The 451,732-nt window shown below is 68.4% G+C and carries 450 protein-coding genes, 7 tRNA genes, 3 rRNA genes, 1 pseudogene and 1 riboswitch (2 of these 462 only partly in view); of the genes and pseudogenes, 173 read left to right on the top strand and 288 right to left on the bottom strand.

Going from position 1 to position 451,732, the window contains the following annotated elements; genetic code table 11:
- From holA to ABS642_RS02470, 12 genes are all read right to left on the bottom strand, one after another.
- Positions 1-56, bottom strand: partial view of a DNA polymerase III subunit delta gene (gene holA, locus ABS642_RS02525; RefSeq protein WP_350352140.1) — the 5' end (the start) only. The gene continues 982 nt to the left of window position 1, outside the view; only the first 56 of its 1,038 coding nucleotides appear in the window; it begins with the start codon at positions 54-56; the stop codon falls past the left edge of the window.
- 70 nt (positions 57-126) lie between these two features.
- Positions 127-954: a fumarylacetoacetate hydrolase family protein gene (locus tag ABS642_RS02520; protein ID WP_350352139.1), complete on the bottom strand. Its 828-nt coding sequence runs from the start codon at positions 952-954 to the stop codon at positions 127-129.
- Entirely contained in the window at positions 951-1,358 is a 408-nt protein-coding gene (locus tag ABS642_RS02515) for a RidA family protein (protein ID WP_282216903.1), read from the bottom strand. Before ABS642_RS02515 ends, ABS642_RS02520 begins: the two co-directional genes overlap by 4 nt.
- Positions 1,359-1,399: 41 nt before the next feature.
- Positions 1,400-3,784 (bottom strand): bifunctional salicylyl-CoA 5-hydroxylase/oxidoreductase, encoded by a 2,385-nt coding sequence (locus ABS642_RS02510; RefSeq protein ID WP_350352138.1) that lies wholly within the window; start codon positions 3,782-3,784, stop codon positions 1,400-1,402.
- A gap of 1 nt (position 3,785) precedes the next feature.
- Entirely contained in the window at positions 3,786-5,447 is a 1,662-nt protein-coding gene (locus ABS642_RS02505; RefSeq protein WP_350352137.1) for an AMP-binding protein, read from the bottom strand.
- Between the two features lie 40 nt (positions 5,448-5,487).
- Positions 5,488-6,354, bottom strand: coding sequence for an acyl-CoA thioesterase II (locus ABS642_RS02500; protein WP_350352136.1), 867 nt, complete (start codon positions 6,352-6,354; stop codon positions 5,488-5,490).
- Positions 6,351-6,791, bottom strand: coding sequence for a cupin domain-containing protein (locus ABS642_RS02495; RefSeq protein WP_350352135.1), 441 nt, complete (start codon positions 6,789-6,791; stop codon positions 6,351-6,353). Before ABS642_RS02495 ends, ABS642_RS02500 begins: the two co-directional genes overlap by 4 nt.
- Before the next feature lie 181 nt (positions 6,792-6,972).
- Positions 6,973-7,821 (bottom strand): PaaX family transcriptional regulator C-terminal domain-containing protein, encoded by an 849-nt coding sequence (locus tag ABS642_RS02490; protein ID WP_350352134.1) that lies wholly within the window; start codon positions 7,819-7,821, stop codon positions 6,973-6,975.
- 54 nt (positions 7,822-7,875) lie between these two features.
- A complete protein-coding gene (locus ABS642_RS02485) occupies positions 7,876-9,114 on the bottom strand; it encodes a M20 family metallo-hydrolase (RefSeq protein WP_350352133.1) in 1,239 nt (412 codons plus the stop codon).
- Positions 9,111-10,490, bottom strand: coding sequence for an allantoinase AllB (gene allB, locus ABS642_RS02480; RefSeq protein ID WP_344708098.1), 1,380 nt, complete (start codon positions 10,488-10,490; stop codon positions 9,111-9,113). Before allB ends, ABS642_RS02485 begins: the two co-directional genes overlap by 4 nt.
- Positions 10,491-10,507: 17 nt before the next feature.
- Positions 10,508-11,218, bottom strand: a complete 711-nt coding sequence (locus tag ABS642_RS02475; RefSeq protein WP_350352132.1) for an aspartate/glutamate racemase family protein — start codon at positions 11,216-11,218, stop codon at positions 10,508-10,510.
- A complete protein-coding gene (locus ABS642_RS02470) occupies positions 11,215-12,684 on the bottom strand; it encodes a cytosine permease (RefSeq protein WP_350352131.1) in 1,470 nt (489 codons plus the stop codon). Before ABS642_RS02470 ends, ABS642_RS02475 begins: the two co-directional genes overlap by 4 nt.
- 233 nt (positions 12,685-12,917) lie before the next feature.
- On the opposite strand from ABS642_RS02470, the gene ABS642_RS02465 reads away from it, so the two are divergent.
- The 4 genes from ABS642_RS02465 to ABS642_RS02450 are packed head-to-tail and all read left to right on the top strand — an operon-like array spanning position 12,918 to position 17,042.
- Positions 12,918-13,139: a ferredoxin gene (locus ABS642_RS02465; RefSeq protein WP_282216894.1), complete on the top strand. Its 222-nt coding sequence runs from the start codon at positions 12,918-12,920 to the stop codon at positions 13,137-13,139.
- Between the two features lie 8 nt (positions 13,140-13,147).
- A complete protein-coding gene (locus tag ABS642_RS02460) occupies positions 13,148-14,572 on the top strand; it encodes a cytosine permease (RefSeq protein WP_350352130.1) in 1,425 nt (474 codons plus the stop codon).
- Positions 14,569-15,792, top strand: a complete 1,224-nt coding sequence (locus ABS642_RS02455) for a cytochrome P450 (protein WP_350352129.1) — start codon at positions 14,569-14,571, stop codon at positions 15,790-15,792. Before ABS642_RS02460 ends, ABS642_RS02455 begins: the two co-directional genes overlap by 4 nt.
- Positions 15,792-17,042 carry an FAD-dependent oxidoreductase gene (locus tag ABS642_RS02450; RefSeq protein ID WP_350352128.1) on the top strand — a complete coding sequence of 417 codons (1,251 nt, stop codon included), beginning with the start codon at positions 15,792-15,794 and terminating at the stop codon, positions 17,040-17,042. Before ABS642_RS02455 ends, ABS642_RS02450 begins: the two co-directional genes overlap by 1 nt.
- Positions 17,043-17,097: 55 nt before the next feature.
- Here ABS642_RS02450 and ABS642_RS02445 read toward each other — a convergent pair whose 3' ends face one another.
- From ABS642_RS02445 to ABS642_RS02425, 5 genes are all read right to left on the bottom strand, one after another.
- Positions 17,098-18,621, bottom strand: coding sequence for a PucR family transcriptional regulator (locus ABS642_RS02445; protein WP_350352127.1), 1,524 nt, complete (start codon positions 18,619-18,621; stop codon positions 17,098-17,100).
- 68 nt (positions 18,622-18,689) lie between these two features.
- Entirely contained in the window at positions 18,690-21,011 is a 2,322-nt protein-coding gene (locus ABS642_RS02440; RefSeq protein WP_350352126.1) for a ComEC/Rec2 family competence protein, read from the bottom strand.
- On the bottom strand, positions 21,008-21,604 hold the full coding sequence (locus ABS642_RS02435; RefSeq protein ID WP_350352125.1) for a ComEA family DNA-binding protein: 597 nt from the start codon (positions 21,602-21,604) through the stop codon (positions 21,008-21,010). Before ABS642_RS02435 ends, ABS642_RS02440 begins: the two co-directional genes overlap by 4 nt.
- 94 nt (positions 21,605-21,698) lie before the next feature.
- Positions 21,699-24,275, bottom strand: coding sequence for a leucine--tRNA ligase (gene leuS / locus ABS642_RS02430; RefSeq protein ID WP_350352124.1), 2,577 nt, complete (start codon positions 24,273-24,275; stop codon positions 21,699-21,701).
- A 34-nt stretch (positions 24,276-24,309) separates the two neighbouring features.
- Positions 24,310-25,629 carry an anthranilate synthase component I family protein gene (locus ABS642_RS02425; RefSeq protein ID WP_350352123.1) on the bottom strand — a complete coding sequence of 440 codons (1,320 nt, stop codon included), beginning with the start codon at positions 25,627-25,629 and terminating at the stop codon, positions 24,310-24,312.
- Between the two features lie 41 nt (positions 25,630-25,670).
- Between ABS642_RS02425 and ABS642_RS02420 the strand changes: the two genes are divergently transcribed.
- Genes ABS642_RS02420 through ABS642_RS02410 form a run of 3 tightly spaced genes read left to right on the top strand, consistent with a single transcriptional unit; the run spans position 25,671 to position 28,237 of the window.
- On the top strand, positions 25,671-26,342 hold the full coding sequence (locus tag ABS642_RS02420) for a DedA family protein (RefSeq protein ID WP_282216885.1): 672 nt from the start codon (positions 25,671-25,673) through the stop codon (positions 26,340-26,342).
- 4 nt (positions 26,343-26,346) lie between these two features.
- The gene (locus ABS642_RS02415; RefSeq protein ID WP_282216884.1) at positions 26,347-27,372 is read left to right on the top strand and encodes a phosphatase domain-containing protein; all 1,026 of its coding nucleotides are present in this window, start codon (positions 26,347-26,349) and stop codon (positions 27,370-27,372) included.
- Position 27,373: 1 nt separating this feature from the next.
- Positions 27,374-28,237, top strand: coding sequence for a 3-methyladenine DNA glycosylase (locus tag ABS642_RS02410; protein WP_350352122.1), 864 nt, complete (start codon positions 27,374-27,376; stop codon positions 28,235-28,237).
- Positions 28,238-28,240: 3 nt separating this feature from the next.
- On the opposite strand, the gene ABS642_RS02405 is transcribed toward ABS642_RS02410, so the two are convergent.
- The 5 genes from ABS642_RS02405 to ABS642_RS02385 all read right to left on the bottom strand — a co-directional run bounded on the left by ABS642_RS02405 (position 28,241) and on the right by ABS642_RS02385 (position 32,637).
- Positions 28,241-29,428, bottom strand: coding sequence for a glycoside hydrolase family 3 N-terminal domain-containing protein (locus ABS642_RS02405; protein ID WP_350352121.1), 1,188 nt, complete (start codon positions 29,426-29,428; stop codon positions 28,241-28,243).
- 38 nt (positions 29,429-29,466) lie between these two features.
- Positions 29,467-30,123 carry an SDR family oxidoreductase gene (locus ABS642_RS02400; RefSeq protein ID WP_350352120.1) on the bottom strand — a complete coding sequence of 219 codons (657 nt, stop codon included), beginning with the start codon at positions 30,121-30,123 and terminating at the stop codon, positions 29,467-29,469.
- A 41-nt stretch (positions 30,124-30,164) separates the two neighbouring features.
- Positions 30,165-30,692: a hypothetical protein gene (locus ABS642_RS02395; protein WP_350352119.1), complete on the bottom strand. Its 528-nt coding sequence runs from the start codon at positions 30,690-30,692 to the stop codon at positions 30,165-30,167.
- Complete coding sequence (locus tag ABS642_RS02390) at positions 30,689-31,480, bottom strand: hypothetical protein (protein ID WP_350352118.1); 792 nt, start codon at positions 31,478-31,480, stop codon at positions 30,689-30,691. The genes ABS642_RS02395 and ABS642_RS02390 overlap by 4 nt, the downstream gene beginning before the upstream one ends.
- Before the next feature lie 62 nt (positions 31,481-31,542).
- Entirely contained in the window at positions 31,543-32,637 is a 1,095-nt protein-coding gene (locus ABS642_RS02385; RefSeq protein WP_350352117.1) for an NAD(P)-binding domain-containing protein, read from the bottom strand.
- A 114-nt stretch (positions 32,638-32,751) separates the two neighbouring features.
- Here ABS642_RS02385 and ABS642_RS02380 point away from each other — a divergent pair.
- A tRNA-Ala gene (locus ABS642_RS02380) sits at positions 32,752-32,824 on the top strand.
- Positions 32,825-32,965: 141 nt separating this feature from the next.
- A complete protein-coding gene (locus ABS642_RS02375; RefSeq protein WP_350352116.1) occupies positions 32,966-33,151 on the top strand; it encodes a hypothetical protein in 186 nt (61 codons plus the stop codon).
- Here ABS642_RS02375 and ABS642_RS02370 read toward each other — a convergent pair.
- The 7 genes from ABS642_RS02370 to ABS642_RS02340 are packed head-to-tail and all read right to left on the bottom strand — an operon-like array spanning position 33,148 to position 41,013.
- Positions 33,148-34,182: an Lrp/AsnC family transcriptional regulator gene (locus tag ABS642_RS02370; protein ID WP_350352115.1), complete on the bottom strand. Its 1,035-nt coding sequence runs from the start codon at positions 34,180-34,182 to the stop codon at positions 33,148-33,150. The genes ABS642_RS02375 and ABS642_RS02370 overlap by 4 nt on opposite strands.
- On the bottom strand, positions 34,179-35,081 hold the full coding sequence (locus ABS642_RS02365) for an alpha/beta hydrolase (RefSeq protein ID WP_282216875.1): 903 nt from the start codon (positions 35,079-35,081) through the stop codon (positions 34,179-34,181). Before ABS642_RS02365 ends, ABS642_RS02370 begins: the two co-directional genes overlap by 4 nt.
- Positions 35,082-35,109: 28 nt before the next feature.
- Entirely contained in the window at positions 35,110-36,288 is a 1,179-nt protein-coding gene (locus tag ABS642_RS02360) for a Xaa-Pro peptidase family protein (protein ID WP_350352114.1), read from the bottom strand.
- Between the two features lie 9 nt (positions 36,289-36,297).
- Entirely contained in the window at positions 36,298-37,197 is a 900-nt protein-coding gene (locus ABS642_RS02355) for an ABC transporter permease (protein WP_350352113.1), read from the bottom strand.
- Positions 37,194-38,156: an ABC transporter permease gene (locus tag ABS642_RS02350; protein WP_282216872.1), complete on the bottom strand. Its 963-nt coding sequence runs from the start codon at positions 38,154-38,156 to the stop codon at positions 37,194-37,196. The genes ABS642_RS02355 and ABS642_RS02350 overlap by 4 nt, the downstream gene beginning before the upstream one ends.
- A gap of 29 nt (positions 38,157-38,185) precedes the next feature.
- The gene (locus tag ABS642_RS02345; RefSeq protein WP_282216871.1) at positions 38,186-39,805 is read right to left on the bottom strand and encodes an ABC transporter substrate-binding protein; all 1,620 of its coding nucleotides are present in this window, start codon (positions 39,803-39,805) and stop codon (positions 38,186-38,188) included.
- Positions 39,805-41,013: a membrane dipeptidase gene (locus ABS642_RS02340; protein ID WP_350352112.1), complete on the bottom strand. Its 1,209-nt coding sequence runs from the start codon at positions 41,011-41,013 to the stop codon at positions 39,805-39,807. Before ABS642_RS02340 ends, ABS642_RS02345 begins: the two co-directional genes overlap by 1 nt.
- Before the next feature lie 157 nt (positions 41,014-41,170).
- Between ABS642_RS02340 and ABS642_RS02335 the strand changes: the two genes are divergently transcribed.
- On the top strand, positions 41,171-42,838 hold the full coding sequence (locus ABS642_RS02335) for an ABC transporter ATP-binding protein (RefSeq protein WP_350352111.1): 1,668 nt from the start codon (positions 41,171-41,173) through the stop codon (positions 42,836-42,838).
- Between the two features lie 6 nt (positions 42,839-42,844).
- On the opposite strand, the gene ABS642_RS02330 is transcribed toward ABS642_RS02335, so the two are convergent.
- The 10 genes from ABS642_RS02330 to rplU all read right to left on the bottom strand — a co-directional run bounded on the left by ABS642_RS02330 (position 42,845) and on the right by rplU (position 50,321).
- A complete protein-coding gene (locus tag ABS642_RS02330; RefSeq protein ID WP_350352110.1) occupies positions 42,845-43,534 on the bottom strand; it encodes an SDR family oxidoreductase in 690 nt (229 codons plus the stop codon).
- Between the two features lies 1 nt (position 43,535).
- The gene (rsfS, locus tag ABS642_RS02325) at positions 43,536-43,916 is read right to left on the bottom strand and encodes a ribosome silencing factor (protein WP_350352109.1); all 381 of its coding nucleotides are present in this window, start codon (positions 43,914-43,916) and stop codon (positions 43,536-43,538) included.
- Positions 43,916-45,178, bottom strand: coding sequence for a hypothetical protein (locus ABS642_RS02320; RefSeq protein ID WP_350352108.1), 1,263 nt, complete (start codon positions 45,176-45,178; stop codon positions 43,916-43,918). Before ABS642_RS02320 ends, rsfS begins: the two co-directional genes overlap by 1 nt.
- A complete protein-coding gene (gene nadD, locus ABS642_RS02315) occupies positions 45,175-45,780 on the bottom strand; it encodes a nicotinate-nucleotide adenylyltransferase (RefSeq protein ID WP_282216865.1) in 606 nt (201 codons plus the stop codon). The genes ABS642_RS02320 and nadD overlap by 4 nt, the downstream gene beginning before the upstream one ends.
- Before the next feature lie 7 nt (positions 45,781-45,787).
- A complete protein-coding gene (locus ABS642_RS02310; protein ID WP_136056449.1) occupies positions 45,788-46,012 on the bottom strand; it encodes a hypothetical protein in 225 nt (74 codons plus the stop codon).
- A 65-nt stretch (positions 46,013-46,077) separates the two neighbouring features.
- Positions 46,078-47,331 carry a glutamate-5-semialdehyde dehydrogenase gene (locus ABS642_RS02305; RefSeq protein WP_282216864.1) on the bottom strand — a complete coding sequence of 418 codons (1,254 nt, stop codon included), beginning with the start codon at positions 47,329-47,331 and terminating at the stop codon, positions 46,078-46,080.
- A gap of 9 nt (positions 47,332-47,340) precedes the next feature.
- Entirely contained in the window at positions 47,341-48,126 is a 786-nt protein-coding gene (gene proB, locus ABS642_RS02300; protein WP_282216863.1) for a glutamate 5-kinase, read from the bottom strand.
- Positions 48,123-49,622, bottom strand: coding sequence for a GTPase ObgE (gene obgE / locus ABS642_RS02295; RefSeq protein WP_350352107.1), 1,500 nt, complete (start codon positions 49,620-49,622; stop codon positions 48,123-48,125). Before obgE ends, proB begins: the two co-directional genes overlap by 4 nt.
- A gap of 114 nt (positions 49,623-49,736) precedes the next feature.
- Positions 49,737-49,994 (bottom strand): 50S ribosomal protein L27, encoded by a 258-nt coding sequence (gene rpmA / locus ABS642_RS02290; protein WP_028501603.1) that lies wholly within the window; start codon positions 49,992-49,994, stop codon positions 49,737-49,739.
- Between the two features lie 18 nt (positions 49,995-50,012).
- Complete coding sequence (gene rplU / locus ABS642_RS02285; protein ID WP_046012653.1) at positions 50,013-50,321, bottom strand: 50S ribosomal protein L21; 309 nt, start codon at positions 50,319-50,321, stop codon at positions 50,013-50,015.
- Between the two features lie 213 nt (positions 50,322-50,534).
- On the opposite strand from rplU, the gene ABS642_RS02280 reads away from it, so the two are divergent.
- The gene (locus ABS642_RS02280; RefSeq protein ID WP_282216861.1) at positions 50,535-50,804 is read left to right on the top strand and encodes a DUF4031 domain-containing protein; all 270 of its coding nucleotides are present in this window, start codon (positions 50,535-50,537) and stop codon (positions 50,802-50,804) included.
- On the opposite strand, the gene ABS642_RS02275 is transcribed toward ABS642_RS02280, so the two are convergent.
- Positions 50,766-53,318 (bottom strand): Rne/Rng family ribonuclease, encoded by a 2,553-nt coding sequence (locus ABS642_RS02275; RefSeq protein WP_350352106.1) that lies wholly within the window; start codon positions 53,316-53,318, stop codon positions 50,766-50,768. The two genes, ABS642_RS02280 and ABS642_RS02275, sit on opposite strands and share 39 nt — an antisense overlap.
- Before the next feature lie 283 nt (positions 53,319-53,601).
- On the opposite strand from ABS642_RS02275, the gene ABS642_RS02270 reads away from it, so the two are divergent.
- Positions 53,602-54,213, top strand: a complete 612-nt coding sequence (locus ABS642_RS02270) for a vitamin K epoxide reductase family protein (protein ID WP_282216859.1) — start codon at positions 53,602-53,604, stop codon at positions 54,211-54,213.
- A 64-nt stretch (positions 54,214-54,277) separates the two neighbouring features.
- On the opposite strand, the gene ndk is transcribed toward ABS642_RS02270, so the two are convergent.
- From ndk to ABS642_RS02245, 5 genes are all read right to left on the bottom strand, one after another.
- Positions 54,278-54,694 carry a nucleoside-diphosphate kinase gene (ndk, locus tag ABS642_RS02265; RefSeq protein WP_350352105.1) on the bottom strand — a complete coding sequence of 139 codons (417 nt, stop codon included), beginning with the start codon at positions 54,692-54,694 and terminating at the stop codon, positions 54,278-54,280.
- Between the two features lies 1 nt (position 54,695).
- Positions 54,696-55,109, bottom strand: a complete 414-nt coding sequence (locus ABS642_RS02260) for a DUF4233 domain-containing protein (RefSeq protein WP_350352104.1) — start codon at positions 55,107-55,109, stop codon at positions 54,696-54,698.
- Positions 55,106-56,458, bottom strand: coding sequence for a folylpolyglutamate synthase/dihydrofolate synthase family protein (locus tag ABS642_RS02255; protein WP_282216857.1), 1,353 nt, complete (start codon positions 56,456-56,458; stop codon positions 55,106-55,108). The genes ABS642_RS02260 and ABS642_RS02255 overlap by 4 nt, the downstream gene beginning before the upstream one ends.
- Positions 56,455-59,844, bottom strand: coding sequence for an isoleucine--tRNA ligase (gene ileS, locus ABS642_RS02250; RefSeq protein ID WP_350352103.1), 3,390 nt, complete (start codon positions 59,842-59,844; stop codon positions 56,455-56,457). The genes ABS642_RS02255 and ileS overlap by 4 nt, the downstream gene beginning before the upstream one ends.
- 357 nt (positions 59,845-60,201) lie before the next feature.
- On the bottom strand, positions 60,202-61,041 hold the full coding sequence (locus ABS642_RS02245; protein WP_350352102.1) for a DUF559 domain-containing protein: 840 nt from the start codon (positions 61,039-61,041) through the stop codon (positions 60,202-60,204).
- 283 nt (positions 61,042-61,324) lie between these two features.
- On the opposite strand from ABS642_RS02245, the gene ABS642_RS02240 reads away from it, so the two are divergent.
- Complete coding sequence (locus tag ABS642_RS02240) at positions 61,325-61,975, top strand: pentapeptide repeat-containing protein (protein WP_350352101.1); 651 nt, start codon at positions 61,325-61,327, stop codon at positions 61,973-61,975.
- On the opposite strand, the gene ABS642_RS02235 is transcribed toward ABS642_RS02240, so the two are convergent.
- The 4 genes from ABS642_RS02235 to ABS642_RS02220 all read right to left on the bottom strand — a co-directional run bounded on the left by ABS642_RS02235 (position 61,965) and on the right by ABS642_RS02220 (position 66,904).
- Entirely contained in the window at positions 61,965-63,473 is a 1,509-nt protein-coding gene (locus ABS642_RS02235; protein WP_350352100.1) for an ABC transporter ATP-binding protein, read from the bottom strand. The genes ABS642_RS02240 and ABS642_RS02235 overlap by 11 nt on opposite strands.
- A complete protein-coding gene (locus ABS642_RS02230) occupies positions 63,470-64,282 on the bottom strand; it encodes an ABC transporter permease (protein WP_350352099.1) in 813 nt (270 codons plus the stop codon). Before ABS642_RS02230 ends, ABS642_RS02235 begins: the two co-directional genes overlap by 4 nt.
- Positions 64,279-65,223 carry an ABC transporter permease gene (locus ABS642_RS02225; protein ID WP_350352098.1) on the bottom strand — a complete coding sequence of 315 codons (945 nt, stop codon included), beginning with the start codon at positions 65,221-65,223 and terminating at the stop codon, positions 64,279-64,281. The genes ABS642_RS02230 and ABS642_RS02225 overlap by 4 nt, the downstream gene beginning before the upstream one ends.
- A gap of 73 nt (positions 65,224-65,296) precedes the next feature.
- Positions 65,297-66,904: an ABC transporter substrate-binding protein gene (locus tag ABS642_RS02220; RefSeq protein WP_350352097.1), complete on the bottom strand. Its 1,608-nt coding sequence runs from the start codon at positions 66,902-66,904 to the stop codon at positions 65,297-65,299.
- Between the two features lie 193 nt (positions 66,905-67,097).
- Here ABS642_RS02220 and valS point away from each other — a divergent pair, with 193 nt between their 5' ends.
- Both valS and ABS642_RS02210 read left to right on the top strand, forming a co-directional pair.
- A complete protein-coding gene (gene valS, locus ABS642_RS02215; protein ID WP_350352096.1) occupies positions 67,098-69,698 on the top strand; it encodes a valine--tRNA ligase in 2,601 nt (866 codons plus the stop codon).
- Positions 69,698-69,931, top strand: a complete 234-nt coding sequence (locus ABS642_RS02210; protein WP_282216848.1) for a hypothetical protein — start codon at positions 69,698-69,700, stop codon at positions 69,929-69,931. Before valS ends, ABS642_RS02210 begins: the two co-directional genes overlap by 1 nt.
- A gap of 19 nt (positions 69,932-69,950) precedes the next feature.
- Here ABS642_RS02210 and ABS642_RS02205 read toward each other — a convergent pair whose 3' ends face one another.
- From ABS642_RS02205 to tdh, 4 genes are all read right to left on the bottom strand, one after another.
- Positions 69,951-70,169, bottom strand: coding sequence for a hypothetical protein (locus ABS642_RS02205; protein ID WP_350352095.1), 219 nt, complete (start codon positions 70,167-70,169; stop codon positions 69,951-69,953).
- Positions 70,166-70,777, bottom strand: coding sequence for a helix-turn-helix domain-containing protein (locus ABS642_RS02200; protein ID WP_282216846.1), 612 nt, complete (start codon positions 70,775-70,777; stop codon positions 70,166-70,168). The genes ABS642_RS02205 and ABS642_RS02200 overlap by 4 nt, the downstream gene beginning before the upstream one ends.
- A 73-nt stretch (positions 70,778-70,850) precedes the next feature.
- Positions 70,851-72,029 (bottom strand): glycine C-acetyltransferase, encoded by a 1,179-nt coding sequence (locus ABS642_RS02195; RefSeq protein ID WP_350352094.1) that lies wholly within the window; start codon positions 72,027-72,029, stop codon positions 70,851-70,853.
- Positions 72,029-73,072, bottom strand: coding sequence for an L-threonine 3-dehydrogenase (tdh, locus tag ABS642_RS02190; RefSeq protein ID WP_350353384.1), 1,044 nt, complete (start codon positions 73,070-73,072; stop codon positions 72,029-72,031). Before tdh ends, ABS642_RS02195 begins: the two co-directional genes overlap by 1 nt.
- Before the next feature lie 82 nt (positions 73,073-73,154).
- Here tdh and ABS642_RS02185 point away from each other — a divergent pair, with 82 nt between their 5' ends.
- From ABS642_RS02185 to ABS642_RS02175, 3 genes are read left to right on the top strand one after another with little or no spacing between them, the layout of a single operon-like run.
- On the top strand, positions 73,155-74,072 hold the full coding sequence (locus tag ABS642_RS02185) for a LysR family transcriptional regulator (protein WP_350352093.1): 918 nt from the start codon (positions 73,155-73,157) through the stop codon (positions 74,070-74,072).
- Between the two features lie 32 nt (positions 74,073-74,104).
- Positions 74,105-76,156 carry a M3 family metallopeptidase gene (locus ABS642_RS02180; RefSeq protein ID WP_350352092.1) on the top strand — a complete coding sequence of 684 codons (2,052 nt, stop codon included), beginning with the start codon at positions 74,105-74,107 and terminating at the stop codon, positions 76,154-76,156.
- Positions 76,157-76,163: 7 nt separating this feature from the next.
- Positions 76,164-76,796 carry a methyltransferase domain-containing protein gene (locus ABS642_RS02175; protein WP_350352091.1) on the top strand — a complete coding sequence of 211 codons (633 nt, stop codon included), beginning with the start codon at positions 76,164-76,166 and terminating at the stop codon, positions 76,794-76,796.
- A gap of 16 nt (positions 76,797-76,812) precedes the next feature.
- Here ABS642_RS02175 and ABS642_RS02170 read toward each other — a convergent pair whose 3' ends face one another.
- From ABS642_RS02170 to ABS642_RS02115, 12 genes are all read right to left on the bottom strand, one after another.
- The gene (locus tag ABS642_RS02170) at positions 76,813-77,922 is read right to left on the bottom strand and encodes an epoxide hydrolase (RefSeq protein ID WP_350352090.1); all 1,110 of its coding nucleotides are present in this window, start codon (positions 77,920-77,922) and stop codon (positions 76,813-76,815) included.
- Positions 77,923-77,996: 74 nt separating this feature from the next.
- The gene (gene clpX, locus ABS642_RS02165) at positions 77,997-79,265 is read right to left on the bottom strand and encodes an ATP-dependent Clp protease ATP-binding subunit ClpX (protein ID WP_223627985.1); all 1,269 of its coding nucleotides are present in this window, start codon (positions 79,263-79,265) and stop codon (positions 77,997-77,999) included.
- A gap of 186 nt (positions 79,266-79,451) precedes the next feature.
- Entirely contained in the window at positions 79,452-79,916 is a 465-nt protein-coding gene (locus ABS642_RS02160; RefSeq protein WP_350352089.1) for a DUF4304 domain-containing protein, read from the bottom strand.
- A gap of 20 nt (positions 79,917-79,936) precedes the next feature.
- Complete coding sequence (locus ABS642_RS02155; RefSeq protein ID WP_350352088.1) at positions 79,937-80,788, bottom strand: aldehyde dehydrogenase family protein; 852 nt, start codon at positions 80,786-80,788, stop codon at positions 79,937-79,939.
- Positions 80,785-82,227 carry an aldehyde dehydrogenase family protein gene (locus ABS642_RS02150; RefSeq protein WP_350352087.1) on the bottom strand — a complete coding sequence of 481 codons (1,443 nt, stop codon included), beginning with the start codon at positions 82,225-82,227 and terminating at the stop codon, positions 80,785-80,787. The genes ABS642_RS02155 and ABS642_RS02150 overlap by 4 nt, the downstream gene beginning before the upstream one ends.
- Positions 82,228-82,235: 8 nt before the next feature.
- Positions 82,236-83,237 carry a deoxyribose-phosphate aldolase gene (deoC, locus tag ABS642_RS02145; RefSeq protein WP_350352086.1) on the bottom strand — a complete coding sequence of 334 codons (1,002 nt, stop codon included), beginning with the start codon at positions 83,235-83,237 and terminating at the stop codon, positions 82,236-82,238.
- A complete protein-coding gene (locus ABS642_RS02140) occupies positions 83,234-84,169 on the bottom strand; it encodes a sugar-binding transcriptional regulator (protein ID WP_282216838.1) in 936 nt (311 codons plus the stop codon). The genes deoC and ABS642_RS02140 overlap by 4 nt, the downstream gene beginning before the upstream one ends.
- A 154-nt stretch (positions 84,170-84,323) precedes the next feature.
- Entirely contained in the window at positions 84,324-84,965 is a 642-nt protein-coding gene (locus ABS642_RS02135) for an ATP-dependent Clp protease proteolytic subunit (RefSeq protein ID WP_282216837.1), read from the bottom strand.
- Between the two features lie 20 nt (positions 84,966-84,985).
- A complete protein-coding gene (locus tag ABS642_RS02130) occupies positions 84,986-85,582 on the bottom strand; it encodes an ATP-dependent Clp protease proteolytic subunit (protein ID WP_116636734.1) in 597 nt (198 codons plus the stop codon).
- A 79-nt stretch (positions 85,583-85,661) separates the two neighbouring features.
- Positions 85,662-86,156, bottom strand: coding sequence for a tetratricopeptide repeat protein (locus tag ABS642_RS02125; protein ID WP_350352085.1), 495 nt, complete (start codon positions 86,154-86,156; stop codon positions 85,662-85,664).
- Positions 86,157-86,227: 71 nt separating this feature from the next.
- Positions 86,228-87,697, bottom strand: coding sequence for a trigger factor (gene tig / locus ABS642_RS02120; RefSeq protein WP_350352084.1), 1,470 nt, complete (start codon positions 87,695-87,697; stop codon positions 86,228-86,230).
- Between the two features lie 62 nt (positions 87,698-87,759).
- Positions 87,760-87,833: transfer RNA gene (locus ABS642_RS02115), tRNA-Pro, on the bottom strand.
- A 140-nt stretch (positions 87,834-87,973) separates the two neighbouring features.
- Here ABS642_RS02115 and ABS642_RS02110 point away from each other — a divergent pair.
- Both ABS642_RS02110 and ABS642_RS02105 read left to right on the top strand, forming a co-directional pair.
- A tRNA-Gly gene (locus ABS642_RS02110) sits at positions 87,974-88,044 on the top strand.
- A gap of 102 nt (positions 88,045-88,146) precedes the next feature.
- Positions 88,147-89,379 carry a hypothetical protein gene (locus tag ABS642_RS02105; RefSeq protein ID WP_350352083.1) on the top strand — a complete coding sequence of 411 codons (1,233 nt, stop codon included), beginning with the start codon at positions 88,147-88,149 and terminating at the stop codon, positions 89,377-89,379.
- 71 nt (positions 89,380-89,450) lie between these two features.
- Here the strand turns inward: ABS642_RS02105 and ABS642_RS02100 are convergent, their stop codons facing one another.
- The 11 genes from ABS642_RS02100 to ABS642_RS02050 all read right to left on the bottom strand — a co-directional run bounded on the left by ABS642_RS02100 (position 89,451) and on the right by ABS642_RS02050 (position 101,275).
- Positions 89,451-89,804: an RNA polymerase-binding protein RbpA gene (locus ABS642_RS02100; protein ID WP_116636738.1), complete on the bottom strand. Its 354-nt coding sequence runs from the start codon at positions 89,802-89,804 to the stop codon at positions 89,451-89,453.
- Entirely contained in the window at positions 89,804-90,052 is a 249-nt protein-coding gene (gene secG / locus ABS642_RS02095; RefSeq protein ID WP_029261623.1) for a preprotein translocase subunit SecG, read from the bottom strand. The genes ABS642_RS02100 and secG overlap by 1 nt, the downstream gene beginning before the upstream one ends.
- 81 nt (positions 90,053-90,133) lie before the next feature.
- Positions 90,134-90,925 carry a triose-phosphate isomerase gene (gene tpiA, locus ABS642_RS02090; RefSeq protein ID WP_282216833.1) on the bottom strand — a complete coding sequence of 264 codons (792 nt, stop codon included), beginning with the start codon at positions 90,923-90,925 and terminating at the stop codon, positions 90,134-90,136.
- Positions 90,916-92,130 carry a phosphoglycerate kinase gene (locus ABS642_RS02085; RefSeq protein ID WP_350352082.1) on the bottom strand — a complete coding sequence of 405 codons (1,215 nt, stop codon included), beginning with the start codon at positions 92,128-92,130 and terminating at the stop codon, positions 90,916-90,918. The genes tpiA and ABS642_RS02085 overlap by 10 nt, the downstream gene beginning before the upstream one ends.
- 10 nt (positions 92,131-92,140) lie before the next feature.
- Entirely contained in the window at positions 92,141-93,151 is a 1,011-nt protein-coding gene (gap, locus tag ABS642_RS02080; protein ID WP_282216831.1) for a type I glyceraldehyde-3-phosphate dehydrogenase, read from the bottom strand.
- A gap of 103 nt (positions 93,152-93,254) precedes the next feature.
- On the bottom strand, positions 93,255-93,881 hold the full coding sequence (locus tag ABS642_RS02075) for a superoxide dismutase (RefSeq protein ID WP_116636742.1): 627 nt from the start codon (positions 93,879-93,881) through the stop codon (positions 93,255-93,257).
- A gap of 183 nt (positions 93,882-94,064) precedes the next feature.
- Complete coding sequence (gene whiA, locus ABS642_RS02070; protein WP_350352081.1) at positions 94,065-95,042, bottom strand: DNA-binding protein WhiA; 978 nt, start codon at positions 95,040-95,042, stop codon at positions 94,065-94,067.
- A 67-nt stretch (positions 95,043-95,109) separates the two neighbouring features.
- Positions 95,110-95,979 carry an RNase adapter RapZ gene (rapZ, locus tag ABS642_RS02065; protein WP_282216829.1) on the bottom strand — a complete coding sequence of 290 codons (870 nt, stop codon included), beginning with the start codon at positions 95,977-95,979 and terminating at the stop codon, positions 95,110-95,112.
- A 34-nt stretch (positions 95,980-96,013) separates the two neighbouring features.
- Positions 96,014-97,888, bottom strand: coding sequence for an excinuclease ABC subunit UvrC (uvrC, locus tag ABS642_RS02060; protein ID WP_350352080.1), 1,875 nt, complete (start codon positions 97,886-97,888; stop codon positions 96,014-96,016).
- Positions 97,888-100,776, bottom strand: coding sequence for an excinuclease ABC subunit UvrA (uvrA, locus tag ABS642_RS02055; protein WP_350352079.1), 2,889 nt, complete (start codon positions 100,774-100,776; stop codon positions 97,888-97,890). Before uvrA ends, uvrC begins: the two co-directional genes overlap by 1 nt.
- A gap of 55 nt (positions 100,777-100,831) precedes the next feature.
- Positions 100,832-101,275 (bottom strand): MarR family transcriptional regulator, encoded by a 444-nt coding sequence (locus ABS642_RS02050; protein ID WP_282216826.1) that lies wholly within the window; start codon positions 101,273-101,275, stop codon positions 100,832-100,834.
- 44 nt (positions 101,276-101,319) lie between these two features.
- On the opposite strand from ABS642_RS02050, the gene ABS642_RS02045 reads away from it, so the two are divergent.
- Positions 101,320-101,562 (top strand): hypothetical protein, encoded by a 243-nt coding sequence (locus tag ABS642_RS02045; protein WP_282216825.1) that lies wholly within the window; start codon positions 101,320-101,322, stop codon positions 101,560-101,562.
- Positions 101,563-101,590: 28 nt separating this feature from the next.
- Here the strand turns inward: ABS642_RS02045 and ABS642_RS02040 are convergent, their stop codons facing one another.
- From ABS642_RS02040 to ABS642_RS02030, 3 genes are read right to left on the bottom strand one after another with little or no spacing between them, the layout of a single operon-like run.
- The gene (locus tag ABS642_RS02040; protein ID WP_350352078.1) at positions 101,591-101,929 is read right to left on the bottom strand and encodes a TfoX/Sxy family protein; all 339 of its coding nucleotides are present in this window, start codon (positions 101,927-101,929) and stop codon (positions 101,591-101,593) included.
- A gap of 14 nt (positions 101,930-101,943) precedes the next feature.
- Positions 101,944-104,016, bottom strand: coding sequence for an excinuclease ABC subunit UvrB (gene uvrB, locus ABS642_RS02035; RefSeq protein WP_350352077.1), 2,073 nt, complete (start codon positions 104,014-104,016; stop codon positions 101,944-101,946).
- 37 nt (positions 104,017-104,053) lie between these two features.
- Positions 104,054-104,593 (bottom strand): hypothetical protein, encoded by a 540-nt coding sequence (locus ABS642_RS02030; RefSeq protein WP_350352076.1) that lies wholly within the window; start codon positions 104,591-104,593, stop codon positions 104,054-104,056.
- A gap of 132 nt (positions 104,594-104,725) precedes the next feature.
- Between ABS642_RS02030 and ABS642_RS02025 the strand changes: the two genes are divergently transcribed.
- Positions 104,726-105,346: a DUF4126 domain-containing protein gene (locus ABS642_RS02025; protein ID WP_350352075.1), complete on the top strand. Its 621-nt coding sequence runs from the start codon at positions 104,726-104,728 to the stop codon at positions 105,344-105,346.
- Here the strand turns inward: ABS642_RS02025 and ABS642_RS02020 are convergent.
- The 10 genes from ABS642_RS02020 to rpsA form a co-directional block, all read right to left on the bottom strand.
- Positions 105,319-106,110, bottom strand: coding sequence for a GNAT family N-acetyltransferase (locus tag ABS642_RS02020; RefSeq protein ID WP_350352074.1), 792 nt, complete (start codon positions 106,108-106,110; stop codon positions 105,319-105,321). The two genes, ABS642_RS02025 and ABS642_RS02020, sit on opposite strands and share 28 nt — an antisense overlap.
- A 26-nt stretch (positions 106,111-106,136) precedes the next feature.
- Complete coding sequence (locus tag ABS642_RS02015) at positions 106,137-107,348, bottom strand: MFS transporter (protein WP_350352073.1); 1,212 nt, start codon at positions 107,346-107,348, stop codon at positions 106,137-106,139.
- On the bottom strand, positions 107,345-107,944 hold the full coding sequence (gene coaE, locus ABS642_RS02010; RefSeq protein ID WP_350352072.1) for a dephospho-CoA kinase: 600 nt from the start codon (positions 107,942-107,944) through the stop codon (positions 107,345-107,347). Before coaE ends, ABS642_RS02015 begins: the two co-directional genes overlap by 4 nt.
- 32 nt (positions 107,945-107,976) lie before the next feature.
- On the bottom strand, positions 107,977-108,558 hold the full coding sequence (locus ABS642_RS02005) for a CoA-binding protein (protein WP_350352071.1): 582 nt from the start codon (positions 108,556-108,558) through the stop codon (positions 107,977-107,979).
- Positions 108,555-109,859 carry an O-acetylhomoserine aminocarboxypropyltransferase/cysteine synthase family protein gene (locus ABS642_RS02000; RefSeq protein ID WP_350352070.1) on the bottom strand — a complete coding sequence of 435 codons (1,305 nt, stop codon included), beginning with the start codon at positions 109,857-109,859 and terminating at the stop codon, positions 108,555-108,557. The genes ABS642_RS02005 and ABS642_RS02000 overlap by 4 nt, the downstream gene beginning before the upstream one ends.
- 21 nt (positions 109,860-109,880) lie before the next feature.
- A complete protein-coding gene (gene acs, locus ABS642_RS01995; protein WP_350352069.1) occupies positions 109,881-111,899 on the bottom strand; it encodes an acetate--CoA ligase in 2,019 nt (672 codons plus the stop codon).
- Positions 111,890-112,750 (bottom strand): ABC transporter permease, encoded by an 861-nt coding sequence (locus ABS642_RS01990; RefSeq protein WP_350352068.1) that lies wholly within the window; start codon positions 112,748-112,750, stop codon positions 111,890-111,892. The genes acs and ABS642_RS01990 overlap by 10 nt, the downstream gene beginning before the upstream one ends.
- Complete coding sequence (locus ABS642_RS01985) at positions 112,747-113,793, bottom strand: aliphatic sulfonate ABC transporter substrate-binding protein (protein WP_350352067.1); 1,047 nt, start codon at positions 113,791-113,793, stop codon at positions 112,747-112,749. Before ABS642_RS01985 ends, ABS642_RS01990 begins: the two co-directional genes overlap by 4 nt.
- Entirely contained in the window at positions 113,790-114,641 is an 852-nt protein-coding gene (locus ABS642_RS01980; protein WP_350352066.1) for an ABC transporter ATP-binding protein, read from the bottom strand. Before ABS642_RS01980 ends, ABS642_RS01985 begins: the two co-directional genes overlap by 4 nt.
- A gap of 147 nt (positions 114,642-114,788) precedes the next feature.
- A complete protein-coding gene (rpsA, locus tag ABS642_RS01975) occupies positions 114,789-116,243 on the bottom strand; it encodes a 30S ribosomal protein S1 (RefSeq protein WP_116636854.1) in 1,455 nt (484 codons plus the stop codon).
- Between the two features lie 236 nt (positions 116,244-116,479).
- Between rpsA and ABS642_RS01970 the strand changes: the two genes are divergently transcribed.
- From ABS642_RS01970 to ABS642_RS01960, 3 genes are read left to right on the top strand one after another with little or no spacing between them, the layout of a single operon-like run.
- Positions 116,480-117,013 (top strand): hypothetical protein, encoded by a 534-nt coding sequence (locus tag ABS642_RS01970; protein ID WP_350352065.1) that lies wholly within the window; start codon positions 116,480-116,482, stop codon positions 117,011-117,013.
- A 56-nt stretch (positions 117,014-117,069) separates the two neighbouring features.
- Entirely contained in the window at positions 117,070-117,810 is a 741-nt protein-coding gene (locus ABS642_RS01965) for a hypothetical protein (RefSeq protein ID WP_350352064.1), read from the top strand.
- Between the two features lie 29 nt (positions 117,811-117,839).
- A complete protein-coding gene (locus ABS642_RS01960; RefSeq protein WP_350352063.1) occupies positions 117,840-118,784 on the top strand; it encodes a 5'-3' exonuclease in 945 nt (314 codons plus the stop codon).
- 16 nt (positions 118,785-118,800) lie between these two features.
- On the opposite strand, the gene ABS642_RS01955 is transcribed toward ABS642_RS01960, so the two are convergent.
- Together ABS642_RS01955 and trpD are read right to left on the bottom strand one after the other, a co-directional pair.
- Complete coding sequence (locus ABS642_RS01955; protein ID WP_350352062.1) at positions 118,801-119,787, bottom strand: PHP domain-containing protein; 987 nt, start codon at positions 119,785-119,787, stop codon at positions 118,801-118,803.
- 2 nt (positions 119,788-119,789) lie between these two features.
- Positions 119,790-120,860, bottom strand: a complete 1,071-nt coding sequence (gene trpD / locus ABS642_RS01950) for an anthranilate phosphoribosyltransferase (RefSeq protein WP_282216808.1) — start codon at positions 120,858-120,860, stop codon at positions 119,790-119,792.
- 288 nt (positions 120,861-121,148) lie between these two features.
- Between trpD and ABS642_RS01945 the strand changes: the two genes are divergently transcribed.
- From ABS642_RS01945 to ABS642_RS01915, 7 genes are all read left to right on the top strand, one after another.
- Positions 121,149-121,706 carry a heme-copper oxidase subunit III gene (locus ABS642_RS01945; protein WP_282217468.1) on the top strand — a complete coding sequence of 186 codons (558 nt, stop codon included), beginning with the start codon at positions 121,149-121,151 and terminating at the stop codon, positions 121,704-121,706.
- Between the two features lie 20 nt (positions 121,707-121,726).
- Positions 121,727-122,527, top strand: coding sequence for a c-type cytochrome (locus ABS642_RS01940; protein ID WP_282216807.1), 801 nt, complete (start codon positions 121,727-121,729; stop codon positions 122,525-122,527).
- A gap of 36 nt (positions 122,528-122,563) precedes the next feature.
- Positions 122,564-123,640: a Rieske (2Fe-2S) protein gene (locus ABS642_RS01935; RefSeq protein ID WP_282216806.1), complete on the top strand. Its 1,077-nt coding sequence runs from the start codon at positions 122,564-122,566 to the stop codon at positions 123,638-123,640.
- The gene (locus ABS642_RS01930; protein ID WP_282216805.1) at positions 123,637-125,451 is read left to right on the top strand and encodes a cytochrome bc complex cytochrome b subunit; all 1,815 of its coding nucleotides are present in this window, start codon (positions 123,637-123,639) and stop codon (positions 125,449-125,451) included. The genes ABS642_RS01935 and ABS642_RS01930 overlap by 4 nt, the downstream gene beginning before the upstream one ends.
- 79 nt (positions 125,452-125,530) lie before the next feature.
- Complete coding sequence (locus tag ABS642_RS01925; protein WP_350352061.1) at positions 125,531-125,944, top strand: Rid family hydrolase; 414 nt, start codon at positions 125,531-125,533, stop codon at positions 125,942-125,944.
- Positions 125,941-126,453, top strand: a complete 513-nt coding sequence (locus tag ABS642_RS01920; RefSeq protein WP_350352060.1) for a GNAT family N-acetyltransferase — start codon at positions 125,941-125,943, stop codon at positions 126,451-126,453. Before ABS642_RS01925 ends, ABS642_RS01920 begins: the two co-directional genes overlap by 4 nt.
- An 82-nt stretch (positions 126,454-126,535) precedes the next feature.
- On the top strand, positions 126,536-126,955 hold the full coding sequence (locus tag ABS642_RS01915) for a rhodanese-like domain-containing protein (protein WP_350352059.1): 420 nt from the start codon (positions 126,536-126,538) through the stop codon (positions 126,953-126,955).
- 70 nt (positions 126,956-127,025) lie between these two features.
- Here ABS642_RS01915 and ABS642_RS01910 read toward each other — a convergent pair whose 3' ends face one another.
- From ABS642_RS01910 to ABS642_RS01890, 5 genes are all read right to left on the bottom strand, one after another.
- Positions 127,026-127,460 (bottom strand): cytochrome c oxidase subunit 4, encoded by a 435-nt coding sequence (locus tag ABS642_RS01910; RefSeq protein WP_282216801.1) that lies wholly within the window; start codon positions 127,458-127,460, stop codon positions 127,026-127,028.
- A gap of 3 nt (positions 127,461-127,463) precedes the next feature.
- Positions 127,464-129,197: a cytochrome c oxidase subunit I gene (gene ctaD, locus ABS642_RS01905; RefSeq protein ID WP_207770003.1), complete on the bottom strand. Its 1,734-nt coding sequence runs from the start codon at positions 129,195-129,197 to the stop codon at positions 127,464-127,466.
- A gap of 3 nt (positions 129,198-129,200) precedes the next feature.
- Positions 129,201-130,097: a cytochrome c oxidase subunit II gene (coxB, locus tag ABS642_RS01900; RefSeq protein ID WP_350352058.1), complete on the bottom strand. Its 897-nt coding sequence runs from the start codon at positions 130,095-130,097 to the stop codon at positions 129,201-129,203.
- 98 nt (positions 130,098-130,195) lie between these two features.
- Positions 130,196-130,564, bottom strand: coding sequence for an iron-sulfur cluster insertion protein ErpA (gene erpA / locus ABS642_RS01895; protein WP_282216798.1), 369 nt, complete (start codon positions 130,562-130,564; stop codon positions 130,196-130,198).
- 71 nt (positions 130,565-130,635) lie between these two features.
- Complete coding sequence (locus tag ABS642_RS01890) at positions 130,636-132,057, bottom strand: dipeptidase (RefSeq protein WP_350352057.1); 1,422 nt, start codon at positions 132,055-132,057, stop codon at positions 130,636-130,638.
- Positions 132,058-132,103: 46 nt separating this feature from the next.
- Here ABS642_RS01890 and ABS642_RS01885 point away from each other — a divergent pair, with 46 nt between their 5' ends.
- Entirely contained in the window at positions 132,104-132,676 is a 573-nt protein-coding gene (locus ABS642_RS01885; RefSeq protein WP_282216796.1) for a DUF3043 domain-containing protein, read from the top strand.
- Here ABS642_RS01885 and ABS642_RS01880 read toward each other — a convergent pair.
- The 29 genes from ABS642_RS01880 to ABS642_RS01740 form a co-directional block, all read right to left on the bottom strand.
- On the bottom strand, positions 132,651-133,688 hold the full coding sequence (locus tag ABS642_RS01880) for a quinone-dependent dihydroorotate dehydrogenase (protein WP_350352056.1): 1,038 nt from the start codon (positions 133,686-133,688) through the stop codon (positions 132,651-132,653). The two genes, ABS642_RS01885 and ABS642_RS01880, sit on opposite strands and share 26 nt — an antisense overlap.
- A gap of 10 nt (positions 133,689-133,698) precedes the next feature.
- Positions 133,699-134,169, bottom strand: coding sequence for a transcriptional regulator NrdR (gene nrdR, locus ABS642_RS01875; RefSeq protein ID WP_282216794.1), 471 nt, complete (start codon positions 134,167-134,169; stop codon positions 133,699-133,701).
- A 10-nt stretch (positions 134,170-134,179) separates the two neighbouring features.
- Positions 134,180-135,484 (bottom strand): histidinol dehydrogenase, encoded by a 1,305-nt coding sequence (hisD, locus tag ABS642_RS01870; protein ID WP_350352055.1) that lies wholly within the window; start codon positions 135,482-135,484, stop codon positions 134,180-134,182.
- A 1-nt stretch (position 135,485) separates the two neighbouring features.
- Positions 135,486-136,727 carry a hypothetical protein gene (locus ABS642_RS01865; RefSeq protein WP_350352054.1) on the bottom strand — a complete coding sequence of 414 codons (1,242 nt, stop codon included), beginning with the start codon at positions 136,725-136,727 and terminating at the stop codon, positions 135,486-135,488.
- A gap of 70 nt (positions 136,728-136,797) precedes the next feature.
- Positions 136,798-140,316 (bottom strand): DNA polymerase III subunit alpha, encoded by a 3,519-nt coding sequence (gene dnaE, locus ABS642_RS01860; RefSeq protein WP_282216791.1) that lies wholly within the window; start codon positions 140,314-140,316, stop codon positions 136,798-136,800.
- 90 nt (positions 140,317-140,406) lie between these two features.
- The gene (locus ABS642_RS01855; protein ID WP_350352053.1) at positions 140,407-141,513 is read right to left on the bottom strand and encodes a hypothetical protein; all 1,107 of its coding nucleotides are present in this window, start codon (positions 141,511-141,513) and stop codon (positions 140,407-140,409) included.
- Positions 141,488-142,093 (bottom strand): sigma-70 family RNA polymerase sigma factor, encoded by a 606-nt coding sequence (locus tag ABS642_RS01850; RefSeq protein WP_350352052.1) that lies wholly within the window; start codon positions 142,091-142,093, stop codon positions 141,488-141,490. The genes ABS642_RS01855 and ABS642_RS01850 overlap by 26 nt, the downstream gene beginning before the upstream one ends.
- A gap of 41 nt (positions 142,094-142,134) precedes the next feature.
- Positions 142,135-143,247, bottom strand: coding sequence for a hypothetical protein (locus tag ABS642_RS01845; protein WP_350352051.1), 1,113 nt, complete (start codon positions 143,245-143,247; stop codon positions 142,135-142,137).
- Positions 143,244-143,846, bottom strand: a complete 603-nt coding sequence (locus ABS642_RS01840) for a sigma-70 family RNA polymerase sigma factor (protein WP_350352050.1) — start codon at positions 143,844-143,846, stop codon at positions 143,244-143,246. Before ABS642_RS01840 ends, ABS642_RS01845 begins: the two co-directional genes overlap by 4 nt.
- 31 nt (positions 143,847-143,877) lie before the next feature.
- Complete coding sequence (locus tag ABS642_RS01835) at positions 143,878-144,477, bottom strand: GNAT family N-acetyltransferase (RefSeq protein WP_350352049.1); 600 nt, start codon at positions 144,475-144,477, stop codon at positions 143,878-143,880.
- A gap of 48 nt (positions 144,478-144,525) precedes the next feature.
- The gene (locus ABS642_RS01830) at positions 144,526-145,446 is read right to left on the bottom strand and encodes an RluA family pseudouridine synthase (RefSeq protein WP_350352048.1); all 921 of its coding nucleotides are present in this window, start codon (positions 145,444-145,446) and stop codon (positions 144,526-144,528) included.
- Between the two features lie 2 nt (positions 145,447-145,448).
- Positions 145,449-145,958, bottom strand: a complete 510-nt coding sequence (locus ABS642_RS01825; protein WP_350352047.1) for a signal peptidase II — start codon at positions 145,956-145,958, stop codon at positions 145,449-145,451.
- A gap of 96 nt (positions 145,959-146,054) precedes the next feature.
- The gene (locus tag ABS642_RS01820) at positions 146,055-146,657 is read right to left on the bottom strand and encodes a DivIVA domain-containing protein (RefSeq protein ID WP_282216783.1); all 603 of its coding nucleotides are present in this window, start codon (positions 146,655-146,657) and stop codon (positions 146,055-146,057) included.
- Between the two features lie 156 nt (positions 146,658-146,813).
- Complete coding sequence (locus ABS642_RS01815) at positions 146,814-147,110, bottom strand: YggT family protein (RefSeq protein ID WP_282216782.1); 297 nt, start codon at positions 147,108-147,110, stop codon at positions 146,814-146,816.
- Positions 147,111-147,113: 3 nt separating this feature from the next.
- On the bottom strand, positions 147,114-147,605 hold the full coding sequence (gene sepF, locus ABS642_RS01810; RefSeq protein ID WP_350352046.1) for a cell division protein SepF: 492 nt from the start codon (positions 147,603-147,605) through the stop codon (positions 147,114-147,116).
- 42 nt (positions 147,606-147,647) lie between these two features.
- Positions 147,648-148,358: a YggS family pyridoxal phosphate-dependent enzyme gene (locus ABS642_RS01805; RefSeq protein WP_350352045.1), complete on the bottom strand. Its 711-nt coding sequence runs from the start codon at positions 148,356-148,358 to the stop codon at positions 147,648-147,650.
- Positions 148,355-149,500, bottom strand: coding sequence for a cell division protein FtsZ (gene ftsZ / locus ABS642_RS01800; protein WP_282216779.1), 1,146 nt, complete (start codon positions 149,498-149,500; stop codon positions 148,355-148,357). The genes ABS642_RS01805 and ftsZ overlap by 4 nt, the downstream gene beginning before the upstream one ends.
- A gap of 184 nt (positions 149,501-149,684) precedes the next feature.
- A complete protein-coding gene (locus ABS642_RS01795) occupies positions 149,685-150,611 on the bottom strand; it encodes an FtsQ-type POTRA domain-containing protein (protein WP_350352044.1) in 927 nt (308 codons plus the stop codon).
- A gap of 3 nt (positions 150,612-150,614) precedes the next feature.
- Positions 150,615-152,015 carry a UDP-N-acetylmuramate--L-alanine ligase gene (murC, locus tag ABS642_RS01790; RefSeq protein ID WP_350352043.1) on the bottom strand — a complete coding sequence of 467 codons (1,401 nt, stop codon included), beginning with the start codon at positions 152,013-152,015 and terminating at the stop codon, positions 150,615-150,617.
- A gap of 40 nt (positions 152,016-152,055) precedes the next feature.
- Positions 152,056-153,132 (bottom strand): UDP-N-acetylglucosamine--N-acetylmuramyl-(pentapeptide) pyrophosphoryl-undecaprenol N-acetylglucosamine transferase, encoded by a 1,077-nt coding sequence (locus tag ABS642_RS01785; protein WP_350352042.1) that lies wholly within the window; start codon positions 153,130-153,132, stop codon positions 152,056-152,058.
- On the bottom strand, positions 153,129-154,334 hold the full coding sequence (gene ftsW, locus ABS642_RS01780) for a putative lipid II flippase FtsW (RefSeq protein WP_350352041.1): 1,206 nt from the start codon (positions 154,332-154,334) through the stop codon (positions 153,129-153,131). Before ftsW ends, ABS642_RS01785 begins: the two co-directional genes overlap by 4 nt.
- A complete protein-coding gene (murD, locus tag ABS642_RS01775; protein WP_350352040.1) occupies positions 154,303-155,838 on the bottom strand; it encodes a UDP-N-acetylmuramoyl-L-alanine--D-glutamate ligase in 1,536 nt (511 codons plus the stop codon). Before murD ends, ftsW begins: the two co-directional genes overlap by 32 nt.
- Positions 155,828-156,934 (bottom strand): phospho-N-acetylmuramoyl-pentapeptide-transferase, encoded by a 1,107-nt coding sequence (mraY, locus tag ABS642_RS01770; protein ID WP_282216773.1) that lies wholly within the window; start codon positions 156,932-156,934, stop codon positions 155,828-155,830. The genes murD and mraY overlap by 11 nt, the downstream gene beginning before the upstream one ends.
- Entirely contained in the window at positions 156,931-158,343 is a 1,413-nt protein-coding gene (gene murF / locus ABS642_RS01765) for a UDP-N-acetylmuramoyl-tripeptide--D-alanyl-D-alanine ligase (RefSeq protein ID WP_350352039.1), read from the bottom strand. The genes mraY and murF overlap by 4 nt, the downstream gene beginning before the upstream one ends.
- Positions 158,344-158,370: 27 nt before the next feature.
- On the bottom strand, positions 158,371-160,137 hold the full coding sequence (locus ABS642_RS01760; protein ID WP_350352038.1) for a penicillin-binding protein 2: 1,767 nt from the start codon (positions 160,135-160,137) through the stop codon (positions 158,371-158,373).
- A gap of 37 nt (positions 160,138-160,174) precedes the next feature.
- Positions 160,175-160,735 (bottom strand): hypothetical protein, encoded by a 561-nt coding sequence (locus tag ABS642_RS01755; protein WP_350352037.1) that lies wholly within the window; start codon positions 160,733-160,735, stop codon positions 160,175-160,177.
- The gene (gene rsmH / locus ABS642_RS01750) at positions 160,732-161,670 is read right to left on the bottom strand and encodes a 16S rRNA (cytosine(1402)-N(4))-methyltransferase RsmH (protein ID WP_350352036.1); all 939 of its coding nucleotides are present in this window, start codon (positions 161,668-161,670) and stop codon (positions 160,732-160,734) included. The genes ABS642_RS01755 and rsmH overlap by 4 nt, the downstream gene beginning before the upstream one ends.
- Before the next feature lie 102 nt (positions 161,671-161,772).
- Positions 161,773-162,204, bottom strand: coding sequence for a division/cell wall cluster transcriptional repressor MraZ (mraZ, locus tag ABS642_RS01745; protein ID WP_028501511.1), 432 nt, complete (start codon positions 162,202-162,204; stop codon positions 161,773-161,775).
- A gap of 279 nt (positions 162,205-162,483) precedes the next feature.
- Positions 162,484-162,858 (bottom strand): DUF3040 domain-containing protein, encoded by a 375-nt coding sequence (locus tag ABS642_RS01740; protein WP_282216768.1) that lies wholly within the window; start codon positions 162,856-162,858, stop codon positions 162,484-162,486.
- A gap of 85 nt (positions 162,859-162,943) precedes the next feature.
- On the opposite strand from ABS642_RS01740, the gene ABS642_RS01735 reads away from it, so the two are divergent.
- A complete protein-coding gene (locus ABS642_RS01735; RefSeq protein ID WP_350352035.1) occupies positions 162,944-164,044 on the top strand; it encodes a polyprenyl synthetase family protein in 1,101 nt (366 codons plus the stop codon).
- Between the two features lie 13 nt (positions 164,045-164,057).
- Here the strand turns inward: ABS642_RS01735 and ABS642_RS01730 are convergent, their stop codons facing one another.
- Entirely contained in the window at positions 164,058-164,432 is a 375-nt protein-coding gene (locus ABS642_RS01730) for an Rv2175c family DNA-binding protein (protein ID WP_282216766.1), read from the bottom strand.
- A gap of 104 nt (positions 164,433-164,536) precedes the next feature.
- Between ABS642_RS01730 and ABS642_RS01725 the strand changes: the two genes are divergently transcribed.
- Positions 164,537-165,706, top strand: a complete 1,170-nt coding sequence (locus ABS642_RS01725; protein ID WP_350352034.1) for a LysM peptidoglycan-binding domain-containing protein — start codon at positions 164,537-164,539, stop codon at positions 165,704-165,706.
- A 78-nt stretch (positions 165,707-165,784) separates the two neighbouring features.
- Positions 165,785-167,716, top strand: a complete 1,932-nt coding sequence (pknB, locus tag ABS642_RS01720; protein WP_282216764.1) for a Stk1 family PASTA domain-containing Ser/Thr kinase — start codon at positions 165,785-165,787, stop codon at positions 167,714-167,716.
- Positions 167,717-167,816: 100 nt separating this feature from the next.
- Here the strand turns inward: pknB and ABS642_RS01715 are convergent, their stop codons facing one another.
- Both ABS642_RS01715 and ABS642_RS01710 read right to left on the bottom strand, forming a co-directional pair.
- Entirely contained in the window at positions 167,817-169,157 is a 1,341-nt protein-coding gene (locus tag ABS642_RS01715; protein ID WP_282216763.1) for a class II 3-deoxy-7-phosphoheptulonate synthase, read from the bottom strand.
- Between the two features lie 37 nt (positions 169,158-169,194).
- Entirely contained in the window at positions 169,195-169,893 is a 699-nt protein-coding gene (locus ABS642_RS01710) for a lysophospholipid acyltransferase family protein (protein WP_350352033.1), read from the bottom strand.
- Positions 169,894-170,045: 152 nt separating this feature from the next.
- Between ABS642_RS01710 and ABS642_RS01705 the strand changes: the two genes are divergently transcribed.
- Positions 170,046-171,878, top strand: a complete 1,833-nt coding sequence (locus ABS642_RS01705; RefSeq protein ID WP_350352032.1) for a long-chain fatty acid--CoA ligase — start codon at positions 170,046-170,048, stop codon at positions 171,876-171,878.
- Positions 171,879-171,986: 108 nt separating this feature from the next.
- On the opposite strand, the gene def is transcribed toward ABS642_RS01705, so the two are convergent.
- The 3 genes from def to ABS642_RS01690 all read right to left on the bottom strand — a co-directional run bounded on the left by def (position 171,987) and on the right by ABS642_RS01690 (position 177,829).
- Positions 171,987-172,478: a peptide deformylase gene (gene def, locus ABS642_RS01700; RefSeq protein ID WP_350352031.1), complete on the bottom strand. Its 492-nt coding sequence runs from the start codon at positions 172,476-172,478 to the stop codon at positions 171,987-171,989.
- A complete protein-coding gene (locus tag ABS642_RS01695; protein ID WP_350352030.1) occupies positions 172,478-174,355 on the bottom strand; it encodes a MinD/ParA family protein in 1,878 nt (625 codons plus the stop codon). Before ABS642_RS01695 ends, def begins: the two co-directional genes overlap by 1 nt.
- A gap of 66 nt (positions 174,356-174,421) precedes the next feature.
- The gene (locus ABS642_RS01690; RefSeq protein ID WP_350352029.1) at positions 174,422-177,829 is read right to left on the bottom strand and encodes a pyruvate carboxylase; all 3,408 of its coding nucleotides are present in this window, start codon (positions 177,827-177,829) and stop codon (positions 174,422-174,424) included.
- A gap of 92 nt (positions 177,830-177,921) precedes the next feature.
- On the opposite strand from ABS642_RS01690, the gene ABS642_RS01685 reads away from it, so the two are divergent.
- Complete coding sequence (locus ABS642_RS01685) at positions 177,922-178,725, top strand: ParA family protein (RefSeq protein ID WP_282216757.1); 804 nt, start codon at positions 177,922-177,924, stop codon at positions 178,723-178,725.
- Here ABS642_RS01685 and ABS642_RS01680 read toward each other — a convergent pair.
- Positions 178,668-180,476 carry a 2-isopropylmalate synthase gene (locus ABS642_RS01680; RefSeq protein WP_350352028.1) on the bottom strand — a complete coding sequence of 603 codons (1,809 nt, stop codon included), beginning with the start codon at positions 180,474-180,476 and terminating at the stop codon, positions 178,668-178,670. The genes ABS642_RS01685 and ABS642_RS01680 overlap by 58 nt on opposite strands.
- A gap of 188 nt (positions 180,477-180,664) precedes the next feature.
- Between ABS642_RS01680 and ABS642_RS01675 the strand changes: the two genes are divergently transcribed.
- The gene (locus tag ABS642_RS01675) at positions 180,665-181,333 is read left to right on the top strand and encodes a FadR/GntR family transcriptional regulator (protein WP_350352027.1); all 669 of its coding nucleotides are present in this window, start codon (positions 180,665-180,667) and stop codon (positions 181,331-181,333) included.
- A 57-nt stretch (positions 181,334-181,390) separates the two neighbouring features.
- Here ABS642_RS01675 and ABS642_RS01670 read toward each other — a convergent pair whose 3' ends face one another.
- The 3 genes from ABS642_RS01670 to ABS642_RS01660 form a co-directional block, all read right to left on the bottom strand.
- The gene (locus ABS642_RS01670; protein WP_116636800.1) at positions 181,391-181,936 is read right to left on the bottom strand and encodes a MerR family transcriptional regulator; all 546 of its coding nucleotides are present in this window, start codon (positions 181,934-181,936) and stop codon (positions 181,391-181,393) included.
- Positions 181,937-182,035: 99 nt separating this feature from the next.
- Positions 182,036-182,713 carry a MerR family transcriptional regulator gene (locus ABS642_RS01665; protein WP_350352026.1) on the bottom strand — a complete coding sequence of 226 codons (678 nt, stop codon included), beginning with the start codon at positions 182,711-182,713 and terminating at the stop codon, positions 182,036-182,038.
- Entirely contained in the window at positions 182,713-183,198 is a 486-nt protein-coding gene (locus ABS642_RS01660) for an FHA domain-containing protein (protein WP_282216753.1), read from the bottom strand. Before ABS642_RS01660 ends, ABS642_RS01665 begins: the two co-directional genes overlap by 1 nt.
- 101 nt (positions 183,199-183,299) lie before the next feature.
- Here ABS642_RS01660 and ABS642_RS01655 point away from each other — a divergent pair, with 101 nt between their 5' ends.
- Both ABS642_RS01655 and lpdA read left to right on the top strand, forming a co-directional pair.
- Complete coding sequence (locus ABS642_RS01655) at positions 183,300-183,962, top strand: copper resistance protein CopC (protein ID WP_350352025.1); 663 nt, start codon at positions 183,300-183,302, stop codon at positions 183,960-183,962.
- Between the two features lie 9 nt (positions 183,963-183,971).
- Positions 183,972-185,369, top strand: a complete 1,398-nt coding sequence (lpdA, locus tag ABS642_RS01650; RefSeq protein WP_350352024.1) for a dihydrolipoyl dehydrogenase — start codon at positions 183,972-183,974, stop codon at positions 185,367-185,369.
- Positions 185,370-185,480: 111 nt separating this feature from the next.
- On the opposite strand, the gene ABS642_RS01645 is transcribed toward lpdA, so the two are convergent.
- The 6 genes from ABS642_RS01645 to ABS642_RS01620 form a co-directional block, all read right to left on the bottom strand.
- The gene (locus tag ABS642_RS01645) at positions 185,481-186,602 is read right to left on the bottom strand and encodes an NAD(P)/FAD-dependent oxidoreductase (protein ID WP_350352023.1); all 1,122 of its coding nucleotides are present in this window, start codon (positions 186,600-186,602) and stop codon (positions 185,481-185,483) included.
- Positions 186,589-187,311 carry a methyltransferase domain-containing protein gene (locus ABS642_RS01640; RefSeq protein ID WP_350352022.1) on the bottom strand — a complete coding sequence of 241 codons (723 nt, stop codon included), beginning with the start codon at positions 187,309-187,311 and terminating at the stop codon, positions 186,589-186,591. The genes ABS642_RS01645 and ABS642_RS01640 overlap by 14 nt, the downstream gene beginning before the upstream one ends.
- Positions 187,308-188,468: a type III polyketide synthase gene (locus ABS642_RS01635; protein WP_350352021.1), complete on the bottom strand. Its 1,161-nt coding sequence runs from the start codon at positions 188,466-188,468 to the stop codon at positions 187,308-187,310. The genes ABS642_RS01640 and ABS642_RS01635 overlap by 4 nt, the downstream gene beginning before the upstream one ends.
- A gap of 63 nt (positions 188,469-188,531) precedes the next feature.
- Positions 188,532-189,149 (bottom strand): CYTH domain-containing protein, encoded by a 618-nt coding sequence (locus ABS642_RS01630; RefSeq protein WP_350352020.1) that lies wholly within the window; start codon positions 189,147-189,149, stop codon positions 188,532-188,534.
- Positions 189,139-189,354, bottom strand: a complete 216-nt coding sequence (locus ABS642_RS01625; protein ID WP_116636791.1) for a response regulator — start codon at positions 189,352-189,354, stop codon at positions 189,139-189,141. Before ABS642_RS01625 ends, ABS642_RS01630 begins: the two co-directional genes overlap by 11 nt.
- 18 nt (positions 189,355-189,372) lie before the next feature.
- Positions 189,373-189,843 (bottom strand): A24 family peptidase, encoded by a 471-nt coding sequence (locus tag ABS642_RS01620; protein ID WP_350352019.1) that lies wholly within the window; start codon positions 189,841-189,843, stop codon positions 189,373-189,375.
- 144 nt (positions 189,844-189,987) lie between these two features.
- Here ABS642_RS01620 and ABS642_RS01615 point away from each other — a divergent pair, with 144 nt between their 5' ends.
- Genes ABS642_RS01615 through ABS642_RS01605 form a run of 3 tightly spaced genes read left to right on the top strand, consistent with a single transcriptional unit; the run spans position 189,988 to position 195,778 of the window.
- A complete protein-coding gene (locus tag ABS642_RS01615) occupies positions 189,988-190,785 on the top strand; it encodes a hypothetical protein (protein WP_350352018.1) in 798 nt (265 codons plus the stop codon).
- Positions 190,782-192,320: a DNA polymerase Y family protein gene (locus ABS642_RS01610; RefSeq protein ID WP_350352017.1), complete on the top strand. Its 1,539-nt coding sequence runs from the start codon at positions 190,782-190,784 to the stop codon at positions 192,318-192,320. Before ABS642_RS01615 ends, ABS642_RS01610 begins: the two co-directional genes overlap by 4 nt.
- The gene (locus ABS642_RS01605; RefSeq protein ID WP_350352016.1) at positions 192,320-195,778 is read left to right on the top strand and encodes an error-prone DNA polymerase; all 3,459 of its coding nucleotides are present in this window, start codon (positions 192,320-192,322) and stop codon (positions 195,776-195,778) included. The genes ABS642_RS01610 and ABS642_RS01605 overlap by 1 nt, the downstream gene beginning before the upstream one ends.
- A 20-nt stretch (positions 195,779-195,798) precedes the next feature.
- Here the strand turns inward: ABS642_RS01605 and ABS642_RS01600 are convergent, their stop codons facing one another.
- Positions 195,799-196,179: a hypothetical protein gene (locus tag ABS642_RS01600; RefSeq protein WP_350352015.1), complete on the bottom strand. Its 381-nt coding sequence runs from the start codon at positions 196,177-196,179 to the stop codon at positions 195,799-195,801.
- A 278-nt stretch (positions 196,180-196,457) separates the two neighbouring features.
- A complete protein-coding gene (locus ABS642_RS01595; RefSeq protein ID WP_350352014.1) occupies positions 196,458-197,477 on the bottom strand; it encodes a Gfo/Idh/MocA family oxidoreductase in 1,020 nt (339 codons plus the stop codon).
- Positions 197,478-197,605: 128 nt separating this feature from the next.
- On the opposite strand from ABS642_RS01595, the gene ABS642_RS01590 reads away from it, so the two are divergent.
- Positions 197,606-198,790, top strand: a complete 1,185-nt coding sequence (locus ABS642_RS01590; RefSeq protein ID WP_350352013.1) for an adenosylhomocysteinase — start codon at positions 197,606-197,608, stop codon at positions 198,788-198,790.
- 16 nt (positions 198,791-198,806) lie between these two features.
- Entirely contained in the window at positions 198,807-199,520 is a 714-nt protein-coding gene (locus tag ABS642_RS01585) for a helix-turn-helix domain-containing protein (protein WP_350352012.1), read from the top strand.
- A 21-nt stretch (positions 199,521-199,541) separates the two neighbouring features.
- Here the strand turns inward: ABS642_RS01585 and ABS642_RS01580 are convergent, their stop codons facing one another.
- Complete coding sequence (locus ABS642_RS01580; RefSeq protein ID WP_350352011.1) at positions 199,542-201,161, bottom strand: amidohydrolase; 1,620 nt, start codon at positions 201,159-201,161, stop codon at positions 199,542-199,544.
- Positions 201,158-202,588, bottom strand: coding sequence for a cytosine permease (locus ABS642_RS01575; protein ID WP_350352010.1), 1,431 nt, complete (start codon positions 202,586-202,588; stop codon positions 201,158-201,160). The genes ABS642_RS01580 and ABS642_RS01575 overlap by 4 nt, the downstream gene beginning before the upstream one ends.
- 76 nt (positions 202,589-202,664) lie before the next feature.
- Here ABS642_RS01575 and ABS642_RS01570 point away from each other — a divergent pair, with 76 nt between their 5' ends.
- On the top strand, positions 202,665-203,306 hold the full coding sequence (locus tag ABS642_RS01570; RefSeq protein WP_350352009.1) for a TetR/AcrR family transcriptional regulator: 642 nt from the start codon (positions 202,665-202,667) through the stop codon (positions 203,304-203,306).
- A gap of 49 nt (positions 203,307-203,355) precedes the next feature.
- On the opposite strand, the gene ABS642_RS01565 is transcribed toward ABS642_RS01570, so the two are convergent.
- The 10 genes from ABS642_RS01565 to ABS642_RS01520 all read right to left on the bottom strand — a co-directional run bounded on the left by ABS642_RS01565 (position 203,356) and on the right by ABS642_RS01520 (position 217,523).
- Positions 203,356-204,738: a serine hydrolase domain-containing protein gene (locus tag ABS642_RS01565; protein ID WP_350352008.1), complete on the bottom strand. Its 1,383-nt coding sequence runs from the start codon at positions 204,736-204,738 to the stop codon at positions 203,356-203,358.
- 118 nt (positions 204,739-204,856) lie between these two features.
- Positions 204,857-206,434 (bottom strand): helix-turn-helix domain-containing protein, encoded by a 1,578-nt coding sequence (locus ABS642_RS01560; RefSeq protein ID WP_350352007.1) that lies wholly within the window; start codon positions 206,432-206,434, stop codon positions 204,857-204,859.
- 10 nt (positions 206,435-206,444) lie between these two features.
- Positions 206,445-208,583 carry a prolyl oligopeptidase family serine peptidase gene (locus ABS642_RS01555; RefSeq protein ID WP_350352006.1) on the bottom strand — a complete coding sequence of 713 codons (2,139 nt, stop codon included), beginning with the start codon at positions 208,581-208,583 and terminating at the stop codon, positions 206,445-206,447.
- 215 nt (positions 208,584-208,798) lie between these two features.
- Complete coding sequence (locus ABS642_RS01550) at positions 208,799-209,299, bottom strand: MarR family transcriptional regulator (protein WP_350352005.1); 501 nt, start codon at positions 209,297-209,299, stop codon at positions 208,799-208,801.
- Complete coding sequence (locus ABS642_RS01545; RefSeq protein ID WP_350352004.1) at positions 209,296-209,928, bottom strand: peptidylprolyl isomerase; 633 nt, start codon at positions 209,926-209,928, stop codon at positions 209,296-209,298. The genes ABS642_RS01550 and ABS642_RS01545 overlap by 4 nt, the downstream gene beginning before the upstream one ends.
- The gene (locus ABS642_RS01540; RefSeq protein WP_350352003.1) at positions 209,918-212,320 is read right to left on the bottom strand and encodes a DPP IV N-terminal domain-containing protein; all 2,403 of its coding nucleotides are present in this window, start codon (positions 212,318-212,320) and stop codon (positions 209,918-209,920) included. The genes ABS642_RS01545 and ABS642_RS01540 overlap by 11 nt, the downstream gene beginning before the upstream one ends.
- A complete protein-coding gene (locus ABS642_RS01535) occupies positions 212,317-214,110 on the bottom strand; it encodes an ABC transporter ATP-binding protein (protein ID WP_350352002.1) in 1,794 nt (597 codons plus the stop codon). Before ABS642_RS01535 ends, ABS642_RS01540 begins: the two co-directional genes overlap by 4 nt.
- 2 nt (positions 214,111-214,112) lie before the next feature.
- A complete protein-coding gene (locus tag ABS642_RS01530; RefSeq protein WP_350352001.1) occupies positions 214,113-215,015 on the bottom strand; it encodes an ABC transporter permease in 903 nt (300 codons plus the stop codon).
- Entirely contained in the window at positions 215,008-215,934 is a 927-nt protein-coding gene (locus tag ABS642_RS01525; RefSeq protein ID WP_350352000.1) for an ABC transporter permease, read from the bottom strand. The genes ABS642_RS01530 and ABS642_RS01525 overlap by 8 nt, the downstream gene beginning before the upstream one ends.
- The gene (locus ABS642_RS01520; protein WP_350351999.1) at positions 215,931-217,523 is read right to left on the bottom strand and encodes an ABC transporter substrate-binding protein; all 1,593 of its coding nucleotides are present in this window, start codon (positions 217,521-217,523) and stop codon (positions 215,931-215,933) included. The genes ABS642_RS01525 and ABS642_RS01520 overlap by 4 nt, the downstream gene beginning before the upstream one ends.
- 99 nt (positions 217,524-217,622) lie before the next feature.
- On the opposite strand from ABS642_RS01520, the pseudogene ABS642_RS01515 reads away from it, so the two are divergent.
- Together ABS642_RS01515 and ABS642_RS01510 are read left to right on the top strand one after the other, a co-directional pair.
- Positions 217,623-217,877 (top strand): annotated as a pseudogene (locus tag ABS642_RS01515) (hypothetical protein); the annotation flags it as partial.
- A 5-nt stretch (positions 217,878-217,882) separates the two neighbouring features.
- On the top strand, positions 217,883-218,347 hold the full coding sequence (locus tag ABS642_RS01510; protein ID WP_350351998.1) for a VOC family protein: 465 nt from the start codon (positions 217,883-217,885) through the stop codon (positions 218,345-218,347).
- A gap of 24 nt (positions 218,348-218,371) precedes the next feature.
- On the opposite strand, the gene ABS642_RS01505 is transcribed toward ABS642_RS01510, so the two are convergent.
- Both ABS642_RS01505 and ABS642_RS01500 read right to left on the bottom strand, forming a co-directional pair.
- A complete protein-coding gene (locus ABS642_RS01505) occupies positions 218,372-218,734 on the bottom strand; it encodes a hypothetical protein (RefSeq protein WP_350351997.1) in 363 nt (120 codons plus the stop codon).
- A 212-nt stretch (positions 218,735-218,946) separates the two neighbouring features.
- Positions 218,947-219,633 carry a hypothetical protein gene (locus ABS642_RS01500; protein WP_350351996.1) on the bottom strand — a complete coding sequence of 229 codons (687 nt, stop codon included), beginning with the start codon at positions 219,631-219,633 and terminating at the stop codon, positions 218,947-218,949.
- 172 nt (positions 219,634-219,805) lie between these two features.
- On the opposite strand from ABS642_RS01500, the gene ABS642_RS01495 reads away from it, so the two are divergent.
- Positions 219,806-220,627 carry a hypothetical protein gene (locus ABS642_RS01495; protein WP_350351995.1) on the top strand — a complete coding sequence of 274 codons (822 nt, stop codon included), beginning with the start codon at positions 219,806-219,808 and terminating at the stop codon, positions 220,625-220,627.
- A complete protein-coding gene (locus ABS642_RS01490) occupies positions 220,624-221,154 on the top strand; it encodes a hypothetical protein (RefSeq protein ID WP_350351994.1) in 531 nt (176 codons plus the stop codon). Before ABS642_RS01495 ends, ABS642_RS01490 begins: the two co-directional genes overlap by 4 nt.
- Here the strand turns inward: ABS642_RS01490 and ABS642_RS01485 are convergent.
- The 5 genes from ABS642_RS01485 to ABS642_RS01465 all read right to left on the bottom strand — a co-directional run bounded on the left by ABS642_RS01485 (position 221,151) and on the right by ABS642_RS01465 (position 223,604).
- Positions 221,151-221,909, bottom strand: a complete 759-nt coding sequence (locus tag ABS642_RS01485) for a pentapeptide repeat-containing protein (protein WP_350351993.1) — start codon at positions 221,907-221,909, stop codon at positions 221,151-221,153. The genes ABS642_RS01490 and ABS642_RS01485 overlap by 4 nt on opposite strands.
- Positions 221,906-222,427, bottom strand: a complete 522-nt coding sequence (locus ABS642_RS01480) for a hypothetical protein (RefSeq protein ID WP_350351992.1) — start codon at positions 222,425-222,427, stop codon at positions 221,906-221,908. Before ABS642_RS01480 ends, ABS642_RS01485 begins: the two co-directional genes overlap by 4 nt.
- Before the next feature lie 61 nt (positions 222,428-222,488).
- The gene (locus tag ABS642_RS01475) at positions 222,489-223,067 is read right to left on the bottom strand and encodes a hypothetical protein (protein ID WP_350351991.1); all 579 of its coding nucleotides are present in this window, start codon (positions 223,065-223,067) and stop codon (positions 222,489-222,491) included.
- A gap of 73 nt (positions 223,068-223,140) precedes the next feature.
- On the bottom strand, positions 223,141-223,389 hold the full coding sequence (locus ABS642_RS01470; protein ID WP_350351990.1) for a hypothetical protein: 249 nt from the start codon (positions 223,387-223,389) through the stop codon (positions 223,141-223,143).
- A gap of 138 nt (positions 223,390-223,527) precedes the next feature.
- Positions 223,528-223,604: transfer RNA gene (locus tag ABS642_RS01465), tRNA-Pro, on the bottom strand.
- Positions 223,605-223,711: 107 nt separating this feature from the next.
- On the opposite strand from ABS642_RS01465, the gene ABS642_RS01460 reads away from it, so the two are divergent.
- From ABS642_RS01460 to ABS642_RS01435, 6 genes are all read left to right on the top strand, one after another.
- The gene (locus ABS642_RS01460) at positions 223,712-224,296 is read left to right on the top strand and encodes a GNAT family N-acetyltransferase (RefSeq protein ID WP_350351989.1); all 585 of its coding nucleotides are present in this window, start codon (positions 223,712-223,714) and stop codon (positions 224,294-224,296) included.
- Positions 224,293-224,490, top strand: a complete 198-nt coding sequence (locus tag ABS642_RS01455) for a hypothetical protein (protein ID WP_350351988.1) — start codon at positions 224,293-224,295, stop codon at positions 224,488-224,490. Before ABS642_RS01460 ends, ABS642_RS01455 begins: the two co-directional genes overlap by 4 nt.
- A gap of 20 nt (positions 224,491-224,510) precedes the next feature.
- On the top strand, positions 224,511-224,966 hold the full coding sequence (locus ABS642_RS01450) for a hypothetical protein (protein ID WP_350351987.1): 456 nt from the start codon (positions 224,511-224,513) through the stop codon (positions 224,964-224,966).
- Positions 224,967-225,006: 40 nt separating this feature from the next.
- The gene (locus ABS642_RS01445; protein WP_350351986.1) at positions 225,007-225,675 is read left to right on the top strand and encodes a lysoplasmalogenase family protein; all 669 of its coding nucleotides are present in this window, start codon (positions 225,007-225,009) and stop codon (positions 225,673-225,675) included.
- Positions 225,675-226,049 (top strand): RNA-binding S4 domain-containing protein, encoded by a 375-nt coding sequence (locus tag ABS642_RS01440; protein ID WP_350353383.1) that lies wholly within the window; start codon positions 225,675-225,677, stop codon positions 226,047-226,049. Before ABS642_RS01445 ends, ABS642_RS01440 begins: the two co-directional genes overlap by 1 nt.
- Before the next feature lie 106 nt (positions 226,050-226,155).
- Positions 226,156-227,580, top strand: a complete 1,425-nt coding sequence (locus ABS642_RS01435) for a DUF222 domain-containing protein (RefSeq protein ID WP_350351985.1) — start codon at positions 226,156-226,158, stop codon at positions 227,578-227,580.
- On the opposite strand, the gene ABS642_RS01430 is transcribed toward ABS642_RS01435, so the two are convergent.
- The 20 genes from ABS642_RS01430 to ABS642_RS01335 all read right to left on the bottom strand — a co-directional run bounded on the left by ABS642_RS01430 (position 227,577) and on the right by ABS642_RS01335 (position 250,452).
- Positions 227,577-228,500 (bottom strand): NUDIX hydrolase, encoded by a 924-nt coding sequence (locus ABS642_RS01430; RefSeq protein ID WP_350351984.1) that lies wholly within the window; start codon positions 228,498-228,500, stop codon positions 227,577-227,579. The genes ABS642_RS01435 and ABS642_RS01430 overlap by 4 nt on opposite strands.
- A gap of 61 nt (positions 228,501-228,561) precedes the next feature.
- Positions 228,562-230,034 carry a ribosome biogenesis GTPase Der gene (gene der / locus ABS642_RS01425; protein WP_282217466.1) on the bottom strand — a complete coding sequence of 491 codons (1,473 nt, stop codon included), beginning with the start codon at positions 230,032-230,034 and terminating at the stop codon, positions 228,562-228,564.
- A gap of 40 nt (positions 230,035-230,074) precedes the next feature.
- Entirely contained in the window at positions 230,075-230,779 is a 705-nt protein-coding gene (gene cmk, locus ABS642_RS01420; RefSeq protein WP_350351983.1) for a (d)CMP kinase, read from the bottom strand.
- A complete protein-coding gene (locus ABS642_RS01415) occupies positions 230,772-231,908 on the bottom strand; it encodes a prephenate dehydrogenase (protein WP_350351982.1) in 1,137 nt (378 codons plus the stop codon). Before ABS642_RS01415 ends, cmk begins: the two co-directional genes overlap by 8 nt.
- Positions 231,905-232,714 (bottom strand): pseudouridine synthase, encoded by an 810-nt coding sequence (locus tag ABS642_RS01410; RefSeq protein ID WP_282216719.1) that lies wholly within the window; start codon positions 232,712-232,714, stop codon positions 231,905-231,907. The genes ABS642_RS01415 and ABS642_RS01410 overlap by 4 nt, the downstream gene beginning before the upstream one ends.
- Positions 232,711-233,316 carry an SMC-Scp complex subunit ScpB gene (gene scpB, locus ABS642_RS01405; RefSeq protein ID WP_350351981.1) on the bottom strand — a complete coding sequence of 202 codons (606 nt, stop codon included), beginning with the start codon at positions 233,314-233,316 and terminating at the stop codon, positions 232,711-232,713. The genes ABS642_RS01410 and scpB overlap by 4 nt, the downstream gene beginning before the upstream one ends.
- Positions 233,306-234,142, bottom strand: coding sequence for a ScpA family protein (locus ABS642_RS01400; RefSeq protein ID WP_282216717.1), 837 nt, complete (start codon positions 234,140-234,142; stop codon positions 233,306-233,308). The genes scpB and ABS642_RS01400 overlap by 11 nt, the downstream gene beginning before the upstream one ends.
- A complete protein-coding gene (locus ABS642_RS01395; RefSeq protein WP_282217465.1) occupies positions 234,126-234,959 on the bottom strand; it encodes a ParA family protein in 834 nt (277 codons plus the stop codon). The genes ABS642_RS01400 and ABS642_RS01395 overlap by 17 nt, the downstream gene beginning before the upstream one ends.
- Positions 234,960-235,095: 136 nt before the next feature.
- Complete coding sequence (gene xerD, locus ABS642_RS01390) at positions 235,096-235,998, bottom strand: site-specific tyrosine recombinase XerD (protein ID WP_350351980.1); 903 nt, start codon at positions 235,996-235,998, stop codon at positions 235,096-235,098.
- Between the two features lie 2 nt (positions 235,999-236,000).
- On the bottom strand, positions 236,001-236,582 hold the full coding sequence (locus ABS642_RS01385; RefSeq protein WP_350353382.1) for an NUDIX hydrolase: 582 nt from the start codon (positions 236,580-236,582) through the stop codon (positions 236,001-236,003).
- A 10-nt stretch (positions 236,583-236,592) separates the two neighbouring features.
- A complete protein-coding gene (locus tag ABS642_RS01380; RefSeq protein WP_282216715.1) occupies positions 236,593-238,290 on the bottom strand; it encodes a CTP synthase in 1,698 nt (565 codons plus the stop codon).
- Between the two features lie 17 nt (positions 238,291-238,307).
- Positions 238,308-239,999, bottom strand: a complete 1,692-nt coding sequence (recN, locus tag ABS642_RS01375; protein WP_350351979.1) for a DNA repair protein RecN — start codon at positions 239,997-239,999, stop codon at positions 238,308-238,310.
- Positions 239,996-240,916 carry an NAD kinase gene (locus ABS642_RS01370; protein WP_282216713.1) on the bottom strand — a complete coding sequence of 307 codons (921 nt, stop codon included), beginning with the start codon at positions 240,914-240,916 and terminating at the stop codon, positions 239,996-239,998. Before ABS642_RS01370 ends, recN begins: the two co-directional genes overlap by 4 nt.
- Entirely contained in the window at positions 240,913-241,710 is a 798-nt protein-coding gene (locus tag ABS642_RS01365) for a TlyA family RNA methyltransferase (protein ID WP_350351978.1), read from the bottom strand. The genes ABS642_RS01370 and ABS642_RS01365 overlap by 4 nt, the downstream gene beginning before the upstream one ends.
- Positions 241,707-241,883 carry a hypothetical protein gene (locus ABS642_RS01360; RefSeq protein ID WP_282216711.1) on the bottom strand — a complete coding sequence of 59 codons (177 nt, stop codon included), beginning with the start codon at positions 241,881-241,883 and terminating at the stop codon, positions 241,707-241,709. The genes ABS642_RS01365 and ABS642_RS01360 overlap by 4 nt, the downstream gene beginning before the upstream one ends.
- A gap of 54 nt (positions 241,884-241,937) precedes the next feature.
- Positions 241,938-242,978 (bottom strand): HAD-IIA family hydrolase, encoded by a 1,041-nt coding sequence (locus ABS642_RS01355; protein ID WP_350351977.1) that lies wholly within the window; start codon positions 242,976-242,978, stop codon positions 241,938-241,940.
- Positions 242,978-245,098 (bottom strand): primosomal protein, encoded by a 2,121-nt coding sequence (locus ABS642_RS01350; protein WP_350351976.1) that lies wholly within the window; start codon positions 245,096-245,098, stop codon positions 242,978-242,980. The genes ABS642_RS01355 and ABS642_RS01350 overlap by 1 nt, the downstream gene beginning before the upstream one ends.
- A 68-nt stretch (positions 245,099-245,166) precedes the next feature.
- Positions 245,167-245,283, bottom strand: a 5S ribosomal RNA gene (gene rrf, locus ABS642_RS01345).
- 108 nt (positions 245,284-245,391) lie between these two features.
- A 23S ribosomal RNA gene (locus tag ABS642_RS01340) occupies positions 245,392-248,495 on the bottom strand.
- Positions 248,496-248,927: 432 nt separating this feature from the next.
- Positions 248,928-250,452, bottom strand: a 16S ribosomal RNA gene (locus ABS642_RS01335).
- The 16S, 23S and 5S rRNA genes sit together here, the layout of an rRNA operon.
- A 652-nt stretch (positions 250,453-251,104) precedes the next feature.
- Between ABS642_RS01335 and ABS642_RS01330 the strand changes: the two genes are divergently transcribed.
- A complete protein-coding gene (locus tag ABS642_RS01330; protein ID WP_350351975.1) occupies positions 251,105-252,412 on the top strand; it encodes a CoA transferase in 1,308 nt (435 codons plus the stop codon).
- Here the strand turns inward: ABS642_RS01330 and ABS642_RS01325 are convergent.
- Genes ABS642_RS01325 through ABS642_RS01310 form a run of 4 tightly spaced genes read right to left on the bottom strand, consistent with a single transcriptional unit; the run spans position 252,397 to position 255,988 of the window.
- Complete coding sequence (locus tag ABS642_RS01325; protein WP_350351974.1) at positions 252,397-253,191, bottom strand: DUF4184 family protein; 795 nt, start codon at positions 253,189-253,191, stop codon at positions 252,397-252,399. The genes ABS642_RS01330 and ABS642_RS01325 overlap by 16 nt on opposite strands.
- A 7-nt stretch (positions 253,192-253,198) precedes the next feature.
- Positions 253,199-254,500, bottom strand: a complete 1,302-nt coding sequence (tyrS, locus tag ABS642_RS01320; RefSeq protein WP_350351973.1) for a tyrosine--tRNA ligase — start codon at positions 254,498-254,500, stop codon at positions 253,199-253,201.
- Between the two features lie 37 nt (positions 254,501-254,537).
- Entirely contained in the window at positions 254,538-255,347 is an 810-nt protein-coding gene (locus tag ABS642_RS01315) for a hypothetical protein (RefSeq protein WP_350351972.1), read from the bottom strand.
- Positions 255,344-255,988, bottom strand: coding sequence for a SatD family protein (locus ABS642_RS01310; protein WP_350351971.1), 645 nt, complete (start codon positions 255,986-255,988; stop codon positions 255,344-255,346). The genes ABS642_RS01315 and ABS642_RS01310 overlap by 4 nt, the downstream gene beginning before the upstream one ends.
- Positions 255,989-256,047: 59 nt before the next feature.
- Here ABS642_RS01310 and ABS642_RS01305 point away from each other — a divergent pair, with 59 nt between their 5' ends.
- Positions 256,048-256,632, top strand: a complete 585-nt coding sequence (locus ABS642_RS01305) for a DUF1349 domain-containing protein (protein ID WP_350351970.1) — start codon at positions 256,048-256,050, stop codon at positions 256,630-256,632.
- Positions 256,633-256,660: 28 nt separating this feature from the next.
- Here the strand turns inward: ABS642_RS01305 and argH are convergent, their stop codons facing one another.
- The 21 genes from argH to ABS642_RS01200 all read right to left on the bottom strand — a co-directional run bounded on the left by argH (position 256,661) and on the right by ABS642_RS01200 (position 280,234).
- Positions 256,661-258,091 (bottom strand): argininosuccinate lyase, encoded by a 1,431-nt coding sequence (argH, locus tag ABS642_RS01300; protein ID WP_350351969.1) that lies wholly within the window; start codon positions 258,089-258,091, stop codon positions 256,661-256,663.
- Positions 258,091-259,020: an ornithine carbamoyltransferase gene (gene argF, locus ABS642_RS01295; protein WP_350351968.1), complete on the bottom strand. Its 930-nt coding sequence runs from the start codon at positions 259,018-259,020 to the stop codon at positions 258,091-258,093. Before argF ends, argH begins: the two co-directional genes overlap by 1 nt.
- Positions 259,017-260,222, bottom strand: a complete 1,206-nt coding sequence (locus tag ABS642_RS01290) for an acetylornithine transaminase (RefSeq protein WP_350351967.1) — start codon at positions 260,220-260,222, stop codon at positions 259,017-259,019. The genes argF and ABS642_RS01290 overlap by 4 nt, the downstream gene beginning before the upstream one ends.
- A complete protein-coding gene (gene argB / locus ABS642_RS01285) occupies positions 260,219-261,136 on the bottom strand; it encodes an acetylglutamate kinase (RefSeq protein WP_282216699.1) in 918 nt (305 codons plus the stop codon). The genes ABS642_RS01290 and argB overlap by 4 nt, the downstream gene beginning before the upstream one ends.
- Positions 261,133-262,290, bottom strand: a complete 1,158-nt coding sequence (gene argJ, locus ABS642_RS01280; protein WP_350351966.1) for a bifunctional glutamate N-acetyltransferase/amino-acid acetyltransferase ArgJ — start codon at positions 262,288-262,290, stop codon at positions 261,133-261,135. Before argJ ends, argB begins: the two co-directional genes overlap by 4 nt.
- Positions 262,287-263,354, bottom strand: a complete 1,068-nt coding sequence (argC, locus tag ABS642_RS01275; RefSeq protein WP_350351965.1) for an N-acetyl-gamma-glutamyl-phosphate reductase — start codon at positions 263,352-263,354, stop codon at positions 262,287-262,289. The genes argJ and argC overlap by 4 nt, the downstream gene beginning before the upstream one ends.
- A gap of 240 nt (positions 263,355-263,594) precedes the next feature.
- Positions 263,595-265,745, bottom strand: a complete 2,151-nt coding sequence (gene thiD / locus ABS642_RS01270; protein ID WP_350351964.1) for a bifunctional hydroxymethylpyrimidine kinase/phosphomethylpyrimidine kinase — start codon at positions 265,743-265,745, stop codon at positions 263,595-263,597.
- Positions 265,742-266,590, bottom strand: a complete 849-nt coding sequence (gene thiM / locus ABS642_RS01265; protein WP_350351963.1) for a hydroxyethylthiazole kinase — start codon at positions 266,588-266,590, stop codon at positions 265,742-265,744. The genes thiD and thiM overlap by 4 nt, the downstream gene beginning before the upstream one ends.
- Positions 266,582-266,675: riboswitch (TPP riboswitch) on the bottom strand. (Overlaps the previous gene by 9 nt.)
- 6 nt (positions 266,676-266,681) lie before the next feature.
- A complete protein-coding gene (locus ABS642_RS01260; RefSeq protein ID WP_350351962.1) occupies positions 266,682-267,650 on the bottom strand; it encodes an NAD-dependent epimerase/dehydratase family protein in 969 nt (322 codons plus the stop codon).
- Positions 267,651-267,719: 69 nt separating this feature from the next.
- Positions 267,720-268,433 (bottom strand): DUF402 domain-containing protein, encoded by a 714-nt coding sequence (locus tag ABS642_RS01255; RefSeq protein ID WP_350351961.1) that lies wholly within the window; start codon positions 268,431-268,433, stop codon positions 267,720-267,722.
- A 46-nt stretch (positions 268,434-268,479) separates the two neighbouring features.
- Positions 268,480-270,999, bottom strand: a complete 2,520-nt coding sequence (pheT, locus tag ABS642_RS01250; protein ID WP_350351960.1) for a phenylalanine--tRNA ligase subunit beta — start codon at positions 270,997-270,999, stop codon at positions 268,480-268,482.
- Positions 270,999-272,039: a phenylalanine--tRNA ligase subunit alpha gene (pheS, locus tag ABS642_RS01245; protein ID WP_282216691.1), complete on the bottom strand. Its 1,041-nt coding sequence runs from the start codon at positions 272,037-272,039 to the stop codon at positions 270,999-271,001. Before pheS ends, pheT begins: the two co-directional genes overlap by 1 nt.
- A gap of 51 nt (positions 272,040-272,090) precedes the next feature.
- Positions 272,091-272,726: a hypothetical protein gene (locus ABS642_RS01240; RefSeq protein WP_350351959.1), complete on the bottom strand. Its 636-nt coding sequence runs from the start codon at positions 272,724-272,726 to the stop codon at positions 272,091-272,093.
- A gap of 41 nt (positions 272,727-272,767) precedes the next feature.
- A complete protein-coding gene (locus ABS642_RS01235; RefSeq protein WP_350351958.1) occupies positions 272,768-273,700 on the bottom strand; it encodes an amino acid ABC transporter permease in 933 nt (310 codons plus the stop codon).
- Positions 273,697-274,344, bottom strand: a complete 648-nt coding sequence (locus ABS642_RS01230; RefSeq protein ID WP_282216688.1) for an amino acid ABC transporter permease — start codon at positions 274,342-274,344, stop codon at positions 273,697-273,699. The genes ABS642_RS01235 and ABS642_RS01230 overlap by 4 nt, the downstream gene beginning before the upstream one ends.
- Positions 274,345-274,403: 59 nt before the next feature.
- Positions 274,404-275,312, bottom strand: coding sequence for a glutamate ABC transporter substrate-binding protein (locus tag ABS642_RS01225; RefSeq protein WP_282216687.1), 909 nt, complete (start codon positions 275,310-275,312; stop codon positions 274,404-274,406).
- Between the two features lie 41 nt (positions 275,313-275,353).
- Positions 275,354-276,100, bottom strand: a complete 747-nt coding sequence (locus ABS642_RS01220) for an amino acid ABC transporter ATP-binding protein (RefSeq protein ID WP_350353488.1) — start codon at positions 276,098-276,100, stop codon at positions 275,354-275,356.
- Between the two features lie 272 nt (positions 276,101-276,372).
- Positions 276,373-277,335 (bottom strand): TAXI family TRAP transporter solute-binding subunit, encoded by a 963-nt coding sequence (locus tag ABS642_RS01215; protein ID WP_350351957.1) that lies wholly within the window; start codon positions 277,333-277,335, stop codon positions 276,373-276,375.
- Positions 277,332-278,708, bottom strand: coding sequence for a HAMP domain-containing sensor histidine kinase (locus ABS642_RS01210; RefSeq protein ID WP_350351956.1), 1,377 nt, complete (start codon positions 278,706-278,708; stop codon positions 277,332-277,334). Before ABS642_RS01210 ends, ABS642_RS01215 begins: the two co-directional genes overlap by 4 nt.
- A gap of 3 nt (positions 278,709-278,711) precedes the next feature.
- On the bottom strand, positions 278,712-279,383 hold the full coding sequence (locus ABS642_RS01205) for a response regulator transcription factor (RefSeq protein WP_350351955.1): 672 nt from the start codon (positions 279,381-279,383) through the stop codon (positions 278,712-278,714).
- 38 nt (positions 279,384-279,421) lie between these two features.
- Entirely contained in the window at positions 279,422-280,234 is an 813-nt protein-coding gene (locus tag ABS642_RS01200) for an RNA methyltransferase (RefSeq protein WP_350351954.1), read from the bottom strand.
- Positions 280,235-280,291: 57 nt separating this feature from the next.
- Between ABS642_RS01200 and ABS642_RS01195 the strand changes: the two genes are divergently transcribed.
- Complete coding sequence (locus ABS642_RS01195; RefSeq protein ID WP_350351953.1) at positions 280,292-280,744, top strand: DUF2809 domain-containing protein; 453 nt, start codon at positions 280,292-280,294, stop codon at positions 280,742-280,744.
- 8 nt (positions 280,745-280,752) lie between these two features.
- Here the strand turns inward: ABS642_RS01195 and rplT are convergent, their stop codons facing one another.
- The 3 genes from rplT to infC all read right to left on the bottom strand — a co-directional run bounded on the left by rplT (position 280,753) and on the right by infC (position 282,066).
- A complete protein-coding gene (gene rplT / locus ABS642_RS01190; RefSeq protein ID WP_029262486.1) occupies positions 280,753-281,139 on the bottom strand; it encodes a 50S ribosomal protein L20 in 387 nt (128 codons plus the stop codon).
- A gap of 34 nt (positions 281,140-281,173) precedes the next feature.
- Positions 281,174-281,368, bottom strand: coding sequence for a 50S ribosomal protein L35 (gene rpmI / locus ABS642_RS01185; protein WP_017828564.1), 195 nt, complete (start codon positions 281,366-281,368; stop codon positions 281,174-281,176).
- Between the two features lie 71 nt (positions 281,369-281,439).
- Positions 281,440-282,066 carry a translation initiation factor IF-3 gene (gene infC / locus ABS642_RS01180; RefSeq protein WP_282217461.1) on the bottom strand — a complete coding sequence of 209 codons (627 nt, stop codon included), beginning with the start codon at positions 282,064-282,066 and terminating at the stop codon, positions 281,440-281,442.
- A 257-nt stretch (positions 282,067-282,323) separates the two neighbouring features.
- Between infC and ABS642_RS01175 the strand changes: the two genes are divergently transcribed.
- The gene (locus ABS642_RS01175; RefSeq protein ID WP_282216682.1) at positions 282,324-282,722 is read left to right on the top strand and encodes a DUF1844 domain-containing protein; all 399 of its coding nucleotides are present in this window, start codon (positions 282,324-282,326) and stop codon (positions 282,720-282,722) included.
- A gap of 168 nt (positions 282,723-282,890) precedes the next feature.
- Here ABS642_RS01175 and ABS642_RS01170 read toward each other — a convergent pair whose 3' ends face one another.
- From ABS642_RS01170 to priA, 3 genes are read right to left on the bottom strand one after another with little or no spacing between them, the layout of a single operon-like run.
- Complete coding sequence (locus ABS642_RS01170) at positions 282,891-283,289, bottom strand: hypothetical protein (RefSeq protein WP_350351952.1); 399 nt, start codon at positions 283,287-283,289, stop codon at positions 282,891-282,893.
- Positions 283,290-283,312: 23 nt separating this feature from the next.
- Positions 283,313-284,131 (bottom strand): SseB family protein, encoded by an 819-nt coding sequence (locus ABS642_RS01165; RefSeq protein ID WP_350351951.1) that lies wholly within the window; start codon positions 284,129-284,131, stop codon positions 283,313-283,315.
- Positions 284,115-284,861, bottom strand: coding sequence for a bifunctional 1-(5-phosphoribosyl)-5-((5-phosphoribosylamino)methylideneamino)imidazole-4-carboxamide isomerase/phosphoribosylanthranilate isomerase PriA (gene priA / locus ABS642_RS01160; RefSeq protein ID WP_282216679.1), 747 nt, complete (start codon positions 284,859-284,861; stop codon positions 284,115-284,117). The genes ABS642_RS01165 and priA overlap by 17 nt, the downstream gene beginning before the upstream one ends.
- Before the next feature lie 139 nt (positions 284,862-285,000).
- Here priA and ABS642_RS01155 point away from each other — a divergent pair, with 139 nt between their 5' ends.
- Positions 285,001-286,413 (top strand): AAA family ATPase, encoded by a 1,413-nt coding sequence (locus ABS642_RS01155; protein WP_350351950.1) that lies wholly within the window; start codon positions 285,001-285,003, stop codon positions 286,411-286,413.
- Positions 286,414-286,423: 10 nt separating this feature from the next.
- On the opposite strand, the gene hisH is transcribed toward ABS642_RS01155, so the two are convergent.
- From hisH to ABS642_RS01135, 4 genes are read right to left on the bottom strand one after another with little or no spacing between them, the layout of a single operon-like run.
- Positions 286,424-287,059: an imidazole glycerol phosphate synthase subunit HisH gene (gene hisH, locus ABS642_RS01150; RefSeq protein ID WP_282216677.1), complete on the bottom strand. Its 636-nt coding sequence runs from the start codon at positions 287,057-287,059 to the stop codon at positions 286,424-286,426.
- Entirely contained in the window at positions 287,056-287,673 is a 618-nt protein-coding gene (gene hisB, locus ABS642_RS01145; RefSeq protein WP_116636477.1) for an imidazoleglycerol-phosphate dehydratase HisB, read from the bottom strand. The genes hisH and hisB overlap by 4 nt, the downstream gene beginning before the upstream one ends.
- Entirely contained in the window at positions 287,670-288,755 is a 1,086-nt protein-coding gene (locus ABS642_RS01140) for a histidinol-phosphate transaminase (RefSeq protein WP_350351949.1), read from the bottom strand. The genes hisB and ABS642_RS01140 overlap by 4 nt, the downstream gene beginning before the upstream one ends.
- A gap of 35 nt (positions 288,756-288,790) precedes the next feature.
- Positions 288,791-289,171, bottom strand: coding sequence for a LysM peptidoglycan-binding domain-containing protein (locus tag ABS642_RS01135; protein WP_350351948.1), 381 nt, complete (start codon positions 289,169-289,171; stop codon positions 288,791-288,793).
- Positions 289,172-289,459: 288 nt separating this feature from the next.
- On the opposite strand from ABS642_RS01135, the gene lexA reads away from it, so the two are divergent.
- The gene (gene lexA, locus ABS642_RS01130; protein ID WP_116636347.1) at positions 289,460-290,146 is read left to right on the top strand and encodes a transcriptional repressor LexA; all 687 of its coding nucleotides are present in this window, start codon (positions 289,460-289,462) and stop codon (positions 290,144-290,146) included.
- Positions 290,147-290,287: 141 nt separating this feature from the next.
- Entirely contained in the window at positions 290,288-292,153 is a 1,866-nt protein-coding gene (locus ABS642_RS01125; protein ID WP_350351947.1) for a prolyl oligopeptidase family serine peptidase, read from the top strand.
- A 26-nt stretch (positions 292,154-292,179) separates the two neighbouring features.
- On the opposite strand, the gene smpB is transcribed toward ABS642_RS01125, so the two are convergent.
- Genes smpB through ftsE form a run of 3 tightly spaced genes read right to left on the bottom strand, consistent with a single transcriptional unit; the run spans position 292,180 to position 294,722 of the window.
- Positions 292,180-292,656, bottom strand: coding sequence for an SsrA-binding protein SmpB (smpB, locus tag ABS642_RS01120; protein WP_282216672.1), 477 nt, complete (start codon positions 292,654-292,656; stop codon positions 292,180-292,182).
- Between the two features lie 57 nt (positions 292,657-292,713).
- Positions 292,714-293,628: a permease-like cell division protein FtsX gene (ftsX, locus tag ABS642_RS01115; protein ID WP_282216671.1), complete on the bottom strand. Its 915-nt coding sequence runs from the start codon at positions 293,626-293,628 to the stop codon at positions 292,714-292,716.
- A complete protein-coding gene (ftsE, locus tag ABS642_RS01110; RefSeq protein WP_350351946.1) occupies positions 293,625-294,722 on the bottom strand; it encodes a cell division ATP-binding protein FtsE in 1,098 nt (365 codons plus the stop codon). Before ftsE ends, ftsX begins: the two co-directional genes overlap by 4 nt.
- Before the next feature lie 176 nt (positions 294,723-294,898).
- Here ftsE and ABS642_RS01105 point away from each other — a divergent pair, with 176 nt between their 5' ends.
- Positions 294,899-296,260 carry a DUF2510 domain-containing protein gene (locus ABS642_RS01105; RefSeq protein ID WP_350351945.1) on the top strand — a complete coding sequence of 454 codons (1,362 nt, stop codon included), beginning with the start codon at positions 294,899-294,901 and terminating at the stop codon, positions 296,258-296,260.
- Positions 296,261-296,306: 46 nt separating this feature from the next.
- A complete protein-coding gene (locus ABS642_RS01100; protein WP_350351944.1) occupies positions 296,307-297,359 on the top strand; it encodes a DUF2510 domain-containing protein in 1,053 nt (350 codons plus the stop codon).
- 74 nt (positions 297,360-297,433) lie between these two features.
- Here ABS642_RS01100 and prfB read toward each other — a convergent pair whose 3' ends face one another.
- On the bottom strand, positions 297,434-298,543 hold the full coding sequence (gene prfB, locus ABS642_RS01095; RefSeq protein ID WP_350351943.1) for a peptide chain release factor 2: 1,110 nt from the start codon (positions 298,541-298,543) through the stop codon (positions 297,434-297,436).
- Positions 298,544-298,663: 120 nt separating this feature from the next.
- On the opposite strand from prfB, the gene ABS642_RS01090 reads away from it, so the two are divergent.
- Both ABS642_RS01090 and ABS642_RS01085 read left to right on the top strand, forming a co-directional pair.
- Positions 298,664-299,893, top strand: coding sequence for an MFS transporter (locus ABS642_RS01090; protein WP_350353487.1), 1,230 nt, complete (start codon positions 298,664-298,666; stop codon positions 299,891-299,893).
- Positions 299,890-300,450, top strand: coding sequence for an NUDIX domain-containing protein (locus ABS642_RS01085; RefSeq protein ID WP_350351942.1), 561 nt, complete (start codon positions 299,890-299,892; stop codon positions 300,448-300,450). The genes ABS642_RS01090 and ABS642_RS01085 overlap by 4 nt, the downstream gene beginning before the upstream one ends.
- Positions 300,451-300,476: 26 nt before the next feature.
- Here the strand turns inward: ABS642_RS01085 and ABS642_RS01080 are convergent, their stop codons facing one another.
- Complete coding sequence (locus tag ABS642_RS01080; protein ID WP_350351941.1) at positions 300,477-300,866, bottom strand: helix-turn-helix domain-containing protein; 390 nt, start codon at positions 300,864-300,866, stop codon at positions 300,477-300,479.
- Positions 300,867-300,990: 124 nt separating this feature from the next.
- Here ABS642_RS01080 and ABS642_RS01075 point away from each other — a divergent pair, with 124 nt between their 5' ends.
- Positions 300,991-302,532 carry an MFS transporter gene (locus ABS642_RS01075; RefSeq protein ID WP_350351940.1) on the top strand — a complete coding sequence of 514 codons (1,542 nt, stop codon included), beginning with the start codon at positions 300,991-300,993 and terminating at the stop codon, positions 302,530-302,532.
- A gap of 14 nt (positions 302,533-302,546) precedes the next feature.
- Here ABS642_RS01075 and ABS642_RS01070 read toward each other — a convergent pair whose 3' ends face one another.
- The 3 genes from ABS642_RS01070 to ABS642_RS01060 are packed head-to-tail and all read right to left on the bottom strand — an operon-like array spanning position 302,547 to position 303,794.
- Complete coding sequence (locus tag ABS642_RS01070) at positions 302,547-302,972, bottom strand: pilus assembly protein TadG-related protein (protein WP_350351939.1); 426 nt, start codon at positions 302,970-302,972, stop codon at positions 302,547-302,549.
- A complete protein-coding gene (locus ABS642_RS01065; RefSeq protein ID WP_350351938.1) occupies positions 302,969-303,424 on the bottom strand; it encodes a TadE family protein in 456 nt (151 codons plus the stop codon). The genes ABS642_RS01070 and ABS642_RS01065 overlap by 4 nt, the downstream gene beginning before the upstream one ends.
- Positions 303,393-303,794 carry a TadE/TadG family type IV pilus assembly protein gene (locus ABS642_RS01060; protein WP_350351937.1) on the bottom strand — a complete coding sequence of 134 codons (402 nt, stop codon included), beginning with the start codon at positions 303,792-303,794 and terminating at the stop codon, positions 303,393-303,395. The genes ABS642_RS01065 and ABS642_RS01060 overlap by 32 nt, the downstream gene beginning before the upstream one ends.
- A 136-nt stretch (positions 303,795-303,930) precedes the next feature.
- Here ABS642_RS01060 and ABS642_RS01055 point away from each other — a divergent pair, with 136 nt between their 5' ends.
- The 5 genes from ABS642_RS01055 to ABS642_RS01035 all read left to right on the top strand — a co-directional run bounded on the left by ABS642_RS01055 (position 303,931) and on the right by ABS642_RS01035 (position 308,356).
- A complete protein-coding gene (locus tag ABS642_RS01055; protein WP_350351936.1) occupies positions 303,931-305,475 on the top strand; it encodes a recombinase family protein in 1,545 nt (514 codons plus the stop codon).
- A 342-nt stretch (positions 305,476-305,817) separates the two neighbouring features.
- The gene (locus ABS642_RS01050; RefSeq protein WP_350351935.1) at positions 305,818-306,273 is read left to right on the top strand and encodes a hypothetical protein; all 456 of its coding nucleotides are present in this window, start codon (positions 305,818-305,820) and stop codon (positions 306,271-306,273) included.
- Positions 306,274-306,572: 299 nt separating this feature from the next.
- Complete coding sequence (locus tag ABS642_RS01045; RefSeq protein ID WP_350351934.1) at positions 306,573-307,049, top strand: hypothetical protein; 477 nt, start codon at positions 306,573-306,575, stop codon at positions 307,047-307,049.
- A gap of 505 nt (positions 307,050-307,554) precedes the next feature.
- Positions 307,555-307,938 carry a hypothetical protein gene (locus ABS642_RS01040; protein ID WP_350351933.1) on the top strand — a complete coding sequence of 128 codons (384 nt, stop codon included), beginning with the start codon at positions 307,555-307,557 and terminating at the stop codon, positions 307,936-307,938.
- Positions 307,922-308,356 carry a hypothetical protein gene (locus ABS642_RS01035; protein ID WP_350351932.1) on the top strand — a complete coding sequence of 145 codons (435 nt, stop codon included), beginning with the start codon at positions 307,922-307,924 and terminating at the stop codon, positions 308,354-308,356. Before ABS642_RS01040 ends, ABS642_RS01035 begins: the two co-directional genes overlap by 17 nt.
- 195 nt (positions 308,357-308,551) lie before the next feature.
- Here ABS642_RS01035 and ABS642_RS01030 read toward each other — a convergent pair whose 3' ends face one another.
- The 3 genes from ABS642_RS01030 to ABS642_RS01020 all read right to left on the bottom strand — a co-directional run bounded on the left by ABS642_RS01030 (position 308,552) and on the right by ABS642_RS01020 (position 310,400).
- A complete protein-coding gene (locus ABS642_RS01030) occupies positions 308,552-309,193 on the bottom strand; it encodes a hypothetical protein (protein WP_350351931.1) in 642 nt (213 codons plus the stop codon).
- Positions 309,190-310,020, bottom strand: a complete 831-nt coding sequence (locus ABS642_RS01025; protein ID WP_350351930.1) for a PIN domain-containing protein — start codon at positions 310,018-310,020, stop codon at positions 309,190-309,192. The genes ABS642_RS01030 and ABS642_RS01025 overlap by 4 nt, the downstream gene beginning before the upstream one ends.
- Positions 310,021-310,208: 188 nt before the next feature.
- The gene (locus ABS642_RS01020) at positions 310,209-310,400 is read right to left on the bottom strand and encodes a hypothetical protein (protein ID WP_350351929.1); all 192 of its coding nucleotides are present in this window, start codon (positions 310,398-310,400) and stop codon (positions 310,209-310,211) included.
- Positions 310,401-310,550: 150 nt separating this feature from the next.
- On the opposite strand from ABS642_RS01020, the gene ABS642_RS01015 reads away from it, so the two are divergent.
- Together ABS642_RS01015 and ABS642_RS01010 are read left to right on the top strand one after the other, a co-directional pair.
- Positions 310,551-311,111, top strand: coding sequence for a recombinase family protein (locus tag ABS642_RS01015; protein ID WP_350351928.1), 561 nt, complete (start codon positions 310,551-310,553; stop codon positions 311,109-311,111).
- Between the two features lie 870 nt (positions 311,112-311,981).
- The gene (locus ABS642_RS01010) at positions 311,982-312,326 is read left to right on the top strand and encodes an Lsr2 family protein (RefSeq protein ID WP_350351927.1); all 345 of its coding nucleotides are present in this window, start codon (positions 311,982-311,984) and stop codon (positions 312,324-312,326) included.
- A gap of 399 nt (positions 312,327-312,725) precedes the next feature.
- Here ABS642_RS01010 and ABS642_RS01005 read toward each other — a convergent pair whose 3' ends face one another.
- From ABS642_RS01005 to ABS642_RS00980, 6 genes are read right to left on the bottom strand one after another with little or no spacing between them, the layout of a single operon-like run.
- The gene (locus ABS642_RS01005) at positions 312,726-313,664 is read right to left on the bottom strand and encodes a type II secretion system F family protein (protein ID WP_350351926.1); all 939 of its coding nucleotides are present in this window, start codon (positions 313,662-313,664) and stop codon (positions 312,726-312,728) included.
- Complete coding sequence (locus ABS642_RS01000; RefSeq protein WP_350351925.1) at positions 313,661-314,518, bottom strand: type II secretion system F family protein; 858 nt, start codon at positions 314,516-314,518, stop codon at positions 313,661-313,663. The genes ABS642_RS01005 and ABS642_RS01000 overlap by 4 nt, the downstream gene beginning before the upstream one ends.
- Positions 314,515-315,231 carry a CpaF/VirB11 family protein gene (locus tag ABS642_RS00995; protein ID WP_350353486.1) on the bottom strand — a complete coding sequence of 239 codons (717 nt, stop codon included), beginning with the start codon at positions 315,229-315,231 and terminating at the stop codon, positions 314,515-314,517. Before ABS642_RS00995 ends, ABS642_RS01000 begins: the two co-directional genes overlap by 4 nt.
- Before the next feature lie 15 nt (positions 315,232-315,246).
- Positions 315,247-316,665: a recombinase family protein gene (locus ABS642_RS00990; RefSeq protein ID WP_350351924.1), complete on the bottom strand. Its 1,419-nt coding sequence runs from the start codon at positions 316,663-316,665 to the stop codon at positions 315,247-315,249.
- Positions 316,666-316,718: 53 nt separating this feature from the next.
- Positions 316,719-317,171: an ImmA/IrrE family metallo-endopeptidase gene (locus ABS642_RS00985; protein WP_350351923.1), complete on the bottom strand. Its 453-nt coding sequence runs from the start codon at positions 317,169-317,171 to the stop codon at positions 316,719-316,721.
- Entirely contained in the window at positions 317,168-317,506 is a 339-nt protein-coding gene (locus ABS642_RS00980; protein WP_350351922.1) for a hypothetical protein, read from the bottom strand. The genes ABS642_RS00985 and ABS642_RS00980 overlap by 4 nt, the downstream gene beginning before the upstream one ends.
- Positions 317,507-317,648: 142 nt before the next feature.
- On the opposite strand from ABS642_RS00980, the gene ABS642_RS00975 reads away from it, so the two are divergent.
- The 26 genes from ABS642_RS00975 to ABS642_RS00850 all read left to right on the top strand — a co-directional run bounded on the left by ABS642_RS00975 (position 317,649) and on the right by ABS642_RS00850 (position 331,360).
- On the top strand, positions 317,649-317,858 hold the full coding sequence (locus tag ABS642_RS00975; RefSeq protein WP_350351921.1) for a helix-turn-helix transcriptional regulator: 210 nt from the start codon (positions 317,649-317,651) through the stop codon (positions 317,856-317,858).
- A 173-nt stretch (positions 317,859-318,031) separates the two neighbouring features.
- Entirely contained in the window at positions 318,032-318,190 is a 159-nt protein-coding gene (locus tag ABS642_RS00970; RefSeq protein ID WP_350351920.1) for a hypothetical protein, read from the top strand.
- The gene (locus ABS642_RS00965; RefSeq protein WP_350351919.1) at positions 318,187-318,465 is read left to right on the top strand and encodes a hypothetical protein; all 279 of its coding nucleotides are present in this window, start codon (positions 318,187-318,189) and stop codon (positions 318,463-318,465) included. The genes ABS642_RS00970 and ABS642_RS00965 overlap by 4 nt, the downstream gene beginning before the upstream one ends.
- Positions 318,465-318,656, top strand: a complete 192-nt coding sequence (locus ABS642_RS00960; RefSeq protein WP_350351917.1) for a hypothetical protein — start codon at positions 318,465-318,467, stop codon at positions 318,654-318,656. The genes ABS642_RS00965 and ABS642_RS00960 overlap by 1 nt, the downstream gene beginning before the upstream one ends.
- On the top strand, positions 318,649-319,899 hold the full coding sequence (locus ABS642_RS00955) for an ATP-binding protein (RefSeq protein WP_350351916.1): 1,251 nt from the start codon (positions 318,649-318,651) through the stop codon (positions 319,897-319,899). Before ABS642_RS00960 ends, ABS642_RS00955 begins: the two co-directional genes overlap by 8 nt.
- Positions 319,899-320,210, top strand: coding sequence for a hypothetical protein (locus tag ABS642_RS00950; protein WP_350351915.1), 312 nt, complete (start codon positions 319,899-319,901; stop codon positions 320,208-320,210). Before ABS642_RS00955 ends, ABS642_RS00950 begins: the two co-directional genes overlap by 1 nt.
- Positions 320,207-320,833, top strand: coding sequence for a hypothetical protein (locus ABS642_RS00945; protein ID WP_350351914.1), 627 nt, complete (start codon positions 320,207-320,209; stop codon positions 320,831-320,833). Before ABS642_RS00950 ends, ABS642_RS00945 begins: the two co-directional genes overlap by 4 nt.
- Positions 320,833-321,855 (top strand): hypothetical protein, encoded by a 1,023-nt coding sequence (locus ABS642_RS00940; RefSeq protein ID WP_350351913.1) that lies wholly within the window; start codon positions 320,833-320,835, stop codon positions 321,853-321,855. Before ABS642_RS00945 ends, ABS642_RS00940 begins: the two co-directional genes overlap by 1 nt.
- The gene (locus tag ABS642_RS00935) at positions 321,848-322,291 is read left to right on the top strand and encodes a hypothetical protein (RefSeq protein WP_350351912.1); all 444 of its coding nucleotides are present in this window, start codon (positions 321,848-321,850) and stop codon (positions 322,289-322,291) included. Before ABS642_RS00940 ends, ABS642_RS00935 begins: the two co-directional genes overlap by 8 nt.
- Positions 322,288-322,716 (top strand): HNH endonuclease signature motif containing protein, encoded by a 429-nt coding sequence (locus ABS642_RS00930; protein ID WP_350351911.1) that lies wholly within the window; start codon positions 322,288-322,290, stop codon positions 322,714-322,716. The genes ABS642_RS00935 and ABS642_RS00930 overlap by 4 nt, the downstream gene beginning before the upstream one ends.
- Positions 322,713-325,307, top strand: coding sequence for a DNA methyltransferase (locus tag ABS642_RS00925; RefSeq protein ID WP_350351910.1), 2,595 nt, complete (start codon positions 322,713-322,715; stop codon positions 325,305-325,307). Before ABS642_RS00930 ends, ABS642_RS00925 begins: the two co-directional genes overlap by 4 nt.
- A 133-nt stretch (positions 325,308-325,440) precedes the next feature.
- Positions 325,441-325,818 carry a hypothetical protein gene (locus ABS642_RS00920; protein WP_350351909.1) on the top strand — a complete coding sequence of 126 codons (378 nt, stop codon included), beginning with the start codon at positions 325,441-325,443 and terminating at the stop codon, positions 325,816-325,818.
- Positions 325,818-326,531 carry a hypothetical protein gene (locus ABS642_RS00915; RefSeq protein WP_350351908.1) on the top strand — a complete coding sequence of 238 codons (714 nt, stop codon included), beginning with the start codon at positions 325,818-325,820 and terminating at the stop codon, positions 326,529-326,531. The genes ABS642_RS00920 and ABS642_RS00915 overlap by 1 nt, the downstream gene beginning before the upstream one ends.
- Positions 326,531-326,872 carry a hypothetical protein gene (locus ABS642_RS00910; RefSeq protein WP_350351907.1) on the top strand — a complete coding sequence of 114 codons (342 nt, stop codon included), beginning with the start codon at positions 326,531-326,533 and terminating at the stop codon, positions 326,870-326,872. Before ABS642_RS00915 ends, ABS642_RS00910 begins: the two co-directional genes overlap by 1 nt.
- Positions 326,869-327,198, top strand: coding sequence for a hypothetical protein (locus tag ABS642_RS00905; RefSeq protein ID WP_350351906.1), 330 nt, complete (start codon positions 326,869-326,871; stop codon positions 327,196-327,198). Before ABS642_RS00910 ends, ABS642_RS00905 begins: the two co-directional genes overlap by 4 nt.
- Positions 327,198-327,692 carry a single-stranded DNA-binding protein gene (locus ABS642_RS00900; RefSeq protein ID WP_350351905.1) on the top strand — a complete coding sequence of 165 codons (495 nt, stop codon included), beginning with the start codon at positions 327,198-327,200 and terminating at the stop codon, positions 327,690-327,692. The genes ABS642_RS00905 and ABS642_RS00900 overlap by 1 nt, the downstream gene beginning before the upstream one ends.
- The gene (locus tag ABS642_RS00895; protein ID WP_350351904.1) at positions 327,676-328,038 is read left to right on the top strand and encodes a hypothetical protein; all 363 of its coding nucleotides are present in this window, start codon (positions 327,676-327,678) and stop codon (positions 328,036-328,038) included. The genes ABS642_RS00900 and ABS642_RS00895 overlap by 17 nt, the downstream gene beginning before the upstream one ends.
- Positions 328,035-328,253: a hypothetical protein gene (locus ABS642_RS00890; RefSeq protein ID WP_350351903.1), complete on the top strand. Its 219-nt coding sequence runs from the start codon at positions 328,035-328,037 to the stop codon at positions 328,251-328,253. Before ABS642_RS00895 ends, ABS642_RS00890 begins: the two co-directional genes overlap by 4 nt.
- The gene (locus tag ABS642_RS00885) at positions 328,247-328,789 is read left to right on the top strand and encodes a hypothetical protein (RefSeq protein ID WP_350351902.1); all 543 of its coding nucleotides are present in this window, start codon (positions 328,247-328,249) and stop codon (positions 328,787-328,789) included. The genes ABS642_RS00890 and ABS642_RS00885 overlap by 7 nt, the downstream gene beginning before the upstream one ends.
- Complete coding sequence (locus ABS642_RS00880; RefSeq protein WP_350351901.1) at positions 328,786-329,610, top strand: hypothetical protein; 825 nt, start codon at positions 328,786-328,788, stop codon at positions 329,608-329,610. Before ABS642_RS00885 ends, ABS642_RS00880 begins: the two co-directional genes overlap by 4 nt.
- Positions 329,607-329,948: a hypothetical protein gene (locus ABS642_RS00875; RefSeq protein WP_350351900.1), complete on the top strand. Its 342-nt coding sequence runs from the start codon at positions 329,607-329,609 to the stop codon at positions 329,946-329,948. The genes ABS642_RS00880 and ABS642_RS00875 overlap by 4 nt, the downstream gene beginning before the upstream one ends.
- Entirely contained in the window at positions 329,945-330,136 is a 192-nt protein-coding gene (locus ABS642_RS00870) for a hypothetical protein (protein ID WP_350351899.1), read from the top strand. The genes ABS642_RS00875 and ABS642_RS00870 overlap by 4 nt, the downstream gene beginning before the upstream one ends.
- Entirely contained in the window at positions 330,136-330,531 is a 396-nt protein-coding gene (locus tag ABS642_RS00865) for a hypothetical protein (RefSeq protein ID WP_350351898.1), read from the top strand. Before ABS642_RS00870 ends, ABS642_RS00865 begins: the two co-directional genes overlap by 1 nt.
- Positions 330,524-330,823 (top strand): hypothetical protein, encoded by a 300-nt coding sequence (locus ABS642_RS00860; RefSeq protein ID WP_350351897.1) that lies wholly within the window; start codon positions 330,524-330,526, stop codon positions 330,821-330,823. Before ABS642_RS00865 ends, ABS642_RS00860 begins: the two co-directional genes overlap by 8 nt.
- Positions 330,820-331,158 carry a hypothetical protein gene (locus tag ABS642_RS00855; RefSeq protein ID WP_350351896.1) on the top strand — a complete coding sequence of 113 codons (339 nt, stop codon included), beginning with the start codon at positions 330,820-330,822 and terminating at the stop codon, positions 331,156-331,158. The genes ABS642_RS00860 and ABS642_RS00855 overlap by 4 nt, the downstream gene beginning before the upstream one ends.
- The gene (locus ABS642_RS00850) at positions 331,151-331,360 is read left to right on the top strand and encodes a helix-turn-helix domain-containing protein (protein ID WP_350351895.1); all 210 of its coding nucleotides are present in this window, start codon (positions 331,151-331,153) and stop codon (positions 331,358-331,360) included. Before ABS642_RS00855 ends, ABS642_RS00850 begins: the two co-directional genes overlap by 8 nt.
- 123 nt (positions 331,361-331,483) lie before the next feature.
- On the opposite strand, the gene ABS642_RS00845 is transcribed toward ABS642_RS00850, so the two are convergent.
- On the bottom strand, positions 331,484-332,008 hold the full coding sequence (locus tag ABS642_RS00845; protein WP_350351894.1) for a hypothetical protein: 525 nt from the start codon (positions 332,006-332,008) through the stop codon (positions 331,484-331,486).
- Positions 332,009-332,013: 5 nt separating this feature from the next.
- A complete protein-coding gene (locus ABS642_RS00840; protein WP_350351893.1) occupies positions 332,014-332,280 on the bottom strand; it encodes a hypothetical protein in 267 nt (88 codons plus the stop codon).
- Positions 332,281-332,404: 124 nt separating this feature from the next.
- On the opposite strand from ABS642_RS00840, the gene ABS642_RS00835 reads away from it, so the two are divergent.
- The 3 genes from ABS642_RS00835 to ABS642_RS00825 are packed head-to-tail and all read left to right on the top strand — an operon-like array spanning position 332,405 to position 335,901.
- Positions 332,405-332,884 carry a helix-turn-helix domain-containing protein gene (locus ABS642_RS00835; protein ID WP_350351892.1) on the top strand — a complete coding sequence of 160 codons (480 nt, stop codon included), beginning with the start codon at positions 332,405-332,407 and terminating at the stop codon, positions 332,882-332,884.
- Positions 332,881-334,224 (top strand): terminase family protein, encoded by a 1,344-nt coding sequence (locus ABS642_RS00830; protein ID WP_350351891.1) that lies wholly within the window; start codon positions 332,881-332,883, stop codon positions 334,222-334,224. Before ABS642_RS00835 ends, ABS642_RS00830 begins: the two co-directional genes overlap by 4 nt.
- A 9-nt stretch (positions 334,225-334,233) precedes the next feature.
- The gene (locus ABS642_RS00825; protein ID WP_350351890.1) at positions 334,234-335,901 is read left to right on the top strand and encodes a hypothetical protein; all 1,668 of its coding nucleotides are present in this window, start codon (positions 334,234-334,236) and stop codon (positions 335,899-335,901) included.
- A gap of 57 nt (positions 335,902-335,958) precedes the next feature.
- Here ABS642_RS00825 and ABS642_RS00820 read toward each other — a convergent pair whose 3' ends face one another.
- Positions 335,959-336,126 carry a hypothetical protein gene (locus ABS642_RS00820; RefSeq protein WP_350351889.1) on the bottom strand — a complete coding sequence of 56 codons (168 nt, stop codon included), beginning with the start codon at positions 336,124-336,126 and terminating at the stop codon, positions 335,959-335,961.
- On the opposite strand from ABS642_RS00820, the gene ABS642_RS00815 reads away from it, so the two are divergent.
- On the top strand, positions 336,113-338,008 hold the full coding sequence (locus ABS642_RS00815; RefSeq protein WP_350351888.1) for a phage minor capsid protein: 1,896 nt from the start codon (positions 336,113-336,115) through the stop codon (positions 338,006-338,008). The two genes, ABS642_RS00820 and ABS642_RS00815, sit on opposite strands and share 14 nt — an antisense overlap.
- Positions 338,005-338,151, top strand: coding sequence for a hypothetical protein (locus ABS642_RS00810; RefSeq protein WP_350351887.1), 147 nt, complete (start codon positions 338,005-338,007; stop codon positions 338,149-338,151). The genes ABS642_RS00815 and ABS642_RS00810 overlap by 4 nt, the downstream gene beginning before the upstream one ends.
- Positions 338,152-338,285: 134 nt before the next feature.
- Here the strand turns inward: ABS642_RS00810 and ABS642_RS00805 are convergent, their stop codons facing one another.
- Positions 338,286-338,450, bottom strand: a complete 165-nt coding sequence (locus tag ABS642_RS00805; protein ID WP_350351886.1) for a hypothetical protein — start codon at positions 338,448-338,450, stop codon at positions 338,286-338,288.
- 140 nt (positions 338,451-338,590) lie between these two features.
- Between ABS642_RS00805 and ABS642_RS00800 the strand changes: the two genes are divergently transcribed.
- The 11 genes from ABS642_RS00800 (at position 338,591) to ABS642_RS00750 (ending at position 344,751) form a co-directional block, all read left to right on the top strand.
- Positions 338,591-339,391: a hypothetical protein gene (locus ABS642_RS00800; RefSeq protein ID WP_350351885.1), complete on the top strand. Its 801-nt coding sequence runs from the start codon at positions 338,591-338,593 to the stop codon at positions 339,389-339,391.
- Positions 339,388-340,617, top strand: a complete 1,230-nt coding sequence (locus ABS642_RS00795) for a DUF5309 family protein (protein ID WP_350353485.1) — start codon at positions 339,388-339,390, stop codon at positions 340,615-340,617. Before ABS642_RS00800 ends, ABS642_RS00795 begins: the two co-directional genes overlap by 4 nt.
- A gap of 71 nt (positions 340,618-340,688) precedes the next feature.
- On the top strand, positions 340,689-341,156 hold the full coding sequence (locus ABS642_RS00790) for a hypothetical protein (RefSeq protein WP_350351884.1): 468 nt from the start codon (positions 340,689-340,691) through the stop codon (positions 341,154-341,156).
- A gap of 50 nt (positions 341,157-341,206) precedes the next feature.
- A tRNA-OTHER gene (locus tag ABS642_RS00785) sits at positions 341,207-341,267 on the top strand.
- A gap of 33 nt (positions 341,268-341,300) precedes the next feature.
- Positions 341,301-341,798 (top strand): hypothetical protein, encoded by a 498-nt coding sequence (locus tag ABS642_RS00780; RefSeq protein WP_350351883.1) that lies wholly within the window; start codon positions 341,301-341,303, stop codon positions 341,796-341,798.
- Between the two features lies 1 nt (position 341,799).
- Positions 341,800-342,219, top strand: a complete 420-nt coding sequence (locus ABS642_RS00775) for a hypothetical protein (protein ID WP_350351882.1) — start codon at positions 341,800-341,802, stop codon at positions 342,217-342,219.
- Between the two features lie 9 nt (positions 342,220-342,228).
- A complete protein-coding gene (locus tag ABS642_RS00770) occupies positions 342,229-342,573 on the top strand; it encodes a hypothetical protein (RefSeq protein ID WP_350351881.1) in 345 nt (114 codons plus the stop codon).
- 9 nt (positions 342,574-342,582) lie between these two features.
- Positions 342,583-342,933, top strand: coding sequence for a hypothetical protein (locus tag ABS642_RS00765; protein WP_350351880.1), 351 nt, complete (start codon positions 342,583-342,585; stop codon positions 342,931-342,933).
- A gap of 143 nt (positions 342,934-343,076) precedes the next feature.
- On the top strand, positions 343,077-343,490 hold the full coding sequence (locus ABS642_RS00760; protein ID WP_350351879.1) for a hypothetical protein: 414 nt from the start codon (positions 343,077-343,079) through the stop codon (positions 343,488-343,490).
- A gap of 48 nt (positions 343,491-343,538) precedes the next feature.
- A complete protein-coding gene (locus ABS642_RS00755; RefSeq protein WP_350351878.1) occupies positions 343,539-344,291 on the top strand; it encodes a hypothetical protein in 753 nt (250 codons plus the stop codon).
- 22 nt (positions 344,292-344,313) lie between these two features.
- A complete protein-coding gene (locus ABS642_RS00750) occupies positions 344,314-344,751 on the top strand; it encodes a hypothetical protein (protein WP_350351877.1) in 438 nt (145 codons plus the stop codon).
- On the opposite strand, the gene ABS642_RS00745 is transcribed toward ABS642_RS00750, so the two are convergent.
- Entirely contained in the window at positions 344,748-345,053 is a 306-nt protein-coding gene (locus ABS642_RS00745) for a hypothetical protein (protein WP_350351876.1), read from the bottom strand. The two genes, ABS642_RS00750 and ABS642_RS00745, sit on opposite strands and share 4 nt — an antisense overlap.
- A gap of 1 nt (position 345,054) precedes the next feature.
- Between ABS642_RS00745 and ABS642_RS00740 the strand changes: the two genes are divergently transcribed.
- The 11 genes from ABS642_RS00740 to ABS642_RS00690 are packed head-to-tail and all read left to right on the top strand — an operon-like array spanning position 345,055 to position 356,508.
- Positions 345,055-347,994 carry a phage tail tape measure protein gene (locus ABS642_RS00740; RefSeq protein ID WP_350351875.1) on the top strand — a complete coding sequence of 980 codons (2,940 nt, stop codon included), beginning with the start codon at positions 345,055-345,057 and terminating at the stop codon, positions 347,992-347,994.
- Positions 347,991-349,415 carry a hypothetical protein gene (locus ABS642_RS00735; RefSeq protein ID WP_350351874.1) on the top strand — a complete coding sequence of 475 codons (1,425 nt, stop codon included), beginning with the start codon at positions 347,991-347,993 and terminating at the stop codon, positions 349,413-349,415. Before ABS642_RS00740 ends, ABS642_RS00735 begins: the two co-directional genes overlap by 4 nt.
- Entirely contained in the window at positions 349,406-350,557 is a 1,152-nt protein-coding gene (locus ABS642_RS00730) for a hypothetical protein (protein WP_350351873.1), read from the top strand. Before ABS642_RS00735 ends, ABS642_RS00730 begins: the two co-directional genes overlap by 10 nt.
- A complete protein-coding gene (locus tag ABS642_RS00725) occupies positions 350,550-351,167 on the top strand; it encodes a hypothetical protein (RefSeq protein WP_350351872.1) in 618 nt (205 codons plus the stop codon). Before ABS642_RS00730 ends, ABS642_RS00725 begins: the two co-directional genes overlap by 8 nt.
- Positions 351,168-351,224: 57 nt before the next feature.
- Positions 351,225-352,262, top strand: coding sequence for a hypothetical protein (locus tag ABS642_RS00720; protein ID WP_350351871.1), 1,038 nt, complete (start codon positions 351,225-351,227; stop codon positions 352,260-352,262).
- A complete protein-coding gene (locus tag ABS642_RS00715; protein ID WP_350351870.1) occupies positions 352,262-353,068 on the top strand; it encodes a hypothetical protein in 807 nt (268 codons plus the stop codon). The genes ABS642_RS00720 and ABS642_RS00715 overlap by 1 nt, the downstream gene beginning before the upstream one ends.
- Complete coding sequence (locus ABS642_RS00710; protein ID WP_350351869.1) at positions 353,068-353,439, top strand: hypothetical protein; 372 nt, start codon at positions 353,068-353,070, stop codon at positions 353,437-353,439. The genes ABS642_RS00715 and ABS642_RS00710 overlap by 1 nt, the downstream gene beginning before the upstream one ends.
- Complete coding sequence (locus tag ABS642_RS00705) at positions 353,436-354,023, top strand: hypothetical protein (protein ID WP_350351868.1); 588 nt, start codon at positions 353,436-353,438, stop codon at positions 354,021-354,023. The genes ABS642_RS00710 and ABS642_RS00705 overlap by 4 nt, the downstream gene beginning before the upstream one ends.
- Positions 354,020-354,472, top strand: a complete 453-nt coding sequence (locus ABS642_RS00700) for a hypothetical protein (RefSeq protein WP_350351867.1) — start codon at positions 354,020-354,022, stop codon at positions 354,470-354,472. Before ABS642_RS00705 ends, ABS642_RS00700 begins: the two co-directional genes overlap by 4 nt.
- Positions 354,466-354,879, top strand: a complete 414-nt coding sequence (locus ABS642_RS00695; RefSeq protein WP_350351866.1) for a hypothetical protein — start codon at positions 354,466-354,468, stop codon at positions 354,877-354,879. Before ABS642_RS00700 ends, ABS642_RS00695 begins: the two co-directional genes overlap by 7 nt.
- 9 nt (positions 354,880-354,888) lie before the next feature.
- Positions 354,889-356,508: a hypothetical protein gene (locus ABS642_RS00690; RefSeq protein ID WP_350351865.1), complete on the top strand. Its 1,620-nt coding sequence runs from the start codon at positions 354,889-354,891 to the stop codon at positions 356,506-356,508.
- 53 nt (positions 356,509-356,561) lie between these two features.
- Here the strand turns inward: ABS642_RS00690 and ABS642_RS00685 are convergent, their stop codons facing one another.
- Positions 356,562-356,876 (bottom strand): hypothetical protein, encoded by a 315-nt coding sequence (locus ABS642_RS00685; RefSeq protein ID WP_350351864.1) that lies wholly within the window; start codon positions 356,874-356,876, stop codon positions 356,562-356,564.
- Between the two features lie 56 nt (positions 356,877-356,932).
- Complete coding sequence (locus ABS642_RS00680) at positions 356,933-357,757, bottom strand: DUF2510 domain-containing protein (RefSeq protein ID WP_350351863.1); 825 nt, start codon at positions 357,755-357,757, stop codon at positions 356,933-356,935.
- 75 nt (positions 357,758-357,832) lie between these two features.
- On the opposite strand from ABS642_RS00680, the gene ABS642_RS00675 reads away from it, so the two are divergent.
- Positions 357,833-358,069, top strand: coding sequence for a DUF3263 domain-containing protein (locus ABS642_RS00675; protein WP_350351862.1), 237 nt, complete (start codon positions 357,833-357,835; stop codon positions 358,067-358,069).
- Between the two features lie 216 nt (positions 358,070-358,285).
- Here the strand turns inward: ABS642_RS00675 and ABS642_RS00670 are convergent, their stop codons facing one another.
- Together ABS642_RS00670 and ABS642_RS00665 are read right to left on the bottom strand one after the other, a co-directional pair.
- Complete coding sequence (locus ABS642_RS00670) at positions 358,286-358,633, bottom strand: hypothetical protein (RefSeq protein WP_350351861.1); 348 nt, start codon at positions 358,631-358,633, stop codon at positions 358,286-358,288.
- Positions 358,630-359,187: a hypothetical protein gene (locus ABS642_RS00665; protein WP_350351860.1), complete on the bottom strand. Its 558-nt coding sequence runs from the start codon at positions 359,185-359,187 to the stop codon at positions 358,630-358,632. The genes ABS642_RS00670 and ABS642_RS00665 overlap by 4 nt, the downstream gene beginning before the upstream one ends.
- Before the next feature lie 160 nt (positions 359,188-359,347).
- On the opposite strand from ABS642_RS00665, the gene ABS642_RS00660 reads away from it, so the two are divergent.
- From ABS642_RS00660 to ABS642_RS00645, 4 genes are all read left to right on the top strand, one after another.
- On the top strand, positions 359,348-359,635 hold the full coding sequence (locus ABS642_RS00660) for a hypothetical protein (protein WP_350351859.1): 288 nt from the start codon (positions 359,348-359,350) through the stop codon (positions 359,633-359,635).
- Between the two features lie 49 nt (positions 359,636-359,684).
- Entirely contained in the window at positions 359,685-360,170 is a 486-nt protein-coding gene (locus ABS642_RS00655) for a DUF6578 domain-containing protein (protein WP_350351858.1), read from the top strand.
- Positions 360,171-360,215: 45 nt separating this feature from the next.
- A tRNA-Leu gene (locus ABS642_RS00650) sits at positions 360,216-360,297 on the top strand.
- Between the two features lie 75 nt (positions 360,298-360,372).
- Positions 360,373-361,152 carry a VTT domain-containing protein gene (locus tag ABS642_RS00645; RefSeq protein ID WP_282216655.1) on the top strand — a complete coding sequence of 260 codons (780 nt, stop codon included), beginning with the start codon at positions 360,373-360,375 and terminating at the stop codon, positions 361,150-361,152.
- Positions 361,153-361,170: 18 nt separating this feature from the next.
- On the opposite strand, the gene ABS642_RS00640 is transcribed toward ABS642_RS00645, so the two are convergent.
- Positions 361,171-362,013 carry a Ku protein gene (locus tag ABS642_RS00640; RefSeq protein WP_350351857.1) on the bottom strand — a complete coding sequence of 281 codons (843 nt, stop codon included), beginning with the start codon at positions 362,011-362,013 and terminating at the stop codon, positions 361,171-361,173.
- Between the two features lie 70 nt (positions 362,014-362,083).
- On the opposite strand from ABS642_RS00640, the gene ligD reads away from it, so the two are divergent.
- Entirely contained in the window at positions 362,084-364,057 is a 1,974-nt protein-coding gene (gene ligD, locus ABS642_RS00635; RefSeq protein WP_350351856.1) for a non-homologous end-joining DNA ligase, read from the top strand.
- Positions 364,058-364,060: 3 nt separating this feature from the next.
- Here the strand turns inward: ligD and ABS642_RS00630 are convergent, their stop codons facing one another.
- The 4 genes from ABS642_RS00630 to murI all read right to left on the bottom strand — a co-directional run bounded on the left by ABS642_RS00630 (position 364,061) and on the right by murI (position 367,289).
- Positions 364,061-364,981 carry a cation diffusion facilitator family transporter gene (locus ABS642_RS00630; RefSeq protein ID WP_350351855.1) on the bottom strand — a complete coding sequence of 307 codons (921 nt, stop codon included), beginning with the start codon at positions 364,979-364,981 and terminating at the stop codon, positions 364,061-364,063.
- 96 nt (positions 364,982-365,077) lie between these two features.
- Positions 365,078-365,671: an RdgB/HAM1 family non-canonical purine NTP pyrophosphatase gene (gene rdgB, locus ABS642_RS00625; RefSeq protein WP_350351854.1), complete on the bottom strand. Its 594-nt coding sequence runs from the start codon at positions 365,669-365,671 to the stop codon at positions 365,078-365,080.
- Between the two features lies 1 nt (position 365,672).
- A complete protein-coding gene (rph, locus tag ABS642_RS00620) occupies positions 365,673-366,419 on the bottom strand; it encodes a ribonuclease PH (protein WP_350351853.1) in 747 nt (248 codons plus the stop codon).
- Between the two features lie 33 nt (positions 366,420-366,452).
- Positions 366,453-367,289 carry a glutamate racemase gene (gene murI / locus ABS642_RS00615; protein ID WP_282216649.1) on the bottom strand — a complete coding sequence of 279 codons (837 nt, stop codon included), beginning with the start codon at positions 367,287-367,289 and terminating at the stop codon, positions 366,453-366,455.
- A gap of 37 nt (positions 367,290-367,326) precedes the next feature.
- Between murI and ABS642_RS00610 the strand changes: the two genes are divergently transcribed.
- The gene (locus tag ABS642_RS00610) at positions 367,327-368,652 is read left to right on the top strand and encodes a nicotinate phosphoribosyltransferase (RefSeq protein WP_350351852.1); all 1,326 of its coding nucleotides are present in this window, start codon (positions 367,327-367,329) and stop codon (positions 368,650-368,652) included.
- A gap of 6 nt (positions 368,653-368,658) precedes the next feature.
- On the opposite strand, the gene ABS642_RS00605 is transcribed toward ABS642_RS00610, so the two are convergent.
- From ABS642_RS00605 to ABS642_RS00595, 3 genes are read right to left on the bottom strand one after another with little or no spacing between them, the layout of a single operon-like run.
- The gene (locus tag ABS642_RS00605; protein ID WP_028503536.1) at positions 368,659-368,925 is read right to left on the bottom strand and encodes a DUF3039 domain-containing protein; all 267 of its coding nucleotides are present in this window, start codon (positions 368,923-368,925) and stop codon (positions 368,659-368,661) included.
- Between the two features lie 40 nt (positions 368,926-368,965).
- The gene (locus ABS642_RS00600) at positions 368,966-370,531 is read right to left on the bottom strand and encodes a hypothetical protein (protein ID WP_282216647.1); all 1,566 of its coding nucleotides are present in this window, start codon (positions 370,529-370,531) and stop codon (positions 368,966-368,968) included.
- Positions 370,507-372,297 carry an ATP-binding cassette domain-containing protein gene (locus ABS642_RS00595; protein WP_350351851.1) on the bottom strand — a complete coding sequence of 597 codons (1,791 nt, stop codon included), beginning with the start codon at positions 372,295-372,297 and terminating at the stop codon, positions 370,507-370,509. Before ABS642_RS00595 ends, ABS642_RS00600 begins: the two co-directional genes overlap by 25 nt.
- 251 nt (positions 372,298-372,548) lie before the next feature.
- Here ABS642_RS00595 and ABS642_RS00590 point away from each other — a divergent pair, with 251 nt between their 5' ends.
- The 4 genes from ABS642_RS00590 to ABS642_RS00575 all read left to right on the top strand — a co-directional run bounded on the left by ABS642_RS00590 (position 372,549) and on the right by ABS642_RS00575 (position 376,243).
- Positions 372,549-373,241, top strand: coding sequence for an NTP transferase domain-containing protein (locus ABS642_RS00590; protein ID WP_282216646.1), 693 nt, complete (start codon positions 372,549-372,551; stop codon positions 373,239-373,241).
- Between the two features lie 80 nt (positions 373,242-373,321).
- On the top strand, positions 373,322-374,323 hold the full coding sequence (locus ABS642_RS00585) for a hypothetical protein (protein WP_350351850.1): 1,002 nt from the start codon (positions 373,322-373,324) through the stop codon (positions 374,321-374,323).
- 82 nt (positions 374,324-374,405) lie between these two features.
- On the top strand, positions 374,406-376,004 hold the full coding sequence (locus tag ABS642_RS00580; RefSeq protein ID WP_350351849.1) for an acyl-CoA carboxylase subunit beta: 1,599 nt from the start codon (positions 374,406-374,408) through the stop codon (positions 376,002-376,004).
- Entirely contained in the window at positions 376,001-376,243 is a 243-nt protein-coding gene (locus ABS642_RS00575) for an acyl-CoA carboxylase subunit epsilon (RefSeq protein ID WP_350351848.1), read from the top strand. Before ABS642_RS00580 ends, ABS642_RS00575 begins: the two co-directional genes overlap by 4 nt.
- Here ABS642_RS00575 and ABS642_RS00570 read toward each other — a convergent pair.
- The 6 genes from ABS642_RS00570 to ABS642_RS00545 all read right to left on the bottom strand — a co-directional run bounded on the left by ABS642_RS00570 (position 376,231) and on the right by ABS642_RS00545 (position 385,007).
- Entirely contained in the window at positions 376,231-379,266 is a 3,036-nt protein-coding gene (locus tag ABS642_RS00570; RefSeq protein WP_350351847.1) for a glycoside hydrolase family 38 C-terminal domain-containing protein, read from the bottom strand. The two genes, ABS642_RS00575 and ABS642_RS00570, sit on opposite strands and share 13 nt — an antisense overlap.
- An 89-nt stretch (positions 379,267-379,355) precedes the next feature.
- Positions 379,356-380,555: an ROK family transcriptional regulator gene (locus ABS642_RS00565; protein WP_350353484.1), complete on the bottom strand. Its 1,200-nt coding sequence runs from the start codon at positions 380,553-380,555 to the stop codon at positions 379,356-379,358.
- 271 nt (positions 380,556-380,826) lie between these two features.
- Positions 380,827-381,834 (bottom strand): hypothetical protein, encoded by a 1,008-nt coding sequence (locus ABS642_RS00560; protein ID WP_350351846.1) that lies wholly within the window; start codon positions 381,832-381,834, stop codon positions 380,827-380,829.
- Positions 381,831-383,066: an ATP-binding protein gene (locus ABS642_RS00555; protein ID WP_350351845.1), complete on the bottom strand. Its 1,236-nt coding sequence runs from the start codon at positions 383,064-383,066 to the stop codon at positions 381,831-381,833. The genes ABS642_RS00560 and ABS642_RS00555 overlap by 4 nt, the downstream gene beginning before the upstream one ends.
- Positions 383,056-383,715, bottom strand: a complete 660-nt coding sequence (locus ABS642_RS00550; RefSeq protein WP_282216639.1) for a response regulator transcription factor — start codon at positions 383,713-383,715, stop codon at positions 383,056-383,058. The genes ABS642_RS00555 and ABS642_RS00550 overlap by 11 nt, the downstream gene beginning before the upstream one ends.
- A 44-nt stretch (positions 383,716-383,759) precedes the next feature.
- A complete protein-coding gene (locus tag ABS642_RS00545) occupies positions 383,760-385,007 on the bottom strand; it encodes a TRAM domain-containing protein (RefSeq protein ID WP_350351844.1) in 1,248 nt (415 codons plus the stop codon).
- Positions 385,008-385,030: 23 nt separating this feature from the next.
- On the opposite strand from ABS642_RS00545, the gene ABS642_RS00540 reads away from it, so the two are divergent.
- A complete protein-coding gene (locus tag ABS642_RS00540; protein WP_350353483.1) occupies positions 385,031-385,669 on the top strand; it encodes a nucleoside triphosphate pyrophosphatase in 639 nt (212 codons plus the stop codon).
- A gap of 78 nt (positions 385,670-385,747) precedes the next feature.
- Positions 385,748-387,514 carry a biotin carboxylase N-terminal domain-containing protein gene (locus tag ABS642_RS00535; RefSeq protein WP_350351843.1) on the top strand — a complete coding sequence of 589 codons (1,767 nt, stop codon included), beginning with the start codon at positions 385,748-385,750 and terminating at the stop codon, positions 387,512-387,514.
- A 53-nt stretch (positions 387,515-387,567) separates the two neighbouring features.
- Here ABS642_RS00535 and ABS642_RS00530 read toward each other — a convergent pair whose 3' ends face one another.
- Positions 387,568-389,016 carry an NAD(P)H-quinone dehydrogenase gene (locus ABS642_RS00530; RefSeq protein WP_350351842.1) on the bottom strand — a complete coding sequence of 483 codons (1,449 nt, stop codon included), beginning with the start codon at positions 389,014-389,016 and terminating at the stop codon, positions 387,568-387,570.
- A gap of 48 nt (positions 389,017-389,064) precedes the next feature.
- On the opposite strand from ABS642_RS00530, the gene ABS642_RS00525 reads away from it, so the two are divergent.
- From ABS642_RS00525 to ABS642_RS00515, 3 genes are read left to right on the top strand one after another with little or no spacing between them, the layout of a single operon-like run.
- On the top strand, positions 389,065-389,898 hold the full coding sequence (locus ABS642_RS00525) for a purine-nucleoside phosphorylase (protein ID WP_350351841.1): 834 nt from the start codon (positions 389,065-389,067) through the stop codon (positions 389,896-389,898).
- Positions 389,895-391,565: a phospho-sugar mutase gene (locus tag ABS642_RS00520; protein WP_350351840.1), complete on the top strand. Its 1,671-nt coding sequence runs from the start codon at positions 389,895-389,897 to the stop codon at positions 391,563-391,565. The genes ABS642_RS00525 and ABS642_RS00520 overlap by 4 nt, the downstream gene beginning before the upstream one ends.
- Positions 391,566-391,567: 2 nt before the next feature.
- Positions 391,568-391,831 (top strand): HPr family phosphocarrier protein, encoded by a 264-nt coding sequence (locus ABS642_RS00515; RefSeq protein WP_282216633.1) that lies wholly within the window; start codon positions 391,568-391,570, stop codon positions 391,829-391,831.
- 9 nt (positions 391,832-391,840) lie between these two features.
- Here ABS642_RS00515 and ABS642_RS00510 read toward each other — a convergent pair whose 3' ends face one another.
- Positions 391,841-393,763 (bottom strand): PRD domain-containing protein, encoded by a 1,923-nt coding sequence (locus tag ABS642_RS00510; RefSeq protein WP_350351839.1) that lies wholly within the window; start codon positions 393,761-393,763, stop codon positions 391,841-391,843.
- Between the two features lie 169 nt (positions 393,764-393,932).
- Here ABS642_RS00510 and ABS642_RS00505 point away from each other — a divergent pair, with 169 nt between their 5' ends.
- The 10 genes from ABS642_RS00505 (at position 393,933) to ABS642_RS00460 (ending at position 403,529) form a co-directional block, all read left to right on the top strand.
- Complete coding sequence (locus tag ABS642_RS00505; protein WP_282216631.1) at positions 393,933-394,250, top strand: hypothetical protein; 318 nt, start codon at positions 393,933-393,935, stop codon at positions 394,248-394,250.
- Positions 394,247-394,528: an HPr family phosphocarrier protein gene (locus ABS642_RS00500; protein ID WP_282216630.1), complete on the top strand. Its 282-nt coding sequence runs from the start codon at positions 394,247-394,249 to the stop codon at positions 394,526-394,528. Before ABS642_RS00505 ends, ABS642_RS00500 begins: the two co-directional genes overlap by 4 nt.
- The gene (gene ptsP / locus ABS642_RS00495) at positions 394,525-396,210 is read left to right on the top strand and encodes a phosphoenolpyruvate--protein phosphotransferase (RefSeq protein WP_350351838.1); all 1,686 of its coding nucleotides are present in this window, start codon (positions 394,525-394,527) and stop codon (positions 396,208-396,210) included. Before ABS642_RS00500 ends, ptsP begins: the two co-directional genes overlap by 4 nt.
- Positions 396,207-397,823 carry a PTS mannitol transporter subunit IICB gene (locus tag ABS642_RS00490; RefSeq protein WP_350351837.1) on the top strand — a complete coding sequence of 539 codons (1,617 nt, stop codon included), beginning with the start codon at positions 396,207-396,209 and terminating at the stop codon, positions 397,821-397,823. Before ptsP ends, ABS642_RS00490 begins: the two co-directional genes overlap by 4 nt.
- Positions 397,820-398,251: a PTS sugar transporter subunit IIA gene (locus ABS642_RS00485; RefSeq protein WP_350351836.1), complete on the top strand. Its 432-nt coding sequence runs from the start codon at positions 397,820-397,822 to the stop codon at positions 398,249-398,251. Before ABS642_RS00490 ends, ABS642_RS00485 begins: the two co-directional genes overlap by 4 nt.
- A gap of 32 nt (positions 398,252-398,283) precedes the next feature.
- Entirely contained in the window at positions 398,284-399,441 is a 1,158-nt protein-coding gene (locus tag ABS642_RS00480) for a mannitol-1-phosphate 5-dehydrogenase (protein ID WP_350353482.1), read from the top strand.
- Positions 399,442-399,559: 118 nt separating this feature from the next.
- Positions 399,560-400,852 carry an NAD(P)/FAD-dependent oxidoreductase gene (locus ABS642_RS00475; protein ID WP_350351835.1) on the top strand — a complete coding sequence of 431 codons (1,293 nt, stop codon included), beginning with the start codon at positions 399,560-399,562 and terminating at the stop codon, positions 400,850-400,852.
- Entirely contained in the window at positions 400,849-401,802 is a 954-nt protein-coding gene (locus ABS642_RS00470; protein WP_350351834.1) for a bile acid:sodium symporter family protein, read from the top strand. Before ABS642_RS00475 ends, ABS642_RS00470 begins: the two co-directional genes overlap by 4 nt.
- Positions 401,799-402,773: an SDR family oxidoreductase gene (locus ABS642_RS00465; RefSeq protein ID WP_350351833.1), complete on the top strand. Its 975-nt coding sequence runs from the start codon at positions 401,799-401,801 to the stop codon at positions 402,771-402,773. The genes ABS642_RS00470 and ABS642_RS00465 overlap by 4 nt, the downstream gene beginning before the upstream one ends.
- Positions 402,774-402,782: 9 nt before the next feature.
- Positions 402,783-403,529, top strand: a complete 747-nt coding sequence (locus ABS642_RS00460) for an alpha/beta hydrolase (RefSeq protein WP_350351832.1) — start codon at positions 402,783-402,785, stop codon at positions 403,527-403,529.
- 7 nt (positions 403,530-403,536) lie between these two features.
- Here ABS642_RS00460 and ABS642_RS00455 read toward each other — a convergent pair whose 3' ends face one another.
- From ABS642_RS00455 to ABS642_RS00410, 10 genes are all read right to left on the bottom strand, one after another.
- Entirely contained in the window at positions 403,537-404,400 is an 864-nt protein-coding gene (locus ABS642_RS00455; RefSeq protein WP_350351831.1) for a PfkB family carbohydrate kinase, read from the bottom strand.
- Between the two features lie 27 nt (positions 404,401-404,427).
- On the bottom strand, positions 404,428-405,555 hold the full coding sequence (locus ABS642_RS00450) for a polysaccharide deacetylase family protein (protein WP_350351830.1): 1,128 nt from the start codon (positions 405,553-405,555) through the stop codon (positions 404,428-404,430).
- Position 405,556: 1 nt separating this feature from the next.
- On the bottom strand, positions 405,557-406,672 hold the full coding sequence (locus tag ABS642_RS00445) for an adenosine deaminase (protein ID WP_282216620.1): 1,116 nt from the start codon (positions 406,670-406,672) through the stop codon (positions 405,557-405,559).
- A gap of 49 nt (positions 406,673-406,721) precedes the next feature.
- Positions 406,722-408,014 carry a thymidine phosphorylase gene (locus tag ABS642_RS00440; protein ID WP_350351829.1) on the bottom strand — a complete coding sequence of 431 codons (1,293 nt, stop codon included), beginning with the start codon at positions 408,012-408,014 and terminating at the stop codon, positions 406,722-406,724.
- A complete protein-coding gene (locus ABS642_RS00435) occupies positions 408,011-408,409 on the bottom strand; it encodes a cytidine deaminase (RefSeq protein WP_046012982.1) in 399 nt (132 codons plus the stop codon). The genes ABS642_RS00440 and ABS642_RS00435 overlap by 4 nt, the downstream gene beginning before the upstream one ends.
- A 27-nt stretch (positions 408,410-408,436) precedes the next feature.
- Positions 408,437-409,723 (bottom strand): ABC transporter permease, encoded by a 1,287-nt coding sequence (locus ABS642_RS00430; protein ID WP_282216618.1) that lies wholly within the window; start codon positions 409,721-409,723, stop codon positions 408,437-408,439.
- A complete protein-coding gene (locus tag ABS642_RS00425) occupies positions 409,720-411,039 on the bottom strand; it encodes an ABC transporter permease (protein ID WP_282216617.1) in 1,320 nt (439 codons plus the stop codon). The genes ABS642_RS00430 and ABS642_RS00425 overlap by 4 nt, the downstream gene beginning before the upstream one ends.
- Positions 411,036-412,550, bottom strand: a complete 1,515-nt coding sequence (locus tag ABS642_RS00420; RefSeq protein ID WP_350351828.1) for an ABC transporter ATP-binding protein — start codon at positions 412,548-412,550, stop codon at positions 411,036-411,038. Before ABS642_RS00420 ends, ABS642_RS00425 begins: the two co-directional genes overlap by 4 nt.
- Positions 412,551-412,658: 108 nt before the next feature.
- On the bottom strand, positions 412,659-413,771 hold the full coding sequence (locus tag ABS642_RS00415) for a BMP family ABC transporter substrate-binding protein (RefSeq protein WP_282216615.1): 1,113 nt from the start codon (positions 413,769-413,771) through the stop codon (positions 412,659-412,661).
- A gap of 148 nt (positions 413,772-413,919) precedes the next feature.
- Positions 413,920-415,035, bottom strand: a complete 1,116-nt coding sequence (locus tag ABS642_RS00410) for a mannose-1-phosphate guanylyltransferase (protein WP_350351827.1) — start codon at positions 415,033-415,035, stop codon at positions 413,920-413,922.
- Positions 415,036-415,293: 258 nt separating this feature from the next.
- Between ABS642_RS00410 and sdhC the strand changes: the two genes are divergently transcribed.
- The 6 genes from sdhC to ABS642_RS00380 all read left to right on the top strand — a co-directional run bounded on the left by sdhC (position 415,294) and on the right by ABS642_RS00380 (position 420,838).
- Positions 415,294-415,641 (top strand): succinate dehydrogenase, cytochrome b556 subunit, encoded by a 348-nt coding sequence (sdhC, locus tag ABS642_RS00405; RefSeq protein ID WP_350351826.1) that lies wholly within the window; start codon positions 415,294-415,296, stop codon positions 415,639-415,641.
- The gene (locus ABS642_RS00400; protein WP_350351825.1) at positions 415,641-416,087 is read left to right on the top strand and encodes a succinate dehydrogenase hydrophobic membrane anchor subunit; all 447 of its coding nucleotides are present in this window, start codon (positions 415,641-415,643) and stop codon (positions 416,085-416,087) included. Before sdhC ends, ABS642_RS00400 begins: the two co-directional genes overlap by 1 nt.
- A 20-nt stretch (positions 416,088-416,107) precedes the next feature.
- A complete protein-coding gene (gene sdhA, locus ABS642_RS00395; protein ID WP_282216610.1) occupies positions 416,108-417,934 on the top strand; it encodes a succinate dehydrogenase flavoprotein subunit in 1,827 nt (608 codons plus the stop codon).
- Between the two features lie 2 nt (positions 417,935-417,936).
- Complete coding sequence (locus ABS642_RS00390) at positions 417,937-418,704, top strand: succinate dehydrogenase iron-sulfur subunit (protein ID WP_350351824.1); 768 nt, start codon at positions 417,937-417,939, stop codon at positions 418,702-418,704.
- A gap of 78 nt (positions 418,705-418,782) precedes the next feature.
- The gene (locus tag ABS642_RS00385) at positions 418,783-419,988 is read left to right on the top strand and encodes a YihY/virulence factor BrkB family protein (RefSeq protein ID WP_282216609.1); all 1,206 of its coding nucleotides are present in this window, start codon (positions 418,783-418,785) and stop codon (positions 419,986-419,988) included.
- A gap of 10 nt (positions 419,989-419,998) precedes the next feature.
- Positions 419,999-420,838, top strand: a complete 840-nt coding sequence (locus tag ABS642_RS00380; RefSeq protein WP_350351823.1) for an exodeoxyribonuclease III — start codon at positions 419,999-420,001, stop codon at positions 420,836-420,838.
- 34 nt (positions 420,839-420,872) lie between these two features.
- Here the strand turns inward: ABS642_RS00380 and ABS642_RS00375 are convergent, their stop codons facing one another.
- Genes ABS642_RS00375 through ABS642_RS00360 form a run of 4 tightly spaced genes read right to left on the bottom strand, consistent with a single transcriptional unit; the run spans position 420,873 to position 423,161 of the window.
- On the bottom strand, positions 420,873-421,184 hold the full coding sequence (locus ABS642_RS00375; protein ID WP_350351822.1) for a hypothetical protein: 312 nt from the start codon (positions 421,182-421,184) through the stop codon (positions 420,873-420,875).
- Positions 421,181-421,822 (bottom strand): DUF4166 domain-containing protein, encoded by a 642-nt coding sequence (locus ABS642_RS00370; protein WP_350351821.1) that lies wholly within the window; start codon positions 421,820-421,822, stop codon positions 421,181-421,183. The genes ABS642_RS00375 and ABS642_RS00370 overlap by 4 nt, the downstream gene beginning before the upstream one ends.
- A complete protein-coding gene (locus ABS642_RS00365; RefSeq protein ID WP_350351820.1) occupies positions 421,819-422,502 on the bottom strand; it encodes a DUF4166 domain-containing protein in 684 nt (227 codons plus the stop codon). Before ABS642_RS00365 ends, ABS642_RS00370 begins: the two co-directional genes overlap by 4 nt.
- Positions 422,499-423,161 (bottom strand): SRPBCC family protein, encoded by a 663-nt coding sequence (locus ABS642_RS00360; protein WP_350351819.1) that lies wholly within the window; start codon positions 423,159-423,161, stop codon positions 422,499-422,501. The genes ABS642_RS00365 and ABS642_RS00360 overlap by 4 nt, the downstream gene beginning before the upstream one ends.
- A 90-nt stretch (positions 423,162-423,251) precedes the next feature.
- Here ABS642_RS00360 and trpS point away from each other — a divergent pair, with 90 nt between their 5' ends.
- Both trpS and ABS642_RS00350 read left to right on the top strand, forming a co-directional pair.
- Positions 423,252-424,229: a tryptophan--tRNA ligase gene (gene trpS / locus ABS642_RS00355; protein ID WP_350353481.1), complete on the top strand. Its 978-nt coding sequence runs from the start codon at positions 423,252-423,254 to the stop codon at positions 424,227-424,229.
- Between the two features lie 23 nt (positions 424,230-424,252).
- Positions 424,253-424,969 carry a hypothetical protein gene (locus ABS642_RS00350; protein ID WP_350351818.1) on the top strand — a complete coding sequence of 239 codons (717 nt, stop codon included), beginning with the start codon at positions 424,253-424,255 and terminating at the stop codon, positions 424,967-424,969.
- A gap of 28 nt (positions 424,970-424,997) precedes the next feature.
- Here ABS642_RS00350 and pth read toward each other — a convergent pair whose 3' ends face one another.
- Complete coding sequence (gene pth / locus ABS642_RS00345; RefSeq protein WP_350351817.1) at positions 424,998-425,579, bottom strand: aminoacyl-tRNA hydrolase; 582 nt, start codon at positions 425,577-425,579, stop codon at positions 424,998-425,000.
- A gap of 101 nt (positions 425,580-425,680) precedes the next feature.
- On the bottom strand, positions 425,681-426,307 hold the full coding sequence (locus ABS642_RS00340) for a 50S ribosomal protein L25/general stress protein Ctc (RefSeq protein ID WP_282216600.1): 627 nt from the start codon (positions 426,305-426,307) through the stop codon (positions 425,681-425,683).
- A gap of 225 nt (positions 426,308-426,532) precedes the next feature.
- On the opposite strand from ABS642_RS00340, the gene ABS642_RS00335 reads away from it, so the two are divergent.
- A complete protein-coding gene (locus ABS642_RS00335) occupies positions 426,533-426,658 on the top strand; it encodes a hypothetical protein (RefSeq protein WP_279303217.1) in 126 nt (41 codons plus the stop codon).
- Positions 426,659-426,682: 24 nt separating this feature from the next.
- Here ABS642_RS00335 and ABS642_RS00330 read toward each other — a convergent pair whose 3' ends face one another.
- A complete protein-coding gene (locus ABS642_RS00330; protein WP_350351816.1) occupies positions 426,683-427,741 on the bottom strand; it encodes a D-2-hydroxyacid dehydrogenase in 1,059 nt (352 codons plus the stop codon).
- A 176-nt stretch (positions 427,742-427,917) separates the two neighbouring features.
- On the opposite strand from ABS642_RS00330, the gene gndA reads away from it, so the two are divergent.
- Complete coding sequence (gene gndA / locus ABS642_RS00325) at positions 427,918-429,321, top strand: NADP-dependent phosphogluconate dehydrogenase (RefSeq protein WP_350353480.1); 1,404 nt, start codon at positions 427,918-427,920, stop codon at positions 429,319-429,321.
- Between the two features lie 6 nt (positions 429,322-429,327).
- On the opposite strand, the gene ABS642_RS00320 is transcribed toward gndA, so the two are convergent.
- Together ABS642_RS00320 and ABS642_RS00315 are read right to left on the bottom strand one after the other, a co-directional pair.
- Positions 429,328-430,014, bottom strand: a complete 687-nt coding sequence (locus tag ABS642_RS00320) for a bifunctional 4-hydroxy-2-oxoglutarate aldolase/2-dehydro-3-deoxy-phosphogluconate aldolase (protein ID WP_350351815.1) — start codon at positions 430,012-430,014, stop codon at positions 429,328-429,330.
- Entirely contained in the window at positions 430,011-430,892 is an 882-nt protein-coding gene (locus tag ABS642_RS00315; RefSeq protein WP_350351814.1) for an SMP-30/gluconolactonase/LRE family protein, read from the bottom strand. Before ABS642_RS00315 ends, ABS642_RS00320 begins: the two co-directional genes overlap by 4 nt.
- Before the next feature lie 110 nt (positions 430,893-431,002).
- Here ABS642_RS00315 and ABS642_RS00310 point away from each other — a divergent pair, with 110 nt between their 5' ends.
- Both ABS642_RS00310 and ABS642_RS00305 read left to right on the top strand, forming a co-directional pair.
- Positions 431,003-431,920: a dihydrodipicolinate synthase family protein gene (locus ABS642_RS00310; protein WP_350351813.1), complete on the top strand. Its 918-nt coding sequence runs from the start codon at positions 431,003-431,005 to the stop codon at positions 431,918-431,920.
- Positions 431,917-432,636: an SDR family oxidoreductase gene (locus tag ABS642_RS00305; protein ID WP_350351812.1), complete on the top strand. Its 720-nt coding sequence runs from the start codon at positions 431,917-431,919 to the stop codon at positions 432,634-432,636. The genes ABS642_RS00310 and ABS642_RS00305 overlap by 4 nt, the downstream gene beginning before the upstream one ends.
- A 176-nt stretch (positions 432,637-432,812) precedes the next feature.
- Here ABS642_RS00305 and ABS642_RS00300 read toward each other — a convergent pair whose 3' ends face one another.
- From ABS642_RS00300 to ABS642_RS00290, 3 genes are read right to left on the bottom strand one after another with little or no spacing between them, the layout of a single operon-like run.
- Complete coding sequence (locus ABS642_RS00300) at positions 432,813-434,126, bottom strand: hypothetical protein (protein ID WP_350351811.1); 1,314 nt, start codon at positions 434,124-434,126, stop codon at positions 432,813-432,815.
- A 53-nt stretch (positions 434,127-434,179) separates the two neighbouring features.
- A complete protein-coding gene (locus ABS642_RS00295; RefSeq protein WP_282216592.1) occupies positions 434,180-435,037 on the bottom strand; it encodes a carbohydrate ABC transporter permease in 858 nt (285 codons plus the stop codon).
- Positions 435,037-435,969: a sugar ABC transporter permease gene (locus tag ABS642_RS00290; protein ID WP_282216591.1), complete on the bottom strand. Its 933-nt coding sequence runs from the start codon at positions 435,967-435,969 to the stop codon at positions 435,037-435,039. Before ABS642_RS00290 ends, ABS642_RS00295 begins: the two co-directional genes overlap by 1 nt.
- 228 nt (positions 435,970-436,197) lie before the next feature.
- Here ABS642_RS00290 and ABS642_RS00285 point away from each other — a divergent pair, with 228 nt between their 5' ends.
- Both ABS642_RS00285 and ABS642_RS00280 read left to right on the top strand, forming a co-directional pair.
- The gene (locus ABS642_RS00285) at positions 436,198-437,001 is read left to right on the top strand and encodes an IclR family transcriptional regulator (protein WP_282216590.1); all 804 of its coding nucleotides are present in this window, start codon (positions 436,198-436,200) and stop codon (positions 436,999-437,001) included.
- A 90-nt stretch (positions 437,002-437,091) separates the two neighbouring features.
- Positions 437,092-438,252 carry a mandelate racemase/muconate lactonizing enzyme family protein gene (locus tag ABS642_RS00280; RefSeq protein WP_350351810.1) on the top strand — a complete coding sequence of 387 codons (1,161 nt, stop codon included), beginning with the start codon at positions 437,092-437,094 and terminating at the stop codon, positions 438,250-438,252.
- 76 nt (positions 438,253-438,328) lie between these two features.
- Here the strand turns inward: ABS642_RS00280 and ABS642_RS00275 are convergent, their stop codons facing one another.
- Positions 438,329-442,339, bottom strand: a complete 4,011-nt coding sequence (locus ABS642_RS00275) for a hypothetical protein (RefSeq protein WP_350351809.1) — start codon at positions 442,337-442,339, stop codon at positions 438,329-438,331.
- A gap of 123 nt (positions 442,340-442,462) precedes the next feature.
- Between ABS642_RS00275 and ABS642_RS00270 the strand changes: the two genes are divergently transcribed.
- The 3 genes from ABS642_RS00270 to ABS642_RS00260 all read left to right on the top strand — a co-directional run bounded on the left by ABS642_RS00270 (position 442,463) and on the right by ABS642_RS00260 (position 445,753).
- On the top strand, positions 442,463-443,428 hold the full coding sequence (locus ABS642_RS00270) for an acetylxylan esterase (protein WP_350351808.1): 966 nt from the start codon (positions 442,463-442,465) through the stop codon (positions 443,426-443,428).
- A 79-nt stretch (positions 443,429-443,507) separates the two neighbouring features.
- A complete protein-coding gene (locus tag ABS642_RS00265) occupies positions 443,508-444,236 on the top strand; it encodes a response regulator transcription factor (RefSeq protein ID WP_136055585.1) in 729 nt (242 codons plus the stop codon).
- A 47-nt stretch (positions 444,237-444,283) separates the two neighbouring features.
- Positions 444,284-445,753 carry an ATP-binding protein gene (locus tag ABS642_RS00260; RefSeq protein WP_344709919.1) on the top strand — a complete coding sequence of 490 codons (1,470 nt, stop codon included), beginning with the start codon at positions 444,284-444,286 and terminating at the stop codon, positions 445,751-445,753.
- Positions 445,754-445,896: 143 nt separating this feature from the next.
- Here the strand turns inward: ABS642_RS00260 and ABS642_RS00255 are convergent, their stop codons facing one another.
- The 6 genes from ABS642_RS00255 to ABS642_RS00230 all read right to left on the bottom strand — a co-directional run bounded on the left by ABS642_RS00255 (position 445,897) and on the right by ABS642_RS00230 (position 451,502).
- Positions 445,897-447,471: an FAD-dependent oxidoreductase gene (locus ABS642_RS00255; protein WP_350351807.1), complete on the bottom strand. Its 1,575-nt coding sequence runs from the start codon at positions 447,469-447,471 to the stop codon at positions 445,897-445,899.
- Between the two features lie 15 nt (positions 447,472-447,486).
- Positions 447,487-448,374, bottom strand: a complete 888-nt coding sequence (locus ABS642_RS00250; protein WP_350351806.1) for an FAD:protein FMN transferase — start codon at positions 448,372-448,374, stop codon at positions 447,487-447,489.
- Between the two features lie 17 nt (positions 448,375-448,391).
- Positions 448,392-448,868, bottom strand: a complete 477-nt coding sequence (locus ABS642_RS00245) for an FMN-binding protein (protein WP_282216583.1) — start codon at positions 448,866-448,868, stop codon at positions 448,392-448,394.
- Between the two features lie 92 nt (positions 448,869-448,960).
- Entirely contained in the window at positions 448,961-449,995 is a 1,035-nt protein-coding gene (locus ABS642_RS00240; protein WP_282216582.1) for a ribose-phosphate diphosphokinase, read from the bottom strand.
- 6 nt (positions 449,996-450,001) lie between these two features.
- Positions 450,002-451,429: a bifunctional UDP-N-acetylglucosamine diphosphorylase/glucosamine-1-phosphate N-acetyltransferase GlmU gene (gene glmU, locus ABS642_RS00235; RefSeq protein ID WP_350351805.1), complete on the bottom strand. Its 1,428-nt coding sequence runs from the start codon at positions 451,427-451,429 to the stop codon at positions 450,002-450,004.
- 1 nt (position 451,430) lies between these two features.
- Positions 451,431-451,502, bottom strand: a tRNA-Gln gene (locus tag ABS642_RS00230).
- Between the two features lie 110 nt (positions 451,503-451,612).
- Here ABS642_RS00230 and ABS642_RS00225 point away from each other — a divergent pair.
- Positions 451,613-451,732 carry the 5' end (the start) of a GNAT family N-acetyltransferase gene (locus tag ABS642_RS00225; protein WP_282216580.1) on the top strand. Its footprint extends 378 nt past the window's final position, so the window shows 120 of its 498 coding nt (coding positions 1-120); the start codon lies at positions 451,613-451,615; its stop codon lies beyond the right edge, outside the window.

Below are 451,732 nucleotides of genomic sequence, written 5' to 3'. Positions count from 1 at the left end.
TGCGGGATCTTCCCCGCCTTGGCGCCGCCACGGGAAGGAGGACGCGAAGCTGCCATGGATCCAGACTACCGGTGGCCACGGACGCGGCGACGGCGTGGTCCGGGCACCTCGGTGCTCAGCCCCCGACTATTCGAAGCGGATGGTGTTGCGGAGCTCGCCGATGCCGTCGACCGCGGTCGTCACGACGTCGCCGTCACGAAGCCAGCGCGGATCATCCATGCCGAGGGCGACGCCGCCGGGCGTGCCGGTGAGCACGATGTCGCCGGGACGCAGGACGGTGATCTGAGAGACGTAGGCGACCAGATCCGCCGCATCGAAGACGAGCTCCGCGGTGTCGCCGTCCTGCATGATCACGCCGTTGACCGCGCAGGTGATGCGCAGGCCGTCCTTCGGCTCGATCTCGTCGGCCGTCACCAGCCACGGACCCAGCGGATTCGTCGCGTCGAACGCCTTGCCCTGCAGCCACTGCAGCGTGCGCTGCTGCCAGTCGCGCATCGACACGTCGTTCGCGACCGCGTAGCCGAGGATCGCCGCACTGGCCTGTTCCCGGTCGGCGCGGTGCACCTCGGCCCCGATGACGACCGCGAGCTCGGCCTCCCAGTCGACGCGGTCGGTGTCGTGCACGATGATCTCGTCGAACGGGCCGGTGAGAGTGTCGGCGAACTTGGCGAAGAGCGTCGGGAACTCCGGGACAGGGCGCCCGGTCTCGGCGATGTGGTCGCGGTAGTTGAGTCCGCAGCAGAAGATCTTCGCCGGACGCGGCACCGGGGTGGCGAAGGCACCCTCGTCGACGGTTGATCTGGCGGGATCCCGCAGCGCCTCTTCGGCGCGCTCTCGCCAGTCCGGCGCAGAGAACAGGCGCTGAGCGTCCGTCTCCTCGAGCAGGACCCAGCCCGCGTCATCGCCGACGGCGGCGCGGGTGCCGTCGCCGTGGCGCACGGTGGCAAGCCTCATCCGTTCGCCTCGTCGCCGATGTGCGCGACCCCCTGGATCTCGATCAGCGCCTCCGCCTGCCAGAGCCTGGTCACGCCGATGCCGGCCATGGCCGGATACTCGGTGCCGGCCAGCTGGCGCCAGACCCGTCCGATCTCACGGCCGTTGCGCTGGTAGTCCTCGACATCGGTGAGGTAGATCGTGACATCGACGAGGTCGCTGGGACGCCCGCCGGCGGCATCCAGCGTGGTCAGGACGTTCGAGAACGCCTGCGCGAACTGCTCGACGATCCCGCCGGGCACGATCGCGCCGGTGGCATCCATGGCCGTCTGGCCGCCGAGGTAGACGAACTCTCCGGCGCGCACGCCATGGGCGAAGCCGCTCGGCTTGATCAGCGCGGGCGGGTTGATGATCTGTCTGGTCATGTCGGTTCTCTCCTGGGTCCGTCGTCGTGTCGTGTCGCGCCTCAGCGCGCGAGGGTCTCGGTCCGCGCCGGCGTCCAGCGCCGGTGTGCGGTCGCCTCAACCCCGCCCTGCGCGTCCCGCACCAGCGAGAGCCGTGGTCGCACCGCATCGGTGCGGGCGCTCGGCGGCTTGCGCGATCCCGCGCGGAACGGATCGACCCAGTCTGCTCCCGCACCGCGGTAGCCCTGGTCGGCCGCAGCGTGGAGCGTCCATTGGGGATCCCACAGGTGCGTACGGCCCAGCGCCACCATGTCGGCGCGTCCGGCGAGCAGGATCGAGTTCACATCGTCATAGCTCGAGACCGCGCCCACCGCGATCACCGCGACCCCGGCCGCCGCGGCGACCCGGTTCCTGATCGCGTCCGCGAAGGGCGTCTGGTAGCTGCGGCCGAACTGCGGCCGCTCGTCCTTCGAGATCTGGCCGGAGGAGACATCGATGCCATCGGCTCCGTGCTCGATGAATGCTCGGGCGATCTCCACGGCCTCGTCGATCGTGTTGCCGCCCTCGATCCAATCGACCGCCGACAGACGCACGGTGAGCGGGCGCTCCGCCGGCCACGCGGCGCGCATGGCATCGAACACCTCGAGCGGATAGCGGAGCCTGTTCTCGAGGCTGCCACCGTACTCGTCCGGGCGCTGGTTCGAGACGGGCGAGAGGAACGACGAGATGAGGTAGCCGTGCGCGGCGTGCAGCTCCGCGAGGTCGAAACCCGCTTCCGCCGCACGCCGGGTCGCGGCGACGAACTCGTCGCGCACCCGGTCCATCGTGGCGCGGTCGATCTGCCGAGGTACCTGGTTGGCCGGTCCGTAGGCGAGAGCCGACGGTGCGACGACCTCCCAGTTGTCCGCATCGAGCGGCCTGTCCATGCCCTCCCACATCCGCTTGGTGGATCCCTTGCGGCCGGAGTGCCCGATCTGCACGCCGACCTTCGCCGTGGACTGCTCGTGCGCGTAGGAGACGATCCGCCGCCACGCGTCCGTCTGCTCGTCGGTGTAGAGCCCGGCGCAGCCGGGAGTGATCCGGCCCTCGGCCGAGACGCAGACCATCTCCGTCATCACCAGGCCCGCGCCACCCATGGCCTTCGAGCCGAGATGCACGAGGTGGAAGTCCCCCGGCACCCCGTCGACGGACGAGTACATGTCCATCGGCGACACGACGATGCGGTTCTTCAGCTCCAGGCGTCCGATCCGATGGGGACGGAACATCGCCGGCTCATCCGGCTCCCTGGCAGGAAGTGCCGCGCCCTGCACGATGTCCGCGGCGAACGCCGGATCGCGCACGGCGAGGTTCTCGAGCGTGATACGGCGGCTGCGGGTGAGCAGGTTGAACGAGAACTGCAGCGGATCCTGATCCGCGTACTGGCCGATCTGCTCGAACCACTCCAGCGATGCCTGCGCGGCGCGCTGGGTCGATGCGACGACGGGCCGCCGCTCCGTCTCGTATGCGGCGAGCGAGTCGCTCAACGAGGTGTGCTCGTGGAGGCAGGCGGCCAGCGCCAGAGCATCCTCCATCGCCAGCTTCGTGCCGGAACCGATCGAGAAGTGCGCGGTATGCGCAGCATCCCCGAGGATCACGAGGTTCTCGTGATGCCAGTGCTCGTTGCGGACGGTGGTGAAGTTCAGCCACTTCGAGTTGTTGGTGAGAACCTCGTGCTCGTCCAGCACGTCGGCGAAGAACTCCCGGATCTTCTCGACCGAGTACATGTCGCTGACGCCAGGGGGGAAGATCCCACCCTCGGTCGCGTCGAAGCCCGCCGCGCGCCAGACGTCCTCGTGCATCTCGATCAGGAACGTGCTGCCCTGATCGGAGTACGGGTACCCATGGAGCTGCATGACGCCGTGCGGGGTCCGCAGCACGGCGAAGGTGAAGGCCTCGAACACACGATCGGTGCCCAGCCACATGTACTTCGACACCCGCCGATCCAGATCCGGACCGAGCTCGCGGGCGAACTGCCCTCGCACCCGCGAGTTCACGCCGTCGGCTGCCAGCACGAGGTCGTGGGTGCGCATCAACTCCTCCGCATCCGGAGCTTCCGTGCGGAACCGGATGTCGACGCCGAGTTCGAGGCACCGCTGCTGCAGGAGCTGCAGCAGCTCCTTGCGGCCCATCGCGGCGAAGCCCTGGCCGCCGATGGTGTGGGTGCGACCTCCGAAAAGGATGTCGATGTCGGTCCATCGCGCGAACTGCTCGCCCATCCGCTGCGCGATCACGGGATCGGCGTTCTCGATGCCGCCGAGGGTCTCGTCGCTGAACACGACGCCGAAGCCGAACGTGTCATCCGGAGCGTTGCGCTCCCAGACGGTGATGTCATGATCGGGGTTCAGCTGCTTCATGAGTGCGGAGAAGTAGAGGCCTCCTGGCCCTCCTCCGATGACGGCGACACGCATGTCAGGCTCCTTGGCTGATCAGGGCGGCGGCAGCGGCTTCGGCCGCTGCGCGCTCGCGAAGGATGAAGTGCTGGATCTTCCCGCTGGGATTCCGCGGCAGCTCGTCGACGTAGTCGATGCGGCGCGGGCATTTGTAGATCGCCAGCCGCTCCTTGACCACACCGAGGATCGCCGTGGTGAGATCATCGCTCGGGTCGACGCCGGCACGAGGGACGACGAAGGCGTTGACGACGCTCCCCCGTTCGGGGTCCGGTCGTCCGACGACCGCGCACTCGAGCACGTCGGGGTGCGCCGCGACGGCCTCCTCGACCTCGGGTGCACCGACGTTGTAGCCGGCGGTGATGATCATCGAGTCGTTCCGCGCATGGAAGGTGAAGTAGCCCTCCTCGTCCATCACGAAGGTGTCGCCGGTGATGTTCCAGCCGTTCTGGACGTAGTTGGTCTGCCGCTCGTCCTGCAGGTACCGGCATCCGGTCGGTCCGATCACCGCGAGGCGGCCGGCCACACCGGGACCGAGCGGCTGTCCCTCCTCGTCGAGGACGGCGGCGCGGTAGCCGGGGACCGCGCGCCCCGTGGCGCCGGGGCGGATGTCGTCGCCCGCAGCCGAGATGAACACGTGCAGCATCTCGGTGGAGCCGATCCCGTCCACCAGACGCACCCCGCTCGCAGCCTCCACCGCCTCGAAGGTCTCGCGCGACAGGTGCTCCCCGGCGGAGACGCCGACGCGCAGCCTGCGCAACTGGTCGGCCAGCCCCTCGTTGAGCACCGCTCGATATCCGGTCGGCGCGGTGTACAGCACCGTGATGCCGAGCGGCTCGATCAGCTTCGCGAGCTCGATCGGCGTCGCCCGTTCGAGGATGACGGCCGCTCCCCCGCTGCGAAGCGGGAAGACGACGGCGCCGCCGAGCCCGAAGGTGAAGGCCAGCGGTGCCGTCGTGGCGCTCACGTCGTGCTCCGTGAGGCGCAGAACGTGCTCGGCGAACGTGTCGGCATTGGCGAGGATGTCGCGGTGGAAGTGCATCGTGATCTTCGGTGCGCCCGTCGTGCCGCTGGTGGCACCGAGGAGCGCGACATCGTCGGCCGCCGTGTCGACCGCCGTGAACACGCCGTCCTTGGTGTCGCAGGCGGCAGCCAGTGCGTCGACCGCTCCCCCTGCCACGATCAGACCGCCGGCCGGCACCAGCTCGTCGAGCGCATCGGCGACGTCGTCGAGGCAGCGGCCGTCCACCACCGCGACGCGCGGGCTCACCCGGCCGAAGATGTTCCGCACCTCGTTCGACTTCCAGGCGATCATCGTGGTGACGACGACGGCTCCGGCCTTGAGCGCGCCCAGCCAGCACGCGACCGCCCACGGCCCGTTGTGCAGTCGCAGCGCGACGCGATTGCCCGGCACGACGCCGTGGTCCTCGGTCAGCACCTGCGCGAACTGGTTCGCGCGGCGCTGCAGCTCGCCGTAGCTCCACCGGTCGCCGTCACCGACGATGATGGCGTCGCGATCGGGACCGAAGCGCTCGACGGCGCGGTCGACGAGCTCGACAGCGGCGTTCAGCCGCTCGGGGTACTGCACGCCGGACAGAGTGAACTCGAGGGTCGGCCACAGATCGGACGGTGGCAGCGAGTCGCGCGTGAACGTGTCGATGTGGGCAGAGGGGGAGAGCTTCATTGCCGGTCCCTTCGGATGGTGGTTCGAGTGTTCGAGAGTTTCAGTGCGGTCGGCCGGGACGGATCATGCCCTCCTGGGCCACCGTGGCGATGAGGCGGCCTCCGCGATCGAAGAACCGGCCGATCCCGAGGCCGCGGCCGTCGGAGATCCCCGCGCTCTCCTGCGCGTAGAGAAGCCAATCGTCCGCTCGGGCAGGCGCGTGGAACCACATCGCGTGGTCGAGGCTCGCGGTCACCAGTCCATCGGAGCGCCACGGCAGTCCGAGGACCCGCAGGACGGGCTCGAGGATCGTGTAGTCGCAGACGTAGGCGATCGCGACCTGATGGATGACAGGGTCGTCTTCCAGACGCTCGAACGCACGGACCCAGACGGCCTGATGGGCGATGCGCTCGCCTTCGATGTGCACGTAGACCGGACCGGGCACGTGTCTCATGTCGAAGCTGCGTCCGTGCGACCAGTACTCGACGTCGGGTCCTTCGAGGTCTGCCAGCGCGTCGGCCGCGCTCCGCAGGTTCTCCGGGTCGGCGACCTCCGGCATCACCGGGCCGTGCTCCGGGAAGGGCTCCGGCACGTGGAAGGATGCCGTCGCGAGATAGACCAGCGTGCCGTGTTGGTGAGCACGGACGTGCCGGGTGGAGAAGCTCCGGCCGTCGCGAAGCGTCTCGACCTCGTACGTCACCGGCTCCGAGGTGTCGACGCCGCGGAGGAACGTGCTGTGCACGGAGTGCAGCATCCGATCGCCGTCGACCGTGCGGATGGCCGCGAGGGCACCCTGCGCCACGGAGTCGCCGCCGTAGGCCTTCGGCCAAGGCACCGGCTGCGCCTGCGCGGTGAACGCCCGATCGGCGTGCTGGGGTGCGCACTCGGTCAGCGCGATCGCGCGGTGGAAGGCGGCGGAGGAGCTCATGCGCGCCGGAAGCCCTCGAGAACGGAGTCGTCGACTTCGTCGAGGTTCACCACGATGTTGTCCGGCGTGCGGGTCGTCAGCCAGACCAGCTCCTCGGTCGTCGACATGTTCGCCTCGACATGCGGCATGAACGGCGGCACGAACACCCAGTCCCCCGCGGTCATGTCCAGGTACTCCTGGTAGTCCGTGCCGAAGTAGATGCGGGCCGTTCCGCGGAGCACGAAGCCGCCCGTCTCGGCCTCTCCGTGGTGGTGAGGGAGCGAGCGGTATCCGGGCTCGTTGGAGACCTGACCGAACCAGATCTTCGTGGCTTCGGTGTGCTGCGGACCGACGCCGGAGACGCGGATGCATCCACCCGATGACATCGTCTGGGTGTCCTCCTGGCCGCTGCGGGTCACCTGCGGAACCTTGTCCCAGCGCAGTTCGTTCTCGGTCATGGAAGAGCTCCTTCGCTCGTGTCTGAGGGCGCGGCATCGTCGCGTGTCGAGCACATCCTGATCCCGACCCAAGAAGTGTCACATACGTGACTATCGTCACGCAAGTGCAATATGGGAACATCTGCGCGCACGCCGAGAACCCCGGAGCGGCGGCCGCATCCAGGGTCGGCGAGGGCCGGGATCAGTTCATGACGGAAGCTACGAAGCGCTCGGCAGCCGGCTCCAGCCTCCGATGCAGAGCGCCGAACAGCTGCTCCGCTTCGAGTCCGATCCAGCGCTCGGGAAGCAGCGCCAGGGGAATCCCTGGGTCGAGATAGGCGAGCCGGCGCCACTGGGTGATCGCGCCGACGTGCGCCGCGAAAGCATCGCGATCCGCTCTCTCTCCCGTCAGCGCAGGACGGAACGCCTGGAGGAAGCCGCCGTACATCGGCTCCAGGGCGGGCAGATCCCACCACCGCCGCACCGCCTGCGTGAGGTCTTCCTCCGAGACGCGCGAGCCGATGAAGAGCTCGACGTAGCCATGGAGGCCGGCGCGTGCCAGCGCGATGCGGGTCTCGTCCGCGATCGCCCCGGGAGCGATCCACAGGCCACCGCTGACCTGCCCGAAGCCGAGCCGCTGCAGGAGCTTGCGCAGTTGATGGCGGAGGGGGCGCTCCCGCTCCGGCACGCTGAACGATGCGAGCAGCCACGGGTCCGACGGCTGCGCGCGGCGCTCCTCGAAGATCCGGTGGTCGCCGGCCGCGAACACCGCCTCGAGCGATTCGGCGACCCGGTAGGCGGCTCCACCGCCGGAGCGGATGCTGACCAGCACCCCCCGTTGCTTGAGACGCGACACAGCGGAGCGCACGGCGGAGGCGTCCACTCCGAGCGCCGCCATCATCTCGATGAGATCGGCGATCTGGATCACCCCGCCGTGCGCGCGCACGTAGCGGCCGAAGACGGTCACGATCAGGTGCTGAGGTCGCACCGTCGTCCCGGAACCGATCCCGACCGTGTCGTCGAGATCGGCGGTGGGGACGTCTGCGCTCATGACGTAGGAGCCTAGCGCGACTCGCCGCGACGCTCTCGCCCGGCCCCCGCAGCGTCACCGGTCAAGCGCCGTCACGACGCGAAGGACCACATCCGTCCCTTTCCGCAGATCGTCGAAATCGGACCATTCCTCCGGCACGTGGCTTCGCCCGGCGCGGCTGGCGACGAACACCATTCCGACGTCGGTGATCTGGGCGATGAACATCGAGTCGTGCCCTGCCCCGCTCGTGATGTCGCGATGGGTGAAGCCGAGTTCGGACGCCGCCTCGCGCACGCGATCCACGACCACCGGAGACAGACCGACAGGGCTGAGCGCGAAGAACCCGTTCACCGCGGCCTCGACTCCGGCCGCGGCGGCTACTTCTGCCACCATCGCCTCGATCCTGTCGACCAGGAGCCGGATCGACTCCTCGTGGGGCGATCGCAGGTCGAGCGTGAACTCGACGCCTCCCGGAACCTGGTTGAGCCCACCAGGGGTCACCGTGAGGTGGCCGACGGTCGCCACCGTGCCGTCCGCGATCTCGTTGACGAACCGATTGATCTCTCGCACCATGAGCGCCGCCGGCACCAGCGCGTCCTGCCGCAGGTGCATGGGGGTGGTCCCGGCGTGATCGCTCCTGCCGTCGACGGTGATCCGGAAGGCGCGGACACCGACGATGCCCGTCACGACGCCGATCTCCACCTTCTCCTGCTCGAGGATCGGCCCCTGCTCGATGTGCAGCTCGATGAAGGCGCGAAGGTCATCCCTCGTACGGGCCGCCGCCCGCAGCTCACCCGGTTCCAGCCCGAAGGCCGTGGCCGCCTCTCGCACCGTCACGCCGTCTTCGTCCACCAGGGTGTCCAGATCGGCGTCGGACACGAGCCCCGCGATCGCGCGACCGCCCAGCATGCCGCTGCTGAAGCGGGTGCCCTCCTCTTCGACGATCGCGATGACCTCGAGAGGATGACGGTTCACATATCCGCTCTCCTGCAGCACCCTCGCCGCCTCGAGCGCGCACACCACGCCCGCGGTGCCGTCGAACATCCCGCCGTTGCGGACCGAGTCGAAATGCGAGCCGAAGGCGATCGCCGGCAGAGCGGGGTCGCTCCCCTCGCGCCGACCGATGATGTTGCCGAGAGCGTCCTCATGGACGCTCAGCCCCGTCCGCTGCATGGCGGCGACGATCACCTCTCGCGCGGCAGCGTGCTCCGGAGTGTACGTGAGACGTGTCACGCCGGGACCTTCGACCGAGAAGCGGGAGAGCGTCCAGAGCTCCTCCTCGATGCGATCGGCCCGCGCCTGCTGCAGCGTCACGACGACACCTCGCTGTCGCGCCGGGTCACGAACTGCCCGAAGCCCTGGTCGACGAGGATCTCTCCGTCCTGGGCGACGACCGTTCCACGGATCATCGTGAGGACGGGCGCGCCGGTGACCGGCCGTCCATCGAACGGACTGTAGTGCAGGAGCGAGCGGAACTGCGAAGCATCCACCTTCCTGTCCTCGATCTCCAGATCGAGGATGAGGAGATCGGCGTCCGAGCCGACCTGGAGCGTGCCCTTCTGCGGATAGATCCCGAAGAGCTTCGCCGGGTTCTCGCACATCACCTCGACCAGTCGCTCCAGCGAGACGCGGCCCTTGTTGACGCCGTTGGTCAGCATCATCGGCAGCGACGTCTCCAGTCCCAGCGCACCGTTGCTGGCCGTCCAGATGTCGTCCCAGCCGCCCTCCTTGTTCTCGACGGGGTGCCCACCGTGATCCGATCCGAGCGTGTCGATGTACCCCTTCTCGAGCTGCTCCCAGAGGACGGCGTTCAGCTCGGCCGAACGGACCGGCGGGGCGATCTTCATGTACGGGCCGACCTTCTCGGCGTCATCCATTGTGAGGTTGAGGTACTGAGGGCCTGACTCGCAGTGCACGTCCTGACCCTCCGACTGCGCCTTGTGGATCAGCTCCACGCCGCCGGGGTTGCTCACGTGAACGACGATGAGTCGGCAGCCCGCCTCCTTCTGCAGGAGCAGCGCGCGCTGGATCGCCTCGTTCTCCTGGAAGACCGGCTGGGACGCCTCATACGCCGCCAGGTCCTTGCGCCCGGCCGCCTTGAGCTGCTTCTGCAGCGTCTGGATGAGCATCTCGTTCTCGGCGTGCACGACGATCACCGAGCCGCAGGCCGCGATCTCCTGGAAGATCTCGAACAGCTGTCCGTCGTCGACGGCGTCGAACATCCCGGGAACGGAGGCCGCCATCATCGACTTGAAGCCCACGGCACCGGCATCATGCATCTTCCGGATCTCGCTCAGGTTTCCGGGCACTCCGCCGCCGTACAGCGCGAAGTCGACCTTGAGCCGCTGCTCCCCCTGCTTCTTCTTCTCGAGGAAGGCCTCCAGGGTGGTCGTGGGCGGGAACGTGATCGGCATCTCGATGATGGTGGTCACACCGCCGACGGCCGCCGACTCGGAATCGAGTTCGAATCGCCCGTAGACCTCCTTCAGATCCATGTCGATGATGTGCACGTGCTCGTCGACCACACCGGGCATCACGAACCTGCCTGCGGCATCGATGGTCCGGGCCGCTTCGGCCTCGAGGGGCTCCTCGCTGATGGCGGCGATCCGGCCGTCCTTCACGAGGATGTCGGCTTCGATGATGCCCTGACTGGAAACCACTCGACAGTTCTTCACAATGACGTCGAACATGACATCGCTCCTTCTCGTTAGAGGTACTGCTTCTCGGTGGGTGCTTGATAGGTGTTGGCCTTGCTGGTGCGGTACCCCAGGGCGACGAGGCTCTCCGCGACGCGGCAGGCTGCCTCGACCGCGTCGATCACGGGGACACCGAGCTCTTCGCTCAGCTGTCTGGCGAATCCGGCCATGCCCGCGCAGCCGAGCACGATCGACTCCGCGCCGTCCTCGCGCACCGCCTCACCTGCCACTCGCCGGAGGGTCTCGAACGCCGCTGCCTCGTCTTCGTGGAATGCGAGCACTCCGAGATCCGGAAGCTTGAGGGAGGCGAGTCGATCCGTTGCCCCCGCCCGGTGCACCAGCTCGTGCAGATGCTTGCGCACGCGCGGGAGGATGCTCACGATGGAGAAGCTCGCGGCGACGAAGGTCGTCATCTGGATCGCCGCCTCGGCGATTCCGACCACGGGCCTGTCGGTGAGCTCCCTGACGGCGTCGAGACCTGGATCGCCGAAACAGGCGATGACGTAGGCATCCGGTCGGTCTTCGCGCTCCGCGCGGCGGACCTCTTCGACGAGGTGATACGTGGCCAGCACCTCGTCGTAACTGCCCTCGATGACCGTGGGGCCCTTCGAAGGATTGACCGCGGTGATGGTGGTTCCCGGTGACACCACACTTCGCGCCGCCTCGGCCACCGCATCGGTGAGATCCACCGAGCTGTTGGGATTGATGACATGGATTCTCATCGTTGGTTCTGCTCCTTCGTGTTCGCAGTCGCTGATTCGTCCGCCGGCGCCACAGGGCCGATCGGTCGCAGGTAGTCCTCGTTCTGGTTCTCGGATTCGGAGAACAGCGGGAAGGTCTTCGCCACCCATCGCATTGCCGGTATGTGCAGCAGAAGGGCGGCGATCAGGCCGGTCACGAACATCAGGTCGGGCGTGAGGAACGACACCGCAAGCGCGACCGCGTAGACCGCGAGTGCGACCCAGTTGACGCCGCGCCAGTAGGTGTAGATGCCCTTGGTCCGATACAGGTCGTGCAGGCTGATCCGGCGGCGGCGCACGAGGAAGTAGTCGCTGATCATGATCCCCGCGAGCGGGCCGAGTGCACTCGAGAGCAGGTTCAGGAAGGTGTTGAGCACACCGGCGAACTGCCACGGCATCATCAGCAGGCCGATGACCGCCGAGACGATCACACCGGTCTTGAACGTGAACACCCGCGGGAACGTGCTGCACAGCGTGTACGCCGGCGAGAGGAGGTTCGCTGCGGGGTTGGTCGACCAGGTGGCGAGCAGCACGAAGACCTGGAAGAGGATCGCCATCGGGATCGACACGCCGCCGACCACCTCGGTGATGGCGATGACCGGGTTCCACTCCCCCACCAGCACCATCGAGGCGGCGCCGATGAATCCGAAGATGATGGATGCCGGCACCATGCCGAGCCACTGCGCCGTGGCGTATCGCGCGTCGGCCTTCGTCTGACCTTCTCGCGACGCGTTCGGGTCGACCTTGCACTCCTTGACGATGTCGTGGATGCTCACGACGACCGCGATCCAGCCGCCGACGAAGATCATGATCGCGGTCGAGAACGGCATGCCAGGGTTCTCGCCACCCATCGACATGACCTCGCCGAGGCTCACGTCGGCGCCGTCGAGCATCAGGTACACCATGTACACGCCCATCGCGAGGAGCACCGGCGAGGCGAAGACGTTCATCCAGCGGATGAACGTGATCCCGTAGAAGGTCGTCACGACCTGGATCGCGCCGAAGATGACGATCCACAGCGGCAGGTTCGTGAATCCGGTGAGGAGACGAGTGATCTCATCGAGTGCCAGCGCGCCCAGCCACGTCTGGAAACCGAACCAGAACAGCGAGAGCAGGGCCTTGAGCGTGATCGGGATCAGCGATCCGCGGATGCCGAAAGGCATCCGCGCGGCGACCGTGAAGTTGATGCCCCAGCGGATCGCCGCGCTCTGGGTGAAGAAGAGCAGGATCACTGCGATCGTGCAGCCTGCGGCGATGGCGACGATCACCTGCCAGACCTGGAAGCTGCTCGTCATCTGTCCCGCGGCGATGAAGATCGCCACCTGGATCGCCATGGCGAACCAGATGGCCGCGAGGGAGAACGGCCCGACGGAGCGCTCGGCGTATCGAGTGGGTGCATTGGATGGGTTCAGGAGGCTGCGAGCCTCTTCGATGGGTGTCGTCGACATTGACGTTTCTCCTCGCACAAGGGATGAGTGGGCCGTGAGACTCACCGGCGTTCCGCCACTCCACCACCCGTGCCCACCTCGCCGCGACGTACACGGCAGCCAACCTGCGCCGGATTCTTGTACACGGCGGATATGTGCGGACGAGCACCTACCGCCATATCGTTCCGGGAATGGGACGGCGCAGAGACGCGACCGCCCCGTCCCCCGAAGGACAATCCGATGAAGGACTTCTCATGCGTGTAATGGTTGATCAGGTCAAATGCACAGGCCACGGGATCTGCGAGGAGCTCGCCCCCGATGTCTTCGAGATCGATGACGACGGCATCGCCCAGGTCATGATCGCCGAGGTGCACGGCGCCTCTCTGGAAGATGTGAAGGCCGCGTGCGTCCGGTGCCCGACGCAGGCGATCACCCTCCTGGAGATCGGCTCGCCGTCGTCTGCTGAGAAGGCGTAGGCGCGGCGATGAACGCCAGCGCGAGTGCCGTCGAAGTCCAGGGCGCGAGCTTCATCCCCGACGAGCAGCGATCCGGTCGACCGCGGGACCTCTTCTTCATGTTCCTCTCGGCCAACGTCACCCAGCTCTACGTGGTCATCAGCGCGACGATCATGCTCTTCGGGCTCGAAGTGTGGCAGGCCGTCGTCGTCATCCTCCTGTCGAACACCCTGATGTTCCTGATGGGGTGGTTCGCCACACTCGGCGCTGCCGGTGGAGTGCCGACCTCGATCATCACCCGGGCCATCTTCGGTCTACGCGGGAATCGGATCTTCGGCGCCGGCGTCGTCGTCGTCCTGTCCGCCATGGTGACGACCGTGAATCTGGTCATCGGCACCCAGGGCGGCCTGGTGATCGCCGAGCGACTCGGCATCGCGCAGGGTCCCGCGACGACGGCCGTCGTGTGCGGGCTGATCGTGCTCACCTCCGTGGGACTGGCCATCTACGGCTACAACATGATGGTCCGCACCAGTGGTGTCCTGACCATCATCATCGCCGCAGCCTTCGTCCTGCTCGCCTTCTTCGTCGTGCAGAAGGTCGATCTCGCGGCCTTCGTACCGGTCCCGACGGATCAGCCGGTGATCGGCTTCATCATCGCCCTGACCCTGTGCATCGCGATGCCGCTCTCCTGGGGCAGCGCCGCCGACTTCGCGCGGCAGATCCCGAGCACGGCACGACGCACCCCGATCGTCCTCGCGGTCGGTCTCGGCGGCATGATCCCCCTGGTCGGCCTCGAGCTGATCGGCGTGCTCGCCGCGACCGCGACCGATATGACCGACCCGATCGCCGGTCTCGTGGGACTCGTTCCGGACTGGTTCGGAACCGTCCTCGTCGTGGTCATCGTGATCGGCTCGATCATGAACACGGTCATGACGATCTACGGCGGGAGCTTCGGCATCCAGGCCGCGGGTGTTCCGGTGAACAGGGTGACCGCGGTGATCGCACTCGGCCTCACGGCCGCCGCCGCCACGGTCTACGTGCTCTTCCTCGCCGACGACTTCCTGGGCATCCTCCAGCTCGGACTGACCTGCCTCGGCTCGATCGCCGCACCCCTGACGGCGATCCTCCTCATCGACAGCATCCGCCGTCGCGGTCGCTACGACGGCCGAGCCCTGTCTGTCACCTCCCCGGACAGCCCGTTCTGGTACCGCGGGGGCTTCCGGATCTCCGGCATCGTCGCTCTGCTCGTCGGATCGGTCATCGCCCTCCTCTCCCTGAACGGGGCGTCCTACCAGGGCCCCATCTCCCGGTGGCTCGGCGGCGTCGACATGTCCATCCTCTTCGGAGGGCTCGTGACCGCCGTCCTGTTCGTGATCCTGTCCCGTGTCCTCGATCGTCCTGCTCTCACGTCCGCCGACCTCCCGATCCTCTCCACTGAAAGGACCATGCCATGAGCACGACGCTCGACTTCGCAGATCCCGCCCTCTACGAGAACCCGGTCCCGGTGTTCAACGCGATGCGGGAAGAGAACCCGGTCCACTGGTCGGATGCCGCCGGCAGCTGGATCATCAGTCGCCACGCCGACGTCGTGAGCGTGCTCAACAACCTCGAAGAGGCCCACGCGAGCCTCTACAAGATCACCGACTACGCGCAGCAGTGCCCGTTCGGCAAAGGCACTGCGATCGCTCGAGGCATCGAGGGCGCGCTCGTGACGACGGACCTGCCTGACCATCCCCGCCTGCGACGCCACACGGCACCGCTCCTGACGCCCCGCGCGGTCGAGCGCGACTACGCCGACATCGTGGAGAAGACGGTCATCCGCCTCCTGGACGACCTCGAAGCCGACACCGAGTTCGACGTCCTCGACTCGATCTCCGTGCCGCTTCCGCTCGCGGTGGTCACGAAGCTGATCGGGTACGAGCCCGAGGACGCGCTGCAACTCAACCACTGGGCCATCGACCTGACCCGTTCGCTCGAGCCGCATCTCGAGAGCATCGACCTGGAGCTCAGCGACGCCGCCGCCCAGAACCTGGAGGACCACCTCCGCGACGCTCTGCGAACGTTCGGGCCGACCGCCGAGCCCGGCACGGTCCTCTACAAGCTGCATCGGGGCCTGGAGGAGGGAACGCTGCTGTCCGAGCAGGAGGCCGTCATCCGCCTCGAAGAGCTCGTCTCCGCCGGCACGGAGACGACCACCACCATCATTCCGGCGGCGTTCGAGGCGATGACGCAGTTCCCGCACGTCTGGGACGAGCTGAAGGCAGACCCCGAGCTCATTCCGGGCGCTGCCGAGGAGTTCCTCCGTTTCGCATCGCCCTCGCCGTTCACCGCACGAGTCGCGATCAGCGATATCGTGCTGGGCGATCAGGTCATCAAGGCGGGCGAGTCCATCCAGCTCGCCATCCTGGCTGCGAACCGCGATCCTCGCGTCTTCACCGATCCTGACGTGCTCGACATCCATCGGTCGCCGAATCCGCACATCACGTTCGGCGGCGGGATCCACGCGTGCCTCGGACAGCATCTCGCCCGTCTCGAGATGCGCACCCTGCTGAAGCACGCCGTCAGCCGCTGGGACTCCTTCGAGGTCGCGACCGATCGCGTCGTGCGCCGCGACCGCATCGGCGTCTGGGGATATTCCGCGTTCCCCATGACCGTGCGAGATCGAGTCGGCTGATGGACACGCCGATCGTTGCTCCCGAGTCTGTCGAAGAACCTGCTCCGCCGCTGATCATCATCGGCGCCGGCCTGGCCGGTCTCCGCGCGGCGGAAGGCGCGAGGCAGGCAGGCTACTCCGGAGCGCTGATGATGATCGGCGACGAGGAACATCCGCCCTACGACCGTCCTCCTCTGTCGAAGGACTTCATCACGGAGTCGGCACCGCCGGAGGTGCTGCTGCGCGATGTGGACGAGCTCACGCGCGAACTCGACATCGACCTGCGGCTCGGCCGATCCGCCGAGGAGCTCGACGTCGCCGGCAGGCGCGTCCGTGTGGGCGGGGAATGGCTGAGCTACTCCTCGATCATTCTGGCCGTCGGCCACCGATCCCGGAGTTTCCGCACGGAGCGGCAGGAGCAGAGCCTGTACCCGCTGCGCACGATGGCCGACGCGCTGCGGCTGCGGGAGCGCCTCGATGCGGGAGCGGGACGCCTGGCGATCCTCGGGGCCGGATTCATCGGATCCGAGCTCGCCAGTTCGGCACGGAGCCGCGGCGTGGATGTGACCCTCCTCAGCGCGACGCCGAGACCGCTGGCGGGCGCGCTCGGCACGCAGGCTGCCGACGCGCTCGTCCGCATGCATCGCGCGCACGGTGTCGATGTTCGGCTCGGATGCACCATCACCGAGGTCGGCGCATCATCCATCGTGCTCTCCGACGGGTCGGAGGTCGCCGCCGACGTCGTCGCCTACGGCATCGGCGGTGAGCCGGCGACCGAATGGCTGGCAGGCTCCGGGGTCGAGCTCGATCCGGGCGGAATCGTGTGCGACGAGTTCCTCCGCGCGGCGCCGCACGTGTACGCGGCCGGGGACATCGTCTCCTGGCCCAGCGAGCTCTTCGAACGTCGGCTGAGAAGTCCGCACTGGACCCCGGCTGCCGAGCAGGGCGCGTGTGCCGGCCGCAACGCCGTCACCGACGCGCAGGAACCGTTCGACACGGTTCCGTATTACTGGTCGGATGTCTACGGCAAGCGGCTGCAGTTCGTCGGTGTGGCATCCGGCGAGGAGATGGTCGTCGTGCACGACGACCTCCCGGACGGCGGGTTCCTGGCACTCGCCCGCTCGGGCGACCGGATCTCCGCCGCGTGCGGAATCGCCATGCGTCGGGCCATCGTCGCCGCTCGACGGCACATCCGGCAGGGGACTTCCTGGAGCGACGCCGTCGAGGAGCTGGTGTCGGATCCACGCTCCGCGCTCGTCGCGACCAGGTAGAACGGCTGATGCGCCTCGCCCCCCGGCGAGGCGCATCAGTCTGTGAGCAGTTCGCTCAGGAATCCATCGGCCTGGCGTTCGGGAGCCGGTGCACGCCCTTCGCGGTCAGGGCGAGCCAGAGCTCGACCCGTGTATCGAGCTGGTCGAGCGGCTGGCCGATGAGCTGTTCGACTTTGCGGAGTCGAGCGCGCACCGTGTGCCGGTGGACGCGCAGGCGCTCCGCCGCAGGATCGATCTGACAGTTGGCGGTCAGCCAGGCCTCGACCGTCGCCACCAGCGCGCCGCTCGGGTCGGCCTGGGTGAGCGGCGCGAGCACCGCATCGCTGAACGTCTGCGCCATCTCGAGGTCGGTCGCGTTCGTGAGCCAGTCCTGCGTGAATCCGCGTCGGTAGGCGACCGGACGCCCGAGCGTGCGACTGGTGACCAGCGCCGCCATCGCCTGCGCCCGCGAGGACGCGAGCGTCCCGGGGGTCATCAACGATCCGATCCCCGCGGCCGATGCGGGGGCGAAACGGCGGAGGTCCTCCTCGATGTCGGCGTCGCTCGCGACGATGGCCTCCACGGGCCCACCCTCCGTGTGCCGGATGAGCCCGCCCCGGATGGTCAGTGAGAGATCTGCGACCAGGTCCGTGGGAGATCCGTCGCCGGGGTCGACGGCGATGCATCGGAACTCCGCGCCGGTCAGTCCTGCGGCGCGGACCAGCGCCTCGGCCTCGCTCTCCGACTCGGCGATGAGGATTCGCTGGAAGTCCCGCGCTCGCTGCTGTCTGTCCGGCTCGCTCGTCAGCCATCGTCGCTCCAGCTCGAGCGCGAGGATCGAGATCAGCGCGGTGGTCGCCACCGGGATGAGCGGACCTGTGTTGCCGATGAGCATCGCGAACGCACGCAGCCTGGTCGTTCCGACCGGCTGCACCTCGACGGGTTGGCCGTCGATCGTCGTCTTCAGCGCCCCGCGCACGCCTTTCGGAGCCAGCACGGCCGCGAGTTCGCGCAGCGTCTCCTCCTCGGGATGGGTTCCCTCCGAGGGATCACTGGCCACGATCTGCACGCCGAGGGGGTCGGTGACCACGACGCCGACGCCGGTCGCCGCGGTCCAGGTCGCGACGATCCCCTCCAGTCCGCCTCCGGATGCCGCGCTGAACGTCAGCGACTTGTGCAGTTCGACGAGCCGCTCCAGAGCGTGCCGCTCGTCGAGGACGATCGCCGCGTACACCGCGTTCGTGATCGAGATGAAGGGCACTTCCTCGGGGATGCCGAGTAGGGGAAGGTCCTCTGCCAACGCCGCCTCGATGAGGAGCGGCGGCACCGACTGGTGCGGGAGCCGGTGCCCGAGACCGAGCGCGAGAACGACGGCACCGCCCTCTTTGACGTCGCGGACGTAGGCGGCGCAGTCGTCCGGCGTGATCGGAAGCTGCACACCGACGGTCATCAGGATCTCGCCGCCTGCCAGCCATTCGCCGGGACGAAGCAGTTCTGACACGTGCGCACCCGTGACCACCGGATCCGCGTCGCGGTTCCAGTACTCGACACGGATGTCCAGCTCCGGGTCCGCGATGAGCTCGCCGAGGGTGAGAGGCATGGCAGCAGGATACCTCCCTGGCGTACAGGGAAACGCCCCGATGTATATTCACGAGCGCGTGAGGACGGTCACGGGTCCCGTTCCGTCCAGACCTGCAGCCGGCCATCGCGGATGCCGAGCAGGATGCGCCCCTGCGTGTCGGTACGAAGAGGATGTGCGCCGGTTGCGGCGAGCAGGTCGAGAGTCTCCTCCCGCGGGTGGCCGTAGTCGTTGTCGGCTCCGGCGCTGAAGATCGCCGCCGTCGCCTGCACCGCGTCGTACAGTCCGGCATCCTGATCCGCGCTGCCGTGATGCGCGACCTTCACCACGGCGTATGCGCCGAGGTGCACCGAGCGCATCAGCATGCGTTGCGGCTCGGCCGAGAGGTCTCCGAGGAACAGGGAGCGGGGCACCTCTCCGCCGGCGAAGTCGATCACCACGCTCGCGTCGTTGCCGGGCGGGAAGGCCGCAGAGTCCCGCAGCGGCCACAGCACTCGCCAGGCCGCTGACCCCAGGACGCCCCGCAGGCCCGCCGACGCCGGTGCGAGGCGCGCCCCGGCGGCTGCCAGGTCGTCGATGAGCCGCTGATCGGCAGGTTCTGCCGTGGGGCCGTGCAGCACGGTGCCGACTTTCCCTTCGACGGCAGCAGTGCCACCGACGTGGTCGAGGTCGAAGTGCGACAGCACGAGCAGGTCGATGCGCTGGACGCCGAGCGACGCCAGGCACTCGGAAAGCGGTCCCGGCTCCGGACCCGTGTCGATCAGCGCCACCTGGCCGGCGGATCGCACGAGGAGCGCGTCGCCCTGCCCCACGTCGCACGCGGCGATCGACCAGCCGTCGGGTGCCGTGGATGTGGCGAGCGGGCCGGACAGGACGAGATGCGCTCCGGCGAGGGAGAGCACCACGATGAGGACGCCCGCTGCACCCTGTCGTGCCAGCACGATCGCCCGCGCGATCCGCGGAGAAGAGGTGCCGCGCCGACCGATCAGCGCGGCAGCCAGCGAGGCGCTGACGACGAGCACCAGCAGCGAGCTGGCGATCCCCGCCGGGAGCAGGAGCTGGGCGACCGGCAGCTGCGCCGTGGTCGACGCCGTCGTCGCGATCCACGCTGCCGGCAGCCAGGCCGACGCCGTCAAGAGGTCCGCGAGGGGTGGAATCGGTGCGGCGAGGCACGCGAGCAGTCCGATCACCGTCGCGACGGGGGCGGCCGGCGCCGCGAGAAGGTTGGCGGCGATCCCGATGAGCGACTGCTGCTCGGCGAACAGGGCGATGATGGGTCCGCAGGCGAGCTGAGCAGCGAGCGGCACCGCGATCGCCAGCGCCACGGGGCCGGGCATCCATCGCGTCATCCCCCGGCTCAGTGGCGGTGCCAGCAGGATCAGCGCGCCGGAGGCCACGACCGACAGCGCGAAACCGGGAGTCGCTGCCAGCCACGGGTCGGCGAGCAGGATCACGACGGCGCAGAGCGAGAGCATGCCCGCGCCCGCGCTCGGCCGGCCGAGCAGCACGGTCAGCATCGCGACACCGGCCATCACGGCAGCGCGGATGACGCTCGGCTCCGGAGTGACGAGCACCACGAACCCCGCCAAAGCCGTCGCGGCCAGCACGACGCGCAGCATCCGTCCTCCGCCGCACAGGGCGGTCAGCCAGAACACGGCACCGACGACGATCGCGCAGTTCGCGCCGCTCACGGCCGTGAGGTGGCTCAGTCCGCTCGTACGCATGTCGTCGGTCAACGCGTCGGTCACGGCACGGGTGTCGCCCACGGCGAGACCGGGAAGGAGCCCTGCGCCCGGGTCGGGCAGGCGGAGCGAGCGTTCGATGAAGGCCAGCCGCAGCGCCGCCGCCGCACCGAACACGCCCGATGCTGGCGCGATCACTTCGGCGTCGCCGCCGAAGAGGACCAGGGCCGAGCGCTCCCCCGCATCGGTCGCGGCCGCCTCTCCGGTGACGCGGATGCGCGCTCCGAGATCGAACCCGTCGGCCGGGTCGATGCCGATCCGCACAGGCGCCGACAGCGGCGCCGTCTTCCCCGGTGGCCCGACGCCGACCGACACGGCCTCGAACCAGAGTCGTCCGTCCTGACCGACCGACGCCGAGGACGTCACGTCGGCGAGCACCTCCACCACACGGCCGTCCCACTCTGCGATGCGGTCGCGCGCGGGTGACGCGAACCCCGCAGACATCGCGACCGCGGCACCGGCGGCCAGAGCCACCACGAGCAGTCCGCCACCGTCGATGCGCAGGCCATGACCACGTCGGCACCAGACGAGCACGCAGAGGAAGGACGCGGCTGCGCCGCCGCCGATCGCCGCACTCCCCCATGCGACCCCCGGGACGAGCACGCAGAAGAGAGCGGCGCACCACACCGCCGCCGCGAGCGGCAGCAGACGCAGATCGCGGGGCCTCATACGCGCACGGCCTCGCGGATGCCGGCCAGCAGCTTCTCGCCGATCCCGGGCACCGCGAGCAGGTCGTCCACCGACGCGAAGCGCCCGTTCTCGTCGCGCCACGTGATGATCCGCTCCGCGAGTGCCGGGCCGATTCGCGGAAGCGTCTCCAGCGCCGCCTGGTCAGCCGTGTTCAGATCGATGCGGTCGTCGCCCGGCGCAGCGGCGCCCGATGCGTCCGAGGTCGCGCCCACCGTTGGCACGATGATCTGCTCGCCGTCCGCGAGGACGCGAGCGAGATTCACCGCCGTCAGATCGGCATCATCGGTCGTTCCCCCCGCTGCCGCGACGGCATCCACGAGCCGCGCATCGAGGTCGAGCACATAGAGTCCCGGACGCGCGACCGCTCCCAGCACGTGCACGTAGAGCTCGCCGGTCGGGCCCGGGGTGGCGCCGACTTCTGACAGCGGCAGGGAATCCACCGGCGCCGCCTGGCCACGCAGGATGCCGAACCCGACCGCCGCCGAGAGCACGACGAGCGCGAGAACCACACCGGCGCCGATGCTCAGCCGCAGACGACGTCGCGGCGCAGGCGGGGGCGGCTCTGGAGGCATCCCGCCACGCTAGACCGACGCGGACGCCCGACAGCGCCCGGAAACCAGGCACCGGGGACAACCCCTCAGGATCGCCCCCGGTGGAGGAACGGCTCTAGCCCTTGACGACGAAGCTGACGATCTTCGGCGCGCGCACGACGACCTTCACGATCTCGCGGTCGCCGATCGACCGGATCACGCGCTCGTCGGCCCGCGCGAGCGCCTCGAGCTCGGCCTCGCCGATCCGCGCCGACACCTCGAGCTGCGCGCGCACCTTGCCGCCCACCTGCACGACGGCCGTGATCGTGTCCTCCACGAGCAGGGCAGGGTCGGCCGAACGCCACGTCACCAGGCCGACGGACGGCTCATGGCCGAGCATCTCCCACATCTCCTCCGCGGTGTGCGGGGCGATGAGGTCGAGCATCACGGCGATGGTCTCCGCGGCCTCGCGCACGGCGGGGTCGGTGGCACCGGCGGCGCCGTCGATCGTCTTGCGCGTGATGTTGACGAGCTCCATCAGGCGTGCCACGAGCACGTTGAACTTCGTCTGCTCGACGAGCGCCGGCGCTTCGGCCAGCAGCTTGTGGGTGGCACGTCGCAACGCGGCATCGCCGCCGGCGAACACCACGTCCACCGGGCTGTCGACCTCGCCCGCGATCCGCAGAGCACGCGCCAGGAACTTCTGCGCACCGGTCGTCGAGACGTCGGCCCAGTCCTTGTCATCCTCCACCGGCCCGGCGAACGCGAGTCCGACGCGGAGCGCGTCCGCTCCGTAGGCGTCGAGCTCCTCCTCGAAGAGCACGAGGTTGCCCTTGCTCTTCGACATCTTGGCACCGTCGAGCAGCACCATGCCTTGGTTGATGAGGTTCGAGAACGGCTCGGTGAAGTCGATCAGCCCCATGTCGAACAGCACCTTGGTGATGAAGCGCGCGTACAGCAGGTGCAGGATCGCGTGCTCGACACCGCCGATGTACGAGTCGACCGGTGCCCAGCGCGCTGCCTGAGCAGGATCGAACGCGACGGTGTCGCTGTTCGGCGACAGGAAGCGCAGGAAGTACCACGAGCTGTCGACGAAGGTGTCCATGGTGTCGGGGTCGCGAAGCACCGGGTCACCGGTCTCCGGGTCGACGGTCTGCACCCAGCTCTCGGCCGCACCGAGCGGCGACGAGCCCTTGGGCTTCAGGTCGAGGCCCTCGACGCTCGGCAGCTTCACCGGCAGCTGGTCCTCGGAGACCGGGATGATCCGGCCGTCCTCGGCATGCAGCATCGGGATCGGGGTGCCCCAGAAGCGCTGGCGCGAGATCAGCCAGTCGCGCAGACGGTAGTTCTTGGCCGCACGCCCGGTGCCCGATGCCTCCAGCTGCTCGATCGCGCGGGCGATCGCGTTGCGCTTGGACAGACCGTTCAGCGCACCGGAGTTGATCATGCGCCCCTCGCCGGTCAGGGCGATGCCGGTGGACGCGGGGTTCTGCTCGTCGAGTGCGGCGCCGGTGTCGATCGGCACGCCCTCCTCATCGACCTCGATGACCGGCATCGCACCGGTGACGGGCGCCGTGGTGTCGACGACGACCTTGACCGGCAGGTCGAACGCGCGGGCGAAGTCCAGGTCGCGCTGATCGTGCGCCGGCACGGCCATGACCGCGCCGTGACCGTAGTCAGCCAGCACGTAGTCGGCCGCCCAGACCGGCAGCTTCTCGCCGTTGACCGGGTTGATCGCGTAGCGCTCCAGGAACACACCGGTCTTCGGGCGGTCCGTGGACTGCCGATCGATGTCGGTCTCCTTCTGCACCTGCTCCAGATAGGTGCGGAACCGCTCCTGCACCTCGACGGGGGCACCGACGGCGAGCTCGGACGCCAGATCCGAGTCGGGCGCCACGACGAAGAACGTCGCACCGTGCAGCGTGTCGGGGCGCGTCGAGAAGACCGTGACGGGCTCGTCGCGTCCTTCGATGCGGAAGTCGACGTCGGCTCCGATCGAGCGGCCGATCCAGTTGCGCTGCATCTGCAGCACCTTGTGCGGCCAGAACCCCTCGAGCTGGTTCAGGTCATCGAGCAGGCGGTCGGCGTAGTCGGTGATCTTGAAGTACCACTGGGTCAGCTTCTTCTTCACGACCTCATAGCCGCAGCGCTCGCAGCGGCCGTCGACGACCTGCTCGTTCGCCAGCACGGTCTGGTCGTTGGGGCACCAGTTCACAGCGCTCTTCTTGCGATAGGCCAGTCCGCGCTCGTGCAGCTTCAGGAACAGCCACTGGTTCCAGCGGTAGTACTCCGGGTCGGAGGTGTGCAGCACGCGCGACCAGTCGAACGAGACGCCGTACGACTGGAAGGCCGCCTTCTGCTGGGCGATGTTCGTGTACGTCCACTCGCGAGGGTCGGCCCCCTGGCGGATCGCGGCGTTCTCGGCGGGGAGACCGAACGAGTCCCAGCCGATCGGGTTGAGCACGTTGTGCCCGCGGTGGCGCCAGAAGCGCGCGACGATGTCGGAGTAGAGGTAGTTCTCTGCGTGCCCCATGTGCAGGTCGCCCGAAGGGTACGGGAACATCGCCAGCACGTACCGCCGCGGGCGCTTGTCGTCATCGCCGCCCGTGAGGAAGGTCTCGTTCTCCGCCCAGTACTTCTGCCATTTGCTCTGGATGGCGTGCGCCGACGGGGTCCCCTCGTCGGCGGGAACGAAGGACAGGTTCTCAGACAACGAACGCACGACCAATCTGCAGGGAAAAACGGGATCAGTTCAGGATATCGGAACCCCAGAGGGCGGGCATTTCCGCGCCGAGCGCGGCCAGGGGGGCACGCGCCTTGGTCGCGACCTCGGCGACCTCCGCCGCGGCTACCGATCCCCAGGTGATTCCGCCCCCGGCGCCGATCACAGCCTCGTCCGCATCGATCACGATGCTCCGGATGACCATCGCGAGGTCGACAGCACCGTCGACGCCGACATACCCGAAGCACCCGGCGTATACGCCCCTCGGGCCACCCTCCAACTCGTGCAGCCGTGTCATGGCCGAGAGCTTCGGCGCTCCGGTCATGCTCCCGGCCGGGAAGGTCGCCTCGAGCAGCGCGCCGACGGTGGTGCCCTCCGCCGCTGTTCCGCTCACCGTGCTCACGAGCTGGTGCACCGCGGGATAGCTCTCCACGGTCCACAGGCCGTCGACCCGGATCGTTCCCGGGACGCACACCCGAGAGAGGTCGTTGCGCATCAGGTCAACGATCATCACGTTCTCGGCGCGCTCCTTGACGTTCACCGCGAGCTCGGCGGCGAGCGCGGCATCCGTCTGCGGGTCTGCGCTGCGCGGACGCGTCCCCTTGATGGGACGGGAGCGGATGACTCCTCCCCCGGCGTGCAGGAACTGCTCGGGACTCGCACTCAGCAGTGCGCGCCCTCCGATGCGGACGAACCCGCCGTGATGCGCGGGCGTGGCCGCGCGCAGCCGTTCGTACACCGCGACGGCGTCATGCGCACCCGGCACGGTGAAGCGCGTCGTGAGGCACAGCTGATAGGCGATGCCCGCACGGATGAGTCCGCGGCAGCGTTCGATCAGGGCGGCGTACTCCTGGGGATCGTGGCGGGCCTCGGCGACCAGAGGAGCGCTGTCCACCTCGCTGCGAGGTTCTCCGGCCGGACGAGCGGATGCCGCCGCGACGGCGGCCGCCCACGTCTCGGCATCCTCCTCCGCACTGAGCGTCCAGATGCGACCGGCCGCGTGATCGAAGGCGACGACGCGCGTGGCGCGCAACCAGGAGGATGCCGACTCGTCCGCACTGTCGGACACCGGCGCTCCCGCTGCCCTCGCCCCGCTCTCGTAATCACGCCAGCCGACCCATCCACCGGCGAACGGCGGACGCTCGTCATCCGCAGGCACCACGTCGAGGCGCACGTCGTCGGGGAGTGACGACGGCTCCCCCGTGCCGACGAAGCTCCAGCCCTCGGTCGCTGCCGCACCGGCATCGAGCCAGAACACGTCGGCTGCCTGCGCCTCCAGCATCCGGAACACGCGCGCCGGGTCCACCCACCCGGGCAGCTCTCGGGGACTCAGGCGTTCGCGCACCTGTCCAGCCTAGGACCGGCCTGCTCCCGTATCCTCATGAGGTGGACGACCTCCTGCTCTGGCTCCTCGACACCGTGCAGTCGATCGATCCGGTCACGCGCACCCTCGTCGCCGGGCTCGCCGTCATGCTGGAGACGAGCATCCTGATCGGACTCATCGTCCCGGGCGACACGATCGTGATCATCGCGTCGATCGGCGTCGCCAGCCCTCTGGAAGGCATCGCGATGGGCGTCGCGGTCGTCATCGGCGCCCTCATCGGCGAGAGCATCGGCTTCTTCCTGGGCCGCTGGCTCGGGCCGCACATCCGCTCGTCGTGGCTGGGACGGCGGATCGGCGAGAAGAACTGGGTGCGCGCCGAGAACTACCTGGCGCGCCGCGGCGGCATTGCCATCTTCCTGTCCCGGTTCCTGCCGGTGCTGCACTCGCTCGTCCCGCTCACCGTCGGCATGAGCGAGTACCCGTACCGCCGCTTCCTCGCCTGGACGGCACCCGCGTGCGTCATCTGGGCCACCGCGTACGTCAGCGTCTCGTCCTTGGCGGCCGGGAGCTTCCGGGAACTCGTCGACCGCGTGCACTTCGCCGGGTACATCTTCGTCGGCATCATCGCGCTGTTCCTCGTGCTCGCCTTCTTGGGGAAGAAGCTGCTGCAGCGTCTGGAATCCCGTCACCTGAACTCGGAGGACGCGGAGACCGACGCCGACGTGAAAGACTGAGGCAATGGCTTCCGCACCCCCGGCGCCCCGGATCCACTGGTTCGCGCGACTCGAGCACCGCCTCCACGTCTGGCGTGAGGGCCGCGCGCGACGCCGTGGACGGGTCGCGACGATCCTGCCGTTCCCCGGTTACGGCGGACCGGGTTGGGTGCGCGTCGTCGGCCGTGTGCTGATCGTTCCTCCGCAGCGCCGCACACGCGACGGCGAACCCGCGAGTGTGCGCGGATGGCGCAGCTTCGTCGGTATCCCGGTGAGTTTCGCTGCCGTCACCGTCGATGTCGGCGGCTCGACGCACCAGGTGGTCGCCGACCGCGGGGGCGTCGTCGACACCGTCATCCACGCGGATCTCGAGCCAGGGTGGCAGACCTTCACGATCTCGGTCGAGGGACAGGAGCCCGTCGAGGCCCGCGCCTTCATCGTCGCCGCGAGCACCACTTTCGGGGTGCTGTCCGATGTCGACGACACCGTGATGGTGACCGCCCTCCCGCGCCCGTTCATCGCCTTCTGGAACTCCTTCGTCCTCGACGAGCATGCGCGCCTCCCGGTCCCCGGCATGGCCGTGCTCCTCGACCAGCTGCTGCGTCAGCACCCCGGCGCCCCGATGGTCTACCTGTCGACAGGCGCGTGGAACGTCGCCCCCACTCTGTGGCGCTTCCTCAGCCGCCACCTGTTCCCGGCCGGATCCATGCTGCTCACCGACTGGGGTCCCACGCACGACCGCTGGTTCCGCAGCGGACGCGAGCACAAGCTCACCAACCTCCGCCGGCTCGCCTCCGAGTTCCCGCACGTGAAGTGGCTGCTGATCGGCGACGACGGTCAGCACGACGAGTCCATCTACACGCAGTTCATGGAGGAGCATCCCGAGTCCGTGGCGGGCGTCGCGATCCGTCGCCTGCTCCCCGCCGAAGCCGTTCTCGCCGGTGGTCGTGCCGAGTCGGAGCCGCACGCCGCGGATTCCGCTCCCTGGGTCAGCGCCGAAGACGGCGCAGGGCTCCGCGATCAGCTCGGCGAGGCCGGCATCCTGCACTGACATGGCGCTGGCACGCGAGGAGTGGCTGGTGCGCGAAAGCGCCCACCAGGAGCGGGCCGACGCCCTGACGGCCGCGCATCGCGACCGCGCCGCGCGCGGCGAGAAGCATCCGGTGTGGGACTTCCTCTTCATCTACTACGCCTACAAGCCCGCACAGCTGCGGCGATGGCACCCGGGGGCCGGCATCGAGCTGGCGGATGCCCCCGAGCGCGCCTCCTGGCGCTGGTACTCCCCCGGCTCGACGATGGACTCCGTGGTGCCAGACGCCCAGGCCTTCGCTGCGGAGAAGTCGGAGCTCGCCGGCCTCATCGAGCGGATGCTGCGCCGCACGGCCTCGCGTCCCGGCCAGTTCGGATGCTTCGGCCTGCATGAGTGGGCGATGGTGTACCGCGCCGACGAGCACCGGCATCCGGTGCCGCTGCGGCTCGGACAGGCGGGCACCGATGCGGTCGTCGAGAATCATGACCTGCGCTGCACGCACTTCGACGCCTTCCGCTTCTTCACGCCCGACGCCGTGCCGCGCAATCGCACCTCTCTGTCGCGCGATGAGCAGCCGCTGTTCGAGCAGCCGGGCTGCCTGCACGCCGGGATGGACCTGTACAAGTGGGCGATGAAGCTCGGGCCGCTGATCCCGGGTGAGCTGCTGCTCGACACGTTCGAGCTCGCGCGCGACATCCGTCTGCTCGACATGGAGGCCGCGCCCTACGACCTCTCGGCCTGGGGCATCGTGCCCGTGCCGATCGAGACCGTCGAGGGGAAGAGCGAGTACGTGCGCCGTCAGCGCGAGTTCGCGGACCGCGGCATCGCCCTGCGATCCGCACTGCTCGCGGCTTGGCTCGGGGAGAGCACGGCCGAAGCAGCCTGAGGCTCAGTCCACCGGCTCGCAGTCCGAGCACACCGACCACTGCGCGGTCGCCGCGGACAGAGCGAGGCGAAGCGTCATCACGCGTGTGGCCGCCTCGGCCAGGCGTTCGGCCGGGAGCGAGCCGGCGTCGACGGCGGCAGCGATACCCGCGGCCATCTGTCCCGCGGTCTGTGCATCGGACCCGGCGATCATCAGCACGAGGTCGTTGCCCGCGGCGACGGCGGCCACCCCGTTGGCCACCGGATCCGCGTACGCGGGATCCCCGGACGACAGCAGCATGCCCAGATCATCGGTCACCGCGACCCCCTCGAATCCGAGCTCATCTCGCGCGATCTCGTGCCACGTCGCCGACAGCGAGGCGGGCGCCGGATCGACCGACGTGTAGGACAGGTGGCCGAACATGAGCAGCGACGCGCCCGCGTCGATGCCGGCGGCGAAGGGCAGAGCCTCCGTCGCACGCCATTCCTCCAGCCCCATCGGAGTGCTCGGGATCGCACTGTGCGAATCCCCCGGCGCCGCCCCGTGGCCCGGGAAGTGCTTGAGCGTCGAGCCGACGAACTGCTCCTGGGCCGTCGTGGCCGCGGCGACCCGATCGGCTGCCGTCGTCGCATCGCTGCCGAGCGAGCGCCCGTAGCTGAAGGATGCTGTGTCGGCCGTGAAGTCCGCGACCGTTCCGAAGTTCACCGTGATGCCGGCACGGGCGACGAGCGAGCCGCGGGCGGCGAAGGCGGCAGCGGCCTCGTCGACCGGACGATCCTTCAGTGTCGTCGAGGCGGCGAAGTCGTCGCCGTTCAGCCTCGAGACGAGGCCGCCCTCCTGGTCGACGGCGATCAACGGCGGAAGGGCCGGATCGACGGTGAGCGCAGCCGTGAGGCTCTGGAGCTCGGCCTCGGTCGCCGGGATGTTGGCACCCATCAGGATGAAGCCCCCGAGTCCGGACTCCATGTAGGAGTGGAGGGCACCGGCATCCGTCTCCGGCACGTGTCCCATGACGATGCTCGCGGCCTGCTCCGCCACCGTCATCCGGGCGACGAGCTCCTCGGCGCGATCGCTCGGTCCGGATGGCACCGCGGCGGCCGCCGGGGCAGGGGCGCCCGTCGTGGACGTCGCCGACGCGGCCGATCCGACGCACAGCGTCGCGACGGCGATCCCCACGAGGGCGGTGGTCGCCCAACCGCGGCGTCGACGCATCCCGGTGCCCTTCCCGCTGTCTCTTCCCTGCGGCGTGATCAGCAGGCGAGCGCCTCGGCGATGGGAAGCGCGGTCTGCTCGCCGCCGTTGCCGAAACGGAGAGTGCGCCCGATCGTGCAGGGTTCGACGAGCGAGGCGGCGATCACGGCCGCGACGTCGGCGCGGGACACCTCTCCGCGGCCGTCGGGGTCGATCAGGATGCGCCCCGTGGGGTCATCGAGGGTGAGCGTTCCGGGAGCGAGGATCGTGCCTTCCAGCCCGGTGCCGCGCAGGTGCTCGTCGGCTGCCCACTTGGCATCGGCGTAGGCGAAGAACGAGTCTCCCTCGGGAACGCCGTGATCGGCCGTCGAACCGATCCAGGACACCATGACGTAGCGGCGCACCCCTGCGAGCTCCGCTGCATCCATCGATCGTTCCGCGGCGTCCCGATCGACGGCGTAGGTGCGCTGCGGGTCTCCCCCGCCTGCACCGGCCGACCAGACGACGACGTCGTGACCGCGGATGATCTCGGCCAGAGCCTCGACGTCCATGGTCTCGATGTCGGCGACCAGCGCGCTGGCGCCGCCCGCCTCGACATCGCCGGCGTGGTCGGGGTTGCGGATGACTCCGGTGACTTCGTCACCTCGCTCTACGAGCAGGGGCGCGAGGAGCAGGGCGATGCGGCCGTGGCCGCCGAACACGATGATGCGCGACATGCTCCTCACCCTACGCTCCGGGTGCGACCTCGGGGCCGGCGTCAGCGCGGAGTCTGCGTGCTGTCGATCACGAACGCCTGCGGGTGCGATGCCAGATACCGCACCACCACGGGCGAACCGCTCGGCAGGTAGCTGTCACGGTCCGGGTAGACCGCCGGGGTGAAGAAGTTGCTCTCGAGCGTGTACTCGACGCCCTCGGCCGTCGTGAAGGTCACCCAGTCGCCGTCCATCGTCGCCGTGGTCGGGCGGCCGTTGTCGTGGATGTAGGCGCGCGTCACCGGAACGCCCGTGAGGCTCAGGATGCCGATCACCAGGGATCCCAGCATGACGAACGCGAGGATGCGGAAGAAGACGCGAAGAATGCGTCCGCCGACCTGTCCACGTGCCTGCTCCTCCGGACGAAGAAGGCCCTCGCGCGCGCGGATGGCGCGGAGCTCGCCGCCGGGTGAGGCGGCGCGCACCGACATCGCGAACAGGCCGAGGATCGAGAAGCCCGCGATGAAGACCATCGCGTAGCCGTGCGCCGCCGGGAAGTTCAGCAGCCACATCAGCGTGTCCAGGGGGTTCATCGCCCGACCTCCTTCTCGATCGTGATCGCGACCGTCTGCGGATCCTCCCGACGGTAGAACGCCCAGATCGGCGCGCCGACCTGCAGGTGGGAGATCGCCTGCGGGTAGACGAAGACGGTGGTGTCGGCCTCCCATGTCGCCGCGCCCTCCGGAGCCATCAGCACCCTCAGGGCGAGCTCGCTCTGCCCCTCGCGCCGGCGGCCCGTCGGACGGACCTCGAGGACGGATGCCGGGACCGAGATGCCGGTGGTCCGCGCTCGCACCTGACTCGGATCGATCAGCCCGCGGTCGATGCGCCACTGCAGAAGTGCGTCCCGGACAGCCGGCTCGGAGGGATCGGCGAGCTCGACGGTGTCCTGATCCGTCAGGCTGTACCGCACGGACAGCGGCTGGCCGACCTGCAGAGCAGCGGCATCGGTGGCCTCCACCAGCATCCGCAGCTGCCCGATGAAGTCGTCTCCCGCGGACGGCGTCACCCGGACGAAGACGTCGTACTGCGGCACGTCGTTGATGGTCAGCCCGGTGCGGGAGACCTCCACGATCGAGCCCACGCCGATCTGCTGTTCGCCTCGCGGACTCTTGCGACCGCTGAAGCCGAGGAACACCCCGCCGAAGGTCAGCAGCAGCCCCCAGGCGACGCCGATGAAGATCGGCCCGCCCAGCGTGTCCTCGCCGGAGAACGGGAGGATCGAATGGCGCTGGTCGACGCCGAAGAGGCCCTCGCCCACCCAGATGAGCAGCCAGACCGAGAGCAACAGCCAGACGACCAGGAACACGATGCGAAGCATGCCCTCAGCGTAGCGACGGGGTGCGCTGCCTACCGAACACAGGTTTCGCGTCGATGGCGCCGTCAGCCGGCGGGCACAGGGGTCTCTGCGAGGCGCAGCATCCGCTGCACGCGCTTCGCCGCGGAACGTCCTGCACGGTTCGCACCGATCGTGCTCGCGGACGGACCGTATCCGACCAGCTGGATCCGAGGATCGGCGACCGCGGTCGTCCCCCGGCCGTTCCGATCGAGCTGGATGCCACCTGCGGCGCTGCGGAGGTGGAGCGGGGCGAGATGCGCGGTCGCCGGACGAAAGCCGGTCGCCCACAGGATCACGTCGACGCGCTCGAACGACCCGTCCGCCCAGCGCACGCCGTCGGCCTCGATCCGCTCGAACATCGGGCGGCGGTCGGCGTAGGCGCCGAGCCGCTCCGCCTCGCGTTCCTGGGGACGGAGCATGAGACCGGTGACGCTGACGACGCTCTGCGGAGGGAGCCCGGCCGCGACGCGCTGCTCGACGAGCGCGACCGCCGCAGCCCCCGCCTCCGGGGAGAAGTCGTCCGTGCGCCAGACGGGTTCGCGGCGGGTGACCCACAGCGTCTCGGTGAGAGGGGCGAGGGCGCCGAGGAACTGCACAGCCGATGCTCCTCCCCCGAGCACCAGCACGCGCTTACCGAGGAAGTGCGCGGGACCGGGGTAGTCGACCGTGTGCAGCTGCTCGCCGACGAAGGTCTCCATGCCGGGGACGTGCGGGAGGAACGGATGCGTCCACGTGCCCGTCGCGTTCACGAGGGTGCGGGTGGTCCACTCCCTCTCCCTGGCGCGCACGACGAGAAGACCGTCGCGATCCTCGACGCGATCGACCTTCACCGGCCGGATCACCGGCAGCGCATGCTTCTGCTCGTAGGCGTCGAAGTACGCCGGCACCGCGACGTTCGCGCGCTCGTCATCACGCGGTGGAGCGACGTCGTCAGGGAGCTCCGCGACTCCGTGCACGTCGCGCATCGTCAGCGCGTCCCAGCGGTGCTGCCACGCTCCGCCGGGCCGGTCGCCCGAGTCCAGGACGACGTGCGAGATCCCGAGGCGGGACAGGTGGAACGACGACGAGAGGCCGGCCTGCCCTGCACCGATCACGAGGCTGTCGAGGATGCTCACGATGAATCGAACGTCCTCGAGCACGCCGTTGTTCCGCACCCGGGACGACGCGCCCGGGACCCCCGCTCCGATTGGTGCTCGCGCGGATTCGTGTAGTACTCTTTTCAAGTTGCTCCGGGAAGTTCGGAGCGGCGTTCTGGGCCTGTGGCGCAGCTGGTAGCGCACCTGCATGGCATGCAGGGGGTCGGGGGTTCGAGTCCCCCCAGGTCCACAACGAAAGCCCCCGAGGTTCATCCTCGGGGGCTTTTCCCGTCCTACCGCGGAGTTCCCCCGCGGTCAACCCGCTCCGTCGCGCGACCGCGCAGGTCGTACGGTGTCCGCATCCAGATCCACCACGCGAAAGGATGCGATCATGTCCAACCCGATCCCGCCCGTCGTCCCCTTCCCGGATGACGACACCCCCGACGGCGTTCCGACGAGGGAGGTCGACGGCGAGCAGGTGCCCGACACCGACATCGACGATGCGCTGGTCGACAGCGCCGAGGCCGACCGTGTCGCGGCCGGCGTCGACGACGAGGCTGACGACGACGCGACCTAGACCTCGACCTCGGTCCCGCCCGCCGAGGCGACCTGCGCGCGCCACCAAGGCGTCTCGATGAAGCCGCGCTTCATGAAGACGAGCTCCATCGAGGCGTTCCAGCCGCGCACGCCCTTCAGGTGCGCGATCGTCCCGGTGAGGAAGTCGTGCAGCGTCTCGGTGCTCGGGAGGATGATCTCGCAGTAGAGGGAGTTCTCCTCGAGCGCTGCCGCGAGGAAGCGGACGGATACGTGCTGCGCGAGCGTCTGCGCGACAGATGCGATCCTCGACGGCTCCACGCGCAGGATCAGCAGCGTCTCGGCGCTCATCCCCAGAGCGGATGCCGGGACCATCGTGACGGTCGTGAGGCAGCCGCCGTTGCGCATGCGCTCGTAGCGACGGCGCACGCTGCTCTCGTTCATGTCGAGCTTCGCACCGATCGACAGGAACGATGCGCGGCCGTTGTGCCGGAGCTCCTCGACGATCGCGCGGTCCGCGTCATCGAAATGCGTCGGATCGCAGGTGTTCGGCGCGGGCATGTACGATTTCGGGTCGCTCGTCGCCTCGGCGTGCGCGTCGTACAGCTGACGCCCCCAGTCGAAGCTCACCTTGTAGGTGTGCACCACCAGATCGCTGCGCCATCGCTCGACCCCGGGGATCCCCTGGAGATCGGTGAGCACGTGCGCGTACGTCGCCGAGTCACCGGGGATCACGACCTCGGCGAACACGTCGAACTTGCCCGTCACGAGGGTGACGAATCGCACGTACGGCGATCCGATCAGCTTCTGCGCGACGGCGAGCTGCGACCCGGGCGTGCAGTTGATCCGCACGAAGAACGTCTCCACGTGCCCCTCGCTGCCGAGCGTCGGAACGATCCCGACCTGCACCACGCCCTCGGACAGCAGCTGCTGACCGCGTCGGGTGACGGTGGAGACGGATGCTCCGGCGAACTCGGCGATCGACGTCCAGCTCGCTCGCCCGTCCTGCTGCAGGGCGACGACGATGCGACGGTCGAGATCGCTGAACTCGCGGCCGATGTGAATACTGCTCATCGTGTCAGCGGCGGGTACACCCGGTGCAGGAACGTGCGCACGGTCTCGGTCCACGCCTCTGCCTCCTCGATCTGCGGGGAGTGACCCGACTTCTCGAACACGACCATCTCGGAGTCCGGGATGAGGTCGGCGATCACCTGGCTACACGATACTGGCGTGATCCAGTCGGTCCGGCCCACGGTGATGAGTGTCGGCACCGCGATCTCGGGAAGACGCGGCTTCAGGTCGTAGTTCGGGAGGTTCACCGAGAATGCGTAGTTGTGGGCGCGGTACCGGTACGGCGTCGCCTGGACCTTCCGCTCGACGGCATCCGGGTCGTACACGAAGTCGTACAGGGGCAGGATCTCGCGCCAGCAGTCCTTCAGGTCCTCATCGTCGCGGACCTGGCCGACGTCGATGCGATCGAACTTCTCCATGTCGATCGCCACGCGGTCGGAGGCCAGGGCGTTCTCGCGGGCGAGGTGCGCGTTGGAGTTGTCGGCCGACGTGTCCCGCAGCACGATCGCCGCGACGCGGTCCGGGTAGCGCAGCGCGTACTCCATCGTCATGAATCCGCCGTACGATCCGCCGGCCATGACGATCTTCTCGGCTCCGATCCACTCACGCAGACCGTCGATGTCGGCGGCCCATTGCTCGTGGCTGTACGTTCCCTCCCCCTCGCTCTGCCCGCTCCCCCTGGCATCGAAGACCACGACGCGGTACTCGTCGGCGAGACGGCCGAAGCTCGCACGCGGCTCCGCCCTCGACCCCAGTCCGGGGGCACCGTGATGCGTGATGATGACCGGAGCACCCTCAGGACCGAGCACCTCGACCGCCAGATGGTTGCCGTTGATCTCGACCCATTCGTAGGCGCTCGTCGCGGCGGCGAACTCCGGGGAAACCGGCGGGGTGGATGTCATGTCGTCCTCTTTCTCGAGATCAGATGCGTCAGAGCGCGATGGTGCAGTCGTCGAGACCGCGGGGGAAGGTCGTGAGCGCCTCAGCGCCGTCGTCTGTCACGAGCATGCTGTCGCTGATGCGGTAGCCCGCATGGCCCGGCACGTAGATGCCGGGTTCGTTCGACACGACCATGCCCGCCTCGAGCACGGTGGCGTCGCCGTCCTCCAGCCACGGCGCCTCATGCATGCCGAGGCCGATGCCGTGCCCCTGACGGTGGCGGATGAACTCGCCGAGTCCCGCCTCGCGGATCACGTCCAGGCAGAGACGGTTGGCCTCGCGGCATTCGAGCCCCGCGCGGATCGTCTCGCGGCCGAGCTGCTGGGCGGCACGGATCGTGTCGTGATAGCGGCGCTGGTCGGGGGTCGGCTCCCCCAGCACGAACGTGCGCTCGCCTTCGATGAAACGTCCGCCGACCGCGCAACCGAGCGAGAGCATGAAGGTGTCTCCCGCTTTCAGCCGGTTGACGGAGGGCAGACCGTGGGGGAAAGCAGAGTTCGCCCCGGAGTAGACCAGCCCGCCCGCGAGCAGCGAGGCGACGACCACGTTGCGGTGCTCCGCGTACATCAGGGCGGTGCCCGTCGACGTCACGTGACGCTCGAGCTCGGCCTCGGTGGGCAGGTCGCCGCCGGCGGCGACCGCGTCGGAGACGAGCTGCACGCCCGCGTCCAGCATCCGATCAGTGATGCGCGCCGCCTCGCGGTGCAGGGCGACCTCCTCGGGGAACTTCACGTAGCGGGCTCGGGTGAGAAGGTCGGACCCGACGAGCTCCGCACCGCTCATCGCGGCCCGCGCGGCAGCGAGGCGCTCGTAGGGCATGGTCGAGGCGAAGCCGACCCGGCCCCTCGGCGCCACCGCTGTCGCGAGCACCGCGAACGGCGACACGATGCCGGGGAACTCGAAGAACGCCACCAGCTCGGCGCGCGCCGACTGCGACTGCGCGTACTCCCGCTCGAGCTCCGGCAGGAGCATCACGACCCGCCCGCCGGCCTCGATCCAGACCGCCACCGGCCGCTCCGACGGGTGGTGGAAGAACCCGGTGAGATAGGCGATGTCCTCCGGGTGGTCGGTCAGGAAGGCGTCGAAGCCCTCCTCCGCCATACGATCGCGCACACGGGCCTGCACCCGGTCGAAGAACGCAGGGTCGAGACGCTGGTCGAACACGGTCATGTCGGCCTCCTAGCGGGCGAGATGGCGCGGGTTGCGCGCGTCGTTGTAGGCGATCGACAGCAGCGTCGCCGAGAGCACGAGGACCAGGATCGCGATGGACGGGAAGAGCGTCAGCCACCACGCGCTCACCATCGCACCCGCCTGCTGCGCCTCGTAGAGGATGCGCCCCCACGACCACGTGGTCGGATCCCCCAGACCGAGGAAGGCGAGGCCCGCGGCGGAGAGCACGGCGCGCGACGCCGTCACCACGACCGAAACGACCACCACCGGGGTGACCGCAGGGAGGACGTGCCGCGAGATGATCCACAGCGGCGATGTCGTCATGAGCCGCGACGCGTCGACGTACGGCAGACCGACCACCGTGAGCGCCTGAGAGCGCACGAGGCGCGTGACCTCGGGCCAGGAGAACGCCGCGACGACGAAGATGATCGTCGAGGTGCTGGGACCCACGAGCGCGGCGATCAGGATCATGAGCGGCAGCACGGGCAGCGAGAGCGTCATGTCGACGATCACGCTGATGATGCTGTCGAGCTTGCGGAAGTAGGCGCCGATCACCGCGATGATCGTGCCGAACACGATCGCGATCACCGACGCTGCGACCGCGACGAGCACGCTCTGCTGTGTACCCCAGATGACCTCGGCGAACACGTCTCGACCGAGCGCGTCGGTCCCGAACCAGTGGTCGCCGCTCGGCGGCCGCAGCACGTCGGGTCCGTAGCTGGCCGGATACGGTGCGATGAGTGGCGCCGCCAGCGCGATGATCACGAGCAGGATCAGCAGCCCGAGCGAGATCATGCCGAGCGGATCGCGGCGGAACGCCCGCCAGGTGTGCGCGCCGGCGCGCTCGCTGCCGACGGCGGCGGGCTCGCTGGGAGCGAGGGGGACGGCGGAAGGGAGCGGCGCGGTCATGAGGTCTTCACTCTCGGGTCCAGGTAGCCGTAGATGATGTCGGTGGCGGTGTTCGCGACCACGACCGTGGTGGCGAGCATCAGGAAGGCGCCCTGCAGCACCGGGAAGTCGAGTTGCGTGACCGCTTCGTAGATGCCACGGCCGATGCCCGGGTAGGCGAACACCGTCTCGGTGAGCACCGCCCCGCCGACGAGGAACCCGAGCTGCAGGCCGATCAGGGTGGTCGTCGGCAGCAGCGCATTGCGGAGCGCATGCTTCCAGAGGATGCGCCTGCCGCGAAGCCCGTTGGCCTTGGCGAGGAGGATATAGTCCTCGCCGAGCGTCTCGATGAGCGTCGAGCGCATCGTGAGCACGTAGGACCCGACCTGGATCAGCATGAGCGAGACGGCCGGGAGTACGAGGTGCTGGGCGACGCTGAGGTACCACTCGAGACCGTAGGTGTTGTTCGTGTACGCGCCGCCGATCGGGAACCAGCCGAGGTTCAGCCCGAAGACGAACAGGAGCAGGATCGCCACGCTGGGAACGAACAGGGACTGTCCCGTGACACCGACGATCTGCACCGCCCGGTCGATGAAGCGGCCCTTGTGCGAGGCGGCCGCGACTCCGAGCGGGATGCCGATGATGATCGTCAGCGCCAGGGCCGTGAGCGTCAGCAGCAGCGTCCAGGGCAGCCGCTGCAGGAGCACGTCGAGCACCGGGATCGACTGCGTGAACGAGATCCCGAGGTTGCCCTGGACCAGCTGCCACATGTAGAGGCCGTACTGCACGATCAGGGGCTGGTCGAGCCCGTACTGCTCGAGGATGGTCGCCCGGATGTCGTCCGTCATGTTCGGGCTCGCCAGCGCGAGCGCCGGGTCACCGGGAAGCAGCCGCAGGAGCAGGAACGTCACGGTCACGGCGAACCAGATCGTGAGCAGACCTCGACCTGCGCGACGGAGAATGAACGATGCTCGGGACACCCGGGCGACCTTCCTCGAGATTTCAGTGGTTATTCGACCGGGTGCGCGCTCGCGAGCGAGAGCGGGTTCACGATCGAGAGCAGCTCGCTCGGCTTCGAGATGAAGCCGGCCCATTCGTCGCTGGCGGCGAAGAACAGGTTCTGCGTGTACATGATGTTGTCGTAGACCTGCTCGTGCACGATCTTGTTCGCATCGCGCATGATCGAGATCTTCTCGTCCTCGTCGAAGGTGACCATGCCCTCCTCGATCAGGGCGTTCAGCTCGGGGTCGTCGACGTGCGTGTAGTTGATCGCTCCACCCGGCAGGTATGACAGGGCGAAGTTCGTCACCGGGTCGTCCATGATGGCGAAGTTGCCCGCATAGATGTCGTAGTCCCCTTCGCTGGTCATCGAGAGGTACGTGTTCCGCTCGGTGCCTTGGAGCTCGATCGTGATGCCCGCCTCGGCCGCGGAGTCCTTCACCATCTGCGCCCACTGGCTGGTGACGCTGTCCTGCAGCGAGTAGATCAGGCGGAACGAGACCGGGAAGTTGCCGCCGGCATCCGCCGTGTATCCGGCGTCCTCCATGAGAGAGCGCGCCTTCTCGGGATCGAACTCGTACTCCTTCACCGAATCGTCGTAGTACTTCGCGAGCACCGGCATCAGCGCACTGGACCCGGTCGAGACGGCCTGATCCTGCAGCACCACCGTCCGGATCGCGTCGTAGTCCACCGCATGCGCCAGGGCCTGACGCACTTCGGTCTTCGCGAGGTCCGGCTTCTCCATGTTGTACACGAGGTGCGCGTAGCCGAGTCCGGCCGCTTCGATGACCTGCAGCCCGTCGGTGCTGCTGAGCTGTTCGACCTGCGCCGGCGGAAGGGCGTTCGCGATCACGTCGATCTCGCCGCTCTGCAGCGCGAGGATCTCGGTGTTCACGTCGGGGTACACGCGGTAGACGACCTCGGCGGGGCCGGGCACGCCGCCCTCGACGAGCGGGTAGTCCTCGACACGCTCGAGCGTGTAGTGCTGGCCGACTTGGAAGTCGCTCAGGACGAACGGGCCCATGCCGACCCAGCCGCCGTCGCTGCCGTCGTTCGCGAACTCGGCGATCGAGCCCTTCGGGTCGAAGACGTGCTTCGGCACGACGACGCCCCAGAACCCGATCTCCTCGATGATCGACGAGTCCGGCTGCGTGAGTGTGAGCTCGACGCGGGTGTCCGAGACCGCGGTCGCGGTGTCGAGGTTGCCCAGCTGCCCGAAGAACGTCCCGGGCGCCTGATCGCGCTTGACCGCGTTCAGGGTCCAGGCGACGTCCTCGGCGGTGAGCGGCTCGCCGTCGCTCCACGTGAGGTCGTCGCGGATCTCGTAGAACCCGGTCGTGTCGTCCACGTAGCCCCAGTCGGTGGCCACGTGGGCCTCCTTGGTGCCGTCCTCGCTGATGCTCAGCAGGTGCGGATACATCAGGTTCGTGATCCAGGAGTCGGTCCGGCTGTTTCCGAGCACCGGGTTGAAGTTCACGACGTCGGTCGTCGTGCCGATGCTGAGCGTCTCATCGCTCGGACCGGTGCTTCCGGATGTCTCGCCCGGCTCCGGAGCCGTGGGGGCGCACGCGGCGAGACCGACGGCGAGAGCCGCGGCGGCGCCGAGTGCGAGGTACTTGCTGTGCTTCATCAGACCCAAACCTCCTCGAGTACGCGCATGGTGTTCCCACCGACGACGGCGCGGATCTCGTCGTCGGAGTAGTCGTGCTTCACAAGCCAGCCGATGATGTTGTAGAACGCCTCGGCCGGGTTCTCGATGCCGTCGACGTACGGCTGCTTCTCGTACTCGACGTTGGCGTGCGCCTGGCCGAGGGACAGGTTCGACGAGAAGGCGTCGTGCAGTCCGACGTGGTCGCCGAAGAGCGTGTCCGGACCGAAGCTCACGTGCTCGAGACCGACCAGGTCGACGCAGTACTGGAAGTGGTCCATCACGGATTCCAGCGAGTGCTTCGGATGCTGCGGCGAGATCGTCGTGTGCGGCGCCGCCTCGATGCCGATCACACCGCCGCGCTTCGCGCACTCGATGATGGTCTCGTCGGTCTTCATGCGGTTCGTCGGCCACAGGCCGCGCGCACCGGCGTGCGTGATGAACACCGGCTTCTGGGAGTGCGCGATCACGTCGAGGCACGTCTGGTCGCCCGAGTGGGAGATGTCGATCGCGATGCCGAGCTTGTTCATGCGCTCGACCGCGCGCTCGCCGAAGTACGTCAGGCCGCCGTCGCCGCGCTCCTTGAGGCCGCCGCCCAGCATGTTCGCCTCCGAGTAGGCGATGCCCATCTGGCGCACGCCGAAACCGTACAGCACGTCCAGGCGATCGACCTCGTTCTCGATCATCGTCGACGCTTCGAGTGCGAAGATGTGGGCCACTCGACCGGTCTCCGCCGCGTAACGGATGTCCTTGATCGACTCGGCCTTGATGACGAAGTCCTGGTGCGCGAGGTCGGCCATGCGCACGCCGAGGTCGAAGAGCACGTCCTGATACCTCCAGCCGGCGTCGCTGGAGATGCAGCAGGTGCCGTCCATGCCGTTGTCGAAGACGGCGGTGAGACCAGAGCGCGCCAGCCCCTGGTAGCCGGTGGGTTCGCGGCCCTGACGGATGTGGTCGCGGAGCTCGCCCATGTCCTCGGGGAACACCTGCACATGCTCGTGCAGGGAGATGACGGTCTCCTCGCGCAACAGGCGCTCGGTGCGCTCCTTCTGGGTGTCGCTGAGCTCGAGTCCCTCGTATGCCGGCACGCGGCCGATCTGCTTCGCGTAGCGGAACTCGCGGTAGTCCTTGCCTGCTTCGAGGTAGTCGTAGGCGGTGTAGCCGCTGTAGCGGTCTGCTTCTTCGAGCACGAATGCGCTCCTTCGGTTCGGTGATGCGGATGCCTCTCCCGATCGACGCGTGGGAGATTTCTCGAATCTCGATGATTTCGGCGCAAATATCAACCTTGCTGAACAAATTCGGCTGAGATGTTTCCTGTTCGAAACAATTCAGAGGTACGCTCCTGGCATGATGGCAAGCATGGAGAACACGTCACCGCCGGAGAACGGCGTCGTCCTCGACGTCCGCGGGCTCACAGTCACGCTGTCCACGGACGGGCGTCCGAACCGTGTCGTCGACGACATCGACATCACGGTGCGCAAAGGCGAGGTCTTCGCTCTGCTCGGCGAGTCAGGGTCCGGCAAGTCGATGACGGCCCGCGCGATCATGGGCCTGATCGACAACGGCGACGTCGAGGCGACGAGCATGACGCTCGGCTCCACCGACCTGCTCGCCCTCTCCCCCGAGCAGCACCGCCGTCTGCGTGGCGTCAAAGTCAGTCTCGTGATGCAGGATGCACTCTCCGCCCTCAATCCTGTGCTCAGCATCGGCGATCAGATCGTCGACCTCATCCGCGCCCACCGGCCGGACAGCCGGCGCGCAGCTCTGGCGCGCGCCGTCGAGCTCCTGACGCTCGTCGGGATCCCCACCCCGGAGAAGCGCGTGCACGACTACGCGCATCAGTTCTCGGGCGGCCAGCGTCAGCGCATCCTCATCGCGATGGCGATCGCACTCGAGCCCGACCTCATCATCGCCGACGAGCCGACGACCGCGCTCGACGTCACCGTCCAGGCGCAGATCCTCGACCTGCTGCTCTCGCTGCGCGATCGACTCGGCATGGGCATGCTGCTCATCACCCACGACCTCGGCGTCGTGATGGAGGTCGCTGATCATGTCGCCGTCATGCGCACGGGGCGCATCGTCGAAGCAGGCAGAGCCGACGATGTCCTCACCCGACCCCAGCATCCGTACACCCTGCAGCTGCTGAACGCCGTGCCGCAGGACGTGAGTGCTGCTGTCGAGGACGACGGCTCCACCCCGATCCTCGACGGCCGCGGCCTCGAGCGCACCTTCCGCTCCGGCAGCGGGCGTCGCGCGCACCGCGTGGCTGCCGTGGCCGGCGTCGACCTCCAGTTGCGCAGCGGCGAGATCCTCGCGATCGTCGGAGAGTCCGGGAGCGGCAAGTCGACCCTGGCGCGCATGCTGGTCGGCCTCGACTCCCCCGACGCCGGGACCCTGCGCTACCGCGACGAGGACGTGACGCGAGGACGGCTGCGCGATCGCAGGATCCTCCGTCGCGGCGTGCAGATGGTCTTCCAAGACCCGTACATGTCGCTGAATCCGAGGATGACCGTCCAGCAGATCATCGCCGAACCTCTCGCCGCCACACGGACCGGGAGTCCGTCCAGCCGGCGCGACCGCGTCGCCGAGCTGCTCGAACTCGTGGGACTCACCCCGGAGATGGCGTCGCGCTTCCCCCATCAGTTCTCCGGCGGTCAGCGCCAGCGCATCGGCATCGCCCGTGCTCTCGCCCTCGACCCCGACGTGCTGGTGTGCGACGAGCCGGTCTCCGCGCTCGATGTGTCGATCCGCGCGCAGATCATCGACCTGCTCTGCGATCTGCGCGAGCGCCTCGGGATGTCCATCGTCTTCATCGCGCACGATCTCTCGCTCGTGCGGCACATCGCCGACCGCGTCGCCGTGATGTATCTGGGCCACATGGTCGAGATCGGCGCCACGGAAGAGGTCTACCGGAATCCCACGCATCCGTACACGCGCTCACTGCTCTCGGCGATCCCTCCGCAGACGCGCGCAGAGCGCGGGATGCTGTCGCGGAGGACGCGTCTGACGGCCTGACCCGGCTCAGACGCCGGGGCGCACCGTCAGATCCGTGATCTGCGCATCACGCGGCAGATCGAGCGCGGTGAGGATGGTCGTCGCGACGGCATCCGCACTGATGAAGCGCTCGGGCACGTACTCGCTGCCCTCCTGCTGATGCACGCGTTCCTGCATCGGCGTGGCCGTGCGTCCGGGGAAGATCGAGGTGACGCGCACACCGTGCTCGACCTCTTCCGCCCGCAGGGCGTCGGCCAGCGCCTTGAGCCCGTGCTTCGAGGCGGCGTAGGCCGACCACCCGGCGTGTGCATGCAGACCGGCGCCCGAGTTGACGAACACCACCTGTCCGCGTGACACGCGCAGCACCGGGAGGAGGAGCCGCGTGAGCTCGGCAGGTGCGACGAGGTTCACGGCCAGCTGCTGCTCCCACAGCGCCGGCGGAAGGTCGGCCACCGCGCCGAGGTCGACGACACCCGCCACGTGCAGCACAGAGTCGATGCGCTCCGGCAGGTTCTGCTTCGAGAGCGCCCAGGAGATGCGGCCAGGATTCGCGAGGTCCGCCACCAGCGTCGAGACACCGGGAAGCTCCGCCGCGATCGCGCGGGCGCGACCGAGGTCTCTCGCGACCGCGACGACCTGATCTCCGCGAGCGAGCAGCCGGCGGGCGAGGACAGCGCCGATGCCGGAGCCCGCACCGGTGATCAGGTGCGTCTGCACGTCAGGGACGATCCGCAGCCGGCTCGGCGACGTCGATCGGGACGACGGGGCAGTCCTTCCAGAGGCGCTCGAGGCCGTAGTAGACCCGCTCCTCCTGGTGGAAGACGTGGACGATCAGGTCGCCGAAGTCGAGGAGAACCCAGCGTGCCTCGGCACGACCCTCTCGGCGGACGCGCTTATGGCCCGATTCGATCAGCCGGTCCTCGATCTCATCGGCGATCGCGGCGACGTTGCGCTCGCTGTTTCCGGTGACGAGAAGGAAGATGTCGACGAGCGGCAGCGGCTCCGACACGTTGAGCGCGACGAGGTCCTCACCACCCTTGTCGATGGCGGCTTGTGCTGCGAGGTGCAGCATCTCTTCGGCGGTTTCAGGTGATTGCATCAGAACACATTCGTTGTGAAGGCGAAGATGAGGGCGACACCCAGAGCGAGTGCAAGGCCCCCGGCGACGATCGCCAGGATGAGCATGAGTTTGTTGCCCTTTTCCGGAGCAGGAGGTCGGATGACCTCGCCGGCGGGCTTGATGGTGCTGACCGCGGAGCTCGCGGCGATCGGAGTCGGAGATGATGCCGGCGGCAGCTCGCCGTCGATGAGCACTGCGTCGACGTCCTTGCCGTCGGTGGTCCCGTGCGCGTGGCCCTGCGAGCCGAGGCCCTTCGGGAGCTCGTATGACCCGGTCACCAGGATCTCACCCGTCGAGGCGACGGGACCGGAGAGCGATCCCTCCCCCGGCGACGGGGTGAAGATCAGCGCGTTCGGTGCGGAGTGCTGCGAACCGGTGGAGTCGCCCACCGTGAGCAGCTCGTCGAACGAGGGGCGGAACGGTGCATGCACATCAGGAGCATCCGCCAGCACGCCCTCGCCGAAGGCGGGGTTGACGGTCGGGCGAGGATCCGCGGCGACGTCATCGTCATCGGCGTCCTCGACATCGGCGAGCACATCGTCGGTCGTGGGGTCGCTGCTCTCCGCTGAGAGGCCGAGGACGGCGGCCACGTCGTCCTGCCGGTCGGCATCCGCCGGCTCCTCGACGACCTCGAGCGGAACGGCTCCCACGGAGTCGGACGCTTCGGAGGCACGGACCGGCTCGACGACGATCTCGTCGTCGATGTCATCGTCGTCGCCCGCCGTGTCGGCCGGGGCGGGAGTGGAGAAGTCGGGGACGCCGGAGACGATGCCCGACGATGCGGGTGCCGGGGTCGGCACGGCGAATTCTGGGGCCTGCGGCTCGACCGTCTCAGGAGCGCTGACTTCCGGCTCTACGACCTCAGCTTCGACAACTGCGGGCTCGACGACCTCAGGCTCGACGACCTCGGGCTCGATGACCTCGGGCGTCGCGGGCGCCTGATCCTGCACAGGGGCATGCTCTTCGCCCACGGGAACAGCACCGGTCTTGATCCGCTCCTGCTCGCGGACCTGGCGACGCGTCAGCGGGACGCCCGCATCATCGACAGCGTCGGGGACGGCGGGGGCGGGAGGGATCTCCACCGGCTCCGAGGCGCGGGGCAGGGGCGGCGCGGGCGGGGCCGTCTCGGCCGCTGCCGCCGCCTCTTCCGGGGTGATCACGGGCGTGGAACCCGTCAGGCGGATCTCCCGCAGCTGCTTGCGCGTCAGCGGACCGTGATCCTGCTGATCCGAAGTACTCATGCCTTGCTCCGATACAGATGATGCTTCGCGATGTACTGAACGACTCCGTCGGGGACCAGGTACCAGACCGGCTGATCGTCGCGAACGCGTTCACGGCAGACCGTCGATGAGATCGACAGTGCCGGTACCTCCAGTTGGCTGACGTTGTCGCTCGGGAGGCCGTCGGTGCTCAGGACGTGTCCTGGGCGAGAGACCGCGACGAAGTGGGCCAACTCCCACAACTCATCATGGTCCCTCCAACTGAGAATTTGCGCTACGGCATCCGCTCCGGTGATGAAGAACAGCTCCGCATCGGGCCGATCGCGCTTCAGATCGCGGAGCGTGTCGATCGTGTAGGTCGGTCCCTCACGATTGATGTCGACCCTGCTGACCGTGAACTGCGGGTTGGATGCCGTGGCGATCACCGTCATCAGATAGCGGTGCTCGCTGGGGGTGACGTCGGACTTCTGCCACGGATGGCCGGTCGGGACGAACACCACCTCGTCGAGATCGAAGGAGTGCGCGACCTCGCTCGCGGCGACCAGATGGCCATGATGGATGGGGTCGAACGTTCCGCCCATCACGCCGATGCGCGGGGTGCGCGTGGTCGCAGCAGCATTCATGAAGGGCCTAGTGGCCGTGTCCTGCCTCGTGTCCGTCCTTGCCGTGCTTCGCGGCCCAGGCCTCGGCCTTCGCGGAATGACGGTTGGCGACGTTCTTGTACGACAGGGTCACCAGAGCCAGGAAGGCGAAGACGATGATGGCGATGACCCCGAAGATCAGCGTCTCGAGCTGGACGTTGCCGTGATGCTCTGTTTCGGCGGCGGCCATCGCGATCTGTGCGACGAGGTTCATCGTGACTCCGTTTCGTGGCGTGCTCTTCGGGATCCTGAGCGGGACAGCGTCCCCCAGTCTAGCCCTCAGCCGCGGGTCTGACCCGATCCACGCGCGAGCCACTTCGTGCTGGTCAGCTCGGAGAGCCCCATCGGACCGCGAGCGTGCAGCTTCTGCGTCGAGATGCCGACCTCCGCACCGAATCCGAACTCGCCTCCGTCGGTGAAACGGGTCGAGGCGTTGGCCATCACCACGGCGGAGTCGACCTCCGCGAGGAACCGCTCCGCGTTGCGCGCATCCGTCGTGACGATCGACTCGGTGTGGCCCGTGCTGTACCGGCGGATGTGGTCGAGGGCCTCATCGAGCGAATCGACGACCTTCATCGCGATGTCGAGGCTGAGGTACTCCGTCGCCCAGTCCTCCTCGGTGGCGGGGATCACGTTCGAGACGAGACCGGCGACGATGTCGTCGCCGTGGATCGCGACGCCTTCGCTCTGCAGCGCGCTGGCGACCAGCGGGATGAGCCGCGGGGCCGCCTGCCGGTGCACGAGAACCGTCTCCACCGCGTTGCACACGCTCGGACGCTGCACCTTGGCGTTCACGACGATGTCGCGCGCCCAGTCGTCGGGCGCGGTCTCGTCGAGCAGGATGTGGACGTTGCCCGCGCCGGTCTCGATCACCGGGACCGTCGACTCGGTGACCACGGTCTCGATCAGCCCGGCGCTTCCGCGCGGGACGAGGACATCGATGTAGCCACGGCCGTTCATGAGCGCCTTCGCGCCGTCGCGACCGAAGTCGTCGACGGTCTGGATCGCCTCGGCGGTGACTCCCGCGCCCTCGAGTGCGTCGCGCATGACCTCGACCAGCACCGTGTTGGACTCGCGCGCGGCGCTCCCGCCGCGCAGCACGACCGCGTTGCCCGACCGCAGCGCCAGAGCCGCGATGTCGACCGTCACGTTGGGGCGGGCCTCGTAGATCGCTCCGACCACACCGAAGGGCACGCGCACCTGCTCCAGAGCCACACCGTTCGGCATGCGGTGCCCGCCCACGACACGGCCGACCGGATCCGGAAGGGAGGACACCTGACGCACCGCGGCGGCGAGAGCCGCGACGCGCTTCTCATCGAGCCGCAGCCGGTCGATGAGCGACTCGCCGATGCCGTCCTCGCGCCCGCGTGCGATGTCGCGTGCGTTCGCCTCGATGATGCGGGCACTGTTCTGCTCGAGAGCCACGGCGATCGCCTCGAGAGCGCGCACCTTGTCGTCGCTGGTGAGGGCTGCGGTGGCGCGAGACGCCTCTTTGGCGCGCTCCAGGCGCACCTGCGGGGTCTGGTCGGTCATCCGCCCAGTTTAGGAGATGGCCGGTTCGAACCAGGTCCCTATTTCAGCGCCGGCGAGAGCCTTGTCGACGAGGTCGGCGCTGGTCACCAGGACGCCGATGCCGGATGCCGCAGCGAGACGCGCGGCGGAGACCTTGGTCGCCGCTCCCCCGGTCCCGACGCTGTTCACGACCGTCGCGCCGAACTCGAGCCCGGTGAGGTCGGCATCCGGTGCGACGATGTCGATCGGCTCCGCTCCGGGATCGGACGGGGGCTTCGTGTAGAGCGACTCGATGTCGCTGAGCAGGATAAGCGCGTCCGCCTCGATCAGCTGGGCGACGAGGGCACCGAGCCGATCGTTGTCTCCGAATCGGATCTCCTGCGTCGCCACGGTGTCGTTCTCGTTGACGATCGGCAGGATGCGCAGGCCGAGCAGACGCTCCATCGCGCGGCGGGCGTTCGAGCGCGACGTCGGGTTCTCCAGATCGCCCGTGGTGAGCAGCACCTGTCCCGCGACGATGTCGAAGGGACGCAGCGACTCCTGGTACCGGTACACGAGGATGTTCTGCCCGACCGCGGCCGCGGCCTGCTGCGTCGCCAGATCCGTCGGACGAGCATCGAGGCGCAGGAAGGGGATGCCGGTGGCGATGGCACCCGACGAGACCAGCACGACCTCCGCGCCGCGAGCGTGTGCGGCGGCGAGGGCCTCGACCAGCACGGGGATCCGCCAGGAGGACTCGCCGCTGACCGACGAGGATCCCACCTTCACGACGATGCGAGACGCCGTCGCGAGGTCGGCGCGGGTGCGTGCGGTCACTCGCCGTCCTCGCGGTAAGCCGCGAGGCGCTGAGCCTCCACCTCCGCACGAGCAGCGGCCTTGGCATCCATGCGCTCGTAGTACGTGGCGCGACGTTCCGTCGTCGTGCGACGCTCGTTCGGCGCGAGACGCGGGTCGGTTCCTCGGGGCGCGGCCATCAGCTCGGCGGCGGAGTTCATCGTCGGCTCCCAGTCGAACACGATGCTGTCGCCCTCGCCGATCACGACGGTCGATCCCTGCACGGCGCCGACGCGGAAGAGCTCGAGCTCGACGCCCAGCTTGTCGAGGCGATCGGCCAGGTATCCGACGGCCTCTTCGTTCTGGAAGTCGGTCTGCTGCACCCAGCGCACCGGCTTGTCGCCGAGGACGCGGTAGATGTTGCCGTACGTGCCGCCCTCGACCCGGATCGAGAAGTCCTTCTTCGACCCGCGCGGGCGGATGACGACCCGCTCCTTCGGAGTCGCGATGACAGCCTCGGCCTTGTGCTTCTCGACCAGCTCGCCGAGAGCCAGGGTGAGCGGGCGGAGTCCTTCGTGCGAGACCGTGGAGATCTCGAACACGCGGAATCCGCGTGCCTCGAGGTCGGGGCGCACCATCTCGGCGAGGTCGCGCGCCTCGGGCACGTCGATCTTGTTCAGGGCGATGATCTGCGGACGCTCGAGCAGAGGCGTCTGTCCCTCGGGCACCTCGTACGCGGCGAGCTCGGCGAGGATGATGTCGAGGTCGGAGATCGGGTCGCGGCCGGGCTCGAGCGTGGCGCAGTCGAGCACGTGCAGCAGCACGGTGCAGCGCTCGACGTGGCGCAGGAACTCCAGACCCAGTCCGCGTCCCTCGCTCGCGCCTTCGATGAGGCCGGGGACGTCGGCGACGGTGTAGCGGAAGTTCTCCGACTGGACGACGCCGAGATTCGGGTGCAGCGTGGTGAACGGGTAGTCGGCGATCTTGGGCCGGGCGGCCGAGATGGCACCGATCAGGCTCGACTTGCCGGCGGACGGGTAGCCCACCAGAGCGATGTCGGCGACGGTCTTCAACTCGAGGACGACATCGCCCTCGTACCCGGGGGTGCCGAGGAGCGCGAACCCGGGCGCCTTGCGCTTCGTCGTGGCGAGGGCCGCGTTCCCGAGACCGCCCTGACCGCCGGCGGCGACGACGAAGCGCTCCCCCGGCTCGACCATGTCGATCAGGACCTCGCCGGCGGTGTTCTTCACGACGGTGCCGACGGGGACCGGGAGCTCGAGCGTCTCGCCCAGGAATCCGGAGCGGTGATCGCCCATGCCGGGTCCGCCGTTGCCCGAGCTGCGATGCGGCGAGTGGTGGTACGACAGCAGGGTGCCGGTCTGCGGGTCGGCGACCAGCACGACGTCGCCGCCGTCGCCGCCGTTCCCGCCGTCCGGACCTCCAAGAGGCTTGAACTTCTCGCGGTGCACCGAGACACAGCCGTTGCCGCCCTTGCCCGCACGCAGGTGCAGTGTCACGGTGTCGACGAACGTGACCATGTCTCGATCTCCTCCTGTTTGGTTCTGTGCCGCCCGCCGAAGTCCCGGCGGGCAGATACACGGACGGGGCGAGCCGAAGCCCGCCCCGTCCGGATGACTAGTGTCGCGCTGTGATCACTCAGCAGCGGCGACGATGTTGACGACCTTGCGGCCGCCCTTCGCGCCGAACTGGACCGCACCGGCGGCCAGAGCGAACAGCGTGTCGTCGCCACCACGGCCGACGTTGACGCCGGGGTGGAAGTGCGTGCCGCGCTGGCGGACGATGATCTCGCCGGCGAGGACCTGCTGACCGCCGAAGCGCTTCACGCCGAGGCGCTGAGCGTTGGAGTCACGACCGTTACGGGTGGAGCTTGCGCCCTTTTTATGTGCCATGTCCTAGTCCCCTCTGGCTTACTTGATGCCGGTGATCTTGACGCGCGTGAGCTCCTGGCGGTGGCCCTGACGCTTCTTGTAACCGGTCTTGTTCTTGTACTTCTGGATGATGATCTTCGGGCCGCGGAGGTTGCCGATGACCTCGGCGGTGACCTTGACCTTCGCCAGCTTGTCAGCGTCGGTGGTCACCGTGGCGCCGTCGACGAGCAGCACAGCGGCAAGCTCGATCTTCTCGCCCTGGGCAGCCTTGACACGGTCGAGCTGAACGATCGTGCCGACCTCGACCTTCTCCTGCCGCCCACCGGCGCGCACTACTGCGTAAACCACTTCATACCTGTTTCGTTGGGGAGCACGCGGCTCCGAGAATCTCACGGGAAGACTGTTGCTTGCATGCGTCGCAGGACGACGAGTGCGAAAGCAAGGCTCTCCGCTCCGACCGACGAGGACGGGACGGCATACGCACCAAGGGACTACTTTACCGGATGCGGGACGGTGTCGCAAAGCGAGCCGGGTGGCGTGTCCGAGTCATAGGCTTGCGGGATGACCGTACTCGTCGACGACCCGCTCTGGCCTGCGCACGGACGCCTGTGGGCGCACCTGGTCAGCGATGCGGATCTCGACGAGCTGCACGCCTTCGCGAAGGCGCACGACGTGCCCGCACGCGCGTTCGACCTGGACCATTACGACGTTCCCGCCGACCTGGTCCCCCGGCTCATCGCCGGGGGTGCCGAGCACGTCGAGGGAAAAGAGCTGGTGCGACGACTGATCGCCTCAGGACTCCGAGTCCGCGGCCGTGACCGGCGCCGCTGACGAGTCGTTGTTGACCGACACCGGGGTACCGGTGAGCGCGGCGGTGCTGACGCGACGACGTCCTCGGCCCTGACCGGGAGCCTTGGGCTCCGGCAGCGCGTCGAGAACCGAGTCGAGCAGCGCTTCCGCTGGCGACTTGGGCGCCTTGCGGTCGGAGCCGCGCTTCTTCCTGGGCTTCTTGGCGCGCTCGGGAGCAGCGCCCTGCGCAGCCTCGGCGGACCCGGCATCCGCGGCGATCTCGACCGGCTCGAGGCTCGGTGCGAGGGTCGACGCGGCGATCTGCGCGAGCGCGGACTTGGCCCCCTCGGGGATGCTGTGCGTGACGTTCGGCGCCGGCGGAGCGCTCTGGCTCTGGCTGTTGCCCCCACCGCGCTGGCGACGGTTGCCCTGGCTGTTGCCGTTCCCGTTCCCGTTGCTGCGGTCGTTGCCGTTGGAGCGGTGCTTGACCACGGGGTCGTGGTGCACGATGACACCGCGGCCGGCGCAGACCTCGCACGCCTCGCTGAACGTCTCCAGCAGGCCGAGCCCGAGCTTCTTACGGGTCATCTGCACGAGTCCGAGCGAGGTGACCTCGGCGACCTGGTGCTTCGTCCGGTCGCGGCTGAGGCACTCGATCAGGCGGCGCAGCACGAGGTCGCGGTTGGACTCGAGCACCATGTCGATGAAGTCGACGACGATGATGCCGCCGATGTCGCGCAGACGCAGCTGGCGGACGATCTCCTCGGCGGCCTCGAGGTTGTTCTTGGTGACCGTCTCCTCGAGGTTTCCGCCCGAGCCGACGAACTTGCCGGTGTTGACGTCGACGACCGTCATGGCCTCGGTGCGGTCGATCACGAGCGAGCCGCCGGAGGGCAGCCAGACCTTGCGGTCCAGCGCCTTCTCGATCTGCTCCGTGATGCGGAACGCGTCGAAGGGGTCGGTCTCGTCCTCGTAGGCCTCGACCCGCTCGAGCAGGTCGGGGGCGACGCTCTCGAGGTAGGCGCGGATGGTCTGCTGCGACTCGTCGCCCTGGATGAGCATCTTCGTGAAGTCCTCGTTGAAGACGTCGCGGACGATCTTGACGAGCAGGTCGGGCTCGGCGTGCAGGAGGGCGGGCGCCTGCTGGTTCTCGACCTGCTTGCGGATGTGCTCCCACTGCGCGGTGAGACGCTGCACGTCGCGCGTGAGCTGGTCTTCGGTGGCCCCCTCGGCCGCGGTGCGGACGATCACGCCGGAGGACTCCGGCAGCACCTCCTTGAGGATGCGCTTGAGACGGGCGCGCTCGTTGTCGGGCAGCTTGCGGCTGATGCCGTTCATCGACCCGCCCGGCACGTACACGAGGTAGCGCCCGGGAAGCGAGATCTGGCTGGTGAGGCGAGCACCCTTGTGGCCGATCGGGTCCTTGGTGACCTGCACCAGCACGCGATCGCCCGGCTTGAGGGCGAGCTCGATGCGACGCGGCTGGTTGCCGGTCTCGACGCCGTCCCAGTCGACCTCGCCGGAGTACAGCACGGCGTTGCGGCCGCGGCCGATGTCGACGAACGCGGCTTCCATGCTGGGAAGAACGTTCTGCACGCGGCCGAGGTACACGTTGCCGATCAGCGACGCATCCTGGTTGCGGGCGACGTAGTGCTCGACGAGGACGCCGTCCTCGAGGACGCCGATCTGCGTGCGCCCGTTCTTGGCGCGGACGACCATCTTGCGATCGACCGACTCGCGCCGGGCGAGGAACTCGGCCTCGGTCACCACCGGGCGACGACGACCGGCGTCGCGCCCGTCGCGACGGCGCTGCTTCTTCGCCTCGAGGCGAGTGGAGCCCTTGATGGCCTTCGGCTCGGTGATGTACTCGACGACACGCTGACGCTGACGGGGCTCGTCCCGCTGCTCACGCTGGTCGTCTCCGTCGGAACCGCCACGGCGACGACGGCCGCGACGTGCGGATGCCGGCTCGTCCTGCTCGCGCTCGGCGATGCGGTCGAAGATGCGCTCGCTGCGCTCGGGCCGCTCGTTGCGGGCCGGGAGCGGAATGACCTCGGGTGCGTAGAAGTGCAGCTGCGTGGAGACCTGGGAGACGAAGACCTCGGGCAGCAGTCCCAGCGACACCGCGGTGACAGGAGCAGGAGCCTCGGGCTCCTTCGTCGCGGACTCGTCCGTCTGCTCGGGCTCGTCGGTCGACTCCGGCTCGGCCGACGGCGCCGCGTCATCCGCGGGCGTCACGTCGGACTCGATCTCGAGGCTGGAGGCGACCAGTGCCTCGGCGATGACCTCGGCGTCGCCTTCCGGCGCCTCGACGGCATCCGCTTCGTCGGTGACCGGCGTCGCGTCGGCGACCGACGTCTCGTCGACGCCCGGAGCGGATGCTCCCGCGTCGCCCGCGTCCGCGGCGATCTCTGCCTCCGCGAGCGCGACGGCGACCGCTTCGGAATCGATGATCGGGGCGTCGGCGTCAGGCGCCGTGTGCTCCGTCAGCGACTCCGTGGCGTCAGCCGAGGTGTCGAGGGTAGGGACGTTGTTGTCATTGTTCTCATCGGCCATCTCTGGCTTGCTCCCTGCGCGGTGCACCAGGTGCTCCGCGAAATCTCATGCGGCACCCGCGGGTGCCGCGAACTCAATCGGTGTGCGACCGGCTCATGGCTCTGATCGCGTGGGGCATGGGGCCCCGAAGTCTGCGGCGATGCGCGTAACGGCGGCGCCGTCCATCACATCACAGGCCATTATCGCACCAAGTCGCACGGAATACGGCATCCCGCGTCCGAGTCCCCTGTTTTCACCGGCCTGTTCTCCCCGCATCCATAGGCGTCGCTGGGATAATCCCGATATGAGCGAGCAGCGCACCCGCCCCGTGGTCTATGCCGTCTGGCTGATCATCGCCGGCATCGTCGGGTGGTTCGCCGCCTTCCAGTTGACGATCGAGAAGTTCGCCCTGCTGGAGAATCCCGAGGCGGCGCTGGCGTGCGATGTGAGCCCGTTCATCCAGTGCAGCAAGAACCTGGAGTCCTGGCAGGGCGAAGTCTTCGGCTTCCCGAACCCGCTGCTGGGCCTCACCGGCTGGATGGCACCCATCGTGATCGGTGTCGCTCTCCTCGCCGGAGCGCGCTTCCCGCGCTGGTTCTGGGCGGCCTTCGGCGCGGGGATCACCTTCGCCTTCGGGTTCGTGTGCTGGCTGATCGGCCAGAGCCTCTACGACCTCTTCGTCCTCTGCCCGTGGTGCATGGTGACCTGGGCCGTGACGATCCCGACCTTCTTCGCGACGATGCTGCACCTCACGCGAAACGGTACGTTCACCCGCAGCGAGAAGGTGCGCGCGCGTGCGGAGAAGCTCCTGCCCTGGGTTCCGCTTGCCACGATCCTCGCGTACGCGCTGATCATCCTCCTCGCCCAGCTCCAGGGCCTCGACTTCCTCGGCGAGATGGCGAAGCTGCTGTTCTGACCCTGAGCCCAGGCACGAAGAAGCCCGTCCACCTCACGGTGGACGGGCTTCTCGGTGTCTGGGCTCAGTCGAACCAGATGCCGAGTTCGCGCGCGGCCGACTCGGGGCTGTCGGAGCCGTGCACGAGGTTCTGCTGCACCTTGAGGCCCCAGTCGCGTCCGAAGTCGCCCCGGATCGTGCCGGGTGCGGCCGTGGTCGGGTCGGTGGTGCCGGCGAGCGAGCGGAAGCCCTCGATCACGCGGTTGCCCGCGAGACGGATCGCGACCGACGGGCCGGAGAGCATGAACTCGAGCAGCGGCTCGTAGAACGGCTTGCCCTCGTGCTCGGCGTAGTGCGCGGCGAGGAGGTCGCGATCAGGCTCCACGAGGCGGATGTCGACGAGCGCGTAGCCCTTCGCCTCGATGCGGGCCAGGATCGCTCCGGCGAGGCCGCGGGCGACGCCGTCGGGCTTGACGAGGACGAGTGTTTCTTCGGTGGCCATGTCATTCACTCTCTGTCTGAGTCTCGGTCGAGGGCTCGGCGGGACGTCGTGCGTCCAAGCGGGCCCCCATGATCGTCGCATACGCCCACATGCCGCCGAAAATCAGGACGACGAGCAGGATGGCCGGTTCGAGGAACGCCGCCAGGGCGATGACGAGCTGGATGACCCAGCCGGCCGCGATCGCCCACGGCTTCGTGATCATGCCGGCGACCGCGATGCAGGCGAGACCGACGACCGCGCCGGCGACGATCGCCCACCACGGCTCGATCCCGGCAGGCAGCGCCTTCAGGCCGAAGATCGTGAGCCCGGCGAGGAACACCACGATCGCCTCGAACCCCAGCACGATCGGTGCGAGCTTCTGCACGAGGGTGCGGGGCGGGCGGGGCCTGCGAGCCGGTGTCGCCTCCGCGCTCACGCGCGCCACCCCGACTTCCAGTCCTCCTCCTCGGCGAGGGCGATCGCCTCGCCTGCCAGCACGACGGAGCCGGCGATGACCACCGCGCGGCGGTCGGACGAGGCCGCCCATTCGCGCGCGGCATCGGCGGCGTCGGCCAGGGAGTGGTGCACGGTGGCGCGGTGACCCGCCTGCTCGACCAGATCGGCGATGGTGTCCGCGTCGCTCGCCCGGTCGGAGTCCGGCGCCGTGGCGAACACGTGCGCCGCCGCGGGAGCGAGCTGGGCGATGATGCCGGCGGCATCCTTGTCCGAGAGCACGCCGAGCACGACGCCCCACTCGTCGAAGTCGAAGCTGTCGTCGAGCGCCTGCGCAAGCGCCTTCGCGCCATGCGGGTTGTGCGCGGCATCGACCACGACGGTCGGAGCGATGCCGAGCAGCTGCAGGCGTCCGGGGGAAGTGGCGCCCTGCAGGCCGTCGGTGACGATCTCGCCCGCGATCCGCTGCGAGCCGCCGCCGATGAGCGACTCGACCGCCGCGACGGCGAGAGCGGCATTGTGGCCCTGATGCGCGCCGTACAGCGGCAGGTACTCCTCGACGTACTCCCCCGCCAGACCGCGGATCGAGAGCAACTGGCCTCCGACGGCGAGCTTCTGGTCGACGAGGCCGAACTCCTCGCCCTCGAACGCGATCGTCGCGTGACGCTCGGCGGCGACGCGGCGCAGCACCTCGGCGGCTTCCGGCGGCTGCTGCGCCGACACCACGGCGGCGCCCTCCTTGATGATGCCGGCCTTGACCTGGGCGATCTCGGCGATCGTGCTGCCGAGCCGGTCCGCGTGGTCGATGTCGATCGGAGCGAAGACCGCGACATCGCCGTCGGCGGTGTTCGTCGAGTCCCATTCGCCGCCCATGCCCACTTCGAGCACGAGCACGTCGATGGGGGCATCCGCCGCGGCCACGAAGGCCAGCACCGTGAGCAGCTCGAAGAACGTCAGCGGGGCGTCGCCCGCGGTCTCGAGCTCGGCGTCGACGATGTCGACGAAGGGCTCGATCTCGTCCCAGGCATCCGCGACGGCGCCGTCGTCGATCGGCTCGCCGTCGATCATGATCCGCTCGGTGAAGCGCTCCAGGTGCGGACTCGTGAAGAGTCCGGTGCGCAGGTCGTGCGCCCGCAGAAGGCTCTCGATCATGCGGGCGGTCGAGGTCTTGCCGTTCGTGCCGGTGATGTGCACGACCCGGTAGGTGCGTTGCGGGTCGTCGAGGAACGCGAGGATCCGCGCGGTGCGCTCCTTGCGCGGCTGCACCCAGCGCTCCCCCGCGCGGCTCAGCAGCGCCTCGTAGACCGCGTCGGCCCGTTCCCGATCGCTCATGATGCCGCCTTTCCGCTGACGACCGCCGTGGCGTCGATCGTCACGATGATCGGTGCCTTCGTGGCGCCCAGAGCGCGGGCACCGGAGCGGAAGACCCCGTCGCCCGGGTTGGTCACGTCATCGACCAGCGAGTCCATCTCCTCGGTCGGCTGCACCGCGAACGCCACCGCGAGCGTCTCGGCGGCGATCAGCTGCGCGTGCTCCTCGAGCGCCGCCGCATGCTCCGGCGCGGCGTTGAGCGCGAGGACGATGCGGTCGCTCACATCGAGCCCGGCATTCTTGCGCGCCTCCTGCACGACGCGGATCGCGTCTCTGGCGAGCCCCTCGGCCTCGAGCTGCGGCGTGGTCTGCGTGTCGAGCAGCACGAAGCCGCCCGACGGCACGATCGCGAGTGCTTCGCCCTCCGGTCGTCCGGTGGTCTCCAGGGCGAGGTCGTACTCGGCGGGCTCGAGCGCGAGTCCGCCGGCCGTCACGACGCCGTCGACCTGCGACCAGTCGCCGGCCTTCGCCGCCTTGATCACCGTCTGCACGTTCTTGCCCAGACGGGGGCCGGCGGCACGGGCGTTCACGCTGAGACGGTGCGTGATGCCGTAGTCAGCGGCGGTGCTCTCCGCGAGCGCGACGAGCTCGACCGACTTCACGTTGAGCTCCTCGCGGAGGATGTCCTCGAACTGCCCCAGCGACGCGGCCTGCGGCGACACGACCGTGAGGCGGGCGAGCGGCAGGCGCACGCGCAGCTTCTCCTTCTTGCGGAGCGCGTTGCCGACGCTGGACAGCTCGCGGACGGCGTCCATCGCATCGCGGATGTCGTCGGCGGCCGGGAACGCGGCGGCATCCGGCCAGTCCTGCAGGTGCACGCTGCGACCGCCGGTGAGGCCCTGCCAGACGCGCTCGCTGACCAGCGGCACGAGCGGCGCCGCCACACGCGTGAGCGTCTCCAGGACCGTGTAGAGCGTGTCGAAGGCTTCGCGGCTCTTCGGGTCATCGGTCACACCGACCCAGAAACGATCGCGCGAACGCCGGATGTACCAGTTCGTCAGCGTCTCGGCGAAGTCGCGCAGACGAGCGGATGCCGTCGTCGAGTCGAGTCCTTCGAGATCGGCGCGAACTTCCCGGACCAGGTCACCCAAGCGGGCCAGGATGTAGCGGTCGAGCACATCCGTGGAATCCGTGCGCCACGAGGCCTCGTACCCGTCCGGGCCCGAAGCGTTGGCGTACGTCGCGAAGAAGTACCAGGAGTTCCACAGCGGCAGCAGGAACTCGCGCACACCGGCGCGGATGCCCTCCTCCGTCACGGCGAGGTTGCCGCCGCGCAGCACCGAGCTCGACATCAGGAACCAGCGCATGGCGTCGGAGCCGTCGCGGTCGAGCACCTCGGACACGTCGGGATAGTTCCGCAGCGACTTCGACATCTTGTAGCCGTCGCTGCCCAGCACGATGCCGTGGCAGCTCACACCGGTGAACGCGGGACGGTCGAAGAGCGCCGTGGACAGCACATGCATGACGTAGAACCAGCCGCGGGTCTGCCCGATGTACTCGACGATGAAGTCGGCAGGCGAGTGCGAGTCGAACCACTCCTGGTTCTCGAAGGGGTAGTGCACCTGCGCGTACGGCATCGATCCGGAGTCGAACCACACGTCGAAGACGTCCTCGATGCGGCGCATCGTGGACTTGCCCGTGGGGTCGTCCGGGTTCGGGCGGGTGAGGTCGTCGATGTAGGGGCGGTGCAGATCGATCTCGCCCTCGGGGTTGCGCGGCAGCGTGCCGAAGTCGCGCTCCAGGTCCTCCAGCGATCCGTAGGCGTCGACGCGCGGGTACTCGGGATCGTCGCTCTTCCAGATCGGGATCGGCGAACCCCAGTAGCGGTTCCGGCTGATGGACCAGTCGCGCGCTCCTTCGAGCCACTTGCCGAACTGGCCGTGCTTGACGTTCTCCGGCACCCAGGTGATCTGCTCGTTGTTCGCGAGCATGTCGTCCTTGATGTCCGTGACGCGGATGAACCAGCTCGACACGGCCTTGTAGATCAGGGGGTTCCGGCAGCGCCAGCAGTGCGGGTACGAGTGCTCGTAGCTCTGCAGCCGGATGAGGCGTCCGTTGTCGCGGATGATCCGGACGAGCGGCGTGTTCGCCTCCATCCAGAGCTCGCCGGCGACGTCGGTCACGTTCGGGAGGAAGCGTCCGCCGTCGTCGAGCGAGAGGATCGTGGGGATGCCGGCGGCCCCGGCCACCCGGAGGTCGTCCTCACCGAAGGCCGGAGCCTGGTGCACGATGCCGGTGCCGTCGGTCGTGGTGACGTAGTCGTCGACGAGGATGCGCCAGGCGTGCTCGGTGCCGTACGTCTCGGCATCCGCGTAGTAGTCGAAGAGGCGGTCGTAGGTGACGTCCTGCAGCTCCGCGCCGCGCACGGTCGCGTCGACGGCGGCGAGCGCCTCCTCGGCGCTCTCGTAGCCGAGGTCCTTCGCGTAGCCGCCGAGCAGATCGCGCGCGAGCAGGTAGCGGTGGGCGGACGCCTCGATCGCGGCATCCGTCGTTCCCGGCGTCTGATGCACGTCGGCCGCACCGGCGGGGCCCGCGGGGAGCACGACGTAGTCGATGTCGGGACCCACGGCGAGCGCGAGGTTCGTCGGGAGGGTCCAGGGCGTGGTCGTCCACGCCAGGGCGCGCACGCCGGTGAGGCCGAGAGACTCCGCCTTCGCGCCGGTCAGCGGGAACGTGACCGTGACGGACGGGTCCTGACGCATCTGGTACACGTCGTCGTCCATGCGGAGCTCATGGGCGGAGAGCGGCGTCTCGTCGCGCCAGCAGTACGGGAGCACCCGGTAGCCCTCGTAGGCGAGGCCCTTGTCGTACAGAGTCTTGAAGGCCCAGAGCACGCTCTCCATGTAGCCGAGGTCGAGCGTCTTGTAACCGCGCTCGAAGTCGACCCAGCGCGCCTGACGGGTGACGTAGTCCTGCCACTCGTGCGTGTAGGCGAGCACCGAGCTCTTCGCCTTCGCGTTGAAGACATCGATGCCCATGGCCTCGATCTCGCTCTTCTCGGTGATGCCGAGCTGCTTCATCGCCTCGAGCTCGGCGGGAAGCCCGTGGGTGTCCCAGCCGAAGACACGGTCGACCTTGTGCCCGGTCATGGTCTGGAAGCGCGGGAACACGTCCTTCGCGTACCCGGTCAGCAGGTGACCGTAGTGCGGCAGACCGTTGGCGAACGGCGGGCCGTCGTAGAACACCCACTCCGGCGAGCCTTCGCGCTGCTCGATCGAGGCACGGAAGGTGTTGTCGGTCTTCCAGAAGTCGAGCAACTCCTCCTCGATCTGCGGGAAGCGAGGGCTCGGCGCGACAGAGGCAGCCTGGTCGGCGGCGGGTCCGAAGGAGGAACGGGGGTAGGTCATCGTGTCTCGCAGTGATCGTCGTGGCGGATGCTCCTGCGAGGACGATCCTCACGGACCGCGGTACCACCTCGCGTGCCTCTGCGACCCTTCGACGAGCTCAGGGACCCAGAAACCACTCTCACTGCGGCTGTGACGGGCCTGCCCCGCTCGGTTCTACTGGGCTCGTCCTCTCGCGAGGTCGAGCTGTTCTTCCGAGAGCTCCCCGGTGATGCCGGATCGATGCTCGTGCGTCCATTGTACGCGCGGACGCGGAGTCCTGCGCCGCGCGAGCGCCCCGCGCGGAGATGTGCGCTTCAGAAGGACGAATGCGGCGAATGCCGCCTTGGGAAGTGCACATGACCTCGCGAGGTGCGCGCCTCATCGCGCGAGATGGTGGCCCTGAGCGACCGCGCGCATGATCAGATCCTGCACCGAGGCCCAGTCGAACATGACCTGGGAGTAGGAGACTCGAATGACCCGGTACCCCATCAGCATCAGCTCCGCATCGTGCCGGATGTCCTCGGACCGCTGGGATCCCGTGTGGTGTGCTCCGTCGATCTGCAGGATGAGACGATCTCCGATGAGCGTGTCGACGCGGTGGCCGGCGATCCAGATCTGCACCCGGATGGGGAGCTTCAGCCAGCGGAGCCGTTCGCGCACGTAGGTCTCGAGCCCGGCATCCGCGAAAGGCGTCGCCCGGAGCAGAATCCGCCGCGCGACGGGTTTCCACGTGAGACCGCGCAGCGACTCCACCGTCACCAACCCGCTGTGGAGCGCCGACTCCCAGGTCGCGAGCGCCTGCTCGAACGGCTCGCACACCGCGATGTGCGCCAGGACGTTCTCCACCGGATCGGCGAGTGCGTCCGGATGCCGCGGCAGAGGAGGCCGTCCCCAGTGGAGCTTCGCATCCACGGGCAGCTTCCGGGCGCTGTGAGGCGGAACCGCGAAATGCGGCCGACCACGGTGATCGTGCAGCCACAATCCGAGGCGGCTCGCCTGGGTGCGGCAGGTCAGCACCACCCCGAACCGTGCGGCGGCCACCAGCTGCCTGTCGGCATCCTTCGACGCGATCCATCCGCGGCGTGGCCGCGTGATGACACCACCGGCGACGCCCGACTCCACCGTGCGACGCGCGAACCCCTGTTCCACGACGACCGTGAAGGAGGCGATCCCGCCCCGCGCCGCGAGGAAGGTCAACAGGTCGTCGAGGCGCGTCATCCGGACAGCCTGGCTCTCCGGCATCCGGCATCCTGTCGCTCGGCCCGCGGATCACCACCGGGTGGGGAGAAGTCGGCGCGTCGTCTCTTCGCGCAGGGGAGATCACACGCCCCCTTCGGGCCGGCGTTCACTCGGCGGTCCTCGCGTTCGCCACAGCAGGAGATGCGCGTGTCGCAAGGTCTCCCTGCCGCGAAACGTCCTTGCCGATTGCACACGTCCTCGGCAACTGCACGGGCGGCCCCGGCCGAACGCTGCTGTCCGCCCCACCGCCTACCCTCGAACCATGGCCCGCACGACCGAATCCCCTGTCGCCCCTCGCGTCTCTCCCCCTGATCTGCCCGACCGCCTCGATCCGGCGGAGCCTCGTCGCAGCGCCGACCTCCTCGCCGCGAGCCTCGACCTCACCGCGAGCGCCGATCTGGCCTACGCCTCACTCGAGCAGTGCACGGTGCGTGCTGACGCCGACGATGTCGACCTGACCGGCGCCACGATCCTCGACGTCGCGATGGACGGCGTCCGCATCGCATCGCTGAAGATGCGCGACGCGGGAATCCGGAGGCTGCGGATCAGCGGAGGCCGGATCGGGACACTCGACCTCAGCGGCGCGCGCATCGACGAGCTCGAGCTGCGCGACCTGCGCATCGACTACCTCAATCTCGGCGCCGCACGCGCCACCGACGTGGAGGTATCCGACTGCCGCATCCGCACCATCGACATCCCGCAGGCCGAGCTCACCCGCGTGCGCTTCGCCGTGACCTCGACCGATGAGATCGATCCTCGTGGCATGCGGGCGAAAGACGTCGACCTGCGTGGGCTCGATGCCGCGTCCTACCTCGACGCCAACAGCTTGCGCGGGACTACCCTCACCGGGTTCCAGGTGCAGCAGCTCGCCCCGGTGATCGCCGTCGGCCTAGGCATCCAGATCAAGGGCTGACGGCGCCGCTCGCGTCGAGCAGCTCCCTCGTGAACGGATGCTGCGGCGCGGCGAACACCGCCCCGGTCGCTCCCTGTTCGACGATGCGCCCCTCCTGCATCACGAGGATCTCGTCGGCGACCGCACCGACCACGTCGAGATCGTGTGAGACGAGGATCATCGTGAGCCCTCGCTCCTGCTGCAACCGCGCCAGCAGGCGCAGGATGCGCTCGCGCACCGAGGGGTCGAGCGCGGAGACCGGTTCGTCCAGGACGAGCACCTCGGGATCGGCGGCGAGCGCGCGGGCGATCGCCGCCCGCTGACGCTGTCCGCCGGACAGAGCAGCCGGACGTCGGCCGGCGAGCGCGGGATCGAGATCGACCTCCGCGAGGAGGGCGGCGACCCGCGCCGCTCGCTGAGCACGCGGCACCCCGCCCGCCTCCAGCGCCTCCCGCAGTGATCGACCGACCGTCCACCGCGGATCGAACGCCCCGAGGGGATTCTGGTGCACCAGCTGCACCCTCCTGTCGCCGATCCAGCGCAGAGCGCCCACGTCAGGCTGCTCGACGCCGACGATCATCCGCGCCAGGGTCGTCTTGCCGGAACCCGACTCCCCCACGATCCCCAGAGTTCGCCCTTCGGCCACTGAGAACGAGGCGTCGACCACCGCAGGAACATCGCCGAAGCTCTTCGACGCCTCGACGACCGTCAGGACCGGCGAGGACGCGACCGCAGAGGAGACGCGCGGCTCGTGCATCGTCGCCGCGATGAGCTGCCGCGTGTACTCGTGCTGCGGGCGCTCCAAGACCTCTGCCACCGGTCCGCTCTCGACGACCTCGCCGTGACGCATCACCAGCACCCGGTCGGCGAGCCGCCGGACCGCCGCGAAGTCGTGGCTGATGAAAAGCACCGCTGTACCGGTGTCGGCGATCTCGCGCAGCAGCCCGAGGATCCGCGCCTGCACCGTCGCGTCGAGCGCCGTGGTGGGCTCGTCCGCCACGAGGACGGCCGGATCCGCGGCGATGGCCGAGGCGATCAGCGCACGCTGCCGCAATCCGCCCGACAACTCGTGCGAGTACTGCCGGGCACGCCGGTCTCCGTCCGGCATCCACACCCGGGTCAGCAGCTCTCGCACCCGTGCGGCGAGCGCGGCACGACCGTGGACGATGCCGTGCAGGCGCAGCGGCTCGGCGATCTCGGCGCCGATCCGGCGCAGCGGGTCGAGCGAGACCAGAGCATCCTGCGAGACGAGGCCGATGCGCGCACCGCGCAGCCGCCGCCATTCGCGCCCGCCGAACGCCGCGGCATCCGTCCCGTCGATCACGAGCTTGCCGACGGTGACTTCCGCGTCAGCCGGCGTCAGCCCGAGGAGGGCGCGCGCGGTGAGCGACTTCCCGGCGCCGGACTCTCCCACGATCGCGACGCACTCGCCCGGCGCAACCGTCAGCGAGACGCCGTCCACGACCGCCGTTCCGTCGAACGCGATGCGCAGTCCTTCCAGTTCGAGCGCGGCGCTCATGACGTCCTGCCCTCTCCCCGTGCCCGCAGGATCCTGCCGACGACGGTCGCCGAGACGACGGTGAGCGTGATCGCGATGCCGGGGAAGACCGAGATCCACCACGCCTGGCCGAGCACATTGCGACCACCCGCGAGCATCAGTCCCCATTCGGGAGTCGGCTCCGACGGCCCCAGGCCGAGGAAGCTCAGGCCCGCCGCGGCGAGGATGCTCGACCCGATGCCGATCGTCGCGAGCACGCTCAGCGAACCGAGCACTCCGGGCGCGACGTGCCGCACGAACGCCCGGACCGGCGCCACACCGAGGATCCGCGCCGCCTCGACATGCTCCGCGACCCTGAGCGTGCGTGTCTGCACACGCGCGAGCCGGACGTACACGGGGCCGGCGGCGAGCGTCACGGCGATCGCGATGTTCACGGGTCCCGGTCCGAGGACCGCGACGACGACGAGTGCCACCAGGAACTCGGGGAACGCCATCAGGACGTCGTTGATCCGCATCATCGCCGCATCGACACCGCGCGGGGCGACGCCGGCGAGCGCTCCGAGGAGGAGACCGCCGACGAGCGCGATACCGGTGGCGAGCAGTCCGATGCCCAGCGAGCGGCCCGCGCCGTGGACGACCCGCGAGTACACGTCGCGCCCGCTCTGATCAGTGCCGAAGAGGTGCTCAGCACCGGGCGGCAGGAGCGCAGACTGCACGTCGGTCTGCAGCGGGTCGTGGGTGGCGAGGACACCGGGCCAGAGCGCGGCGAAAGCGATCGCGAGAAGGACCGCGATCGCGACCCCGAGCAGCCACCGCTGAGCGCGCCTCATCGGGCACCGCCGGCGCGCGAGGCCCTTACGCGCGGATCGATCAGCGGATGCAGAAGCTCGACCACGAGGTTGACCGCCACGAAGACGACCGCGCTCAGCAGGATGATCCCGGTGATGACGGGGAGGTCGCGGTCGCTGATGGCGGCGAGGGTGACGCGTCCGAGACCGGGACGAGCGAACACCGTCTCCACGAGCACGGCCCCGCCCAGCACCGAGCCGGTCAGGTAGGCGGCGAGTGTGACGGCGTTGGCTGCACCGTGCCGCAAGCCGTGGCGCATCGTGAACCAGGTGGGCCCGGCGCCGCGCGCGCGGACCGTCTCGGCGAACGGCATCCGCTCCGCCTGCACCAGCCCGTCGCGGAGCACCTGGCTGAGGAGCGCCGCGACCGGCAGCGCCAGCGTGATCGCCGGCAGGACGATCGTGGCCGGGTTCCGCGCCCCCGACACCGGGAACCAGCCGAGTCCGAACGCGAAGACGCTGAGCAGGATGAGCCCGATCCAGAACACCGGCGACGACAGCACCACCAGCTCGATCCCCGCCGCGACGGCACGACCAGCCTGCCCGCGGACGAACAGCGCCACGGCGAGCGCGAGCACGACGGCGATCAGGAGCGCGAGCACCGAGAGCTGCAGGGTCGCCCCGAGCTGCCGGCCGATCACCTCGCTCACCGGCATCCGCAGCTGATAGGACTCGCCGAGGTCTCCTCGTGCCAGCTGCCCGATGAACGCCAGGTACTGCTCGAGCGGTGGCCGGTCGAGCCCGAGGTCGGCGCGGATGCCGTCCTTGACCGCTTCACTCACCTGAGCCTGCGGTCCGAGCATCACCGACACAGGATCGCCGGGGATCACCCGGAACGCGAGGAAGGCGACCGTCGCGGCGCCCCACAGGACGATGACGACGGATGCCGCGAGGCCGAGGACACGGAGCAGCGCAGCCTTCATCCCTCTCCTCCGGCGCAGACCCGCACTGAGCGAGCGAATGCGGGTCGAAGTGTCGATCAACGACCGATGGAGATCAGCCGACGCTCACATCGTAGAACAGCGGCCGGCCGTACAGGTCGTAGTCGAGTCCCTTCACGCGCTCGCTCACCGCGGTGATCGCGGACGGGCTGTACAGGGGCACGATCGCCGTGTGCTCGGCGTTCCACTCCTGCAGTTGCGTGTAGAGCGTGTTGCGCTCGTCCTGGTCGCTGGACGCGACGGCCTGCTCGAGCAGCGCGTCGACCGCGGGGTCGGACACCTGCGACGCGTTCTGGAAGCCGTCCGTGTGCAGGTGGCTGCGCAGGAAGTCGGGATCGACGCCGGAGAACCCCCAGTCGGTGAGGTCGAACGTCTTCGGGCCGTACTGCTCGTTGTAGGCACCCGGCTCCAGCACCTCGCGGACGACGTCGAAGCCGATCTCCTTGAGGTCGGACTGGATCGCGTTCGCGAGAGCGGCACGGTCGTCGGGCACGGGCGTCCAGGCGATCCAGCGCACGGAGAGCGGCTGCCCGCCCTTGGTGCGGATGCCGTCGGCGTTGCGCTCGGTCCATCCGGCTTCGTCCAGAAGCGCGTTGGCGGCATCCTGGTCGAACTCCCACGTTCCTTCGAGCGCGGCGTCGTACCCGGGGGTCGTCGAACCCAGCACGCTCCAGGCGCGCGGGAACTGGCCGAAGAAGATCTCCTTCACGGCCGGGTCGATGTCGATGCCGCGGGCGAACGCCTGGCGCACCTTCTCGTCGGCGAAGACGCCGTACTTCTCGTTGAGGTACAGCGAGTACGGCAGACCGGGGTACTCGACCGAGTCGACCGTGAGGCTGTCACCGAGATCCTTCGCGAGGTTCGGCGGGATGTTGCTGGCGAGGTCGGCTTCGCCGCTCTCCACGACGCCGGCGCGGACCGAGGCCTCGGGCTGGATCTCGACGCGGAGCGTCTCGACCTTCGGAGCCTTCTCGTCGTGCGGGCCCCAGGCGTAGTCGTCGTTGCGCGTGTAGACGATCTCCTGGTCGGGCGTGTACTCGGTCAGCTCGAAGGGACCGGTGCCCACCGTGATGCCGGGACCGCCCGCCTTGAGCTGATCAGCCGACTCCGCCAGCACGGCCGGCGAGTAGAAGCCCAGCTGCGGCGTGCTCGCCGCCTGGAGGAACGGCGCGTACGGCTGGGTGAAGGTGACCTTCACCGTGTGGTCGTCGATGACCTCGGTGCCGGCGTAGAAGTCTGCGCCGAGCATGCTGGCGGCCTGAGCCGACGCGGTCTCCGGGTCGACGATGCGGTCGAAGTTCGCCTTCACCGCGGCGGCGTCGAAAGCCTCGCCGTCGGTGAACGTCACGTCGTCACGCAGCGTGAAGGTGTACTCGGTGCTGTCGTCCGACACCTCCCACTCCTTCGCCAGCCACGGCGTGAACGAGCCGTCCTCCTCCTGGAAGACCAGCGAGTCGAGCACCGCGCGCTGCACCATGCCGGAGACGTCGAGCTGACTCACCTGCGGGTCCATGTGCCCGGCCGACAGATTCGCTCCCTCGATCGACCAGACGAGCTCGCTGTCGCTCTCGCCGGAGGGCCCGGCGCAGGCGGTCAGCACGAGTGCGGTGGCGGCAGCAAGTGCGGCGAAGGGCAGAACACGGCGCGCGGGATGTGCGGGCATGACGATTCCTCAGGACGAACGGGTCGGGATGGAGCAAGTCTATGGCCGAATTGTTGGACGGGGTCGATCTGTGACGCTCCGACCGGCTCGATCCCCGACGGCGAGAGCACATCCGCGGCTCGGTAGACTGGTCGGACAACCCACACTCAGGCACGCTCACACAGTGCCGCATACATCGCGCAAGGAGACCGTCATGTCTATTCCCGACAAGCCCGTACTCGAAGGTCTCGAAGCGAAGTGGGACTCCGCCTGGGCGGAGCATGGAACGTACCTGTTCGACCGCCTCCGTGCGGCTGAGGCCGGACGCGAGGGCGTCTACTCGATCGACACCCCGCCGCCCACGGCATCCGGAAGCCTGCACATCGGCCACGTGTTCTCGTACACGCACACCGACGTCAAGGCGCGCTACGAGCGCATGCGCGGCAAGACCGTGTTCTACCCGATGGGCTGGGACGACAACGGCCTCCCCACCGAGCGACGCGTGCAGAACTACTACGGCGTGCGCTGCGACCCGTCGCTCCCCTACGACGCGGGCTTCACTCCCCCGTTCGAGGGCGGCGACAACAAGTCGAGCCGCGCGGCGGATCAGCAGCCGATCAGCCGCCGCAACTTCATCGAGCTGTGCGAACGCCTCACCATCGAGGACGAGAAGCAGTTCGAGGCCCTCTTCCGCCAGCTCGGACTGAGCGTGGACTGGACCCAGACCTACCGCACCATCTCGGACGACACCATCCGGCAGAGCCAGCTCGCCTTCCTGCGCAACATCGAGCGCGGCGAGGCGTACCAGGCGCTGGCCCCGACGCTCTGGGACGTCGACTTCCGCTCGGCCATCGCGCAGGCCGAGCTCGAGGACCGCGACCAGCAGGCCGCGTACCACACGATCGAGTTCCCCTTCGCGGACGGTTCCGGCTCCATCGCCGTCGACACGACCCGTCCCGAGCTGCTCCCCGCCTGCATCGCGATCGTGACGCACCCGGAGGGTCCCCACAAGCACCTCATCGGCACCAAGGTGCGGACGCCCTTCTTCGACGCCGAGATCGAGATCCACGGCCACCACCTCGCGCAGCCCGACAAGGGCACGGGCGCGGCGATGGTCTGCACCTTCGGCGACGTGACCGACATCATCTGGTGGCGCGAGCTCCGCACCACGACGGGCGACTCCCTTCCGAACATGACCACGATCGGCCTGGACGGGCGCTTCCTTCCCGAGGCGCCGGCATCCGTCGGCGAGGCCGAGGCGTCCGCCTGGTACGCCGAGAACATGGGCGGCAAGACCGTGTTCAGCGCGCGCAAGGCGCTCGTGGAGAAGCTGCAGGAGACCGGCGACATGACCGCCGTCGGCAAGCCGTTCAACCACGCCGTGAAGTTCTTCGAGAAGGGCGACCGTCCGCTCGAGATCGTGTCGACGCGCCAGTGGTACATCCGCAACGGCGCCCGCGACGGCGAGCTGCGCGACCAGCTCATCGCCCACGGCACCGAGCTCGCCTGGCACCCCGAGTTCATGCGCGTGCGCTACGAGAACTGGGTGGGCGGCCTGACCGGAGACTGGCTGGTGTCGCGGCAGCGCTTCTTCGGCGTGCCGATCCCGCTCTGGTACGGCCTCGACGAGAACGGCGAGCGCGACTACGACCGCGTGCTCACGCCCGACGCGGCGTCCCTCCCGATCGACCCGACGACCGACGTCCCCGCCGGATACACCGCGGACCAGCGCGGGGTGGCCGGTGGATTCGACGCCGAGGCCGACATCCTCGACACCTGGGCGACGTCGTCGCTCACGCCGCAGCTCGCCGGTGGCTGGCAGCGCGACGAGGAGCTGTGGCAGCTCACGGCGCCGTTCGACCTGCGCCCGCAGGGCCAGGACATCATCCGCACGTGGCTGTTCTCGACGATGCTCCGCTCCACCCTCGAGGACGGCAGGACGCCGTGGCGCAACGCCGCGATCTCCGGCTTCATCGTCGACCCCGACCGCAAGAAGATGTCGAAGTCGAAGGGCAACGTCGTCACGCCCGCCGACGTGCTGGAGAACCACGGATCGGATGCTGTGCGCTACTGGGCGGCATCGAGCCGACTGGGGATGGACGCGGCGTTCGACCCGCAGAACCCGACGCAGGTGAAGATCGGCCGACGCCTGGCGATCAAGGTGCTCAACGCTGCGAAGTTCGTGCTGTCCTTCCCCGTGCCCGAGGGCGCTCAGGTCACGCACGCACTCGACGCGTCGATGCTCGCGGCCCTCGACGGCGTGGTCGCCGAGGCCACGAAGGCCTTCGACCGCTACGACGCGGCCCGGGCGCTCGAGATCACCGAGGCGTTCTTCTGGACGTTCTGCGACGACTACCTCGAGCTCGTGAAGGAGCGCGCGTACAACCAGACCGACGTGGGCCAGGCATCGGCCGCCCTATCGCTGCGGTCGGCCCTCTCGACGCTGCTGCGCCTGCTCGCGCCGGTGCTGTCGTTCGCCACCGAAGAGGCCTGGTCCTGGTTCGAGGAGGGTTCCGTGCACACGGCCGCGTGGCCGGTGGCCGGGTCCCTGAGCTCGGCGGAGGGCGACCCCGCCGTGCTGTCCGTGGCGAGCGAGGCCCTGATCGGCATCCGTCGGGCGAAGACCGAGGCCAAGGCCTCGCAGAAGACCCCGGTCGCCCGCGCAGTGATCGCCGCTCCCGCCGCCAAGCTCGCCGCGCTCCGCGCCGCTGCCGACGACCTCCGCGCCGTCGGCCGCATCGCGGAGCTCGAGTTCGTCGAGGCCGAGGAGTTCGCGGTCACCGCGATCGAGCTCGCCCCCGTCGAGGAGGCCTGATGCAGCTGGGCACGCGCTGGGCAGCGGGATCGGAGCCGCCGGCTTCGGTACCCGCCGCCCTGCGCCCGGCGATCGCCGAGGTCGAGGCGAAGACGGCTGGGCCCCTGAGCCTGTCGAAGGGCCACTGGACCCTCACCTGGCTGGAGGGCCGGGCGATCGCCGAGCTCGATGCCGGCTGGGAGGTCTTCCAGACCGCCTCAGGCGACGTCGTGGCTCGCCCCTTCCAGGACTGACCGCTCACCTGGGGCAGGGTCAACGCAGCGGGAGTCCCAGCTGCGCGAGGGCGAGATCTACGGCACGCGGGTCCTGCTTGCGGGCCTGCTGCTCGCGGAGCAGGTCGAGGGCCATCTCGCGGCGCTCGGCGCGCGCGACGATGCGCCGGTCGACGTGTCGGGCGAGCCAGAGCGCGGTGCGCTGAAGAAGTCGTTCGAAGGGCGTCGGGGACGCGAGGCGGAGCGTTGCGGTGGTCATGATCCCTCCTCAGGGCTGTGGCGGCGGCTGTTCGCCTTCGGCAGGTCGAAGATGTCGGCACGGAGGGACACCCGACGCACGTCAGGCCCTGTCTGTCCGCGGAAGCGCTCGATCGCGCTGTCGACGAGGGCCTCGAGCTCTTCCCTGAGCTCCATGACCTGAGCGGCGGTCATGTCGAGGTGCGTCGTCATGGTCAGGGCGACATCGCGCCATTCCTCCGGCACATCGGAGTCGGGGCGGTTGAGATGAGCCATCAGCGACTCCTGACGCAGTCGGAAGAACTCCGACGTCACGATCTGCGCGGCGGCGCGATTCGCCGGCGACATCGCCTCATCAGGACCGGGCATGTCGATCCGCCCCTTGGGCCGCTCCCACCACCGCTCCCGGGCGGTGCCGCGACCCTCGACCTCGCGGATGAGGTCGTGCGCGGCGAGGGCACGCAGGTGATAGCTCGTGGATCCCGAGGTCTCACCGACCAGCGCGGCGAGCGAGCTGGACGTCTGCGGTCCCTGCGAGGCGAGCAGATCGAAGATCCGCACGCGCAGCGGGTGCGCGAGAGCCTTGAGCGCCCCCGAGTCCAGGGTCCTGATCTGCGTGTTCTCCGTCATGCATGCAAAGATACCCTTGCAAAGAGTTCTTTGCAAGCGTTTCTTTGCAACAGGTTCTTTGCAGTTGGCGGGATCAGCCGATCGACGCCCTCGCCGTGACGAAGGCTGCGACGCAGCGCTCGATCTGCTCGGCGGTGTGGGCCGCCGAGAGCTGCACGCGGATGCGGGCGAGACCGCGCGGAACGACCGGGAAGCTGAACGCGGTCACGTAGACCCCCTGCGCCTGCATCTCCGTCGCGATGCGCGCTGTCTTGGCGGCGTCGCCGAACATGACCGGCACGATGGGGTGCTCCCCCGGCAACAGGTCGAAGCCCTCCGCCGTCATCCGTTCACGGAAGTGCGCAGCGTTCTCGCGCAGCCGGGCGCGCAGGTCGGCGGATCCCTCCACCAGGTCGAGCGCCGTCAGGGTGCCGGCGACGATCGCCGGCGCGAGCGTGTTCGAGAACAGGTATGGCCGTGACCGCTGACGCAGCAGGGCGACGATGTCGGCGTGCGAGGCGACGTATCCTCCGGATGCTCCGCCGAGGGCCTTCCCGAAGGTCCCGGTGTAGATGTCGACGCGATCGGCGACACCGCAGAGCTCCGGCGTGCCCCGACCGTTCTCGCCGACGAAGCCCACGGCATGCGAGTCATCGACGAACACGAGCGCGTCATAGCGCTCGGCGAGGTCGCAGATCTCGGCGAGCGGGGCGATGTATCCGTCCATCGAGAACACGCCGTCCGTCACGACCACGCGGAACCGCGCATCGGATGCCGCGCGCAGCTGCTCCTCGAGATCTGCCATGTCGCGGTTGCGGTAGCGCAGCCGCCGCGCCTTCGACAGACGGATGCCGTCGATGATCGACGCATGGTTGAGCTCGTCCGAGATGATCGCGTCCTCGACGCCGAACAGCGTCTCGAACACACCCCCGTTGGCGTCGAAGCACGACGAGTAGAGGATCGCGGCCTCCGTGCCGAGGAAGCCCGCCAGGCGTCGCTCCAGCTCCAGGTGCTGCTCCTGCGTGCCGCAGATGAAGCGAACGCTGGCGAGACCGTAGCCCCACTCCTGCAGGGCCGTCGTCGCCGCGTCGAGGATCCGCGGGTCGTCCGCGAGGCCCAGGTAGTTGTTCGCGCAGAAGTTCAGCACCTCCGCGCCGTCCGCCGTGATCTCGGCGCTCTGCGCGCCACGGATGCCGCGCTCGTGCTTCGTGAGCCCCGCCTCCTCGATCCCCGCCAGCTCCGACTCCACATGCTTCTGGAAAGTCCCGTACATCACAGCTCCGTCCAATCGAGGATGATCTTGCCCGTGCCCGCGGACTCCGCCGCGGCGAAACCCGACTCCCAGTCGCGGGCCGGGATGACGTCGGCGATGACGCGGCCGATCGATTCCCGGAGCGTCGCGCTGGTCTGCAGCATCGCCCCCATCGCGTTCCAGGTCTCGAACATCTCGCGCCCGTAGATGCCCTTGATGGTGAGCATGTGGGTGACGAGCTTCCCCCAGTCGATCTCGAAGCCTGAGCTCGGCAGGCCGAGCATCGCGATGCGCCCACCGTGGTTCATATTGTCGATCATGGCGGGAAGAGCGGATGCCGAGCCGCTCATCTCGAATCCGATGTCGAAGCCCTCGCGCAGGCCGAGCACGCGCTGCGCGTCGCGGATGTCGCGTTTCGAGACGTCGACGACCTCGTCGGCGCCCATCCGTCGCGCCATCTCCAGGCGAGGGGCGCTGACGTCGGTCGCCGTGATGAACCGCGCTCCGGCATGCCGCGCGACCGCGATCGCCATGAGACCGATCGGACCGCAGCCCGTGACCAGCACGTCCTCGCCGATGAGCGGGAAGGTGAGCGCGGTGTGCACGGCGTTGCCGAGGGGATCGAAGATCGCACCCAGCTCGGGGCTCACCTCGGCGTGATGCACCCAGACGTTCGTGGCGGGGAGCGACAGGTACTCGGCGAAGGCGCCGTCGCGCTGGAGTCCGAGGCCGATGGTCCGGATGCACATCTGACGTCGCCCCGCGCGGCAGTTGCGGCAGGTGCCGCACACGATGTGCCCTTCCCCGGAGACGCGATCCCCCACGGCGATGTCGTGCACGAGGGGTCCGACCTCGACGACCTCGCCGTAGAACTCGTGCCCGGGGATGAGCGGCGCGGCGATCGCGGAGGCGGCCCAGTCGTCCCAGCGGCGGATGTGCAGGTCGGTTCCGCAGATCCCGGTGCGGAGCACCCGGATGATCACCTCGTCGGCGGCGGCCACCGGATCGGGTCGGTCGACGAGTTCCAGACCAGGACCGCGTGCGCCTTTGAACAGTGCCTTCATGGTCTCGATCACACCGCATCCGACCCTGTAGAGCAATCCTCATCGTCTGCACCATCGTTGTAGTCGGAGCTAAACTTTGAGGATGGAACTCCACCAGCTGCAGATCCTGCGTGAGCTGCACGCCCTGGGCAGCGTCACAGCTGTGGCCGAGGCGCTGCGAGTGACGCCGTCGGCCGTCTCGCAGCATCTCGCGGCCCTGCAGCGCGGCTTCCGCAGCCCGCTCACCCGCAGAGAGGGCAGGACGCTCGTGCTCACCCGCGCCGGTGAGGTGCTCGCGGCCGCCGGTGCGGACGCGATCGACGCGATGGCGGCGGCGCGGAACGCCCTCGACGACTTCGAGGGCACGGCGACCGGCGTCGTGAGCATCAGCGGATTCCACAGCGTGGGCCAGGCATTGTTCGGGCCGCTGCTGCGCGAGCTCTCCGGCATCCCTGACGCCCCCACCGTCCAGCTCACCGACGAAGATGTCGCGCAGAGCGAGTTCCCCGGGCTCACGGCGCGCCACGACCTCGTGCTGGCGCACCGCATGGAGCACTCCGATCCATGGCCGGCCCAGGGCGTGCGCAGTCTGACGCTGATCCGCGAGCCTCTGGACGTCGCCGTTCCGGCATCCCACCCGCTGGCCTCTCGCACCAGCGTCACGCCGCAGGACGTCGTCGGCGAGCGGTGGGTGACGAGCCGGGTCGGATACTCCCCCGACGACGTGCTCCGCGCGGTGTCCGCTGTCGCGAAGCGGCCGATCGAGGTGCAGCATCGCATCAACGACTACGGCGCGGTCTCGGCGGTCGTCGCTGCGGGCGGCGTGCTGGGAATGCTGCCGCGCTTCACCTCGCGAGGCGTCGACGATCACGACATCGTGCGCGTGCCGCTGCGGGGCGTGAGCACCCATCGCATGATCGATCTGCTCGCCCGACCCGAGAACCTGCGGCGCCGCTCCGTACGACTCACCGTCGACGCGCTGCAGCGCGTGATGACGAGGCTGAGCGACGACGCCTCCTGATCGCGGCCCCCACCGATGGCTAGGCTCGGAGGATGACCGACGCCTCGAACCCGCTGCTCCAGCCGTCTGCACTCCCCTACGGGCTTCCCGACTACCGCGCGATCCGCCCCGAGCACTACCTCCCCGCCTTCCGCGCAGCCTTCGATGAGCACCTTCGCGAGGTCTCCCGCATCACCATGGTGCGCTCGATGCCGACGTTCGAGAACACCATCGAGGCGCTCGAGCGATCGGGCGAACTGCTGGATCGCGTGTCGCACGCGTTCTACACCGTGAGCTCGGCCGATGCGACGCCGGCGATCCAGGCGGTCGACGAGCAGCTCGCTCCGCTCATGGCCGCCCACCAGGATGCGGTCGCGCTCGACAGCGCGCTGTACTGGCGCGTGCAGCAGGTGCATGACCAGCTCGAGCATCTCGAACTCGACGCAGAGCAGCGCCATCTGGTCGAGCGGCACCACCGGGAGATGACGCACGCGGGCGCCGGACTCGACGACGAGGCGAAGGCCCGGCTGACCCTGCTCAATCAGCAGCTGTCGACCCTGAGCAACACGTTCGAACGGAACCTCCTCAACGACACGAACGACCTCGCCGTGGTCTTCGAATCCGCCGAGGAGCTCGACGGGCTGAGCGCGGGAGAGCTCTCCGCGGCGGCCCGCGCCGCACAGGAGCGCGACCTGGACGGCGGCTTCCTGATCGCCCTCCCACTCTTCACCGGCCACCCGTACCTCGCGCAGCTGCGCGACAGGGAGTCGCGCCGCCGCATCATGGCCGCGTCGCGGGAACGCGCCTCGCGCGACAATGCGAACGACAACCGTCCGATCCTCACCGAGATCGTCCGCCTGCGCGCCGAGCGCGCCCACCTCCTCGGGTACGAGTCGCACGCTGCCTACGTCACCGCGGACGAGACGGCCGGCACCCCGGAGGCGGTCGAGCGGATGCTGCGCCGACTCGCCGCCCCTTCGGCACGGAACGCCGCCGCCGAGCGCGACGCCCTGCAGGCGATCGTCGACGAGACCGAGGCAGCGCCCTTCCCCGTGGAGGCGCACGACTGGGCGTTCTACACCGAGAAGGTGCGCACTGCCCGCTACGACATCGACTCCGGAGCGCTGCGACCCTGGTTCGAGGCCGAGCGGGTCCTGCAGGACGGCGTCTTCTTCGCCGCGGAGCGCCTGTTCGGCGTCACGTTCGCAGAGCGCCGCGATCTCGTGGCCTACCACCCCGGTGCGCGCGTGTTCGAGGTGAGCAACGCCGATGGGAGCGCCCTCGGGCTCTACATCCTCGATCTCTACACCCGTGACGCCAAACGCGGTGGCGCGTGGATGAATCCGATCGTCAGCCAGTCGCGGCTGCGTGGCACGGCGCCGGTGGTTGTGAACAACCTGAACGTTCCGCTGCCCGGCGACGGCGAGCCCACGCTGCTGACGCTCGATGAGGTCACGACGCTGTTCCACGAGTTCGGGCATGCGCTGCACGGCCTGTTCGCGACCGTCACCTACCCGCATTTCGCCGGGACGAACGTGTTCCGCGACTTCGTCGAGTTCCCGAGTCAGGTGAACGAGATGTGGATCCTGTGGCCCGAGGTCCTCGACAATTACGCGCGGCACCACGAGACCGGGGAGCCGCTGGATCCCGCGATCGTCGAGCGTCTTCGGTCCACCGAGACGTTCGACCAGGGACACGCGACCAGTGAGTACCTGGCCGCCGCATGGCTCGACCAGGCGTGGCACCGGATCGGGACCGCGACCGAGATCGACGACGTCGCGGCCTTCGAAGCGGCGGCGCTCGCCGACATCGGTCTCGACGACCCGGTGGTTCCCACCCGCTACTCGTCCACGTACTTCGCGCACGTCTTCTCCGGCGGATACAGCGCCGGGTACTACTCGTACATCTGGAGCGAGGTGCTCGACGCCGACGCCGTCGAGTGGTTCCGCGAGAACGGCGGCCTGACCCGCGAGAACGGTGACCGCTTCCGCGACCGGCTCCTGGGTGTGGGAGGTTCGAAGGACCCCCTCGAGGCATACCGTGACTTCCGCGGCCGCGACGCCGAGATCGGGCCGCTGCTGACGCGTCGCGGCCTCGAGGCCTGAGACGCGCATGCAGGACCCGCTGCGCCTGATCAGCGACGCCTTCGACGCGCGTGCCTCCCGCTACGACGAGAGCGCGATGCATCGCTCGGTCGCCGCGGCGACGGCCGAGTTCCTCGACCTGTCCGAGGCGGACGTCGTTCTGGATGTCGCCACCGGCACCGGTCTCGTGCTCCGGGAGATCGCGTCGAGGGCCGCCGATCCGCACCTCATCGGCGTCGACATCTCCGCCGGGATGCTGGACGTCGCACGGTCGCACCTGCCGAAAGCCCGGTGGATCGAGGCGGAAGCCTCCGCGATCCCGCTCCCCTCGGGATCCGTCGACCTGATCACCTGCGTGACAGCGCTGCACATCATTCCCGATGTCGCCGGAGCGGCCGCGGAGTGGCGACGGCTTCTCCGGCCCGGCGGGCGTCTCGTCACCGCGACCTTCCGCAAGATCGACACGTCCGGACACGGCGCTCCCGAGGCCTCCACGGCCGACAGGCCCTATGACCGCGACCACGAGCCCTACTCGAGCACCACGCGCCTCGCCGAGACCTTCGGGAGCTACGGCTTCACGATGCGGCGCCACCGGGATTGGGGCGACGGAACCGACGAGCTGCTCATCGCGGAACTCGTCGCGGATGCTGCCCTGAGCTGATCCGCGCCTCCTGACATCACACCGCGAGTAGCCCGAGCCCGCGCGCGAAGGCGCGCATCCGCTCCGCCATCGCCTGCGGGACTTCGGCGACAGCGAAGTGCCCTCCCTCCGGCATCCGATCGAAGGAGCGCAGGTCGCGATAGTACGCGCGGGCGACGCTCTCCGGGTAGTCGTGTTCGTGCGTCTGGATCGCGACAGCCGCCGGCACCTCGACCGGGGGGATCCGCTCGTCGTCACCGCCGTCGAAGTAGGGGCGAAAGGACGTTGCGATGCTCTGTGTCGCCCAGTAGATCGTCGCCTCGGTGAGAATCCGGTCGCGCGAGATCCGTCGCTCGACCAGCTCCGGCTGCGCAGTGGGCGTGTCGCTCCACTCGACGAGCTTCTCGGTGAGCCATGCGAGCAGGCCCGCGGGAGAATCGTTGAGCCCGACGGCGAGCGTGTCGGGGCGCGTCGCCTGGATGTGCCCGTAGGCACCATGCGGCCCGCCACGGGCGGCGAGTGCGTCGAAGAACGCCCGCGCCTCCGGTTCGTCCAGAGCGTCGCGCTCCTCTGAGGTGCCGAAGTGCGCGTGGGTCGCGAGGATCCCCTGCACCGCCTCCGGGTGACTTGCGGCGATGAGGTCGCTCACGTTCGCGGTGACGTCTTCGCCGTACGTCAGGTAGCGCTGATACCCCAGCACGTCCGTCATGAGCGTGTGCATGAGTTCTGCCATGACGCGCTCGGTCAGCGTGCCGTCGAACGGCGCGGAGAAGCCGAACCCCGGCAGGCTGGGAACCACGACGTGGAAGTCCGGCAGCAACCGCGCGAACTCGAGCTGGAGAGCGAACGTGTGAGGCCACCCGTGCATGACGAGCAGTGCGGGCGCTTCGGGCCGATCGGACGGAAGGTGGACGAAGTGGATGTCGGTGCCGTCGACGTCGGCGAGGTACTGCGGATTCTCGTTCAGCGATCGCTCGCGAGCCCGCCAGTCGAAGTCCGCCCAGCTGTCGACGAGCGCACGGAGGTACTCGGCGGACAGGCCCGCCTCTGGGCGACGAGGCGAGTCCGGCAGCAGCCGAGTTCGCGCGAGCCGCGCACGAAGGTCGTCGATGACGTCGTCCGGGATGGCTATCTGGAAGCTGCGCATGGCGTGACGCTACGCGTGGCCACCGACATCCCGGACGGCTGGACGCTCCCGCGGCTCGTCGCCGCGGGCCGGACTCACGCGCTCTTGCGCTTGCGCTCCATCACGATGGTGGGCGGTGCGCCCTCGTCGACGGCGGCGCGGGTCACGATGACCTTCGCGACGTCTTCGGCAGACGGGATCTCGAACATGATCGGACCGAGCACGTCTTCCAGGATGGCGCGGAGGCCGCGGGCGCCGGTCTTGCGATCGACGGCGAGGTCGGCGATCGATCGCAGCGCCTCTTCGTCGAACTCGAGCTGGACGCCGTCGAGCTCGAACATGCGCTGGTACTGCTTGACCAGTGCGTTGCGGGGACCCGTGAGGATCTCCATCAGCGCGTCCTGATCCAACGGCGAGACGTTCGTCACGACGGGCAGGCGACCGATGAACTCCGGGATGAGTCCGAACTTGTGCAGGTCCTCGGGCAGCACCTCGCTGAACAGGTCGAGGTCCTTGGTCTTGTCGTGCAGAGGAGCACCGAAGCCGATGCCGTGCTTGCCGACGCGCGCCGAGACGATGTCCTCGAGACCGGCGAACGCACCGGCGACGATGAACAGGACGTTCGTCGTGTCGATCTGCAGGAACTCCTGGTGCGGGTGCTTGCGACCGCCCTGCGGCGGAACCGAAGCGACCGTGCCCTCGATGATCTTGAGCAGCGCCTGCTGCACGCCCTCGCCCGATACGTCGCGCGTGATCGACGGGTTCTCGGCCTTGCGGGCGATCTTGTCGACCTCATCGATGTAGATGATGCCCTGCTCGGCGCGCTTGACGTCGTAGTCCGCGGCCTGGATGAGCTTGAGGAGGATGTTCTCGACGTCTTCGCCGACGTAGCCCGCCTCGGTCAGCGCGGTCGCGTCGGCGACGGCGAACGGCACGTTGAGACGCTTGGCGAGGGTCTGCGCGAGGTAGGTCTTGCCGCAGCCGGTCGGTCCGATCAGGAGGATGTTGCTCTTCGCGATCTCGACCTCTTCGGCCTTCTGCTCCGCCGTCTGGAGGGTGCCGTGTGCGCGGACGCGCTTGTAGTGGTTGTACACGGCGACGGCCAGTGCGCGCTTCGCGGGTTCCTGCCCGACCACGTACTCCTCGAGGAACGAGAAGATCTCCCGCGGCTTCGGCAGATCGAACTCCGCGACGCCCTCGGCGGACGACTCGGCCATCCGCTCCTCGATGATCTCGTTGCACAGCTCGACGCACTCGTCGCAGATGTACACACCGGGGCCAGCGATGAGCTGCTGCACCTGCTTCTGACTCTTTCCGCAGAATGAGCACTTGAACAGGTCAGCGCTTTCACCGATACGGGCCATGCGCGTCCTCCTATGGGGGATCCAGAGATCGTTCTTCGAGCCTAACCTCTGCGTACGACACAGGGCCGCATTGGCGCGTACCGGTCTGGCAACGACCCGAGACGACGAGAGGCCGGGTGCGCAGTCACTGCGCACCCGGCCTCCGGTGGTCTCGGATCAGACCATGCTCTTCGTGTGCCAGACGGTCTACTTGCTTCCAGGCTCGGCCAGGTCGCCCGTGGCCAAGCAGAGCTGCATCGCCGGAAGCACGACGTCGACGATCAGGTCGGCGATCTCGACCGCAAGCTCTCGACGACCTCTGCCGCTTGCATCGAGCGACCACCACCGGTCCTGGCCATCGATGAGTTGACCTGCTCGCACCTCCCAGAACTCTCCTATGCGCCCGTATCCGGTGTTCGGTGACGGCTTCGCCGGATAATGTCTTTCCGCGCGCACCTGGTTCCAGAAGGCCTTCGGGATCACCTGCGCGTTGATCGTGAACCTCGACAGACTGCTCGTGCTTGCAGTCGACGTCTGAACACCGACCTGAGCGAACCAGTCGGCATCCGGGAACACGAACTTCCGTTCCGTCCCTCGAAACCCCGCCGTTCGGAGAATCGGCGCTACATCGTCTCGCAGCATCGAACGCAGCTGCTCCTGCGCGGTAACCATCGCCTCGCCTCCCACTCAGATCAAACGAGACTCTTCGTGTGCCAGACCGTCTTGACCTCGGTGAAGGCGCCGATGCGCTCGGGCGAGGCGACGACCTCTCCCGGCGCGAGGACGCGCTTCAGCGTCTCGGCCGCGGCGATCTGCATGTCGACCCAGTCCAAATCGCCCGCTCCGGCAAGATCGAGCGCGTTCACGTCCTGGTGCGAGGCGAGCCACGGCGCGATCTCGGCCGGCGAGCCGGTGAGGACGTTGACGACTCCCCCGGGCACATCGCTGGTGGCGAGCACCTCGGCGAGGCTGATGGCGGAGAGCGGATGCTGCTCGCTCGCGATCACCACGACGGTGTTGCCTGCGACGAGCGCCGGTGCGACGACCGAGACCAGGCCGAGCAGCGCGGAGTCCTGCGGCGCGACGATCGCGACGACGCCGGTCGGCTCCGGCACCGAGATGTTGAAGTACGGACCCGAGACGGGGTTCGCGTTTCCGGCGACCTGCGCGTACTTGTCGCACCAGCCGGCGTACCAGACCCAGAGGTCGATCGCCTCGTCGACCTGCGCGGCAGCGGCCGACGAGGATCCGCCCTCCTGGGCGACGATCTCGTCGATGAACTGCGCACGGCGCCCCTCGAGCACCTCGGCGACCCGGTACAGCACCTGTCCGCGGTTGTAGGCGGTCGCACCCGACCAGCCCTTGACGGCGGAGCGCGCGGCGACCACGGCGTCGCGGGCATCCTTGCGGGATCCCTGCGCGGCGTTGGCCAGGAACGCGCCCTTCGGCGAGAGCACCTCGTAGGTCCGGCCCGACTCGCTCCGCGGGAACGCCCCGCCGATCGCGAGCTTGTACGTCTTCGGCACGGTCAGACGCTTGCTCATGCTGCGGCTCCCTTGAGGTAGGCGGTGAGGCCCTGACGTCCGCCTTCGCGGCCGTATCCGGACTCCTTGTAGCCGCCGAACGGGCTCGACGGATCGAAACGGTTGAACGTGTTCGCCCAGATCACTCCGGCACGCAGACGATCGGCGACCGCGAGGATGCGCGACCCCTTGTCCGACCAGATGCCGGCGGAGAGCCCGTACGGCGTGTTGTTCGCCTTGGCGATCGCCTCGGCCGGGGTGCGGAAGGTCAGCACCGAGAGCACCGGCCCGAACACCTCGTCCCTGGCGATGCGATGCGATGCCTCGACGCCGGTGAAGATCGTCGGCGCGAACCAGAACCCCTTCTCCGGGATGACGCAGTCCGCGGTCCAGCGCTCCGCGCCCTCGGCCTCGCCGATGTCGCTGAGCTCTCGGATTCGGGCGAGCTGAGCCGCCGAGTTGATCGCACCGATGTCGGTGTTCTTGTCGAGCGGATCGCCGAGGCGCAGCGTCGACAAGCGGTTCTTGAGCCGGTCGATGACCTCGTCGTGGATCGACTCCTGCACCAGCAGCCTGCTGCCTGCGCAGCAGACGTGACCCTGGTTGAAGAAGATGCCGTTCACGATGCCCTCGACCGCCTGGTCGATGGGTGCGTCATCGAAGACGATGTTGGCGGCCTTGCCGCCGAGCTCGAGCGTGAGCTTCTTCTTCGTGCCGGCGACGGCCTTGGCGATGTCGCGGCCGACGCCGGTGGAACCGGTGAAGGCCACCTTGTCGACGTCGGGGTGGCGCACGAGGGTCGCGCCGGTCGCGCCGGCGCCCGTCACGATGTTCACGACACCCGCAGGAAGGTCGGCCTGCTGCAGGATCTCCGCGAAGATCAGGGCGGTCAGCGGCGTGGTCTCGGCCGGCTTCAGCACGACCGTGTTGCCGGCGGCCAGGGCGGGGGCGAGCTTCCACGCGAGCATCAGCAGCGGGAAGTTCCACGGGATCACCTGCGCGGCGACGCCCAGCGCACGGGGGTTCGCGCCGAGCCCCGCGTGGTCGAGCTTGTCCGCCCACCCCGCGTAGTAGAAGAACCAGGAGGCGACGAGCGGAACGTCGACGTCGCGGCTCTCCTTGATGGGCTTGCCGTTGTCGAGGCTCTCGGCGACGGCGAGCTCGCGGGCCCGCTCCTGCACGAGGCGGGCGATGCGGAAGAGGTACTTGCCGCGGTCGCGCCCGCTCATCCTCGACCAGGTCTTCTCGTAGGCGCGGCGAGCCGCGGCGACGGCGCGGTCGACGTCACCGTCATCCGCCGTGGCGATCTCGGCGATGCGCGTCTCATCCGAGGGCGAGATGGTGCTGAAGCTCATGCCTGAGCCGTCGACGAACTCGCCGTCGATGAACAGTCCGTAGCTGTCCTTGAGATTCAGGATCGCCTTCGACTCCGGTGCCGGAGCGTATTCCAGAAATGACATGGTGCTTCCTAGTCGATCGTGACGTAGTCGGGGCCGGAGTAGTGGCCGGAGCTGAGCTTCTGACGCTGCAGGAGCACATCGTTGAGCAGGCTCGACGCGCCGAAGCGGAACAGGTGCGGCTGGAGCCACTCCTCCCCCACCGTCTCGGCGACCGTGACGAGGTACTTCACGGCATCCTTCGATGCGCGGATGCCGCCGGCGGGCTTCACGCCGATCTTCTCGCCCGTGCCGCGGTACCAGTCGCGCACGGTCTCGAGCATGAGCAGCGTGGTGGGCAGCGTGGCCGCGGGCTGGACCTTGCCGGTCGAGGTCTTGATGAAGTCGCCGCCCGCCAGGATGCCGAGCCACGATGCGCGCTTGATGTTGTCGTAAGTGTTGAGCTCGCCGGTCTCGAGGATGACCTTGAGCGAGGCGTACGAGCCGTCCTCGCGGCGGCAGGCCTCCTTCACCTGGGCGATCTGGTCGAAGACAAGACCGTAGCGCCCGGAGAGGAATGCCCCGCGGTCGATGACCATGTCGATCTCGTCAGCTCCGGCGGCGACAGCTTCGGCCGTATCGGCGAGCTTGATCGCCAGGGACGAGCGTCCGCTGGGGAACGCGGTGGCCACGGCGGCGACCGAGATCAGCCCGTCGTCGGGGTCTCCATGGAGACTGCCGAGCGCGGTGACCGCGTCACCGACCATGTCGCCGTACACGCAGACCGCCGCGACCCGGGGAGTCGACGCATCAGCGGCATCCGGATTCTTCGCCTTCGCGACGAGCGAGCGCACCTTGCCGGGAGTGTCTGCACCCTCGAGCGTGGTGAGGTCGATCAGCTTGATGATCGTGTCGAGCGCCCACGCCTTCGACGTGGTCTTGATCGATCGGGTGCCGAGTCCGGCGGCCCGCCGCTCCAGGCCGACGGCGTCGACGCCCGGAAGTCCGTGCAGGAAGCGTCGGAGGGTGGCGTCGTCCGGCTCACCGCCGAGGACGTCCACCGCCGCTCTGCGGCTGAGTTCTTTGGTCGTCACTGTTCCTCCAACAATGCTCGTGCTGTGGTCTCATCGGTCACCAGAACGCCGCACAGGCCGCTGGTCACGACTGTACGCGCGATGTCGTGCTTGGCGGGGCCCGCGGTGACGAAGATCGCGCGCTTCGCCCCGCGCAGACGGTCGAGCGAGACGCCGACGGTGCGGGCGTCGAGCTGCGAGTCGACGATGTTGCCCTCGGCATCGACGTAGCGTCCGAGGACGTCGCCGACCGCACCCCTTCGTGCGAGTTCTTCGACGTCCTCCGCGGTGAGGTAGCCGTTCTCGACGTGGGCGGATGTCGCGTCACAGGGTCCGGCGGTGAAGAGGAATGCCTGTGCGTCTGCGGCCTCCTCGAGGATCGCCGCTACCGTGCGGTCGGACTCGATCGCCTGCTTGGTCTCGACGCGCTCGAGGATCGCGGGGCTCGGCAGCAGCGAGACCTGTCCGGATGCGCGTTGCGCGATCGTCACGGCGAGGCCCGCGGCGCCGCCGGAGCGTCTGTTCAGGCTGACTCCGCCGTTGAGCTGCACGACGGTGACGCCGTTGGCCCAGCCGTCAGGGAGCGCCTCGGCGACCGCCCGGAGCGTGCGGCCCCAGCTCACGCCCAGCGTGCGCGGTGCCGGCCGGAGAGCGGACAGGAAGTCGGCGGCCGCTTGGGCGACGCGCTCCAGCGTGCCGTCGTCGCCGTCGGGAGCGGGCACGACGACCGCATCGGCCAGCCCGAAGCGCTCGACGAGGAGACGCTCGAGGCCGAGGCGCCGTGCGCGAGGGTGCACGATCTCGATGCGGACGATGCCGCGCTCGCGCGCCTGTGTCAGGAGCCGGCCGACCTTCCACCGGGAGACCTTGAGGAGTCCGCCGATCTCGTCCTGTGTCTTGTCCTCGTCGTAGTACAGCTCGGCGACGCGGACCATGAGCAGATCGTCTTCCACGGCATCCTCCTTCCTCTTCCAGAGTAGGGCCTGATCCGCGTTCGCGCACGGTGTTGCTCATATGAGCAATCGCTCCGGCAGTGGTTGCACATCCGGAGGGAACGACGAAGGGGCGCCCGTCGTGATGACGGACGCCCCTGCGAAGTCGAGCTGCTCAGGCGCGCTTGCGCGTGGTGAGCACCTGGTCGACGATGCCGTACTCGAGCGCCTGCGCGGCCGAGAGGATGTTGTCGCGGTCGATGTCGCGGTTGACCTGCTCGACGGGCTTGCCCGTGTGAGCGGCCATCGTCTCCTCGAGCCAGGTGCGCATGCGGAGGATCTCCGCCGCCTGGATCTCGATGTCGGATGCCTGGCCCTGGCCGGCCTCGCCCATCGCGGGCTGGTGGATCAGCACCCGGGCGTTCGGGAGCGCGAGACGCTTGCCCGGCGCACCGGCCGCCAGCAGCACGGCCGCGGCCGAAGCCGCCTGTCCGAGCACGACGGTCTGGATCTGCGGCGCGACGTACTGCATCGTGTCGTAGATCGCCGTCATGGCCGTGAACGAGCCACCGGGCGAGTTGATGTACATCGTGATGTCGCGCTCGGCGTCCTGGCTCTCCAGGACGAGCAGCTGCGCCATCACGTCGTCGGCGGACGCGTCGTCGACCTGCACGCCCAGGAAGATCACGCGATCTTCGAAGAGCTTGTTGTACGGGTCCTGGCGCTTGAAGCCGTAGGCCGTGCGCTCCTCGAACTGCGGGAGCACGTAGCGGCTGGACGGCAGGTTGCCTGCGGATTGGAAAGTGGGGGTGTACATGGTGTCCTCTCGAATCCGGATTACTCTGCGTCGTCCGCGGTGCCGCCGCCGCCGGTCACATCGCTGGCGTGCTCGCGGATGTGGTCGACGAACCCGTACTCGAGGGCCTCCTCGGCGGTGAACCAGCGGTCGCGGTCACCGTCGGCGTTGATCTGCTCGACCGACTTGCCGGTCTGACCCGCCGTGATCTCCGCGAGGCGCTTCTTCATCGAGAGGATGAGCTGCGCCTGCGTCTGGATGTCGCTCGACGTGCCGCCGAATCCGCCGTGCGGCTGGTGCAGCAGGACGCGCGCGTTCGGGGTGATGTAGCGCTTGCCCTTGGTGCCGCTCGTCAGCAGGAGCTGACCCATCGACGCGGCCATGCCGATGCCGACGGTGACGATGTCATTCGGCACGAACTGCATGGTGTCGTAGATCGCCATGCCCGCGGTGATCGAGCCACCGGGCGAGTTGATGTAGAGGTAGATGTCTTTCTCTGAGTCTTCCGCGGCGAGAAGAAGGATCTTCGCGCAGATCTCGTTGGCGTTCTGGTCACGCACCTCTGAACCAAGCCAGATGATGCGATCCTTCAGCAGCCTGTCGAAGACGCTCGTCGCGACAAGGGGTTCTGCAGCCATTTCAGCTCCTGTTTCCGTGTTCGTGCTTCGAATCTACCGGCGCCGGCGCGGCACCCAGGCCGTGTTCGCCGTCGGCATATCAGGTGTCGGAGTCCGCGATCTCGTGCGCGTAGGCGGTCATCGAGCGGTGGTAGCGCGGGAGGTGCGGCACCAGCGCGAGAAGCGCGACTGAGAGGCCCTGCGCGGGCCGGCCGGCGCTGGCGAGAATGAGGGCATGCACGGCCGCGACCGCATCGCGGTACGGACCGTCGGCCGAGAGCTCCTCCTCCGCACGGATCACCGCGAGGGCGTCGTCGAACTCACCCAGGTTCCGCAGCGAGCTCGCCAGCTGGATCACGCACTGCGGGCGGTGCTCCTCATCCAGCCCGAGCGCCAGGGCGCGTCGGTACAGGACGACGGCCTCGGCTGGGAGGCCCGCCGAGTCCCGCGCACCCGCCCGCTCGAACTCGGCTCTGCCGTCATCCGCTCCGCGTTCGGCCGCGAGGGCGTCGATGCGTGCGATCGTGTCGTCGCCGACCTCTTCGCCGCTGGCATCCGCCCAGACGTCGTCGATCCGCTCGTCCCAGCTCTTCATGATCGCCTCCCGTTGATTCGAAAAGAGGGCGGATGCCGAAGCATCCGCCCTCTTCACTGGATCGTGTCCGATCACTCGGCTTTGTCGGCCGCCTTCTTGGCCGGAGCCTTCTTGGCGGCGGGCTTCTTGGCGGCGGGCTTCTCCGCAGCCTCGGCGTCGTCGGCCTTCTTCGCGGGAGCCTTCTTGGCAGCAGGCTTCTTCGCAGGAGCCTTCTTCGCGGGCTTCTCCTCCGCCGGAGCCTCGTCAGCCGCCTCAGCCTCGTCGTCCGTGACGATGAAGTCCGACAGGTCGACGGGCTTGCCGTTGCTGTCGACGACCTTCACCTTGCCGAGCGCGATCGCGAGGGCCTTGTTGCGGGCGACCTCGCCGACGAGCGCGGGCAGCTGGTTGGACGACTGCAGCGCCTCGACGAACTCCTGCGGAGCCATGCCGTACTGCGATGCGGACTGGATGAGGTACTGGCTGAGCTCCTCCTGCGAGACCTGTACGTCGGCCTGCTCGGCGATCGTGTCGAGCAGCACCTGCGTGCGGAACTGCTTCTCGCTCGCCTCGGTGACCTCGGCGCGGTGCACGTCGTCCTCGAGGCGGCCTTCGCCCTCGAGGTGGTTGTGCACCTCGTCCTCGATGAGCTGCGGCGGGACGGGGATCTCGATCTGCTCGAGCAGCGCCTCGACGAGCTTGTCGCGAGCGGCGGAGCCCTGCGTGAAGACGCCCTGCTGGGCGACGCGCTCGGCGAGGCTCGCGCGGAGCTCGGCGATGGTGTCGAACTCGCTGGCGATCTGCGCGAAGTCGTCGTCGGCCTCGGGGAGCTCGCGCTCCTTGACCGCCTTGACGGTCACCGAGACCTCGGCCTCGGAACCGGCGTGGTCGCCGCCCACGAGAGCCGAGCGGAACGTGGTGTCCTCACCCGCGGTGAGCGACTCGATGGCGTCGTCGATGCCCTCGAGCAGCTCGCCGGAGCCGAGCTCGTACGACACGCCCTCGGCGCGGTCGATCTCGGCGCCGTCGATCGTGGCGACGAGGTCGAGGTCGACGAAGTCGCCCTTCGCGGCGGGACGGTCGACCGGGACGAGCGTGCCGAAGCGGGCGCGCATGTTCTCGAGCTCGGCGTCGAGCGCGGCCTCATCGGCCTCGACGGCGTCGACGGTCACGGTGATGCCGTCGTAGGACGGGATCTCGATGTCGGGACGCACGTCCACCTCGACGTCGACGAGCAGGTCGCCCGAGAAGTCCTTCTCGTTCGGCCACTGCGTGATGTCGGCCGCGGGGCGCCCGACGACGCGCAGCTTATGCTCGGCACTCGCCTCGCGGAAGAACTTGTCGAGGCCCTCGTTGACGGCGTGCTCGATGACCGCGCCGCGACCGATGCGCTGGTCGATGATCGGGGCCGGGACCTTGCCCTTGCGGAAGCCGGGGATCTGGACGTCCTGAGCGATGTGCTCGTAGGCGTGAGCGATGCTCGGCTTGAGGTCGTCCGGGGTGACCGTGATGCTGAGCTTGACCCGGGTCGGGGTCAGCTTCTCGACGGTGCTGTTCGCCATGCTGGTGTGTTCTCCTTGTTGTCTCCGCGAGTGAACGCGGCTGTCAGGCTGAAGATGCCGTGTCGGGGCGACAGGAGTTGAACCTGCGACCTCCCGCTCCCAAAGCGGGCGCTCTACCAAGCTGAGCTACGCCCCGGGGAATCCGCGCGCAGATTCAGCCCCATCGAGTCTAACGGACGGGAGCACCCCTCACGGTCCGGTATGATCGATCACGCCGGAGTTCCGATTCCGGTCCGATCCCCGGGTCACTGATCCTGTAGAAGTGCACCGGAATTCGGGGCTGTAGCTTAGTGGTAAAGCCTTAGTCTTCCAAACTAATGATGCGGGTTCGATTCCCGTCAGCCCCTCGCCTCCAGAAGGCCCTCACCGCACGGTGGGGGCCTTCTCGCATACCCTGGCAGTGCCGATGCATGCAGTTTCGAACGTGAGGCCGATCGAATGAGGACGACGTGACCGCTCTCCCCCCGCACGGCGCTGACGCGCCGGCCCCCGTCCCCCTCGGCGGACACCGGCTCTCGACGTCCTTCGGCAGTGCAGGAACGGCGACCGCTCCCCCGCGCACGCCCCGGAAGAAGCGCACGGGTCTCGTCCTCAGCCTGGTCGGCGGCGCCGCCGTCATCGCCGCACTCGCGATCACCCAGGTCTCGGCCAGCCTCGGTTACGACGCTGCGGCAGACGACCATGCGGATGCCGTCGCCGCTGCGAGCAGCGAGAAGAGCCAGCTCCGTGCGGAGAATGCCGATCTTCAGAGCGTCGCGGATGCCGCGGGCCTGATCATCGCCGGCGAGAACGAGGCCATCGTCGCGCCGCCGGAGACGGAACAGGCCCTCGCCGGCGCCGTCACCGAGGCCCAGAAGGCCGTGGCGGAGGCTGACGCACTGATCGCCACGGAGGTCTCCCCGGCCGGCGAGAAGCCCACCTGGTTCTGGGAGCTGTTCGGTGCGACCACTCGACTCGACGAGAAGCGCGACGAGGCCGTGGACCTCGCCGACGACCTCCTCGCCGAAGCGGCAGACGTCCTCACCTCCTCCGACGCGGTCACGGAGAGCGGGGTCGCGCTCCTGACCACTGCGGGCGAGGCGGCCGTCGCCTTCGAGGCGGCCCACATCTCCGCACGCAATGACGCGGTGATCGATCTGCGCGACGCGGCTGCCGCGGCGATCGCCACGACCACGATCGACGATGCGGCGGTGAGCACGTACACGAGCCTCCAGAATGCGGCCGCGCAGGTCGTCGCCACCGAGAACGAGGAGCTGGCCGAGAAGTCCGGCCCCCTGATGAACGCCCGGCTCGAGATCGAGGCATTCGCACGAGCCCTCGCCCCGGGGGTGCTGCTGGAGTTCGACTGGGCCCCGGTCGTCAACGGCGCCGGGTTCAACGGCAGCATGGGCGGGTACACCACGTGGTGGTGGGACGAGCCCGGCCGCTCCGTGATCCAGCTGTCGGACTCCGTGGCCGAGCAGTGGCCGGCCGATCGCAGCAGGGCACTCGTCGCGCACGAAGTGGGACACGCGATCAGCGTGAAGTGCGAGGACATGTACGACTCGTCGACGCAGGACAGCATCGAGAAGTGGGCGACCGCGTGGGCCATCAGCATGGGGTACACCGACGACGCCAACGGGGTGTGGGCGTACGGCTACCCGCCGCAGAGCTACATCGATGCCGCAGCAGGATGCCGCTGAGCGGCTGCCGCTGAGACGGAAGAAGCCGCCGCGATCTCTCGCGGCGGCTTCTTCGATGTCAGATCAGGAGCTCACTGGCCCCGACGCTCGCGCAGCTGCGTGAGCGCGTCCTCGAGGAGCTGGACGGCTTCCTCGTCGGTGCGACGCTCCTTCACGTAGGCGAGGTGCGTCTTGTAGGGCTCGGCCTTCGCGAGGGCAGGAGGATTCTCCTTGTCGCGACCGGCCGGCAGTCCCGACTGTGGGTGGTCGATGGTCTCGGGGATCTCCTCTTCGGGGAGACCCGCGGCGAAGTAGCGGACCGTCTCGTTGCCGAGACCGTCCCAGTACGACACCGCGATGCGGTCGGCATGGTAGCCGTGGTCCTGCTCCCCCATGGGGCCGGAACCGACACGGGTTCCGCGAATGGCGTTACCACCGGTAGCCATCAGATCACCTCGAACTTCGTGATGAGTCCGAGCGCGACGATGGCGACGAACCAGGTCAGCGCGAGGACGACGGTGAAGCGGTTAAGGTTCCGCTCCGCGAGACCGGAAGAGCCGACCGCCGAGGTCATCCCTCCGCCGAACATGTCGGAGAGGCCGCCACCGCGACCCTTGTGCAAGAGGATGAGGAGGGTCAGCAGGACGCTGGTGATACCCAGCACGACCTGCAGGACGAACTCGAGAATTGCCACGAGAAAGAGCCTTTCGCTGGGGCACGTGCGCCCCCGTAACGGTCAAGTATACGGTGCAGCGGGGCCGGAGCCCCGCCGCACTCACACGCCGACGTGCTTCTCGAAGCGGATGATCGCGGCGAACTCGTCGACGACGAGGCTCGCGCCGCCGACCAGGGCGCCGTCCACATCGGGCTCCCGCATGAAGCTGGCGATGTTCGCCGACTTCACCGAGCCGCCGTAGAGGATACGGGTGCGCGCGGCCGCGTCATCCCCGAGGACCTTCGCGATGACGGTGCGGAGCGCCGCGCAGACGTCCTGCGCCTGCTGCGGCGTCGCGGCCTGACCGGAGCCGATGGCCCAGACGGGCTCGTACGCCACCACGATGTCGGCCTTCGGAGACACGCCCTGGAGCGCTGCCTCGAGCTGACCGGCGGGGACCGCGCTGGCGCCGAACTTCTCCAGGTCCTCCGCGGTCTCGCCGACGCAGATGACCGGGACGAGCCCGTGCTTGAGCGAAGCCTGCACCTTGGCGGCGACGACCTCGTCCGACTCGGCGTGGTACTCGCGACGCTCGGAGTGCCCGATGATGACGTACTTCGCGTCGAGCTTCGCCAGGAACGCGCCGGAGATCTCACCCGTGTACGCGCCGGAATCGTGCGCCGACACATCCTGCGCGCCGAGGGCGAACGGGATCTTGTCCGCGTCGATCAGCGTCTGCACGCTGCGGATGTCGGTGAACGGCGGGAACACCGCCACCTCGACGGATCCGTCCTCGTGCTTGGCGTCCTTGAGCGTCCAGTGCAGCTTCTGCACGAACGCGACCGCCTGCAGGTGGTCCAGGTTCATCTTCCAGTTGCCCGCGATCAGCGGGGTACGGGTCGCTATGCCCATCCGAGCACCTCCAGGCCGGGTAGTTTCTTTCCCTCGAGGAACTCGAGGCTGGCGCCGCCACCGGTCGAGATGTGACCGAACTGGTCGTCGGTGAAGCCGAGCTGGCGCACGGCGGCCGCGGAGTCGCCGCCGCCGACGACGCTGAGGCCGTCGACCTCGGTGAGCGCCTGCGCGACCGTCTTGGTTCCGGCCGCGAACGCCGGGAACTCGAACACGCCCATCGGGCCGTTCCAGAACACCGTCTTCGACCCGCGGATGACCTCGGCGAACCGGGCAGCCGTCTCCGGACCGATGTCGAGTCCGATGCCGGACGCACCGAAGGCCGTCGACTCGATCGCGTCGGCGGAGACGGTCTCGTGCGCGGCATCCGCGCTGAACGCAGCAGCGACCACGACGTCGGTCGGGAGCACGAACTCCACGCCGCGCTCGGCAGCCTCCGCGATGTAACCGCGGACCGTCTCGACCTGGTCCTCCTCCAGAAGGCTGGAGGCCACGTCGTGACCCTGCGCCTTGAGGAACGTGAACAGCATGCCGCCGCCGACGAGGATCCGGTCGACGCGCGGCAGCAGGTGCGAGATCACGCCGAGCTTGTCGCTGACCTTCGAGCCGCCGAGGACGACCGCGTACGGACGCTCCGGCTTCTCGGTGAGGCGGTCGAGCACGTCGAGCTCGGTCTCGATCAGCAGGCCGGCGGCCGAGGGCAGCAGCTCGGCGAGCTCGTACACGCTCGCCTGCTTGCGGTGCACGACGCCGAAGCCGTCGGAGACGAGCACGTCGCCCAACGACGCGAGTTCGGCGGCGAAAGCGGCGCGCGTGGCGTCGTCCTTCGCGGTCTCCCCCGCGTTGAACCGCAGGTTCTCGATGACGACGACCCCGCCGTCCTCGAGCGAGGCCACGGCGTCCTGTGCCGACTCGCCGACCGTGTCGCGTGCGAACGCGACCGGGGCGCCGAGCAGCTCGGACAGCCGCTGAGCCACCGGCTCGAGGCTGTACTGGGGGTCGGGCGCGCCGTCGGGGCGGCCGAGGTGAGAGCACACGACGACGCGGGCGCCCGCGTTGATGAGTGCGTTGAGAGTCGGCAGCGAGGCGCGTACACGGCCATCGTCCGTTATGACCCCGTCCCGCAGGGGGACGTTCAGATCACAACGGACGATGACGCGCTTGCCCTCGAGCGAACCCAGTGTGTCCAGGGTGCGCAGAGTCATGTGTCAGACCTCAGAGACGCTCGGCGACGTACTCGGTCAGGTCGACCAGACGGTTGGAGTAGCCCCACTCGTTGTCGTACCAGCTCGAGACCTTGACCAGGTTGCCGCTCACGTTGGTGAGGGTCGAGTCGAAGATCGACGAGTGCGGGTTGTGCACGATGTCGCTCGAGACGATCTGGTCGGCGTTGTACTGGAGGTAGCCGGCGAGACGACCGTCAGCCGCCGCCTTCTTGTACGCCTCGTTGACCTCGTCGACCGTCAGGTCCGTGCGGTCGGTGATCAGCGTGAGGTCGACGATCGAGCCGGTGGGAACCGGAACGCGGTACGACGAGCCGCTGAGCTTGCCCTGCAGCTCGGGGAGGACCTCGCCGATGGCCTTGGCCGCACCGGTCGACGCCGGGGTGATGTTGATCGCGGCGGCGCGCGCACGACGGAGGTCGCTGTGCGGGCCGTCCTGCAGGTTCTGGTCGGCCGTGTACGCGTGAGCGGTCATCATGAAGCCGCGGTCGATGCCGAACGCGTCGTTGAAGACCTGCGCGAGGGGCGCGAGGCAGTTCGTGGTGCACGAGGCGTTGGAGATGATGTGATCCGTCTCCGGGTTGTACGTGTCCTCGTTCACGCCCATCACGAACGTGCCGTCGACACCCGTGCCGGGAGCCGAGATGAGGACCTTCTTCGCGCCGGCGTCGATGTGCTTCTTGGCGGCCTCGGCCTTGGTGAAGAAGCCGGTCGACTCGATGACGATGTCGACACCCAGCTCGCCCCACGGGAGGTTGGCGGGGTCGCGCTCGGCGAACGCCTTGATGGCCTTGCCGTTGACGGTGATGCTGTCGTCGTCGTAGCTGATCTCGGCGTCGAGGACGCCGCCGACCGAGTCGTACTTCAGCAGGTGCGCGAGGGTCTTGTTGTCGGTGAGGTCGTTGACCGCGACGATCTCGAGGTCTGCTCCCTGCGCGAGAGCCGCGCGGAAGTAGTTGCGTCCGATGCGGCCGAAGCCGTTGATACCGATCTTGACAGACACTAAGGTCTCCTGATTTCTCGTGCGCATACGCGCGGTTTCAACTAGACAAGCATGGACAACGGCGTCCCGACGGGCCAGATGTCCGTCGGGACGCCCGTCTTGATTACGACAGTACCAGCAGGCCGTTCGTCTGCTTGCGGGCGACCTCGAGGCGCTGGGCGACGTTCTCCCAGTTGGCGATGTTCCACGCCGCCTTGACGTAATCCGCCTTGACGTTGAGGTAGTCCAGGTAGAAGGCGTGCTCCCACATGTCCAGCTGGAACAGCGGGATCGTGCCCTGTGCCGTGTTCGACTGCTGGTCGAAGAGCTGCTGGATGATCAGGCGCGAGCCGATCGAGTCCCAGCTGAGCACGGCCCAGCCGGAGCCCTGGATGCCGGTTGCCGCTGCCGTGAAGTGGGCCTGGAACTTCTCGAACGAGCCGAAGTACTCGTCGATGGCGGCCTTCAGCTCGCCCTCGGGCTGTCCTCCGCCGTTCGGCGACAGGTTCGTCCAGAAGATCGAGTGGTTGACGTGACCACCCAGGTTGAAGGCGAGGTCCTTCTCGAGCTTGTTGACGTTCGCGAGGTTGCCGCTCTCACGGGCTTCGGCGAGCTGCTCGAGGGCCGTGTTGGCTCCGGCGACGTAGGTCGCGTGGTGCTTGTCATGGTGGAGTTCCATGATCTTGCCGCTGATGTGCGGCTCGAGGGCTGCGAAGTCGTAGGGAAGGTCGGGGAGCGTGTAAATCGCCATATCGCATTCATCCAATCCGCGCCGCGCCGCGGCGCTTGCCGATCCTCCGCGCCACCGATGTGCGGCGTAGAGCGGACGTAACTCATCCTACTGACGACAACGCGGGGCCGGACCAGAACCTTCCGCCATATGACGAAAGACCCGCCTCCGGGAGCACCGGCGGCGGGTCTTCGTGAATCGGGGTCAGACGTCGAGGCCGACCGGCACGGCAGCCTCGGTGCCGGGAATGCCCTCCTGCTGCGCGCGCTTGTCGGCCATCGCCAGCAGGCGGCGGATGCGACCGGCGACGGCATCCTTCGTCAGGGGCGGATCCGCGTGGTGACCGAGCTCGTCGAGGCTCGCATCGCGATGCGCGAGGCGCAGCTCTCCGGCGACCTTCAGGTGATCGGGGACCTCGTCCGCGAGGATCTCGAGGGCCCGCTCCACGCGCGCGCACGCGGCGACGGCGGCCTGGGCCGAGCGACGCAGGTTCGCGTCGTCGAAGTTCACCAGGCGGTTGACGCCGGCACGCACCTCGCGGCGCTGACGCAGCTCCTCCCACGTGATGGCGGTCTTCTGCGCGCCCATCTCGTTGAGGATCGTCCGGATGGCTTCGCCTTCGCGCACCACCACGCGAGGCATGCCGCGCACTTCACGGGCCTTGGCGGCCACACCGAGACGGTGCGCGGCGCCGACGAGTGCCATCGCCGCCTCACTCGAGGGGCACACCACCTCGAGCATCGCCGAGCGGCCCGGCTCGCTGAGCGTTCCCGCCGCGAGGAAGGCGCCACGCCACAGGCCGGCGACCTCGGCACGAGAGCCGGTGGTCAGACGGTTGGGAAGCCCGCGTACGGGACGACGGCGCTGGTCGAGCAGCCCGGTCTGGCGGGCGAGGGTCTCGCCCTGCGCGATCACGCGCACAGCCCACCGAGCGCCGTCGTTCGCCGTGCTCGACTGCACCTGGGCGATCTCGGGGCGCACCCCGTAGATCTCGGCGAGGTCCCTGGCGACGCGACGCGCGAGCGTCTCGGCGTCGACTTCTGCTTCCACAGCCACACGGCCGGCGATCGAATGCAGGCCACCGGCGAACCGGAGGATCGCGGTCACCTCGGCGACGCGCACCGTGGGAGGTGCGTTGCGGATGCTGACCAGCTCAGCCTTGACGTCGGTGGTTAGTGCCACGACACTCCTTCACGTTCACGCGCCGGATCGCGACGCAAACGTCCAGCCTACTCGGCCGGGCGACCGACTACTCTCTGCCGAGGTCCCGATGACGGACATTGACGGCCACGCCGGGAATCGCGGCGAGCCTGCGCGCGAGCTCCTCCGACATCGCGACGGAGCGGTGCTTGCCGCCGGTGCAGCCGATCGCGATCGTGGAGTGGCTCTTGTTCTCGCGTTGATAGCCCTCCAGAACAGGAACCAGCGCCGTGGAGTAGGCGTCGAGGAACTCCATCGCGCCGTCTCGCGAGAGGACGTAGTCGCGGACCGTCTCGTCCTGGCCGGTCAGACCGCGCAGCTCCTCGTTCCAGAACGGGTTGGGGAGGAACCGCATGTCGGCGACGATGTCGACGTCGGTCGGGAGCCCGTACTTGAACCCGAAGCTGAGGAGGGTGACGCGGTGCCGGGCCTCGCCCTCTTCGGAGAAGATGTCCGACACCTGGGTCGCGAGCTGGTGGATGTTGAGCGTGGAGGTGTCGATGACGAGGTCAGCGGCCTCGCGGATCGGCGCCAGCCGTGTGCGCTCGATGCGGATGCCGTCGAGCAGCGTGCCATCACCCTGGAGCGGATGCGGTCGCCGCACGGACTCGAATCGCCGCACCAGTACGTCGTCCGAGGCATCGAGGAAGAGAACGCGCACCGAACCGCGGGAGCGGAGAGCGCGCGCGACGCCGGGGAAGTCGTCGAAGAGGTTGCGTCCGCGGACGTCGACCACCGCTGCCACCTTGGGCAGCGCGTTGCCGCCCATGTCGGTGAGGTCGAGCAGCGGGCGAAGGATCTGCGGAGGGAGGTTGTCGACGACATACCAGCCGAGATCCTCGAGGGCGTTCGCCACCGTGGTCCTGCCGGCGCCCGACATCCCCGTGACGATGAGAAACTCGCCCTTGTCCCCAGTCATTGCTCTGCTCTCCCTCTCCCCCTCGCCTTCCAGCCTAGCGAGTGGAGAGGTGCGTGTGGATGTTCTGCGCGAGCACGGGACCGATTCCCTGGACTTCGAGGATCTCGTCGGGTTGCGCAGCGCGCAGCGCCGTGACGGAGCCGAAGTGCTTGAGGAGCACCTTGATCCGCGAGGCGCCGAGTCCCGGCACCTCGGCGAGCACCGTCGTGATGTCGCCTCGGCGCTTCTTGCGCTGGTGCGTGATCGCGAATCGATGCGCTTCGTCGCGCAGCCGCTGCAGGAGGTAGAGAGCCTCACTGGTGCGTGGCAGGATCACCGGGAAGTCGTCGCCAGGGAGCCACACCTCCTCCAGGCGCTTGGCGATGCCGCAGACGGCGATCTCGGTGTGTCCGGCGTCGCGGAGCGCGCGCGCAGCCGCCTCGACCTGTGGCTGGCCACCGTCCACGAGCAGAAGCTGCGGCGGGTAGGCGAACCGCGGCTTCCGCCGCACAACGCCCTCCTCGCCGGGCTCCTCCACCGGCTCCTCCGGACGGTCGAGATAGGCGAGGCGTCGACGCAGCACCTGGTACATCGAGTCGGTGTCGTCGGTGGTCTCGGGGATCCCGAACGACCGGTACTGGTCCTTGCGAGGGAGCCCGTCCTCGAAGACCACCATCGAAGCGACGACGTTCGTGCCGCCGAGGTGCGAGATGTCGAAGCACTCGATGCGCAGCGGCGCCTCGCTCATCCCCAGCGCGCTCTGCAGGTCGGTCAGGGCCTGGGTGCGCGCGACGTAGTCGCTGGTGCGCCGTGTCTTGTAGCGGATGAGGGCCTGCTGCGCGTTGAGTGTCGCGGTGCGCATCAGGTCGGCGCGCTGGCCGCGCTGCGCCACGGCGATCTCGGTCTTCTTGCCCCGGCGCTCGCGCAGCCACACCTCGAGCTCCGCGGCGTCATCCGGAAGGGTCGGCACGAGGATGCGACGCGGCACATCCTGCGCATCGCCGTAGGCACGCTGCAGCACCTGGTCCACGAGTTCCGCGGTCGTGATGTCGATCTCCTTCTCGATCGTCATCGCGCGCACTCCGCGGACGCGACCACCGCGGATCACGAAGTGCTGAACCGCCGCCGCCAGCTCGTCCTCGGCGATGCCGAAGAGGTCGGCGTCCTCGTCGGGCTGGAGCACCAGGGCGCTCTTGCCGAGCACCGCCTCGATGGCACCGAGCTTGTCGCGGTACTTCGCCGCCGCCTCATAGTCCATCGCGGCGGAGGCCGCCAGCATCCGCTTGGTGAGCTCACGGGTGAACCGCTCGTCTCCGCCGGCCATGAAGGCGACGAAGTCGTCGACCATGGCGCGGTGCTCCTCGATCGTCACCGTCATCGAACACGGACCGCCGCACTTGCCGATCTGCCCCGGGAAGCAGGGCCTCCCGGTCTGCATCGCGCGCTTGTAACTCGCGTCGCTGCACGTGCGGATCGGGAACGCCTTGATCATCAGGTCGATGGTCTCGTGCACCGCCCAGACCTTGGGGAACGGGCCGAAGTAGCGCGCTCCGGGGATCTTGCGGTTGCGCGTGACGATCACCCGCGGTGCCTCGTCGGCGAGCGTCACCGCCATGAACGGATACGACTTGTCGTCCTTGTAGCGCACGTTGAAGGGCGGATCGAACTCCTTGATCCACATGTACTCGAGCTGGAGCGAGTCGACATCGGTCGGCACGACCGTCCACTCGACCGAGGAGGCGGTGGTGACCATGCGGCGGGTGCGCTCGTGCAGCGTGCGCAGCGGAGCGAAGTAGTTCGACAGCCGCTGCCGCAGATTCTTCGCCTTACCCACGTAGAGCACGCGTCCGTCGGCGTCGCGGAACCGGTACACGCCCGGGTCGGTCGGGATCTCCCCCGTCCGCGGCTTGTACGGCAGGACGTCTGCCATCAGCTGGCCTTCCGCGCTGCGCGCCCCTCACCCAGGATCTCGCCGAGGAACAGCCCGGTGTGGCTCTCCTCGACGCGTGCGATCTGCTCCGGGGTGCCGGTGGCGATGATCTGCCCACCGCCCGATCCGCCCTCAGGTCCCAGGTCGATCACCCAGTCGGCCGACTTGATCACATCGAGGTTGTGCTCGATGACGATCACCGTGTTGCCCTTGTCGACGAGGCCGTTGAGCACCTCGAGCAGCTTGCGGACGTCTTCGAAGTGGAGTCCCGTCGTCGGCTCGTCGAGCACGTAGATGCTGCGTCCGTTGCTGCGGCGCTGGAGCTCGGTCGCGAGCTTGACGCGCTGCGCCTCACCGCCGGAGAGCGTGGTCGCCGACTGGCCGAGCCGGACGTAGCCCAGCCCCACGTCGACGAGCGTCTTCATGTAGCGGTGGATGGCCTGGATCGGCTCGAAGAAGTCAGCGGCCTCCTCGATCGGCATCTCGAGCACCTCGGCGATGTTCTTGCCCTTATAGTGCACGGAGAGCGTGTCGCGGTTGTACCGCTTGCCGTGGCACACCTCGCAGTCGACGTACACGTCGGGCAGGAAGTTCATCTCGATCTTGATCGTGCCGTCACCCGAGCACGCCTCGCAGCGCCCGCCCTTGACATTGAAGCTGAAACGTCCGGGAAGATACCCGCGGACCTTCGCCTCGGGCGTCTCGCTGAAGAGCGTGCGGATGCGGTCGAACACACCGGTGTAGGTCGCCGGGTTCGACCGCGGCGTGCGGCCGATCGGCGCCTGGTCGACGTGCACCACCTTGTCGAGGTTGTCGAGTCCGGTCACACGCGTGTGCTTGCCCGGAACCGTACGAGCACCGTTGAGCTTCGAGGCGAGCACCTGGTACAGGATGTCGTTCACCAAGGACGACTTGCCCGACCCGCTGACACCGGTGACGGCCGTCAGGACGCCGAGCGGGAAGTCGGCCGTGACGTTCTGCAGGTTGTTGGCACGGGCGCCGACGACGCTGAGCATGCGCTTCTTGTCGATCTTCCGGCGCTTCTTCGGCATCGGGATCTCGCGACGCCCCGAGAGGTACTGCCCCGTCATCGACTCGCTGTCGTTGAGCAGGGCGGAGTACGGCCCCGAGTGCACGACGGCGCCGCCGTTGACGCCGGCGCCGGGACCGATGTCGACGACCCAGTCGGCCGCCTCGATGGTCTCCTCGTCGTGCTCGACCACGATGAGCGTGTTGCCGAGGTCGCGGAGCTTGATGAGCGTGTTGATGAGACGGCGGTTGTCGCGCTGGTGCAGGCCGATGGACGGCTCGTCGAGGACGTAGAGGACGCCGGTGAGCCCGGAGCCGATCTGCGTCGCGAGACGGATGCGCTGCGCCTCGCCTCCGGAGAGCGAACCTGCCGACCGGCTGAGGTTGAGGTACGAGAGCCCGACCTGGAGAAGGAAGTCGAGGCGGAGACGGATCTCGCGGAGGACCTGCGCGGCGATCTGCGCCTCACGGTCGGTCAGCGTGAGCGTCTCCATGAACAACCGGGCGTCGGAGAGGCTCAGGTGCGAGACCTCGGCGATCGAGTGGCCGTGCACCTGCACGGCCAGCACCTCGGGCTTGAGACGGTTGCCGTCGCAGACGGGGCACGGCACCTCGCGGAGGTACTCGCCCCAGCGGCTGCGCTGTGTGTCGGATTCAGCCTGCAGGTACTGCCGCTCGATGTACGGGACGACGCCCTCGAAGCCGGACGCGTAGCGCATCTCGCGCCCGTACCGGTTCTTCCACTTCACGGTCACCTTGTAGTTCTCGCCGCGGAGGACCGCGTCCTGCACATCGGAGTGGAGCTTGTGCCAGGGCGTGTCGAGGGAGAAGTCGAGGTCGCGGGAGAGCCCTTCGAGCAGGCGCTCGTAATACTGGAACAGGCCCTTGCCCTGCGTGGTCCACGGGATGATGACACCTTCGCGGATCGAGAGGTCGGTGTCGCCGAGCATCAGGTCGCTGTCGACCGACATGCGCGTGCCGAGCCCGGAGCAGGCCGGGCAGGCGCCGAACGGCGCGTTGAACGAGAAGGTGCGCGGCTCGATCTCGGTGAGCGTGAGGGCGTGCCCGTTCGGGCAGGCCAGCTTCTCGGAGAACGTCTGCCAGGCGTCGTCGCCCTCGCCGTCGACGAAGTTGACCTGGACGACGCCGCCGGCGAGGCCCAGCGCGGTCTCGACCGAGTCGGTGACGCGGCTGAGGATGTCGTCGGACGCCACGAGTCGGTCGACGACCACGGCGATGTCGTGCTTGTAGCTCTTCTTCAGCGTCGGCGGCTCGGCGAGCTGGATGAGGTCTCCGTCGACGATCGCGCGAGAGTAGCCCTTCGCCCCGAGTTCGCGGAACAGGTCGACGAACTCGCCCTTCTTCTGCGAGACGATCGGCGCGACGATCTGGTAGCGCGTCCGCTCGGGCAGCTCCATAAGCTGGTCGGCGATCTGCTGCACGGTCTGGCGCTGGATCTTCTCGCCGCATTCCGGACAGTGCGGGATGCCGATGCGCGCCCACAGCAGACGCATGTAGTCGTAGATCTCGGTGATCGTGCCGACGGTCGACCGCGGATTGCGGTTCGTGGACTTCTGATCGATCGACACCGCCGGGCTCAGGCCCTCGATGAAATCGACGTCGGGACGGTCGACCTGACCGAGGAACTGGCGCGCGTAGGCGCTCAGCGATTCGACGTAGCGACGCTGGCCCTCGGCGAAGATCGTGTCGAACGCGAGGCTGGACTTCCCGGAACCGGACAGGCCGGTGAACACGACGAGCGAGTCGCGCGGAATGTCGATGTCGACGTTCTTGAGATTGTGGACTCGGGCACCGCGAACGCTGAGTTTTCCTGGGGTGGCAACGGGGACAATAGGCACCGGTCAAGTCTACGAGGGGCCACGGACATCGGCTCCGCGCACCCTGTGAGTACGCTCAGCCGAGGTCGGGACGGCGCCCGGCGAAGGGGCCGAGACCGTCGCGCAGAGCGGAGACCTCGGTGACATCCATCCCCACGGCAGCCATGACCTGACGAGGCACGTCGATCGCCCGATCGCGCAGTGCTGTGCCGGCGGCGGTCAGGGTGATCTCGAGGCGCCGTTCGTCCTCGGTGCTGCGCTGGCGCACGACGAGCCCTTCCGCCTCCAGACGCTTCACGAGGGGCGACGCCGTCGCCGGCTCCAGCGCGAGGTCGACCGCGAGATCGTTGAGCGTGCGCGGTGACCGCTCCCAGAGTGCGAGCATCACGAGATACTGCGGATGAGTGAGCCCGAGCGGTTCGAGGATGGGCCGGTAGATCGCGACCACGTTGCGTGCCGCGGTGACCAGGGCGAAGCACAGCTGGTTCTCGAGCCGGAGCAGATCATCGGATGCCGTCACACGGCGACTATACATCGACACTAATGGTTAGTACACTAATGAACATGGCACACGACCCTGACCGCGCTCCTCTTCGCACTCGCATCCGCGAAGCCGGTGGGCTCTACTCCTGGGTGAACACCAACCTCATCCGGTTCGCCGGCCCTGCCTCCGTCGGCCCCTACGAGAAGACTCCCCCGCCCAGCGCGGCGGAACGCGCCGAGCGCGCCTGCCCGTTGTGCGGCGCACCGATGACGGAGCACGAGATCGACCGCAGCGGTCCGAAGACCCTGGTGCACTGCCCGTAGCCTCACGCGTCGCCACATGGCGCTCGGGTCACTCGCGCCTCGAGGCTCCGTTCGCCTCGCGTGCGGCGTCGAGCCAGAACATGAGGTCGTCATCGTCGGCCAGCACACCCGGTGACACGTCAAGCCAGCTGTTGCCCATGGTCTTCGCCCCCATCACGGCGACGGCGACGCCGGGCCGGGTGAGGAGCGCGGCTCCGCTCTCCTCGTCGACCCGAACCAGAAGGACGCCGTTCTTCCGCGCGCCCACGAGGATGCGCCCTTCAAGCAGGAAAGCCCGAGTGCCGAACATCCGCTTCTCCTCGACGTCGCCTCCGACGTGAAGCAGCGCTCTGACGCGGTCGGCGAGCTCTTCCCCTGCAGCGTCCATCCGTCAGCCTCCGGTCACGCGTGCCCGGCGCGCTCCATCGCTCGGAGCTCTTTCTTGAGATCCTGCACCTCGTCGCGCAAGCGGCCGGCGAGCTCGAACTTGAGCTCCGCGGCGGCGGCGAGCATCTGGTTCGACAGATCCTGGATCGTCGCCTCGAGCTGCTGCGCCCCCTCGGCTGCGATGCCGGTGCGCCGGAGGTTCGGCGTCGGAGACTTGCCCTTCCCCGACTGACGCCCGCGTCCCGAGAGCATGTCGGCCGTGTCGGCGCCCTCGCGCGCCAGCACCTCGGTGATGTCGGCGATGCGCTTGCGCAGCGGTGTCGGATCGATGCCGTGCTCGAGGTTGTAGGCGACCTGCTTCTCGCGACGCCGATCGGTCTCCTCGATCGCCTTGGCCATCGAATCGGTGATCTTGTCGGCGTACATGTGAACTTCGCCGGACACGTTACGAGCCGCTCGTCCGATCGTCTGGATCAGGGAGGTTCCCGATCGCAGGAACCCCTCCTTGTCGGCATCGAGGATCGCGACGAGGGAGACCTCGGGGAGGTCGAGTCCCTCTCTCAGCAGGTTGATGCCGACCAGCACGTCGTAGACGCCGGCCCGCAGCTCGCTGAGCAGCTCCACACGGCGCAGGGTGTCGACGTCGGAGTGCAGGTACCGCACCCGGACGCCGTGCTCGCCGAGGAAGTCGGTGAGCTCCTCGGACATCTTCTTGGTGAGCGTCGTGACCAGCACGCGTTCGTCGCGTTCGACCCGCAGGCGGATCTCCTCGAGCAGATCGTCGATCTGGCCCTTCGACGGCTTCACGACGATGTGCGGGTCGACCAGACCGGTCGGTCGGATGATCTGCTCGACGATGCCGTCGGCGATACCCATCTCGTACTTGCCCGGGGTCGCCGAGAGGTAGACGGTCTGACCGATGCGGTTCTTGAACTCATCCCAGCGCAGCGGACGGTTGTCCATCGCGCTCGGCAGACGGAACCCGTGGTCGACGAGCGTGCGCTTGCGCGAGGCGTCGCCCTCGTACATCGCACCGATCTGGGGCACGGTCACGTGCGACTCGTCGATCACCAGGAGGAAGTCGTCGGGGAAGAAGTCGAGCAGCGTGTGCGGCGGCTCCCCCGGCATGCGGCCGTCCATGTGCCGCGAGTAGTTCTCGATGCCTGAGCAGAACCCGAGCTGCTGCATCATCTCGAGGTCGAACGAGGTGCGCATCCGCAGCCGCTGAGCTTCGAGCAGCTTGCCCTGGCGCTCGAACTCCGCGAGCCGCTCCTCGAGCTCGTGCTCGATCGTGCCGATGGAGCGCTGGATCACGTCGGTGCCGGCGACGTAGTGCGAGGCCGGGAAGATCGGCACGGAGTCGAGCTTCTCGATCACCTCTCCGGTCAGCGGATGCAGCGAGTACAGTCCCTCGATCTCGTCGCCGAAGAGCTCGATGCGGATCGCATGCTCTTCGTAGACCGGGATGATCTCGATCGTGTCGCCGCGCACGCGGAAGTTTCCGCGCGAGAAGTCCACGTCGTTGCGGTTGTACTGCATCGCGATGAACTGACGGATGAGCGCGTCGCGGTCGTATCGCTCGCCGACCTGCAGGGCGACCATCGCGCGGAGATATTCCTCCGGCGCGCCGAGGCCGTAGATGCACGACACGGTCGACACGACGATGACGTCTCGCCTGCTGAGCATAGACTGCGTCGTCGAGTGCCGCAACCTCTCGACCTCGGCGTTGATCGACGAGTCCTTCTCGATGAAGGTGTCGGTCTGCGGCACGTAGGCCTCAGGCTGGTAGTAGTCGTAGTACGAGACGAAGTACTCGACCGCGTTGTTCGGCATGAGCTCGCGGAACTCGTTCGCGAGCTGCGCCGCGAGGGTCTTGTTGTGCGCGAGCACGAGTGTGGGGCGCTGCACCTGCTCGACCAGCCAGGCCGTCGTCGCGGACTTTCCGGTACCGGTCGCGCCGAGCAGCACCACGTCGGTCTCGCCTGCGTTGATGCGTCCAGCGAGGTCGGCGATGGCCTGCGGCTGGTCACCGGCGGGCGCATACTCGCTGATGACCTCGAAGGGGCGGACGCTACGCGTGGTTTGCATGTCTCCAGCGTATGCCGCCCCTCCGACATCGAGGCCGTCAGGAGATGAGCGTGGCCGTCTCCGCCGACGATTCCTGCGCCCACGTCGTCGTTCCGCCGTTGAGGAGGCTCATCGTCGCCGTCGACGTGAGCGGTCCTGGCGCGGATCCGACCACGTTGAAGGTGAGCGCCCCGCCGAAACCGGAAGGCGTGGCGACGAACGTGAACGAGCTCGCGGTGCTTCCGAGACCCGGCGTGGCGGACCAGCCGCCGATCGATGAACCCGCGTCGATCGTGACCGGCGAATCGAAGACGACCACGACGACGAGCGACGCGTCAGCCGGCGGGTTCACCCAGGGGGTGGCGCGATAGCTGATCTGCGTGCTGAAGGTCGCCCGCAGCCCGTCCTGCGCCGCGACCAGGGTCGTGAACGCGCCCTGCGCCTCGGCATCCCAGTAGTAGTTCGCCTCGCTGTTGACCGTGCCGCCGGTGCTCGCTGCCGCGAGCGGGACCGCGGTGGCGACAGCGATCACCGGCAGCGACCAGGCCGCACCCCTGACCATCGTGCGACGAGAGATCCCGGGGTTGTCGTCAGTCATGTCCTGCTTCCCGGCGCAGAAAATCCATCCCCAGCAGACGCTCCCCTGGGCGTCCCCACGCCTCATATCAGAATATCAACGCCACCCTCCGAGCTGGATGGGAGCGGGGTCTCCGGCCCTAGAGTGGGGCGCGTGATCGAGTTCATCATCGGCTCCAGCCTCGCCGCCGCTGCGGGCCTGAACGCGTGGATGCCGCTGTTCCTGCTCGGACTCGCGGATCGGCTGCTCCCTGCGATGGCACTCCCGGCCGGCTGGTCATGGCTGTCCAGCGACGTGGCGCTCTGGGTGATCGGCGCGCTCCTCGTGTTCGAGATCGTGGCCGACAAGATCCCGGCTCTGGATTCGATCAACGACGTCATCCAGAGCATCATCCGTCCGGCGGCAGGCGGCATCGCCTTCGGAGCGGGCGCCGGCGCTCAGACGATCGCCGTCGACGATCCGGCATCGTTCTTCGCGGACAACACCTGGGTTCCTTTCGCGGCCGGCATCGTGATCGCGCTCGCCGTGCACGTGCTCAAGGCGACGGCGCGCCTCGCCGCGAACGCCACGACCGGAGGGCTCGCAGCCCCAGTGCTGAGCACGGTCGAGGATGGCACATCCTTCGCCCTCGCGGCCGCGGCGATCATCGTGCCGGTGATCGCCGGCATCCTTCTCGTCGGACTGATCGTCACGGCGATCGTGGTGCTGCGGCGAGCGGCACGACGGCGCAGGCAGAAGGGCTCCAGTCAGTCCGAGGGCAGCGTCCAGACGTAGGGAGTCGTCGTCGAGACCTTCACGAGCCCCGACCGCTCGAGGATCGGACGGGAGAACTCGGTCGAGTCCGACTGCAGGTAACGGAACCCACGATCCAGAGCCGACCGTGCCCGCGCCGCCGTGAGCGCTCGGTAGATGCCCTGGCCGCGCCATTCGGGCCGCGTGGCACCACCCCAGAGACCGGCGAAGGCCGTTCCGGCGACCGGCTCCAGCCGACCGGCGCTCACCACCGCGCCCTCAGACACCGCGATCCACAGTTCGACCGCGTCGTCCGCCCGCAGACGGGCGATGAGCGCCTCCGCACGCGCACGCCAATCCGCGTCGGCGAACACCTGCCCCTGCATCTCGCCGGCGGCGAGCACCTCCGCGTCGGTCCGTGCGCGCCGGATCTCCACGCTCGCGGGGATCTCGACGGCCTGCGCGAGCAGACGAGCCTCGCCGATCATGATCGATTCCGGATCCTCGGGCACGAAGCCCCGGCCGACGAGGCTGTCGTGCAACCCGGGAGCACGGTCGTGCCCACGCGTCTTCCACTCGACCGCGGCGATCCCGCCCAGCCCGAGGAAGTGCGCGACGGACGCGTCCACCAGGGCGGCGATGCCGTCGGCATCCGCTCCCCCGAGATCCGCGTAGGTGATGAACCCCTGACCGCCGGGCAGGGTCGCGAGATGCAGGGGACCGTGCTCCGTCACCTGGAGGGCGTTCGTGATCTCCGCGCCGGTGCGCAGCTCGCTGTCGTAGGCCTCGAGATATTCCTGCTGCATGGGACGATCCTCCCAGAGCCTGAACGTCATCCTCGACCGGTCGGGACTCCTCGCAGGGCCGACCAGGCGGCGAGGGCGGCAGCGGCGCACATCGCCACGACGGCCGCCACGAACCAGCTCCAGCTCGCCGCACCGAAGACGAGGCCGAGCAGCCAGCCGAAGAGGCTGGAACCCGCGTAGTACGCGAAGTAGTAGAGCGACGAGGCCTGCGCCCTGCTCGCCGGATCCGCAGCGACCGGCGTCCATCCCGAGGCCACGGCGTGTGCGCCGAAGAAGCCGGCAGTGAACAGCAGGAGTCCCCCGAGCACCACGGCCGCGACGGGGACGAGCAGCAGACCCGCGCCTGCCGCCATGACGCCGATCGATACGAGCAGCACCGGGAAGCGACCGACCCGGGATGCGAGGGCGCCCGCCCACGGCGACGACACGGTGCCGGCGAGATACGCGAGGAAGAGCAGGGTCACCAGCCACGAGGGAAGGTCGAACGGCTCCGCCGAGAGATGGAACCCCAGGTAGTTGTAGACCGCGACGAAGGCGCCCATCAGCAGGAAGCCCTGTGCGTACAGCGCCCACTGCAGGGTGGAGCGCAGCGGCGCGCGCAGCCGCTCCCGGATGCCGGGGCCGCGGACGTCTCGCAGGCGCCCCGGCACGAATCCCCTCGCGCGGGGTGTGAGCCAGAGGAAGAGCACAGCGGCCGCCGCGCACAGCACTGCGACGCTCAGGACGCCGGCCTGCCACCCGCCGAACTCTCCCACGATGCCGGACACGATGCGCCCGAGCAGTCCGCCGACGGTCGTGCCGGCGATGTAGCTCCCCGCCGCCGTGGCGGCGTGGCGCCCCTCAACCTCCTCGCTGAGGTAGGCGAGGGCGACGGCCGGGACCGCCCCGAGCGCGACGCCCTCCGCGAACCGCAGCGCGAGGAGCACGGTGATCTCGCCGCTCAGCGGGGCCACCAGACCGAACAGGGTCGCGGTGAGCACACCCGTCGCCATGGCCGGCACCCGCCCGATGCGATCGGCGACCGTCGACCACGGGATGACGGCCAGGGCCAGACCGAGCGTCGCGGCCGACACGCTGAGCGCCGCCGTCGCGGGACTGACAGCGAGGTCCGCCGAGATCTGCGGAAGCACGGCCTGCGCCGAGTACAGCTGCGCGAAGGTCGCGATCCCGGCGAAGAACAGGCCGATGATGAGGCGCCGGTACTCGCGGGATCCTGGCGCGTGGCCGGAGAAGGTCACTGCCCCCGGATCCGCTCCCAGAGGGCGTCGGTCTGCGCGTGCGTCTCCGCGATATCGCCCGCCGTGTCGATCACGACATCGGCGATCGCCAGGCGCTTCTCATCGGAGACCTGCGCGTCGATCCGCTCCTGGGCAGCCTTCTCGTCCATTCCCCGCAGCTCGACCAGTCGATCCCGTCGTACGGATGCCGGGGCATGGGCGACGACGATCAGGTCCCACGGATCATCGACCCTGGCCTCGACGAGCAGCGGCACGTCGTACACGACAACGGCCTGCGGGTCGTCGGCGAAGGCCTGCTCGAACCGCCGCTGCGACTCCTCCCGCACCGCGGGGTGGACGATGGCGTTCAGCTGCTTCAGGAGCTCGGGGTCGCCGAAGGCCCTGGCGCCGAGCGCTGCCCGATCGAGGGCGCCGTCCGAGGTGATGACCTCGGGGCCGAAGGCCTCCGCGATGCGTGTCAGCACCGGCGAACCGGGAGACTGCACGTCGCGCACGATCTGATCGGCGTCGACGATGATCGCTCCGCGCTCCGCCAGGCGTCGCGCGATGGTCGACTTCCCGGACGCGATGCCGCCGGTGAGTGCGATGAGAGGCATGCGGCCAGTCTAGAGTTCGGAGGCTTCCGACCTCACCGCGACAGGAGCTGGCGACGGGAGCTGATCACTCCGGTGTCGAAGCCCGCCAGGTGGAGCCCGCCGTGGAATCGCGCATGCTCGATCTTGATGCAGCGATCCATGACGACCGAGAGCCCTGCCTCTTCCGCACGGGCGGCGGCCTCCTCGTTCCACGAGCCGAGCTGCAGCCAGAGCGCCTTGGCACCGACGTCGATCGCCTCCTGTGCGACACCGGGGAGATCGTCGTGGCGACGGAACACGTCGACGACGTCGGGCACGACGGGAAGGTCGGCGAGGGAGGCGTACACGGGCTGACCGAGGATCTCCGTCTCGCGCGGGTTCACGAGGTACACGTCATAGGCGGTGCTCGACAGCAGGTACGTCGCCACGAAGAACGACGCGCGTGCCGGGTTGTTCGACGCGCCGACGATCGCCACGGACTTCGCCCGGCGGAGCAGTGCGAACCGCTCCTGCTGATTCGGTCCGACCCACGTCCGCCCCGCCGCAGCAGGCGTGACGCCGGGCAGCGCGCACGCCGCGGCATCCGTCACGGCCGGAACGACGCAGGCATCCGCCGGAGTGTTCGTCGCGCTCATCGCTTCTGTCCCGTCGCCGTGGTGAGGGCCTGATCGAGGTCCCAGATGATGTCGTCCGCGTCCTCGAGTCCCACCGAGATGCGGATGAGGTCGGGCCGCACACCGGCAGCCACGAGCTGCTCCTCGGTGAGCTGGCGGTGGGTCGTGGACGCCGGATGGATCACGAGCGTACGCGCATCCCCGATGTTCGCGAGGTGCGAGGCGAGCTGCAGGTTCTCGATCAGCGTCTCCCCCGCCGCACGGCCGTCCTCCGCGGCGACGCCGAACGCGAAGACCGAGCCGGGCCCGAGCGGAAGGTACTTCGCGGCGCGCTCGTGGTGCGGATGCCCCTCGAGTCCCGCCCACGTGACGTACGCGACCCGCGGGTCGGACGCGAGCCAGTCGGCCACGATGCGCGCGTTCGCGAGGTGCGCGTCGATCCGCTGCGGCAGCGTCTCGACGCCCTGGAGCAGGTTGAACGCGGACTGCGGGCTGAGTGCCGGGCCGATGTCGCGCAGCTGCTCGGAGCGCAGCTTGGTCAGGAAGCCGTACTCGCCGAAGTTGTCCCACCACTTGATGCCGCCGTAGGACTCGACGGGCTCGGTCATCTGCGGGAACTTGCCGTTGCCCCAGTCGAACGTGCCCTTCTCGATCACCACGCCGCCGAGGGTCGTGCCGTGACCGCCGAGGAACTTCGTCACCGAATGGATCACGATGTCGGCACCGTGCTCGAGCGGACGAGCCAGGTACGGCGTCGCCAGCGTCGCATCCACGACGAGAGGCACTCCCGCCTCATGCGCGACGGCGGCCAGCCCTTCGATGTCGGCGATCTCCCCCGAGGGGTTGCCGATCATCTCGACGTACACGACCTTGGTCTCCGGCCGGATCGCGGCGGCGTAGTCGGCGGGGTCGGTCGAAGCGACGAAGGTGGTCTCGACGCCGAAGCGCCGAAGAGTCACGTCGAGCTGCGTCACCGTGCCGCCGTAGAGCTGCGCGGCAGCGAGCACGTGGTCCCCTGCGCCGACAAGTGCGGCGAAGGTGATGAACTCCGCGCTCATCCCGGATGCCGTAGCGACCGCGCCGATGCCGCCCTCGAGCGAGGCCAGGCGCTCCTCCAGGGCAGCGACCGTCGGGTTGCCGATGCGCGAGTAGATGTTGCCGTACTTCTGCAGGGCGAACAGGTTCCCGGCATCCGCGGCGTCGTCGAAGACGAACGAGGTCGTCTGGTAGATCGGCACGGCGCGGGCGCCGGTCGACGCGTCGGGGGTCCCGCCCGCGTGGAGGGCCCTGGTTCGGAATCCGAAGCGGTGTTCTTCCGTCATGCTGTCCTCAGTTCGGGGTGGTCAGTGAGACCGTGGGGTGAGTTCGGCGGCAGCGAGCACGTCGGCGATGTCGTCGACGGCCCAGGGGTTCTGCAGCGAGGTGGTGTCGCCGAGCGCCTGCGGTTCGCGGCCGGCGCGGCGATCCTGCTCGGCCTCCCACAACTGTGCCAGCAGTCGGCGCATGATCTTGCCCGAACGGGTCTTGGGGAGGTCGGGGACCACCACGACGTGCTTCGGCTTGGCGACGGGTCCGATGGCCTGCGCGACCTGGGCGCGGAGATCGGACGGCGTCACCTCAGCGCGACCCGACGGCGTCACGAACGCGACGACGGCCTGGCCGGTGACCGGATCGGCGACTCCGGCGGAGCCCGCCTCGCCGACCGTGTCGTGGGCGACGAGCGCGGATTCGATCTCGATGGTCGAGAGCCGGTGCCCCGAGACGTTGACCACGTCGTCGAGGCGTCCGAGGATCCAGATGTATCCGTCGACGTCGCGGGTGGCTCCATCGCCGGCGACGTAGTAACCGCCGAACTCGCCGTGTCCGGCGTACGCCGACCAGTAGGCGTCACGGTACCGCTGCGGGTTCCCCCACACCGTGCGCGCCATCCCCGGCCAGGGCCGCCGCACGACCAGCGTGCCCGACCGCCCAGGAGCGACCTCGCGTCCCTGCTCGTCGACCACGGCGACGTCGATGCCCGGCAGCGGAACGGTCGCCGAGCCCGGCTTGAGGCTCGTGACCCCCGGCAGCGGAGCGATCATCGCCGCACCCGTCTCGGACTGCCACCACGTGTCGACGATCGGCAGCTCGTCGCGGCCGAAGTTCCGGCGGAACCACACCCACGCCTCGGGGTTGATGGCCTCGCCGACGGTGCCCAGCAGGCGCAACGTGGAGAGGTCGTGCCCGGTCGGCAGGTCGGCGCCGAACCAGGTCATGAAGGTGCGGATCAGCGTCGGCGCGGTGTAGTAGACGGTGACGCCGTAGCGCTCGATGATCTCGAGGTGGCGCTCCCGGTGCGGCGCATCGGGCGTTCCCTCGTAGATGACCTGGGTGAGGCCGTTCGAGAGCGGACCGTAGATCTCGTAGGTGTGCGCGGTCACCCACGCGAGGTCGGCCGTGCACCAGTGCACGTCGTCGGGCTTCGCGTCGAAGTGCGCCCAGTGCGCCCAGCTCGCGTGCGTCAGGTAGCCGCCCGAAGTGTGGACGAGTCCCTTCGGCTTCCCGGTCGTCCCTGAGGTGTAGATGATGAAGAGCGGATGCTCGGCGGCGAACGGCTGCGCCTGGTGCTCGGTGGAGGCCGTGTCGACGACGTCGTGCCACCAGACGTCCCGGCCGTCGGTCCAGGGGACGTCCTGGCCGGTCCGGCGCAGCACGAGGACGTGCTCGAGGTCGGGCAGGTCGGCCGCGGCGATGTCGGCGGTCGACTTCACCTCGGTGGCCGTGCCCCGGCGGAACTGTCCGTCGCTCGTGACGAGCAGCTTGGCCCCGGTGTCCTCCAGCCGGAAGCGCACAGCCTCGGCCGAGAACCCGCCGAAGACGAGCGAGTGCACGGCGCCGATGCGCGCGCAGGCGAGCGTGACCACCACGGTCTCGACGAGCACCGGGAGGTAGATGACCACGCGATCGCCCGGGCGGATGCCGAGCGCGAGGAGCGCGTTCGCCGCCTGGGACACGCGGCGCTGCAGATCCGCGTAGGTGACCGAGGCGCGATCGCCGGGCTCTCCCTCGAAGTGGAGGGCGACCTTGTCTCCGCGGCCCGCGGCGACGTGCCGGTCGACGCAGTTGTACGCGACGTTGAGCGTGCCGCCGAGGAACCATCGCGCCGCGGGGATCGCTCCATCGGTCGGCGGCTCCCACTCGTGCGCGGTGTGCCACGGCTCGAACCAGTCGAGCCGGTGCGCGGCATCCTCCCAGAACGCGATCGGGTCGGCGGTGGCGCGCTCGTACGCCTCGACGCCGATGTTCGCCTGCTCGTCGAAGCCGGCAGGGGGCGCATAGACACGCGACTCCTGGAGTCGGGCTTCTGTCACGGTCACGTCCATCTTCTGAGCAGGTACTTCTCCAGCAGTGCCAGGATGCCGTTCGTGATGGTGCCGAGCAGAGCCAGCAGCACGATGGAGAGCAGGATGCGGTCGACACGGCCGGTGCTCTGCGAGTCGGTCAGCAGGAAGCCGAGTCCCATCGACGAGGCGATCAGCTCCGCCGCGACGAGGAACAGCCAGGCCTGGGCGAGAGCGAGACGCAGGCCGGAGACGACCGAGGGCACGACGGCGGGCAGCTGCACCGTCCGGAACAGCGACCAGCCGTGCAGGCTGAACGACCTTCCGGCCTCGACGAGGTGCGGGTCGACGTGGCGCAGCGCCGAGGCGACGGTCGTGTACACCGGGAAGAAGGCCCCGATAGCGATGAGCGTGACCTTGGATTCCTCGCCGATCTGCATCCACAGGATCAGAAGAGGCACCCAGGCGAGAGACGGTACGGCTCGCAGTGCGGCGAGCGTCGGGCTGAGGAGCACGTCGCCCAGGCGTGACAGTCCGACCAGACCTGCGACGGCGAGGCCGATCACGGACCCGATCGCGAAGCCGAGAAGAACACGCTGCACCGAGATCGCGATGTGTGTCCAGAGCTGGCCGGTCTCAGCCAGCTCGACGCCCGCGAGGAAGACCGACGCCGGCGCGGGGAGGCGGTACGGCTCGATGAGCCCGGATGTCGTGACGACCTGCCAGGCGACCAGGATGATGGCGGGCAGCACGAGTCCGGCGAGGATGCGCACGGCCGGGCGGTCCCAAGTGCGACGCGCACCGGCATCCGGGCGCCGTCGCACCCCCTTCGCGACGTCGAGAGCCTCACTCGAGTCCGCCGGGACGATGACCCGCTGGTCGGGAGCGGTCACTCGCCGCCGACCGCCTTCTCGGCGAACGTCGAGTTCACGATCGATGAGAGCGCCTTGTCGACGGAGTCCTTGCCGCCCTGCACATCGCCCGACTCGACGAGGACCGGAGCGATCTTCTCGAGAACCTTGATCTGGTCGTCACCCGGGACGCCGCTGACGTCGAGGTTCGAACGCTCCTCGATGACCGTGGTCGCCACGTCGATGTCGATGCCGGCCACCTCGGCGAGCAGTGCCGCCGTCTCCTCGGGGTTCTCGAGCGCCCACTCACGCGCCTTCTCGTAGGCGTCGACGACGGCCTGCGCCAGGTCGGGGTGGTTCGTGATGAAGTCCTCGGTGGCGTTGAGGAAGCCGTACGTGTTGAAGTCGACGTTGCGGTAGATGAGCTTGTCGCCCGATTCCGCCTCCGCTGCGGCCATGATCGGGTCGAGCCCTGCCCAGGCGGCGACGGATCCGCCGTCGAGGGCGGCGCGACCGTCGGCGTGCTGCAGGTTCTGCACCTCGACGTCGGTGAGCGAGAGACCGCCCTCTTCGAGCGCCTGGAGAAGGAAGAAGTAGGGGTCGGTGCCCTTGGTCGCCGCGACCGACTTGCCCTTGAGGTCCTCCACGGAGGTGATGTCGCTGTCGGGGCCGACGACGATCGCCGACCACTCGGGCTGCGAGAAGATGTCGATGACCTGGATCGGCGAGCCGTTGGCACGGGCGAGGAGCGCGGCGGAACCCGCGGTGGAGCCGACGTCGACCGAACCCGAGCGCAGCAGCTCGTTGGCCTTGTTGGAGCCGGCGGACTGGATCCACTCGACCTCGACGTCGTCGCCGAGGATCTCCTCGAGGATGCCCTGGTCCTTGATGACGAGGCTGAGCGGGTTGTACGTGGCGAAGTCGATGGACAGCGTGTCGGCCGACCACTCCGTTGCTTCGGCGGTGCGGTCCTTCTCAGGCGCATCGGCCTTGGCGTTCTCGCCGGCGACGCAGCCGGTCGCGACGAGCATCATCGTCCCGGCGATGGCGATCGCGGGGATGATTCGGCGGGTGATGGTGCTCATCGGGTCTCCTCGGTGATGCGGTGGTGGGTGTCGACGCCGAGTCCTTCGAGGAGCTCGGCGCGCAGGTCGGCGAGGCCGCGATCGGCGCGGTCTCGGGGGCGGATGCCGGGCACGGCGACCGTTCGGGCGATCGAGGGCGCGGCATCGCCGGTGTCTCCGGTCAGCGTGCGAAGCAGCAGCACGCGATCGGCGAGATAGAGGGCCTCTTCGACATCGTGGGTGACGAGGAGAATCGTGGTGGGCTCGGCGGCATGGATCTTCAGCAGCAGGTCGTGCATGCGAAGACGAGTGAGCGCGTCGAGGGCGCCGAACGGCTCGTCGAGGAGGAGCACCCCGGGGTTGCGCGCCAGGGCCCTGGCGAGCGAGGCGCGCTGCGCCATGCCGCCGGAGACCTCGCGAGGACGCTGATCCGCCGCGTGCTCGAGACCGACGAGATGCAGCAGTTCACGCACGCGATCGCGCCCCGGTCGGCGAGCTGTGCCGCGAGGGAGACCGAGCTCGACGTTCTGCGCCAGGGTGCGCCAGGGCAGCAGCCGCGGCTCCTGGAAGGCGATCGCGGTGCGCTCGTCGACGTCGGCGACGCCGGTGCCGTCGAGGCGGATGCTGCCGCTGGTCGGGGTGTCCAGTCCGCCGACAAGACGGAGGAGGGTCGACTTGCCGCATCCGGATGGACCGACGACGGCGACGATCTCACCCGCGGCGACATCGAGGTCGACGCTGCGCAGGACCTCGCGGCGTCCCTGCGGCAGCGGGAACGCCCGCTCGATGCCCTCGAGTCGCACGGCCTGTGCCAGGCCCGCCGATCTCGGGGCGTCGGCAGCGCGCGACGCAGGCAGGAGGGCAGTCATGGTCCCCATGCTGGCCGAGCGGGGCAATTGTTACGAATGCCGTCGTAATGTTCCGTCACGCAGGGAATCACGCGTGTTCCGGACACGCGAAACGGGCCGCCACTCCCTCCCGAAGGAGAGGTGACGGCCCGTTTCAGAGCGTGATGCTTACGCGTTGCCGCCCGACAGCTTCTCGCGAAGAGCCGCGAGTGCCTCGTCGTCGGCCAGGGTGCCTGCACCGGTGGCTTCGCTCGAGAAGACCTGGCCGCCGAAGTCGGCGCCAGCCTCTGCCTCGGCCTCTGCGGCCTTGGTGACCTGAGCCTTGTGGGCCTCCCAGCGAGCCTGGGCTGCAGCGTACTCCTGCTCCCATGCCTCGCGCTGGGTGTCGAAGCCTTCCTTCCAGGCGCCGGTCTCGGCGTCGAAGCCCTCCGGGTACTTGTACTCGCCGTTCTCGTCGTACTCGGCGAGCATGCCGTACAGGGCCGGGTCGAACTCGGTGCCGTTGGGGTCGACCGACTCGTTGGCCTGCTTCAGCGACAGCGAGATGCGGCGACGCTCGAGGTCGATGTCGATGACCTTGACGAAGACCTCTTCGCCGACCGACACGACCTGCTCGGCCAGCTCGACGTGCTTGCTGGAGAGCTCGGAGATGTGGACGAGGCCCTCGATGCCGTCTGCGACGCGCACGAACGCACCGAACGGGACGAGCTTGGTGACCTTACCCGGCGTGACCTGTCCGATCGCGTGGGTACGGGCGAAGACCTGCCACGGGTCCTCCTGCGTCGCCTTCAGCGACAGGGAGACGCGCTCGCGGTCGAGGTCGACCTCGAGGATCTCGACGGTGACCTCCTGGCCAACCTCGACGACCTCGGAGGCGTGCTCGATGTGCTTCCAGGACAGCTCGGAGACGTGCACGAGGCCGTCCACGCCACCCAGGTCGACGAACGCACCGAAGTTGACGATCGACGAGACGACACCCTTGCGGACCTGACCCTTGTGCAGGTTGTTCAGGAACGTGGTGCGCGACTCCGACTGCGTCTGCTCGAGCAGCGCACGGCGGCTGAGGACGACGTTGTTGCGGTTCTTGTCGAGCTCGAGGATCTTGGCCTCGATCTCCTGGCCGAGGTACGGCGTGAGGTCGCGGACGCGGCGCAGCTCGATGAGCGAGGCCGGCAGGAAGCCGCGGAGGCCGATGTCGACGATGAGTCCACCCTTGACGACCTCGATGACCGTACCGGTGACGACGCCGTCGTTCTCCTTGATCTTCTCGACGTCTCCCCAGGCACGCTCGTACTGAGCACGCTTCTTGGAGAGGATCAGACGGCCTTCCTTGTCCTCCTTCTGGAGAACAAGAGCCTCGACCTCGTCGCCGACCTTGACGACCTCGTTGGGGTCGACGTCGTGCTTGATGGAGAGCTCGCGCGAGGGGATGACACCCTCGGTCTTGTATCCGACGTCGAGCAGAACCTCATCGCGGTCGATCTTGACGATCGTTCCTTCGATGATGTCGCCGTCGTTGAAGAACTTCAGGGTCTTCTCGACCGCGGCCAGGAAGTCCTCAGCAGATCCGATGTCGTTGATGGCGACCTGCTTGGTGGCCGGGGCGGTCGTTGCGGTAGTCATGTAGTGGGTTGTCCTTGTTGGATGGAGACTCAGGCTGGGTGACAAAGGCCGCGCACGGCCGACTGCATGCTTCCCAGCGGTTGGATTTTGGTGTGCTGACACGAGGGCATGCGTAGGCACGCCACGAGTGACAACTCAGGTTATCAGAAGTCCGGATGCAGGTGGGATTCGGTTTCGCCCATCCGGCCTGTGGATAACTCGAACGGCCGGCGGCGCCATCGGGTTACCGTGTCCCGGTGATCCACCACCGACATGCTCTGACCTCGATCATCGCGCTCGTGCTGACCTCGGCCCTGGTTATGGGGTGCTCCCCCGCCCCCGAGCCGACACCGACCCCGACCGCGGCCTTCGCCTCGGAGGAAGAGGCGTTTGCGGCGGCGGAGGAGACGTACCGAGCGTATATCGATGCGTTCAACGAGGTCGATCTCGGCGACCCCAACACGTTTGAGCCTGTGTTCATATTCACAACGGGCGACTATCTGAAACTCGAGCGCGAAGATCTATCTGCGATGCACGCAAGAGGGGACATCCGCGGAGGCACGATTGAAGTAATCGAGTTTTCGCCCCAGACCTATAAGGGTTCCGAGGTTACGGCGCGGGTTTGTACTGACGTCGGCTCAACGACATTTACCGATTCGGAGGGCGTCTCTCTTGTCCCGGCTGACCGTCCGAGTCGGGTGGCTCTCGATCTCACCTTCATCGTCGCCCACGGCAAGACGCTACTTGCTTCTGCCGAGCCTGTTGAGGACGACCGATGCGCCTCCCATTGATAGCGCTCGCGATCCTCATTGGGCTAGCCGCGCTCGTTGGCAAGCCCGTAGGCACGGTGACTAACTCCTGCACACTTACGCAGCAGACAACGACCGGCTGCCCCACCAATCTGGGGGACCGAATCCGATTCGACGACACCCGAACCATTCCTGGCACCGACGGCGGTACCTCCCCTATCTACGACGACGACCCGGGCCCCCGGTACACACCCAAGCCGTTCGACTTCAACTCGTGCGTCATCGACTGGGACAGCTACAACCGCTGCTTCCGTGCTCGTCAGGACGCCGAGGTCGTCGAAGAGGAGCCGACGATCCCGGCGATCACGATCACGGACCTCGCGCAGTTCGCCCCGGATCCTGTCGCGACGACGGGCGAGCCCGACAACCTCGGCGTCGCCGGGATGCCGACGAACTTCGTGGCCGCGGCATCCGCCCATACCCGAACCGGTGCCCTCTTCGGGATTCCGCTCACAGTGCGCTTCACGCCGGTCGGCTACGACTTCCGCTACGGCGACGGCGACGCGGCATCCACGACCACCGGCGGTCAGCCGTGGGCGGCTCTCGGCCAGGCGTCATTCACTCCGACCGCCACGAGCCACATCTACGCTGAGCGAGGCACCTACGACGCCGGCGTCACGGTCCGGTACACGGCCGAAGTCGACCTGGGCATCGGCTGGTTCCCCGTCGCAGGTCAGCTCTCCATCGCCGGCCCGACACAGCAGATCCGCATCTTCGAGGCCCACACCGCCCTCGTCGCTCGCACCTGCGCCGAGCAACCCGCAGCACCCGGGTGCTGAACGTCGACGGTCGTCGTTACTCTGAGTCCATGCCTCGCGCCGACCGCCTCATGCTGCTCGACACCGCCAGCCTCTACTTCCGCGCCTTCTACGGCGTTCCCGACAAGGTGAAGGCGCCGGACGGCTCCCCCATCAACGCGGCGCGCGGTCTGCTCGACATCGTCGCCAAGCTCGTCACCCTGTACGAGCCCACGCACGTGATCGCCTGCTGGGACGATGACTGGCGCCCGCAGTGGCGCGTCGACCTCATCCCCAGCTACAAGGCGCACCGCGTGGTCGAGGTCGTCCCGGCCGGGCCCGACGTCGAAGAGGTCCCCGACCCGCTCGAGGCGCAGATCCCGCTGATCCGTGAGACGCTCGGCGCCATCGGCATCCCCATCATCGGCGTCGCCGAACACGAGGCCGACGACGTCATCGGCACGCTCGCCACGAACTCCGCGATTCCTGTCGACATCGTGACGGGAGACCGCGACCTGTTCCAGCTGGTCGACGACGCGCGCGACGTGCGCGTCATCTATACGGCCAAGGGCATGAGCAATCTCGAGATCGTCACCGATGCGACCGTCGTCGCCAAGTACGGCGTGCTCCCCTCTCAGTACGCGGACTTCGCCACCATGCGCGGCGATGCCTCCGACGGCCTCCCCGGCGTCGCCGGGGTCGGCGACAAGACCGCGGCGACCCTGCTGCAGGCTCACGCCGACCTCGAAGGCATCCGCGCCGCGGCCGAAGCCGGAGAGGGCATGAGCGCCGGCGTGCGGGCGAAGATCCTCGCGGCATCCGACTATCTCGACGTCGCGCCGACCGTCGTCGCCGTAGCCACCTCGCTGCCGATCACGGCACCGGACATCCCGCTGCACGCCCTCGATCCCCGCGAGACCGACGCCACGACCGCACTCGCCGAGCAGTGGAACCTCGGCGGCTCGATGACCCGTGCGGTCGCCGCCGTGTCCAATGCCGCGATCGCAGGCGGCTGAAGTCCGCTGACGCGACTCACTCCGCCCAGGAGAGCAGGCGCTCGAGTCCCCAGGTCGTGACGATGCGCGACGCGGGAACTCCGGCGCGCTCGGCTCTCTCGGCACCGTGATCGAGCAGTGACAGCTGCCCGGGAGCATGCGCGTCCGAGTCGATCGAGAACAGGCATCCGGCTTCCAGAGCGATCGCGATCAGCTCGTCCGGCGGATCCTGCCGCTCCGGCCGGGAGTTGATCTCCACCGCGACGCCGTTCTCCGCGCAGGCGGCGAACACCGCGGCCGCGTCGAACTCCGACTGCGGACGCGTACCGCGGTCGCCCTGCACCAGACGACCCGTGCAGTGTCCGAGCACGTTGACCCTCGGGTGCGACACGGCCTTGATCATCCGCGCCGTCATCGGCCGCCGGTCCATGCGCAGTTTGGAATGCACCGAGGCGACCACGATGTCGAGCTCCGCGAGGAGCGCGTCCTCCTGGTCCAGTGCACCGTCCTCGAGGATGTCGACCTCGATCCCGGCGAGCAGCGTGAACCCCTCACCGGATTCGGCACGAACCAGCGGCATCTGCTCACGTAGCCGCTCGGCCGACAGACCGCGCGCCACGCGCAGGCGCGGGGAATGATCAGTGATCGCCTGGTACTCGTGGCCCTGTGCCCGCGCCGCCGCCGCCATCACCGGAATCGACGTCGTTCCGTCCGACCAGTCGGTGTGCGCGTGCAGATCGCCCCGGAGCTTCGCCCGCAGCTCGGACTTCCGCTCCGGCTCGACGTCGCCGCGCAACTCGACGAGGTAGTCGGGCACCTGGCCGGACTGGGCCTGGCGGATCACCGCGAAGGTCGATTCGCCGATGCCCTTGGCCGCACGCAGCCGCGTCGGATCCGTCTGGACGTCGTCCGGCAGATCCTGCAGAGTCTGCGCCGCCTGCCGGAACGCCTTCGCCCGGTACCGCGACGCCCGCTCGCGCTCCAGCAGGGAAGCGATCTCGAGCAGCGCGTCGACGGGATCCACGATCAGACCCCGGCGGCTGCCAGTTCGCGGCTCACGCCGATCCACTGGTCGAGCTTGGCGAGGGCCCGGCCGTCGTCCACAGCCGCAGTGGCGCGTTCGTAGCCTTCGCGGAGCCGCTCGAGGATCGGGCGCTGCACCTGGGTCGCGTCCTGGGAGAGCTCGAACGCCACGATTCCGGCCGCCGCGTTCAGCAGCACGATGTCGCGCACCGCGCCGGTCTCCCCCGCGAGCGTGCGCCGGAGCACCTCGGCGTTGTGCTGCGGCGACCCGCCGATCAGGTCCGCGAGCTCCGCGATCGGGATCCCGAGATCGCGGGGATCGAGGTCGTGCTCGTGGATGTCACCGCGCGTGACCTCCCAGATGCGGCTGTGCCCGGTCGTGGTGAGCTCGTCGAGCCCGTCATCGCCACGGAACACGAGCGCGGTCGCACCGCGCGTCCGGAACACGCCCGTGATCAGCGGCACGCGTTCGATCTGTGCGACGCCGACCGCATTCGCCTCGGCGCGCGCCGGGTTGCACAGCGGGCCGAGCATGTTGAACACCGTGGGCACGCCGAGCTCGGCGCGCACCGGTCCCGCGTGCTTGAAGCCGGGGTGGAACGCTCCGGCCCACGCGAACGTGATCCCGGTGCGATCGAGGATGGATGCCACGGCGGCGGGGTCGAGCGACAGCTCGAGTCCCAGCGCCCCGAGGACGTCGGAGGAGCCGGATGCCGAGCTCGCGGCACGGTTGCCGTGCTTGACAACGGGGATGCCGGTCGCGCCGATGACGACCGCCGCCGTCGTCGAGACGTTCACTGTCCCGACGCGGTCGCCGCCCGTTCCGACGATGTCGAGCACGTTCGGCGAGACGGGAAGCGGAACCGCCGCCTCGAGGATCGCGTCGCGGAAGCCGACGATCTCGTCGATCGTCTCGCCCTTCGCGCGGAGCGCGATGAGGAAACCCGCGAGCTGCGCCTCGGTGACGCTCCCCTGCATGATCTGACGCATCGCCCACGTGGACTCCCAGACCGTCAGGTCGCGGCGCTCCAGCAGAGAGGTGAGCACGTCGGACCAGGTCAGGGAATCAGCCATGTGTGCGATCCTATCGGCGCCGAGAAAACGTGCAGACGGTTCCAGCAGCGCGCCCGTCGCGCGAGCATCCGCCGTTTCCCGCGTATTCACCGGGTATTCGCAGTGTTTTCTTAGGGTCCCCTAAGTCGGAGAAGGGCAAAACGAGGCGCCCTGGTGCGAGAATCACCCCCGAGGATCGGCCATAATGGAAGGGTGACGACCTCAGCGACGTATGCCCCGGCGGCGAGAACGATCAAGCGGCCCAACCCGGTAGCTGTCGGCACCATTGTGTGGCTCGGCAGCGAGGTGATGTTCTTCGCGGGACTCTTCGCGATCTACTTCACGCTCCGCAGCACCTCACCCGAGCTCTGGGCCGACCGTACCGAGCTGCTGAACGTCCCCTTCGCCGCAGTGAACACCGCGATCCTCGTGCTCTCCTCGTTCACCTGCCAGATGGGTGTGTTCGCGGCCGAGGACCTGCAGCCCTACAAGCTCGGCAAGGGCCAGAAGAACGGCGCCGGTCGTCGTCGGCTGTTCGGCTGGGGCATGGTCGAGTGGTTCTTCCTCACCTTCGCCCTCGGCGCGATCTTCGTCTCGGGTCAGGTGTGGGAGTACGCGCAGCTGGTCGCTGAGGGCATGCCGATCAACGCCGACTCGTATGCATCCGCGTTCTACCTGACCACCGGCTTCCACGCCCTGCACGTCACCGGCGGGCTCGTCGCCTTCCTTCTCGTGATCGGCCGCGCGTACGCCGTCAAGAATTTCCGGCACAAAGAGGCGACCTCCTCGATCGTGGTGTCCTACTACTGGCACTTCGTCGACGTCGTCTGGATCGTGCTGTTCCTCGTTATCTACTTCCTGAAATAAGAGCGGAGCTGATCCCCGAGATGGCACGAGAGAAGAAGCGCCGTTCTGGCGGTCGTCGCAGCCCTTTGGCGGCGGCCGCGCTCATCGGAGCAGGCCTCATGATCACCGGCGCTGTGTACGCCGGTGCGTCCGCCGCGTTCGCGGCGACCGAGACGCCGACCGCGTCGACCCAGCTGACGGTCGAGGACGGCGAGAAGCTGTTCACGGCGAACTGCGCCACCTGCCACGGTCTCGACCTGCAGGGCACCGCGAACGGACCGAGCCTCTACGGCGTCGGCGAGCTCGCGGCCGAGTTCCAGCTCTCCACCGGTCGCATGCCGCTGCAGATGCAGGGACCGCAGGCCCCCCAGAAGGAGCCGCAGTTCACCGAGGACCAGATCCTCGCTATGGCGTCGTACATCCAGTCGGTGGCCCCCGGCCCGACGTACCCCGGCGAGCACACGCTCGACGGCAAGGGCGACGTCGCCAACGGCGCCGAGCTCTTCCGCGTCAACTGCGCGATGTGCCACAACGTCTCCGCCGCGGGTGGTGCTCTCACCGAGGGCAAGTACGCTCCGGCGCTCACCGAGACCAGCGCGCTGCACATGTACGCAGCCATGGTCACCGGCCCCCAGAACATGCCCGTGTTCGGCGACATGAACCTGTCCGACGAGGACAAGCGCGACATCATCTCGGCCCTGCTCTTCCAGCAGCAGGCCGTGCCGGTCGGCGGCTTCTCCCTCGGCAACCTCGGGCCGGTCTCCGAGGGACTGTTCGTCTGGATCTTCGGTATCGGCGCGCTCGTCGCCATCACCGTGTGGATCACGGCGAAGTCCAACTGACGCTTATTCATCGAAGAGGAACGTACGAGGAGCACCATGGCACACGACGACGACTCGCAGGCTCTTGACAGGGCCTACCAGCCCTCTCCGGGGCTGGGTGTCGCAGTCAGCGATCCCGTGCAGAACCCGGGACTGCCGCCGCACCGCGAGCGGATGACCGACAAGGACCCCCGCGCCGAGAAGAACGCGGCACGCACGGTCTACACGCTGTTCTACCTCTCGCTCGCCGGCAGCATCTGGGCGGTCGCCGCCTACATGCTGTTCCCGATCGAGAGCGGCGCTCTCATCGACATCCGTCAGAACAACCTCTTCATCGGTCTCGGCATCGCGCTCGCGCTGCTGGCCCTCGGCATCGGTGCGATCCACTGGTCCAAGGCTCTGATGTCCGACAAGGAGCACATCGAGTACCGCCACCCCACCCGGGGCAAGGACTCGACGCGCGAAGCCGCCATCAAGGCGTTCTCCGACGCGAACGAGGAGTCCGGATTCGGACGCCGCTCCATGATCCGCAACTCGCTCTTCGCCGCGGTCGTCGCCTCGATCATCCCCGGCGTCACGCTGTTCCGCGGACTGGCTCCCCACTCCACGCCGGACGACCCCACCGCGGGCGACCCGGTGGCGCTGCTCAAGCACACGATGTGGGAAGAGGGCTCGCGCCTCGTCCGCGACCCCGACGGCACGCCGATCCGCGCTGCGGATGTGACCCTCGGCTCCGCGTTCCACGTGATCCCCGAGGAGCTCGCCGAGCTCAGCCACCACGACGGCTACCTCGAGGAGAAGGCCAAGGCGATCGTCCTGATGATGCGCCTGCGCCCCGAGCAGCTCACCGAGGCCGAGGACCGCAAGGACTGGTCCTACGACGGCATCGTCGCCTATTCCAAGGTCTGCACGCACGTCGGCTGCCCCGTGGCGCTGTACGAGCAGCAGACGCACCACCTGCTGTGCCCGTGCCACCAGTCGCAGTTCGACGTCACGGACCACGCCAAGGTCATCTTCGGCCCGGCGGCTCGCCCGCTGCCGCAGCTGCCCATCACCGTCGATGACGAGGGCTACCTGGTCGCACGCAGCGACTTCACGGAACCCGTCGGCCCGAGCTTCTGGGAGCGCCATTGAGCACCGCAACGCTGTCCAAGGACGACAAGGACACGAAGGCGCCCCTCGGCGGCCGCTTCGTGGGAGCCGCGTCGAACTACATCGATGAGCGCACCAGCCTCTCCGGTTTCGTCAAGGAGCTCGGTCGCAAGATCTTCCCCGACCACTGGTCGTTCATGCTCGGCGAGATCGCGCTGTGGAGCTTCGTGGTCGTGTTCCTCTCCGGAACCTTCCTGACGTTCTTCTTCCAGGCCTCGATGGTCGAGACCCACTACACGGGTGCGTACGCCCCGATGCGTGGCATCGAGATGTCTGCGGCGCTCGAGTCGTCGCTGCACATCTCATTCGATCTGCGCGGTGGCCTCCTCGTCCGCCAGATCCACCACTGGGCTGCGCTCGTGTTCATCGCCGGCATCGGCGTGCACATGCTCCGCATCTTCTTCACGGGTGCGTTCCGCAAGCCGCGTGAGCTCAACTGGGTCATCGGCTTCGTGCTGTTCATCCTGGCGCTGGCCGAGGGCTTCACGGGCTACTCGCTCCCCGACGACCTGCTGTCGGGCAACGGCCTCCGCATCATCGACGGAATGGTCAAGGGCATCCCGCTGATCGGCACCTGGACGTCGTTCATCGTGTTCGGTGGCGAGTTCCCCGGCACCGATATCGTCGGCCGCCTCTACACGCTGCACATCCTGCTGCTGCCGCTGCTCGTGATCGGGCTGATCGTCGTGCACCTGATGCTCATGATCGTCAACAAGCACACGCAGTTCGCCGGCCCCGGCCGCACGAACGAGAACGTCGTCGGTTACCCGATGATGCCGGTGTACATGTCGAAGATGGGCGGATACCTGTTCATCGTGTTCGGCACGATCGTGCTGATCGCGACGTTCTTCCAGATCAACCCGATCTGGGCATACGGACCGTACGACCCGTCCCCCGTCTCCGCCGGCACGCAGCCGGACTGGTACATCGGGTTCGCCGACGGTGCACTCCGCCTCGCTCCGTCGAACCTCGACCTCGTGCTCTTCGACCGGACCTGGTCGTTCGGCATCCTGCTCCCGGTCGCAGTGCTCGGTCTGTTCATCGTCGTCGTCGCCATCTACCCGTTCCTCGAGGCCTGGCTCACCGGCGACAAGCGCGAGCACCACATCGCACAGCGCCCGCGCAACGCGGCGACCCGCACCGCCATCGGCGCGGCCGGTGTCATCTTCTACGCGGTCCTGTGGGCTGCGGCATCGTCCGACCTCATCGCGACGCACTTCATGCTCACCATGGAAGGCGTGATCCACACCCTCCAGGCGCTGCTGTTCGTCGGCCCGATCCTCGGCTACTTCGTCACCAAGCGCATCTGCATCGCGCTGCAGAAGAAGGATCGCGAGATCGTGCTGCACGGTTACGAGTCCGGACGCATCGTCCGCCTCCCCGGCGGCGAGTTCATCGAGGTGCACCAGCCGGTCGACCAGTACGACCGCTGGAAGCTCATCGACGTCGACGGCTACGAGCCGCTGGTGGTCCGTCCGAACGCCAAGGGCCGCATCTCGTGGACCGAGAACCTCCGTTCCTCGATCTCGCGCTGGTTCTTCGAAGACCGCCTCGCCCCGCTCACGCAGGCAGAGGTCGACGAAGCGGACTCGCACCAGCACCACGTCACGGCTCACAACGAAGAGACCGAGGCAGCAGAGATCCAGGGCGCTCACGAGCGCGCAGGTGCACCGGATGCACCGCTCGTCGCCAGCGAGACGCACGTCGACGAGACGGCGAACACGCCGAGCACCGTGATCGCCACGGAGCCCGCGAAGAAGCCTCGCAAGAAGAAGTCGGAGGAGGGCGAGTAGTCGCCACTCCCCCTCGATGAGGCCTCGTCCGATCCGGACGGGGCCTTCGTCGTTGCGGTCGCTGTGAAAGGATCGAAGAGTGACCTCCGTCGTACAGCTCATCCGTTCCGCCTCTCTCGCCGACGCCCCCTACGCCTACGCCGCCACCGCACCGGCCGGTTCGCGCCTCATCTTCCTCGCCGGCTCCTGCCCTCTGAACGAGGACGGTACGACGGCCTCCCCCGGTGACTATGCCGCCCAGGCCGCGCAGTGCATGAAGACCCTCACCGAGGCGCTCGAGGCCGCCGGTGCACGCCTCACCGATGTCATCAGCACACGCGTCCTCGTGGCGTCATCCGACCAGGCCGATCTCGTCGAAGCCTGGGATGTCGTGCATGCCGCGTTCGGGACGCACGATGTGCCGAGCACGCTCCTGGGCGTGACCGTTCTCGGCTACAGCGACCAGCTCGTCGAGATCGAAGCCGTCGCCGCTGTCCGAGGCGAACAGCAGTGACGACGTCCGTGCGTGCCGCACGCACCGAAGACGCCGCAGCACTCGAAGCGATCGAGGTCGCCGCCGACACGCTGCTCATCGATCGGTTCTCCGCTTCCGACTGGCCTCCCCCGACGGATGCCGAGGAGCGCGCCTCCCTTCCCGGATTCGTGCTGGTCGCAGAGTCGGCGGAAGCCGGCGAGGTGCCGACTCCGGTCGGCTTCGTGCACGTGCTCGAGATCGACGGGCACGCTCACCTCGAACAGCTCTCCGTGCTCCCCTCCTTCGGACGGCGCGGGATCGGTCGCCGCCTCGTCGACGCCGCTCTCGCCGAGGCCCGGCATCGAGGTCATGCGCTCATCACCCTGCGGACATACGCGGACGTGCCCTGGAACGCGCCGTTCTATGCCTCCTGCGGCTTCATCGAGAGCGAGCCGGACTCGGACTTCCACCGGCGTCTGGTCGCCACGGAGGACGCCCTGGAGCTCGCGATCCACGGACGACGCCTGCAGATGACCGCTGTCCTCTGACGGGGTGGATGCTGTCGCGAATCCGGCGACGAGCGACAGGAATGCGCTGAGGCGCCGGGACCTCCCCGAATAGGCTGAGGACATGATCGATCGTGCCGACTTCTTCGCCGCCAAGCTCGCCTATGAGACCGATGCCAGTGACGTCCACGCAGCCCGGAAGGCCGGCGACGACCTGGTCGTGATCGACGTGCGGTCCGATGAGGCCTGGGCGCAGGGACGCGTTGCGGGCGCCGTGCACATGCACTACAGCGAGATCGCCACCCGAGCTCCTCGAGAGATCCCCGCCGATGCAGAGGTCGTCGTGTACTGCTGGAGTCCCGGCTGCAACGCCGGCGCCAAAGGCGCGCTCGAGTTCGCGAAGCTCGGCTACCGCGTCCGCGAGATGATCGGCGGCTTCGAGTACTGGGTCCGCGAGGGCTATCCCGTGGAAGATGCCGACGGCATCCACCACCGCCCGGTCGACCCGCTCACCGGTGTGGCTCGCATCCGCACCCGCGCCTGATCAGGCCTCACGGCCCGAGATACGAAGAAGGCCCCCGGATCGCTCCGGGGGCCTTCTTGCTTGCTGATCGTCAGCGTGCGAAATGACCGCGGTAGTACTCGTACACCCAGCCGACGATCGCGACCACGAAGATCGCGAGCCCGATCGGAAGCAGGAAGTGTCCGACGGCGAGTCCGACGACGAAGATGCCGGCGGAAGCCGCGAGCACGATCGGCCACCACGACCACGGGCTGAATTCACCGAGCTCGGGATCGCCGTCGTCGATGTCGGCCGTGAGGATGTCCTCCGGCAGCTCACCGCCCTGGGCGCCGTGCGTGCGGTCGAGGTAGAACGCGATCATCGCGCCCATGAAGGCGGCGAAGAACAGCGCGACCGTTCCGACCCACTCGATCCGCAGCGCGAAGTTCTCGTTCGGCGTGGCCAGGATGTGCCAGCCGGTGTAGACGACGCCGACGAGAGCGAAGAAGGCGGTCAGGATCCACCAGAGAATGACATTGTCGCGCATGACTTAGTGGGCCTCTCGCTCGCCGGGCGCGGTGGTCGCGAACTCGGCAGCCTCGGGGTGGTTCAGGTCGAATGCCGGGCGCTCGCTGCGGATGCGCGGGATCGACGTGAAGTTGTGACGCGGCGGCGGGCAGGACGTCGCCCACTCGAGCGAGGCGCCGTATCCCCACGGGTCGTTGACCGTGACCTTCGGAGCCTTGCGCGCCGTGATCCAGACGTTCAGGAAGAACGGGAGCATCGAGGCGCCGAGGATGATCGCACCGATCGTCGAGACCTGGTTCTGCCAGGTCCAGCCGTCGGCCGCCGAGTAGTCCGCGTAGCGACGCACCATGCCGTCGACACCCAGCCAGTGCTGAATGAGGAACGTCATGTGGAAACCGATGAACAGCATCCAGAAGTGCACGTAGCCGAGGCGCTCGTTGAGCATGCGGCCCGTCCACTTCGGCCACCAGAAGTAGAAGCCGGCGAACATGGCGAACACCACGGTGCCGAACACGACGTAGTGGAAGTGCGCGACGACGAAGTACGAGTCGGAGAGCGCGAAGTCCAGCGGCGGGGCCGCGAGGATGACACCGGTCAGGCCGCCGAAGACGAACGAGACCAGGAAGCCGAGTGCGAAGACCATCGGCGTCTCGAAGGTCACGGACCCTCGCCAGAGCGTGCCGATCCAGTTGAAGATCTTCACACCCGTCGGCACCGCGATGAGCATCGTCATCAGGGCGAAGAACGGCAGGAGCACCGATCCCGTGACGTACATGTGGTGCGCCCACACGGCGACGGAGAGCGCCGCGATGGCGATGGTCGCGTAGACGAGCGTCTTGTACCCGAAGATCGGCTTGCGGCTGAACACCGGGAAGATCTCCGAGACGATGCCGAAGAACGGCAGCGCGATGATGTACACCTCGGGGTGACCGAAGAACCAGAACAGGTGCTGCCAGAGCAGGACGCCGCCGTTGGCCGGGTCGTAGATGTGCGCACCCAGGATGCGGTCGGCGGCGGCGGCGAAGATCGCTGCCGCGAGCACGGGGAAGGCCATCAGCACGAGGAGGCTCGTGATGAGCGTGTTCCACGAGAAGATCGGCATGCGCCACATCGTCATTCCCGGGGCACGCATCGTGATGATCGTGGTGATGAAGTTCACGGCACCGAGGATCGTTCCGAAACCGGAGATTCCGAGTCCGACCATCCAGAGGTTGCCGCCGGCACCCGGCGTGAACGAGGCCCCGGCGAGCGGCTGATAGGCGAACCAGCCGAAGGATGCCGCACCCTGCGGGGTGAGGAAGCCGGCGACGGCGATCGTGGAGCCGAAGAGGAACAGCCAGAACGCGAAGGCGTTCAGACGCGGGAACGCGACGTCGGGAGCACCGAGCTGCAGCGGCAGGATCGCGTTCGCGAAGCCGGCGAACAGCGGGGTCGCGAACATGAGCAGCATGATCGTGCCGTGCATCGTGAAGAGCTGGTTGTACTGCTCCTTCGTCGGGATGATCTGCATTCCCGGCGCGAACAGCTCGGCGCGGATGACGAGGGCCATCACACCGCCGAGGAGGAAGAACAGCACGGACGCGATCAGGTACATGTACCCGATGGTCTTGTGGTCGGTGGAGGTGATCCACTTGACGACGATGTTGCCCTTCTGCTCGACACGCGAGGAGCTCATCAGAGCGGCCTGGCGGGCGGGCAGAGCGGTGGGTCGAGAGCGAGGGGCCTCATCGGTGCGGGGGGCTTCAGTGGTCGACATGGCTTACTCCTCTCCTTCCTCGGAGTCGTTCTTCCCGGTGGTGCCGGGGAAGTTCGAGAGACGGTCGTACTCGTCCGTGATGTCTCCCGTGTTGCCCTTCTCCTTGAGCGACTCGAGGTAGGCGTCGTACTCGTCCTGCTCGACGACCTTCACATTGAAGAGCATCATCGAGTGGTACTCGCCGCAGAGCTCGGCGCACTTGCCGGCGTACTCGCCGACCCTGGTCGGGATGAAGGACCAGGAGTTGTCCTTCCCGATGAACATGTCCTTCTTGTAGAGGAAGTCGATGATCCAGAACGAGTGGATGACGTCGCGCGACTGCAGGTCGATCGTGACCTTCTTGTCGACCGGCAGCACCAGAGTGGGCAGCTGCGCCTGGTCGATGTTGCCTTCGGCGTCGGGCTGGGCCTGGATGCCCATCGTCCAGACGGTGTCATCGTCGGACTCGGCGTCGTACTGGAAGTCCCACGCCCACTGCTTGGCGATCGCGGTGATCTCGACGTCGGGGTCATCCCACTTCGCCTCGATCTCCGTCTGATCGCGAGCCGTGAAGAAGAACATTCCCAGCACCAGGATGAGCGGCACGATCGTGTAGAAGATCTCGATCGGCATGTTGTAGCGCATCTGCACCGGCAGGCCGGTCTGGCCCTTGCGACGGCGGTACGCGATCGCGGCCCAGGCCATCAGGCCCCAGGTGATGATGCCGACGGCGAGCAGGACGATCCAGGAGTTCACCCAGAGAGACGAGACCCGCTCGGTCTGGTTGGTGGCCGCAGGCTCACCCTCGATGAAGCCGGGAAGATAGCCGTTCAACTCGGTGGTGGTACATCCCGCCAGGACCACGGCTGCCGCCACTCCCAAGGGGAGAGCGACCCAACGAAGGCGGTGTTTCGAGGGCACGATGCACCTTTCAGATTGCGGACAGGGCACACCCCAAGTCTAGGGCAACCTCACACCTGATTCATGCCAACCACGCAGGTTGGCGGGGGTCGTCCGGATCAGTGGAAGCTGTCACCGCACGCGCAGCTGCCGGCCGCGTTGGGGTTGTCGATCGTGAAGCCCTGCTCCGAGATCGTGTCCTTGAAATCGATGGATGCACCGTCGAGATACGGGACGCTCATGTTGTCGACGATGACCTCGACGCCGTCGAAGTCGACCGTCTCGTCGCCCTCGAGGTAGCGCTCGTCGAAGTAGAGCTGGTAGATCAGTCCGGAGCATCCGCCCGGCTGCACGGCGACGCGCAGACGCAGGTCGTCGCGACCCTCCTGCTCGAGGAGGTTCTTGACCTTGACGGCAGCGGCGTCGGTCAGGCTGATGCCGTGCGCGTGGGTGGTCGTCTCAGCGGAAGTCAGTGTGGTGTCGCTCATGTCGCTCCTTGTCACGGGGCCGCAGGGGCACGGCGTTCCCGGTAATTCTACCGCCGGTCGGACCGGAAGGCTCAGACGTCGCGCGCGTTCATCCGCGCGAGCAGCAGGGCCTCGGTCGCGACGGCGTGGCGGAACGTGTCGAGGTGAAGCGACTCGTTGGGGCTGTGGGCCCGCGAGTGCGGGTCCTCGACGCCGGTGACCAGGATCTGCGCGTCGGGGAACTCGCGGACGAGGTCGGCGATGAACGGGATCGATCCGCCGACCCCGAGGTCGACCGACGGCACGCCGTAGCCGTCGCGCATCGCGTCGCGGGTGAGGGCGACAGCCCATCCGCTGGTGTCCACCAGGAAGCCGTTGCCGAGATCGACGTCCGAGAATTCGAGCTCGGCCCCGAAGGGCGCGTTGGCGCGGAGGTGCCGCTCGAGCGCCGCGTAGGCGTCCTCCCCCGTCTGGCCGGGGGCCACGCGCGCGCTGATCACGACCGTGACCTCGGGGAGCAGAGTGTTGGATGCCGCGGCCACGCTCGTGGCGTCGATGCCGATGACCGTGATCGACGGCTTGTTCCAGATGCGGCTGAGGATCGTGCCGTTCCCGATCGGCGTCGTGCCGGGGAGCAGGCCCGCCTCGTCGCGCAGCGTCGCCTCGCTGTACTCGGGTGTCGGCGCATCGCGCTCGGTCAGTCCCTCGACAGCGACAGAGCCGTCCGCGTTCCACAGCGTCGACAGCATCCCGATGGTAGTCATCATCGCGTCGGGCGCCGCACCACCGAACATGCCGGAGTGCGATGCGTGGTCGAGCGTGCGCACGCGCACCGTGAAGCGGGCGTTTCCGCGCAGCGACACCGTGAGGCCCGGCGTGACGGAGTCCCAGTTCCCGGAGTCGGCGACGACGATGGCATCGGCTCGCAGCGCCTCCTTGTTGTCGGAGAGGAACTGCGCGAAGGAGCGGGAGCCGTACTCCTCCTCCCCCTCGATGAACATCGCGATGCCCAGGTCGAGATCGTCGCCGAGCACCTCGCTGACCGCGCGGATCGACGCGATGTGCGCCATGATTCCCGCCTTGTCGTCGGCGGCACCGCGTCCGTAGAGACGACCGTCGCGCACCGTCGGCTCGAACGGCGGCGTCTCCCACAGCGCGTCATCTCCCGGAGGCTGCACGTCGTGGTGGGCGTAGAGCAGGATCGTGGGCTTGCCGTTGCGCGCGGCGCGTGTGGCCAGCACCGCGGGCTGTCCGTGCTCGTCGGTGCCGGGGATCGCCGCGCGCAGCACGCGCACCTCGTCGAAGACGCCAGTGCCCTGGGCCAGCGAGGCAACGGCATCCGCACTGCGTTCGAGCTGCGTCTGATCGAACGCCGGCCACGCCATCCCAGGGATCCGGACGAGATGTCCCAGGTCCGACAGCGCCGACGGGATGCCCGTCGCCACCGCTTCGAGGACGGCCGCCTCGGATTCGGTGGACGGTGTCGACGGAGCGGGGTGAGCAGAAGAGGTCATGCGAGTAATCTTAAGGTGATCTCTTTTCAGCGAACCGAGGACTCTCGTGGCCACTACCCCTGTCTCCCCTTCGACGAACGACGACGCTTCCGAGACGCCAGCCGTCGGCAAGGGTCGCGCGACGCCGACCCGCGCGGAGCAGGAGGCGGCCCGTCGCCGTCCCCTCGTCGCCAACACCAAGGAGGCGAAGGCCGCGGCCCGCGCCGAGCTCAACGAGCGGCGTGCACGCGCGCAGGCCGGCATGGCCGCAGGTGACGAGAAGTTCCTTCCGGCGCGCGACAAGGGTCCGCAGCGCCGCTGGGTGCGCGACTACGTGGATGCCGGCTGGCACCCCGCGGAGTTCGTGATGGCGGTCATGGTGCTCGTCATCCTCGCCTCGCTGATCCCCGCGAACCTCGCGATCTCCTTCTACGCCTACATCGTGATGATGGGCTACCTGGTGATCGCGATCGGCGGCATGATCCTGCTGGGCTTCCGGGTCAAGCGCAAGGTCGCGGCGAAGTTCGGCGCCGAACGCATGGAGAAGGGCCTCGGCTGGTACGCCGGCATGCGCGCGCTGCAGATGCGGTTCATGCGTCTGCCGAAGCCGCAGGTCAAGCGCGGACAGTACCCCGACTGACCAGTCCCCTGTTGAGCTCGCGGCCCCAGAACGGGCCGCGGTAGAGGAACGCCGTGTATCCCTGCACCAGGGTCGCGCCGGCATCCAGTCGCTCCTGCACGTCCGATGCCGTCTCGACGCCACCCACGGCGATGACGCAGAACTCGGCGGGCACGGCCTCGCGCACGACACGGAGCACCTCGAGCGAACGCTGCTTGAGCGGCGCACCCGAGAGACCACCCGCACCTGCCGCCTCGACGGTCGCGTCATCCGTGATCAGCCCGTCGCGGCTGATCGTGGTGTTGTGGGCGATGATGCCGGCGAGCCCCTCCTCGACGGCCATCCGCGAGATCGCGGCGATCTCCTCGTCGGGAAGGTCGGGCGCGATCTTGACGAGCAGCGGCGTCGATCCGGAGGCCTCACGCACGGCACGCAGCAGGGGTGCGAGGGTCTCGACGGTCTGCAGGCCCCGAAGGCCCGGCGTGTTGGGCGAGGAGACGTTGACGGCCAGATAGTCGGCCAGCGGGGCGAGCCTCGTGGCGGACGCCACATAGTCGGCCGTGGCGTCCTCGACCTCGACGACCCGGCTCTTGCCGATGTTGACGCCGATCACGGTGTCGGGTGCTCCTCTGCGCAGCTTCGCGAGACGGCGTGCCACGGCATCCGCCCCCTGGTTGTTGAACCCCATGCGGTTGATCACGGCGCGATCCGCGATGAGGCGGAAGAGACGCGGCTTGGGGTTCCCCTCCTGAGGGATCGCCGTCACGGTGCCCACCTCGATGTGGCCGAAGCCGAGCGCCGCGAGGCCGCGCACGCCGACGGCGTTCTTGTCGAAGCCCGCCGCGATACCGAAGGGCGACGGGAAGGTCAGGCCGAGTGCCTCGACGCGGAGCGACGGATCGGGGCGGGTCAGCGCACGGGTCACCGATGAGAACGGCGACGTCCCGAGGACACGGATCACCACCATGCCGGCGTGATGGGCGAACTCGGGATCGAAGCGCGAGAGGACAGCGCGGAAGAGCAGCGGATACATCCCTGCCAGATTACCGGTCCGCCGGCTCCTGCCCTGCGTGGTCGGCACGCAGATCGGTGATCGCGGATTCGAAGTCCTCGAGGGAGTCGAACGCCTGGTAGACGCTGGCGAAGCGCAGGAAGGCGACCTCGTCGAGCTCGCGCAGAGGTCCGAGGATCGCGAGGCCGATCTCATTCGTGTCGAGCTGCGAGACACCGGTCTGCCGGACCGCCTCCTCCACCCGCTGCGCGAGGATCGCGAGGTCCGCCTCGGTCACGGGGCGCCCCTGGCAGGCCTTGCGCACGCCCGAGATGACCTTCTCGCGGCTGAACGGCTCCATGACGCCGGACCGCTTGATCACGTTGAGGCTCGCGGTCTCGGTCGTCGTGAAACGGCCTCCGCACTCCGGGCACTGACGGCGCCGCCGGATGGAGAGCCCGTCGTCGCTGGTGCGCGAATCGATGACGCGCGAGTCGGAGTGACGGCAGAAGGGGCAGTGCATCTGACCGATCCTACGCCGTGAAGCGCGCCTCGATCGCCTCGCCGTGGGCGGGCAGCACCTCGGCGTTCGCCAGTGCGACGACCCCCTCGCGCACCGAGGCGAGCGCCTCGCGGTCGTAGGAGATGACCTGCTGCGGCCGGAGGAACGTGTAGGCGCCGAGTCCGGGCGCGTAGCGGGCCTGTCCCCCGGTCGGCAGCACGTGATTGCTGCCGGCCATGTAGTCGCCGAGGCTGACCGGAGTCTGATCCCCGACGAAGACCGCGCCTGCGCTGGTGAAGGCGGATGCCGCCTCTTCGGCGTCGGCGAGGTGGAGCTCGAGGTGCTCGGGCGCGTAGGCATTGCTGAACGCCGTCGCCATGGCCCGGTCGTCGACCAGCACGATCGCGGACTGCGGCCCGTCGAGAGCCACGCGCACGCGCTCGCTGTGCCGGGTCGCCGCGGCCTGCCGGTCGACCTCGACCGCGACCAGCGCGGCGAGCTCCACCGCGTCGGTGACCAGCACGGCGGATGCCTGCTCGTCGTGCTCGGCCTGGCTGATCAGGTCGGCGGCGACGAGTCGCGGGTCGGCGCTCGCATCCGCGACGATGAGGATCTCGGTGGCACCGGCCTCCGAATCCGTGCCGACGACACCGGCGACGGCACGCTTGGCGGAGGCCACGAAGTTGTTGCCCGGGCCGGAGACGACATCGACCGGGTCGAGGCCGATCGTCGGGACTCCCCACGCGAGCGCACCGATCGCTCCGGCGCCGCCCATCGCGTAGACCTCGCTGATCCCGAGCAGAGCGGCTGCGGCGAGGATCGTCGGGTGGATGCGACCGTCGTGGTCGGCCTGCGGCGGTGAGGCGAGGGCGATGTGCTGCACACCGGCGACCTGTGCGGGGACGACGTTCATCACGACGCTGGAGGCGAGCGGAGCCTTGCCGCCCGGGATGTAGACGCCGGCTCGGGCGACCGGCTGCCAGCGCTGCAGGATCCGGGCACCGGGACCGATCTCGGTGATCTGCGGGGCAGGCACCTGAGCCTCGGAGCCCTGGCGCACCCGGACGATCGCCTCCTCGAGCGCGGCGCGCACGGTCGGATCGACGGACGCGAGCGCCTCGGTGAGGTGCTCGGCCGGAACCCGCACGGCGTGGTCGGTCACGCGGTCGAACCGCTCCGCCTGCTCGCGCAGCGCGGCTTCCCCGCGGTCGCGCACGTCGTCGACGATGCGCGTGGCGGTCTCGAGCGCTTCTGCGCGCGCCTGCGTGGCGCGCGGGACGGCCGCGAGCATGCCAGCCGGCGAGAGCTCGCGCCCTCGCAGATCGATCGTTCGCATGTCAGCCCTTCGTGATGTCGGAGATCTCGTGGAGGTAGCCGATGCGGCCGTCGTCATGGCGGATGACGTACGCGCCTCCCCGATCCTCGATCACCAGAGCCCAGGCGCTCGGCCCGATGCGGAACAGCGGTTCGCCGCGCTCGTCGTGCACATCGCGCTCCGACGGCGCGAGGATCCAGAACGGCTGCGCGACGGGCGCGGCCTCACGCGGGTTGGTCGCGTCGAGATCGGCCGCATCCGTGTCGTCCTCGAGGTACGGCTGCTCCTCGGCGACCTCCCCCGGCTCCACGCGCGCGGCCGTCTCGAGCAGCGACTCGATGCTGCCGGTGTCCGAGACGATCTCCTGCTCCTGGCCACGGGACCGTCGGGAGTAGGTGGGCACGTATTCCTCGTCGGCCGTCACCTGCTCGGTGCCGGTGTCGCCGCCGGAGGCGTGCGCCACGAGCGGGACCTGCGCCGCGAGATCCAGCCGCGCGACCTCGTCTGTCGCCTGCTGCCCGGTGAGTTCCTGATCGAACCCGGGAGGGAACGCGGTGGTCTCCGTGAAGTCGGCGGTGTTCCCGGGTGCCGGAGCGTCCGCTGCCTGCGCGACGGAGTCCTGCGCAAAGTCGGCCTCGGGAGCCGGGGCAGCCTCAGGAGCGGGAGCGGGAGCGGGAGCGGGCTCGGGCCGCGGACGCGCGATGACCGGGCGGACCGGGTTCGCGTTGCGGTGTGCCAGGGTCACGAGGCGACCATGGAAGTCCTCCTTCAGCCCCGGGATGATCGGGGCGAAGACCGTGAGCACGACCAGGGCGAGCGACGTCAGCAGCAAGAGCACGCCGTTCCAGGGGAGACTCCAGAACCCTCCCTCGATCAGCGTGGAGACGGCGAGCCACAGCGTCCCGATCCAGACGGTCGCGGACACCGAGAAGGCGACCGAGGCGAACTGATCGATCCCCAGCGACCCGACACGACGGATGCCGTCCGGCGAGAAGCGCCGGAGCACCAGGAGGAACACGGCAGCGGTCGGCACGCCGATCGGCAGGATCCACTGGATGCCGACCCCCCACAGCGAGAGGCCACCCCCCAGAGGGAAGAACGAGACGACGAAAGACACCAGCCACACGCCCACGATGAGGAGCTCGCGCAGCGTGAAGCCGAGGATGCCGAACTCCGGCGTGACGTCCTCGTCGTAGAGGACGCCGTCGTCGTCGCTGAAGGTCTCGTCCTCGATGTCCGACTGTTCGGGCAGATCCGTGCTCATGGTCGTCCTTTCGTCACGGTGCTCGACCGGGGCGTGCATCTTGCCCCCGACGGCTCACGATCCTACCCGCTCACCCCAGACAGGCGGGGCCGAGCAGTGACTTGAGGTCACCGAACAGGTCGGCGGAGACCTTGACCGGCATCGGCACCTCGAAGACCTTCGCGCTTCCGCCGCGGTGCACCCGCAGCAGGACCTCGGTCTCGCCGTTGTGCCGGCGGAGGATCTCGGCGAGCTCGTTCATGACGCGTTCGGTCGCGCGCTGTTCGGCGAGGACGAGCGACAGCGGACCGGCCGCGTCGAACGAGCCGACGTCCGGCGCGAAAGCCGATTGGGCATGGAGGTTCAGCCCGTCGTCGCGCCGCGAGACGCGTCCACGCACGGCCAGGATCGAGTCCTGCTGCAGGATGTGCTGGAACTCGATGTAGGTCTTGCCCATGAACATCACGGTGACCTCGCCGTTGAAGTCCTCGACCGTGATCATGCCGTACGGGTTGCCGCTGGCTTTCGCGACGCGGTGCTGCACGCTAGTCACCAGACCCGCGACGGTCACCTGGTCGCCGTCCTGCATGTCCTCGGAGTTGTTCAGGTCGTGGATGGAGATCGACGCATGCTTGGCGAGCGGGACCTCGAGGCCGGCGAGCGGATGATCCGACACGTAGAGACCGAGCATCTCGCGCTCGAAGGCGAGCTTGTCCTTCTTGATCCACTCCGGTCGCACGGGCACCTTGGCCGGGGCGACTTCTTCGGTGCCGTCGTAGAGGCTGTCGAAGTCGAACCCGATCGCTCCCTGCGCCTCGTTCCGCTTGCGGTCGACGGCGGCCTCGACGGCGTCTTCGTGCACCTCCATGAGGGCGCGGCGCGAGTCTCCCATCGTGTCGAAGGCGCCGGCCTTGATCAGGGATTCGACGGTGCGCTTGTTCGAGACGTGCAGCGGGACCTTGTCGAGGAAGTGGTGGAAGGAATCGAAGCGCGCGTCCTTTCGCGCCTTCACGATGCCCTCGACGACGTTGCTTCCGACGTTGCGGACGGCCCCGAGACCGAAGCGGATGTCGTCTCCGATGGCCGCGAAGTAGTTGATCGACTCGGAGACGTCGGGCGGTAGCACCTTGATCCCCATGCGGCGGCACTCGTTCAGATACAGCGCCATCTTGTCCTTGGAGTCGCCGACACTGGTGAGGAGCGCGGCCATGTACTCGGCGGGATAGTGCGCCTTGAGATACGCGGTCCAGTACGAGACCACGCCGTAGGCAGCCGAGTGCGCTTTGTTGAACGCGTAGTCGGAGAACGGCAGCAGGATCTCCCAGAGCGCGTTGACGGCGCCGTCGGAGTACCCGTTCGCGTGCATGCCGGCCTGGAAGCCCTCGAACTGCTTGTCCAGCTCGGACTTCTTCTTCTTGCCCATCGCGCGGCGGAGGATGTCGGCCTGACCGAGCGAGAACCCGGCCACGCGCTGCGCGATGGCCATGACCTGCTCCTGGTAGATGATCAGACCGTAGGACTCCTCGAGGATGTCGGCGAGCGACTCGGTGAACTCGGGGTGGATCGGCGTGATCGGCTGCGCGCCATTCTTGCGGAGCGCGTAGTTCGTGTGCGAGTTCGCGCCCATGGGGCCGGGGCGGTAGAGCGCGATGAGGGCCGAGATGTCACCGAAGTTGTCGGGCTTCATGAGGCGCATCAGCGACCGCATCGGACCACCGTCGAGCTGGAAGACGCCGAGCGACTCGCCGCGGCCCAGGAGGTCGTAGGCGCCGCGATCGTCGAGCGGAAGGTGCTCGAGGTCGAGCTCCTCGCCGCGGTTCATGCGGATGTTGTCGAGGGCGTCCGAGATGATCGTGAGGTTGCGCAGCCCCAGGAAGTCCATCTTGATCAGACCGAGCGACTCGCACGACGGGTAGTCGAACTGAGTGACGATCTGGCCGTCCTGCTCGCGGCGCATGATCGGGATGATGTCGAGCAGCGGCTCGGACGACATGATCACGCCGGCCGCGTGGACGCCCCACTGGCGCTTCAGTCCCTCCAGTCCGAGGGCGCGATCGAAGACCGTCTTCGCCTCGGGATCGGTCTCGATGAGAGCGCGGAACTCGCTCGCCTCCTTGTACCGCTGATGCGAGGAGTCGAACATGCCGTCGAGGGGCATGTCCTTGCCCATCACGGGCGGCGGCATCGCCTTGGTCAGCCGCTCCCCCATGCTGAACGGGAAGCCCAGTACGCGTCCGGCATCCTTCAGGGCCTGCTTGGACTTGATGGTGCCGTAGGTGACGATCTGCGCGACGCGCTCGGAGCCGTACTTCTGGGTCACGTACTCGATGACCTCGCCACGGCGACGGTCATCGAAGTCGACGTCGAAGTCGGGCATCGAGACGCGGTCGGGGTTGAGGAAGCGCTCGAAGATGAGGCCGTGCTCGAGCGGGTCGAGGTCGGTGATCCGCATGGCGTAGGCGACCATCGAACCGGCACCGGACCCACGACCCGGACCGACGCGGATGCCGTTGTCCTTGGCCCAGTTGATGAAGTCGGCGACGACGAGGAAGTAGCCGGGGAACCCCATCTGCAGGATGATGCCGGTCTCGTACTCGGCCTGCTTGCGGACCTTGTCGGGGATGCCGTTCGGGTAGCGGTACTGGAGGCCGACCTCGACCTCCTTGATGAGCCAGCTGTCCTCGGTCTCGCCGTCGGGAACGGGGAACCGCGGCATGTAGTTCGCGGCGGTGTTGAACTCGACCTCGCAGCGCTCGGCGATCAGCAGTGTGTTGTCGCAGGCCTCGGGGTTGTCGCGGAAGAGCTGGCGCATCTCGGCGGCGGTCTTGATGTAGTAGCCGTCGCCGTCGAACTTGAAGCGGTTGGGGTCGTCGAGCGTCGAACCGGACTGCACGCAGAGCAGCGCCTCGTGCGCATCCGCCTCGTGCTGGTGCGTGTAGTGCGAGTCGTTGGTGCCGACCAGCGGGATGTTCAGATCCTTCGCGAGTCGCAGCAGATCGGTCATCACACGGCGCTCGATGGAGAGCCCGTGGTCCATGATCTCGGCGAAGTAGTTCTCCTTGCCGAACAGGTCCTGGAACTCCGCGGCGGCCGCCCGCGCGGCGTCGTACTGCCCGAGACGAAGGCGGGTCTGGATCTCACCGGAGGGGCACCCGGTCGTCGCGATCAGCCCCTTGGAGTACGTCTGGAGCAGCTCGCGGTCCATCCGCGGCTTGAAGTAGTAGCCCTCCATGCTCGAGCGGGAGCTGAGCCGGAAGAGGTTGTGCATGCCCTCGGTCGTCTCGCTCCACATCGTCATGTGGGTGTAGGCGCCGGAACCGGAGACGTCGTCGCTCTTCTGGTCGGGCGAGCCCCACTGCACGCGCGACTTGTCGCTCCGGTGCGTTCCGGGGGTGACATAGGCCTCGAGACCGATGATCGGCTTGACCCCCGCCGCGTTGGCCGCCTTGTAGAACTCGAACGCGGCGAAGGTGTTGCCGTGATCGGTCACCGCGATGGCCGGCATCCCGTAATCGGCGGCCGCCTGCGTCATCGCCGCGATCTTCGCTGCACCGTCGAGCATCGAGTATTCGCTGTGCACATGGAGGTGGGCGAAGGAGTCGGATGCCATGCCTTCGAGTCTACTTTCGACGTCTGACGTCGGGCGCCGAAGAGCCCCGACATCACGAAGGGATGCCGGGGCTCGTGCGCAGCGCCGCCGTTACGGGAGAGCGTCGATGATGGAGACGGTGAACGTGCGGTGGATGTCCGGCACATCCGACGGCGCCATGTCCCCCTCGGCCCCGTCGGTCCGGTCGAAGCGGACCGTGTACTCGGTCGCCCACCCGGTGGTGGTGTCGATCGACACGGTCGTCGTTCGCGCGCCCTGCCAGCCGTCGGAACGGATCCGGTACGTGACGACGCTTCCCTGGGTCGACACGCGCTCGGCCCGGGGGGTGAGCGCCAACGCCTCCAAGAACGTCGCTCTGGTCGCCGCCGGGGCGTAGTTCGACAGCAGCACGCCGGCGATGTCCAGTGCGACGCCTCCCTCCACATCCGATTGCTCAGAATTGAGAGCGGCCTGGTCGCGGAAGTACTGGATCAGCGCCGCCGGATCCTGCGGATACACCGCGTACGACTCGAGAGATCCGAGGAGCGGACCGATCTCCCCACCGATGCCTCCCGTGTAGATCGTCTCCTGCGTCTCCTGCCGCACGGGCAGCATGTTGTCCCAGGCCACCGCATCTCCTGGCGCCTGATCCTCGGGGAAGGAACGGATGCGCTCGTTGGACGGCCCGTAGCGGGAGACCCACTCGCCGGACCGATCGCCGGGCATGTACAGATGGAAGATCGACCTCACCTGAAGAGCGGTGATCGGCGGATACTGCCCCGGCCGGTAGAACCACTGGTAGATCGACACCTCCGGGCCCCGGTACAGCAGTGCCTCGTCGACCGTCTCGATACTCAGATACTGACCGGCCTGCGGGGTGGTGCCGGGGAAGGGCTCCGTGATCGTTGTGCCAGAGGTCGGCTCGGGCTTGGGAATGGTCGGACCCGGCTCACGAGGATCCGCGGTGGGAGCGGGAATCGCCTCCACCTGCGGAGAGGGAGTCGTGAGCTGGCTGACCACCACGACGCCCGTCGTGACCGCAGCCACACCGGCCACTGCCCCGGCGATCACGAACATCGGCCGCTTCAGGAGGCGCTTGCGCTCCGCGCTCCGGCTGTCGTCGATCCCGTGGAGCAGTCGGAGGCGGGCCGCGATGATCCGGTCCTCCGTCAGGCTCGTTCCTGCATTCACGTCACGCACGCGCTCGAAAACGTCCATCGACCGCTCCTTCCTTCTCGTTCACGACTCGTTCTCGGGTGATCGCCCTGGCCGGATCCAACCGCGTCCGTATGCGGTTCATCCGGGACCGGACGGTCCCGACGGGGACGCCCAGGGCGACGGCGACCTCTTCGTAGGTCAGGTCTCCCCAGGCGTAGAGCAGGAGGGTCTCCCGATCCTTGGCCGAGAGGGCCGCGATCCGCGGCGCCAGCTCGCGGGTGGAGATCTCCGCATCGAGACGCGCGATCGTCGTCTCGAGGTCTCCGTGGGAGATGTGCTCCTCCCGCTGCGCCGACTCCACGCTCGACCGGAAGTGCTTGGCCTCCCGGGCCCGATGCTTCCGGATCAGCCGGGACGCTATCCCGTACAACCACGGAAGCGCCGAGTCCCAGGAAGTGTCGAACGACTTCCGTCGTGCGAACGCGACCAGGAACGTCTCACTGAGGATGTCCTCGCCCGCATCGGGGCCGAGACGGCGGGCGGCGTAGCCGCCCACCGTCCGGGAGTGCCGATCGAACAGTTCGGCGAAGGCTCGGGGCTGCCCGAGCGACCGCTGAATGATCTCGCTGTCTGTGCTCACACTATGTATTGCCCCGGAGAGCGCAGACGGTTCGAAATTCGTCACGGCAGCGCGTCTACGACGCTCACGGTGTAGATATACCGCTCGTCGGCCAGGGTCGCCGGAATCAACGTCGAGGCGACGTCGAGGGTCACGGTCTTCTCCAGCACCATCCCGCTGTTCATGTCGATCTTCACCGTGCGTCGCTTGACGGCATCGGCGCCGGAGAGCGCCTGCTCCGCAGCCGCGAAGCTCACGGTCGCGGTAGCCCCATCCGAGCCGACGAGCTCCGACCCGGCGAGCAGGCTGAGCGCGGAGTACATGGCCGCGCGCGCATCCGGCGCGCCCACGTTGTAGGACAGCAGATCCACGAGCAGCCAGCCGACCTTGTAGTCCTGATCGCCCGTGACCGTGCCCTGATTCGTTCGGATCCAGTCGATCAGCTGCGCCGGATCACGCGGCATGTCCGCGAAGAAGCTGGTCAGCGAATATCCTCCGGAGGTCTCCCACGGCGCAGACGGGCCTTGGTCGAAGTAGGCCGTCCCGCTCTGGGACTGATGCGCCTCCTGCGAGAGCTGCAGCGCATCAGGTCCGAACAGCTGAGTCACGCCGCCGTCAGAATCCCCGGGGGTGTAGAACCAGTCACCCGACTGGTCCGCGGGAACGTAGTAGTCCCAGTTCGTCGACTGCAGCCAGGCGTTCGCCGCGTTCGACCTGTCGGCCTGGTACTGCCCGAGCTCGGGGATCGGCTGGTGGTAGACGATCTGTTCGGAGTCGATGTGGACCCTCAGATACTGCCCCGGTGCGACCGTCAATCCGGCGAACGTGCTCGCGGCTGCTCCTGCCGCGCTGAACGCTCCGGAGGCCGTCAACGGCTCCACCGTCGGCTCCGGGGTCGGCTCCACCGACGGCTTGGGCACGACGGTCGGAATGGCCTCGACGCCACCGGTCGTCGGTGTCGTGAGGTTGCCGACCACGAGCACGCCAACGGTCACGGCGGCCGCAGCGCCGACGAGGCCCGCCGTGATGATCCACGGGCGTCGTGCTGCGCGCGATCGCGCAGGCCGCTTCTCAGCGTGGATCTCGGTCAGGAGTCGCCCACGCGCCGCCGAGATGTTCTCCTCGGCCCCATCGATCTCCGGTCGGGCCTCCTGCACCTTCTCGAAAACGTTCATCGGATGCTCCCTGCTGCTCGGTCTGTCTGTGCCTGTGTCTGTGCCTTTGCCTGCGCCTGCGCCCTGCGAACGGGATCCAACCGTTTCCGCACGCGGTTCAACCGCGAACGGACCGTCCCGACCGGGACCCCGAGCGCGGCAGCCACCTCGTCGTACGACAACCCCTGCCACGCGTACAAGAGAAGGGTCTCGCGATCTCTCGGCGCGAGGGCGGCGATGCGTGCTCTGAGCCCCGAGACCTCGCGCTCCGCGTCGATCCGCGTCAACGCAGCGTCGAGACCGCCCTCGGACGAGTGCTCCTCACCCGACACCGCGGCCGCGAACGAACGCCAGTGCTTCGCCTCCACTGCCCGGTGACGGCGGATCAGGCGCGATGCTATGCCGAGAAGCCACGGCACGGCCGACTCGACGCCCGCTTCGTAGTCCGCGCGACGTCGGAACGCCACGAGGAACGTCTCGCTCAGGACGTCCTCCGCCGCGTGCCGCCCGATCCGGTACGTCGCGAAGGCGTTGACCACGCGCGCATGTCGATCGAACAGCTCGGCGAAGGCTGATGGTTGGTCCAGAGACCGTCGGATGATCTCGCTGTCTGTGCTCACGCTGGGTATTGTCCGTGCGCCCTCGATGGGTTCACGTTTTCTTCGACGACTTCCTCGACTTCCCCAGATCGAGTCTCATCAGCACCCGGGGAAAGCCGTCGAGAACCGAGTCCGTGTCGGCCGCTTTCGTGAAGCCCGCGTCTTCGAACAGCCCCCTCGTGCCGACGTACGCCATCGTGAGGTTCACCTTCTCGCCGCGGTTGTCGACGGGATACCCCTCGATCGCCGGCGCACCGCGTTTCTTCGCGTAGGCGACGGAGCCCTCGATCAGGGCGTGCGAGATGCCCTGCTTGCGGTGCCCTGGCCGCACCCTGAGACACCACAGCGACCAGACGTCGAGGTCGTCGATGTGCGGGATGAGCCGATTGCGCGCGAAGCTCGTATCCCTCCGCGGATGCACCGCCGCCCAGCCGACCGGCTCGTCGTCGAGGTAGGCGATCACACCCGGCGGCGGATCCTGATGGCACAGCTCCCTCACCCGGTCGGCGCGCGCCGTGCCTTTCAGCGCGACGTTCTCCTTGCTGCCGATGCGATAGCTCAGGCAGAAGCAGACATTCGACGTCGGATTCTTCGGACCGACCAGTGTCGCGACGTCGTCGAACACGGTCGCCGGACGCACCTCGATGCTCATGCGCCCAGTGTGTCGCACGCGGACGACATCACCGTGGAGAAGCGCGGACTACTCTCCGCGCAGGACGTCGAGCGCGTGCTGGAAGTCCGCAGGATACGGCGACTCGAATTGCACCCACTCCCCCGTCGCCGGGTGCGTGAAGGCCAGCTGGTGCGCGTGCAGCCACTGGCGCGTCAGGCCGAGCCGGGCGGACAGCGTCGGATCGGCGCCGTAGAGCGGGTCGCCGACGCACGGATGCCGATGCGCGGCCATGTGCACGCGGATCTGGTGGGTGCGTCCGGTCTCGAGATGGATCTCGAGCAGCGAGGCACCCGGGAACGCCTCGAGCGTCTCGTAGTGCGTCACGGAGGGCTTGCCGTCCGGCACGACCGCGAACTTCCAGGAGTGGTTCGGGTGGCGACCGATCGGCGCCTCTATCGTGCCGGCGAGCGGATCCGGATGCCCCTGCACGACCGCATGGTAGATCTTCTCGACCGTGCGTTCCTTGAAGGCGTGCTTGAGCGCCGTGTACGCGGCCTCGGTCTTCGCGACGACCATCAGTCCGCTCGTGCCGACGTCGAGACGGTGGACGACACCCTGACGCTCGGCCGCACCGCTGGTCGCGATCCGGAATCCCGCGGCAGCGAGGGCGCCGATGACGGTCGGCCCCTCCCATCCGACGGACGGATGGGCCGCGACACCGGAGGGCTTGTCGACCACGACGATGTCGTCATCGTCGTAGACGATGCCGAGCTCAGGCACGGCGATCGGGATGATCCGCGGCGCCTCCTTGGGCTGCCACTCCACCTCGAGCCATGCACCGCTGCGCAGGCGGTCCGACTTGTCCAGCACGACGCCGTCGAGCTGCACTCCGCCTGCAGAGGCGACATCGGCGGCGAAGGTGCGTGAGAAGCCGAGCATGCGCGCGAGCGCGGCGTCGACGCGCTCGCCATCCATGCCGTCGGGGACGGGAAGGGACCGCGATTCCACTGTCAGCGACCGTCCGACGGTGACGAGGGATCCTCGGCGGCGACGGCGGCGGCTTCAGCCTCCTCGTCGGTCTCGACCGGCGCATGATCCCGCTCCCGGGTCCCGTCGAAGCGAAGGCCGAGCACGACGAGCAGTGCGACCGAGATCATCCCGGTCACGATGAAGATGTCCGCGACGTTGAAGATCGCCGGCATCATCCAGGGCATCGAGATCATGTCGACGACGTGACCGTTGCCGAAACCCGGCTCGCGGAACAGACGGTCGGTGAGGTTGCCGAGCACGCCGCCGAGAAGCGCGCCGAGGACGACCGCCCACCATCGCGACTGGACGTTGAAGGCCTTCCAGATGATCACGGCGGCGACGACGCTCAGAGCGATGGTGAAGATCCAGGTCACGCCGCTGCCGAGCGAGAACGCCGCGCCCGAGTTGCGGATGTAATACAGCTGAAGGAACTCTCCGAGTACGGGCACGACCTCATGCAGAGGAAGGTTCTCGATCGTGAGGTGCTTCACAAACTGATCGGCGGCCAGCACCACCGCTGCGAGAATCGCAACGATCGCACCGGCCGCCGACCGACGAAGGGGACGACGTCCTGACAAGAGGGCGCCTTACAGGCCGATCGCGGAGACCGGCGTGGAGTCCGTGGAAGCCGACTTCTCGTCGAGGTCGCGAAGCTGACCCTCGATGTAGCCGCGCAGTTGCGACCGGTAGTCGCGCTCGAAGTTGCGGAGCTCGGTGATCCGGGCCTCGAGCGTGTTGCGCTCGCGCTCCAGACGTGCGGCCTCTTCGCGCTGCTTGGCCTCGGCCTCGCTGCGGATGCGGCCGACCTCGGCCTCGGCGTCGGCGATCAGCTGGTTGCGCTTCGCCTCGCCCTCGGCGACGTGCTCGTCGTGCAGGCGCTGAGCCAGCTCGATGATGCCGGCGGTCGCGGTGGCGGAACCCGACGGAGCAGGCTCGGCCGGAACCTCGGCGACGGGAGCCGCAGGCGCCTCGGCGACGACGGGCGCCGCAGGAGCGGCAGCGGCCTCGGGAGCCGCACCGGACTCGTAGGCGGCCAGCTTGGCCTTCAGCTCGACGTTCTCCTCGAGAGCCTTGCGCCACTCGATGACGATCTCGTCGAGGAAGTCGTCCACCTCGTCCGGGTCGAAGCCGTCCTTGAAGCGGACGTGCTGGAACTGCTTGGTGACGACGTCATCCGGGGTAAGTGCCATGATGGCTCCTCTTTCGATGAGTTCGGTTGCCAGTATCGAATATGGCGCGGTCTTTATGTGGCGCGAACCCGGGGCGCGCACCTGGGTGCCAGCATAGTCCCGATGCCTTGGCGTCGCGATGTCACGACACCCAGGGCGCGAGAACACGCCGGTCGGTCAGATGAACAATCCCACGATGTTCATGAGTACCAGGACGATCAGCATCGTCAACGCGAACCCGAAGTCCAACGACAGAGAGCCGATCCGCAACGGAGGGATGATCCGCCGGAAGAACCGGATCGGCGGATCGGTGACCGTGTAGACGGCCTCTGCGACGACGAGACCGAATCCCTTCGGACGCCATTCCCGATTGAACATCGGGATGTAGTCCAGGATCAGACGCGCGAAGAGCACGAAGACGTACAGCAGCAGCACCAGATGGATGATGCTGGCGACGACGGAGACCAGCTCCACGGGTTACGACTGGTCGAAGCCCGCGGACTCAGCGTCCGCGTGCGCGATTCCCCCTTGGCCCGACACCGCGATGTTCTCCGGCGAGAGCAGGAAGACCTTCGAGGTCACACGCTCGATGCGGCCGTAGAGCCCGAGCGAGAGGCCGCTGGCGAAATCGATCAGACGACGCGCGTCGGCGTCGCTCATCTGGGAGAGGTTGATGATGACCGGAACGCCCTCGCGGAAGCTCTCCGCGATCAGCTGAGCGTCGCGGTACTGCTTCGGGTGCACCGTGAGGATCTCGTTCACCGTGCCGGCAGCGGGCTGGCGGACGGCGACCGGGCGACGCAGCGGCGTCACGGGAGCCGGAGCCGACTCCTCGCGGTCACGATCGCGGTCGCGGTCGCGGTCACGTTCGCGGTGGGCGCGGGCGGGAGCCTGCGTCTCCTCCTCGTAGACCTCTTCCTCGTCGGCGAGGCCGAGATACACCATGGTCTTCTTCAGCGGGTTACCCATCGTGTCCTCCGGTTCGAACGTTTGGGGTGGTCTGTTCACAGGTTAACCCCGGTCGGGGCGGGGTCCGGTGATTGCGGAGCCGATCCGCAGGTGTGTCGCGCCTGCGGCGACGGCCTCGACGAAGTCGCCCGTCATGCCCGCGGAGATCCAGGTGGCCGAGGGCTCGACCGTGCGGATCTCCTCGGCGATGTCACGAAGGCGGGCGAACGCCGACGCCGGCTCCTCGTCAAGAGGGGCCACCGCCATCACGCCGCGCAGACGAAGGGACGGCAGAGTCAGGACGTGCTCGGCGAGAGCGCGGGCCTCGGCCGGTGCGACACCGCCCCGCCCCGCGTCATCCGTGAGATTGACCTGCACGAGAACGTCGAGCAGGTCGTCGTCCACCGCGGCGCGATGCAATGCATCGGCGAGTCGGCTGCGGTCTACGGAGTGCACGACGTCGGCGCTCCGCCGTATCGCGGCGGCCTTGTTCGTCTGCCCCTGCCCGATGAAGTGCCAGCGCAGATCCAACGCGGCGAGCTCCGCCTGTTTGGCCGAGAGCTCCTGCTGGCGGTTCTCGCCGACCTCGCGCACGCCCAGGGCCTGCAGCTCCGTCACCAGGGAGGCGGGGTGGAACTTCGTGACGACGATCCGGGTGATCTCGGCGGGGTCGCGGTCAGCCCGTCGCGCGGCGTCGGCGATGCGCTCATCGATCGCCGACAGCCGCGCGGCCAGGCCCGACTGCTGCGGGGCCTCGGCCGCCTCGTCCGTCACTTCAGGAATTCGGGGATGTCGATGTCGTCATCCGCGAACGCCGGCTCGATGCTCGTGGCCGGCACGCGCTGCTGGACGGGCGCGGGCTCCACGGTCTCGGTCTTCGCCGGCTCCTCGGCCTCCGTCAGGGCGACCTCGGGAAGCGTCGTGGCGGCGGGACGGGAGACGACCATCGGGTCGAGCCGCAGCGACGGCTCTCCGCCGTCGAAGCCGGCCGCGATCACGGTCACGCGCACCTCGTCGCCGAGCGTGTCATCGATGACCGTACCGAAGATGATGTTCGCCTCCGGGTGCGCGGCCTCCTTGACGAGGTCCGCAGCGTCATGGATCTCGAAGATGCCGAGGTTCGACCCGCCCTGGATCGAGAGGAGCACTCCGTGCGCACCCTCGATGCTCGCCTCGAGCAGCGGCGACTCGACCGCCAGCTCGGCGGCCTTGATCGCCCGGTCGGCTCCGCGCGCAGAGCCGATGCCCATGAGCGCGGAGCCTGCACCCTGCATGACCGACTTGACGTCGGCGAAGTCGAGGTTGATGAGTCCGGGGGTCGTGATCAGGTCGGTGATGCCCTGCACACCGGCAAGGAGCACCTGGTCAGCGGTCGCGAACGCCTCGATCATCGAGATGCCGCGGTCGCTGATCTCGAGAAGCCGGTCGTTCGGCACCACGATGAGGGTGTCGACCTCTTCCTTGAGCTTCGCGACGCCCGCCTCGGCCTGGCTCTGCCGGCGGCGACCCTCGAAGGAGAACGGCTTGGTCACGACACCGATCGTGAGGGCGCCGATCGACTTCGCGATGCGCGCGACGACCGGAGCGCCACCGGTTCCGGTGCCACCGCCCTCGCCGGCGGTCACGAAGACCATGTCGGCCCCGGTCAGCGCCTGCTCGATCTCCTCGGCGTGGTCCTCGGCGGCGCGTCGTCCCACCTCGGGGTCCGCGCCGGCGCCGAGACCGCGGGTGAGCTCGCGGCCCACGTCGAGCTTGACGTCGGCGTCGCTCATCAGCAGCGCCTGCGCGTCGGTGTTCACAGCGATGAACTCGACTCCGCGAAGGCCGAGGTCGATCATGCGGTTCACGGCGTTGACGCCGCCACCGCCGACGCCGACGACCTTGATCACGGCGAGGTAGTTCTGGTTCTGGCTCATGGCCGGCCTCCGATTAGTCGAGCCTTGCGTTCGTTGTCGAGAGAGTGCGGGGGTTGAACCTTAAACCTCAACTAGAGGTGTAAAGTATTTCCCGGTATTGCGTTCCCTGAGATCGAAGGTAAGCGCCGCATGCCCGCGGGAGCGCAGCGACACGGGCGTGTCGCGCCATTCCCGCCGAAAGCCGTCAGCCGACGACGGCGACCTTGGGCGAGGTGACGTCGATCGACGTCGCCCAGAGGTTCGCGTTCATCGCGCTCGCGAGTGCGATCGCTTTGAGACCGGAGTCCTCCGCGCTCCCCCACACGACCGTGAGACCGGTGCTGAGCGTCAGCGTCACGTCATCGACCGTCGAGGCGCTCACGCCGGTGAGCGCGCTCCGGATGCCTGCGGGAAGCGCGCGCACGACGAGCCCCGCGCTCTCGAACGCCTTCGAATCGACGCCGCCCTCGACCTCGATGATCGGCTGCCCCGCCGGCTGATCCGACGTCGTGGCGAGTGCGACACCGGCCGCATCCACCAGGGTGTATCCGGCATCGGATCGGATGACGCCCACCGGTGTGCGCTCGACGATGCGCACGGTGAGATCGTGCGGCGGCTTCGCCTCGAGCGCGTAGGTCTCGATGAGCGGGAAGGCGAGCAGCGCCGCCTTCACCTCACTCGTGTCGACCAGTGCCAGTGGGGTGCCGATCTGATCGGCGAGGGCGGTCTCGATCACCGCGGGGTCGAGCGTCGTGGTACCGGCCACGGTGATCTTCTCGACGGCGAAGAGCGGGCTGTATGCGGCGGCGACGCTCCCGCCGATGAGCAGGAGGACGGCACCGATGCTGCCGAGCCTGATGATCCTCCGCCGACGCGAGCGCTGGGTGAACCGCCGGATCTCGGCGCGGAGCGCCTTCCGCCGCGCACGCGCGGCACGCCACACGTCCCCGGTCGAGGTCGGCTGCGGCCCCTCGACGCCGGGCTCGACCGACGTCGTTCCGGGCTCGATCTCGACGACGGCGGATTCCGCCTCCGCACGCTCACGGCGGCGCGGGCGGGTCTCCCCTTCCGGCGCGGCGTCCTTCTGCCCCTTGCCCTCCGGGGCGGTCGGAAGCGGTGCGGGCCGGCGCATGGGCTACGCCTCGTCGGTCCGGCGGAGCGACTCCAGCACCTGCGGGATGATCTGGTAGACGTTCCCGCAGCCGAGCGTGATGACGAAATCGCCGTCGCGTGCGACGGTGGCCGTGTAGTCCGCGGCCTGCTGCCAGTCGGCGACGTAGTGCACGTGCCCCTGGTCGCGGAACGCGTCGCTCACGAGCTCCCCGGTGACCCCGGGAACCGGGTCCTCCCGGGCGCCGTACACATCGAGCATGACCGTGTGATCGGCGAACTGCTCGAGGACGTCGGCGAACTCCTGGTACATGTGCTGCGTGCGCGAGTAGGTGTGCGGCTGCTGGATCGCGATGATCCGCCCGGAGCCGGAGATGCTGCGCATGGCCTCGAGCGCAGCACGGACCTCGGTCGGGTGATGCGAGTAGTCGTCGTACACGGTGACCCCGCGCTCGACGCCGTGCTGCTCGAGTCGGCGCACGGTGCCGGCGAACCCCTCGACGGCCCGAACCGCCTCGGCCAGCGGGTGGCCGAGAGCGCGCAGAACCGCGACGGCTCCTGCCGCATTGATCGCGTTGTGCACGCCGGGGACGGCGAGCTGCATGCGTGCACTCTCGCCCTCGTGCGTCAGGGTCGCGGCGACGGGTCCGGCTGCGACGATGTCGGTGACCCGGAGATCAGCGCTCTCGGCCTGCCCGAAGGTGATGACGTTGGCGTGCGAGAGACCCGCGTTCACCCGCAGCGCTCCCGGGTCGTCGCTCGAGATCACGACCGCCTCGGAGGCGGCATCCGCGAATCGCACGAAGGCATCGTGGAACGCCTCATCCGAGCCGTAGTGGTCCAGGTGGTCCGGGTCGACGTTGGTGATCAGCGCCACGGCGGTGTCATAGAGCAGGAACGTGCCGTCGGACTCGTCGGCCTCGATCACGAAGAGGTCGCCGGTGCCGGTCGCGCTCGACGCGCCGAGCTGCTCGATCACGCCGCCGTTCACGAAATGCGGGTCCTCGCCGAGCTCGCGGAGGGCCGTGACGATCATCCCGGTGGATGTGGTCTTGCCGTGCGCGCCCGCGACCGAGACGAGGCGGCGGGATCCGATCAGCCAGTGCAGCGCCTGCGAGCGGTGGATGACGTGCAGTCCGCGCTCCTTCGCTGTGACGAACTCGGGGTTCTCGGGCCAGATCGCACCGGTGTGCACGACGGTGTCGGCGTCGCCGAGGTGAGCGGCGTCGTGGCCGACGTGCACCGTGGCGCCGGCGGCCGCGAGGGCCCGCAGATTGTCGCTGTCGGCGCGGTCGGTGCCGGAGACGCGGATGCCGGCGTCGAGGAACATCCTCGCGAGGCCGCTCATGCCGGAGCCGCCGATGCCGATGAAGTGCGCGGAGGTGATCGTCTCGGGGATCGGGAGGGAGAGGTCGGGTCTGATCATGTCGGGTTCAGTCTACTTTTCCTCGGGCGTCTCGACCGTCTCAGGCGGCGCCGAGAGCACGATCGACCAGGGCGATCACGTTCTCGGTCCCACTGCGGGTGCCGACATTCTCCGCAGCAGCGGCCATCCGATCGATGCGCTCGCGGTCGCCGAGCAGGGGGACGACGATGCGTCGCACCGCGTCGCCGTCGAAGGTCGCGTCGTCGAGCAGCTGCGCGGCTCCCGCCGCCACGGCCGACGCCGCGTTGAGTCGCTGCTCTCCGTTGCCGACCGAGTAGGGCACGTACAGCGCCGGGATGCCGAGCGCACTCACCTCGCTCACGGTCGCCGAGCCCGAGCGCGACACGATCAGATCCGCGAGGGCGAACGCGAGATCCATGCGGTCGACATACCGCCGCAGGGCGTAGCCGGGCACCTCCGGGTCGACCGTTTCGCTGCGCTCACCGGTGACGTGGAGGAGCTGCCATCCTGCGGCGAGGACGTCGCCCCAGGAGTCGGCCATCGCCTCGTTGAGCCGCTGAGCGCCCAGAGAGCCCCCGAAGACGAGGAGGACCGGACGATCGGCGTCGAGTCCGAAATGCGTGGCCGCCTCATCGCGCGCCGCCGCACGATCGAGCGCGATCACCTCGCGGCGCAGCGGCATCCCGACGACTACGCTGCCGCGGAGCGGGGTGCCGGCGAAGGCCACTCCGACACCGGCGGCCCGACGGGCTCCGAGGACGTTCGCGAGGCCGGGCTTGGCGTTGGCCTCGTGCACGACGAACGGCACGCCTTCGCGCCGTGCGGCGACGTAGGCGGGTGCCGATGCGTAGCCGCCGAAGCCGACGACGACGTCGACGCCATGCGTGCGGATGTGGGCTCGCACCTGGGCGATGGCGCGACGGAAGCGGGAGGGGAACGCCGCGGCCTGGCGGTTCGGCCGCCGCGGGAAGGGGACCTTGTCGACGATGAGCAGCTCGTAGCCGCGCTCCGGGACGAGTCGTGACTCCAGCCCTTCGGCGGTTCCGAGGACGAGGACGGATGCCTCGTCGTCACGCTCTCGCAGCGCATCGGCGACGGCGAGCAGGGGGTTCACATGGCCGGCGGTGCCACCGCCGGCGAGGAGGTACGAAGTCACCTCGTGACCCTACCCGCTGCGGCTGAGGGCTTCTCCTCCGCGGGGAGGCTGCGCGCGAACGCGAGCAGCACGCCGCACGCGATCAGCACCGCGAGCAGGGCCGTGCCGCCCTGGGACATGAACGGGAGCGGGACTCCCATGACCGGGAAGACGCCGATCACGACGCCGATGTTCAGGACAGCCTGACCGACGACCCAGACCGTGATGCCGCCAGCGGCGACGCGGATGAACGGGTCGCCGGTCTTGCGGATGATGTGGAAGGCGCCGACCGTGAAGAACGTGAACAGGGCCAGCACCACGATGCATCCGATGAGACCCAGCTCCTCCCCCACGATCGCGAAGATGAAGTCGTTGCCGGCCGCCGGAAGCCACCCGTACTTCTCCTGCGAGTTGCCGAGCCCGAGTCCGAAGATCCCGCCGGAAGCCATGCCCCAGATGCCGTGGATGGACTGGTAGCAGTCGGTGTAGTAGAGCGACATGTCGTCGCAGGTGGCCGTGATGCGACGCATCCGGTCCTCGCTCGAGAGCGCGTACGCCAGCACGGCGACCACGCCGATGACGACCGGGATGATGAAGAGCCGCAGCTTCACGCCGGAGAAGAACAGGCATCCCAGCAGGATGAGCACGAGCACCATCGCGGTACCGAGGTCCTTGCCCGCCAGCACGGTTCCGATCGCCAGCGCACCGACCGGGATGACCGGGATGAACACGTGGTGCCAGGTGCCGAGCATCGTGCGCTTGCGGAGCAGGACGGCCGCGATCCACAGCGCGAGAGCGAGCTTGAGGAACTCGGACGGCTGGAGCGTGAAGCCGGCGATCATGATCCAGTTCCGGTTTCCGCCGTCGGCGATGCCGAGAGGCGTGAACACGAGCATCTGGAGGGCGACGGCGCCGAAGAGCGCGGGCCAGGCCATCTTCTTCAGGAACGCGATCGGCAGGCGGCTGATCAGGAACATCAGCGGGATGCCGAGCAGGGCGAACACACCCTGACGCAGTGCGCCGTCCATCGGGTTCGCACCATCGGCGACCGCGGTCGCGCTGGTCGCGGACAGCACCATCACGAGACCGAAGAGGGTCAGCAGCAGCGCCGTCGACGCGATGAGCAGGAACTCGGTCGACACCGGCGTGAACCGGCGCCCGAGGGAGACCCGGGCTGCGAGTCCGCCGGACTCAGACCGCGGAGGGCGGGATACCTGCGTCATCCGCGCTCCCCCGGTCGATCCAGTCCCGCACCGCCTCGGCGAAGCGATGGCCACGGTCCGCGTAGCTGGAGAACTGGTCGAAGGATGCCGCCGCCGGGGCCAGCAGAACCGTGCCCTCGTCGCCGACGATCCCCGCCGCGATCTCCACGACACGGTTCATGACCTGACCAGTCTCGCCAGCATCGACCTCGAACACCGGGACCACGGGCGCGTGTCGTCGGAATGCCGCGACGACGTCACCTCGTTCGACCCCGATCACGACGGCTGCGCGGGCCGTGGATCCGACGTCGGCGACCAGTTCTGCGATGTCGACGCCCTTGAGATCTCCGCCGACGATCCAGACCGCACCGGGGTAGGCGCGCAGCGACGATGCCGCCGCATGCGGGTTCGTGGCCTTCGAGTCGTCGACCCAGATCACGCCCGAATGCCTGGCGATGACCTGGATGCGATGCGCGTCGAGCTCGAAGCGCTGCAGGGCCGCGTGGATCGCCTCCGGTTCCGTGCCCAGCGATCGCGCGAGAGCGCTCGCGGCGAGGATGTTCTGCACGATGTGCGGGGCGGCGAGGCCTGCACGATCGAGATCCGCGATCGTCGTCAGTTCGAGCGCGCTGCGGGAGCGGTCGTCGAGGAAGGCGCGATCGACGACCAGTCCCTCCACGATGCCCAGGTCGCTCGGGCCGGGGATGCCGAGGTCGAAGCCGATGGCGCGCGCACCCTCGACCACCTCCGCCTCCTCGACCATGCGGCGGGTGGCGGCATCCGCCTTGTTGTAGACGCAGGCGACACGGGTGTTGCGGTAGACGACCGCCTTGGCGTCGCGGTAGGCCGCGGCGCTCCCGTGCCAGACCAGATGATCATCGGCGAGGTTGAGGCAGACCGAGGCGTAGGGGTACAGCTCGCCCTCCGGACGCGACTGCCCCAGGTACCAGAGCTGGTGACTGGACAGTTCGACGACGAGCACGTCGAATCCCGCCGGATCCCGCACGGCGTCGAGGACGGGAACTCCGATGTTGCCGCAGGGCGCGGCTCGGAGGCCGCCCTCCACGAGCAGAGACGCGGTGAGCTGCGTCGTCGTCGTCTTGCCGTTCGTCCCGGTGATGAGCACCCAGTCGGCCGGAGTGCCGTCGTCACGGAGGACCTTGTCGCGCACGCGCCAGGCGAGTTCGATGTCACCCCAGATCGCGATGCCGGCATCCTGCGCCCACCGGATCACCGGGTGCGACGGCGCGAACCCCGGCGAGGCGATCACGACATCGGGAAGGAACTCCACGAGGGCAGCGGGGACCTCGGCGAGGGAACCCAGTTCGAGCTCCGCGCCGATCACGGGGAGCAGCCGCTCGTACTCCTCCTCGGCGGACTCGCTGAGGACGAGGACCTCGGCGCCGAGCTCGGCGAGCGTGTCCGCCACCGAGAATCCCGTCATGGACAGGCCGAGCACCGCCGCGCGGAGCCCGGTCCATTCGGCGTTCCAGCTCGTGAGGGCGCTCAGCCGGTCAGCCGACACGCGTGAGCCATTCCACGTAGAACAGGCCGACGGCCGACACCGCGAGCAGACCCGCGATGATCCACATGCGCACGACGATCGTGATCTCCGACCAGCCGCGCATCTCGAGGTGGTGATGGAACGGACTCATCAGGAACAGCCGCTTGCCGCGAGTGATCTTGAAGTAGGTGCGCTGCAGGATCACCGAACCGGAGGCGAGGACGAACACGCCGGCGATCACGAGGAGCAGCAGTTCCGTGCGGGTCAGGATCGCCATCGCGGTGATCACGCCACCGATCGCCATCGATCCGACGTCGCCCATGAAGACCTTGGCCTTGGGGGCGTTCCACCACAGGAAGCCGATGAGGCCAGCCGCGAACGACGCGGAGATGATCGCGAGGTTGAACGGATCGCGCACCTCGTAGCACCCGCCGAGGGCGTCGGGATCCCCGCCGATGCAGGGCTGCTTGAACTGCCAGAACGCGATCAGGCTGTAGGCGCCGACCACGATCACGCCTGCTCCTGCTGCCAGACCGTCGAGGCCGTCCGTCAGGTTCACACTGTTCGAGGTCGCGACGCCGATGATCGAGATCCAGGCGAGGTACAGGATCCAGCCGAGGATGACCCCGAACGCGAACAGATCGAGCCAGGTGAAGTCGCGGAACAGCGAGATCGCCCCGCTGGCAGGGGTCTGCCCGAACTTGTTCGGGAAGTTCAGCGCCACGATGCCGAAGGGGATGATGACCAGCAGCTGGCCGATGATCTTGCGCCATCCGGACAGGCCGAGGCTGCGCTGACTGCGCACCTTCATGTAGTCGTCGATGAAGCCGACGACGCCGAAGCCGACCATCAGCCAGATCACCAGGAGCGCGGAGAGCGCCGGCACCTCGCCGCTGACGAAGACACCGGTGAAGTAGCCGACGATCGAACCGGCGATGAAGATGACCCCGCCCATCGTCGGAGTGCCGCGCTTCGCCTCGTGGCTCGGGTTCTCGACCTCTTCCGGGGTGCGGATGACCTGCCCCCACCCCCACTTCCGGAAGAGCCGGAGGAACACGGGAGTCAGGAACAGGGTGAAGGCGAGCGAGATCGCCGCCGCCATGATGAGAGACCTCACGAGAACAATTCTCCCAGACGATCGCCGAGATGCCGGAGGCCCACGGAATTGGATGACTTCACGAGCACGCGGTCTCCGTCACGGAGCTCGGTGCGCAGATACTCGAACGCCGCGTCCTGGTCGGGCAGATGCACGGCCTCGCTGTCCCAGGACCCCTCACCGACCGCGGCGAGGTAGAGCCGTCTGGCCTCGGGCCCCACGACGACGATCCGCTGGATGTTCAGGCGCACCGCGAGGAGCCCGATCCGATCGTGCTCCTCCCCCGCGCTCTCGCCGAGTTCGCTCATCGCCCCGAGCACCGCGACGGTGCGCTCGTCAGGACCGGTGATCTGCGCGAGCGTGCGCAATGCGGCAGCCATCGAGTCGGGGCTGGCGTTGTAGGCGTCGTTGATGATGCGCACACGATCGCCGCCCAGGGGCTGCATCCGCCAGCGCTCGGCGATCTCCACGGTCTCGAGGCGCGCGACGGCGTCGGCGAGCGGGACTCCGAGCACGCCGGCCGCGGCGATCGCGGCCAGCGCGTTCGTGATGTGATGCGCTCCGAGGACCTGCAGGCGCAACGGCATCCGCTCGCCGGCCGATTCGATCTCGCAGGTGGTACCGGATGCCGTCACCTGGATGTCGTGCGCGCGCACGTCCGCCGCCGTGCCCTGTCCGAATCCGACCACGCGCATGCCGCGCGACCGCGCGAGCTCCTGCATGGCGGAGACGCGGGAATCGTCGACGTTCAGCACGGCGGTTCCGGAGCTCTTCGCCGCAGCCACCAGCTCGGCCTTCGCAGTCGCGGTCGCCTCGATGCCGCCGAAGCCGCCGGCGTGGGCCATGCCCACCATCAGGACGACGGCCACGTCGGGCGTGACGAGACCCGCGAGGTGCGCGATGCTCCCCGGCGCCGCCGCCCCGAACTCGCTCACCAGGAACCGCGTGCCGTGCGTCACGCGCAGCATCGTGACCGGAGCGCCGACCTCGTTGTTGAACGATCGGACGGGCGCGACGGTCTCGCCCTCGTCCTCCAGGATGCGCGCCAGGAAGTTCTTCGTGGTCGTCTTGCCGTTCGAGCCGGTGATGCCGACGATGCGGAGGCCGCCGCCTGCGCGGACACGGGCCACCACCTCCCTGGCGAGGTCGCCGAGTGAGGCGACCGCGTCGGGGACCACGATCTGCGAAACGGGAACGTCCACGACGTGCTCGACGATCGCGAGGACGGCTCCGGCCTCCACCGCAGCGCCGACGAATCGGTGCCCGTCGGTCTCGGCGCCGGGCTTCGCCACGAAGATCGAACCGGGTTCCATCATGCGCGAGTCGGTGTCGACGATGCCGTCGACGACCGTCTCGGCCGTGTCCTCTCGAGCGACGCGCAGTTCACCACCGACAACGGCGGCGATCTCAGCGAGCGTCAGGGCGATCATGTCATCTCCAGGCGCGGCTCTCGCCGGCTATCCGAATTTGGGAAGCAGCTCGTCCATCGGAACAGTGGACGGTATCACGCGATAGGTCTTCATCACCTGGGTCATCGCCTTCTGGAAGGCGGATGCGGTGGCCGCGGACGATACAACCTTAGTCGGCTCGTCGAGGGTCACCACGACCACGTACTGCGGGTCATCGACCGGCGCGAACCCCACCATGCTGGTGTAGTACACACCCTCCTTGTAGCCGCCGTTGCCGTCGGACACCTGCGCCGTACCGGTCTTGCTGGTCACCCGGTACCCGGGGACCTGGATCCGGTCGGCGTTGCCGCCCTGCACGGCGACGTTCTCGAGCATCCGCGTCAGCTGCGCCGCCGTCTGCTCGGTCACGACCTGCTCGTGCGCCGGCGCATCGGGTGTCACGACGGTGCCGTCCGCCCCGGTGCAGGACTCGATCAGCGAGAGGTCGATCTTCTCGCCGCCGTTCGCGATCGCCTGGTAGGCCCCGGCGAGCTGCGGCGAGGTCACGGAGAAATACTGGCCGAAGGTGGTCGTGTACAGCGACTGGTTGTCCCACTCGCTGACGGGGTGCAGCAGGCCGGCGACCTCGGAGGGGAAGCCGAGCGTCTTCTCGCCGACGCCGAAGCGCTGCAGGTAGTCGTAGCGGACCTCGGGGCTGACCGTGGTGCCGAACTTCGACAGCGCCACGTTCGAGGAGTCGATGAGGGCGCCCGCCAGCGTGTAGTTGAACTCCGGGTGCGTGAAGGAGTCGTTGATCACCGCACCGTTCGGGAACGTCTCACGGGAGGAGGCCGACGCGGTGCTCCACGGCGAGAGGCCGGCGCCCTCGATCGCCGCGGCGGCCGTGATGGCCTTGAAGGTGGAGCCGGGCTCGAAGTCCTTGTGGAAGATCTGGCTGTACCGCGTCTCCGGCGTCGAGGAGTCCAGGTCGTTGGGGTCCATCGCGGGCCATTCGGCCGCGGCGCGGATCTTGCCCGTCTTGACCTCGACGACCGTCACCGTGCCGCCCTTCGCGCCCTGGTCCTGCGCCTCTTCGGCGATCATCTGCTGCAGGTACCAGTTGAGGTCGCTGTTGATGGTCAGCTGCACGGTCCCGCCGTTCACCGCTTCCACCAGGCGCTCGCTGCCGGGGATGACGATGCCGTCCTTGCCGGTGCGGTAGGACTCCTCGCCGTCGACAGGGGCGAGGCAGCTCTCCTCCATCTCCTCGATACCGGCCTGTGCCGTGCCGGTGTTGTCGAGGAAGCCGAGGATGTTCCCCGCCACGGCCCCGTTCGGATAGACCCGGGTCTCCCTGGCCTCGAAGTGCAGGTACTTGAGCTTCAGGTCGCGGAGCTGGATGTACTGCTCGGTGGTCAGCGACTTCTTGAGCGGTGCGTACTGGCTCTCGGAGTCGAGGGCGAGGGCGTCGGCGACGATCGTGCGGACCTCGTCCCCGGTCTGCCCGGTCACCGCGGCGATCTTCTCGGATGCCTCGGCCCACGGCAGGTCCGGATCCTTGTCCTCGAGGAGCATGATCACCTGAGGGCTGAGCTGCGCGTCGTAGACCATCACGCTGGAGGCCAGCACGGTGCCGCCCGCGTCGACGATCGAGCCCCTCTGACCGGGGATGGTCGAGCCTGCACCGAGGTGCGTGAGCGAGTCGGCGACGTGCTCGTCGGCGCTCACGACCTGGATGTCGACGAGGCGCACGACGAAGGTCGCCAGCACCGTCAGGATGACGGCGAGGGCGACGACCGTGCGTCGCCGCGGTCCGCGCGTGGCTCTGGTCGTCATGCGATCTCTCCGTCGGATCAGGGGCGGTCGGGGGAAGTCAGTGCGTGGTGGGGCTCGGAAGCCCGTCGGTGATCGAAGGAGGGAGCTCCTGCGTCGTCTGATCGGTGGTCGAGTCCTCCGTGACCGGCGCGTCCACGGGTGGTGACGTGACCAGGACGTTGCCGACGGCGCCGGAACCCTGCGGATCGACGGTCGAATTCCAGTCCGCGCCCGTGCCGGTGCCGAAGACAGCCCCGTCGCTCAGGCGGAGATAGGACGGCGATCCGGCGACCACCATCCCCAGGCCGGCCGCGCCGGACGCGAGCACCTGCGGGGAGCTCAGACCGGTCAGCTCCTCCTGCAGGGCATGGGTCCGCAGGTTCAGCTCGTTCTGCTGGGAGGACAGCGCGGCCAGGGCGAACGAGTCCTGCGTGATCGCCAGCGACAGCGCGATCTGCGCGGCACCGATGGCCAGCGCGCCGCCGAGGGCGATCAGTGCGTAGGCCAGCTTGGGCTTGCGCCGCGCGGCCGGACGGGTGACGGGCTGCAGGCGCCGCTGCGGTGCGCGTGCCGGTTCGATCGGCAGCGCCGGCTGGCGGACCGTGGCGTTCAGGCTCATGCGCTCTCCCGCAGCTTCTCGGCGGCGCGGAGTCGCACCGGGATCGCGCGCGGATTGCGCGCGCGCTCGTCGTCGTCGGCGAGTTCGGCACCCTTGGTGAGGATGCGGAACCGCGGGGCGTGTTCGGGGAGCTCCACCGGAAGTCCGGCGGGTGCGGTCGACGCGGAGGCGGCCGCGAACGCCTGCTTCACGAGGCGGTCCTCCAGCGACTGATACGACATCACGACGATGCGCCCTCCGACGCTCAGGGCGTCCATGGCCGAGGGAATCGCGTCGGCGAGCACGTTCAGCTCGGTGTTGACCTCGATGCGCAGCGCCTGGAAGACGCGCTTCGCCGGGTGTCCGGCGCGCTGAGCGGCCGCCGGGGTCGCGGCCTGGAGGATCTCGACCAGCTCACCCGAACGGGTGATCGGCTGCTTCTGGCGGGCCTCGATGATGAAGCGCGCGTAGCGGCCGGCGAGCTTCTCCTCGCCGTAGCGCTCGAAGATGCGGCGGAGGTTGCCCTCGCTGTACGTCGCGATGACGTCGGCGGCGGTGATCCCGTTGGTCTGATCCATCCGCATGTCGAGCGGGGCGTCCTTGGAGTAGGCGAAGCCTCGCTCCGCCTCGTCGAGCTGGAGCGAGGAGACGCCGAGATCGAAGAGGATGCCGGCCGCGCCCTGAGCGTGGAGCCCGATCTCGTCGTACACCGTGTGCACGAGGGTGACGCGATCGCGGAAGCGGGTGAGCCGCTCCCCCGCGATGCGCAGCGCATCCGTGTCGCGGTCGAGGCCGATGAGGCGGATGCGGGGGAAGCGCTCGAGCAGTGCTTCGGAGTGGCCGCCCATGCCGAGCGTGGCGTCGACGAGCACCGCTCCGTCCGCCTGGAGGGCGGGGGCGAGCAGCTCGACGCAGCGGTCGAGCAGGACGGGGGTGTGTATGTCGCGGAGGTTCATGATCTTTCTCGGGGTGACCTTCGGCTCTGATCCCCCTCCGCTTCGCGACCCGGCACCGGGGAAGTGTGTCGGGGCGGGAGCGGCGGGGCATCACAGCCGTGGTCAGAAGAGTCCCGGAATCACCTCCTGCTCGAGATCGGAGTAGGTCTCCTCGCCGGCGGCGAGGTAGGCGTTCCAGCTCTCGGCATCCCAGATCTCGGCGTGGGCGCCGACTCCGGTGACGATGAGTTCCTTCTGCAGTCCTGCGTACTGGCGCAGGTGGACGGGGATGGTGATGCGGTTCTGGCTGTCGGGCATCTCCGCACTCGCACCGGAGAGGAACAGACGCATGAAGTCACGCGCCTGCTTGTTGGCGAGCGGCGCCTGGCGGATCCGCTCGTGCATCGCCTCGAACTCGGCCGTGCTGAAGACGTAGAGGCAGCGTTCCTGGCCACGCGTGACGACGATGCCGCCGCCGAGGTCCTCGCGGAACTTCGCAGGAAGGATGACCCGTCCTTTGTCGTCCAGTTTCGGAGAATGCGTTCCCAGCAACATCGGCCATCACCCCCTCTGCGTCCGGCCAACTCGAGGTGCGCCCCACTTTACTCCACTTTCCTCCACAAACCTACGATGGATCCCCGAGTATTCCGCGTTGCCATCGACACGCGTGCCCGAGATCCGCGGAATTCCGCGGTGGAGCACGGTGGAGGGCAGGTGGAGGAACGGTGGAGGACCGGTGGAGCGGAATCACGCCTCGCGGCATCGCGCACACGTCCGCAGACGCAGAAAAGCCCGGATGCTCAGCATCCGGGCTTCAGAGTTGGTGGGGCGGGATCAGCGTCCGTCTTGGCGGCGATCCCAGCGATCGTTCATGCGATCCATGAAGGAGGCCGAACTCGGCTGCTTCGTGGCGGATCGCTCACGGGGTGCGGCCGGGGTCGTGCGGCGCACCGGGGTCACGGCGACCATGACTCCGGCGAGCATCGCTGCGAAGCCGATGACACCGACGACGATTCCCCAGACGTCACCGATGATGACGCCGGCGACGAGGCCGCCGACACCGGCGAGGAGCAGGAGGGCACCGTAGACGAGGTTGCGATAGCTCAATGTGCGATCGCCTGACGGCGCGCTCACGACATCGGCGTCGTTGTGGAGGAGATGGCGTTCCATCTCGTCGAGCAGACGCTGCTCCTGTTCGGAGAGTGGCATTTCGTCCCCCTCGGGTATTGTGCCTTCCATTCTACGCGCGAGGAGGCGTCCGAGGCTAGCCGATCGCCCCCTCCTTGCTTTACGTATGCTGGGAGTCGTGCCGTCCCCCTCCTCCGTACCCGACGCCGTCGCCGCTCGCCTGGACCGCTTCCTCGCGCTGATGCGCACCGAAGCCCTCGAGTACGGCCCGGAGGCGGCGGGGTTCCTCGATGCCGCCGCCCGGACCCTCGTCGGCGGGAAGCGGCTTCGTGCCCGTTTCTGCCACGCCGGTTGGCGAGCCGTCGCCCGATTCCGGGACCGCGACGCCGCGGAGGCCGACGCCCTCTGGGACACGTGCGCCGCCCTGGAGATCTTCCAGTCGGCCGCGCTCGTCCACGACGATCTGATCGACAACTCCGACACGCGTCGCGGTCGGCCCGCTGCCCACAGGGCGCTGGAGGCTTCGCACCGTGAAGCCGGGTGGGCGGGTGACGCCGAGCCCTTCGGCCGCGCCTCCGCCGTGCTGCTCGGGGACCTCCTCGTCGCCTGGAGCGACGACCTGCTGGAATCCGCCTTGGAGGGACACCCCCACGCCCGGACCGTGCGGAGGGAGTATGCCCGGATGCGTCGCGATGTCACGACGGGGCAGTACCTCGACATCGCGGAGGAATCGGCCTGGAGCGTGAACGACGGAGGACTGCACGCCGAGCGCGCGCTGCGCGTGGTCTCGCTCAAGTCGGCCCGCTACAGCATCGAGCAGCCCCTCGCGCTCGGCGGAGCACTCGCCGGCGCCGAGCAGGATCAGATGGCGGCGCTGCGGAGCTTCGGACACCCCGTCGGCATGGCCTTCCAGCTGCGCGACGACATCCTCGGCGTCTACGGCGATTCCTCCGTCACCGGCAAGCCCGCGGGCGACGACCTGCGGGAGGGGAAGCGGACCGTCCTCGTCGCGCTCACCAGGGAGGCGCTGGATTCCTCGGCGCGGAACCTCCTCGACGAGATGCTCGGCGACCCGGAGCTCTCCGCGCAGCAGGTGTCGTTCGTGCAGGCGACGATCGCGGATTCCGGAGCGCTGGAGCGCGTCGAGACGATGATCTCCGACTATGCCCGTGAAGCCGATCGCGCACTCTCGGGTGCACGCCTGGACAACGCGGCGGTCGGCGAACTGCGCGATCTCGCTCGCGCGGCCACCGTGCGGTCGGCCTGAGGCTTCCCGCCCCTCAGGCCAGCGTGCGAGCGAGTCGACGGACCGCGCTCTTGTGCCCGGCGAGGAGTGCGGCGATCGGCGACCGGCCGAGGCTCTCCTCTTCCTCCAGGAGCCAGTCGATCAGCTCGTCGTCGGTGAAGCCCGCGTCCTGCAGCACGATGATGGTCCCGCGCAGGGAGCTCAGCGGATTCCCGTCGACGATGAAGATCGAGGGAACCGCGAACACGCCGCTGCGTCGCGAGCCGACGAGGTAGTGGTCGTCGATCAGGCGACGGACACGGCCGAGCGGCTCGTCCAGCACCTCGACGAGGTCGGGCATGGTCAGCCACTCGACGGCAGGGGTTTCCACAACGTTCTCAGACACGTTGCCCACTATCTCACCTCCCATCCGATGCCGCATGTCGGCACTCCAGTCACATCCTTCACTTGTGTCACTTCTGTTGACTTCTGTTTACATCCGTGTCAGCGTGAAGTGCTCGAAAAGGGGGACCCTTGAGACAGAACACCGCCACGCGTCGCACGCGATATCTTCAGCTCGGCTTGCCCGCCGCCGTGATCGGCGCACTGGCAGGAACCCTGGTCGCCGCGCCGGCGGAAGCCGCCTCAGCGCCCAGCACCGTGGAGCGCCAGCGCTTCACTCCGCTCGGGCTCGTTCCCGCCGAAGCGCCACCCGCCGCGTACGTGGTGCAGCCCGGCGACACGGTCGCGGCGATCGCCGAACGGTTCGGGCTCCCGACGGTCGACGTGCTGACCTGGAACGGCCTCTCCTGGCGTTCGGTCATCTACCCCGGGCAGACGCTGATCCTGCAGGCTCCGGCCGTTGCCGCCGCCGCCCCCGCCGCTGTGGAAGCCGTGGCGCCCGCGGCGACGATCCACACCGTCGTCGCCGGCGACACCGTGTACGCGATCGCGGCGCAGTACGGCACCACGGTCGACGCGGTCCTCGCCGCGAACGGACTGACGCGCGACTCCGTCATCTATCCGGGCCAGGCTCTCGCCGTCTCCGGCAGCGCCGCTCCTGCCGCTGCGGCACCGGCCGCTGTCCCGGTGACGACGACGGCGACCGCGACGCACGTCGTGGTCGCCGGTGACACCGTCTTCGGGATCGCTCAGGCCTACGGCACGACGACGCAGGCGCTGTTCGCGCTGAACGGCCTCGATGGGTCCTCGATCATCTACCCGGGACAGACGATCGCGGTGCAGGGAGCTCCGGCACCCGCACCCGCCGCCGCAGTCGCTGCTCCGGAGGCGACCGCCCTCACGGATGAGCAGGCAGCGAACGCCGCGCTGATCATCCGCATCGGACGAGAGCTCGGCGCCTCGGACCGGGCCGTCGCCATCGCCCTCGCGACCGGCATGGTCGAATCGGGGCTGCGCAATCTCGACTGGGGCGACCGCGACTCGCTCGGAATCTTCCAGCAGCGCCCGAGCACCGGTTGGGGCTCCCCCGAGCAGATCATGGACGCGGACCGCAGCACCCGGGTGTTCTACGGAGGGTCGAACGACCCCAACGGCCTCACGACGCGCGGCCTCCTCGACATCCCCGGATGGGAGAGCATGACGTTCACGGATGCCGCCCAGGCCGTGCAGATCTCGGCGTATCCGGACAAGTACGGCCAGTGGGAAGCGCAGGCCTACGCCTGGCTCGCCCTGCATGGTTGAGCCGCGTTCGGAAAACCCACAGCCCCCAGGGGTGAGCCGTTCCCCTGTCTTTCAGGCAGTTCTCCATAGAATTCTGACGTGACGACCAATCATCAGGCCGACCCCCTCATCGGGCGGCTTGTCGACGGCCGCTACCGCGTACGGGCGCGCATCGCCCGCGGCGGGATGGCCACGGTCTACGTCGCGACGGACCTCCGCCTCGAACGACGCATCGCTCTCAAGGTGATGCACGCGCACCTCAGCGACGACTCCGCCTTCCAGAGCCGCTTCATCCAGGAGGCGCGGGCCGCCGCCCGACTCGCCGATCCGCACGTGGTGAACGTGTTCGACCAGGGTCAGGACGGCGAACTCGCCTACCTCGTGATGGAGTACCTGCCGGGCATCACTCTCCGTGAGCTGCTGCGCGAGCAGAAGCGCCTGACGATCCCGCAGACGATCACGATCATGGACGCGATCCTCGCCGGGCTCTCCGCCGCGCACCGCGCCGGGATCGTGCACCGCGATGTGAAGCCGGAGAACGTGCTCCTCGCGGAGGACGGACGGATCAAGATCGGGGACTTCGGCCTCGCCAGGGCGACGACGGCGAACACCGCGACCGGGCAGCAGCTGCTCGGCACGATCGCCTACCTGGCCCCGGAGCTCGTGACCCGCGGCACCGCCGATGCCCGGAGCGACATCTATGCGCTCGGCATCATGCTCTACGAGATGCTGGTCGGCGAGCAGCCGTACAAGGGCGAGCAGCCGATGCAGATCGCCTTCCAGCACGCCACAGAGTCGGTCCCCCGTCCGAGCGTGCGCAATCCTGCCGTTCCCGAGCCGCTCGACGAGCTCGTCCTCTGGGCGACTGAGAAGTCGCCGGACGAGCGTCCCGACGACGCGCAGCAGATGCTCGACCGCCTGCGCGAGATCGAGCGCGAGCTCGGTATCGCTCCGGCCGTCGCAGCCGCGACGATGTCGCAGCGCAGCCAGGGCGACTCGGGCGACCTGACCAAGGTGATGCCCGGAACGATGGTCATCGCCGACCCGACGGCGCCGGTGCCCGCGCCCATCGACAATGCGACGGTCCTGCGTCGTCGTGCATCGCGTCGACGAGCGCGCGGCGCGTTCCTGCTCACCCTCGTGCTGCTCCTCGCGGTCCTCGCGGGCGGAGTCGGCTGGTGGTTCGGCTCGGGTCCGGGGTCGCTGATCGCCGTTCCCGACGTCGCAGGCTCGACGTACGACCAGGCCGCCGAGGCGCTCACCGCCGAGGGACTCACCCCTGTGCGCGGGGAGGAGTACTCGGTCGACGTCGCGAAGGATCTGGCGATCCGCACCGATCCGCAGGCGGGCGACCGGCTGGAGAAGAACGGGGAGGTCACTGTGCTGATCTCGCTCGGTCCCCAGCCCCACACGATCGAGACGCTCAACGGCAAGACAGAGGACGACGCACGCGCCTATCTGGACGGACTGAACGTCACGGTCCCCGATGAGACGCTGGAGCTGTTCTCGGATGCCGACGAGGGCATCGTCATCAACGCGTACGTGACGCCGCGCGGCGGAGGAGACACCTACGACTGCGGCGAGGGGTGCGATCTCTTCGAGGCGGACTCCGTCGAGCTCTACGTGTCGCTCGGGTCTCTGCCCGACGTCGCGGACACGTCGGTCCAGCAGGCGACCCAGGCATTGACCGACAAGGGCCTGAACGTCCTCGACGAACGCGTCGACCAGTACAGCGACACGATCGCCGAGGGCCGGGTCATCGGCTACGCGGAGCGCACCGAGTCCGGAAACTGGCGCCCCGGCGACGATGTGCGACTGATCGTCTCCCTGGGGCCCGAGCCCATCGAGATCCCTGACGTGTCCGGCATCTCGATCCGCGATGCCGTGAAGCAGCTGCAGGACGCCGGGTTCAAGCCGGTCACCGCAGCACCGGAACTCGTCTGGGACATCTTCACCGCGACGCGCACGGATCCGAAGGCCGGAGAATCCCGCGTGCGCGGGAGCGAGGTGCGCGTGTTCGCCGCCGGTTGACCGGCGACGCGAAGGACGCACGCCTGACGCAGAGAACCCGCCCTCCCGATCATCGGGGGGGGCGGGTTCTCTCGTTCGCGTTCGAGGGATCAGCGCGTGCTCAGCGCTTCTCGAGCTCCTCGGCGACGAGGAACGCGAGCTCGAGCGACTGCATGTGGTTCAGACGCGGGTCGCACAGGCTCTCGTAACGTGTGGCGAGTGCCGCCTCGTCGATCTGCTCGGAACCTCCGAGGCATTCGGTGACATCGTCTCCGGTGAGCTCCACGTGGATGCCGCCAGGGAACGTGCCGACAGCGCGGTGCGCCTCGAAGAAGCCGCGTACCTCGTCGACCACGTCGTCGAAGCGACGCGTCTTGTAGCCGGTCGGCGTCGTGATGCCGTTGCCGTGCATCGGGTCGGTCACCCACAGCGGTTGCGCGCCGGAGTCGCGAACGGCCTCCAGCAGCGGCGGAAGCGCGTCGCGGATCTTGCCCGCGCCCATCCGCGTGATGAACGTCAGGCGGCCGGGCTCGCGCTCGGGGTCGAGCTTGTCGATCAGCGCAAGGGCGGTGTCCGGCGAGGTCGTCGGGCCGAGCTTCACACCGATGGGATTGCGGATCTTCGAGAAGTAGTCGACGTGCGCGCCGTCGAGATCGCGCGTGCGCTCACCGATCCACAGGAAGTGCGCCGAGGTGTTGTACGGCGTGTCCGTGCGGGAGTCGATGCGCGTCATCGGCCGCTCGTAGTCCATCAGCAGGCCCTCGTGGCCGGTGAAGAACTCGACGCGCTTCAGTTCGTCGAAGTCGGCGCCGGCCGCCTCCATGAACTTGATGGCGCGGTCGATCTCGGCAGCCATGCGCTCGTAGCGCTGGTTGGCAGGGTTCTGCGCGAAGCCCTTGTTCCACGAGTGCACCTCGCGGAGGTCGGCGAAACCACCCTGCGTGAAGGCGCGGATGAGGTTCAGCGTGGAGACCGCCGTGTGGTATCCCTGCAGCAGCCGACCGGGATCGGCCAGGCGGGAGCCCTCGGTGAAGTCGTAGCCGTTGACGATGTCGCCGCGGTACGCGGGAAGAGTGACGTCGCCACGGGTCTCGGAGTCGCTGGAGCGCGGCTTGGCGAACTGCCCCGCCATGCGCCCCATCTTGACGATGGGCATCGAGGCGCCGTACGTGAGCACGACGGCCATCTGCAGCACCGTCTTGATGCGGTTGCGGATCTGCTCGGCGGTCGCGCCGGCGAAGGTCTCGGCGCAGTCGCCGCCCTGGAGCAGGAACGCCTTCCCGGATGCTGCGCGCGCGAGGCGATCGCGGAGGTTGTCGACCTCACCTGCGAAGACCAGCGGCGGGAGAGCCGCGATCTGTCGGGAGACGTCGGCGACGCGGTCCGCGTCGGGCCACTGCGGCTGCTGCTTGATGGGAAGCGAGCGCCATGCATCAAGGGCGTCGATGTGGTGCGGGAGCATGCCTCAAGCCTAGTGGTCGGCGTGCACCCGAGACGCTCTACGAGCCCTGTGTGACGCGGGAGGGAAGCCGGTCCTTCACGGTCGACGCGTAGACATCCTCGTACTCCTGCTGGCCGAGGCGGTGCAGGGCCACCATGATCTCGTCGGTGACGGAGCGCAGGATGTACCGGTCGTTCTCCATTCCGGCGTAGCGGGAGAAGTCGAGCGGTTCGCCGATGACGATGCCGACGCGCATGATGCGAGGCAGCCGCTGTCCGATCGGCATGGCCGTGTCGGTGTCGACCATGATGACCGGGACGACGGGGACCTTGGCCTCGAGCGCCATCCTGGCGATGCCGGTGCGCCCGCGGTAGAGCTTTCCGTCGGGGCTGCGCGTTCCCTCGGGGTAGATGCCGAGCAGGTCTCCGCCGCCGAGCACCTGCAGCCCGGTGTTCAGAGAGGCCTCAGAAGCCTTGCCCCCTGACCGGTCGATCGGGATCTGACCCGTGGCCTTCATGAAGAACTTCGTCGCGAAGCCCTTCAGGCCGCGACCGGTGAAGTAGTCGCTCTTCGCGAGGAACGACATCGGACGATCGATGACCAGCGGCAGGAAGATGGAATCCGCGAAGGAGAGGTGGTTGCTGGCGAGGATCGCCGCGCCGTTCGCGGGCACGTTCTTGCGGCCCACGATCCAGGGGCGGAATATCGCCTTGACCACGGGGCCGATCACGACGTACTTCATCAGCCAGTAGAACATCGAGGTGAAGTCTAGCGCCGCGTCCGGCATCCGCTTCGGTGTTCTTCGGTCGGGTGCCGCGATCGCGACTCAGTTCCACGAGACGTGCGACGGGGTGTCATGCCCTAGACTCAAGACCACACACGTGCCCGACCGGTACCGAAGGAGCTGCCGTGGTCCAGTTTGAAGTCCCCGCGATCGTCCCCGCCGACCCCGACGCAAACGTCTCGGACCTCTTGTTCAAGCGCGTCCAGGCCACGCCCGACCGTGCGCTGTTCTCGGTGCCCGAGGGCGAAGGCTGGCGCGACATCTCCGCCGCCGACTTCCAGACGGCCGTGATCGCCCTGGCGAAGGGATTCGCCGCGGCCGGAATCCAGCCGGGCGAGAAGGTCGGCTTCCTCGCACGCACGACGTACGAGTGGACGCTCGTCGACTTCGCGCTCTTCTACGCCGGCGCCGTGATGGTCCCGATCTACGAGACCAGCTCCCCCTCCCAGATCCAGTGGATCCTCGAGGACTCCGGAGCGATCGCCCTCGTCGTCGAGTCGCCCGAGCACTTCGCCCGCGTCGACGAGGTCCGCGGGGACCTCCCGCTGATCCGCGAGGTCTGGCAGCTGCACCTCGGCGCGATCGACACGCTGACCGCCCAGGGCTCGTCGATCACGGATGACGAGATCGAGCGTCGCCGCAACCTGGCCGTCGGGTCCGACATCGCCACCCTCATCTACACCTCGGGCTCGACCGGACGCCCGAAGGGCTGCGTGCTCACGCACAGCAACTTCGTCGAGCTCACCCGCAACTCCGCGAAGGCACTCGACGCGGTCGTGCAGACGCCGGGCGCCTCGACCCTCCTGTTCATCACGACGGCCCACGTCTTCGCGCGGTTCATCTCGATCCTCGACATTCACGCCGGCGTGCGCACGGGCCACCAGCCCGACACCCGCCAGCTGCTCCCGGCGCTCGGCTCGTTCAAGCCGACCTTCCTCCTCGCCGTCCCGCGCGTGTTCGAGAAGGTCTACAACTCCGCCGAGCAGAAGGCCGAGGCCGGCGGCAAGGGCAAGATCTTCCGCGCAGCCGCCGACGTCGCCATCGAGCACTCGAAGCTGCTCGAGGAGGGCAAGAAGATCCCCTTCGGGATGAAGCTCAAGTTCGCGCTGTTCAACAAGCTCGTGTACAGCAAGCTGCGCACGGCGATGGGCGGGAACGTGGTCTACGCCGTGTCGGGTTCCGCTCCCCTGGGCCCGCGCCTCGGCCACTTCTTCCACAGCCTCGGCGTCGTGATCCTCGAGGGCTATGGCCTGACTGAGACGACCGCACCCGCCACCGTCAACCTGGCCGACAAGTCGAAGATCGGCACGGTCGGCCCGGCCCTCCCGGGCGTCGGCGTACGTCTCGGCGAGGATGGCGAGATCGAGGTCCGCGGCATCAACGTCTTCAAGGAGTACTGGAACAACCCCGAGGCCACGGCCGAGGCGTTCAGCGAGGGCGGCTGGTTCCGTACCGGCGACATCGGCAGCTTCGACTCCGAGGGCTTCCTCACGATCACCGGTCGCAAGAAGGAGATCATCGTCACGGCCGGAGGCAAGAACGTCGCTCCTGCCGCGCTCGAGGACCCGATCCGCGCGAATCCGATCATCGGCCAGGTCGTCGTCGTCGGCGACCAGCGTCCGTTCATCTCGGCATTGGTCACCCTCGACCCCGAGATGCTGCCGACGTGGCTGGCGAACAACGGACTCGACGCCAAGATGTCGCTCGTGGACGCCTCCCGGAACGATGCGGTCCGCGCCGAGGTCCAGCGCGCCGTCGACGGTGCGAACGCGCGCGTGTCGCGCGCCGAGTCGATCCGCAAGTTCACGATCCTCGATTCGGAATGGACCGAGGCCTCGGGCCACCTGACGCCGAAGCTCTCGATCAAGCGCAACGTCATCATGAGCGATTTCGCCGACGAGATCTCCGCGATCTACGACGAGCCGGTCTCGACGACCAACGTGGCGATCGGCGGCTGACGCCGCGGGTCGAGCCACCCCCTTCGATACGAACGGCCCCCTTGCGCACGTGCGCAAGGGGGCCGTTCGATCAGAAAGGGGCCGCTCGGCGATCCCCGAATGCGAGCGTCAGAACCAGGCGCTCTCGCGCACCTCGCGCATCGCCTGCTTGCGGGTCTCCGGGTCGAGCCGCGACAGGAACAGCTTGCCGTCGAGGTGATCCGTCTCGTGCTGGAGCGCCTGTGCGAGGAGGCCGTCGCCCTCGAGCACCACGGGGTTCCCGTCGAGGTCGATCCCCTCGACGCGCGCCCACGGGTGCCGCTGCGCATCGTGCCAGAGCCCGGGGACCGAGAGGCAGCCCTCACCGGTCGGTTCGGGCTCGCCACGCACCTCGGTGAGCACGGGGTTGAGCACGTACCCGATGTCGCCGTCGATGTTGTAGCTGAAGGCGCGCAGCGCCACGCCGATCTGCGGAGCGGCCACACCCGCTCGTCCGGGCAGCTCGACCGTCTCGACGAGGTCGGCCACCAGTGCGCGCACGCCCTCGTCGATGTCCTCGATCGGGGCGCACACGGTGCGAAGGACGGGGTCGCCGAAGATGCGGATGTCACGGACGGCCATCAGGCGCCCTTCGCCCGCAGGTCCTCGACCAGGAGTGCGGCGAGTCGGCGCGCGGCGACCCGTGTCTCGGGCAGGAGGTTGGCGAACACGATGGTCCCTCCCCCGGCGATCTGCGGGTCGTACGGCATCCGGACCACGCTCTTGGCACGGGTGGCGAAGTGGCTGTGCAGCTCGTTCAACCGCACGAGGGGCGCGCCAGGCGTCGACTGGTTCAGCACCACGATCGCCTCGCGCGCCTGCTCCGCGTAGCCGTTCGTCTCGAGCCAGGTGAGGGTCTCCGAGGCGAGCCGTGCCTCATCGACGCTCAGCCCCGACACGATGACGATCTGATCGGCGAGATCGAGTGTCGCCGACATCACGGAGTGCACGATGCCCGTCCCGGTGTCGGTCAGCACCAGCGAGTAGTAGTGCGCCGCCACGCCGGCGACATCCCGGTAGTCGCTGTCGCTGAAAGCCTCGGCGATGCGCGGGTCGGAGTCGGAGGCGAGCACGTCGAGGCGCGTGGCATCGCGCGCCACGATGGCCGAGATGTCGTGGTACCCCCGGACGTCTTCGTGGATCCGGACGAGGTCGCGCACCGACTTGTTGTGGGCCGGCCGGACGATGCGCTCGGCCAGAGTCCCGCGATCGGGATTGGCATCGACGGCGATCACACGGTCGTCGCGCGCGTCGGCCAACGCCATGCCGAGAAGGGCGGTGATCGTCGTCTTGCCGACGCCGCCCTTGCGGGACAGCACCGGAACGAACCGCGCGCCCCCGGTGAGAGGTGCGGCGATACGAGCGCTGAGCGCCTTCCGCTCGCGAGCCCTCCGGCCGTCGCCGATGTTGATGCGACGTCCGGACACGGTGTAAAGGAAGTGGCTCCACGCCCCCTCGGGCTCGGGCTTGGTGATGCGATGCGGGTCGAGCAGGCGATCGGCGGTGAGCAGATCAGCGGACTCTCTCGAGGAATCACCCAGGTCGTCCAGGCGCTTCGAGGTCAGCGTCACGTCCGCTCGGGCGGCCGCGCGCGTGGGCTGCGGAACGACGGACTTCTCGTCGGGACTGGACACGGCTGCGCTCTCCTTCACGGCGGGGATTCCCGCGGCGGCGGCTGCGACCGGAGCCGCATCGGAATCGGCGGTCGCCCTCGCCAGGAATCGGGCGGCGACGGCAGCCTCTTCGGCGTGCGTCGGGGCGGGATCCGGCCCGTCCGCGACGGGGGCCGGCTCGGGTTCCGGTTCCGGTTCCGGTTCAGGTTCCGGCTCCGGCTCCGGCTCCGGCTCCGGCTCCGGCTCCGGCTCCGGCTCCGGCTCCGGCTCAGGCTCAGGCTCAGGCTCAGGCTCAGGCTCAGGCTCAGGCTCAGGCTCAGGCTCAGGCTCAGGCTCATCGATGATCGTCGCCGACTCGGGCTCGTCGTCGATCGGCTCGTCGTCGATCGGCTCGTCCTCGATCGGCTCCAGCTCGGCCTCGTGGACGATCTCCTCGGGCGAGACCGTCTCCCCCGCAGGCGCGACGGCCACGGGCTCGTCGATGACGATGGGTCCGATGAAGATGCCGGGAACGTCCTTCGGTGACGGGTCCGCCTTGGCGGCCTCGTCGACCGCCGGGGACGGAGACTTCAGCACGGCCGGTGTCACGGGTGCGGAGACGGCCTTCGGTGCAGGTGCGAGCTGGGGGGCCGCCACGACGGCCAGGTCATCGATGACCAGGTCGCCGACGACCTCTCCGTCGACGACGCCCTCGTCATCGAGATCGTCGTCATCGTCCTTCGGCAACGTCACGCTCACCTGGGCTGTCCCGCCGAGGATGCCGATGACGGCCGTGTCCACGGACGCGGCGTCATCGAGCACCCCCAGCGGGTTCTCTTCAGGGTCTTTGCTGTTCTTCGGGGTCACGATGTCACTCCAAGCCTGCGCGGGCCTCGGGTGCGCACACAGTGCGCGGCCCTCGCCCGCACAAGATTAGTGCGCGGGACGGATGACGACCAAAAGATCTCCGGCATCGACCTGCTGCGTCTCGCCGATCGCGTGGCGCTCGATCACTCCGTCGACGGGCGCGGTGATGGCGGCTTCCATCTTCATCGCCTCGATCGATGCGATCGGATCACCCGCCCGGACGGCGGAGCCGACCTCGGCCTTCAGCGTCACGACACCCGAGAAGGGTGCGGCGACCTGGCCGGGAACGGAGGTGTCCGCCTTCTCGACCTGGTGCGCATCCACCGCAACGGATCTGTCGCGCACGAAGACCGGCCGGAGCTGCCCGTTGAGGGTCGTCATCACCGTGCGCATGCCCTTGTCGTCGGCGTCGCCGATGGCCTCGAGCCCGATGAAGAGCTGCACACCGCGATCGATCTCGATGCGGTGCTCCTGGCCCTGCACGAGACCGAAGAGGTAGTCGCTCGTGTCGAGCACGGAGAGGTCGCCGAAGAGCTCGCGCCGTTCCAGGTACTCCTTGGTCGGCGCCGGGAACAGGAGCGCGTTGAGCCGCGCGCGGCGCTCCGCACTGGTTCCCGCGAGCGCCGCCTCGTCGTCCGCAGAGATCTCCGTGAGTCCGAGGCGCACGGAGCGCCCGGCGAGGACCTTCGTTCGGAACGGCTCCGGCCATCCACCCGGAAGATCGCCGAGTTCGCCCGCCATGAAGCCGACGACCGAGTCCGGCACGTCGTACTTCTCCGGGTTGGCCTCGAAGTCCGCAGGATCGGCCTTCACGGCGGCCAGATGCAGCGCGAGGTCGCCGACGACCTTCGACGAAGGCGTCACCTTCGGCACACGACCGAGGATGCGGTCGGCGGCGGCGTACATGTCCTCGATGAGCTCGAAGTCGTTCGCGAGGCCCAGAGCCTTCGCCTGCTGCCGGAGGTTCGACAGCTGACCGCCGGGAATCTCATGGTGGTAGACGCGCCCCGTGGGTCCGGGAAGCCCCGACTCGAACGGCGCGTACTGCCGGCGGACCGCCTCCCAGTACGGCTCGAGATCGGACACCGCGTCGAGCGCGATGCCGCTGTCGCGATCGGTGTGCGCGAGCGCGGCGACGAGCGACGACAGCGACGGCTGGCTCGTGGTGCCCGACAACGGTGCCGACGCGGCATCCACGGCATCCACTCCGACGGCACTCGCCGCGAGCAGCGTCGCGAGCTGGCCACCCGGCGTGTCATGCGTGTGCAGGTGCACCGGGAGGTCGAAGCGCTCACGCAGCGCAGCGACGAGCTTCGCCGCGGCCGCAGGCCGGAGGAGCCCCGCCATGTCCTTGATCGCGATGATGTGCGCGCCGGCGGCCACGATCTGGTCGGCGAGCCCGAGGTAGTAGTCGAGCGTGTAGAGGTTCTCGGCCGGGTCGAGCAGGTCTCCGGTGTAGCAGAGCGCCACCTCGGCGACCGCCGTGCCGGTGTTCCGCACTGCTTCGATCGCGGGGCGCATCTGCTCCACGTCGTTGAGGGCGTCGAAGATCCGGAAGATGTCGACGCCACTCGCCGCCGCCTCGGCGACGAAAGCCTCGGTGACCGCCGTCGGGTACGGCGTGTAGCCGACCGTGTTGCGTCCGCGCAGCAGCATCTGGATCGCGACATTCGGCAGCGCGGCACGGAGCTTGTCGAGACGCTCCCACGGGTCCTCCCCGAGGAAGCGGAGCGCGACGTCGTAGGTCGCCCCGCCCCAGGCCTCGACGGACAGCAGTTCCGGAGTCAGTCTCGCCAGGTACGGAGCCGCCGCGACGAGGTCCTTCGTGCGGACACGCGTGGCCAGCAGAGACTGGTGGGCATCACGGAAGGTGGTGTCGGTGATCGCCAGCGCGGTCTGCTCACGCAGGCTCCGCGCGAAGCCCTCGGGACCGAGCTCGAGCAGGCGCTGACGCGAGCCTGCCACCGGCTCGGCGGAGAGGTCGACGGCAGGGAGCTTCGAGACGGGGTCGACGACGCCGGGGTGCGCGCCGTGGGGCTTGTTGACGGTGACGTCGACCAGCCAGTTCAGCAGCCGCGTGCCGCGGTCCTTCGAGGCGCGACCGCGCAGCAGCTCGGGGCGCTCGTCGATGAAGGAGGTGCTGACGTCTCCGGCGATGAAGGCGTCGTCGTCGAGCAGAGCCTGCAGGAAGGGGATGTTCGTCGAGACGCCGCGGATGCGGAACTCCGCCAGGGCGCGCCGGGCGCGGGCGACCGCAGCCGGGAAGTCGCGACCGCGGCAGGTCAGCTTCGCCAGCATCGAGTCGAAGTGGGGGCTGATCTGCGCTCCCTGATGCACCGTGCCACCGTCGAGGCGGATGCCGGCGCCGCCGGGCGAGCGGTACGTCGTGATCTTGCCGGTGTCGGGGCGGAAGCCCTGGGTGGGGTCCTCCGTGGTGATGCGGCACTGCAGGGCGGCGCCGCGCAGCTGCAGGTTCTGCTGCTGCAGTCCCAGCTCCGCGAGAGTCTGACCTGCGGCGATCCGCATCTGGCTCTGCACGAGGTCGACGTCGGTGACCTCCTCGGTCACGGTGTGCTCGACCTGGATGCGCGGGTTCATCTCGATGAAGACGACCTCGCCGGTGCGCTCCCCCGCCGTCTCCAGCAGGAATTCCACGGTGCCGGCGTTCTCGTAGCCGATCGAGCGGGCGAACGCGACCGCGTAGCCGTGGAGGGCTGTGCGGATGCCGTCGTCCAGGTTCGGCGCAGGAGCGATCTCGACGACCTTCTGGTGGCGCCGCTGCACCGAGCAGTCGCGTTCGAACAGGTGCACGGTCTCGCCGGTCTTGTCGGCGAGGATCTGCACCTCGATGTGCCGGGGGCGCACCACCGCCTGCTCCAGGAACATCCGCGCGTCGCCGAAGGCGCTGGCCGCCTCACGCATCGCCTCGGCCAGAGCCGGTGCGAGGTCGCCTGCCGTCTCGACGCGGCGCATGCCGCGTCCGCCGCCGCCGGCCACCGCCTTGGCGAAGAGCGGGAAGCCGATGTCCTCGGCCTGGGCGACGAGCGCCTCGACGTCGTCGGACGCCTCGGTCGAACGCAGCACCGGCACGCCGGCCTCGATCGCGTGACGCTTCGCCTCGACCTTGTTGCCCGCCATCTCGAGCACCTTGGCCGGGGGCCCGATGAAGACGATGCCGTTGGCCGCGGCCTTCTCCGCGAGTTCCGGGTTCTCCGAGAGGAAGCCGTAGCCCGGGTAGATCGCATCCGCGCCCGCCTCCAGGGCGACGCGGATGATCTCGTCGACGTTCAGGTACGCACGGACGGGGTGACCGCGTTCGCCGATCTCGTAAGCTTCGTCAGCCTTGAGCCGGTGGACGGATCCGCGGTCCTCATGCGGGAAGACCGCGACGGTGCGCGCCCCCACCTCGTACGCCGCTCGGAAGGCCCGGATCGCGATCTCGCCGCGGTTGGCCACAAGGATCTTCTGGAACATGCACACCTCTGAGAGCTCGATGCACGGCGTTTTCGGCGTGCAGGGGCGGGGCTGAGTGTCCCCTCAGCCTAGGGGAAGGTAACGTGGTCTCCGTGCACGTACTCAGCGTCAGCTCTCTCAAGGGGGGCGTCGGCAAGACGACCGTGACACTCGGGCTGGCCTCAGCGGCTTTCGCACGAGGCGTCCGGACTCTCGTCGTCGACCTCGATCCGCAGTCCGACGTCTCCACCGGGATGGACATCCAGGTCGCCGGGCGACTCAACATCGCCGATGTCCTGGCGAACCCGAAGGAGAAGGTCGTCCGTCAGGCGATCACCTCCAGCGGCTGGGCGAAGGTGCACCCCGGCACGATCGACGTGCTCATCGGAAGCCCTTCCGCCATCAACTTCGACGGGCCGCACCCGAGCGTCCGCGACGTCTGGAAGCTCGAAGAGGCCCTCGCCTCCGTCGAGGCGGACTACGACCTCGTGCTCATCGACTGCGCGCCGTCGCTGAACGCCCTCACGCGCACGGCGTGGGCTGCCAGCGACCGCGTCATGGTGGTCACCGAGCCCGGCCTGTTCTCGGTCGCCGCCGCAGACCGCGCCCTCCGCGCGATCGAGGAGATCCGCCGCGGCCTCTCCCCCCGGCTCCAGCCGCTCGGCATCGTCGTGAACCGTGTGCGCCCGCAGTCCATCGAGCACCAGTTCCGCATCAAGGAGCTCCGCGACATGTTCGGCCCGCTCGTGCTCGCCCCCCAGCTGCCGGAGCGCACGTCGCTGCAGCAGGCACAGGGTGCGGCGAAGCCCCTGCACATCTGGCCCGGAGACTCGGCGCAGGAGCTCGCCGCCGACTTCGATCAGCTGCTCGACCGGATCATCCGCACCGGACGCATCGCACTTCCTGAGAACGTCTGACCCTCCGCTGCCGCGTTCATCACGGCCGTGAGCGACGCGGTGAGCACGGAGCGGTCCTTCCCCGCGACCCATCCGCTGCGCTGACCGGCACGATACTCGATCAGCGTGATCGCCTCGCTGTCCTGCCCGACACCGGTGCTCGTCTGATGGAAGCTCAGGATGTCGACCACGAATCCGATGCGGGCGAGTGCGGCGGTGAGCGCTTCGACAGGTCCGACGCCGTCATGCCTGGTCGTGCTCTGGCCGCCGTTCGAGCGGAGGGTGATCGACGTTCCCTGCGCCGTCGTGTCGTATTCGACGAGGTCGACGGAAGACGGAGCCGGTGCAGCGAGGTAGGCGGCGTGGAAGATGTCCCAGAGCTCGACGGCCGTGACCTCGCTGCCGGTCTCATCCGTGTACTGCTGGACGTGGCGGGCGAAGTCGATCTGCAGGCGTCGCGGCAGCTCGATGCCGTACTCGGTCTCCAGCAGGTAGGCCATGCCGCCCTTTCCTGACTGGGAGTTGACGCGGATGACGGCGTCATAGCTGCGTCCGATGTCAGCGGGGTCGATCGGCAGATACGGCACCTTCCACTCGATCTCCTGCTCCGGCCGGTCTTCCGCAGCGGCGCGTGAGCGGTGCTCGGCGAAGCCCTTCCTGATCGCGTCCTGATGCGTGCCGGAGAAGGCCGTGTGCACGAGGTCGCCGACGTAGGGATGGCGTGGAGGGACCTCGATGCGGTTGCAGTGCTCCACGGTGCGGCGGATCTCGTCGATGTCGGAGAAGTCGATCATCGGGTCGATGCCCTGGGCGTGCACGTTCAACGCGAGGGTGGCGAGATCGACGTTTCCGGTGCGCTCCCCGTTGCCGAAGATGCACCCCTCGACGCGCTGCGCACCGGCGAGTACGGCAAGCTCGGCGCAGGCGATGCCGGTCCCGCGGTCGTTGTGCGGGTGCACGGAGAGGATCACGGCGTCGCGGCGGGCGAGGTTCCTGTGCATGTACTCGATCTGATCGGCGTACACGTTCGGCGTGGCGATCTCGACGGTGGCCGGCAGATTGAGGATGACCGGCCGCTCCGGGGTCGCATCCCACAGCTCGGTCATGGCGTCGCAGACCTCGAGGGCGAAGTCGGGCTCGGTGAGGTTGAACACCTCCGGACTGAACTCGAACCGCACGTTCGGCAGGTGTCCGGCGAACTCGAGCACGTCGCGACCCCCGGCGAGGATCAGCTCCTTCAGGCCCTCTCGGTCCTGGCCGAGGACGACGTCCCGCCACATCGGCGCGGTGGCGGTGTACATGTGGATCACGACCGGGTTGCGGATACCGCGGATGGACTCCACCGTGCGCTGGATCAGGTCGCGCCGGGCCGGGGTGAAGACGACGATCGTCACATCCTGTGGTGCGATGTCCGTGTCGGCGACCAGACGGACGAAGTCGTAGTCCGTCTGCGAGGCGGACGGGTAGCCGACCTCGATCTCCTTGTAGCCCATGGCGACCATCAGCTCGAAGAAGCGCTGCTTCCGGGCCGCGTCCATCGGCTCGGCGAGGGCTTGATTCCCGTCACGCAGATCCACCGGCACCCACAGCGGCGCATGCGTCAGCCGGTTGCTCGGCCAGTCGCGGGCGGTGAGCGGGACCTCGACACGCGAGTACACATCCCGGTAGCGATGCGAGGGCATCTGCGAATGCCGCTGCGGATTCCATGCCGGCGCATTCGCCGGGATCGGGCCGAGGGGCGTGGAGAGGGTCGAGAAGCTGCTGCTGGTCATGGTGCGGTTCCTGTCCGGATCGTTCATCTTCGATCGACCGGCACGCGTATCGGCTCCACGTCGGGGAGCCGGTCTGGCTAGGCCCCGCCGTGGCGGCGAAGAAGAAGGAACCAGCAGGTGAGCATGCGTCGAACCTACCACAACTCCTCAGACAAGCAGAGCAGTCGAAGAGATGCCAGAATGACCGTATGACGACCGTGCGCCGCGAATCCCTCGCCGAGCAGGCCGCCGAGCTCCTCCTCACCCGCATCCGGGAGAGGGAGTGGGAGATCGGCGGGAAGCTGCCCGGTGAGACGACGCTCGCGCCGCAGCTCGGCATCGGCCGCTCCACGGCGCGGGAGGCGATCCGCATCCTCGCGGGTCGCGGCGTGCTCACCACCCGCCAAGGGGCCGGTGTCTTCGTCACCGCCACCGACGTCCCCGCGACCTGGGATGCCGTGCTTCAGCGTGCGGACATCGTCGCCGTCATCGAGGCGCGGACGGCGATCGAAGTCGAAGCCGCCACCCTCGCCGCCGGACGCCGCACCTCAGCCGAGCTCCAAGCCCTCCGCAGAGCGCTGGGCGAACGAGAGCGACACCGCGCAGACATCGACGAGCACGTCGAGAGCGACATCGCCTTTCACCGTGGCATCATCGTCGCCGCGCAGAGTCCGGTGCTGCTCGAGCTGTTCGACGGCTTCGCGCCGCGCAGCCGGCAGGCGATGACCGACATGCTGCGGCTCCGCGGCCACCACGGCGACGAAGCCGACCACGACACCCACGAGCGCATCTACGAGGCGATCGCCTCGCGCGATGCCGAAGCGGCGTCCGCTCTCACCCGAGCGCACCTGGACGTGCTCAAGGGAAAGCTCAGCTGAAGCCGGCGCGGGTCCGGGGAGGGCGAACGGGTCGCGGGGCCCAGGCCTGTCGAAAGATCAGGCGGAGCGCTTCGAGCGGCGTGCCGAGAGCTCGTCGACGGGATCCGGTGCGGTCGGGTCGAATGCGACGAGCGTCGACTCCACCTCGCGGAGCACCTTCCCGACGGCGATGCCGAACACGCCCTGGCCGCGGCTGACGAGGTCGATGACCTCGTCGTTCGACGTGCACAGGTAGACGGAGGCGCCGTCGCTCATGAGCGTGGTGCCGGCGAGATCGCGGATGCCGGCGCGGCGCAGCTCTTCGACCGCGGTGCGGATCTGCTGCAGCGAGATGCCGGTGTCGAGCAGGCTCTTGACGAGCTTCAGCACGAGGATGTCGCGGAACCCGTAGAGGCGCTGCGAACCGGAGCCGCTCGCGCCGCGGACGGTGGGCTCGACCAGCTCGGTGCGTGCCCAGTAGTCCAGCTGACGGTAGGTGATGCCGGCGGCACGAGCGGCGACGGCACCGCGGTAGCCGACCTCATCGTCCATGGCCGGGAGACCGTCCGTGAAGAGGAGTTCGGGTACGAACCGCGGGTCGCCTGTGAGCTCATCCGCATTCATCTGAAATCCTCCCTGGAACGGTTATCTCCACGGTAGAGCAGTGCCCGTGCACCGGCAATGACATCCGTGGGACGTCGAAGGTGTGTCGCAATCAGTTCGTTACGAAAGCACACGCGACAGGGCGTCCTTGACGAAGAGCGAGCGCACTTCGTCGATCTTGGCCGCCAGCTCGGGAGCGAGTTCGCTGGCCTTCGCGCGCGACGTGGCATCCGTCCGTCGCAGCAGCGACGACATCGCCGATTCGATGAGAGCGACCTCGCGCTCCGCCCCCTGGCGGAGGGAGCGCAGATGCCGGGGCTCGATGCCGTGGCGATCGAGCGCGACGAGTCCGCGCAGAAGCGTCACCGTCGCCTCGGGGTAGTTCTCCTGCGCGGTGATGACGCCGGTGCTGATCGCGTCGTTCAGCAGCTGGGGTCCTGCCCCTGCCGCCGCGAGGAGCTCGGCCCGACGGTAACGACGGGGCGTCGGCGTGATCGAGGGCGGCGGCGCGAGCGAGGTCTCCCCCGCGCTGCTGTCCAACTGCTCCCGGATCACGCTCAGCGGCAGGTAGTGATCCCGCTGCAGGGTGAGTCCGAGACGGAGACGCTCGATGTCCGCTGTCGAGAACTTGCGATACCCGGACTCGGTGCGCGAGGGGCTGACGATGCCCTGCACCTCGAGGAACCGCAGCTTGCTGGAGGTCAGATCGGGGAACTCCGGAGTGAGACGCGCGAGCACCTGACCGATACTCAGCAGGCCCGCGGACGCAGAGCGTTCGCGGGCGGGAGTCGCCGCCATCAGGCGTTCGCCGCCTGGCGGTCGTGGGGTGAGGCGAAGAAGTTCAGTCGGAACTTGCCGACACGCAGCTCAGAACCGTCGACCAGCGCACTGCGGTCGACGCGCTCGCCGTTCACGTAGGTTCCGTTGAGGGAACGCTGGTCGATGATCTCGAACGTCGTGCCGGTGCGGGTGATCTCCGCATGACGGCGCGAGACGGTCACGTCGTCGAAGAAGATGTCCGCCTCGGGGTGGCGTCCGACGGTGGTCACGTCGGTGTCGAGGAGGTATCGGGCACCGGCGAGGGCGCCCGAGCGGACCAGCAGAATGGCCGATCCCGACGGCAGCGCCGCGATCGCAGTCTGCTCGACGTCGGTGAGCTCCACGCCGAACGGCACGAACGACAGGTCCGAATCGTGTCCGAACGTCTGCGTCACGTCGTGTTTCTGCTCACCAGAGCGGTGGATCGCGGCTTCTCCGGCCGGTCGGCTGTCGCTGTCAGTCACTGTGCCCTCCTAGGCTGTCCAGACTAACGGATGCCGAGGGGCTCGCGGGAGGCCGCGTGCATACTCAGCCGTCACATACCGGGTCTCCTTAGGGTGGACCTGTGAAGACCCACGCCCTGCGCCTCTCCGTCGTCCCCGTCGCCCTGGCCGCGACGCTTCTCGCCGCGTTCCTCGTGCTCGCCTCCCCGCTCTCGGCATCCGCGCACGATGCGCTCGTGTCGTCGGACCCGGCAGCCGACAGCCAGATCGAGACCCTCCCCGCCGAGCTGACGCTCACCTTCAGCGCCAAGCTGATCGACGGCGAGGGCGCCACCGAGGTCGTCGTCACGGACTCCGCGGGCAACGCGGTCACGGACGGGCCCGCCACCGTCGACGGCGCCGTCGTCACGCAGCCGCTCGTGTCGGCCGCCCCCGCCGGCGAGTACCACGTGATCTGGAAGGTCGTCTCGAGCGACGGGCATCCGACCTCCGACGAGTACTACTTCACCGTGACGACCGGCTCCGAGGTCACCCCCTCCGAGCAGCCCAGCGCCGCGCCGACCAGCGCAGCACCCAGTGACGAGGCGTCCGCGACGCCGGAGGCGACGGCCACCCAGGCCCCCGATGCGGACGGCGGATCCGGCGCCACCGCATGGATCTTCGCCCTGTCGATCGCCGGCATCCTGGTGATCGCGGTGCTGATGGTCTGGTACTGGCTTCGCAGCCGCCGCGGCGGTGCCGAACCGGGCGCCGAGCCCGGTTCCGGGCCCTCGTCGGAGCGATAGGCTTAACGCATGCCCCATTACGATGTCGTCATCCTCGGTGCCGGTCCTGGTGGATACGTCGCCGCTGTCCGCAGTGCACAGCTCGGCCTCTCCACGGCCATCATCGAAGAGAAGTACTGGGGCGGTGTCTGCCTCAACGTGGGCTGCATCCCCTCCAAGGCGCTTCTCAAGAACGCGGAGCTCGCGCACACGCTGAACCACAAGGCCGACTTCTTCGGCATCTCGGGTGAGTTCACGATCGACTACGGCAAGGCGTTCGACCGCAGCCGCGTCGTCGCCGACGGCCGCGTCAAGGGCATCCACTTCCTGATGAAGAAGAACAAGGTGACCGAGTACGACGGCCGCGGCACCTTCACGGGCCCGAAGGCGATCTCGGTCGCCAAGGCCGACGGCTCCACCGAAGAGGTCACCTTCGACAACGCCATCATCGCCACCGGCTCGCGCGTCCGGCTGCTTCCGGGCGTCGAGCTCAGCGACAACGTCGTGACGTACGAAGAGCAGATCATGAGCCGTGAGCTGCCGAAGTCGATCGTCATCGTGGGCGCCGGCGCCATCGGCATGGAGTTCGCCTACGTCATGACGAACTACGGCGTGAAGGTCACCATCATCGAGTTCCTCGACCGTGCCCTCCCCAACGAGGACGCCGACGTGTCGAAGGAGATCACGAAGCAGTACAAGAACTACGGCGTCGACATCCTCACCTCGACCAAGGTCGAGACGGTCGTCGACAACGGCTCCTCCGTCACCGTGACCTACACGGCCAAGGACGGCCTGCAGTCGTCGATCGAGGCCGACAAGGTGCTCATGTCGGTCGGCTTCGCCCCGAACACCGAGGGCTTCGGCCTCGACGCGACCGGCGTGAAGCTCACCGAGCGCGGCGCGATCGACATCGACGACCACATGCGCACGAACGTCGAGGGCATCTACGCGATCGGCGACGTGACCGCCAAGCTGCAGCTCGCCCACGTGGCGGAGGCGCAGGGCGTCGTCGCGGCCGAGACCATCGGCAAGGCCGAGACCATGACGCTCGGCGACTACCGCATGATGCCGCGCGCGACGTTCTGCTCCCCCCAGGTCGCCTCGTTCGGCCTCACCGAGCAGCAGGCGAAGGACGAGGGGCGCGACATCAAGGTCGTCAGCTTCCCGTTCATGGCCAACGGCAAGGCGCACGGCCTCGGCGAACCGGTCGGCTTCGTCAAGCTCATCGCCGACGCCGAGCACCTCGAGCTCATCGGCGCGCACATGATCGGCCCGGACGTCGCCGAGCTTCTGCCCGAGCTGACCCTCGCGCAGAAGTGGGACCTCACCGCGCTCGAGCTGGCCCGCAACGTGCACACCCACCCGACGCTGTCGGAGGCGCTGCAGGAGGGCTTCCACGGCCTCGCAGGGCACATGATCAACTTCTGACGCGAAGCGTCAAGGTTGAGCGAGCGAAGCGAGTCGAAACCCTGACGCAACGCACGAAGGCCCCGGCCCCTCTCGAGGGTGCCGGGGCCTTCGTGCGTCAGAGGTCGTGCGTCAGAGACCCCGCATCGTGATGAGCCCGGCGGACCACCGGCGCAGCGGCCGCGTCCCCATCGTCCGGATGACGAGCTCCCTCGGAACCGCGACGCCGATGGGCGCCGGAGCCCCCATCGACATGTAGAAGGCGGACCGGCGCTGGACGATGCGCGTCGCTCGACGAAGGTCGCGGTCGTACCCCGTGAGGTCCGGCATCCCCCCGGGCAGCGATCGCGCGAGCTCCCGCGCCAACCGCACGGCATCCGTCCAGCCCAGATTCATCCCCTGACCGCCGATCGGACTGATCTCGTGCGCCGCGTCACCGAGGAGGACCACGCGTCCCTGCGAGGTGCGCCGAGCGACATGCTGCGCGGCTTCGAAGACGGTCGGCCGTGCGTCATCCGCGAGTTCCAAGCGGATGCCGGTCCGGGCCTCGACCGCGCTGCGGAAGGCGTCCGGGGTGCCGAGCTGCTCCCCTGCTCCCTGGCGCGCCACCCACCGGCGCCCTCCCCCCGGCAGCGGGAAGGATTCGACGAGGCCAGACGGCTCGCAGTGCAGCACGGCGCGGGCATCCGTCTCCGCATCAGCGACGTCGACCATCGCGTAGGTCGCGCGCCCCCTCCGGCGGCTCCACCCGAGTCCGAGATCCTCGCGCACACGGCTCCGCACTCCGTCGGCCACCACGACGCAGCTGGCGGCCAGCTCGCGGGGCCCGTCCGGGGCATCGACCGCGACGCGCACCACCTCGCCCGCCGGATCGACCGCGCGTACGGCCCATCCGGAGCGCAGCGCATCCGGCGCGAGCGCCCGCAGTCGTGCTCTCAGCAGCGCGTCGGTACGCGGCTGCGGGAGGATCAGGACGGGCCGCTCGGGCGGGAAGGCGAGCGACGCCAGGGTCCGCCGACGGCTGCGCACCTCTCCCCCGTCGAGGCGCAGCGCCTCGGCCCGGACCTCGGCGCCGAGACCGGCAGCCTCCAGCGCGTCGAGCCCCGGCCGATGGATGCCGATCGCACGGGTGCGCGTGTCGGCATCCGTGCGACGCTCGCAGACGACCACCCGCAGTCCGTCCTGCGTCAGCAGACACGCCAGCAGCAGACCCACCGGGCCCGCGCCGACGATGAGCACGTCATGGTCGGGCACGGTCGTCCTCCCACCGCACCTCCAGTCGGGACGGCACACCCCCGCGGACCCGCCAGCCCCGCGGGACGATCGCCCGGAGCTCCGCGACCGTGTGGGACCGGCGGATGCTGAGGAGCCCGTCCACGCGGATGAAGGAGTCGGCCAGGAGGTTCCGGGAGAGCGGCCAGGTGGCCGCCGCGAAGAGCGCATAGGCGGTGCGGCCGCGGGCGATGTCGTGATGCGCGGCCAGCCCGCCGGGGGCGAGAAGCCGCCGGGAGTCCTCGAGCACGGTCTGCAGCTCCGCATGGTCGAGATGGTGCAGCACATGGTTGGAGAGCACGACGTCGAACGTCTCCCCCGCGTCGACGAGCTCGGTCGACAGCGCCCTTCGGTAGCGCACCCCCGCACCGCGATCGTGCGCGGAAGCCCACCGGATGGCGCGCTCGTCGGTGTCGAGAGCCGTGATCTCCGCCTCGAGCCCGTCGCGGCGCAGCCGTCCGGCGAGGAACCGGCACAGGTCGCCGCCACCGGCGCCGATGTCGAGGATCCGCAACGGCGCACCGACGGCCCTCGGACGGATGTCACGGCGATAGAGCAGACCGGGGCGCGAGACCACGGCGTTCACGAAACCGAATCGCCCGTAGGTGCGCGCCAGCATCCGCTCGTCCGCCCGCGGATCGTCCATCAGCTCCCGGATGCCGACGTCTCGAGCCGAGAGTCCCGAGCTCATGAGTCCGCGGAGGCCGTGACGGTCATCAGGGCGCTCTCGGCCGTCAGCCCCGGCCCGAACGCCATCGCCGAGACGCGATCGCCGGCCCTGGCGCCCTCCTCGTCGAGGATGCGCTTGAGCACGAACAGCACGGTCGCGCTGGACATGTTGCCGTTCTCGCGCAGGACCTCCCTGGCGGGGTGCAGCTGGGCGTCGCTGAGGTGCAGCTTCTCCTGGACGCGATCCAGGATGCTGCGCCCGCCCGGATGGATCGCCCAGTGCTCGACCTCCCGGCCCACCGCATCGTCGTCGAACGCGGCGACCAGGTCATCCTCCGGCGCGTACAGCGGGCGCAGCGCGCCGATGATCGTCTCGCCGATGATCTGCGGCACGGTCGTGGCCAGGATCATCTCGAACCCGGTGTCGCCGATCGTCCAGGCCATCGCCTTCTCGCCCTCCGGCGCGATCGCGGTGTGGAAGCGGTCCAGGCGCAGGCCGGTGACCGCCGACGGGAGATCCCGCGCCGTCACGATGCCCGCCGCCGCGCCGTCTGCGAACAGCGAGGACGCGACGATCGTGTCCGGGTCCTCGGAGGACCGCAGATGCAGGGTGCACAGCTCGACACTGACCACCAGGACGACGGCGTTCTCGTCGGCGAGGCAGAACTGACTCGCGGCACGGAGCGCCGGCATCGACGCGTAGCAGCCCATGAAGCCGAGGTGGTAGCGCTGCACGCTGTCGGACAGACCGAGAGCCCGCACGATCTCGTACTCCGGGCCGGGGGCGTGGAACCCGGTGCACGAGACGGTGATGACATGCGTCACATCGGCGGCCTCGAGGTCGGGGTCGGCATCGAGCGCATGACGGGCGACGTCGACGAAGAGCCGTGCCGCCTCGCGCGTGTAGACCTCGTTGCGCGCCTTCGTCCCCGGCGCGAGGAGCGCTCCCGACCGGCGGTCGAAGAAGACCGGATCCGCCACGTCGGAGTCGAGCGACAGTTCGTCGATCACGGTGTGGCGGGTGTCGATGCCGGACACGTTGAACGAGGTCGACACGATCCGCTGCGCCAGTCGCCCGAGATCGGGCTGCGCGGCGAAGACGTCGCGCACCTCGTCCTGGTGGAGGACGGTGTCGGGGACGATCGTCTGCAGCGATCGAAGCACAGGCGGTCGGCTCATGCTGTCACTCAAGCACGCGCCGAGCTCGCCCGGGAAGGGGTTGCGTACGGCGACGGCATCGGGCTAGAACCCCAGCGCGCGGGCGAGCTTGGATCCGGATGCGGAATGACGGCCTCCGGCGGCGCGCACTGCCCGCTCGACGGCGGCGAAGAACGCCTCTCGTCCGGCCACGTCGGTCGGGGCTGCGGGTCCGAGCTCCATCTCCCACTCCCGCCATTCGCGCTGCACGCCTCCGCGGAGGTCGGTGGCGCGGACTCGATCATCGACGAACTCCGCCACGACCCCGTCGGGGCCGGTGAGCAGATACGCGGTGCGGTCGTTCTCGATCCGGGCGAGCGGTGCGAGGGGCTCGGTGGTCCAGGTGGAGACGGTCGCGGCGACGGCGTCGGGAAGCCCGTCGCCCTCTCCGAGCGGCCAGCCGAGCTCGAGTCGTCCGTCGCCCTGCCTCGGCCCCTTCACGTGCCAGCCCTCGTCCGGGCCGCCGGTGCGGCGGCGGAGTGCGACTCCGGAGCGCGCGAGGACGCCGTCTGCGGTGTCGAAGTACCGGGCGTCCAGCGCCCGCTCCTCTCCCGCCGTGACGGCGTCGACGCCGGGGATGTCCTCCCAGCCGGGCAGCGGCGTGTCGATGTCGACGTCGTACTTGCGCTCGACCTCGACAGTGCGGGACGGCTCAGTCGTCATCGTTGAGGGTGAGATCCTCGAGGGCTTCGTCGAACCAGTAGTCGATCTCGGTGGGACCGTCCTCGGGTCCCGTGTTCTGCGGCTCGCCGCGGCGGTTGTACACCACCTGCGTCTCGCTGTAGGGGACGATCAGCTTGTCGTCCGCGTCGCCGAGGGGGATGATCTGCCCGTCGAGCGGGCCGCCGTGAAGTCGTGCGAGTGCCATGACCTCAGAGTAGACCCTTCATCCGACGAGGATGCCGAGGAGCGCGCCCGCGATCATCCACGGTCCGAACGCGATGCGGGTGGCGCCGTCCGCCCGGCGCAGGAGCATCAGGGCGAGGGCGAAGAGGGAGCCCAGCACGAAGGCGGAGGCCGCGCCGATCGCGAGCTGCTGCCAGCCGTGCCATCCCAGGACGAGTCCGATGACCGCGGCGAGCTTGACGTCGCCTCCGCCCATCCCCGAGCGGCTGATCAACCGCAGCAGGGCGTAGAACCCGGCGAGGACGAGCAGACCGAGGAGAGCGCGGATCATCGGAGCGCTCTGCGCCGAGACCACGGCGTCGATCACGACGAGGAGGATCAGCGACGCGAGGGTCGGCAGCACGATCCGATTCGGCAGCCGATGCGTGCGGATGTCGATCACGGTCAGCCATCCGCCGATGCCCAGCAGCGCGCCGTGCACGAGGGCGACGATCGCGAGCCGAGAGTCCATCCCGGCAGGGTAGGAGATCGGCGGATGCCGTGCCGGCGGGGTGTGGATAACCGTCGCACCGCGAACGATTCCAGATGTCCGATGTACGAACTAGCGTCATCAGTGCCACTTGCTTTATTCGTACATATCTTCGAGGATGGATGCATGGGGATCGGGCTCGATGCGGTGACCGCGCTCTCTCCGACCAGCGATTCTCGCGCCGGAGAGGTGCTGCGTCTGCGCCGCGAGATCAGCAGGATGCAGCGGCGGCGCAGCGAGCACGCGCTGCTCCCGCTCGACCCCTCGCTCGCCGCCCTGCTGCCGGAAGAGGGGCTGCAGACCGGCACCGCCTACAGCGTCTCCCCCTCACCCAGCCTCGTGCTCGCCCTGCTCAGTGCAGCCTCCAGGAAGGGGCACTGGTGCGCGGTGGTCGGCATGCCGACACTCGGCGTCGAGGCCGCCGCCGCCTTCGGCATCGACCTGACCCGGTTGATCCTGGTCCCCGAACCCGGCGAGCGCTGGCTCGCGGCGACCTCCGCACTGGCCGAGGTCGTCCCCCTGATCGTGGTGAACCCGCAGTCGCGGGCACGAGACGCCGATGTCTCCCGCCTCAGCGCACGGCTCCGTGATCGCGGATGCACACTCCTGGTCACGGAATCCCCCGCCGTGGAGCGATGGCCGCAGAGCGAGGGATCGATCCGCCTCCACGACCCGCACTGGCATGGTCTCGGTGCGGGCTGGGGGCTGCTCTCCGACTGCACCGTGACGGTGACGGCCACGACCCGGCACAGCCCCCGGCCCTCGAGCGTGCGCGTGCAGCTGCCCGGCGGGCACGGTGCCGTCGAGGCCGCCGCGGCAGAGCTCACCGCGCTGCCGTCGCTCGCCGCCGAGACGGCCTCCAGCAGATCCGCGGTCGACGACACGGCTCCGACCGAGCTCCTGCACTGGGCGGAGGCCGGATGAACACCCCGCTCCGCGTCCTCGTACTGTGGTTCCCGGACTGGCCGCTGCGCGCCGCTCTGGGCGGTCCGCCTCCCCATCCGCCCACCGCGCTGGTGCAGGCGAACACGATCGTCGCCTGCACGGCCTCGGCCAGGGAACACGGCGTGCGCACCGGTCAGCGCCGCCGCGTCGCGCAGGGGCATCTCTCCTCGCTGCGGGTGCTTCCGCACGACCCGGCGCGGGACGAGCGCGCCTTCCTCCCGGTGCTGCAGCTCATCGAGAAGCACGCGCCGGGCGTCGCCCTGCTGCGTCCTGGCCTCGCGATCCTCCGCGCCAGGGGCATCTCCCGCTATCACGGCGGAGAGGCCGAAGCGGCCGGAGCCCTCGCCGCCGTGCTCGCGGAAGCGGGTCTGCCCGAGGTGCGCATCGGCGTCGCCGACGGTCCCTTCACCGCCGAGATCGCCGCACGGGGCCGCGACGCCTGCACCGTCGTCCCGCCGGGGCTGTCGCAGGAGTTCCTCGCGCCCTACCCCGTGCAGGTGCTGCGGGACGAGCAGATCGCCGGCCTCCTCGTCCGCCTCGGCGTGCGCACTCTCGGCGAGTTCACCGCGCTCGCCCCGCTCGACGTGCGCGACCGGTTCGGCGAGCACGGCGCGCGCCTGCATGCGCTCGCCGCCGGCGCCGATTCCCGACCGCTGACGCCTCGCCCTCCCGACCCCGAGCTGGTGCGGAGCATCGAGTTCGAGTCCCCGCTGGGCGGAACGGATCAGGTGGCCTTCGCCGTGCGGCAGACGGCGGATGCCGTGCTGCTCGCCCTCGGAGACGCCTCGGTCGTCTGCACCGAGGTGCGGATCGACATGACGGACGACAACGGGACGGTCTTCTCCCGCACGTGGCTGCATCCGACCTGCTTCGATGCCTCCGACCTGGTCGACCGCGTGCGCTGGCAGCTGGAGGCGCTGGCCGCGCAGTCGGCGAAGGAGCCCGTCGACGAGGCGCGGGCGTTCGGCGGCATCCTGGCGGTGCGCATCGTCCCGGTCGCCGTCGACGACGCCGCCCACCATCAGCCCGGACTCTTCGGCTCCGGCACCGATGAGCGGCTGCATCACGCGGTCTCCCGCGTGCAGACCATGCTGGGGCATCAGGGCGTGGTCACCGCCGCGCTCGCCGGAGGCCGCTGGCTCGCCGATCGTCAGGTGCTCACCCCGTGGGGCGAGCGCGCCGTCGCCCCACGCGATCCCGGCTCCCCGTGGCCCGGAAGCCTGCCCGACCCGCTCCCCGCCGAGGTCTTCCTGCCGCCCCGCCCCATCGGGGTGCTCGCCGCCGACGGCGCCGCGATCAGCGTCGACGACCGGGGCGCCCTCTCCCAGGAGCCCGCCCGCATCGACGGCGTCGCCGTGCAGGCCTGGGCCGGCCCCTGGCCCGTGCACGAACGCCGCTGGACGTCCGACGGAGGCAGACGAGGGCACCGGCTCCAGATCGTCGACGACCATGACCACGCCTGGCTCGTCTTCCGCACCGGCGAGCGCTGGTGGGTCGAGGGGAGGTATCGCTGATGGGCTGGCACAATCCCCCGCAGACCTGGAGCGAGCTCGAGCGCACCCTCAGCGGAGAGGAGCCGGCCGCGCGGCAGGGGGTCGAGCCGCCCGCCACACGGCCCGACCCCGGACCGGTGAGCCGACGACGGCAGCGCACACCGCTCACCGGCATATCCCGGCCGGCCGATGCGGTGCCCTACGCCGAGCTGCACGTGCACTCCTCGTACTCGTTCCTCGACGGCGCCTCCGCCCCGGAGGATCTCCTCGCCGAGGCCGAGCGTCTCGGGCTCACAGCCCTCGCGCTCACCGACCACGACGGCTTCTACGGCGCCGCACGGTTCGCCGACCAGGCCGAGCTCATGAAGTCGCCGATGCAGACGGTGTACGGCGCCGAGCTGTCCCTCGATCTCCCCGCTCCGCAGCGGGGCAGCCCCGACCCTGCGGGTGAGCACCTGCTGGTCCTCGCCCGCGGGATGGAGGGCTATCACCGCCTCTCCGGCGCGATCACCGCCGCTCAGCTGCGCGGGGGCGAGAAGGGGCGCCCGGTCTACGACATCGACGAGCTCGCGGCGAGCGCGGGCGGGCAGTGGACGATCCTGACCGGATGCCGCAAGGGCGCGGTGCGCCGGGGACTCGAGGTCGGCGATGCCGCGACCCCGCTCCGGAGCCTCGTCGATCTGTTCGGGGCAGACCACGTCGCCGTCGAGCTCTTCGACCACGGGGATCCGCAGGACACCCGTCGCAACGACGCCCTCGCCGAACTCGCCCGGCGGATGCGGCTGCCCGTGGTGGCGACCAACAACGTGCACTACGCCGGTCCCGCCCAGGCCCCGCTCGCCGAGGCGGTGGCCGCCGTCCGTGCGGTCCGCAGCATGGACGAGCTCGACGGATGGCTGCCCGCGCACGGCGGCGCGCACCTGCGCAGCGGTGCGGAGATGTCGGCGCGCTTCCAGCGCTACCCCGGCGCGATCTCGTACGGCCTCGAGCTGGCAGCGGCATCCGCGTTCCCGTTGCGGCTCGCGCGACCGGCACTGCCGAAGCAGAAGGTGCCGGAGGGGCACACGCCGATGAGCTGGCTGCGGCATCTGGTGTGGGAGGCCGTGCCGTCGAAGTATCCCCGGCTGAAAGACGACGAGCATCGCCGGATCGAGCGGGAGCTCGACGTCATCGAGGAGAAGGACTTCCCCGGCTACTTCCTCATCGTGCACGGCATCGTCGCCGAGGCACGGCGGCGCGGCATCCTCTGCCAGGGTCGAGGGTCCGCTGCGGCGAGCGCGGTCTGCTACCTGCTGGGCATCACCGCCGTCGACCCCATCCTCTACGGCCTCCCGTTCGAGCGGTTCCTCGCCACCACCCGGACAGAGGAGCCCGACATCGACGTGGACTTCGATTCCCGCCGCCGGGAGGAGATCATCCAGTGGGTGTACGGAGAGTACGGCAGGGAGCGTGCGGCCCAGGTCGCGAACGTCATCCAGTACCGTCCGAAGAACGCGGTGCGCGACATGGCAAGGGCGCTCGGGCATTCACCGGGGCAGCAGGATGCCTGGTCGCGGCAGGTCGACGGCTGGGGCACGGGCCTGGAGCCGTCGGAGGGCCACGACATCCCCGAGAACGTGCTCGCCTACGCGGGCGAGCTGCTGAAGGCGCCGCGCCACCTGGGCATCCACTCGGGCGGCATGGTGCTCACGGCGCGACCCGTCGGCGAGGTCGTTCCTGTCGAGCATGCCCGCATGGAGAACCGCACGGTGATCCAGTGGGACAAGGATGACGCCGCCTTCATGGGACTGGTGAAGTTCGATCTGCTGGGCCTCGGGATGCTCGCCGCGCTCCAGCACTGCTTCGACATGATCCTCGAGGCGACCGGTGAGCGGTGGACGCTGGAGACCCTCCCCAAGGAGGAGCCAGCGGTCTACGACATGCTGTGCCGAGCGGACTCGATCGGGGTCTTCCAGGTCGAGTCGCGCGCGCAGATCGGGCTGCTCCCCCGCCTGCAGCCGCGGAGCTTCTACGACCTCACCATCCAGATCGCTCTCATCCGCCCCGGCCCCATCCAGGGCGGGGCCGTGCATCCGTTCGTCCGGCGCAAGATGGCCAAGGACCGCCTCGACGAGGAGAACCGGGAGCGGATCGCCCGCGGCGAGGAGCCGGTGGACTTCCCCATCCCCTACCCGCACAGCGATCTCGAACCGATCCTGAAGCGCACACTGGGGATCCCGATCTTCCAGGAGCAGCTCATCCAGATGGCCACGGCGGTCGGCGACTGCACCGCAGACGAGGCCGACCTGCTGCGTCGGGCCATGGGCTCGAAGCGGGGCCTGGAGAAGATCGAGAGAGTGCGCGAGAAGCTCTACGCGGGAATGGCCAGGCGCGGGCTCGACCTCGACGCCTCCGATCGCATCTACGCGCAGATCCAGGCGTTCTCGAACTTCGGTTTCGCGGAGTCGCATTCGCTGTCGTTCGCGCTGCTCGTCTATGCCAGCTCCTGGTTGAAGCTGCACTATCCCGCCGCGTTCCTCGCCGGACTCCTGCGCTCGCAGCCGATGGGCTTCTACTCCGGGGCGACCCTGACTGCCGATGCGCGACGGCACGGGGTGGAGGTCCGCCGCCCCGATCTGCATGCCTCGGGCGCGACGGAGACGCTGGAGCCGCTCGCCGAGCCCACCGGGCGGCCGACCGGCAGGGACGACTGCCTCGACACTCCGCAGCCTCCGACGCTCCGCTTCGACCGAGACGCCCCCGACGAGTCGGCCTCCCATCGCCGGGACGGCGGGCACGCGGTGCGACTGGGGCTCAGTGGCATCCGCGGGATCGGAGTGCCCCTGGCCGAGAAGATCGTCGCCGAGCGCGAGGCGAACGGCCTCTACCGCGACCTGCACGACCTGGTGCGGCGCACGGATGCCACCGCCGCACAACTGGAGGCTCTCGCCACCGCCGGCGCGTTCGCCTGCCTCGGGCTGGAGCGACGGGAGGCGATCTGGCTCGCGGGTGCGGCCGCCGACGACCGGTCGCGCTTCCTTCCCGGCACCTCCGTCGCCGTGCAGCCTCCCCTGTTCGCCGATCAGACCAGCTACGAACGGCTCTCCGCAGACCTCTGGGCGACCGGCGTCTCGACCGATGACCACCCGATGGCACACTTCCGCGGCGCGCTCCACGACAGAGGTGTGCTGACCGCCGCCGATCTGCGCGCGCACGAATCAGGACGGCGCATCGAGGTCGCCGGCCTCGTCACCCACCGTCAGCGGCCGGCGACGGCCTCCGGGATCACGTTCATGAACCTCGAGGATGAGAGCGGGCTGGTGAACGTCGTCTGCTCGACCGGCGTATGGAACCGCTATCGGCGCGTGGCCCGCGACTCTCCGGCGCTCATCATCCGCGGCATCCTGGAGCGTTCAGAGGAGGGGGTCGTGAACGTGCTCGCCGATGCCTTCGAGGATCTGCGCACCGGGCTCACGCATCGGTCCAGGGACTTCCGCTGATGCGCACCGGTGCGAGACGCTCACCAGAAGCGTTCCGGCTCCTCCGCCGGCGGACGGTCCGTGCCGCCCCAGCGGTCAGCCTCGGCCTTCGCGGCGTCCGCGGCCGCGTCGGCGCCGTACAGCGCGCCCTTCGCCTCCGTCGCCCCCGACCCGATCGGGTCGACGCGCAGCACCGTTCGTCCGGCACCGCCGATCGTCACCGTGCACTCGAGCACCCGGCCGATCCAGCGGGAGAACTCGCCGCGCACCTCGTCCGTGCGTCGGTAGCGGATGCCGGTGTCGAGGTCGACGACGGCGAGGACCACCGGCTCCTCGGTGAGGGGATCGATCTGCTCGATCACCTCGACCCGGTGGCCGTGGGCGATGGCGACCTGCGCGGTGATCACGAGCAATCTGTCCATGACTACACCCTACGAAACCCCTGCGGGAAGACAACCGGGTCATCGTCCAGAAAACTTTCGCAACTTTCTTTGTCCCCCAAATGGTGGACAAGACAAAACAGATGTACTCTGCTATATGTAGCGGGGGCTACGGGCTGAGACCTGGGGAATCAGCCGAAGAGTGCAGCGATATCTTCGCCGCCTCCCCAACCGTCCGGGAAGGGCGGTGGCCCTCTCGACGAGATCGTCTGGGGACGGGTCAGTCGGGAGGGCAAACCTCCCCCGCCCGCGGGTGACGCTCAGGCACCGCCGGCGTTCTCGCCTGCGGCGCGATCCGGCGGCAGCTGTCGCACGATCGCGTCGACGAGCTCCATGGTTCGCACGTTCTCCTCCGCACTCCGGTCGTCACGACCCAGGTCGTCGGTGGCGAACGCTGCGATCTCGTCGACGAAGCCACGCAGCACCAGGTCCTGCGCACCGCCCGACATCGTGCTCACGGCCGGCGTCAGGGACGTGCTCTGCTCGCGTGGACGGCGCCAGTCGCCACCGCCGACGGTCCCGCGGCGCACGACGAGCTCTCGCGTGTCGGTCATCGTCACCATGCCGCGTTCGCAGGTGATCGTGGTGATGTCGAGCTCGCTCGCGTGTCCGGGACCGTTGGTCAGGTGCAGGGTGCCGACGGCGCCGGAGCGCATGCGCACGGTCACGAGCACGGTGGCGGCCAGATCGCTTCCTGCGAAGGCGACGTCGACCCGTTCGACGTCGCCGAAGAGGAACCGCACGAGGTCCACGTGATGGATCGCCGCGAGTCGGATGAAGTCCGCCGTGGTCGGGGCGAAGGCGCCTGCGTCTGCACCGAAGCGCACGTCGAAGGAGAGCAGTGACCCGAGCTGCGCGGTCGCCAGCAGCTCCTGAAGGGCGAGCACTGCCGGCGCGTAACGCTTCATGAAGGCCGCCCGGAGGACGACCCCTCGGCTCGTCGCGTGGTCGGCGAGCGCCCTCGCTTCGCCGGCATCCAGCCCGAGCGGCTTCTCAGCGAGCACATGCACCCCGGCGTCCATCAGCTCCCGGACGATCGCGGGCTGATCGGATGGCTGGGCGCAGACGATCACCCGATCGAGATGGGGAAGGTCGGCCACCATGTCGCCGACGCTGCCGTAAGGGCGCGCGTCCCCGAAGCCGGCGCGCACGACGGTCGCAGCGGAGCGCTCCGCGTCGCGGCTCGCCAGGCCGACGATCTCGATACCCGCGAGCTCAGCCGCGGGCAGGAGGTTGGTCCGCGCATGGAAGCCCGTCCCGACGAAACCGACAGGGTGCATGACTGTGGCCTTTCCCGAAGCATCCGGATCTCGCGAATGCTCATTCTCGGCAGTCGCGGTGTCAGCCTAAGGGCGATCAAGACAAATTTGTATATGCATTCTGATTTTGTATCTGTAAGCTGACGCGCATGACCGCTTCCGATATGGCCGTACAGGACAACTCCCGGGTCGCCTGGATCCGCTCCCGAATGGCTCTGCTGGCCAACGTGCGGCAGGAGCTCGAGCGCACGCGACCCTTCGCCGGCCACCGCATCGGCATGTCCCTGCACGTGGAGCCGAAGACCGCGGTCCTCGTGGAGACGCTCGCCGCCGGCGGTGCCGAGCTCATCGGCACGGGCAACTTCGGGTCGACGCAGGACGACGTCGTCGACTACCTGAACTCGCTGCCCGGCATCACGATCCACGGCCGTCGCGACGACACCCTCGCGCAGCACGAGGCCAACATCGCCGCGGTGCTCGACGGCGCCCCGGACATCATCCTCGACAACGGAGCCGATCTCGTCGCCGGACTCGTCGCCCGTGGCACGACCGGCACCGTGATCGGCGGGACCGAGGAGACCACCAGTGGCGGCGATCGCCTTCGCTCGGAACTCGCCGGCGCCGTGCCCTTCCCGGTCATCGTGATCAACGACAGCCTGCTCAAGGCCATCGGCGAGAACAAGCATGCGGTCGGGCAGTCCGCGGTCGAGAGCTTCATGCGCATCACGAACGCGATGGTCCCCGGGCGGCGCTTCGTGGTCTTCGGCTACGGCTGGTGCGGCCGCGGGGTCGCTCACTACCTTCGAGCGCTCGGTGGCAAGGTCGCTGTCGTCGACACCGACGAGCTGAAGGCCTTCGAGGCGGCTCTCGACGGGTTCCGCGTCGGAAGCGCGACGGACTTCGCCCCCTGGGGAGACGTCTTCATCACGGCGACGGGCCGCCCCGGCGTGCTCCCCTACGACATCATCGAGCAGATGCACGCCGGTGCGATCATCGGCAACGTCGGACACTTCCCCTGGGAGATCGACGTCGAGACGCTGCGTGCCAGAGCGACGTCGACGACCTCGCTCGGCTCCGCTCTCGACCGCATCGACCTCCCGCACGGCGGGCATGTGATCCTGCTGGCGAACGGGCGCATGTTCAACCTCGCGGGCGATGAACCGAAGGGGAACTCGATCGAGTCGATGGACCTCGGATTCCTCCTGCAGACGCTGTCGCTCGTGCGCGTCGTCACCGATCGTTCGGCTCTCTCCGCAGGACCCCAGCCCGTGCCCGACGACATCGACCGCACGATCGCCCGTCGTATCCTGGCAGTCCTCGATTCCTCATCCTGACGACGGAGAGACACCCTTGGTCGAACAGCAGCCCGACTATGCGGCGCCCGCCGTGGACAAGGCTCTCGACATCCTCGAGACGCTCGCCGCCGCGGCCGACGGGCTCAGCCAGCTCGACATCGCGAAGGCCGTCGATCGCTCGCCGGGCCAGATCTTCCGGGTGCTGCTGCGGCTCGAGAAGCGCGGCTATCTGCACCGCGACCCGCAGAGCGGTCTGTACCAGCTGTCGATGCGGCTGTTCGATCTCGCGCATCGCCAGGAGCCGACCAGGTCGCTCATCGCCGCCGCGATGCCGGCCATGCGCCGTGTCGCCGATGCGACTCGGCAGTCCTGCAATCTCGGCGTGATCGACGAGGGCCGAGTGCGGATCATCGCGCAGGTCGAGAGCCCCGACGACTTCGGCTTCCACGTGCGCGTCGGAGCGCTCTTCCCCCTCGACGGGACCGCCAGCGGCCACGTGCTCTCCGCGTTCAGCTCGGTCGCGCACACGGAGATCGACGACGCGGTGCTCGCAGGGATCCGTCGCGACCGTCTCCTCGTCCGCCCCGACTCCGCGCAGCCCGGCATCACCGACATCGTCCATCCGATCCTGCGCAGCGGTCTCGACGAGGCGGTCGCCGCATTGACCGTGCCCTACATCGCCACGAGCTACAGCAAGGTGCCGGCCGAGGAAGTCTCCGCCGCCGCGGAGCGCGGTGCCCGTGAGATCGAACGCGCGCTCGGCATCTGAGTCGCGCCGGGCCCGCCGCCCCTAGGCCCGGTACCGCGACCGCCCGGCGACGATCGTCTCGATCACCCGTGCCTCGAGCAGCGATGCCGGCCCCTCGACGAACGGGTCGGTGTCGAGGATGACGACGTCGGCGGCGAACCCCGTGGCGATGCGGCCGCGCCAGTCCCCATCGCCGACGGATGCCGCAGCGTCGCGCGTCGCATGACCGATCGCCGCCGCGAGAGGCAGCGCGTACTGCGGATGGACCGCGGGAATCGAGCGGTCGAGCGCGGAGGCGCGCGTCGACGCGACGTACATGTTCGCCAGCGCCTCGTGCGGGGCGGTCGGCGCATCGGTCGAGAACGCGAGCAGAGCGCCGGCGTCCTCGTACTCGGGCCACGGGAACGCCCGGTCCACCCGGTCGTCGCCCAGCATCTCGGCCCAGTTGGCGAAGATGGCAGGGTCGCTGTGCACGGGCTGCATCGAGGCGGTGACGCCGAGTCGCGCCATCCGCTCGGCGGTGCCAGGCGCCGCGTACTCGAGGTGCTCGATGCGGTGACGACGCGGCCTGTCGCCGTTGACGACGATCGCGTTCTCGATGGCATCCAGGGCGATCTCGCTGGCGTAGTCGCCGATCGCGTGCTGCGCGACCTGCAGGCCTGCGGCATCCGCCGCCGCGACGACGGGGTTCAGTTGCGCGACCGGCCAGATGGGCGCGGCGTTCGTGCCATCGGCGTACGGATGCCGCATCGCGGCGGTGCACGCGTCGATCACGCCGTCGAGGATCAGTTTGATGCCGACGACGCGGAACCAGGGCGAGGATGCGTTGCCGGCGAGCTCGGCCGCACGCGCGACCTGCGCGAGGTTCTCGCCGTCGTCGCCGGTGTTGGTGCTGAGCCAGTGCGCGGCGACGCGGATCGGCAGCTCTCCACCATGACGTTCCTGCGCGCGCTGGAGCGCCGCGAGTCCGAACTCGTCGAACGCCATGTCGACCGCCCCCGTCACGCCGGCGGCGAGGTAGGCCTCGATGACGCGGTCCGCGTCCGCATCACGGTCGGCGTCGGTCGTCGTCGCGTCGCGGTGCGCCCAGGCGTACTGCGTCGCCGCGGTCTCGTAGAGGAGCCCGGTCGGCTCCCCCGAGGCATCCCGGGCGAAATGGCCACCGATCGGATCGGGGGTATCCCGGGTGATGCCGAGCTCGACCAGAGCCGCGGTGTTGACCCAGCACGAGTGGTAGTCGTTGGCGTCGAGATACACCGGGATGTCCGCGACGACGGCGTCGATCATGGCCGCCGTCGGTGCACCGCCGGGGATCGAGTCGAAGAGCCACCCTCTCCCCCGCAGCACCGCGGCCTCCGGGTTCGCAGCCCTGGCATCGCGCAGCAGCGCCTGGATGTCGTCGAGCGAGCGCGCCGCGGTGAGCGGCACCTGCCCGAGTGCCGCTCCTGCCATGAGCAGATGGGTGTGCGCATCGGTGAAGCCGGGCAGCACCAGGCGGCCCTCCAGGTCGACGGTCTCGTCGGCCTCGTCAGCCTCGGGAGCACCGCCGTTCGAGCCGACGTACGAGATCGTGTCGGCGTCGACCGTGAAGGCCTCGGCCCAGGCCCCGGCGGGGTCGGGGTCGCCCGTGAAGATGCGTCCGTTGATGTAGCGAGTGGTCATGGTCGACCGTCCTTTCCGAGGGGCGTGCGCAACAGGCCGGCGTAGAGCACCGCGGCCACGAGCATGCCGACCGGCACCGAGAGGTCGATGTAGCCGGTGAGCTGGGCGACGGGCCCGCTCCAGATGCTCGTGGACAGGCACATCGCGGTAGCGATCCCGCCGACGAACAGCGCGGTGATGCCGGGGATGCTCCACCCGGCCGAGTACCAGAACCGGCCGCCGGGTCGGTCGTGGAAGAGGTCGATCCCGTCGTAGTCGTAGCGGCGCAGGATGACATCGACGACGAAGATCGCCATGGCGGGTCCCGAGACGATCACGAGGAACTGGAGCATGAGGTTCGCGGCCTCGAGCAGGCTCGACGACAGGACGAGGTAGATCGTCAGCGCCGTGCCGACGACGCCGACGATGATCGCCGCGGGGATGCGACGCAGGCGGAACCCGATGGCCTGGAGAGCCATGCTCGAGGTGTACGCGGTCATGGCGTTGAGGGCGATCGTGTTGATCACGACGCCGAGCACGAGGACCGGCCCGAGCCAGGAGGGAAGAAGGTCGATCAGCGCGACGTCGATGCCGGTCGCGAAGGCGGCCTCGCTCAGACCTGTCGCGAGCAGCACGCCGACGGTCGTGAAGACGATGAACGGGATGGCACCGCCGAGCGCGGTCGCGGCCGCGATGTGCGACGGCTTCGTCTCACGAGGGAGGTAGCGGGCGATGTCGGGACTGTTCATGAACGACAGCGGCGTCGACGCGAGGATCGTGAAGCCGATCGAGATCGCCGACCACAGGGCGGGGCCGCTGAGCGTCTCCGGGGCCGAGTACTGCCAGTCGACGGTGGGCAGGATGAACGCGGCGACGGCCAGGAAGATGACGAACAGCGCCCCGGCCATGTACGGGTAGGCGCGCAGGATGAGTCCGTGGCCGAAGATCGCGACCAGGATCGTGACGGCGGAGACCACGAGGGTCACGCCGATCGGAACCCAGATCGGGTCGGAGATGCCGACCCGCCGCAGCAGGTCGGCGCCCAGGAACGACGATGCGAGCCAGGTCAGCGAGAGGAAGACCGCGCCGATGAACCATCCGACCACGGCGACGAAGAGCCGGTTGCCGAGGATGCCGTACATCGCCCTCGTCACCACAGAGCCCGACGTGCCGGATGCCGGGCCGCTGCCGGCGATGATGCCGGGCAGCACCCAGAGCAGCGAGGCGGCGACGATCACGGCGACCGCCTGCCAGATCTCCAGGCCGAGCAGGATCAGCGAAGCGCCGATCGTGAGGTTCAGGATGCTGACGCTCGGGGCGGCCCAGATCAGGAAGAGGTCGCGCGCCCTGCCATGGCGTTCGGCGTCGTCGATCAGCTCGATACCGCGGGTCTCGGGGCGGGAGGCCGCGTCGAGGGTCTCGGCGTCAGCGGAGGGGATCTGGGTCATGGAGTTCCTTTCGGGAGGAGAGCGCCATTGCTATTGGTCACATGCCCAATGGACTATTGGTCACTCATTCAATAGCATGGGTGGGGTGACGTCAAGCACTTCTTCTCCCGCCGCCGCTCCGCGCACCCGCAAGCCACCCGAGGAGCGCCGCGAGGACATCCTCGCCTGCGCTGCGGCGATCGCGATCGAGGAGGGACTCGAGCGCATCACCCTCCGCGCTGTCGCCGCGCGACTCGGCGTGCGGCCCGGCCTGATCACGCACTACTTCCCCGTCGCAGAGGATCTGGTGGTCGCCGCGTTCGCCCGCGCCGCGGTCCTCGAGCGCGAGCAGTTCTTCACGTCCGGCGGCACACCCTTGCAGCGCCTGGCGCGATTCGTGGATCACGTCGAGCGGGGCCGCTCCCTGCCGCTGGCCCGACTCTGGCTGAACGCCAGACACCTGTCGCGCTTCAGTCCGACGCTCGACGCCGAGCTGCAGATCCAGGACGGGCTCGACCGCGAGCGCCTGACGGCGATGATCGAAGACGGCATCGCCTCGGGCGACTTCCCCGGCGCGGATGCCGAGTCCGCCTGCATCCGGATCTTCATCGCCCTCGACGGAGGCGGATCGTACGTGAACTCGTCGCAGCCGATCGAGCACCCCGCGCACACGCGCGTGGTCGCGGATGTCGCTGAGTGGGCGCTGGGACTCGAGTCGGGGGTTCTGCGGCATCGCTGACCACGTCACGGATGGGCTCTCGAATGATGTCGTCGCCCGACAGGAGTCGTCAGCGCTCTCGCCGGCTCGCGAAGAACGGGCTCAGGAAATATGCCACCCGCCCCGATTCGTCTCGCGCGAACGCGCTGTCCCAGGGGCCGCGGTCGACACCGTCCATGTCGCGCATCCGGAATGAGTCGCCGCCCAGAGGGAGCAGTGTGTACTTCTGAACGCGCGGCTCCACGTAGATGCTCGCCTCTTCCGTCGTGGACACCGTGGCGGAGAGCGCAAGACCGTCCGATTCGATGCGGGTGTGCACCTCATCGCGGACATAGTCGCCGACGTAGTCCCGCACCGCGTCGGCAGTGATCGACGTGGGTTCCGGACGATCGGGCACCGGAAGGCCGAAGCGCTCCTGGAAGACGTGACGGGTGAGGCGTTCCGCGAGCACGGCGGAGACGGCGGGTACGTTGCACAGAACAGCGACGGCCGATCCTTGATCGAGCACCCAGTCGAGCTGAGAGCCGCCCGATCTGTTTCCCCCCGGATGCCCGAGCACGGAGTGCCCTCCCCACTCGCGGATGAGCGGTCCGAGTCCCCATGCATCGGCGACGCTCGCGTTCGGAACCGTGGCCTGGGGCCTCTGCATCTCACGTACCGACTCGTCGGAGAGTATCCTGACGCCGTTTCCGGCGATGCCGCCGCCGAGGAAGATCTTCGCGAAACCAAGGAGATCGCCCGCCGTGGAAGTGAGAGTCGATCCCGCTGGCCCGTAGCCCCGTCCGAGAATCCACTGATCGATCAGGGTCGCTCGCCCGTCGGCTACTTCGAAACCGACGGAGGTCGGGCCGATGACCTGCCGACTCAGGGCGGTGGTCGTGTCCGTCAACCCGGCCGGCTGCAGCAGTTCTCGCTCGAGCGCCTCGTTCCATGGGAGGCCCGAGAGCTCTTCGATGATCATGCCGCTGACGTTCGTCGAAGCGTTCGAGTATCCCCACCCGGTGCCGGGCGGGAACTTCAGCGACGATTCCGCGATGAGCTCCGTCGCGCGTCGAACGGAATCCCTCTCGTCGCCGGTGTCGACGTACCTGCCGTTGTCGAGTCCGCTCGACATCGACAGCAGCATCCGAGGCGTGATCTGCTGCGTGACGGCGGCGCCTCGGTACGACCCCAGATCCAGTCGCGGGACATATGTCGATACGGGCGCATCGAGATCGACCAGCCCTCTGTCCACGAGCTGCATGATCTGAACCGCTGTGAACAGCTTCGTCGTCGAACCGATCTGGATCGCAGTGCGATCCGTCAGTTCGACTTCGGGTTCCAACCTCGCAGATCCGAAAGCGTAGAGCTCAGCGCCCTCCGGCGTGAGCACACCGAGCTGCGCGCCGACGACACCCAGCTCGCGGCACACGTCGTGGAAGGTCTCGCGAGTCCGTGGATCGTGTCCTGCCATTGCGTGGATCCTTTCGGGTTTCATTGTTCCTCCAGCTTCGAGGGGGTTCCCTGCCGAGTCATTGGTCCAGGTGGACAACCGGACTGCTCCGGTCTCGGACGATCGTCCAAGACGGTCGTCAGAGATCGAAGATGCGCAGCTGCAGCTGCAGCGCCAGCCTCTCGTCCGCGTCACGCAGGGAGAATCGACCGAGCTGTTCGATCCGAGTCAGGCGATATCTGAGCGTGTTCCGGTGCACGTTGACCGCGGCAGCGGCCATCGCCACGTCTCCAAAGCTGTCCAGCCACGCTCGGAGAGTGGAGACGAGCGCCCCCTGATGCTCGGTGTCGTAGTCGCGCAGTCGGCGCAGAGCGGGTGTCGGCTCGCGATGTTCGACGGCGAGGGAATCGGAGAGGATCAGCAGGGCATTCTCGACCCACACGTCATCGAGGGTCGCCACGGAGCGTCCAGTGGGTCCTCCATCGATGAGGACGCGGAGCGCCCCTTCTGCTTCTTCGCGGGATCGAGCGAGATCGTTGGGATCAGCCACCGCGGAGCCGACACCGACCACCAGCGGATTCTCCGTGGCGAATCGCGTCGCGAAGTCCGCCATGAACGAGACGAAGGTGTCCTGCCCTCCCGGCGACGACACGGGCGCGATCGCATACGTGACGTCGCCGAGCAGCGCTGCCACGGCGCGCGGGGACACGGCCTGCAGATGCATCTGCAGCGACCTCGTCCTCCGTTCGGCCTCGGCCAGCGCGACGACGTCGTGCTCGCCGCTCCGTGCACCGACGGCCACCACGATGACGGCGTCCCGGCGGAAACCGAGGGCGCTCGCCGCCTGACGAGCCCGTGACCCTCCTTCGATGAGCTGCGCCACGGACGCCTCGCGCGCGCGTCGAGCAGTCGCGGAGGCGATCCGCGCGCGAACGATCACGAGACTCGCGAGCCTCGCCGACTCGACCCAGGCGAGCTCCTGCCTTTCGGACAGCTCACCCGCTTTGATGACCCACATCGAGCCGATGACCTCGTCGCCGGCCACCATGCGGAGCCCCCACCGAGGCGACGATCCGTCGATGTCCGTGATGTGGATCGGGCGAGGAGACGACTGCACGCGCCTGACAGCGGCTTCCATCTCCGTCGAACCTCGGTAGGACTCCGGAACACGCATTCGCAGCACCGTCTGACGTCGGCTCTCGTCCGTCGTGCTCTGGTCGCGAGAGAAGGCGAGAACACGGGAGGCAGGATCTTCGATCGTGAGCGGTTCCCCGAGGACTTCCGCGAGCGAATCCGCCAGATCGAACAGATCGGGCACCTCTTCTCCCGAAGACTCCCTCTCGGGGAAGATCTCGGCGCCACGGATCGCTTCTGTGAGGAGATTCGCGACCTGCATCCAGGCGGCCCCTTCGACCAGCCCGTACAGCGGAACGTCCGAGAGAGACTCGGCGATTCCTTCCAGGCTCTCGACCATCGAGTGAGGCACGATGATCGCGACCGCGCCGAATCGCTGCGAACGAGCGATGATCTGCTCGAGGCCGTTCAGAGTGGTGACGCCGACCGCCAGTACAGCGCAGCCCGACGGGATCGCGTGCGGATCATCCCGCTCAAGGATCGCGACCGCGCCGAGTCCACCCGCTGCGGGCGATTTCGAGAGCCGACGCAACAAGGATCCTTCGAGCCGGCCCAAGATCGAGGCTGCTTCCGCTGTCTCCATGTCTCTCTCCTCAGCCCTGGCGAGACCGCTCGGGCGTCGCCAGTCCGCTGTGATGCGCAGCGAAGGCGAGCAGGTCGGATAACTCGTCCACGAGCTTGGCCTTGCCCTTCCCTCCCCCGTGTCCGCCCGCCGTCTCGATCCTCGTGAGGATCGGCGCCGGGCCGCGTTGCTCGCGCTGCAGGGTGGCGGTGAACTTGTGACTGTGCAAGGGGACGACCCGGTCGTCGTGATCTCCCGTGGTGACCAGCGTCGCCGGGTACTCGGCCGGTCGCGCGTTGTGGAGCGGCGAGTACGCGCGCGCGACCTCGAAGTCCCGTCGATCCTCGGGGTCGCCGTAGTCAGAGATCCATGCCGCCCCGAAGGTGAACCGGTGGAATCGGAGCATGTCGAGAACGGCGACGCCCGGAAGAGCGACCGCAGCGAGGTCCGGCCGCTGAGTGATGACAGCGCCGACCAGGAGTCCACCATTGCTGACACCCTGGATCACGAGTTGATCAGGCCCCGTGACTCCGGTGGACTTCAGTCGCTCACCGACGGCTATGAAGTCGTCGAACACGTTCTGCTTGTTCGCACCTTTTCCCGCGTCATGCCAGGCGGCGCCGAACTCGCCTCCGCCGCGCAGGTTCGCGATCGCCACGGTTCCACCAGCAGCGATCCAGCCGGCGGCGAGCACGGGATGGTAGGCGGTTCCGATGGATATCCCGAATCCGCCATAGCCCCAGAGCAGGGTGGGGCGCGGGCCCGCGGCATCCTTCCCCGGTGCGCGCACGAGGAAGTACGGGATCCGGGTGCCATCCCGACTCACCGCCCATTCCTGGGCGACCGTGACCTCGATTGGCTCGACGACGCCTCGCGTCGCCGGGCTGTCCAGTGGCTCGAGTCGATTGCTCTCCACCGTGCCGACCAGAGGGAACGAAAGCCGGGTGGGCGTGGTCCAGGCGAGAAAGTACTCGTCGCTCGACGGCGACGCCCAGCATCCGGTCCGAATCGGCTCGCCCGGCGGAACCACCGACGTGCCGAGGTGATCGCCGGTGAGGCTGTGTCGATCCAGTCGCGGCACGGCATCGACGAGCCGGAAGAGGATCAGCTCGTCTCCGGCCGGGAGCACGGAGCTGAGAGTGCTCGCGGATTCTCCGACCACCTCTCTGACGACACGCGTCCCGGAAGCGGCGAACGCCGCGAGATCGATGCTGATGACCCGCCCCCGCTCGGCGTCGAGGTCGGTACGGCAGTAGAGCCGATCATCTTCTACGCGGATGAACTCGAACGCGGCGACGTCGTCGTCGATCACACGGAGCGGCGGACCGATGACTGTGCGGCCGTTCTCGGCTGACAGCGGGAACACCCAGAGGCGGTTCGTGAGCGCCGTTCCTTCGTGGAGCTGCACGACGAGCCAGCGACGGTCATGCGTGATCGCGAGGTGATACAGCGCGTTCGGCCTCTCCTCCTGGTCGAGAAGCACACGGTCAGACGCCCCCGGCGTCCCCACGTCGTGGAGCAGGATCCGCCACCGTCCGGTCGCCTCCGTCTCCGTACCGCTCATCGCAGCGCCCTGCATTGGTCTCGCGTACACGTACGAGGAGCAGTCCGGCAGCCAGATCGGAGGCAGACCCTTGGACTGGATGAAGGCGTCAGGACGACGTTCGCCCGTCTCGAGATCGAGCAGTCGGTAATCGCACCAGTCGCTGCCGCCCTCGCTGACGACGTAGTTCAGAAGCCGGCCGTCGTCGGTGACCTCGAAGCCGACCACGGACGCACTGCCGTCCGCTGCCCACTCGTTGGGGTCGAGCACCAGTCTCCCGCCGCCCGATCGCAGTTCATCGAGAGTGTCGGCCATGAACCAGCGATTCTGGTTCCAGGTACCGTCGTTGCGCGAGACGAAGTAGCGTCCGCCCAGCTTTCGAGGTGCGCCTCCCCTCGGCCGGGAGAGCTCCTCCGACATCCGCCGTCGGAACCAGTCGCGCTCGGGAAGCTGAGCGAGATACGACTCCGTGAATGCGTTCTGACGTCTGACCCATTCCGCGGTGTCCCGCGAATCGGCATCTTCGAGCCAGCGATAGGGGTCGGCGACAGGCACGCCGTGGAGGACGTCCACGACCTCGTCCCGACGCGTCTCGGGGTAGGGGTCGACCATCGGATCCCATGTCATGTCACAACTCCGTTCGATGAGCGTTCAGCGGGTGGTGCGGTCGGGAACAGGTGCCCCCGATGATCGGCGTGAGCGTTCGGGAGGCGTCGCGAGGCGCGACGAAGAGAGCCCTCCTCCCGCCGGTCGGGCGGTGGTGGATCACCGGCGACGGACCCTCGGATCGTCCTGGACGTGGCCGAGCGGGGCGTCACTACCGTCAGCGGGTTCCGGACGTCTCAGTCTTCGGGCTCCAGGGGCGGCCGGCTCGCCTTGTACGCCTCCCATTCGTCAGCGAGCGCCTCCCGTCGGGATTCGAACCACGCGTAGTAGTCGGCCGCGTTCCTCAGACGCGTGCGTGAAGCGAGGGTGAGGTGCGGATCGAGGTCCGCCTCGGGCCGGAAGACCTTCTCCAGCGCGGCCTGGTTCGGCACACCGGCCTTGAACATCGACCCCAGCGGATCATCCTGCACTGCGAAGTAGTGACTGCGGTCACCTGCCACCCATACGCGGCGAACCGCACCGCTCGCGACGAGATTGCGCGTGCTGGCGGAGATCGCCCCCTGGCTGACCCCGAGTCCTGCCGCGAGCTCGGCGGATGACACGATCTCCTGCTCGGCAATGATCAGGAAGGCGAGCACACGTCCGTCCATCGGGACAGAGCCCAACTGGCGCCATTGCGTCGCCACAGCCTCGATGAACCTCGCCCGTGCGCCGTCGGAATCGTCGACAGTCATCATGTGGATTCCCCCTGGTTCAAGAGTCGGTGGCGTCCGCGCGACGACTCTGATGGCGTCTCAACTTTATCGAGAAGGTCGTCGAGCACCGCCGTCGCCACCACCGCTCGAATGATCACGACGGGTTCGCGCAGCATCTGACCTGCGGCGTATCCCTCGTCTCCGTCGACGCATTCCGCGCTGTGGATGCCACGGAGGCTCGCCAGTCCGCGCGTCACCCGACCGAACGCGGCGAATCCCCGGCCGTCGGGCTGACGGTCGCCTCCCGCGTCGAGCGCCGGGGAGTCGCGGACGCAGAAGAACACGTGGTCGCCGGAGGCCGTTCCTGGATCGGCCCGAGCCAGCGACATCGTTCCCGCCGTGTGCCGCAGCCCGGTATGTTCCGTACTCTCGTGTTCGACCGTGCGCGCGTCCGGCGCGTGTCCCATGGCCTGGACCACGTCGATCCGCGGCCGCCCCTGATCGTTGTCCTCACGGATCGTTCTCACGAAGGCGGCATCGTCCCAGCCGCCCGACCGCACGCTGTGCACGAACGTGTCGCAGGAAGCAGGTGCAGCGCCAGGGAACAGCTCGAACTCGATCCGCCCGGCGGTCGTCTCGAAGTGTCCGATCATCTGATGCTCATTCTTCACGGGCACGCTCCTCTGCGATCGATGGTCCGATTTCAACGATCTCCCGGTACCGCTCGTCGCTGGCGAGGGTGAACGGCTCCGCGAGAACCGGCGGCCGCTCGCCGAAGAGATGCTCGACGAAGTAGTCCAGACGGCGGCGTTCGCCGTATCCGCTCAGCATGTGTCCCACGGCCGGCAGAAGGACGAGGTCGTAGTCTTTATGGTTCTCCACGAGCGCCTGGAGCATCTGGAACAGCGCCGCAGGGTGACAGCCGAAGTCCCGCAGCCCGTGGATGAAGAGGATCTTTCCGCTGGCCTCGGCGGCGTACGTCTTCGCCGCCTGGGTGGCGTAGTGCTCCTCGTCGTACGCGCCGTGATACCTCTCGCCCCAGCTGTGCCAGAAGAGGCTCTGGTCGTAGTTTCCCCCGCCTGCGACGGCGACCTTGAAGAAGGAGCCGTGTCGGAAGGATGCGAGCGCCGCCGCGTATCCGCCTGCCGAGAAGCCCGTGATGCCCACGCGGTCGAGATCCATGGCAGGGTGGATCTCCTTCAACTGCCGGATCGCGGCGATATGGTCCTCGATGTTGGAAGCCTCATGCACTCTGCCCCAGGAGGCGTGACGGAATGCCTTATCACGTTCCGAGGTGCCGCGTCCGTCGAGGAGGAGGGTGAACGCTCCGAGCTCGGACAGAGCGGCGGCCTCGATGAGGTGAGCTGTGGACATCCCGTCGGCGAACGCTCCGGCCGGGGCGATGTGCAGCTGCGGCCCGCCATAGATGGCGTCGATGACCGGATAGCTTTCCTCGGGGTCGTAGTCCACGGGAAAGAACAGCACGCCGAACACATCCGTCTCGCCGTCGGCTGCTTTCGCTCGCACCGGAACGGGCCATCGCCAGCCCGCCGGAAGCGCGTCCTCGTCGCCGCTCTCGAGCTCGCGGATCACGTTTCCGCCGCGATCGCAGAGAATCGTCCTCGGCAGCCTGTCCAGGTACGAGATCGTGTCGACGAAATACGAACCGCCCGGCGCCACACCGGCGATCGATTCCGGGGGCACCTCGAACGGCGTCGAGGCCGTCACGTTGATGTCGCGCGGACGATAGACGAGGTGCTCGCCATCATCGTCTCGGAGGATGCGCAGCGACGGGAGCCCCTCGTCGAACTCGACGCTGCACGGGCGGACCTGGTACGGGGTCGAGGCGCTGCCGATCCCGGCGGCCAGGAAGATCAGCGTCCGTTCTTCCTCGTCGACGCCGAGCACCTCGCGCACCTGCCAGTCACCGTCTGTGAGCGGGCGGATCATCTCCCCCGTTTCCAGGTCGTACAGGTAGAGATGTCCGCGACCGGACCGTTCCGAGTACCATACGAGCTGATTTCGGGCAGGGAGTGCGTGGATCAGTGCGGGCGTGTACACGTTCACGCTGAGGTCGATGGGCGCGTCGGACTCCTCACAGAAGACGACCCTGGTCTTTCCTGTGGCCGCATCGCAGGCGATGACGCTGACCTTCCGTTCACCACGCTCGATCGCGACGAAGTACGCCGTGCTGCTGTCCGCGCTCCACCAGGTCATCCCGCTCTTGAAGGGAGTGTCGTTCATGCGCACGGCCGGCAGCGGCGCGTGATCGATCTCGGTGACTCCGCCCCCGGCGTCCACCATGACCAGCGTGAACTCCGTGACGTTCTCGTCGCCCGGGAGCGAGGTGCGGTTGGTTCGGACCTGCGGTCTGACCCCGGTCGCCGGAAGGAACTCCATGATCGGGAGCGAACCCACCCGACGCTCGTCCGTGCGCAGGGTGAAGAAGTGTCCACCATCGGGCGACCAGCTCCCTTGGGGCGCGCGACCGGCGAACTGGTCGAGGGCGCGCGCGACCAGGGGTACGCTGCCGTAGGCATTCGCCTCCTCGCCGTCGACAGTCAAGGCGACCTCGCCGCCGTCCCCGCGGACCAGCACGAGATTGTTGTCCCGCACCACGATGCGCGTCTTCCGGTCCGGCGCGAGGGCGATCTGATCGCCGGAGCGAGTCCCGTCTTCGCGAGGCGCCGCCGTTCCCCGGGCGGTGTCGTAGATCCAGAACCCGCCGGCGTACTTGACGGTGATGGTCTCGAGACTGCCCTCCACGGGTACGACGTCTTCCTGACCGATCGCCGCGGCATCCGGGTTCGCGGACTGCAGAGCGTCGATGATCGCCGACAGCGCCAGTCGTCGATCCGCCCTCTCGCCTGTCGCGTCGACGATGCGGACCTCGGAACCGGACGGCAGGTCCCGGGTGTACCAGAAGGTACGCGCGTCGATCCACCGCGGAAGCACGATGCTCCCCGGGATCAGCGTCGACGGGTCGTGGATGAGGGACTGGATCGTCGCATAGCGCGCAGTCCAGTCGATGGTGACCGTCTCGGTCTCGATCGCAGTCGTCATCGGTGTAGCCCGCTTTCGTTGCTCGTGCCGTTCGCGACGGCGTGGCTGGTCGAGTCGATCGGTTCCCGAACAGACAGCGATGGCGCCCGGGTGGAGGCACGTCGCTGAGCGCGCAGGCGCGACTGCACCAGTGGATCGGGGATCGGAGCCGCGTCGAGCAGAGCCCGAGCGAAGTCGCTGTCAGGATCGCCGAGGACTTTCTCCGTGTCCCCCTGCTCGACGATGCGGCCGCTCTTCAGCACCGCGACGCGATGGCAGAGTTGCCCGACGACGGCGAGATCATGGGAGATGAACAAGCACGCGAAGCCGAGCTCCGACTGCAGTCGGGCCAGCAGCCTTAAGACGGTCGCCTGCACCGAGACATCCAGCGCAGATGTCGGCTCGTCCGCGATGACGAGTCGGGGCTGGAGGCTGAGGGCGCGGGCGATCCCCACGCGCTGCCGCTGTCCGCCGGACAGTTCGTGCGGATAGCGCCCTGACCAGTTGCGCGGCAGCTCGACCGACTCCATCAGATCCCCCACCCGCTTCTCGAGCGGCGCTCCTCGGAGTCCTGCGATCACTGCCAGCGGTTCGCCGATGGCGTCTCCGATCGTTCGGCGCGGATCGAGCGAAGCCGTCGGATTCTGGAAGACGACGCCGATCTGGCGGCGGGCCGCGCGAAGGTCGGAGCGCGTAGCGCCGTCGATCCGAAGGTTGCCGACCTGCACTGTTCCCGCTGTGATCGGCGCGAGTCCCACCACGGCCTTTCCGATCGTCGATTTCCCGGAGCCGGACTCGCCGACCAGTCCGACGATCTCGCCGGCGCCGACGGTGAAGGAGACCCCGTCCACGGCGGAGACGACGGGGGTGCGACGGAGCCGTCCACCGCCGTACTCGACGACCAGATCCGACACCGCCAGCATTGTCTCCTCGGCCTCGGGGACGGGTTCGGGCGCCGAACCCGCCTCGCGACGCGGTACCGCAGCGAGCAGATCCCGGGTGTACTGTTCGTGGGGCTCGGCGAAGAGCTGTCGGACCGGCGCCGTCTCGACGACCCTGCTCGCATGCATCACGACGACCCTGTCGGCGATGTCGGCGACCACGCCCATGTCGTGCGTGATGAGCACCACCGCCGTGTCCGTACTGTCAGCGACGTCTCTGAGCAGGTCGAGGACGCTCTGCTGCACCGTCACGTCGAGGGCAGTGGTGGGCTCGTCGGCGAGGAGGACGTCCGGGGCGGATGCGAGGGCCATCGCGACCATCACCCGCTGGCACTGGCCGCCGGACAGCTGATGCGGATACTGCCCGAGTTTGCGTTCCGGATCGGGCATCCGAACCGACTGCAGCAGCTGCAGGGCCCGGTCGCGAGCCGCCGCTCTCCCCAACTCTGGGTCGTAGACCCGCAGGAGCTCGATCATCTGCGATCCGATGGAGAACACCGGATCGAGCGCGTTGAGCGGATCCTGGAAGATCATCGCGATTCGCCGCCCGCGAACGCTCCGCATCGCCTTCTCGCCGATCTCAAGCAGATTGCGCCCATCGAACAGGATCGATCCGGTCGCCACCGCCCCCGCGGGGAGGAGGCCGGCGACGGCCAGAGCGGTCGCGCTCTTCCCCGACCCGGACTCTCCGACGATGGCGAGGACTTCGCCGCGGTGCAGTTCCCATGCTGCGGTGTCCACCGCCGTGTTGCGGTCGCGGTCGATACCGAACGTGACGGTCAGCGCGGACACCGACAGGATCGGGTCGCCAGCCCGATCGGGGTGTTCCGGAGCGTTCCGAGACGCTCGGCTCGTGTCATCGATGTTCATGCTCACCGCTGTCGTGGATCGAGGGCGTCGCGCAGCGAATCGCCGAGCGAGATGAGGGAGAGGGCCGTCACGGCGAGGAACAGGCTCGGCCAGAGCACCACATGCGGCGCGTTGGCGATCAGCGCCTGGCCCTGAGCGATCTGCCGACCCCAGGAGATCGCGGGAGCCTCGAGGCCCACACCGAGGAAGGTGAGTCCTGCTTCCGCGACGATGATGCCGCCGACGCTGAGCGCGACGATGGCCAGCACGGGCCCGAGCGCATTCGGAAGGACATGGCGCACAGTCGTGCGCCATGTTCCGATACCCATGGCGATGGAGGCTTGGACGAACTCCGCAGCGCGAACCGATCGGACCGAGGAACGCACCAGTCGAGCCATCGTCGGCCAGGAGAAGATCGCCAACACCAGTGAGACGGTGAGCACGGAACGCTCCCCCAGGCCGATGAGGAGGATGATCGCGCCGATGATGAAGGGAAAGCCGAGGAACACGTCGGTCAGGCGCGACAGCACCGAGTCGATCCACCCGCCATGGATGCCGGCGAGGGTTCCGACGACCACGGCGACCAACAGGGCCAGAGCGGTGGTGATGAAGCCGACCAGGAGCGAGTTCCGCGCACCGTGGATCACGTTGGTGTACAGGTCGCAGCCTTGGACATCGAACCCGAAGGAATGCCCTTCGGTGGCCCCGCCCAACGATTCGGAGAGGTCGCACAGCCGCGGGTCGCCATTGCCGAACCAGCCGCCGACCCATTCGGGTGCGACCGCGAGGACCAGCATGACAGCGAGGAGCACGAGCGCCACCCAGAAGGTGACCTTGTTGCGAAGGGTCGGCCAGATGCCTCGAGGACGGATGTGTGCCCGCTCGGCGAGGCTGTCGCGGTCGAGAGGGGGGATGGCGTCAACCACGACGGATCCTTGGATCGAGGACTGTGGCGAGCAGATCGACCACGAGATTGGTGACGAGGAAGACCAGCACGAGCGCGGTGGCGATACCGACGACCAGGGCTCCGTCATGGGAGCCGATGGCTGTGACGAGCAGCTGTCCCACACCGGGGAGGTTGAAGATGCTCTCGACGAACACCGTCCCCCCGAGCAGGGCGCCGAAACTGACACCGACGAGAGTGAGCACCGGCAGCGCCGCGTTCCGCGAGACATGCACCCCGAGGACTCGTGCCGGCGTGAACCCCTTCGCCCGGTGGGTTCTGACGAAGTCGGAGACGAGGGTGTCCGCGACGCTTCCTCGGGTGAGCCGGACGATCGCGGCAAGACCGAACACCGCCGTCACCGCCGCCGGCAGGATGAACGCCAGCGGCCAGCCCGCTGAATCACCGGCGACCGGGAGGATGCCCAGCCTCACACCGAACACCAGACGGGAGACGACCGCGAGCACGAAGATCGGGATCGCGGAGATGACGACGGTGAGAAGGAGAATCCCGCGGTCGATCACCGTTCCTCGGCGGACTCCGGCGATCACACCCAGGATCAGACCGCCCACGACCTCGAAGCACCATGTGGTGAGGGCGAGGATGACGGTGGTGGGCCACCTTTCCGCCATGAGATCGGCCACCGGCCGGCCGGTGAAACTGGTACCGAGATCTCCGCGGAGGAGATTGCCCAAGTAGAGCACGTACTGCCTCCAGAGAGGTTCGTCGAGATGGTGCTCCGCGCGGAGCTGGGCGACGACCGCCGGCGAGAGCGGTCGGTCACCGCCCAGCGCCGCGATCGGGTCGCCTGGGAGCGCGTAGACGCAGGCCAGGATGACGAACGTCACCCCGAGGAAGACGACGGCGAACTCGGCGACCCTCCGAGAGCCCGATGCGATCATGGCGCGGCTGTCACTCTCGGCAGCACGAGGTACCCGGCAGAGACGGCGAGGTCGGCGACCTTGTCGGACACGATGAACGTGATCGTCATGTTGAACAGCGGCGCGACCGGGAACGTTTTCGCGATGATCTCCTGCGCTTCGGCGTAGCCGGCCTCCGCGTCCTTCGGATCCAGTTGAGAGTCTGCCGCCGTGATCGCAGCCTCGACGGCCGGGTCGAGTCCCTGCGAGCACCCCATGCAGATGCCGCCGGGCGTGAAGACGGACCGCAGGGTGTTCTGCTGGCTGGGATAGGGCGGGTACCACCCGGAGGAGAACGGTCCGGCCATCTCGCCCGAGGCACGCGCGCCGAGGAATGCCGGATAGTCCGTCGCCGGCGTCAGGATCACATCGTCGAGTTCGAGGTTCTGCCGAAGCTGGTTGGCGTATGCCTCCCACTCGACATTCGGCCCGGGGCCGACGATCAGCTCCACGGTGCCGCTCAGCCCGCCCGCCTCGGCGAGAAGCGTCCTTGCCGCCTCCGGATCGAACTCGCAGAACTCTGCGCACACTCCGTCGGGAGTCCCTGGTTCGGCCGGAGACGTCCAGGCCGTGGCCGGGTGGTAGCTTCCGGCGAACACGGCCTCGTTGACCGCGTCGCGATCGATCGCCATCGAGAAGGCCTGACGCACGCGGATGTCGGCGAACCGCGGGTCGTCCATGGGGAACGCCATGTAGCTCGTTCCAGGGATGTCACTCGTACGCAGATGATCGGGGAAGTCGCTCGAGGCGACGGTGACCTTGTCCTGCGGCACCGTGAGGATGTCGAGGTTGCCTGCCTGCGCGTCGGTGTAGGCCGCCCCCAGATCGACGTAGGGCTTGAAGATGTACTCCTGCACCCCGGGCTTCTCTCCGGCGAAGTCCTCGTAAGCGGTGACGGTGAAGGATTCGTTCGCCTGCCGGGGATCGGTCATCTCGAACGGGCCGTTCCCGATGGGCATGCTGTCGTAGGCCTCCGGGTCCTCGAAGGCCTGGGCGGGCATCGGATAGAACGCCGGCATGTTCTGCGAGAGCTGGACGGGGAACTGCCCCTCGGGCGACGACAGGGTCACGGTGAAAGTGGTTTCGTCGACCACCTCCAAGCCCGACATCTCGGCCGTCGCCGGCTGGCCGTCTGCGGTGTTGAGGTCGGCGTATCCCTGAATGCCGCTCATCGAACCGTTGCCTGCCCAGGCGTTGGGACCGTATGCCACCGCATTCCAGGAGTCCACATAATCTTGAGCTGTCACGGGCGTCCCGTCGTGGAAGGTCCAGTCGGGCTTCAGCTCGATCGTCCATGTGATGGCGTCGGAAGAACTGACGGATTCAGCGGCGATCATCGAGATCTCGCCCTGAGCGTCGACGAAAGTCAGCGGGCTGAACAGCGCCTGCGCCGGGAGGTACCCGCTCAGCGTGCGACCGGGCGTGAGGTGGTCCGGCTCGTATCCGCCGATCGTGAGGCTGGCCGCGGCGGGCTTGTCACTCGTCCCGCCTGAGGAGGCACACCCGGCAAGGCCCAGCGTTGCGACGAGCAGTGTGGAAAGTGCGATTCGGGAACGTCTACTAACCAACATGCAGTCCTCCTTGACAAGGTGCGTAGCGCACTCAGTTGAATCCCTCAACTATTACAGATTTCAGTTTTCTAAAGTATTACGATCGAGTAACGCTGCAGAGTCGCCGTGCTGCACGACCTGAATCATGCCGCCCGCTACGGCACTCATCTGATCGCGATGAAGGATGGCCAGGTGGTCGCCGAAGGCAGTCCGGATCAGGTCGTCACGGCCGAACTGGTCGAAGAGGTCTTCGGACTCCGATGCCTGGTGGTGCCGGATCCGGTCGCCGGGACGCCGCAGGTGGTCCCGCTGGGGCGGGACCGCAGTTGCCGCGCTGCCAGGCTGAGCGGCTCCGCTGATGAACGTGCAAGATGAGGGGCATGACATCGAAAACCCCCTCCCCCAAGCAGTTGCGTCTGATCATCGAGACCGACGACTTCGACACCGCGCTGCGGTTCTATCGCGACGTGCTCGGCATGCCGGAGCAACTGGCCTACGCGACCGAGGGCGATGACCGCGTGGCGATCCTGCACGTCGGCGTCGCGACGATCGAGCTGGCCACACCGACGCACGCCCGGAACATCGATGACGTCGAGGGGGCACCACGCACACCGGGTGCCCTGCGGATCGCGCTGGAGGTCGACGACACGGAGCAGGCCGTCGCTGCGGCGACAGGCGGCGGCGCCGAGCTGATCTCCCCGCCGGTGAAGACGCCTTTCCGGAGTCTCAACGCCCGCGTGCAGGGTCCGTCTGGCTGGCAGGTGACGTTCTTCCAGGAACTGGAGACGCTCGAGGAGCGCGCGGCGCGCGAGGGTTTCACGACCGACGACGCGCGCGAACGCTGACGCCGCCGGTCACGGGCATCCGTTTCACCGATCGACGGTGAACCACGCCGTCGGGCCATTCGTGAGCAACGGTGCCTCCTTCGCCCCGAAACGGGAGGCGGCATCCGGCCACGCGATGAAGTTCCTCTCCGCTCGGCGCGCGATGTCCTTCGTCATCGGGTCGACGGCGAACACGCTCCTCCCGCCGGTGCGCACCACCCGCATCAGTTCGCGGATGTACTCGCCAGTGCGGGTGTCGCCGGTCGGCACGGATGCCCGCAGCTCGCCGTTCCGCAGGCCTTCGTCCTCGGAACGCGGCCGCACGAGGCTCGCGAGGCCGGCGCCGACGATCGCGTACACCCACCCCCGACCGGACGGGTGACGCACCACGTAGTCACGATGGAACATGCTTTCGGAGATGAGGCTCGTGTCCACGAGGGTGACGTGAGGGCCCGCGCATTCGCTCAGTGATGAGCGAAACGTCGGTGTGGGCGTCTCGGGTTGTCGAGTCGCGTCGACGAACCTCACTGCGGGAAGCCGGGATCGCACCGCATCGCTGAACTGTGCTTCATCCGCCGGCGTCATGAAGACGCAGAGTCGATGGAGCTTCGACGGTGTGCTCATGACACCAGGGGTGACGCGATCTTGGTCGCCCGGTAGGACTGCCCATCTTTCGTGGCACGCCACCGGCGCCAGTGCTTCGCCGACAGCCGGAAGGGCAGGTGCTTCTGCACATGAGCGGCAGCAGGGTGCAACCGGTCGTCGGCGGGGAACCCGAGCCAGAGCGACAGAGAGGAGGCTGTCGTGCCGAACATGGCACGTACCCCGGATGCGCCGAGGAGGCGTCCGTACCCATCCACCGCGAACGGACCGAACGCATCGGCATCGATCCCCTCGTACGGCGTTCCCGCCGCGGGGTCGATCAGAGCCACGCGAGCAGTCCAGACCAGGGAGGCCAGCGGATGCCCGTGGTCGGTCACAGCTCCCGAGCCAGCACTGCTCAGAGCGTCGAGCGTGGCATCGACGTCATCTGGGCGAACCCGCCATTGGGTGTGTGTCCGCTGCCGGCTCTGCGGTCCGCCGAGCTGCGCCGCCGCGAACGATTCGAAGCGGTCTCCGACGTCGGGCGGGCCTCCGGCCCAGAGCTGGAAGGACATCTCCGGTGCACCGACGGTCAGCACGGCGGCGTCGAGGAAGTCCTGCACGCTCCCGTAGGCCACGCGGGGGTTCTTGGTGCGTAGCGAGTGCGCACCACCCGCCGAGGTCGGCAACCCGTCGTAGGTCACGACCTCCTGATTCGATGTCACCCCTCCATTATCCCGACGACGAGGATGCGCGCGAAGCGTGCGCAGACGCTCCGGAACCGGCGCGGCGCGGCAGGAACGACGACAGCACGCGCCGGTAATCTGGGTCGTGGCGTGGCCGACGGTCGGCGGGTTCAGGGGAGAGTGGATGAGGGCGTCAACGAGTAAGCGGACCATGGTGTTGCACAGTGCGCACCGGGAGCAGTTCGACGTGCCGGACAGAGACCTCGTCTTCTACGACCAGCCCTACGACGCCGAGCAGCTGTCACGCATCACCGATGTGCACCTGTGGTCGCCTCTCGAGGGTCCCATCGACCGTCTCCCGGAGATCATCACAGCGATGACGGGGTTGAAAGCCCTCAGCATCGGGCCGGGGCGGGTCCTCCCCACCGTCGTCACTGAACTGCGGCAGGGCGATCTCCCGGAGAGTCTGGAAGACCTCTCGGTGCACATCGGCGATCGGACCCTGGTGTGGCCGGATGTGGTGGTGCCGAACCTGAAGAGCCTCTACGTCGGCGAACCGTTCCGATTCAAGAACGAGCACTTCCCCCGGCTCCGCGCGCTCTCCCTCTACCCGCAGAGATCTCTGAACAACGTGCGGCAGGCGCTCGAACTGCCGCTGGAAGAACTGAACCTGTTGAACGTGCCCACCGACGAGGAGATCTTCCGCCTCGTCGAACCGGTGGGCCTTCGCCGTCTCGGACTGATCGGCGGACGCACGCTCACGAGCATCACCGGGATCAGCGCGCTCCCGCAATTGGAGTCGTTGCGGCTGAAGAACCTCACCGCCCTGGGTGACATCTCGGAGCTGGCTGCTCTCCAGCAACTCGAGGTCCTCAACATCCAGTACTGCAAGAAGATCGTCGGCATCGCCGCCGTCAACGACCTCCCGCGACTGCGCCGGCTCACCCTGGTCGGATGCGGGAACATCGGACTCGAGACGATCGAGGCGAAGATGTCGACGCTGGAATGGGTCAACACAGGCGCGACGACGTGACGGTCTTCCAGCGTGCCGCCGAATCCTTGCAGGAAGCCGGGTGGACGTGCGAGCTTCCCCCGCCCACGGAAGAGGGCGTTCCTTCCGCACTGCACACGGCATCCGAAACGGTGATCCGATGGGTATCCTCGTTCGCGCTCCTGTCGAACTCAGACGAGACGGTGTGGTTCTTGTCCCGCCACGACTACTCGACCGGCGCGGAGGGCGCGTTCGCGTGGAACGAGTGGGAAGAGCTGGGCATCGAGGCAGCGACGACGGATGCTGAGGCGGAAGCGGTATCCCGTTTCTGGGAGCGCCACCTACCGATCCTGCTCTCCGTTCGCAACGGATACGAGTACCTCGCAGTGCGAGACGATGGAGCAGTCGTCCATGGGGCGGAACCGGAGTTCGAAGAGGCGGATGTCGTGTTCTCGCAGTTCGAGGATCTGCTGAGGCACATCATCGCCCAGCCAGCGCGACGCGACCACGTCGTCGACAGATTGCTGTTCGATCCACCCAGCATCCCTGAGACCGCGCCAGACGACTAGCTCTCTACCTCCGGGTCCAAGGGCAGATCGTCCGCATGTCCAGCAGCGGCGGCACGCGCATAGCGCCGCGCGTGCGCTTCATGCGCTGCGTCGGCTTGCTCTTCGCCGTCCCATTGGTCCGGCAGCGGCTCGCCCTCACGACGTGAGCGTGTCACACGTGCGAGGCCGAACGCGACGGGCGTGTTCACAAAGGCGCACCGCGTGAAGCTCGTGCCCGCGAAGAACGTGGCATCGACGAACGTGCAGTCCGTGAAGGTGGTATCCGAGAAGTCGGCTCCGCTGAGGTCGGCACCGTCGAAGGTGCAACGGTCGAATCGAGTATTCGGCGACGATCTCGACGTGCGTAGATCCGCTCCAGTGAAGTCGCACTCGGTGACGTGCGTGCCTATCGCCAACCCCTTCAGTGATGCGTCACGGAAACTGCATCGCATGAAGCTGCGGTCGAAACGGGGCTGCCCGGTGAGAGATACAGAATCGAACAGGCAGTCGGAGAGCTCGGACTCGAAGAACATCAGGCGGCCTCGTGCGCGGCGGAAATCGACGCGGGACAACGTGATGAACCGGAACTGCAAGCCATCCCGCCCTGATTTCACGCCACGCAGATCCAGCCGGCCCTCGTCCGTCGCAGCCCAGTCGGTATCGAACCGATGCGGACCCTTCACGATGCGCGCCTGCTCCAGAATCTGCTCCTGCAGCGCAGCCAGCCGATCCGCCGTCCAGCGGCGTGACAGCTCGGCGTCGCCAGGCGTTTTCACTGGCTCGTCTTCTCGGCAGCAGGCGTCGCCGCATCAGGAGCTGCATCCGCGTCGGGGGTGGCCTCTTCGTCGATGAGGAACGCGATCTTCCCTCGCTCTGCGTCCACGTCGAAGGCAGTGTCACGGGCAGCGATGCGACTCATGAGATCGGCGACTGCCGCGTGGATCGTCTGCCGCAGAAACGCGATCGGATCAGAAGCGGCGCTGACATCGTCGTTGCTGATCCGGATTTCTCCCGTGACAGTGCGTCGCGGCAGAAACACCCGCGGTGTCCGCAATCCGGACGGGCTGGGCACCGGCGTGATCTCGCCACCGACCGTGAGGAAGAGGTCGAAGTGGTACGAGAAATCCACGGTTCGCACGTGTTGTTTGATCCGCGCAAGCTCCTCGATGAAGCCCGCCTGCGGGAATGGACCACCCCACACCGTACGGAACGTCAGCCGCCCCTTCGGCACGCTGTCGCGTCCTGTGCTGACCGGTTCTCGCTGACTCGCATCACGATCTTCGACGGTTCCCACCGGAGCAGTTTAGCGACGGCGCTTCGAGAGCTGCGCGTTGCAACACCGTCGTCGCGTTGGGCTAGAAGTCGAGGAAGCCTGCGACGACGTCGCGCACGGTCCCGTCTTCATCCGGTGTGCCGTAGAAGTACACGGAGCCGTATCCCCACAGATATTCCGTGATGACGTCTTCGAGCTCGCCCTCCACAGGCCACCCCTCCTCGTCGATCTGGAAAAGGAATCGATGCCCATCGGCGCGCACGGCATCAGCGAACGCAGGCTCACCTTGAATCAAGACGGGTTCGTCATCGATCCGCACCAGAGCCGGCGTGGACGCGGCGTCCGGTCGCTGGCTCAGCGCTGTCGCACGCAGTCCCGGCCACCCCAGGTCGTCCCGCGCACCACGCGGTGAGGGATCATGGACGATCGCCCGCATCGCCATGTCCGGATAGACGACATCCTCGTCCTCGATGCCGAAGCCGGCACGCAACACCACCGACACCTCACTACTGCCGGTCCACGATGCGCAGCCCGCGGCAAGAGTCAGCAGATACCGATGCGTCTCCAGAAGCGGATGCGTCTCGATCACCGACGGCGGAGCACCACCCAACCGCGCCCCATCCCCGCGATCCGGCAATGCGGGATACAAGAGCACAGGCATGGTTCAAGCCTATGGGCACCTCGAGGGCGGTCACCGGTGCATGGTGATGCGGCACCATCGGCCGGTCGACCGGCTAGGGCGAGTCGTCAGTCGAGGGAGCGTCGACGCCGCGCTGGAGCTGCTGGCCCAGCAATGGCAGTTTTCTCCACCCGAGGAGAAACGCTACGGAGGCGAGTCCCGGCCCGAGGGCTGCCCACCACATTCGGGCGGTCCCCTCTACGAACACAAAGGTGGCCACCATCGCGATCGTGACGACGAGCGCAAACACCCCGAGGATCAGCGTGAGCACCTGCCGGAGTCTGAGCTTGCGGTCTTCATTCATGACACAACATAAGAATGACTGAGGTCGGCACGCCCTCATCCTGGCAGAGGCTGTGGACATCTGGAGCCCCTTGGAGCCCTTGACGTTCCCCAGACATGCAGAAGGCCCGGAGACTCTCGCGAGTTTCCGGGCCTTATGTGGTCGGGCTGACAGGATTTGAACCTGCGACCCCTTGACCCCCAGTCAAGTGCGCTACCAAGCTGCGCCACAGCCCGTTGTTCCGCACTTCCGCGCGGGCAACTCCCCTATCTTAGCCTGACCGGACGGCGCTCCGCGAACCGGTGCGTTGCGGGTGTCGGATGCTCGGCGTAGCGTGCGGTCCATGGCGACGATCACGACCGAGGTGGCGACCACCGCCCGCTGGGATGACGTTCAGCACGCGCTCACCGGGGGTGGAGACGGTGCGAGCTGTCAGTGCATCTGGCCGGTCCTGAGCAATAAGGACTGGAACGAGACGACCACTCCGCAGCGCACCGAGATGTTCCGCGCCGAGATCGACGACGGGCCTCCGCCAGGGATCATCGCCTACGTCGACGGCGAGGCGGCGGGGTGGATCCGCATCGGTCCTCGCACGAAGCAGGCGCGCGTCCCGCGGACGCGCATCATCGCCGCCGCGTCGACCGAGCCGTTCGATGACGAGTCGGTCTGGGCCGTGACGTGCTTCGTCGTGCGGCGAGAGCATCGCGGCACAGGTCTCAACCTCGAGTTGCTGCGAGCCGCGGTCGACTACGCACGGAGATCGGGCGCTCGGCTGATCGAGGGCTACCCCGTCGACACGCGTGGTGAGAAGCAGCGCGCGAACGACCTGTTCCACGGCACGGTCGGCACCTTCCGCGCCGCCGGCTTCTCGGAGACCACCGAACTCAAGCTGGGGCGCACGCTCGTGACACTGGTTCTCCGCTCATGAGCGGCGAATCGGAGCTCCCCGCCGCGATGGGCAAAGTGGCGCGCCGTGAGCTCGCGTTGAACGGGTTGACACGTCTCGATCAGTTCGACGGCGCGTCAGAAAAGGAGCTGCTCGCGATCCACGGCGTCGGGCCGAAGGCGATCGGCATCCTCCGCGAGCACCTGGAACGGGACGGCCGGATGCTGGCGCCCTGACCGGGCACTAGCGTGAAGTCATGAGCGACGAGCATCCGACCATCGACGATCCAGAACTGGGCACCCTCGCACGTGCGACGACCGAGCTGACAGACGGCAGCGTGCTCACTCACGACTGGTACAGCGGCACCGTCGTCATCGACGGCGTGGAGCTCGAGCTCATGCTCGAGGGCACGAGTCCGCAGGACGTCACTCCCCTGCTCCCCCGCGTACGCGAGACGATCGCCGATCTCACGTCGCTCCGGCGGATCGCTTCGGATGCCGTGGTCACGAACTTCAGCAACGGCGAACCCGAACCCCACGAACTCGACGACGCGGCATCCGACCTCACGCTCGAGACGATCGAGGCCGCCTCCGACGGCACCATCATCCTGCATCTGATCGACAGCTGTGGCGAGCATTTTCCCGAGGGGTACTGGCCTGCCGTGCACCTCTGCGCGGGCGGCGATGTCGAACAGGTCACCGTCGAATCCTGATCCGGCGGGATCGATGAAGCGTCGAGAATACGATGGGGAGATGCAGCGCCGCACTCTGAGCCCGACGATCATGTGGGCATTCGTCCCCTTCGTCGCGGTCTCGGTCTTGCACGTCGTGCTCCTGGCCTTCGAAAGCCCGGCCGCCGGACCGACGAAGCTGCTGCTGATGCCACTCCTGGCCGTGCCGGTGCTGCTCTCCGCCCGAGACGTCGCGCCGCGTTCCGCGCTGATCCTGCTCCTGACCGCTCTGCTGTTCTCTTGGCTCGGAGACAGCGTCGGCGCATTCTTCCCGACCGCGCCCGAGCTGCCGTTGATGCTGCTCTTCTTCGGCATCGCGCATCTGGCATACATCGCCCTGTTCGTCCGCCATCTGGGAAGCGGACGGATGCCGTGGTGGGCACTCGTCTATGCCGCGTGGTGGGTCGCGATGCTCGTCTTCCTCGGCCCGCACACCGGCAGCCTGCTCATCGCTGTGGCCGTGTATGGACTCGTGCTGGGCGGGACGGCGGCCTTCTCCGCACGATGCCACCCGCTCGTCGCTGTCGGGGGCGCGTTCTTCCTCGCGAGCGACACGATCCTCGCATTCCGGCTGTTCCTCCCCGGCGCCCTCCCGGCATGGAGCAACCCGGCCATCATGCTCACCTACACGATCGGTCAGGGACTCATCGTGGCCGGCGCCCTGGTCGCCCTGCGGAAGAGGAACTCATGATGGTGGATGCCGCGCGGGTCGACAGCTGGCTCTGGGCCGTCCGCGTCTACAAGACGCGCTCGGCGGCGACGACCGCATGCCGCGCGGGGCATGTACGCGTCAACGGCGAGAAGGTGAAGGCTGCTCAGGCCGTGCGCATCGGCGACGAGATCCGCATCCGGATCTCCGGCTTCGACCGGATTCTCGCCGTGCGACAGGTCCTCGTCAAGCGCGTCGGTGCTCCTGTCGCCGCCCTGGCATACGAGGATCGCACGCCGGAGCGCGAGCCGCAGGCGGCGCTCGGACTCCGTGATCGCGGCGCCGGAAGGCCGACCAAGCGCGAACGTCGAGACATCGACAAGCTCCGCGGACGGGACGAGTTCTTCCTCGAGTAGTATGCTGCCATATTCGAACGTATGTTCTAATCTGGGGGTATGGGCACAGCGGCGGACGGATTTCGACCTCGATCTCGAGGAGCGTGGTCGTGTGCTGGATGCGTGGGTGGAGAAGAAGCGGCAGATCGCGGTGCTCGAGTGCGAGGCGATGGGGCTGATGGTGGAGCAGATCTCGATCCACGATGCGGATGTGGCGGGGAGTCCGTTTCATCGGGATGCGATCTACCGATCGATGGTCGCGGAGTTCTCGGCCGCGGGGCGGATCCCTCAGGGGTCGGTCGAGTTCGCGTTCACGGACGCCCGCACGGTGAGTGGCGAGTTGCCCGCGGTGTGGGAGGCGTTCGGGGCGGGGCGGATCAGTGCCTCTCATGTGCGGGAGGTCTGTCGGGCGAGTGCGATCGTGTCGGAGGCGATCCGCAACAAGCGCGTGGATGCCGGCGTGATGGGGTTGTATGAGGCGGCGGTGCTGGTATTCGCCGAGCGAGAGACCGCTGCCCGCACCCGGGCGCACGCGGCGCAGGTTGCGGCGGCGCTGGTCGGGGAGACGGTCACGGACCGGCACAAGCGAGCGGCCTCGGAGCGGTGTGTGAAGGTGCGTTCGGTCGGTGACGGGCTGGCGTTGTTGACGGCGGTGTTGCCGGAATGGCTCGCTGTCGCGATCGCGGACCGGTTGGCGCAGATGGCCCGACAGGTGATCCGGAACCGCACTCACGCCGGTCGCAACCCCGACGGCCAGAGCGGCTCCGGTACGGACTCCGACACGGATTGCGGAGCCGGTTCCGACTTCGCCCGCGATGCCGACTCTGACGGCAAAGTCGACGCCGACGTCGACGAGGGCAAGATCTTCAGCGACGACACGTTCGCCACCGACCCCGACACCGACACCGATTCAGACACGGAAGCTGTCCCCGCGGACACGCGCACCTGGGATCAGGTGCAGGCGGATCTGTTCGCCGACCTCCTCCTCACCGCCGACCCGAGCGCCGTGCATGGTGGCGGGCTGGACAACATCCAGGGCCGCATCCAGGTCACGATCGCTGGGACCACCCTGACCGGTGCCGATGACCGGCCGGCGGAGCTCGACGGGTACGGGCCGATACATCCCGATATCGCCCGGGATCTCGCCGGACGGAACACTGGCTGGTCGCGCCTCTTCCTCGATCCAGACGGAATGGTCGTTCAGACCGACACATACACGCCGACCGAGCAGATGCGGCGGTTCCTGCGTGCCCGGGACCAGCACTGCCGGTTCCCCGGATGCCCGTGCACCGGTGCGACATCGACCACAACCACGACCACGCCCGAGGCGGCAAGACCCGGGTCGACAACCTCGCCCACCTCTGCCGCCGCCACCACACCCTCAAACACCCCGACATCCCCGACACGCACCGGTGGACCGCCCAGCAACAACGCGACGGCACCATCACCTGGCACAGCCCTCTCGGCCGCGACTACACCGACCGACCCACCCACCGCGTCATGTTCATCTGACGCAAGAGCACGACCTGAGAGAGGATGTCCCTCGTGCTAGCTCTTCGCGCGGTCCGCCTGCGCCAGCAGATCCACCAGCCATCCGGCAGACCGAACCTGAGCGGCACCCGCCTGCTCGACGCGTTCGCGAAGCGCTCGGTCGCTGGTCACCGCCAGAACCGTCTCGCCCGCCGCGACTCGTCGCTCGACCTCGGCGACGAGCGCGTCGTCACCCGAGGCATCCGCGTTCACGACCGACACCGAGCCGGCGTTCAGGCCGGAGGCGATGCCCCGTGCCTGACCCTCCAGGACCAACGTCACCTCGGGGAACCACAGGTCGCCCTCCACACCGAGATCCGACGCGGGGACAGCCAGCCCCTCCAGCCGCGACCGGAGCCGGGAAGCCGCACCGGCGCGGTCCTTCCACCACCCGTTCGGCACAGAACCGACCACGTTCGCACCGTCGACGACGACCGCAGGACGAACATCGAGCAGCGCCCGCAGCGCCGGCCAGGCGTCACCGAATCCGGGATGCAGCGGCCGCGTCGCAACCTCATCGACCGGCACCCACTCGAGAGCCACGCTCTCCGGGTCGCTGATCACCGGCTCGAAGGGCACCTGCACATCCGCGATGACGGTCGTGTACGACCAGACCTCCAGATCGAGCACGCTGATGAATCGGGCCCTGACCGCGCCATCCGGCACGCCCGCTTCCTCCTGGGCCTCGCGGATCGCGCCGACGATCGCCGTCTCCCCCTCGTGCAGCGCACCGCCCGGCAGACCCCACGTGCCGCCGAAGTGGCTCCACGAGACGCGATGCTGCAGCAGGATGCCGCGCGCAGGGTCGAACGCGAGCAGCCCGGCTGCGCCGAACCGCCCCCAGTACTTCTCCCCCGACTCCGCGACCACCCAGGCATCACCGGGGTTCCGCGGCCCGTCGGGGCGACGCGGCTCACCGGTGGCAGGAGGTACGACAGTCACCCCCTCAGCCTTTCACAGCATCCGGGCATCGGCATCACCTGGCGCAACAGGCGGGAACAGCTCAGCGCTGACGCTTCTCACGCACGCGCATGTTGACGACGATCGGCGTTCCCTCGAACGAATACAGCTCGCGCAGGCGACGCTGGATGAACCGGCGGTAGCCCGGGTCGAGGAACCCCGTGGTGAACAGCACGAACGTCGGCGGACGCGTCGATGCCTGCGTGCCGAACAGGATACGCGGCTGCTTGCCACCACGCAGCGGGTGCGGGTGCTCGGCCACGAGCTCGGCGAGGAAGGCGTTGAACTTGCCGGTCGGGATACGGCGATCCCAGTTCTCGAGCGCCGTCTCCAGCGCCGGGACGAGCTTGTCGAGGTGACGGCCCGTCTTCGCCGAGATGTTCACGCGCGGCGCCCAGGCGACGTGCGCCAGGTCCTGCTCGATCTCGCGCTCGAGGTAGCGACGACGGTCGGCGTTCTCGAGGTCGTCGTCATTCAGGCGATCCCACTTGTTGAACGCGAGCACCAGCGCACGGCCCGACTCCAGCACGAGGTCGATGATGCGCACGTCCTGCTCGCTGATCGTCTCCGACACATCGAGCACGACCACCGCGACCTCCGCCTTCTCGAGAGCGGCCGAGGTGCGCAGCGACGCGTAGAAGTCCGCACCCTGCGCCATGTGCACGCGACGACGGATGCCGGCCGTGTCGACCAGGCGCCACATCTTGCCGCCAAGCTCGACGACCTCGTCGACCGGGTCGCGCGTCGTGCCGGCGAGCTCGTTCACGACGACGCGCTCTTCACCGGCCGCCTTGTTCAGCAGCGACGACTTTCCGACGTTCGGTCGACCGAGGATCGCGACACGGCGCGGTCCGCCGATCTCCTGCTTCGCGACGGCCGAGATCTCGGGGAGCTTCTTCAGCACCGCGTCGAGCAGGTCGGCGACGCCGCGGCCGTGGATGGCCGACACCGGGTAGGGCTCGCCGAGACCCAGCGCCCACAGCGCTGCGGCTTCGGGCTCCTGCCGGGTGTCGTCGATCTTGTTGGCGACGAGGAACACCGGCTTGCCGCTCTTGCGGAGCAGCTTCACCACGTGCTCGTCGGTCGAGGTCGCACCGACCATCGCATCCACGACGAACAGCACCATGTCGGCGAGATCGATCGCGATCTCCGCCTGCATCGCGACCGAGCGGTCGATGCCGCGGGCGTCGGGCTCCCAGCCGCCGGTGTCGACGATCGAGAAGCGGCGATCGGCCCATTCGGCCTTATAGGTCACGCGGTCGCGGGTGACACCGGGGGTGTCCTCCACGACAGCCTCGCGACGGCCGAGGATGCGGTTGACGAGCGCGGACTTGCCCACGTTCGGGCGACCGACGATCGCCACCACCGGCAGTGCCGGGCTGAACATGATCCCGTCCTCGCCCATGGTGATGCCCGCCAGGAGCGCGGCATCCTCATCGTCGAGCTCATAGTCCGCCAGACCTGCGCGGAGCGTCTCGGCGCGCTGATCGGCGAGTTCCTCGTCGATCAGCTCCATCTTCTCGGCGAGCTGGTCGGGACCGCCTTCGTATTCGTCGTCAGCCACGGTGTGCTCCTCGGTGTTGCTCGATCACCGAGAGAACGGCGTCGATGGTCTGGGAAAAATCTAGGTCCGTCGAGTCGACGACCTCGACGCCGTCCGCGGCGTTCAAGAAGTCGACGACGGCACTGTCGGACGCGTCGCGCTTGTGCAGCGCTGCCGCGACGGCATCCGCGTTCTCGCCGGCGAGTTCGCCGGCGCGTCGGGCGGCCCGCACTTCGGGGGCCGCGGTCAGAAGGATCCGCACGGGGGCATCGGGCGCGACCACAGTCGTGATGTCGCGTCCCTCGACGACCACCGCCGGATACGCGGCGTCTGCGACGAGGGCACGGAACAGCTCGTTCACCTGGGCGCGGACCTCGGCGACCTTGGCCACGCCGCTCACGGCGCCGGAGACCCGCGGATCGCGGATCGCCTCGGTCACCTCGACGTCGCCGACGCGCACTGTGCGGTCATCGGGGTCGAGACCGAGCACGACGGGGAATTCGGATGCCGCGGTGCGCACGGCTTCCGCGTCGGAGGTGTCCGCTCCACGGTCGAGCACATGCCAGGCGAGCGCACGGTAGGCCGACCCCGTGTCGAGGTAGCCGAAGCCGAGCCTGCGCGCGACGGCCTTCGACACGCTGGACTTGCCCGATCCCGCGGGACCGTCGATCGCGATGAACTTGGTGGCGCCGGTGGCCGAGAGCGAGGTGTCAGTCATTCGTGTTCCCTGCAATCCGCCATCCGCGTTCCTGGAGACCCGTGATCGCCCCGTGCAGTGTCGCCGGTTCGACGCTGATCTCCGCCAGGCCGAACTGCGCTCCCGGCGAGTGCTCGAGACGCAGGTCCTCGACGTTCACACCGAGCTCGCCGAGCTCGCCGAAGAGGCGCCCGAGCTGACCGGGGGTGTCGTCGATCATCACGATGAGCGATTCGAAGCGCTGGTTCTGACCGTGCTTGCCGGGGAGGCGGTCGACGCCGTCGTTCCCCTGGCGGATCGTCTCCGCGACGACGCGGCGAGCACCCGGCGCACCGGGTTCACGCAGGGCGTCGGAGATCTCACCGAGATCGGCGGCCAGCGCATCGAGGATCTCGACCACCGGTCCGGCGTTCGCACCGAGGATCTGCACCCAGAGCTCGGGAGCGGATGCCGCGATGCGGGTCGTGTCGCGGACGCCCTGGCCCGCGAGGCGCAGGGCACCCTCCTCGGCACCGGCGAGGCGTGCCGCGAGAAGGCTCGCGACCACCTGCGGCACGTGAGACGTGAGCGCGACCGAGCGGTCGTGCTCTTCGGGAGTCATCTCCAGCGGCATGGCGCCGACATCCAGCGCGAGCGCCTCGACGAGCGCGAGGTCGGAGGCCTTCGTCTCCCCATCACGGCAGACCACCCAGGGACGGCCGATGAAGAGGTCGGCGCGGGCGGAGATCGCTCCCCCGCGCTCACGACCGGCGAGCGGATGCGAGCCGATGTAGCGGGTGAGGTCGACTCCGCGCGCCTGGAGCGTGCGGAACGGCTCGAGCTTGACGCTCGCGACGTCCGTCACGACGGCATCGGGGAATCGGGCGAGTTCGGCCTCGATCACGTCGGCGGTGACATCGGGCGGCACGGCGACGACGATCAGCACGGGAGTGTCATCGTCCGCGGCGAGGCGTCCGGCTCCGTAGTCGACCGCGAGACGCAGCTGGGCGGGCGACGCGTCGGTGAGGACGACGTCGACGCCCTTCGCCCGCAGGGCATGCCCGACGCTCGCGCCGAGCAGACCGGCACCGACGATGCGGACGGTGCCGGAGAGCCGAGGCGCGACGACGCCGGCCTTCCGCGCCGTGGGCGCACTCGTCGTATCGGTCACTCGTTCTCCTGCTGCTCGCCTGGCGCCTCGGCGACACCGGAATCCTGGCGCGACAAGGTCAAAAGCGCGCCTAGTTCGATTTTAGTCAGTTCCCGCGTCTTCCCCGCCGGGAGGGTTCCCAGGTGGAGCGGTCCGAACTGCCGGCGGACGAGTTCGGTCACGGGGTGGCCGACCGCGGCCAGCATCCGGCGCACGATGCGGTTGCGTCCGGAATGGAGGGTCAGTTCGACCAGGCTCGATCCACGAGAGGTGTCGAGCAGTCGCGCCTTGTCGGCCGCGATCGGACCGTCGTCGAGCTCGATCCCCTTCGTGAGCTTCGAGATCGTCTGCGGCAGGACCGTTCCCTCGACCTTGGCGATGTACACCTTCGTGACGCCGAACGACGGGTGGGCCAGCACGTGGGCCAGTCCGCCGTCGTTGGTGAGGATGAGCAGACCGCTCGTCTCGGCGTCGAGCCGGCCGACGTTGTACAGGCGCTCCTCGTAGTCGGCGGTGAAACGACGGAGGTCGGGGCGTCCGTTCTCGTCCTTCATGCTGCTCACGACGCCCGTCGGCTTGTTGAGCATGACGTACCGCTTGGAGACGTCGAGCTGGATCGCGGTGCCGTCGACGTCGACCAGGTCGTGCTCCGGGTCGATCCGTCGACCGAGCTCCTCGACGACCACGCCGTTGACGCGGATGCGCCCCTCGACGATGTAGTTCTCGACGACGCGGCGCGATGCCACCCCGGCGGCGGCGAGCACCTTCTGCAGGCGGACGCCCTCTGGCTGCTGTTCGGTCTCTGAGCTTGTCGATGCGTCAGTCATCGGATGGTCCCTTCGTCGAAGCCGTCTGCGCCGTCGTCGAGCAGCGGGGAGATCGGGGGCAGCTCGTCGAGCGAGTTGATGCCCAGGTGCTGCAGGAGCGCGTCGGACGTGCCGTAGTTGATCGCTCCGGTCTCGGAGTCGGCGAACAGCTCGGTGATCAGACCGCGGGCGAGGAGCGTGCGGACCACGGAGTCCACGTTCACCGCGCGGATGGAGGCGACCTGACTGCGCGTGACCGGCTGCTTGTACGCGATCACGGCGAGGGTCTCGAGCGCCGCCTGCGAGAGGCGGGCCGGCGCCTGCCCTCCGATGAACTCGGCCACGACGCCGTCGTGGTCCTCGCGCACATAGAGCCGCCAGCCGCCGCCGACCTCGCGCAGCTCGAAGCCGCGGCGCGGACCGTGGCCGCGCCCGTCGTAGTCGTCGACGAGCGTCTCGAGCGTCTGCCGGACAGCCGGCACCGGGGACCCGACCGCGGCGGCCAGCGCCATCAGGCCGATCGGCTCGTCCACGATCAGCAGGATCGCCTCGATGCGCTCGGAGAGCGGGGATTCGGTCACGACCTCCTCGCTCACGGTCTCGGTCGAAGTGTCATCGGTCATAGTCGGCTCCCAGGGTCGCCAGAGTCTCATCCGACCAGGCGTCGGCTGCCCAGCGCAGCGTGAGCTCGCCGAGCGGTTCCAGTTGTTCGAAGGACAGTGCGGCGTGGCGGTACAGCTCCAGCACGGAGATGAAGCGCGCGACGACGATGCCCGGCTCGGTGACGCCCGCGACGAGCTCGCGGAAGCTGACCGACTCGGTGCCGCGCAGCAGCGTCACGACGATCGCGGCCTGCTCGCGGATGCTGATCAACGGCGCGTGCAGGTGGTCGAGTCCGACGTGCGGGATCTCCTTCGGCGCGAAGGCGAGGAGCGCGAGGGCGGCGAAGTCGTCGGCCGTGAGCGACCAGACGAGCTCCGGTGTCTGACGGCGGTGCTTCTCGTCGAGGCGCACCGCGCGCACGTGTCGTCGGTCCTCGCGCTGCAGGCAGCGGGCGAACCAGCTTGAGACCTCCTTGAACGCCCGGTACTGCAGCAGGCGGGCGAACAGCAGGTCACGGGCTTCGAGCAGCGCCACCGCCTCGGCGTCGACCAGTTCGCCCTGCGGCAGGAGGCCAGCCACCTTCATGTCGAGCAGCGTGGCGGCGACGACCAGGAACTCGGATGCCTGATCGAGCTCCTCGTCGTCGTCGAGCTGGCTCAGATAGGCGATGAACTCGTTGGTGACCGCGCTCAGCGACACCTCCGTGATATCCATCTCGTGCTTGGAGATGAGGTTCAGCAGCAGGTCGAAGGGGCCGTCGAAGTTCGACAGCGAGACACGGAATCCCTCGGCGGGATCCGCGATCTCGTCCGCCCGGTCAGGAGTCTCGTCAGGCGACGGCGCCACGGGCGACCAGCTCCCGCGCCAGCCGCAGGTACGCCTGGGCGGCGGCGTGCTCCGGAGCGAACTCGGTGATGGGCACACCCGAGACCGAGGCATCCGGGAACTTCACGGTGCGGCCGATCACGGTCTCCAGCACGTCGTCGCCGAACGTCTCCACCACGCGCTCGAGCACTTCGCGGGAGTGCAGCGTGCGTGCGTCGTACATCGTCGCGAGCAGGCCGTCCATCGTGATCGACGGGTTGAGCCGGTCGCGGACCTTGTCGATGGTCTCGATCAGCAGCGCGACACCGCGCAGCGCGAAGAACTCGCACTCGAGCGGGATGATCACACCGTGCGCGGCCGTGAGGGCGTTCACGGTGAGCAGTCCGAGAGACGGCTGGCAGTCCACGAGGATGACGTCGTACTCCCCAGCCACCTGGCGGAGCACGCGGGCGAGGATCGTCTCACGAGCGACCTCGTTGACGAGATGCACCTCGGCGGCGGAGAGGTCGATGTTCGCCGGCATGACGTCGAGGCCCTCAACGCTCGAGTGCACGATCGCATCGTGCGCGTCGCGCTTCGTGTCGAGCAGGAGGTCGTAGACCGTCGGGACGTCGTGCGTCTGGATGCCGAGACCGGCGGAGAGCGCGCCCTGCGGATCGAAGTCGACCGCGAGCACCTTGCGACCGTACTCGGCGAGGGCCGCGGCGAGGTTGATGGTGGTCGTCGTCTTGCCGACGCCGCCCTTCTGGTTGCACAGCGCGATGATGCGCGCCGGACCGTGCGACTTCAGCGGCTCGGGCGTGGCGAACCCGTGATACGGACGGCCGGTGGGTCCCATGGGGGTCTCGTCGGCCTTCTGTGCCTTCGCCCTGGACTTCGCCGCTTTCTCAACCACCGGTTCTCCTGCTCCTTCGTGCTTGGTCGATTCTAGCGGCCGCCCTGTTCTCCGGCCTCCCGGCACGCGGCACAGCGCCTCAGCGGGCGCGGGGATGCGAGGTCGCGTAGATGTCGCGCAGCGTGTCGACCGACACGTGGGTGTAGATCTGCGTCGTCGCGACGGATGCGTGGCCGAGGAGCTCCTGCACCACGCGCACGTCGGCGCCGCCCTGCAGCAGGTGCGTCGCGAAGGAGTGCCGCAGCGTGTGCGGTGAGACCTCGCTCGTGATCTGGGCGCTCTCCGCCGCCGCCCGGATGATCAGCCAGGCGCTCTGCCGGGACAGCGGCGCTCCGCGGGCCCCCAGGAACAGCCGGGCGGATGCCCGTCCCTTCGCGGCGAGCCCCGGGCGCACTCTGGTCAGGTAGGCGTCGACGGCATCGCGGGCGTACGACCCGATCGGCACGATGCGCTCCTTCGACCCCTTGCCGCGCAGGCGCAGCACATCGCCGTGGGCGAGGTCGTCGACGTCGAGCCCGATCGCCTCGGACACACGGGCACCCGTCGCGTACAGCAGCTCGAGCAGGGCACGATCGCGGATGCCGACGGGGCCTTCCGGCGACGGCGCGGCGAGAAGGCGCTCGACCTGGTCGATCGTCAGGGCCTTCGGAAGCCGACGCGGCGCCTTCGGCGGGCGGAGCCTCCCGCTCGGGTCATCGACTTCGACGCCCTCTCTGGCGAGGAAGCGATGCCAGCCCCGCACCGACGACTGCAGCCGGGCGAGGCTGGTCGACGCCGGGGGCGGTTCGGCCGACGATCGCTCCGTGATGAAGCGCCCTATCACCGCCGGGGTGATCTCGGCGGTGTCGACGATCCCGTCAGCCGCCAGCCACTCCAGATAGCCCCCCAGATCCCTCCGGTAGGCGGCGATGGTGTGCTCGCTCAGACCGCGCTCGATCGTGACGTGCCGCAGGTAGAGGTCGAGAGCGCGAGGAAGCAGCATCCTCAGGGCCGATCGCGCAGCCTCTGCGACGCCGCGAGCACTCCGATCGACAGGATGCCGTTGCGCATGCGCCCGGCGAGGACGGCATCGACCGCGGCCGAGAGCGGCACCCACTCGACGCGGATGTCGGCCTCCTCGTCCTCGCGGTCATGCGCGGACTCGGCGGCCGAGATGCCCGTCGCGAGGAAGATGTGGATCATCTCGTCGTTGCCGCCCGGCGTGGTCCACGACGACACCAGCGGTTCCCAGTGCGCGGCGACCAGGTCGGCTTCCTCGGCGAGTTCGCGCTTCGCCGCCTCGAGCGGCTCCTCGCCGGCGATGTCGAGAAGACCGGCCGGCAGCTCCCAGTCACGGTGGCGGATCGGATGCCGGTACTGCTGGATCAGCAGGACACGGCCGTCGTCGTCCAGCGCGAGGATCGCCACGGCACCGGTGTGCGCGACGTACTGCCGCACCATCTCGCCGTCGCCGTACCGCACCCGGTCGGAGCGCACGTCCCAGACCTTGCCCTCGTAGACGAGGTCGCTCGTGAGCACCTCGGGTGAGAAGGGCTCGTCGCGGAGCTCCCCCACCGGGTCCGTCATCGGCACCGGGTCAGTCATCGGCGCTGACGTCGAAGAGCTCGCTGGCGCGGTGGCGCTCGATCGCGGCGCCGACGAGTCCGCGGAACAGCGGATGCGGGGCCGTCGGACGCGAGCGCAGCTCGGGGTGCGCCTGCGTGGCGATGTAGTACGGGTGCACGTCGCGCGGCAGCTCGACGTACTCGACGAGATCGAGTTCCGGGTTGAGACCGGAGAACACGAGCCCCGCCTCGGAGAGACGATCGCGGTACGCGTTGTTCACCTCGTAGCGGTGACGGTGCCGCTCCGAGGCCTCAGGGGTGCCGTAGAGCTCACGGGCGAGCGAACCTTCGGCGAGAGCCGCCTGGTACAGACCGAGCCGCATCGTGCCGCCCAGGTCGCCGCCGTCGAGGATCTCGATCTGCTCGGCCATCGTCGCGATCACGGGCTCCGAGGTCTCGGGGTCGAACTCGCTGGACGATGCTCCGGCGATGCCGGCCACGTCGCGCGCGTACTCGATCACCATGCACTGGAGGCCGAGGCAGAGGCCGAGCGTCGGGATGCCCTGTTCGCGGGCGAACTTGAGCGCCCCCAGCTTGCCCTCGATGCCGCGGATGCCGAAGCCACCGGGCACGCAGATGCCGTCGAGCTGGGCCAGCTGCTCCTGCGCGCCCTCGGGGGTCTCGCAGAGGTCGGAGGGGATCCAGCGGATGTTTACCTTGGTCTCCTGGGCGAACCCGCCGGCCTTGAGCGCCTCGGTCACGGAGAGGTAGGCATCAGGCAGATCGATGTACTTGCCGACGAGGCCGATCGTGACCTCGTGCTTGGGGTTGTGCACAGCGTGCAGGACCTTGCTCCAGCGCGTCCAGTCGACCTCTTCGGCAGACTTCTCGGCGAGGCCGAGGCGGCGCACGATGAAGGAGTCGAGTCCCTGATCGTTGAGCGTCGACGGGATGTCGTAGATGCTCGGCAGGTCGACCGTGTTGATCACGGCTTCGACGTCGACGTCGCACATGAGCGCGATCTTGTTGCGGTTGCTCGCGCTGACCGGGCGGTCGCTGCGGAGCACGAGCGCGTCGGGCTGGATGCCGACCTGGCGGAGGGCGGCGACCGAGTGCTGGGTCGGCTTGGTCTTCTGCTCGCCGGACGCGCCCATGAAGGGCACCAGAGAGACGTGAACGAAGAACACGCTGTCGCGGCCGAGCTCGTGACGGAGCTGGCGGGCGGCCTCGAGGAACGGCTGCGACTCGATGTCGCCGACCGTGCCGCCGACCTCGGTGATGATCACGTCAGGACGCGGCTCTTCATGCGCCTGCAGGCGCATGCGGCGCTTGATCTCGTCGGTGATGTGCGGGATGACCTGCACGGTGTCTCCGAGGTACTCGCCGCGGCGCTCGCGCGCGATGACCTGCGAGTAGATCTGGCCGGTCGTCACGTTTGCGGCCTGCGACAGGTTGATGTCGAGGAACCGCTCGTAGTGCCCGATGTCGAGGTCGGTCTCGGCGCCGTCGTCGGTCACGAAGACCTCGCCGTGCTGGAACGGGTTCATCGTGCCCGGGTCGACGTTCAGGTACGGGTCGAGCTTCTGCATCACGACACGCAGGCCGCGAGCGGTGAGGAGGTTGCCCAGGCTGGCCGCCGTGAGTCCCTTGCCCAAAGACGAAACGACACCACCTGTCACAAAAATGTGCTTGGTCGTGTCGTTCTTGGGCCCCGCAGAAGAAGAGTTCATCACGGGCTTCGATCCTATCAGGCAGCAGGGGTGCCGAGGCTGAGAAGTTCTCGGGCATGGGTCAGTGCAGCGTCCGAATCGGCGAGTCCCGACAGCAGGCGGGCCATCTCGGCCTCCCGCTCCTCGCCCTCCAGAAGCCGCACACTGGAGGCGGTGACGGCGCCGTCGTTGGCCTTCACGACGGACAGGTGATTGTTCGCGAAGGCCGCGACCTGCGCGAGATGCGTGACCGCGATGACTTGTGACTTCTCTGCAAGCCGGGCGAGTCGCCGTCCCACTTCGATCGCCGCAGCCCCGCCGATGCCCGCGTCGACCTCGTCGAAGACGAAGGTCGGCACCGGGTCGGTTGCGGCGATGACGACCTCGATCGCCAGCATCACCCGGGAGAGCTCTCCCCCGGAGGCGCCCTTTCCGACGGAACGGGGCTCGGCGCCCGGGTGCGGCGCGAGGAGGATCGCGACGTCGTCGCGGCCGTGCGTGCTCTCGGCGCCTTCCGAGACGGCCACCTCGAGACGCGCGTCCGGCATCGCGAGGGCGTGCAGCTCCTCGGTGACCGCCGCGCCCAGACGCGTGGCGGCCGATGTCCGCTCGGCGGTCAGGACGGCGGCGTGCGCGTCGAGCTCGGCACGCACCGCATCCCGTTCCTCGGCGAGCCGCTCGATCCGCTCTCCGTCGTCGTTGAGTTCGGCGAGACGCGCAGACCCGGTCCGCCACACCTCGAGCGCCTCATCGAGCGAACCGTGCGCGCGGACCAGCGTTCCCAGGGCGGCGCGACGCTCCTCGACGGCGGCGAGCTCGTGCGGCCCCGATTCGTCGAGATCCGCGAGGTATGCGGACAGGAGGCCGGCGACATCCGCGATGCGATAGCCGATGTCGGCGATGCTCTCCGCGATCTCGGTGAGCTTCGAGTCGGACACGCGCTCGAGCAGACGGCGGGCCTCCGCGACGAGGGCGGACGCATCGGGCTCGCCCTCCTCGCTGGACAGCGCGCCGTGGGCGAGGGATGCCGCCAGTCGCAGCTCCTCGGAGTTGGCGAGGCGCTCGGCGCGTTCGCTGAGCTCCTGGTCCTCCCCCGGCTCCGGCGCGGTCGCCTCGATGAGCGCGAGGGCCTCGCGGAGACGCGCGGCCTCCTCGGCGCGGCGATCGCGGTTCTCGGAGATCTCGGTGATCTCGGCGTCGAGCGCCCGCCAACGGGCGAAGGATGCCGTGTACGCCTCGAGGGCTTTCGCGACGGGGGCGCCGCCGAAGCGGTCGAGCGCGTCGCGCTGCGCGGCTGCTGAGCGCAGCCGGAGCTGCTCGGACTGGCCATGAACGACCACGAGTTCCTCGGCGAGAGCGGACAGCACGCCGGCAGGGGCAGCGCGACCGCCGACGCTGGCACGACTGCGGCCCTCGGCGCTCAGGGTGCGCGACACGTAGAGCTCGGCGAGGTCGGTGCCGGCGGGTTCGAGCTCGCCCCCGGCATCCGTCACGATATCGGCAACATCGCCCTTCTCCGGGACGATCCAGACACCGGCGACCGAGGCCTGCGCGGACCCGGCGCGCACGGCACCGGAATCGGCACGCTGACCCAGCAGCAGTCCGAGGCCGGTGACCACCATCGTCTTGCCCGCGCCGGTCTCACCCGTGATCGCCGTGAAGCCAGGTCCGAGGGGCAGCACCGCGTCGGCGATCACGCCGAGGCCCTGCATCCGCATCTCCTCGATCATGGCGTCTTCCCCGGCTCCTGCCCGCGCCATCCTTCGACGGGCAGACGGAACTTGCGCACGAGGCGGTCGGTGAAGGCGGCGTGGTGCAGCCGCGCCAGGCGCACCGGACGGGAGGACCGGCGGACGACGACGCGAGCGCCCGGAGGCAGGTCGTGCGAGCGCCGGCCATCGCACCACAGGATGCCGGAGCCGTCGGTGCGCTCCAGCATCTCGATGGCGACAGCGGCGTCGGGACTGACGACGAGCGGCTTGGCGAACAGCGCATGCGCCGACAGTGGCACCACGGCGATCGCCTCGACGCTCGGCCAGATCACCGGCCCGCCGGCGGAGAAGTTGTAGGCGGTCGAGCCGGTCGGCGTCGAGACCACCATGCCGTCGCACGCGAAACTGGACAGCGGTCGGCCGTCGATCTCGAGCACGACCTCGATCATCCGCTCGCGGCTGGCCTTCTCGACCGTCGCCTCGTTGAGCGCCCAGGTGTCGAAGACGACCGCGCCTGCGGCATCCTTCACCCGCACCGACAGCGCGAGACGCTCCTCGACCTCGTAGTCGCGGTCGATCACGCGGCGCACCGCGTCATCCATGTCATCGCGATCGATCTCCGCGAGGAAGCCGACGTGCCCCATGTTGATGCCGAGCACGGGCGCACCGCTGTCACGGACGAGCTCGGCCGCCCGCAGGATGGTTCCGTCCCCGCCCAACACGATCGCGAGCTCGAGGTCCGCGGACTCGGACGAGCCGTCGAGGACATCGACGTCGGTGAAGAAGCCGTCGACCGCGGTGAGCGCGGCATGGTCGTCTGCGGCGAGGAACGGACGGGCGCCCGCACCACGCAGCGCGTCGATCACGCGACGCGCCGCCTCCACGGTCTCGACGCGGCCGGCGTGGGCGACGACCAGGATCCTGCGCTCGTTCATCGTCCCCCTGCCAGTCGATTGATGCTGTCCAACCATTCTGTCGGATTGCTGCCTCGTCCCGGCGCGAGGTGCACGAGATATTCGGCGTTGCCGTGCGTGCCGAGGATCGGGGAGGGAAGGATGCCGAGCATGCCGAGGCCGATATCCCAGGCGCTCCATACGGTCCGGGCGACGGCATCCGCGCGCGTGGCGGGGTCGGTCACCAGACCGCCGCGCACGGCGGTGCGGCCGACCTCGAACTGCGGCTTCACGAGGAGCAGGATATCGGAACCCGGCGCGGCGACTCCCGCGACGGCCGGCAGCACGAGCTCGAGGGAGATGAACGACAGGTCGCCGACGAGGAGCTCCGGTGGCGACTGCTCCCCCGTCGCCACGGCGAGATTCTCCGGCGTCATGTGGCGCACGTTGTAGCCCTCGACGGCCACCACGCCTTCGTCGGCGGCGATCGACGGCGCCAACTGGCCGTGCCCCACGTCGACAGCGAGCACTCGTCGGGCGCCGCGCTCACGCAGCACCTGGGTGAAGCCACCGGTCGAGGCGCCCATGTCGAGCGCGAGCCTTCCCTCCACCGGGATCGCGAAGCCGTCCAGGCCCGCGATGAGCTTGTGCGCGGCACGGCCGACGTAGTGGTCGGAGCCGGCGATCGTGATCTCCGCCTCGTCGGTCACCGGCGTCGAGGACTTCACGACCGGTCGGCCGTCGACGCTCACGAGCCCCTCGGAGATGAGGGTGGCGGCGTGGCTGCGCGACCGGGCGAGTCCTCGGGCGGCGAGGGCGGCGTCGAGTCGCGTCATCGGGATCCCGGGGTCTCCCGTTGGTCGAGCTTCGCGCCGGTCTCGAGGCGGCGGGAGAGCTCGTCGTGCAGGGCCGAATAGGCATCGGCACGGGCGGGGAGCGGCTGTCCCTCGATCAGGCGCAGGCGACTCCACAGACCGTCGGTCGGCGTGCTCGTCGTCTCATCGCTCACGGTCCTACTGTACGCGGCGCGGCGGACAGAAGACGGAGCCACGGCGACCCCGGATCAGGGCCGGTGGAACGGATCGTCGTAGAGGCGCTCGGGAACGCGCAGGACGAACACCGGTGTGCCGGATGCCCAGATCGCCGCGGCGCCTGCCCGGAGCAGGTCGATCTGCACGCCCGATTCGGCGACGATCTCGACATCCGCGCCGGACACGCGCACGGCGGCTCCGTTCACGTGGAACACGCCGTCCTTCTCGATCGCCTCAGGGTACGGCTCGTGCAGCTCGCGCAGGTCGCCGAGGATGTATGTGGGACGCGAGCCCTCCGGAGCTGCCAGCACGTGCTTGGGGCGATCGATGCCGGTGAGCACCAGTACCGAGTCGATGCCGACCCGGCTCGCTCCCATGATGTCGGTGTCGAGGCGGTCGCCGATGAACAGCGCCTTCTGCGCGCCGAAGCGCGCGAGGGCCTCCTCGAAGATCGGAGCCTCCGGCTTGCCGGCGACGGTCGCCAGGCGGCCGATCGCGGTGTGCACGGCAGACACCAGGGTGCCGTTGCCGGGGGCGACACCGCGCTCGCGCGGGATCGTCCAGTCGGTGTTCGTGGCGATCCAGGGAATGCCACCCTCTTCCTCGGGCAGCTTGAGGGCGAACGCCGCCTCGGCCAGGTCTGTCCAGGCCACCTCGGGAGCGAATCCCTGCACGACCGCGGCCGGGGAGTCCTCAGCGCTGCGGGTGACCGTGTAGCCGGCCTTCGTGACCTCGTCGACCAGACCGTCCCCGCCGACCACGAGGATCGTGGCAGGAGCAGGAAGGATGCCGGCCAGAAGGCGCATCGCGGCCTGCGGGCTCGTCACGACGTCGGATGCCGCGACCTCGAGACCGAGGCTGCTCAGGTGCTCCGCGACGGACGCATCGGTGCGGGCAGCGTTGTTCGTGATGTAGCCGAGGCGAGCCGACTCCCCCGCGCGGTTCAGGCTGTCGACCGCGAACGGGAGCGCGCCGGGGCCTGCGTAGACCACACCGTCCAGATCGGCCAGGACCGTGTCGACGCCGTCGAGCGGAGTGGACGCGGCCGGTCGCTTCCGGGAGAACAGCGCCACTACGCGTCCTGCTCCGTGCCCTGAGCCTTCTCGTCGTCCCCAGAGCCGTCCAAGTCGTCCGAGTCGTCGGAGTCGTCGGAGTCGTCGGAGTCGTCGGATTCCTCGTCCTCGCCGAGGAGCTCGCGGACCTCGTCCTCGACCGTGAACTCGTCGGCTGCGGCTTCATCGGCGGCAGCCTCGTCGGTAGCAGAGTCTTCTGCTGCGTGCTCGTCGGTAGCAGAGTCTTCTGCTGCGCTTTGCTGAGACGGCTCCTCCGCGGCGGGCTCCACGTCAGCCTCGGCGTCAGCATCCGAGGCGGTCTCTTCGTCGTCTAAGTCGCCCTCGATGAGGCCGTCCTCGACGAAGAGCTCCTCATCGCCGGCTTCATCGACGCCCAGCGCCTCGGCGGCGACATCCGCGCGGTGCGCCCAGAAGGCCGCTTCCTCCTCGCGACCGAGGTCCTCGAGCACGGCAGCGCGCGCTGCGAACAGCGCCGGGCTCCACTCGAAGGCGCGATCGGGGTCGAGTTCCGGGATCTCGAGCTCGCCCAGCGCCAGTTCGAGATCGCCCTGGTCCAGACGGGCACCCGACATCGCGATCGCGAGCGCCACCCGCACCGGTGTCGTGAGAGCCGTGCGATCGACGGCGCGGCCGGTCTCGAGGGCGCGGTCCGGTCGACCGATACCGCGTTCGCTGTCCACCATGAGGGCGATCTGGTCGTCCTTGCCGGAGATGCGACGGTAGGTGCGCAGCTCGCGCAGAGCGAGAGCGAAGTCCTCGGTCGCGTAGGCGGTGATACCGAGCGTCTCGCGCACGATGGCGATACGTCCGGCACGGCGCGAGGCCGCCAGCGCGTGCTCGTGAGCCAGCGCCGGATCCTCGTCGATGAGCTGGGAGGCCATGGCGAGGTGGCGGGCGACGAGCTCCGCATTCTCCTTGCTCAGTGTCTTGAGCTCATTGCGCGCCGAGGTGTGCAGGTCGCGGGCCGTGACCTCGTCCGGGATGTGCGGGTCGTTGAAGCGCGGACGCTCGTCCGCCGCCTGGACCGGGCGCTCGCGCCCCGAGCCCCCGCGCTGCGGGTAGGAACGGGCGCGGTCGCGGTCAGATCCGGAATCGCGACGAGGAGCAGAGTCGCGGTTGTAGCCGCCACCCTCACGACGCGGAGCGGAGTCACGGTTGTAGCCGCCACCCTCACGACGCGGAGCGGAGTCACGGTTGTAGCCGCCACCCTCACGACGCGGAGCGGAATCGCGGTTGTAGCCGCCACCCTCACGACGCGGGGCGGAGTCCCGGTTGTAGCCGCCACCCTCACGACGCGGAGCAGAGTCACGGTTGTACCCGCCGCCCTCACGACGCGGAGCGGAATCGCGGTTGTACCCGCCACCCTCACGACGAGGCGCAGAGTCACGGTTGTAGCCGCCACCCTCACGCCGCGGGGCGCGGTCGCCGGAGCGGTTGTCGCCCTCGCGACGAGGTGCCGAATCGCGGTTGTAACCGCCACCCTCACGACGCGGAGCAGAGTCGCGGTTGTAACCGCCGCCCTCACGACGCGGAGCAGAGTCCCGGTTGTAACCGCCGCCCTCACGACGCGGTGCAGAATCGCGGTTGTAACCGCCACCCTCACGACGCGGAGCACGGTCTCCGGAGCGGTTGTCGCCATCGCGGCGAGGCGCGGAATCGCGGTTATAGCCGCCACCCTCACGACGCGGTGCAGAGTCGCGGTTGTAGCCGCCACCTTCACGACGCGGTGCAGAGTCGCGGTTGTAGCCGCCACCCTCACGGCGCGGAGCCGAGTCACGGTTGTACCCGCCACCCTCACGACGAGGAGCCGAGTCACGGTTGTAGCCCCCACCCTCGCGACGAGGGGCGCGGTCGCCGGAGCGGTTGTCGCCGTCACGACGCGGTGCAGAGTCGCGGTTGTACCCGCCACCCTCACGACGCGGAGCGGAATCACGGCTATAACCGCCACCCTCACGACGCGGAGCGCGGTCGCCGGAGCGGTTGTCGCCGTCGCGGCGAGGCGCGGAGTCGCGGCTAGGCGCGGAGTCGCGGTTGTATGCGGGGCGGCCGCCGGAAGGACGCTGATTGCGCGATCCGTTGTCGTTGTCGCGACGCGGACGGCGCTCTTCGTCTTCCGGCATGATGCTCCCTGTTTTCGTATAAACGCAAAATGGCCACCCATCGATGGGTGGCCATTTGCTTAAAAGAAGTCCGGCGGTGTCCTACTCTCCCACAGGGTCCCCCCTGCAGTACCATCGGCGCTGTGAGGCTTAGCTTCCGGGTTCGGAATGTAACCGGGCGTTTCCCTCACGCTATGGCCGCCGAAACACTATTGATGTTTCAATCAAACACATAACAAAGTCATTGTTGTTATGCGGTTCTCGACCGTACATCGAGAACCACTCAGTGGACGCGTAGCACCAACAAACGGTGTGTTATCAAGTCATCGGCTTATTAGTACCAGTCAGCTGCATGCATTACTGCACTTCCACATCTGGCCTATCAACCCAGTAGTCTGGCTGGGAGCCTCTCACCCGAAGGTATGGAAATCTCATCTTGAGGCCGGCTTCCCGCTTAGATGCTTTCAGCGGTTATCCATCCCGAACGTAGCTAATCAGCGGTGCTCCTGGCGGAACAACTGACACACCAGAGGTTCGTCCAACCCGGTCCTCTCGTACTAGGGTCAGATCCTCTCAAATTTCCTACGCGCGCAGCGGATAGGGACCGAACTGTCTCACGACGTTCTAAACCCAGCTCGCGTACCGCTTTAATGGGCGAACAGCCCAACCCTTGGGACCTACTCCAGCCCCAGGATGCGACGAGCCGACATCGAGGTGCCAAACCATGCCGTCGATATGGACTCTTGGGCAAGATCAGCCTGTTATCCCCGAGGTACCTTTTATCCGTTGAGCGACAGCGCTTCCACAAGCCACTGCCGGATCACTAGTCCCGACTTTCGTCCCTGCTCGACCTGTCAGTCTCACAGTCAAGCTCCCTTGTGCACTTACACTCGACACCTGATTGCCAACCAGGTTGAGGGAACCTTTGGGCGCCTCCGTTACTTTTTGGGAGGCAACCGCCCCAGTTAAACTACCCACCAGGCACTGTCCCTGAACCGGATTACGGTTCGAAGTTAGATATCCAGAGTGACCAGAGTGGTATTTCAACAATGACTCCACACGAACTGGCGTCCATGCTTCAAAGTCTCCCACCTATCCTACACAAGCCACACCGAACACCAATACCAAGCTGTAGTAAAGGTCACGGGGTCTTTCCGTCCTGCTGCGCGTAACGAGCATCTTTACTCGTAATGCAATTTCGCCGAGTTCGCGGTTGAGACAGTTGGGAAGTCGTTACGCCATTCGTGCAGGTCGGAACTTACCCGACAAGGAATTTCGCTACCTTAGGATGGTTATAGTTACCACCGCCGTTTACTGGGGCTTAAATTCTCAGCTTCGCCTTGCGGCTAACCGGTCCTCTTAACCTTCCAGCACCGGGCAGGCGTCAGTCCGTATACATCGTCTTGCGACTTGGCACGGACCTGTGTTTTTAGTAAACAGTCGCTACCCACTAGTCTCTGCGGCCACCACACCCTTTTCGGAGCAAGTCCGTATAAGTGGATGGCCCCCCTTCTCCCGAAGTTACGGGGGCATTTTGCCGAGTTCCTTAACCACGATTCTCTCGATCTCCTTGGTATTCTCTACCTGACCACCTGAGTCGGTTTGGGGTACGGGCGGCTAGAACCTCGCGTCGATGCTTTTCTTGGCAGCATAGGATCACCCACTTATTATCCGCATCGTGTCTCAGCCTATGTGAACGGCGGATTTGCCTACCGTTCGGCCTACGCACTTGCACCCGGACAACCATCGCCGGGCTGGGCTACCTTCCTGCGTCACACCTGTTAATACGCTAACCGCACCAGAATGGGGTCGTGCGCTAGGCCCAGAGCGTCACCCCGAAGGGATCAGTCACTGGGATTCAGACACTTAGCACTACTGGATTAGCTTGGGCGGTTCTTCGCCGGTACGGGAATATCAACCCGTTGTCCATCGACTACGCCTGTCGGCCTCGCCTTAGGTCCCGACTTACCCAGGGAAGATTAGCTTGACCCTGGAACCCTTGGTCTTTCGGAGGACGTGTTTCTCACACGTCATTCGCTACTCATGCCTGCATTCTCACTCGTGTAGCCTCCACGGCTGGTTTACACCGCCGCTTCGCTGGCCACACGACGCTCTCCTACCCATCAACACGGCTGGACCACGAAGGCCTACCAATAATGTCAATGCCACAACTTCGGTGGCGTGCTTGAGCCCCGTTACATTGTCGGCGCGGAATCACTTGACCAGTGAGCTATTACGCACTCTTTCAAGGGTGGCTGCTTCTAAGCCAACCTCCTGGTTGTCAAGGCAACTCCACATCCTTTCCCACTTAGCACGCGCTTTGGGACCTTAGTTGGTGGTCTGGGTTGTTTCCCTCTCGACTATGAAGCTTATCCCCCACAGTCTCACTGCTGCGCTCTCACTTACCGGCATTCGGAGTTTGGCTGACGTCAGTAACCTTGTAGGGCCCATCGGCCATCCAGTAGCTCTACCTCCGGCAAGAAACACGCAACGCTGCACCTAAATGCATTTCGGAGAGAACCAGCTATCACGAAGTTTGATTGGCCTTTCACCCCTATCCACAGCTCATCCCCTCAGTTTTCAACCTAAGTGGGTTCGGTCCTCCACGACGTCTTACCGTCGCTTCAACCTGGCCATGGATAGATCACTTCGCTTCGGGTCTAGGACATGCGACTGAATCGCCCTATTCAGACTCGCTTTCGCTACGGCTACCCCACACGGGTTAACCTCGCCACATATCGCTAACTCGCAGGCTCATTCTTCAAAAGGCACGCTGTCACCCCTACTAAGGAGGCTCCAACGGTTTGTAAGCAAACGGTTTCAGGTACTATTTCACTCCCCTCCCGGGGTACTTTTCACCTTTCCCTCACGGTACTTGTCCGCTATCGGTCATCTGGGAGTATTTAGGCTTATCAGGTGGTCCTGACAGATTCACACGGGATTTCACGGGCCCCGTGCTACTTGGGATACTCTTCGCGCCAAGCAAGGCATTTCGACTACGGGGTTGGCACCCTCTATGACCGGCCTTTCAAGACCGTTCGTCTATACCTTCTTGTAACGCCGCCACCTCGGCAGAGATGACTGAAAAGTCCCACAACCCCCAACGTGCAACACCTGCCGGCTATCACACACGCTAGGTTTAGCCTGTTCCGGTTTCGCTCGCCACTACTAACGGAATCGCGGTTGCTTTCTCTTCCTGTGGGTACTGAGATGTTTCACTTCCCCACGTTCCCTCTACCCGCCCTATATATTCAGGCGGGAGTCACTAGGTCGGCACGCCGCCCAGCGGGGTTTCCCCATTCGGACACCCTCGGATCAAAACTTGCTTATCAGTTCCCCGAGGCTTATCGCAGATTGCTACGTCCTTCTTCGGCTCCAGATGCCAAGGCATCCACCGTTTGCTCTTAAAGACTTGAAATCACATGAGTTTGAATCAGAATCGACACCAAACCCCAAAAAGAGGTTTGGATTGAAATTGACTAATGATCTTTAAGATCATCTTGTGCAACAACCCGAAGGCTGCTGCAAGATGCTCGCGTCCACTGTGTAGTTCTCAAAGTACGGGCGGTACCCCTTGACGCCACCCCAAACCGGGGAAACGACAAAAGGTCCAGAGTAACCGACTGTGCACCCAACCCGAAGGCCAGTGCGCATCCGGTCCCTCAGGACCCAACAGCGTGCAGACACCCGCCCCCTCACCCAGAACCTTCCAACCGCTCCGAAGAACGACGTACTAGCTCCAAGATCAGATCTTGATGTCATGTCAAATGTTCCACCCATGAGCTCCCAGCGAAGAACGTATGCCTTCGATCTGGGTTCTGGAAGTCCGAAGACTCCAAGTGCTCCTTAGAAAGGAGGTGATCCAGCCGCACCTTCCGGTACGGCTACCTTGTTACGACTTAGTCCTAATTACCGATCCCACCTTCGACGGCTCCCTCCACAAGGGTTAGGCCACCGGCTTCAGGTGTTACCGACTTTCATGACTTGACGGGCGGTGTGTACAAGACCCGGGAACGTATTCACCGCAGCGTTGCTGATCTGCGATTACTAGCGACTCCGACTTCATGAGGTCGAGTTGCAGACCTCAATCCGAACTGGGACCGGCTTTTTGGGATTCGCTCCACCTCGCGGTATTGCAGCCCTTTGTACCGGCCATTGTAGCATGCGTGAAGCCCAAGACATAAGGGGCATGATGATTTGACGTCATCCCCACCTTCCTCCGAGTTGACCCCGGCAGTATCCCATGAGTTCCCACCATTACGTGCTGGCAACATAGAACGAGGGTTGCGCTCGTTGCGGGACTTAACCCAACATCTCACGACACGAGCTGACGACAACCATGCACCACCTGTTTACGAGTGTCCAAAGAGTTGACCATTTCTGGCCCGTTCTCGTATATGTCAAGCCTTGGTAAGGTTCTTCGCGTTGCATCGAATTAATCCGCATGCTCCGCCGCTTGTGCGGGTCCCCGTCAATTCCTTTGAGTTTTAGCCTTGCGGCCGTACTCCCCAGGCGGGGAACTTAATGCGTTAGCTGCGTCACGGAATCCGTGGAATGGACCCCACAACTAGTTCCCAACGTTTACGGGGTGGACTACCAGGGTATCTAAGCCTGTTTGCTCCCCACCCTTTCGCTCCTCAGCGTCAGTTACGGCCCAGAGATCTGCCTTCGCCATCGGTGTTCCTCCTGATATCTGCGCATTCCACCGCTACACCAGGAATTCCAATCTCCCCTACCGCACTCTAGTCTGCCCGTACCCACTGCAGGCCGGAGGTTGAGCCTCCGGATTTCACAGCAGACGCGACAAACCGCCTACGAGCTCTTTACGCCCAATAATTCCGGATAACGCTTGCGCCCTACGTATTACCGCGGCTGCTGGCACGTAGTTAGCCGGCGCTTTTTCTGCAGGTACCGTCACTTTCGCTTCTTCCCTGCTAAAAGAGGTTTACAACCCGAAGGCCGTCATCCCTCACGCGGCGTTGCTGCATCAGGCTTGCGCCCATTGTGCAATATTCCCCACTGCTGCCTCCCGTAGGAGTCTGGGCCGTGTCTCAGTCCCAGTGTGGCCGGTCACCCTCTCAGGCCGGCTACCCGTCGACGCCTTGGTGAGCCATTACCTCACCAACAAGCTGATAGGCCGCGAGCCCATCCCCAACCGAAAAATCTTTCCAGACGCAGACCATGCGGTCACGTCACATATCCAGTATTAGACGCCGTTTCCAGCGCTTATCCCAGAGTCAGGGGCAGGTTGCTCACGTGTTACTCACCCGTTCGCCACTGATCCCACAGAGCAAGCTCCGTGTTCACCGTTCGACTTGCATGTGTTAAGCACGCCGCCAGCGTTCATCCTGAGCCAGGATCAAACTCTCCGTAAAAAAGAAATGCATACCCCACCGGGAAAACGGTGACGCAGCGAGTTTGATGCTGACCAAAGAGACAAATTCATTGCTGACTTCATCCGAATGCCAACCCCACAAGGAGGTTGGTCTTTGATCCAAAGGAATTCTCACCCAGCCGAAAAACGACTGAACGAGGATAATTTGGCATTTGACAAGTGCACGCTGTTGAGTTCTCAAGGATCGGATGCTCCCACGACCCAGCCATCACAGCCAGGCCCGAAGGGCAACTTCTCTATCTTAGCCATCCCGACTCGCTTGTCAAATCAGCGCGCGGCGCGGATCGTAGATCCGCTGCGCAGCCGATTCCAGTTGCAGAAGGGGTGGACCTCCCATCCTAGACGCAAGCGTCTGATCTCTCAAGTGAGAGAGGATCGGGAGTGGTTCTCCGCTTGAGGGGGGTGAAGCTCTGGGCTTCTCCGCTTCCCTGTGGGGCGAACAAGTAATAAGTTACGTGGATTCCGGGGTTCTGGCAAATCGAGGCAGTACCCCCGGGCGTGTCGTCGGCCTTCGCCAGACGGTTTGTCCGGATCAGGCGGGTTTTCCGCCTCCTGGGGCGTCAGGAGTACGATCGCGCCATGCTCATGCTCACCGCACGACGGTCCCTCCTCAGCGTCGACGAGGACTCCGAGTGAGTGCGGGACTCGCGCTCCTCTCCCGCGTCTGGCGCGAGCTCGACGGGGAAGCCCGGGCACTCGACGGTGTCGCCGAGCCGGCCACGGCGGTCCCGCTCCCTTCGCGCCTCGCCACCGGCCGACTCGCCTGGGCGAGCGTCGGTGCCGCGACCCTCGCAGCCGGCCGGAACCCATCGATGCTCGACCCCGGCCGGATCGCCACCGCGTACCGGAGCGACCGCGTCCTCACGATCGACGGCACCGCTCCCCCGGTGTGGGCCGCACTCTCGGGGTTCTGGCAGACGGCCGACGGTTGGATCCGCACGCACGGCAACTACCCGCATCATGCCGCCGGCCTTCGTGCCGGACTGCGATTGGGCGACACGGCGGAGGCCACGGACGTGCGCGACGCCCTTGCCGCGCTGACGTCAGCGGAAGCCATCGAGGCGATAAGCGCAGAAGGCGGACTCGCCGTCGCCGTCATGGCGGAGCATCCTGCCCTGGACGCCGCCCTCCGCCAGACACCGTTGCTCGACGTCCGCGGATACGACTCCCCCGCTGCGCCGCGCGCTGTCCTTCCCGGGTCGGCATCGCGCCCGCTCGAGGGCATCCGCATCCTCGATCTCACACGTGTGATCGCAGGTCCGGTCTGCACTCGCACACTCGCCCTGCTCGGTGCCGACGTGCTGCGGGTCGACCCTCCAGGGCTGCTCGAACCCGAATGGCAGCACCTCGACACCGGCCACGGCAAGCGCTCGACCCTGCTGGATGCGCGATCCGCACGGTTCGACGAGCTGCTCGCCGAAGCGGATGCCGTGGTTCTCGGGTACCGGCCCGCCGCGCTCGACCGGCTCGGACTCGATCCGCAGTCATTGTTGCGGCGGCATCCGGGACTGGTCGTGGCCCAGCTCAGCGCCTGGGGCGCGGACCATCCGCAACGGGCGGGCTTCGACAGCCTCGTGCAGGCCGAGTCGGGAATCGCGCTCATCGAGTCCCCGGACGGCGAGCGTCCGGGAGCACTGCCCGCTCAGGCGCTCGACCACAGCGCGGGGTATCTGCTGGCTGCCGCGATCACGATGCTGTTGCGCCGCCGCGCGATCGAAGGCGGCTCGTGGTGGGTGCAGACGTCGCTGCGACGCGTCGCCGCCGAGCTTCTCGGCATGCCGCGCCGAGCCGAGCCGGGTGCCGAGGTCGCAGTCGATCCGGCAGCGCACATCGCCCACTTCTCCATCGGTGATGTCGAGCTGGTGACGGCGAAGCCGGCACTTCCCGGCCTCGAGTTCGCGGCGCCCCGCCCCTGGGGAGCGGATCAGCCGGGCTGGTGAGAGCGCCGACTCAGAGACAGGACGACGCACAGCACCAGGGTGAGGGCACCCCACAGCGCGCACGCCGGGGGAAGAACCCGATACGCCAGGTGCTGCACGGTGAACTCCGCGTCGAGCGGTCCGAGGACGACCAGACCGATGACCCACGCCGCGATCAGGATCACGGGCAGCGACAGCCACCACGTGACGCGGACACCATGCGGCAACCGCTGCGAGAGGGCCGGACGCGCATCATGCCGACGCAGCCAGAGCAGCGCCCACACGCCGATGATCACGAGCCCGAGCGCGCTCGAGCCGTGCTGGAGCCACTTGAAGCCGGTGAGCGGACCCCACATCTCGGCGAGCGCGGGGAGCGCTTGCACGCCCCATCGTCCCTCGTGCGTGAACAGATCCCAGAGGATGTGCGAGAGCACCCCGAGGATGAGCGAGACGGCGAGCAGCAGCGGATAGACGCGCTTCTCCCCCACACCCACCGCTCGTCCGGCGGCCTCGACCGCGCCGACGGACCACTCCTCGGGGAGACGTCGCGCGAGCCATCGCGGAGCGAGCTCCGGAACGGCGGGACGCAGCACCGCGCGCCAGAGGACGAACAGCACGAGTGCCACGGCCGCGGTCCACACGACGTTCGCGAAGGTGTGGGTGAACGAGTAGTCCAGCCCGACGCCGCGCACGAACAGCGGGAGATCAGGAGTCATCGCACCGATCGCGATCGCCGCCGGCACCAGCGGCGTGCGAATGAAGGGCAGCGCGACGACCGCGTGACTCGGCGTGAACGGCATCCGCTGCTCAGCCGATGAAGACGCCCGCGAGGGTCTTCTTGCCGCGGCGGAGCACGGAGACTCCGCCGGGAAGAGAACCCTGAACCGTGGCCGCCTCGTCCTCGACGCGTTCGCCGTCGAGCGAGACGCCGCCCTGGGCGATCGCACGTCGGGCTTCGCCCAGGCTCGACACGAGCTCGGTCGCGACCAGCGCTTCGACCACCGGCGTGCCGGCGGCCACCGTCGCGTTCGGAAGCTCTTCGAGCGCGGTGCGCAGCGTCGACGGATCCAGAGCGGTCAGGTCGCCCTGCCCGAACAATGCCTCGGATGCCGCGATCACGGCGGCGGTCGCATCGATGCCGTGCACCGTGGCGACGACTTCGAGGGCGAGACGCTTCTGCGCGGCGCGACGGAACGGCTCCGACTCGACCAGCGCGGCGTACTCCTCGATCTCGGCGCGGCTGAGGAAGGTGAAGACCTTCAGCCGCTCGATGACGTCGGCATCGGCGGTGCTCAGCCAGAACTGGTACATCCGGTACGGGCTGCACATCTCGGCGTCGAGCCAGATCGCGTTGCCCTCGCTCTTGCCGAACTTCGTGCCGTCGCTGTTCGTGATGAGCGGCGTGCCGATGGCGTGCGCGGACACCCCTTCGGCACGACGGATGAGGTCGGTGCCGCTGGTGAGGTTGCCCCACTGGTCGGAGCCGCCGGTCTGCAGCACGCAGCCGTACTGGCGGTACAGCTCGAGGTAGTCCATGCCCTGCAGGATCTGGTAGCTGAACTCGGTGTAGCTGATGCCCTCGTCGGAACTCAGCCGCGCCGCGACGGCATCCTTCTTGAGCATCGTGCCGACACGGTAGTGCTTCCCGATCTCGCGGAGGAAGTCGATCGCCGACATCGGCGCCGTCCAGTCGAGGTTGTTCACCATGCGCGCGGCGTTGTCGCCGTCGAAGCTGAGGTACCGCTCCACCTGCGTGCGCAGCCGGTCGACCCATTCGGCGACGGTCTCTCGCGTGTTCAGGGTGCGCTCGGCCGTGGGCCGCGGGTCTCCGATGAGACCGGTGGACCCGCCGACGAGCCCCAGCGGCTTGTGACCTGCCAGCTGGAGGCGACGCATCGTCAGCAGCTGCACGAGATTCCCGAGGTGCAGGCTCGGCGCTGTCGGATCGAACCCGCAGTAATACGTGATCGGGTCTCCGGCGAGAAGGGCGCGGAGCGCCTCCTGGTCGGTGGACACATGGACGAGCCCGCGCCACAGCAGTTCGTCCCACACGTTCTCGAACGTGGGGTCGATCGCCGGAGTCGCGGTCGTCAGAGCGGGAGTTGACACGCGCTCCAGGCTATCAGCGCGCGACCTCGCCTCGGTCTCAGCTGTGCGCCGCCCACCAGACGAGGAAAGCGGCGCTCAGTGCGATGACCCAGCTGACGAGGCTGCCGACGAGGAAGTACTCGGCGCGGGCACCGGTCTCGCCGTCGCGGGAGATCTCCGGGAAGCGGACGATGCCCTTCGCCGCCAGCATCGCGGCCAGAACGGGGTAAGCCGCGGCGAGGGTGAGGATCATCACGATCGTGCGCTCGAGCGGGCCGATCAGGCGTCCGCCCTTGAAGCCGCCACGAGGATCGGCGGGCTTGGTCGGTGCCGCATCGACAGCGGCATCCGTCCCATCGCCGACCGGCGGTACCAGCGGGACCGGCGTCGTCGGCTCCGGGACGACGGGGACGGCCGGCTCCGGATCGGCGGGTCGCCACGTGTGCTCGCCGTCGAGCGCGGCGCGCACCACGAGATTGGAGGACTCCAAGAGGAAGACTCCCGCGCCGAGGACGAGCATCGCGAGATCGAACGAGACGTCGCCGAAGGGCGATCGCAGGCTCCAGACGTCGCCGATGAGCCCGGCATCCGCCCGCGCGCCGAGCGACACGACCGCGCCGACGCTCAGGACACCGAGAAGGACCGCCGGCCAGAAGCCCAACGGAGCCCTCCGCTCGTCGGGCATCGACCAGACCCAGAGCGCACCGACCACGAGCGCGGCGATCATCGGCAGCAGCGCGTCGCTGACGCTGCCCAGGAGCAGCAGCAGCACGGCCACGGTCAGGTACCCGATCCAACGACGGGGCGCGAACTGGCGGACGAGGTCGACGGCGCCGACGGCGAGGAGCACGAATCCGGCGATGATCATGCGGATCCTCCTCGCAGGACGGCTACTCCTTCGAGGACCGCCGCGGCCCCTGCGCTGCGCAGCGACTTCGAGACGCTCGGCTGGGAGATGCCCTCCTCGTCGGCGAGCTCATGCTGCGACCTGCCGATCAGGCGGCCATAGGTCAGGCGACGCTCGCGCTCGCTCATCGCGCCGACCAGCTCGTCACGCACGAGGAGGTAGGCGTTCGACGCCGCGATCGTGCTCTCCATGACCTCATCCTGCCCCGGGGCTCCGACAATCCAGGTGCGCGCTCGCGGTATGGCGCGTCCTTCGCGGGCGTGCACGATGTCGATCGCCGCCCGCGCCGCGTACCACCCCGGGCCGTCGGCGAGCTCGCCGTGCACGGATTCGACCGCGGAGACCTCCCCCACGCCGACGCCGAACCGGAAGGCGATCCCGTCGGGCAGCCGCAGCTGGATCATGAGGAGGGAGACCAGAGCGTCGCCGAGGTCTCGATAGACGCCCTGCTGCTCATCCCCCACCGTGGGTGTCAGCGACTGAGTGGCCAGCGGGAGGTCGGCTTCGACCTGCGCGATGGTCTCGTCCAGCACCTGTTGCGCGGCGGTGCGATCATCGAGCTTGCGAGAGCCCACGATGTCAGCGAGTACGGCGATGACCATGGCATAACCATAACACGCATAACTTCACTTTATGCCCTGAATGGCTATATGTTGGGAACATGCCTGAATCGCACATCATCGCCTGGGATGCCGGGACCTGGACCAACGACCCGCAGACCGTGACCGAGACCGACGCGCTCGAGGTCACCGCCGTCGAGGGCAGCGATGCCTGGCGACACACCGCCTACGGCTTCGTCCACGACACCGAGCACGCCCTCCTCGCCCCCTTGGCCGTCGGGGAGGCGATGGAGGTCTCCTTCCGCGCACCATGGGACGGGCAGTTCGATCAAGCCGGCGTCTTCGTACGGATCGACGCCGAGCACTGGATGAAAGCCGGCGTCGAGTACGCCGACGACCACCTGGGACTCGGTGCCGTCGTCACCGCCGGCGGCTCGGACTGGTCGGTGGGACATGTGGACGAGTGGCTCGAGAGCGAGATCACGGTGCGCGTGAGCCGGTGGACGGATGCCGTGATCGTCCGCGCTCGTGCCGACGACGGCCCCTGGCGCCTGGTGCGCGTCGCTCCGTTCGACGGCACGGCCGCGGCATCCGCCGGTCCGCTCCTCGCCGCCCCGACCCGTGCCGGATTCACCGTGCGGTTCACCCGGTGGACCCGTTCCGCGGCGGACGTCGACCTGCACTGAGCCGGCCTGCACCGGCCCGGCGCACGCCCTACAGCCCGAGGGCGTGCGCCGCGGCCTGCGCCCGGGCGACGAGCTCGGCCCGCTGCTCGGTCACCCGCACCGGTGCGGTGCCGCCGACGCCGGTCCTCGACGCCACGGATCCCTCGATCGTGAGGACCTCTCGCACGGCGGGAACGAGATGCGGCGACACCGAGAGCAGCAGCTCGTCGGACGCGTCCTCCAGGCCGATCCCCTGCTCCTCGCACGCACGCACCAGGGCGCCGGAGATCTCGTGCGCGTCACGGAACGGAACCCGCTGCTTCACGAGCCACTCCGCCACGTCGGTCGCGAGCGAGAAGCCCTGGGGCGCGAGCGCCGCCATCCGCTCCGTGTCGAAGCGCAGGGTGGCGATCATGCCGGCGAAGGCCGGGAGCAGCACCTCGAGCGTCTGCACCGAGTCGAAGACCGGCTCCTTGTCCTCCTGCAGGTCGCGGTTGTACGCGAGCGGCAGTCCCTTCAAGGTCGCCAGCAGGCCGGACAGGTTGCCGATGAGCCGGCCTGACTTGCCGCGGGCGAGCTCGGCGATGTCGGGGTTCTTCTTCTGCGGCATGATGCTCGACCCGGTCGAGTAGCCGTCGTCGAGCGTGACGAAGCCGAACTCGCGCGTGTTCCAGAGGATGATCTCCTCCGCGAGGCGCGAGATGTCGACACCGGTCATCGCGGCGATGAAGGCGAACTCCGCGACGACGTCGCGCGCGGCGGTGCCGTCGAGCGAGTTCTCCGACGGACGGTCGAGACCGAGCTCGGTCGCGACGAGCGCCGGGTCGAGCCCGAGGGTCGATCCGGCCAGCGCTCCCCCGCCGTAGGGCGAGACACCGGCGCGACGACGCCAGTCGACGAGTCGCTCGAGCTCACGCACCAGCGGCCAGCCGTGCGCCTGCAGGTGATGGGCGAGCAGCACGGGCTGCGCATGCTGCAGGTGCGTGCGCCCGGGGAGGATCGCGTCGGGGTGCGCCTCGGCCTGCGCGACGAGGGCGTCGATGACCCGCAGGATGTCGCGGGCGATCACCCGGGCGTGGTCGATCAGGTACATGCGCACCAGGGTCGCGATCTGGTCGTTGCGGCTGCGGCCGGCGCGCAGCCGTCCGCCCAGCTCCGGCCCGAGCTCCGCGATCAGCGCCTGCTCGAGCGCACCGTGCACGTCCTCGTCCGTCGGAACCGGAAGCAGTGTGCCGTCCGCGACCTTGCGCGCCACGGCATCGAGCCCGGCGTGCATCCGCTCGGCCTCATCGGGTTCGAGATAGCCGGCGGCGGCGAGCGCGGTCGCATGCGCATGCGAGCCGGCGATGTCGTACGGCGCGAGGATCCAGTCGAAATGCGTGGAGCGGCTGAGCGCCACGAGCTCCGGTGAGGGGCCGGTGGCGAAACGGGCACCCCAGAGCGCGCCTTCGTTGGTGCCTTCGTGCGTGGGGTCGGTCATCACGCGTCCTTCTTCCCGAGCAGCCAGACCAGCAGGGCCTTCTGCGCGTGCAGGCGGTTCTCGGCCTCGTCCCAGACGACGCTCTGCGGTCCGTCGATGACGGTGGAGTCCACCTCGTAGCCGCGATCGGCGGGAAGGCAGTGGATGAAGATCGCCTCGGGGTCCGCGAGCTCCATCGTCTCCGGCGTCACCTTGTATCCGCCGAGATCGCGGATGCGCGCGATCTTCTCCTCCTCCTTGCCCATCGACACCCACGTGTCGGTGACCACGACGTCGGCGCCGGCAGCGGCCTCGACCGGGTCGGTGTAGAGCGCGATGGATCCGCCGGTCTCCGCGGCGCGACGATCGGCGGCCTCGATCACATCGGCGCGCGGCGCGTAGTCCGCCGGAGACGCGATGCGGACGTGCATGCCGGCCGTCACACAGGCCAGCGCATAGGAATGCGCCATGTTGCTCTGCCCGTCGCCGAAGAAGGTGAGCGTGAGCCCCTTCAGCTCGCCCTTGTGCTCACGGATCGTGAGCAGGTCGGCGAGCAGCTGGCAGGGGTGGAAGTCGTCCGAGAGGGCGTTGATCACGGGGACCCGCGTGCCCTCCGCCATCTCCTCGAGTCCTGCCTGCGCGTAGGTGCGCCACACGATCGCCGCGACCTGACGCTCGAGCACACGGGCGGTGTCGGAGGGCGTCTCCTTGCCGCCGAGCTGGCTGTTCGCGGTCGAGATGATCAGCGGCGAGCCGCCGAGGTCGGCGATGCCCACCGCGAACGAGACGCGGGTGCGCGTGGAGGACTTGTCGAAGATCACCGCGACGGTCTGCGGACCGGCCAGGCTCTTGTCGGCCCAACGGTCCTTCTTCAGCTCGATGGCGAGATCGAGGATCTCCGCCTGCTCGGCGGGCGTGAGGTCGTCGTCACGCAGCAGGTGGCGGGTCATGCGGAAACCTTTCCAGGGACGGATGCGGAGACATCGGCGAGTGCGGCGGCGAACAGCTCGCGGAACGCGGCGAGCTCGTCGTCGCCGATCGTGAGGGCGGGCGCGATGCGCACCGTCTCGGGGTTCGCGGCGTTCACGATGAGGCCGCGCTCCTGCGCCGCAGCGACGACGGCCCCGGCGACCGGTGCGCTCAGCGCGACGCCGATCAGGAGGCCGCGGCCGCGGACCGCGGAGATGAGGGGCGAATCGAGGCCGAGGATCAGCTCGCGCAGCTCCTCCCCGCGGCGTGCCGCGTTCTCGACGAGCCCGGCATGCTCGATCTCGGTCAGCACCGCATCGGCCACCGCGGTCGCGAGGGGGTTGCCGCCGAATGTGGAACCGTGGGAGCCGGGTGTGAACAGATTGCTGGCGGCACCGTAGGTGACCAGCGCGCCGATCGGGAAGCCGCCGCCGATGCCCTTCGCGAGGGTGATCGCGTCAGGCGTGATCCCCTCGTGGCTGAATCCGAACCAGGCACCGGTGCGTCCGGCCCCGGTCTGGATCTCATCCACGATCAGCAGGGCGCCGTGCGCCAGGGTCAGCGAGCGGGCCGCGGCCAGGTAGCCCTCCGGCAGCTCGACGACGCCGGCTTCGCCCTGGATGGGCTCGACGATGACCGCGGCGACTCGCTCATCCATGGCCGCCTCGAGGGCTTCGATCGTGGCGGGGATGTGCTCCACGCCACCGGGCATCGGCTCGAACGGGGCGCGCATCGAGGCTTTCGCCGTCATGGCGAGCGACCCCATGGTGCGGCCGTGGAAGCCGTTCTCGAGAGCCAGGATGCGCGGGCGCTCGGTGCCGCCGTGCAGACGGGCGAGCTTGAACGCCGCCTCGTTCGCCTCGGCACCGGAGTTCGAGAAGAACACCCTTCCGTCGATGCCGGCACCGGCGAGGCGCTTGAGCCGAGCCGCCAGTGCGAGCTGCGGCGGCGTGGCGAAGTAGTTCGACACGTGGGCCAGCGTCGCGGCCTGCTTCGAGACCGCTTCGACGAACACCGGGTGCGCGTGGCCGAGCGAGGTCACGGCGATTCCGGCGAGGAAGTCCAGGTAGCGTCGCCCGTCGGCATCCCACAGGTACGAGCCCTCACCGCGGGTGAGCAGTGCGAGCCGGTCTCCGGCGTTCTGCACGAGATCGCGCTCCACATCGTCCTGCCAGACGGTCATGCCGTCACCTCCGTCTTTCCCAGAACCACTTCGGTTCCGATTCCCTTGCTGGTGAAGAGCTCGACGAGCACCGAGTGCGGCACCCGTCCGTCGATGATGGCCGCAGCGTCCACGCCGCCCTCGACGGCTTCGAGACAGGCGCGCATCTTGGGGATCATCCCGGACTCCAGCGTCGGCAGCATCCGGATGAGCTCCGCGGATGTCAGGTGCGACACGAGCGAGTCGCGGTTGGGCCAGTCCGCGTAGAGCCCCGGCACATCGGTCAGGACGACGAGCTTGCGCGCCTTCAGGGCGACGGCGAGCGCTGCCGCAGCGGCATCCGCGTTGACGTTCAGCGACTGACCGGGATGGTCGAGGTCCGGAGCGATGCTCGAGACGACCGGCACCCGTCCGGCCGCGAGGTGATCGAGAACCGGGGTCGGGTCGACCTCGACGACATCGCCGACGCGGCCGAGATCGACCTCGAGCCCGTCGATGACGACACCGCGGCGGCGTCCGCCGAAGAGCCCGGCGTCCTCTCCGCTGAGTCCGGTCGCGATGGGTCCGTGCGAGTTGATCTTCGACACCAGCTGCGGATTGACCTGCCCCGTGAGCACCATGCGCACGACGCTGATCGCCTCGGTGTTGGTGACGCGGTAACCGCCCTTGAACTCGCTCGGGATCTCGAGCCGCTGCAGCATGTCGGAGATCTGCGGACCGCCGCCGTGCACGACCACCGGCTGCACTCCGACGTTGCGGAGATACGCGATGTCCTGCGCGAACGCGTCCTGCAACTCGTCCGAGACCATGGCGTTGCCGCCGTACTTGATCACCACGATCTGGTCACGGAACTTCTTGAGCCACGGCAGCGACTCGATCAGGGTGGTCGCCTTCTGCGCGGCGACTTCGGCGGGAGTGTCCTGGATGTCGGTCATGAGGCGTACGCGCTGTTCTCGTGCACGTAATCGTGGGTGAGGTCGTTGGTGAGGATCGTCGCCGTGTCGTCTCCCGACTTCAGGTCGATCACCAGGTGCGTGGCGCGCGGAGACAGGTCGACCTCCTCGCGTGGCCGGTCTGGGCCGCCCTCGGTGCACACCCGGACGCCGTTCATCCAGACGTCGACGTCGTAGGGGTCGAACCGGGCTCCCGTGGTGCCGATCGCGGCGAGCACGCGGCCCCAGTTGGGGTCGTTGCCGAAGATCGCCGCCTTGAACAGGTTGTTGCGGGCGACGGAGCGGCCGACCTCGACGGCGTCCTGCTCGGATGCCGCGTGCTGCACCTCGATCGTGATGTCGTGGCTCGCGCCCTCGGCATCGCCCTGCAGCTTCACGGCGAGCTCCTGCGAGAGCTCGGTCAGCGCCGCGGCGAAGTCGTCGAGGTCGGGGGCGATCCCCGACGCGCCGTTGGCGAGCAGCGTGACCTGGTCGTTGGTCGACATGCAGCCGTCCGAGTCGAGCCGGTCGAAGGTCTGCCCGGTCGCGCGGCGCAGGGCCGCATCGGCGTCGAGCGGCTCGATGACGGCGTCGGTCGTGATCACCACGAGCATCGTCGCGAGCCCCGGAGCCAGCATCCCGGCCCCCTTCGCCATGCCGCCGATCGTCCAGCCGTCCCGGGAGACGACCGCCGTCTTCGACACGGAGTCGGTGGTCATGATCGCCTCGGCCGCGGCCTGTCCCCCGTCGGCGCTGAGCTCGGCGATCGCCTGCGCGGTGCCGTCGAGCACCTTGCCGCGGAACACCTCGTCGCCGACGCCGATCAGGCCGGTCGAGCAGATCAGGACGTCGCCGGCGCTGACGCCGAGGAGCTCGGCGGCCTTCTCGGCGGTCTGGTGCGTGGTCTGGAACCCGAATGCTCCGGTGAAGCAGTTCGCCCCGCCCGAGTTCAGCACCACGGCTTCGACGACGCGGTCCGCGACCGCCTGCTGCGACCAGATGATCGGGTTCGCCTTGGCGCGGTTGCTCGTGAAGACGGCAGCCCCGACCTTGCGCGGTCCGCGGTTGACGACGACGGCGACGTCGGGCTTGCCGGTGGACTTGAGTCCGGCGGCGACACCGGCCGCCTCGAATCCTGCGGGGGCGGTGACACTCATGGTGCGACTCCGTTGACTGAGAGGGCGCGGCCTTCGGGGAGACCGAGCGCGAGGTTCATGGACTGGATGGCGGCGCCCGCCGTGCCCTTGACGAGGTTGTCGACCGCGGTGACGACGGTCACCCGGTTGGCGGCGCGGTCGATCGCGAGGCCGATCAGGGCGGTGTTGGCTCCGAGCACGTCGGCGGTGCGCGGGAAGCGCCCCTCGGGAAGCAGCTGCACGAACGTCTCGTCGCCGTAGGCCCTCGCCCAGGCGTCGCGGATCTGCGCGTCGGTGGCCCCTTCGACGATCGGCGCGGTCGAGGTCGCGAGGATGCCGCGGGACATGGGCACCAGCACGGGGGTGAACGAGATGCGGATGTCGTCTCCCTGGGGCCCTGAGCCTGTCGAAGGGATCGCCGCCGCGAGCGCCTGGCGGATCTCGGGGATGTGCCGGTGCGTGCCGCCGACCGCGTAGGGGTTGGCGGTGCCGAGGATCTCGCTGGCGAGCAGGTTGCTCTTGAGGCTCTTGCCCGCACCCGACGGACCGACCGCGAGGACCGAGACGATGTCGGACGGGTCGATGACTCCCGCCGCTATCCCCGGCGCGAGACTGAGGCTCACGGTGGAGGCGTTGCACCCGGGGGCCGCGATACGGCTCGCCCCGCGCAGGTGTTCGCGCTGCTTCACGCCGTCGACCAGCAGCTCCGGCACGCCGTAGGTCCAGGCGTCGTGGAAGGTGCCGCCGTAGAAGGCATCCCAGGCGGGCTGCGAGGTGAGCCGATGGTCGGCGCCCGCGTCGATCACGAGCGGCACATCGCCGAGCGCATCGGTGTACTGGCCCGACTGCCCGTGCGGGAGCGCGAGGAACACGATGTCGTGTCCGGCGAGGATCTGCGGCGTCGTGTCCTGCAGGGTGAGGTGGGCGAGCGAACGCAGGTGCGGCTGGTGGTCGATGAGGGGCTGGCCGGCGTTCGAATGAGCCGTCACGGTGCGGATCTCGATGTCGGGATGATCGGCCAGGAGGCGCAGAATCTCGCCGCCTGCGTAGCCGGATGCGCCGGAGACGGCGACGGTATACGTCATGCTTCTACCTTAACGGTCGGGCCCTCGAGGAATCGGGGACCATGGGCGGGGCCGGAGCGGCGACACCGGCACTCGACCGCCGCGCGTGCGCAGGCAGGATCCGGGGTCGCCTAGAGTCGGCGGCCGCCGCGGCGTCGGAGCACGACGATGACGCTCGGAACGAGCGTGATCGAAGCGAGGACGGCCGAAGACATGTCGCGACAGTAGCGCGGGCAGCGCGGCATCCGCAAATCCACGCCGTCACACGACCGGATGACCCTCCAGTGGCGCGGCGAAGAAGGCCAGCTCGTGTGCGCTCGACACCTCGAAGGCTCGCAGCATCCGTCCCCTCTTCTCGGGCTCCGCTGCCGCCGCCGCGGTCGCGACGAACTCGATCGCCCGACGTGTCGCCTCTTCGAACGCGGCGTCGGCGTACGTCGCGAGCCAGGAGGCGTACGGATGCCGCGGGTCGCGCGCGTACGCGCCGAACTCTCCCGCGTGGAGGCGCCGACCGAGGTCCGTGTACAGCCAGAAGCACGGGAGGACAGCGGCGATGAGCTCTTCATAGTCGCCGCCGAACGCGACCGAGCGCAGATGGTCGAGGTAGGCCGTCGTCGCGGGGGCCGGCCTTGCCGAGAACGTCGCCGCGCCCACGCCCTGCGAGGGCGTCAGCCACGCGGCGTGCAGTTCGAGCTCTCCGACGATGGAGCCGTGCGCGGAGTTCGCCCAGAACGCCTGCTCGTCGGAGGTGGGCGCCAGGCGGGCGGCCTCGGCCAGGACGCGGGCGTAGTCGCGCAGATACAGCGCGTCCTGCGCGAGATAGAACAGGAAGGGCTCCCGTGCCAGCGTCCCGTCCGCGAGCGCGCGGATGAACGGCAGCTCGTCGATCGCCGTACGGGTCGCGGAGATCTGCCGCCACCAGTCCGCCGCGACCTCTTCGGCCGTCGGACGAGTGTCCAGTCCTCCGCGCGCCCAGAGGCCGGCGAAGTGGCTGATCGGGCCATGCCCTCGCCCGACGCGCAACGCCTCGCCTTCGCGCAGCGACTCGCGGAGCCAGGCGCGCGCACCGGCCACGGCCGTCGGCGCGTCCTCTCCGTTCGCGAGCCGGGTGGCGAGCGCGGACGACAGGGAGCAGCCCGTGCCGTGGGTGTTCCGCGTGGTGATGCGGGCGCCGGCGAACTCCTGTCGCCGCCCTCGCGGCGCGTCGATCAGCGCGTCCGGGGCCTCGTCCCCCGGCAGGTGCCCGCCCTTGACGAGCACCATCGCTCCGACCTCGGCTGACAGGTCCTCGGCTGCGGCGAGCGCGTCCGGCCAATCGGTCGGGACGCGGCCGGCCAGCACGGCGAGCTCGGCGAGGTTCGGCGTGATGAGGTGTGCGCGACGGAGAAGCCGTCGCAGCTCCCCCTCCGCCTCCGGATCGAGCAGGCGGTCTCCCGAGGTCGCGACCATGACCGGGTCGAGCACGACGACGGGCGGCCGCACGACGTCGAGCCAGGCAGCCACCGTGCGGATGACCTCGGCGTCGGCCAACATCCCGATCTTCACCGCGTCGAGCGTGACATCGTCCGACATCGCCTCCAGCTGCGCCCGCAGGAAGTCGGCCGGCGGCACATGCACGCCGCGGACGCCCTCGGTGTTCTGCGCGGTCAGGGCGGCGATCACGGCCATGCCGTAGCCGCCGTTGGCGGCGATCGACTTGAGGTCGGCCTGTATCCCCGCCCCTCCCGACGGATCGCTGCCGGCGATGCTGAGGATGCGCGGGGCGGCACCGGCGTGCCAGCGTCGCCGGAACTGCGCCGCCTCCCGACGCGGGTCGTCGGCCGCGCACAATGCCGACACCACAGCCAGGCCGGCCGCGCCCGCCTCACGCAGAGCCTCGGTGTCGTCGATGCCGACGCCGCCGATCGCCACGCACGGCAGCGGACTCGCGGCGGCGAACGCCCGGAAGCCCTCGATGCCCAGAGCCGGTGGGTGGTCCGGTTTCGTGAGCGTGGGTCGGATGACCCCGACGCCGAGGTGGTCGACGGTGCCGAACGGCAGCGCGAGCACGGCCTCGAGGTGCGCCGGGCTGTTCGCCGTCAGCCCGATGACCGCATCCGGGCCGAGAGCCTCACGGGCGCGGAGCACCGAGGCATCCCCCTGTCCGAGATGCACGCCGTCCACCCGCGCCCCGCGTTCCCGGGCCGCGATCGCGGCGTCCAGACGGTCGTTCACGACGAGCAGAGCACGACCGTCTATCGCGTGCGAGAGATCGACCAGCTGGTCGACGATCTCGGCGTCGGTCGCGGCCTTGTCACGCAGCTGCACGATGCGCACGCCTCCGTCGACCGCCTGACGCACCGTCTCGACCACACCGCGTGCGCCGCAGAGCGCGGGGTCCGTGACGAGATAGAGCGAGAGATCGGCGTTCACAGCGCGCCGCTTTCGACACGGGCGGCGGCGGCGAGATCGGCCGCGCTCACCGCGGAGAGGGCATCGAGCAGGGCGACGGCGAAGCTGCCCGGCCCCGTCGACCGGAGCGCGGCCTGCTCCGCCGCGATCGTGTAGACGAGGCTGGCCGAGGCGACGGCGGTGAACGCGTCGACACCCGCACGCCCGGCCGCTCCGAGGAACGCGGCCATCACCGCGCCGAGCGCGCAGCCTCCGCCCGTGACGCGGGTGAGCAGCTCATCGCCGTTCGCGATGCGCAGCACGCGCTGCCCGTCCGTGATCAGATCGACAGGACCGGAGACGGCCACCACACTCCCGAAGCGCGCCGCGAGCGACAGAGCCGCATCGGCTGCGGCATCCGTGCTGTCCGTCGCATCCACGCCGCGGCCGCCCGCGCTGAGGCCCGCGAGCGCGAGGATCTCCGAGGCGTTGCCGCGGATCGCGGTGGGACGCTGTGCGACGAGTTCCTGCGCGAGGGCGGTGCGCACGGGCAGCGCGCCGATGGCGACCGGATCGAGCACCCAGGGAGTGCCTGCTGCCGTGGCCCCGGCGACAGCCTCGACACTCGCCGCACGCTGCTCGGGCGTCGGGGTGCCGAGGTTGATCAGCAGGCCGGAGGCGACCCCGGCGAACATGCCGGACTCTCCGACGATGTCGACCATGGCCGGTGCCGCCCCCACGGCGAGCAGCACGTTCGCCGTGAAGCCGGTGACGACGGCGTTGGTGATGCAGTGCGTCAACGGCGGAGCCTCGCGCAGCACCCCCAGCAGTGTCCCGGCCGAAGCCGCGAGGTCGATGGTGGATTCCGGACGCAGACGATCGCTCATGGGCGACATCCCTTCGCTAGTACGAACTAGATCAGGTTCGACGGGTCTGTTCTCAGCCGCGGATGCGGCACCCCGTGTCACTGCTCGAAGTCTAGCGACCGAGCTCGGCCAGCAGCGCGCGCTCCTCTGTCCTGGTGAGCCCGGCGCGGCGGATGCGGTCGCTCCCGCGAGTCCGCTCGTCGGCGACCACATCCGCGATGGTCTCGGCGAGCGGGCGGAGCGTGCCACCGGTCGCGTGAAACCTCGCGCTCGAACGAGTCATGAAACCGGTCGCCTCCGCCGGGAGCCAGAGCGGCAGAGAGCGCTCCCCCATCCAGTACTCGACGCCCTGCGCGAGCAGCCACTCCTCGGTGGCGATCACGGTGTCGCCCGTGTGTCCGGATGCCGCACGCACGGACTCCAGCACGTGGCCGAGCGGGCTCGCGTCGCCGATCGTGTTGACGGAACCGCTCACGGTCGCGGCGACCACATAAGCGGCGAGGTCATCGACGTCGATGACCTGCACCGCGCGGCCATCGACCGGAGGCAGCAGCACCGGTTCATCGCCTGCTCTCGTGAACGCGGCCGCCCAGTAGCCGAACCGGTCGCTCGGGTCACCGGCGCCCACGATGAGTCCCGGCCGCACGACGAGCGCACGCTCGCCCAATGTCTCGACGGCATCTTCCGCCCCGGCCTTCTGCGCGCCGTACTCGTACTCGTCGCCCGGCTGGGCCGGCGGATGCCGGGGCGCGGACTCGTCCGCCCCGACCGTCTCGTCGTCGGCGTAGACCGACATCGACGAGACGTACGTCCAGCGTGCGGCGCGATCGCCGAGCGCGTCGACGGCGCCGGTGACATGCGCGGCCTTCGAGGAGATATCGACCACGTGATCCCAGTCCCGCACGGTGAGCCCGGTGTAGACCTCCGGGTCATCGCGATCACCCTGTACGAGCTCCGCACCATCGGGCGCGGCCCGCTCACCGCGCGCGAGGCAGGTGACCGCCGCACCGGCATCCAGCCATCGTCGGGCGATCCGCCCCGAGAGCCAGCCCGTCCCACCCAGGATCAGCACGTCCGTCATGGGTCCATGTCACCAGCATCCCGCTTCGGAGGGAAGGTCTCTCCGCTCAGAGCAGGGAGGTCATGTCACTCAGCGGCGCAGCTCCCCGAGTCCGGCGAGCTCCGGGATCGTCCACGAGGGATCCGGCCGCCAACCGAGCCACTCGGCGTCGAAGGGCCAGTCCGCCGCCTCGAACGAGGCGATCGCCGCGTCCGCGTGGCGTTCGATCTGCGCGGCCTGCTCGGGGCTGAGCCGCCCCTGTTCGATCGCCGCCGCCAGTTCGTCCTCGTCCTTGAGGTGGATCACACCGTCGGGGTCGATCTCCACGTCGAGGATGTGATCCGACGAGTACGTGTCGTGGTCGGTGCGCAGATGCGCGTTCTCGAGATTCACGTACCACCCGGCGAACGTCCACTCCGGTCCTGTCGTCTCGCTCCAGAACAGCCAGATCGACCACGGCAGGCCGGCGGGCGCGATGCGCAGCACGCCGTTGCCCCACCACTCCTCGACGATGCGGGTGCGCTCCTCCAGCCAGCGGCGCGCGAGGGGCACCGTGCGCACGCGCTGCCCGTCCGGAGCACCCTGCGACTCCTGCAGCGTGCCGGGTGCGAGCCAGGCGACCAGTCCGTTCTCGTCGTCGCGCACCACGCGCATCGGAGAGATGGTCGACGGCTCCCCCGGCTGCCAGCCCGGCTTGCGGTAATGCCAGTCGATCTGCGCACCCGGCGGAAGGAACGGGCCTTCCCCGAGAGGTCGCGCATCGTCAGGGGCGGCAGCCGGAGTGCCCTGGGGGAGGATGCTCATCCCGCCACGGTACTCCGGCGCCGCCGCTGTCCGGCGGAACCCGCGCTCAGTCGCGCAGCGCGGCGCCGAAGCGCTCGGCCGCGACCGCCACACCCGCGAGCTTGGCCTCAGTGGCCTCCGCCGCGGTGAGCGTGCGATCATCGGCGCGGAAGCGCAGCGCGAACGTCAGGCTCTTCGATCCGTCGGGCACGCCCTCGCCGCGATAGTCGTCGACGAGTCGCACCGATTCGAGCAGGGAGCCGGCACCCTCGACCAGAGCCGCGCGCAGGTCGCCTGCCGCGACATCCGCGGGGACGGTGAGCGAGACGTCCTGCGTCGCCGCCGTGAACGTCGAGAGCGACTCGGCGACGATGCGTCCGCCCGCAAGGGAGAGGATGCGATCGAGGTCGAGCTCGAGCACCGTCGCGCGCCCCGGCAGGTCGGCGTCCTCCGCCACAGCGGGGTGCAGCTCGCCCACGTAGCCGACGGTCTCGTCGGCGATGCGGAGAGAACCGGTGCGACCGGGGTGCAGAGCGGCGCGCTCGGCCTGGACGACATCGATCTCCACGCCGGCGGCGGCGGCGATCACGCGCGCGGCGTCCAGCGCCTCGACGAGTCCGGCCGGCTCGGCGGCCCGCCCGGGCTGACGCGGCGAGACGTTGCCGGTCAGGAGGGCTGCGACATGCCTGTGCTGCGGCGGGATCGAGGCGTTCAACTCCGCGAGCTTCTCGTCGGAGGGACGAGCACCGAGCGGCGGCACGTCGTCCGTGCCGTACTCGACGCCGGGCTCCGGGAGGAACACGACGCCGGTCTCGAAGATCGCGATGTCGGTCAGCCCGCGCGCGATGTTGCGGTGCGCGGTCTGCAGCAGGCCGGGGATGAGCGACCGGCGCAGGAACGGAGACTGACCGTCGAGCGGATTCGCCAGACGGATGCTGGGCAGGTGCTCACCGGATGCGGAGCCGTGCAGGTCGTTCTGCGCCTCCGTCGTGAACGGGAACGCCGGCGTCTCGACGAGACCGGCGGCCGCCAGCGCGTCTGCGACACGACGGCGACCCTGCTGATGCGCGGTGAGGCCTCGCCCCGAAGGCGGCGTCGGCAGCACCGAGGGGATGCGGTCGAGGCCGTGGATACGGGCGACCTCCTCGGCGAGCGTCCACTTGTCGGTGAGGTCGGGGCGCCAGGTCGGCGGGATGACGGTCCAGCCTCCCTGGGTGCCTGAGCCGGTCGAAGGGGACACCTCCGCGCCGATCGTCGTCAGCGCACCGGTGATCTCGGCATCGGTGTAGTCGACGCCGATGAGCCCCTGCACGAATCCGGCGGGAAGCTCGATCTCCGAGACGAAGACCTCGGCGAACAGCGCGCCGCCCTCTTCCGTGAGCGTGCCGCCGGCGAGCTCGACCATGAGGTCGGCAGCCCGTCGCGCCGCGACGAACGGCACGAGCGGATCGACGCCGCGCTCGAAGCGCTTGGACGCCTCGCTGGGCAGCTTGTGCCGGCGGGCCGAGCGGGCGATGGTCGTCGGGTCGAAGATCGCGGCCTCGATGAGCACGTTGCTCGTGGTCTCGCTCATCTCGGTCGTGCCGCCGCCCATGACGCCGGCGAGGCCGATCGGACCGGAGTCATCGGTGATGAGGAGGTCTTCGACGTGCAGGGCGCGCTCGACGCCGTCGAGGGTCTTCATCTTCTCCCCCGGCGTCGCGCGACGGACCGTGATGCCGCCGGCGAGCCTGTCGAGGTCGTAGCCGTGCAGCGGCTGGCCGAGTTCGAGCATCACGTAGTTGGTGATGTCGATCAGCACTCCGAGCGAGCGCATGCCGGCGAGGCTGAGTCGCGCGATCATCCACGGCGGCGTCGGACGCGAAGGATCGACACCGCGCACGACGCGCGTGACGAACTCGCTCGCACCGACGCGCCCGCGAACCGGCGCCTGGTCGTCGACGATGGCCGTGTGTCCGGCGCCGGGCTGGAGCTCGGCGAAGTCGCGCTCGGCCGGGTCGCGGAAGTCCGCGCCGGTCGCGTGCGAGTACTCGCGGGCCACGCCGCGGAGGGAGAACGCGTAGCCGCGGTCGGGCGTCACGTTGATCTCGACGGCGACGTCGTCGAGCCCGAGCAGCGCGATCGCGTCGGTGCCGACGGGCGCGTCGATGCCGAGGTCCGAGAGCACCACGATGCCGTTGTGCTCGTCACCGAGGCCCAGCTCGCGCGCCGAGGCGATCATGCCGTCGGACACATGCCCGTAGGTCTTGCGCGCCGCGATCGGGAACGGGCCGGGCAGCACGGCGCCGGGGAGCGTCACGACGACCTTGTCGCCCGCGACGAAGTTGTGCGCACCGCAGACGATCCCGCGGACACCGCCGTTGGCCTCGCCGACGTCGACCTGGCACCAGTTGATGGTCTTGCCGTTCGACTGCGGTTCGGCCTCGAGCGAGACGACCTGCCCGACGACGACGGGACCGGAGATCTCGAAGCGGTGCACGTCCTCCTCTTCGAAGCCGACGGTCACCAGAGCCTCGAGGACATCCTCCGGCGTGGCATCCGCTGCCAGATCGACGTACTCACGCAACCACGAAAGCGGGACGCGCATCACACCACCATCCCGTACTGCTCGCTGAAACGGACATCGCCCTCGGCCATGTCGCGCATGTCCTGCACATCGCTGCGGAACATCAGTCCTCGCTCGATGCCCATGCCGAACGCGAAGCCGCTGTACACCTCGGGATCGATCCCGGCCGCGCGGAGCACGTTCGGGTTGACCATTCCGCAGCCACCCCACTCGATCCAGCGCGCGCCGCCCTTGAAGGTCGGATGCCACAGGTCGAGCTCGGCGGAGGGCTCGGTGAAGGGGAAGTAGTTCGTGCGGAAGCGCATCTTGGCCTCGGGCCCGAAGAGCTGCTTCGCGAAGTGATCGAGCGTGCCCTTCAGATGCGCCATCGTGATGCCCTTGTCGATCACGAGGCCCTCGAACTGCGTGAACACGGGAAGGTGCGTCGCGTCGAACTCGTCGGTGCGGTAGACGCGGCCGGGGCACAGCACGTAGATCGGCAGCTCGCGGTCGAGCATCGAGCGCACCTGCACCGGGCTCGTGTGCGTGCGCATGACGAGGTGTCGCGAGGTCGGGTCGACGTAGAACGTGTCCTGCTCCTGGCGGGCGGGGTGGTCCACGTCGAAGTTCAGCGCGTCGAAGTTGAACCACTCGTGCTCGAGCTCGGGTCCCTCCGCGATCTCCCACCCCATGCCGACGAAGATGTCGGACACCTGGTCCTGGAGGAGCGTGAGCGGATGCCGCGCACCGACGCGCGTGCGCGACGGAACGGCGGTGATGTCGATCCGCTCCGCCTCGAGACGCGCAGCGACCTCGGCGGCCGCGAGCTCGGACTCCTTGGCGGCGAGAGCCTGCGTCACCTGACCGCGGCCCTGGCCGACGAGCTTGCCGAACGCGGCCTTGTTCTCGGGGGCGACCTGGCGCATCGACGCGTTGAGGACCGCGAGCGGCGACCCTTCCGCGACGTGAGCTGCGCGGGCGGCCTTCAGCTCGGCGGTATCGGCGGCCGCGGCGATCGCCGTCAGCGCCGCCGCGACGGCTGCTTCGACCGCTTCCGGGGTGATTTCAGGAGACTCAGACACGAGAGTCGAGTCTACCGGGGGCCGCGCCGCGGTCTCTCACCCGTATCGGGGTCAGAGCGGCCCGAACATCGTCACACCGACCCCGGCGTTCCAGGTGAAACGCTCGGCCTCGAGCGCCGCCGCGATCCGAGGATCTCGGTGCACCTGACGCCGCAGCGCCTCCCGCCCTCGTCCGAGGATCGCCGCCGGAACGACGAAGCCGGAGGCGAGCAGCAGGGCACACCCACCGTCGAGCACGAGGAGCGGCACCGGGTCGGCGGCCGACATCATCGCGGGGATGAGGAAGACGTTGAAGACGACGAAGAGGCTCAGTGCGGCGATGACACCGCCACGCAGATCCCCCGCACCACGAGTCGTGTAGGACTTTCCCGGTCTCGGGATCCAGCCACGCTCGCGCCGGAGGAACAGCGCCGCGACAGCCGCGACGATGACGCCGGCGATCGCCCACGGCACCGCAGCGGACGGCGTCACCCCCAGGGCGAGAATGCCGAGTCCGACGATCGTGGTCGATGCGCCGAGCGACAGGAAGGCGCCCCACATGCCGCGGCGCATCGCGCGCGCATCGGCGATCTCACGCAACCGCGTGCGGGACTCGCCGCCGTATCGCGCGGCCAGTTCCGGATCCAGCCATTCCGCGAGCGTCCGGCTCGTCGCTGGAGGATGGGTCGGGACCGGTTCGACGTGCACGACGACAAGCCTGCCAGAAGTTTCCGGCAGCGGCGTGGAGGTCAGACGCCGCCGGAACTGCTGCCGAGATTGAACTTACCCGCCCCGCCCTGCATGGCGATGAGCTCGGTGTCGGTGCCGCCGCCGTGGAGACGCGGATCGTCGCCGCCGCCCACCGGAGTGCCGCCCTGCAGCCGCGGCGACCGACGAGTGCGGATCTCCAGCCACTTCGCGATGCCCGAGAGGATGAGGCACATGATGATGTAGATGCCACCGATGACGAAGGCCGACTGCAGCACGGGGCGACCCTGCTGCGACGTGAGCTGCTTCGCGAAGTACAGGAGCTCGGGATACGTGATGATGAACCCGAGCGCGGTGTCCTTGAGCGTGACGACGAGCTGAGCGACGATGACCGGAAGCATCGCCCTGATGGCCTGCGGCATGAGGATCAGGCGCATGACCCCGCTCTTGCGGAGTCCGATCGCGTACCCGGCCTCCCCCTGGCCGCGGGGCAGTGATTCCACGCCGGCGCGGAGCACCTCGGCGAGCACGGAGCCGTTGTAGACCATCAGCGCGAGCACCACAGCCCAGTACGGCTCCATCTTGACGCCGATCACGGGCAGACCGTAGTACAGCAGCATCATGAACACGAGCACCGGCACGGCGCGGAAGAACTCGGTGATGACGGTGACGGGAACGCGGATCCACGCACGGTCGGAGAGCCGGCCGATCGCGAGGATGAAGCCGAGCGCCAGAGCGAGGATCGCAGCGAGGCCGAACGCGGCGAGGGTGCGACCGAGCGCCCCGAAGATCTGAGTCCAGACGGCGCTGAACGTGAAGACGTACCAACGCGAGGCGTCGAACTGCCCGCTCTCGTAGAAGCGGTATCCGATGAAGGCGAGCAGGGCGAGCACGACCAAGACGGTGCCCACGCCGATGAGGCGGTTCCGCAGGATCGCCTTGGGCCCGGGGACGTCGTACAGGACGGAAGTCATCGCGCGATCCTCCACTTGTTCTCGAGATAGCGCTGAAGCCAGCTGAGCAGCATCACCAGGGCGACGAAGATGACGGCGACCCAGAGCAGGACGACGAGGGCGTTCTCGCCGCGCTCGCTGAGGTAGGAGCGGATGGCGCCGAGCTCGACGACCGAGAATCCGGCCGCGACCGTCGTGTTCTTCAGCAGCGCGATGAAGACGCTCATCATCGGTGGGACGACCGAGCGGAAGGCCTGCGGCAGGATGACGAGCGACATGACCTGTCCGAAGGGAAGACCGATCGCTCGGGCCGCTTCGGCCTGACCGACCGGCACCGTGTTGATTCCCGCGCGGATGACCTCGGCGACGTACGTCGCCGTGTAGATGCCGATGGCGAGGATGCCGAGCACCGTGGTGCTCAGCTTCGGCAGCCCCAGCTGGGGGTAGCCGAAGATGAAGAAGAAGAAGACGAGGGTCAGCGGGGTGTTGCGGATGAGGTTCACGTAGAGCGTGCCCACTCCGCGGGCGATCGGTACCGGGGCCACTCGCGCCGCTCCGACGATCAGACCCAGGACGAGGGCGAGAACGCCGCCGCCGAAGAAGATCAGCAGGGTGTTGCTCACCGCCTCTCCCCACAGGTCGAGGTTTCCGAAGATGACGTCCACGCCGTCCTCCCCTTCAGGATGAGGAGGGGGCGGCCGTCACGACCGCCCCCTCGAGTCGATCAGTCGACGGTGGGCTGGGAGACTTCGATACCCGAGTCGCCGAGGTTCTTGTCGAAGATCGCCTGCCAGATGTCGCCGCCGTCGGTGAACAGCTTGTTGATGTGCTCCTGGAGGGCCGCGTCGTCCTTCGCGAGGCCGACGCCGTAGCGCTCCTCGGTGAACGGCTCGCCGACGACCTTCAGGTTGTCAGGATCCTGAGCGGCGTAGCCGATGAGGATGGCCTGGTCGGTCGTGACCGCCTGGACCGTGCCGGCGAGCAGGTCCTCGACGCACGCGGAGTACAGGTCGAACTCCTTCGTGGGAACCTCCGGGAAGTTCGTGCGGATGTTCTGGATCGGCGTCGAGCCCGTCGCCGAGCACACCGTGGTGTCGGCGGAAAGATCCGCCTCGCTCTTGATGTCCTCGTTGTCGGCAGCGACCAGCAGACCCTGTCCGGTGATGAAGTACGGCCCGGCGAAGGCGATCTGCTCCTTGCGCTTGTCGTTGATCGAGTACGTGCCGACGTAGTAGTCCACGTCACCGTTCACGATCGCCTGCTCGCGGTTCGCGGAGGCGATCGGCTTGAACTCGATCTTGTCCTCGTCATACCCGAGGGATGCGGCGATCCAGCGGGCGATGTCGACATCGAAGCCGGTGCGCTCGTTCGTCGTCACATCGAGGAACCCGAGACCGGGCTGGTCCTCCTTGACGCCGATGACGACCTTGTCGCGCTCCTTGATGGCATCGAACGTGGGGCTGCCTTCGAGCTCGACGTCGGTGGCGACCTCGAACCAGGTCGACTCCTCGCCGCCCTCTTCGCCGCCGGTGCCGGCGCCGGGGTCGGACGGGCTGCCGCTGTTGCAGGCCGTGAGCGCCAGCAGGGCCACCGCCGCGATTCCGATGCCTGCCAGTGTCCGTGTGCGTCGCATGTGCGTCTCCTTCGTGTGCTGTGTGTGCAGGGTCTGTGAGGTCAGTGGGTGAGGAGCTTCGAGAGGAAGTCCTTGGCGCGATCGCTCTTCGGGTTCGTGAAGAACTCCTCGGGAGTCGCCTCCTCCACGATCCGGCCGTCGGCCATGAAGACGACGCGATCGGCGGCCTTCCGCGCGAAGCCCATCTCGTGGGTGACGACGATCATCGTCATGCCCTCCTGAGCGAGTCCGACCATGACGTCGAGGACCTCGTTGATCATCTCGGGGTCGAGCGCGCTCGTCGGCTCGTCGAAGAGCATCACCTTGGGCTTCATCGCGAGAGCGCGGGCGATCGCCACGCGCTGCTGCTGGCCGCCCGAGAGCTGCGCGGGGAGCTTCGAAGCCTGCTGCGCCACGCCGACGCGCTCGAGGAGGGCCATCGCCTCCTTCTCGGCCTCCGCCTTCTTGAGCCCGCGCACCTTGATCGGGCCGAGGGTGATGTTCTCGAGGATCGTGAGGTGGGCGAAGAGGTTGAACGACTGGAACACCATGCCGACGTCGGCGCGGAGGTGTGCGAGCCCCTTGCCTTCGGCGGGAAGCGCCTTGCCATCGATGCTGATGCTGCCGCTCGTGATCGTCTCGAGCCGGTTGATCGTGCGGCACAGCGTCGACTTGCCGGAGCCGGAAGGGCCGATCACCACGACGACCTCGCCCGAGTTCACGGTCAGGTCGATATCGGTCAGCGCCTGGAAGTCGCCGTAGTGCTTCTGAACGTTGTCGACCACGACGAGGGGTGTATCAGAGGTCATCATTTCTCCAAACTAGCCAGGTCGTGCGCGGGGCTCCAGGAACGGGGCCGAGATTTACATGTTCGTGACACGGGACCGCACTCATCCGTGCGTCTCTGCGCGGATGATCCACGGCCCGCCCCCGCGGGCCGTGGATCAGGTCTCGCCACTGCGCTTCACCCCCGACGACTGCGAGCAGCGGGACCATCGATCGTGCACGATCGACCTCAGAGTGGCAGAGCGCCGATACGCTGTCAGAGTTCTTGAGGATTTCTTGAGACTCGCTCGGCGACTCAATCGCGCAGGTCGCGGTAGTACTCGATAGCACCCGGATGCAGCGCGACCGGACCGGTGAAGATCGCCTGACGCCGATCGAGCAGAGCTGCCGCCGGAACCTCTTCCGCGATCCGTGGACGCGCGTCGAAGAGGCCGGACAGCACGTCGCGCACGACACCGTCGGGCGTGGATGCCGAGGTGACGAGGTAGTTGGGCACCGCCATGGTGGGCGCCGACTCCCGCAGACCGTACATGCCCTCCGGGACGTCGGCCGGACGATACGCATGCGAGTACTGCTCGTTCACCTCGACGACCCACTCCTGCTCGATCGGGAGCAGGCGCACCGGCATCCGCTCGGCGAGCTCCGCGATCCCCGGGGTCGGCAGCCCACCCACCCAGAAGAAGCCGTCGATCTCGCCTCGCTCCATCGCCTCGATGGAGCCGCTGAGATCGAGCTGCGCATTGCGGACGGATGCCGCGTCGACGCCCGCGGCATCCAGCACCCTGCTCGCGATGACGTTCACCCCGGAGTTCTCCGCTCCGAGGGAGACGTCCTTGCCGGCGAGATCGGCGATGCCCTCGATCTCGGAGTCTCCGCGCACGACGACGTGCAGGTACTCGTCGTACAGCCGCGCGACGGCCTCGATGGCCAGGGGTTCGGGAAATGCCCCGGCACCGGCCACGGCATCGGCCGCCGCATCGCCCTGCGCGAAGCCGATCAGTGCGTCCCCCGCGCTCACGCGCAGCAGATTGTCGACGGATCCGGCGGTCTCGTCGACCGCCATCCGGATGTCCAGGGACCGCGACAGCTCGTCGGCGAGGTGGCCGCCGTAGTCGAAGTAGACGCCCGTGGACCCGCCGCCCGCGATCGTGTACTCCTCGCCGGTCCATTCGCTCGCACGCGACGTGCATCCCGCCATCGCGCCGAGCAGCACGAGCGCGGCGAAGGCGGCGACGATGCGGCGACGCACGGCGGTCACGGGGTCGCTCCGTCGCGGATCAGCAGCGACACGGTGAGTCCGTCGCCCTCGGCTGACGACACGGCCAGCTCCCCACCCACCGACGCCAGCAGGTCGGTCGCGATCGCGAGTCCCAGACCGGAGCCGGGCGTGCTCCTGCTGTCGTCGCTGCGCCAGAACCTCTCGGCCGCCGATGCCGCCTGCTCATCGGTCAGACCGGGCCCCTGGTCGCGCACCGTGATCCGGCACACGTCGCCATCGCGCGCCGCTCCGACCTCGACGGTGGAGCCGGGCGGCGAGAACTTCACGGCGTTGTCGATGACCGCGTCCAGGGCGCTCTCCACGATCGTCCGGTCGGTGACGCTCATGACCGAGCCCTCGCCGACCCGGCGGAGAGCGATCCCCTGCTGACCGGCGACGTCGCGCCAGGCGTCTGCGCGTCGGGCGGCCAGCGTCGCGAGGTCGACCGCGGAGATCGTCGAATCGCTGCGCCCGCCGCGCGCGAGACCCAGGAGGGTCTCGAGGATGCGGGCCATCCGGCGCCCCTCTTCTCTGGTCTCCTCGACATCTTCGCGCCACTCGTCGCCGAGGCCTGTGGCGAGGTGCTCGACACGCAGGAGCAGCGCGTTGAGCGGATTCCTCAGCTCATGCGAGGCGTTCAGCGCGAACTCCTGCTGTCGCGTCATCACCCGCTCGATCTCATCGGCCATGCCGTTGAAGACTCGCGTCATGCGGCGCAGCTCCGGCGGCCCCGTGTCCTCCGCGACGCGGGTGTCCATCTCCCCGCGCTCGATGGCCACCATCGCCTCGTCGAGCCGCCGCACCGGCGAGAGCACCCAGCGGGCGAGCCGGAACACCAGGAGCACGCCGAGCGCGATCAGGGCGACGGCGATCGCCGACAGCACCATGATCTGCTGGAGGATCGCCGCGCGGGGCGCGGCCACATCGGCCGAAACCAGCACCGCGCCGATGACATCGCCGTCGTCGAACACGGGTTCGACCAGCGCCGCGTCGGCGACGATCCACGGGAAGACCGTTCCCGGGGGCTCGGCTCGTCGCCCCGACAGCGCCAGCCGCACGCGCTCCGCGTCCGCCTCGGACAGCACCGTGCCGTCGTCCTCCCCTGCCGCCCACACACTGCCGGCGAGATCGAACACCATCACGTCGATGCCGTAGACCTCCTGGAACCTCATGACCTCCGCATCGACGACTGCGGAGCTGCCGGAGCGGAGGGACTGACGGGCGCTCGTGATGAAGTACCCGAGGTCGCCGAGCTGTTCGGCGTAGAAGGCCTGCTGGATGCTGCGCGCAGCCCCCCATCCCGCGGCACCGCCGAGCGTGAGCAGGATCGCGACCAGCGGCACCAGGAACACGATGATCAGGCGACGGCGCATCGCTCAGGACCCCGCGAGGCGATAGCCGACGCCGCGTACGGTCTCGATGAGGCGGCGGTCTCCGGTCTTCCGGCGGATCGCTCCGACGTGGACCTCCAGCGAGTGGCCGAAGCCTCGCCAGTCGGTGTTCCACACCTCCCGGATCAGGCGCTCCTTCGGCACGGCGACACCGGGATACCGCGCGAGAACGGCCACGATGTCGAACTCCTTGCGGGTGAGGTCGACGGGACCGCCATCGACCGTCACCTGCCGCGCCACGAGATCGATCTGCACCTCCCCGCCGTCGAGCAGCACGCGCGCCTCGGACTCGGCGCGCATCGGGCGCGAGCGCCGCGTCACCGCTTCGATGCGGGCAAGGAGCTCGTGCACGTCGTACGGCTTCACGACGAAGTCGTCTGCGCCGGCGCGGAGTCCCTTGATGCGCTCGGTGACCTGGTTGCGGGCCGTGACGATCACGATCGGCACGTCGGACCGACCCCGGATGCGACGGCACAGATCGATTCCATCGACATCCGGCAGACCCAGATCCAGCAGCACCACCTCCGTGTCGACCCCGAGGAGATCCAGAGCCGCAGCGCCGTCAGGGGCCCGGACGGTGGCGTAGCCCGAGCGCGCGAGGAACGCCTCGAGCGCAGCAGCGACGCGCTCGTCATCCTCCACGATCAGAATCCGCATCGACTCTGCTCCCCACGATCCCGCATCAGCCCACCGTGTCAGCCCGGAGAGGAAGCCCGCTGGGCGAAAGCGCTCTCGTAGAGGCAGACGCTGGCAGCGGTCGCGAGGTTCAGCGATTCGGCCCGTCCGAAGATGGGCAGCTTCAGCACCCGGTCGGCGAGGGCGAGGGCGTCGTCCTCCAGGCCGCGAGCCTCATTGCCGAACAGCCATCCCGTGGGTTCGGCCAGCAGACCGTCGGCGCGCGCCTCCAGCAGGTCGTCGCCCTTCACGTCGGCGGCGAGGATGCGGAGCCCCGCGGCGTGCGCGCGCTCCACGACATCGGCGAGGTCGCCGGCGACCGACACCGGGAGGTGGAACAGCGAACCGGTCGTCGCGCGGACCACCTTCGGATTGTAGGGATCGACCGTCCGGCCCGTCAGCACGACGGCATCGGCACCGGCGGCGTCCGCGGCGCGGATGATGGTCCCGAGGTTGCCCGGGTCGCGCACCTCATCGCAGATCGCGACGAGCCGCGGCGACGCCGCGAAGATGTCGCGCACCGAGGTGGGCGTCTGCTGGACCACGGCGACAAGACCCTGCGGGGTGACCGTGTCGGCCATCGCGTTGAGCACGTACTCCGTCACGTACTCGACGTCGATCTCGGCCTCTCCGGCCTTCGCCCGGATGTCGGGATGCTTCTCCCAGCCGTTCGGGGTCGCGAACAGCTCGACGATCGACTCGGGGCGGTAGGTGAGCGCCTCACGGACGGCCTGCGGACCTTCGAGAAGGAACAGGCCCGTCTCGGTTCTCGCGCTGCGTTTCGTCAGCTTCGCCACGGCGCGGACTCGGGGGGAGCGGGGGTTCTCCAGCACGATCACAGTCTAGGAGGCGCACGGCCGCTTCCCGCACCATCGGGATAGGGTGCGTCCATGGCGAACGATCCCCCGGCGTCCCCCGTCCGCCGGCGGGTCGCTCTCGCGGTCCTCGCCGCGGCGACGGTCGGTCTCGGGCTCTTCATCCATCGCAGCGCCGGCGGAATGATCGGCGACGTCACCGGCGACGCCCTCTACGCCGTGCTCATCTATCTGCTCGTCGCGCTGGTCGCACCGCGAGCGCGTCGTCCGGTGGTCGCGGTGTTCGCGTTCGCGGTGTGCACCGGGGTCGAGCTGCTGCAGCTCACCGCGCTGCCGCGAGAAGCGGCGGTGGTGTTCCCGCCGATCGAACTCGTCCTCGGATCCGGCTTCGATGCACGGGACATCGTCGTCTACGCCGCGGCCGTCGCCGCGGCATCCGTCATCGACATCGTCAGCACGCGAGTCATCATCGGCGCCGCATCCGGAAAAACAACAGGGCGCCCTCCCGAAGGAGAGCGCCCTGTCTGAACAGATGCTTACGCAGCCGACTTCGGTGCGTTGACGTCGGAGGGCAGAGCCTTCTTCGCCGTCTCGACCAGCGTCGTGAACGTCGCCGCGTCGTTGACCGCAAGGTCGGCGAGCATGCGACGGTCGACCGTGACACCCGCGAGGCCGAGGCCCTGGATGAAGCGGTTGTAGGTGATGCCGTTCTGGCGTGCCGCAGCGTTGATGCGCTGGATCCAGAGACGACGGAAGTCGCCCTTGCGCTTGCGACGGTCACGGTACGAGTAGACCAGGGAGTGGATGACCTGCTCTTTGGCCTTGCGGTAGAGGCGCGAACGCTGACCGCGGTAACCCTTTGCGCGCTCGAGGATGACCCGGCGCTTCTTGTGGGCGTTTACTGCCCGCTTGACTCTTGCCATTTTCCTGTGTTCCTATTCGTGCGTTCGGGCGCGATCAGCGGCCGAGAAGCTTCTTCGCGACCTTGGTGTCAGCCTTCGAGAGCACCTGGTCCTGGTTCAGACGACGGGTGCGGCGGCTCGACTTGTGCTCGAGGTTGTGGCGCATCCCGGCCTGCTGCTTCTTCAGCTTGCCGCTGCCGGTGATCTTGAAGCGCTTCTTAGCACCCGAGTGGGTCTTCTGCTTCGGCATCTTCTCTTCCTTCGTATGGCGCCTTCTCAGGCGACGGTGTCAACCCGCGGTGCGGGAGTTCTGGGGGCGGATCACTCCGCCGAAGCCTCGGCCGGGACGTCGGTCTCGGTCTTGGCCTCGCGGGCAGCCTGCTTGTTCGCTGCGCGCTGCGCGTCGCGGACGGCGTTCTGCTCCTGCTTCGCCTCGGACTTGCTCTTCAGCGGGGCGACGATCATGACCATGTTGCGACCGTCGATGGTCGGGTTGGACTCGACCGTTCCGAGCTCGGCGACGTCTTCCGCGAACTTGCGCAGAAGTCGCACACCCTGCTCGGGGCGCGACTGCTCGCGACCGCGGAACAGGATCATGGCCTTGACCTTGTCGCCGGCCTTGAGGAAGCCCTCGGCGCGCTTGAGCTTGGTTATGTAGTCGTGCGCCTCGATCTTCAGACGGAAGCGGACTTCCTTGAGGATGGTGTTCGCCTGGTTGCGGCGAGCTTCCTTCTCCTTCTGGGCGGCCTCGTACTTGAACTTGCCGTAGTCCATGATCTTGACCACGGGCGGCTTCGAGTTGGGGGCCACCTCGACGAGATCGAGGTCGGCTTCCTGTGCCAGGCGCAGTGCCGCCTCGATGCGGACAACACCGATCTGCTCACCCGCGGGGCCGACGAGGCGGACCTCGGGGACGCGGATGCGCTCATTGGTACGGGGATCGCTGATGCGGAACTCCTTAGACGATGTGATTCGGCCACCGCGACGCGAGGTGCATCCCGGGCGAAATCGGAGTCGTCTCCCCACCCACCGGCATTCAGACGCCGGCTCTGCACCCTGCCTGCCGACCCCGTCGTGCAGACGGAACCGGTGGAGTGCAAGACCCGGTAGCCTTGAACGGCAAGCGCGGGTGGGAAGTGAATCCTCTTTCGTTCCAGAGCATGACGCTCCGGAGCCCGCCAAAGTCTAACAGAAGGCAAGGCGAAGTGACGAACCAGGTACCGGACGAGGCTGCACGCGAGCGCGAAGAGCGCTGGGCACGACAGGAGGAGGCAGCGTCATCGGCCACCCGGGACATCGCCGACGTCCCCGCCGTCGAGGTGATCACCACCGCGGCCGTGCACCTCATGAGCGCCGCAGCCGTGAAGCTCGGCCTCGCCGACGACCCCGATGCGGCGGCCCAGCTCGACCTCGACGAGGCCCGCAAGCTCATCAACGCCCTCGCCGGACTCATCACCGCGGGCGCTCCCGAGATCAGCGACATGCACGCGCGCTCCCTGCGCGACGGACTCCGTTCCCTGCAGCTCGCCTTCCGCGAAGCCTCCTCCATCCCCGACCCGATCGGCAAGGGGCCCGGGGAGAAGTGGACGGGGCCGGTCAACTAGCTCTCATGGCGGGGTGAGGGGATCCCGCCTTCGCTCGCAGAGCGAGGTCCCTCCCGCTTCGCGGGCCCCTCCCGATGCTCGCTCCCGGCGGGATCGCTGCGCCCTCAGGTTGCGCGTCGTGAACGGCGCTCCGTTGACTGCGGCGGGGAAGTACGAGGTGCTGCGGGATCAGGGTTCGAGGACGAGAAGGCCGGCGGTGGACGGGCCGCCGCACTGCTCCGTGGAGTGAGTCCAGTCGATCTCGTGCTCGTTCTCGTTCTCGGCGAGAAGTGTGCCGTCGGCGGCGAAGACGCGCGCGGTGACGGCGTCGGGAACGGCCAGGAAGAGGAAATCGCCGACCTCCTCGCCCACGGACGGGACGGTCGGCTCCGTGGACGGAGTCTCAGTGCCTTCGGGACCGACGGAGCAGCCGCCCGGGACGCAAAGCTGCACGAAGACGTCGTCGCCGTAGGCGCCGGCATCCACCGTCAGGACGCTGATGTAACCGATCGCCGGGCAGGCGGTCGCGCAGCCGGCGAGAGCCACCAGGAGCAGCCCCGTGAGGATCGCGGTCGCCGCTCTGCGCATGACGCCACCCTAGCGACAGCGGATCAGGCGCTGCGGCGCAGCTTCACCGTCAGGGAGTCGGCGAGCACCGCGATGCGATCGTCGGACGCCCAGCGCTGTGCCAGCCGCGCAAGGACGGCGTCGAGCACCTCGCGCTCCAGACCGTCGACGAGTTCGAGGATCACGATCAGCTCCGGACCGCGCAGGCGCGCATCCGGGTCACCGGCGGCGACCGCGACGTCGATCACGGCGAGCTCGTGCGCCACGCTGTCCTGGAGAGCGCCGAACACCTCGGGTGAGAGGAAGCTCGGCTCCCACACATGTCCCTGCGCGATCGCCCACACGGCCGGGCGGCGGATGACGAACTCCGTGTCGGATGTCGGATCGAGCACGATGAGGTCGGTGTCGTCGGCGGATGCGGCAAGAGCCGCTCTCGTCGCCTCGACGGGGATCGGGCGCGCCGCGGGATCCCACCGCTGCATCGACTCGACCGACGAGAACACCGGCTGCACGCGGCGACCGTCAGGAGCGGCGACCGTGACGATCGAGAGCTCCTGGGTCTTGTCGACTGTGAGACCGGTGGGGCCGACGCCCTCGTCGCCCTTCTCGGCGACCAGGGGGATCAGCACGCGTGCGGAGCGGAAGGCGTCGACGACGTCGACCTGACTGCCGTCACCGGCGCGGAAGCGCAGCAGCGCGGCGAGCAGCGCCGGATCCGCGGACCCGTCGTCGTCTGTGTGCGGATTCGACTCGAAGCTCCGCCCCTCCCAAGGCACACCGGCGGAGTCGCCGGTGTTCCCGGGGGCTGCGGCATCGTGACCGTGGTCACCGTGCCCGCAGGCGTCGTCAGTCCCCTGCGACATCCAGCGCCTCAGCCAGCGTGAACGCCCCGGCGTACAGCGCCTTGCCGACGATCGCGCCCTCGATGCCGAGCGGCACGAGCTCGCGGAGCGCAGCGATGTCGTCGAGGTTCGAGATGCCACCCGAGGCGACGACCGGCTTGGGCGTGCGCGAGGCCACCTCGCGCAGCAGCTCCAGGTTCGGGCCGCGCAGCGTGCCGTCCTTGGTGACGTCGGTGACGACGTAACGGCTGCACCCGGCATCCTCGAGGCGGTCGAGCACCTCCCAGAGGTCACCGCCCTCCTTCGTCCAGCCACGAGCGGCGAGCGTCGTGCCGCGCACGTCGAGGCCCACCGCGATCGCCTCGCCGTAGCGGCCGATCACGTCGGCGGCCCACTCCGGATTCTCGAGCGCTGCGGTGCCGAGGTTGATGCGGGTCGCACCGCTCTCCAGTGCCGCCTCCAGCGTCGCGTCGTCGCGGATGCCGCCGGAGAGCTCGACGTTGACGTGCTTGAACTGCTTGATGACCTTACGGAGGATCGGCGCGTTGCTGCCGCGTCCGAAGGCGGCGTCGAGGTCGACGAGGTGGATCCACTGGGCACCCTGGGACACCCACTCCCCCGCCGCATCCAGCGGGTCGCCGTAGCTCGTCTCCGTTCCGGCCTCGCCCTGCGTCAGACGGACCGCCTTGCCGCCGGCGACATCGACCGCGGGGAGAAGGGTGAGCGAGGGGGACTGCGCGAAGTCGTTCATGGGTTCCTAAGCTCGGAATTTCAGATCCGTGGTCCGGCACACCCGTCTCGGACGCACGAGAACTGAGGGTACCGCGACCGAGGTCGGCCTCCAAATGCGGAGAAATGCGCGCGAAATGCAGGAGCTAGGCTGAGGGATCATGTCCGGACAGCACGAAGACGCCACGCCCTCCGCGACCCCGCCCGCGGGCGGGGATCAGCCGCCGCTCGTCGAGTCCGTCCCCCTCTTCCCGGCCGATGTCCCCCCGGTGCCGCCGCTGCCGACAGCGGCGCAGCCGCCGTATCGCCGGACACGGGCCGCCGCCCGCGAGGTGCGCCTGGCGGAGGACCGCGACGATCAGTTCCCCGAGGACACCGTGCCGAGGCCTGTCGCGCCGGCGCCCGCATCGCCTCCTCTGGTCACGTCGACGCCCACGCCCCCTGCGCCGGCCACACCCCCGGTCGTCCCCTCCGCGCCTGCCGCACCTCCGGTCGTCACGTCGGCGCCCGCCGCACCGGCACCCGCCGCACCTCCCGCCGCCTCGCCGGCACCGGCCGCGCCGTCCTTCGCGGTGCCTCCCGCCGCGCCCCATCCCGTCTTCGCGTCGGCACCAGGTGCGGCGCCCGTCGTCGAACCGGTGTCCCGCCGTGAGCTGCGCGAGCGGAACTCGTTCCTCCAGACGGAGCGCCCGGAGGAGCCGGCGCGCGAAGGAGCCCGCGGCGTCCTGAGCCGGCTCGGCTTCCGCGTGCGCCCTTCGGCCGAGGAGCAGTCGGCGCGCGACGACGAACTCGCGGTGAGCCAGCACTGGCCCGGCCCGCGCACCATCGCCGTCGTGAACGGCAAGGGCGGCGCAGGCAAGACACCGACGACGATCCTGCTCTCCGCGGTGTTCGCGCGGTACGGCGGCGCCGGCGTCCTGGCCTGGGACAACAATCAGACGCGCGGCACACTGGGCTGGCGCACCGACACCGGACCGCACGACCGCACGCTGCTCGAGCTCCTCCCCGAAGCCGGAAGACTGCTCGGCACCGGCGCCCAATCTGCCGACCTCGCGCATTTCATGCACCACCAGCCTCGGGAGAAGTACGACGTGCTGCGCTCGAAGCCCATCCGGCTCGCGCACGAGAACCGGCTGCGTCCGGACGACGTCGACGCCATCCATGCCGTGGCGGCGAAGTTCTACCGACTGATCATCATCGACTCGGGCAACGACGAATCCGATCCCATGTGGCTCCGCATGATCGACCACGCGGATCAGCTGGTGGTCGCCACGACCACGCGCGCCGATCACGCCGAGGCCGGCGCACTGCTCCTCGAGGCGCTCGAGGATCGCGACGAGCGTTCAGCGCGGCTCGCTCGGGAGTCGGTCGTCGTGGTCTCCCAGGCCGACCCCAAGGCGACCGCGGCCGACATCGAGCACGTCGTGAGCGGCTATCGGGCGCTGGCCCGCGACGTCGTCAGCATCCCGTTCGACCACGAGATGGTCGATGGGCACCTGCGCTACGGCGCACTCGCGAAGCGTACCCAGCGCGCCTGGCTGGCCGCCGGAGCATCGGTCGCCCGAGACTTCTGAGCCGTCGCCGTCAGAGGCTTTCGACCCAGTTCCGCAGCAGCTGGATGCCGGCTTCGCCCGACTTCTCGGGGTGGAACTGCGTCGCCGAGAGCGGACCGTTCTCCACGGCGGCGAGGAACGGGTCGCCGTACGTCGACCAGGTGAGCACGGGCTGAGGGAACGGCGGGATGACGTCGAGTTCCCAGGACTGCGCGGCGTACGAGTGCACGAAGTAGAAGCGCTCCTGCTCGATTCCGCGGAACAGGATGCTGTCGGCACCGGGTTCGACCGTGTTCCAGCCCATGTGCGGCAGCACCGGGGCGTTGAGCTCGGTGACCGCACCGGGCCACTCGCCGAGTCCTTCGGTGTCGTGGCCGCGCTCGACGCCGTGCGTGAACAGCACCTGCATGCCGACGCAGATGCCGAGCACCGGTCGGCCACCGGCGAGGCGACGGTCGATGATCTCGTCTCCCCCATGCGCGTGCAGCGCGTCGCGCACGGCCTGGAACGCCCCGACGCCTGGAACCAGGAGCCCGTCGGCCTCGAGCGACTCCTTGCGATCGCGGGTGAGGACGGCATCCGCGCCCGCGGCGACGAGGGCTTTGACGGCCGAGTGGACGTTGCCCGACTCGTAGTCGAAGACGGCGACCCTGGGCGCTCGGCTCACAGCGCGCCCTTGGTCGAGGGCACGCCGTCGACCAGCGGATCGAGGGCCTTGGCCTGCCGGAACGCGCGGGCGAAGGCCTTGAACTCCGCCTCGGCGATGTGGTGGGGGTCGCGACCTCCGAGCACGCGGACGTGCACCGTCAGGGCGGCGTTAAAGGCGATCGCCTCGAACACGTGGCGCACGAGCGATCCCGTGAAGTGCCCGCCGATGAGGTGGTGCTCGAACCCTGCCGGCTCCCCCTCGTGCACGAGGTACGGGCGTCCGGAGATGTCGACGACGGCCTGCGCGAGAGCCTCATCGAGCGGGACCAGCGCATCGCCGTAGCGGGAGATGCCGGACTTGTCGCCGAGTGCCTGCAGGATGGCCTGGCCGAGCACGATGGAGACGTCTTCGACGGTGTGGTGCGCGTCGATGTTCGTGTCGCCCGATGCGCGGACCGTGAGGTCGGTCAGCGAGTGCTTCGCGAAGGCGGTGAGCATGTGGTCGAAGAACGGCACGGAGGTGTCGATGCGCGATGCACCGGTGCCGTCGAGGTTCAGTTCGAGCTCGACGGTGGACTCCGACGTGCTGCGCACACGGCTCGCGGTGCGCGGGTTCTGGGCGAGAGTGCTCATGAAGCCGATCCTATCGAGGCGAGGGCGTCGAGGAACGCGGTCGTCTCGGCCTCCGTGCCGGCCGTCACGCGGAGGTGGCCGGGAATGCCGACGTCGCGGATGAGCACGCCCCGATCGTAGAGCTGCTGCCACGTCGCACGAGGGTCGGCGACGCCGCCGAAGAGCACGAAGTTCGACCAGGACTCGTGAGGCGTGTAGCCCAGAGCCTCGAGCGTCGCCGAGATGCGGTCGCGCTGCTCGATGATCTCCTCGACCATGCCGAGCATGACGTCGGAGTTGCGCAGTGCCGCGACCGCGGCCGCCTGGGTGAGGGCGCTGAGGTGATACGGCAGCCGCACGAGGCGCAGCGCGTCGATGAAGGCCGGATCCGCTGCGAGGTACCCCACGCGGGCGCCGGCGAACGCGAACGCCTTGCTCATCGTTCGCGAGACGGCGAGGCGCGGACGCCCCTCGAGCAGGGTCAGAGCGGATGCCGCGTCGCGCGGCGCGAACTCCTGATAGGCCTCGTCCACGACGACGATGCCGCGTGCCTCTTCGTACACCGCTTCGATCACGTCGAGTCCGAGCGGGGTGCCCGTCGGGTTGTTCGGCGAGCACAGCAGGATCACGTCGGGATCAACCGCGCGGACCTGCTCCGCCGCCTCGTCGGGCGTGATCGTGTAGTCCGGCTGGCGCGTGCCGGCGATCCAGCGCGCACCCGTGCCCTGCGAGATGAGCGGGTACATCGAGTACGTCGGGGCGAAGCTGAACGCCGTGCGTCCGGGGCCGCCGAAGGCCTGGAGGATGTGCTGGAGGACCTCGTTGGAGCCGTTGCCCGCCCAGATCTGATCCGGCATGAGACCGTGGCCGAGGTAATCCGCGAATCCCTCTCGCAGTGTCGTGAACTCGCGATCCGGGTACCGGTTCACATCGCGGAGCGCGACGGCGATGTCGTCGAGGATGTCGCTCGCGACAGCGTCGGGAACCGGATGCGTGTTCTCGTTGACGTTCAGCGCGATCGGGAGTGGTGCCTGCGGCGCACCGTACGGGGTGAGCCCGCGCAGATCATCACGGAGCGGGAGGGCGTCGAGTGAGGAAGTCACCCTTCCATGCTAGGCCGCGTGCCCACCGCGTGACGTCAGTCCGCGTACTGCGCCGGGATCGCGAGCTCCTGGCCGATCTGCAGTGCTCCACCGCGCAGCATGTTGAGCCGGCTGATCTCGCCGATCACGTCTCGCGGGTCGGCGGTCGGGGCGACCGTGTTCGCGATCGACCAGAGCGTGTCGCCCGGGAGGACCGTCACCGTCTGGAAGTCGGCCGTGCTGAAGCTGCCTGCGGTGTCGTCGCTCGCGGCGATGGCGCTGCCACCGCTGATCGCTGCGACCGCGATGCCGATCGCGAGCGGAACCGCGGCGACGGCCAGCAGGACGCCACGGCCACGAGCGGTCAGTCGCAACCGCGACCGCGTCGCCGGACGTGCCGGGATGACCGCTGCGGTGCTGATGCTGATGCTGCTCATGTCGGGCTCCTTACCCAGTCCCCGTCGGCTGGGCCGGCGGTGAAGTTGGCGTAGCGTTCGCATTCGCATCTCGGCCGGGAGCCGTGAATGCGAAGCTACGTTCCGAAGATATCTTCGAGTTCGAACATCTGTCAACTGTTCTTCGAAATCGGATCCCCGAATCTTCCGACACGCTCGAACAGATCTTCCAGATCGGCCCGATACTCGGATACGGTTTCGATAAGAACACCCCACCACGGGCCTCCGACATTCGAAGAGGAACGTCGGATCGCGTACTGAAGGAGCATCATGAGCGAGAACTCAGCCCCGGAGCAGGAGGCTCCTCGGACGCGCCGTCGGAAGAGCCTCAGCCCGAAGCAGATGGCGATCCTCGAGGTCATCCAGACCTCCATCGCCCACCACGGCTACCCGCCGAGCATGCGCGAGATCGGCGACGCGGTCGGGCTCAAGTCGCTCTCGAGCGTGACCCACCAGCTCGGTCAGCTCGAGCTGAGCGGCTACCTCCGCCGCGACCCGGGCAAGACCCGCGCGATGGAGGTGCTGATCGACCTTCCCGGCACGAGCGGCGAGAACCCGGCAGACGTGGCCACACCGGTCGGCGATGCCGCACTCGTCCCCCTCGTCGGCCGGATCGCGGCGGGCGTACCCATCACCGCGGAGCAGCAGGTCGAGGAGATCTTCCCTCTCCCCCGCCAGCTGGTGGGCAAGGGCGACCTCTTCATGCTCAAGGTCTCGGGCGAGTCGATGATCGATGCGGCGATCTGCGACGGCGACTGGGTCGTCATCCGCTCGCAGAACAGCGCGGAGAACGGCGAGATCGTCGCCGCCATGCTCGACGACGAGGCGACGGTGAAGACCTTCCGCCGCCGCGACGGGCACACCTGGCTGCTCCCCCGCAACTCCGCGTTCGAGCCCATCCTCGGCGACGAGGCCACCGTGCTCGGCAAGGTCGTGGCGGTGCTCCGCGCGGTCTGACCGGCATGGTCGACCGGCATCCGTCGATCACGACCACGAAAGCCGCCCTCCTGGACGTTCAGGAGGGCGGCTTTCGCTTTCACAGCGTGCCCGGACATGCACAGCTCACGCGCCGCAGCGCATGCCGCCTAGGCTCGAAACATGTCGTCACCGTACGGTTCCTGGCCTTCCCCCTTCTCCGCCGCATCCGTCGCGGGATCCGCTCCTCGCATCGACGGCGCACGGTTCGTCGGCTCGGAGATCTGGTGGGGCGAGTCGGTCCCTGCCGAGGGAGGGCGCGTGACCGTCCGCAGCTCGAACGGCGCGGTGATCCTCCCCGCGCCGTGGAGTGCGCGGTCGCGCGTGCACGAGTACGGGGGCGGGGCCTGGACGGCGGATGCCGATGGCACGCTGTACTTCGTCGACGCGGGCGACCAGCGCGTCTACCGGCTCGCGCCTGGTGCATCTCCGATGCCGCTCACCGCCGCGGGGTCATCGCACGGTGGGCTCAGCCTGCAGCAGGGGCGCCTTCTCGCCGTGCGGGAGGACCTTCGCGGAGATCCGCAGATCCGCGGGATCGTGGAGATCCCGACGGACGGGTCTGCGGCAGACGATCCGACGGCGATCGGCGTCCTGGTGCAGGGCAGTGCGTTCTTCGCGCATCCCGCTCTCTCCCCCGATGGGGCACGGATCGCGTGGGTCGAGTGGAGCGGGGTGCGGATGCCGTGGGAGAGTGCACTCCTTTCGGTCACGACGATCGGGAACCAGTCGTTCGCATCGGTCTCGACCACCGCCGCCCTCCAGCCCGAATGGGTGAGCGACACCGAGCTGCTCTACGCCGACGACCCGACCGGCCGCTGGCAGTTGCAGCGTCTGTCCCTGGACCCGCTGGCGCGTGTGAACACTCCGGAGGCGATCACTTCGAGCGACGCCGACACCGGCTACGGCCTCTGGGTGCTCGGCAACCGCTGGTACCAGCCCCTCGATGACGGCCGCATCGTCGCCGTGCGTACGAACGGCCGCGATGAGGTCGTCGAGATCGCCGCTGACGGCACCACCCGCACACTCGATGTCCCCTGCGACGGCCACGTGAGCGTCGACGACGTGTCCGGCTCGCGCGTGCTGCTCTCCGGCAACAGCTCGACGACGACGCCCGGCGTCTGGTGCGTCGACCTGGACTCCGGCGAGACGGTCGCCGTCACGGGCGGAGAACCGGTCGACACGGCCTGGATGCCGCCGGCCGCACCGATCCTCGTGGCGGGATCCCATGGCCCCGTACACGCGTTCGCATACGCGCCGGCCAACCCCGAGGCCGCGGCGCCGGCGGGAGAGCTGCCTCCGTACGTGGTCTTCGTGCACGGGGGTCCGACGGCGCACGTCACCGGCGCCGCGTCCGCCGCGATCGCCTTCTACACGAGCCGCGGCATCGGCGTGCTCGACGTCAACTACGGAGGCTCCACCGGCTACGGTCGCGCCTACCGCGACCGCCTGCACGGGCAGTGGGGCGTCGTCGACGTCGACGACGTGATCGCCGCGGCGCGGGGCCTCGCGGACGCGGGTCTCGCGGATCCCTCGCGCATCGCGATCCGTGGAAGCTCGGCAGGGGGCTGGACCGTCCTCTCGGCGCTGGTGCGCGGGGGCACGTTCGCCGCCGGGATCAGCCGCTACGGCGTCGCGGACCTCCGGATGCTCGCGGAGCACTCGCACGGCTTCGAGGAGCACTACATCACCGGACTCGTCGGCCCGCTTCCGGAGGCCGAAGGTCTCTACATCGAGCGTTCACCCCTCACACACGCGGAACGCATCGACGTTCCCGTGCTGCTGATGCAGGGCGGAGACGACCGCGTGGTGCCGCCCGCGCAGTCGGAAGCGATCCGCGACGCACTCGCCGCCAACGGCATCGATCACGAATACGTCGTCTATCCCGGCGAAGGGCACGGGTTCCGCAGCGGGACGACCATCGTGAACGCGCTGGAACGCGAACTGGCGTTCCTCGGGCGGGTGTTCGCCTTCACCCCGAGCCTCTGAAGCGCGGGGCCGTCTGAGGCGCGCGACTACTCGCCGACGCGGTTGCGCAGACGCATGGCCCGGTCGGCCTCGCGCGTGTCCTGACGCTCGCGCAGGGTCTGCCGCTTGTCGAACTCGCGCTTGCCCTTGGCGAGAGCGATCTCGACCTTGGCGCGACCGTCGGAGAAGTAGAGCTTCAGCGGGATCAGCGTGTAGCCGCCGGCCGAGACGGCGTGGGCGATCTTCTCGATCTCCGCGCGATGCAGCAGCAGCTTGCGGATGCGCTTCGCGGAGTGGTTGGTCCAGTGCCCCTGCGAGTACTCCGGGATGTGCACGGAGTCGAGGAACACCTCGTTGCCCTTCACGAACGCGTAGCCGTCACTGAGGTTGGCGCGCCCCTGGCGCAGCGACTTGACCTCGGTGCCGGTGAGCACCATTCCCGCCTCGTACGACTTCTCGATGTTGTAGTCGTGACGTGCGCGACGATTGGTCGCGACGACCTTCTCCCCGCGTTCCCTGGGCATGATGCTCCTGCTCTCTGTTGTGGCCAGCCCACCAGCCTACATCAGGTGCAGGAGGCGTCAGGTGCGCAGCCAGCGACGGATCGCGAAGCCGGCCGAGAGCGCGGCGAGGATCACGCCGATGCCGATCAGGACGGGCACCACCAGTGCGGCGTCCCCCATCGTGATCCACGTCGTGATGAAGGGCACGCGCCCGCGCAGATACCCGTTCACGCCGAAGTGCACGCCGGCCACCACCGCCGCACTGGCGAGTGCGGAACCGAGGAAGGCGGCGAACACGCCCTCGAGCACGAATGGCGTCTGGATGAAGCGGTTCGAGGCGCCGACGAGGCGCATGATGCCGATCTCCTTCCGCCGCGCATAGGCCGACAATCGGATGGTCGTGCCGATCAGCAGCGTCGCCGCGATGAGCATCAGCACGGCGATGCCGACCGCGATGTAGGTCGCGACGGTCAGCGCGGAGAAGAGCGGTTCGAGGTACTGGAGCTGGTCCTGCACCTGCTCGACTCCCGCCTGGCCGCTGAAGGCTTCGGCGAGCACCTGCGACTGGCCGGGGTCCTTCATCGTGACGAAGAACACCTCGAATGCCTGGTCGGGCGTCAGCACGCTCGCCTGATCAGCGCCGAGCTGGTCGACGAGCTTCTGGTACGTCTCTTCCCTGGTGTCGAAGGTCATCGAGCTGATCAGCGGAGCGAGGGCCTCGCCTTCCAGCTGCGCGCGGACGGCCTCGACCTGCTCTTCGCTCGCCGTGCCGTCGATGCACGTGTCCGCTTCGGAGACCGCCGAGCACATGTACACCGCGACCTGGGCGCGCTCCGCCCAGTAGCCGCGCATGACGCCGATCTGCGACTGCATCAGGATCGCCGCGCCGACGAAGGTCAGCGACACGAACGTGACGAGCACGACGGAGATCACCATGGAGATGTTGCGCCGCAGGCCGCCCAGGGCCTCGGTGAGGATCAGACCGATTCTCATGAGGTCGGGCCCACTTCCTCGGCATCGTCGTCGGACAGGCCGAGGCGATCGGCGACGCCGAGTTCAGCGACGTCGACCTGCGGGAGGACGATCGGGTGCGTGCGCGGACCGACGGCGGCCGGCGTCTGCTCCTCGACCGGTGCGCGGCGCGCCTCGTCCGAGGGGACGGGGGCCACGGCATCCGCCTTCTGCGCTCCGGGTTCCGTCGGCCGGGTGAAGGCTGGTGCGGTCTGCGCGACGGGGGCCGGAGCGGACGCCGCGGCCTTGCGCTGCGCGTCGAGCTCCTCGGCGAGAGCGGCACGGACCACGGAGAGGTCGGCGGTCTGCCGCTGCACCTCCTGCACGGCCGTCAGAGCGGCGGCCGCCGCGGCGCCGCGCACCTCCTCCGGCACGAGCCGCGGGATGTTCGAGGTGTCGCCGTAACCGCCGTGCACCTCGTCGCGCACCATCTCGCCGTCGCTGAGCTCGATCACGCGACGCTGCATCGCGTCGACGAAGCCGGCCTCGTGCGTGGCCATCAGCACGGTGGTGCCGCCGGCGTTGATGCGGGCGAGCAGCTGCATGATGTCGACCGATGTCCCGGGGTCGAGGTTTCCGGTGGGCTCGTCGGCGAGCAGCACCTGCGGCCGGTTGACGAGAGCACGGGCGATCGCGACGCGCTGCTGCTCACCGCCGGACAGCTCGTGCGGCATCCGCTTCTGCTTGCCGTCGAGCCCGACGAGGGCGAGCGCCTCGGGAACCGCCTGCTGGATGAACCCGCGCGAAGAACCGGTCACCTGCAGCGTGAACGCCACGTTCTGGTACACCGTCTTCGACGGGAGGAGCCGGAAGTCCTGGAACACCGAGCCGATGTGACGTCGGAAGTACGGCACCTTCCCGTTGGCAAGGGAACGCAGATCGCGCCCGAGCACGGCGACGCGGCCCGACGTGGGCACGTCCTCGCGCAGGATCAACCTCAGACAGGAGGACTTGCCGGAACCCGAGGCGCCGACGAGGAAGACGAACTCCCCGCGCTGCACTTCGAAGTCGACACCGGACAGCGCGGGCTTCGACGTCCCGCGGTAGTGTTTCGTGACGTTCTCGAACCGAATCATGGCGCTACGAGCCTAAGCGCCGCCTCTCGGCATGCCGCGAGCGACACCCCGCGCGGCGGACGCTGCCATCCGGAAACGTCCGCACGATGTCGGCCTGATCGACGTCGTCCTCCACTGCTATACATGGAGTGGCGATACACGCGATTCCGCGCGCCGAGGACTTCGAGGGGGACACCATGACGACACCTGCCGGTTGGTACGACGACGGATCCGGACGCCAGCGCTGGTGGGACGGCCAGCAGTGGACGGAGCACTTCGCTCCCGAGGCTCCTGCTGCTCCCGAGGCTGCCGCTCCCGAGGTTCCGGCCGAGCCCGAAGCGCCCGCCATCGAAGAGACCCCCGCCGCCGACACGACCGTCGCAGAGCAGGTTCCCTCTGCGGAGTCCGCCGCCGCCGTCGATACTCCCGCCGCCGCCGCCGAGACCCCGGCGACGCCCGACCACACGGCCGTCACGTCCGCGCCGGAGGCCGTCGAGGAGGCAGTCGTCGCGCCCGAGCCCCCGCAGGCCTGGTCGCCTGCTCCTGCCGACGATGCGTCGCAGACCGCGGCCTTCGCCGCTCCCGGCGCCACCGCCCCCACGACTCCGCTGGGAGGCGCCCCGTACCCGGGTTCGACCGCGGCGGTCCCGCCGGTCCCTCCGATCCCGCAGAGCGGAGCACCGGCCTATCCCGGATCCGCGGCTCCGGCCTACCCTGCTGCTCCCGGCGCCTACCCGGCCAGCGGGGGCGCCTACCCCTCCGCCGGGGCCTATGCCGCCGGCGGATACCCGGCGTCTGCGCCGTATGCGGCGCCTGCTCCGACCGGCCCGAAGAAGATGTCGGTCCTCGGACTCGTCGGGCTCGGGCTCGCGGCTCTCGGCCTGATCCTCGCCTTCATCCCGTTCACGCTGGGCGTTGCATGGATCCTGCTGGGCGCCGGGTTCATCGTGTCCATCATCTCCCTCTTCCTCAAGGGCAAGAAGTGGCCGGGCATCACCGGCCTCGGAGTCGCCATCCTCGGTGCGATCATCGCTGCGATCGTGACGGTCGTCGTCGTCGGCCTCGCGTTCGCGAACCAGATCGAGGACGCGATCCCGGACCCGATCTCCACCTCCGACACGGGCACCGATGAGGGCACCGACGAGAGCGCGCCGCCCGCAGATGTCGCCGAAGGCAGCATGGGCGAGCCCGTGACCGTGCAGCAGATGTCCGGCACCGGCGAGGTGACGGTGAACTCCGCGACCTGGAGCCCGACGAACGACTCCGGCTTCGACCCGAGTAACGGCGGCTACCTGCTCGTCGATCTGACGTGGAAGACGCTCGACGGCACGACCTACGTCAACCCGCTCTACTTCTCCATCGAGACAGCCGAGGGTGCCCCGGGCGACTACGACATCTTCGGCGATGCGACTCTGGAGTCCAGCGAGCTTCCCGCCGGACAGACGACGCAGGGAACGGTCTCGTTCGACGTCGCCCAGAGCGGGTCGTATGTCATCATCATCACCGACGAACTCCTGCAGGAGGTCGCACGGGTGACGGTGGAGCCCTCGGCCGGCTGATCGCCGAACGCCGACAGAGAAACATCGCAGAGAACAGGGAAGATCGATGACGACGACTCCTGCCGGCTGGTACGACGACGGGTCCGGGAGCCTGCGGTGGTGGGACGGGGTGCAGTGGACAGCGCACGTGCGCGCTGCCACGGCAACTCCGACCGCGCCTGATTCAGCTCCGGAGGCCGCCCGCGCAGAGGAGGCGGCGGTCACGCCGGCCGTGCCGACTCCGGAAGAGCCGGTCGCGCCGGCCGTGCCGACTCCGGAAGCGTTCGCCGCGCCGTACACGCTGCCTTCGACGCAGACTCCGGGGGCTCCCTCCGCCGGGGTCGCGCCGAGCGGGGTCGGGAATCCCGCCTACGGCGGCTTTCCCGGGGCAGCGCCCTCCGCTCCCCCGTCGAAGCCGAAATCCCGCATCTCGGTCCTCGGTCTGATCGGTCTGGTTGCCGTCGTGCTCGGCGTCGTGCTCGCGTGCATCCCGATCGTCGCGATCGCGGGGTGGGGTCTGCTCGCACTCGGTTTCGTGCTGGCGCTCGTCTCCGTCTTCCTCCGAGGTGCGAAATGGCCGGGGATCACCGGCATGGCTGTGGGAGTGGTCGGGGCGATCGTGGCCGCCGCTATCTCGCTCATCTCGCTGGGGGCCCAGACGTGGGCCTCGCCGGACGAGAGCGAGGACCGGCCTCGCCCCGTCGCGACCGATTCCCCGTCCCCTTCGCCCGACGCCGAGACGACCACTGAAGGCGACCTCGTCGACTGGTGGGAAGTGAAGGTCGGCGACTGCCTGCCCACCGATCAACCCGGTGCCGATGTCGCGCAGGTTCGCGTGGTCTCCTGCGACCTGCCTCACGCCGACGAGGTCTACTTCGAATTCGACCTGGCTGACGGGGAGTACCCCGGCGATGACGCGGTGCTCGACGAAGCCACCTCGCGCTGCGAAGAAGCTTTCGCGGACTTCATCGGCATCGCCTATGCCGATTCTGAGCTCGACTTCTACCCGGTCACACCGACTCAGTACACCTGGAACAAGGTGGATGACCGCGTCGTCCAATGCTCTGTCTATGACAACCGCGGCGATGTCACCGGATCGCTCGCCGGAGCCGCACGCTGACGCCCACCACAATGCCGAAGGCCCGGATGCTCCCAGCATCCGGGCCTTCGGCTTGAGAGGTTCGCGCCGTGGACTCAGTCCTCGATCTTGCGCTTGCGCCAGCGGATGCCGGCCGAGATGAAGTCGTCGAGGTCGCCGTCGAACACGGCTGCCGGGTTTCCGGACTCCTGCCCGGTGCGGAGGTCCTTGACGAGCTGCTGGCCGTAGAGGAAGTACGAGCGCATCTGGTCGCCCCAGCTGGCGGTGATGTTGCCCGCGAGCTCCTTCTTCTTCGCCGCTTCCTGTTCCTTCTGCAGCAGCAGGAGGCGGGTCTGCAGCACGCGCATGGCGGCCGCGCGGTTCTGGATCTGCGACTTCTCGTTCTGCATCGACACGACGATGCCGGTCGGGAGGTGCGTGAGGCGTACGGCCGAGTCGGTCGTGTTCACCGACTGTCCACCGGGGCCGGACGAGCGGAAGACATCCACGCGGATGTCGTTCTCGGGGATCTCGACCTCGGTCGCCTCTTCCATCAGAGGAATGACCTCGACGGCGGCGAACGACGTCTGGCGCTTGTCGGCCGATCCGAAGGGGCTGATGCGGGCGAGACGGTGTGTGCCGGCCTCGACCGACACCGTGCCGAACGCGTAGGGCGCATCGATCTCGAAGGTCGCCGACTTGATACCCGCACCCTCCGCGTAGGACGTGTCCATCACCTTCACGGGGTACTTGTGGCGCTCGGCCCAGCGCAGGTACATGCGCATGAGCATCTCGGCGAAGTCGGTGGCGTCGTCGCCGCCGGCTCCCGAGCGGATCGTGATGATGGCGGAGCGCTCGTCGTATTCGCCGTCGAGGAGCGTCTGCACCTCGAGCTGGTTGATCACGTCGGTGAGCGCGGCGAGCTCGGTGCGGGCCTCCTGCGCGGATTCCTCGTCACCCATCTCGTTGGCGAGCCCGATGAGCACCTCGAGGTCGTCGAGCCGCGAGGCGATGCCGGTGATCCGGGCGAGCTCGGACTGGCGATGGCTGAGGGCGCTGGTCACCTTCTGCGCGCGCTCGGTATCGTCCCAGAGGTCGGGGGCGCCGGCTTCCTCGCTGAGCCTCGCGATCTCGTCGCGGAGGTGGGAGACATCGACGACCTCGCTGATGTCGCCGAAGGTGTGCCTGAGCGCCTGGATTTCGGCGGAGAGATCTAGTTCGAGCATGACACCTCAGCCTAACGTGCCACCTGCTCGCGCGGGGACGCCGCGTCTCGCGGCATCCGCGGACGGGGGTAGCGTGAGTGCGTGAGCAGCGCATCGACCGTCCTTCGACAGTTCGGGCCGATGGTGTACCTGCCGACGATCCTCTTCGCCGTGGGCGAGGGCGCGGTCATCCCGCTCATCCCGGTGATCGCGGCGTCGATGGGAGCGGATGTCGCGTTCGCGGCGCTCGTCGCGTCCGCCCTCGTGATCGGACAGCTGTGCGGCAATCTCCCCGCCGGATGGGCCGTGGGGCGCATCGGCGAGAGGTTCACGATGGTGATCGCCGGGGTGATCGCGATCCTCGCCGCGGTCGGCATGGTGCTCGCCCCGTCACTCGGCGTGCTCACGGCATCCGTCTTCCTCCTCGGGATGTGCGCTGCGGCGTTCGGTCTCGCGCGGCACGCGTTCATGACCACGCGCGTGCCCGTGGTGTTCCGAGCGCGTTCGCTGTCGCTGCTGGGCGGGAGCTTCCGCCTGGGCATCTTCATCGGCCCGTTCATCGCCGCCGGCCTCCTGCAGCTCTTCGGCAACGAGCAGGCCGCGATCTGGTTCTTCCTGGGCTGCCTGGTCGCCATGGTGCTGCTCGTGCTGCTCGGACCAGACCCCGAGAAGACGATCCCGGCGATCACGCAGGTGCGGTACGCCGAGGACTCCGGCGAGTCGGTCAGCGGGTCGATTCCGACGATCGAGCGCGCGGGCATCTTCCAGACGATGTGGCGGCAGCGGGCCGTGCTCGGCCGCCTCGGGCTGGCGGCGGCCTCACTGTCGGCGGTGCGGTCGGCACGGCAGGTCGTGCTTCCCCTGTGGGGCCTGTCGCTCGGGCTGGACGCCACGACCATCGCGATCGTGGTCGGCGTCTCCGGCGCGATCGACTTCGCTCTGTTCTACGCGAGCGGCCAGGTGATGGACCGCTTCGGCCGCCTGTGGGCGGCGATGCCGGCGATGGTGCTGATGGGTGCGGGGTTCCTCGCGATGTCGTTCACGCACGACCTCGACGCGTCGGTGCTCTGGTTCGGCCTGTTCGCGGGCGTGCTCGGCGTGGGGAACGGACTGTCGAGCGGCATCCTGTTGACTCTCGGCGCCGACGTCGCACCGAAGCGCGAGCCCGCGGCGTTCCTCGGCTCCTGGAGGACTCTGACGGATGCCGGTGGAGCGATCGCCCCGCTGCTGGTCGCCGCGATCACCGCGGTGTCGGCCTTGCCGTTCGCTGCCGCCGCGATGGGCGTCATCAGTCTTCTCGGTGCTGCCGGATTCCTGCGCTGGATCCCGAGGTTCGTGCCGCGCGCGCGGCCGGAGACGGAGAACGAATGAGCCGGGTGCTGTCCGCCGACGTGCATCGGCTGGTCGCCGAGTTCCTGCCGAGGTCGGAGCGGGATCGCGCGGCGCAGGAGGACTTCGCCTCGTTCTTCTCCGACGACGACGGGCCCGTGCGGCGGGAGTCCGGCCCCGACCATGCGACCGCCTCGTGCGTCGTGTTCGACGAGACGCTCACGCAGACCCTGCTCGTCTTCCACGGCAAGGGTCGGTTCTGGGTGCAGCCGGGAGGGCACGCGGAGGATGGTGACGCGTCGATCGTGGAGGCCGCGCTGCGCGAGCTGCGCGAGGAGACGGGCATCGAGACGGCCGTGCCGACCTCTCCCCTGGCCTACGACTTGGATCACCACGGGCTCTCGTCCTCGTTCGGACGCTGCGCCTCCCATCTCGACATCGGGATCGCGGTGATCGTCGACCCCCAGCTCGCGCTGACCGTGAGCGACGAGTCCGAGGATGTGCGCTGGTGGCCTGTCGACGCACTACCCGCCGAGGTGCCGGCGCAACTCGAGCCGCGGCTGGCGGGACTGCTCGAACGGTTGCGATCGCAGCGCTAGTAGGCCTTCCTTCGCGTCGCTCCTGATCACACGGCCTGGGGCCGCGGCATCCGTGGTGCGTCGGCGTGATCCACCAGAGTGATCTCGTCACGCAGGATGCGTTCGCGCCCCCAATCGCCGAGCGGTTCGAGCGCGGCGTTGAGGGCGATCCCTGAATCCGTCAGGGAATACTCGACCTTCGGAGGCACCTCGGCGTGCACCTTCCGGTGGACGAGGCCGTCCTGTTCCATCTCGCGCAGATGCTGCGTCAGCATCTTCTCGCTCACACCCGGCAGCGCTCGGCGCAGTTGTGCGAAGCGCATGGTGCCGTGCTCGACGAGCTCCCAGAGGATCAGGCCCTTCCACTTGCCGCTCACCACATCGAGCGCCGCATCGATGCCGCAGACGTACGGTCCGCATCGCGCCTTGGTCGTCATACCCTGTCCTCCACTTACCAAAAAGTAAGTACCGCAGTAATTAGTGGGTACTTCCCCGATACGGGGGTGGATTCCAGTATGGGTCTCACGCCACGGATTGAGAAGAGAAGAGGCAGAGAGATCCATGAACCGCTCACCGTCGACCACAGCCGTCAAGTCAGGCACGAAGCAGTGGCTGGGCCTTGCCGTGCTGGCCCTTCCCACACTCCTGTTGTCACTGGACATCACCGTGCTGCACCTCGGCGTTCCACGGCTGAGCGAGGATCTCCGACCGACGTCGAACCAGCTTCTCTGGATCATCGACATCTACGGGTTCATGATCGCCGGCTTCCTCGTGACGATGGGTTCGCTCGGGGACCGCGTGGGCCGAAGACGGCTCCTCCTCGTCGGAGCAGCCGCGTTCGTCATCGCATCCACCGCCGCAGCCTTCTCCACGACTCCGGAGATGCTGATCGCCAGCCGTGCGGTCATGGGCATCGCCGGAGCGACTCTCATGCCGTCCACGCTCGCGCTCATCAGCAGCATGTTCCAGGAGCCGCATCGACGTGCCCTCGCGATCGGGATCTGGGCCACCATGTTCTCGGCCGGGATCGCGCTGGGTCCGATCGTCGGCGGAGCGCTCCTCGAGCATTTCTGGTGGGGCTCGGTGTTCCTCCTCGGGGTTCCCGTGATGCTCCTCCTGCTGATCGCAGGTCCGCTGCTGCTCCCTGAGTACCGAGACCGATCTGCGGGGCTCCCCGACGCCGTGAGTGTGGCCCTCATCGTCACAGCCATGCTGCTGGAGACATACGGCATCAAGGAGATGACCGTGCATGGCCTCGCTCCGGCCTCGGTCGTCGCCGCGCTCACCGGGGTCGCTCTCGGGTTCGCATTCGTCCGCCGCCAGCGTCGGCTGTCGGACCCGCTGCTCGACCTCCGTCTCTTCGCTGCGACGGATGTTCGTGCCGGCCTCGTCGCGCTCCTGATCGCCACGTTCGCCGTCGGCGGGATCTACTTCTTCCTCGCCCAGCATCTTCAGCTGGTCGGTGGCCATCCGCCGCTGATCTCGGGCCTTCTCCTGCTGCCGGGGGCCGCCGCCCTGATCCTCACCTCCGTCCTAGCGCCGGTACTCGCCCGCCGCATCCGTCCGATGCTGATCGTCGGTGGGGCGCTCGCTGTCTCCGCCCTCGGATTCGTCGTCCTCGCGCAGGTGTCGAGGGTGAACGAGACGGGAGCGCAGACGGCCGTGATCCTGGTCGGCTTCGCTCTCGCCTACGCCGGGATCGGACCCGTGACGGCTCTCGCAACGGACGTGGTGGTGGGATCCGCGCCTGCGGAACGGGCAGGGTCGGCGTCGGCGCTCAGCGAGACGAGCACGGAGATCGGCGTCTCACTCGGCATCGCAGTCATGGGCAGCCTCGGATTCGCTCTCTACCGCGCCGGCATCCCGCAGGGCACGGAAGCCGGCGGAACAGTCGACGCCTACGACGGCGCACGTGAGACGCTCGCGGCGGCCCTGGAAGCGTCGGAGGGCCTTCCTGCACCCCTGGGAGATGCGCTCCGGGTGGTCGCCGTGGACGCGTTCGCATCGAGCTTCGGCGGCGCGGCGTGGCTCGGAGCGGCTCTTCTGCTCGTCGCGAGCGCCACCGTCTTCGCCAGTCTTCGACAGCCACGAGGCGTCAGGTGAAGGACACCGACGCATCACTCGAGCGCCGTGCGGCTCGTCGCGGTCGACGCCAGCTCCACCCCGTCCGGCACGAAGGGCGACAAGAGCGGCGGATGCCATGTCGCCGTCACTGTGACGCGAGCCGAGACACCGTCGGGTGTGCCTGCCGCGGCGAGCGCGGCATCTCCGGGGAGCGCGGCCACGAGAGCGGACGCCTGTTCCTGCACCCCGGCATCCGTCAGCTCCGCTCGAACGTCGTCACCGCTCACCTGGAGAGTGAACCCGTCGGCTCCCGCGAGCGCGGCCGAATCGGCGAGCGCGTCCAGCCGCTTCTGGGCGATGTACAGGTCGGTGGCGCACACGCACACGAAGACGACCGTCACCGCCAGGAGCACGTAGCCGAGCGTGAGGAGCAGGACGCTCCCATCCTCTTCCCCGTGGCGAGCGCGACCGGTGGTCATCCCGCACCCCACAGCCGGGAAACCTTCTGCACAGCCTCTGCCTGTACCGTGACGGAAGCCGCGCGATCCAGGCCGAAGACCGGGGGCACGAGGGGCAGTCGCACCTGTGCGGCGACGGTCACGATGAGCGTGGCCCCGGCTGACGGACAATCGACGCCGGCGGGTGAACATGAGAGCGACACGTCGATCGCTTCCGGGTCGAGGCCGTACTCCTCGATGATCCCCGCGAGGACGGCCTCTCCGTTCTCTGCCGCCGAGGCAGCGTCCGGTGCGATCGCGATCGCGCGGGCGGTGTGGCGCGCGGCCGCTTCCGCACCGAGCGTCTGCTCCTGGATCGTGCCCAGAGCGATCACGAGGTAGACGAGCGGGACGAGCAGGATGACGCCGACGGTGATGAACTCGAGCGCGGCAGACCCCTCGTCATTCGTCGCCCAGGCTCTCCACCGGTGCATGCGCTTCCACCTCCATCGCGTAGGGGACCCCGATGAGACCCACCACCGGGAGCGACGTGCGGATGCGCACATCGACGGTCTCGTGTCCGAGCGCGTCGGAGGTTCCGACGACGACGTCTCCCGCATACGATGCGCCGATCGCCCTGGTGATCACGGATCGCGAGCGCTCCGCACCCTCTTCCAGGCTCGTGTCGGCGAGCGCGGCGTGATAGGCCCCCTCGACCGCCGCATCGTGCACGACGTTGCGTACGTAAACGGCCAACGCGAGCTGCAGCACCGCCAGCGTGAGCACAGTGAGGAGTGTGCCCACCAGTACGAACTCGACCGGGCTCGAACCGCGCTCGTCGTGCAGCACGCGAGGGGCATGCATCTCAGAGACCGGACACCCGCTGGATCGCCTGCTCGAACAGCGCGGTGAGCGCAGGACCCGCGACTGCCCAGATCAGCACGACTAATCCGGCTGTCATCAGTGTGACCAGCACCCAGCCGCGAGTAAACTTTCACCTATGAACGCCAAGCGAGCCGGAATCTATGCCCGGATCAGCAAGAAGGACAAGCAAGTTCCCAAGGTTGAGAACCAGATTGCCATGCTCCGACAGATTGCGGAGGATGAAGGCTGGACGGTGGACGACGCGCACGTTTTCCATGACGACGGGATAGCGGCATCCGGAAAGGCGATTGACGACACCACGTTAGAGAATCGGCCCGGCGCACGCGCTTGCCTCGATGCGATCCGGGATCATGATTTCGATGTTCTACTCGCGGTGGAAGGTGAACGTCTGGCACGCACCTACCTCGACGGCCTCGTGTGGATTCAGGCGTCATCGGTCGGCGGCGTTACCTGGTATCTCGATACCGATGGACCGTTAGACCCTTCTACCCCTGCCGGTGAGGAAACGGCTGTCTCGATCTTCGCGTCTGGTCGCCGCGAGGGACGGATCAGGTCGGCCCGGCAGAAGCGTCGATACGACCGGGAGCGCGCGGAGGGGACTCCTCTCTGGGGTACGCGGCCTTTCGGGTATGAGGACGACCGGATCACGCTCCGACCGGCTGAGGCTGACCTGATCCGACAGGCCACAGACGACTACCTAGCCGGTAGGAAATCCATGATCCAGCTGGCTCAGGACTGGACGAAGCTGGGGATGCTGACGGACGGCATGAGACGCGAGCGGACGGGCCGCGACGGGATCAAGAAAAAGGCCCGCCCGTACTGGACGGCGACGACGGTTCACCGCGTACTCACCCGTGACCGAAACGCTGGCATCCTGACGCACAACGGTTTGCGGCTTCCGGCGAGCCGGATTCAGCCGATCATCACAGAAGAGGAACTAGAAGCACTCAAGGGCAAGGTGAAGACCGGGACGCCCATGGGTGCCCGCGCTCAGACCCTCCTCGGTGGCATCCTCCGTTGTGAGTGTGGAGCGCCCATGCACGGAACGATTTCCTACAGCCAGCGGAAGGGCGGTCCGCGCTACGAGTACCGGCATTACAAGTGCTCGCAGACCATCTACGACAAGACTCAGAAACATTCATCCATCGCCGCTCCGTTGGTTGACGATGAGCTAGAAACTCTTATCCTCCGAGACGTCAAGGAGGGCCGCGTACGGTCTCCAAAGGGTACGGACCACACGGCGGCGTTAAAGGCGCTCAGCGCGCGACTGAAGGCCAATCGTGAGGCGATAGACGACCTTGCGGAGTCCATTGCCGATCATGACCTCAAGGGAATCCGTGCACAATTGCGGGGAAGCCTAAAAGCTAGAGAGGCGGAGAAGGAACAACTTCTCAGTGAGCGTGATGCGATCCTGGCCGACGCGGGGCAATCGGGCGACCTCACAACTTTCTTTGAGGAGGTAGAGGCCCTAGGAGAGCTTACGTCCAAGGAACAAGTTCTCGAATGGGTGGACCGATTCGGGACGATTTGGGATAACGTGCCGCTTGAGACTAAGCAAGCTCTCATCCGATCACGGTACAGACCCGTTGTGAAGCGCGGCGGTCGCGGGTTTGATCGCGTCGAGTTGAATCCTGTGCACTCTTCCACGTCTTCACCATAGCCGAACCTCAAATCATAAACTTGAGCGATTATAGGCCCCTAATACGCTGAAGTCCGGTAGAATAGAAGAAGGCAAGCATCTGTACTTCTCTTGCTAACACAACCCCCGCACTGACTCTGCCCTGATCCAGTGTGGGGGTTTTGTATTCCCTCTCAAGGGTGCTATTCCTGGGTGTTTCCTGTGAAGATCGAGGAATGGTAACACAATAGGGAATCGGACTTCGCCGCTACTGGTTCTTATAGATATCTAAGCCATGAAGATCAATAGATCACAATCACAAGGGAGTGAACCGGTGATCCTCCGAAGGTTAAGGATAAATAGGAACAGATTAGGGCAAAGATCATGGGCACAGTATCGCAGTACAAGGCACTTCTATCTCTTCGCGAAAGAGCGGATGAAGATATGACAGACCTAGAGCAAGCCGAGTTTAAGAATCTCGTGCTTCATCAGTGGTCACACGGGGATGTTTCATCCGAGTTTGACCGACTGAATAAGAAACTCCCTGCCACTCCGCACCAAATGGTCAAAGTAGGAGAGTTGGAGCTACAGGCGTACGGTGCACCCCTCAGTGCCGGGACTCTTATCTCGTACTTCGACGCCGACAAGAAGATTAAGAACTTGCTTCTCTTCATGAAGAAAAGGGCCGCTCTCGCGCAGGACGCATCCGACCCGCTCGACCTAGAGGCACAGGCTCAGCACCTTGAGTTCATGGCTGAAGCACTGAGGAGACGCGCGGCGATGACGGAAGCACAGCGTCATGATGCCGATACCTGGTACTTGGAACCTGAGACCGCTTAGCACGGGTGGAGCCGGAGGGCTGAGGGTGCAGAAATCGTCCGGAAGTTCCGGGGTGCCGGACTATTTGTGACGATAGTAGATGTAGGAATACCGAAAGGTTTCCGACAATACCGACAGAGCTCAGACAAGATTTCCTCCGATCCAGCCCGATATGGCCTGAAACAGAGGGTTTGGAATAGTCCTAGTCAGGTTCGTCTTACATCGCCCGAATATTCGTCGTTTTACCGGAAAGCACTCCCTTGTCAAGACCGTCCAGCCTGGTTTCACACCCCCGTATCAACGAGATTAACGCCGCCTTGGTGTCCTCGACGCCGGTCGCAATCATTGCGAAAGACTTCGGCATCTCCGAGTCTGCCATTTACCGCTGGAGAGCTAGCAGCCTGGGAAAGAGCACAATCCAGACTCACTCTGACAAAGCTCGTGTGCTCGATTACGTGGAAGTAGCCGCCGAGTCGCTAAGGGATGCGGACGCGGTGCGTCGGCAGGGCGTCGAGACGAATAACGCGAACTTGGTTCTAAAGTCTTCGATGGTTATCAACCATTTGACAAGAACTATCTCTATGTATCTGGGCGTAGATGGTTCGAATACCGCTACGCTCCTCGCGGACGGTGACGCCGTGGTTAACGCCCTTGTGCAGGTTATTCGCGACGCTCCCGGCGTAGCAACCGACATGGTTCTAAACCTACGGAAGCAGGGTCAATTCGAGCTTGCCGGGGAGTTCGAAGACCTAGCCCGCTCCCTCGAAGAAACTAAGAATCAGGAACTAACATCATGACGAACACGAAGACTGTAGAAAACACGATTCCACTAGCCGCTGGTGATCAGATTCATTTCCTACGATCCGGATTCAACTTTGGTACCAAGGCTGAGGACTGGCTAGGGGCATTCGTCCACACGTCGGTACGTGGCGAGACGGTCACCTTGAGTTCCGACATTATCGAATGCTCAAAAGATAGATTCGGTAACTCATGGCTAAGTCTCGTAGATGACCTGGAAGGGCAAGCCCGACGATGGGCACCTAACGGACCCGCCTTTGCTCGCGGTCCAGCGCCCGAGGGCATGACGGACTGGGAGCCTGGTTCCGTTGAACAAACGCTTTTGTTCGAAGCTCGCAAGCAAAGTATTTACGACTCTGTGAAGGACCCGGATGAGCTTGCTGCGAAATTGAAGGCACTCCATCAGAGTCCGCTCGGAAGAAATCTTCCGTCCGGACGCAATAAGACCGTCTATGACGTAGAGGCCCCGAAGAATGCGAATTCGGATAGCTGGGGTTACTAACCATGACCCCCGTGCAAGCTGGCCGTTTCTTCAGGGCGTACGTCGCGAGCCGTCTCGTGTCCCTGGGCGTCTCCGGGGCGTCGGCACGCACGGATCAGGCGCGTAGGCCCGTCAGGCTGTCTGAGGCCTTCGCAGAGGCCGCAGAGCGCCCGGCCAGCGACGTGCTCGGAGTGCCGGGATGGTCGCTGGTTACGAGTCACCGGATGCCGCTCGATGTCGCCAAGGCACTCGACGCGGCGCGGGTGGCGGCGGCGCTCGACGGGAATCAGAAGTTCGCGGCCATCTGCTCCCGTCCAGGCGCGAACCCCGAGGCATCCTACGTTGTCACCACCATGGAAGTTCTCGCTGATTTGGTGAGGGAGTCAGATCATGACCTTGCTCGATGACGTTCTGAGGGTCAGTCCGACGACACGTAAGGCGTACCTCCGCAATCTGAGCGATGCGCAACGTACGCAACTACAGAGCGAGATGACGGCGAGGCAGAAAGAGCTTGGGATCACCCCGCCGCCGACGACGAAGAGCGCCACGGCACCCGCCGCGCCAAAGATCAACCAAGACCGCTATAACTCCGTGCGCTCGGGGAGTTTTGTCGGCGGCAAGGTCGCGGTTCGGCTGGGACAACACCTAGTCCTGTTGGCCCCGGCCATGAGATACAAGAAGACCCGTGAGACCCTCATGTACACGTACTACCAAGGTGTCGTCGGCGGATACCAGGCGCGCGGGTCTCGACTGGTAGCGCTCAAGATTCCACCGGAGAGCCGCGCCCACATCGCAAGGACAATGTTCAACGTGAAGAATATTTAGCAAGCGGGAGACGTGTGAGGCCCGGCTCTAGTAGGCCTTCCAATCTCACATGTACTCCACCGGAGCGGCGGGTGTGTAAGGACACCCGCCGCCCCCCTCCAGGGTCGCGGTTTCGTATCCCGCGACCCGACGCCCCCTACGCTCATCTCCTCCGGTCGGCCATGAGTGTAGGGGGCGCTCCTCAACGGGGGTGCATCAAGAAAGTTCTACGAGACGCTTGGTCTCCGCGACTACCCGACGGGTTAGGTCGTCGTCCACCTTGAACGCGATGGTCATCTGAAGCTTGAGTCCGCGCTTCCCATCCGCGAGGTCGGACATCATCTGCTCCACCTGGGCTATGTAGTCGAAAACGAAGGCTCGAACCGCTTCGAGCGGCTGGGCGGCCATTTGCGCCCCCATGTCTCCTAGATCGGACTCTCCCGGAAGTCGAAGTGAACGGAAGTCATCGGCCCAGTCGAGTACCAGTTCGTAGCTTTGGATCAACCGGTCAGCCATGTGCTGAATCATGTCTGGGTCGCCCTCCTCGCCAGGCAGACCGAAGGCTGTCTCCTGTGCCCGAGGGCTGATGATTCGATCTATGTTCGTGACTAGCGGAGTCATCCGAGACAGACGGTCTGAGATTTCGGCGCTTACGTCATCACTTCCAAGCCGAGGCCCCACGCTCATCGTGTAACCGAGTGTGTAATCTCGCCACTTGACTTCGGTGCGCTGAAGTCCGGCGCGGAGGTAGTAGCCGAAAAGCAGGTACTCCCAACACGGCGCGCGTGAAGCGAGCAGGTCGAACATCTCAGTCTCGTTGGCCGGAACCTTCAAGACCGTGAACCGTGATTCAGTCATTGGGCGTCACTCTCCGTTGAGTCGTCTGCTTTTCGTCGGTCTAGTTCGGCGGGGAGCATCCTCGCGTCGATACCGGAAGCAAGCGCGCGTATCCGCATCCCGCGATCGCGCGTGATGAGCGTCACGGTGGACTCTGTTACCACCGACAGGTAGGACGCCTGGCGCACAATCTCGTCGTCTGCACGCCCCAGCCGGTTGTGACCAGCCGGCTCGTCAAGCACCTGAAGAGTCACGCCGTCTCGAACCGGAAGCGCGGCGAGCGAGGTAGCTCCGCCGAAGAGCGAATCGAGCGCCCGAAGCACGCTACGTGCGCTCGGATATCGGTCCTTGTGCTTGTCCAACTCGTCCACGATGATGAGCGGCATGAGGAGTCGAACTTGCTTGCTCTTCATGTGGCGTTGCCAGCGAACATTCTCGAACGGCTGACCATGAAGGTAGACGTTGGTGTCGAGCAGAACTAGCGACTCTCCGTCATCGGGGCGGGCCATGCCCGAGTAATGCTCAATCTGATCCCGGAGAGCTTCGAGGACTCGAACTTGATCCCGCAACTCGCCCTCGATCATTCCGAATGCCATGCGAGTCGTAGAGTCGATTGCGCGAATCTGCCAGTGTCGGGGCGTGTACAGGTCGCGCGTCAGAACCGGGTCTGCGAAGGAGGTTTGAAGATGAAGTTCGACTTGCTCACACCAGCGAAGGTAACGCTGAGCGATCACGACCTGATCCACACGCGATGCACTGGTGATGCTCGATGCTTCAGCTAGCAGGGCGGCGAAGCGCTCTTGCACTGTCGTCACCGACGCCCCGCGCGTAAGAAAGTGCCAAGTCATGTCTCCCCCTCAGAGTGCCCAGCTTAGGAGGAGCACACTGAGTTGACGGTAGGCCGGAGCACGGACATCGGACGCTACGTCGCGCAGCGGCAGGGCACTCGATCGAGCGTCAAGCGGAAGGTATGTTCTCCGGAAGCAGATTCTTGACAGTCAGACGATAGAAACCGCGCGAGGACCGTCGAAGCGCACTAGTCCCACGACAAGCCACGGCTCTTCAGCGCTTTTCTTGCCTCGCGTCGTTCGCGGCTGTCTTCGGACGACCTGGCGCGTTCGAAAATCCGCTGAGCCGCTGCTTCAAGATTTTCCTGCGCCAGTGCAAGGTTCTCTTCCGGCGTCCGGGGCCGTCGTGGTTGCGCCGCGTCTTGCTGATCATCCGTCATGACCTCATGATGCAGGTAGCCCTGGGAGTGCGTCAAAAACGATGGTCTGGTGAGAGTGCTCACACGGTTCCGATCCGCCCGCGAAGTCCTTCTCAAAACTATCTCGCAAAACCTCTTGCTTTGAGAGTTGAGTATTGAGAGACTATCCGCATGGCGATCATCGGATACACGCGAGTCAGCACCAAGGATCAGGACACATCCCTTCAGGATGCGGCGATGACGGAGGCGAAGGTGGATCGGGTCTACACCGATCACGGGGTAAGCGGCACCTTGGCGTCTCGCCCTGAACTAGATAAAGCGCTCGACCGACTCGACCGTGGAGACACGTTCGTCGTGTGGAAGCTCGACCGGCTAGGACGCAACACGAAGAACGTCCTGGATGTCATAGAGACCTTGATCGACCGTGGCGTGACGTTCAAGAGCCTCACGGAGCAGATCGACCTCAGCGCCGGTCCTATGGGCAAAGCAATGCTGACGATCCTTGCCGCGTTTGCAGAGCTTGAGCGGGCGACCATGGTAGAACGCACCCGCGCCGGACTAGAAGCCGCCAAGGCGAAAGGTAAGGTCGGTGGACGCCCGTCAGTGATCGACGCCAAGAAGCTCGCGACCATCAATAAGCTGATTGCCTCAGGCGACCACAGCCGCGCCGACATCGCACGTATGGTCGGCATCAGCCCTGCAACGCTGTACCGCGTGATTCAGAACTTTTAGCTTGACAGTCGGCTGTAGTCCGTAGTAGGGCCGTGATACAGAAGTACCACACCTCCCGGATTTGACGTACAGTGGTGTACATACGCCCCACAAGGCGTAAGTGAGGCCGTCCGCAGTTGGTAGCTACGAACGGCCCCTCGGCCCTGTCCCTGTGAGGACGTAGGTCGCCCCGATCCGACTGGATCGACCAGAGAAGCCCCCCTATTGCGAGTTTGTCTGACTCGGGGGTTTTTCTCTGTCCGAGTAACTTCCAAACGTCAGAAGGCGGAAGGAGTTACTTCGTGGTCACGAGTCTACCGGCGGGGTTACACGAAGTGCCGACCTCTGTTCCTGAGTAACGGGTTCTCCCCCGTCGCCACGTAGTCCGTCATCGGTCGGTATCGGTCGGTATGGGTAGTAAGCCCGTCGTCTTGACCGGATTTCCGGCCTACACCGCGCCTACACATTCACAGCTAGCTTTCAGCTTCAGAGCTAATCAAGCGTGTGCAAAAGTTTGTGTACGGCACCCCAGTGAGGATGCGGCGAGCGCAGTCGCACCACGCACACACACATGCGTTGCAAGCCGTCAGAGAGGCCACAGAGCGCCCTAGAAGACTTCTACCTACACGCGCACCCTCGCCCGAGCTAGTGAAACCGGCAGGGCGTTTGACTAGTCCACGGGCATGGTCAGCGAGGGGTGTCACCGGCATGGCGGCCCGAAGACCCCCCGGCCTGATCTGGGAGAGTAAGTCCCTTGAGGCTCATGGCCTGTCTCGCTGCTGAGAAAAGTCGACGGAAGACCCCCCGGCCTGATCTGGGAGAGTAAGTCCCGGTATCGCGCGATCGCAGTTACGCTCCCCGACACAGTGCTGCCGCGTGTAACTTTTAGCCATGGCAAAGAAGACGATCACCAAGGTAGTAATCACCGAAGACCTCACTGGCGAAGAAATCGACGCAATGGACCTGGTGGAAGTTCACCTTGCTCACAACGGTCAGGACTTCGTCTTGGACCTGAACGAGAAGAACGCCAAGAAGCTGGCTGACCTCCTAGAGCCGTATAAGGCGGCAGGGACTCGCATCCAACGTTCCGGTAGCTCGAAGAAGACTTCCACCGGCAAGGCTGACAAGGAAGACCTAGATGCTATTCGCACTTGGGCACGGTCCAACGGTCACAAGGTGGCCGACCGTGGCCGGATCGCTCAGCCGATCAAAGACGCTTACTACGCGGCCAACTGATGCCTACAGGCGTGGCGCACGACCGTCTTACGGGGATCGATGGGGGCTTCGAGCCGTGCAGGTGCACCATCGGAGAGAACCATGATCAGTGGGGCCAGGTTCTCGATGAAGGCCAGAACCCCGTAGACCCCGCCGACTGGCCCGACGATGACGACGACTTGTGAGTTCAGATAGTGAACTAGACCCTCCGGCTTTCGCTCCGGAGGGTCTTTTCATATTCGACACGCGCCGAACAATCTCATAGGTGGAATAGAACTACAGCCCAGCCGGGCACGTCTCCGCGCTCGTCCTCCGCGAGGTCACGGGTCCAGCCTCTCGCCTCGCGCCACCAGCGGGTCAGGTGGTCGTGTCGTCGGAGGTCGTGCGAGCGTGTCGTCATGGTCGTCCTTTCGTGGTCAGTCAGCCGATGCCGAGCCGGAGGATGAAGAGTCCCGGGTAGATCGCGAAGAGCACCGACAGCGGGAGGATGAGGAACACCAGCGGCAGGAGCATCAGGATCTCCTTGCGTCCTGCCTGCTCGATGAGTGTGCGCTTCGCGTCCTCGCGGGCGTCGCCGGCCTGCGCGTGCAGGACGCCGGCGAGCGGCGCGCCGTGCTCGAGCGCGGCGATGACCTGGTCGACGACACGCGTGAGCCCAGGGAGCTGCAAGCGGTTCGCCATCTCGCTCAACGCGTCCGCGAGGGGAGAACCCGTTCCCGCCGCGAGAACCACCTGACGCAGCTCTGCGGTGAGCTCCCCCGAGCCGACGGCAGCGACCCGCCGCAGCGCATCGAGGAAGCCCTCTCCGGCCGACAGGCACAGGGCGAGGAACTCGAGGGTCGTCGGCAGCTCGTCCGTGAGCCGAGCGCGGCGGGCCTTCGCTCGCGCGGAGAGCTGCATGTCGTAGCCGACGGCGGCTGTCGCACCGGCGAGGATCGGGATGGCGATGACGGGCACGGACATCCTGCCGGCAAGGGCCAGGGCAATCACGGCGAGGGCTCCTGCACCGATCCCCGCTAGCAGCCAGCCCAGCTGACGGCCGCGGAACGCGACGGGGTCGGTACGCACGCCTGCCTGTGCCAAGCGCTGCCGGAGGATGTCGCCGCCGCCCAGCATCCGCTCGAAGCCCTGCTCAGCGCGCTGCCACAGACTCCGGCCTCCCGCCGGAAGCATCCCCGTGCCGGGAAGCAGCGCACGCGGCATGTCCTCGTCGGCGACGACGTCGCGCACATACGGCGCGATGCGCACGGTGAGCGAAGCGGCCCGCCAGCGGGGAAGCGACGCGAGGATGCACAGCAGTCCCACGGCGAAGGTGCCGCCGATCAGGACCGCGGTCGCGAGAACCGAGGGCGCGCTCATCCGAACCATCTCCGAGGCTCCGGCAGCCTGCCGATCCGGATCATGATCCGGAAGGCGAGGACCGAGACGGCGGCACCGACACAGATCACGATGATGCCCTCCGGCGTGCCGTAGGCCGAGGCACCCTCCGGCCTCATGACCAGGAGGCCGAGCACGACCCACGGTGCGATCGCCCCCAGCACCGCAGCACCACGGATCCAGGACTGACGCGCTTCCACCTCTCCCCGCAGCGCGGCGTCGGCCCGCACCGAGGCCGAGAGCGCCCGCAGCACGGAGATCAACTCGGTGCCACCGACCTGGCGCGCCATGCGCAGCGTCTCCGCGATCCTGTCGCCGATCGGGTCGGCCAGCGACGACTTCAGTCGGTCGAGGCTGGTCTCGAACCGTCCCGTGGCGCGCAGGTCGCGCGCGAACACGATGAACGCAGGACGCAGCATCGCCGGCGAGGATTCGGCCAGGCTCGCCACCGCATCGGGCAGGGAGAGTCCGACGCGGATCGCGGCGATCAGCAGGTCGCAGACATCCGGCCACAGCTGTCGACGCAGGCGGCGCAGCCTCAGCCGGCGCCCGCGCAACCACATCACCGGCGCGGCTGCGGCGGCCAGACCGGCGAGGATCGCCAGGGCGGGGATGCCGGTGAGGAGCCACACGGCGGATGCGACGAGCAGGGCTGCCGCGAGCATCACGGCGATCAGGATCCGCGGAGCAACGGCATCTGCGCCGGCCTCCTCCAGGAGGCGTGCGAGGCGTCTCTTCCGGATGGCCGGCGTCTCCGGGTCACGCGACGGCCACATCCACGGCGACAGGCACAGCAGGATGCCTGCGGCGAGCAGCGCGCCCATCAGGACGGTCATGACGCGACCCCGCTCCGCTGCACGGCATCGCGAATCGAAGCACGCGCGGTGTGCGTCTGCGACACCACGTCGTAGATCGTGCGGGTCATGATCCTTCCCTCGACGACCTCACCTGTCGGAGCGACGATCTCCTGCACGCGCCGCTCGCCGGACGCGTCGCGTGCGCAATGCACGACGAGATCGACCGCCGCGGCGAGCGCGGGGGCGATGAACGCGCGATCGATGTTGCGTCCGGCGAGCAGTGGGAGGATCGTGAGCTTCTCGAGGGCCTCGGTCGCGGAGTTCGCGTGCACGGTCCCCGCCCCGGGAACGCCCGTGTTGAGCGCGAGGACGAGATCGAGCGCCTCGGCGTCGCGCACCTCGCCGACGACCAGCCGGTCGGGGCGCATGCGCAGTGCCTCTTTCACGAGCCGTCGCAGCGTGATCTCTCCGGTCCCCTCGAGGCTCGCCTGTCTTCCCTGCAGCGCGACGAGATCGGCGCCGTCGACGGCGAGCTCGAAGGTCTCCTCGACGGTGACGATGCGCTGAGAATCCGCGCAGGATGCCAGCAGGGCACCGAGCATGGTCGTCTTGCCGGCGTGAGTCGCGCCGGACACGATCACGCTCCGCCCGCTCCGCATCGCGTCGCGCAGCAGAGCAGCGATCGCGACCGGCATCGCCCCCTGCGCCGTCAGCGCGTCGAGGGTGCGGTAGCCGGGGAGGAACTTGCGGATGTTCTCGGGTAATAACTAGCTGCGGACTTCCCAGCGAGGGATTACGGTGACCCGGCCGGCGCCGCGACCCGGTCCGACAAGCACCGCGGAGGCGACCTTCTGGAGGGCCTGACGGCGCAGGTGCGTCTCCAGAGAGGGCCATGCCGCGCTGAGGGTGACCGCAACCTCGCGGACGTCCACCTCGCGCTGCGCGTTGACGAGGCCGAGCGACTTCTGCCGGTCGGTCAGGCTGGTCCGCTCAGCGTCGAGCTTGCGGATCGTGGCTTCGTACGCCGCCTCCGGGATGCGCCCATCGAGTGCCTTGATGGTGAGCGACGCCATCCGCTCGTCGATCCTGCTGACGCGACGGTCGATCGCCTCCGCGTCGTTCACTGACCGCACACGTCGTTTCGTCGTCGCGGCGCGAGCTTCGATGAGAGCGTCCGTGTCCTCCGCCAGTGACATCACCCATTCGGCCACGGCCGTCTCGACGAGATCGGAGCCGATCGTGACGATGGTCCGCCCCATCCCCTTGTATCTCGCCGCGGCGGTGCACACGTACCGGTTGTGCGAGTAGTTCATTCGGCTGCCGCACTCAGCACAGTAGATGAGGCCGGTGAGGAGGTGGCGGGCTTCGATCGTCCGGGAGGGCTCGGAGCGCTGGAGTCGGCGCTGCCAGTACGCGGACCATTCCGCGGGTTCGATGACCGCCTCGTGCACGCCCGGGTAGAACTTCCAGTGCGACTTCGGGAGGCGCTTGTTCTTCCAGCCTGGGCGGTGGACGATCAGCCCTGCACCGAAGCCGCTGTCGAGCATCTGGAAGAGGTTGGTGTTGAGCCACGGGAGGCCCTGCGTGGTGAGGATGCCTTCCTCGTTCAACCAGCGGGTGATCCTGCCGGAGCCGTCGCCACGGAGCGCGCGGCGGTACATGTCGGCGAGGACGGGGCCTGTGATCGGATCGGGTTCGTAGCGTCCGTCGACCAACTGGTAGCCGAACCGGTGGTGACCGCCGTGCGGGAGCCCTGCGAGCCGTCGCCGGTCGTGGGTCTCCTTCCATTGCTCGCCGATCAGTTCGGACTGGTAGGCGTTGAGCTCGCCGAGCATGCCGCGCGCGAATCGTCCCGATGCGGTGGCCGACTCGATGGGTTCGGTCGCGGAGAGGATCGAACCGCCGAGAGTGTCGACGCGGTCGAGGGCAACCGCCCAGCGAAGCCGTTGACGGCCGACCCGGGAGAACCGCCACACGAGGATGACCTCGTACTCCCCCGCCTCCATACGGCCGATGGACTGGTCGAGGCGCGGCCACCAGGCGGACTTCCTGTCCGACCCTGACTCGTCGATGCCCTCGACCCAGTCGACGATGTGGATGCCGTTCGCGTCGGCGCAGTTCTGGATCGCGGTGCGCTGCATCTCGGGCGAGGTCATGCCCTCGCGTTCTTTCGAGACGCGGATCATCCCGACTCCGCGTCGTCGCGGTGCTTGCTCGCCCGCAGGTCGGAGGGCTCGCATCAGGTTGCCTCGACGCGGTGGGCGTACTGGCCGGCGCCCATGCGGGGTTCGACGTAGACGGCGTCGCCGATGCGCTGTAAGACCCGCTGGTACGCGCGCACGATGTCGTCGATGACGTCGAGGTCCTGCGCCATGAGCGTGACGTTGCCGTCATGAAGCCACTCGACCTCGCGATAGTGCTCCTGATCGATCAGGCGGAGCGCAGCCCACTCGTCGGCGCGGCGCTCCTGTTTCGCATTCACGGGGCCGAACTTCGACGGCACGTCTCCGAATACTGCGTGGCAGAGTTCGTGCGCGAACACGCAGCGGAGCAGCCGCCGCGTCATGCCCGTCTGGAGTCGAATCGTGTTCGTCTTGGCGTTGTAGTCCCCGTCGCGGTGGAGGTGCGTGAGGTCGGTGTACACGACGCGCACTCCGAGCGCTGCGGCCATGTGGAACAGTGTGGCTGTCATTCGATGTCTTCCCCCCGGTCGACGGACCGCGGACGCGCGGCCAGATCCCATTCGTCTTGATCCTGGGGGGTGCCGGGGACATCGGCTTTGATCTGGGCGCGTCGGTGGATCTCGGCGAGGTCCACGCCAGCTACCCGCTCGAGGTGGTTGCTGACGTCGATGACGAAGTCCAGGGAGACACGGGCGGTGCGGTCCTTGCCGCTCTCGGTGAGCGCACGATACAGCGTCTTGTACGGAATGCCGAGCGCTTCTGCTGCGACTTCGAGTGTGCCGTAGTGGCCGAGCAGAGCCAGGCGCAGCTGCGTGCGGATCGCGTCAGCAAGTTCGTTTCCCATACGAGCAACAATAGTGCCCGTTTCTGGGAACGAGTTGCATACTCCCGGCAAACGTAGAGGAAACCTACTACCCAGTTGTGGGAAACGTAGAACATCCGTTCTTAACTTCTCATTCCCATATTCGGGAACTATCGTCCTAGTTATGGGAAACAACGAACCAGCGGGCGGCAAGATCGCCCGCCTCATGGAACAGCAGGGACGGACATACGTCTGGCTGGCAGTGACGACAGGCATCCCGTACAAGCGGCTCCTCGCCGAGGTCAAGAACCAGACCCGGCCGATGTCGCTCGACACGGCCCTGGCCACAGCAGAGGCCCTCGGCGTCGACCTGCCCGCACTGGTCGCGGCATGAACGCGCCGCCGGTCGAGAGCCGAGCACCGACGCGCGAGGAGTGCCTGACCGAGCTCGCCGACTTCTTGATCGAAGTCGCAGCAGAACTCGCAGAAGCCACCCCCGCCGCCTGACCAAAAGGAAACGCCCTCGCTGGAACGGGGGCGAATCACAAATGAAGGGGAGCACCTCAGATGCTCAAGCTCATCGTATCCGCAGACGTCCCGAAGCCGATTGAGGCTCGTCGTCACGTCGCCAACCAGCAGCCCGTTGCCGCGATCTCCTCGCAGGCCGGTCTCGCATCGCTCCGCCGCGGGGCTGCGATCTCCACCCAGGGAGGTGATGCCGCGTGAACCTCCAGGACACCGCCGAGGCCGCGGGCCTCGACCTCACCGCGTGGGGTCGCTGGCTCGCTCTCGCCGAGGCTCTCGCCGAGCGCTCCCTGGTCGAGGACCCGAACGCCTACCCGGCGTTCGAGCGCGGCGTCCTCCCCGAGACGTACGTCGGCGCCCTCGCGGAACCGTGCGAGACCTGCAAGATCCCCGGTGCCCCGGCGCACGAACAGTCGCGACTCTGCCACAACCGACACCGGGCCGTTCACCACTGCACCTGTTCGGCGTGCTTCTGATGATCCTCCTCCGCTGGGTCGCGATCCTCTGGGCGGTGATCTGCCTCGTCGGTCTCTGCTTCGCGCCGAACGGGTGGCCGTCCACGATCCTCCTCGCCGGGTTCGTCTCCCTCTTCCTCTTCATCTGCTGGACCTTCGGCGCATTCGCCAGGTCCGACCCCAACTCTCGAAAGGCCCACGACCATGACTAAGCGATTCTCCGTCACCGACTACAAGGGCGTCCGCCAGATCGACCTCTCCCCCTCCGGGAGCCTCGTCGTCATCGCTGGCGGGAACGGCGCAGGCAAGTCGTCGTTCATCGACGCGATCACCGAACTGTTCGACCCGAAGGGCTCGAAGCTCACCCCGAAGCCGATCCGCGAGGGCGCGGACGAGGCCCGCGCCGAGTACGTCGACGAGGCCCTCCAGCTGCGGATCTCGCGCGTCTGGAAGAAGAACGGCACCGCCGGCACGCTCCAGGTCGAAGCGCTCGACGGCGCGAAGTACTCGCGGCCGTCCGACGTCGTCGCCGGGCTCCTCGGTGGCGCGATCTTCGACCCCGTGGAGTTCCTGAACCTCGACGAGCGGCGCCAGCGTGACGCGCTCCTCGCGAAGGTCGACCTTCCGTTCGACCTCGACACGCTCGGCCGTGAGAAGGCGGGCGCGGAGCAGCGTCGACTCGAGGCGGGCCGCGAGTTGAAGCGGCTGCAGGGCGCACTCGACTCCCTCCCGAAGCCCGCCGACGACGCGCCCGCTGAGGAGGTGGCGTCGGCCACGATCCTCGCCGAGCTCGACGAAGCGCAGAGCGCCGTGCGCACAGCGGAGAGCATCCGTCGGGAGTATGACACTCTCGGCTACCAGTACGACGAACTCACCCGCCAGCACAACGAGATCATGCAGCGGCGCGAGCAGATCGGCCAGCAGCAGGAGGCCGCGCTCGCCCGGCTGAACGCCCTTCCCGCGACACCGGAGATCGAGCCGATCCAGGAGCGGCTCCGCAACCTCGACGAGATCAACCAGGCGGTGCGGGAACGGAAGGCGTACGAGCGCACCGCCGCTGATCTCGCAGCCGCCTCCCACCTGCACGAGGGCGCACAGACCGCCCTCGACGAGATCGAGAAGACGAAGCGGGACGGGCTCGCCAAGGCCAAGTTCCCAGTCGACGGCCTCTCGGTCGACGAGGACGGCGTCACCTTCGACGGCGTCCCGTTCGGCCAGGTCAACTCGGCCATGCGCCGCCGGGTCGCGTTCGCGATCGCCACCTCAGGCGACCCGAAGCTCAAGCTCGTCATCGTCAAGGACGGCGACCTGCTCGACGCGGACTCCGTCGCCGCGATCCGCGAGATCGCTGAGGAGCGCGGCTACATGGTGCTGATGGAGCGCGACCGCGACGAGTCCCGGCGGATCGGGTTCACGGTCAGGGACGGCGCCCTCGCAGACGAGGCGGTGGCCTGATGGGCGCTCCAGTCGATCACGCGGAGCTCGCCGCACAGATCCTCGAGGTTGGCCAGGAGGTCGTCGGCAAGATCCGGGAAAGCCACGAGGCTGGCGACCTCCAGGCCGCCGACGACTACGGCAGGAAAGCGATGGGGTGCTGGGCTCAGGCTCAGGTGCACGCGACCCTCGCCCTCGTCGAGGAGCAGCGTGTCGCGAACCTCGTCGCGCTCTTCCAGGTTCCCGAGGATGCCGCGGGTCTGCTCTCCCGAGCGGGCGTCGACTTCCGCCATGCAGCCGGTGCAGTCGGCGAAGCGCTGAGGAAATCGTGAGCGCCCTCGCTGTTCTGGACTGCACGCTCGCCGACTCGAATGACCGGGAGTCGTGGCTCGCCCTGCACGGCGCCGGGAAGGTCATCGGCTCGTCGACGGCCGGGAAGTTCGCGAAGCCGGGATCGGTCGAGACATACGTCCGGCAGATCCTCGAGCCGCGCACGTTCTCCGGGAACGCGTCGACGGAGTCCGGGAACCGGTGGGAGCCGATGCTCCTCGCCTGGGCCGGGGCGGAGCCGAACAGCCTGTTCGTGCACCACCCAGAGAACCGCCGCCACGCCGCGACCGTCGACGGCACGAAGCGGGTCGGCGACGAGCTCGTGATCGTCGAGACGAAGGCGAAGCACCTCAAGGTCATCACCTATCCGACGCCGTACGAGATCCGGCAACTCGCCTGGCAGCTGCACTGCATCCCCGAAGCGGAGCACGCCGAGTGGGTGTGGGGCGAGCTCGTCCGGGACCCGAACACCGGCGAGTGGGTGCTGCGCCGCGACCCGCAGACCCTCGTGTTCCTCCGTCACGATCCCCGCATCGTCGACGCCACACAGCTGATCGTCCCGATCGCTGACGCAGTCCTCGCCGCGCTCGACGCGGCCCCCGTCCTCGAAGGAGCACCGTTCTGATGTCCACCGCAGTCGTCGCATATGAAGCCGCCGGTCTCAACGACCGCATGAAGTACGCCCAGACCCTCGCCGCCGCTGGCGACCTGATCCCGAAGGGACTCTGGAACAACGCCACGAACGTGAACGGCACGCTCGTCCCGGCCGCCCCGTCCCCCGGGAAGGTGCTGCTCGTCATGGAGACGGGAGCCATGCTCGGCCTCGCGCCGGCCGCAGCCCTGCAGTCGATCGACGTCGTCGAGGGGCGCGCCACACTGTCCGCCCGCCTCATGGGCGCGCTGATCCGGAAGGCCGGACACAAGCTCGAGGTCGCCAAGACGGGAACCATCGCGGGCGGCGACTACTCCGTCACGGTCACCGGCACGCGGTCGGACGACGGAACGGTCTTCACCTCGACGTGGGACATCCCGCGAGCGATCCGCGCGCAGCTGGTGCAGTCGTACACGAAGAACGCCGACGGTGTCTGGCAGGTCCGTGCCCGGAACAAAGAAGGTTCGGTCGCGAAGCCGTGGGAGGCGTACGCGGAACTGATGCCGGTCTGGCGGGCGATGTCCGAGGTCGGCCGCGAGGGTTTCGCCGACGTCCTGTTCGGCCTGTACTCCACCGAGGAGATGTCCGACGGCGGCATCCCGATCTCTGACCCGCCTCCGGCGCCTGTGGAGCCGACGGAGGACTGGCAGAAGCTGTTCGACGCCGCGAAGACCCGCGGCGAGCTCGACGAGGTCGCCGCGCGGCTCGCGGAGAAGGGCGAAGGCACGGACAAGCTGCGCGCAGCGTTCATGGCTCGCGCCGGAGTCCTCGCCCGAGAAGCGAACGTGGTCGACGCTGAGATCGTCGACGAGCCCAACCGCGACCCCCGCGTCGATCAGCTACTCGAAGAGCAGGGCAACATCATCCGCGACGACGACGGCAAGCTCCTCGCCACGAACGTCCCGGACGGGATGGCCGACGAAGAGTACTTCGAGTCGCAGGAAGCCGCGCGCTTCGACGCAGCGGTAGCCGCAGGGGAGGTCGATCGTGACTGACATCATCGACGGCGCGAGCGGCGAGCTTCGCCTGTCCCCCGCTGAGCTCGCAGTCCGCGAGATGCTCGCGATCCCCTCTGGACTCTACGGCTCGCCGATCACCCCGACGACCATCGACCAGATGCTCGTCGACATCGCGGACCTGATCGAGCACATCGCCCAGGTGATCGTCGTTCTCTACGAGGACCGCCACCGCGCGGAGGAGACCTACGAGGGCCGGTTCGCCGACCTCATGGTGATGCACGCCAGCGAGGGTGCCGTTCTGGCCCGTCAGTTCGCGATGGCGAAGACCCGCGACGAGCGCCACGAGTTGAACCTCGCGAAGGAGAAGCTCCGCTACGCCGAGGAGATGCAGAAGGCGGTCCAGAACCGCAGCTTCGGCCTGATGAACATCGGCAAGCGGATCACCTCCGCCTTCGGAATGAGCCAGCGATGACGATCCTCGAGATCCCCACCCCGGCGCGCTCCGCTGGCCGCCGCCGCGTCCCGTGGCATCGCATCCAGATCACCGCCGAGTGCTGGCTGTGGACCGGCCCGGTCTGGAAGGGCTACGGGAAGTCGGGTGGCACGACCGCGCACCGGCACGTCTGGCTCGCGCTCGGACGCACCATCCCCACCGGCCTCGAACTCGACCACCTGTGCCGGGTGCCGCTGTGCGTGAACCCGGACCATCTGGAACCGGTAACCCGCGCCGAGAACGCGCGCCGCCGCGCACTCGCTCTCGTGACCTGCATCAACGGGCACGACTACACGCCCGAGAACACCTACACCCGCCGCGACGGGTCCCGCGACTGCCGCACATGCATCCGCGCCCGCGTCGCGAAATACCGCCGCACCCACCAGATCGGACTGGCAGCATGAGCGCGCTGACATCGAGGTCCTTCCTCGACCTGCCCACGACCACCCACGACGCGTTCCTGCGCGAGAAGGTCGCCTTCGACCGGAGCTTTGGCTTCCCGGTGCATGGCGACGACCTGCACCCGATCCTGCTCCCGCACCAGCGCGACATCGTCCGGTGGGCGGTCCTCGGCGGCCGGCGCGCGATCTTCGCGAAGTTCGGACTCGGCAAGAGCGTGATGCAGCTGGAGACGCTGCGCCAGATCCTGATTCACCCGGCGTCTACGGTCGTCGGCGGCCGGGCCCTGATCATCGCACCGCTCGGCGTCCGCGGCGAGTTCATTCGCGACGGCCGTGAGCTCCTCGACCTCGAGGTGCGATTCATCCGCCGCACCGAGGAGATCGACCCGGCGTGGTCGGGCGTCTACGTCACGAACTACGAGAGCGTGCGGGACGGCCGTCTCGCCGTCGACGGCTTCGACGCCGTCAGCCTCGACGAAGCATCCGTGCTGCGGTCGTTCGGCTCGAAGACTTACCAGGAGTTCCTCGGCCTGTTCGACGCGATCCCGTACCGCTTCGTCGCCACTGCCACGCCCTCGCCGAACCGTCACAAGGAGCTGATCCACTACGCCGGCTTCCTCGGCATCATGGACACCGGGCAGGCCCTCACGCGATTCTTCCAGCGGGACTCCTCCAAGGCGGGGAACCTCAAGCTGTACCCGCACAAGGAGCGCGAGTTCTGGCTGTGGCTGAACACCTGGGCATGCTTCGTGCAGCGTCCATCCGACCTCGGCCACTCCGACGACGGCTACGACCTGCCACCGCTGCAGGTCGACTGGCATCAGGTCGAGGTCGGCGTCCTCTCCGACGAAATCGATCGCGACGGCCAGGGCGTACTGGTGCGCGGCGGCGCGATGTCGCTGCAGGGAGCCGCGAAGGAGAAGCGTGAGACGCTCGCCGACCGCGTCGCCGAGCTCAGACGCATCGTCGTCTCGCACTGGGCGGATCCGGACGAGACGGACCAGATCATCCTGTGGTGCGACCTCAACGACGAGCAGAGCGCGATCGAGCGCATGCTCACCGAGCTCAACGTCACCTACTCGTCGGTGCACGGCGGGCTCGATGACGTCGAGGCCGAGCGCAGGCTCGACCAGTGGCGCGCGAAGGAGACCTACGCACTGATCGGGAAGCCTGTAATGCTCGGGCAGGGCATGAACCTGCAGCAGGCGCACACGGCCGTCTTCGTCGGCGTGACGTACAAGTTCAACGACACCATCCAGGCCGTGCACCGCATCCAGCGGTTCGGGCAGCAGAGCGCCTGCGACGTGCACCTGATCTACGCCGAGACCGAGTCCGAGATCCGCGACACCCTCCTGGCGAAGTGGGAGGAGCACGACCGGCTCACCGACACCATGTCCGACGTCATCCGCGAGTTCGGCCTGAACCCGGCCGCGATCTCCGCCGCGCTCACCCGCACGATGGGAGTCGAGCGCATCGAGGAGTCCGGGCCCGGCTGGACGCTCGCGCTGAACGACTGCGTGATCGAAACCCGCGACCACATGACCGACGACTCCGTCGACCTGATCGTCACCTCGATCCCGTTCTCGAACCACTACGAGTACACGCCGAGCTACAACGACTTCGGACACACGGACAACAACCTGCACTTCTGGCAGCAGATGGACTACCTCACCCCGGAGCTCCTCCGGGTGCTGCGCCCCGGCCGGATCTACGCCTGCCACGTGAAGGACCGCATCCAGTTCGGCGCCGTCACGGGCGCCGGCATCCCGACCGTCTCCCCGTTCCACGCCGAGGCACTCGCGCACGGAATCAAGCACGGCTTCGACTACATGGGCATGATCACCGTCACCACCGACGTCGTCAGGGAGAACAACCAGACCTATCGCCTCGGCTACACGGAGATGCGCAAGGACGGCACGAAGATGGGCGTCGGCTCGCCCGAGTACATCCTCCTGTTCCACAAGCCGCAGAGCGACCGCTCGAAAGGCTACGCGGACGAGCGTGTGGCGAAGGATGTCCCGGACTACTCGCTCGCCCGCTGGCAGATCGACGCCGCGGCGGACTGGCGCTCGGCGGGGAACCGACTGCTGACACCTGAGGAGCTCGCGGCCGTCGAGCCGAAGTATCGCTCGCGGCTGTTCCGGGACCAGTCTCGCGCGAACGTCTACGACTTCGACGCGCACGTCGCGACCGGCGAGGCCCTGGCGGCGAAGAACGCGCTGCCGTCAACGTTCAAGTCGCTCGATCCCGGATCCTGGCGACAGGACGTGTGGGATGACGTGAACCGGATGCTGACCCTGAACGGCGAGCAGTCCCGGCGGGCGCTCGAGTTCCACATCTGCCCGCTGCAGTTCGACATCGTCGACCGGCTCATCGAGCGGTACTCCAACCCCGGCGACCTCGTCTACGACCCCTTCGGCGGGCTCGGCACCGTGCCGCTGCGTGCTCGGAAGCTCGGGCGGGAAGGGCGGGCCTCCGAGCTCAACCCGACGTCATTCCGCGACGCCGTCATGTACCAGCAGGAGCTCGACAACGAGCAGGCGACGCCGACACTCTTCGACCTCCTCGACCTCGAAGGCGGGGAGGCGGCATGAAGAACCTGCCGCCAGGAGCATGCCCGGACACCCTGCCCCACGAGACGCGGACGCCGTGCCGGCCGTCCTGCTGCAAGACCCCGTACATGTGCGCCAGGAAGCGCGCGTGCGACTGCCACCGAGAGGAGAAGCGATGACCGTCACCGTGGCGACGAAGAAGGCCGTCATCGAGCGTGACGGCGGCTTCTGCCTCCTGGCGCTCCCCGGCTGCTCGGGTGAGGCGCAGACGACCGATCACCGTGCGAACCGCGGCGCCGGCGGGTCCACGGTCCTCGACGACGCGGCGAACCTCATCGCCGCGTGCACGCTCTGCAACGGCGCGAAGGCCGACGCCGGGTCCCTCGTGCTCATGGACCTCGAGGAGCGGGGCCTGTGGGTGCGGAAGGACTCCACGAACGCGAAGACCCTGCGGCGGTCTCGTGAGACGCCGGTGGAGTACCTCGACGGCGAGCTGTTCTATCTCGTCTCCGCGACCGAGCGGCGACACGTCACCGAGGGGAGGCCGACGTAATGGCCCGCGAGAGAGCCACGATCAACGTGGACATCTGGAACGACGACGACTGGCGTGACTGCACGGACGCCGCCCAGTCGCTCTACTTCAAGCTGCTGACGCACGCGGACCTGAGCTACTGCGGGGTCGCCGACTTCCGCCCCGGGCGTCTCGCCGCGATGACTCGCGAGCAGGTCGCGGACGACGTGATGATCGCGGCGCAGGAGCTCGCCGACAAGCACTTCATCGTCGTCGACCAGGACACCGAGGAGGTCCTGGTGCGGTCGTTCCTCCGCTGGGATGGCCTGCTCAAGCAGCCCCGTCTGGCGGTCTCAGCAGCGAAGGCATTCGGGGCGGTCGCGTCGAACAAGATCCGGGCCGTCATCGTGCACGAGCTCCTCCGATACAAGCGGGAGAACCCGGATCTGTCGGCGTGGGAGAAGCCGCAAATGAAGACCGTGCTGCGACAGAACTCGGTCTCGGTCAGGGAGACCGTGACGCAGATGGAGTGGGCGTTCGCCCAGTCGTTCGGGGAGCGCTACGCCCAACGCTACGGGCACCGCTCAGACCAAACGTCGGGCACCGCTCAGACCGGGCCTACTACTTCTACAGCTACATCTACCCCTACAGCTACATCTTCTATCGAAGATGCGGCTGATCCCGCGGCGGGTTATCCACAGGGCTCACGCCTCCGCGTGGTCGGGAATGACATGGCGTCCATGGAGGTGTCGTGATGGATGGCTATCTGCAGGTGAAGGTGAATGTCCCGCTCGCCGACTACCGACGCCTGAACGTCGAGGCCGAGGCACGAGGCATCACGGTGACCGAGCGAATCGCGCAGGTCCTCAGCCCTCCCCATCACGGCGGGCGCCGACGCGGTTCCGGTCTGCGCAGCGGATACACCACCCGAGCGGGCGAGGAGATCACTGCTGGCCGCCGCTTCAACATGTCCTGGGCCGAGATCGCCCGACAGCTGGGCGTCTCCGACTTCACGGCGAAGGCGTGGGCGGCGAAGTACGAAACCGAAGTCAGGGAACAGAACATGCGCGACCGCGCGGAAAGGACAGCATCATGACCACCAGCGAGAACTATCACCACGTCAATCTGACCATCGAGCAGGGCGAACTGCACCGCTCGCTCACCTGCACCGCACCCGAGGACGCGCCATGCCGCCGCCGTCCCCCGGAGCCTGAGGAACGCGAGAGCTGGACGGCTGAGGAGGCGACCGTGCCCGGCGCTGACTGCTGGGCTGTCGAGTGGGTCGAGGCCGTGGGCATCAGGGACGCGATCATCGCCACTGTCGACGATCAGGTGCTCGCTTCGGTCCCCGTCGAGATCAGCTTCGAGGAGGGCGTCGGAATCGCGCCCATTGCTGCCGCGATCGTCGAGGACGTGCGCTGATGGCTGGCGAGACTGTGATCACCGTCGTCGGCAACCTGACCGCTGACCCCGAGCTGCGCTACACGCAGAACGGGCTGCCGGTGGCGAACTTCACCATCGCGTCGACGCCTCGGAACTTCGACCGTGCCGCGAACGAGTGGAAGGACGGCGATGCGCTGTTCCTCCGCGCGTCCGTGTGGCGCGAGTTCGCCGAGCACGTGGCGGGTTCGCTGACGAAGGGCATGCGCGTCATCGCGCAGGGCCGTCTGCGTCAGCGCTCCTACCAGGACCGCGAGGGCAACCAGCGCACCGCGATCGAGCTGGAGGTCGACGAGATCGGCCCCTCGCTCCGGTACGCGACCGCGCAGGTCACCCGTGCGGCGTCCACGGGCGGGCAGAGCGCCTCGAACACCGCCCAGGCGGTATCCGAGGAGCCGTGGCAGACGCCCGGCTCGCAGACGGCCACTGACGCGTGGTCCACGGCAGGGAGCTTCGGCGATGACACTCCGTTCTGAGCTCCCGCGCCTGTTCCACTTCACGTGTGACCACGGCGCGATCGGAATCCGCGAGTCGGGGATGATCCAGATCAACCGTCCGCCCCTCCCGGGGGCTCCGGCCGTGCTCTGGCTCACCGACCTCGAGGTGCCGAACAGGGACGGCCTCGGACTCACGTCGAGGATCCTCTCCTGCGACCGCACCAGCCACCGGTTCGAGGTGACGCGCCCGCACGGCGTCCTCCACTGGAACGACGCGAAGCGGGAGCACTTCCCTCGCGCGCAGATCGAGGCACTCGAGGCGACGCCCGGAGCTATGCCGATGCACTGGTACGTGTCTGGTCTCCCGCAGGAGGTGATCCTGTGAACGAATACCCCTCTCCGCCGTTCATGGCCCGCTACGACGGGACGTGCGCTGCCGACTGCGGGCACCGTATCCACCCCGGCGACATCGCCCAGTACGTCGACGGGCAGCTGGTGCACCACGGCTGCATCCCCGACGAGAAGCCCGAGCCGGAACCCCGGCCGGTGTGCCCGACCTGCTTCATGGAGATCGCCCTGAACGGAGCCTGCTCATGCTGACGAATGCCACCTACGAGAAGGGTGACGAGGTCCTCGTCACCGAGAAAGACTACGGCTACCACGTCAGGGGCGGCGGAGCGCACTACTACGCACCCGGCGACGAGCTCCTTGTGACGAGCGCACGGTCGTCCGGGTACCTCAACGTTCGACCCGCGCCGCCGGCCGATGGTTCCGTCTTCCGGATCCCGACCGCGCACGTCCGGCCCGTCCCGCGCATGATCGGCGAGGTCCCGGCAGGCAGCATCCCTGCCGATCACCCCGGTCTCGAGTGGCTCTGGGAGGACGCCGGCCGCATGGCGGATCGCCTCGGGCTCTGCGAGGACTACGACCGCCTGTGCGACGCTCTCCGCATCCCCGGGCGGCTGCGGACGTTCTCGATCTCGCTGCTCTCCGCTGACGGGATCACGGTGACGGCGAAGGTCGAGGCGCGGAGCAAGAGCCTCGCCGAGCAGCGAGTGCGTGAGCGGCTGGGCGGCGGGACGGGCACAGCCCCGCTCATGCTCGAGCAGTCCCGACAGATCGGAGAGCCCGCGTGACGATCCTCTGCATCACGACGACCGGCCTGCCCGGCGTCCGCCCGTGCACGGAACTCGGGGCGCACCGCGTCACGTGCCCCGATCATGAGGGCTGGGCTGAGAACCCCGGCACCTGCTGGGGCTGCCTGCCCCGCGGCGCCGACCGTGGTTTCCTCTGCCAGTCCTGCTACGAGCGCACCGTCAACGCGGTGGCCGGGTGGCGAGACTTCCGCGCGGCACTCGACGCCGCCGACGGCAGCCTCCTGTCCCCCGACTCCGGAGGGATCAAGGGCGCGACCCCGGGCGGGTACTCGAACCTGACGCTCACGTTCCTCACCGTCGACGAGTGCCAGCGGCACCTCGCATCCCGCGCCGACCGCACCGTTGACCTGTGGGTGCACGACGAGAAAGGCGCAGCCGACGCGATCCGGTTCGCCGTGGCCGCAGAGCAGGCCTACCGGTCCCTCGAGATCGAATCACGGGAAACGCCCGTCGTCCGGGAACGGTGCCCGAACTGCGACGCGCTCACCATCGCGAACAGCCACCAGGAACGCGGCGTCACCGTCGTCACCTGCTCGTTCTGCGGCATCGAACGCGCCCGCATCCGCCCCGACACCACACGGTGGTTCGGCTCACCCAACTGCGAGCACCAGCTGCACGCCGACTGCGACGCCCTCGCCTGCCCCTGCCACTGCCACCTCCTCGGCGCCCAGTCCCGCCCCGGCGGGGTACAGGCGCTCTGGGACGCCGACCAGCACACCACAAGCCCCGGCTACCGCGCCGACTGGACCGTCCAGGACGCGCTCACCATCGAACCCACCCCCGAAAGGACCGCAGCATGACCACCCACAGCACCGAGCAACTGGCGCTGTTCATGAACGCCCGCGACGTCCGCGACTACGGCACCGCCGCATGGGCCGACCTCGACCTCGCCGGGCAGGAGGCATACCTGACCGACGCCGCCGCATTCGTCTCGGCGATGAAGGCCCTCGGCTGGACGCCGCCGGCCGAACCGTCCGACACGCAGCGCCCCAGCCCACAGGTGGCGATGCACATCGCAGGAGGGGTCGGAACACTCTGCGGCGTGAAGCACCCCTCGCATGTCACGGACAGCACCCGCTACGCCGACTGTGCCGACTGTGCCGACTGCATCGCCGCTGCTGCTGCGGGTGCGCGATGAGCGCCGGTCTCGTGATGACGGCGCCGATCGCCACGGCCGTGACGTACTTCATCCGCGTCAACGGTGATCTCCGCCAGGTGGAGCCCCTCACGAAGCCGCACCGGGAGCAAGCGCACGTCACCGTCCGTGTCCTGCGCGATGGCTCCATCATGACCGTCCACAACACCGAGATACTCAGGAGCTACTGATGAGCCACCAGTTCACGCTGCGCGAGGTCGCGCTGCTCATGGCGCGCGAGATCGACCATCAGGAGAGCGCCCCTGAGGACGACGAGTACATCGGAGACTGGGCGCCGACGCATTCCTGCGGCGGCGCTGGCGACCCGACGTGCGCCGCTTGCTGGATGCACTCGTACGACCGCGCCGCGGGTGCCGTAGCCGAGGAACCGGAGTGGGAGTACGGCTGGGAAGCCGACGAGGACGTGCGGACGACATCCAGACCGCGAGGACCGCGCATCCTGTTCGACGGCGTGCCCTACCCGCCCGAGGAGATGGCGGCTTTCGCGCGCGGAAGGCGCATCCGCCGTCGCAAGGCTGGCCCGTGGGTGCCGGTGAAGCAGGAAGGAGCCGAGAGCGATGTCTGAAGATCGCATGCAGGTCCTCATCGGCGGCGAATGGGTCGACGTCGCGAATGTGACGCCAGACGGCGAGATCGAGCAGACGCGACCGCTCATCGAGGGAATGACGCTCGGTCAGGGGTGGGCCGACGAAGCCGTGATCCCGCCGGCGCCGCGCTCGTGGGACCTGAGCATCGCCCCCGAGGACGCCGCCCACCTGTACGCGATGTTCGACGAGATCGATCGCCGCGAGCGAGCCGAGCGCGCACGACGTCGACTGTGGCTGCGTCGCCCGTTCCGAAGCGCGGTGATCCGATGATCGAGCTCCCCGACTACCTCGACCCCGCGGTCGTCATCGCACCCGGCATCCGCGCCGAGCTCGACCAGACACCCGAATGGTGGGACCGCCAGTACCGGGCACTCGAGCGGAAGCAGATCCCCCGCGACGCGGCCAGCCACGACGGCCACCGCATCGAGGGGATCCGCACCTACGCCAGCACGACCACCCGCCGAGTCTGCACCGACTGCCAGGTGGAGCTCGACCCGTACCAGGAGGGACACAGTGCCTGCGCACACGACGGCCTCGTCGACTTCCACGCCAACTACTGGGTGTGCCGCGCCTGCGGACACCGAGAGGAGACCCCGCATGCCTGAACCGAAAGAGTGGGTAACCGTGAAGGAGGCCGCTGTCCTCGTCGGGCGCACCGAGCGCTCCGTGTACAACTGGATCGACGGCGGAGACCTTGCAGTGGTCCGTGACGGGAAGAACCGGATGCTCGTCCTCTCCAAGACGGTGCTCCGCCTCAGCCAGCAGATGCGCCCCGGCCGACCGAAGGGAACCCCGACACGCCGCTGATCGGATGCACCGGAAAGAATTATGCAAACTCTTCAATTGGTGCACGATAGAACGTAGATGGTGGACCAGTCCGCCCAGACCGAAGCCCCGGCCCTCATCACGAGGACACCGGGGCTTCGATAGTCACAGAGAGATGTGGAAAACGCGCCAGTCGTCTTCTGGGTCAGATTCCCGGCGGTAACGGATGGTGAGCTTTTCGGGGGATGGTCCCCAGATCTGCGCCACATAGAACGTGAACGTGTCGCCATACTCATACCGGCCGTCCTGATGGCTCGACTCGATAGTCAGCAGGTTCGCCGTGGCGTCCGGAGTGACGTCGAACTCACTCACGAGCAGTACTTCGCCCGACGAGTTCGACACCCGGTACTTCGACTCGCCCACCTCGCCGGCTGACCAATCCTTCGGCGTCATCTCCTCGCGCTTGATCCGGTTCGCTTCCTCCTGGGCCTCCGCCTGACGAATGAACGCGGCGTTCGCTTCCCCCGCCAGTCGAGCACTCTCCTCGGCAGACGCCTGCGCCTCGTCGCGAGCTTCCCGCGCATCCTTGAGCGTCTCGACCGCCGCATGCGCCTGCACCCACGCGAACACCGCCGCAGCACCCGCGACGATCACGCCGAGCGCGACGAGCCAAACTCCCCACGTCTCCATCAGGGTCAGCTCGTCGTGAAGTACTGCGGCTCGCGCTTGTACAGCTGGTCGTCATCCGTACGGCTGACGTCCTTCAGGAAGACGTGTCGCCCGATATCGAACGCGCCGTGCTTGTCAGTGCTCCACCAGATATCGACAATCCGGAAGCGCCTGTACTCAAGCGACGGGATCAGGATTCCGTCGCCGATGTTCAAGGGCATCTCGAAGAACTCGTCCTGCCACGGAAGTTCACCGTCACGATGGAACGTGGTGTACCAGGGGCCGTCGTACATGCGTGTCACCTCTCCTGTCCGGGCCCAGCGCCCAGAACTCTCCCAGCATCCCAGACCCCCGCGACACCGGCACAGTAGCCGCACGTGACCGCGTCCAGGTGACGCACGATCGAGGTGAACCCCTATGGCCGGTGAAACATTCAACGCCCAAAAGCGCGCAATGGCATTGGAGCTCTTCAACGACGGATTCGGCTGCAACGCGATCGCTCGTGAGGTTGGCGTGTCGCCGGCGTCCATCTCGCGATGGGCGAAGGCGGAAGGTCTCGCCTTCGATCGCTCGCAGGCCGCTCTCGCGGTTCGTGCGCACACCATCGATCTGGCGAAGGAGCGCGTTCTGTTGGCGCAGAAGATGGCGCAGGCGGCGAACGACATGCTCGACATGCTCGATGGCCCGTTCACAGTGTTCAACTTCGGCGGCAAAGACAACACCTTCGCCAGCGAGGAACTCGACGCCGCCCCAGTGGATGCACGCCGCACAATCATCACGGCGTCTGCGATCGCATTCGACAAGGCTTCGAAGGTCGTCGCCGACGAGCAAGATCCTGGCGAAGCGGGGGCGAAGGCGATGCTCCGGCAGCTGGGCGAGGCCCTCGGGATCTCATGACGGACACCATGATCCCGCTGTCGCCGAAGCAGCTGCAGTCGCTGAAAGAGGCGACCGCGCGCATCAACGTGTGGGAAGGTTCTGTCCGTTCAGGGAAGACCATCGCGTCCCTCGTCGCCTGGCTGATCTATGTCGCGACGAACAAGACACGCGGCGAGCTCATCGTCGTCTCCCGCACGCGCGACTCTGCCGCTCGCAACGTGTTCGCTCCGCTGATGGACCCGAGCCTGTTCGGCGAGATCAGTCAGTACATCAGCTACACCTCGGGCAGCGCCTACGCCACTGTGCTCGGTCGCCGCGTGTGGGTGCTCGGCTCATCCGATGTCCGGTCCGAGAACGTCCTACGAGGGCTCACCTGTGCCGGCGCCTACGTCGACGAGATCACCCTCCTCAAGGAAGACTTCTTCACACAGCTGCTCAACCGCCTCTGGGAAGGCGCGCGCCTCTTCGGCACGACCAACCCCGACTCCCCTGCGCACTGGTTCAAGGTCAACTACCTCGACCGCTGCGAACCGTACATGGAGGCTACGAACGCCCGCGTGCTGCCCGACTGGCGCGTGTGGAAGTTCTACCTCGATGACAACCCGCAGCTGACTGAGGCGCGCAAGGATGCGATCCGACGCGAGAACACTGGCCTGTTCTTCCGGCGCAACGTCAACGGCGAGTGGGTGGCCGCCGAAGGTGCGATCTTCGACTTCTGGGACCCCGAGAAGCACACGATCGCGTGGGATGACCTCCCCGAGATGCGGGAACTGCTGGCGCTGTCGCTCGACTACGGCACGACGAACCCCACCGCGGCGCTGCTCCTCGGTGTCTCGGCCGAGGTGGATCATCTCGGGCGGCCAGCACCTCGCCTGTTCTTTGTGGACGAGTGGCGGTGGGACTCGAAGCTCGAGCAGGCGAAACTCACTGACGCCGAACTCGCGGTCAAGCTCGTCGCGTGGCTGAACGAACGGCACCTGCCGGACAACACCACGATGAAGCTGACACCGCGATTCAAGATCATCGACCCGTCAGCGGCATCCTTCAAGGTTCAACTGCGGAAGAACCACGACATCACCTCAACGGATGCCGACAACGACGTGCTGTACGGCATCCGCCTCATGGCCTCGCTGATCTCCGCAGGTGCGCTCGTGATCGCGCGACCGACGCCCACCAACCCGGAGCGCGGATGCCCAGGGTTCATCTCCGAAGCACCCGGCTACGTCTGGGATCCGAAAGCAACCCTCGTGGGCGAAGACAAGCCCATGAAGGTCGCTGACCACTCGCTCGACGGTGGCCGCTACGGCGTCACCACTACCGAGAACGTCTGGCGTAGCTACATCAAGATCGCCGCATAGGAGGCCACCATGGCTGATGCCACCGCCTGGCCCCCTGCACCGTGGGATATCGCGTTCGCTCGCTTCCGCGAGCTCGACGCCTGGTGGGCAGGCAACGCCGTCACCCTGGCCGAGATCTACTCGGGCACGACAGCATCCGTGGCACCGACGCACACCATCGGCGGGCAGCGGTACCGTGGCGGCGTCCTCGGCTCCCTCTCGAAGATGTTCCTCGGGCAGCCGATCGTCGAGAACGAGAAGCGGATGCGGATGCACCTGCCGCTCGCCGCCGACCTGTGCACCCTGTCCGCGGATCTCCTGTTCGGGGAGTCGCCGCAGATCCTCTTCCGCAAGCCCGACGACCTGCCCCTGCAGGAGGGCGACACTCGCGCATCCCGGAAGCGCCAGAAGTGGGTGCACCCCGCCCAGGCCCGCCTCGACGAGATCATCGGCGCCGACGAAGCACACGCTGAACTGCTCCTGGCCGGCGAGTACTCGGCTGCGCTCGGTGGCGCGTACCTCGCTGTTGCGTGGGACCCCGCCGTCTCGGAGCACGTATTCCCGAAGGCGTATGCAGCGGACACCGCGATCCCGACGTTCCGCCACGGGCGTCTCATCGGCGTGAAGCTGTGGTCCGAGTACCACGACGGCAGCGAAGTGTTCCGCCTCGTCGAGGAGCACAAGCCCGGATCGATCGAGTACACCCTGTACCGCGGCACGACCCGCGACATCGGCACGCCGGTGCAGATCGACACCCGTCCGGAAACGGCGCACTACGCGACGATGCGCACGCTGGCGGATCTCGACGTCGCTGAGGGCGCACTGCCCGAGACGGTTAAGATCGGCACGGGCACGCCTCGCCTCGCGGTCACGTACCTCAAGAACGCGTCCCCGGTGCGCGACTGGCGGAAGCTCGGCGAGCTCTCCTACCTCGGCCGCTCCGACCTCGACGGCATCCAGGACGTGCTCGACAAGGTCGACTTCGCCTGGACGTCGCTCATGCGCGACGTGGAGAACGGTCAGGGCCGCCTCGTCGTCCCCGAGGACATGCTCGAGTTGTCCGGGAAGCCGGGACAGGGTGCGAACTTCGACGTCTACCGCCAGGTGTTCACCCCGGTGTCTGGCACACTCGGCAAGGCAGCGGACGGAAACGGCCCCATGTCGATCGTGCAGTTCGCGATCCGTGTGGAGGAACACCTCGCCGTCATCGAGGGTCTCAAGAAGGAGATCGCGTCCGCGCTCGGCTACTCCGAGGCCCACCTCGGCCTCGACAATGTCGCCGGCACGCGCACGGCCACCGAGATCGACGCGGACCTGTCTGACAGTGAGCGCACCCGCGACAAGAAGGCCCTCCACGCGAAGGCTGCTCTCGCCCGCTGGTCCCTCGCCGCGCTGGAGATCGACAAGGCCGTGTTCGGCGGCGACGATCTCGGCGACCTGTCGCAGCCGCCCGCCGTCGAGTTCGCCCCTGTGTCGCAGGCCGACCCGGAGAAGCTCGCCCGCACCGCGCAGTTGCTCGATGCCGCTCGCGCCGCGTCCCGCAAGGAGATCGTCCGCTCGATTCACCCCGACTGGGACGAGGACGAGATCGACGCGGAAGTCGAACTGATCCAGCAGGAGCTCGGCACCCCGGCGCCGAACCCCGAGGACATCACCGTCGACGACCCCCAGGAGGAGGTGCCGACCGATGCGGTGTGACTCGAAGGACTGCACCGTGGAGGCAGCGACCGTTCTCGCGTTCCGGGCCATGCCCGGTCACGTGCACGTGTGCAGGGGGCACGAGGCGGTCGACCGCGAGTGGGCAGACGTGACGGCGAGTGCGCCGATGCCCTGCCCTGCAGGATGCGCCGAGAACGCTCTCGCGACGTATCGGGCGACGCCCACCTTGCTGACCTGATCGGAGGGCATCGTGGCGCTGTTCATCCCGAACCCTGAGCGCGAGTCCGTCGAGGAACTGATCGAGGACCTCTCCCGGTATCTCGCCCAGCGGTACCGGGATGCGGAGGACGAACTGATCCGCGAGGTCGCGAAGCGTGCCGTGCGCGACTTCCGCCTGGCCTCACTGCTCCCCACCGCCCCCGGCGGCATGGGGATGACAGCAGCCGACCGTCGCGCACGGAACCGCGTGCTCGCCGAGCTCAACGCACACCGCGCCACGGCCGCCCGCGAACTGCAGGCCATCGCCATGCAGATGGTGTCAGACCTGCGCCGCGAGGATCTCGCGAACCGCGTCGTCGCCCTCGCCGCGGCAGAGGGTGAGGCCGCTGCGGCAGCGTCGCTCCGGTTCGCCGGTCTGTCCACGATCACCCCGATCCCCGGCACGGCATCTCAGGCCGTCGCCATGGTGGCCCTGTCGCTGGAGTCACGGCTCGAGGTCCTGAACCAGCGCCTCACCCGATACCCGCAGGACGCCTACCAGCGGATCGTGTCGCTCTACTCGCCGAACACCCTCCTCGGCATCACGACGTCGCGGATCCAGCAGGCGTCAGCGGTGCAGCGGTTCCTCTCCGAGGGCATCACGGGATTCGTCGACAAGGCGAACCGCCGCTGGACGATCGGCGCGTACGCCGAGATGGCAGGGCGCACCACCGTCAACCGGGCGTTCAACGACGCCGGCATCTGGCGGATGGGCCAGTCGTCCATCCACCTCGTCACCGTCGTCCGCGGCCTCGACTCGTGCCGGAAGTGCGCCGAGTGGGCGGGGAAGATCCTCTCCACCGACGGCACACCTGCCGGTCCCCGCACTCTCCCGCACGCGACTCGCGACGAGGCCGTGACAGTGAACGTCGCCGGCACCGTCGAACAGGCCCGCGCTGCAGGCTGGGGGCACCCCAACTGCCGTTGCCGACTCGTCGCGTACTCCCCCGGGCTCACCATTCCGCAGGACGACACCACGTACGACGAGGACGCCGAGAAGGAGCGCGCCGACCAGCGTGCGCTCGAGCGGGAGATCCGGGCAGCGAAGCGCCGCGAGGCGTCCGCGATGACCGACACCGACCGCCGCAAGGCAGCCCAGGACGTCCGTGACGCTCAGGGCGACATGCGGGACTTCATCCGCCGCACTGGCCGGAACCGGCAGTCGTACCGTGAGCAGCTGGGATTCGCGGACGGCCGCGGCGGCTTCCCACGTGCGGAGAACTCCAGTCCGCTCCCGCCGAGTCGGCCGTCGACCGTGGCGTATCGCGCCGCGAAGGGCACACCGGTCGGGGACGGCGCTCGTCACGCTGTCTCGCAGATGCGGGCCGTGCACACGATCCCGTCCACCGTGACCCCGGTGAGCATCGCACGGATGCCCTCTGCGACGGCGCGCGCGAAGCCGGGCGTCCGAGGCAGCTACAGCCGGGCGCAGAGCACGTTGTGGCTCCGCCCCGACGCGGAAGACCTCGAATTCACAACCGTCCACGAGCTCGGCCACTGGCTCGACAACAAGCTGCTCGGTGACGACGCGCGATACGGCTCCGACAGGCTGGACTCCCCGGCCTGGACGCGCTGGAATGCCGCCGTCGCCGCATCGGCGCCAACCAGGCACCTGGAAACGGTGCGCGGCATGGTCGGGAACGGTCGAGTGAGCGCCGAGTTGGGCACGCACATCGACTACATGCTCCGTCCGCGCGAGCAGTTCGCACGGGCGTACGCCCAGTGGGTCGCCACTCGCACCGGAGACGCGACGCTGCTTGCGCAGCTGGCCGTGTTCCAGGGGGCAGATAACTCGATCCTCCGGGCGTACCATTGGGCCGACGACGACTTCGAGGCCATCGGAGCGGCGCTCGACGACATCTTCCGCGAGAGAGGACTGCTGAAGTGATCCTTCCGCCGAACTACCGCGCCGAGATGACGTTCGACGAAGCCCGCGATGGCTACCTCGAGGATGGCCTGCCCCGTGACGACGCCGAGGTGTACGCCCGCGTTCTGACGTCACCGCCGATCGAGAATCTTCCGATCATCTGACCCTGAGCCCCGCCATTCCGCGGGGCTCACTCTTTTCCCGGCAGGGGTCAACGCGGCTACTTGCACCGCGAAGGCTGCTCATCAAGGCGTCCACCTTTCGGCGCCAGGTAGACCTGCCCCCGCCGGGATCATCCTCAGTTGTCGCGCCACCCCGCTTCTGCGAGCTCCTTCACGGCGAGCGACAGCTCGAGCAGAGATTCGGCAATCTTCTTCTCCGCCCGGTCCTCGGCGCTTGCCTTCGCCGACCTTGCCGCCTTGGCTGCTCGTTCTGCGTGTTCCGCGGCTGCCAGATACGTCATCGGATCCTCCTCAGTTGGGATGCCGATCCTATCGACTCCGTGCCGTCGTTGGCCCTGCACGACGGCGGCACGGTCTGACTCCTCACGCGCAGGGCGCGAGGTAACCGATCCCGGCAGGCCCGGGAGAAAGTAGCATCATCATGAACATCACCCAGAGCGCACCGCTCGCGCGTCGCAGCCTCGACGGCCTCGCACAGATCGGCCCCTCGAAGTTCGAGCTCCGCGGCATCCGCCTCGCCGAGGGAGAACTCGGCGCGCCGACCACTCCGCCGCCCGCCGCTCCCCCGGCCGCGACGCCGCCCCCGGCCGCACCTCCGGCTCCCGCCGCTCCTCCCGCGCCGTCGACCCCGCCGTGGGGTGACGACCCGTCGAAGTTCGACCCGGACAAGGCGTGGAAGCTCATCGAGAACCTCCGCACTGACGCTGAGACGCGCCAGGCGAAGACGGACGCCGCGATCGCCGCTGCAGCCGAGAAGGCGCAGAAGGACACGCTCGCGCAGTTCGCGAAGCTCCTCAGCGGTGAGCCCGAGCCCGAGACCGACCCCGCGAAGCTCGCGGCGACGATCGCGGAGAAGGACACCGCGCTCACCACCGCCCAGCAGGCGGCGAAGGCCGGGCAGGTCGCACTGCAGGTCGCGATCCTCGGCGGCCCGCTCGGCGCCAACATCCCGCTTCTGCTCACCAACGAGCAGTTCAAGACCGCGATCGCGTCGGTAGAGCCGACCGATCAGGCCGCCATCACGGCGGAGATCACCAAGGCGCTCCAGGCGAACGCCGCACTCAAGCAGCCCCCGCGAAGTTCAGGCGACGTCGCACCCACGGGCCCGACTGTCCAGTCCCTCGAAGCCCAGCTGAAAGCAGCTGAGGAGTCGAAGAACCAGGGCGAAATCATCCGGCTGACTCGCGCGATCGTGCACGCACGCAACGCGCAGTCCGCATAACCGCCGCACCAGCGGCAGAAGGAGGCCGACATGGCCGGAATCAGCGGGCAGGGAACCACGTTCAACCTGCCGAACTACGTGGGGCCGCTCTTCAACGTGAGCCCCGAAGACACCCCCTCCTCTCCGCGATCGGTGGTCTCACCGGTGGCGAAGAGGTCAAGTCCACCGAGTTCGAGTGGCAGACCAGCGACCTCCGTGCACCGGAGGAGAACCGGTCCCGCCTCGAGGGCGCCGCCGCGCAGAACTCGGACCAGCGCGTCCGGGCGAACGTGACGAACGTCGTCGAGATCCACCAGGAGACTGTCGAGGTCTCGTACACGAAGCAGGCTGCCACCGGCCAGACCTCGGGCACGAACAACGAGCAGACGAACCCGGTTCAGGCCGAGCTCCCCTGGCAGATCCAGCAGGCGCTCAAGGCGAAGGCCACCGACATCGAGGCGTCGTTCATCCTCGGCCAGTACCAGAAGCCGGCCGACAACACCACGCCCCGAAAGACCCGCGGCATCCTCGCGGCGATCACGACCAACGTGATCGACCTCGGCGCTGCCACACGGTCGGTGTCGGCCGCGACGGACACCATCACGGACACGGCCACGCCGCTCCTGAACGGTGACGCCGTGCGCTTCACCAGCGTGGGCGCGTCGACGACGCTCAAGGCCAACCGCGTCTACTACGTCGTCGCGCAGACCACGAACGCGTTCAAGGTCGCCTCGGTCCCGAACGGCACGCCGATCAACATCGGCACCGCCACGGTTTCGGTGTCGAAGCTCGCCACCACGGCGCCGAACAAGAACACGTACGACGGCCTGTTCCAGATGGTGTTCGACAACGGCGGGATGCGCGAGAGCGCGACCCAGACGATCGTCGTCGGCTCCACGCAGAAGCGGCAGCTGTCCGCGGCCTACGCGGCCGCGTACGGCAAGTACCAGGAGTCGAGCCGCGAGGTCGGTGGCGTGAACTTCACGACCATCACCTCCGACTTCGGCACCTTCAACATCATGCTCGACCGGTGGATGCCGGCCGACACGGTGGCGGTGCTGTCGCTCGAGCAGCTGATCCCGAAGTTCCTCCGCATCCCGGACAAGGGGCACTTCTTCGAGGAGCCCCTCGCCAAGGTCGGCGCGTCCGACCGGGTGCAGATCTACGGCGAGATCGGCCTGCAGTACGGCAACGAGAAGGCCCACGGCGTGCTCCGTGGCCTCTCGGTCAGCGTTCCCAACGCCTGACCTCCCCAGGGCGGGCCGAGGTACCCCCTCGGCCCACTCCCCCGTGAGCATCCACGATCCAGGAGGACAGCATGTCGCTCACCATCACGCACCCCGACCACCCCGCGGGTGTCATCGAACACTCCGGGCTCACCTTCACCGACGGTGTCGCGGAGATCGAGGCGCTCGACGACGAGGCCCGCGAGCCTCTGCTCGCGAACGGCTTCACCATCGAGGGCGAGAACGGCCCGACGCAGGAGCAGCTGGACGCCGAGAAGGCCGAAGCTGAGCGGAAGGCCGCCGAGGACGCCGAGCGCGAGAAGGCGGAAGCCGAGAAGCGCGCAGCCGACGAGAAGGCCGCGGCCGACAAGGCCGAGGCGGAGCGTCTCGCGGCCGAGAAGGCCGAAGCTGAGCGGAAGGCCGCCGAGGACGCCGAGCGCGAGAAGGCGGAAGCCGAGAAGCGCGCAGCCGACGAGAAGGCCGCGGCCGACAAGGCCGAGGCGGAGCGTCTCGCGGCCGAGAAGGCCGAAGCTGCCAAGAAGCAGCCCACCAAGAAGTAGCTGCACCAGACCCCGGCGCGACCTTTCACTCCGTCGCGCCGGGGTCCCACCGACACGTAGCTCAGCGGACAGAGCCACGGTGCGCAGGTTCGAGTCCTGCCGTGTCGACCACTACCCGCACCCACCATCCAAGGAGACATCGTCATGCGCATCTTCCACCCGCAGCCGGAAGTCGGCCGCCAGTCCAAGTTCGACGTCGAGTTCGTCGACGGTGTCGCGGCCGTGGAGTCGCTGCATCCCGAGCGCGAGCTCGCGTTCCGCCAGCACGGCTATCGCATCGAGGCCGACGCAGAGGTCGAGGCGCCGTACCAGGGCGAGCTCGGTGACGAGATCGTCGACCTCACCTCTCTCACCGTCAAGGAACTCCGTGACATCGCGGAGACCGAAGGCGTCGATCTGCCGCCGAAGGCTCGGAAGCCCGAGATCGTCAAGATCCTCTCCGAGCTTCCCGCCGAGCCGATTCCGGGCGCGACGCAGAACGAGGACGGCACCTGGACGATCGAAGGCCAGGCGGTTCCCGAGGGCGTCGAGCTCGAGGGGCCGTTCGGAACGGCGACGCTCACTGACGGCACCGTCGTCGGCGACGGCACCAGCCTCGTCACGCTGCCCGCCGTCGACGAGGCTTCGGAGTTCGAGGACTGACATGGTGATGCGCGTGTACGCGACCGCAGCCGACTACGCGGCGGTCGCTGAGGAGGCCTGGGACGGTGATGCGCCGACGCTCCTCAAGCGGCTGCGCGCCGCATCCGTCGAGGTCGAGCGCATCACCCGCCGAGCGCGGTACGACGTCGACGAGGACGGATTCCCCACGGACGTCGACATCGCGGACGCGTTCACCGAAGCGACCTGCGCGATCGGCGAGTACTGGGGCATCACGGACGACGTGACCGGCGCCGAGGCTGTCGCCGGCGCGGTGAAGATCGGCTCCGTGTCCCTCGGCACCACCTCTTCCTCGCAGGAAGCGCTCAGCGCGCAGGAGAAGCTCGAGCGCCGCATCGGCACCCGAGCGACCGACATCCTCCTGAACGCCGGCCTTCTGCAGGCCGCCATCGCCCACACGTAGGAGGTCACCGTGGCTCGTCTTCGCGAGAAGCACCTCCCTCACCGGGTGACGATCCAGGAGTTCGAGGGCGACGGCGCCGAGGACGACATCTGGGGCGACGAGCGCACCGATCGGCCGGCGTATGTCGAGCAGAAGACGCGTCTCGTCGTCGACCGGCGGTCCACCTCGCCGACGTTCGGCCAGGAGATCACCTCGACGACGTTCGTCGTCCTGCTGCTCAAGGACGACTGCCAGCCCCGCACCCGCGTCACCGTCTGGCCCGGGAAGCCCCGCCAGCGCCGCTCCGAGGTCATCGACTCCGCGTACTTCGAGTACCGCGGCACCCCGTCCCACGTGGAGCTCTACCTCGAATAGGAGGCCGCCATGGGCGTCACAGCGAGCGTCTCCCTGAACATCAACTTCCCGAGCGGCCCCGAACTCGACCAGCGGATCATGCACGGCGAGAACCTCGCCGCCGAACGCCTCCTCGCGCTGTCTGTGGCCGAGGTCCCTCACGAATGGGGCACGCTGTCCGATTCGGGCACGGTCGAGCCCGCCAGTACTCCGGAGGAGGGTTCCGCGGTCACCTTCGACACGCCCTACGCAGCGCGTCTGCACGAGCACCCCGAGTACCGGTTCAACAAGGGCCGCAAGGGGAAGTACGTCGAGGATCCCGCGATGGAGCATCGCGACGAGCTCGGCGAGATCATCGCGGAGCAGGTGCGAGATGGCTGACGGCGGCATGCTCCCACCCGGCACACCGATGTGGGATGAGGGCGACGACGTCGGGTGCTTCATCCCCGTCGACCCCGACGATCCGGTGCGGGAACGTAGCCGGGCGATCTGGGCCGAGACTGCACGACGTCTGGGGGTATCTGATGGCTGACGCCCCAGAGATCATCCTGAACCGCGCGCTCGCGCAGCTGCTCGACGACGCCGACCTCGCCGTGTACGACCCGACCGGGGCGATCGGTGAACGCGGCACCCGCACCGACGGCGTCATGCCGACGACGGTGACCGAGTTCACGCTCATCACCCCGCTCACCCCGATCGCGGACGGCCGCGCGGACATCATCTACCGGTCGCAGATCTTCACCCGCCGCCTCGGCTCGCCGCAGACGGCGCGCGCCTGGGGCGCCGCACTGCGCGCACTCCTCGATCAGAAGGAATACACCCCGAACGTGCTCGGGATCTCGTGGGCGTGGGAGTTCTCAGCCCTCGACTTCGACCGAGACACGCAGGGCCGCGTCGCCACGGCGGCCACCTACCACTTCCGCGGGCGCCGCCCGTAGAACCGCCGGAAGCGCCGGCACACACCACCCCATCCGAAGGAGAAGGCTATGCCCGATTCCACTCTGTACGACACGACGGCGCCCTCCGTGGGATCCGTCGCCCTCGCCCACCAGCGCCTGATCCGGCTCAAGATCCTGGGCGTGTTCATCAACATCACCGGCGACATCAACAACCTCGCCCTGAACCCGAGCCCGATCAAGGTGGCCCGGGAGGTGTACGGCCAGAAGGGCCGCACCTCCGAGGACATCATCGGCTACAACTACGCGCCGACGTTCAACGTCGAGGTCGTCCGCGACCCGGTCACGAAGCAGATCGTCGCCGCGCAGGCGTGGTTCAAGGACCTCGTGGCCGCCGCGTTCTCGACCGGCGCGGACAACAAGCGCGAGTTCCAGCTGTTCACCGACGCGCTCGACGAGGCCATGCCGGTCCTGCAGGGCACGTTCTCCGTCGCGTACAGCGAGGCGAACACCGGCTACGCCGACAAGGGCGTCGTCACGTTCACGCTGAACTCGAACGGTGTCGTGCCGCAGATCGCATCCCCCCTCGCGACGACCGCCGTGCCGATCCTCGAGTCCGCGACCCCCCCGGGTCTCGCTCCCGGCGACCTCATCCGTGTGCGCGGCTACAAGCTGGGCACCACGGTCTCGGCGACGATCAAGGCGATCCCGGTCGTGAAGTTCCGCATCGATGACGACAACAGCGTCATCCTCCTCATCCCGGCGGCGGTGACCGGCTCCTCGCCGATCATCGTCACCAACTCCGCGGGCGCGTCGACCGCGCTGCCGTACACCGCGGCCTGATCGAAGGGATGCAGGGATCCTGATGATCGAAGCAACGAAAGACGCCCGCAACCTCGTGCTCACCATGCAGGGGGTGGATCCGTTCGTGATCCGCCCCCTGCCGGGGCACGCCGGCCGCCAGATCACCGACACATACCTCAGCACGCTCTCCGGGCAGACCGGAGACCTTCTGGCCGCGCTGCAGATGGCCGTCGACGGCGCTGTCCTCGACGGCGACCGCTGGGTGCCGCGCCCCGAAGCCGAGCAGACGAACTTCAGCCGCATTGGCATGGAGCTCTCTCAGGAAGAGTCCGAGCTCATCATCATGCCCGCCTTCTTCTGGCAGACGATCCTCGGGATGGACGGCGTGAAGGCCTACATCCAAGGCGGTGAGGGTCTCGCCGGCACCCTAAAAGCATCGTCGGCGCTGACCGCCCGGTTGGGTCGCTTGGCCCCGCGGACATCGCCGAATTCGGACTAGGCAAGCCCGACGAGAACGGCGTCTACCCGGAGTACGCGTACCCGCCTGGGTGGCGGGAGGCGCGGTCGCAGCAGGTCGCCGCGGCGACCGGTGCGGCGCCGTCCGAGACGTCGATCTCGTCGAAGGATCTGTGGGCGCTCGCGTTCCCGGAGCTCTTCGGCGATATCGAGCTCGACCTCGCCCAGCATCACCTGATCCTCGACCTCGACCGCGCGCTCGACACGCACCCCTGGCATTTCGTTCGCGGCGCCGTCGAACGACTCCTCGACATCAATGGCAGCTGGCTGCGGAAGGCGGTGCACGATGACCGCATTCGACGCCGGGAGCCTGGTCTTCAAGCTCCAGACGCTCGGGCAGCAGATCTTCGCGAAGGATCAGTCTGACGCGAAGAAGGCGGTCAAAGAGACCGGGGAGGCCGCTCAGACGGCGGCCGGTCAGGTCGACAAGCTCGGCACGTCCACCGACGCCACGGGCAAGAAGGCGAAGGAGTCCAAGGCGCCGCTCGACGAGCAGGCGAAGTCGACGAAGAAGACGGGCGACGAGTCTGAGCAGGCGTCGAAGAAGCAGGACCAGCAGCGCCAGTCGACCGAGCAGCAGATCGAGGCCGCGCGGAAGCTCTCCGCGACACTCCTCATCGCCGGCACGGCCGTCGCTGCCATGGTCGCGCTCTCGGTGGCGAAGTCCACAGAGTTCGACTCGGCGATGTCGAACGTGCGCGCTGCCACCATGGCGACTGCGGGAGAGCAGCGCGCCCTCGGCGAGGCCGCCCTCGACGCCGGAGCCGATACCGCGTACAGCGCCTCCGAGGCCGCCGCCGCCCAGGAGGAGCTCGCCAAGGCCGGTCAGAGCGTCTCGCAGATCATCGGCGGCTCGCTGAACGGGGCTCTGGCTCTCGCCGCGGCGGGCCAGCTGCAGGTGGCCCGGTCGGCCGAGATCATGGCGACCACGCTGACTCAGTTCCGGATCCCGGCGGAGGAGGCCGCGCACGTCTCGGATGTGCTCGCCGCGGGCGCAGGCAAGGCGCAGGGGTCGGTTGACGACCTCGCGCTCGCTCTGTCCTACGTCGGACCCCTCGCGGGCTCGGTCGGGCTCTCGCTCGACGAGACGGCCGGCACGATCGCATACTTCGCGACCCAGGGCATCATCGGTGAGAAAGCGGGCACGTCGCTGCGCGGCGTCCTCGCCTCGCTCCAGTCCCCGTCGGCTGCGGCTGACAAGGAGATGCAGAAGTACAACATCAGCATGTTCGACGCGAACGGCAACATGCTGTCGATGGCGGGCATCGCCGAGCAGCTGCGCACCCGCCTCGGCGGGCTGACGGAGCAGGAGCGACTGGGTGCCCTCGGCCGCATCTTCGGCAACGAGTCTCTCAACGCCGCAACCCTCCTGTATGAGGGCGGCGCAGCGGCCGTGGACGAGTGGACCGGCGCGGTCGACGACTCCGGGTATGCCGCCGAGCAGGCGCGGATCCGCCAGGACAACCTGGCCGGCGACATCGAGAAGCTCGGCGGGGCCTTCGACACGGCCCTCATCCGCACCGGTTCTGCCGCGAACGACGTCCTGCGTGGAATGACGCAGGTCGTCACCGAGCTCATCGACATGTACGGCGAAGCCCCCCAGCCGATCCAGGCCACGGCTCTCATCCTCGGTGTCGCGACCGCGGCAGTCCTGCTGTTCGCGGGCGGTGCGGTCGGTGCTCGTGCGAAGTTCCTCGAACTGAAGCTCGCGCTCGACCAGACGAACATGAGCATGGGCCGCACGGCGATCATCGGAGGCGCTGCGGGCCTCGCGCTCACTGGCATCATCACCGTCGTCGGGCTGCTTGTCGCGGCTCAGGCCGAGGCGCGGCAGATGGCGGAGTCCTACGCCGACACCCTCGAGGCCGGGACGCAGAAGGTCACCAAGGCGACCCGCGAGCTCATCGCCGAGAACCTCACCGCCGAGCAGTCGATCCTGTGGATGTCGCAGGGATCGGCCGCGGACGCCGCCGAGGAGCTCGGGCTGAAGGTCTCGACGGTCGCCGACGCGATCGCCGGCAAGGCCGACGCGCTCGAAGAGGTGGGTGCTGCCATCGAGTCAGGTCTCGATCGTGGCACCAAGGCGCTCGTCAACCAGACCGACGCCGACGTCCGGGCGTCCCGAGCGGCGGAACTGCTGAAGCAGTCGGTCGAGGGCCAGATCGGCGTGCTGGACGTCGCGACCGAGGTCGCACGGCAGAAGGAGGAGGCGACCAACGAGGGCACCGTCGCGTCCCAGTCCGCGGCCGACGCGTACATCGAAGAAGCCGACACGGTCGAGGATCTGAACTCGAAGCTCTCCACCCTGATCGACACGATCAACGAAGCCAACGGCATCGGCCAGGACGCGGTGACCGCGAACGCGGACTACCAGCAGTCCCTCATCGAGGTGTCGGAGCAGATCGCCAATATCCAGGCGGGTGTCGAGGGGTTCGGTAGCGGTCTCGACCTCACCACGCAGGCCGGGATCGACAACTCGAACATGCTCGTGCAGATGGCGAAGGACTCCCAGGACGCCGCGCAGGCTCAACTGGACCTGGACGGCAACACGGATGCCTACCTCGCCCGACTCGTGGACGGCCGTCAGCGAATCATCGACTCGGCGATCGCCATGGGCGCGTCTGAGGATGCTGCACTCGCCCTCGCCGACTCGATCTACAAGATCCCGTCCGAGAAGGAGATCGCGATCCTCGCGGAGACAGCCGCCGCTCAGCAGAAGGTCGACCAGTTCGTCACGCTGAACAACGGGCGTCGAGTGCGCGTGTTCGTCGACGCGGAGACGGGCAATCAGTCGTTCAACGTTGGCGGGAAGATCGTCTCGGCGTACGCGAACGGCGCAGTCATTCCGGGTGTGACGTTCAACGCGAGCGGGAACATCTACCCGTCGGAGAACCACGTCGCGCAGATCGCGCGTGCCGGTGAGTACCGGGTGTGGGCTGAGGAAGAGACCGGCGGCGAAACGTACCTGCCGCACGCGCTCTCGAAGCGCGAGCGGGCCGAGCAACTGATGACGCAGACCGCGGACATCTTCGGCGGCCGGTACATCCCCGCCAGCGCTCTCGAGGCCGCCGACGGACTCGTCTCCGGAGGCGGAGGCGTCGCCACGCGTGGGCGCGGCAACACGACGCACATCGACAAGGTCGACATCGTCGTCCCGACTTCCGACCCAGAGCTCGCTGCTCACTACATCGGGCGTGAGCTCGGATTGGGGTTCGCTTCCGCATGAACGCCATCACGCTCACCGACGGTGCCCGCCAGATCGTGTTCCCGGCGGTCACCGACCACGGCTGGTACTTCTTCAACCTGCGGGGCTGGCACGGGCAGACGTCGGACAAGGTCCGCATGGAGGAGCGCCCGCAGGCGCACGGCGCTTTCGCGTCGGCGCGCTCGCTGCGCTCCTCCCGCGGCATCTCGTTCGAGGTCGGCTACCGTGACGGCACGACCACCGAGGTCGAGGAAGCGGTCAACGAGCTCTCGTCGTTCGGCGCCGAAGGGCCGATCGTCATCACCGTCGAGGATGACCTCAGCGTCACCCGCCGCACGGTCACCGTCGACAGCATCCCCGACAACGACCCGGACCGTCGATACACGGGCGACATGATGGTTGGCCTCGTCGCCGCCGATTCACGCCGCTACGCCGTGGAGCCGCAGACTGCGTCCACCGGCCCGGCACAGCCCGGGCCGGGCCTCGTCTTCCCCGAGGTGTGGCCTCTGGTGTGGCCCGCAGGCGGCTCCTCGGGGCGCATCACCCTCACGAACACCGGGAAGGCGCCCAGCGCCCCCACGTTCACGCTCACGGGCGGCTTCGACAGCGCGATGATCACGTGCATCGAGACGGGTGCGCGCATCGGTCTGAACCGGCAAGTGCCCGTCGGATCGACGGTCGTCATCGACACGGAGGACAGCACCGCCGTCATCGACGGGCAGTCTTCCGTGTCTCGCTGGCTCCAGTTCCGCGAGTGGGAGATGATCCCGCCCGGCGCATCCCGCACCTACCAGCTGGACGCGACCGGCGTGATCGTCACTCCCGGGTACCGAGAAGAGATCGGTCGGAACTGGAACCCGAACCCGCGGCTGATGAACTCCATCACGGGCTGGACCACGACGGGCGCCGCCGCCACCCTCGTGCCGACGGTGAACGGTGGGCAGGTCGATGTCACGACGTCGACCTCGGCGCCGATCTTCTTCCAGACCTTCGACCTGCCGGCAGTGACCGACGACCGCTGGTCCGGATCGATGGAACTCACGGTCCCTGCAGGGTTCCCGGCTGCCGCGGTGCAACTGCGCACCTACGCGTACGGGATGAACACGGTCATCGGCTCTTCGGCGCCGACACTGATCCAACCCGGGACGACGATCACCCTCGCGGCCGACAACACGGCCGCCCTGACAGCGGCCGCCACCGGTGTGAGGACGATTCTCTACGGCAACGGCATCGTCTCAGGCGCACGCGTCTTCGCGCGCACCGCACTGGCCTCGAAGACCGCGACCGCAGTTCCGTACTTCGACGGATCGTTCCCCCCATCTGGGGACCGATCCTTCGCCTGGGCCGGGACCCCCGATGCGTCAGCGTCGATCGCCTACCGCGACGTTCCAGATTCCCCGACCGCATCGCTCGAAGGGCAGGTGTTTCCCGCATGGTGGTAGACGCTCGGCCCGTCCGGGTCTCGATCTTCGAGACCCGGGGCGGCGCGACCGTCGACGAAATCGACCCCGCCGAGTTGAAGGTGACGGCGCCAGCGAACACCGCCGAGACCGTGAACACCACGATCGACCTGAACGCGAAGGGGCAGGCTGCGCGGAACTGGCGCAGCCTCGCGACCCCGTGGAAGCACTCGATCGCGGTGGAGACGGGCGGACGTGTTTACGGCGGCCCGATCCTCCCCCACGACTTCGACGACGACCGGGGCCGTCTGGATTTCGTCGCGCGCGGGTTTCGGATCCTCCTGGCGGGGCGCAACATCCTCCCACCGGCCGCCCTCACGCAGTCGCTGACCCTTCCGACGGGACTCCCGGACACCTCGCTCGACACCGTCCTGACCGGGTTCGACTTCGGCACGATCGGGAAGAAGCTCGTTGAGCAGGCGTGCGCATGGCCGGGCGGCAGCGATCTCCCGATCGTGTTCCCCGCCGATCGCGCCGGTTCGCGCGAGCGGACGTACGTCGCCGTCGAGCGGAAGAAAGTCGACGCCGCGCTGTCCGACCTGTCCGGGGTCGAGAATGGGCCCGACTTCCGGTTCCAGCTGGAACGCAACGGCCCCGACGCTTTCCAGTGGCGATTCGACTCCGGCAGCGAAGCACAACCGCGCCTCCAGTCCCCCGACGTCTTCGCCTGGGAGATCGGTCAGGGTGCAGGCCTCAAGGTCCGCTCGAACCCGATGCGCATGGGGTCGCTTGTCTGGGGAGAAGGCGGCCGTGCGAACGACACCACGCTCATCCGGTCCCTGTACGACCCGACCCTCATCGACCACGGCTACCCGCTCCTCGAGCTCGAGTCCGACGCATCGTCGAACACCGTCTTCGAGTCCACGCTTGACGCGTGGAACGCCGAGACGAATCGCACCGCCAAGCGGCCGTGGGAGTTCTGGTCCTTCAAGGTCCGCCGCGACCGGCTGCCGTTCCTGAACGAGTACAACTCGGGCGATCTCATCGACGTCATCATCACGAAGGACTCGAAGATCTCAGGCGGCTACATCGGTCCTGGCACCTACCAGCGCCGCATCGCCGCGCTGGGCGTCGACCTGTCCGACTGGGTAACGATCACCTGCGGGGAGGTCTACGATGGCTGACCCGACGCCACCCCCCGAGGGCGCCGCCGCGCAGATGGTCGCGGAGATCTCTGCAGTGCGCAAGAGCGTGGGGGACCTGACCGGCCCGTCCGGGACGCAACGGCGTCGCGTGCTGGAGGACCTCGCCGGGCGAGGCACGTTCTCGGCGGTAGGTGTGGACGAGCAGACATGGACGGAAGCGGACATGCCGTTGCCGTCGACCCCGTTCGGCCCGATCGTGACGATTCACCTGGACCGTGCACGCGTGGTCAAGACCGTCTTCACGGTGCTGTCCAACGTGCAACTGGCCGCTACGAGCGCCACAACGGACGTGCTTGGAGTGATCCAGACACGCCTCCTCGTGGACGGCGTGCCGTCCGCGTGGCCGGAGATGGCGCAGAACAGCGTGAGCTCCGGTGGCGGCACCGGGGCGGCGGCATACCGCCAGGTTGGCGCGTTTCAAACCCTGTCTCTCACGGTTGTCCGCGACCTGCCCGCCGGGGAACACACCCTGCAGGGCGTCCTCGTCAACGGCCACATGTACTCCACCGAGGGCCCCGGCTCGTGGAGCGGCGGCACCCTCCAGATGAGCGGGCCGAGCATCGTCGTCGACGTCCTCCAGCCTGCCTGACCCTCACCCACCCTTTGCACCTGCTGGTGCTCCCTCAGCGCGCCCTTGGAGACTGACATGGCACTGATCAAGACCCGTCCCACCGCAGACCCCACCGGCCTCCCTGTCGACGCCGAGCGCCTGCTCCTCGCGGGCCTCATCACGAAGAACGCCGACGGCACCCCGCGAGTCGGCATCTTCCCGACCGGCGTGGTCGCGACAGGCGCGGCGCTCGTCACCGGTCGCGCGTCGATGGGATACGACGTCGCCCCGTTCAAGGGCATCAGCTCCCGCACGGGCGTCGGCGTCGAACTGCAGGCCAACGATGCGGTGGCCGTCGTTCCGACCACTGCCGCCCCTCCCGCGAACAGCCGCCTCGACGTGATCTGGTTCCGAGCACAGTTCACCGCGAACACCGACGCGACGAACACGCCCGTCTTCGGCGTCACACAGGGTGTCGCCGCCGGCATCCCGACGAAGCCCTCGATTCCCGCGGGGGCCACGGAACTCGCAGTCGCGACGATCCTGTCGACGACCACGACCACGGCATCGGTCGTCATCACCCAGACGCACCAGTTCACGGCCACGGCCGGTTCCACGGTGCTGATGCGGAACCGCACCGAGCTCGACGCATGGGCGGCGCCGGTCGGCGAGACGGCACGTACCCTCGACTCCGACCTGCTCTGGGTGCGACGCGCGACGCCGACACTCGGCTGGTACGTCGCGCCCGGGCAGCGCCTCGCCTACATGGCCGGGTCGACGACATCCGGTGTGGCCGGGACGATCCTCGGATCCGTCGCCAAGACGATCCCCCTGCCGATCGGACAGCGCGTCCGCGTCCGCTGCGCCCGCGTGGCGATGTACAACACGCCCGCAGGCGGCGTCGTCTACACGATGCAGATGCGGAACAACCTCTCCGACGTCACCTCCTCTGCGTCCGACCGCACGATCACCAGTCGTGCACATCAGGCCGGGAGCGGCAACGTCGTCTCGGTTCCCGGCGCCGACACAGAGTTCGTCACCACGACCGCGAACCCCGTGACCGCAGCCCTGTTCGTGTCCTCCGGCATCGCCTTCGGAACCGACGGGCAAGAACTCTGGATCGAGTCCTACTGATGAGCACACTCAACTACGCCGGGGACGCCTACAACCACGCCTCCGGCACCCGCGACGCCTTCGGCGCCCTCTCCGACGCGCTGGTGGCCGAGGGCCTCCCGGCGATGAAGGTCGTCGACGGCGACCGCGAGAAGCAGGATCAGCTGGCCATCTGGTACGACCGGATGACTCTGAACCCCGGTGGCCGGAAGGTATACGGCACCGCCTGGTGGCAGGGGCAGAAGTGGTACCGCATCCACCCGGACGCGGTCGGCGTGCCGGACACGAGCAACCACGAGAAGCGGCGGGCGAACGACCTCGCGTGGCCGTACAACTCGAACACCGCGGCGCACCGCCGCGCCCAGGAACTCGCACCCAATTACGGCATCACCTGCGAAGGTCTCGGCTTCGGCGAGTGGTGGCACTGGACGTTCTGGGGCGAACTCGGAACCATCGGCGCCGCCGGCGGATCCGCAACTGCAGCACCCAATCAGTCCGAGGAGGACGACATGAAACCCGATTCGATGGCCGCGAATGTCGACGGCGTCACGTCCTGGTGCTGGCTCAACTGGGCCAAGGGGACGATCTTCGCCGTGCACACCCAGGCCGACGCGGACATCGTCTCCGCGTACATGGGCTCGGTGAACGACGACTGGTTCCCCCGCGCAGACGGCGGGCAGCTCTACAAGAACAAGCTCGCGCTCTTCGGCATCCTCTGCCCGAAGGTCACGATCGAGCGCGGCGCCCTGTCCGACGAGGACTTCGCTCGCCTCGAGGCGATGATCAAGGCTGGCGTGAAGGCTGCACTCACCGGCACCGACGGCTGATGGCTGAGGAACTGCCGCCGTCGCTGTTCAACATCCTCCGAACCGACATCGCAACGATGCGGGCGGAGACCAACGGGCGGCTCGACAACCTCGCGGCGCAGATGGTCACCCAAGCGATGCTGTCCCAGGTTCAGGCGAACCAGAAAGAACGTGACGACCGTCAGGACGCGCGACTCCGGGAGCTCGAGCTGGCAGATGCAGAGCGTGTCCGTGACGCGGGGCGCATCGCTGAGGAGCAACGCAAGGCGAAAGCGCAGCAGCTGTTCGCGATCGGTCTCGCCGGGTTCGGCATCGTCGGGACCGTCATCAGCGGCATCATCCTCTGGACCGTCACGGCAGGTCTGCAACAGCTCGTGGGAGGTACCCCGTGAACATCTCCGCCAAGGCATGGACGGTCGGCTACAAGATCCTGGGCGCGGCGATCGTCTTCATGATCGCCGGAGCCATCGTTCTCGTGTCGATCAGCAACGCGCAGCTGCGCGCCGAGAACCAGAACATGTACGCCGACCTGCAGGCGTCGCAGGAGAACGCTCAACGTCTCTACGAGCAGCTGCTGCAGGAGGGGGTCACCCCGGACGGCGATGCTCCCGGCGAGGTCGTAGAGGGCACGCCCGGTGCTCAGGGGCCGCAGGGCCCGCGTGGTGACCGCGGCACGTCCGGTGACGACGGTGAGCCGGGTCCGGTCGGTCTGCCTGGATCTGCTGGCGTCGCTGGCCCGGCGGGACCTGTGGGACCGACTGGCGCTACCGGGCCGCAGGGTCCGCAGGGCGTCCAAGGCTCGCAGGGCGAGCCCGGTCCGCCCGGCGCACAGGGCGCTCCGGGCCCCACCTGTCCGGACGGCTTCACATCGAAGGTCGTCTGGATCTCCGTCTCCGATTCGGAGGTCGGTCTCTACATCCCGCAGCAGGCGATCGTCTGCCTGCCCACACCCATCGAAGGAGAACCCACACCATGAACGCATTCGCGCGTTTCTTCACCCCCGCGCGGCGGCAGCTGATCCAGGCGTTCCTGGTCACGCTCGCCCCGCTCGCCATCATGTTCGGCTATGGCACGGACGGCACCTGGGAGCAGGTGCTCATCATCTCCGGCGCCGTTCTCGGCGCGATCGCGTCGCTGCTGAATCTGCTCAACGTCCGAGTCGCCGACTGGGCAACGCAGGGCTGGGCGATCGTCCGTGCCACGCTCTACACGCTCGGCACCGTGGTCTCGCCGTCGCTCGTGCTGCTCGGCTTCTACGACGACGCCGTGAACACTCAGATCGTGACCGGCCTCTCCCTCGGCCTCACAGTGCTGTCCTCCGCCATCGCGATCTTCGCCAACGGCAGTCAGCAGGTCATCGAAGCTGAGGCTCTCCCGCCCGGCACGCTCCGCCGCGATCTCCGTGGGGAGGCCGGCGCATGGTGACGCGGCTCTCGAACGCCGCGCGCTCCGGCTCCGCGAACGGTGTCGTCGACCTCCTCGATGGCGGGCCCGGGCCGGGCACCGTGCAGATCCGCACGGGCGCCCAGCCCGCGTCCGTCGGCACCGCGGCCACGGGCACGCTGCTCGGAACGCTGACGCTCTCCGATCCGGCGTTCGCCGATGCAGTCAACGGCGTCGCGACAGCGAACCCGATCACCGGGGACACGGCCGCCGATGCCACGGGCACGGCTGGCTGGTTCCGCGGCTTCGATTCGACGGGCGCGGCAGTCATCGACGGGGCGTGCAGCCTCGCGGGCGACGGCGGCGAGATGATCCTGGACAAGGTCGCGGTCATCGCTGGTGGTGCGATCAACGTCACGTCGTGGACGGTCACGCAGCCTGCAGGCTAAGGAGGCGTGATGACTGATCTGTTCCGGTGGGCGGGGTACGGCGACGCCGACACTGAGTTCGGCACCGAGCCGACAGCGTTCACTCCGCTGGCCGTGTACGGGGTCGAGGACGGCGAGCCTTGCGTGGTGTACTCGCCGATCGGATCGCAGACGTTCTTCGGGAGATCCCCGCTGGGATCTCCCGCGACTCTGTCTGTGCGCTTCGCGTTGAAGCTCACGAGCTACCCGTCGAGCTCGGTTCCGATCGTCGCTCCGCTGACGTCGGGCGGAACGTCGGCATGGCGGATCCGTCTCTCGTCGACGGGGACGCTCATCATCGACAATCCGTCGAACACGGCGACAGGTACGACATCGGCGATCCCCGTGAACACGTGGGTGCTGGTGAAGATCGTCGCGAGCGCCTCGGCCGTGGCCGTGCGGATCTACAACGCTCGACGTGGCGGTTCGCTGATCGGCGCGGAGATCGTCGGCGCGTCGACGTTCGGACTGGTGGACAACTGGCGGCAGGGGCAGGCGGCGTCATCGCCGATCGTCCCCACCTATCGGGTGGCGCACCTGCTCGTGACGGACGACGCGACATGGCTGCCTGATCCCGAGGTGCCGGACGCGCTGTCGACGCCGCGGTACGGCATCATCGGCGACTCGAACACAGCACGCATGCTCGAGTACCTCCGCCAGGAGATGCTGACCCAGGGCATCCGGCCCCGCGACGTGTCCGTGTGGGGCGTCGGCGGCAAGAGGATCGCGGTCGCGGATCTCACCGGCAAGACGTCGGCGCAGAACATCCAGGACGCGAAGAACGTGCTGACGACGATCGATCACTGGATCGTCGCGCTCGGCACGAACGACCGCCCGCAGTCCGATGCCACTGTGAACGCCGACATCGACACGATTCTGTCGGCCATCGGCTCAGGCCCGAAGGTCACCTGGATCGGGCTCACGTCGAAGGGCTCGGCATCCGCCGACGACATCCGTGTGAACGGCCTCATCCAGGCGAAGCTCGCGGCGCGCGGCAACGCGGTCTTCGCGGACTGGAACGCCCGCATCCGCGCCGCTGACAGTGGGGACGCCAACTCTCCGCTGTGGTCCGCAGAGGACGCCACGCACAACTCGCCCCTCGGCTACCAGACGCAACGCGCGCCGTTCGTCGTCGAGCAGATGGTCGACGCGTCTCCGGTGACGGGCACGGTCGCTCAGACCCTGCCGGCGATCACCAGCGCGGCATCGGGCGTGATCGGCGTGCCTGTCTTCACCGGAGCGGCGACATCCGTGCTCCCGGGCGTCTCGCAGGCGGCAGCGGGCACCGCCGCAGTCCCGGTGTTCTCGGGTGCCGCGTCGTCGGCGCTTCCCCCGCTGGTCACGGCACTCGCTGGGACGGTGACGGTCCCGGTCGTGTCCGGCGAGGCGGCGAGCACCCTTCCTGCGCTCACCACTGCGCTGAGCGGGACTGCCGCTGCGCCGGTCGAGGACGGCAGGATCGAGTCGGTGCTTCCCGCGCTCATCTCATCCGCGGTCGGGGTCGTCACCCGCCCGCCGTCCCGCATGGTGTTCACAGTCACCGAGCACCGCGCGACGGCGCCGGCCGTCAGGCCGCGCCCGCTCTCACCACCCATCTGGCCGCCTGGCTGACGCACAGACCCCCACTCTCCTCCGGGAGGGTGGGGGTCTTTCGTCGTTCCCGGTCAGCGCACTCCCGGCGGTTTCGCGTAGCCGCGCGTGCTCGGGTCGGGCATCGCTCGGCGGTACTGGCCGAGCGCGATCCACGGCTCCAAGCCCGGGAGCTCGCGCAACGCTGTGCTGAGGATGCGCGTGTAGGCGTCTTCGTAGTACCCCACCCATGACCCGACCGCCTCCGCGAGGATGTCGTGCCGGTCGCCTGCCGTGGCGAGGAGCTCGGAGACCACCGGTGCCGGGTCGGTCGTGTAGCAGTTCCTCGAGCAGATCGCACCGAGGCGGACGCTGAGGAGCGTGTCGGGGGAGAGGCCTCGAGAGTGCATGGCCGGATGTCCTTCCTCCGGCCGAGAGCACAATCCTACGACGCCGAGCGAAGTCGTCAGTTCCCGTCGATCAGCCAGTTCCCCGTGGACTCGATCTGCACGACAGCCGGCGCCGACATCTGCACGGTACCCGAGTACGCCCCGATCTCGTTCACGATGAGTGGCGACCAGTTGTCGGCGCCATAGGCCAGAACAACGAAGTTGCTGGCGCCGTCATTGGTGATCGCCGCGGAGTCGAACGTGCCGGTGAAGATAACCACGCTCGAACCGGAGCCGGATGCGGCCTTGTCGATCTTCGGGGCAGTGCTCACATCATCGACGGTCAGCGACCAGTTGCCGGTCGACTCGATAATCAGCTGCGTGATCATCGACCCTTCGTTGATGTTGACGAGATGCGAGCCGGAGTATGCGCCGATTTCGTTCACGATCAGCGATTCGGCTCCGTTCGACTTGAGCACCGTGTTCCGGCTGCAGTCCCCACACGTGAATGTGACGATCGCCACCTCAGTGATGCTGACATCGAGCACCATGTCACCCGATCCGGAGAAGTCCTGACGCACCACCAGGGGCGCCGCCGGCTCCTCGACAGGTTCCTCCGGCTCTTCCTCCACCGGGGGAGCCGGAGTCTCAGGCGGGATGTAGGGCGTCACCGTGACCTTGGGGTCCGCTGTCACTCGGGTTCCCGCGCTGCCGAGCGCGCCTCCGACCGCGCCGATGACTATGAGTCCCGCAACGACGGAGCCAGCGATGATCCATCCGCGCTTCGACTTCTGCGGCGCGGAAGCCAGTGGAGCCGGCTCGATCCACTGGGCTCCGTCCCAGTAGCGCTGCTCGTTGTTGGCGTGAGGCGCTGGGTACCAGCCCGGTTCAGGGTTACTCATGAGCAGAATCTATCCGAGGGGTATGGCTTCGCGCCACGCCCTCCAATGTCGGTGGTCCGCGGCAGGATCGAACCTGTGACGCCTGCCGACCTCCTCGCCTTCGAAGCCGCGAACCCTCACCACACGCCGACGAAAGAGGAACGGATCCGCCGCGAGCTCGGCATCACGCCGGTCAGATACGTCGTGCTCTTGGCCCGCGCGGCAGCATCTCAGGCGGGAATCGCCACCGATCCGGTGACGGCCCGCCGCGTGAGGGAGCAGGCGTCACGGCGTGCTCGCGTCCGCGCCGATCGCGTCGAGCGACGGACCTGAGGGCTACTACTCGGAGGTGTCCGGGTTGCAGATCCTGAGGGACTCGATGTGGCGGGTGAGCTCGTCCACCGTCATTGGATGATCAGGTCGCCAGGCCCGTTCGGCGGCCTCCCGCGGAGTGAGCTTGCTCGTCAGTTCCCGCCATTCGGCAACGACGAGGCCGAGGTCTCGGAGCGCCTGAGCCCGCGTTTTCATGGGCATGTCTGGCGAGCGACTTTACTTCGCCTCGATGAAGACGACTGTGCCGCCTCCTACGGTGACCACCTTGATGTCTCGCTCGTCGATGGTGCCGGTCGCGCCCACACCCTCATCTGCGATCATGGCCACCGCGTACTGTTCTGCCTGATCCCCAAAGATCTTTGGAAGAACGCAGACGAGACCATCGGTGCCAGAACTGATTTCGACAACCATGCCGGTTTCATCGGCGATCAAGCCGGCCTTTTCGCCACCGCAGTCCTCGGCGGCGGATTCCAGGGAGGCAGAGGCGCAACCCGTGACACTGCAGGCGATGACGGCGCCGAGCGCACATGTGATCGCGAGACGGCCGAGGTTGATCCTCATCATGATCGCGAGCCTATCGCTTGATGGGTACCTTTCGTGGTGACATCGGCGCTGCGGCTCGCATAGTTATTGCCCGTGTTCACCGCCCAGGACCCCCGCACGACGTCGGCGATGGCCACGTGCAGACGCGATCCGTCGGGCAGAGAGGCATCGACGAAGGGCTGGCTGATGTCCACCCGGCGTCCCGTGGGCTGCAGCATCCGCTCCACCAGGTCCCGCACCGTCTCATCGGCGAGCCGCAGTCCGGTGCGCTCCGCCACTCCGCCGCGCGCGACGTGCACGTTGCCGTCGCCGTTCACCCAGATCTCCTCGATGTCGGGATCGTCCAGGAACGGCTGCAGCGGTCCGATCCCGCTCACCGCGGCGAGTACGTCGCGCACGCACGCGACCTCGTCGTCGATCAAGGCCTCGCCGCGCGCCAGCGCGTGGTCGTCGTGACGTCGCACCTCGGACTGGGCGATGCGCCGAGCCGCATCCGGATCCACCGACGGATCGACTCCTTTGGCCCGCAACCGCGCTCGCACGCGTTCGGTGACGAGGGCAGACGGATGACTCACCCCGGCATCATGCCAAGAATCGCGCGGGCGCTTCGGAAGTTATCCACAGAGCGATCCGAGACCCGCACATCGCTCCGCGAAGCGCAAGGGTGCAGACCGCATCGACGCCCGGTGGTGGACTGACCGGAACGTGAGCATCACATCAGCGAAAGGAACCACCATGACCGACTCCTCCCCCGTTCCCGGCCCGCCCGTCCCCTCCGTGCCCTCCGTGCCCGGCGAGCAGCCCACCGGCCCCGGCCCGACCGATCCTGGACAGACCCCTCCTGGACCCGCCGTGCCCTCGCCCTCGCAGCCGTCGCCCGCGTTCCCCGACGAGCCGTCGCCGACCCACCCGAACGAACCGCTGGCCCCGACCCCGCAGGAGCCGCTCGCCCCGCACCCGGAGGAGCCGCTGGCCCCGAACCCCGAGGAGCCGCTCATCCCCGGCTCCGGCCCGTTGGCTTGACTCGAAGAGGCCGCGGGACGATCCGACCGATCGGCGTTAGTCTCGCTGCATGACGCGTGTGTGGCTGACGCCATGGGAGTGGGCCTGCTGCGGTGAACCGTTCGCGGTCGGAGACGAGGTCAACTTCGGCATCCGGTCGCGGGAGGCCGCACTCCTGGTCGACACGCTCGGCACCGAACGGGCATCGTCCGTGGACGCTCTGGAATCGCATCACGAACACGAGTACGCGGACCGCGTGCGCGGCACGGTCGCCGCGGTGCAGGAGGTGACGCACGAGGTCGTGGAGCGGAAGATCCAGGTCTCGTCGGGGCCGGGACGCGTGCACGAGTCGGTGACGTTCGAGCCTGTTCCCGACACGACGCGACTTCAGACGGTCCCCGGCGTGCGGCTGCCGATCGACCCGGAGCGCGCACGGCGCGGTGAGTTCGAAGAGGGCTCGGCCGACCGACCGCGGCGATCCCGAGTCGGCTGGCTCGTCGACGTCGACGAGACCGGCCCCGATGCACCGCCGAACCTGCCCGGAACTGCGGGCTGATCCCCAGAATCTGTGTTTCTCCCATCAGTAGACTGAATGCACCGCGCGGGAGTGGTGAAATTGGCAGACACGCAGGATTTAGGTTCCTGTGCCCTAGGGCGTGTGGGTTCAAGTCCCACCTTCCGCACGACGGCTGCTTCTGCATCCTCACCGTTACACCGCCGACCAATCACGACCGACGGGACTCCCAGTGCTCGAAACCATGCTGCACGCACCCAACGCCCTCATTCCCTGGCTCGACCCCGCGATGATCATCGACAAGGCCGGCGTCTGGGCACTTCTGGTGGTCTGCTTCATCGTCTTCGCCGAGACCGGTCTGCTGGTGGGCTTCCTGCTGCCCGGCGACACCCTCCTGGTCATCGCCGGTCTGCTCTCGCACCCGGTCGCCGGGTCGGAGCACGGTGTCTTCGGCATCAACGTCTGGGTCGTGGCCCTGCTGATCGGTCTCGCGGCCTTCGTCGGCGGAGAGGTCGGCTACGTGATCGGCCACAAGGGCGGGCCCGCCATCTTCGAGCGCAAGGAATCCGGTCTCTTCAGCAAGAAGAACGTCGAGCGCACCAACGCGTTCTTCGAGCGCTTCGGCGGTATCACCGTGATCCTCGCCCGCTTCGTGCCGATCGTGCGCACGTTCGCGCCGGTCGCTGCCGGGGTCGGTCACATGCCCTGGCGCAAGTACACCCTCTACAACCTCATCGGTGCGATCCTCTGGGGCTTCGGGCTGACGATGTTCGGCTACCTGATCGGATTCATCCCGCCGGTCGCGGTCTTCGTCGAGAACTACATCGACCTGATCCTGCTCGCTGCGGTCGGTGGTACGGCCCTGGTGACGATCTACCACTACTTCTCCGAGCGTCACAAGGCCAAGAAGGCCGCGGCGGCGGGCGGAGACGTCACGACGGATGCCGGAGAGGCCGAAGCACTGAGCCTCGACCCCGAGGTGTTCGATCGGGCTCCCGACCTGGACGGCGACGGCAAGCACTGAGACTCGCCGCAGGGCGGATCAGCCGGTCTTCTTCGCCGGCTTCTTCGCCTTCGCAGGCTTCTCGCTCGCGCGCTTCTCCTTGGATCGCGCGACACTCTCGCGCAGCGCCTCCATGAGGTCGATGACCTCGCCGCCCTTGCCCTCGGCCTCCGCTTCGCCGAAGGTGTCGGCGATCTCGAAGCTCTCGCCGGCCTCGATCTTCGCGTCGATGAGGGTGCGCAGCTCCTTCTGGTACTCGTCGACGAAGGCTTCGGGTTCGAAGTCGGCCGAGTAGCTGTCGACCAGGGCGGCCGACATCTCGAGCTCCTTCTTCGAGATCCGCACGTCTTCGTCGAGCGAGGGGAACTCGGCCTCGCGCACCTCGTCGGCCCAGAGCAGCGTCTGCAGCACGAGCACCTTGCCGCGCACCCGCAGGGCTGCGAGCCGCGTCTTCTGTCGCAGCGTGAAGCGCACGATCGCGGTGCGGTCGGTCTGCTCGAGCGTCTTGCGCAACAGCACGTAGGCCTTGGAGGACTTGGAGTCGGGCTCCAGGTAGTACGGCTTGTCGAGCGTCAGCAGATCGACCTGATCGGAGGGCACGAACTCGACGACGTCGATCTCGCGGCTCTTCTCCGCCGGCAGCGCGGCGAGATCGTCCTTGGTGAGCACGACCGTCTGCCCCTCCTCGACGTAGGCCTTGTCGATGTCGGCGTAGGCGACCGTCTCACCGCACACCTCGCACGTGCGCTGGTAGCGGATGCGCCCGCCGTCCTTCTCGTGCACCTGATGCAGCGGCACGTCGTGGTCCTCGGTCGCCGAATACACCTTCACCGGCACGTTCACGAGCCCGAACGTCAACGCGCCCTTCCAGATCGTCCTCATTCCCCCAGTGAACACCAGCCACACCCGTCACGGCCAGCCCTTGACGACGGCGGCTGACTACGCTTGCTCCATGGTCGGAGAAGCGCAGGTCGTGCAGGTCGACGGCCGCCGCCTGCGGATCACGAATCTCGACAAGGTCGTCTACCCCGAGACCGGCACCACCAAGGGCGAGGTCATCGCCTACTACTCCGCCATCGCTCCCCTGCTGCTGCCTCTTCTCGACGGCCGTCCGGTCACCCGCAAGCGCTGGGTGGAGGGCGTCGGAACGGCGGATGCTCCGGCCGACGCGTTCTTCACGAAGCAGCTCGAGCCGGGAGCCCCGGAGTGGATCCCGCGCCAGGCGATCCAGCACTCCGACGGGCCGAAGGAGTATCCGCTCGTCGACGACGTGCCGACCCTGGTGTGGCTCGCGCAGGTCGCCGCGATCGAGTTGCACGTTCCGCAGTGGCGCTTCGCCCCCGATGGCCTCCCCGGACGCCCCGACCGGCTCGTGCTCGACCTCGACCCGGGTCCGGGCGTGGGTCTCGCGCAGTGCGCCGAGGTCGCTCGCATCGCCCGCGGCATCCTCTCCGACATGGGGCTCGACCCGCTGCCCGTCACGAGCGGCAGCAAGGGCATTCACCTGTACGCCGCCCTTCCCGGCGAGCAGACCAGTCATGAGATCTCCGCTGTGGTGAAGGAGCTCGCGCGGCTCATCGAGAACGACCACCCCGACCTCGCCACGAGCGTCATGTCGAAGGCGGTGCGCGGCGGCAAGGTCTTCCTCGACTGGAGCCAGAACAACGGCAAGAAGACGACCATCTCGCCCTACTCACTCCGCGGTCGCGCACAGCCGTGGGTCGCCGCCCCCCGCACCTGGGAGGAGCTCGACGACCCCGACCTGGCACAGCTCGACCTCGACGAGGTGCTCGCCCGCGCCGCAGCCGGCATGGACCCGCTGGCGACGTTGCGACCGGAAGACGTGGCATCCTCCGTCCCCACGGCTGCCGTCGCGGCGGCTCCCACACCTCCCGCGCACCGCGCCGGCCGCCATCCGCGGATCACCGCGGCACCGGTTTCGGGCACGACCGCCGCCACCGTCGCGCCCATGCTCGCCGAGAACGGCACCCCGGCGCTCGCCCGCGCCCTGAGCGACCCGTCCTGGGTCGAGGTCAAGTGGGACGGCATCCGCGCCATGGGCACCTGGACGGACGGACGGATGCTGCTGCACGCGCGCCGCGGCACCGACATCACCGCGCGCTACCCCGAGCTCACCGCGGACGGCGCCCCGTTCCTCCCCGCCTCGGACGCCGTGGTCGACGGCGAGATCGTCGCTTTCGACGCGCACGGGCGCCCGAGCTTCTCGCTGCTGCAGAACCGCATGCACCTGACCCGGCCGCGGGAGATCGAGCGGGAGGTGGTGCGCACCCCGATCGTGTACATGCTCTTCGACCTGCTGGGCCTGGACGGGCACGACCTGACGTCGATGCCGCTGCACCAGCGCCGCACCCTGCTGGAGGACCTCGTCGCCGACCTGGATGCGCCCGTCCAGGTGCCTCCGGTGTTCGACGACGTCGACGCCGCCCTCGCGGCGAGTGAGCAGTTCGGGCTCGAGGGCGTCGTCGCGAAGGACCCCGCGTCCCGCTATCGGCCGGGCCTGCGCTCGCCCGCGTGGCTCAAACTCAAGCACACCCGCATGCAGGAGTCCGTGATCGTCGGCATCCGCCCCGGCAAGGGCGACAGGGAGAGCACTCTCGGCTCCCTGCTGCTCGCGGTGCCCGGCCCCTCGCCTGCTCGTGAGCTGCGCTACGTCGGACGCGTCGGCACGGGGTTCACCGAGCGCATCCTCCGCGATCTGCTCGCCCGCCTCGAACCGCTCCGGGTGCCCTCCGCCCCGCTCGACGGCGTGCCTGCACTCGACGCCTCGGACGCACTGTGGGTGCGTCCGGAGCTCGTCGGGGAGGTCGAGTTCGCGAACTGGACGCCGGATGGCGTGCTCCGGCACGCGCGCTGGCGAGGCCTGCGGCCCGACAAGACACCGGACGAGATCGTCGTCGAGCCCTGACCGTCAGGCGTGGTGCGGCTCGCAGTCGGACTGCTCGGCCGGCTCGATCTGGAACGTCGAGTGCTCCACGTCGAAATGATCGGCGAGGCAGGCCTGCATCTCCGACAGCAGCTTCGCCGAGCGTCCGTCGGCGAGCAGAGCCGGATCGACGCTGACATGCGCAGAGAAGACGGGCGCGCCGCGAGTGAGCTGCCAGACGTGCACGTCGTGCACACCCGTCACGCCCTCGTAGCCGAGCAGGTGCGTGCGGATCTCGCTCACCGCAGTGCCCTTCGGCGCGGATTCGGCCAGCACCGAGAAGACCTCGCGCAGCAGCGCGATCGCCCGCGGGATGATCATCGCTGCGATGAACAGTGAGGCGATGGCATCCGCCGGCATCCATCCCGTTGTCAGGATGATGACCGCCGCGACGATGACCGCCGCCGATCCGATCAGGTCGCCCATCACCTCGAGGTAGGCGCCGCGCACGTTGATGCTCGTGCGCTGCGCGCGGCTCAGCAGCCACATCGAGATCGCGTTGGCGATGAGACCCACGACGGCGACGACGAGCATGAGCCCGCCGGCGACCTCGACCTCGCTCGGATCGATGAGGCGCCCGATGCCCTCGACGGCGACCCAGGCGGCCAGCGCGATGAGGATCACGGCGTTGATCAGCGCGCCGAAGACCTCGGCGCGCTGATAGCCGAACGTGCGACGGTCGTCGGCCGGACGGGCCGCGACGGATGCCGCGATGAGCGCGATCACGAGCGCCGAGGCGTCGGTGAACATGTGGGCCGCGTCAGCCAGCAGGGCGAGGGAACCGGTGAGGATCGCCCCGATGACCTGCACGATCATGACGGTGGCCGTGAGCGACAGCGAGATCGCCAGGAGGCGTCTGCTGCTCGCGGAGCGGATGCCGCCGGCGGCGGGTGCGTGATCGTGCATGCCCCCAGGCTAGACCGGCAGACAGGGCTCAGAGGGCGATTCCGCCTAGTCGGGAAGGGTAACGAGAACCAGTCTCAGCTGTGCGGCCGACTCGGCTCAGAGCTGCGCGAGCAAGGGCACCAGCTCGGCGAAGGCACGCGCACGATGCGACTGCGCCTGCTTCTCCTCCGCGGTGAAGTCGCCCACCGTGCGCTCCTCCCCCTCGGGCTGACCATCCGGGATGAAGATCGGGTCGTAGCCGAAGCCGCCCCCGCCGGATGCCGCCTGCGCGAGCCGCCCCGGCCAGAGGCCTTCGACGACCTCCTCGCGTCCCTCCGGCGTGACCAGAGCGATCGTCGAGGTGAAGTGCGCCGTGCGATGCGGGTCGGCGACGTCGCGCAGCTGATCCAGGAGGAGCTCCAGGTTCGCCGCGGCATCCTTCTTCTGCCCCGCCCAGTAGGCCGAGAACACACCCGGAGAGCCGCCGAGCACATCGACGCAGATCCCCGAGTCATCGGCCAGCGCGGCGAGCCCGGTGTGAGCGGCCGCGGCGCGCGCCTTGATGAGCGCGTTCTCGGCGAACGTCACACCGTCCTCGACGGGCTCGGGGCCGTCGTAGCCGACGATCTCGAGATCCGGACGCGCCTGCGCGACGATCTGCTGGAACTCGGCAACCTTGTGCGGGTTGTGGGTCGCGAGGACGATCTTCATCTCACTCGCCCGCCGCAGCGGCCAGGGCTGTCAGCTGGCGATCCTTCAGATCGGCGCAGCCGGCGAGACCCAGCTCGAGCAGCGCGTCCAGCTCGCGCTTGTCGAAGGGGGCCCCCTCGGCGGTGCCCTGCACCTCGACGAACAACCCGCGGCCCGTGACGACGACGTTCATGTCGGTCTCGGCGCGGACGTCCTCGACATATGCCAGATCGAGCATCGGCTCTCCGTCGATGATGCCGACCGAGACGGCGGCGACGGAGTCGAGCAGCGGCGTGGAGTTCTTGCCGATGAACTTCTTCGTGCGACCCCATTCGATCGCATCCGCGAGAGCGACGTAGGCGCCCGTGATGGCGGCCGTGCGGGTGCCGCCGTCGGCCTGCAGCACGTCGCAGTCGATGACGATCGTGTTCTCGCCGAGGGCCTTGGTGTCGACGACAGCGCGCAGCGCGCGGCCGATCAGGCGCGAGATCTCGTGCGTGCGTCCGCCGATGCGGCCCTTCACGCTCTCGCGGTCGTTGCGGCTGTTCGTGGCCCGCGGCAGCATCGAGTACTCAGCCGTGACCCATCCCTTGCCCTTGCCGGTCAGCCAGCGCGGGACGCCGTTGGTGAAGGATGCCGTGCACAGCACTTTGGTGCCGCCGAAGCTGATCAGCGCGGATCCCTCCGCATGCGCGCTCCAGCCGCGCTCGATGGTGATCTCGCGGAGCTGGTCGGTGGAGCGGCCGTCGGCGCGGACGATGTCGGTCATGTGCTTCTTTCGGGTAGGGGTTGTCGAGCCGGATCAGCGCGACTCGGAGACGTGTTCGGGAAGATCGATGACGCCGGTCTGCACCAGCTGCACGTCGCGGACCTCGCGACCCATCAGCCGGTTGGCCAGTGCGGTGAAGTCGTCGGCCGAGGCGCCGGTCGCCTCGTAGACGTAGGACGCCGTCGCGTCCGGCGAGGCCAGCAGGTCGCCCCGGACGAGCTGGCGGTAGACGTCGCCCGCCGTCTCATCGTCGCTGGAGACGAGCGTGACACCCTCCCCCATGACATAGCTGATCGCGCCGCGCAGGAACGGGTAGTGGGTGCAGCCGAGCACGAGCGTGTCGACATCGGCGTCGCGCAGCGGTGCGAGGTACTCCTCGGCGACCGCGAGCACCTCGGGAGTCCCGGTGATCCCGGCCTCGACGAACTCGACGAACCGCGGGCACGCCGCCGTGAACACCTGCAGGCGCTCGTTCACCTCGAGCATGTCCTGGTAGGCCCGGGATCCGATCGTGCCGACCGTGCCGATCACGCCGACCCGGCCGTTGCGCGTCGTCGAGACGGCGCGGCGCACGGCCGGACCGATCACCTCCACGACGGGGATGTCGTAGCGCTCGCGCGCATCGCGGAGCATCGCGGCGGATGCCGTGTTGCAGGCGATCACGAGCATCTTCACACCCTGATCGACGAGCGTGTCGAGCACCTCGAGGGCATAGCGGCGCACGTCGGCGATGGGCTTCGGACCGTAGGGCGAGTGCGCGGTGTCGCCGATGTACACGAACGATTCACGGGGCAGCTGGGCGCGGATGGCCCTGGCCACCGTGAGCCCGCCGACACCGGAGTCGAAGATTCCGATCGGCGCGTCGTTCATGACTCACCAGCCTACCGGGCCTCACTATGCTGAGCGCATGACCACGTCGACGGCGCTGCTCACCGATCGCTATGAGCTCACGATGCTCGCGGCCTCACTCCGGGACGGCACCGCCTTCCGGCCGAGCGTCTTCGAGCTGTTCTCCCGCCGCCTCTCCGGCGGCCGCCGCTTCGGCGTCGTGGCGGGCACCGGCCGCCTCCTCGAGCTGCTCCGCGAGTTCCGCTTCGGTGAGGACGAGCTGCGATTCCTGCGCGACGAGAAGGTCGTGGATGCCGCTTCGCTGAAGTACCTCGAGGACTACCGCTTCACGGGGTCGATCAGCGGCTACCGCGAGGGTGAGCTCTACTTCCCCGGATCGCCGATCCTCACCGTCGAGGGGACGTTCGCCGATGCCGTGATCCTCGAGACCCTCGCCTTGAGCGTCCTCAACCACGACTCCGCCGTCGCGACCGCCGCCGCGCGCATGAGCATCGCCGCCGGAGAGCGCCCGCTCGCCGAGATGGGCTCCCGGCGCGCCGCCGAGCGGTCCGCTGTCGCTGCGGCGCGTGCGGCCTACATCGCCGGCTTCCGCGCGACCAGCAACCTGGAGGCCGGCCGCAGCTGGGGCATCCCCACCATGGGCACGGCCGCGCATTCCTGGACTCTGCTGCACTACTCCGAGGAAGACGCCTTCCGCGCACAGGTCGAGAGCATGGGTGTGGGAACGACGCTCCTCGTCGACACCTACGACATCCGCGCCGGGGTCGAGACCGCGATCCGCATCGCGGGAACCGAGCTGGGCGGCGTGCGCATCGACTCCGGCGACCTGCCGATCGTCGCCGGCGAGGTGCGCGCACAGCTCGATGAGCTCGGCGCCACCAGCACGCGCATCACGGTGACCAGCGACCTCGACGAGTACGCGATCGCGGCTCTCGCGGCATCCCCTGTCGACGCCTACGGCGTGGGGACGTCTGTCGTGACGGGTTCCGGCTACCCGACGGCGAGCATGGTCTACAAGCTCGTGGCTCGGCAGGATGCCACCGGCGCCTGGATCGGCGTCGCGAAGGCCTCCGCCGACAAGGCCTCCTACGGTGGACGCAAGGCGGCGTTCCGCACACTCGCCGACGGCGTCGCGGCCGCCGAGACCGTCGTGGTCTCGGACGGGTTCGAAGAGCTGGACACGCCGGCCGAGCACGCGGACGGACGACCGCTGCAGGTGACGTTCGTCGAGGCGGGCGACATCGACACGACGCATGAAGGTACGGCCGGCACGGCATCCGCTCGCGCGCATCATCTGCGCGTACGCGAGGAGCTCCCTGTGCGGGCTCTCGCCCTCAGCAAGTCGGACCCGGCGATCCCGACGGTCTACGTCGAAGCGAGCTGAGGTCGGTCAGCCGACCATCGACTCGTAGATCTCCTTGCATGTGGGGCAGATGGGGAACTTCTCCGGGTCGCGACCCGGAGTCCACTTCTTGCCGCACAGTGCGCGCACCGGCTTGCCGGTGATCGCCGACTCGAGGATCTTGTCCTTCTTCACATAATGCGAGAAGCGCTCATGGTCGCCCGGTTCGAGGTTCTCCTCGCGGAGGAGCTCTTCCAGTTCGCGATCAAGCGTTGCCACGCCGCCCTGATCGGGGCTGTCCAGCGGAGTACTCATCCCGTGAGTCTAGCCGCGTCGGGTCGCCTGCGGGCGGTCGTCACGCGGTCTCGACGAACTCCATCAGGCGCTCCCCGCTGCGCTCGAAGATGCGTCCGCCGATGACGGCGCCGAGCCAGAGGACGACGAGACCCGACAGCAGTCCGACCCAGAATGCGGCCGGCGCGTAGGACGAGCCGTCGATGATCGTCAGAGCGAACAGCCATCCCGTCGGCAGGCTCAGCACGAGCGCTCCGAGGAATGCGGCGGCGGGACCGTAGATCCCGCGCGACGTCGGTCGCTGCGGCTGCTGGAACGGACTGTCGCCCGGTCGCGACACCGCATACGGCGCCACGACGGAGACGATGCTCGAGATGCCGAGGGCGGAGAACAGCAGGCTGGCGGCGAGGCCGGTCAGCGGCAGCAGCAGGCGCCAGTCGCCGATCAGCAGCAGCGTGAGCGGGACGGCGATCGCGAGAACGGGGATCGCCACCAGCAGCACGGGAACGAGTCGGCCGAGACGATCGGGAAGACCGCGGATGCCGCTCGCGACGTGCGTCCACAGCGCGGTGGAGTCGTAAGCGACGTCGTTGTGCGGCAGCCACCCGAAGAACAGCGCCATGACCGGCACGGGGACGAGGGCGGCGATCTCGAGCGGGACGCCGGCGACGATCAGAGGAAGGACCGTCAGCACTCCCGCCACGGGCACCACGATGGTGTTCATGATGTACCGGCGGTCGCGCAGCCAGTACACGAGGCTCCGTGAGGCGATGGCGCCGAAGGCGTTGGAAGGCAGCAGGCCGAACCAGCCGAGACCGGTCCGCTCGCGGGAGGCGACGGGGCGTTCGGTGGTCGTCAGGAGACGGCGCACGAGCCAGGCCCACAGCACCCAGAGCAGGATCGCCGTGACCACGGCGACGATCCCGCTGATCCAGGCCATCGCCGTGGCGTCAGCGGCGACCGCGAAGAGGAATCCGGGTGACGCGGCGAGAGGTGTGAAGCCGACGCTCGTGGTCAGTGCCGCCAGAGATGCCGGAACGTGCCCGTCCCAGCGCATCGAGGCGAAGAAGACCGCCACGGGGAAGGCGATCACGATGAGCGCCAGGGCGAAGAGCGCTGTCAGCTCCCGAGAACGGCGCTCCGGCAGCAGCAGCGCGTTGACGGCCATGCCGACGCGAGCCGTGAGAACCGTCGTCACCACACCGACGATCGTCATGAGCACGGCCAGCGGCCACGGGGCGCCCAGACCGATGGCGACGACGCAGACGCTGATGTACACGGCGAGCAGCGCGAGGCTCGGCACGCTGATGAAGGCCGCCAACGTGAGCACCCAGGGCATCCGTCGCTCGTCGACGCCGAAGACGGCGAATCGACGCGGGTCGAGCTGGTCGACGGCGCCGACCAGGATCGGTCCGACGAGGAAGCCGAGGAGGAGGGCTGCTCCACCCAGCACGGTGACGGCGCGGGCGACCGGCACCGGGGCGTCGGCGAGGCTGAAGACCGCGAGGCAGACGGCCACGGTGACCGCGACGATCGCGAGGAACGTGACGATCGTCCGAACCCGGCGTTCGCCGCGCAGCGATCCGATCAGCAGCGCGAATCTCAGTCGGAGAACGTGTGCAGCCACTCGAGCCCCTCCACCTCACCGCTGGATCCTGCGAGCTCGACGAAACGGGCCTCGAGCGTCTGGCCGGCCCTGACCTCATCGATCGTGCCCTCCGCGAGCACCTCACCGCCGACGACGATGGCGACACGGGAGCACACGCGTTCGACCAGATCCATCCCGTGGCTGGAGAGGATCACGGTGCCGCCGTGGGACACGTACGCGCGAAGGATGTCGAGGATGACCGCGGAGGAGACCGGATCGACCGATTCGAACGGCTCGTCGAGCACCAGGACGCGGGGTGAGTGGATCATGGCGCCGGCGAGCATGATCTTCTTGGTCATACCGGCCGAGTAGTCCGAGACGACGCGGCTGAGCGCATCGCCGAGGTCGAAGGCGCGCGCGAGGTCGGCGGCACGCTTCTCGATCACGTCGGCCGCCAGGCCGCGCAGCAGGCCGTAGTAGTAGAGGAGCTGACGGCCCGTGAGCCGGTCGAACGTGCGGAGCCGGTCCGGCAGGACGCCCATCACCCGCTTCGCCGCGAGGGGCTCCTTGGCCTGATCGATGCCGCAGATCACCACCGTGCCCGCATCCGGACGCAGAAGACCGGCGACGATCGAGAGGGTCGTGGTCTTTCCCGCACCGTTCGGACCCACGATCCCGTAGAAGGAGCCGGCGGGAACCGTGAGGTCGATCCCGGCGACCGCGTGGTTGTCGCCGAACTGCTTGACGAGACCTCGGATGCTGATCGCGACGGTCGCCGCGGCTTCGCCGAAGTCGCGGCCGGAGCGGGATGCCGCGTCATCGGACTCGGCGTCCGCCCCCGAGGCGGCCTCGGCCGGAGTCTCGACGATGACCTCCTCCGCAGCGGGAGCGTCGGCGATCGCCTCTTCCAGCGTCGCCTCCTCAGCGGACGCCTCCTCGACGACGAGCTCCTCGACGATCGGCTCGGCAGCAGGTTCCTCGACAGCAGGCTCTTCGACCTGAGGTTCTTCGACAACAGGCTCCGCAGCAGCGGGTTCCACGACGATCTGCTCCTCCGCCGACGGCAGTTCCGCCTCGGGAGCGGGAACGGAGGTCGCCTCGTCGACGGCCGGGGCTCCCTCGATCACGGGGGGCACGGCTGCCTCGAGGCTGTCCGCCGCGGCCTTCTCCTCAGCGGCCTTCTCCGCGGCCGCCGCCTTCGCGGCAGCCGCCTTGGTTGCGGCAGCCTTCGCGGCCGCCGTCTTCGCAGAGGCCGAGCGCGCCGACGCGGTGCGGGCCGTCGTCTTCGCTGCTGCGGACTTCGCCGCGGCGGACTTCGCTGCGGCGGTCCTGGCCGCCGACGTCTTCGCGGAGGCCTGCTTGGCCTTCGGAGCCTTCGCTGCCGGCGTCTTGGCTGCCGGCGCCTTCGCAGCCGCGGGCCGTGCGGTGGCTCGCGCCGCCGAGGTCGCGGGCTTGGCGGTCTTGGCCGACGCGGCCCTGGCGGCGGTGTTCTTCGCCGCTGCCGCGCGTGCTGCCGCGCTGGTGCGCGCCGCCGAGACGCCCTGCGCCGGGGCATCGATCACCATCTTGACGGCGGGCTCGATCACGACCTCGCCGGTCGGTGCTGCCGTCTCCGCAGAGGCCTTCGCCGTCGTCCGCGGCGCCGGCTTCTTCGCAGGAGCGCGCTTGACCGGCGGCTTCTTGCCGGCCGTCGTGCGTCCAGCGGAGCCCGGCTTCGACGCCGGCGTACGCGCCGGAGATGCCTTGGGCGGCGGGGTCTGGGAATCGTCCACCTGGTCGGTGCGGTCGTCAGGGGAAGAAGTCACCGTCCTACGGTATCAATGGGTTGCCCCCAACCGAGGGCGCGGCGAAACAATCCGCGCTCGGATCTCGCAGATTCCGCGCATATCCCGCCCCGTCGTCTAGCCTGTGTATTGCGTGTGTACTCGGTCACGAAATGACAACGGGGGCATCGATCCCCGGGCCTTCCCAGGCGGAATCGATACCATGAACGCGGCACGATGAGGTGTCTGGTCGGTGAACCGGCCGTGAACACAACTTCCCTTTAGGAGCACTCGTGACTCTTCAAACCGTCATTCTCGCCGCAGGCATGGGCTCACGCCTGGGCCGCGCGCTGCCGAAGCCGCTGACCGAGCTGAGCGACGGCCGCACGATCATGCGCCAGCAGCACGACAACATCCGGGCCGCCTTCGGCTCCGACGCACGCATCACCGCGGTCGTCGGATACCGCGCCGAGACGATCATCGAGGCGTTCCCGACCGTCAACTACGTCCACAACGAGCGCTACGACGAGACCAACACCTCGAAGAGCCTGCTCCGCGCCCTGGCCGCGACCGGCAAGAACGGCGTGCTGTGGATGAACGGCGACGTCGTCTTCGACCCGATGATCCTCGGCCGTGCGGCCGCGTACATCGAGCGCGACCAGTCGTTCGTCACGGTCAACACCTCCAAGGTCAGCGACGAAGAGGTCAAGTACACCGTCACGGCGGAGGGCTTCATCAACGAGCTCTCCAAGACCGTCAAGGGCGGCCTCGGCGAGGCCGTCGGCATCAACTACATCTCCTCGGCGAACAAGAAGGCGTTCATGCGCCAGCTGCAGCGCGTCGAGGACCAGGACTACTTCGAGCGCGGTCTCGAGCTCTCGATCGCCGAAGACGGCCTGCTGCTCGAGCCGATGGATGTCTCCGACCTCTACGCGGTCGAGGTCGACTTCGCCGAAGACCTCGAGCGGGCGAACCTGTTCGTCTGATCCTCTTCCACGAAAGCCCGGCCCCGTCAAGGGTGCCGGGCTTTCGGCGTTTTCGCGGACTGACTTCGTAGGATCAGGCCATGGCCCCCAAGGTGCACAAGATCCACTCTCTGCCGGATGACTCTGCCTGGGACAAGGGCGTGCCGCCGGCAGGATCGCCGGAGCACCCGATGATGGTGCGCGGACTCGATCGCGTGCTGTCCATCCAGCGCCCCCTCGTGCTCGCCCACATCCGCAGCATCCGTCTCCGCAACCCGCAGGCGACGCCGGCAGAGATCATCCGGATCCTCGAGCGGCGGTACCTCGCCGCGGTCACGACGGGCGGCGCGGCCGTCGGCGCGACCGCGGTCGTCCCGGGCATCGGCACCGGGATCACGCTCGCCCTGTCGGGCGTCGAGACCGTGGGCTTCGTCGAGTCGACAGCTCTGTTCGCCCAGTCCGTCGCCGAGGTCCATGGCATCGCGATCGCCAATCCCGATCGCGCACGTGCGCTCGTGATGACCCTGATGCTGGGCAAGGAAGGCGTGGATCTCGTCGGACAGCTGGCGGGGCAGGTCGCAGGCCGCGGCGGCAGCAGATCGTCCTACTGGGGCGAACTGGTGACCAAATCGCTCCCGCGTGCGGCCGTCGGACCACTGGTCGATCGGCTCAAGAGCATGTTCGTCAAGCAGTTCGCAGCGAAGGGAGGCGCATCGGTCATCGGCAAGGCGCTCCCGTTCGGGATCGGCGCCGCGATCGGCGGCACCGGCAACCACATCCTCGGCCGCCGGGTGCTGACGACCTCGCACAAGGCGTTCGGTGCCGCTCCCGTGAACCTCCCGCTCGAGCTCGAGCCCGTCGAGGGCGCGGAGAAGCTCGAGCTCCGGATGCTGCGCGGCGCGCGGTTCGCCGGGAGTGCGGTCGCCGGGGCTGCCGGGACAGCCGTGCGCGGCGTCGGCTGGGCCGGCCGCAAAGTCGGCGAGGTGACCACGCGTCGTGGGCACCGGTCGGATGCTCCCGAGCTCGACGAGGGCGGCAGCGGGGCGCGGGGCGGTCACGACCTCTCCGGCATCGGGCCGCTCACGGACGGCCCGAAGAACTGACCCCCACACTCAGGAGACCGCCAAAGGATCCGGCGGCCCGTTGTGCCGAGCATCCAACGGCCAGGGCCGACCCGGCGCTAGGGTGGAATCCGTGACGGACAAGCCCGACCTCTTTACCACCGCCGGCAAGATCGCGGATCTTCGCGCTCGCTACACCGAGGCCGTCGTCGACGCCGAGGAGAAGGCGAAGGAGAAGCAGCACGCCAAGGGCAAGATGACCGCCCGCGAGCGCATCGAACTCCTCGTCGACCCCGGCAGCTTCGTCGAATTCGACGAGTACGTGCGCCACCGCACGACCGCGTTCGGGATGGACCGGTCACGCCCCTACGGCGACTCGGTCGTCACCGGCGTCGGCACCATCCACGGCCGCACCGTCGCCGTCTACTCGCAGGACTTCTCGACCTTCGGCGGCTCGCTCGGCGAGGTCGCCGGCGAGAAGATCATCAAGATCATGGAGTTCGCGATCGCCGGGGGCATGCCTTGCATCGGCATCCTCGACTCCGGTGGCGCGCGCATCCAGGAGGGCGTCGTCGCACTCGGCAAGTACGGCGAGATCTTCCGGCTGAACACGCGGGCCTCCGGCGTGATCCCGCAGATCTCCATCATCATGGGTCCGGCCGCGGGCGGCGCGGTGTACTCCCCCGCCCTCACCGACTTCGTGATCATGGTCGACAAGACCAGCCAGATGTTCGTGACCGGCCCCGATGTGATCAAGACGGTCACCGGCGAGGACGTCGGCATGGAGGAGCTCGGTGGCGCCTACACGCACAACACGCGCTCGGGCGTCGCGCACTACCTGGCCGAGGACGAAGACGATGCGCTCGACTATGCGCGCACGCTGCTCAGCTTCCTGCCGGACAACAACATGTCCGAGCTGCCGTCGTACGAGGGCGTGTTCGAGTTCGAGACGACGGATGCCGACCGCACGCTGAACACGCTCATCCCGGACTCGGCGAACCAGCCGTATGACATCAAGACCGTCATCGAGCACGTCGTCGATCAGGGCGACTTCCTCGAGGTGCAGCCGCTGTTCGCGCCGAACATCGTCATCGGCTTCGGCCGCATCGACGGCCGTTCGGTCGGCATCATCGCGAACCAGCCCTCGCAGATGGCGGGAACCCTGAACATCCAGGCCGGCGAGAAGGCCAGCCGCTTCGTGCGCTTCTGCGACGCGTTCTCGATCCCGATCGTCACGCTGGTCGATGTGCCCGGCTATCTGCCCGGGACTGACCAGGAATGGGAGGGCGTGATCCGCCGAGGAGCGAAGCTGCTCTACGCCTACGCGGAGGCCACCGTTCCGCTCGTCACGGTGATCCTGCGCAAGGCCTACGGCGGCGCGTACATCGTCATGGGCTCCAAGCAGCTCGGCGCCGACGTCAACCTCGCCTGGCCTACCGCCGAGATCGCCGTCATGGGCGGTCAGGGTGCGGTCAACATCCTCTACCGCGGCGAGATCAAGAAGGCCGAGGAGGCCGGCGAAGACGTCGCCGCCGTCCGCACGCGCCTCGCCAACGAATACACCTACGACGTGGCCTCACCCTTCCTCGCTGCCGAGCGCGGCGAGCTCGACGGCATCATCGAGCCGGCGAACACCCGCGTCGCGATCGCGAAAGCGCTGCGCTCGCTGCGCGGCAAGCGCGCCGAGCTGCCGCCGAAGAAGCACGGGAACATCCCGCTGTGACCGAGTCGACCGCCTCCGCAGAGACGCCGGATGAGATGCCGCCGTCGCTCGAGATCACGCAGGGCGCCGCGACCGAGGAGGAGCTCGCCGCTCTCATCGCCGTGATCAGCGACGCCTACGCGACAGAGGCGGCGGATGCCGTGGCCGACGAGCCGAGCGTATCGGCGTGGACTCGCACGCAGCGCCCTCTCCGCAGGCCGCTGCGCCGCGATATCCCCTGGGGGCGCTACTCCGGCTGAGACACCGGAAGCGCCGGTGCGCGGAAGCGGAGCGTCACGAGCTGGAACGCACGAAGCTCCAGGTCGACCACGCGCCCCTCGACGGCGCGGACCGCCGCGGCATCGATCTCCCGCTCGAGGAGGTCGGTCTCCGCGACCGCGGCGAAGTCGAAGGCCGCAGAGAGCGTCGCCGCCGCCCGCCCTCCGTGCGCCTCGTACAGGCGCACGACCACGTCTCCGCTGCGGTCCTCAGCGAGCTTGACCGCTTCGACGACGACCGCATCCGATGACACGTCCAGCAGCGGCACGACGGGCCCCGCTCCCGCGAGAGCGCGCACGGGCAGGTTCAGCCGGTACCCCTCGCGGATCGCATCGGCGATGGTCGCATCCGGCCGCACGCTCACCGTGAAGGTGTGCTCTCCCTGATCCGCATCGGGGTCGGGGAAGAGCGGAGCCCGGAGGAGCGAGAGCCGCACGGTCGTCGCGGTGCCACCGCCGCTGCGCGAGGTCCTCGTGATGTCGTGACCGTAGGTGGCGTCGTTGGCCACGGCGACGCCGAAGCCCGGTTCACCCACGTGCACCCAGCGGTGCGCCACGGTCTCGAACCGCGCGGCATCCCAGGACGTGTTGGTGTGCGTGGGGCGATGCACGTGCCCGAACTGGATCTCGGAGGTCGCGCGATCGGTGTGCACGTCGAACGGGAAGGCGAGCTTCAGCAGCTTCTGGCGCTCGTGCCAGTCCACGGTGGTCGTGATGTCGAGTGCCCGCCCGCCGGAGGCGAGAGTCAGAGCCTGCGTGATCCGTGAGCCCCCCAGCGCACGGACCACGCAGACGATCGCCGCCGACGGATGCGGGACGATGTCGATCGAGACCACGTCCGTCACGTCGACGACGTGACGGCGGTAGTGCTCGTCGATATCCCAGGCATCCCATCGGCTGGGCGTGTCGCGATGCAGCTGGAGGAGGTTCCCCCGCTCCCCCGCCGCAATCGCATCCCTCCCGGTCGCGCGGGCGACGAGTGACGTCACCAGGCCCGCATCGTCGATCGACACCGTCAGGTGCTCGTTCTCCAACACGAAGCCGCCCGTCGTCCGCGCGACCGCCGCAGGGACCCCAGTACCCTGCACGGCGGAGATCCCCATCGCCGCCGTTCCCTCCTTCGCGTAGGGTCCGGCGTCCGCGACCAGCTCGGTGTCTCCCGAGCCGGCCACGACGGCCAGCGCCCCTGCGATGATGCGCTCCGTCGAGGCGAGCACCTCGGCGTAGCGTCGTTCGGCCTCCCGGTGCACCCAGCCGATCGAGCTGCCGGGGAGGATGTCATGGAACTGCTGCAGCAGCACGGTCTCCCACGCGGCATCCAGCTCGTCGTACGGGTAGGGCTCGCCGCGCAATGCGGCGGCCGTGGCCCAGAGCTCGGCCTCCCTCAGCGCGTGCTCGCTGCGACGATTTCCCCGTTTCGTGCGGGACTGCGACGTGTAGGTGCCGCGATGGAATTCGAGGTACAACTCGCCGGACCACACCGGCGGGGCGGGATATTCCGCCTCGGCGGACTCGAAGAAGCGACGCGGGGTCGAGAGGGTCACGGTCGGCGAGCCCTCGAGCGACCGCAGCCGTGCCGCTGCCGCCACCATCTCCCGGTTCGGACCGCCCCCGCCATCGCCGTAACCGAACGGGACGAGGGAGGTGTTCGCCACGCCCTTCTCGGCATACTGCCGTTCCGCACGCGCCAGCTCCTCACCGGTGAGCTGGGCGTTGTAGGTGTCGACCGGAGGGAAGTGCGTGAAGATCCTCGTGCCGTCGATGCCCTCCCACAGGAAGGTGTGGTGCGGCATGACGTTCGTCTCGTTCCACGACATCTTCTGCGTCAGCATCCATCGCGATCCCGCCGCCCTGGCGATCTGCGGGAGCGCCGCGGAATAGCCGAAGGAGTCCGGGAGCCAGACGTCGAGCGGCTCGACGCCGAACTCCTCCAGGAAGAAGCGCTTGCCGCGCACGAACTGCCTCGCCAGCGCCTCGCCGCCCGGCATGTTGGTGTCGGACTCGACCCACATTCCCCCGGCCGGCACGAATCGACCTGCGGCGACTGCCTCGCGCATACGTGCGAACAGCTCGGGCTGGAACTGCTTCATCCAGGCGTACTGCTGCGCAGACGACGCCGCGAAGGCGAAGTCGGGGTCCTCCTGCTGCAGGGACAGGACGTTCGAGAACGTCCTGGCGACCTTGCGCTGCGTCTCGCGGACGGGCCACAGCCATGCGGAGTCGATGTGCGCGTGGCCGACCGCGTGCAGGGAGTGCGCGGACGCGGATGCCGGGCGCGCGAGGACCCCGACGAGTTCGGCCCGCGCATCCACCGCGGTGCCGGCGACGTCTTCCGGGTCGGTCACGTCGATCATGCGCTCCAGCGCACGGAGGATCTCCGCGCGGCGAGGCGATTCCGCGTGAAGTGCGCCCATCAGCCCACGCAGCACCGCGACATCCTGCAGGAGCTCCCAGACGGTGACATCGAGGATGCCGATGTCGGCCCGCCGGAGCACGTAGAGCGGTTCCTCCCCCGCGGACTCCCACTGACCGAACGGCGTGGGCGCGAAGGTCCATCCCGCGGCGATGTCCGGATTCGCCGCGGCTTCGAGATAGAGATCGATCGGGTCCCCGGCGGTCCCCTCCAGCGGGACATGGGCGTTCCTCGGCTCGACGGCTTTCACGATGGATCCGTCCGGGCGGTACACGGTGCCCTCGGCCTGGAAACCGGGCTCCGCACCGTTGAACCCGAGATCGAAGATCAGCTCGGCCCGCTGCCCGTCGTCGACCGTCGGCACGACACCGGTCACGTGCAGCCACATCGTGCTCCAGGCACGGCCCCACGAGCTGCCGACGGAGAAGGGCACGAAGGTCTGCACTACGGCCTCGGCGAACGGCACCGGCTCGCCCGGAGCGCTCCACGACCGGAGCTCCAGCTCCTGCGTCCGCGCATATACGGCGGGGTGGAGACGCTCCTCCGCGAAGCGCTGGATGCGCGCTTCCACGAGGGACGAGTTGTCATGCATCGGTGATCCGATCGCTGGGGGTGATCCCAGATAATACATCGATTGGACTTAATCCGACAAGGCTCCCCCGCGCTCTCCGCGTCCGGGGCTCAGTGCTCCAGCAGCAGATCCGTCGTCCGAGGCGTGAGCACCGAGTCCAGGACCACGCAGGCAGCCCCCACAGCGCCGACGTCGACTCCGACGACCGTGCCCGCGACCGGAAGCGTCCGCACCGCGCGTGTGGCGCTCAGGCGCTCGAGCCGTCCGGGGATCTCTCGCAGGTACACGTCGGAGAGCCGAGGCCAGAACGGGCCTCCGAACACGACGCGGTCCACATCCAGCAGGTTGGTCAGCACGGCGGTCAGCACGGCCATGTGACCGGCCGCCTGGCGGAGCACCCGTGCGGCAGGGCCGTCGCCGGCCGCCGCACGCTCGCACAGCTGCGTGAAACGCGCCTCGACGGCCTCGACATCACTCGCCTCTCGGTCGTCCGGGAACACTCCGGCATGCTCCGCCTGCTCGACGATCGCCTGCGGCGTGCACACGACCTCGACGCAGCCGCGCGATCCGCACAGGCAGGCGGGACCATCCGGGTCGACGACGATGTGGCCGATCTCCCCGAGGTTCTGCGTGTTCCCGCGGACCACGTCGCCGTCTCTGGCGAGGGCGGCGCCGATCCCGGTGCCGAGGTAGACGAAGACGAACGAGTCGTCCGACGAACCCGGGCGGGTCCAGAGCTCGCCCACCGCCGCCGCTGTCGTGTCCTTCTCGAGGGTCACCGGGAGCCCCGTCGCCTCCGCCAGAACCGAGCGCAGCGGCACACGGTGCCAGCCGAGCAGCTTCGGCGGATCGATCACGGTCCCCATGGCCGGATCCAGCGGCCCGGGGGCGGCCACCCCCACCCCCGCGATGCGCGAGCGATCCACCCCGGCGGCGGTTATCAGCGAATCGATCGTGGTCGCCATGGCCTCGACGATCCGGCGCGGGTCCTTCTTCGGGGTCCGCACCGCCATGCGACGCACGACGGCTCCCGACAGGTCGAGGAGCACGAAGGTCATGATGGCGGGGTCGAGGTGCACACCGACCGAGAAGCGGCTCTCCGCGATGAGGCGCAGGGTCACCCGGGGCTTGCCCGGGCCGTTGATCGTGCGTCCGGCCTCGTGGATGAATCCGTCATCGAGCAGTCTGCGGGTGATGTTCGTGACGGTCTGGGCGGAAAGGCCCGTCGCCTCGACGAGCTCGATCCTGCTCAACCCTTCGCCGGAGCGCCGGATGGCCTCCAGGATCACGGACTGGTTGAAATCGCCCATCCGCGGGAGGTTGGTTCCGCGACGCATTCCCATCGTCTTATGATCCCTCATCGCCGGTGATTCCGTGTCCCCCAAAATACCTACAGACAAGTTCTCCACGACCCACCAGACTGAAGGAGACGCTTCGCGTTCGGCTGGTCTCTCTGTCCCAGGGTAGACAGACGCTGATCGGCCACCAGCGGACGGTTTTCGGGTAACTGTCCGCACGGCGAGGGGCAGGCGGCACGGCCGCCGCCCCTCGCCCACTTCCGTCCTGCCTTCGGGACCCCGGTCATCCGGTCGGGGCTTCGCGCAGGATCTCGTGCCAGAGTTCGACGGAGTCGTCATCACCGGAGGACCGGGCGCCCGCGCGGCCGACGACGGTGACCGCGACGCGCGGATCCTTGGCGGAGCGGATGATCAGGCGGCCGGCCTCGGCGTGGGCCAACGTCACCGCGAGCTCGTCACGGATCTCGACCCGCCGCTCCTCCTCCACCCCGTCGAGACCGCCTTCGTCGAACACGGTCACGGTCACGCCGCGCCGCCGAGCAGCCTCGATCGCGTCACGCACCGCGTCGTTGAGCAGATCCGCGCCGCGCAGCTCATCGCGCAGCCGCCCTTCGGCGAGCCGCGCCTCCAGCTGCTCCCGCTCGTCGAGGGCGCCCCGGGACGCGACGACGCGACTCAGCACGGGCCCCGCCACGGCGAGGGCGAACTGCGTGCGCAGGCGCCGTTCACGCTGGCGGACCAGCTGCGTGGCGTGCCAGGCCGACACGGCCTGCTGGATCTCGGCCAGACGCTCGGTGTCCCGGACCGCACGATCCCAGAACATCACGAGCAGCTGGGCGATGAGGACCCACATGATCGATCCGACCAGCCCGAGGTTCAGCGAGACCACCGGCCCCAGGTACGCCGACGATGTCGCGACGAGCATGGCCAGCGTGAACCATCCGATCAGCGCCCGACGACGGACGACGCACACCACGCCGAGCAGGCCCAGCCCGCCGATGTACCAGGTGGCGAACGGCTCCGTGCGGTCCGCAGGATCGAGCGAGAACGTGACCAGCACGGGGATCAGCACGCTGGCGACCGCGGACAGCACCGCCGTCCACAGCGGCATCCGCACCGACGCGGCATCCGCCAGGATCGCGATGTTCACCACGGCGAGGTACAGCCCGATCGCCAGCACCATCAGCAGCGGCGCGGTGGGCTGCTCGATCCACCACACGCCGCGGGCGACGAAGTACATGGCGAAGCCGACGGCGAGTGAGGTCGCGACACTGCGGACGGTGCGGTTCACGCGCGCTCCCACCCGAGGGTCACGGTCGTCCCGTGCTCGTCGGAGTCGATGCCCGCCGTGCCGGCGACACCGGCCATCCGCGCGAAGATCGATGCACGGATGCCGAGGCGATCGGCTCCGATCTCGTCGATGTCGAAACCGGATCCGGTATCCGAGATCGTGACGCGGATGCCCTCGTCGCCGTGCCCCTCGGCGACGATGTGCAGCCCGCGCCCGCCGGCGTGCGACACCGCGTTGCCGATGGCCTGACGGGCGGCCAGCACGAGTGCGCGTGCGGCGCGGCCCGGGATCAGGCCGATCCCGCCGCGCTCCTCCACGATCGCGTCGGCACCGAGCTCCGAGAGCGAACGGCGCAGCTCGACGACGATCTGCGCCGTCCCGACCGGCTCGTCGCTCCCCTCCTGCGCCACCGCACCCTCGGTGTTGGCGAGACGGGTGAGCGCCTCGCGCGCCATCGCGACCGCGAGCTCCCGCGCGCGCTCGCCCTCGGCGCGCTCCCCGGCGATCAGGGCCGCCAGCACGCTGTCGTGCATGAGAGCGGACATCGCCACGCGCTCCTCCTCGGCCGCGGCGGCCGCGGCAGCAGCGGCATACGACGCGACGGCCCGTCCGCGCGCCTCGTCGACACCTGCGGCGACCGAGCGGAACATCCAACCGAGCGAGATGATGACCACGCCGAGGATGAGCGTGAAGGAGACGTCGAACGCCGTCGTCACCCAGAACTCACGGGAGAACTCGCCCTGCACCAGCCGCACGTACCCGTAGACGAACGGCATCCCGAAGGCCCAGGCGAACTGGATGCGCACCGGGAACGCGAGCATGGCGGCGACGACGCCCACGTTCACGAGGAAGAAGATCCACGGCTGGTCGTCCGCGACCTTGTCGGACGGATCGACCACGAGCGGCCACGCGGCGAGCGCGAGCACGTAGGCGACGGCGAAGACGCCGGACGCGACGCGCACGCCGCGCCCGATCACGCAGGCCAGCAGCATCGCCGCCAGAGGCGCGAACACCACCACGAGCGTCGTGACATGCGCCGCGTCGGCAGCGGAGATCGTGCTGATGGCCGCGATCAGGGCCTGTGCGCCGAGCGCCGCGGAGCCGATGGCGACCACGATCGCGAGGATCCGTTCCATGCGCTTGCCCGTGAAGCGCTCGAACTCGGTCTCCGCAGCGCCCGGAGAGGGGATCTTGCTCCAGGCGTCGCGGATGCTGAGCGGGTCAACGGGCACTCGTGGCCCCGTCGGCCGCGACGATGCCGTCCTCCATCGCCCGGCGGAGGAGGTCGACCTTGGTCGGAGCGGGGCGGCCCACCTCGACGTACTTCACCCGGATCCGCGTGATGTTCTCCTTCGCCGTGGAGTACGCGACTCCGAGCCGCTCGGCGACCGCCTTCAGCGGCAGACCGGTGGCGTAGAGCCGGAGCACCTCGCGTTCGCGCGTCGAGAGCTGTGCGTCGGCGAAGGCCCGATCGCCGTCGACCGCACTCGCCCATTCGACGTTGTTGAGAGCCTCCCCCTGCGCGACCGTGCGGATCGCGTCGAGCACGTCGTCGAGCGCGGACGACTTGCTGACCACTCCCGCCGCTCCGGCGGACAGCGCCTCGCGCACCGCGGCAGGGCGGTCGGCGACGCTGTGGATCACGACGCTCGCGCCGTCACCGACGAGCGCGCGCACGTTCTCGGTCACGGTGGTGCCGTCGCCGAGGGTGAGGTCGAGGACGACGACATCTGCCGGGGGCGCACCCGTCGCACGCCGCCACTCGAGATACGAGCCGACGGTGCTCCCGGAGAACACCACGTTCTGCGCATCGCGCGCGCACGCGGCCTCGAGGCCGAGGCGAACGGACTCGTGATCGTCGATGAGTGCGACCGTGCTCATCCGCCCAGCCTAGTGAGTCCCCGACCGAGGGCCTGCGAGCAGGTTCACCGCGTCAGCAGCGCGACGACCTCGAAGTGGTGGGAATGGGGGAACAGATCGAAGCCGCGCAGGCGGTCGACCTTCCACCCCAGGGTCCGGAAGGTCCCGAGGTCGCGGGCGAGTGCGACCGGATCGCATGCGACGTAGGCGATCGCCTCGGGCGCGAGGGCGTGCACCGCGTCGACCACCTGACGCCCCGCACCCGCGCGCGGCGGATCGAGGATGACGGCACCGGTGCGGCCCGCGCTCTTGCGGGACGAGAGGAATGCGTCGACGCGTGCGGTCACGGCGGCGACCTCGAGCGGAGCGAGGTTCGCGGCCGCGTGCTCGGTGGCCCGCGCGCTCGACTCGACCGTGACGATGTCGGTGCCGCCGAGGTCGGCGAGGGTCGCGGCGAACAGTCCGACGCCGCCGTAGAGGTCGTAGTGCGTCCTGTCCCCGTCGACGTGGCCGTCGAGGATGCCGTACACCGCGGCGTCGAGCACGGATGCCGCCCGCGGATGCACCTGCCAGAACCCCGTCGAGTCGACCTGGAAGCGCCGATCGCCGACGACCTCGTGGATCACCTCGGGAGTCGGGCGGCGCCGGAAGCCGCGTGCGACGCGGGCGGGGCGCTCGGTCTCCTCCCGGCGGATGATGCGCACCTTCCCGTCGGCGGGCTCGACGAGCTCGATGCGCCCTGGCGCCTCGCCGCGCAGCGCGAGCGCGGCCTCGGCGATGGCCGGGCGGGAGAGCGGATACGAGGAGACAGGGATGACACGGTGGCTGCGAGCCGCGAACGGACCCACCTCGCCGGCGTCGTCCACGTGCAGCGTCACCCTCGTGCGCCAGCCCGTGCCGTCGCCCGACTCAACGGCCTCGATCTCCGGAGCCTCGAGCCCCGTGCCGGCGAAGCGGTCGAGCGCCTCGGTCAGCACCTGGCGCTTCAGCGTGCGCTGGTGGGTCAGATCGATGTGACCGAGATCGGCGCCGCCCGGACGGTCGGCCGGATCGCGCGCGATGTCGGCCTCCGGCCAGATGTGCGGACGGCGGTGCTCCGAGGCGTCGAGCACCTCGATCGTCTCCGCCCGCCAGAAGCTGCGAGTCGAGGCATCCGCTCCCTCCTGCGGCTCGAGGAGTCGCGCACGCACGCGTTCCCCCGGAATCGCGTCCGACACGAACACCACCCGGCCTTCGTGGCGGGCGATGAACGTGCCACCGTGCGCGATCCCGGTGATGTCGAGCTCGAGCACGTCGGCTGGGGAGGAAGTCATCCTTCGAGGATACGGTGGTGAACATGCGCGTCTGCCTCGCCTCGACCTCGCCCGCCCGTCTGATGCTGCTGCGACAGGCCGGCATCGAGCCCCTCACCCTGTCGCCCGACGTCGACGAGGATGCCGTCGCTGCCGCGGCCGCAGCCGAGCGGGGTGCCGAACTCGCTCCCGAGGAGCTCGTGCTGCTGCTCGCCCGCGCCAAGGCAGCGGATGTCGCCCGGCGCCTGTCCGAGGAGGGCGAGTTCGACGGCCTCGTCATCGGCGGAGACTCGATGTTCGCGCTCGGCGGTCGCGTCTACGGCAAGCCCTACACGCCGGACGAGGCGAGCAGGCGCTGGCACGAGATGCGCGGCGCCACCGGCATCCTGCACTCCGGGCACTCCGTCTTCCGGGTCTCCCCCGACGCCGCTCCCGTCGAGGCGACGGCGGTCGCGGCCGCATCCGTGACCTTCGCCGACGACATCGACGACGAGGAGATCGCCGCCTATGTCGCATCAGGAGAGCCCCTCCACGTGGCCGGCGCCTTCACGGTCGACAGCCTCGGCGGTGCCTTCATCACCCGCGTGGACGGCGACCCCTCGACCGTGGTGGGCATGTCGCTGTCGACGATCCGTCGTCTGGCGGGCGAGCTGGGCGTCCGATGGACCGATCTCTGGTCGTAGACTCTCGTCGACGTTTTCCCGGCTTTCTTGTGGAGGGTCGTCAAATGGATCGAGGGCCTTCTCGCTAGGCTGGCAACCATGCCTGCTATCGCCAAGGTGCTCATCGCCAACCGCGGCGAGATCGCCGTCCGCATCATCCGTGCCGCTCGCGACTCCGGGATCGCCTCGGTCGCCGTCTACGCCGATCAGGATCGGGACGCCCTGCACACGCGGCTCGCCGACGAGGCGTACGCGCTCGGCGGTGCGACCAGTGCCGAGACCTACCTCCAGATCGAGAAGATCCTCTCGGTGGCCCGCCGCGCCGGCGCGGACGCCGTGCACCCCGGTTACGGCTTCCTCGCCGAGAACGCCGAGTTCGCCCGCGCCGTGATCGACGCCGGCATGATCTGGATCGGCCCGTCGCCTGCCGCCATCGAAGCACTCGGCGACAAGGTGACCGCCCGCCACGTGGCCGAGAAGGTCGGCGCGCCGCTCGCTCCCGGCACCCCCGGTCCGGTCGAGACCGCCGACGAGGTCGTGGCGTTCGCGAAGGAGTTCGGCCTGCCGATCGCCATCAAGGCCGCATACGGCGGCGGCGGTCGCGGTCTCAAGGTCGCCCGCGAGCTCGACGAGGTCGCGGAGCTCTTCGAATCCGCGACCCGCGAGGCCGTCGCTGCCTTCGGTCGCGGCGAGTGCTTCGTCGAGAAGTACCTGGACAAACCGCGACACGTCGAGACCCAGTGCCTGGCGGATGCCGCCGGCAACGTCGTCGTGATCTCGACGCGCGACTGCTCGCTGCAGCGTCGCCATCAGAAGCTCGTCGAGGAGGCGCCCGCGCCGTTCCTCACCACGGAGCAGAACGATCTGCTGTACTCCGCCTCCAAGGCCATCCTGAAAGAGGTCGGCTACGTGGGCGCCGGCACCTGCGAGTTCCTGATCGGCGCCGACGGCACCGTGTCGTTCCTCGAGGTGAACACCCGCCTGCAGGTCGAGCACCCCGTCTCGGAGGAGGTCACCGGCATCGACCTCGTGCGCGAGCAGTTCCGCATCGCCGCCGGCGGCACGATCGACTACGACGACCCGACGCCGCAGGGGCACTCGATCGAGTTCCGCATCAACGGCGAAGACCCGGGCCGCGGGTTCCTCCCCCAGCCGGGTCCGATCCACGTCTTCAAGACCTTCGGCGGCCCCGGCATCCGTCTCGACTCCGGCGTCACCGCGGGCGACTCGGTCTCCGGTGCCTTCGACTCGCTGCTCGCGAAGATCATCGTGACCGGCAAGGACCGCGCCGAAGCCCTCGAGCGCTCCCGCCGGGCCCTCGACGAGTTCGAGGTCGCCGGGATGCCGACCGTCCTGCCCTTCCACCGCAAGGTCGTGCGCGACCCCGCCTTCACCGCGGAGAGCGGCGAGTTCGGCATCTTCACCCGGTGGATCGAGACCGAGTTCGTGAACGACATCCCCGCCTGGGACGGCGAACTCGAATCGCCGACAGCGACCGGCTCACGCCACACGGTGGTCGTCGAGGTCGCGGGCAAGCGCCTCGAGGTGAGCCTCCCGGATCGCGTGGCCGCCCCGGCCGGCACGACCGGTCGTCCGGCGGCGGTGCCGCCGTCGCGTCGCAGCCACGCCACGACCGTCAACGCCGGCGCTTCCGGCGACGCGGTGAAGTCGCCCATGCAGGCGACGATCGTCAAGATCGCGGTCGAAGAGGGCCAGCAGGTCGTCAAGGGCGACCTCGTCGTCGTGCTCGAGGCGATGAAGATGGAGCAGCCGCTGCAGGCGCACAAGGACGGCGTCGTGGGCAACATCAACGCGGATGCCGGGGCCACGGTCTCGGCGGGGCATCAGCTGCTCACCATCAGCTGACGATCGGCACGAGAAAGGGCGCCCCGCCGAAGCGGGGCGCCCTTTCTCGTGCGTCAGGAGATGTAGCCGAGGTGCATCGCGCGGCTGGCGTCGGTGATGCTGCTCGACAGCGACGGGTACGCCGCGAAGACCCGGGAGACCTGGTCGACCGTGAGCCGTCGCTCGACGGCGACCGCGATCGGGTAGATGAGCTCCGAGGCCTTGGGCGCCACGATGACGCCGCCGATCACGGTGCCCGATCCCTTGCGGGCGATGATCTTCACGAAGCCGTCCTTGATCCCCATCATCTTCGCGCGCGGGTTGGCGGCGAGGGGGAGCTTGTAGACGAGGCCGTCGGCGACGCCGTCCTCCACGTCCTTCTCCGAGTAGCCGACCGTGGCGATCTCCGGGGCGGTGAAGATGTTCGAGGTGATCTTGATCAGCTCGAGCGGGATCACGATGTCGCCGAGCGCATGGAACACCGCGGTGCGTCCCTGCATGGAGGCGACCGAGGCGAGCGGGAAGAAGTTCGTGCAGTCGCCGACCGCGTACACGTTCGGGACCGAGGTGCGTGCGACCTTGTTGACGCGGACGTGGCCCGACTCGTTGAGCTCGACGCCCGCCTCCTCGAGCCCGATGCCGGCGGTGTTCGGGATCGACCCCACCGCCATCAGACAGTGGCTGCCCTCGACCGTGCGGCCGTCGGACAGCGTGACCGTGACGCCGTCCTTGGTCGCCTCGACCTTGTCGGCGCGGGACTTGGAGAGCACGGTCATGCCGCCGCGCTTGAAGACCTTCTCCAGGACGCTCGCCGCGTCCTTGTCCTCCCCTGGCAGCACCTGGTCGCGGCTCGAGACGAGCGTGACCTTCGCGCCGAGGTTCATGTAGGCGGAGGCGAACTCCGCACCCGTCACGCCGGAGCCGACGACGATGAGGTGCTCTGGGAGCGCCTTCATGTCGTACAGCTGCGTCCACGTCAGGATGCGCTTGCCGTCGGGTTTCGCGGAGTCCAGCTCGCGCGGCGCGGCGCCGACCGCCACGATGATCGTGTCGGCCTCGACGCGGTCGAAATCGGTCCCGCCCTGGCCGGTCGACACGATGATGGCGTTCGCTCCCTCGAGCCGGCCGTGTCCGGAGAGTATCCGCACGCCGGCGTCCAGGAGAGTGGAGCGCATGTCCTCCGACTGCTGACCGGCGAGCGCGAGGAGGCGCTTGTTCACGGCGGCGAGGTTGATCGCGATCTCGGGCTTCAGCGGCTTGCCGTGGTCGCCCTTCGCGTAGAAGTTCACGCCGAGGTCGCTCGCCTCGGAGATCGCGACGGCCGCGTCGGCTGTGGCGATCAGGCTCTTCGACGGCACGACATCCGTCAGGACGGCGGCTCCGCCGACGCCCACGCGCTCGATCAGCGTCACCTCGGCTCCGAGCTGAGCGGCCGCCAGGGCCGCCTCGTATCCGCCGGGACCGCCGCCGAGGACGGCGACGCGCTGAGTGCGCTCGAAAGGGGTGGAAGTCATGGAATCCATTCTTCCGCAATCCTGGCCCCGGAGCCTGCACCTTCCTAGAGTGGATCCATGCCCGAAAACCACAGCAACCCCCTCGACGACCCGACCGCGAACCCGTTCGAGGTGGCCGCGCAGGCCGCCGCCGACATCGCGCGCCTGACCGGCGTCGAGAACCACGACATCGCCCTCACACTCGGCAGCGGCTGGGGCAAGGCCGCCGACATCATCGGCGAGACCGTCGCGACCATCCCCGCCACCGAGGTCACCGGGTTCTCCAAGCCCGCCCTGGAGGGCCACGTCGGGACGCTCCGCAGCATCCGCACCCCCGGCGGGAAGAACGTGCTCGTGATCGGCGCACGCACGCACTACTACGAGGACCACGGCGTGCGCCGGGTCGTGCACAGCGTCCGCACCGCCGCCGCCGCGGGGGCGAAGATCATGGTGCTGACCAACGGCGCCGGCGGCATCCGCGAGACGTGGAAGCCCGGCCAGCCCGTGCTGATCAGCGACCACATCAACCTCACGGCCGACTCGCCGCTCGAAGGGGCGACGTTCATCGACCTCACCGACCTGTACGCCCAGCGTCTGCGCGACATCGCCCGCACCGTCGACCCGAGCCTCGACGAAGGCGTCTACACGCAGTTCCGCGGCCCGCACTACGAGACCCCGGCCGAGGTGCAGATGGCGAAGCACATCGGCGGCCACATCGTCGGCATGTCGACCGCTCTCGAAGCCATCGCGGCGCGCGAGGCCGGCATGGAGATCCTCGGATTCTCGCTCATCACGAACCTCGCCGCCGGCATCCAGAAGACTCCTCTCAGCCACGCCGAGGTCATCGAGGCCGGGCGCGAGGCCGAGCCGGTGATCTCCGCCCTCCTGGCCAGGGTGGTCGAGGCCCTGTGAACGACGAGCGGCTCGCCGAGGCCCGTGCCTGGCTGCGACAGGACCCCGACCACGAGACCCGGGATGAGCTCGCCGGTCTGATCACCCGGGCCGGCGGCGGCGATGCCGCGGCCCTCGCCGACCTGGACGACCGGTTCCGCACGCGACTCGCGTTCGGAACCGCCGGCCTGCGCGGTGAGCTCGGCGCCGGCAGCAACCGGATGAACCGCGTGCTCGTCGCCCAGGCCGCCGCCGGTTTCGCGGCCTACCTCCGCGAGAAGTCGACGGGCGGCACGCCGACCGTCGTGATCGGCTACGACGGCCGCCGCAACTCGCGGATCTTCGCCACCGACTCCGCCGAGCTCCTCGCCGGAGCCGGGCTCCGCGCGATCCTGCTCCCCCGACTGCTCCCGACGCCGGTGCTCGCCTACGCCGTGCGCCATCTCGGCGCGGATGCCGGCGTGATGGTGACCGCGAGCCACAACCCGCCGAACGACAACGGCTACAAGGTGTACCTCGGCGGCCGCGACCAGGGTTCGCAGATCGTCGCCCCGGCGGATGCCGAGATCGCCGCGCACATCCAGCGGATCGCGGATGCCGCCGACGCAGCCGCCCTCCCCCGCTCGACCGCCTACGAGACCGCGGGCGAGGACATCGTCGAGGCGTACGTGGCGGCGACCGCGGCGGTGGCACCGGCTCCCGAGGGGGCCTCGGAACTCCGCTGGGTCTACACCGCGATGCACGGGGTCGGGTGGGAGACGCTGTCGCGCATCCTGCACGCTGCCGGCTACCCGCAGCCCGCCGTCGTCGACGAGCAGCTGACCCCCGACGCCACGTTCCGCACCGTCTCGTTCCCGAACCCGGAGGAGCCGGGCGCGATGGATCTGTCCTTCGCGACGGCCCGCCGCGCGAAGGCCGACTTCATCCTGGCGAACGATCCGGATGCCGACCGCCTCGCCCTGGCCATCCCCGATGCTGCGGCACCGGGCGGCTGGCGGAGGCTCACCGGCAACGAGGTCGGACTGCTGCTCGGCACTCGCGCGGCACGGGCGGCCGCCGGTGTTCCCGGTGCGTCCCTCGCATGCTCTCTGGTCTCCTCGCCCGGGCTGGCCGCGATCGCGGCGCATCACGGGCTCGACTTCCACGAGACGCTCACCGGCTTCAAGTGGATCTCCCGCGCACCGGGCATCGCCTTCGGCTTCGAGGAGGCCCTCGGCTACCTCGTGAACCCGGAGACCGTCCGCGACAAGGACGGCATCTCCGCAGCGATCGCGATCCTCGGACTCGCCGCAGAGGCGCACGGACGCGGGGCCACGCTCGCCGACCTGCTCCGCGAGCTGGGCGAGACCTACGGCCACTTCGCCAGCGGGCAGGTCTCGGTGCGCGTCGAGGATCTCGCGGTCATCGGCAACGTCATGCTGGCCCTGCGCACGCTGCCCCCGACGCAGATCGCCGGGCGCTCGATCGCCTCCGCCGAAGACCTGCTGCAGGGCGCCCCCGGGCAGCCCTCGGGCGATGTCCTCCGGTACCGCCTCACCGACGGCTCCCGGGTGATCGTGCGCCCGAGCGGCACCGAGCCGAAGCTCAAGGTCTACATCGACTCCCGCGCCGAATCCGCCGAGGGCGCCCTGGCGGCCGTGGCAGAACTCGAGGCGGGCGTGCGCGCACTGCTCGACGAGCGCTCCTGACCATGCCGACCCGCCGGATCGTCGTCAGCGCTCACAACGGGGTGCATGCGCGCCCTGTCGCCGAGCTCGTGCGCCTCGCTCAGGCGCACACGGCGACGATCACGCTCCGCACCGCCGACGGCTCGGTCGTGGATCTCAGCAGCGTGCTGGCGGTGATGGACCTCGCGATCGGCACCGGCGACGCGGTCGTGCTGGAGACGACGGACTCCGCGTCATCGGATGCGGTGCTCGATCAGCTCGCGGAGGTGCTCGACCCGCGGTCGTGATCGCCGCGCTCAGCCGTCGATGACGGCGACCAGCTCGTCGAGGAACGCCTCGAACGTCGTCCCGCGCCGCACGATGCGCTGCACGCTGTCACGTTCGCTGAACACCTCGACGAGCTGCTCGAACACGGTCTGGAACGCCGCGCGATCGCTCTCGCTGAATGCCGCGAGCGCGACGACCTGCACCCGGCCGCCGCCCCAGGCGGCCGAGCCGTCGGTCACCCCGATCGCGATCGCCGTGCGGCTCGCGGTCATCTGCAGGGCGTGCGGCACCGCCAGGGCATCCGTGAAGGCGGTCGAGGACATCCGCTCGCGGGCGATCGTGTTCTCGACGTAGTCCTCGCCGATCAGGCCGGCCGTGACCAGCAGACCGCCGAGGCGACGGATGATCGCCTCTTCGCCCTCGTCGGGGAGCGGGAAGACGTAGGCGTCGGCGTGGAAGTAGCGGGCGAGCTCGCCGCGGAGCCTCGTGAGCCGCCGACCGCGGCGGAGACGCGCAGCCGCCTGCTGGATGCGGTCGACGTCCGCGTCGGTGAGGAACGGCTGGATGCGCACGAAGCGGTCCCCGGCGGATCCGGGCTCGATCGTGCTGAGCACCAGATCCGTGTCGAACGACGCCCAGTCGGGGTCGACGTTCGTGACGACGCTCGTGACCTCGATGGCCGATCCGAGCGACCTGTCGACACTGGAGCGCAGCAGTTCGTGCAGCTCGTAGTAGCCGGGGCAGACGATCGTGGCGGTCAGGATGGACTCGGCCTTCCTGCTGCGCTCGAGCCGTCCGCCGACGTGCATCGCGATGTACGCGATCTCGTCGTCGTGGATCGGCGTGCCGACCCGGTCGTGCAGCCCGCTCGCGATCGAGACGGCGACCTCGAAGATCATCGGGTACGACGTCTTGAGCGACCGCGTGAGCGGGTTGCGGGTCAGCGCGCTCTCCTCCGCCCGGCGCAGCAGGTTCTGCACGTGCAGCGCGAGACGGAGCACGAAGGTCTCGTCGACGAGATCGACCTGGTAGTCGTCGGCTGCCCGGGTGATCTCGGCCCGTACGGCGGCCTCCACGGCAGGATCCACGCCGCTGCGTGCGACGTCGCCGGCGGCGTCCTCGCCGGGGGCGACGATGCGCGTGAGCACGAGCGAGGCGAGGTGACCGCTGTCCCCCTCGCCGAGCACGACGCCGAAGTTCTCGGCGGCCAGGCGGGCGATGACCGCCCCCACCCGGGGGATCTCCTCCCGAGCGCCGGCCGGCGAGGACTCGAGCGCGTGGCCCGCGGCGACGCGCTCCGCCGCGATGGCGATGTGCAGCAGCACGTCGGCGATCGCCAGCTCGTTCACGTAGTAGCCGAGCTCGCCCAGCTCGCGCACCAGCGCGGTCTTGAACGGTCCGACGGCGTGCGCCGCGACCGCGCTGCCGGAGAGGGCCCGGCGGAAGGTCTCGGGATGGAACGATGCGTCGTCCATCTCGTCGTGCGCCAGTCTGCTGAGCAGCCGGCGCTGAGCCGCTTCGTTCCCGCGCAGCCGTACCGTCTCCCGGTCGCGCTCCAGAGCGAGGTCGGTGCCGTCGAGCAGCCCGCGCACGCGCACGAGGTCCGCCTCCAGGGTCGCTTCGCTGACATGCAGCTCGTCGGCGGTGTCGAAGACGTCGATGCCGTCGGGCAGATCCAGCAGAGTCCGCACGAGCGCGTGCAGCCGGTCGCGCGGCGCCGACTCCCCCGTCTGCCGCATCCGGATGGCGCCGCGGGCGCCAGGCCCCGCGCGGTAGCCCGCCGGTCCCGACTCGATGACGCCGGCGCCGGGCGTGCGCGCGTTCAGCGCGGCGACATAGGAGCGGATGCTGCGCGGCGTGACGCCGAGAACGTCGGCGAGACTCGCCGCGGTCGCCCAGCCCTCCTGACGGAGCAGGGTGGAGAGGAGCTGGTCCTGACGCTGTCGCGACATGATCCCTCCGACTTCCCCACGTGCTGACTGCACTGTCCTGGCGTGACCTCCATGATGTCAGCTACCGGGGTGGCCGTGCGCGGAAGCCGCTGTTCCGCGGGGGCGGAAAGGAACCTGTTGGCGCAGCACACCCGTTGGTTCACAGACTGTTCTCAGGAAGGTGGAATCAATGAGGATCCTCGTGGTGTGCGGCGCCGGTGCGTCCAGCACGTTCGTCGCCCAGCGGCTCCGGCGCGCGGCGACCAACGCCGGGCTCGACTGGGATGCTTCGGCCGGCATGGAGCATTCCGTCTCCGCCAGCGACCACGACCTGATCCTGGTCGGTCCCCATCTCGCGGACCGTCTCGACGCGATCCGCGATCACGCGCATTCGCCCGTCGCCGTGCTTCCGGACGACGTGTTCGCCGACCACGACGGCGCTCTCACCCTCGCGTTCGCACGATCCTTCCTCGACGACCTCAGGAACTCCCCGAAAGGAACATCATGACCGCCACACGCACCGTTCGGATCGGCTCCTCCCACGGCCTGCACGCACGACCCGCCAAGCTCTTCGCACAGGCCGCCAAGGAGTCGGGCCTCGCCGTCACCATCGCCAAGGACTCCGGCAAGCCGGTGAACGCCGCCAGCATCCTGGGCGTCATCTCCCTCGCCGTCGAGCACGGCGACTATGTGACCCTGACCGCGGACGGCGACGGCGCGGAAGACGTGCTCGACACCCTCACCGAGCTGCTCACGACGGACCACGACCAGGACGCCGCCGGATGAGCGAGCTGCGCGGTGTGGGAATCGGCCTCGGTGTCGCCCAGGGGCCCGTCGTCCGGATGACCGAGGCCATGCCCGCGCCCGACGAGACCCCCAGCAGCATCGGCGCAGAGGCCGAGCGCGCCAGGGTGCGCGAGGCGATCTCGGTCGTCGCCCAGGAGCTGACCGCGCGCGGCGAGACCGCGGGCGGCTCGGCGCAGGAGGTGCTCGAGGCGCAGGCGATGATCGCGGAGGACCCGACGCTGCAGGACGAGGTCGACGGACGAATCGACGCGGGAGCGACCGCCGAGCGGGCCGTGCACGACGCATTCGCCGGTTTCCGCGCGACCCTCGAAGCCGTCGGAGGCTATCTCGGCGAGCGCGCCGCCGACCTCGACGACATCGCCCAGCGGGTGCTCGCACGGCTGCGCGGCGTCGATGCCCCCGGCGTCCCGGACCCCGGGCATCCGTTCGTCCTCGTAGCGCGTGATCTCGCGCCGGCGGACACGGCGCTGCTCGACCTGGACAAGGTGCTCGCGCTGATCACCGTCGACGGCGGGCCCACCTCGCACACGGCGATCCTCGCCCGCGAGAAGGGCATCGTCGCGATCGTGGGCGTCGCCGACGGATTCACGCTCGCGAACGGCGACACGGTGATCGTCGACGCGGCCGCCGGTGTCGTGACGGTCGACCCGACGGCGGACGAGAAGGATCGCGCCGCTCAGCGCGCGGCCGCTCGCATGTCGGCCGATGCCGCACCACTGACTCCCGGCGCCCTCGCCGACGGCACGCCGATCGCGCTGCTGGCGAACCTGGGGAAACCCGCGGACGCGGCCGATGCGGTCGAACGGGGGGCCGAGGGCGTCGGGCTCTTCCGCACCGAGTTCCTGTTCCTGTCGTCATCGCAGGCGCCGACGATCGCGCAGCAGCGCGAGTCGTATCGCGAGCTGCTCGAAGCGTTCCCCGGCAAGAAGGTCGTCGTGCGGATGCTCGACGCCGGGGCCGACAAGCCGCTCGCGTTCCTCAACGACGCGCACGAGGAGAATCCGGCACTGGGGCTCCGCGGCATCCGAGCGCTGCGCGCGAGCGAGGACATCCTGCGCGAGCAGCTGACCGCCCTCGCAGAGGCGGATGCCCAGACCGACGCCGACCTGTGGGTCATGGCGCCGATGGTGGCGACCGTGGAGGAGACGGTGTACTTCACCGCCCTCGCCCGCGACTACGGGCTGAAGACCGCCGGAGTCATGGTCGAGGTGCCCGCCAGCGCACTGCTCGCCGACCGGGTGCTCGCGCACGCCGACTTCGCCTCGATCGGCACGAACGACCTCACGCAGTACACGATGGCCGCCGATCGGATGCTCGGCTCGGTCGCCGGCCTGCAGGATCCCTGGCATCCCGCCGTCCTCCGCCTGGTGCGCGAGGTCGGAGATGCCGGGTCCCGCCTCGGCAAGCCGGTGGGGATCTGCGGCGAGGCCGCCGCCGACCCCATGCTCGCGGTCGTGCTCGTCGGTCTCGGCGCGACGAGCCTGTCGATGGCTCCGTCCGCTCTGGCGGACGTCAGGCACACCCTCTCCGAACGCACCCTCGACGAGGCCCGCAGCCTCGCACAGGTCGCACTGGCGGCGGACGACGCCGCCGGTGCCCGCAAGGCCGTGGCCGATGCCACAGCCGCCCTCTCCCCTCACCAGAAAGAGACGACATCATGACGACGACGTCACCCGCCGCCCAGAGAACGGGCGGCCTCCGAACAGGCGTGCAGCGCTTCGGCACGTTCCTGTCCGGAATGATCATGCCCAACATCGCGGCCTTCATCGCGTGGGGCTTCATCACGATGCTGTTCATCCCCGCCGGATTCTTCGGCGCGGACAGCCCCTTCGGCTGGCACTGGGCGCCGGTCGCCGAGATCATCGGCGGTGGAGGCGACTCCGCCACCATCGGCTGGCAGGGCGCGATGACGGCGGTCGCAGAGGGCGAAGGCGGGAACTTCTTCGCCTATGTCGGCCTCGTCGGGCCGATGGTGACCTATCTCCTTCCCCTGCTCATCGCCAACACCGCCGGCCGCATGGTCTACGGCGAGCGCGGCGGGGTCGTCGCGACGATCGCCACGATGGGCGTCATCGTCGGCACGAACATCCCGATGTTCCTCGGTGCCATGATCATGGGGCCGCTCGCCGCATGGATCACGAAGCAGATGGACAGGCTGTGGGACGGCAGGATCCGCCCCGGGTTCGAGATGCTCGTCAACAACTTCTCGGCCGGCATTCTCGGCATGGTCCTCGCCATCCTCGGCTTCTTCGCCTTCGGCCCCGTGATGCTCGGCATCAGCGCGGTCCTGGGTGCCGCCGTCGACTGGCTGGTCTCGCTCAGCCTGCTGCCGCTGGTGTCGATCATCGTCGAGCCGGCGAAGGTGCTGTTCCTGAACAACGCCATCAACCACGGCGTGTTCACGCCTCTCGGCATCGAGCAGGCGGCGGAGACGGGCAAGTCGATCCTGTTCCTCATCGAGGCGAACCCCGGCCCCGGACTCGGCCTGCTGCTCGCGTTCACGTTCTTCGGAGTGGGCGTCGCGAAGGCATCGGCACCCGGTGCAGCGATCATCCAGTTCTTCGGCGGAATCCACGAGATCTACTTCCCCTACGCGCTGAGCAAGCCGACCACGATCCTCGCACTGATCGCGGGCGGAGCGGCCGGAGTCACCACGAACATGATCCTGGGCGGTGGCCTGGCCTTCCCGGCCGCACCGGGCAGCATCATCGCCGTGACCGCGGCCGCCATCGGCGGCGGCGTGGGCAACCTCCTCGTCGTATACCTCTCGGTGGTCGTCGCCGCCGTGGTCACCTTCCTGATCACAGGCGTCATCCTGCGGGCCTCGCGCAAGCGCGACCTCGCAGCCGAGGGCGACAGCTTCGGAGCCGCGATCGCACAGACCGAGGCCAACAAGGGCAAGTCGTCCGCAGCGATGGACGCCCTGCGCGCTTCTTCGGGCGCCGCGGCAGCCGGAGCAGCCGTGGCGACCGATCGTCGGATCGAGAACGTCGTGTTCGCCTGCGACGCCGGGATGGGATCGTCGGCGATGGGTGCGAGCGTGCTGCGCAACAAGTTCAAGAAGGCCGGGGTCGAGGGCGTCACCGTCACGAACCAGGCCATCGCGAACCTCGACGGCACGGCCGACCTCGTGATCACCCAGCAGCAGCTGACGGATCGCGCGAAGGCCCAGTCGCCGAACTCGATCCACGTGTCGGTCGACAACTTCATGAACTCTCCGAAGTACGAAGAGGTCGTCGAGATGGTCCGCGACCAGCGAAAGGAAACCCCATGAGCGTTCTGACCCTCGGCCAGGTCCGCATCCACTCCGGCAGCAGCACGCAGGAGGCTGCGCTCCAGGAGGCCACCGACATCCTCGTCTCCGCAGGAGCCGTCACACCCGCCTACGTCAACGCGATGCGCCAGCGCGAGGAGACCGTCTCGACCTACATGGGCAACGGCCTCGCGATCCCGCACGGCACGAACGACACGAAGGACGCGATCCTCGGTTCCGCGCTCTCGGTGGTCCGCTACGACGGCGGCGTCGACTGGGCCGGCGAACCCGCGACGTTCGTGATCGGCATCGCGGGGCGGGGCGACGAGCACCTGGAGATCCTGTCGCAGATCGCGATCCTCTTCTCCGACGAGGACGACGTCGAGAAGCTCAACGCCGCGCAGACTCCGGACGAGCTGTTCGCGCTGCTCTCCGCCGTGAACGAGTGAGCCGTGATCGAGCGATGAGCGACGGACGGGCGATGAAGGCGGTCCACTTCGGCGCCGGCAACATCGGGCGCGGCTTCGTGGGCCTGCTGCTGCACGAGGGTGGCTACGAGGTCGTGTTCTCCGACGTCGCCGACGCCCTCGTGGACGCCATCAACGCAGTCGACGAGTACACCGTGCACGAGGCGGGCCCCGGCGGCGTCGACCATGTCGTCACCGGGTTCCGCGCGGTGAACAGTCGCACCGACCCAGGGGCCCTCACCCAAGAGGTCGCGACGGCGGACGTCGTCACGACCGCGGTCGGACCCACCGTGCTGCGCTTCGTGGCACCGGCGATCGTCGCGGGTCTCGCGCAGCGCTCCCCCGACGCCCCACCACTTCAAGTGATGGCGTGCGAGAACGCGATCGGCGCGACGGACCTGCTCCGTTCGGAGATCCAGACGGCGGCCGGGGCGGATGCCGGAGACCTGCTGTCGCGCGCGGTCTTCGCGAACACCGCCGTCGACCGCATCGTGCCGGCGCAGCCGCCCGGCGGGGGTGTGGACGTCACGGTCGAGCCGTACTTCGAGTGGGCGATCGAGTCCGTCCCGTTCGGCGGCGCCCTGCCGAACATTCCCGGGGCGCACTTCGTCGAGGACCTCGCGCCGTTCATCGAGCGCAAGCTCTTCACGGTGAACACGGGACATGCCGCGACCGCCTACTTCGGTGCCCGCGCCGGTGTCGAGCGCATCTCCGACGCGCTGGCCGATCCCGACATCGCCGCCCGCGTGTCGGCGGCGCTCGAAGAGACATCGGCAGTGCTGGTCGCCGAGCACGGGCTCGATCCCGAGGATCTCGCGGACTACCGGGCGACGATCCTCGACCGGTTCCGCAACCCCTCTCTGGTCGACACCGTGCAGCGCGTCGGGCGACAGCCGCTCCGCAAGATCTCGAGGAACGAGCGGTTCATCGGGCCGGCGGCCATGGCCGCGGAGCGGGGTCTGCCCGCTGACGCCCTGGTCGCCGCTGTCGCCGCGGCGCTCGAGTTCGACGACGCCGACGACGAGCAGTCGGTCGAGCTCCAGAGGCTGCTGCTCTCCGAGGATGCGCGGGCGCTCACCGCGCTCACCACGGGACTCGACCCGGAGCATCCGCTGTTCGCCGCCGTCCGCGACGCCGTCGAGAAGCGACAGCAGGCACTCCGCGACGCCTGATCCCGCGCCGTGCCGAAGCGCCCCCGCCCACCCGATACGATCGGGGGCGGGGGCGCTTTCCCGAGCGCCGCCCATTCGAGCATCGCCTTTTCGAGCACAGTGACGTGCGGGGAGTAGCATGAACAGATACGCCGTGATCGGCGCGGGCCCGTCGGGGCTGGCCACGGCTCGCGCGCTGCAGAACCGCGGCATCGCGGTCGACGGGTACGAGGCGTCCCACGGCGTCGGCGGCCTCTGGGACATCACCAATCCACGCAGCACGATGTACGAGTCGGCGCACCTGATCTCGTCGCGCACGACGACCGAGTTCACGGAGTTCCCGATGCGCTCCCGCGTCGACTATCCCGGCCACCGGGTGATGCGGGACTACTTCCGGGACTACGCGGAGCACTTCGACCTCGCCGGCCTGTTCCGGTTCGAGTCGAGGGTCACGCGTCTCGAACCGCGCGACGGCGGATGGGATCTCACAAGCAACGGGCCCGACGGGGCGCAGACGCGATGGTACGCCGGCGTCGTGCTCGCGAACGGGACGCTCGCGGAGCCGAACATCCCGGACTTCCCCGGATCCTTCGCGGGCGAGTTGCTGCACACCAGCGCCTACAAGTCGGCGGGGCAGCTCACCGGCAAGCGGGTGCTCCTGATCGGCGCGGGCAACTCCGGCTGCGACATCGCGGTCGATGCCGTGCACCACGCGGCATCCGTCGACATGAGCGTGCGGCGCGGGTACTACTTTGTCCCCCGTTACCTGTTCGGCCGGCCCAGCGACACGCTCAACCAGGGGCGTCCGCTTCCCGCGAGGATCAAGCAGGCGGTCGACAGCCGCGTCCTGCGGGCCTTCACGGGCGATCCGGTCCGCTTCGGCTTCCCGAAGCCCCGCTACCGCATCTACGAGTCGCACCCCATCGTGAACACCATGATCCTCAATCATCTGGGTCAGGGTGACCTGCGGATCCGGGCCGACGTCGAGCGATTCGACGGAAGCACCGTGCACTTCCGCGACGGCAGCGCCGACGACTACGACCTCGTGCTCCTGGCGACCGGATACACGCTCGACTACCCCTTCGTGGACCGGGAGCACCTCCACTGGCAGGGCGCATCGCCACGCCTCTTCCTCAACCTGTTCCCCGCGTCGTTCAACGGGCTGTACGTGATGGGCATGATCGAGGCGTCGGGCATCGGCTGGCAGGGCCGCTACGAACAGGCCGACCTCCTCGCCGCCTATCTCGACGCGGTCGAGCGCGATCCGGCACGTGCGGCACGCTTCCGTGACCGTGTCACCGCGGCGCCCTGGCCGGACCTGACCGGCGGATACCACTACCTCGGACTCGACCGGATGGCGTACTACGTGAACAAGGACGCCTACCGCGGCGCCGTCCGTCGCGAGAAGAGCGCCCTGGAGGCATCGGCGTGAACGTCGACGACGTCGTCCTCTCGTTCACACCAGGAACCCTGACCATCCTCAACGTGGTGCTCGGGCTGATCATGTTCGGGATCGCCCTCGACACCGCTCCGAGCGACTTCCGCGTCGTGGCGAAGCATCCGAAGCCCTTCGTCATCGCCCTCCTCGCCCAGTTGCTCCTGCTGCCGATCGCCACGTTCCTGCTGACGCTGGTGCTCCCGGTCCCGCCGTCGATGGCGCTCGGCATGCTGCTCGTGGCGTGCTGCCCGCCCGGCAACATCTCCCAGGTGCTCACGCACCGGTCCGGCGGCAACGTCGCGCTGTCGGTGTCGCTGACCGCGGTGGGCAACCTCCTGTACATCGTCGCGATGCCCCTGAGCATCACGTTCTGGGGGTCGCTGCATCCGACCGCGCGCACGCTGCTGCGCGACGTCGCCCTCGACCCGTGGCGGATGCTGCTGGAGATCCTGCTCATCGTCGGCCTCCCCTTCGCGCTCGGCCTCCTGCTGCGAGCGAAGGCCCCCGGCCTGTCCGCCCGCGTGCAGCCGTTCGTGAAGTGGTTCAGCCTCATCGCCCTGCTCGGCTTCATCGTCGCAGCGCTCGTCGGCAACTGGGCGGTCTTCGTCCAGGTCCTCGGCGTGATCCTCCTGGTGGTCGCCGTGCACGACGCCGTGGCGCTGGCTCTCGGATACGGCACGGCGGTCGTCGGCGGCCTCGGCACCCGCGAACGGAAGGCGATGACGTTCGAGGTCGGCATCCGCAACGCGGGTCTCGGCCTCGGCCTGGTCTTCCTGTTCTTCGACGGGCTCGGCGGCATGGCCATCGTCGCCGGCTGGTGGGGCATCTGGGACATCATCGCCGGCCTGGTCCTCGCGGGGCTCTGGGCGCGGCACACGAAGAGGCGCACCGGCTCGGCGACCGGCGATGCCAGCGGGCGCACCGTGACCGAGGCTGCGCCATGACGCGCGTGCTGATCACCGGGGGCGGCGGGTTCCTCGGATCCCACGTCGCACACGCACTGGCCGCCAGAGACGACGTCGAGCTCGTCGTCTCCGCGGATCTGCGCACCGGCGTCGTGCGACCCGGCATCCTGGACGTCGTGCTCGACGTGCAGGACGCCGATGCGATCGCTCCCCTGTTTCGGGAGTACCGCATCGACACCGTCGTGCACCTCGCCGCGATCGTCAACCCGGGGCGGGACGTCGACCGGGAGTACCGCGTCGACGTCGAAGGATCGGCGAACGTCCTCGCGGCGTGCGTCGCTACGGGAGTGCGACGGATCGTGGTCTCCAGCTCCGGCGCCGCCTACGGCTACCACGCGGACAACCCGGAATGGATCGACGAGGACCAGCCGCTCCGCGGCAACGACGCCTTCCCGTACTCGCGGCACAAGCGCCTCGTCGAGGAGATGCTCGCCGAGCATCGCACGACCCACCCCGAGCTGGAACAGGTCGTGTTCCGCATCGGCACGATCCTGGGGCCCTCCGTGCGCAATCAGATCACCGCACTGTGGGACGGCCGCCGCATCCTCCGCATCGCCGGCTCCGACTCCCCCTTCGTGTTCATCTGGGTGGACGATGTCGCGGACGCCATGGTGCGGGCCGCGACCGCCGGTCCGGCCGGAGTCTTCAACGTCGCGGGCGACGGGCGGATGACGGTGCCCGAGATCGCGGCGCGGCTGGGCAGACGCCAGTTCGTGCTCCCCGCCTGGGCGCTCGCCTCTGCGCTACGGATCGGACGGATGCTGCGCCTCACCGATCATGGTCCGGAGAAGGTGCCGTTCCTGCGGTTCCGGCCCGTCCTGGCGAACAGGCGGCTCAAGGAGGAGTTCGGCTTCGTCCCGACGCGCACCACTCGCGAGGCATTCGAGGAGTACCTCGCCACCCACCCGTCGGTCGGCGCCGCTGCCGGAAGGCGTCCTGCGGCGGAGTAGCGTTGACCTGTGCAGAGGAAACGGGGTCGTCGCGTCCTGAAGTGGGTGCTCTGGAGCCTCGCGATCGTGCTGGTGCTCGGTGTCGGCGGGATCGTCGCCTGGAGCCAGATCGGCGTCATGCCCGCCGAACCGGGACCGCTGGCCGGTGTCCGCGACAACGCCGCCATCACGGTGGAGGACGCCGAGCAGGGGATCGTCCTCGCTCCGGCCGACGGCGAGTCCGAACTCGGTCTGGTCTTCATCCCGGGCGCGAAGGTCGACCCCTGGGCATATGCCGCGATCCTGCAGGGGCTCGCGGAGGACGGCGTCACGGTGGTGATCACCCGCCCCTGGTTGAACCTCGCCTTCTTCGATCCGCGCGGGCTCGACTCCTTCACGTCGGCCGCGCCGGGCGTCGATGTCTGGGGTGTGGGCGGGCACTCCCTCGGCGGCGTGCGCGCCTGTCAGCTGGCGGCCGATGCGGATGCGCTCGTGCTCTTCGGATCGTACTGCGCGACGGATCTCTCCGCGAGCGAGCTGCCGGTGCTCAGTCTCGCCGGCAGCGATGACGGGCTCTCCACTCCGGAGAAGATCGATGCCGCGCGAGATCAGCTTCCCGCCGATGCGGAGATGGTCGAGATCGAGGGCGCATCGCACGCCTCCTTCGGCGACTACGGTCCGCAGGCCGGCGACGGCACGCCCACGATCTCGATGGACGACATGCACGCCGAGGTCACGGAGCGCGCGGGCGCCTTCCTCGGAGAACTCGTCCGCTGATCCGCGCTCACGGGGAGAGCGGTCGCACGGCGTCCAGAAGCGGATGCAGATGCCGCGTGCGCAGCACGACGGACGCCGATGCCGCTCCCGCAGCGAGAGCGTCGGCGACACCGGCCCCCGAGAGCCGGGCGTCGAGGACGCCGGCGAAGAAGGCGTCCCCCGCACCGTTCGTATCGGTGACCTCGACGGGGACCGCCGCCACTCGGTGCTCGGTGCCGTCCTCGTCGATCGCCAGGGCGCCGTCCGCCCCGAGCGTGCAGACGGCGAGGCGGGATCCGGCGGCGATGCATCGGCGGAGGAACGCCACCGGGTCGTCGAGCCGATCGGCGTTGCAGAAGACCGCATCCGCCGCGGCCAGGAACGGCCGGTGGAACTCGGCCTCCCCGTCGTAGTCGTGCACGTCGACCCAGATCGGCGTACCGACCGCGCGCGCCAGAGGCAGCAGCCGCTCGGACTCCGCTCCGAGATCGAGCACGACCACGTCGGCGGCCGTCATCGCAGCCCGCACGGCGTCGTCGAGGGCGCCCGCCGTCGCCCGCGGGGCGGCGAGGTACAGCGAGACCCGTTCACCCCCGCGGGTCATCAGGTTGAGGTGCCGCTCCGTCACTCCGTCCGCCCACCGCACGTTCACCCCGGCGGCGCGCAGTGCATCGCGGAGCCTGTCGCCCTGCTCGTCGTCGCCCGCCTGCGCGTAGAGCGTCGTCGCACGCCCGAGCGCCGTGAGGCTGAGCGCCTTTCCGGCGCTCGTCCCGCCGACCGTCTCCCACGTCTCCTCCGCGAACTGCATGTGCGGGACGGGCTCCGGGAGCCGGTCGAGGACGACGAGGGTGTTCCACGAGGCGGGGCCGACGATGAGCACGGAAGCAGGCATGCGACCATCCTGCCGGGACATCGGGCGTCAGCCGATGCGCTTGATCAGCGCGTCCAGCCCCATCCCGTAGTCGATGCGCACGACGGGAAGCGCGAGCTTGTCGGTGCCGATCGTGACATAGCCCGGCTCGATCGTCCGCGCCATCTCATAGCCGGCCTGCAGGACGCCCTGCTTGGCCGTGTCGTTGTAGTGCCCGAACGGGTAGGCGATGACCTCGCGGACGCCGAGGATGTCACCGGACATGTTGAGGTCCGCGGCGATCTCGTCGGGCGTCCAGTTGACGATGCGACCTTGGCCGTTGGCCCCGGCCTGGTGCATGTCGTGCGTGTGCGAACGCCTCAGGACGTAGATGGACGGCGGCGGGTCCGAGCGGTACGCCGTGATCATGAACGAGGTCGTGAGCAGCTCGTACTTCTCCACGAGCGGCACCGCGAGGTCGAACCAGGTCTGATCCGCATCGTCGTCCGTGATGATCACCGAACGGGCGGGAAGGTACAGACGCCCGTCGATGAAAGCACTCAGCTCGTCCCACGTCGGCAGGTAGAAGCCCGTCGTGGCGATGTGGTTCATCTGGGCGTCGAAGTCGCCGATGTACGCGTAGTTCCCCCGCAGCCACCCGGACTCGCCGTCGGGGTTCGTCGTGAACTGGTGGTACATCAGGATCGAGACCTGCGTGTTGGCGGCGACGTTCTCCTCCGGCGTCGTCCAGGCGCCGTGGAGCTCGATCTGCTGGTCGGTGCACGTCACCGGATCGGCGCCGTTGACACGGGCCTCGGGGGTGAGAGCCGCGGCGTCGTCCGGCGTCGCGTACCAGCCGGCGAAGACCCGTCCATCCGACGCTGGGATCGGCAGCGCCACGTAGAGGCCGTTCTGCCACTGCAGCATGGGATCCTGCATGATGCCGTCACCGGCGAAGGACACCGCGCAGGCCAGCGGATTGTCGGCGTCGGCGAGGATCTGCTCGGCGGCCGAGAGCGGTTCGGGCTCGGGCTCCGGCGTGGGAAGGTCCGACGCCGTCGTCGTCGGCTTCTTCTCCGCGTCGGGCGTCCCGTTGGTCCAGACGAAGGCGGCGACGGCTCCCCCGCCCAAGAGGACGACGGCGGCGCCCACGATCACGGCGAGAACGCTCGCCCGACGTCGAGTGGTGCGAGACATCTCAGTCGTTGAATCCTTCGGCGATCATCTCGACGAGCTCTTCGCGCTCTTCGACCGGCAGGAAGGCGGCTGCGGCCGCGTTGAACTGGAAGGTCTCGAGGTCGTCGAGGTCGTACTCGAATGCCTCGACGAGCAGGGCGAGCTCGCGGGTGAGAGACGTGGCGCTCATCGTGCGGTTGTCCACGTTGACCGTGACCGCGAAGCCGAGCTGGTAGAGCAGGTCGAACGGGTGGTCGGCCAGCGTGGTGCCCCATGCGGCGATGGCCCCGGTCTGCAGGTTCGACGACGGGGAGAGCTCCAGCGGGATCTCGCGATCGCGCACCCAGCGGGCCAGCTCCCCGAACTGCACCTGCACCTCGTCGCCCTCCTGGGTGACGACCTGGAGGTCTTCCGCGATGCGCACGCCGTGGCCGAGGCGCAGAGCGCGACCGTCGAGCAGTGCCGAGCGGATCGATGCGGGTCCGGCGGCCTCACCGGCGTGCACGGTCACCGGGAAGAAGTTCTCGGCGAGGTAGTCGAAGGCCTTGCGGTGGTTCGACGGCGGGAAGCCGTCCTCGGGCCCGGCGATGTCGAAGCCGACGGCACCGCGTCCACGGAAGTCCACCGCGAGCTCGGCGATCTCCAGAGAGCGATCCGTATGGCGCATCGCGGTGATCAGCTGGCCGACGCGGATGCTGCGACCGTCGCGGTCCGCGGCGTCCTCGCCCTCCTCGATGCCCTGCTGCACGGCCTCGACGGTCTGCTCCAGCGTGAGGCCGCGGCTCAGATGCTGCTCCGGAGCCCAGCGCACCTCGCCGTAGATCACGCCGTCCGCCGCCAGGTCCTGGACGAACTCGCGCGCGACCCGCGTGAGTCCCTCCTGCGTCTGCATCACGGCGGTGGTGAGGTCGAAGGTCTTCAGATACTCCACGAGCGAGCCGGAGTCGCTCTGCTTCGCGAACCAACTGCCGAGCGCGGCGGGTTCCGCCTCCGGCACCTCGAGGCCGATCTCGTCCGCCAGCTCGATGATCGTGGCCGGTCGCAGGGCGCCGTCCAGGTGGTCGTGCAGCGACACCTTGGGCAGGCTGCGGAGGGAGATCCCCTGGATGGTGACGTCGCCGTTCGCATCGATCGACATGGTGATCCTCTCGGTGGCGGAAGTGCTGAGTTCAGGTTAGCGGTCGCCGTCAGGCGGTGATGCGCTCGCGCACGATGGGACCGGCGGCCGGCGCCTTGTCCCCGATCGCCCACGAGCCCTCGAGCGCCTCGATCGCCCGCGGGAACCGCGCCTCGTCCGCCGCGGACAGCGTGAACAGCGGCTGCCCGGCGTCGACACGATCGCCCGGCTTGACGTGCAGGTCGATGCCCGCCTCGAAGACCACGGGGTCCTCGGCACGGGCGCGCCCCGCACCCAGACGCCAGGCGGCGATGCCGAACGGCAGCGCGTCCATGCGGGTCACGACGCCGTCGGTCGGAGCCGTGACGACGTGCGTCTCGCGTGCGGTCGGCAGCTCGGCATCCGGATCGCCGCCCTGGGCGCGGATCATCGCCTTCCAGCTGTCCATCGCACGGCCGTCGTCGAGGGCGGCCTCCACGTCGGCATCCGGCTTCCCGGCGAGGGAGAGCATCTCCTGCGCGAGCGCGATGGTCAGCTCACGGACGTCGGAGGGGCCGCCGCCGGCGAGGATCTCCACGGATTCGCGCACCTCGTTGGCGTTGCCGATCGCGAACCCCAGCGGGACGTTCATGTCGGTCAGCAGCGCGGTCGTCGCGACACCGGAATCGGTGCCGAGCGCGACCATCGTGCGGGCCAGCTCCCGGGCGCGATCGATGTCCTGTATGAAGGCGCCGGAGCCGAACTTGACGTCGAGGACGAGGGCGTCCGTGCCCTCGGCGATCTTCTTCGACATGATGCTCGACGCGATCAGCGGGATGGCCTCGACCGTTCCCGTCACGTCGCGCAGAGCGTAGAGCTTCTTGTCGGCGGGTGCGAGGCCCGACCCCGCCGCACAGATGACCGCTCCCACGTCGCCCTGCATCTGCGCGAACATCTCCTCGTTGCTGAGCGCCGCGCGCCAGCCGGGGATGGACTCGAGCTTGTCGAGCGTGCCGCCGGTGTGACCGAGGCCGCGACCGCTCAGCTGCGGCACCGCCACGCCGAACGACGCCACCAGCGGCGCGAGCGGAAGGGTGATCTTGTCACCGACGCCGCCCGTGGAGTGCTTGTCGACGGTCTTCTTGCCGAGCGAGGCGAAGCTCATCCGCTCCCCCGACGCGATCATCGCATCGGTCAGCACACGGATCTCGTCGCGCTCCATACCGCGCTGGAAGATCGCCATCGCGAACGAGGCCATCTGCGCGTCGGAGACGTAGCCGCGGGTGTAGGCGTCGACCATCCACCGAAGCGCCTTCTCGGGCACGGCGCCGCCGTCCCGCTTGGCGCGGATGACATCCACTGCATCGTAGGGCTCGACGGTCATCGTGCATCCTCCAGGTCTCGGGGCCCGAACGCGTCGGGCAGCACCTCGTCGATCGTGCGGATGCCGGAGACGGTCTCCAACAGCATCCCGGGCATGGCGTGCTCGAAGAGCAGCTGGCGGCAGCGACCGCACGGCATGATCGTCTGCCCGTCGTTGTTGACGCACACGAACGCGACCAGCTGGCCGCCGCCCGACATGTGCAGGTCGCCGACGAGCGCGCATTCGGCGCACAGCGTCACGCCGTAGGAGGCGTTCTCGACGTTGCAGCCGGCGACGATGCGTCCGTCGCCGACGAGCGCCGCTGCGCCGACGCGATACCGCGAGTACGGCGCGTACGCCTTCGTCATGGCATCGGTCGCGACCTGACGGAGCTCGTCCCAGTCGATGTCAGTCATTGTGGAGCTTCCTTCTTCGGGACACGGCTAGGACTTGATGTACGGCTTGCCGTCTGCCGCGGGTGCCTTGATCTGTCCCGCGAATCCGGCGACCGCGAGCAGCGTCACCAGGTACGGGAGCATCAGCATGAACTCGCCGGGAATCGGCGTCTTCAGGATCGAGAGCAGGTTCTGCAGGTTCGTCGCGAAGCCGAACAGCAGCGCGGCGAGCGTCGCACGGATCGGGTCCCAGCGACCGAAGATCACGGCGGCGAGGGCGATGAAGCCGAGACCCGCCGTCATGTCCTTGCCGAACTGCGGCACCGAGACGAGCGTGAAGTACGCACCGCCCATGCCCGCGATCGCACCGGCCAGCAGCACGTTCCAGAACCGGGTCGGGTTGACCTTGATGCCCACGGTGTCGGCGGCCTGCGGGTGCTCGCCGACGGCGCGCAGGCGCAGACCCCAGCGGGTGCGGTACAGGCCCCAGGCCACGACGGCGACGGTGACGAACATCAGATACCCGATGAACGTCTGGTTGAAGAGCACGGGGCCGATGATCGGGATGTCGCTCAGCACGGGGATCTCGATGCGCGGGAAGCGCACCGGGGTGTTCAGCGTCGCCTCGTTCGGAGCGAGCAGCGCCCCGTAGAGGAAGCCGGTGAGACCGGTGACGAGCACGTTGAGCACGACGCCGACGATGACCTGCTCGACGAGGTACTTGATCGCGAACGCGGCGAGCACGCTGGCCACCAGGACGCCGCCGATCATCGCTCCGACCAGCCCGACGAACGGGTTGCCGGTGATGCTGGAGAGGAGCGCAGCCGAGAAGGCGCCGAGCAGCAGCTGTCCTTCGATGGCGACGTTCACCACGCCGGCGCGTTCGCCGATGACGCCGCCCAGGGCGCCGAACACGAGCGGCACCGACAGCGACACCGCGCCGAAGAGCAGGCTCGTGACCGGGACGAGTCCGCCGGCGGATGCCCAGACGAGGAACGCGAAGACGGCGAGCGTGCTGAACGCGACGACCAGCCACAGCGAGGGCTTGCGATACGTCCATGCGCGGAGGAATGCTCCGACCGTCAGGACGACGAGGATGCCGAACACGACCCAGAAGGTCGAGGCCGTCGGAAGGGCGACGTCGGGCAGCGCGAGCGCCGACGACTTGTCGGAGAGTCGGAAGGTGCTGGTGCCGTCGCGCGGAACGAACACGAAGAGGATCGCGAGGAGCGCAGCGGCGACGGCCAGCACGATCGGCGCCTTGAGGTGCCGCTGCTTCACGGTCGCGAGCTGCACCGTGCCGTCGGCTGCCTCGGTGTGCACGAGAGACATCATGCCGTCACCGCCTTCTTCGCGGCCTTGGCTCGGAGCCGGGCCGCCTTCTCGATGTCGGTCTTGGGCAGGAAGAACACGGCGCGCAGCAGCGGCGGCGCGGCGATGAAGAGCACGACCAGGGACTGCACGACCAGCACGATGTCGACCGGGATGTCCTGCGCCTGCATCGAGAACGATCCCGCCTTGAGCGCGCCGAACAGGATGCCGGCGGCGAAGGTGCCCCAGGCGCGGCTGCGTCCGAGGAGCGCGACGGTGATCGCATCGAAGCCGATGCCGGCGTCGATCGTCTCGGTGACACCGGTCGTGACCGCACCCTGGATCTGGTTCATGCCCGCGAGGCCCGCGAGGCCTCCGGCGAACAGCATCGCGTAGACGTAGACCCGCTGCACGCTGATGCCCGCCGCACGCGCCGCGTGCGGGTTCTCGCCGACGGCGCGCATCCGCATGCCGAGCGACGATCGCTCGATGAGCCACCAGACGAACAGCGTCGCCACGACCACGACCACGAATCCGAAATCGAGAAGGGGGAACTGCGGCCCGAGCAGCGTCGGGAACTGCGCGCTCTCCGGCGTGGCCGACCCCAGTGCCTGGTTCGTGCCCGGCTTCTGCAGGAGGCCCGGTGTGCGGATCATCCAGAGCAGCAGGTAGTACGCGATGTAGTTGAGCATGATCGTGAGGATCACCTCGTGCGCACCGGTGCGTGCCTTGATGAGGCCGGCGATGGCACCCCAGAGCGCGCCGCCTGCGATACCGGCGATCAGCGTCACGGGGATGTGCAGCCAGAGCGGCAGGTCGAGCGAGAAGGTCAGCAGAGCGGCGACCGCGACGCCGATGAGCATCTGGCCGCGTGCACCGATGTTGAACAGTCCCACACGGAACGCGAGTGCGACACCGAGGCCCGCGGCGATCAATGGCGCGGCGAAACCGAGGGTGTTGGTGAGCGGACGGATCTGCGCCGCGAAATCAGCGCCGCGCGCGTTGAAGATCGCACCGCGGAACAGCGCCTCGTACCCGTTGTACACCGCGTTCCAGGCGGCGGCGATCGTGTCGCCGGGCTTCGCGAAGAAGTAGCCGGAGGCCTCCTGCACGTCTTCGTTGGTGGAGGCGATGAGGATGCCGCCGACGATGAGCGCCAGGACGATCGCGAGGACCGTCGTGACGGCGCTGCCGCGCAGCATCTCCTTGAGGATGACGTTGCCGCGGGGCGGCGGCGGCACATCGGAGGAATCGCGGGGAACCGTGCCGGTCGGCGTGCCGAGCTGCTCCGGGGGGATGCCCTTGGTCACGTCTCCCGCGCCGGGCGTCGATCCGCTCACGCCGCCACCTCTCCTTCAGCCGCTCCGGCCATCATGAGTCCGAGTGTCTCTCTGGGGGTGTCGCCGGGCACGATGCCGACGATCGCTCCGCGGTACATGACCGCGATCCGGTCGGCGAGGGCGGCGACCTCGTCGAGCTCGGTGGAGACGACGATCACCGGGACGCCCGAATCGCGCGTCTCGATGATCTGCTTGTGGATGAACTCGATCGAGCCGACGTCGACGCCGCGGGTCGGCTGTGCGGCGACCAGCAGCCGCAGTTCACGGCTCATCTCGCGCGCGATGACGACCTTCTGCTGGTTGCCGCCCGAGAGCGTGCCGGCCGGAGTGTCCGGCCCCTGCGTGCGGATGTCGTACTCGCGGATGCGCTCCTTGGCGAAGGCGTCGAGCACACCCCGCAGGATGGTTCCGCCGCGGCTGAAGGTGCGGTCGTCTGTGCGGTCGAGGATCAGGTTCTCCGCGACGGAGAAACCGGCGACCAATCCGTCTTCGGTCCGGTCCTCGGGGACGAAGCCCACGCCGGCGTCGAGGATCGCGCGCACGCTCTTGCCGACGAGTTCCGTCCCGTCGAGCGTGATGCTCCCCTCCACACGAGCGGCGAGGCCGACGATGGCCTCCACCAGCTCGGTCTGGCCGTTCCCCTGCACGCCCGCGATCGCGAGGACCTCACCCGGGCGCACCGCGAAGTCGATGCCGTCGACGACGATCGCGCCGGCAGGTGTGAGCACCCGCAGACCCGAGATCTCGAGTCCTCCGTCGCCGAGACGGGGCGCGTCCTTGTGCACCGTGAGCTCGACGGCGCGTCCGACCATGAGCGAAGCGAGCTCGGCGTTCGTCGCCGAGGGCGAGGCCTCGCCGACCACGCGTCCGAGACGGACGATCGTGATCTTGTCGGCGACTTCGCGCACCTCGCGGAGCTTGTGGGTGATGAAGACGATCGCCGTGCCCTCGTCGCGGAGCTGGCGCATGATGCCCATGAGCTCGTCCGTCTCCTGCGGGGTCAGCACGGCCGTCGGCTCGTCGAAGACGAGCACCTTGGCATCGCGGGAAAGGGCCTTGATGATCTCGACGCGCTGCTGGACGCCGACCGGGAGGTCGCCGACGAGCGCGTCGGGGTCGATGTCGAAGCCGAACCGCGCTGCCACCGATCGCACGTGCTCTCGCGCCTTCGCGATGTCGAGCGTGCCGAGGGCCTTGGTCTGTTCGTGGCCGAGCATCACATTCTCCGCCACCGTGAAGACGGGCACGAGCATGAAGTGCTGGTGCACCATGCCGATCCCGGCCGCCATCGCGTCACCGGGGCCGCGGAAGCGCTGCACGACGTCGTCGAGGAGGATCTCGCCCTCGTCGGCCTGATAGAGGCCGTACAGGACGTTCATCAGCGTGGACTTGCCTGCGCCGTTCTCACCGAGCAGCGCGTGGATCTGCCCCGGTTCGACCACCAGATCGATGTGGTCGTTGGCGACGAGAGTACCGAATCGCTTGGTGATGCCGCGAAGTTCGAGCTTCATATCTGCACCTTATCCAGAAGAGTCGTCCAGAAGGATCTTCGTCCGATCACAGTGCGGGGCGAGTGGCATCCTGCACACCACTCGCCCCGCACTTGGACCGGCTGCGACTTACGGGGAGTTCTTCGACTCCACCTTGATGTCACCGGAGATGATCTGCTCCTGGAGCGCCGCGATCTCGTCGAGGAGCCCGTCCGGGAGCTCGGCCTCGAAGTCGCCGAAGCCGGAGAGCTTGACGCCTTCGTTCTCGAGCGTTCCGACGTACGGAGCCGGGTCGAAGTCGCCGGCGGCGGCAGCGGTGGTCGCGTCCTTCACGGCGACGTTGATCGCCTTCATGATCGAGAACATCGTGACGCCCGCGACGCTCGGGTCGGCAACCGCGAGGTCGCTGTCGACACCGATCATCAGCGTGTCCTTGCCGCTGTCGGCGATCGCCGCCGCAGCGCTCTGGTAGACCGGGCCACCGACGGGAAGGATGACGTCGACACCCTGGTCGAGCACGCCCTGAGCGGTCTGCTTGGCGGTGTCGTTCGCGTCGAAGCCGCCCGTGAAGGAGCCCTCCTGCGTGGCGACGTCCCAGCCGAACACCTGGACGGCGGCCGACTTGTCCTCGTTGTACTTGTCGACGCCGAGCGAGAAACCGTCCATGAACACGGCGACGGACGGGATCTGCATTCCGCCGAAGGTGCCGACCTTGTTCACGCCGCTCTGCGCGGACCAGCCGGCCGCGGCGTATCCGCCGAGGTAGGCGGCCTGAGCCGTGTCGAAGACGAGCGGCTTGATGTTCGGAGCATCGGTGGTGCCGTCGAAGTCGGTGTCGGCGTAGTCATCGATGATCGCGTAGTCGATCTCGGGGTTCGCGAGCGCCGACTCGACCGTCGCGGCGGCCAGCTTGAAGCCGACGGCGACGATGAGCGAGCAGCCCTCGGAGACCGCGGTCTCGAGGTTCGGCGCGTAGTCGTTGTCGTTCGCCGACTCGAACTCGAGCGGCTTGACGTCGAGCTCCTCCGCGGCGGCGTCCATGCCTTCCTTCGCCGACTGGTTGAACGACTTGTCGTTCCAGCCGCCCGCGTCGGAGACGAGGCAGGGGAGGAAGTCGGAGTCCGCAGCGCCCTCCGAACCGCCGGCGTCATCGGTCGGGGCCTGGCCGCAGCCGGCAAGTGCGAAGATGACGCCCGCGGCGATTGTCGCGCCGAGCAGCTTCTTGGTGGTGGAGATGGTCAACTGATGCCTCCCTCAACGAAACCGCGGCCATCGCGGATCGATCAAAGTTACCTACTGTTTCAACTTTTGTACGCGCTCGCCCCGCACGTGCTGGCGAAAGGTTACAAAGCTGAAACCAACCCAGCCGATGAGCATCCGACGGCGCTCATCAGAGCACGTCGCCCTGCCCGTTCAGCTTGAGGGACTCCACGACGCCCTTGACGCGCTGCGCGTGCTGCACGGTCGTGACCAGCAGGGCGTCAGGGGTGTCCACCACGACGATGTCCTGCACGCCCACCAGGCTGATGACGCGGGAGGTCTGACTGACGAGGATGCCGCTCGCGGCATCCGAGAGCACGCGTGCGTTGGGGCCGAGAACGGCCAGGTCGTTCTTTCGCCCGTTCGTGATGAGCTTGGTGAGCGAGGCGAAGTCGCCGACGTCGTCCCAGTCGAAGTGTCCTGGCACGACGGCCAGTCGGCCGCGCCGGGCTGCCGGCTCCGCGACCGCGTAGTCGATCGCGATCTTCTTCAGGCGCGGCCAGATCCGGTCGACCGCAGGTCCGCGGCGATCGCGGTCGTCCCATGCCTCGGCGAGCTCGAGCAGTCCGGCGTGCAGCTCGGGCTCGTTGGCGGCGAGCTCCTCCAGCAGCACGCTCGCCTTGGCGATGAACATGCCGGCGTTCCAGAGATAGCCGCGATCGGCGAGATAGGCCTTCGCCGTCTCCAGGTCCGGCTTCTCGACGAAGCTCTCCACGAGGGCGGCCTCGCGGGCACGCTCGACGACGAGCTCCGGGCCCTTCTTGATGTAGCCGAATCCGATCGCCGGCTCCGTGGGCGCGATCCCGATCGTGCAGATGTACCCCTCGCGGGCGACCTCGACGGCGTCGCGGACGGCGAACTCGAACACGCGCGTGCCGCGGATCACGTGGTCGGCACTGAACGATCCGATGATCACGTCGGGGTCGCGGCGGTGCAGGATCGCGGCGGCCAGTCCGATCGCGGCGGCCGACTCGCGCGGCTCGGACTCGAGGAACACGTTGAGATCGGCGATGCCGGGGAGCTCCGCCTCGACAGCGGCACGGTGCGCGCGACCGGTGACGACCGCGATCCGGTCAGGGCCCGTGAGGGGCACCAGCCGATCCCACGTGTCGCGCAGCAGCGAGTGCCCGGAACCCGTGAGGTCGTGGAGGAACTTGGGGGCGTCGGCGCGCGAGAGCGGCCACAGCCTGCTGCCGATGCCGCCGGCGGGGATCACCGCGTAGAAGTCCTGGATGGGTTGGGTCACCCTGCCAGGGTATCCCCGGGTGTCCGCGCTCTGAACATCTCGACGTCGAGATAACTTAGGCTCCCCTTCGTCGCTCCCCCTCCGCAGACGGGAATAGGATGGACAGCGATCGGGCGTGCCTGACACTTGCGCAGCACGCGACCGAGTCACATCGATCCAGGGAGGACGACCGTGTCCACAAGCGCTCGCTTGACACCGTCGATTTCGGAAACCACTTCCAAGACCCCCCGCGGCACCCTCTACCGGGGTCGCGAAGGCATGTGGTCGTGGGTGCTTCATCGCATCACCGGAGTCGCCATCTTCTTCTTCCTGTTGGTGCACGTGCTCGACACGGCGCTGATCAGGGTGTCGCCGGAGGCGTACAACGCCGTCATCGGCACATACAAGAACCCGATCATGGCGCTCGGCGAGGTCGTGCTGGTCGCCGGCATCGTGTTCCACGCGATGAACGGCCTCCGCATCATCGCCATCGACTTCTGGTCGAAGGGCGCCAAGTACCAGCGCCAGCTGTTCTGGGGCGTGCTCGCGGTCTGGGTCGTCATCATGGCCGGCTTCGTGCCGCGCCACCTGATGCTCGCCTTCGCCGGGTTCGGAGGGGGGCACTGATGTCCGCGCAGACCGTCGTCGCTCCCGCCCGCCGTCAGCGCGGATTCAACCTCGAGAAGTGGGGCTGGCTCTTCATGCGCCTCTCGGGCGTCGTGCTCGTGGTGCTGATCTTCGGCCACCTCTTCATCAACCTCATGGTCGGCGAGGGCATCCACGCCCTGGACTTCGCCTTCATCGCCGGCAAGTTCGCCACGCCGTTCTGGCAGTGGTGGGACGTGCTGATGCTGTGGCTCGCACTGATCCACGGCGGCAACGGCATGCGCACCATCGTGAACGACTACGTGACCACCGAGAAGGCTCGCAAGGCTCTCGTCTGGGCGATCGGCCTGGCCGCCGGCCTCCTCATCATCCTCGGCACGCTCGTCGTGTTCACGTTCGACCCGTGCCTGGGCGTCACAGAGGACAGCACCCTCTGGACCGAATGCGCCGCGCTGGTCGGGAACTGAAGAAGAAGGCTGAAGAACAAGTGACTACCGAGACCCAGGATTCCGTCGTCCGCGACGGCATCCACTACCACCAGTTCGACATCGTCATCGTGGGCGCCGGCGGCGCCGGCATGCGCGCGGCGATCGAGGCCGGACCCGGCGCGAAGACCGCCGTGATCTCCAAGCTCTACCCGACCCGCTCGCACACCGGTGCGGCGCAGGGCGGCATGGCGGCGGCGCTCGCGAACGTCGAAGAGGATTCCTGGGAGTGGCACACCTTCGACACCGTCAAGGGCGGCGACTACCTCGTCGACCAGGACGCGGCGGAGATCCTCGCCAAGGAGGCCATCGACGCGGTCATCGACCTCGAGAACATGGGTCTGCCGTTCAACCGCACCCCCGAGGGCAAGATCGACCAGCGCCGCTTCGGCGGTCACACCGCCGAGCACGGCAAGACCCCGGTCCGCCGCGCGTGCTACGCCGCCGACCGCACCGGTCACATGATCCTGCAGACGCTCTTCCAGAACTGCGTCAAGCTCGGCATCAACTTCTTCAACGAGTACTACGTGCTCGACCTGCTGACGGTGAAGGATGCCGACGGCAAGACGCAGGTCTCCGGCGTCGTCGCCTACGACCTGGCCACCGGCGAGCTCCACGTCTTCCAGGCGAAGGCCGTGATCTTCGCCACCGGAGGCTTCGGCAAGATCTTCAAGACGACCTCGAACGCGCACACCCTGACCGGTGACGGCGTCGGCATCGTCTGGCGCAAGGGCCTCCCGCTCGAGGACCTCGAGTTCTTCCAGTTCCATCCGACCGGACTCGCCGGACTCGGCATCCTCCTCACCGAGGGCGCGCGAGGCGAGGGCGCGATCCTCCGCAACGCCTCGGGCGAGCGCTTCATGGAGCGCTACGCCCCCACGATCAAGGACCTCGCTCCGCGTGACATCGTCGCCCGCTGCATGGTCCAGGAGGTCGCGGAAGGTCGCGGCGCCGGCCCGCACAAGGACTACGTCCTCCTCGACTGCACGCACCTCGGCGCCGAGGTGCTCGAGACCAAGCTCCCCGACATCACGGAGTTCGCCCGCACGTACCTGGGTGTCGACCCGGTCGTCGAGCCCGTGCCCGTGATGCCGACCGCGCACTACGCGATGGGCGGCATCCCGACGAACAACGACGCCGAGGTGCTGGCCGACAACGACACCGTCGTGCCGGGCCTGTACGCCGCCGGCGAGTGCGCCTGCGTGTCGGTGCACGGCGCCAACCGCCTGGGCACCAACTCCCTGCTCGACATCAACGTGTTCGGCAAGCGCGCCGGCCGCAAGGCGGTCGAGTACGTGAAGACGGCCGAATTCGTGCCGCTCCCCGAGAACCCGGCCGCCTTCGTCTCCGGCATGCTCGAGGGCCTTCGCAACAACCAGGGAACCGAGCGCATCGCCGTGCTCCGCAAGGCCCTGCAGGACGAGATGGACAAGGGCGCGCAGGTCTTCCGCACGCACGAGTCACTCGAGCACGTGCTGGGCGTCATCAAGGAACTGCGCGATCGCTACATGAACGTGCACGTCGACGACAAGGGCCAGCGGTTCAACACCGATCTGCTCGAAGCCGTCGAGCTGGGCTTCCTCCTCGACATCGCCGAGGTCGTCGTCTACGCCGCACAGAACCGCCAGGAGAGCCGCGGCGGTCACATGCGCGACGACTTCCCGAAGCGCGACGACGAGAAGTACATGAAGCACACCATGGCCTACCTGACCGGTGACCCGCACTCCTCGACGCCGAGCGACCACATCAAGCTGGACTGGAAGCCCGTCGTGTTCACGAAGAACGAGCAGGGCGAGTTCAACTACCCGCCGATGGAGAGGAAGTACTGAGCATGTCCACCGCCATCGCAGAATCCCCCGCGAGCACGACCGAAGAGACCGGCATCCAGTCCTTCATCGTCACGTTCAACATCCGGCGTTTCGACCCCGAGGTCGACGCCGAGCCGCACTGGGTCGACTACGACGTGGAGCTCTACTCCACCGACCGCGTGCTCGACGCGCTGCACAAGATCAAGTGGGAGGTCGACGGCTCCCTCACGTTCCGCCGCTCCTGCGCCCACGGCATCTGCGGGTCGGACGCCATGCGCATCAACGGCCGCAACCGCCTCGCCTGCAAGACGCTGATCAAGGACCTCGACATCTCGAAGCCGATCTACGTCGAGGCCATCAAGGGCCTGCCGCTCGAGAAGGACCTCGTCGTGGACATGGAGCCGTTCTTCGCCTCCTACCGCGAGGTGCAGCCGTTCCTCGTCGCGAACTCCGTGCCGGAGAAGGGCAAGGAGCGCGTCCAGACCATCGCCGACCGCGAGATCTTCGACGACACGACCAAGTGCATCCTGTGCGCCGCGTGCACCTCGTCGTGCCCGGTCTTCTGGACCGACGGACAGTACTTCGGCCCGGCGGCCATCGTGAACGCGCACCGCTTCATCTTCGACTCGCGCGACGACAACGCGGCCGTGCGTCTCGACATCCTCAACGACAAGGAGGGCGTCTGGCGCTGCCGCACGACCTTCAACTGCTCCGAGGCATGCCCCCGCGGCATCGAGGTCACCAAGGCCATCGCCGAGGTCAAGCAGGCCGTCCTCCGCGGCCGTCCCTGATCCGACGCATCGACGCACGAGAACGGGCGGACTCCTTCGGGAGCCCGCCCGTTCTCACTGCTTGGATAGGGTGAGCACGTGTCTGATCCCGATCGCGCCGCGGCCGAGCCCGGTCGCTTCGATGCGGCCGTCGAGCGCGCGACGGCGCTGACCCGCCGCACCCTCGGCCTCTTCCCGGTGCGGGTGTGGCGTCATTTCCTGCAGCACAACGGTTTCCTCCTCGCCGCCGGCGTGAGCTATCAGGCGCTGTTCGCGATCTTCGCGGCGATCTATCTCGCCTTCGCCATCGCGGGTCTCTGGCTCGGGGGAAGCACCGCGGCCGTCGACGGCATGATCGAGATCATCAACAGCTACATCCCCCACCTGATCGAGGAGCAGGGCGGCGTGTTCACCCCCGAGCAGGTGAAGGAGATCGCCGCGAGCACGACGGGTGTGCTGAGCGTCACGGGTCTGATCGCCCTCGGCACCGTGATCTGGACCGCCATCGGGTGGGTGACGTTCTCGCGGCGCGCGACCAGGGACATCTTCGGCCTGCCGCCGGATCTGCGCAGCTACGTGCTCCTCAAGGCGCGCGACCTGCTGGCGGCGCTCCTGTTCGGAGTCGCCCTCATCGCCGGCTCCGTCCTCAGCTCCGCCAGCGCTGCGGCCCTGAGCTGGGCGCTCAGCCTGCTCGACTGGGATTCCGGTTCCGACGGCATCAACATCAGCATCCGGATCGGCACCGTGCTCGTCTCGTTCGCGTTGCTCTCCTCGGCCCTGGCCGCCATGGTGCGGTTCCTCACCGGGACGTCCCTGGACTGGCGCGTCATCTGGCCGGGTGCTCTCCTCGGCGGCGGCGCGATGACGATCCTCCAGTACGGTGCGGGGTTCCTGCTGAGCTACACGCCGTCGAATCCGCTGCTCGCCACGTTCGCGATCTTCATCGGCCTCCTGCTGTGGTTCCGCGTGAACGGCGTGGTGATGCTGGTGGCGTCCTCATGGATCGCGGTCACCGCGCTGGACCGGGACCTCCCGCTGCTGTCCCAGACCGAGGCGGAGCGACGTCTCGCCGAGCATCGGACCCTGGTGTCGGCCGCGCGCATCCGGCTTCGCGAGGCCGAGGCCGTGCGCGACGCGGCGCCCTGGTATCGCGCGTGGCAGGCGGGACGGGCCGTGCGGGATGCCGAGGCGGATCTCGCGGCTCTCGAGGCCGCTGCCCCTCCCCCGCCGGAACCGACGCCCCTCGCGCAGCGCCTGCTGACCGACCTGCACCGGCCGTCTCGGGATGTCGGCGGCGCTCGTTAGGCTTGTCTCCATGCCTCATCTGCGTATCGCCTCGGTCAATGTCAACGGAATCCGAGCGGCCGCTCGCAACGGCATGAGCTCCTGGCTCGACGCCGCCGACATCGACATCCTCACCCTGCAGGAGGTCCGCGGACAGGACGAGCATCTCGAGGCGGCACTGCCGGGATGGTCCTTCGTGCACGACGAGGCCACGGCCAAGGGCCGCGCCGGTGTCGCCATCGCCAGCCGCACCCCGGCTCTGGCCAGCCGCACCGCGCTCGGCCCTGACGACTTCGACTCGAAGGGGCGCTGGATCGAAGCCGACTTCCTCATCGGCGAGCGTCCGATCACGGTCGTGAGCGCCTACGTGCACTCGGGCGAGGCCGATACGCCGAAGCAGGAGGAGAAGTGGAAGTTCCTCGACGCGTTCGGCACCCGTCTCACCGAGCTGGGTGCGGATGACGCGCTGGCGCTGGTGACGGGAGACCTCAACGTCGGGCACCGCGAGCTCGACATCAAGAACTGGCGCGGCAATCGCAAGAAGGCGGGCTTCCTCCCCCGCGAGCGGGCGTACTTCGACCGCTTCCTCGGCGAGGCCGGCACGCAGGTCACGGGTGTCGACGGCTCGGTGGGCACCGGGCTCGGCTGGGTCGACGTCGGCCGACGGTTCCACGGCGAGGTGGACGGCCCGTACACCTGGTGGTCGATGCGAGGTCAGGCTTTCGACAACGACTCCGGGTGGCGCATCGACTACCACCTCGCGACGCCGTCCCTGGCGGAACGCGTGCAGACGTACCACGTGGCCCGCGCCGCCGCCTACGACCAGCGCTGGAGCGATCACGCGCCGGTCGTCGTCGACTACACGTACTGAGCCCGGCTCAGTCGACGCCAGGATCCGTCGCGGTTCACGCCGTGATCAACGAGACGATCAGCGCCGCCGCGACGAGCAGGTAGACGATCAGGCTGCCGAGGTAGGCGGAGCCTCGTCGTCCGGATCGGAACATCAGCGGGACGACGAGCGCGAGCGCTATCCCCGCGACCAGCGCCAGGAACGTGCCGAAGATGAGCGCGTATCCGTGCGGATCCGCGCTGCCGAGTCCGAACCGGCTGCTGAGCGCCATCCAGGTGAACAGCAGGAACGGAGCGCCGACGAGGACCGTCAGGACGATGCCGACGATCCGTGCGCCGCGTCCGGCGGGGCTCGGGGTCGAGGTCATGGACGAAGTATCGCAGGCTCGTCCTCGACGTGGCGATACCAGCCGCGGTACTCGAGGATCGTCCCGACCAGAGGGTTTCGGGCCCGCATCTCGATCGTGCGCCGGCCGTGAGCCTCGTCCCAACCGTCCTCGAGGTCGACGGTGATGCCGAGGATGCCGCGCAGGGCGAAGCGTCGGCCCCAGAGTCGCAGAGCGATCCGACGCGTCCGCATCCGCAGGGCGCCGTCGGCCGTCACGCTGCATTCCTCGATGAGCTCGACCCGTCCTCGCGCCCCCAGCAGGTTGCGCACGAGACCGGGGACCACGCTCACGGTGAGCCTGTCCGAGATGAACTGCGTCGCGCCGGGGAAGCGGAACTCCCTCGTCGTGTCGAGGGTCGCCCGCCCTGCCGCCGTGCGGCCGGCGCGCGAGCGGAGCGAGAACGGCACGTCATGACCGAAGCGGGTCACCAGCATCCGCGGCCCGACGATCGGCTGCGCGAGCGCGCCGAGCCGACCGAAACGGCTGCCGGCGACCGTGAACACGCCCTCCGCGCTGTCGAGCACCGTGGGCGTCCGCATCTGCGCCAGGATCTCGGGATGCAGGCGCTCGGCGTCGGGTCCCAGCGCCGCCAGGAATACCTCACCGCGGGCGATCACTCGCGCACCTCCTCACGGGTCGGCTTCACCGTCTCCGGCACGTCCGCGTTCTCCGGGAATTCGCAGACGAACGTCCCTCGATAGCCGAAGAGGAAGCCGAGGATGTCGTTGCGCACCTCGAGATCGATGACGAAGCAGTCGCGCTCGTCGTCGAAGCGCTCGGTCAGGTGCGCCCGTCCGCTGAGCAACATCGGGAACCGGAAGGCGATCGGCCCCTCGTAGAAGCGCTGCGGACCCGACGACAGCCGAAGGCCTCCGTCCGCGGTGACTTCGAGGTCGAGGTCGACGGCCAGGTGCTGATGGGTGCCGAGGTAGTCGACGATCCTCCTCCGCTCCTCGCTGTAGATCATCGTCGCGTCGAACCGGCGCCGCCGGCCCGGCCGGATCGTCATCGTCCGCACGAAGGTGACGGTCTCCCTGCCGAGGCTGTCGATGTAGGCATGATTGTCGATCTGGAAGGGGATGTCACGGCCCCGCTCGGGGAACATGATGTTCCGCATCGTCCCGATCATGAGGAAGGGAAGGGTCCACCAGGGCCCGCGCCGCACCTCGGTCATCACCCCGCGTCCGATGCAGCCGTATCCGGCGTCGACCCCGACGCCGAAGCGCCTCCTCATCATCGGATGCAGACGCGCGAAGTCGTCGCCGAGAGCGCGTTCGAAGACGCTCTGCCCGCTCATGCGGCGATCTCCGTCAACGACGCCGGAGCGTTCTGCATGATGGTGCGGCCGCCCGTGCGGGCGGGGCGCTTCCGGCATCGGCGGGCGTGGGCGCGCGGCCGCCGCCCCGGCCGGAGCGAGCGCCACCAGCCGGTCTCCTCCGGCGGGACCCCGTCCTCCGCCCACAGGCGGAGGCGGTCGAAGCTCCACGCGGTGAGCCACCAGACGAACCGGCGCGTGACGAGCGGATCGAGCACGCGGCCGAGCAGTCCCCAGCCCGGCGCGTAGTCGTAGCCGGTGAGGAAGCGGACGCCCTCGGGAGTCGGCACGTACCGCCAGTAACCGCGACCCGCGCCGAGCGGAGACAGCGGATCGTTCGTGTCGAAGGCGAGCGCCGACGTCCGCTCGCCGGCCTGCCCTCGACGGTCGCCGAGAGAGACGCCGGTGCCGCGGATGGTGTGGAGGCCGAGGCCCCGCTCGTAGCGGAACTCCTGCGCGCCGTTCGGCCGCCGATGCGTCGGGATGATCGCGGAGAAGCGCGCATCCCACCGCACGTGCTGCTCGGGCGTCTGAGTGAGCTCCCAGATCGTCTCGAGCGGCGCGTCGATGAGGATCTCGACATAGAGAGCGCGGTCCCCCCGACGCGGGGAGCGGGAGGTCCGAGGAGCTGCGAACATCATGCCCACAGCGTAGAACGCTCCGGCGCGCAGATCGGCCACCGGCATCCCCATAGGATTGATGTCGTGACGAAACCTCGCCTTTACTCCGGAATGCAGCCCTCCGCCGACTCCCTCCAGATCGGCAACTACATCGGCGCGCTCCTCCAGTGGCGGGATCTGCAGGCTTCGTACGACGCGTACTTCTCCGTCGTCGACCTGCATGCGCTCACCGTCGCCCAGGACCCTGCCGAGCTGCGGGAGAAGACGCGGCGCACGGCGGCGCAGTACATCGCCGCAGGCATCGAGCCGTCGGTGTCGACGCTGTACGTGCAGTCGCACGTGCGCGCGCACGCCGAGCTGGCGTGGATCCTCAGCACCATCACCGGCTTCGGCGAAGCCGGTCGGATGACGCAGTTCAAGGACAAGTCGGCCCGTTACGGTCAGGATGCGACGAGCGTCGGCCTGTTCACGTACCCGGTCCTCATGGCCGCCGACATCCTCCTGTACCAGACGGATGTGGTTCCGGTCGGCGACGACCAGAAGCAGCACGTCGAGCTCACGCGCGATCTCGCCGAGCGCTTCAACTCGCGCTTCGGGACCACGTTCACCGTGCCGATGCCGGTGATCCAGAAGGAGACCGCGCGCATCTACGACCTGCAGAACCCGACGTCGAAGATGTCGAAGTCTGCGGAGAGCGACGCCGGCGTGCTGTGGATGCTGGACGACCCCGCGAAGTCCGCGAAGAAGATCATGCGCGCCGTGACCGACAACGAAGGCTCCGTGCGGTTCGACCGCGAGAACAAGCCGGGCGTCTCGAACCTGCTGACGATCTACGCGGCCCTCTCGGGCCGTCAGGTCGCCGCGATCGAGGGCGAGTACGCGGGCCGCGGCTACGGCGACTTCAAGAAGGGGCTCGCCGAGGTCGTGGTGAACGAGTTCGAACCGGTGCGCGCCCGTGCCCTCGAGCTTCTCGACGACCCTGCAGAACTCGACCGCATCCTCGCGGACAATGCCGGACGAGCGGATGCCGTCGCCGACGCGACCCTGTCCGACGTCTACGACCGGGTGGGTCTGCTCCGCCGCGTCTGAGGACGGCCTCTAGGATGGGGGTCGTGACCGATCCGCAGCTGCCACCTCCGTCCGGCGCCGTACCTCCCGTTCCGCCTGTGCCGTTCGGCGCGGTCCCGCCTCCTCCCCCGGCATTCCCGGCTGCGCCCCCGGCGGCGACGCCCCAGGCGGCTCCCGCGCCGCAGGCGCCTCCCGCGTATCAGGCACCTCTCGCTCCTCCGTCGCCGCCCGCGTACCAGGCAGCGCCGGCCTACCCGACGGCACCTGCCTATGCCGTGCAACTCGCACCCCAGGCCGCCCCTCCCGGTGCCTATCAGGTCCCGGTGGGTGGCTACGCCGCGCCGGCGGGCGCCTACGCGGTCCCCGAGACGGCCCCGCGCGCATCCGGCTTCCTCGGTATCCTCGCGCTGATCTTCTCGGTCGTGGCGGCTGTGGTCACGCCGATCGTCGTCGGCGTCGCCGGATTCGAGATCGGACGACGCCTGCCCGAGGGCATCACCACGACGAACGACGATGTCCTGAGCGTGCTCTCACCGGCGCGGGATCAGGTGCTGTGGGCGGAGCTGTCGTTCTGGACCGGCACGATCCTGGGCATCGCCGCGATCGTGATCGGGATCATCGCCATCCGGAAGAAGCAGGGGCGCGGCGCGGGGATCGGTGCACTCGTCGTCGCCGTGCTCGCACCGATGATCTTCTTCGTCGTGCTGCTCATCGCGTTCTCCACGGGCAGCGCGGCCGGGTTCGTCGACTTCGCGAGCTGACGCTCGCATCACCTGCCGCGCGGCACGGTCAGCGCGGGGCGTGATGCTTCTGCTGGGCGGCCAGGAGCCCCTCGGCGACGAGCAGCTCGACCGCGTCCGCGGCATCCGAGATGAGGATCGGCAGGTTCGGCCGTTCCTCCTTGCCGAACGGGGCGAGCACCCAGTCGGCCGGATCCTGACGCCCCACGGGGCGGCCGATGCCCACCCGCACGCGCGGGAAGTCGGCGGTCCCGAGGGCCCGCGCGACATCGCGCACGCCGTTGTGCCCGCCGTGGCCACCACCGGTCTTGAGCCTCACCGTGTCGAAGGGGATGTCCAGCTCGTCATGCACGACGACGACCTGCTCGACCGGCACCGAGTAGAAGCGCGCCAGCGCCGCGACAGGCGTGCCGGACACGTTCATGAACGTGTTCGGCTTCGCGAGGACCAGCTTGTCGGCGCCCGGCTTCAGCCAGGTCTCGACGACGCGCGCGCCGCCCTTGTGCTCCCGGAAGCTCTCGCCGCGACGTGCCGCGATCTCGTCGACGACCATCTGACCGACGTTGTGCCGGGTCGCCTCGTAGCGCGGGCCCGGATTGCCCAACCCCACCACCAACCACGTGGATGACATGCCCTCGTCCTTTCGCGCCGCGTCCTGCGATGGACCCGGTCAGGATACGACAGAGGGGACGCGATCCGATCGCGTCCCCTCTGCCCTGAAACTGTCGGAGATCACTCCGCAGCGGCCTCCTCGGCTGCTGCTTCGCCCTCGGCAGCACCCTCGGTGCTCTCGGCGGCGGCGTCCTCACCCAGGTCCTGCTCAGCGGGCACCGAGATCGCGACGACGAGAACCTCGGGGTCGGCGAGCAGGGTCGAGCCCTTGGGCAGCGTGACGTCGGCGGCGGTGATGTGCGCGCCGTCCTCGAGACCCTCGACGGAGACCTCGAGGTTCTGCGGGATGTGCGTGGCCTCGGCCTCGATCGACAGGGTGTTCGCGTCCTGGTTGACGATCGTGCCGGGAGCGGACTCGCCGGTGACGATGACGGGAACGTCGATCGTGACCTTCTCGCCCTTCTTCACCACGAGCAGGTCGATGTGCTCGATGATCTGGTGCACGGGGTCCTTCTGGACGTCCTTCACCAGGGCGAGCTGCGGGGTGCCCTCGATGTCGAGCTCCAGCAGCGCGTTCGCGCGACGGATGATGAGTCCGACCTGGTGGCCCGGCAGTGCGACGTGCACCGGCTCGGTGCCGTGGCCGTAGATGACGGCGGGGATCTTGCCGGCGGCGCGGAGGCGACGGGCGAAGCCCTTGCCGAAGCTCTCGCGGAGCTCGGCGTGGACCTTGGTGTCTTCAGACATGCGGTTCTCCTTCGGGACACGCAGCGAAGGCGCCGCGCGGTGGTCTTGGAATTGTGAGCTCGAACGCGGACGCGTGAGGAAAGCCACCGGGCTTGCTTCGCCGCGTCGATAACGGATGTCCGCGCACGCGCAGAAGCATCCCTCGCCGAGGTACGAGATCAATGGTACCGGATCACCCGATAGGCTGGTGACACCGGTCCTTATCTGCAGATCACGGAGAACCCCATGCTCGACGGCGCCTTCCTCTCGCACGTACTCCTGTGGCTGATCGGTGCGATGAGCGTGTGCGCCGTCGTCGGCAGCTTCGCCGCCCTGTTCTCCCTCGGCCGCTCCGGCTACCGCAAGGACTGAGCCGTCCGGCGCCCCGGCGCCCTCTCAGTAGAACTCGACCGTGTCGACCACGGCGCGCAGCGGCAAACCGTCCAGAAGGCGCGTGGCGTTCTCGGCGAACCGACGGGCGATGCGCTCCTCCTCGTTGGAGTTGATCGCCGCCGTGTGCGGACTGATCAGCACGCTCGGGTGATCCCACAGCGGGGATGCGACATCCAGAGGCTCGTTCTCGAACACGTCGAGCCCGGCGAACGCGACCCTGCCGTCGTCGAGCGCCCCGAGCAGGGCGACCTCGTCGACGACCGTGCCGCGGCCCACGTTGGTGAGGATCATGCCGGGCTTCACGGCGGCGAGGACCTCTTCCCCGATGAGGTGATGGGTCTGCGCCGTTCCGGGGAGCGTCACCACGATGGCGTCGACCTCACCGACCGCGTCTGTGAGCTGGTCGAGCGGGACGAGGCGGTCCACGCCGTCCACCGGCTCGCCCGAGCGCGTCGTCCCCCACACCCGCGCTCCGAGCGCATGGAACCGCCGGGCGCACTCGGCACCGATGCCGCCGAGTCCCACGATCAGCACCGTCATCTCGTCGAGCTGTCGCATCTGCCACCTGTCGGGCCAGGTCCGGCTCCGCTGGTCGGCGAGCAGCCGGGGCAGTCCCTTGGCGCCGGCCAGGACCGCGAAGACGGAGAACTCCGCGAGTGTCCCGCCGTGCACGCCGGCACTGGTGCTGAAGACGATCCGGTCGAGGTCGGCGCGCGGGAGCCCCGCCGCCTTCACGGTGCTTCCGCCGCCTGCCGCCGTCGTCATGACCCAGCGCAGCCGGGGGTTCGCCGCGACCGTCCGCGCGAGCGCGTCGGCGTCGACATCGGGGGCGCCGAAGAGGACGTCCGCCGAGTCGACCATCGCGTCGAAGGCCGCCTGCTCCGCCGGGGTGCGCGTGTGCTCCGGGTCGCCGGACCAGTCGGCGGCCCACCGCGCGGGGTGCGTCAGTGCATGATCGCGGATGACCTCCAGTCGCGGCTCGAGTTCCTCGATGAGCACGCACAGCTCCTCGGGGAGCGGCACGGCCACGACCGCTCGCAGTCTGGTCTCGGTCTCTCCCACGCTGATCCTCCTCGGAACGTCTCGATCCGACCAGCGTAGGGGCCGCTCGCAGGCGGATGTCACAGGGCGCAACGACCCGTGACACAGCGATACGCTAAAAGGACCCCTTCTTCACGATCGAGGAGCCTTCTGTGCCCGAAGCATCAGCGAACATCGGAGTCGTCGGACTCGCCGTCATGGGTTCGAATCTCGCCCGCAACCTCGCCAGCCGCGAGGGCAACACGGTGGCGATCTTCAACCGCAGCTACGAGAAGACCGAGACGCTCGTCTCCGAGCACCCGGAAGCCGGGTTCGTCCCCGCGCAGACCTATCAGGAGTTCGCCGATTCGCTGCAGAAGCCGCGGACCGCGATCATCATGGTCAAGGCCGGCGGCCCGACGGATGCCGTGATCGACTCGCTGGTCGAGGTCTTCGAGCCCGGTGACATCATCGTCGACGGCGGCAACGCGTACTTCCCCGACACGATCCGGCGCGAGAAGGCGGTCCGCGAGACCGGCATCAACTTCGTCGGCGCCGGGATCTCCGGCGGCGAGGAGGGCGCCCTCACGGGTCCCTCGATCATGCCCGGCGGCTCGGACGAGTCGTGGGTCACGCTCGGCCCGATCCTGAAGTCCATCGCCGCGATCGCCGAGGGCGAGCCGTGCGTCACGCACGTCGGCCACGACGGTGCAGGCCACTTCGTGAAGATGGTGCACAACGGCATCGAGTACGCCGACATGCAGCTCATCGCAGAGGCCTACGACCTCATCCGCCGCGGTACGGGCAAGTCCCCCGCCGAGATCGCCGACATCTTCGCCGAGTGGAACAGGGGCGAGCTCGAGTCGTACCTGATCGAGATCACCGCCGAGGTGCTCCGCCAGATCGACGCCGAGACCGGCAAGCCCCTCGTCGACGTGATCCTCGACCAGGCCGGCGCCAAGGGCACCGGCGCGTGGACCGTGCAGACCGCCCTGTCGCTCGGGGTGCCCGTCTCGGGCATCGCCGAGGCCACGTTCGCCCGGTCGCTCTCGTCGCACCCGGAGCAGCGCGAGGTCGCCACCGCCCTCCCCGGCCCCGACGAGGAGTTCGTCGTCTCCGACGAGGCCGCGTTCATCGAGGACGTCCGCCTGGCGCTGTACGCGTCGAAGATCGTCGCGTACTCGCAGGGCTTCGACGAGATCCGCGCCGGCGCCGCCGAATACGGCTGGAACATCGACCTCGGAGCGATCAGCAAGATCTGGCGCGGCGGCTGCATCATCCGCGCGCAGTTCCTGAACCGCATCGCCGATGCCTACGCCGCAGAGCCCGGCCTGCCCGTGCTGCTGACCGCCCCGTACTTCACCGAGGCGATCACGCGTGCGCAGGCGCCGTGGCGTCGCGTGGTGGTCGCGGCCGCGCAGGCCGGCATCCCGGCGCCGGCGTTCTCGTCATCGCTGTCGTACTACGACGGCATCCGCGCCGACCGGCTTCCGGCCGCCCTCGTGCAGGGTCAGCGCGACTTCTTCGGCGCGCACACGTACAAGCGCATCGACAAGCCGGGCACCTTCCACACGCAGTGGTCGGGCGACCGCACCGAGATCGAGGCGGAAGACACGCACTGATCCGCATCAGATGAGAGAAGGGCCGGGCACCTGGGGGTGACCGGCCCTTCTCTCATCTGCGGACGGCGTCGACGAACGCCCGCGCTCTCGCGGCGAGCGCGATCCGGTCTCCCCCGGTGTCGCCGCGTCGCCGACGAGCGGTCCCCCGACACCGACGGCGAACGCGCCCGCAGCGAAGTACCCGCCGATCGTGTCGACGCCGACCCCGCCGACGGGGATGATCCTTGCGCCAGGGAACGGATCGCGGACGGCGCGGATGAATCCCGGCCCGAGTGCCGACGCCGGGAAGAGCTTCACCGCCGCGGCCCCCAGATCCATGCCGCGCTGGATCTCGGTCGGCGTGTAGACGCCGGGCAGCACGCCGACGCCCTGCCGGACCGCGTACTCCACCGACGCCGTGAGCGTCGGCGTGACCAGGAACTGCGCGCCGGCTGACAGCGCGCGATCCGCATCCGCCTCGGTGAGGACCGTGCCCGCGCCGATGAGGGCCTCGGGCGGTGCGGCCTGCACGACCTGGGCGATCGCCTCTTCCGCACCCTCCAGGGTGAGCGCGATCTCCAGGGTGAGGATGCCGGCATCGATGAGCGTCAGCGCCGCGTCGACCGTGGCATCGACGTCGGTTCCCCGGAGGATCGCGACGATGCGCTCCGCGTCGATCCGCTCCCGCAGCTGCTGGTTGTCGACCACGCTCATCGCACCGGCTCCCCACTCCACGGCGAAGCGGGAGAGCCGCCGACCTCGACCTCGACGCCGAGAAGCGCCCCATCCGCGTCGGTGGGCTCCGACAGCCCGATGCTCGCCGTCGTGATCACCAGCAGGCGATCGACGAGAGCGACAGCCGTCGGTCGGCGCGCGGGAAGCGCGATCGCCTCGAGCAGCTGCCCGGTGGGCGAGTAGCGCCGGACCTCGCCGGCATCCCACACGGCGACCCACAGCATGCCCTCGTCGTCGATCGTCATGCCGTCGGGATTGCCGCCGTCGACCTTGCAGACCGTGCGACGACGCGAGAGGCGTCCATCGGGAGCGACGTCGAACGCCTCGATGCTCCGATGCGGAAGCGTGTCGATGTAATAGAGCGTCGACCCTGATCGGTCGAACGCGAGCCCGTTCGACACGGTCACGCCCGCGAGCCGCTCGATCATCGTGCCGTCCGGTTCGAGACTCCACAGCGCACAGTGCGGCGCCCGCGGCATCGACTGACTGCCGACCCAGAACCGGCCGAAGAGATCTGCACCGCCGTCGTTCATGTAGTGGCCGGCGGCAGCGACATCTGTCACGAGCGGCGAGACGACGCCGGCGTCGCTCACATGGACGATCCCCCGGTCGACCGCGACCGCCCACCCGGCTCCCGGCGCGGCGAGCGGTACGGGTGCACCGATCTGGTCCCCGACGCGTACGGCGGCACCCGGGACGACCCTCCCCTGCTCGATCCTGCCGCGGTGGAACGCGCCGGTCGCCATGTCGATCCAGGCGAGGCCGCCGTCGCGGGCATCCCAACGCGGCGACTCGGCCTGGACGTATCGCGCGTCGGAGAGGATCTCGACGGTGCGGGAGAGCGGGGAACGTGACATCCGTGCCATCTTTCAGTGGTAGGTCGTAACCGTTATGTGGCAGACTATCTCACAATATGCATAACACTTGCGAGATTTGCGCACACGATGAAGAAGCGGGGAAGTAGCCGATGGCTCCGACACTCCAGGGCCTGATGCCCATCCTGGCGACGCCGTTCGACGAGACGGGCGCCCTCGACCGCGCGGGTCTGCGCCGCCTGGTCGAATTCCAGCTCGCCTCCGGCGTGGACGGCGTCGCCGTCTTCGGGATGGCCAGCGAGGGCTTCGCCCTCACGACAGAGGAGCGCCGAGCCATCCTCGACGATGTCGTGCGACTCGTCGACGGACGCGTCCCCGTGATCGCCGGCGTCAACGGCACGTCCACGGCCACCTCGATCGAGCAGGCTCTGCTGGCCGAGGAAGGCGGCGCCGACGCGCTCATGGTGCTGCCGCCGTTCATGGTCAAGCCTCCCGCCGGAACCCTCGTCGACTTCTACGGCGACGTCGCCGCCGCCACCTCGCTGTCGGTCATGGTGCAGGACGCCCCCGGCGTCACGGGAGTCGCCATGACACCCGCGCTGATCGCGGAGCTGGCCCGTCTCGACGGCGTCGACTCCGTGAAGGTCGAGGCGCCCCCGACGGCCCCCAAGGTCGGCGCTGTCGTCGATGCTATCGGCGACAGCCGCTTCGCGGTGCTGGGCGGGCAGAACGCGCAGTTCTGCCTCGAGGAGTACGCTCGCGGCGCGGTCGGCACCATGCCGGCGTGCGAGTTCCCCGACCTCCTCGCCCCCGTGCTCGCACAGTTCGTCGAGGGGCGCGTCGAGGAGGCGCGGGCGGACTTCCGTCGTATGCTCCCTCTCGTGCTCATCGGTCTGCAGGGCGGCATCGCGTGGGCGGTGCACAAGGAGGTGCTCGTCGCGCGCGGCGTCATCGAGCACGCCACCGTCCGCTACCCGGCCTCTCGCCTCGACGCCGGCAGCCGCGCGGCCGTCCAGCTCGTGATCGAGGAGCTCGACCTGCCGCCGGTGCCGACCACGGTGCGCGTGTGAGCCGCCGCGGCGTGCTGCTGATCGGCGGCAACTCGGACATCGGACTCGCGATCGCCCGCGCCTTCGCCGAGAGCGGCGACGCCGTCGTCGGCGTGGGGCTCGAGCACTCGACGGACCCTGTCTTCGAGCGGTACCTCGTCGCCGACTGCAGCCGACCGGATGCCGCCGACGCCGCCGTCGCGGACGCCGAGGCGGCCCTCGGCCGGATCGACGTCGTCGTCCTCGCCGCCGCGCGGATGCCGATCGGTCGCGCGGATGCCACGAGCGACGAGGACTGGCGCGGCGCCATCGGGGCGACGCTGGACTCGGCGTTCTTCGTGGCCCGTGCCGCGCTCCCCCGCCTCGCGGCGGGCTCCTCGATCGTCGCCGTGACCTCGGTCAACGGCTCGCTCGCCGCTCCCGCGCTGCCCGCCTACGCCGCTGCCAAGGCCGGTGTCGACGGGCTCGTGCGGCAGCTGGCGCTCGACTACGGCCCGCACGGCATCCGCGTCAACGCCGTGCAGCCGGGGAGCATCTCCGCGACCGACACGGGCGAGAGCGAAGGCTATCCGCTCGGCCGGATCGGACGCCCGGAGGAGGTCGCCGCCGTGGTGGCGTTCCTCGCATCCGATGCCGCCTCGTTCGTGACCGGCACCTCGATCGCGGTCGACGGAGGCCTCTCGATCTCGTCGCCGGCGGCCTGGCTCAAGCCGGCGTTGCGCGAACGCTGGCTCTGATCCCCCCAGCACCGACCACTTGGCCCTGAGGCGTCCTCCACGACGCCTCAGGGCCATCGGCGTCTTCAGGGCATCACCGGGTGCTCCCGCACGCTCCGCGCCTCTCACAGCGCCCGGACGCACACGATCGCCGCACCCGAGAACGGATGCGGCGATCGTGAGCAGAGGGGCGGCGCTCAGGAGTTGGCGTCGAGAAGACCCTGCACTTCCTTCTTCAGGGCGTTGAGGCCCGCCTGCACGTCGACCTGTCCGGCGAGGATGGTCGCGACTCCCCCGCCGATGGCGGCGTCGATCTGCGCGGTCACGGCGACCCGGTCCCAGGCCGCACCGCGCGCGTGCTCGGAGATCTCCGTGCGGAACGCGGTCTGGAACTTGTCGGCCGCGAGGGCAGGGATCTGGTCCGCGACCGTCTTCGCCGCCGGAGCCACCGCCGAGCGCTCGTACAGGGCCGTCGCCGCCTTCACGTTGGTCGCCGCGTAGGTGATGAAGTCGCGGCTGGTGAGCTCGCCCTCGCCCGCGCTCGCGAACAGGCCGGAGCCCCAGGCGCGGTTGTAGGACTTGTTCTTTCCCGAGGTCGGGCGCGCGATGGCGCCGATGTTGTCGATGATGTTCTGCGGCGCGCCGTTCGTCTTGACGAAGGTCGAGGCGAGCGGAGCATCGTCGTACAGCGCGGCCCGGCCGCTCGCGAACAGGATGCGGGCGTCGCTCCGGGCGACGTTGGTCTGCGTGAGGCCCTCGTCCTGGAGCGACTTGTACCAGGTCATGGCCTTGACGCTCTCGGCGTCGCCGATCGTGCAGGTGAAGTCGTCGGTGACGACCTCGCTGCCGAAGCCCCACATCCAGTGGACGGCATCCTTCAGGTCGGGGTTCTTCGTGACCGCGGCGTACGGGATGAGCGAGGCGTCCTGCGCCTTGATCTTCTCGAGCGCGGTGGCGAACTGCTCGACCGTCATGCCCGACTTGATCCCGACGCTCTTCGCGATCTCGCCGTTCGTGATGATGCCGATGCCGGCGGCGGTCAGCGGCAGCACGAGGAGCTTGCCGTCCATGGTGTACGAGTCGAGCACGCCCTGGGGGATGCCGAGCCCCTTCGCGAGGTCCGTCAGGTCGGCGAGCACGTCCATGGGCGTGAGCACCTGCCACCCGCCCGACTGCCCGACGCCCAGGAGCTTGCCGGAGCGGCCGGTGAGAGCGAGCTGGGTGGCCGCCTGGTCGTACGGGTAGATCACGGGGGCGACGGTCGCGCCGGCTTCCTTGGCGAAGCCGTCGAGGATCCCCTGCCAGGCCGGCTTCAGCGCCTCCTCGCCGAGCGAGTTGCCGTAGAAGTTGATGGTCTTGGCCTTGGTGGCCGCATTCGCGGTACTGCCGGCTCCGGTGCCGGGAGCGGCGGGCGTCGCGCAGCCGGCGAGGGCGAGCGCTCCGAAGGCGGCCAACGCGGTGCCGCCGCCGAGGAAGGCACGACGGCTCAGCTGCGAGTTCGAGATGTTCATGGAGACTGCTCCTTCTTCGGGGTGTGGGGGTCGAGCTGTTCGGCGATGCATCGCTACCCCTTGACGGCTCCGGCCGCGAGACCGGAGACGAAGTAGCGCTGCAGGAGGATGAAGATGAGGACGAGCGGCAGCGAGGTCACGAGGGACGCGGCCATGAGCGCCGGCCAGTCGGCGGTGCCCTCGCGGATGAAGGCCTGGGTGAGACCCGCGGGAAGCGTCTGCTTGTCGGGTCCGGCGAGCGTGAGCGCGAAGAGCAGATCGCTCCAGCCCCGCATGAACGCGAACATCGCCGCCGTGATGAGTCCCGGCACGATGAGCGGGAACACGATGCGGAACATGGTGCCCGTACGGGAGAGCCCGTCGACCTTCGCCGCCTCGAGGATGTCGTCCGGAAGACCGTCGATGATGCCCTTCAGCAGGAACACCGCGAGCGGCAGGGTGAACGTCGTGAAGGAGATGATCAGGGCGGTGTACGTGTACAGCAGTCCGGCCGAGCTCAGCATCAGATACAGCGAGATGAGCAGGAGGGCACCGGGGATCAGCTGCCCGATCAGGAACATGAACATGATCGCGTTGCGTCCGCGGTAGCGGAACTTCGACAGCGAGTACGCCATGAGCCCGCCGACCAGGACCGCGAGCACCGCGGTGCCGGTCGAGACGATGACGCTGTTCAGGAGGTTCTTCAGCAGGGCGTCGTTCTGGAAGAAGCCGATGAAGTTCTCGAACGTCGGATCGACCGGGAAGAACGGCCGATCCAGCGCGAAGACGTCTTCCTTCTTCGTGAACGCGGTCGCCGTGAGCCAGTAGATCGGCAGCAGCCCGAACAGGGCGAGCAGCAGGAGCAGGACGCGCCCGGGGATGGACAGGTGGGGGCGGATGATCGACTCACCGATGTCGCGAGAACGGCGCATCACTTCTCCAGTCGTCGGTTGAGGAGCAGGTAGCCGCTCGAGATGATGGCGAGGAGCACGAGCCAGAGGGCGCCCATCGCGGAGGCCTTCCCGAGCTCGTAGCTGCCGAAGGCCAGGTGGTAGAGGCTGACCGCGAGCGTCGTTGTCGAGTTGCCAGGGCCACCCCCGGTCATGACGAAGATCGTGTCGAAGTTGCCGAAGTTGTAGATGAACTCGAGGACCGCGACGAGGGTGACCGGGCCGGCGATGTGCGGCAGGGAGATGTACCGGAAGCGCTGCGCACGTGTCGCACCGTCGATCGTGGCCGCCTCGATCTGCTCGCTCGGCAGCGTCTGGAGCACGGCGAGTGCGACGACCATGATCCAGGGGAACGAGTGCCAGGTCTTGGCGATGACCACCGCGGCCATCGCACCGACCGGGTTGCCGAGCATGCTGACCTCCGGCATCCCGAGGATCGCGAGCACGTGGTTGACGACGCCGTAGCTGTCGTTGAAGATCCACGCCCACAGGAAGGAGACGACGACGCCGGGGAGCAGCCACGGCAGCATCAGGGCGCCGCGCAGGATGTTCCGTCCGCGCAGGCGTGCATTGAGCAGCAGTGCGAGGGCGACGCCGAGCACGAGCGGGAAGACGGTGGACAGCGAGGCGAAGACCAGCGTCGTGCCGAGGCGGGCGAAGAACTCGTCCCAGATCGCGGCGTAGTTGCCCAGCCCCACGAATGTGCGCTCCGGGCGCAGCAGGGACTGATCGTAGAGGCTGGTGCCGATGCTCGACACGAGGGGGAAGATCGCGATCACGAGGAACAGGAGGACCGCGGGAAGTGCGATCATGAAACCGAAGGTACGGTCCTTCGCGCCCAGCGTGGAGCGCCGCCCGGAACGTGGCTCGGCCTGCTCGCTCTTCGCGGGCCGCTCGAGGATGGCTTGTTGCATTGCAGTCGCTTTCCAGTAGGGACGACCCCGGACGGGGCCCTGCGCGTCGTCGTCACAGTCGTCGACGTCGACGTGCCGCCAGTCAACCACATTGCGGATGCGAAATCCACAAAATGCATAAGACACCCACATTTGTGTTGCTCGCCGCCATTTCTCTCATTAGGATGACTGGCAGCGGTGACGAGCCGCAGCGTCGCAGAGCGGCGACCGTATGGAGGAGGAGTCACGATGGCATCGGAATCGGTGGGCGGCACCCAGACCGTCGAACGGGCGATGTCCTTGCTCGCCTGCTTCACCGAGGAGTCGGGTGAACTGAGGGTCTCGGAGCTGTGCACTCTCACCGGGCTCGGCCAGTCCACGGTCTCGCGCATGATGTCCGCCCTCGACCGGATGAAGTTCGTGATCCAGGACGGCCGCACGGGCCTCTACCGCCTCGGACCCGCGGCGGTCTCGCTCGGCACGATCGCCCTGAACGGGTCGCCGATCTTCCGCGCCTCGCGGCAGATCGCGCAGAACCTCGCCCGGAAGATCGAGATCGGCGTGAACGTCGCCGAGCTCAGCGGCTTCTCCTTCACCTACCTCTGCAACTTCGAGGGCGCGCTCGCCCCCAAGTCGTTCGCCATGGCCGGTCGCACCGGGCCCCTGCACGCCACGGGCCTCGGCAAGGCGCTGCTCTCCGGAATGGCCGCCGACAAGGTGGACGAGTACTTCGCGCAGTCGCCCCAGCGATTCACCCCGCACACCATCGTCGACCGTGATGCCATGCAGGTCGCGCTCGACGAGACCCGCAGCCGGGGTTACGCGACCGAGATCGAAGAGCTCGCCTTCGGACGCGCCTGCATCGCGGCCCCGATCCACAACCGCGCGGGAGAGATCGTCGCCGGACTCTCCGCCAGCGGCCCGCTCTCGGTGCTCGATCTCCACGCCCCGCATCAGGAACTGGCGCTGCAGCTGATCGAAGCCGCTGACGAGATCTCCGTCGGTCTCGGCTACAGCCCCTCCCGCACCGTTACGGCGTTCGCGACGCTCTGAGCCCCCGCCGCGGCGGAACGCGGCGCCCCGATCCCCCTGCCGCGGCACACGCCGCCGGCTTCTCGACCATCGATGTCTTTGGAGACCCCTGTGAGAATCACGCGCGTCCAGACCTTCCCGCTCTACCTCTCCAAGGAGGATGCGAACAACTCCTACGCCGGCGACACCGGCGTGGAGCACCGCGGATACGTCATCCGACCGCCGTGGCGCAGCCTCTACTCCCCCGGGTACGAGACGCTGCTGGTCAAGATCGAGACCGACGAGGGCCTCGTCGGCTGGGGCGAGGCGCTGGCGCCGGTCGCTCCCGTCGTCGCCGCCGCCATCGTCGACAACCTGCTCACCCCGCTCATCCTCGGAGAGGACCCGCGCTCGGTGCGCACCCTGTGGCACCGCATGTCGGAGTCGATGCGCGAGCGCGGGCACCTCACGGGACACCAAGCCGACGCCATGGCCGCCGTCGACATCGCGCTCTGGGACCTCTGGGGCCACGCGACCGGGCTCTCGGTGTCCGAACTCGCGGGAGGACGCTTCCACGAGGTCCTGCCTGCCTACGTGTCCGGCATCCGCGGCGTCGATGACGTCGAGCGCGCCGAGAAGGCCGCCGAGCTGGTCGAGGGCGGAGTGCGACGGATCAAGCTGCACCTCGGCGTCGACATCCGCACCGATCTCGCGACCTTCGACGCGATCCGCGCCGTGCATCCCGATCTCGACCTCGCACTCGACGCGCATTGGACCTACCGCCTCGGCGAGGCGCGCGCGCTCGGTCGGGAGCTGGATGACCGGAAGGCCTGGTTCTTCGAAGCGCCTCTCGCGCCCGAGGACGTCGAGGGGCACCGGGATCTCGCCGTCGCGCTCGCCACGCCGATCGCCGTCGGCGAGGCCATGCGCAGCCGCTTCGAGTTCACGGACTGGCTCGCCCGCCGTGCGCTCGGCGTCGCCCAGCCCGACATCGGTCGCACAGGCATCACGGAGGGACTCGCGATCACCGCGGTCGCCGACGCCTTCCATGTGCCGGTGGCGCCGCACCACTCCGCGGCCTTCGGCATCGCGATGGCCGCGGGCGTGCACGTCGCGGCGAGCGCCGCCTCCCTGCTCGCGTTCGAGTACCAGCCGTTCACTCTGCCGGTCGCCAACCGTCTGCTCACGAGTCCGCTCGAGGTGCGTCCGGACGGCGGATTCCTCGTCCCGACCGGCCCCGGTCTGGGCGTGACGGTCGATGAAGCGGCCATCCAGGAGTACGTGCGGCACTGAGTGCGCCGCACCGCCCTCGACGACAGACGGGTGGGTGGGCCGGAGTCTTCTCTCCGGCCCACCCACCCGTTCCTCGTCAGTCCCCGACGCGGACGAACTGCGCCGCACTGACCCGATGGATGCTGGTGCTCCGGACTTCGAGCCGCACCACTCCCGTCGCGCCCGCGTCGTAGCGGAACGTGCCCAGGGAGCGCCAGGCCGCGGCGCCCTGCGTCTGATCCACGATGACCTCCGAGCTGGCGCCCTGATGCTCGACCACGTAGGCCGCCGACGTCGTGGTCGTCGGATTCGTGGGGTACCAGACCGAGACGCGATAGAGCCCCGCCTGCGGAAGGGCCACGTTCCAGGTGACCGTGCTGCCCACCGAGTCGGTGTCGCTGTACCGCGTCCTGGTGCCGTTCCACCCGGAGAGACCGCTCGGGTACCACGTGCCGGTCTCCAGGTAGCCGGGCCAGGGCGACTGGGTGTGCGCGATCACGCCTTCATCGGCCACGCGCACCAGCACGCCGCGGCGCAGGTTCTGATCGAGCCTCGCCTCGAAGCGGGTGGACGATCCCGGAGCGATGCCCGATCCGGCCGTGACGCTCCAGGTGTGCGTCAGATCGGACCGCGGCGGCACCGTGACGACCGCATCCCGCTGCCCGATGCTCCATCCCGAGGTCCCGTACAGCGAGAGCGTGCCCTGCATCGGAGTCACCCCGGTGTTGATGACGAGGGCGGTCAGCTGGACGACCGCGCCCGGCCCGCTGATGATCTCGGTGTCGGTCGACAGCGACACCGAGCGGCGGCGGTCGATGACCTCGATCGTCGCCGGACGGAGCGTCACGGGATCCTCGCCGGCGATCGACAGCGTCGCCGCGACCTTCACCTCGCCGAGGGGGGCGGCCGCGGCGATGACGGATGCCGACTCGATCCGCGCCGCGCTCTGCGCCGGGACCGTGATCGCGGGTACGGCGCCGTCGAGCTGCCAGCCGCTCGGCAGCGTCACGGCGACATCGCCGGTGATCGGGTCGTCGGTCGCGTTCCGCACCTCGATCGTGAGCGGCACCCGGTCGCCGGCGGTCCCGGTCGCCTGGGCGATCACGTCTCCCACCACCCCCGGGTTGGCCCCGGTGATGCGCGCCGGGAGCCGGAGCGTGACCTCCTCCGTCGTGGCACCGCCGGCGGTGATCGTGTAGCGGAAGGTGTCCTCGATGTCGTCGACGCCGATGGTCCACTCGTAGGGGAACTCCTTCGCCGGAGCCTGCTGCGCCGGCTCGCCGCCGATCCGGTAGGACAGGGTCGCCGTCTGCTCGGTGTCGATCTGCACGTAGGCGTCGTATCCTGCCCCGCCCGGACGCACCAGCAGCACACCTCTCGCGACGCCGTACTCGGTGGCGGGATCCGCGTCGACCTCATGGAAGCTGTCGGATCCATGATCGACGATGTCGTCGGACGGCAGTGCGGGTCTCTGCACGGCGAGGGTCCGCACCACGAGGGCGACGAGTCCGCGAGCGGGCACGGTGACGGCGATCTGCCCTCGACGGGCCGCGCGGTTCGAACGGCTCCCGTCCGCGGCGACGACCTCGACCGGGAGCGCCGCGGCGCGATGTGCACCGGTCAGATCGGTGACGAGATCGACGACGACCTGCTGCTCGGTCCCCGCCGAGTTGGTGAGACTGATGTAGAGCGAGTCGTTGCCGACCCCGGCGATCCAGTTGATCAGCGGGTTGTCGAGCGAGATCAGCCCCGCGGGGAAGTACGGCCAGACGCCGGCCTCGCCGAAGAACGTGCCGGGGGCGTGACCGTAGGCGAAGAACTTGAAGTAGGCGAAGTCCGCCTCGAACACGTGCGGGAAGTCGATGCTGCCCCCGCTCCGATAGAAGCTCTCGCTGATCAGGTAGTCCATCGCGAGACCGAGCTGGGCGGGCGCGTGATGGAAGTAGTACCCGGTGATCCCCACTGGACCGCTCGTGGCGAAGTCCGGCTTCATGTGCGCCACCTGGAACTGGCGGCCGTAGTAGCCGGGATACGTGGTGAATCGGCCGATCACCATGTTGTGCGCCACGTCGGCCAGCAGCGCGTCGCCGGTGTGATGCGCCAACCGCAGGAGTGCGCCGGCCCAGCAGGGATTGAACACGTAGCCGCCGCCGGGGTCCGTCAGCGCGCTGACCCCGAGCTTGAACGAGGAGAGCGCCTCGAACGTGAGACCGGAGGGCGAGACGTACCAGGCCGGCACGGTCTCCGTGGCGACGTCGGTGGCGGGATACGACGGCAGCGAGCTGCGCGTCTCCCAGTCGTACTGCTGGGTGATGACGTGCCCCTCGGGGACGGTGACCGTCTGATCGGGCACCGGACGGACCGCCGTCTGCGTGATGAACCGCTGCACCTCCCGATAGGCGCCGTCGAGGAACTCGGCCTCCCCTGTCGCCTCGAACATCTCGAGAAGATCGACCCAGTATCGGGAGAAGCTGTAGGCGAACCCGCCGGGCGGCTGGCCGTTGCCGCGATACGGCGTGAGGATCTGCTCCTGCACGTAGCGTCGGGCGATCAGGGTCGCCTCCGCCAGATAGGCGGGATCACCCGTCGCCCGGTACGTCGCCAGCGCATTCGAGAAGGGCGCACGACTCTGACCGACGACACCGGCCTTGGCGGCCTGCAGTGCGAGGCGCTGGATCCCCGCGTTGCGGCCGTGCGTGAGCTGATACAGAGACGTGAGGTTCACGGCATCCGTGGGGATCCTGCCGATCCGGTACTGCGTCTTGTCGTTGTAGACCGGGCTGCCGATGACGGGCGAGTGCCCGATGCCCTTCCGCGAGAGCTGGTACTCGATGAGCGGGCGCGCGCGGCGGTCGTAGAGCGTGCTGTCCGCGGTTCCGGTCAGGTAGTGGGCGGCGAGCACGACGCCGCTGGCGGCCGCGCGCACGGCATCCTCGTTCTCCACGTCGACGAACCCCTTGGCCCGGTTCCACCAGCCGGAGAAGGACGGGATGTAGTCGACCGAGTCGTCGCCGTCCGGCTCCACGGCGATCAGCGCCGCCATCGCGTGCACGGCATCCGTCAGCGAACGGTCGTAGACGTTCTGCCGGTAGGCGGCGAGGCCGTATTCACTCCGGCACAGGTGCGTGTACGTGGCGTAGAGCGTGTCGGCGCGGGCGGCGATCCCGAAGGCGAAGCCGCGCTGCTCCCCGACCGCCATGACCGTGCGGAGCCCGGGCTGCGGCGAGTACATGCAGGGCACGATGTCGAGGCTGTCGCTGCGCAGGCTCATCCCGTACGGCTGCCGATCCGACATGAGCTGGCGCTCGTGCACGAACTCGGCAACCTCGGCGGGCAGATACACCCCCGAGGTGACCGCGACGTCGCCGACGGCGTACTGCGTCAGGGCCATCGGGGCGAAGAGCTCCCATGCCCCGAGCGGGGCCGATCCGTCCAGCACCGAGAGCGCGTGCTGGTAGGAGCCGCACAGCACCTCGGCGAGGTCGTCGAGCGACTTCGCGTCCTGGCTCTGATATCCGACGATGTAGTCGCCGGCGGTCTTGGCCGTCAGCACGTGATGAGCCTCCGGATACTCGCCCTCGAGCCGCCAGCGCACGACGAGGTCGACATCGTCGGTGCTCGTGGACAGCTCGATCGCCTGGGGGCCGAGAACCTGGAAGGAGGTGAACCCGAGCCAGCTCGGAGCCAGCGGACCGTAGAGCTCCGGCGCACTCCCGGACGGCAGGGTCCCCTCGAAGACGACCCACTGCTCGTCGAAGCGGTGTTCGGGATCGGTGACTGGCAGCCACCCCCCGTCGTATCTCACCTCGAGGTCGCGGACGATCGTCGCTCCGCCGTCCCAGGTGGCCTGGAAGAACGTCATCCGGTGGTTCGCACCCTCCAGCTGCGCGACCTGGGCGAACGCGAGGTTCGGCTTGTCCAGTCGGCGCAGCGCGTCAGGATACGCGCCGCCGACCGTCGTGATCTCCGTGGCCGCCGCCGATGCGATTCCGGGATGCGCGCCGATCACCGGCGGGAGGACACCGGCGATCACGAGCATCCGCAGCACGGTTCGCCGGCTCCACAGCAGGGAATCGTCATCGGCTCCTGCATTAGATATTGAATCCATGATGCACATACTGCAATCCCTATGCGATCATGTCAATGACGACCCGGCCTGCCGTTGCAGCGGCCGGGTGCGTGCGACGGCGGTAACGTCGACAGCGCACACCCCCGGAAAGGACCACCCGCGGTGAACCACGACCACCCCGAGGAGCTGACGGAGTACGCCCTGAGCGCGCTCCTGACGCCCCTCGCTCCCCCCGTCGAACCGCCGGACTTCGATGAGTTCTGGCGGGCGACGTTCGACGACTTCGGATCGGGCGCGGTCTCCTGGGAGGTCGTCGACGAGGGCGAGCCCACCGAGACGCACCGGGTCCTGGAGATCCGCTTCCGATCGTCGGCCGACGAGCAGGCCGCCGCATACGTGATGGTGCCGCGCAGCGAGGAGCGGATCCGGCGCGGTCTCGTGGTCGGACACGGCTACGGAGGACGCACTGCCCCGGATGCCGACCGCGTGCCCGCGGACACGGCCGCGATCTTCCCCTGCGCTCCCGGTACGCACGCCGGAACCCCGAGCCGCTTTCCCGCTGACCCGTCCGCGCACGTGCTGGCGGGCATCGCGCAGCGAGACACCTACTCGCATCGGTTCGCCGCGGCCGACATCTGGCGCGCGGCGACCGTGCTGCTCGACATGGTTCCCGCGGCGGGTGCAGCCCTCGACTTCAGCGGCGGCAGCTTCGGCGGCGGGATCGGCGCGATGGCCCTCCCCTGGGATCAGCGCTTCCGCCGAGCGGTGCTCGACGTGCCGAGCTTCGGCAACCACGCCGTCCGTCTCACGCGGCGGTGCACGGGCAGCGGCGAGGCGGTGCGTCAGCACCTGCCGCAGCACCCCGAGGCGCGGCCTGTCCTCGACTACTACGACGCGGCGATCGCGGCACGGCGACTCCGGATCCCCGTGCACGTCAGCGCGGCGGTGCTCGACCCCGCGGTCGACCCGCGCGGCCAGTTCGCGGTCTATCACGCGCTCACCGGGCCGAAGCGCCTGAGCGTCAGGGCGAACGGCCACCTCGATGGACCGATCGGGGCGCAGTCGGATGCTCTCGCGCTGCAGGCCGGCATCGACTTCCTCGCGCTCCCCGACGCCCGTCTGGCATGAGCATGCCCGCCGGGCTCCTCTCAGGGAACGCATAGCGGACTCCATAGAAATCTCATAGGAGATTCCGCAGAATGGGATCATGACCAGCGACCTGCCCGACCTCCGCCGTCCGGACGGCTCCCCTCTCCGCATCCTCGCCGTCGACGACGAGCAGATGCTCACCGACCTGCTCGCGATGGCACTGCGCATGGAGGGGTGGGAGGTGCGCACCGCGTCGTCCGGCATGGAAGCCCTCCAGGTCGCGCGCGAGTTCGAACCCGATGCCCTCGTTCTCGACATCATGATGCCCGACCTCGACGGGATGGCCGTGCTCCGACGCCTCCGTGAGTCCGGAAGCCTGGTGCCGGTGCTCTTCCTCACCGCCAAGGATGCCGTGGGCGACCGGGTCGCCGGCCTGACCGCGGGTGGCGACGACTACGTCACCAAGCCGTTCAGCCTGGAGGAGGTCATCGCGCGCCTGCGGGCGATCATCCGCCGCACCGGTCACGCGACCGCGGACGACGGACAGTCGATCCTGCGCGTCGCCGACCTCACGCTCAACGAGGACAGCCACGAGGTGGCCCGCGACGGCGTCGAGATCGACCTGACGGCCACCGAGTTCGAGCTGCTCCGCTACCTCATGCGCAACGAGCGGCGCGTGCTGTCGAAGGCGCAGATCCTCGATCGCGTGTGGAGCTACGACTTCGGGGGCAAGTCCTCCGTCGTCGAGCTGTACATCTCGTACCTGCGCAAGAAGATCGACGCCGGGCGCACGCCCCTGTTGCACACCGTCCGCGGCGTGGGCTACATGATCAAGGCCCCGCAGTGAGCGGTGCGACGATGACGCCGCGTCCGATGAGCCTCCAGACACGGCTGATGACCGCCGTGATCGGGTTCGTGTCGCTGATCCTCGTCATCGTCGCCATCATCACCAGCGCGACCCTGGGAAGAACGCTGGAGGATCAGCTCGACCAGAAGCTGTACGGCAATGCCCGGGCGCTCGCGTCGCTCGTCGCGCAGTTCCCGCCGAATCTCGCCACCGTCGAGAACGTCCTCGAGAGACCTGTCTCCCAGGTGCCGCCAGGGCTCCTCTTCGCCGTCTCGAACCAGGTCACCGGCACGAGCGGCGTCATCTTCTCGAGTGTCGAGGGGGATCTCAGCGGCGACACGGAGAGCCTCACGGACGCGCAGCTGTCGCAGGTCGCCAAGGCACTCGACGGCAATCACGTCGCGAACGTCACGATCGACGGCATCGGCTCTTATCGGGTGGCCATCACGTCGACGGCCGACAATGTCGCCGTCGTGGCCGGGCTCCCCCGGGACGACATCCAGAATCAGCTCGCGACGCTGCTCACCGTGATCGCCCTGGCCACTCTCGGCGGCCTCATCCTGCTGGCCCTGACCACCGCGATCACGATCCGGGTCAGTCTGCGCCCGCTCCGCGCTGTCGCATCCACGGCGACCCGGGTGGCGAACCAGCAGCTGGACCGCGGCGAGGTCATCATCACCGAGCGCGTCCCGGCATCCGAGGCCGATCCGCGCACCGAGACGGGTCTCGTCGGCGCCGCCCTCAACAAGCTCCTCGACCACGTGAACACGTCGCTCGCCGCGCGGCAGAAGAACGAGGAGCAGATGCGGCGCTTCGTCGCCGACGCCAGCCACGAGCTGCGCACACCTCTCGCCTCGATCCGCGGTTACTCGGAACTGTCCCTGCGCGCCTTGCGCCAGGGCGGCGGAGCCGGTTCGCTCGACGCCGTCGAGAGCACGACGTCGTCGTTGGAGCGCATCCAGGCGCAATCGCTGAGGATGACGCGGCTGGTCGAGGACCTGCTGCTGCTCGCCCGACTCGACGAGGGACGCGAACTCGTCTACGGCACGGTGGATCTGACGCAGCTCGCTCTCGAAGGGCTCTCGGATGCTCGTCCGACCGCCGTCGACCACCACTGGGTCATCGACGTACCCGACGAGCCCGTCACGATCGTCGGCGACGCCGGGCGGATGCACCAGGTCGTGGCGAATCTGCTGGCGAATGCGCGGACGCACACGCCGGCCGGCACCACGATCACCCTGAGCGTCGGCCAGGAGGGTCAGGATGCCGTCCTGCGCGTCCACGACGACGGACCCGGCATCGATCCCGCCCTCCGGGATGAGCTGTTCGCCCGCTTCGCCCGTGGCGACACGTCCCGGGCACGGCAGACGGGCGGCACCGGTCTCGGCCTCGCGATCGTGAAGGCGATCGTCGACGGCCATGGCGGCACCATCACTGCGGCCAGCGAACCCGGCGACACGACCTTCACGGTGCGCCTCCCGATCACCCCGGCAGCGGCCACCGAGTCCGAGGACTGATTCGTCACCCGGGAGGCCGGCACACCTGTCGGGAGTTTTCACGGATGCCGGGGCGAAACGCGTGATTTCGCCCCGGCATCCGTCCGATCTCCCGACATCTGTACCAGCCCAGGCGCCTCGACGAGGCATCCGGACCAACGCGCTCAGTACCCGGCGAACGCGTCGGTCGTGAGGTTCCGGGCCTTCTGCAGCGCGGGCGCGAGATCGGCGATCAGCCGGGGCGGGCCGGAGATGAACGCGTGTCGCGTCCCGATGTCCTCGACGACCCGCTCGAGCGTGTCGGCGTCGAGCCTGGCACCCTGTGCCCACGTCCAGTGCGCGGGCAGGTCGGAGGGCTCGTCCCGCGTGAAGACCACGGTGCGCACGCCGGTCGCCGCGAGCTCGTCGCGGAACGCGAGCTCGCCGGACTCGGATGCCACGTACACCAGCACGACGTCGCGATGCTGCCCCGTCGCCTGCAGCTGGCGCAGCTGGGAGACGAACGGCGTGACGCCGATGCCGGCGGCCACCATGAGGATCGGGGCGTCGCCTCGAGGGAGGATGAAGTCCCCCCACGTGCCGGTGACGGCCAGCGTCGTGCCCGGCGCGGCCTCGGCGAGCGCGCGCTTGTAGCTGGACGGATGCTTCTGATCGCCGTTCTTGTAGGCGATGCGCAGCGTCGGCAGGTCCGCCGGCGCCGACACGATGCTGAACTCCCGTCGGGTTCCGCGGGCGTCCGGCCGGTGATGCGGCACATCGAGCTCGAGATACTGGCCGGGGAGGAACTTCACCTTCCCCTTGGCGCGGAACGTCAGCTCCTGGGCTGTCGGCGTGACGAACTCGCGACGCTCGAGCACCAGCCGCACGGACCCGCGCAGCGCGAAGGCGAAGGCCACCAGGTTCCCGATCAGCAGCGCGCGCTCCTGGCCGAGGGTGAAGAGCCCGGCGACCGAGAGGGGCCAGCCCGCGAGCAGTCCGACCACCGCAGCGACCACGAACTGCTGACGACGGCGCGGAGGGAGAGTCAGCGGCTCCGAGACCATGAACGCTCCGAGGAACAGGAACGGGGACTGCAGCACCGCGAACTGGAGCGCCGTCACGAAGTCGAAGGCGATGTCGAACTGCTGCGCCTGCACGGCCTGCCGCAGGATCGACACGGCGACCGCGACGACGAGGAAGACCAGCACGACCCGCACCTTCTCGGTGCGCCAGAGCACGGCGAGGCCCAGCACCGCGACCGGGATCGCCATCGACGGCGTGCCGATCCACCAGGACGACGACGTGCCGAGCCACTCGAACGCGCCGAAGGCGCCCAGGATCGAGACGACGGCCGCACCGAACGCGGCGGGATTGAGGATGTGTCGCCCGCGCCACGCGATCAGGTACTTCGACAGGCTGGCCAGCGCACCGGCGAGCGCCAGCCCGACCAGCGACGCCGGCTCCAGGCCGGGCCGGAGCACGAACAGGAGGATCAGCGCCGTGACCAGCGACGACTCGATACGCCAGGGCAGGCGGAGGATGCGCTGCGCGGCGGCATCCACCACGGAGATCACGACCGCGAGCACCAGGAACGAGGCCACCAGCTCCAGCGGCGTCGGCGAGACGATCACGCCGAGCAACGACAGCACGAGCGCGATGGCGGCGAGCGCCGCGAGCGCGAAGAGCACGAGGCGATACATCGACAGCGAGCCGAGGACGGCGAGTACCCGTTGACGTGCGGCGGCGAGAGACGTGATCACGTGTTCCACTCTTCCCTAGTTCTGAACGGCGGGACGCACGGCGTGCCCGCTCCCGGCGACGAAGACCTCGGCCGGGCACCCGGGCGATCGCTCGACCCGGCCGTCGGTCGTCATCCGCACCCATTCGACACCCCACCGCTCCGCGAGCGCCGGGCCGCCGTCGAAGAAGAGCGCGGTCGCCACGGCATCCGCTCTCATCGCGTCCGGCGCGAGCGCCCAGGTCGCCGCCCACGTGCGCACCGGGATGCCGGTACGCGCGTCGAGCACGTGATGCAGGCCGTCACCCCAGGCGCGTCTGTTGACGGCGGAAGCGCACAGCGCCTGGTCGCGCAGCTCGACGACGCCGATGGCCTTGGCGGGGTCGTACGGATGCTCGAGCCCCACGCTAACGGCCGCGCCGCGCACGCGCATGTCTCCCCCGGCGTCGACCACGAGGTCGCCCGGCGTCTCCGCGAGCACGTCCATGACCAGGTCGACCAGCCGCCCCTTGCCGAGCGCGCCGATGTCGAGGAGCGAGGGAACGGATGCCGTCGCGGCGGCGTCCGTCCAGGACAGGCGCTCCTCCCAGGCGGCGGGCGCCCGCACCGGCTCACCCGCGACGAGCGTGTAGTCCGCGTCGTAACCGAGGGCGGCGAGGCTGTCCGCCACCAGCGGGTTCACCGCCCCGTCCGTCGCGGTGGTGAGGTCTCGGTACGCATCGAGCATCACCCCGGCGTCGGTCGAGACGAGCGTGCCGCCCGCGCGACCGAGCCGGGTGACGTCGGAGTCGGCGCGGAAACGCGACCACTCGCGATCGAAGCGCCCGATCTCATCGGTGACGGCCGCGCGATCGCTCTCGTCCAGTTCGGCCGCCGTCTCGATCTCCCAGCGGGTGCCGATCGCGTCGAATCGCCAGGTCGCCATGACGAGGCCGCAGGCGCCTAGGCGGCCGCCTGCTCCTTGATCGACTCGACGGCGTCGTTGAAGCCACCGCTGGTGAGCGAGGATCCTGCGACGCGGCTGACGTTCAGCTCGTCGATCGACTTGCCCTCGACGACATCGGCGATGCCGGCGATGAACTGGCCCTGGTACTCCTCGGTCTCGGGAGCCTGCGGATCGCCGGTCACCTCGACGTCGGTCACGACGCCGTCGGCGAGGGTCAGCGTCACCGAGATCTTCTCGACCGTCTCGGGCGTCTGGTACGAGCCGTCGGCGGTGTAGGTGCCATCGGTGTAGGCGCCTGCGGTGTCGCCGCCGCTCGGCGCTTCGGTGGAAGCACTGTCGGTGCCGGTGTCGGCGCCGTTGGTCGGTTCTTTCGCTTCAGGAGTGCTGGAGCAGCCGGCGAGGACGAGGAGTCCTGCGACGCCGATGAGGGCGGCTCCCTTGTGGACAGAGGTCGGTACGGTCGTGCGGATCATGCTGGTCCTCCCGGCTCGGTGTCTCGCGACTGTATGCCGCTGAATCGACCGTAGGCACTCCGGCTATGCGCGGGCTGTGCCATTCCCCTGCATTACGCGTCGCCGCCGAACATGCTCGTGACCGAGCCGTCCTCGAAGACCTCGTGCACCGCGCGGGCGAGCAGCGGGGCGATCGGCAGGATCGTGAGCCGGTCCCAGCGCCGCGATTCGGTGAGCGGGATCGTGTCGGTGACGACGACCTCGTCGATCGACGGGTCCTGCAGTCGCTCGTTGGCCGGGTCGCTGAAGATCGCGTGCGTGGCCGCGACGATCACGCGATGCGCGCCGGCCGCCTTCAGCGCCTGAGCGGCCTTGACGATCGTGCCGCCGGTGTCGATCATGTCGTCGACCAGCAGACAGGTGCGTCCTTCGACGGTTCCGACGATCTCGTGCACGGAGACCTGGTTGGCCACCTTCGGGTCGCGGCGCTTGTGGATGATGGCCAGCGGAGCGCCGAGGCTGTCGGACCAGGTGTCGGCGACGCGCACGCGGCCCATGTCGGGCGAGACGACGGTGAGGATCTCGCGATCCTCGGGGCTGAGGGTGCGCTGGAAGTGATCGAGCAGCACCGGCTTCGCGAACAGGTGGTCGACGGGTCCGTCGAAGAAGCCCTGGATCTGCGCGGCGTGCAGGTCGACGCTCATCACGCGGTCGGCGCCGGCCGTCTTGAGCAGATCGGCGACGAGTCGGGCGCTGATCGGCTCGCGACCACGGCCCTTCTTGTCCTGACGCGAATACGGATAGTACGGCGCGACGACCGTGATGCGCTTGGCCGATGCGCGCTTGGCGGCGTCGATCATGATGAGCGTCTCCATGAGCCACTCGTTGACCGGTTCGCCGAACGTCTGGAAGAGGAAGAGGTCGCAGCCGCGGATCGACACCTCGAAGCGGGCGTAGATCTCACCCGAGGCGAACGTGCGGTGCTCGGTCGGCGCGATCTCGGTGCCGAGCGCCTCCGCGACGGCCGCGGTCAGCGCGGGATGGGAACGCCCCCCGGCGATGACCAGGCGCTTCTTGGTCTTGGCGACGAGGCCGGGGGCCACGCCGTTGTCGCGATCCAGATCGACGATCTTCTTCTTGCGCGCCATGTCCGCCTATTCCGCCGAATTCTCCCGGGATGCAGCATCCGCCGCACCCGTGCCTGCTCTGTTCTTCTCGACCCACCCCTCGACGTTGCGCTGAGGGGCGACGCTCATGGCCAGCGCACCGGCGGGGACATCCTTGCGGACGACGGCGCCTGCGGCGGTCTTCGCACCTGCTCCCAGCCTAACGGGCGCGACGAGCACCGTGTGAGACCCGGTGTGCACCTCGTCGCCGATCTCGGTGCGGTGCTTGTTCACGTCGTCGTAGTTGGCGGTGATCGTGCTCGCGCCGAGGTTGACGCCGCGTCCGATCGTCGCGTCGCCGACGTAGGAGAGGTGCGGCACCTTGCTGCCTTCGCCGATCTCGGCGTTCTTGGTCTCGACGTAGGCGCCGATCTTGCCCTTCGCGCCGAGGACCGTGCCGGGGCGGAGGAACGAGAACGGTCCGACCGTGGCTTCGGCTCCGATCACGGCGAGCGTCGCGTCGGTGCGGCGGACGATCGCGTTCTCCCCCACCTCGCAGTCGACGAGCGTCGTGTCGGGGCCGATGATGGCGCCCGGCGCGATGACGGTGGCACGCAGGATGTGGGTGTTCGGGAGGATCGTGACGTCGGGCGACAGGTTCGCGTCGTCGTCGATCCAGGTGGTCGCCGGATCGATCACGGTGACGCCTTCGCGCTGCCAGCGGCGGACGATGCGGTCGTTGAGCACGCGGCCGGCTTCGGCGAGCTGGATGCGGTCGTTGATGCCGAAGGTCGAGGCCGTGTCGACGGCGATCTCGGCTGCGACGCGCTGGTCGGCGGCGCGGAGCAGCTCGATCACGGTGGTGAGGTACATCTCGCCCTGGGCGTTGTCCTGGCCGACCTGCGCGAGGTAGGTGCGCAGCTCGGGCGCCCGGAAGACGTAGACGCCGGCATTGATCTCGGTCACGGCTGCTTCGTCGGCAGTGGCATCCTTCTGCTCGACGATGCGCTGCACGGTGCCCTCGTCGTCGCGGATGACGCGACCGTAGCCGGTGGGATCGTCGAGGCGCGCGCTGAGCAGGGTGGCCGCAGCAGCGGCGGCACGGTGCCCGTCGATGAGCCCGCGCAGGGTCTCGACCTCGAGCAGCGGGACGTCGCCGGAGAGCACGAGGACGTCTCCGTCGAAGTCGCCGGGCAGGGCGTCGATCGCGACCTGCACAGCGCGTCCGGTGCCGGGAACGTCGTCCTGGTCGATGAACACGGCGTCCGGGTAGTCGGCGGTGAGCGCCGCGACGACCTGGTCGCGCTCGTGGCGCACGACGACCTCGATGTGCTGCGCCTCCAGCCGTGCCGCGGTGGTCAGGACGTGCCCGACCAGCGGGCGTCCGCCGATGGGGTGCAGCACCTTGGGGAGGCGCGACTTCATGCGCGTGCCCTGGCCTGCGGCGAGGATGATGATCGCGAGGTTACCTGTCATGCTCCGCCGCCAGGACTCGAACCTAGACCTAACAGCTCCAAAGGCTGTCGTGCTGCCATTACACCACGGCGGACCGCGCCGCCCGTGAGGACGCCACCGGTCAAGTCTGCCATGTCCCGGCTCGTCTTCCGCTGACGTGTACCCCGTCATCCGACGGAAACACGCGTTTGGGATGCTGACGAGATGAGCATCGTCATCGCACGGGTCGAGACCGCGACCCCGGCTCTCGCCGCCTTCCTCGACGCCCATCACGCCGACATGGCAGACACAGCACCGGCGGAGAGCCGGCACGCGCTGCCGTTC

Source organism: Microbacterium sp. A8/3-1 (assembly GCF_040267695.1).
In the GTDB taxonomy this organism is placed as follows: domain Bacteria; phylum Actinomycetota; class Actinomycetes; order Actinomycetales; family Microbacteriaceae; genus Microbacterium; species Microbacterium luteolum.
Note: the sequence above shows the minus strand (reverse complement) of the source record. Positions and strands in the feature narration are given on the sequence as shown.

Bases quoted from the DNA above. Each gene is read 5' to 3' on its own strand.
- ABS642_RS02520 (WP_350352139.1), bottom strand. From the start codon at position 954: ATGAGGCTTGCCACCGTGCGCCACGGCGACGGCACCCGCGCCGCCGTC.
- ABS642_RS02515 (WP_282216903.1), bottom strand. From the start codon at position 1,358: ATGACCAGACAGATCATCAACCCGCCCGCGCTGATCAAGCCGAGCGGC.
- ABS642_RS02510 (WP_350352138.1), bottom strand. From the start codon at position 3,784: ATGCGTGTCGCCGTCATCGGAGGAGGGCCAGGAGGCCTCTACTTCTCC.
- ABS642_RS02505 (WP_350352137.1), bottom strand. From the start codon at position 5,447: ATGAAGCTCTCCCCCTCTGCCCACATCGACACGTTCACGCGCGACTCG.
- ABS642_RS02500 (WP_350352136.1), bottom strand. From the start codon at position 6,354: ATGAGCTCCTCCGCCGCCTTCCACCGCGCGATCGCGCTGACCGAGTGC.
- ABS642_RS02495 (WP_350352135.1), bottom strand. From the start codon at position 6,791: ATGACCGAGAACGAACTGCGCTGGGACAAGGTTCCGCAGGTGACCCGC.
- ABS642_RS02490 (WP_350352134.1), bottom strand. From the start codon at position 7,821: ATGAGCGCAGACGTCCCCACCGCCGATCTCGACGACACGGTCGGGATC.
- allB (WP_344708098.1), bottom strand. From the start codon at position 10,490: ATGTTCGACGTCATTGTGAAGAACTGTCGAGTGGTTTCCAGTCAGGGC.
- ABS642_RS02475 (WP_350352132.1), bottom strand. From the start codon at position 11,218: ATGAGAATCCATGTCATCAATCCCAACAGCTCGGTGGATCTCACCGAT.
- ABS642_RS02470 (WP_350352131.1), bottom strand. From the start codon at position 12,684: ATGTCGACGACACCCATCGAAGAGGCTCGCAGCCTCCTGAACCCATCC.
- ABS642_RS02465 (WP_282216894.1), top strand. From the start codon at position 12,918: ATGCGTGTAATGGTTGATCAGGTCAAATGCACAGGCCACGGGATCTGC.
- ABS642_RS02460 (WP_350352130.1), top strand. From the start codon at position 13,148: ATGAACGCCAGCGCGAGTGCCGTCGAAGTCCAGGGCGCGAGCTTCATC.
- ABS642_RS02455 (WP_350352129.1), top strand. From the start codon at position 14,569: ATGAGCACGACGCTCGACTTCGCAGATCCCGCCCTCTACGAGAACCCG.
- ABS642_RS02450 (WP_350352128.1), top strand. From the start codon at position 15,792: ATGGACACGCCGATCGTTGCTCCCGAGTCTGTCGAAGAACCTGCTCCG.
- ABS642_RS02445 (WP_350352127.1), bottom strand. From the start codon at position 18,621: ATGCCTCTCACCCTCGGCGAGCTCATCGCGGACCCGGAGCTGGACATC.
- ABS642_RS02440 (WP_350352126.1), bottom strand. From the start codon at position 21,011: ATGAGGCCCCGCGATCTGCGTCTGCTGCCGCTCGCGGCGGCGGTGTGG.
- ABS642_RS02435 (WP_350352125.1), bottom strand. From the start codon at position 21,604: ATGCCTCCAGAGCCGCCCCCGCCTGCGCCGCGACGTCGTCTGCGGCTG.
- ABS642_RS02415 (WP_282216884.1), top strand. From the start codon at position 26,347: ATGGCTTCCGCACCCCCGGCGCCCCGGATCCACTGGTTCGCGCGACTC.
- ABS642_RS02410 (WP_350352122.1), top strand. From the start codon at position 27,374: ATGGCGCTGGCACGCGAGGAGTGGCTGGTGCGCGAAAGCGCCCACCAG.
- ABS642_RS02405 (WP_350352121.1), bottom strand. From the start codon at position 29,428: ATGCGTCGACGCCGCGGTTGGGCGACCACCGCCCTCGTGGGGATCGCC.
- ABS642_RS02400 (WP_350352120.1), bottom strand. From the start codon at position 30,123: ATGTCGCGCATCATCGTGTTCGGCGGCCACGGCCGCATCGCCCTGCTC.
- ABS642_RS02395 (WP_350352119.1), bottom strand. From the start codon at position 30,692: ATGAACCCCCTGGACACGCTGATGTGGCTGCTGAACTTCCCGGCGGCG.
- ABS642_RS02390 (WP_350352118.1), bottom strand. From the start codon at position 31,480: ATGCTTCGCATCGTGTTCCTGGTCGTCTGGCTGTTGCTCTCGGTCTGG.
- ABS642_RS02375 (WP_350352116.1), top strand. From the start codon at position 32,966: ATGTCCAACCCGATCCCGCCCGTCGTCCCCTTCCCGGATGACGACACC.
- ABS642_RS02370 (WP_350352115.1), bottom strand. From the start codon at position 34,182: ATGAGCAGTATTCACATCGGCCGCGAGTTCAGCGATCTCGACCGTCGC.
- ABS642_RS02365 (WP_282216875.1), bottom strand. From the start codon at position 35,081: ATGACATCCACCCCGCCGGTTTCCCCGGAGTTCGCCGCCGCGACGAGC.
- ABS642_RS02360 (WP_350352114.1), bottom strand. From the start codon at position 36,288: ATGACCGTGTTCGACCAGCGTCTCGACCCTGCGTTCTTCGACCGGGTG.
- ABS642_RS02355 (WP_350352113.1), bottom strand. From the start codon at position 37,197: ATGACCGCGCCGCTCCCTTCCGCCGTCCCCCTCGCTCCCAGCGAGCCC.
- ABS642_RS02345 (WP_282216871.1), bottom strand. From the start codon at position 39,805: ATGAAGCACAGCAAGTACCTCGCACTCGGCGCCGCCGCGGCTCTCGCC.
- ABS642_RS02335 (WP_350352111.1), top strand. From the start codon at position 41,171: ATGATGGCAAGCATGGAGAACACGTCACCGCCGGAGAACGGCGTCGTC.
- rsfS (WP_350352109.1), bottom strand. From the start codon at position 43,916: ATGCAATCACCTGAAACCGCCGAAGAGATGCTGCACCTCGCAGCACAA.
- ABS642_RS02320 (WP_350352108.1), bottom strand. From the start codon at position 45,178: ATGAGTACTTCGGATCAGCAGGATCACGGTCCGCTGACGCGCAAGCAG.
- nadD (WP_282216865.1), bottom strand. From the start codon at position 45,780: ATGAATGCTGCTGCGACCACGCGCACCCCGCGCATCGGCGTGATGGGC.
- ABS642_RS02310 (WP_136056449.1), bottom strand. From the start codon at position 46,012: ATGAACCTCGTCGCACAGATCGCGATGGCCGCCGCCGAAACAGAGCAT.
- ABS642_RS02305 (WP_282216864.1), bottom strand. From the start codon at position 47,331: ATGACCGACCAGACCCCGCAGGTGCGCCTGGAGCGCGCCAAAGAGGCG.
- obgE (WP_350352107.1), bottom strand. From the start codon at position 49,622: ATGGTCACGTTCGTCGACACCGTGACACTGCACCTGCGTGCGGGCAAG.
- rpmA (WP_028501603.1), bottom strand. From the start codon at position 49,994: ATGGCACATAAAAAGGGCGCAAGCTCCACCCGTAACGGTCGTGACTCC.
- ABS642_RS02280 (WP_282216861.1), top strand. From the start codon at position 50,535: ATGACCGTACTCGTCGACGACCCGCTCTGGCCTGCGCACGGACGCCTG.
- ABS642_RS02275 (WP_350352106.1), bottom strand. From the start codon at position 53,318: ATGGCCGATGAGAACAATGACAACAACGTCCCTACCCTCGACACCTCG.
- ABS642_RS02270 (WP_282216859.1), top strand. From the start codon at position 53,602: ATGAGCGAGCAGCGCACCCGCCCCGTGGTCTATGCCGTCTGGCTGATC.
- ndk (WP_350352105.1), bottom strand. From the start codon at position 54,694: ATGGCCACCGAAGAAACACTCGTCCTCGTCAAGCCCGACGGCGTCGCC.
- ABS642_RS02255 (WP_282216857.1), bottom strand. From the start codon at position 56,458: ATGAGCGATCGGGAACGGGCCGACGCGGTCTACGAGGCGCTGCTGAGC.
- ileS (WP_350352103.1), bottom strand. From the start codon at position 59,844: ATGACCTACCCCCGTTCCTCCTTCGGACCCGCCGCCGACCAGGCTGCC.
- ABS642_RS02245 (WP_350352102.1), bottom strand. From the start codon at position 61,041: ATGACGCGCCTCGACGACCTGTTGACCTTCCTCGCGGCGCGGGGCGGG.
- ABS642_RS02240 (WP_350352101.1), top strand. From the start codon at position 61,325: ATGGCCCGCACGACCGAATCCCCTGTCGCCCCTCGCGTCTCTCCCCCT.
- ABS642_RS02235 (WP_350352100.1), bottom strand. From the start codon at position 63,473: ATGAGCGCCGCGCTCGAACTGGAAGGACTGCGCATCGCGTTCGACGGA.
- ABS642_RS02230 (WP_350352099.1), bottom strand. From the start codon at position 64,282: ATGAGGCGCGCTCAGCGGTGGCTGCTCGGGGTCGCGATCGCGGTCCTT.
- ABS642_RS02225 (WP_350352098.1), bottom strand. From the start codon at position 65,223: ATGAAGGCTGCGCTGCTCCGTGTCCTCGGCCTCGCGGCATCCGTCGTC.
- ABS642_RS02220 (WP_350352097.1), bottom strand. From the start codon at position 66,904: ATGCCCGCACATCCCGCGCGCCGTGTTCTGCCCTTCGCCGCACTTGCT.
- valS (WP_350352096.1), top strand. From the start codon at position 67,098: ATGTCTATTCCCGACAAGCCCGTACTCGAAGGTCTCGAAGCGAAGTGG.
- ABS642_RS02210 (WP_282216848.1), top strand. From the start codon at position 69,698: ATGCAGCTGGGCACGCGCTGGGCAGCGGGATCGGAGCCGCCGGCTTCG.
- ABS642_RS02205 (WP_350352095.1), bottom strand. From the start codon at position 70,169: ATGACCACCGCAACGCTCCGCCTCGCGTCCCCGACGCCCTTCGAACGA.
- ABS642_RS02200 (WP_282216846.1), bottom strand. From the start codon at position 70,777: ATGACGGAGAACACGCAGATCAGGACCCTGGACTCGGGGGCGCTCAAG.
- ABS642_RS02195 (WP_350352094.1), bottom strand. From the start codon at position 72,029: ATGTACGGGACTTTCCAGAAGCATGTGGAGTCGGAGCTGGCGGGGATC.
- tdh (WP_350353384.1), bottom strand. From the start codon at position 73,072: ATGAAGGCACTGTTCAAAGGCGCACGCGGTCCTGGTCTGGAACTCGTC.
- ABS642_RS02185 (WP_350352093.1), top strand. From the start codon at position 73,155: ATGGAACTCCACCAGCTGCAGATCCTGCGTGAGCTGCACGCCCTGGGC.
- ABS642_RS02180 (WP_350352092.1), top strand. From the start codon at position 74,105: ATGACCGACGCCTCGAACCCGCTGCTCCAGCCGTCTGCACTCCCCTAC.
- ABS642_RS02175 (WP_350352091.1), top strand. From the start codon at position 76,164: ATGCAGGACCCGCTGCGCCTGATCAGCGACGCCTTCGACGCGCGTGCC.
- ABS642_RS02170 (WP_350352090.1), bottom strand. From the start codon at position 77,922: ATGCGCAGCTTCCAGATAGCCATCCCGGACGACGTCATCGACGACCTT.
- clpX (WP_223627985.1), bottom strand. From the start codon at position 79,265: ATGGCCCGTATCGGTGAAAGCGCTGACCTGTTCAAGTGCTCATTCTGC.
- ABS642_RS02160 (WP_350352089.1), bottom strand. From the start codon at position 79,916: ATGGTTACCGCGCAGGAGCAGCTGCGTTCGATGCTGCGAGACGATGTA.
- ABS642_RS02155 (WP_350352088.1), bottom strand. From the start codon at position 80,788: ATGAGCAAGCGTCTGACCGTGCCGAAGACGTACAAGCTCGCGATCGGC.
- ABS642_RS02150 (WP_350352087.1), bottom strand. From the start codon at position 82,227: ATGTCATTTCTGGAATACGCTCCGGCACCGGAGTCGAAGGCGATCCTG.
- ABS642_RS02135 (WP_282216837.1), bottom strand. From the start codon at position 84,965: ATGTACACCCCCACTTTCCAATCCGCAGGCAACCTGCCGTCCAGCCGC.
- ABS642_RS02130 (WP_116636734.1), bottom strand. From the start codon at position 85,582: ATGGCTGCAGAACCCCTTGTCGCGACGAGCGTCTTCGACAGGCTGCTG.
- ABS642_RS02125 (WP_350352085.1), bottom strand. From the start codon at position 86,156: ATGAAGAGCTGGGACGAGCGGATCGACGACGTCTGGGCGGATGCCAGC.
- tig (WP_350352084.1), bottom strand. From the start codon at position 87,697: ATGGCGAACAGCACCGTCGAGAAGCTGACCCCGACCCGGGTCAAGCTC.
- ABS642_RS02100 (WP_116636738.1), bottom strand. From the start codon at position 89,804: ATGGCTACCGGTGGTAACGCCATTCGCGGAACCCGTGTCGGTTCCGGC.
- tpiA (WP_282216833.1), bottom strand. From the start codon at position 90,925: ATGGGCATAGCGACCCGTACCCCGCTGATCGCGGGCAACTGGAAGATG.
- ABS642_RS02085 (WP_350352082.1), bottom strand. From the start codon at position 92,130: ATGACTCTGCGCACCCTGGACACACTGGGTTCGCTCGAGGGCAAGCGC.
- ABS642_RS02075 (WP_116636742.1), bottom strand. From the start codon at position 93,881: ATGGCGATTTACACGCTCCCCGACCTTCCCTACGACTTCGCAGCCCTC.
- rapZ (WP_282216829.1), bottom strand. From the start codon at position 95,979: ATGACTGGGGACAAGGGCGAGTTTCTCATCGTCACGGGGATGTCGGGC.
- uvrC (WP_350352080.1), bottom strand. From the start codon at position 97,888: ATGGCAGACGTCCTGCCGTACAAGCCGCGGACGGGGGAGATCCCGACC.
- ABS642_RS02045 (WP_282216825.1), top strand. From the start codon at position 101,320: ATGGCACACGACCCTGACCGCGCTCCTCTTCGCACTCGCATCCGCGAA.
- ABS642_RS02040 (WP_350352078.1), bottom strand. From the start codon at position 101,929: ATGGACGCTGCAGGGGAAGAGCTCGCCGACCGCGTCAGAGCGCTGCTT.
- uvrB (WP_350352077.1), bottom strand. From the start codon at position 104,016: ATGCAAACCACGCGTAGCGTCCGCCCCTTCGAGGTCATCAGCGAGTAT.
- ABS642_RS02030 (WP_350352076.1), bottom strand. From the start codon at position 104,593: ATGACTGACGACAACCCCGGGATCTCTCGTCGCACGATGGTCAGGGGT.
- ABS642_RS02020 (WP_350352074.1), bottom strand. From the start codon at position 106,110: ATGCAGCAGGAATATCTCGAGGCCTACGACAGCGAGCTGCGCACCGGC.
- coaE (WP_350352072.1), bottom strand. From the start codon at position 107,944: ATGCCTCTCATCGCACTCACCGGCGGCATCGCGTCCGGGAAGTCGACC.
- ABS642_RS02005 (WP_350352071.1), bottom strand. From the start codon at position 108,558: ATGAGCGCGACGAACACTCCGGCGGATGCCTGCGTCGTTCCGGCCGTG.
- ABS642_RS02000 (WP_350352070.1), bottom strand. From the start codon at position 109,859: ATGACGGAAGAACACCGCTTCGGATTCCGAACCAGGGCCCTCCACGCG.
- acs (WP_350352069.1), bottom strand. From the start codon at position 111,899: ATGGACGTGACCGTGACAGAAGCCCGACTCCAGGAGTCGCGTGTCTAT.
- ABS642_RS01985 (WP_350352067.1), bottom strand. From the start codon at position 113,793: ATGAGCACCATCACCCGCCGAATCATCCCCGCGATCGCCATCGCCGGG.
- ABS642_RS01980 (WP_350352066.1), bottom strand. From the start codon at position 114,641: ATGACTGCCCTCCTGCCTGCGTCGCGCGCTGCCGACGCCCCGAGATCG.
- rpsA (WP_116636854.1), bottom strand. From the start codon at position 116,243: ATGACTACCGCAACGACCGCCCCGGCCACCAAGCAGGTCGCCATCAAC.
- ABS642_RS01960 (WP_350352063.1), top strand. From the start codon at position 117,840: ATGCCTCGCGCCGACCGCCTCATGCTGCTCGACACCGCCAGCCTCTAC.
- trpD (WP_282216808.1), bottom strand. From the start codon at position 120,860: ATGGCTGATTCCCTGACCTGGTCCGACGTGCTCACCTCTCTGCTGGAG.
- ABS642_RS01945 (WP_282217468.1), top strand. From the start codon at position 121,149: ATGTTCTTCGCGGGACTCTTCGCGATCTACTTCACGCTCCGCAGCACC.
- ABS642_RS01940 (WP_282216807.1), top strand. From the start codon at position 121,727: ATGGCACGAGAGAAGAAGCGCCGTTCTGGCGGTCGTCGCAGCCCTTTG.
- ABS642_RS01935 (WP_282216806.1), top strand. From the start codon at position 122,564: ATGGCACACGACGACGACTCGCAGGCTCTTGACAGGGCCTACCAGCCC.
- ABS642_RS01915 (WP_350352059.1), top strand. From the start codon at position 126,536: ATGATCGATCGTGCCGACTTCTTCGCCGCCAAGCTCGCCTATGAGACC.
- ABS642_RS01910 (WP_282216801.1), bottom strand. From the start codon at position 127,460: ATGCGCGACAATGTCATTCTCTGGTGGATCCTGACCGCCTTCTTCGCT.
- ctaD (WP_207770003.1), bottom strand. From the start codon at position 129,197: ATGTCGACCACTGAAGCCCCCCGCACCGATGAGGCCCCTCGCTCTCGA.
- erpA (WP_282216798.1), bottom strand. From the start codon at position 130,564: ATGAGCGACACCACACTGACTTCCGCTGAGACGACCACCCACGCGCAC.
- ABS642_RS01890 (WP_350352057.1), bottom strand. From the start codon at position 132,057: ATGACCTCTTCTGCTCACCCCGCTCCGTCGACACCGTCCACCGAATCC.
- ABS642_RS01880 (WP_350352056.1), bottom strand. From the start codon at position 133,688: ATGTATCCGCTGCTCTTCCGCGCTGTCCTCTCGCGCTTCGATCCCGAG.
- nrdR (WP_282216794.1), bottom strand. From the start codon at position 134,169: ATGCACTGCCCCTTCTGCCGTCACTCCGACTCGCGCGTCATCGATTCG.
- hisD (WP_350352055.1), bottom strand. From the start codon at position 135,484: ATGCGAACGATCGATCTGCGAGGGCGCGAGCTCTCGCCGGCTGGCATG.
- ABS642_RS01865 (WP_350352054.1), bottom strand. From the start codon at position 136,727: ATGAGCACGGATCTGCCCGAACAGTCGGACATCGAGGACGAGACCTTC.
- dnaE (WP_282216791.1), bottom strand. From the start codon at position 140,316: ATGGCATCCGACTCCTTCGCCCACCTCCATGTGCACAGCGAATACTCG.
- ABS642_RS01855 (WP_350352053.1), bottom strand. From the start codon at position 141,513: ATGGACGTTTTCGAGCGCGTGCGTGACGTGAATGCAGGAACGAGCCTG.
- ABS642_RS01845 (WP_350352051.1), bottom strand. From the start codon at position 143,247: ATGAACGTTTTCGAGAAGGTGCAGGAGGCCCGACCGGAGATCGATGGG.
- ABS642_RS01835 (WP_350352049.1), bottom strand. From the start codon at position 144,477: ATGAGCATCGAGGTGCGTCCGGCGACCGTGTTCGACGACGTCGCGACA.
- ABS642_RS01820 (WP_282216783.1), bottom strand. From the start codon at position 146,657: ATGGCACTTACCCCGGATGACGTCGTCACCAAGCAGTTCCAGCACGTC.
- sepF (WP_350352046.1), bottom strand. From the start codon at position 147,605: ATGGGTAACCCGCTGAAGAAGACCATGGTGTATCTCGGCCTCGCCGAC.
- ftsZ (WP_282216779.1), bottom strand. From the start codon at position 149,500: ATGAGCCAGAACCAGAACTACCTCGCCGTGATCAAGGTCGTCGGCGTC.
- ABS642_RS01795 (WP_350352044.1), bottom strand. From the start codon at position 150,611: ATGCGCCGGCCCGCACCGCTTCCGACCGCCCCGGAGGGCAAGGGGCAG.
- murC (WP_350352043.1), bottom strand. From the start codon at position 152,015: ATGATCAGACCCGACCTCTCCCTCCCGATCCCCGAGACGATCACCTCC.
- ftsW (WP_350352041.1), bottom strand. From the start codon at position 154,334: ATGACGCAGGTATCCCGCCCTCCGCGGTCTGAGTCCGGCGGACTCGCA.
- murF (WP_350352039.1), bottom strand. From the start codon at position 158,343: ATGATCGCCCTGACGCTCGCTGAGATCGCCGCCGTTGTCGGTGGTGAA.
- ABS642_RS01760 (WP_350352038.1), bottom strand. From the start codon at position 160,137: ATGACGACCAGAGCCACGCGCGGACCGCGGCGACGCACGGTCGTCGCC.
- ABS642_RS01755 (WP_350352037.1), bottom strand. From the start codon at position 160,735: ATGAGCCTGAACGCCACGGTCCGCCAGCCGGCGCTGCCGATCGAACCG.
- rsmH (WP_350352036.1), bottom strand. From the start codon at position 161,670: ATGAACCTCCGCGACATACACACCCCCGTCCTGCTCGACCGCTGCGTC.
- mraZ (WP_028501511.1), bottom strand. From the start codon at position 162,204: ATGTTGCTGGGAACGCATTCTCCGAAACTGGACGACAAAGGACGGGTC.
- ABS642_RS01740 (WP_282216768.1), bottom strand. From the start codon at position 162,858: ATGCCACTCTCCGAACAGGAGCAGCGTCTGCTCGACGAGATGGAACGC.
- ABS642_RS01735 (WP_350352035.1), top strand. From the start codon at position 162,944: ATGCTGGGAGTCGTGCCGTCCCCCTCCTCCGTACCCGACGCCGTCGCC.
- ABS642_RS01730 (WP_282216766.1), bottom strand. From the start codon at position 164,432: ATGGGAGGTGAGATAGTGGGCAACGTGTCTGAGAACGTTGTGGAAACC.
- ABS642_RS01715 (WP_282216763.1), bottom strand. From the start codon at position 169,157: ATGCTCCCGCACCACATCGACGCCCTTGATGCATGGCGCTCGCTTCCC.
- ABS642_RS01710 (WP_350352033.1), bottom strand. From the start codon at position 169,893: ATGTTCTACTGGCTGATGAAGTACGTCGTGATCGGCCCCGTGGTCAAG.
- def (WP_350352031.1), bottom strand. From the start codon at position 172,478: ATGGCCGTCCGTGACATCCGCATCTTCGGCGACCCCGTCCTTCGCACC.
- ABS642_RS01690 (WP_350352029.1), bottom strand. From the start codon at position 177,829: ATGTTCCAGAAGATCCTTGTGGCCAACCGCGGCGAGATCGCGATCCGG.
- ABS642_RS01680 (WP_350352028.1), bottom strand. From the start codon at position 180,476: ATGACCAGCAGCAGCTTCTCGACCCTCTCCACGCCCCTCGGCCCGATC.
- ABS642_RS01675 (WP_350352027.1), top strand. From the start codon at position 180,665: ATGACGACCGTGCGCCGCGAATCCCTCGCCGAGCAGGCCGCCGAGCTC.
- ABS642_RS01670 (WP_116636800.1), bottom strand. From the start codon at position 181,936: ATGAATGCGGATGAGCTCACAGGCGACCCGCGGTTCGTACCCGAACTC.
- ABS642_RS01665 (WP_350352026.1), bottom strand. From the start codon at position 182,713: ATGGCGGCGACTCCCGCCCGCGAACGCTCTGCGTCCGCGGGCCTGCTG.
- lpdA (WP_350352024.1), top strand. From the start codon at position 183,972: ATGCCCCATTACGATGTCGTCATCCTCGGTGCCGGTCCTGGTGGATAC.
- ABS642_RS01640 (WP_350352022.1), bottom strand. From the start codon at position 187,311: ATGAGCTCGGGACTCTCGGCTCGAGACGTCGGCATCCGGGAGCTGATG.
- ABS642_RS01635 (WP_350352021.1), bottom strand. From the start codon at position 188,468: ATGAGCCGACCGCCTGTGCTTCGATCGCTGCAGACGATCGTCCCCGAC.
- ABS642_RS01630 (WP_350352020.1), bottom strand. From the start codon at position 189,149: ATGACGACTGAGCCGTCCCGCACTGTCGAGGTCGAGCGCAAGTACGAC.
- ABS642_RS01625 (WP_116636791.1), bottom strand. From the start codon at position 189,354: ATGGCACTCGCACGACTTCACGGCGGCCCGCTCGACGGGCAGATCATC.
- ABS642_RS01620 (WP_350352019.1), bottom strand. From the start codon at position 189,843: ATGGACTCTCGGCTCGCGATCGTCGCCCTCGTGCACGGCGCGCTGCTG.
- ABS642_RS01615 (WP_350352018.1), top strand. From the start codon at position 189,988: ATGGGGATCGGGCTCGATGCGGTGACCGCGCTCTCTCCGACCAGCGAT.
- ABS642_RS01610 (WP_350352017.1), top strand. From the start codon at position 190,782: ATGAACACCCCGCTCCGCGTCCTCGTACTGTGGTTCCCGGACTGGCCG.
- ABS642_RS01605 (WP_350352016.1), top strand. From the start codon at position 192,320: ATGGGCTGGCACAATCCCCCGCAGACCTGGAGCGAGCTCGAGCGCACC.
- ABS642_RS01600 (WP_350352015.1), bottom strand. From the start codon at position 196,179: ATGGACAGATTGCTCGTGATCACCGCGCAGGTCGCCATCGCCCACGGC.
- ABS642_RS01595 (WP_350352014.1), bottom strand. From the start codon at position 197,477: ATGCACCCTGTCGGTTTCGTCGGGACGGGCTTCCATGCGCGGACCAAC.
- ABS642_RS01590 (WP_350352013.1), top strand. From the start codon at position 197,606: ATGACCGCTTCCGATATGGCCGTACAGGACAACTCCCGGGTCGCCTGG.
- ABS642_RS01580 (WP_350352011.1), bottom strand. From the start codon at position 201,161: ATGACCACTCGCTACATCAACGGACGCATCTTCACGGGCGACCCCGAC.
- ABS642_RS01575 (WP_350352010.1), bottom strand. From the start codon at position 202,588: ATGACCCAGATCCCCTCCGCTGACGCCGAGACCCTCGACGCGGCCTCC.
- ABS642_RS01570 (WP_350352009.1), top strand. From the start codon at position 202,665: ATGGGTGGGGTGACGTCAAGCACTTCTTCTCCCGCCGCCGCTCCGCGC.
- ABS642_RS01565 (WP_350352008.1), bottom strand. From the start codon at position 204,738: ATGGCAGGACACGATCCACGGACTCGCGAGACCTTCCACGACGTGTGC.
- ABS642_RS01560 (WP_350352007.1), bottom strand. From the start codon at position 206,434: ATGGAGACAGCGGAAGCAGCCTCGATCTTGGGCCGGCTCGAAGGATCC.
- ABS642_RS01555 (WP_350352006.1), bottom strand. From the start codon at position 208,583: ATGACATGGGATCCGATGGTCGACCCCTACCCCGAGACGCGTCGGGAC.
- ABS642_RS01550 (WP_350352005.1), bottom strand. From the start codon at position 209,299: ATGATGACTGTCGACGATTCCGACGGCGCACGGGCGAGGTTCATCGAG.
- ABS642_RS01540 (WP_350352003.1), bottom strand. From the start codon at position 212,320: ATGACGACTGCGATCGAGACCGAGACGGTCACCATCGACTGGACTGCG.
- ABS642_RS01535 (WP_350352002.1), bottom strand. From the start codon at position 214,110: ATGAACATCGATGACACGAGCCGAGCGTCTCGGAACGCTCCGGAACAC.
- ABS642_RS01525 (WP_350352000.1), bottom strand. From the start codon at position 215,934: ATGATCGCATCGGGCTCTCGGAGGGTCGCCGAGTTCGCCGTCGTCTTC.
- ABS642_RS01520 (WP_350351999.1), bottom strand. From the start codon at position 217,523: ATGTTGGTTAGTAGACGTTCCCGAATCGCACTTTCCACACTGCTCGTC.
- ABS642_RS01510 (WP_350351998.1), top strand. From the start codon at position 217,883: ATGACATCGAAAACCCCCTCCCCCAAGCAGTTGCGTCTGATCATCGAG.
- ABS642_RS01505 (WP_350351997.1), bottom strand. From the start codon at position 218,734: ATGTTCCATCGTGACTACGTGGTGCGTCACCCGTCCGGTCGGGGGTGG.
- ABS642_RS01495 (WP_350351995.1), top strand. From the start codon at position 219,806: ATGGTGTTGCACAGTGCGCACCGGGAGCAGTTCGACGTGCCGGACAGA.
- ABS642_RS01475 (WP_350351991.1), bottom strand. From the start codon at position 223,067: ATGCCTGTGCTCTTGTATCCCGCATTGCCGGATCGCGGGGATGGGGCG.
- ABS642_RS01470 (WP_350351990.1), bottom strand. From the start codon at position 223,389: ATGAATGAAGACCGCAAGCTCAGACTCCGGCAGGTGCTCACGCTGATC.
- ABS642_RS01460 (WP_350351989.1), top strand. From the start codon at position 223,712: ATGGCGACGATCACGACCGAGGTGGCGACCACCGCCCGCTGGGATGAC.
- ABS642_RS01455 (WP_350351988.1), top strand. From the start codon at position 224,293: ATGAGCGGCGAATCGGAGCTCCCCGCCGCGATGGGCAAAGTGGCGCGC.
- ABS642_RS01450 (WP_350351987.1), top strand. From the start codon at position 224,511: ATGAGCGACGAGCATCCGACCATCGACGATCCAGAACTGGGCACCCTC.
- ABS642_RS01445 (WP_350351986.1), top strand. From the start codon at position 225,007: ATGCAGCGCCGCACTCTGAGCCCGACGATCATGTGGGCATTCGTCCCC.
- ABS642_RS01440 (WP_350353383.1), top strand. From the start codon at position 225,675: ATGGTGGATGCCGCGCGGGTCGACAGCTGGCTCTGGGCCGTCCGCGTC.
- der (WP_282217466.1), bottom strand. From the start codon at position 230,034: ATGGAGCTGATCGACGAGGAACTCGCCGATCAGCGCGCCGAGACGCTC.
- cmk (WP_350351983.1), bottom strand. From the start codon at position 230,779: ATGACTGACACCTCGCTCTCGGCCACCGGCGCCACCAAGTTCATCGCG.
- ABS642_RS01410 (WP_282216719.1), bottom strand. From the start codon at position 232,714: ATGACTGACGCATCGACAAGCTCAGAGACCGAACAGCAGCCAGAGGGC.
- scpB (WP_350351981.1), bottom strand. From the start codon at position 233,316: ATGACCGATGACACTTCGACCGAGACCGTGAGCGAGGAGGTCGTGACC.
- ABS642_RS01395 (WP_282217465.1), bottom strand. From the start codon at position 234,959: ATGGGACCCACCGGCCGTCCGTATCACGGGTTCGCCACGCCCGAGCCG.
- xerD (WP_350351980.1), bottom strand. From the start codon at position 235,998: ATGCTGCTTCCTCGCGCTCTCGACCTCTACCTGCGGCACGTCACGATC.
- ABS642_RS01385 (WP_350353382.1), bottom strand. From the start codon at position 236,582: ATGACGGACCCGGTGGGGGAGCTCCGCGACGAGCCCTTCTCACCCGAG.
- ABS642_RS01380 (WP_282216715.1), bottom strand. From the start codon at position 238,290: ATGAACTCTTCTTCTGCGGGGCCCAAGAACGACACGACCAAGCACATT.
- recN (WP_350351979.1), bottom strand. From the start codon at position 239,999: ATGATCGAGGAGATGCGGATGCAGGGCCTCGGCGTGATCGCCGACGCG.
- ABS642_RS01370 (WP_282216713.1), bottom strand. From the start codon at position 240,916: ATGAACGAGCGCAGGATCCTGGTCGTCGCCCACGCCGGCCGCGTCGAG.
- ABS642_RS01365 (WP_350351978.1), bottom strand. From the start codon at position 241,710: ATGACGCGACTCGACGCCGCCCTCGCCGCCCGAGGACTCGCCCGGTCG.
- ABS642_RS01350 (WP_350351976.1), bottom strand. From the start codon at position 245,098: ATGCCGGAAGACGAAGAGCGCCGTCCGCGTCGCGACAACGACAACGGA.
- ABS642_RS01325 (WP_350351974.1), bottom strand. From the start codon at position 253,191: ATGCCGTTCACGCCGAGTCACGCGGTCGTCGCGCTGCCCTTCATTCGC.
- ABS642_RS01315 (WP_350351972.1), bottom strand. From the start codon at position 255,347: ATGATCATCGCCGGATTCGTGCTCCTCGCCGTCGGCGCCGTCGACCTC.
- ABS642_RS01310 (WP_350351971.1), bottom strand. From the start codon at position 255,988: ATGGTCATCGCCGTACTCGCTGACATCGTGGGCTCTCGCAAGCTCGAT.
- ABS642_RS01305 (WP_350351970.1), top strand. From the start codon at position 256,048: ATGCCTGAATCGCACATCATCGCCTGGGATGCCGGGACCTGGACCAAC.
- argH (WP_350351969.1), bottom strand. From the start codon at position 258,091: ATGACCGACCCCACGCACGAAGGCACCAACGAAGGCGCGCTCTGGGGT.
- argF (WP_350351968.1), bottom strand. From the start codon at position 259,020: ATGACCCGCCACCTGCTGCGTGACGACGACCTCACGCCCGCCGAGCAG.
- ABS642_RS01290 (WP_350351967.1), bottom strand. From the start codon at position 260,222: ATGACCGTCTGGCAGGACGATGTGGAGCGCGATCTCGTGCAGAACGCC.
- argB (WP_282216699.1), bottom strand. From the start codon at position 261,136: ATGACCGACATCCAGGACACTCCCGCCGAAGTCGCCGCGCAGAAGGCG.
- argJ (WP_350351966.1), bottom strand. From the start codon at position 262,290: ATGAGTGTCACCGCCCCCGCAGGATTCGAGGCGGCCGGTGTCGCCGCC.
- argC (WP_350351965.1), bottom strand. From the start codon at position 263,354: ATGACGTATACCGTCGCCGTCTCCGGCGCATCCGGCTACGCAGGCGGC.
- thiM (WP_350351963.1), bottom strand. From the start codon at position 266,590: ATGAGCGATCGTCTGCGTCCGGAATCCACCATCGACCTCGCGGCTTCG.
- ABS642_RS01260 (WP_350351962.1), bottom strand. From the start codon at position 267,650: ATGACGGACGTGCTGATCCTGGGTGGGACGGGCTGGCTCTCGGGGCGG.
- ABS642_RS01255 (WP_350351961.1), bottom strand. From the start codon at position 268,433: ATGAGCATCCTCCCCCAGGGCACTCCGGCTGCCGCCCCTGACGATGCG.
- pheT (WP_350351960.1), bottom strand. From the start codon at position 270,999: ATGCGCGTCCCGCTTTCGTGGTTGCGTGAGTACGTCGATCTGGCAGCG.
- ABS642_RS01235 (WP_350351958.1), bottom strand. From the start codon at position 273,700: ATGACTTCCGTCCTGTACGACGTCCCCGGGCCCAAGGCGATCCTGCGG.
- ABS642_RS01225 (WP_282216687.1), bottom strand. From the start codon at position 275,312: ATGCGACGCACACGGACACTGGCAGGCATCGGAATCGCGGCGGTGGCC.
- ABS642_RS01220 (WP_350353488.1), bottom strand. From the start codon at position 276,100: ATGACCTCTGATACACCCCTCGTCGTGGTCGACAACGTTCAGAAGCAC.
- ABS642_RS01210 (WP_350351956.1), bottom strand. From the start codon at position 278,708: ATGCGCCGTCGCCTGATCATCGTGTTCCTGGTGCCGCTGGTCGCGATC.
- ABS642_RS01205 (WP_350351955.1), bottom strand. From the start codon at position 279,383: ATGCGGATTCTGATCGTGGAGGATGACGAGCGCGTCGCTGCTGCGCTC.
- ABS642_RS01195 (WP_350351953.1), top strand. From the start codon at position 280,292: ATGGCGAACGATCCCCCGGCGTCCCCCGTCCGCCGGCGGGTCGCTCTC.
- rplT (WP_029262486.1), bottom strand. From the start codon at position 281,139: ATGGCAAGAGTCAAGCGGGCAGTAAACGCCCACAAGAAGCGCCGGGTC.
- rpmI (WP_017828564.1), bottom strand. From the start codon at position 281,368: ATGCCGAAGCAGAAGACCCACTCGGGTGCTAAGAAGCGCTTCAAGATC.
- ABS642_RS01170 (WP_350351952.1), bottom strand. From the start codon at position 283,289: ATGCGCAGAGCGGCGACCGCGATCCTCACGGGGCTGCTCCTGGTGGCT.
- ABS642_RS01165 (WP_350351951.1), bottom strand. From the start codon at position 284,131: ATGTCGCAGGGGACTGACGACGCCTGCGGGCACGGTGACCACGGTCAC.
- priA (WP_282216679.1), bottom strand. From the start codon at position 284,861: ATGAACGACTTCGCGCAGTCCCCCTCGCTCACCCTTCTCCCCGCGGTC.
- ABS642_RS01155 (WP_350351950.1), top strand. From the start codon at position 285,001: ATGTCCGGACAGCACGAAGACGCCACGCCCTCCGCGACCCCGCCCGCG.
- hisB (WP_116636477.1), bottom strand. From the start codon at position 287,673: ATGAGCACTCTCGCCCAGAACCCGCGCACCGCGAGCCGTGTGCGCAGC.
- ABS642_RS01135 (WP_350351948.1), bottom strand. From the start codon at position 289,171: ATGAGCAGCATCAGCATCAGCACCGCAGCGGTCATCCCGGCACGTCCG.
- lexA (WP_116636347.1), top strand. From the start codon at position 289,460: ATGAGCGAGAACTCAGCCCCGGAGCAGGAGGCTCCTCGGACGCGCCGT.
- ABS642_RS01125 (WP_350351947.1), top strand. From the start codon at position 290,288: ATGTCGTCACCGTACGGTTCCTGGCCTTCCCCCTTCTCCGCCGCATCC.
- smpB (WP_282216672.1), bottom strand. From the start codon at position 292,656: ATGCCCAGGGAACGCGGGGAGAAGGTCGTCGCGACCAATCGTCGCGCA.
- ftsX (WP_282216671.1), bottom strand. From the start codon at position 293,628: ATGAGAATCGGTCTGATCCTCACCGAGGCCCTGGGCGGCCTGCGGCGC.
- ftsE (WP_350351946.1), bottom strand. From the start codon at position 294,722: ATGATTCGGTTCGAGAACGTCACGAAACACTACCGCGGGACGTCGAAG.
- ABS642_RS01105 (WP_350351945.1), top strand. From the start codon at position 294,899: ATGACGACACCTGCCGGTTGGTACGACGACGGATCCGGACGCCAGCGC.
- ABS642_RS01100 (WP_350351944.1), top strand. From the start codon at position 296,307: ATGACGACGACTCCTGCCGGCTGGTACGACGACGGGTCCGGGAGCCTG.
- prfB (WP_350351943.1), bottom strand. From the start codon at position 298,543: ATGCTCGAACTAGATCTCTCCGCCGAAATCCAGGCGCTCAGGCACACC.
- ABS642_RS01090 (WP_350353487.1), top strand. From the start codon at position 298,664: ATGGTGTACCTGCCGACGATCCTCTTCGCCGTGGGCGAGGGCGCGGTC.
- ABS642_RS01085 (WP_350351942.1), top strand. From the start codon at position 299,890: ATGAGCCGGGTGCTGTCCGCCGACGTGCATCGGCTGGTCGCCGAGTTC.
- ABS642_RS01080 (WP_350351941.1), bottom strand. From the start codon at position 300,866: ATGACGACCAAGGCGCGATGCGGACCGTACGTCTGCGGCATCGATGCG.
- ABS642_RS01075 (WP_350351940.1), top strand. From the start codon at position 300,991: ATGAACCGCTCACCGTCGACCACAGCCGTCAAGTCAGGCACGAAGCAG.
- ABS642_RS01070 (WP_350351939.1), bottom strand. From the start codon at position 302,972: ATGACCACCGGTCGCGCTCGCCACGGGGAAGAGGATGGGAGCGTCCTG.
- ABS642_RS01065 (WP_350351938.1), bottom strand. From the start codon at position 303,424: ATGCACCGGTGGAGAGCCTGGGCGACGAATGACGAGGGGTCTGCCGCG.
- ABS642_RS01060 (WP_350351937.1), bottom strand. From the start codon at position 303,794: ATGCATGCCCCTCGCGTGCTGCACGACGAGCGCGGTTCGAGCCCGGTC.
- ABS642_RS01055 (WP_350351936.1), top strand. From the start codon at position 303,931: ATGAACGCCAAGCGAGCCGGAATCTATGCCCGGATCAGCAAGAAGGAC.
- ABS642_RS01050 (WP_350351935.1), top strand. From the start codon at position 305,818: ATGGGCACAGTATCGCAGTACAAGGCACTTCTATCTCTTCGCGAAAGA.
- ABS642_RS01040 (WP_350351933.1), top strand. From the start codon at position 307,555: ATGACCCCCGTGCAAGCTGGCCGTTTCTTCAGGGCGTACGTCGCGAGC.
- ABS642_RS01035 (WP_350351932.1), top strand. From the start codon at position 307,922: ATGACCTTGCTCGATGACGTTCTGAGGGTCAGTCCGACGACACGTAAG.
- ABS642_RS01030 (WP_350351931.1), bottom strand. From the start codon at position 309,193: ATGACTGAATCACGGTTCACGGTCTTGAAGGTTCCGGCCAACGAGACT.
- ABS642_RS01025 (WP_350351930.1), bottom strand. From the start codon at position 310,020: ATGACTTGGCACTTTCTTACGCGCGGGGCGTCGGTGACGACAGTGCAA.
- ABS642_RS01020 (WP_350351929.1), bottom strand. From the start codon at position 310,400: ATGACGGATGATCAGCAAGACGCGGCGCAACCACGACGGCCCCGGACG.
- ABS642_RS01015 (WP_350351928.1), top strand. From the start codon at position 310,551: ATGGCGATCATCGGATACACGCGAGTCAGCACCAAGGATCAGGACACA.
- ABS642_RS01010 (WP_350351927.1), top strand. From the start codon at position 311,982: ATGGCAAAGAAGACGATCACCAAGGTAGTAATCACCGAAGACCTCACT.
- ABS642_RS01005 (WP_350351926.1), bottom strand. From the start codon at position 313,664: ATGAGCGCGCCCTCGGTTCTCGCGACCGCGGTCCTGATCGGCGGCACC.
- ABS642_RS01000 (WP_350351925.1), bottom strand. From the start codon at position 314,518: ATGACCGTCCTGATGGGCGCGCTGCTCGCCGCAGGCATCCTGCTGTGC.
- ABS642_RS00990 (WP_350351924.1), bottom strand. From the start codon at position 316,665: ATGATCCGCGTCTCGAAAGAACGCGAGGGCATGACCTCGCCCGAGATG.
- ABS642_RS00985 (WP_350351923.1), bottom strand. From the start codon at position 317,171: ATGACAGCCACACTGTTCCACATGGCCGCAGCGCTCGGAGTGCGCGTC.
- ABS642_RS00980 (WP_350351922.1), bottom strand. From the start codon at position 317,506: ATGGGAAACGAACTTGCTGACGCGATCCGCACGCAGCTGCGCCTGGCT.
- ABS642_RS00975 (WP_350351921.1), top strand. From the start codon at position 317,649: ATGGGAAACAACGAACCAGCGGGCGGCAAGATCGCCCGCCTCATGGAA.
- ABS642_RS00970 (WP_350351920.1), top strand. From the start codon at position 318,032: ATGCTCAAGCTCATCGTATCCGCAGACGTCCCGAAGCCGATTGAGGCT.
- ABS642_RS00960 (WP_350351917.1), top strand. From the start codon at position 318,465: ATGATCCTCCTCCGCTGGGTCGCGATCCTCTGGGCGGTGATCTGCCTC.
- ABS642_RS00955 (WP_350351916.1), top strand. From the start codon at position 318,649: ATGACTAAGCGATTCTCCGTCACCGACTACAAGGGCGTCCGCCAGATC.
- ABS642_RS00950 (WP_350351915.1), top strand. From the start codon at position 319,899: ATGGGCGCTCCAGTCGATCACGCGGAGCTCGCCGCACAGATCCTCGAG.
- ABS642_RS00940 (WP_350351913.1), top strand. From the start codon at position 320,833: ATGTCCACCGCAGTCGTCGCATATGAAGCCGCCGGTCTCAACGACCGC.
- ABS642_RS00930 (WP_350351911.1), top strand. From the start codon at position 322,288: ATGACGATCCTCGAGATCCCCACCCCGGCGCGCTCCGCTGGCCGCCGC.
- ABS642_RS00925 (WP_350351910.1), top strand. From the start codon at position 322,713: ATGAGCGCGCTGACATCGAGGTCCTTCCTCGACCTGCCCACGACCACC.
- ABS642_RS00920 (WP_350351909.1), top strand. From the start codon at position 325,441: ATGACCGTCACCGTGGCGACGAAGAAGGCCGTCATCGAGCGTGACGGC.
- ABS642_RS00915 (WP_350351908.1), top strand. From the start codon at position 325,818: ATGGCCCGCGAGAGAGCCACGATCAACGTGGACATCTGGAACGACGAC.
- ABS642_RS00910 (WP_350351907.1), top strand. From the start codon at position 326,531: ATGGATGGCTATCTGCAGGTGAAGGTGAATGTCCCGCTCGCCGACTAC.
- ABS642_RS00905 (WP_350351906.1), top strand. From the start codon at position 326,869: ATGACCACCAGCGAGAACTATCACCACGTCAATCTGACCATCGAGCAG.
- ABS642_RS00900 (WP_350351905.1), top strand. From the start codon at position 327,198: ATGGCTGGCGAGACTGTGATCACCGTCGTCGGCAACCTGACCGCTGAC.
- ABS642_RS00895 (WP_350351904.1), top strand. From the start codon at position 327,676: ATGACACTCCGTTCTGAGCTCCCGCGCCTGTTCCACTTCACGTGTGAC.
- ABS642_RS00885 (WP_350351902.1), top strand. From the start codon at position 328,247: ATGCTGACGAATGCCACCTACGAGAAGGGTGACGAGGTCCTCGTCACC.
- ABS642_RS00875 (WP_350351900.1), top strand. From the start codon at position 329,607: ATGACCACCCACAGCACCGAGCAACTGGCGCTGTTCATGAACGCCCGC.
- ABS642_RS00870 (WP_350351899.1), top strand. From the start codon at position 329,945: ATGAGCGCCGGTCTCGTGATGACGGCGCCGATCGCCACGGCCGTGACG.
- ABS642_RS00865 (WP_350351898.1), top strand. From the start codon at position 330,136: ATGAGCCACCAGTTCACGCTGCGCGAGGTCGCGCTGCTCATGGCGCGC.
- ABS642_RS00860 (WP_350351897.1), top strand. From the start codon at position 330,524: ATGTCTGAAGATCGCATGCAGGTCCTCATCGGCGGCGAATGGGTCGAC.
- ABS642_RS00855 (WP_350351896.1), top strand. From the start codon at position 330,820: ATGATCGAGCTCCCCGACTACCTCGACCCCGCGGTCGTCATCGCACCC.
- ABS642_RS00850 (WP_350351895.1), top strand. From the start codon at position 331,151: ATGCCTGAACCGAAAGAGTGGGTAACCGTGAAGGAGGCCGCTGTCCTC.
- ABS642_RS00845 (WP_350351894.1), bottom strand. From the start codon at position 332,008: ATGGAGACGTGGGGAGTTTGGCTCGTCGCGCTCGGCGTGATCGTCGCG.
- ABS642_RS00840 (WP_350351893.1), bottom strand. From the start codon at position 332,280: ATGTACGACGGCCCCTGGTACACCACGTTCCATCGTGACGGTGAACTT.
- ABS642_RS00835 (WP_350351892.1), top strand. From the start codon at position 332,405: ATGGCCGGTGAAACATTCAACGCCCAAAAGCGCGCAATGGCATTGGAG.
- ABS642_RS00830 (WP_350351891.1), top strand. From the start codon at position 332,881: ATGACGGACACCATGATCCCGCTGTCGCCGAAGCAGCTGCAGTCGCTG.
- ABS642_RS00825 (WP_350351890.1), top strand. From the start codon at position 334,234: ATGGCTGATGCCACCGCCTGGCCCCCTGCACCGTGGGATATCGCGTTC.
- ABS642_RS00820 (WP_350351889.1), bottom strand. From the start codon at position 336,126: ATGAACAGCGCCACGATGCCCTCCGATCAGGTCAGCAAGGTGGGCGTC.
- ABS642_RS00805 (WP_350351886.1), bottom strand. From the start codon at position 338,450: ATGACGTATCTGGCAGCCGCGGAACACGCAGAACGAGCAGCCAAGGCG.
- ABS642_RS00800 (WP_350351885.1), top strand. From the start codon at position 338,591: ATGAACATCACCCAGAGCGCACCGCTCGCGCGTCGCAGCCTCGACGGC.
- ABS642_RS00790 (WP_350351884.1), top strand. From the start codon at position 340,689: ATGTCGCTCACCATCACGCACCCCGACCACCCCGCGGGTGTCATCGAA.
- ABS642_RS00780 (WP_350351883.1), top strand. From the start codon at position 341,301: ATGCGCATCTTCCACCCGCAGCCGGAAGTCGGCCGCCAGTCCAAGTTC.
- ABS642_RS00775 (WP_350351882.1), top strand. From the start codon at position 341,800: ATGGTGATGCGCGTGTACGCGACCGCAGCCGACTACGCGGCGGTCGCT.
- ABS642_RS00765 (WP_350351880.1), top strand. From the start codon at position 342,583: ATGGGCGTCACAGCGAGCGTCTCCCTGAACATCAACTTCCCGAGCGGC.
- ABS642_RS00760 (WP_350351879.1), top strand. From the start codon at position 343,077: ATGGCTGACGCCCCAGAGATCATCCTGAACCGCGCGCTCGCGCAGCTG.
- ABS642_RS00755 (WP_350351878.1), top strand. From the start codon at position 343,539: ATGCCCGATTCCACTCTGTACGACACGACGGCGCCCTCCGTGGGATCC.
- ABS642_RS00750 (WP_350351877.1), top strand. From the start codon at position 344,314: ATGATCGAAGCAACGAAAGACGCCCGCAACCTCGTGCTCACCATGCAG.
- ABS642_RS00740 (WP_350351875.1), top strand. From the start codon at position 345,055: ATGACCGCATTCGACGCCGGGAGCCTGGTCTTCAAGCTCCAGACGCTC.
- ABS642_RS00735 (WP_350351874.1), top strand. From the start codon at position 347,991: ATGAACGCCATCACGCTCACCGACGGTGCCCGCCAGATCGTGTTCCCG.
- ABS642_RS00730 (WP_350351873.1), top strand. From the start codon at position 349,406: ATGGTGGTAGACGCTCGGCCCGTCCGGGTCTCGATCTTCGAGACCCGG.
- ABS642_RS00725 (WP_350351872.1), top strand. From the start codon at position 350,550: ATGGCTGACCCGACGCCACCCCCCGAGGGCGCCGCCGCGCAGATGGTC.
- ABS642_RS00720 (WP_350351871.1), top strand. From the start codon at position 351,225: ATGGCACTGATCAAGACCCGTCCCACCGCAGACCCCACCGGCCTCCCT.
- ABS642_RS00715 (WP_350351870.1), top strand. From the start codon at position 352,262: ATGAGCACACTCAACTACGCCGGGGACGCCTACAACCACGCCTCCGGC.
- ABS642_RS00710 (WP_350351869.1), top strand. From the start codon at position 353,068: ATGGCTGAGGAACTGCCGCCGTCGCTGTTCAACATCCTCCGAACCGAC.
- ABS642_RS00700 (WP_350351867.1), top strand. From the start codon at position 354,020: ATGAACGCATTCGCGCGTTTCTTCACCCCCGCGCGGCGGCAGCTGATC.
- ABS642_RS00695 (WP_350351866.1), top strand. From the start codon at position 354,466: ATGGTGACGCGGCTCTCGAACGCCGCGCGCTCCGGCTCCGCGAACGGT.
- ABS642_RS00690 (WP_350351865.1), top strand. From the start codon at position 354,889: ATGACTGATCTGTTCCGGTGGGCGGGGTACGGCGACGCCGACACTGAG.
- ABS642_RS00685 (WP_350351864.1), bottom strand. From the start codon at position 356,876: ATGCACTCTCGAGGCCTCTCCCCCGACACGCTCCTCAGCGTCCGCCTC.
- ABS642_RS00680 (WP_350351863.1), bottom strand. From the start codon at position 357,757: ATGAGTAACCCTGAACCGGGCTGGTACCCAGCGCCTCACGCCAACAAC.
- ABS642_RS00670 (WP_350351861.1), bottom strand. From the start codon at position 358,633: ATGATGAGGATCAACCTCGGCCGTCTCGCGATCACATGTGCGCTCGGC.
- ABS642_RS00660 (WP_350351859.1), top strand. From the start codon at position 359,348: ATGACCGACTCCTCCCCCGTTCCCGGCCCGCCCGTCCCCTCCGTGCCC.
- ABS642_RS00655 (WP_350351858.1), top strand. From the start codon at position 359,685: ATGACGCGTGTGTGGCTGACGCCATGGGAGTGGGCCTGCTGCGGTGAA.
- ABS642_RS00645 (WP_282216655.1), top strand. From the start codon at position 360,373: ATGCTGCACGCACCCAACGCCCTCATTCCCTGGCTCGACCCCGCGATG.
- ABS642_RS00640 (WP_350351857.1), bottom strand. From the start codon at position 362,013: ATGAGGACGATCTGGAAGGGCGCGTTGACGTTCGGGCTCGTGAACGTG.
- ligD (WP_350351856.1), top strand. From the start codon at position 362,084: ATGGTCGGAGAAGCGCAGGTCGTGCAGGTCGACGGCCGCCGCCTGCGG.
- ABS642_RS00630 (WP_350351855.1), bottom strand. From the start codon at position 364,981: ATGCACGATCACGCACCCGCCGCCGGCGGCATCCGCTCCGCGAGCAGC.
- rdgB (WP_350351854.1), bottom strand. From the start codon at position 365,671: ATGAAGATCGTCCTCGCGACCCACAACCCGCACAAGGTTGCCGAGTTC.
- rph (WP_350351853.1), bottom strand. From the start codon at position 366,419: ATGACCGACATCGTCCGCGCCGACGGCCGCTCCACCGACCAGCTCCGC.
- murI (WP_282216649.1), bottom strand. From the start codon at position 367,289: ATGAACGACGCGCCGATCGGAATCTTCGACTCCGGTGTCGGCGGGCTC.
- ABS642_RS00610 (WP_350351852.1), top strand. From the start codon at position 367,327: ATGACCACGTCGACGGCGCTGCTCACCGATCGCTATGAGCTCACGATG.
- ABS642_RS00605 (WP_028503536.1), bottom strand. From the start codon at position 368,925: ATGAGTACTCCGCTGGACAGCCCCGATCAGGGCGGCGTGGCAACGCTT.
- ABS642_RS00585 (WP_350351850.1), top strand. From the start codon at position 373,322: ATGGCCCCCAAGGTGCACAAGATCCACTCTCTGCCGGATGACTCTGCC.
- ABS642_RS00570 (WP_350351847.1), bottom strand. From the start codon at position 379,266: ATGCATGACAACTCGTCCCTCGTGGAAGCGCGCATCCAGCGCTTCGCG.
- ABS642_RS00565 (WP_350353484.1), bottom strand. From the start codon at position 380,555: ATGGGCGATTTCAACCAGTCCGTGATCCTGGAGGCCATCCGGCGCTCC.
- ABS642_RS00550 (WP_282216639.1), bottom strand. From the start codon at position 383,715: ATGAGCACGGTCGCACTCATCGACGATCACGAGTCCGTTCGCCTCGGC.
- ABS642_RS00545 (WP_350351844.1), bottom strand. From the start codon at position 385,007: ATGACTTCCTCCCCAGCCGACGTGCTCGAGCTCGACATCACCGGGATC.
- ABS642_RS00540 (WP_350353483.1), top strand. From the start codon at position 385,031: ATGCGCGTCTGCCTCGCCTCGACCTCGCCCGCCCGTCTGATGCTGCTG.
- ABS642_RS00535 (WP_350351843.1), top strand. From the start codon at position 385,748: ATGCCTGCTATCGCCAAGGTGCTCATCGCCAACCGCGGCGAGATCGCC.
- ABS642_RS00530 (WP_350351842.1), bottom strand. From the start codon at position 389,016: ATGGATTCCATGACTTCCACCCCTTTCGAGCGCACTCAGCGCGTCGCC.
- ABS642_RS00525 (WP_350351841.1), top strand. From the start codon at position 389,065: ATGCCCGAAAACCACAGCAACCCCCTCGACGACCCGACCGCGAACCCG.
- ABS642_RS00515 (WP_282216633.1), top strand. From the start codon at position 391,568: ATGCCGACCCGCCGGATCGTCGTCAGCGCTCACAACGGGGTGCATGCG.
- ABS642_RS00510 (WP_350351839.1), bottom strand. From the start codon at position 393,763: ATGTCGCGACAGCGTCAGGACCAGCTCCTCTCCACCCTGCTCCGTCAG.
- ABS642_RS00505 (WP_282216631.1), top strand. From the start codon at position 393,933: ATGAGGATCCTCGTGGTGTGCGGCGCCGGTGCGTCCAGCACGTTCGTC.
- ABS642_RS00500 (WP_282216630.1), top strand. From the start codon at position 394,247: ATGACCGCCACACGCACCGTTCGGATCGGCTCCTCCCACGGCCTGCAC.
- ptsP (WP_350351838.1), top strand. From the start codon at position 394,525: ATGAGCGAGCTGCGCGGTGTGGGAATCGGCCTCGGTGTCGCCCAGGGG.
- ABS642_RS00490 (WP_350351837.1), top strand. From the start codon at position 396,207: ATGACGACGACGTCACCCGCCGCCCAGAGAACGGGCGGCCTCCGAACA.
- ABS642_RS00485 (WP_350351836.1), top strand. From the start codon at position 397,820: ATGAGCGTTCTGACCCTCGGCCAGGTCCGCATCCACTCCGGCAGCAGC.
- ABS642_RS00480 (WP_350353482.1), top strand. From the start codon at position 398,284: ATGAAGGCGGTCCACTTCGGCGCCGGCAACATCGGGCGCGGCTTCGTG.
- ABS642_RS00475 (WP_350351835.1), top strand. From the start codon at position 399,560: ATGAACAGATACGCCGTGATCGGCGCGGGCCCGTCGGGGCTGGCCACG.
- ABS642_RS00465 (WP_350351833.1), top strand. From the start codon at position 401,799: ATGACGCGCGTGCTGATCACCGGGGGCGGCGGGTTCCTCGGATCCCAC.
- ABS642_RS00455 (WP_350351831.1), bottom strand. From the start codon at position 404,400: ATGCCTGCTTCCGTGCTCATCGTCGGCCCCGCCTCGTGGAACACCCTC.
- ABS642_RS00450 (WP_350351830.1), bottom strand. From the start codon at position 405,555: ATGTCTCGCACCACTCGACGTCGGGCGAGCGTTCTCGCCGTGATCGTG.
- ABS642_RS00445 (WP_282216620.1), bottom strand. From the start codon at position 406,672: ATGTCGATCGATGCGAACGGCGACGTCACCATCCAGGGGATCTCCCTC.
- ABS642_RS00440 (WP_350351829.1), bottom strand. From the start codon at position 408,014: ATGACCGTCGAGCCCTACGATGCAGTGGATGTCATCCGCGCCAAGCGG.
- ABS642_RS00435 (WP_046012982.1), bottom strand. From the start codon at position 408,409: ATGACTGACATCGACTGGGACGAGCTCCGTCAGGTCGCGACCGATGCC.
- ABS642_RS00430 (WP_282216618.1), bottom strand. From the start codon at position 409,723: ATGATGTCTCTCGTGCACACCGAGGCAGCCGACGGCACGGTGCAGCTC.
- ABS642_RS00420 (WP_350351828.1), bottom strand. From the start codon at position 412,550: ATGAAGCTCGAACTTCGCGGCATCACCAAGCGATTCGGTACTCTCGTC.
- sdhC (WP_350351826.1), top strand. From the start codon at position 415,294: ATGTGGTCGTGGGTGCTTCATCGCATCACCGGAGTCGCCATCTTCTTC.
- ABS642_RS00400 (WP_350351825.1), top strand. From the start codon at position 415,641: ATGTCCGCGCAGACCGTCGTCGCTCCCGCCCGCCGTCAGCGCGGATTC.
- ABS642_RS00390 (WP_350351824.1), top strand. From the start codon at position 417,937: ATGTCCACCGCCATCGCAGAATCCCCCGCGAGCACGACCGAAGAGACC.
- ABS642_RS00380 (WP_350351823.1), top strand. From the start codon at position 419,999: ATGCCTCATCTGCGTATCGCCTCGGTCAATGTCAACGGAATCCGAGCG.
- ABS642_RS00375 (WP_350351822.1), bottom strand. From the start codon at position 421,184: ATGACCTCGACCCCGAGCCCCGCCGGACGCGGCGCACGGATCGTCGGC.
- ABS642_RS00365 (WP_350351820.1), bottom strand. From the start codon at position 422,502: ATGAGCGGGCAGAGCGTCTTCGAACGCGCTCTCGGCGACGACTTCGCG.
- ABS642_RS00360 (WP_350351819.1), bottom strand. From the start codon at position 423,161: ATGATGTTCGCAGCTCCTCGGACCTCCCGCTCCCCGCGTCGGGGGGAC.
- trpS (WP_350353481.1), top strand. From the start codon at position 423,252: ATGCAGCCCTCCGCCGACTCCCTCCAGATCGGCAACTACATCGGCGCG.
- pth (WP_350351817.1), bottom strand. From the start codon at position 425,579: ATGTCATCCACGTGGTTGGTGGTGGGGTTGGGCAATCCGGGCCCGCGC.
- ABS642_RS00340 (WP_282216600.1), bottom strand. From the start codon at position 426,307: ATGTCTGAAGACACCAAGGTCCACGCCGAGCTCCGCGAGAGCTTCGGC.
- ABS642_RS00335 (WP_279303217.1), top strand. From the start codon at position 426,533: ATGCTCGACGGCGCCTTCCTCTCGCACGTACTCCTGTGGCTGATCGGT.
- gndA (WP_350353480.1), top strand. From the start codon at position 427,918: ATGGGTTCGAATCTCGCCCGCAACCTCGCCAGCCGCGAGGGCAACACG.
- ABS642_RS00320 (WP_350351815.1), bottom strand. From the start codon at position 430,014: ATGAGCGTGGTCGACAACCAGCAGCTGCGGGAGCGGATCGACGCGGAG.
- ABS642_RS00315 (WP_350351814.1), bottom strand. From the start codon at position 430,892: ATGTCACGTTCCCCGCTCTCCCGCACCGTCGAGATCCTCTCCGACGCG.
- ABS642_RS00310 (WP_350351813.1), top strand. From the start codon at position 431,003: ATGGCTCCGACACTCCAGGGCCTGATGCCCATCCTGGCGACGCCGTTC.
- ABS642_RS00300 (WP_350351811.1), bottom strand. From the start codon at position 434,126: ATGAACATCTCGAACTCGCAGCTGAGCCGTCGTGCCTTCCTCGGCGGC.
- ABS642_RS00295 (WP_282216592.1), bottom strand. From the start codon at position 435,037: ATGCGCCGTTCTCGCGACATCGGTGAGTCGATCATCCGCCCCCACCTG.
- ABS642_RS00290 (WP_282216591.1), bottom strand. From the start codon at position 435,969: ATGCAACAAGCCATCCTCGAGCGGCCCGCGAAGAGCGAGCAGGCCGAG.
- ABS642_RS00285 (WP_282216590.1), top strand. From the start codon at position 436,198: ATGGCATCGGAATCGGTGGGCGGCACCCAGACCGTCGAACGGGCGATG.
- ABS642_RS00275 (WP_350351809.1), bottom strand. From the start codon at position 442,339: ATGGATTCAATATCTAATGCAGGAGCCGATGACGATTCCCTGCTGTGG.
- ABS642_RS00265 (WP_136055585.1), top strand. From the start codon at position 443,508: ATGACCAGCGACCTGCCCGACCTCCGCCGTCCGGACGGCTCCCCTCTC.
- ABS642_RS00260 (WP_344709919.1), top strand. From the start codon at position 444,284: ATGACCGCCGTGATCGGGTTCGTGTCGCTGATCCTCGTCATCGTCGCC.
- ABS642_RS00250 (WP_350351806.1), bottom strand. From the start codon at position 448,374: ATGGCGACCTGGCGATTCGACGCGATCGGCACCCGCTGGGAGATCGAG.
- ABS642_RS00245 (WP_282216583.1), bottom strand. From the start codon at position 448,868: ATGATCCGCACGACCGTACCGACCTCTGTCCACAAGGGAGCCGCCCTC.
- ABS642_RS00240 (WP_282216582.1), bottom strand. From the start codon at position 449,995: ATGGCGCGCAAGAAGAAGATCGTCGATCTGGATCGCGACAACGGCGTG.
- glmU (WP_350351805.1), bottom strand. From the start codon at position 451,429: ATGACAGGTAACCTCGCGATCATCATCCTCGCCGCAGGCCAGGGCACG.